297 protein-coding genes and 6 pseudogenes are annotated in these 327745 nt (G+C 62.0%); 152 read left to right on the top strand and 151 right to left on the bottom strand.

Annotated elements, in window-relative coordinates; all coding sequences use genetic code 11:
* Positions 1-269: 269 nt before the first annotated feature.
* The 4 genes from FJW08_RS01810 to FJW08_RS01795 all read right to left on the bottom strand — a co-directional run bounded on the left by FJW08_RS01810 (position 270) and on the right by FJW08_RS01795 (position 4315).
* Positions 270-1292 (bottom strand): DUF937 domain-containing protein, encoded by a 1023-nt coding sequence (locus FJW08_RS01810; protein WP_140756636.1) that lies wholly within the window; start codon positions 1290-1292, stop codon positions 270-272.
* Between the two features lie 90 nt (positions 1293-1382).
* Complete coding sequence (locus tag FJW08_RS01805; protein WP_140808368.1) at positions 1383-2756, bottom strand: glutamate--cysteine ligase; 1374 nt, start codon at positions 2754-2756, stop codon at positions 1383-1385.
* A gap of 145 nt (positions 2757-2901) precedes the next feature.
* Positions 2902-3636 (bottom strand): 16S rRNA (uracil(1498)-N(3))-methyltransferase, encoded by a 735-nt coding sequence (locus FJW08_RS01800; protein WP_140808418.1) that lies wholly within the window; start codon positions 3634-3636, stop codon positions 2902-2904.
* A gap of 31 nt (positions 3637-3667) precedes the next feature.
* On the bottom strand, positions 3668-4315 hold the full coding sequence (locus FJW08_RS01795; protein WP_140808366.1) for a hypothetical protein: 648 nt from the start codon (positions 4313-4315) through the stop codon (positions 3668-3670).
* Between the two features lie 87 nt (positions 4316-4402).
* Here FJW08_RS01795 and FJW08_RS01790 point away from each other — a divergent pair, with 87 nt between their 5' ends.
* Positions 4403-5101 (top strand): type 1 glutamine amidotransferase, encoded by a 699-nt coding sequence (locus tag FJW08_RS01790; RefSeq protein WP_140808364.1) that lies wholly within the window; start codon positions 4403-4405, stop codon positions 5099-5101.
* 276 nt (positions 5102-5377) lie between these two features.
* On the top strand, positions 5378-5518 hold the full coding sequence (locus FJW08_RS01785; protein ID WP_181182814.1) for a hypothetical protein: 141 nt from the start codon (positions 5378-5380) through the stop codon (positions 5516-5518).
* 36 nt (positions 5519-5554) lie between these two features.
* Here FJW08_RS01785 and FJW08_RS01780 read toward each other — a convergent pair whose 3' ends face one another.
* From FJW08_RS01780 to FJW08_RS01770, 3 genes are read right to left on the bottom strand one after another with little or no spacing between them, the layout of a single operon-like run.
* Entirely contained in the window at positions 5555-6328 is a 774-nt protein-coding gene (locus FJW08_RS01780; RefSeq protein WP_140756644.1) for a metallophosphoesterase, read from the bottom strand.
* A 34-nt stretch (positions 6329-6362) separates the two neighbouring features.
* Positions 6363-7499, bottom strand: coding sequence for an alpha-hydroxy acid oxidase (locus FJW08_RS01775; protein WP_140756646.1), 1137 nt, complete (start codon positions 7497-7499; stop codon positions 6363-6365).
* Positions 7500-7524: 25 nt separating this feature from the next.
* Positions 7525-8328 (bottom strand): FCD domain-containing protein, encoded by an 804-nt coding sequence (locus FJW08_RS01770; RefSeq protein ID WP_140808362.1) that lies wholly within the window; start codon positions 8326-8328, stop codon positions 7525-7527.
* A 207-nt stretch (positions 8329-8535) separates the two neighbouring features.
* On the opposite strand from FJW08_RS01770, the gene FJW08_RS01765 reads away from it, so the two are divergent.
* From FJW08_RS01765 to glcF, 4 genes are all read left to right on the top strand, one after another.
* A complete protein-coding gene (locus FJW08_RS01765; protein WP_140808360.1) occupies positions 8536-9858 on the top strand; it encodes a DUF3422 family protein in 1323 nt (440 codons plus the stop codon).
* Between the two features lie 156 nt (positions 9859-10014).
* Positions 10015-11511, top strand: a complete 1497-nt coding sequence (locus FJW08_RS01760) for an FAD-linked oxidase C-terminal domain-containing protein (RefSeq protein ID WP_140808359.1) — start codon at positions 10015-10017, stop codon at positions 11509-11511.
* A gap of 239 nt (positions 11512-11750) precedes the next feature.
* On the top strand, positions 11751-12956 hold the full coding sequence (locus FJW08_RS01750; RefSeq protein ID WP_140808357.1) for an FAD-binding protein: 1206 nt from the start codon (positions 11751-11753) through the stop codon (positions 12954-12956).
* A gap of 10 nt (positions 12957-12966) precedes the next feature.
* Positions 12967-14292, top strand: coding sequence for a glycolate oxidase subunit GlcF (glcF, locus tag FJW08_RS01745; RefSeq protein WP_140808354.1), 1326 nt, complete (start codon positions 12967-12969; stop codon positions 14290-14292).
* A gap of 15 nt (positions 14293-14307) precedes the next feature.
* Here glcF and FJW08_RS01740 read toward each other — a convergent pair whose 3' ends face one another.
* On the bottom strand, positions 14308-15228 hold the full coding sequence (locus FJW08_RS01740; protein ID WP_140808352.1) for a bifunctional 5,10-methylenetetrahydrofolate dehydrogenase/5,10-methenyltetrahydrofolate cyclohydrolase: 921 nt from the start codon (positions 15226-15228) through the stop codon (positions 14308-14310).
* A gap of 289 nt (positions 15229-15517) precedes the next feature.
* Positions 15518-16249, bottom strand: coding sequence for a L,D-transpeptidase (locus FJW08_RS01735; protein ID WP_140756662.1), 732 nt, complete (start codon positions 16247-16249; stop codon positions 15518-15520).
* A gap of 213 nt (positions 16250-16462) precedes the next feature.
* Between FJW08_RS01735 and FJW08_RS01730 the strand changes: the two genes are divergently transcribed.
* Complete coding sequence (locus FJW08_RS01730) at positions 16463-17101, top strand: DNA-3-methyladenine glycosylase I (RefSeq protein ID WP_140808350.1); 639 nt, start codon at positions 16463-16465, stop codon at positions 17099-17101.
* A 34-nt stretch (positions 17102-17135) separates the two neighbouring features.
* Here the strand turns inward: FJW08_RS01730 and FJW08_RS01725 are convergent, their stop codons facing one another.
* Positions 17136-17381, bottom strand: coding sequence for a hypothetical protein (locus FJW08_RS01725; RefSeq protein WP_140808348.1), 246 nt, complete (start codon positions 17379-17381; stop codon positions 17136-17138).
* Positions 17382-17618: 237 nt separating this feature from the next.
* Between FJW08_RS01725 and hisS the strand changes: the two genes are divergently transcribed.
* From hisS to FJW08_RS01700, 4 genes are all read left to right on the top strand, one after another.
* Complete coding sequence (hisS, locus tag FJW08_RS01720) at positions 17619-19124, top strand: histidine--tRNA ligase (protein WP_140808346.1); 1506 nt, start codon at positions 17619-17621, stop codon at positions 19122-19124.
* Between the two features lie 178 nt (positions 19125-19302).
* Complete coding sequence (locus FJW08_RS01710) at positions 19303-20424, top strand: ATP phosphoribosyltransferase regulatory subunit (protein WP_140808345.1); 1122 nt, start codon at positions 19303-19305, stop codon at positions 20422-20424.
* Positions 20421-21119: an ATP phosphoribosyltransferase gene (hisG, locus tag FJW08_RS01705; protein WP_140808344.1), complete on the top strand. Its 699-nt coding sequence runs from the start codon at positions 20421-20423 to the stop codon at positions 21117-21119. The genes FJW08_RS01710 and hisG overlap by 4 nt, the downstream gene beginning before the upstream one ends.
* A 92-nt stretch (positions 21120-21211) precedes the next feature.
* Positions 21212-22984, top strand: coding sequence for an AMP-binding protein (locus FJW08_RS01700; protein WP_140808342.1), 1773 nt, complete (start codon positions 21212-21214; stop codon positions 22982-22984).
* Between the two features lie 7 nt (positions 22985-22991).
* Here the strand turns inward: FJW08_RS01700 and FJW08_RS01695 are convergent.
* Positions 22992-23461 (bottom strand): annotated as a pseudogene (locus FJW08_RS01695) (SARP family transcriptional regulator); the annotation flags it as partial.
* A gap of 76 nt (positions 23462-23537) precedes the next feature.
* A complete protein-coding gene (locus tag FJW08_RS01690; RefSeq protein ID WP_140756681.1) occupies positions 23538-24446 on the bottom strand; it encodes a hydrogen peroxide-inducible genes activator in 909 nt (302 codons plus the stop codon).
* 179 nt (positions 24447-24625) lie between these two features.
* Between FJW08_RS01690 and katG the strand changes: the two genes are divergently transcribed.
* Positions 24626-26824 (top strand): catalase/peroxidase HPI, encoded by a 2199-nt coding sequence (katG, locus tag FJW08_RS01685; RefSeq protein ID WP_140808341.1) that lies wholly within the window; start codon positions 24626-24628, stop codon positions 26822-26824.
* A 215-nt stretch (positions 26825-27039) separates the two neighbouring features.
* On the top strand, positions 27040-27729 hold the full coding sequence (locus FJW08_RS32825) for a hypothetical protein (RefSeq protein WP_246682148.1): 690 nt from the start codon (positions 27040-27042) through the stop codon (positions 27727-27729).
* A gap of 44 nt (positions 27730-27773) precedes the next feature.
* Here the strand turns inward: FJW08_RS32825 and FJW08_RS01675 are convergent, their stop codons facing one another.
* The gene (locus FJW08_RS01675; protein WP_140808339.1) at positions 27774-28112 is read right to left on the bottom strand and encodes a hypothetical protein; all 339 of its coding nucleotides are present in this window, start codon (positions 28110-28112) and stop codon (positions 27774-27776) included.
* A 388-nt stretch (positions 28113-28500) separates the two neighbouring features.
* Entirely contained in the window at positions 28501-29178 is a 678-nt protein-coding gene (locus tag FJW08_RS01670; RefSeq protein ID WP_140808338.1) for an MIP family channel protein, read from the bottom strand.
* A 317-nt stretch (positions 29179-29495) separates the two neighbouring features.
* On the opposite strand from FJW08_RS01670, the gene FJW08_RS01665 reads away from it, so the two are divergent.
* From FJW08_RS01665 to FJW08_RS32820, 5 genes are all read left to right on the top strand, one after another.
* Positions 29496-30785, top strand: coding sequence for an RsmB/NOP family class I SAM-dependent RNA methyltransferase (locus FJW08_RS01665; RefSeq protein ID WP_140808337.1), 1290 nt, complete (start codon positions 29496-29498; stop codon positions 30783-30785).
* 139 nt (positions 30786-30924) lie between these two features.
* On the top strand, positions 30925-31383 hold the full coding sequence (locus FJW08_RS01660) for a PaaI family thioesterase (protein WP_023686843.1): 459 nt from the start codon (positions 30925-30927) through the stop codon (positions 31381-31383).
* 4 nt (positions 31384-31387) lie between these two features.
* Positions 31388-32053 (top strand): 5'-methylthioadenosine/S-adenosylhomocysteine nucleosidase, encoded by a 666-nt coding sequence (locus FJW08_RS01655; RefSeq protein ID WP_140808335.1) that lies wholly within the window; start codon positions 31388-31390, stop codon positions 32051-32053.
* Positions 32054-32108: 55 nt separating this feature from the next.
* Positions 32109-33671 (top strand): glutamine-hydrolyzing GMP synthase, encoded by a 1563-nt coding sequence (gene guaA / locus FJW08_RS01650; RefSeq protein WP_140808334.1) that lies wholly within the window; start codon positions 32109-32111, stop codon positions 33669-33671.
* 389 nt (positions 33672-34060) lie between these two features.
* Positions 34061-34264 carry a DsbA family protein gene (locus tag FJW08_RS32820; RefSeq protein WP_246682146.1) on the top strand — a complete coding sequence of 68 codons (204 nt, stop codon included), beginning with the start codon at positions 34061-34063 and terminating at the stop codon, positions 34262-34264.
* 542 nt (positions 34265-34806) lie between these two features.
* Here the strand turns inward: FJW08_RS32820 and FJW08_RS32815 are convergent.
* The gene (locus FJW08_RS32815) at positions 34807-35178 is read right to left on the bottom strand and encodes a P-loop NTPase fold protein (RefSeq protein WP_140808332.1); all 372 of its coding nucleotides are present in this window, start codon (positions 35176-35178) and stop codon (positions 34807-34809) included.
* Positions 35179-35262: 84 nt separating this feature from the next.
* Here FJW08_RS32815 and FJW08_RS01635 point away from each other — a divergent pair, with 84 nt between their 5' ends.
* A complete protein-coding gene (locus FJW08_RS01635) occupies positions 35263-35784 on the top strand; it encodes a hypothetical protein (protein WP_246682144.1) in 522 nt (173 codons plus the stop codon).
* Between the two features lie 102 nt (positions 35785-35886).
* On the opposite strand, the gene FJW08_RS01630 is transcribed toward FJW08_RS01635, so the two are convergent.
* Positions 35887-36981 (bottom strand): RelA/SpoT domain-containing protein, encoded by a 1095-nt coding sequence (locus FJW08_RS01630; protein WP_181182808.1) that lies wholly within the window; start codon positions 36979-36981, stop codon positions 35887-35889.
* Between the two features lie 342 nt (positions 36982-37323).
* Between FJW08_RS01630 and FJW08_RS01625 the strand changes: the two genes are divergently transcribed.
* The 3 genes from FJW08_RS01625 to FJW08_RS01620 all read left to right on the top strand — a co-directional run bounded on the left by FJW08_RS01625 (position 37324) and on the right by FJW08_RS01620 (position 40108).
* Entirely contained in the window at positions 37324-38391 is a 1068-nt protein-coding gene (locus tag FJW08_RS01625) for a cyclic nucleotide-gated potassium channel (RefSeq protein ID WP_140808417.1), read from the top strand.
* Between the two features lie 50 nt (positions 38392-38441).
* Entirely contained in the window at positions 38442-38606 is a 165-nt protein-coding gene (locus FJW08_RS32280) for a hypothetical protein (RefSeq protein ID WP_181182807.1), read from the top strand.
* 320 nt (positions 38607-38926) lie between these two features.
* Positions 38927-40108, top strand: coding sequence for a porin (locus FJW08_RS01620; protein WP_140808329.1), 1182 nt, complete (start codon positions 38927-38929; stop codon positions 40106-40108).
* A 384-nt stretch (positions 40109-40492) separates the two neighbouring features.
* On the opposite strand, the gene FJW08_RS01615 is transcribed toward FJW08_RS01620, so the two are convergent.
* From FJW08_RS01615 to FJW08_RS01600, 4 genes are all read right to left on the bottom strand, one after another.
* On the bottom strand, positions 40493-42175 hold the full coding sequence (locus tag FJW08_RS01615) for a tetratricopeptide repeat-containing sulfotransferase family protein (protein WP_140808328.1): 1683 nt from the start codon (positions 42173-42175) through the stop codon (positions 40493-40495).
* 309 nt (positions 42176-42484) lie between these two features.
* Positions 42485-44830 (bottom strand): mechanosensitive ion channel family protein, encoded by a 2346-nt coding sequence (locus FJW08_RS01610; RefSeq protein ID WP_246682142.1) that lies wholly within the window; start codon positions 44828-44830, stop codon positions 42485-42487.
* Positions 44831-45156: 326 nt separating this feature from the next.
* Positions 45157-46566: an adenylate/guanylate cyclase domain-containing protein gene (locus FJW08_RS01605; RefSeq protein WP_140808413.1), complete on the bottom strand. Its 1410-nt coding sequence runs from the start codon at positions 46564-46566 to the stop codon at positions 45157-45159.
* Between the two features lie 270 nt (positions 46567-46836).
* Complete coding sequence (locus FJW08_RS01600) at positions 46837-49734, bottom strand: trifunctional glycosyltransferase/class I SAM-dependent methyltransferase/polysaccharide deacetylase (protein WP_246682140.1); 2898 nt, start codon at positions 49732-49734, stop codon at positions 46837-46839.
* Positions 49735-50380: 646 nt separating this feature from the next.
* Here FJW08_RS01600 and FJW08_RS01590 point away from each other — a divergent pair.
* From FJW08_RS01590 to FJW08_RS01575, 4 genes are read left to right on the top strand one after another with little or no spacing between them, the layout of a single operon-like run.
* Positions 50381-51046, top strand: a complete 666-nt coding sequence (locus FJW08_RS01590) for a hypothetical protein (protein ID WP_140808326.1) — start codon at positions 50381-50383, stop codon at positions 51044-51046.
* 7 nt (positions 51047-51053) lie between these two features.
* Positions 51054-54113, top strand: a complete 3060-nt coding sequence (locus FJW08_RS01585) for an OmpA family protein (RefSeq protein ID WP_140808325.1) — start codon at positions 51054-51056, stop codon at positions 54111-54113.
* Between the two features lie 11 nt (positions 54114-54124).
* A complete protein-coding gene (locus tag FJW08_RS01580) occupies positions 54125-54619 on the top strand; it encodes a Rab family GTPase (protein WP_140808324.1) in 495 nt (164 codons plus the stop codon).
* A gap of 3 nt (positions 54620-54622) precedes the next feature.
* Positions 54623-55693: an adenylate/guanylate cyclase domain-containing protein gene (locus tag FJW08_RS01575; RefSeq protein WP_140808323.1), complete on the top strand. Its 1071-nt coding sequence runs from the start codon at positions 54623-54625 to the stop codon at positions 55691-55693.
* Positions 55694-55822: 129 nt separating this feature from the next.
* Here FJW08_RS01575 and FJW08_RS01570 read toward each other — a convergent pair whose 3' ends face one another.
* The gene (locus FJW08_RS01570; RefSeq protein WP_140756757.1) at positions 55823-56503 is read right to left on the bottom strand and encodes a redoxin domain-containing protein; all 681 of its coding nucleotides are present in this window, start codon (positions 56501-56503) and stop codon (positions 55823-55825) included.
* Positions 56504-56522: 19 nt separating this feature from the next.
* Positions 56523-59822, bottom strand: coding sequence for an adenylate/guanylate cyclase domain-containing protein (locus FJW08_RS01565; RefSeq protein WP_140808321.1), 3300 nt, complete (start codon positions 59820-59822; stop codon positions 56523-56525).
* Between the two features lie 240 nt (positions 59823-60062).
* Between FJW08_RS01565 and FJW08_RS01560 the strand changes: the two genes are divergently transcribed.
* A complete protein-coding gene (locus FJW08_RS01560) occupies positions 60063-61835 on the top strand; it encodes an adenylate/guanylate cyclase domain-containing protein (protein WP_140808320.1) in 1773 nt (590 codons plus the stop codon).
* Between the two features lie 22 nt (positions 61836-61857).
* On the opposite strand, the gene FJW08_RS01555 is transcribed toward FJW08_RS01560, so the two are convergent.
* The 3 genes from FJW08_RS01555 to FJW08_RS01545 form a co-directional block, all read right to left on the bottom strand.
* Positions 61858-63231, bottom strand: coding sequence for a hypothetical protein (locus tag FJW08_RS01555; protein ID WP_140808319.1), 1374 nt, complete (start codon positions 63229-63231; stop codon positions 61858-61860).
* Complete coding sequence (locus FJW08_RS01550) at positions 63231-63752, bottom strand: GNAT family N-acetyltransferase (protein ID WP_140808318.1); 522 nt, start codon at positions 63750-63752, stop codon at positions 63231-63233. The genes FJW08_RS01555 and FJW08_RS01550 overlap by 1 nt, the downstream gene beginning before the upstream one ends.
* 74 nt (positions 63753-63826) lie before the next feature.
* The gene (locus FJW08_RS01545) at positions 63827-64681 is read right to left on the bottom strand and encodes a hypothetical protein (protein WP_246682138.1); all 855 of its coding nucleotides are present in this window, start codon (positions 64679-64681) and stop codon (positions 63827-63829) included.
* 176 nt (positions 64682-64857) lie between these two features.
* On the opposite strand from FJW08_RS01545, the gene FJW08_RS01540 reads away from it, so the two are divergent.
* The gene (locus tag FJW08_RS01540; protein ID WP_140756767.1) at positions 64858-66273 is read left to right on the top strand and encodes an adenylate/guanylate cyclase domain-containing protein; all 1416 of its coding nucleotides are present in this window, start codon (positions 64858-64860) and stop codon (positions 66271-66273) included.
* Positions 66274-66405: 132 nt separating this feature from the next.
* Here the strand turns inward: FJW08_RS01540 and FJW08_RS01535 are convergent, their stop codons facing one another.
* From FJW08_RS01535 to FJW08_RS01500, 8 genes are all read right to left on the bottom strand, one after another.
* A complete protein-coding gene (locus FJW08_RS01535) occupies positions 66406-66885 on the bottom strand; it encodes a class I SAM-dependent methyltransferase (protein ID WP_140756769.1) in 480 nt (159 codons plus the stop codon).
* Between the two features lie 206 nt (positions 66886-67091).
* Positions 67092-68273 carry an ABC transporter permease gene (locus FJW08_RS01530; RefSeq protein WP_140808317.1) on the bottom strand — a complete coding sequence of 394 codons (1182 nt, stop codon included), beginning with the start codon at positions 68271-68273 and terminating at the stop codon, positions 67092-67094.
* Positions 68270-69268: an ABC transporter permease gene (locus FJW08_RS01525; protein WP_140808316.1), complete on the bottom strand. Its 999-nt coding sequence runs from the start codon at positions 69266-69268 to the stop codon at positions 68270-68272. The genes FJW08_RS01530 and FJW08_RS01525 overlap by 4 nt, the downstream gene beginning before the upstream one ends.
* A gap of 2 nt (positions 69269-69270) precedes the next feature.
* A complete protein-coding gene (locus tag FJW08_RS01520) occupies positions 69271-71169 on the bottom strand; it encodes an ABC transporter substrate-binding protein (RefSeq protein WP_140808315.1) in 1899 nt (632 codons plus the stop codon).
* The gene (locus FJW08_RS01515; protein ID WP_140757049.1) at positions 71166-73061 is read right to left on the bottom strand and encodes an ABC transporter ATP-binding protein; all 1896 of its coding nucleotides are present in this window, start codon (positions 73059-73061) and stop codon (positions 71166-71168) included. The genes FJW08_RS01520 and FJW08_RS01515 overlap by 4 nt, the downstream gene beginning before the upstream one ends.
* Positions 73062-73209: 148 nt before the next feature.
* Positions 73210-74550, bottom strand: coding sequence for an adenylate/guanylate cyclase domain-containing protein (locus FJW08_RS01510; RefSeq protein ID WP_140808409.1), 1341 nt, complete (start codon positions 74548-74550; stop codon positions 73210-73212).
* Between the two features lie 261 nt (positions 74551-74811).
* The gene (locus FJW08_RS01505; RefSeq protein ID WP_140808313.1) at positions 74812-76155 is read right to left on the bottom strand and encodes a nucleotide sugar dehydrogenase; all 1344 of its coding nucleotides are present in this window, start codon (positions 76153-76155) and stop codon (positions 74812-74814) included.
* 114 nt (positions 76156-76269) lie between these two features.
* Positions 76270-77430 carry a DUF3095 domain-containing protein gene (locus FJW08_RS01500; protein WP_140757053.1) on the bottom strand — a complete coding sequence of 387 codons (1161 nt, stop codon included), beginning with the start codon at positions 77428-77430 and terminating at the stop codon, positions 76270-76272.
* A gap of 92 nt (positions 77431-77522) precedes the next feature.
* Here FJW08_RS01500 and FJW08_RS01495 point away from each other — a divergent pair, with 92 nt between their 5' ends.
* A complete protein-coding gene (locus FJW08_RS01495) occupies positions 77523-78611 on the top strand; it encodes a glycosyltransferase family 4 protein (protein WP_140808312.1) in 1089 nt (362 codons plus the stop codon).
* Positions 78608-79372: a polysaccharide deacetylase family protein gene (locus FJW08_RS01490; RefSeq protein ID WP_140808311.1), complete on the top strand. Its 765-nt coding sequence runs from the start codon at positions 78608-78610 to the stop codon at positions 79370-79372. The genes FJW08_RS01495 and FJW08_RS01490 overlap by 4 nt, the downstream gene beginning before the upstream one ends.
* A 1-nt stretch (position 79373) precedes the next feature.
* Here FJW08_RS01490 and FJW08_RS01485 read toward each other — a convergent pair whose 3' ends face one another.
* From FJW08_RS01485 to FJW08_RS01475, 3 genes are read right to left on the bottom strand one after another with little or no spacing between them, the layout of a single operon-like run.
* Complete coding sequence (locus FJW08_RS01485; protein WP_140808309.1) at positions 79374-80228, bottom strand: MBL fold metallo-hydrolase; 855 nt, start codon at positions 80226-80228, stop codon at positions 79374-79376.
* 23 nt (positions 80229-80251) lie between these two features.
* The gene (locus FJW08_RS01480) at positions 80252-80698 is read right to left on the bottom strand and encodes a cyclic nucleotide-binding domain-containing protein (RefSeq protein WP_140756786.1); all 447 of its coding nucleotides are present in this window, start codon (positions 80696-80698) and stop codon (positions 80252-80254) included.
* A 34-nt stretch (positions 80699-80732) separates the two neighbouring features.
* Positions 80733-83447: an ABC transporter ATP-binding protein gene (locus FJW08_RS01475; RefSeq protein ID WP_140808307.1), complete on the bottom strand. Its 2715-nt coding sequence runs from the start codon at positions 83445-83447 to the stop codon at positions 80733-80735.
* Between the two features lie 176 nt (positions 83448-83623).
* Between FJW08_RS01475 and FJW08_RS01470 the strand changes: the two genes are divergently transcribed.
* Entirely contained in the window at positions 83624-84295 is a 672-nt protein-coding gene (locus FJW08_RS01470; RefSeq protein ID WP_140808305.1) for a class I SAM-dependent methyltransferase, read from the top strand.
* A 119-nt stretch (positions 84296-84414) separates the two neighbouring features.
* Here the strand turns inward: FJW08_RS01470 and FJW08_RS01465 are convergent, their stop codons facing one another.
* The 5 genes and pseudogenes from FJW08_RS01465 to FJW08_RS01440 all read right to left on the bottom strand — a co-directional run bounded on the left by FJW08_RS01465 (position 84415) and on the right by FJW08_RS01440 (position 91672).
* Positions 84415-85611, bottom strand: a complete 1197-nt coding sequence (locus FJW08_RS01465) for a glycosyltransferase family protein (protein WP_140756792.1) — start codon at positions 85609-85611, stop codon at positions 84415-84417.
* Entirely contained in the window at positions 85608-86852 is a 1245-nt protein-coding gene (locus tag FJW08_RS01460; RefSeq protein WP_140808304.1) for a glycosyltransferase, read from the bottom strand. The genes FJW08_RS01465 and FJW08_RS01460 overlap by 4 nt, the downstream gene beginning before the upstream one ends.
* 1 nt (position 86853) lies before the next feature.
* Positions 86854-88068, bottom strand: a complete 1215-nt coding sequence (locus tag FJW08_RS01455; protein ID WP_140808302.1) for a glycosyltransferase family protein — start codon at positions 88066-88068, stop codon at positions 86854-86856.
* 1979 nt (positions 88069-90047) lie between these two features.
* Positions 90048-90376 (bottom strand): annotated as a pseudogene (locus FJW08_RS01450) (proline racemase family protein); the annotation flags it as partial.
* Positions 90377-90757: 381 nt separating this feature from the next.
* Positions 90758-91672 (bottom strand): LysR substrate-binding domain-containing protein, encoded by a 915-nt coding sequence (locus FJW08_RS01440; RefSeq protein ID WP_140808301.1) that lies wholly within the window; start codon positions 91670-91672, stop codon positions 90758-90760.
* A gap of 341 nt (positions 91673-92013) precedes the next feature.
* Between FJW08_RS01440 and FJW08_RS01435 the strand changes: the two genes are divergently transcribed.
* The 7 genes from FJW08_RS01435 to FJW08_RS01405 all read left to right on the top strand — a co-directional run bounded on the left by FJW08_RS01435 (position 92014) and on the right by FJW08_RS01405 (position 100301).
* Complete coding sequence (locus FJW08_RS01435) at positions 92014-92967, top strand: ABC transporter substrate-binding protein (protein ID WP_140808407.1); 954 nt, start codon at positions 92014-92016, stop codon at positions 92965-92967.
* Positions 92968-93040: 73 nt separating this feature from the next.
* Positions 93041-93928, top strand: a complete 888-nt coding sequence (locus FJW08_RS01430; RefSeq protein ID WP_140808299.1) for a proline/glycine betaine ABC transporter permease — start codon at positions 93041-93043, stop codon at positions 93926-93928.
* Positions 93921-94967 carry a glycine betaine/L-proline ABC transporter ATP-binding protein gene (locus tag FJW08_RS01425; RefSeq protein ID WP_140808297.1) on the top strand — a complete coding sequence of 349 codons (1047 nt, stop codon included), beginning with the start codon at positions 93921-93923 and terminating at the stop codon, positions 94965-94967. The genes FJW08_RS01430 and FJW08_RS01425 overlap by 8 nt, the downstream gene beginning before the upstream one ends.
* 120 nt (positions 94968-95087) lie before the next feature.
* Positions 95088-96191 carry a glycine cleavage T C-terminal barrel domain-containing protein gene (locus FJW08_RS01420; protein WP_140808296.1) on the top strand — a complete coding sequence of 368 codons (1104 nt, stop codon included), beginning with the start codon at positions 95088-95090 and terminating at the stop codon, positions 96189-96191.
* Entirely contained in the window at positions 96188-97804 is a 1617-nt protein-coding gene (locus FJW08_RS01415) for an AMP-binding protein (RefSeq protein ID WP_140808405.1), read from the top strand. Before FJW08_RS01420 ends, FJW08_RS01415 begins: the two co-directional genes overlap by 4 nt.
* The gene (locus FJW08_RS01410; RefSeq protein WP_140756812.1) at positions 97801-98589 is read left to right on the top strand and encodes a crotonase/enoyl-CoA hydratase family protein; all 789 of its coding nucleotides are present in this window, start codon (positions 97801-97803) and stop codon (positions 98587-98589) included. Before FJW08_RS01415 ends, FJW08_RS01410 begins: the two co-directional genes overlap by 4 nt.
* 8 nt (positions 98590-98597) lie before the next feature.
* Positions 98598-100301 carry an acyl-CoA dehydrogenase family protein gene (locus FJW08_RS01405; protein WP_140808294.1) on the top strand — a complete coding sequence of 568 codons (1704 nt, stop codon included), beginning with the start codon at positions 98598-98600 and terminating at the stop codon, positions 100299-100301.
* Between the two features lie 34 nt (positions 100302-100335).
* On the opposite strand, the gene FJW08_RS01400 is transcribed toward FJW08_RS01405, so the two are convergent.
* Genes FJW08_RS01400 through FJW08_RS01390 form a run of 3 tightly spaced genes read right to left on the bottom strand, consistent with a single transcriptional unit; the run spans position 100336 to position 103470 of the window.
* The gene (locus FJW08_RS01400; protein ID WP_140808293.1) at positions 100336-101421 is read right to left on the bottom strand and encodes an ABC transporter substrate-binding protein; all 1086 of its coding nucleotides are present in this window, start codon (positions 101419-101421) and stop codon (positions 100336-100338) included.
* Positions 101418-102809 carry a sensor histidine kinase gene (locus tag FJW08_RS01395; protein WP_140808292.1) on the bottom strand — a complete coding sequence of 464 codons (1392 nt, stop codon included), beginning with the start codon at positions 102807-102809 and terminating at the stop codon, positions 101418-101420. Before FJW08_RS01395 ends, FJW08_RS01400 begins: the two co-directional genes overlap by 4 nt.
* Positions 102796-103470 (bottom strand): response regulator transcription factor, encoded by a 675-nt coding sequence (locus FJW08_RS01390; protein WP_140808290.1) that lies wholly within the window; start codon positions 103468-103470, stop codon positions 102796-102798. Before FJW08_RS01390 ends, FJW08_RS01395 begins: the two co-directional genes overlap by 14 nt.
* 276 nt (positions 103471-103746) lie before the next feature.
* On the opposite strand from FJW08_RS01390, the gene FJW08_RS01385 reads away from it, so the two are divergent.
* The 4 genes from FJW08_RS01385 to FJW08_RS01370 all read left to right on the top strand — a co-directional run bounded on the left by FJW08_RS01385 (position 103747) and on the right by FJW08_RS01370 (position 107159).
* Positions 103747-104721, top strand: coding sequence for a tripartite tricarboxylate transporter substrate-binding protein (locus tag FJW08_RS01385; RefSeq protein WP_140756822.1), 975 nt, complete (start codon positions 103747-103749; stop codon positions 104719-104721).
* A gap of 93 nt (positions 104722-104814) precedes the next feature.
* A complete protein-coding gene (locus FJW08_RS01380) occupies positions 104815-105273 on the top strand; it encodes a tripartite tricarboxylate transporter TctB family protein (protein WP_140808288.1) in 459 nt (152 codons plus the stop codon).
* A 38-nt stretch (positions 105274-105311) separates the two neighbouring features.
* Positions 105312-106853: a tripartite tricarboxylate transporter permease gene (locus FJW08_RS01375; protein ID WP_140808286.1), complete on the top strand. Its 1542-nt coding sequence runs from the start codon at positions 105312-105314 to the stop codon at positions 106851-106853.
* Between the two features lie 39 nt (positions 106854-106892).
* Positions 106893-107159, top strand: a complete 267-nt coding sequence (locus FJW08_RS01370) for a hypothetical protein (RefSeq protein ID WP_210241171.1) — start codon at positions 106893-106895, stop codon at positions 107157-107159.
* A gap of 35 nt (positions 107160-107194) precedes the next feature.
* Here the strand turns inward: FJW08_RS01370 and dgoD are convergent, their stop codons facing one another.
* Both dgoD and FJW08_RS01360 read right to left on the bottom strand, forming a co-directional pair.
* Positions 107195-108343 (bottom strand): galactonate dehydratase, encoded by a 1149-nt coding sequence (gene dgoD / locus FJW08_RS01365; RefSeq protein ID WP_140808284.1) that lies wholly within the window; start codon positions 108341-108343, stop codon positions 107195-107197.
* Positions 108344-108359: 16 nt separating this feature from the next.
* Positions 108360-109049: a FadR/GntR family transcriptional regulator gene (locus FJW08_RS01360; protein WP_140808403.1), complete on the bottom strand. Its 690-nt coding sequence runs from the start codon at positions 109047-109049 to the stop codon at positions 108360-108362.
* Between the two features lie 257 nt (positions 109050-109306).
* Here FJW08_RS01360 and FJW08_RS01355 point away from each other — a divergent pair, with 257 nt between their 5' ends.
* The 5 genes from FJW08_RS01355 (at position 109307) to FJW08_RS01335 (ending at position 114508) form a co-directional block, all read left to right on the top strand.
* Positions 109307-110296 (top strand): arabinose ABC transporter substrate-binding protein, encoded by a 990-nt coding sequence (locus FJW08_RS01355; RefSeq protein ID WP_140808282.1) that lies wholly within the window; start codon positions 109307-109309, stop codon positions 110294-110296.
* Between the two features lie 70 nt (positions 110297-110366).
* Positions 110367-111878 carry an L-arabinose ABC transporter ATP-binding protein AraG gene (gene araG / locus FJW08_RS01350; protein ID WP_140808280.1) on the top strand — a complete coding sequence of 504 codons (1512 nt, stop codon included), beginning with the start codon at positions 110367-110369 and terminating at the stop codon, positions 111876-111878.
* A gap of 10 nt (positions 111879-111888) precedes the next feature.
* A complete protein-coding gene (gene araH / locus FJW08_RS01345) occupies positions 111889-112839 on the top strand; it encodes an L-arabinose ABC transporter permease AraH (RefSeq protein WP_140756835.1) in 951 nt (316 codons plus the stop codon).
* 6 nt (positions 112840-112845) lie between these two features.
* Complete coding sequence (locus FJW08_RS01340; RefSeq protein ID WP_140808278.1) at positions 112846-113736, top strand: aldose 1-epimerase; 891 nt, start codon at positions 112846-112848, stop codon at positions 113734-113736.
* Positions 113729-114508 carry an SDR family oxidoreductase gene (locus FJW08_RS01335; RefSeq protein ID WP_140756839.1) on the top strand — a complete coding sequence of 260 codons (780 nt, stop codon included), beginning with the start codon at positions 113729-113731 and terminating at the stop codon, positions 114506-114508. The genes FJW08_RS01340 and FJW08_RS01335 overlap by 8 nt, the downstream gene beginning before the upstream one ends.
* A 203-nt stretch (positions 114509-114711) precedes the next feature.
* On the opposite strand, the gene FJW08_RS32275 is transcribed toward FJW08_RS01335, so the two are convergent.
* The 4 genes from FJW08_RS32275 to FJW08_RS01320 are packed head-to-tail and all read right to left on the bottom strand — an operon-like array spanning position 114712 to position 116863.
* Complete coding sequence (locus FJW08_RS32275) at positions 114712-114885, bottom strand: hypothetical protein (RefSeq protein WP_181182804.1); 174 nt, start codon at positions 114883-114885, stop codon at positions 114712-114714.
* A 31-nt stretch (positions 114886-114916) separates the two neighbouring features.
* Positions 114917-116044, bottom strand: a complete 1128-nt coding sequence (locus FJW08_RS01330) for a WD40 repeat domain-containing protein (RefSeq protein WP_140808276.1) — start codon at positions 116042-116044, stop codon at positions 114917-114919.
* A gap of 13 nt (positions 116045-116057) precedes the next feature.
* Positions 116058-116390, bottom strand: coding sequence for a hypothetical protein (locus FJW08_RS01325; protein WP_140756843.1), 333 nt, complete (start codon positions 116388-116390; stop codon positions 116058-116060).
* On the bottom strand, positions 116387-116863 hold the full coding sequence (locus tag FJW08_RS01320) for a hypothetical protein (protein WP_140808274.1): 477 nt from the start codon (positions 116861-116863) through the stop codon (positions 116387-116389). The genes FJW08_RS01325 and FJW08_RS01320 overlap by 4 nt, the downstream gene beginning before the upstream one ends.
* A 570-nt stretch (positions 116864-117433) precedes the next feature.
* Between FJW08_RS01320 and FJW08_RS01315 the strand changes: the two genes are divergently transcribed.
* From FJW08_RS01315 to FJW08_RS01270, 10 genes are all read left to right on the top strand, one after another.
* The gene (locus FJW08_RS01315; protein ID WP_140756847.1) at positions 117434-119101 is read left to right on the top strand and encodes an aromatic/alkene/methane monooxygenase hydroxylase/oxygenase subunit alpha; all 1668 of its coding nucleotides are present in this window, start codon (positions 117434-117436) and stop codon (positions 119099-119101) included.
* Between the two features lie 58 nt (positions 119102-119159).
* Positions 119160-120221 (top strand): 2Fe-2S iron-sulfur cluster binding domain-containing protein, encoded by a 1062-nt coding sequence (locus FJW08_RS01310; RefSeq protein ID WP_140808272.1) that lies wholly within the window; start codon positions 119160-119162, stop codon positions 120219-120221.
* Between the two features lie 49 nt (positions 120222-120270).
* Entirely contained in the window at positions 120271-121329 is a 1059-nt protein-coding gene (locus FJW08_RS01305) for an aromatic/alkene monooxygenase hydroxylase subunit beta (RefSeq protein ID WP_140808270.1), read from the top strand.
* 17 nt (positions 121330-121346) lie between these two features.
* Entirely contained in the window at positions 121347-121718 is a 372-nt protein-coding gene (locus FJW08_RS01300; RefSeq protein ID WP_140808268.1) for an MmoB/DmpM family protein, read from the top strand.
* Positions 121719-121789: 71 nt separating this feature from the next.
* Positions 121790-122812, top strand: a complete 1023-nt coding sequence (locus FJW08_RS01295; RefSeq protein WP_140808266.1) for an amidohydrolase family protein — start codon at positions 121790-121792, stop codon at positions 122810-122812.
* Between the two features lie 4 nt (positions 122813-122816).
* On the top strand, positions 122817-123614 hold the full coding sequence (locus FJW08_RS01290) for an iron-sulfur cluster assembly protein (protein ID WP_140808264.1): 798 nt from the start codon (positions 122817-122819) through the stop codon (positions 123612-123614).
* Positions 123615-123689: 75 nt separating this feature from the next.
* Positions 123690-125321 (top strand): molecular chaperone GroEL, encoded by a 1632-nt coding sequence (locus tag FJW08_RS01285; protein WP_140808262.1) that lies wholly within the window; start codon positions 123690-123692, stop codon positions 125319-125321.
* Between the two features lie 37 nt (positions 125322-125358).
* Positions 125359-126402 carry an NAD(P)-dependent alcohol dehydrogenase gene (locus tag FJW08_RS01280; RefSeq protein ID WP_140808260.1) on the top strand — a complete coding sequence of 348 codons (1044 nt, stop codon included), beginning with the start codon at positions 125359-125361 and terminating at the stop codon, positions 126400-126402.
* 72 nt (positions 126403-126474) lie between these two features.
* Positions 126475-127164 (top strand): aquaporin, encoded by a 690-nt coding sequence (locus FJW08_RS01275; RefSeq protein ID WP_140808258.1) that lies wholly within the window; start codon positions 126475-126477, stop codon positions 127162-127164.
* A 139-nt stretch (positions 127165-127303) separates the two neighbouring features.
* Complete coding sequence (locus FJW08_RS01270; protein ID WP_181178378.1) at positions 127304-127801, top strand: DUF1097 domain-containing protein; 498 nt, start codon at positions 127304-127306, stop codon at positions 127799-127801.
* A 101-nt stretch (positions 127802-127902) separates the two neighbouring features.
* Here the strand turns inward: FJW08_RS01270 and FJW08_RS01265 are convergent, their stop codons facing one another.
* The 3 genes and pseudogenes from FJW08_RS01265 to FJW08_RS32810 all read right to left on the bottom strand — a co-directional run.
* The gene (locus FJW08_RS01265; protein WP_140808256.1) at positions 127903-129987 is read right to left on the bottom strand and encodes a sigma-54-dependent Fis family transcriptional regulator; all 2085 of its coding nucleotides are present in this window, start codon (positions 129985-129987) and stop codon (positions 127903-127905) included.
* A gap of 105 nt (positions 129988-130092) precedes the next feature.
* Positions 130093-130566, bottom strand: a complete 474-nt coding sequence (locus FJW08_RS01260; RefSeq protein ID WP_140808254.1) for a hypothetical protein — start codon at positions 130564-130566, stop codon at positions 130093-130095.
* Positions 130567-130787: 221 nt separating this feature from the next.
* Positions 130788-130988, bottom strand: a pseudogene (locus tag FJW08_RS32810) (hypothetical protein); the annotation flags it as partial.
* A 28-nt stretch (positions 130989-131016) separates the two neighbouring features.
* On the opposite strand from FJW08_RS32810, the gene FJW08_RS01250 reads away from it, so the two are divergent.
* The 3 genes from FJW08_RS01250 (at position 131017) to FJW08_RS01240 (ending at position 132732) form a co-directional block, all read left to right on the top strand.
* Positions 131017-131391 (top strand): Fur family transcriptional regulator, encoded by a 375-nt coding sequence (locus tag FJW08_RS01250; protein ID WP_246682137.1) that lies wholly within the window; start codon positions 131017-131019, stop codon positions 131389-131391.
* A 55-nt stretch (positions 131392-131446) separates the two neighbouring features.
* Positions 131447-132418, top strand: coding sequence for a GTP-binding protein (locus FJW08_RS01245; RefSeq protein ID WP_140757059.1), 972 nt, complete (start codon positions 131447-131449; stop codon positions 132416-132418).
* A 71-nt stretch (positions 132419-132489) separates the two neighbouring features.
* Positions 132490-132732, top strand: a complete 243-nt coding sequence (locus tag FJW08_RS01240; protein ID WP_140756873.1) for a hypothetical protein — start codon at positions 132490-132492, stop codon at positions 132730-132732.
* A 101-nt stretch (positions 132733-132833) separates the two neighbouring features.
* Here FJW08_RS01240 and FJW08_RS01235 read toward each other — a convergent pair whose 3' ends face one another.
* The 3 genes from FJW08_RS01235 to FJW08_RS01225 form a co-directional block, all read right to left on the bottom strand.
* A complete protein-coding gene (locus FJW08_RS01235; protein ID WP_140808250.1) occupies positions 132834-133619 on the bottom strand; it encodes a hypothetical protein in 786 nt (261 codons plus the stop codon).
* Complete coding sequence (locus tag FJW08_RS01230; protein WP_140757061.1) at positions 133609-134145, bottom strand: HupE/UreJ family protein; 537 nt, start codon at positions 134143-134145, stop codon at positions 133609-133611. The genes FJW08_RS01235 and FJW08_RS01230 overlap by 11 nt, the downstream gene beginning before the upstream one ends.
* Before the next feature lie 746 nt (positions 134146-134891).
* On the bottom strand, positions 134892-135800 hold the full coding sequence (locus tag FJW08_RS01225) for a LysR family transcriptional regulator (RefSeq protein ID WP_140756877.1): 909 nt from the start codon (positions 135798-135800) through the stop codon (positions 134892-134894).
* 789 nt (positions 135801-136589) lie between these two features.
* Here FJW08_RS01225 and FJW08_RS01215 point away from each other — a divergent pair.
* The 5 genes and pseudogenes from FJW08_RS01215 to FJW08_RS01195 all read left to right on the top strand — a co-directional run.
* The gene (locus FJW08_RS01215) at positions 136590-137165 is read left to right on the top strand and encodes a carboxymuconolactone decarboxylase family protein (RefSeq protein ID WP_210241169.1); all 576 of its coding nucleotides are present in this window, start codon (positions 136590-136592) and stop codon (positions 137163-137165) included.
* Positions 137129-137959, top strand: coding sequence for an SDR family oxidoreductase (locus FJW08_RS01210; protein WP_210241168.1), 831 nt, complete (start codon positions 137129-137131; stop codon positions 137957-137959). The genes FJW08_RS01215 and FJW08_RS01210 overlap by 37 nt, the downstream gene beginning before the upstream one ends.
* Positions 137960-138029: 70 nt before the next feature.
* Positions 138030-138413, top strand: coding sequence for a DoxX family protein (locus FJW08_RS01205; RefSeq protein ID WP_140756883.1), 384 nt, complete (start codon positions 138030-138032; stop codon positions 138411-138413).
* A 42-nt stretch (positions 138414-138455) separates the two neighbouring features.
* The gene (locus FJW08_RS01200; protein WP_140756885.1) at positions 138456-139328 is read left to right on the top strand and encodes an NmrA family NAD(P)-binding protein; all 873 of its coding nucleotides are present in this window, start codon (positions 138456-138458) and stop codon (positions 139326-139328) included.
* A 494-nt stretch (positions 139329-139822) separates the two neighbouring features.
* Positions 139823-140074: pseudogene (locus tag FJW08_RS01195) on the top strand (Arm DNA-binding domain-containing protein); the annotation flags it as partial.
* A gap of 102 nt (positions 140075-140176) precedes the next feature.
* Here the strand turns inward: FJW08_RS01195 and FJW08_RS01190 are convergent.
* The 7 genes from FJW08_RS01190 to araD form a co-directional block, all read right to left on the bottom strand.
* Positions 140177-141073 carry a carbohydrate ABC transporter permease gene (locus tag FJW08_RS01190; RefSeq protein ID WP_140808246.1) on the bottom strand — a complete coding sequence of 299 codons (897 nt, stop codon included), beginning with the start codon at positions 141071-141073 and terminating at the stop codon, positions 140177-140179.
* Position 141074: 1 nt separating this feature from the next.
* The gene (locus tag FJW08_RS01185) at positions 141075-142013 is read right to left on the bottom strand and encodes a sugar ABC transporter permease (RefSeq protein ID WP_140808244.1); all 939 of its coding nucleotides are present in this window, start codon (positions 142011-142013) and stop codon (positions 141075-141077) included.
* 203 nt (positions 142014-142216) lie between these two features.
* The gene (locus FJW08_RS01180; RefSeq protein ID WP_140808242.1) at positions 142217-143545 is read right to left on the bottom strand and encodes an ABC transporter substrate-binding protein; all 1329 of its coding nucleotides are present in this window, start codon (positions 143543-143545) and stop codon (positions 142217-142219) included.
* Positions 143546-143587: 42 nt separating this feature from the next.
* Positions 143588-144643 (bottom strand): sn-glycerol-3-phosphate ABC transporter ATP-binding protein UgpC, encoded by a 1056-nt coding sequence (gene ugpC, locus FJW08_RS01175; protein WP_140808240.1) that lies wholly within the window; start codon positions 144641-144643, stop codon positions 143588-143590.
* A 386-nt stretch (positions 144644-145029) separates the two neighbouring features.
* Positions 145030-145740 (bottom strand): ribonuclease activity regulator RraA, encoded by a 711-nt coding sequence (locus tag FJW08_RS01170; RefSeq protein ID WP_140808238.1) that lies wholly within the window; start codon positions 145738-145740, stop codon positions 145030-145032.
* 24 nt (positions 145741-145764) lie between these two features.
* A complete protein-coding gene (locus FJW08_RS01165; protein WP_140808236.1) occupies positions 145765-146664 on the bottom strand; it encodes a dihydrodipicolinate synthase family protein in 900 nt (299 codons plus the stop codon).
* A gap of 17 nt (positions 146665-146681) precedes the next feature.
* Positions 146682-148421 (bottom strand): L-arabinonate dehydratase, encoded by a 1740-nt coding sequence (gene araD / locus FJW08_RS01160; protein ID WP_140756897.1) that lies wholly within the window; start codon positions 148419-148421, stop codon positions 146682-146684.
* A gap of 211 nt (positions 148422-148632) precedes the next feature.
* On the opposite strand from araD, the gene FJW08_RS01155 reads away from it, so the two are divergent.
* From FJW08_RS01155 to uxuA, 10 genes are all read left to right on the top strand, one after another.
* Complete coding sequence (locus tag FJW08_RS01155) at positions 148633-149676, top strand: ABC transporter substrate-binding protein (RefSeq protein ID WP_140808234.1); 1044 nt, start codon at positions 148633-148635, stop codon at positions 149674-149676.
* Between the two features lie 50 nt (positions 149677-149726).
* Positions 149727-150146, top strand: coding sequence for a tripartite tricarboxylate transporter TctB family protein (locus tag FJW08_RS01150; protein WP_140808232.1), 420 nt, complete (start codon positions 149727-149729; stop codon positions 150144-150146).
* A gap of 26 nt (positions 150147-150172) precedes the next feature.
* Positions 150173-151690: a tripartite tricarboxylate transporter permease gene (locus FJW08_RS01145; RefSeq protein ID WP_140808230.1), complete on the top strand. Its 1518-nt coding sequence runs from the start codon at positions 150173-150175 to the stop codon at positions 151688-151690.
* Between the two features lie 23 nt (positions 151691-151713).
* On the top strand, positions 151714-152778 hold the full coding sequence (locus FJW08_RS01140) for a LacI family DNA-binding transcriptional regulator (protein WP_224589930.1): 1065 nt from the start codon (positions 151714-151716) through the stop codon (positions 152776-152778).
* A gap of 254 nt (positions 152779-153032) precedes the next feature.
* Positions 153033-154049, top strand: coding sequence for a Zn-dependent oxidoreductase (locus FJW08_RS01130; protein ID WP_140808228.1), 1017 nt, complete (start codon positions 153033-153035; stop codon positions 154047-154049).
* 28 nt (positions 154050-154077) lie between these two features.
* Positions 154078-155067: a TRAP transporter substrate-binding protein gene (locus FJW08_RS01125; RefSeq protein WP_246682135.1), complete on the top strand. Its 990-nt coding sequence runs from the start codon at positions 154078-154080 to the stop codon at positions 155065-155067.
* A 108-nt stretch (positions 155068-155175) separates the two neighbouring features.
* A complete protein-coding gene (locus tag FJW08_RS01120; protein WP_140756907.1) occupies positions 155176-155670 on the top strand; it encodes a TRAP transporter small permease subunit in 495 nt (164 codons plus the stop codon).
* A complete protein-coding gene (locus FJW08_RS01115; protein ID WP_140808226.1) occupies positions 155670-156947 on the top strand; it encodes a TRAP transporter large permease in 1278 nt (425 codons plus the stop codon). The genes FJW08_RS01120 and FJW08_RS01115 overlap by 1 nt, the downstream gene beginning before the upstream one ends.
* A 10-nt stretch (positions 156948-156957) precedes the next feature.
* Entirely contained in the window at positions 156958-157671 is a 714-nt protein-coding gene (locus FJW08_RS01110) for a GntR family transcriptional regulator (RefSeq protein ID WP_224589927.1), read from the top strand.
* A gap of 54 nt (positions 157672-157725) precedes the next feature.
* Positions 157726-158919: a mannonate dehydratase gene (uxuA, locus tag FJW08_RS01105; RefSeq protein ID WP_140808224.1), complete on the top strand. Its 1194-nt coding sequence runs from the start codon at positions 157726-157728 to the stop codon at positions 158917-158919.
* A 121-nt stretch (positions 158920-159040) separates the two neighbouring features.
* On the opposite strand, the gene FJW08_RS01100 is transcribed toward uxuA, so the two are convergent.
* Positions 159041-160159: an FAD-binding oxidoreductase gene (locus FJW08_RS01100; RefSeq protein ID WP_140808222.1), complete on the bottom strand. Its 1119-nt coding sequence runs from the start codon at positions 160157-160159 to the stop codon at positions 159041-159043.
* A 102-nt stretch (positions 160160-160261) separates the two neighbouring features.
* Between FJW08_RS01100 and FJW08_RS01095 the strand changes: the two genes are divergently transcribed.
* From FJW08_RS01095 to FJW08_RS01075, 5 genes are all read left to right on the top strand, one after another.
* Positions 160262-161167, top strand: coding sequence for a LysR family transcriptional regulator (locus tag FJW08_RS01095; RefSeq protein WP_140808220.1), 906 nt, complete (start codon positions 160262-160264; stop codon positions 161165-161167).
* An 89-nt stretch (positions 161168-161256) separates the two neighbouring features.
* Complete coding sequence (locus tag FJW08_RS01090; protein ID WP_140808218.1) at positions 161257-163335, top strand: hydantoinase/oxoprolinase family protein; 2079 nt, start codon at positions 161257-161259, stop codon at positions 163333-163335.
* Between the two features lie 5 nt (positions 163336-163340).
* Entirely contained in the window at positions 163341-165326 is a 1986-nt protein-coding gene (locus FJW08_RS01085) for a hydantoinase B/oxoprolinase family protein (RefSeq protein ID WP_140808216.1), read from the top strand.
* A complete protein-coding gene (locus FJW08_RS01080) occupies positions 165323-165625 on the top strand; it encodes a (2Fe-2S)-binding protein (RefSeq protein WP_140808214.1) in 303 nt (100 codons plus the stop codon). The genes FJW08_RS01085 and FJW08_RS01080 overlap by 4 nt, the downstream gene beginning before the upstream one ends.
* Positions 165622-166989, top strand: coding sequence for an FAD/NAD(P)-binding oxidoreductase (locus FJW08_RS01075; protein ID WP_140808212.1), 1368 nt, complete (start codon positions 165622-165624; stop codon positions 166987-166989). Before FJW08_RS01080 ends, FJW08_RS01075 begins: the two co-directional genes overlap by 4 nt.
* Before the next feature lie 16 nt (positions 166990-167005).
* On the opposite strand, the gene FJW08_RS01070 is transcribed toward FJW08_RS01075, so the two are convergent.
* Positions 167006-168331 carry an FAD-binding oxidoreductase gene (locus FJW08_RS01070; protein WP_140808210.1) on the bottom strand — a complete coding sequence of 442 codons (1326 nt, stop codon included), beginning with the start codon at positions 168329-168331 and terminating at the stop codon, positions 167006-167008.
* Positions 168332-168554: 223 nt separating this feature from the next.
* On the opposite strand from FJW08_RS01070, the gene FJW08_RS01065 reads away from it, so the two are divergent.
* Entirely contained in the window at positions 168555-169031 is a 477-nt protein-coding gene (locus tag FJW08_RS01065) for an Lrp/AsnC family transcriptional regulator (RefSeq protein ID WP_140756925.1), read from the top strand.
* A 46-nt stretch (positions 169032-169077) separates the two neighbouring features.
* Here FJW08_RS01065 and FJW08_RS01060 read toward each other — a convergent pair whose 3' ends face one another.
* The gene (locus FJW08_RS01060) at positions 169078-170019 is read right to left on the bottom strand and encodes a LysR substrate-binding domain-containing protein (RefSeq protein ID WP_140808208.1); all 942 of its coding nucleotides are present in this window, start codon (positions 170017-170019) and stop codon (positions 169078-169080) included.
* A 93-nt stretch (positions 170020-170112) separates the two neighbouring features.
* Here FJW08_RS01060 and FJW08_RS01055 point away from each other — a divergent pair, with 93 nt between their 5' ends.
* Together FJW08_RS01055 and FJW08_RS01050 are read left to right on the top strand one after the other, a co-directional pair.
* Positions 170113-172161, top strand: a complete 2049-nt coding sequence (locus tag FJW08_RS01055; RefSeq protein WP_140808206.1) for an NADH:flavin oxidoreductase — start codon at positions 170113-170115, stop codon at positions 172159-172161.
* Between the two features lie 187 nt (positions 172162-172348).
* Positions 172349-172825, top strand: a complete 477-nt coding sequence (locus FJW08_RS01050; protein WP_140808204.1) for an Lrp/AsnC family transcriptional regulator — start codon at positions 172349-172351, stop codon at positions 172823-172825.
* Here FJW08_RS01050 and FJW08_RS01045 read toward each other — a convergent pair whose 3' ends face one another.
* The 8 genes from FJW08_RS01045 to FJW08_RS32270 all read right to left on the bottom strand — a co-directional run bounded on the left by FJW08_RS01045 (position 172826) and on the right by FJW08_RS32270 (position 181658).
* Positions 172826-174481, bottom strand: a complete 1656-nt coding sequence (locus tag FJW08_RS01045; protein WP_140808202.1) for an ABC transporter ATP-binding protein — start codon at positions 174479-174481, stop codon at positions 172826-172828.
* A complete protein-coding gene (locus FJW08_RS01040; protein ID WP_140808200.1) occupies positions 174478-175329 on the bottom strand; it encodes an ABC transporter permease in 852 nt (283 codons plus the stop codon). The genes FJW08_RS01045 and FJW08_RS01040 overlap by 4 nt, the downstream gene beginning before the upstream one ends.
* Positions 175326-176276 carry an ABC transporter permease gene (locus FJW08_RS01035; protein ID WP_140756935.1) on the bottom strand — a complete coding sequence of 317 codons (951 nt, stop codon included), beginning with the start codon at positions 176274-176276 and terminating at the stop codon, positions 175326-175328. Before FJW08_RS01035 ends, FJW08_RS01040 begins: the two co-directional genes overlap by 4 nt.
* 86 nt (positions 176277-176362) lie before the next feature.
* Complete coding sequence (locus tag FJW08_RS01030) at positions 176363-177973, bottom strand: ABC transporter substrate-binding protein (RefSeq protein WP_140756937.1); 1611 nt, start codon at positions 177971-177973, stop codon at positions 176363-176365.
* A 66-nt stretch (positions 177974-178039) separates the two neighbouring features.
* Positions 178040-178762: an HAD-IA family hydrolase gene (locus FJW08_RS01025; protein ID WP_140808198.1), complete on the bottom strand. Its 723-nt coding sequence runs from the start codon at positions 178760-178762 to the stop codon at positions 178040-178042.
* A 236-nt stretch (positions 178763-178998) separates the two neighbouring features.
* Positions 178999-180372, bottom strand: coding sequence for an aspartate aminotransferase family protein (locus tag FJW08_RS01020; RefSeq protein ID WP_140808196.1), 1374 nt, complete (start codon positions 180370-180372; stop codon positions 178999-179001).
* A gap of 126 nt (positions 180373-180498) precedes the next feature.
* Entirely contained in the window at positions 180499-181338 is an 840-nt protein-coding gene (locus tag FJW08_RS01015) for a GNAT family N-acetyltransferase (protein ID WP_140808194.1), read from the bottom strand.
* A gap of 179 nt (positions 181339-181517) precedes the next feature.
* A complete protein-coding gene (locus FJW08_RS32270; RefSeq protein WP_181178383.1) occupies positions 181518-181658 on the bottom strand; it encodes a hypothetical protein in 141 nt (46 codons plus the stop codon).
* Here FJW08_RS32270 and FJW08_RS01010 point away from each other — a divergent pair.
* Both FJW08_RS01010 and FJW08_RS01005 read left to right on the top strand, forming a co-directional pair.
* Complete coding sequence (locus FJW08_RS01010) at positions 181657-182325, top strand: haloacid dehalogenase type II (RefSeq protein WP_140808192.1); 669 nt, start codon at positions 181657-181659, stop codon at positions 182323-182325. The two genes, FJW08_RS32270 and FJW08_RS01010, sit on opposite strands and share 2 nt — an antisense overlap.
* 16 nt (positions 182326-182341) lie before the next feature.
* Positions 182342-183616 (top strand): FAD-binding oxidoreductase, encoded by a 1275-nt coding sequence (locus tag FJW08_RS01005; protein WP_140808190.1) that lies wholly within the window; start codon positions 182342-182344, stop codon positions 183614-183616.
* A gap of 39 nt (positions 183617-183655) precedes the next feature.
* Here the strand turns inward: FJW08_RS01005 and FJW08_RS01000 are convergent, their stop codons facing one another.
* From FJW08_RS01000 to argE, 6 genes are all read right to left on the bottom strand, one after another.
* Positions 183656-185113 (bottom strand): NAD-dependent succinate-semialdehyde dehydrogenase, encoded by a 1458-nt coding sequence (locus FJW08_RS01000; RefSeq protein ID WP_140808188.1) that lies wholly within the window; start codon positions 185111-185113, stop codon positions 183656-183658.
* A gap of 17 nt (positions 185114-185130) precedes the next feature.
* Positions 185131-186174: a tartrate dehydrogenase gene (locus FJW08_RS00995; protein ID WP_140808186.1), complete on the bottom strand. Its 1044-nt coding sequence runs from the start codon at positions 186172-186174 to the stop codon at positions 185131-185133.
* 10 nt (positions 186175-186184) lie between these two features.
* Positions 186185-187648 (bottom strand): aldehyde dehydrogenase, encoded by a 1464-nt coding sequence (locus FJW08_RS00990; RefSeq protein ID WP_140808184.1) that lies wholly within the window; start codon positions 187646-187648, stop codon positions 186185-186187.
* Between the two features lie 143 nt (positions 187649-187791).
* Entirely contained in the window at positions 187792-188145 is a 354-nt protein-coding gene (locus tag FJW08_RS00985; protein ID WP_140808182.1) for a cupin domain-containing protein, read from the bottom strand.
* 23 nt (positions 188146-188168) lie between these two features.
* Entirely contained in the window at positions 188169-189092 is a 924-nt protein-coding gene (locus FJW08_RS00980) for a glyoxylate/hydroxypyruvate reductase A (protein ID WP_140808180.1), read from the bottom strand.
* A gap of 13 nt (positions 189093-189105) precedes the next feature.
* On the bottom strand, positions 189106-190230 hold the full coding sequence (argE, locus tag FJW08_RS00975; protein WP_140808178.1) for an acetylornithine deacetylase: 1125 nt from the start codon (positions 190228-190230) through the stop codon (positions 189106-189108).
* A gap of 230 nt (positions 190231-190460) precedes the next feature.
* Here argE and FJW08_RS00970 point away from each other — a divergent pair, with 230 nt between their 5' ends.
* Entirely contained in the window at positions 190461-191363 is a 903-nt protein-coding gene (locus FJW08_RS00970) for a GNAT family N-acetyltransferase (protein ID WP_140808396.1), read from the top strand.
* 289 nt (positions 191364-191652) lie between these two features.
* Here FJW08_RS00970 and FJW08_RS00965 read toward each other — a convergent pair whose 3' ends face one another.
* Positions 191653-192180, bottom strand: coding sequence for a hypothetical protein (locus tag FJW08_RS00965; RefSeq protein WP_224615221.1), 528 nt, complete (start codon positions 192178-192180; stop codon positions 191653-191655).
* Between the two features lie 133 nt (positions 192181-192313).
* On the opposite strand from FJW08_RS00965, the gene FJW08_RS00960 reads away from it, so the two are divergent.
* Together FJW08_RS00960 and FJW08_RS00955 are read left to right on the top strand one after the other, a co-directional pair.
* A complete protein-coding gene (locus FJW08_RS00960; RefSeq protein ID WP_140756963.1) occupies positions 192314-192757 on the top strand; it encodes a helix-turn-helix domain-containing protein in 444 nt (147 codons plus the stop codon).
* Entirely contained in the window at positions 192754-192900 is a 147-nt protein-coding gene (locus FJW08_RS00955) for a hypothetical protein (protein ID WP_181182802.1), read from the top strand. The genes FJW08_RS00960 and FJW08_RS00955 overlap by 4 nt, the downstream gene beginning before the upstream one ends.
* A 39-nt stretch (positions 192901-192939) precedes the next feature.
* On the opposite strand, the gene FJW08_RS00950 is transcribed toward FJW08_RS00955, so the two are convergent.
* The 5 genes from FJW08_RS00950 to FJW08_RS00935 form a co-directional block, all read right to left on the bottom strand.
* Complete coding sequence (locus FJW08_RS00950) at positions 192940-193752, bottom strand: SDR family oxidoreductase (protein WP_140808176.1); 813 nt, start codon at positions 193750-193752, stop codon at positions 192940-192942.
* 122 nt (positions 193753-193874) lie between these two features.
* Complete coding sequence (locus FJW08_RS32805) at positions 193875-194021, bottom strand: hypothetical protein (protein WP_224589905.1); 147 nt, start codon at positions 194019-194021, stop codon at positions 193875-193877.
* A gap of 102 nt (positions 194022-194123) precedes the next feature.
* Positions 194124-194378: an SRPBCC family protein gene (locus FJW08_RS32800; RefSeq protein ID WP_224589904.1), complete on the bottom strand. Its 255-nt coding sequence runs from the start codon at positions 194376-194378 to the stop codon at positions 194124-194126.
* Positions 194379-194381: 3 nt separating this feature from the next.
* Complete coding sequence (locus FJW08_RS00940) at positions 194382-194981, bottom strand: NAD(P)-binding domain-containing protein (protein WP_140808175.1); 600 nt, start codon at positions 194979-194981, stop codon at positions 194382-194384.
* A gap of 100 nt (positions 194982-195081) precedes the next feature.
* On the bottom strand, positions 195082-195816 hold the full coding sequence (locus FJW08_RS00935; RefSeq protein WP_140808392.1) for an SDR family oxidoreductase: 735 nt from the start codon (positions 195814-195816) through the stop codon (positions 195082-195084).
* 266 nt (positions 195817-196082) lie between these two features.
* On the opposite strand from FJW08_RS00935, the gene FJW08_RS00930 reads away from it, so the two are divergent.
* Positions 196083-196979: a LysR family transcriptional regulator gene (locus tag FJW08_RS00930; RefSeq protein WP_140808173.1), complete on the top strand. Its 897-nt coding sequence runs from the start codon at positions 196083-196085 to the stop codon at positions 196977-196979.
* Here the strand turns inward: FJW08_RS00930 and FJW08_RS00925 are convergent.
* From FJW08_RS00925 to FJW08_RS00915, 3 genes are read right to left on the bottom strand one after another with little or no spacing between them, the layout of a single operon-like run.
* A complete protein-coding gene (locus tag FJW08_RS00925; RefSeq protein ID WP_140808171.1) occupies positions 196976-197884 on the bottom strand; it encodes an MBL fold metallo-hydrolase in 909 nt (302 codons plus the stop codon). The genes FJW08_RS00930 and FJW08_RS00925 overlap by 4 nt on opposite strands.
* A gap of 31 nt (positions 197885-197915) precedes the next feature.
* Positions 197916-198215 carry a hypothetical protein gene (locus FJW08_RS00920; RefSeq protein WP_140808170.1) on the bottom strand — a complete coding sequence of 100 codons (300 nt, stop codon included), beginning with the start codon at positions 198213-198215 and terminating at the stop codon, positions 197916-197918.
* On the bottom strand, positions 198212-199237 hold the full coding sequence (locus FJW08_RS00915; protein ID WP_140756975.1) for a LacI family DNA-binding transcriptional regulator: 1026 nt from the start codon (positions 199235-199237) through the stop codon (positions 198212-198214). The genes FJW08_RS00920 and FJW08_RS00915 overlap by 4 nt, the downstream gene beginning before the upstream one ends.
* A gap of 195 nt (positions 199238-199432) precedes the next feature.
* Here FJW08_RS00915 and FJW08_RS00910 point away from each other — a divergent pair, with 195 nt between their 5' ends.
* From FJW08_RS00910 to FJW08_RS00890, 5 genes are all read left to right on the top strand, one after another.
* Entirely contained in the window at positions 199433-200464 is a 1032-nt protein-coding gene (locus FJW08_RS00910) for a Gfo/Idh/MocA family oxidoreductase (protein ID WP_140756977.1), read from the top strand.
* Positions 200464-201369 (top strand): sugar phosphate isomerase/epimerase, encoded by a 906-nt coding sequence (locus FJW08_RS00905; RefSeq protein ID WP_181178381.1) that lies wholly within the window; start codon positions 200464-200466, stop codon positions 201367-201369. The genes FJW08_RS00910 and FJW08_RS00905 overlap by 1 nt, the downstream gene beginning before the upstream one ends.
* Before the next feature lie 98 nt (positions 201370-201467).
* Positions 201468-202481, top strand: a complete 1014-nt coding sequence (locus FJW08_RS00900) for a substrate-binding domain-containing protein (RefSeq protein WP_140756981.1) — start codon at positions 201468-201470, stop codon at positions 202479-202481.
* A 74-nt stretch (positions 202482-202555) separates the two neighbouring features.
* Entirely contained in the window at positions 202556-203353 is a 798-nt protein-coding gene (locus FJW08_RS00895; RefSeq protein WP_140808168.1) for an ATP-binding cassette domain-containing protein, read from the top strand.
* The gene (locus FJW08_RS00890; protein WP_140808167.1) at positions 203350-204402 is read left to right on the top strand and encodes an ABC transporter permease; all 1053 of its coding nucleotides are present in this window, start codon (positions 203350-203352) and stop codon (positions 204400-204402) included. Before FJW08_RS00895 ends, FJW08_RS00890 begins: the two co-directional genes overlap by 4 nt.
* Positions 204403-204642: 240 nt before the next feature.
* Here the strand turns inward: FJW08_RS00890 and FJW08_RS00885 are convergent, their stop codons facing one another.
* The 6 genes from FJW08_RS00885 to FJW08_RS00860 form a co-directional block, all read right to left on the bottom strand.
* Positions 204643-205386 carry a ribonuclease activity regulator RraA gene (locus FJW08_RS00885; protein ID WP_140808165.1) on the bottom strand — a complete coding sequence of 248 codons (744 nt, stop codon included), beginning with the start codon at positions 205384-205386 and terminating at the stop codon, positions 204643-204645.
* A gap of 23 nt (positions 205387-205409) precedes the next feature.
* Positions 205410-206573, bottom strand: coding sequence for a mandelate racemase/muconate lactonizing enzyme family protein (locus FJW08_RS00880; RefSeq protein WP_140808164.1), 1164 nt, complete (start codon positions 206571-206573; stop codon positions 205410-205412).
* 28 nt (positions 206574-206601) lie between these two features.
* The gene (locus FJW08_RS00875) at positions 206602-207699 is read right to left on the bottom strand and encodes an ABC transporter ATP-binding protein (RefSeq protein WP_140808162.1); all 1098 of its coding nucleotides are present in this window, start codon (positions 207697-207699) and stop codon (positions 206602-206604) included.
* Between the two features lie 10 nt (positions 207700-207709).
* The gene (locus FJW08_RS00870; RefSeq protein WP_140808160.1) at positions 207710-208600 is read right to left on the bottom strand and encodes a carbohydrate ABC transporter permease; all 891 of its coding nucleotides are present in this window, start codon (positions 208598-208600) and stop codon (positions 207710-207712) included.
* Positions 208597-209556 carry a sugar ABC transporter permease gene (locus FJW08_RS00865; protein WP_140808158.1) on the bottom strand — a complete coding sequence of 320 codons (960 nt, stop codon included), beginning with the start codon at positions 209554-209556 and terminating at the stop codon, positions 208597-208599. Before FJW08_RS00865 ends, FJW08_RS00870 begins: the two co-directional genes overlap by 4 nt.
* 77 nt (positions 209557-209633) lie before the next feature.
* A complete protein-coding gene (locus tag FJW08_RS00860) occupies positions 209634-211112 on the bottom strand; it encodes a sugar ABC transporter substrate-binding protein (protein ID WP_140808156.1) in 1479 nt (492 codons plus the stop codon).
* A gap of 183 nt (positions 211113-211295) precedes the next feature.
* On the opposite strand from FJW08_RS00860, the gene FJW08_RS00855 reads away from it, so the two are divergent.
* The 5 genes from FJW08_RS00855 to FJW08_RS00835 all read left to right on the top strand — a co-directional run bounded on the left by FJW08_RS00855 (position 211296) and on the right by FJW08_RS00835 (position 216266).
* Positions 211296-212006, top strand: a complete 711-nt coding sequence (locus FJW08_RS00855; protein ID WP_140808154.1) for a GntR family transcriptional regulator — start codon at positions 211296-211298, stop codon at positions 212004-212006.
* Positions 212007-212048: 42 nt separating this feature from the next.
* Entirely contained in the window at positions 212049-213215 is a 1167-nt protein-coding gene (locus FJW08_RS00850) for a mandelate racemase/muconate lactonizing enzyme family protein (RefSeq protein ID WP_140808152.1), read from the top strand.
* 54 nt (positions 213216-213269) lie between these two features.
* A complete protein-coding gene (locus FJW08_RS00845; protein ID WP_140808150.1) occupies positions 213270-214628 on the top strand; it encodes a mandelate racemase/muconate lactonizing enzyme family protein in 1359 nt (452 codons plus the stop codon).
* 102 nt (positions 214629-214730) lie between these two features.
* Complete coding sequence (locus tag FJW08_RS00840) at positions 214731-215057, top strand: NIPSNAP family protein (RefSeq protein WP_140808148.1); 327 nt, start codon at positions 214731-214733, stop codon at positions 215055-215057.
* A 9-nt stretch (positions 215058-215066) separates the two neighbouring features.
* Complete coding sequence (locus tag FJW08_RS00835; RefSeq protein WP_140808146.1) at positions 215067-216266, top strand: mandelate racemase/muconate lactonizing enzyme family protein; 1200 nt, start codon at positions 215067-215069, stop codon at positions 216264-216266.
* Positions 216267-216339: 73 nt separating this feature from the next.
* On the opposite strand, the gene FJW08_RS00830 is transcribed toward FJW08_RS00835, so the two are convergent.
* Positions 216340-217248 carry a GntR family transcriptional regulator gene (locus FJW08_RS00830; protein WP_140808144.1) on the bottom strand — a complete coding sequence of 303 codons (909 nt, stop codon included), beginning with the start codon at positions 217246-217248 and terminating at the stop codon, positions 216340-216342.
* A 258-nt stretch (positions 217249-217506) separates the two neighbouring features.
* Here FJW08_RS00830 and FJW08_RS00825 point away from each other — a divergent pair, with 258 nt between their 5' ends.
* From FJW08_RS00825 to FJW08_RS00810, 4 genes are all read left to right on the top strand, one after another.
* Positions 217507-218463: an ABC transporter permease gene (locus tag FJW08_RS00825; protein WP_140808390.1), complete on the top strand. Its 957-nt coding sequence runs from the start codon at positions 217507-217509 to the stop codon at positions 218461-218463.
* Complete coding sequence (locus FJW08_RS00820; RefSeq protein ID WP_140808141.1) at positions 218460-219245, top strand: ATP-binding cassette domain-containing protein; 786 nt, start codon at positions 218460-218462, stop codon at positions 219243-219245. Before FJW08_RS00825 ends, FJW08_RS00820 begins: the two co-directional genes overlap by 4 nt.
* A 93-nt stretch (positions 219246-219338) precedes the next feature.
* A complete protein-coding gene (locus FJW08_RS00815) occupies positions 219339-220256 on the top strand; it encodes a sugar ABC transporter substrate-binding protein (protein WP_140808388.1) in 918 nt (305 codons plus the stop codon).
* Positions 220257-220324: 68 nt separating this feature from the next.
* Positions 220325-221341 carry a zinc-binding alcohol dehydrogenase family protein gene (locus tag FJW08_RS00810; RefSeq protein WP_140808139.1) on the top strand — a complete coding sequence of 339 codons (1017 nt, stop codon included), beginning with the start codon at positions 220325-220327 and terminating at the stop codon, positions 221339-221341.
* 222 nt (positions 221342-221563) lie between these two features.
* Here FJW08_RS00810 and FJW08_RS00805 read toward each other — a convergent pair whose 3' ends face one another.
* Positions 221564-222157, bottom strand: coding sequence for a DJ-1/PfpI family protein (locus tag FJW08_RS00805; protein ID WP_140808137.1), 594 nt, complete (start codon positions 222155-222157; stop codon positions 221564-221566).
* Positions 222158-222303: 146 nt separating this feature from the next.
* Positions 222304-223005 (bottom strand): GntR family transcriptional regulator, encoded by a 702-nt coding sequence (locus FJW08_RS00800; protein ID WP_140808135.1) that lies wholly within the window; start codon positions 223003-223005, stop codon positions 222304-222306.
* Positions 223006-223162: 157 nt separating this feature from the next.
* Between FJW08_RS00800 and FJW08_RS00795 the strand changes: the two genes are divergently transcribed.
* The 4 genes from FJW08_RS00795 to FJW08_RS33220 all read left to right on the top strand — a co-directional run bounded on the left by FJW08_RS00795 (position 223163) and on the right by FJW08_RS33220 (position 226950).
* Positions 223163-224389, top strand: coding sequence for an iron-containing alcohol dehydrogenase (locus FJW08_RS00795; protein WP_140808133.1), 1227 nt, complete (start codon positions 223163-223165; stop codon positions 224387-224389).
* A gap of 17 nt (positions 224390-224406) precedes the next feature.
* A complete protein-coding gene (locus FJW08_RS00790) occupies positions 224407-225894 on the top strand; it encodes an NAD-dependent succinate-semialdehyde dehydrogenase (RefSeq protein WP_140808131.1) in 1488 nt (495 codons plus the stop codon).
* Between the two features lie 63 nt (positions 225895-225957).
* The gene (locus FJW08_RS00785) at positions 225958-226719 is read left to right on the top strand and encodes an alpha/beta hydrolase (protein ID WP_348642640.1); all 762 of its coding nucleotides are present in this window, start codon (positions 225958-225960) and stop codon (positions 226717-226719) included.
* Between the two features lie 96 nt (positions 226720-226815).
* Complete coding sequence (locus FJW08_RS33220) at positions 226816-226950, top strand: hypothetical protein (RefSeq protein WP_281408422.1); 135 nt, start codon at positions 226816-226818, stop codon at positions 226948-226950.
* Here FJW08_RS33220 and FJW08_RS00780 read toward each other — a convergent pair.
* Genes FJW08_RS00780 through FJW08_RS00755 form a run of 6 tightly spaced genes read right to left on the bottom strand, consistent with a single transcriptional unit; the run spans position 226947 to position 234306 of the window.
* Positions 226947-227456: a sarcosine oxidase subunit gamma family protein gene (locus FJW08_RS00780; RefSeq protein ID WP_181182801.1), complete on the bottom strand. Its 510-nt coding sequence runs from the start codon at positions 227454-227456 to the stop codon at positions 226947-226949. The genes FJW08_RS33220 and FJW08_RS00780 overlap by 4 nt on opposite strands.
* A complete protein-coding gene (locus tag FJW08_RS00775) occupies positions 227449-230397 on the bottom strand; it encodes a sarcosine oxidase subunit alpha family protein (RefSeq protein ID WP_140808127.1) in 2949 nt (982 codons plus the stop codon). Before FJW08_RS00775 ends, FJW08_RS00780 begins: the two co-directional genes overlap by 8 nt.
* Positions 230394-230660, bottom strand: a complete 267-nt coding sequence (locus tag FJW08_RS00770; RefSeq protein ID WP_140765173.1) for a sarcosine oxidase subunit delta — start codon at positions 230658-230660, stop codon at positions 230394-230396. The genes FJW08_RS00775 and FJW08_RS00770 overlap by 4 nt, the downstream gene beginning before the upstream one ends.
* A 14-nt stretch (positions 230661-230674) precedes the next feature.
* Entirely contained in the window at positions 230675-231931 is a 1257-nt protein-coding gene (locus FJW08_RS00765) for a sarcosine oxidase subunit beta family protein (protein WP_140808125.1), read from the bottom strand.
* Positions 231932-231940: 9 nt separating this feature from the next.
* Entirely contained in the window at positions 231941-233089 is a 1149-nt protein-coding gene (locus FJW08_RS00760; RefSeq protein ID WP_140808123.1) for a Xaa-Pro peptidase family protein, read from the bottom strand.
* 35 nt (positions 233090-233124) lie between these two features.
* Entirely contained in the window at positions 233125-234306 is a 1182-nt protein-coding gene (locus FJW08_RS00755) for a M24 family metallopeptidase (protein ID WP_140808121.1), read from the bottom strand.
* A 227-nt stretch (positions 234307-234533) separates the two neighbouring features.
* On the opposite strand from FJW08_RS00755, the gene ehuB (FJW08_RS00750) reads away from it, so the two are divergent.
* Genes ehuB (FJW08_RS00750) through FJW08_RS00730 form a run of 5 tightly spaced genes read left to right on the top strand, consistent with a single transcriptional unit; the run spans position 234534 to position 238323 of the window.
* Positions 234534-235397: an ectoine/hydroxyectoine ABC transporter substrate-binding protein EhuB gene (gene ehuB, locus FJW08_RS00750; protein WP_246682134.1), complete on the top strand. Its 864-nt coding sequence runs from the start codon at positions 234534-234536 to the stop codon at positions 235395-235397.
* Between the two features lie 58 nt (positions 235398-235455).
* Positions 235456-236184, top strand: coding sequence for an ectoine/hydroxyectoine ABC transporter permease subunit EhuC (gene ehuC, locus FJW08_RS00745; RefSeq protein WP_140808117.1), 729 nt, complete (start codon positions 235456-235458; stop codon positions 236182-236184).
* On the top strand, positions 236181-236840 hold the full coding sequence (ehuD, locus tag FJW08_RS00740) for an ectoine/hydroxyectoine ABC transporter permease subunit EhuD (protein WP_140808114.1): 660 nt from the start codon (positions 236181-236183) through the stop codon (positions 236838-236840). The genes ehuC (FJW08_RS00745) and ehuD (FJW08_RS00740) overlap by 4 nt, the downstream gene beginning before the upstream one ends.
* Positions 236837-237616: an ectoine/hydroxyectoine ABC transporter ATP-binding protein EhuA gene (gene ehuA / locus FJW08_RS00735; protein ID WP_140808112.1), complete on the top strand. Its 780-nt coding sequence runs from the start codon at positions 236837-236839 to the stop codon at positions 237614-237616. The genes ehuD (FJW08_RS00740) and ehuA (FJW08_RS00735) overlap by 4 nt, the downstream gene beginning before the upstream one ends.
* Positions 237613-238323 (top strand): GntR family transcriptional regulator, encoded by a 711-nt coding sequence (locus tag FJW08_RS00730; protein WP_140808110.1) that lies wholly within the window; start codon positions 237613-237615, stop codon positions 238321-238323. Before ehuA (FJW08_RS00735) ends, FJW08_RS00730 begins: the two co-directional genes overlap by 4 nt.
* A gap of 45 nt (positions 238324-238368) precedes the next feature.
* On the opposite strand, the gene FJW08_RS00725 is transcribed toward FJW08_RS00730, so the two are convergent.
* The 4 genes from FJW08_RS00725 to FJW08_RS00710 all read right to left on the bottom strand — a co-directional run bounded on the left by FJW08_RS00725 (position 238369) and on the right by FJW08_RS00710 (position 244165).
* Positions 238369-239688 (bottom strand): O-antigen ligase, encoded by a 1320-nt coding sequence (locus FJW08_RS00725; RefSeq protein ID WP_140808108.1) that lies wholly within the window; start codon positions 239686-239688, stop codon positions 238369-238371.
* A 180-nt stretch (positions 239689-239868) separates the two neighbouring features.
* Complete coding sequence (gene asnB, locus FJW08_RS00720) at positions 239869-241839, bottom strand: asparagine synthase (glutamine-hydrolyzing) (protein WP_140808106.1); 1971 nt, start codon at positions 241837-241839, stop codon at positions 239869-239871.
* A gap of 73 nt (positions 241840-241912) precedes the next feature.
* On the bottom strand, positions 241913-242707 hold the full coding sequence (locus FJW08_RS00715; RefSeq protein WP_140808104.1) for a class I SAM-dependent methyltransferase: 795 nt from the start codon (positions 242705-242707) through the stop codon (positions 241913-241915).
* Between the two features lie 177 nt (positions 242708-242884).
* Positions 242885-244165 (bottom strand): nucleotide sugar dehydrogenase, encoded by a 1281-nt coding sequence (locus tag FJW08_RS00710; RefSeq protein ID WP_140808102.1) that lies wholly within the window; start codon positions 244163-244165, stop codon positions 242885-242887.
* A 128-nt stretch (positions 244166-244293) separates the two neighbouring features.
* Here FJW08_RS00710 and FJW08_RS00705 point away from each other — a divergent pair, with 128 nt between their 5' ends.
* Complete coding sequence (locus FJW08_RS00705) at positions 244294-245424, top strand: glycosyltransferase family 4 protein (protein ID WP_140808100.1); 1131 nt, start codon at positions 244294-244296, stop codon at positions 245422-245424.
* A complete protein-coding gene (locus tag FJW08_RS00700) occupies positions 245421-246272 on the top strand; it encodes a class I SAM-dependent methyltransferase (RefSeq protein WP_140808098.1) in 852 nt (283 codons plus the stop codon). Before FJW08_RS00705 ends, FJW08_RS00700 begins: the two co-directional genes overlap by 4 nt.
* A 194-nt stretch (positions 246273-246466) precedes the next feature.
* Here the strand turns inward: FJW08_RS00700 and FJW08_RS00695 are convergent, their stop codons facing one another.
* A complete protein-coding gene (locus tag FJW08_RS00695; protein ID WP_246682133.1) occupies positions 246467-248275 on the bottom strand; it encodes an ABC transporter ATP-binding protein in 1809 nt (602 codons plus the stop codon).
* A 139-nt stretch (positions 248276-248414) separates the two neighbouring features.
* Here FJW08_RS00695 and FJW08_RS00690 point away from each other — a divergent pair, with 139 nt between their 5' ends.
* From FJW08_RS00690 to FJW08_RS00680, 3 genes are all read left to right on the top strand, one after another.
* Positions 248415-249323 (top strand): hypothetical protein, encoded by a 909-nt coding sequence (locus FJW08_RS00690; protein ID WP_140808096.1) that lies wholly within the window; start codon positions 248415-248417, stop codon positions 249321-249323.
* Between the two features lie 127 nt (positions 249324-249450).
* Positions 249451-250713 (top strand): glycosyltransferase, encoded by a 1263-nt coding sequence (locus FJW08_RS00685; RefSeq protein WP_181182800.1) that lies wholly within the window; start codon positions 249451-249453, stop codon positions 250711-250713.
* Positions 250714-252687, top strand: a complete 1974-nt coding sequence (locus FJW08_RS00680) for a hypothetical protein (protein ID WP_140808092.1) — start codon at positions 250714-250716, stop codon at positions 252685-252687.
* A gap of 80 nt (positions 252688-252767) precedes the next feature.
* Here the strand turns inward: FJW08_RS00680 and FJW08_RS00675 are convergent, their stop codons facing one another.
* On the bottom strand, positions 252768-254780 hold the full coding sequence (locus tag FJW08_RS00675) for an acyltransferase family protein (protein ID WP_181182799.1): 2013 nt from the start codon (positions 254778-254780) through the stop codon (positions 252768-252770).
* Positions 254781-255162: 382 nt separating this feature from the next.
* Between FJW08_RS00675 and FJW08_RS00670 the strand changes: the two genes are divergently transcribed.
* From FJW08_RS00670 to FJW08_RS00660, 3 genes are all read left to right on the top strand, one after another.
* The gene (locus FJW08_RS00670) at positions 255163-256176 is read left to right on the top strand and encodes an NAD-dependent epimerase/dehydratase family protein (RefSeq protein WP_140808088.1); all 1014 of its coding nucleotides are present in this window, start codon (positions 255163-255165) and stop codon (positions 256174-256176) included.
* A gap of 158 nt (positions 256177-256334) precedes the next feature.
* A complete protein-coding gene (locus FJW08_RS00665) occupies positions 256335-256961 on the top strand; it encodes an MraY family glycosyltransferase (RefSeq protein WP_246682131.1) in 627 nt (208 codons plus the stop codon).
* 160 nt (positions 256962-257121) lie between these two features.
* Positions 257122-257589 carry a hypothetical protein gene (locus tag FJW08_RS00660; protein ID WP_246682129.1) on the top strand — a complete coding sequence of 156 codons (468 nt, stop codon included), beginning with the start codon at positions 257122-257124 and terminating at the stop codon, positions 257587-257589.
* 32 nt (positions 257590-257621) lie between these two features.
* On the opposite strand, the gene FJW08_RS00655 is transcribed toward FJW08_RS00660, so the two are convergent.
* From FJW08_RS00655 to FJW08_RS00605, 11 genes are all read right to left on the bottom strand, one after another.
* A complete protein-coding gene (locus FJW08_RS00655) occupies positions 257622-258185 on the bottom strand; it encodes a hypothetical protein (RefSeq protein WP_140808082.1) in 564 nt (187 codons plus the stop codon).
* Positions 258182-258754, bottom strand: a complete 573-nt coding sequence (locus FJW08_RS00650; protein ID WP_140808080.1) for a L,D-transpeptidase — start codon at positions 258752-258754, stop codon at positions 258182-258184. The genes FJW08_RS00655 and FJW08_RS00650 overlap by 4 nt, the downstream gene beginning before the upstream one ends.
* Positions 258741-259904, bottom strand: a complete 1164-nt coding sequence (locus FJW08_RS00645; RefSeq protein ID WP_140765883.1) for an AAA family ATPase — start codon at positions 259902-259904, stop codon at positions 258741-258743. Before FJW08_RS00645 ends, FJW08_RS00650 begins: the two co-directional genes overlap by 14 nt.
* Positions 259901-260536 carry a TadE/TadG family type IV pilus assembly protein gene (locus FJW08_RS00640; protein ID WP_140808078.1) on the bottom strand — a complete coding sequence of 212 codons (636 nt, stop codon included), beginning with the start codon at positions 260534-260536 and terminating at the stop codon, positions 259901-259903. The genes FJW08_RS00645 and FJW08_RS00640 overlap by 4 nt, the downstream gene beginning before the upstream one ends.
* On the bottom strand, positions 260530-261024 hold the full coding sequence (locus FJW08_RS00635) for a TadE/TadG family type IV pilus assembly protein (RefSeq protein WP_140808076.1): 495 nt from the start codon (positions 261022-261024) through the stop codon (positions 260530-260532). The genes FJW08_RS00640 and FJW08_RS00635 overlap by 7 nt, the downstream gene beginning before the upstream one ends.
* An 8-nt stretch (positions 261025-261032) precedes the next feature.
* Positions 261033-262484, bottom strand: a complete 1452-nt coding sequence (locus FJW08_RS00630) for a pilus assembly protein TadG-related protein (RefSeq protein ID WP_140808074.1) — start codon at positions 262482-262484, stop codon at positions 261033-261035.
* Positions 262485-262555: 71 nt separating this feature from the next.
* Positions 262556-262831, bottom strand: a complete 276-nt coding sequence (locus FJW08_RS00625) for a hypothetical protein (protein ID WP_246682128.1) — start codon at positions 262829-262831, stop codon at positions 262556-262558.
* A 4-nt stretch (positions 262832-262835) separates the two neighbouring features.
* A complete protein-coding gene (locus FJW08_RS00620) occupies positions 262836-264272 on the bottom strand; it encodes a type II and III secretion system protein family protein (protein WP_140808070.1) in 1437 nt (478 codons plus the stop codon).
* 53 nt (positions 264273-264325) lie between these two features.
* Complete coding sequence (gene cpaB / locus FJW08_RS00615) at positions 264326-265366, bottom strand: Flp pilus assembly protein CpaB (RefSeq protein ID WP_140808068.1); 1041 nt, start codon at positions 265364-265366, stop codon at positions 264326-264328.
* 95 nt (positions 265367-265461) lie between these two features.
* Positions 265462-265680, bottom strand: a complete 219-nt coding sequence (locus tag FJW08_RS00610; RefSeq protein WP_140808066.1) for a Flp family type IVb pilin — start codon at positions 265678-265680, stop codon at positions 265462-265464.
* 14 nt (positions 265681-265694) lie between these two features.
* Complete coding sequence (locus tag FJW08_RS00605; protein WP_140808065.1) at positions 265695-265913, bottom strand: Flp family type IVb pilin; 219 nt, start codon at positions 265911-265913, stop codon at positions 265695-265697.
* Positions 265914-266454: 541 nt separating this feature from the next.
* Here FJW08_RS00605 and FJW08_RS00600 point away from each other — a divergent pair.
* The 7 genes and pseudogenes from FJW08_RS00600 to FJW08_RS00570 all read left to right on the top strand — a co-directional run bounded on the left by FJW08_RS00600 (position 266455) and on the right by FJW08_RS00570 (position 271585).
* Positions 266455-267811 (top strand): annotated as a pseudogene (locus FJW08_RS00600) (CpaF family protein).
* Positions 267811-268782, top strand: a complete 972-nt coding sequence (locus FJW08_RS33340; protein WP_140808063.1) for a type II secretion system F family protein — start codon at positions 267811-267813, stop codon at positions 268780-268782. Before FJW08_RS00600 ends, FJW08_RS33340 begins: the two are co-directional and overlap by 1 nt.
* Before the next feature lie 69 nt (positions 268783-268851).
* Entirely contained in the window at positions 268852-269754 is a 903-nt protein-coding gene (locus FJW08_RS00590) for a type II secretion system F family protein (protein ID WP_246682127.1), read from the top strand.
* A gap of 52 nt (positions 269755-269806) precedes the next feature.
* On the top strand, positions 269807-270355 hold the full coding sequence (locus FJW08_RS00585) for a tetratricopeptide repeat protein (RefSeq protein WP_140808059.1): 549 nt from the start codon (positions 269807-269809) through the stop codon (positions 270353-270355).
* 1 nt (position 270356) lies between these two features.
* The gene (locus FJW08_RS00580) at positions 270357-270896 is read left to right on the top strand and encodes a prepilin peptidase (RefSeq protein WP_140808057.1); all 540 of its coding nucleotides are present in this window, start codon (positions 270357-270359) and stop codon (positions 270894-270896) included.
* Between the two features lie 207 nt (positions 270897-271103).
* Positions 271104-271298 (top strand): hypothetical protein, encoded by a 195-nt coding sequence (locus FJW08_RS00575; RefSeq protein ID WP_140808055.1) that lies wholly within the window; start codon positions 271104-271106, stop codon positions 271296-271298.
* Positions 271299-271420: 122 nt separating this feature from the next.
* Positions 271421-271585 (top strand): hypothetical protein, encoded by a 165-nt coding sequence (locus tag FJW08_RS00570; protein WP_140808053.1) that lies wholly within the window; start codon positions 271421-271423, stop codon positions 271583-271585.
* Between the two features lie 16 nt (positions 271586-271601).
* On the opposite strand, the gene FJW08_RS00565 is transcribed toward FJW08_RS00570, so the two are convergent.
* The 7 genes from FJW08_RS00565 to FJW08_RS00535 all read right to left on the bottom strand — a co-directional run bounded on the left by FJW08_RS00565 (position 271602) and on the right by FJW08_RS00535 (position 277230).
* Positions 271602-271877, bottom strand: coding sequence for a hypothetical protein (locus tag FJW08_RS00565; RefSeq protein WP_140808051.1), 276 nt, complete (start codon positions 271875-271877; stop codon positions 271602-271604).
* Between the two features lie 129 nt (positions 271878-272006).
* Complete coding sequence (locus FJW08_RS00560) at positions 272007-272525, bottom strand: ferritin-like domain-containing protein (RefSeq protein WP_140808049.1); 519 nt, start codon at positions 272523-272525, stop codon at positions 272007-272009.
* Positions 272526-272638: 113 nt separating this feature from the next.
* The gene (locus FJW08_RS00555) at positions 272639-273640 is read right to left on the bottom strand and encodes an ATP-dependent DNA ligase (protein WP_140808047.1); all 1002 of its coding nucleotides are present in this window, start codon (positions 273638-273640) and stop codon (positions 272639-272641) included.
* Positions 273641-273671: 31 nt separating this feature from the next.
* The gene (locus tag FJW08_RS00550; protein WP_140808045.1) at positions 273672-274115 is read right to left on the bottom strand and encodes a PPC domain-containing DNA-binding protein; all 444 of its coding nucleotides are present in this window, start codon (positions 274113-274115) and stop codon (positions 273672-273674) included.
* A gap of 26 nt (positions 274116-274141) precedes the next feature.
* Entirely contained in the window at positions 274142-274459 is a 318-nt protein-coding gene (locus FJW08_RS00545) for a hypothetical protein (protein ID WP_027042484.1), read from the bottom strand.
* A gap of 76 nt (positions 274460-274535) precedes the next feature.
* Positions 274536-276248: an HAD-IIB family hydrolase gene (locus FJW08_RS00540; protein WP_140808043.1), complete on the bottom strand. Its 1713-nt coding sequence runs from the start codon at positions 276246-276248 to the stop codon at positions 274536-274538.
* A 10-nt stretch (positions 276249-276258) separates the two neighbouring features.
* Positions 276259-277230 carry an SDR family oxidoreductase gene (locus FJW08_RS00535; protein WP_140808041.1) on the bottom strand — a complete coding sequence of 324 codons (972 nt, stop codon included), beginning with the start codon at positions 277228-277230 and terminating at the stop codon, positions 276259-276261.
* A gap of 625 nt (positions 277231-277855) precedes the next feature.
* On the opposite strand from FJW08_RS00535, the gene fghA reads away from it, so the two are divergent.
* A complete protein-coding gene (gene fghA / locus FJW08_RS00525) occupies positions 277856-278719 on the top strand; it encodes an S-formylglutathione hydrolase (protein ID WP_181182797.1) in 864 nt (287 codons plus the stop codon).
* Positions 278720-278939: 220 nt separating this feature from the next.
* Here fghA and FJW08_RS32790 read toward each other — a convergent pair whose 3' ends face one another.
* Positions 278940-279233, bottom strand: coding sequence for an FAD-binding oxidoreductase (locus FJW08_RS32790; RefSeq protein WP_321575705.1), 294 nt, complete (start codon positions 279231-279233; stop codon positions 278940-278942).
* Between the two features lie 362 nt (positions 279234-279595).
* Here FJW08_RS32790 and FJW08_RS00515 point away from each other — a divergent pair, with 362 nt between their 5' ends.
* The 7 genes from FJW08_RS00515 (at position 279596) to FJW08_RS00485 (ending at position 286670) form a co-directional block, all read left to right on the top strand.
* A complete protein-coding gene (locus tag FJW08_RS00515) occupies positions 279596-280369 on the top strand; it encodes a glucose 1-dehydrogenase (RefSeq protein ID WP_140757800.1) in 774 nt (257 codons plus the stop codon).
* 80 nt (positions 280370-280449) lie between these two features.
* Positions 280450-281772 carry a histidinol dehydrogenase gene (gene hisD, locus FJW08_RS00510; RefSeq protein ID WP_140808039.1) on the top strand — a complete coding sequence of 441 codons (1323 nt, stop codon included), beginning with the start codon at positions 280450-280452 and terminating at the stop codon, positions 281770-281772.
* A gap of 15 nt (positions 281773-281787) precedes the next feature.
* On the top strand, positions 281788-282816 hold the full coding sequence (locus FJW08_RS00505; protein WP_140808037.1) for a zinc-binding dehydrogenase: 1029 nt from the start codon (positions 281788-281790) through the stop codon (positions 282814-282816).
* Between the two features lies 1 nt (position 282817).
* Positions 282818-283549, top strand: coding sequence for a histidine utilization repressor (gene hutC, locus FJW08_RS00500; RefSeq protein ID WP_140808035.1), 732 nt, complete (start codon positions 282818-282820; stop codon positions 283547-283549).
* Positions 283550-283974: 425 nt separating this feature from the next.
* Positions 283975-284985 carry an ABC transporter substrate-binding protein gene (locus tag FJW08_RS00495; protein WP_140808033.1) on the top strand — a complete coding sequence of 337 codons (1011 nt, stop codon included), beginning with the start codon at positions 283975-283977 and terminating at the stop codon, positions 284983-284985.
* Positions 284986-285109: 124 nt separating this feature from the next.
* Positions 285110-285877: an ABC transporter permease gene (locus tag FJW08_RS00490; protein WP_181182796.1), complete on the top strand. Its 768-nt coding sequence runs from the start codon at positions 285110-285112 to the stop codon at positions 285875-285877.
* 10 nt (positions 285878-285887) lie between these two features.
* A complete protein-coding gene (locus tag FJW08_RS00485) occupies positions 285888-286670 on the top strand; it encodes an ABC transporter ATP-binding protein (RefSeq protein WP_140808029.1) in 783 nt (260 codons plus the stop codon).
* A 35-nt stretch (positions 286671-286705) separates the two neighbouring features.
* On the opposite strand, the gene FJW08_RS00480 is transcribed toward FJW08_RS00485, so the two are convergent.
* On the bottom strand, positions 286706-287035 hold the full coding sequence (locus FJW08_RS00480) for a hypothetical protein (RefSeq protein ID WP_140808027.1): 330 nt from the start codon (positions 287033-287035) through the stop codon (positions 286706-286708).
* A 306-nt stretch (positions 287036-287341) separates the two neighbouring features.
* On the opposite strand from FJW08_RS00480, the gene FJW08_RS00475 reads away from it, so the two are divergent.
* Positions 287342-288766, top strand: coding sequence for a DHA2 family efflux MFS transporter permease subunit (locus FJW08_RS00475; RefSeq protein ID WP_224614695.1), 1425 nt, complete (start codon positions 287342-287344; stop codon positions 288764-288766).
* Between the two features lie 53 nt (positions 288767-288819).
* On the opposite strand, the gene FJW08_RS00470 is transcribed toward FJW08_RS00475, so the two are convergent.
* Together FJW08_RS00470 and FJW08_RS00465 are read right to left on the bottom strand one after the other, a co-directional pair.
* Positions 288820-290712, bottom strand: coding sequence for an ABC transporter ATP-binding protein (locus tag FJW08_RS00470; RefSeq protein WP_140808023.1), 1893 nt, complete (start codon positions 290710-290712; stop codon positions 288820-288822).
* Positions 290712-292565, bottom strand: a complete 1854-nt coding sequence (locus FJW08_RS00465; protein WP_140757790.1) for an ABC transporter ATP-binding protein — start codon at positions 292563-292565, stop codon at positions 290712-290714. Before FJW08_RS00465 ends, FJW08_RS00470 begins: the two co-directional genes overlap by 1 nt.
* Positions 292566-292883: 318 nt before the next feature.
* On the opposite strand from FJW08_RS00465, the gene FJW08_RS00460 reads away from it, so the two are divergent.
* A complete protein-coding gene (locus FJW08_RS00460; RefSeq protein ID WP_140808021.1) occupies positions 292884-294326 on the top strand; it encodes an NAD(P)-dependent oxidoreductase in 1443 nt (480 codons plus the stop codon).
* Positions 294327-294336: 10 nt separating this feature from the next.
* Here FJW08_RS00460 and FJW08_RS33215 read toward each other — a convergent pair whose 3' ends face one another.
* From FJW08_RS33215 to FJW08_RS00440, 5 genes are all read right to left on the bottom strand, one after another.
* Entirely contained in the window at positions 294337-294462 is a 126-nt protein-coding gene (locus FJW08_RS33215; RefSeq protein WP_263488784.1) for a hypothetical protein, read from the bottom strand.
* A gap of 21 nt (positions 294463-294483) precedes the next feature.
* Positions 294484-295587 (bottom strand): alcohol dehydrogenase family protein, encoded by a 1104-nt coding sequence (locus FJW08_RS00455; RefSeq protein WP_140808019.1) that lies wholly within the window; start codon positions 295585-295587, stop codon positions 294484-294486.
* A 9-nt stretch (positions 295588-295596) separates the two neighbouring features.
* The gene (locus FJW08_RS00450) at positions 295597-296976 is read right to left on the bottom strand and encodes an aspartate aminotransferase family protein (protein WP_140808017.1); all 1380 of its coding nucleotides are present in this window, start codon (positions 296974-296976) and stop codon (positions 295597-295599) included.
* A 31-nt stretch (positions 296977-297007) separates the two neighbouring features.
* Complete coding sequence (locus FJW08_RS00445; RefSeq protein ID WP_140808015.1) at positions 297008-298501, bottom strand: NAD-dependent succinate-semialdehyde dehydrogenase; 1494 nt, start codon at positions 298499-298501, stop codon at positions 297008-297010.
* 130 nt (positions 298502-298631) lie between these two features.
* Positions 298632-299123 (bottom strand): Lrp/AsnC family transcriptional regulator, encoded by a 492-nt coding sequence (locus FJW08_RS00440; RefSeq protein ID WP_140757785.1) that lies wholly within the window; start codon positions 299121-299123, stop codon positions 298632-298634.
* An 83-nt stretch (positions 299124-299206) separates the two neighbouring features.
* On the opposite strand from FJW08_RS00440, the gene FJW08_RS00435 reads away from it, so the two are divergent.
* The 11 genes from FJW08_RS00435 (at position 299207) to FJW08_RS00385 (ending at position 309941) form a co-directional block, all read left to right on the top strand.
* The gene (locus FJW08_RS00435; protein WP_140808013.1) at positions 299207-300592 is read left to right on the top strand and encodes a PLP-dependent aminotransferase family protein; all 1386 of its coding nucleotides are present in this window, start codon (positions 299207-299209) and stop codon (positions 300590-300592) included.
* A 181-nt stretch (positions 300593-300773) separates the two neighbouring features.
* On the top strand, positions 300774-301565 hold the full coding sequence (gene ehuA, locus FJW08_RS00430) for an ectoine/hydroxyectoine ABC transporter ATP-binding protein EhuA (protein ID WP_027145205.1): 792 nt from the start codon (positions 300774-300776) through the stop codon (positions 301563-301565).
* Between the two features lie 69 nt (positions 301566-301634).
* Positions 301635-302486, top strand: a complete 852-nt coding sequence (gene ehuB, locus FJW08_RS00425; protein WP_140757783.1) for an ectoine/hydroxyectoine ABC transporter substrate-binding protein EhuB — start codon at positions 301635-301637, stop codon at positions 302484-302486.
* Positions 302487-302652: 166 nt separating this feature from the next.
* Positions 302653-303312, top strand: coding sequence for an ectoine/hydroxyectoine ABC transporter permease subunit EhuC (gene ehuC / locus FJW08_RS00420; protein WP_140757782.1), 660 nt, complete (start codon positions 302653-302655; stop codon positions 303310-303312).
* Between the two features lie 34 nt (positions 303313-303346).
* Positions 303347-304006 carry an ectoine/hydroxyectoine ABC transporter permease subunit EhuD gene (gene ehuD / locus FJW08_RS00415; RefSeq protein ID WP_140808011.1) on the top strand — a complete coding sequence of 220 codons (660 nt, stop codon included), beginning with the start codon at positions 303347-303349 and terminating at the stop codon, positions 304004-304006.
* A gap of 3 nt (positions 304007-304009) precedes the next feature.
* On the top strand, positions 304010-304789 hold the full coding sequence (eutA, locus tag FJW08_RS00410; protein WP_140808009.1) for an ectoine utilization protein EutA: 780 nt from the start codon (positions 304010-304012) through the stop codon (positions 304787-304789).
* A 5-nt stretch (positions 304790-304794) separates the two neighbouring features.
* A complete protein-coding gene (eutB, locus tag FJW08_RS00405) occupies positions 304795-305787 on the top strand; it encodes a hydroxyectoine utilization dehydratase EutB (RefSeq protein ID WP_140808007.1) in 993 nt (330 codons plus the stop codon).
* Positions 305784-306776, top strand: coding sequence for an ectoine utilization protein EutC (gene eutC, locus FJW08_RS00400; RefSeq protein ID WP_140808005.1), 993 nt, complete (start codon positions 305784-305786; stop codon positions 306774-306776). The genes eutB and eutC overlap by 4 nt, the downstream gene beginning before the upstream one ends.
* Before the next feature lie 137 nt (positions 306777-306913).
* Positions 306914-308092 (top strand): ectoine hydrolase DoeA, encoded by a 1179-nt coding sequence (gene doeA / locus FJW08_RS00395; protein ID WP_140808003.1) that lies wholly within the window; start codon positions 306914-306916, stop codon positions 308090-308092.
* Positions 308093-308097: 5 nt separating this feature from the next.
* Positions 308098-309099, top strand: a complete 1002-nt coding sequence (gene doeB / locus FJW08_RS00390; protein WP_140808001.1) for a N(2)-acetyl-L-2,4-diaminobutanoate deacetylase DoeB — start codon at positions 308098-308100, stop codon at positions 309097-309099.
* A gap of 161 nt (positions 309100-309260) precedes the next feature.
* Positions 309261-309941, top strand: coding sequence for a GntR family transcriptional regulator (locus tag FJW08_RS00385; RefSeq protein ID WP_246682125.1), 681 nt, complete (start codon positions 309261-309263; stop codon positions 309939-309941).
* A 119-nt stretch (positions 309942-310060) separates the two neighbouring features.
* Here the strand turns inward: FJW08_RS00385 and FJW08_RS00380 are convergent, their stop codons facing one another.
* The 8 genes from FJW08_RS00380 to FJW08_RS00345 all read right to left on the bottom strand — a co-directional run bounded on the left by FJW08_RS00380 (position 310061) and on the right by FJW08_RS00345 (position 317346).
* Positions 310061-310516 carry a MaoC/PaaZ C-terminal domain-containing protein gene (locus FJW08_RS00380; RefSeq protein WP_181182809.1) on the bottom strand — a complete coding sequence of 152 codons (456 nt, stop codon included), beginning with the start codon at positions 310514-310516 and terminating at the stop codon, positions 310061-310063.
* Complete coding sequence (locus tag FJW08_RS00375; protein WP_140807997.1) at positions 310513-311586, bottom strand: Gfo/Idh/MocA family oxidoreductase; 1074 nt, start codon at positions 311584-311586, stop codon at positions 310513-310515. Before FJW08_RS00375 ends, FJW08_RS00380 begins: the two co-directional genes overlap by 4 nt.
* The gene (locus FJW08_RS00370; RefSeq protein ID WP_140757815.1) at positions 311579-311908 is read right to left on the bottom strand and encodes an L-rhamnose mutarotase; all 330 of its coding nucleotides are present in this window, start codon (positions 311906-311908) and stop codon (positions 311579-311581) included. Before FJW08_RS00370 ends, FJW08_RS00375 begins: the two co-directional genes overlap by 8 nt.
* 10 nt (positions 311909-311918) lie before the next feature.
* The gene (locus FJW08_RS00365) at positions 311919-313031 is read right to left on the bottom strand and encodes a mandelate racemase/muconate lactonizing enzyme family protein (protein ID WP_140807995.1); all 1113 of its coding nucleotides are present in this window, start codon (positions 313029-313031) and stop codon (positions 311919-311921) included.
* A gap of 5 nt (positions 313032-313036) precedes the next feature.
* Positions 313037-314134 (bottom strand): sn-glycerol-3-phosphate ABC transporter ATP-binding protein UgpC, encoded by a 1098-nt coding sequence (gene ugpC, locus FJW08_RS00360; RefSeq protein ID WP_140807993.1) that lies wholly within the window; start codon positions 314132-314134, stop codon positions 313037-313039.
* A 4-nt stretch (positions 314135-314138) separates the two neighbouring features.
* On the bottom strand, positions 314139-315005 hold the full coding sequence (locus FJW08_RS00355) for a carbohydrate ABC transporter permease (protein ID WP_140807991.1): 867 nt from the start codon (positions 315003-315005) through the stop codon (positions 314139-314141).
* 2 nt (positions 315006-315007) lie between these two features.
* On the bottom strand, positions 315008-315904 hold the full coding sequence (locus FJW08_RS00350; RefSeq protein ID WP_140807989.1) for a sugar ABC transporter permease: 897 nt from the start codon (positions 315902-315904) through the stop codon (positions 315008-315010).
* Positions 315905-316026: 122 nt separating this feature from the next.
* Positions 316027-317346, bottom strand: coding sequence for a sugar ABC transporter substrate-binding protein (locus tag FJW08_RS00345; RefSeq protein ID WP_140807987.1), 1320 nt, complete (start codon positions 317344-317346; stop codon positions 316027-316029).
* A 168-nt stretch (positions 317347-317514) separates the two neighbouring features.
* On the opposite strand from FJW08_RS00345, the gene FJW08_RS00340 reads away from it, so the two are divergent.
* Positions 317515-318300, top strand: a complete 786-nt coding sequence (locus FJW08_RS00340) for an IclR family transcriptional regulator (RefSeq protein ID WP_140807985.1) — start codon at positions 317515-317517, stop codon at positions 318298-318300.
* A gap of 65 nt (positions 318301-318365) precedes the next feature.
* Positions 318366-319205 (top strand): amidohydrolase, encoded by an 840-nt coding sequence (locus FJW08_RS00335; RefSeq protein ID WP_140807983.1) that lies wholly within the window; start codon positions 318366-318368, stop codon positions 319203-319205.
* A 17-nt stretch (positions 319206-319222) separates the two neighbouring features.
* Here the strand turns inward: FJW08_RS00335 and FJW08_RS00330 are convergent, their stop codons facing one another.
* The 6 genes and pseudogenes from FJW08_RS00330 to FJW08_RS00300 form a co-directional block, all read right to left on the bottom strand.
* Positions 319223-320350 (bottom strand): extracellular solute-binding protein, encoded by a 1128-nt coding sequence (locus FJW08_RS00330; protein WP_140808378.1) that lies wholly within the window; start codon positions 320348-320350, stop codon positions 319223-319225.
* Between the two features lie 32 nt (positions 320351-320382).
* Positions 320383-321543, bottom strand: a complete 1161-nt coding sequence (locus tag FJW08_RS00325; protein ID WP_140807981.1) for a CaiB/BaiF CoA-transferase family protein — start codon at positions 321541-321543, stop codon at positions 320383-320385.
* A 2-nt stretch (positions 321544-321545) separates the two neighbouring features.
* Positions 321546-322097, bottom strand: coding sequence for a MaoC family dehydratase (locus FJW08_RS00320; RefSeq protein WP_140807979.1), 552 nt, complete (start codon positions 322095-322097; stop codon positions 321546-321548).
* A 360-nt stretch (positions 322098-322457) separates the two neighbouring features.
* Positions 322458-323450 carry a Tim44 domain-containing protein gene (locus FJW08_RS00310; protein WP_140807975.1) on the bottom strand — a complete coding sequence of 331 codons (993 nt, stop codon included), beginning with the start codon at positions 323448-323450 and terminating at the stop codon, positions 322458-322460.
* Between the two features lie 72 nt (positions 323451-323522).
* Positions 323523-323819, bottom strand: coding sequence for a zf-TFIIB domain-containing protein (locus FJW08_RS00305; RefSeq protein WP_140807973.1), 297 nt, complete (start codon positions 323817-323819; stop codon positions 323523-323525).
* A gap of 185 nt (positions 323820-324004) precedes the next feature.
* Positions 324005-324977, bottom strand: a pseudogene (locus FJW08_RS00300) (zinc-dependent alcohol dehydrogenase family protein).
* A gap of 101 nt (positions 324978-325078) precedes the next feature.
* Between FJW08_RS00300 and FJW08_RS00295 the strand changes: the two are divergent.
* Positions 325079-325981: a LysR family transcriptional regulator gene (locus FJW08_RS00295; RefSeq protein WP_140807971.1), complete on the top strand. Its 903-nt coding sequence runs from the start codon at positions 325079-325081 to the stop codon at positions 325979-325981.
* Between the two features lie 94 nt (positions 325982-326075).
* Positions 326076-327722 (top strand): acetolactate synthase large subunit, encoded by a 1647-nt coding sequence (locus tag FJW08_RS00290; protein WP_140807969.1) that lies wholly within the window; start codon positions 326076-326078, stop codon positions 327720-327722.
* The last annotated feature ends 23 nt before the right edge of the window (positions 327723-327745 follow it).

Here is a 327745-nt window from a genome sequence, read left to right as displayed (position 1 = left end):
GGCACATCCTACGACCCCAACAAACACCCCGCCGCTAGCTTCTTGCTCACAACAGGTTGACACAGGAAGTCTCATGCAACTAGGAAGATCTGGTACAAGGGCTGAAAACCCACCTCCGTCCTCGATCGCAAGCGGCGCGATGATGACCGGATATTCGAGTCTGTCAGTCATGTCTCTTTGCCTCGTCGATGAATGTTACGGGTTTCCGGATATTGCGGCGCATCTGCTCCAGCCGTTTGCTCATGGATTTGTCTCGGACGTTTGAACTGCTACCGCCGGTCCATGTCCCGCTTGAACTGGTCGAAGATCGTTTCCACGCCCTTCTGGTATTCGTCGCGCTGCTGGGCGCCGGTCTCGAACATCTTGCCGAAAATGTCGTCGAACGGGTTCCTTGGCCGGCCGCTTGGATTGGCTTGCGGCTGTGGTGGCTGGCGCTGCTGCGGCTGCGGCGCTTGAGGCTGTTGCGGGGTGGGCTGCCCGCCCGGCATGCCACCGAAGCCTCCGCCTTGCCGCAGCATCTCCTCGAAGATTTTCCCCAGCGGGTTGTCGCCGTAGGGACTCTGTGTCTGCTGTGGCTGGGGTTGGCTTTGTGGTTGCTGCGGCGCGCCGCCGCCGAACATGTCCTGCAGCACCTTGCCGAGCGGGTTGTCACCGTAGGGATTTGGTGCCGGCTGCGGCTGGCTTTGCGGTTGCGCCGAGCCGCCGCCGAACATGTCCTGCAAGACTTTGCCGAGCGGGTTGTCCATCTGCGGCGGCGGCGACTGGCGCTGTTGTGGCGCCGGCGCCTGCATGCCGCCTTGCCGCATCATCTGCTCGATGATCTCGCCCAGCGGATTGCCGCCACCCCCAAGACCAGCCGCGGCCTGCATCTGATTTGTCGTCTGCTTGAATAGTCCGCCCATCACCATCGAAGCGATCGCGGGCAGCATCTGCTGCAGGATCTGCTGGCTGACGCCGCTCGCCTGCGCCGCCTGGCTGGCCACCGCGCGCGACAGCTCCTTGGAGCCGAACAAATGTCCCAGGATGCCGTTGCCTTCATCGACGCCTTGGGGCGAGAAGGCGCGGGTCGCGTCCTCGAAATACTTGGCGTGCTGGCCGCTTGCCATCGCCGTCATGAAGGCGCCGAGCCCGTAGGGATCGGCGGTATTGCGTTGCAACCCTTGTGAAAAGGCCGGCAGCAGTGCTGCGACCGCCGCCTGTGTCTGCTGCAGCGAAAGCCCGTATTGTTGCGCAAGCGCCTGCATGCCGTTGCCGTTCTGGGCCTGCGTCAGCATGTCGAACAAGGTAGGCATCGGCTTCTCCTCCGGGAAATCCTCAGGTGAGAGCCTAATTCGTTTCAATGCCCGATTGAAGCAGCTTTTGCCGCTCGCTAGCGCGCGGGGTTAATAGGCATATTCCATGAATACCGGCTCGATCGAGCCGCCCCAGCGCGTGTGATAGGCCGACAGCATCTCCTCGGCGCTGGTCGTGCCGCGCGCCACGACCTCGTCGAGCGTGTTGAGGAACGAGGTTTCGTCGTAGCCGTCGCGGTTCCTCTTGCCGCGGTTCTTCAATCCGGTGCGCGAAATGGCCATGACGTCGCGGGCGACTTCGCGCAGCGTGGTGTTGCGGAAAGGCGCGGAAATACCGAGTTCCGGCACCGCATTGCGCATGGCCAGCACTTCCTTGTAGGTCCAGCTCGACGTCAACGCCTCGGCCGCGTCAAGCGCCGCCTCGTCGTAGAGCAGCCCGACCCAGAATGCCGGCAGCGCGCAGATGCGCCGCCAGGGACCTCCATCGGCGCCGCGCATTTCCAGGAAACGCTTCAGCCGCACGTCGGGGAACAGCGTCGACAGGTGGTTCGCCCAGTCGCCCATGGTCGGCAGCCCGTCAGGCACTTCATTGCGCGCGGCCCCGGCCATGAACTGGCGGAAAGAGATATGCGTCATGTCGTGATAGCGGCCGTCGCGAATGACGAAATACATCGGCACGTCGAGCGCCCATTCGACATAATCGGCGAAACCGAAATCCGGTGAGAAGCAGAATTCGAGCAGGCCGGAGCGTTGGTTGTCGGTGTCGCGCCAGATGTCGCCACGCCAGCTCTGCAGCCCGTTCGGCCGGCTGTCGGTGAAGGGCGAGTTGGCGAACAGCGCCGTCGACAGCGGCTGCAGTTTCAGCGACACCTGCATCTTGCGGCGCATGTCGGTCTCGCTCTCGAAGTCGAGGTTCACCTGGATCGTGCAGGTGCGGTACATCATGTCGAGGCCCTTGGTGCCGACCTTGGGCATGTAGCGCGTCATGATCTCATAGCGCGACTTCGGCATTTTCGGTGTTTCGGCCAGCGACCATTTCGGGCTGCCGCCGAGGCCGAGGAAGCGGATGCCCATCGGCTCGGCGATCTCGCGCACCTGCGCCAGGTGGGCATTGCCCTCGCGGCAGGTCTGGTGGATCGTTTCCAGCGGCGCGCCGGAGAGTTCGAACTGGCCGCCGGGCTCGAGCGAGATCGCGCCTTGGCCTGTCGGCTCGACCAGGCCGATGATGCGGCCGTCGTCCACGATCGGATCCCAGCCCAGCTTGTTCTGCATGCCTTCAAGGATGGCGCGGATGCCGCGCGCGCCGCCGTAAGGCACCGGCGCGTTGCCATCGACATAGAACGGGAATTTCTCGTGCTCGGTGCCGATGCGCCATTTTTCGCGCGGCTTGTTGCCTTCGGCCAGGTGCTCGACAAGCTCGTCAATGCCTTCGATGGGCCGGAAATCGGTTGTGTCGCGCGCCATTGTCAAGCCCTCAAAGGCGGTTGGACCCACCGCCGGCGCTAAATGGACGAAATGTCAGTAGCCGATCAAGCGAAAAATCCTGAGCCACAGGTCAAGAGGAATTGAAGACCACGGCCGGCAAACCCCTCTTGCAAGAGACAACGTCCTACCAGTCGCCAATTGTTGCCTGCATCACCGCAAGCGCCGCCACCGCCGCCGTGTCGGCGCGCAGGATATGCGGCCCGAGCGGAATGGCGGTCACGAAGGGGAGCGCCCGCAGCATCTTGCGCTCCTCGTCGGAAAAGCCGCCCTCGGGCCCGACCAGCAGGGCGAGCTTCTTTTCCTTTACCGCCTGCAAGGCAGGCAGCGGGTTGTTGGTCGAGGCGTCCTCGTCGCAGAAGATCAGTCGCCTTTCCTTGTCCCAACCGGTCAGCAGGCGCTCGAATTTTTCCGCCTCGCGAACCTCCGGCACCGCCAGGATGCCGCATTGTTCGGCTGCCTCGACGACATTGGCGCGCAGGCGATCGATGGACGGCTTTGCCACCTGGGTGTGCTGGGTGATGACCGGCTGCAGGACGCCGGCGCCCATCTCGACTGCCTTCTGCGCGAGATAATCGAGCCGGCCCTGCTTCAGCGGTGCGAAGCAGTAGATGAGATCGGGCAGGGGCGGCTGCGTCCGTTGCGGCGCCAGTACCTTCAGCCGCACCGATCGCTTTGATTTCGCTGATATCGCTGCCGACCACTCGCCGTCGCGGCCATTGAAGACAAGGATCTGCGCGCCTTCGGAGAGCCGCAGCACATGCACGAGATAATGGCTCTGCTGCTGGCTGGGCTCGAACTCGATGTCTGGCCCGAGGTCATAGGGCACGAACAGACGTTGCATCTTGTAGTTGGCGCGCATGGCCGAGGAATGGGCGAGGCGGCCGCCGGCGTCAAGCCTTGGCGGAAGGATGCCACACGGGTTGAAAGCCATGACGCAGGACGGCAAGCGTCGTCTGCGGGGTCAGCAGCACAAGCGTCTCATCCTCGAACCGATCAAGGCTGGTTGGCGGGCCGTATCCGGAAAAGGCCCATGGCAATGCCTCGCCTTTGCGCAAGGCATAGGCGTTGCCGCCGGCTGCGATCATCGCGCCGTCGGGCAGGCGGGCAAGCGCATCCATCGCGACAGCCGGCCGCTTGCCGCCCGACGACAGCCGCTCCTTGTGCAATCGCTTGTCGACCTGCGGGGCGCGCGGCTCGGCAATACCGAAGGCTTGGCCGAAGCGGGCGACAAAATCCCTGGCCCGTTCGCGCTGGCAAAAGAAACAGGGGCGATGTCCGGCCGCGAGCGCCGTCACCTCGTCGAGAAAGAACAACTCGGTCCAGCCGGCCTTGCCACCGGCCCGGTTGCGGCCCATCGGCTCGCGCCGCACATTGCGGAATTGACACACGCAGATGACCCAGGCCTGAAGCGCCCAGCGCTTTTTCAGGAGAGTCCTTGTCGCGGGGTCGTGGATGATGCCGCGATTGCCGGTGAACAGGCCACGCTCCGGCACGGCGTGGATGGCGCCGAACGGATCGACCCGGTTCTGCAGTGGCATAGTCTTCTCCGCGTGCTCGCATCTTGGCTGAAATGCCGGCGCCATGATATCGCTCGTGGCACCTTTTTCATGTCAGCAGGGTTTTCGATGCGTGTGCTGGTTGTCCAGAACTACGACAACACCGGCCTCGGCCAGGTCGGTGCGGCACTGGCGGAAGCGGGTGCCGATCTCGATGTGCGCCTTCCCTACATGGGCGATCCGCTGCCTGAGGACGCAACCGGCCATGATGCCATGGTGGTGCTCGGCGGCGGCCAGAATGCGCTGGCCGACGAAGAATATCCCTATTTCCCGGCGCTGCTCGAACTGACCCGCGATTTCGCCGGCAAGGACCGCGCCGTGCTCGGCATCTGCCTCGGCGGCCAACTTGTCGCCCGCGCCTTTGGCGGCGAAAACCGCATCGGCGGCGCCAACGAATTCGGCTGGCGCGGCGTGTCGCTGACGCCGGATGCCAAGGCCGATCCGGTGCTGGCTGAGCTGCCGGAAAAGTTCCCGACCTTCCAGTGGCACGACGACACGTTCGTGTTGCCCGAAAACGCCGTGCGGCTCGCCGGCAACGATGTCGCCGAAAACCAAGCGTTTCGCGTCGGCCGCGCCGTCTATGGCTTCCAGTTCCATTTCGAGGCCGACCGGCCGATGGTGAAGGATTGGAGCTCCTCCTTCGCCCCGACCATTGCTGCGCGCCATCCCGACTGGGCCGGCAAGCTCGATGGTGAAATGGCCCGCAACGGTCCCGACGCCGATGCGGCTGGTCTCGCCATCGCCCGTGCTTGGGTGGCGACCATCTAACGTCCGCTCACGGTTCGCGTGACATAATTGGCACGCGGCCATGAATCCGTCTGGGGAAAACCTTTTCATCCTTGGCTTGTGTCCGGCCGCCATCCTAGAAGGCGCGCGCCCTACGCTGGCTGTGCAACCGGGATGAACCTTTTGTGTGACCCGTGCGACACACCATCGATACAGAACACGCCTAGAAGCGCGAAATCGTCGAAACTTTGAAGCGATTTTTCCATTTCAACGCATTGGTAACCGCCTCGTGCACAGATGCAGGAAGCTCAACAAGAGATGACCTCCGTGAAAGCAGCGCTTCTGTCCTTTGTCATGCTGTCCGCCATTGTGCTTTGCGGTCTTGGTATTTACGCCGCCGATGCGGCCAACAACCACAACGCCGTCGACGGCTACGGCGTCACCGCTTCCCTGCGCTAGGCCAAGGCATCCGTCGCGCCCTCGGGCGCCGGGTCCTCAAGGCTCCTTTATCGACATTTCCAGGATGCGTTTGTCTGCGCCGTCCACGACGAGCGCGGTCAACATGCCTGACTGCCAGGCAAGCGTGTCGACATTGACGCGGTTGGCCATCACTTCCGCCTCGGGGACGGGCGTGTGGCCGTGCACCACGATCTTGGCGAAGAGGCCGGTGTGGTCGTGAAAGACGTCACGGATCCAGATCAGGTCCTGCGGGTTCTGATTGTCCAAGGGAATGCCTGGCCTGATGCCGGCATGGCAGAAGAAGAAGTCGCCCGATGTCATCGAGAACGGCAGCGATCGCAGGAAGTCGACATGACTTTGCGGCACGGCGTCGAGCAGGGCTTGATGGCCCCTGCGCACGGCTGATTCCGCCTTGCCGAACCAAACGCCGGTGCCGTTGTTGATCGTCACCCCGTAGGATTGCGCGGTCTGGATGCCGCCGAAACGGATGAACAGCCCTTCGGGGTCGGGCGTCTTGAGAAAATCGAGAAAGCCGATGTCGTGATTGCCGGCCAGCATCATGTTTCGCGGATCACGTTCGCGCGCCTCGATCAGAAAGTCGATGACGCCCTTGGAGTCCGGTCCGCGATCGACATAGTCGCCAAGATGGATGATGCGCCAGTCCGCGACCAGGTCCCTCGCGATCTCGGCCTTGATCTGTCCGTGCATGGCGGCCAGCAGGTCGAGCCGGCCATGCACGTCGCCGATCGCGTAAAGACGCACGCCGTCCGGCCCATGTGCGTCGAGGAAATGGATGCCAGGTTCCGCCAAGGTCTGGATATCTCCGTGGTCAGATGTCACGGACTTAGCGTCGGAGCTGCTCCTTGCCCATGTCGGTGACCAGACGCTTTCCGCACAGCGCCAGCGTGATGTCCATCTCCTTGCGGATGATTTCCAACGCTTTGGTAACCCCTTCCTTGCCCAGCGCGCCAAGGCCGTAAAGAAATGGCCGGCCGATATAGGTGCCCTTGGCGCCTAGGCACAGCGCTTTCAAAACGTCCTGGCCGGAGCGGATGCCGCCGTCCATATGGACTTCGATTTGGTCGCCAACCGCATCGGCGATTTCCTCCAGCACCATGATCGACGATGACGCGCCATCGAGCTGCCGCCCGCCATGGTTGGAAACGATGATCGCGTCGGCGCCGGTCTTGGCCGCCATCAGCGCGTCTTCCTTGTCGAGGATGCCCTTGAGGATCAGCTTGCCGCCCCAGCGTTCCTTGATCCAGGCGACGTCCTTCCACGACAGTTGCGGATCGAACTGCTCCGTCGTCCATGACGACAGCGAAGCCACATCGCCGACGCCCTTGGCATGTCCGACGATGTTGCGGAAGGTACGGCGCTTCGTGCCAGCCATGCCCATCCACCAGCCAGGCCGCACCGCGATGTTGGCTATGTTGGCCAACGTCATCTTGGGCGGCGCCGAAAGCCCGTTGCGGACGTCCTTGTGACGCTGGCCGAGGACCTGGAGGTCGAGTGTCAGCACCAGCGCCGAGCATTTCGCCGCCTTCGCCCGGTCGATCAAACTAAGCACGAAGTCCTTGTCGCGCAGCACATAGAGCTGGAACCAGAACGGTTTCTTCGTCACCGAGGCGACATCCTCGATCGAGCAGATGCTCATCGTCGAGAGCGTGAACGGCACGCCGAATTCCTCTGCCGCCTGCGCTGCCAGCATCTCACCGTCGGCATGCTGCATGCCGGTCAGGCCGGTCGGCGCCAGCGCCACTGGCATCGACACTTTCTGGCCGACCATGGTCGATTCCAGCGAGCGGTTGCTCATGTCGACCAGCACGCGCTGGCGGAACTTGATCTTCTGGAAGTCTTCCTCGTTCGCCCGATAAGTGCTCTCGGTCCAGGCGCCCGAGTCGGCATAGTCGAAGAACATCTTGGGCACGCGCCGGCGCGCGAGATCCTTGAGGTCTGCGATGGTGAGAATGTCGCTCATGATGGTTCCCGCTTGATCGAATTGATTAGGAGCGTCTGCGCGCCGGTTCGTTGTCGCCGGCTTCCGAACGCTGCCGCAGCCTCAGCCGCGACACGCGTTGCCAGTCGCCGCTGCGTTCGGCTTCCGCCATCGAACGCTCGACATAGGTCATGTGGTCCATCGCCGCCTGGCGGGCGCCGGCTGGATCGCCGGCCTTGACCGCGGTGTGGATCGCCCGGTGCTGCGTCAGCAGCGCCTCGCGTGCGCCAGGCACGGTGAACACCAGCAGCCGGTTCTGGAACACGCCTTCCGACAAGAGCCGGTAGCAGGAGCGCAGCGTGTGCAAGAGCAGGATGTTGTGCGCGCATTCGCAGATCGCATGATGGAACTCGACGTCGATCTCGGCCTCGTCGTCGAAATCGCCGGTGCGATGCGCCTCGTCCATGCGCGCCATGATGCGGTCGAGCAGGGCAAGGTCCTCGGGTGTGGCGCGCCGCGCCGCGTATTCGGCGGCTATGCCTTCGATCTCACGGCGGTATTCCAGATAGTCGGCCACCGCCTTGCGATGCGTCGAGATCAGGTCCGCCACCGGCTTGGTGAACAGCTGGCCGATAATGTCGGCGACGTGCGTGCCGCCGCCCGGGCGGGTCGACAGCAGGCCGCGCCCTTCGAGCGCCTTCAGCGCATCGCGCAGGATGGGCCGCGACACATCGAACTGACGTGCCAGCTCGCGCTCGCCGGGCAGCCGGTCGCCGGTGCGCAGCACGCCTTCGAGAATGAGGCTTTCGATCTGCTGTACCACCTCGTCGGCGGTGCGCGAATGCTCGATCCTGGAGAAAATGTCGCTCAAAGGAAGCGCCTGGAGAACGGAATGATGTCGCGCAGATTAAGGCCACTGTCGCCAACTGGTCAAATTATTTATCCAATTCGTCTCGTTCGGTCGATTCTTGCGCCGCGCCGGCATATCGCCTCGGGCTAAACTTTGCTGTTTACGTCCCTTGCCGATTGCAGCAAGACGACGCCATTGCACGAAGGGTCGAAACCAGGGGGACCAGACGTGTCGGACGAGACGTCCAATCTTGAATTCCAGCCGCGCAGCCAAGGCAGCGTCATGGGCTTTCCGGCGCATGAAGGCCGGCCCGGCGCGCTCGGCGAGGTTCATGCCCGTCCGCATCCGTTGGTCGAGAAGCCGCGCGTGCTCGTCCAACTCTCCTTCATGACCGAAGGCGGCTCCGCGGTCGACCATGCCGTGCTTTCCGAACTGTCGCGCCGCCTCGGCATCGCCGCCCCCGAGCGTCATGCCCGCCACCACGCCATGAAATGGGGCAAGGGCACGCTGCGCTGGGAGCGGCACACGGAATTCTCGACCTATCTCTGGGAGGGGCCGCTGGCCGAGAATGGCCGGGGACAAGAGGATTCGCCCTTTGGCAACGGCTTTTCTCCGCCGGGAACCGTCATCTCGGGCATCCGGCTCGAGATCCGCAAATGGACGCAGGCGAACGAGAGGCTGATCGCCGGCTTCGACCCGACCAGCCTCTGTCATTCGCTGGTCGAGCGTGGCAGCGCGGCCATCGTCACCGACTTCCGTCAGGACGGCGACGGCATGACCCGCATGCTGGTGCTCGACCGAGGTCTCACTCCGGCCAGCACCGGCGCGCTGTCGCAGCGGCTGATCGACATCGAGACCTACCGCACGCTTGCCATGCTCGGTCTGCCGCTGGCGCTCACCTTGTCCGGCCGCGCTCGCCGCATCGAGGACCGCTTGGCGCAGACGACGCTGGAAATGAAGGCCGCCGAGACGCGCGACAACCAGACGCTGCTCGCCGACCTGACGGAGCTTGCGGCCGAACTGGAGGCCGATGCCGCTTCCAGCCTCTACCGCTTCGGCGCCAGCCGCGCCTATGACGGCATCGTCACGGAAAGACTCGAGGCGTTGGATGAGGAGCCTGTGCAGGGCTACGACACCTGGGCGGGCTTTCTGCTGCGGCGCATGGCGCCAGCCATGCGCACCTGCCGCTCGGTCGAGGAGCGCCAGGCCAATCTGTCACGCAAGCTGACGCGCGCCACCACGCTGCTGCGCACTTGGGTCGATGTCGAGGTCGAGAAGCAGAACCGCGACCTTCTCGCCTCGATGAACAACCGCGCCCGACTGCAACTGCGCCTGCAGCAGACCGTCGAGGGTCTCTCGGTCGCCGCCGTCTCCTATTACGTTGTCGGTCTCATCGGCTATGTCGCCAAAGGCGCGTCGGTATTTGGCCACGCGTTCGCGCCGGAGGTCGTCACCGCCGCCTCGGTGCCGTTCGCCATGCTGCTGGTCTGGTGGGGCGTGCGCAGGGTGCGACGGATGCATTCCGAGCCCGCGAAACATCCGGGCGAATAGTCCGCACTATGCTTCGCACGCAATAGATGTGCAGCGGCAGATTGCCGCTGCGGAAGCCTTGCATGCGTCCGTCGCCCCGACGCCATCAAAGCAAGGTTTGCAACAAATGCCTCTAGCTGGTAAATCATTTTTACCAGTCGAGTGGAGGAAGTGCCGATGTCCGGCCTTGCCATGCCCAAGCCAGACGCCGGGACGCTGCGCCGGCGCAACGAAATCGTCGGCGACATGCGCATCATCGTGCCGGGCGAGGGCGTGGTCGACGCCGCCAACGAAATGCGCGCCTTCGAAAGCGATGGCCTGACCGCCTACCGGCAGGTGCCGCTGGTCGTGGTGCTGCCGGAGACGGTGGCGCAGGTCTCGCGCGTGCTGAAATACTGCAACGACCGCAACATTCGCGTCGTGCCGCGCGGATCCGGCACCTCGCTTTCGGGCGGTGCGCTGCCGCTGGAGGACGCGGTGCTGCTGGTGATGAGCCGGTTCAACCGCATCCTCGAGATCGATTTTCCCAACCGCATCGTCGTCGCCCAGCCCGGCGTCACCAATCTCGGCATCACGACCGCCGTCGAGCAGGAGGGCTTTTACTATGCCCCCGATCCATCCTCCCAGATCGCCTGCTCGATCGGCGGCAATGTCGCGGAGAACTCCGGCGGCGTGCACTGCCTGAAATACGGCCTCACCGCCAACAATGTGCTCGGCATCGAGATGGTGCTGATGAATGGCGAGGTGGTGCGGCTCGGCGGCGGCCACCTCGACGCCGAAGGCTATGACCTGCTCGGCGTCATGACCGGTTCGGAAGGTCTGCTCGGCGTCGTCACCGAAGTCACCGTGCGCATCCTGAAGAAGCCGGAGACGGCGCGCGCCCTGCTGATCGGCTTTCCGACCAGCGAGCAGGGCGGCCAGTGCGTCGCCGACATCATCGGCGCCGGCATCATTCCAGGCGGCATGGAAATGATGGACCGGCCGGCGATCCATGCCGCCGAGGATTTCGTCCATGCTGGTTATCCGCTGGATGTCGAGGCGCTGCTGATCGTCGAACTCGACGGGCCGAGCGTCGAGGTCGACCATCTCATCACCGCGGTCGAGGCGATCGCCATCCGCAACGGCTCGACCACGTGCCGCATCTCGCAGTCCGAGCAAGAGCGGCTGAGTTTTTGGGCCGGTCGCAAGGCGGCCTTCCCCGCCGTCGGCCGCATCTCGCCCGATTATTACTGCATGGACGGCACCATTCCGCGCAAGGAGCTGCCGCGCGTGCTGGCCGGCATGCGCGAACTGTCGGAGAAATACGGTCTCAGCGTCGCCAATGTCTTCCACGCCGGCGACGGCAATCTGCATCCGCTGATCCTTTACGATGCCAACGTGCCGGGCGAACTGGACAAGGCCGAAAGCTTCGGCGCCGACATTCTGAGGCTCTGCGTCAAGGTCGGTGGCGTGCTCACCGGCGAGCATGGCGTCGGGGTCGAGAAGCGCGACCTGATGCCGGAAATGTTCAACCAAATAGACCTCGATCAGCAGATGCGCGTCAAATGCGCCTTCGATCCCAACCATCTGCTCAATCCCGGAAAGGTGTTCCCGCAACTGCGCCGCTGCGCCGAGCTCGGCCGCATGCACGTGCACCGCGGCCAGGTGGCATTTCCCGACATTCCGAGGTTTTGAGCTGATATGTGGGCGCGTGAACACCCCCCTCTGTCCTGCCGGACATCTCCCCCTCAAGGGGGGAGATTGGCAGTTCGTGCGCTTCGCCTTTTCTTCAACGCAGAAGATTGGAGAAACCCTGCGCGACATCTGATCTCCCCCCTTGAGGGGGAGATGTCCGGCAGGACAGAGGGGGGCGCGACAGAACTCGGCCTATCCTGTTTCCCCCGCTTTGCGGGGGCGAGGAATCAGGTGCGAATATGACCATCTTCAGCCCCCTGACCCCAGATGAAGTCCTCTCCACCATTGCCTGGGCGGCGGCAGAGGAAACATCGTTTGAAATCCTCGGCCATGGCTCCAAGCGCGGCATTGGTCGTCCGTTGCAGACCGAGCATACGCTCGACCTGTCGAAACTCTCGGGCGTGACCCTCTATGAACCCGCCGAACTGGTGCTGTCGGCCAAATCAGGGACGCCGCTGGCCGAGATCGAAAAGCTGCTGGCTGAAAACGGCCAGCAGCTGGCCTTCGAGCCGATGGATTACGGCCCGCTGCTCGGCGGCGAGCCGGGCAAAGGCACCATCGGCGGCGTGCTCGGCGCCAACCTGTCCGGTCCGCGCCGGCTGAAGGCGGGCGCCGCGCGCGACCACATCCTGGGCATCAATGTCGTCTCCGGCCGTGGCGAGGCCTTCAAGTCCGGCGGCCGCGTGGTCAAGAACGTCACCGGCTATGATCTGTCGAAGCTGATGGCCAACAGTTGGGGTACATTGGCCGTCTTCACCGACGTGACCTTCAAGGTGCTGCCGGCGGCCGAGACCGAAATCACGCTCGCAGTTCGTGGCCTGCTCGATGATGCCGCCTGCGCCGCCATGGCCCTGGCGCTGGGCTCCAGTGCCGAAGTGTCGTGCGCCGCCCACCTGCCGGAGCGCATCGCCGCGCGCGTTGCCGGCGGTGCGCTCGGCACCGAAGCCGCCACGCTGCTGCGCGTCGAAGGCTTTGGTCCGTCCGTTGACTATCGCGTTGCAGCGCTGAAAACACTGCTCGGCAAGGCCGGCCCGCTGGAGGAGATTGCCAGTGAGACCGCCAAGGCAATCTGGTGCGATATCAGGGATTGCAGCCCCTTCATCGATGGCAGCGAAAAACCGGTCTGGCGGGTCTCGATGACCCCCGCCCGGGGCCACCAGATGATCCTGACGCTACGCATGCAGGCAGCCGTCAGCGCCTTCTACGACTGGCAGGGTGGGCTGGTGTGGTTGCGCATGGAGGAGGGCGACCCGGAAGCCGCGCTGCTGCGTGGGCTCTTGAGAAAACATGGCGGCGGCCATGCGACGCTGGTGCGCGCTACCCCTTCCCATCGGGCGGCCCTGCCGGTGTTCGAGCCGCAGGCGCCGGCATTGGCGGCGCTCAGCCAGCGGCTGAAACAGGAATTCGACCCGAAGAACATCCTCAATCCCGGCCGCATGGCCTAGGACATCAGAGATGCAGACCAATTTTTCGCCCGCACAGCTTGCCGATCCGCATGTCGCCGAGTCGGAAAAGATCCTGCGCAAATGCGTGCATTGCGGCTTCTGCACCGCCACTTGCCCGACCTATGTAACGCTCGGCAACGAACTCGATTCGCCGCGTGGGCGCATCTACCTGATCAAGGACATGCTGGAGAACGGCCGTCCCGCCGACAAGGAGATCGTCACCCATATCGATCGCTGCCTGTCCTGCCTCGCCTGCATGACCACCTGCCCGTCGGGCGTCAACTACATGCATCTGGTCGACCATGCCCGCGCCCATATCGAGGAGACTTACAAGCGGCCGCTGCTCGATCGCCTGACCCGCGCCATGCTGGCCTTCGTGCTGCCCTATCCCCAGCGCTTCCGCGCCGCGCTCAAACTGGCAAAACTCGGCAAGCCTTTCATCGGCCTGTTCGAAAAAATCCCGGCACTGAAGCCTCTCGGCGCGATGCTCAAGCTCGCGCCGGCATCGATCCCGGCAGCCTCGCCAATGGCCTTGCCGGGCGTCCATGCCGGGCAGGGGGCGAAAAAGGGCCGCGTCGCCATCCTGACCGGCTGCGCGCAATCGGTGCTCGATCCCGCCATCAACGATACGACCATCTCGCTGCTGACACGGCTCGGCGTCGAGGTCGTGGTACCGCCGGGCGAGGGCTGCTGCGGCGCACTGGTTCATCACATGGGGCGGGAAAAAGCCGCCCTTGCCTCGGCCAGGCAGAATGTCGATGCCTGGACGCGCGCCATCGAGCAGGGCGGGCTCGACGCCATAATCATCACCGCATCGGGCTGTGGCACGACGATCAAGGATTACGGCTTCATGCTGCGCCTCGATCCGGCCTATGCCGACAAGGCCGCGCGCGTGTCGGCGCTGGCCAAGGACATCACCGAGTATCTGGCCGCCATCGACCTGCCTGAACCCGTGCGCAAGCCTGGCACGGTTGTCGCCTATCACTCGGCCTGCTCGATGCAGCACGGCCAGAAGATAACGCGCCAGCCGAAGGAGTTGCTGGCCAAGGCCGGTTTCGTCGTGCGCGAGCCGCGCGAGGGGCACCTTTGTTGCGGCTCGGCCGGCACCTACAACATCCTGCAATCCGAGATTTCGGCCAGGCTGCGCGATCGTAAGGTCAGGAATATCGAGGCGACGGGTGCCTCGATCGTCGCCACCGGCAACATCGGCTGCATCACGCAGATCGCATCCGCCGCCAGGATGCCGGTGGTGCACACGATCAAGCTGCTCGACTGGGCCTATGGCGGGCCGAAGCCGGACGGCGTTACGGAAGACAGCCTGGTCGCGGCGGAATAGGCGTTCGTTTCATTGCTACTCGGCCGCGAGCCTGTCCGACGTGCCATAGGTCGCCTCATAGAGCGCGCGCTGGCGGCTGAGCGCGACCATTGTGTTGCGCAGCAGGATCGCCACCGTGATCGGGCCGACGCCGCCCGGCACCGGCGTGATCCAGGAGGCAACCTCGCGCACGCTGTCGGTGTCGACGTCGCCGACGATGCGGCTCGTGCCATCAGGCCCAGTTTCGGAATTGATGCCGATGTCGATGACGGCCGCACCCGGCTTTACCATGTCGGCCTTGATCAGGCGCGGCCTGCCGACGGCGACGAACAGCGCGTCGGCGCGGCGCGCATGGGCGGCGACCGATCGTGTCATATGATGGCAGACGGTGACGGTTGCGCCCTCGCTCATCAGCAGGAAAGCGATCGGCTTTCCGACGATTTCGGAATGGCCGACGATCACGACTTCGAGCCCCTTGAGGTCGAGCCCGGTTTCCTTGAGCAACTCGACCGAGGCCGCCGCCGTGCAGGGCGCGAGGTCGAGCTGGTTGTAGACGATATTGCCGATCGAGGCCGGGTGCATGCCCTCGACGTCCTTGAGCGGGTGGACGGCCGCCTGCAGAGTCTTGATCGGGATATGCGCGGGAACCGGCCGCTGGATGATGATGCCGGTGACGCGCGGATCGGCGTTCAGCCCGTGGATGGCTGCTTCGAGTTCACCCGAGGTGATGGTGGCGGGAAAGCGCCGCTCCTCGAAATCGATGCCGGCGAGCTCAGCCTTGGCGCGCTGGTTGCGCACATAGACATCGACCGCGTCGGTATCACCGACGGTGATCGAGATCAGCTTGGGCGGAAAGCCCTCGGCCTTGGCTATGGCCGCGTCCTCGCGCACGGCGGCGATGATGCGCTGGGCAACCGGGCCGCCCTTGAGATAGCGGCTGTCGTCGGACAGGGACATAGTTCGAACCTTTGGTGGGGAGATTGTGCACTGCAATAGCAGAGCATGGCCAGGAAATCAGCCCTGAAAACGAAACACCGTGCCTCCGGGGCGACCTGTCGCACCGTGAAACGAAAAGGGCAGCCCGGTTACCCGTGCTGCCCTCTCGTGACTGGCCGTATCCCCACACGGCCCGTCCCCCGTTAACTCGCTGCCAGTCTAAGCACGTCTTCCAAAGATGCGCTATGGCTTGAGGGCAACAGTGCGCCAAAATCTACTCAGCACTGCTTAACCGGTTGATTCGCTATCACTATATCACTTCGACCGTCGTTCCGACATTGACCCGTTCATAGAGGTCGACGACATCCTCGTTGCGCATGCGGATGCAGCCCGACGATACCGCGCCGCCGATTGTCCAGGGCTGGTTGGTGCCATGGATGCGGTACTCGGTCGTGCCGATATAGAGTGCGCGCGCGCCGAGCGGGTTCTCCATGCCGCCGGCCAGATAGGTCGGCAGGTAGCGACCCTTGGCCGCCTCGCGCTTGATCATCTCGGCCGGCGGACGCCAGTCCGGCCAGACGCGCTTGTTTGTGATCTTGTGCGTGCCCGACCATTCGAAGCCGGGTTTGCCGGTGCCGACGCCGTAGCGCCGCGCCTTGCCGTTCTTCTCGACCAGATAAAGGAAATTCTGCGTGGTATCGATGACGATCGTGCCCGGCTTCTGCGCGCCGTCATAGGCGACTTCCTGCGGCAGGTAGACCGGGTTGATCTGCGGGCGCATGACCATGCGTTTGCCCGGCGCCTGCACGGCGGCCGTCTGCACGCGGTCGGGCTGCGCGGTGCGCTGGCGCGGCTGCGCGGCCTGCCGGTTCTGCCGCACGATGCCCGGCGCATGGCCGAGCTGCAGCACCCAGGGGGCGGAAAGGTCGGGGCTCACCATCACCGGCGGCCTGTCGGCATAGCGGTCGCCGGCGGTTGAGGGTGTGACGCCGGCGGCAAACACAGCCACTGCGCCGAGCAAGGGAAACAGAACTCTTTTCATCGGGAACGCACCTTGATCGTCTAAATACACCGGGCGAGAACGCTCCCGGCTTGCGCGATCATTGGCGGCGAGCAGCAACCGAAACATGAATCGGAATGCGTAAAATGCCGTTCTGTCAGTAAACCCTTTGGTGTGGTTACCGCCGGGTTCAGGAATCTGGTAAAGCCACGGTAAAGACAGCGCGGAAGCGCGTTAACGGATGGATTTTTCAGGATGAGCAATGAAAATACCGGCCTGCTTGCCGGTCCTGACGGTGTCGCGCGCTGCTTCTGGCATGGCAATCTGCCCGACTATCTGCATTACCACGACCACGAATGGGGCCGGCCGATGGCCGACGACCACAGGCTGTTCGAGAAGATCTGCCTAGAAGGCTTCCAGTCGGGCCTGTCGTGGCTGACCATTTTGCGCAAGCGGGAGAATTTTCGCGAGGCTTTTGCCGGCTTCGATTTCGACAAGGTCGCGGCCTTCACCGAACGGGACGTCGAGCGCCTGCTCGACAATGCCGGCATCATCCGCCATCGCGGCAAGATCGTCTCGACCATCAACAATGCCAAACGCGCCCGCGAGATGGTCGACGAGTTCGGCTCGCTGGCCGCCTGGTTCTGGAAGTTCGAACCCGGCAAGGAAGAGCGCCCCAAGATCGTCGACCTCGCCCATTTGCGCGCCAATCCGACCACCGCGGTCTCCGTGCGGATTTCGAAGGACCTGAAGAAGCGCGGCTGGACCTTCGTCGGCCCGACCACGGTCTACGCCTTCATGCAGGCCATGGGCCTGGTCAACGACCATCTCGAGGGGTGTGTGTGCCGCAAGGAGGTCGAGAAGGAGCGGAAGGCTTTCAAGCGGCCGAAATAGCGGCGACGCTCAAGTCCCGAGAGCAGGCCGGCTATCAGGTGCCGGCTCTGGATAGGTAAAGCCCGGCGAGAATGGCGGCCACGATGGCGAGGGCCGGATAAATCACCAGCAGTCCGGTCACCAGCGCATCGCGCATAGTGGGGCTGGCGCCTTCGCCAGGCTCGAAGGGACCGGCTGCCTGGCTTGTTATCTTGTGAGTGTGGGTGTTGGCCGGGCGCAGCTGCGCGTGCAGATCGCTGGCGCCGCCATAGCCGATGTCGAATTTCCGCGCCACCGCCATGGCCCGATCCCCTTGTTCCGGCCCGCTTTGTCGCCTGCGATTGTGTCGGCGGAATGCCGCGCTTATGGCGGAATTGGTTCATTTCTGCAGTGGTTTGTTGCAGCGAAGCGAGGCTTCGTGCGGCCTTGCCGCACCAAGCGTCATCGTTTAGGACACGCGCGATGTGAAAATCGCATCATATTGCGAAAATCGCACCACTACCGACCTGCCATCGCCACAAACACCGAGCAAGAACCCATGGCCGACAAATCGGAAAAGACGAAAGCGCGGCTGCCGCGCGGTTTTGCCGACCGCAGCGCCGAGGACATCCGCGCCGTCGAGAAGATGATGGCGACGATCCGCTCGGTCTATGAGCTCTATGGCTTCGAGCCGGGCGACCAGCCGCTGATCGAATATACCGATGCGCTGGGCAAATTCCTGCCCGACCAGGACCGGCCGAACGAAGGCGTGTTCTCTTTTCAGGACGATGACGACCAGTGGCTGTCGCTGCGCTACGATCTGACGGCGCCCACGGCGCGCTTCGTCGCCGAGAATTTCGAACGCTTGCCAAAACCTTATCGCAGCTACCGCTCAGGCTGGGTGTTCCGCAACGAAAAGCCCGGCCCCGGCCGCTTCCGCCAGTTCATGCAGTTCGACGCCGACACGATCGGCACGCCGGGCGTGGCGGCGGATGCCGAGATGGCGATGATGATGGCCGACGTCATGGAAGCGCTCGGCATCAAGCGCGGCGACTACGTCATTCGCGTCAACAACCGCAAGGTGCTGGACGGCGTGCTGGAGGCGATCGGACTTGGCGGTGACGAGAATGGCGGGCGCAGGCTGACGGTGCTGCGTGCGATAGACAAGCTAGACAAGCTCGGTCCGGACGGTGTGCGGCTGCTGCTTGGCCCGGGGCGTTGGGACCGCGGCAAGGAAGGCGAGGGCGACTTCGCCAAAGGCGCCGGGCTGAATCACACGCAAGCCGAGGCCGTTCTTCTGGCGACCGCGCGCAATGCGCAGGCTGGCCAGGATGCCAGCGTCAGCGGAAACGCGGTCTACCAGGAGGGCGTAGGCGAACTCGCGACGATCGAAGCCCTGGTCAGGGCCGCCGGATATGCCGAGGACCGCATTGCCATGGATCGTTCCGTCGTGCGTGGCCTGGAATACTATACCGGCCCGGTCTTCGAGGCCGAGCTTCTGGCCGAAATCCCCAATGAGGACGGCCAGATCGTGCGCTTCGGCTCGGTCGGCGGTGGTGGGCGCTACGATGGCTTGGTTTCCCGCTTCCGTGGCGAACCGGTTCCGGCGACCGGCTTTTCCATCGGCGTTAGCAGGCTGATGACGGCGCTGAAGAACCTCGGCAAGCTCGACAGCGCCGACGTCATCGCGCCGGTTGTCGTGCTGGTCATGGACAGGGACACGGAAAGCCTCGGCCGCTACCAGAAGATGGTCTCGCAATTGCGCGCCGCCGGCATCCGCTCCGAAATGTATCTCGGCGGCGCCGGCATGAAGGCGCAGCTCAAATATGCCGACCGGCGCGGCTGTCCCGTCGCCATCATCCAGGGCGGCGACGAACGTGCCAAGGGTGAGCTGCAGATCAAGGACCTGATCGAAGGCGCGCGCATGTCGGCGGAGATCACGGACAACGCCGAATGGCGCGCCGCGCGGCCGGCGCAGGTGACGGTGGCGGAAAACGAACTGGTCGCCGAGGTGAAGACGATTTTGGCGGCGCAGGCTGCCGATCGCGGGAAGGGTGGCGCTTGAACACCCCCCTCTGTCCTGCCGGACATCTCCCCCGCAAGGGGGGAGATTGGCAGCTTCAAATGCGGAGCCCTTTCTGCAACGCCGACGGTTGGCGAAGGCATGCGCGACATCCGATCTCCCCCCTTGAGGGGGAGATGTCCGGCAGGACAGAGGGGGGCGCCTCGCGCCCATCCTGTCCATGACCTCCCGCTACCCCGCAATATCAACCGACATCACCACCCTCTTCGCCACGCGCAACACGCATGCGGTGGAAGTAGCGGTGCTTCAACCGGCCGATCCGTTCCTCGACATGGCCGGCGAGGATCTGCGCCGCCGCATTTTCCTCACCGAGAGCGAGACCGGGCAGACGCTCTGCCTGCGGCCGGAATTCACCATCCCCGTCTGCCTCGACCATATAGCCAGCCAGGCAGGCACGCCGCGCCGCTACTCCTATCTGGGCGAAGTGTTTCGCCAGCGCCGCGAGGGCGGCAATGAGTTCTTCCAGGCCGGTATCGAGGATCTCGGCGACCGCGACACGGCTGAAGCCGATGCCCGCTCGGTGGCCGACGCGCACGCGCTGCTGTCGCTGGTGCTGCCCGACCAGTCGCTGGCGGTCACGCTTGGCGACCAGGGCATCTTCGAGGCGGTGTTGGCGGCACTCGGCCTGCCGCGCGGCTGGCGCATGCGGCTGGCCCGCGCCTTCGGCTCGGCGCCGATGCTGGAGGCGGCACTCGCCGATCTCGCCAACCCGCCGCGCAACGGCCAGCTCTCCGGTCCCGTCGCGGCGCTTGTCCTCGACGGCGATCTGGACGGTCTTTCCCAGCACATTGCCAGCGGCATGGAGAAGGCCGGCCTGTCGGCATCCGCCGGGCGCGCGCCATCGGATATCGCGCGGCGGCTGATCGAGAAAGCCGAGTTGCGTAGCGTGCGGCTGTCGAACGAGGCCTTCGCGGCGCTGAAGAACTTCCTGGCGATCGATGTGCCGCTCGATGGCGCGGACAAGGCGCTGGAGACCTTCGCCACTGGTGCCGGACTTTCGCTGGGCGCCGCGCTGGAAAAATTCGCGGCCCGCGCCAAGGCAATCGAGGCGCATGGCTTGCCCTCCGAAAAAATCCGCTACGACGCCGCCTTCGGCCGTCCGCTCGATTATTACACCGGTGTGGTCTTCGAAATCGCGGCCGCCAATGGCGAGCGTCCCCTGGCCGGTGGCGGGCGCTATGACAGGTTGCTGACGCTACTCGGCGCCAAGACCGCGATCCCTGGTGTCGGCTTCTCGGTTTGGCTCGACCGCATCGAGGCGTTGCGAGGGGCGGCATCATGATCACGCTGGCGATCCCGTCGAAGGGCAGGCTCAAGGAGCAGGCGCTGGAGGTGCTCGCCAAGGCTGGCCTCACCGTCAACCTGCCCGGCGACGAGCGCAAATATCACGCCCGCGTCGAGGGCATGGACAATGTAGAAGTGGTCTTCCTGTCGGCCTCCGAAATATCGGGCGAAATAGGCCAGGGCGCGGTCGATCTCGGCATCACCGGCGAGGATCTGGTGCGGGAAAATCTCGCCGACTGGGAAGCGCGGGCCGAGATCGTCGCCCGTCTTGGCTTCGGCCATGCCGATGTCGTGGTCGCGGTGCCCGAGATCTGGCTCGATGTCGATACCATGGCCGATCTCGACGACGTTGCAGCCGATTTTCGCCAGCGCCATGGCCGGCGGCTCAGGATCGCCACCAAATACTGGCGACTGACGCAGCAGTTCTTTTCGCTCAAGCACGGCATCCAGGTCTATCGCATCGTCGAGAGCCTCGGCGCCACCGAGGGCGCGCCGGCAGCCGGCCTCGCCGACGTCATCGTCGACATCACGTCCTCAGGCTCGACGCTGCGCGCCAACCATCTCAAGGTGCTGGGGGATGGCATCGTGCTGGAGTCGCAGGCCTGCCTGGTGGCCTCGAGGAAGACGCGTCCAGCGGCGGACGAAGCCGTCTTGCGCGACATCATCGCGAGAATGGCGGCCGCGGCCGTATAGCGATCCTTCAGGGAAGAGGCTCCAGTACCATCGACGGGATTTCCAGCATCCCGGCAGGCTGATAGGTTCAGCCAGTCTTGGAGGAGACAGCGATGCCGGTCAATCTGGACGAGTTGAAGAACGCCACCAATCTGCGCGGACGCGGCGCGCGCGCCGACGGCGTCTTTATCGCGCCCGTGGACGGCAGGGCACATGTCTCGGGCGATCGCGGCGTGCCGCTGCTCGACAAAACGATCCCTGAGCTTTTCTCCGACACCGTCAGCAAATACGGCACGCTCGATGCCGCCGTCTTCGTCGGCCAGGACAAGCGCTTCACCTGGGGCGAACTGTCGGACACGGTGGATGCGCTGGCCGCCGGCTTTCTGGCGCTCGGCCTCCACAAGGGCGACCGCGTCGGCATCTGGTCGCCCAACCGCTGGGAATGGCTGGTGACGCAGTTCGCCACCGCCCGCATCGGCCTGATCCTGGTCAACATCAATCCGGCCTATCGGCTGACCGAACTGGAATATGCCCTGAACAAGGTCGGCTGCAAGGCGCTGGTGACGGCGGCCAGCTTCAAGTCCTCGGACTATCTCGGCATGATCGAGACGCTGGCGCCGGAGATCGCCACGGCGATCCCGGGCAAGCTGAAAGCCAGGAAGCTGCCTACGCTCAGGATCGTCATCCGCATGGGCGAGGAGAACTCGGCGGGCATGTTCAATTTCGGCGATGTGTTGGCAATGGCCGGCCGCGACGAGCATGACAGCCTCGATCGCATTTCCGAGCGATTGAAGCCGGGCGATGCGATCAACATCCAGTTCACGTCAGGCACGACGGGCGCTCCCAAGGGCGCGACGCTCACCCATCTGAACATCGTCAACAACGGCAATTTCGTCACCTCGGCCATCAAGCTCACCGTCGACGACCGCCTCTGCATCCCTGTGCCGCTCTATCATTGCTTCGGCATGTCGATGGGTACGATGGGTTGCGTGTCGAAGGGCGCGACCATGGTTTTTCCGTGCGAAGGCTTCGATCCCGGCCTGACGCTGAAAGCCGTGGCGCAGGAGCGCTGCACCGGCCTCTACGGCGTGCCGACCATGTTCGTCGGCATGCTCGATCATCCGGACTTTTCGTCCTTCGATCTCTCCAGCCTGCGTACCGGCATCATGGCCGGTTCGCCGTGCCCGATCGAGGTGATGAAGAAGGTGGTGTCGCTGATGCATATGGCGCAAGTGACCATCGCTTACGGCATGACCGAGACCAGTCCGGTCTCGTTCCAGAGCAGCGTTGACGATCCGTTGGAAAAGCGCGTCTCGACGGTCGGGCGCATCCATCCGCATGTCGAGGTCAAGGCGATCGACGCCGATGGTGCCACCGTTGCGGTCGGCGCGCCGGGCGAGCTTTGCACGCGCGGTTATTCGGTGATGAAGGGCTACTGGGACGACGACGAAAAGACCCGCGAGGCGATCGACAGCGACGGCTGGATGCACACCGGCGACCTCGCCACCATCGACGCCGAGGGCTATTGCAACATTGTCGGCCGCGTCAAGGACATGGTCATCCGCGGCGGCGAGAACGTCTATCCGCGCGAGGTCGAGGAATTCCTCTACCGTCATCCCAAAGTGCGGGAAGTGCAGGTCTTCGGCATCCCGGACGCCAAATATGGCGAGGAGCTGTGCGCCTGGATCGTGCTCAAGCCCGACCAGGTGGCCACCGAACAGGAGATCAAGGCCTTCTGCGCCGGCCAGATCGCCCACTACAAGGTGCCGCGCCACATCCGCTTCCGCACCGAATTGCCGATGACGGTGACCGGCAAGCCGCAGAAATTCCTGATGCGTCAGGCGATGGTCGAGGAACTCGGGCTGGTGACGCAAAAGACGGCGTAAGACCGGATCAGCCGCGTCGCACCAGCGCGCTGATGCTGTCGAGCAGCGACCGCTGGTCGCCGACCCAGAACCAGTGATCGTCGCCATCGACCTCCATGAACCGCGCGCCGGGAATCCTGGACGCGAGAAACCGCCCGGCCTCGATGCGCACGGCGCGGTCGCCGGAACGGTGGAGGACCATCGTAGGGGCGGAGACTTTTGCCAGGAGGCGACGGACATCGGCATCGCGTAGTGCCTCGAGCAGGCCCGCGACCGCACCCGGGCTGGAGGCCGCCCTGAGCAATCCGGCCCACCAGGTTCTCGCCTGACGGTCGCCAGTGAGGCTTGGGGCGAAGGTTTCGATTTCCGCCGGGCCACCCCGCCCGCGAGCAGGCGTTGCTTCCACAGATCATACTGCGCGACGGTCAATGCGTAGGGATAGTCGGGTGCGCGGCTACCTTTCGCGAGTGAGCCCCACAGGACAAGGCCCGTCAACCGCGCGAGATGATCGCCAATCCGACTTCGCCGCGGACCCGCGAGTTCCTGTCGCGGGTGCTGTAGCGGCTGTCGGCTTTCAAGCGGCCAGCATCACCGCACCCAAACCCCGGATAATCTTCGCCAGTTCGACGCATTCGCCGTGCCGCGCATTGTTGCGCCGCCAGGCAAGGCAGATCATGCGCTGCGGCATCGGCTCCTGGAACGGCACGATCTTGAGGTCGGGAATGGTGCCGGCCGGCCCCGCCGCCATTTCGGGGATGAGTGTGACGCCGAGCCCGTGCGCCACCATCTGCAAGAGCGTGGTCAGGCTGGTGGCGCCATAGCTTGCCATCGCCACCGGCCGTACATTGCCGCAGACGGCGAGCGCCTGTTCGCGCAGGCAATGGCCTTCTTCCAGCAGCATTAGTCTTTCCAGCGCCGGGCTCTCGGGTGGAACCGGCGGCGAGGCAAAGGCCGGATCGCCTGATGGCACGGCCAGGAAGAACCGGTCGGGAAACAGCGCTTCGGTGATCAGTCCGGGATGGTCGAGCGGAAGCGCGGCGATGAAGGCGTCGAGTTTTCGCGATGCGGTGTCCTCGACCAGGGAGGTGGTGACCGCCTCGCGCAGTTCGAGCAGCAGGGCCGGGAAATGCTTCTTCAGTTCGGGCAGGGCGCGCGGCAGAAGATAGGGCGCGACGGTCGGGATGATGCCCAGCCGGAAGCGTCCCTCCATGGCCGTGCGACCACGCCGGGCCGTCGTTTCCACGTCACGTATGTCAGCCAGGATGCGCTCGATACGCGGCAACAGAGCGATCGCGTCGTCCGTCATGCGCACCGACTTGCCACCGCGTTCGAACAGCCGGCAGTTCAGCCGTTGCTCCATTTCGGCGATCTGGGAGGACAGCGCCGGCTGGCTGACACCCGCAAGTTTCGCCGCGCGCCCGAAATGCAGCGTCTGCGCCAGCGCGTCGAAATAATGCATCTGGCGAACTGTCAATCCGATCATGCAGTCAAGCCTATCATAAGAAAATCCTATCGAAATGAACAGGAAAGGCAATTTGTTTTTATCGTCAGTGTGGCCTAGTCTGGAACGGTTCCAGATTGGCGCGGGCCGCTGGCCGCCCCCAAAATCTTGGCAAAAATCAACCTCGGCAAAATCAAACCTCGGCAAAATTGGAGTGAGAGATGGACGCGAAAACCGACGACAACAGCGCGGGCAAATGCCCTGTGGCGCACGGATCCACCGGCCGGACCAACCGTGACTGGTGGCCGAACCAGCTTGACCTCGGCGTTCTCCACCAGCAGTCGAACCTGTCGGACCCGATGGGCGAGGACTTCGACTATGCCAAGGAATTCGCAAGCCTCGATCTCGATGCGGTCATCAAGGACCTGCACCATGTGATGACGGACTCCCAGGACTGGTGGCCGGCTGACTTCGGCCATTACGGGCCGCTGTTCATCCGCATGGCCTGGCACAGCGCCGGCACCTACCGCATCGGCGACGGCCGCGGCGGCGCCGGAGCGGGCCAGCAGCGTTTCGCGCCGCTGAACAGCTGGCCTGATAACGCCAACCTGGACAAGGCGCGCCGCCTGCTTTGGCCGGTCAAGCAGAAATATGGCCGCAAGATTTCCTGGGCCGACCTGTTGATCCTGACCGGCAACGTCGCGCTGGAATCGATGGGCTTCAAGACCTTCGGCTTCGCCGGCGGCCGCGCCGACGTGTGGGAGCCGGAGCAGGACGTCGACTGGGGCTCCGAGACCAAGTGGCTCGGCGACGAGCGCTATTCGGGCGATCGCGAGCTGCATGGCCATCTCGGGGCAGTGCAGATGGGCCTGATCTACGTCAACCCGGAAGGCCCGAACGGCAAGCCAGACCCGATCGCCGCCGCGCGCGACATCCGCGAAACCTTCGCTCGCATGGCGATGAACGACGAGGAAACCGTCGCGCTGATCGCCGGCGGTCACACCTTTGGCAAGACCCATGGCGCCGGTGACGCCTCTCTGGTAGGCGCCGAGCCGGAAGGCGCCGGCATAGAGGCGCAGGGCCTCGGCTGGTCGAGCAAGTATGCGTCGGGCATTGCCGGCGACGCCATCACTTCGGGCCTCGAAGTCACCTGGACCACGACGCCGACCATGTGGAGCAACAACTTCTTCGACAACCTGTTCAACTATGAATGGGAACTGACGAAGAGTCCCGCAGGCGCCCATCAGTGGACGCCGAAGGGTGGCGCCGGCGCCGGCACGGTGCCGGATGCACACAACCCCTCGAAGCGTCGCGCGCCGTCCATGCTCACCACCGACCTCGCGTTGCGTTTCGACCCCGCTTACGAGAAGATCTCGCGGCGTTTCCACCAGCATCCGGACCAGTTCGCCGATGCCTTCGCCCGCGCCTGGTTCAAGCTGACCCACCGCGACATGGGTCCGGTCGTGCGTTATCTCGGCCCGTTGGTGCCGAAGGAACAGCTGATCTGGCAGGACCCGATCCCCGCGATCGATCATGAACTGGTCAGCGATCAGGACATCGCATCGCTGAAGGCCAAGATTCTGGGCTCCGGCCTGTCGGTTTCCGAACTGGTCTCGACTGCCTGGGCCTCGGCTTCGACCTTCCGCAATTCCGACAAGCGCGGCGGCGCCAACGGCGCCCGCATCCGGCTGGCACCGCAGAATGACTGGGACGTCAATCAGCCGACCGAACTGGCGAAGGTGCTTGCCAAGCTCGAAGGCATCCAGACGGAGTTCAACGCTGGCGGCAAGAAGGTCTCGCTGGCCGACCTGATCGTGCTCGGTGGTGTCGCCGCTGTCGAGAAGGCTGCGAAGGATGCAGGCAACGACGTGAAGGTGCCGTTCACGCCGGGCCGCATGGACGCCTCGCAGGAGCAGACGGATGTTGCTTCCTTTGCCGCGCTCGAGCCGAAAGTCGACGGCTTCCGCAACTATGTCAGGGGCAAGCAGCCCATGTCGGTCGAAGCCATGCTGGTCGACCGGGCGCAGTTGCTGGGTCTGACGGCGCCGGAGCTGACCGTGCTTGTCGGCGGTCTGCGCGTGCTCGGCGCCAACACCGGCAAGTCCAGGCACGGCGTGCTTACCGACAGGCCCGGCACGCTGACCAACGACTTCTTCGTCAACCTGCTCAGCATGAGCACGGTCTGGGATCCGGCTGCCGGCTCCGAGCCGGGCTCGGAAGAGGTCTACGAGGCGCGCGACCGCAAGACCAAGGCAGTCAGGTGGACCGGCACCCGCGCCGATTTGATCTTCGGCTCGCATGCGCAATTGCGGGCGCTGGCCGAAGTCTATGGATCCGGGGATGCCGGGCAGAAATTCGCCCGGGATTTCGTTGCGGCATGGACCAAGGTGATGAACGCCGATCGCTTTGATATCGCCTGATCGGTTTGCATGTCGCCCCAGAGTGCCTGGCGTTTTGGGCAACGACGTACACAAAGCGAACCTTAAGCGCGTCGCATGATCCGCTCAGACATGACGCGCACTATGACTGTGTGCGCCTCTCGGGCTTGCACGGTCGCTGTAACGCTTTGATTTTGCGCATGATCCCGAAAATCGGTTCCTTTCGTGGGTCATGCGCTAGAGTTTAGGCTCTACTCTTGGATGAGCCGGCCGATCTTACGATACAAGCCGGAGGCGCGCTCAGTCGCATCTACAGCATGATGCAAGGCTCGATGGCAGTTCGGGCAGACTGCGACCGCATTTTGCACTCTGTCGCTGCCGCCAGCAGCGAGCGGTTTCACATGGTGGACTTCGAGATAATCAAAGCCCAGCAGGCTTTTGAAAGGCGCTCGCGTGCCGCAGGCTTCACATCTACCGTGAGCTTGCTGGAGCACGTATGCTTTCACTCTCGGGTCGCGCAAGAACTTCGTCCCGGCAATGACGGTGGTCTGGGCCGTCTTCGATCCTTTTGGAACGGGGAGGCGTTCGCGCTGCAACAATCGCGCAACCCTTTGATCCAGTATCTCGGTGTCCGCCGTGGGAGCAAATTCGGCCTCTTCGGCTCCCAGTCGCTGGCGCGCAAGCTCAACAAGATCTGCCTGAAAACGATCTGGAAACTGAAGAACTATGGCCTCATAGCTGTGTTCCGCGGGCCCTTGATCGAAACCGCTGGAAAAATTTCGGACCCTGCGCTCGATTACCTCGATTGCTCCGAACTTTCTTATGTCCCTCGGTTCATATCCAATACTGCGATTCATGCCCCGAGAGGCTCGAACGCCCTGATAGATTCTCAGAACACGTGCAAGCTCGCGCTCCAGCGGATCGTCGCTACCAGCGAGTGCTTCTAGGACTTCGGACATTTGCTCTCACTAGGGTGACCTGGCTCCGGTGACTATCTCGCCAAGCCGAACCGCTGCGCGATATCTAGAAGCTCCTCACACTCGGTCTGGGTAGGGCCACCGCGCACCCCCATGTTAAATACGCGCATTCCCTCGCGCAGACTTTCGTCGAAGAGGCGCTTGTTATTCTGCATGTAGCTGACCGACTTGGCCTCGGCGCGCTCGACATTAAAGAGATCGATATTGCAGGTCGGGATGCCAGCCCGGTAGCTTTGCTGAATCTGATAGACTAAACCTACTGCGCGAGCCTCAGCCAACTCGGCTTCTGAGGCTGCCATGGCCCATGAGCCACCAATCGCAACCGCGACAACTGTTGCCCCAATCCTCTTCATCTCTCTCCCCCATCTTCGCGAGTATTAGCAGCCTCGGCCACCGAGCAAAAGTGCCTGTCTAACTCGTCTTCGCGCAGGCCGGGGAGGTCCGAAGGCAAGCATCTAGTCCGCTCTGCCTGCATGGGCGCTGACAAGCTAGGCAGCCTCAAGGCTGCGCCGCCGACGCAAAGGCTATGATTCCTGAACAAATACTCTCCGACCCCAGTCCGATCGATCAGGCTTTACCAAGATCAAGCACTCGATGGCTGGTTCGGACACCAACGCCGACGAAACCTGACGCGACCAATGTGTAAATTACTGCAGAAGCGCCTTCGTCAAAAGCTGAAACGCGCTAGGCAAAAAGGGCGCGGGATCATCCCCCGCGCCCTTTCTTGAAGTTCGCCGAACTTTAGTCTTTTTCGAAGACGCGCGCCTTGGCGACGACGCCGGCAATGGCGCCACCGATCAGCGGCGCGACGATGAACAGCCAGAGCTGGCTGAATGCGGCACCGCCGGTAAACAGCGCCGGGCCGATCGAACGCGCCGGATTGACCGAGGTGCCGGTGACCGGGATCATGGCGAAGTGAATGCCCGCCAGCGTCAGGCCGATGACCAGACCGGCAAAAGCCGTCGAGTGCTTTTCAGCGGTAACGCCAAGGATCACCGTGACGAAGGTGAACGTGCCGATCAGCTCCCACAGGAACGCCGAGCTCATGCCCCACTTCGTCTCGTCCCAGCCATTGGCGCCGAAGCCGCCGGTGTGGCCGCCCGTCTGGCCGGAAACGATGATCCACAGCGCCAGCGAGGCGATGATGGCGCCGATGATCTGCGCGATCCAGTAAGGGATGACGTCCTTGGCTGGCAGCCGGCCGGCAAGGAACACGCCGAGCGTCACCGCCGGGTTGAGATGCGCGCCCGAAATCGGGCCGATCGCATAGGCCGCCGCGATGAGGCCAATGCCGAATGCCAGACCGATGCCCTCCTGGCCAAGCGGCAGCGCGCCGCCGAAGCCGCCCGTCACCACCGACGCCGTACCGATGAACACCAACAGAAATGTGCCTAGAACTTCCGCCAGATAAGTCTTCATTGCCCTCTCCTCGTGACGATCCGCCGGTCCACGTTTTCCGCGCCGCGAATCATGGCGGCAAGAGTATTCCCAACCGAAAAACTTGGAAAGCAGAGCTGTAGCGCCACGCACCAACCTTGCGGACGCCAATTATGAACATTAGAAGTCTTGCATATACTGGTCTGCCTGCCGCCAGCCGCCGCGAAGATTTACTGATCGGACAGGTTTGCCGACCATGGCCAGCTTGCGCTCGCGGCGAGACCGGGCGGGGTTCAATCCGGACGTGAAAGGCTCTAAGAGCAGACCGAGATAATGTGCTCGATTTGATGGAATGAAGAATGCGACTGGGCGGACGGCTGGCTGCGGCCATCGAAGTGCTGGAGGACATTGGCCGGCGTCACCGGCCGGTGGCCGACGCGCTGAAGGACTGGGGCCTGTCACATCGCTTCGCCGGCGGCGGTGATCGCGCCGCGATCGGCAACATCGTCTACGACGCGCTGCGCCACAAGCGCTCCGCCGGCTGGTTGCTGGGCGAAGACACGCCGCGTGCCATCGGTTTCGGGGCGCTGCTGCTCGAATGGAGCCAGACGGGGCAGTCGCTCAACGCCACGCTCGAAGGCGACAAGTTCGCGCCGCCGCTGCTCAGCGCCACGGAACTCCAGGCGATCGCGGAACGCCGGCTTGCCGACGCGCCGCCCGCGGTTCGCGCCGACATACCCGATTGGTGCGAACCGCTTTTCGAGCGGGCCTTTGGCGAGGCATGGGTCGAGGAGGGCGCCGCCCTCGCCACACGCCCGCCGCTCGACATCCGGGTCAACACGCTTCAGGCTGATCGCGCCAAGGTCTTGGCCGAACTGGAGCAGACCGGTGCCAGCGCCGCAAGGATCGCACCCCACGGTATCCGCATTCCCCCGATCGACGGTGACGGCCGACACCCGAACGTGCAGGCCGAGCCGGCCTTCCAGAAGGGCTGGTTCGAGGTCCAGGACGAGGGGTCGCAAATTGCGGCGGCGCTTGCCGGCGCGACGGCTGGCATGCAGGTGCTCGATTTCTGCGCCGGCGCCGGCGGCAAGACGTTGGCGCTCTCGGCTGCGATGGACAATCACGGTCAGATCTTTGCCCATGATGCCGAAAAGGCGCGGCTGGCGCCAATCTTCGACCGCATCCGCCGCTCGGAAAACCGCAATGTACAGGTCGCCACCAAGCCGGCCGAGCTTGCCCCGCTGGTCGGTCACATGGACATCGTGCTGGTCGACGCGCCCTGCACCGGCAGCGGCACCTGGCGGCGTCGTCCCGATGCCAAATGGCGGCTGACGCAGAGACAGCTCGACGCCCGCAAGAGCGAGCAGGCGAAGATCCTCGATGCCGCCAAGGTGTATGTCAAACCCGGCGGCCTGCTGGTCTATGTCACCTGTTCGGTGTTCGACGAGGAGAATGGCCAACAGGTCGCCGCGTTTCGTGAGCGCAGCAGCGGCTTTGCTCCGGTCGATCACCGCGCCCTCTGGGACGGCCGTTTTCCGGGCCACCAAGCAGCGGCGCGGATCGGCGCTGGCGGAGATATTTCCCTGTCGCCAGCGCTGAGCGGCACTGATGGGTTCTATTTCTGCGCGCTGCGCCGGACCATCTAAGCTCGCCGGATTCCCCGCCAGGTCGCAGCCACTCGGACGGCGACGGCCTACGAGACCGATTGTTGCAGTGCAGCAATTGAGATTGCCTGCCACCGATCCCTCTGCAATAAGCTTTGCCAGACAAACGAAGGCAACGGCGATGGCAGCAAAGATCGTACCGGCTCCGGACTATGAGGATCGCGTCAGGGCATCCTTCGCACGTCAGCAGGCGATGGCGACGATCGGCGCGGAACTGACGTTGGTGACGCCCGGCATCATCGAGATCGAGATGCCCTATTCCGCGGCGCTGACCCAGCAGCATGGCTTCCTGCATGCAGGCGTCATTTCGACCGCGCTGGACTCGGCTTGCGGCTATGCGGCGTTCTCGCTCATGCCGGAGAATTCCGGCGTGCTGACCATCGAGTTCAAGGTCAACCTTTTGGCGCCGGGCCGCGGCGAGCGCTTTCTGTTCCGCGGTTCGGTGACCAAACCCGGCCGTACCATTATCGTTGCCGACGGCCAGGCCTATGCCTTCGCCGCCGACGGCGAGGCCAAGCTGATCGCCACCATGACCGGGACGATGATGACGGTGGTTGGTCGCGACGGCATAGCAGGATGATCCGATGAGCAACATCGTGCGCATTGGCGGCAAGGATGTCCTCTTCGTCATGGCGGCGCAGGCCGAATATGGCCCGCATCTGCAGCGGCTGTTCACCCCGCTGATGACGGGCGTCGGCCCGGTCGAAGCCGGCGTACGGCTGGGCGCCGAGCTCTCCTGGTTGAAATCCGAGAAGGCATTGCCGGACCTCGTCGTATCGCTCGGCTCGGCCGGCAGCCGGACCCTCGAGCAGGCAGAAATCTACCAGGCCATCTCGGTGAGTTATCGTGACATCGATGCATCGCCGCTGGGCTTCGAAAAAGGCGCGACGCCGTTTCTCGACCTGCCGGTGACTGTGCCGCTGCCGTTGCGCATTTCCGAAATCAAGGAGGCGACGCTGTCGACCGGCGGCGCCATCATCACCGGCGCGGCCTACGACACGATTGAGGCCGACATGGTCGACATGGAGACCTTCGCCTGCTTGCGCGCCTGTCAGCTTTTCGACATTCCGATCATCGGGCTGCGCGGCATCTCCGACGGCGCGGCCGATCTCAGGCACGTCGGCGACTGGACCGAGTATCTGCACGTCATCGACGAAAAGCTGGCCGACGCCGTCATGCGCCTCGAACGGGCGATCGGTTCGGGCTTGCTCCGGCCGGAATCACCCCGTGACGAGGCGAGACCTCTCTGAAAGTCAGGCGACGCAACCCATTGCGCCGACTCGTTTCTTTCTCTAAAGGCTCGCCATGACGACAGCCAATCACACCGACACCGTCCTGATTGTCGATTTCGGCAGCCAGTTTACCCAGCTCATCGCCCGCCGCATCCGCGAGGCCGGCGTGTTTTCCGAGATCGTGCCGTTCCAGTCGGCCGAGGCGGCGTTCAAGCGCATCAATCCGAAAGCGGTGATCCTGTCCGGCGGCCCCGCCTCGACATCGGACATCGGCAGCCCGCGCGCGCCACAGATCGTCTTCGACGCCGGTGTGCCGGTGCTGGGCATCTGCTACGGCCAGATGGCCATGTGCGTTCAGATGGGCGGCGTCGCCGAAAGCTCCAACCATCGCGAATTCGGCCGCGCCTTCGTCGAGATCGAAAAGGACAGCCCGCTGTTCGAGGGCCTGTGGGCCACTGGCCAGCGCCATCAGGTGTGGATGAGCCATGGCGATCGCGTCATCGCCCTGCCGCCCGGCTTCGAGGTGTTCGGCAAATCGGAAAGCTCGCCCTTCGCCATCTTCGGCAATGTCGAGCGCAGGATGTACGGCATCATGTTCCACCCGGAGGTGGTGCACACGCCCGACGGCGCCCGGCTGCTCCGGAATTTCGTTCACAACATCGCCGGCATCGAAGGCGACTGGACGATGCGCGCCTACCGCGAACACGCGGTCGAGGCGATCCGCAAGCAGGTCGGCAAGGGCAAGGTCATCTGCGCGCTGTCGGGCGGCGTGGATTCCTCGGTCGCCGCCCTTCTGATCCATGAGGCGATCGGCGACCAACTCACCTGCATCCTCGTCGACCATGGCCTGATGCGCAAGGACGAGGCCGCCGGTGTGGTGGCGATGTTCCGCCAGCACTACAATCTGCCGCTGATCCTTGTCGATGCGTCGGAAAAATTCATCTCGGCACTCGAGGGCGAGTCGGATCCGGAAAAGAAGCGCAAGACCATCGGCCGGTTGTTCATCGAAGTGTTCGAGGACGAGGCGAAGAAGCTCGGCGGCGCCGATTTCCTGGCACAAGGCACGCTCTATCCCGACGTCATCGAGAGCGTCTCCTTCACCGGCGGCCCGTCGGTGACGATCAAGTCGCACCACAATGTCGGCGGTCTGCCCGAGCGCATGAACATGCAACTGGTCGAGCCGCTGCGCGAACTGTTCAAGGACGAGGTGAGGGCGCTGGGCAAGGAGCTCGGCCTGCCCGAAAGCTTCATCGGACGCCATCCCTTCCCAGGTCCTGGCCTCGCCATCCGCTGTCCTGGCGGCATAACGCGCGAAAAGCTGGAGATCCTGCGCGAGGCCGACGCCATCTATCTCGACGAGATCCGCAAGGCCGGCCTCTATGACGCGATCTGGCAGGCCTTTGCCGTGCTGTTGCCGGTGCAGACCGTCGGCGTCATGGGCGACGGCCGCACCTACGAATTCGTTTGTGCGCTGCGCGCCGTCACTTCGGTCGACGGCATGACGGCTGATTTCTACCACTACGACATGGCCTTCCTGAGTGCCGCCGCCACGCGCATCATCAACGAAGTGCGCGGCATCAACCGCGTGGTTTATGATGTCACCTCGAAGCCACCTGGGACGATCGAGTGGGAGTAGGGGAAACGCGGCAATAGCAGAGGTTCAGCTGCCCTCTCGACCCTCCATTTTTCATTCGCGCCAGATGTCTTCGATAGCTTTCTGCGTTCCTTCCGGACCGTTGGTTGTCTGACACGTCGTTGCTTCGGAAGTAAATCCCGTTCAGGCCGACAGAGGGTTTTGGCGTACAACGGCGTGCAAATAGGCTTGTCGAACGGACCCGAACCAAGGGCTGCCGACCGATCCGGACCTTCTGGCCAACCGGGTCGCCATGGTGGCGGCCGAAGAGGGCTGGTGCGAGGCCTACACCGTCGCAAGCTTCAGGACGTGGTACCTGGAAGACATGGAACTGGGCAGCCGCGCCCATCTGGGCCATATGCTGGCTCCCCTCGGCCGAGGACGTCGATGATGTGATTGCCAAGGCTGACGGCGCCCGCGCCCATGAGCGTCTCAAGGCGGAGACGGACGCGGCTTGCAGCTATGACATTTTTGGCTCCCCGGCCTTCGTCATCGATGGCGAAACATTCTGGGGGGACGATCGGCTGGAAGAGGGGCTTGCCTGGGCCGCTGGGCGATACGAACTGCAAACGTTGAATCATGACGAAAAGGACTAACTACACCACGCATTCGGTGGAAGCCATGCGCTGATCGCCGGTCGGGATTCTGTATTAGTGATTACTAATTTGCATCAATTTCTTGGTAACATTGCCAAATAGACCGTCGCTGAGCTATGCAACTCGACAAACGCGAGGCGCGCAGCGAGCTCGACCTCGCAGAGTCCATACAGGCTGTTCTCCGATCGACGATGTGGAAAGGATGATATGGCCGGCACGCGGACGGTCAGCTGCTGAATGTCTGGTATGCACCCAATGTCGGCCCTTCAGGGTGCCTCGGCGACGCCCCTAAAGCGGACCTTCGTTGGCGGCCGAGCGCGGCCCACCGAGAGTCGGCGGCGGGCTTACACAACACAGGGACAGAGCACTTCAGCAGAAACAACGTATATTTAATAGTATGTAATTTAGATATACATTTCATGTTTACTGCTGTTTCAAAATATTTCTCTGACACCTGCTTGCGCACCATGAGAAAGCGTCGCATGGATAGGTAAGCACTATTTCGCTGCCTTGCCGGGGGGGGTGAGTGGATTCCATTGCGCCTATAATGGTCGCGCTGGACAGAGGTGTTGTTTGCTTGACGCTGCTGACCCAGTTTTTGCGCCAGCCTGCTGATCCGCCACGACCTTGGTCCGGGCGAGCGGCTTGCCGATCGTGTCGATATTGTCCGGGCGGCGAAGCGGTTGAAGCTCAAAGCGCGCATCGTGCAGCCATCGGCGAAGCGGCTCGATCGGCTGCCGCTGCCGGTGATTGTCGAGAAGGAAGACGGCGGCTTTGCCATCCTGGCTGCCGGGCGCAGCCTTTTCGAGCGCCCCAGAGATCACGCTCATCAGCGCGGCGCGCGCGTCGTCAAAGTCCTGATACATCCAAGCATCGAACTTGATGACGAGATAGCGATCCGGAGCCTTGTCCAATTCGCGCTCGACAAGGCGAAGTGTAGTTGACTTTCCGATTCCCCAGGGTCAGGCAATCGCGATTGCGCCCAGTGGCGTAGAAAAATGGAGCGAGTGAAAGCGCAACGTCACATTGCAATTCGACCGATGCAGCATTCGCGGCGGCAAGACGTGCAGCCCATCGGACGGGAAGAGGCGATCAGCGTCGTCAAGGGGCGATTCCAACGGTTCCGCCTCGCAACCATCGTCGGATCAGGCGGGATAGGAAAGACCACCGTGGGGCTTAGCGTGGCAGAACGCTTGTCGTCGTCGTACGAGCACGGCTTATGTTTTCTGGACCTGGCACCGATTTCGAACCCTCAAGCGCTGCCCTCGATGCTGGCTTCGCAGCTCCGTCTAAATGACACATCCGGTGATCCCACCATGCATCTGGGCGCGCATCTCCGTCAAAAGCGTATGCTGCTGGTGTTAGACAGCTGCGAACTGGTTCTCGACGCCGCGGCTCGGCTTGCGGAGACCTTGCTCCGCGAAGCGCCGGAGATCGGTATCCTTGCTACAAGCCGTGAGGCGTTGCTCGTCGAGGGGGAGAGCGTCTACAGGCTTCCGTCAGCCTCAACGTCAACGTAGCTGAACAGTTCGCCAGTTCGATCGTCGCCCCCGCGCACTCGTCACCTCCGAATCCCTTCCGAACCAGTGAGTCACCGCTGCGGTCCGGTGGCGAGTGCCTTTTCAACAGTCTGCTAGACTGTATTCGATATCCGCCTTTCCCGTGCAGATGGATTTCAGATTACGGACAAACAAGGAAACGTTCCCGAAATAATTCTGGTACATTTCAACAAGTTTTTCAACTTTATCTACTTCCACCAAGGCAGCCGTTACATCAATACCCCTTAGCTCGATTTTTTTCTCTATCTCCTCCAACGTCAGTGCGCCCAACATAATAGTTCTGAATGGTTCTATGGTCACGTTATGATCTTTGCCATATTGCAGCAAATAGTATCGACATTTTTGCGTCGGCTGTACGAAGTTATCTGAGTAGAGGGTAAGATTCTTGATGTCTTCTAGAATGCTTGTCGCACCTATACGCGTGTTGATATCCCGCAATTCCCGCACTCGGTCATCGTGATCCGGAACACCGATAGGAACGGGACACTGCTCAACGTACGCGAATTCCGCCGACATAAGCTGGAAAAGGCGTAGCCAATCCTGCTCGCCCTTTCCGTGCTTCAAGTCCTGGCGCCGGAATAGCCCGACGGCCTCAACTGCAGTTGCCCATGAGTGCTGAAGTGTGGTCCGAACTTGCAATTCGATGCGTCGTCCCTCGAAAGCCTCAGTGTCGGCAGCTCTGGGTCGGTACTGGAAAACAATATGGTGACTTCGATAGCCGTCCGGCTTCGGCTCATCGATATAGTCAAATTCCCGAGAGTGTATCTCGTGGGGGAACCTGTCTCGCATCGATGCGAGAAGCATGCGAACACTTTTGATGTCGGGCATGATCGCTCGGCAGCCGCCGATATCGTTCATGGTGTCCAAATTGGTGGTGGACTCTCGAAGCTTCCGACGAATGGATGCCATGCGCTTCGGACGCGATGCCATGTCGCCCTTCAATCGCAGGGCTCGCATGTGGTGACCGACAGAGAACCGAACGCTCCGCATCGGCAGAAAGTGCGAGTCGCGCCAGCTATTGGCGATTGAGAAGATTTCGAGTGCGTCAACATACTGGCCGGCAGTGATGTCTCGTCCGAACTGCATAGGTTTTGCCAGTCGGTCGCCTGCCTTGCGAACGGCTTTCATGCTGTATTCAAGGCGCGGGTACTTAGTCATTGGACCCATATCGTCAAGGTAGGCCGCCTCATTCTGGACTGGCGGGACTACCGCAAGGGAATCGGATCTCATGGATCGTATCCCTTTGTGTACGCGAAGTCCGCTCAGAGCGGCTGGGATCGAAGCCGGAAGCCCTCGACAGTGCCTCCTCGAGTTGCGCCGGCGCTGACCTCACCGGCTCCTGCAGCTCGAGCGCATGCGACGTCGGACCATGCGTCTGTTCACTTTCCCGGACATCTGAGTTTCACCGTTGTGATGAACATCGCAGCGAAAGTAAGCACCTTTGCGCTTGCCTTGAAGGCATCCTATTCTGGAGGAATAGCATCCGCTCGTGGGCACAGAATGTCGGTACTGCCTTTCCTGAGAATTTACGCGCCGCTCAACGCGGTGCTGGCTGCGCCTGGGCTGCTGGCGGTGGCTGCGCTCACGATGCCGGACATGTCCGGACGAAGCAGGCTGGCTCTGACTGCCGTGCTCGCGGTCATTTGGGGCGCCTATCTTCTGCAGATGGCCGAGACGTTGTTCAAGCGCTGGGCGGGAGACCTTCGGGACAGGACGCCGGCAATCGCCGTTGATATGCTCGCGGTTTTGGTTCCACTCGCCGCATTTCTGCTCGTCGGCACGCCCGACCGGAGCCTCTACTGTGCTGTCTGGCTGCTGAAACCGCTGCGCGACTCGACTTTCTTCCCGGTACTGGGCAGGGTGCTGGCCAACGAAGCGCGCAACCTGATCGGCGTCACCACGCTCTTCGGCGTCGTTCTGTTCGGTGTCGCGCTCGCGGCCTATGTCATCGAGCGCGACATCCAACCGGAAAAGTTCGGCAGCATCCCCCAGGCAATGTGGTGGGCGGTGGTCACGCTGTCCACCACCGGTTACGGCGACGCCATTCCGCAAAGTTTCGCCGGCCGCCTCCTTGCCGGGGCGGTCATGATGTGTGGCATCGGCGTCTTCGCGCTCTGGGCCGGTATTCTTGCCTCCGGCTTCTATCAAGAAATCCGCCGCGAGGATTTCGTCCGCAATTGGCAATTGGTCGCCGCCGTGCCGTTGTTTCAGAAGCTCGGCCCGGCCACGCTGGTCGAGATCGTGCGCGCGTTGAGACCTCGTAATTTGCCGCCGGGCGCCGTGATCTGCCGCAGGGGCGAGACTGGGGATCGGATGTTCTTCGTTGTGGAGGGCCGTGTCAGCGTCGCGACGCCACACCCGGTGGAGCTTGGCCCTGGCGCCTTCTTCGGCGAGATGGCGCTGATCAGCGGCGAACCGCGCTCGGCGACCGTCAGCGCCGCAACGGCGGTCTCCCTCCTGTCGCTGCACGCGGCGGATTTCCAGATGCTGTGCAGCAGCAGCCCGGAAATCGCGGAAATCATCCGCAAGACCGCGCGCGAGCGGCACGGCGCGGCACCGACGGCTTGACCGTACCAGGTGTTCGCCAGGAGGAGGACGCGGATCCGGAAACTGACGCGATGTTCCTTGATGTCATTCCAGGTCAAACCGGGCGCTTCGCCGAGACGGCAGCCGAGCGCCGGCACAATCAACAAGGCCGCGTCTTCATGTGGAAAAGTGTGAGCGCGCCGAACATCGGCTTTTTCTCGGATGCGGCGGATCCGCGGCAATTCCCTGGCAGATGATTCCAGGCCTCGCCATGATTCCGTCGGCCGATCGCCGGATTCGGCGGGAAACATGCGGTTGCGGCAGTCCCGATGGTTAACGAGAGCTTTCTGAGTGAGGCCAAATCGTGTCATTTGTGCAACAACGCTGGGGGATAGCAGCCGAACAGTCCATTCGCCGGTACGATCGTTGTTGAACGCCGCCGGCTCATGGGTAATGTCGGTTTCGAGGAAGCGGCGCGGTGCGCATCTTTTTCGGTAGTGGGGATGGGGCAGGGAACGCTGTCCTTCAGCAAAGAATACCCAGACCCGTTTTTTAACTTTTGACTGGAGGTCAGAAAATGAACATCAAGAGCCTTCTTCTCGGCTCCGCTGCGGCCCTGATCGCAGTTTCCGGTGCGCGCGCCGCCGACGCCGTCGTCGTTGCCGAGCCGGAACCCGCTGAATACGTCAAGATCTGCGACGTCTACGGCGCTGGCTACTTCTACATCCCCGGCACCGAAACCTGCCTGCGCATTGGCGGCTACATCCGTTACGACATCGGCGTCGGTGACATCGGGTCATTCGATGGTGCTCGCAGCCACGACGTCGTCGACGGCAAGGACCAGGGTACTTTTCAAAAGCATGCTCGCTTCTCGATGAAGACCTGGACCGGCCAGGAGACCGAGCTCGGCACCTTGAAGACCTACACCGAGACCCGCATCAACTTCCAAAACCACAATGCCGATCTGGATCCGAACGCCGCTGAGAACACTGGGATCTCGCTGAACTTCGCCTGGATCCAGCTCGGTGGTCTCCGCGTTGGTAAGGACGAATCGGCCTTCGACACGTTCATCGGCTATGCCGGCAACGTCATCCAGGACACGCTCGTCCCCTACGGCGGCTTCGACACCAACGTCGTGCAGTACACCTTCGATGCCGGCAACGGTTTCTCGGCAATCGTCTCGCTTGAAGAAGGCTCGGGCGGCGGCAATCAGAGCTACGGGCACTACTATGGCGTCGGCACGATCGACAGCTATGTTCCGCATGTCGTCGGCGGTGTGAAGTGGACGCAGGGCTGGGGTGCGATCACGGGCGTCGCCGCTTACGACAGCAACTATGAATCGGTGTCCGGCAAGGTCCGCTTGGATGTGAACGTTTCCAGTGCACTGTCGCTGTTCATCATGGGCGGCTACGGCAGCCACGGGAAGCTCGATGATAACACCATTCATGATCCGGCTGGCGATCGCGGCTTCTATAAGCCGTGGGGCGGCAACTGGGCGGTGTGGGGCGGCGGCACCTACAAGTTCAACGAGAAGACCTCGTTCAATCTGCAAGCCTCGTACGACCAATGGAAGGACCTCGGCATTGCGGCGAATGTCGCTTATGACGTCGTTCCGGGCCTCACGGTCACAGCCGAAGTCGACTACATGCATGCAGGCAAGTTTGACACTTTTGACTTGACCGGAAACAACTACAACTGGACCGGTGGTACCAAGAAGAACAGCGTCGGCGGCGTGCTTCGCTTCCAGCGCTCCTTCTAACAGGCTTGGGCTTACAAAGATTGAAACCCGGCGGGCAACCGCCGGGTTTTTCATTTTGTACGCGCAATCTTGCGCGAGCTTGCCGCCGCGCCTTTGCGACTTATCGCCTTTCCGCAACGGCTTGGCGATCCTATCTGATTGTCTTGAAGCAGTTCTGGCCGGAGCCGTCGGGAATCGCGGAGTTACCGCACAGCACCGCGCACATGCGGACGCAAGCCAGTGCGGCGTTCGGCTGGAGCGCGATCTTTTTTTGGAACCGGTTTAGGTCAGGCGCGGCTGATAGCTGTTCGCCGAAACCGGCTTCATACGACGGCGGCATTCAATCCGGTTCAACGCGTTGCCTCCCGGGCGCTGCCAATGCCCTTACAGCGGCCTTGCCGAAGATCAGCTATCGGCAAGGTCCCCCAGGGCTTCGATCAAGGGAGCGATCTCGCCTTCGAAATTCTTCCAGCGCTTCACGGAAGATTTGTAGATCGGCTGACGGACCTGCCATCGGCTAGGCGTGGTGACCGCCCCTTCCCTATCGAAAAAGCGAAGGCATGCGTCATCCCAAGGCAGCCCTAGATAGTCAATGAGCCGGCGTGACTGTGCCTCCTGGTCGTCCACAAGCATCTCGTAGCGATTTTCGAAGATTCGATCGGGGAAAACCTCATCCCAGTGACGCATCAGGCGGTCGTATTCCCGGTAGTAGAGCCCGAGTGCGCGCAAGTTTGTATTGTAGCTGTGTGCCGAACTGAAGGGCAGGACAAAGCATGACACGCAGTTGTCGATGGCATCGCGACGGCAATGAATGATGCGCGCATTAGGAAAGAGCAGGCTAAGAAGGCCGATCAACTCGAAATTGTGCGGCATTTTGTCAACGATACGCTGTGCAACTGGAGCGCGCTCCCGCAGATAGGAAAGATGCTCTTCCGCCAACGTCTTGGACAAGCCTTCGGTGATCGTCATGACTGGTTTGTTGAAATCTCGGGCGGAGGGTTGGAGACCAATTGCGTTTGCCACCCGCCTCAGCTTGCTCAGTTCTCCCGCGCCATGAACTTCGGGATGACTGGCGCATATCTGTTCGGTAAGCGTTGTCCCCGAGCGCGGCATTCCGACCACAAACACAGGCACTTCGGAAGGATTGCCATAGTTAGACCTCATGGCAAACAGGTCCGGCGTGAAGGTTTCAATCGTTAGATCTATGAAGCGACGATACTGATCGATGTCGAACTTGTAGCCTTCAGCCTGCTTCGCTTTGTTGAAATGGTCGAATGCTTCCGCGTAGCGCTTGAGGTCATTCAGCACTTTACCGGCTGCATAGTGAAAACTCTGCACGGCCTCCGATTTGAGCCCTGGGCTGCCAAGTTCGCGAAGGATCGACTGGAGTTCCAGAGGCTCTTCCGTGAACTTTCGGCTCTGTACGAGCTCGTAGTAAGCCGCCGCTACGTCGACGCGTCGTTCGATCGTCTCTTTGAGATAGACACCAGCCTCGTCCATGCGCCCAAGGCCGGTAAGCGCCGCCGCCATACCGAGCCGCGCCTTGGGGTGATCGCGGTTGACCTTCAGCGCTTTTTCATAAAGCGGCAAAGCCAGATCGGGTTTGTCGAACTGGGTATAAACGCGCCCCAAGGCACAAAGGGCCTCCACAAGATCGGGCTGCACTTCCAAGGCATATTGAATGTGTTTGATCGCAGCAGCGAATTCACTCAGCTTACCATAGGCCTCACCGAGGCTAAGATGGTAGTAGGGATTTGTTGGCTCCTCAGCGATCGCACGTCCGAAATAGCGCAAAGCCGCTTCGTCGTCGTAGCCAAGATAAACGGTGCCCATGATGTAGAGAGCCAGCGGATGATTCGGCGTGCGCGACAGCACCTCAAGGCATATGTCCTGAGCTTCGGCCAGCCGGTTGGCCTGTTGATGTTCATACGCCTGCATCAGCAATTGGTCATCAGCCTGCGCGCGCACGTCATTGGCGGCGCGCACGAGTGGTTTTGCCAGTGTCGGATTTGCTTGAGGCAAGCGCGGCTTCGGCGCGGGACCAGACTTGAGGTGCTTTGCCCAGGCGGGTGGCAGACGGTTGTTCATTGAATCTTGCTAGCAAAAAGCCACGAAGGAATCCAGCCTTCTGCACACCGCCGCCAACCCAGCCCATGCCGGCAAGAAGCTCTTTTCGATGGGAGCCTATGCTATGCGCCAGCGCGGCAACGCATGGCTACAAGGTGTCGATGGCTGCCCTTCGAATAACAATATGGTGCATTGATTTTTTCTCGATCGGTGAATAGCCAGCGCAGCTGGGTGTGGTCGACAGATTGTCCAACACCACCCGGATGCTCTCGGCCTCGGAATATTGGATATCGCCGATCCCCGACGTCGGTCCGGTGACGGCGCTCTTTCCTATTCCGTTGCGCCAGCTTTTTTTCTGCGACGAATGGTGTGCGATTGCGCGACGGCCATTTTCAGCTCGGGTGTAATGTCCAACGGCGCATTCTCTGCCTCATGTGGGGTCTGTAGCCCCTGGACCTGGACGGTCGGGAATGGGAGTTCGATGCCCTGCTCCTTGAAGACCTGGCGCAGGCGTACATAGAATTTGCGTTTCATAGCGAAGGCGCCTCCCGGTCTGGTCGTGGCCTTGACCCTCAACACGATGCCGTACTCGCCGAACTCCTGTACGCCCTGCATCTTGATCGGGTCGAGCACCCAGTGTTTGAACTCGGGATCTTCCGCCAATTCGAGGCCGATCCGCTTGATCAGCTTGCGAGCGAATTCGATATCGGTGTTATAGCCGACGGTGATGTTGAATTTGTCGATAACCCAGTCACGGCTTTGGTTCTGGACGGCCCCGAGTTCACCGAAAGGTATCGTGAACAGCGGACCTCGATGGTGGCGCAGCTTCACTGAGCGCAGCGAAAAGCTTTCCACCGTACCCTTGTAATTGCCCGAGGAAATATATTCGCCGACACGAAACGCATCGTCGAGCAGAAAAAACACGCCCGAAATGATGTCCTTGACGATGGTTTGTGCCCCAAAGCCCACCGCCACGCCGACGACGCCAGCGCCAGCGATCAGCGGGCCGATCTCGATACCCATTGAGGCGAGCATCATCAGCACCGCCATCACGATGATCGATGCGAGCAGAATGTTCTGGAGGATCGGCAAGAGCGTGTGCAGCCGCGCCTGCTGCGGATCGAGGATCGGGACCTCTTCGTCGCTGATCACAGGGTGCGGTGTATCGATGCCCAGCTTTCGTTCGATCAAGGCTTTGATGATCGACCAGCCGAAATCGGCTGCGAGGGCAATGACCACGACATTGATCAAGCCGCGCAATATGAAGGTCGTCGTCGTATCGCTGTCCCGCATGGATTGCATGTTCAGACCCCAGACACGCGCGAGAAGGTAAGCCGCCGCCAGGATGAAAATCATTCGGATTCCGCGATCGATGACAGCGATCGTCACCGCCGGGATCGTCGGCCGGCCGAGATCTTCTGAACCTGGCCGCAGGACGAAATTAACCCCGCGTTGCGTCGTCACGATTGCCAACGGCAGGAAGAATGCGGCGAAGGTAAGCCAGAAGTATCCATAAAGGCCGGCGATGCGCTGCAGGAACAGGACGACGAAATAAGCCGTCAGTAGCCATGTCGCTTCCGTGTGAACGCTGTGGCGCGCACCGACTCGCTGTGTTCTTGGCCGACGCCAAATGGCCAGCAGCAAGAGCAGCAGCAGCACGAAATCGGCGCCCAGCGACAGGACCATCATTCCGTCCTGATCGATGCCGAGACCTGGCAAGAGGATGAACGCGGCGCCGAAGAAGGCGAAGACGCCAACGATCCGGGGTAGCCAATAGGACCAATGGTCAGCCGCTTCGTTGGTGATTGGCGAGGCACGAACCTCGACGGCGTTCTCGACGTTCATGAAGGAAGGGACGAGCATGGCCATGACGTACATGCGCACACCCCATGTAACGACCGCCGCCATCAGAAATGTCAGTACTATCTCGCGGATAAGCATTGGCCAGTCGAACAGCATGAACGCGCCGGCGCTGCCCAGTGCGAACGAGACGATCAGCGTGCTGGAATAAAGCATGCGACCACCAATCTTCTTGACTCGCCCAATGGGCGTATCCTTCGGTTGCGCGATAATCCAAAGGCGAAATGGACGGGTCAACTTATACGTTGCCCAAGTGAGCGCCAGGCCGGCTGCGATGAACACCGCGATCAGCATGATTATTCCGGCCGATCCCTTGCTGGACATATCCTCCATGGTCTTTGCGCGAACGTGCGCGAACTGACCGGGCAGCAAGGGCAAAGTTTGTATGATTCTTTCGATATGATGCTTGATCCGATCGAGCGTCGAGGATGCCATCGTATTCATCTGGCCTGGTGCGGCCACGGCGTCGGACGATGCGTCGGCCGGAGAAGCTCCTGCCTTGGCAGGCGCTCCCGTTGACCCGGCGTCCTGATTTCGCTGTTCGGCCACCCAGGCCTTCACTGATGGATCGTCGAGAAGCTCGAATAGCTGTTTGACCTTTTCAGGCGGGACGGTCGCCGGCGCCTGCGCCTGTGCCGGACCCGCCAACAAGAGGGCCATCCCAACAATCAGCGCCCTGGCAACCAGGACGAACGTCCCGCCAAGGTATCGGAGACGTTGTGCCGGGCGCGCCAGGTTCCTGGTTCCCAACCGTCGAATCATGAGTGGCATCGTGCTGTTAACCTTCCGGTCAAAATCGGCAAACAACGACATCATCTATGCCGCCAGTGCTTCTACGTTGAAGAAGCCGATGTTGTGGTACAAGAGTCCATCGTTCAAGCTAGACCATTGCGTAGGGTCTGGTCGCGCAAATCCGTCATGGGATCCGCAATTCAAAGACGCTGGGCGTCACGGGGCTTCTGGTAGAGCAGAACGCATATCCCGTTGGGGCATCACCGTCCGAGGCTATGTGATGGAAACTGGGTGCATGACCATGCAGGGCCGGCCAAGGAACGGATTGCAGACGAGCGCATAGGCGCTGCCTATCTGGGCTCTGACACAGCTGTACCCATGAAGGCAGCCGTAGGCATCACCGTGTGCGTCTATCCCCGCATAATGCGATAGACAGTCGCATCGCCCTCCACACCTCGAAGAGGCGCATCAAACGCGACGATGCCTAGGCCGGCAAGCAGGTCGCTCACGCCTGGCGCGGAATAGAGCGCTTCGGAGATGCAAATCTGCCCGGCTTCCGCCAGTGACTGCACGCGTGCGGCGACATTAACGGTCTGGCCGAAGTAGTCGAGGTTCTCGTTGAGCGTGACGGCGATCGATGGACCGCAGTGGGCACCCATCTTCAGGATAATACCCGGCCTGACATTGTCGCCATTGAAGCGATCGATTTCTTCAAAGATGTGAAGAGCGGCCGAAATCGCATCCGGTGGCCGCGAGAATACTGCCATCACCGCATCTCCGATCGTCTTTACAACGGCGCCGGAATGCTGGTGGACCGCAGCATTGAGAAGCGCGAAATGCTCGCGGACGAGGGCATAGGCGTTGAGATCGCCCAGGCGCTCATACATGGCGGTGGAACCCTTGAGGTCCGTAAACAGGAAGGTGATCTGCCGGATGCCGAGCCCCTCCTTCTCGTCGACACGCTCGGAACGGAAGAGCTGGCGGAAGGTTTGCCGCGCAAGCAGAGCCCCGCCGGAAACATATGGATCGAAATCGAGCGCCGGTTTGGTCTTCAACGCGACAAGCTCGGGCGGCCAGTTGATGAGAAGCAACGCGCCACGACCGGGCCCGGTATTCGCAACCTCAATGACAACCGGACCGGGCGGCACGACCGGCAACGCCGGCAAGAAACGCTTGCCGTCATAGTTGATCTTAAGAAGTGTCGGTGCCGACACCGGATCCCCTGATATAGGTACAGCGAACGCAGCCTGTGTCTGCACGTTGACGCCCGACAGGGATCCGGCATGGAGGTCGGCGCGCAGCATTGTTGTGGTGCCCGGAGGCAGGAACGTCATGCCCCGCACTAAGCCTCGCAAAAGGTCCAGAAAGCGTACGTCCTGCCCGGGCAGCCGTCCGTCATTGCCAAAGCGTAGCTTCCAATGAAAATCCTCGACAGAGAGCGTCTCGGGCTCGTGGAACGGAAGCCGCCGCAAATGGGGCGATACAGAGAAGGAGACCTCGATGAAGTCGTCGAGGTCGGTATCGCCCGATACGTCGCACAGGCCGCAGACGTAATGGGTCTGCAGCGTGCGCAGGGCGCCGAAACTGTCGAGCACCATCCCGGACTGGGGACAGAGCACGTCCCAGCTCATATCGAACAGGCCGCAGCGAGCCGCGTGAAGGAAGAGGTCGATTGCTTCAGGCTCGGCGATTGCGCGGTCGCGGGCGAAGGCCAGCGGATTGACCCGATACAGCGCAAGGTCGTCGCCGCTCCTGATAAGCGTTTCGAATTTTGAGATGACGCGCGGGCTCCATGCTCGCGCTTGCTCGATCTCGGTCATCTTGCGTTCGAGAAGACGATCGTTGACCACCGGAACAACAGCTCCACCCGTTTGCCCTGCGGCAGCTTACCAAAATTCGGCCCCGATGCGAATGGATGGAAATCCTTCGTCTGTCTCGAGCCTTAGGGCGGCACGTGCCACGCTGGTGCAGGTGCTCTGAACGTCGGCATAGGGTCGTCACGAGCGTAGGACCGCAAGGTCACGCTGCGAAGTGTCTCGTCGATCTTGCGCATTCTGAGCGCAAACAATGACACTGACAAAGTTTACCGTTCAACCGAGCACGGCCTCGACGGTGGCAACAAAGTCATCGAGCGAGCGATCCCCACGAATCTCGATGCGCGGAAGGTCGATGGGATCGCTATTAAGGTCCGCCGGCCCGTGTCTTCCGCCGAAGCCGATCCGATAGCCGGACTCCTTGGCTAGCCTGCCGAGCCGTCGGTCGGTGACGGAGAAGGGTGCCGCGAACGCCGAGGTTGGCCGGCCGGTCCACCGTTCGATGAACATCCGAGAGCGCAGGAGCTCGGCCGCCAATTCAGAGCTCGAAAGACCATCGATGGCGCGATGCGTCGCCAGATGGCTTCCGAAGAACGCACCTTCGGCGGCGAGACGTCGCACCGTTCCGCCGTCCATGAGCGGCGTTGGCGGACCGCTGACGGCGTCCCACTTTGCACTTTCACCCACCAGGTCCGTCACCAGGAACACTTCCGCGGTCAGGTCGTGCGCACGCAAGATCGGCCAGGCATGGTCGGCAAAGTTCTGGAAGCCGTCATCGAAGGTGATGAGCACCGGGCGGCCAGCGAAAGGCTGACGGTTGGCGACGGACCATTCCAGCTGCTCGGACATGATCGCGTGAAAGCCATTTGCCCGCAGCCATGCCATCTGGCTCGCGAATGCGGCGGGCGTGAGCCGGAAACGGGCGAGCGCGGCCGGACCTTCATCGGCGACGCTGTGATACATGAGGACAGGGATGCGTTGCCGCCGCTCGCTGCGCGCGACGTCGCGGCGCAAGACCCGCGCCCCGCCCCAGACGATATTTCGCGCGACCCCGATTCCGAGGGGTGCGCGGACCGGCACATGATCGATCACCGGCTCCGTCGCCATGTGGTCCGGTGACAGGCGGCGGAAGCGATCTATGCGATAGAGTTCGGTCTGGATCGATTGCGCAAGAACGAGTCCTTCGGTCTCTGCCAGGGTTTGCGAGATCGTTTGTGCACCGAATGTGTTCCAGTCGAAGCCCGTCCTTTCAACATTGTCGCGTAGCACGAATGCGTGTGCGTTGATGAAACTGCCGCCAGGCGCCAATGCCTCAACGAATTTCTTGGCGATGCGACGCAACCCGGCGAGATCATCCAGGTAGTAGAGCACTTCCGAACAGACGATCAGATCCATCTCACCGGGCAGCGTGTCCGCAAAAAAATCCAGGACGCCGAACTCGACATTCGGCTGGTCCGAGCAGCGCGCGCGCGCCCGTTCGATGGCTACGGCGGAAATGTCGGTTGCGGTCAAATGGCCCACCAGCGGCGCCAGTTGTCGCGTGAAATGGCCCTCCGCGCAGGCCAGCTCAAGCGCTCGTCCGATGGGACCGGCCGGCAGAATCTCGAGCTGGCGCTCATATTTTTCCTGCTCGTAGGGCGAGCTGTAATTCCAGGGATCCTCTATCGCGAAATAGCGATTCCAGAACAAAGTACGATCCTTGTCGTGGCCATCCGAGGCCGGTGCACGGCGCGGCGCCGGAATAGGCTGCGTAGCTTCGGCGCTCGACCGAACCAGTTCCCGCGCTTCCGAGTCCAATTGCGCGAGTCTGCCGAAGTGGCTGTCCGGATCAGGCCGGCGTTCCGCTGTGGTCGACAGTGCCTCGGTTGCAAGCGTGGTTGACCTGTCGGCACCGTCGTCCTTTTGCGGTGCGAAATTCAGGATCAGTTCAATCCAATGACGCCTTGTCACTTTCCCGAGCACGCCGAACTGCACGACAGCTTCGATCTGGCCATCCATCATCAGGTAGGCATAGATTTGATCGATTCCTTCCGGAAGCTCGGTCGAGGTTGGATTTCGAGCGTCGACACGAATTCCGAGTGTCCGCGCCAGCCTGCGAGGTGCGGCAAGATCATCGGCATCGAGAAGCATTTGCTCGAGATGATACTGGACGCGACGACCCGCGACCGGATCGCCCCAGACCTTGCCGAGTTCGATGATCAAGTCGGTGAGGGCGCCGCCAAACCTGTTCCATCGGGCAGCCAAATGCGCTGGCACCGATAGGCTTCCTACCATAAGGCCATCGAAGGCCACCTTGGCGATCTCACGCGCCCATTTGCGTCCTGCCGGGAGCGCGCGCACGGATTTCGGGTCGATCGAGCCACCGCCGCGGCCGCAATCAGATGCCGCGATCCACAGCGCGAACCATGCCAGTGCTTCGGAAGCGGTGCGGCCGTCCGCCGAGATCGCCCCATTGGCATGCGCCGGCGCTGGGCGTTTGACCCTGGGATCAGGAGAAAAGCCGCGGGCGATCACGATTTCCGCGTCTGCCAGCATCTGCGTCGAATTGCGGGTGAGCGCGTTGGGGCTGGTTCGATAAAAGGCGAGCGGCTCGTCGACCATCACCCAATTTTTGCCGAGACGTGCGACGCGCTGCCACAGATCCCAGTCCTCGCAGGTGCGCAGCGACACATCGAAACCGCCCAACTCGACAACTGTCGCGCGATCGACCAGCAACGCGGGAGTGGCGATGGCACACCGGCGAGCGAATGTTTCGAAGGGCTGGATCGCGACCTCGGGGGCGATGCTCGACGGGGTCAGTGCGCCATCGGGCATCACGCGCCGAGAACCACAATAGCAAGCCACGGCATCCGGCGCGGCCGCCAGTGCGGCCAGCATTGTCGCAAGGAAGCTGGCATCCACCCAATCGTCGGCGTCCAGGAACATCAGCCAGCGGCCACGCGCCATCGAAACCCCTATATTGCGCGCCCCCGCGGGGCTATTCGCGCAAGAACTCAACGTCCGAAATCGGGCATCTTGTTCCACATAAGCGGCGATGAGCGCGGGGGTGCGGTCCGTGGAGGCGTCGTCGACGATGATCGCCTCCCAGTCCGCGATTTCCTGATCGAGAAGGCAATCGAGTGCGCGCGTCAGCGTTACCTCCGCGTTGTGCGCAGGAACTACGATTGAAACCAATGGATTATGCGCCACGTTGTCTTACCCGCGCCTGGTTCGTAAGAGGTAGTACAAGTTGCGTCGATCTTTGTCGGCGCAGGCCGTCACGATCGACGCCGATCCATTCGACCCATCGTCCACCACGACTATATCCACTATCTGGTAGGTCTGCCGGCGGCTGCCGGCATGCATTGCGCCGATGCTTTGCTCGACATTGAACATCGGTACCACACCGCCTTGCGGTAGCATTCTGGATCATCGAGCTTTCGTTTTCTTCGGCAAGAGTCGGCGAATGTCAAAACCGCATAACGGCATCGGATGGCAGCACTGCCCTGTCAAGATCGGGGCGAATTAGGGGCAAGAAAAAAGACTTGAAGACAGGCTTGAATGGCAAGCGCTCATGCCCGACGCCTTAGAGTTGCGACCTTCGGCAAAAAAGATAATCGCGGCGAAGACGCGAGCGCAAGCTGATCCGGATCGACCACTCGGAACCGCGGCCGAACTGCGAGCGCTGCAGTTGCTTGATGATGGATCCAAGGCGCTCGAAATTTACGCGCGAACCGGCTTAAGCCGAAAAGATTCCGGCTTGCGAGCCCGGTATTTTGCTGACATCTTTATAAGTTGCTAAATTAGTACGGTGGCTGCTGTTTAAATGAAGGGTATAGGGATGGCGAAGGAATCTTCGAGTACCGCTTCTCCGGCAAATAAAGCGGACGCAAATCTGACAAGTAATGCAGACGCAAACGGGCTGGCCTTCATGGCGGGCCAGGCTCGCGAGAGCGGGACCCCCGGCGACGCTGTAGGTGTCGACAAGATACGTGATCTGCTGTTCGGCAACCAGATGCAGGACTATGACCGCCGCTTTTCCAAGCTTGAAGAACGGGTCTTGCAGCGCTTCAAGGATGTCGAATCCGAGGCCAAGCGCAATCTTGAAATGTACGAGTCAAATGCGAAAAAGCAGGTCGACTCGCTTGCGGCGCAATTGCGGAACGAAAAAGACGCGCGAGCCGACGCCGACAAGGAGATTGACCGGAATCTTCGCGAGCAAAATCAAGCGCTTGAAAAGCAGGTGCGCGCGTTGTCGGATCAATTGAACGAGCTTGAGCGCGAAATTGCGGACCGGATAAATCGAAACGATCATTTGCTGCGTGAGGAAATCAAGCAAAAGAATGAAGGCATTCAGATGCTGATGGAGAAAATGTTTTCCGATCTCGGCAACGTCAAGACCGACCGAAATCTTTTGGCTGGCCTGTTTGTCGAGGTTGCAAAATGTCTGAATCAGGATCCCGTCGGCAGCAAGACCAACTCGGAGCGTAGCTGGAAAGTGAGTTGATCGGAACTTGACGTCGACCGTCGACCCAATCAGCCTTCCAAAAAAAACAGCCTCGAACGATACAGAGATTGATCGCGAGGCTCTGGCCCGTCTTTTGATCGAAATTGCCCGGAACGTTGATCCGGACTACCGTGCGCGTCTCGGCGGAGTTCCAACCGCCGATCCTCGCATGGAAACGCTGCGCCAGTTGCTGGTCAGCCGCGAAATTTCGGAGCTTTCACGAGTTACGCATCTGCTCGACGAACCGGAGCAGCTTGCGGCAGCAGTGGGCGACGTGCTTCCCAGTGCGGCCGCACGAGCGCCTCATGCGCAACTCGGCGAGGCCCTTGCGCCAGCTGTCGAAAGGGCTGTGCAACGGTCGATCCAGAAGAGCCCGCGTACGCTGACGGATATATTATACCCGGTGTTTCTGCCAGCAATTCGCAAGTCGATCGGGGAAAAGATCGACCAGACCTTTCAGTCGCTGAATGAAACTTTAAGACATATATTTACCTGGCATGGGCTCAAGTGGAGACTCGAATCCTGGAGGACTGGTGCTAGCTTCTCTGAAGTTGTACTGAAGCATTCTCTTATCTATCGTGTCGAGCACGTCTTTCTCATTAATCGCAACTCGGGTCTTTTGATAGCGCATGTAACTGCGGACAATGCGACGAGCGAAGATCCTCAACTCATTTCTTCGATGCTTAGTGCAATTCAAGATTTTGTGAAAGATTCATTTAACGAGAAAGAGCAGAGCGGCCTGGACACAATTCGTTTTGGCGACCTTCGTCTCTGGTCGGAAGTTGGACCGTTTGCGACCCTGGTTTCGGTGATCCGAGGAAATCCGCCAGAAGAACTGCATGAAATAGTTCGCGATGTATTGCTTCGTATCCATGAGGAATGCTCGCAGGCTTTAGTGGAGTTTGACGGTGACAGTTCGCAGTTGGCCGGCATAGAGGCGCAGTTGCGGACCTGCGTCGAGCTGAAGCAGGAGGAGTCAAACGAGGGTTTTCCGTGGCTGGTGGTGGCTCTGGCTCTGCTGCTTTTGAGTCTGGCAGGCGGTTGGTTCTTTCTTTCCTGGCAATCCGGGCAGCGATGGCAGGCCTACGTATCGCGACTGGAGACCCAGCCGGGCATCATCGTTGCCGAACAAGAGATACGCGGCGGCCAATTTTATGTTGCCGGCCTCAGAGACCCGCTTGCCGCCGACCCGCAGTCGCTGTTGTCTGGAACGCAGGTCGATCCCGCCCGGGTTCATTCGCAGTGGCAATCCTATCAGAGCCTTGAGCCCGAGTTCGTGTTGAAGCGGCTGACGGCGTCGCTGGCTCCGCCGGATTCAGTACGACTTTCGATCATCGGGGATCGCATCGTTGCCGAGGGTGAGGCTCCCGACACCTGGATAGATCGGGCGCGCGCAGCGGCCCGACAGCTTTCGGCAGGCGGACCGGAATTCGACATCTCCAAGGTTCGTGATGTGAGCCCCCAAGCACGCGCGGCAGAGCACTGGCAGGCCTATGTGTCGCGACTGGGGACCCAGCCAGGCATCATCGTCGCCCAACAAACGGTGAGGGGCGGCCAATTCTACATTTCCGGCCTGAGAGACCCGCTTGCCGCCGACCCGCAAGCTCTGCTGTCCGGGACACAGGTCGATCCCGGCAGGGTCCATTCGCAGTGGCAATCCTTTCAGAGCCTTGAACCGGAGTTCGTGTTGAAGCGACTGACGGCGTCGCTGGCTCCGCCGAATTCGGTGCGGCTTTCAATCGTCAATGATCACATCGTTGCCGAAGGTGAGGCTGCTGCCACGTGGATCGACCGGGCGCAGGCCGCCGCCCGGCAGCTTTCAGCAGGCGGGCCGGTATTCGATATTTCCAGGGTCCGTGACCCCGAAGAACGCGAGGCGGAGCGCTGGCAGGCCTATGTGTCGCAACTGAAGACCCAGCCGGGCATCATCGTTGCCGAACAAAAGATACGCGACGGCCAATTCTACATTTCCGGCATGAGGGACCCGATTGGCGCCGACCCGCAGTCGCTGTTGTCTGGAACGCAGGTCGATCCCGCCCGGGTTCATTCGCAGTGGCAATTCTATCAGAGCCTTGAGCCCGAGTTCGTGTTGAAGCGGCTGACGGCGTTGCTGTATCCGCTGAAATCGGTTCGGCTTTCGATCGTCGAGGGTCGCATCGTTGCCCAGGGCGAGGCTCCCGACACCTGGATAGATCGGGCGCGTGTAGCGGCCCGACAGCTTTCGGCAGGCGGACCGGAATTCGACATCTCCAAGGTTCGTGATGTGAGCCCCGAAGCACGCGAGGCGGAGCACTGGCAGTATTATGTGTCGCGACTTGAGGCCCAATCGGGAATCATCGTCGCCCAACAACGGACGAGCGGCGGACAATTCTACATTTCCGGCCTGAGAGACCCGCTTGCCGCCGACCCGCAAGCTCTGCTGTCCGGAACGCAGGTTGATCCTGCCCGCGTTCATTCGCAGTGGCAATTCTATCAGAGCCTTGATCCGAAGTTCGTGGTGAAGCGGCTGACGGCGTCGCTGTCCCCGCCGAAATCGGTTCAGCTTTCGATCGTCCAGGGTCGCATCCTTGTCGTGGGTGAGGCTTCTGCCGGCTGGATCAACCGGGCGCAGGCCGCCGCCGAACAACTTTCGGCGGACGGAGTGGTTCTGGATGTCTCGCAGCTGCGTGAGCTGAACCTTGCAGACCTTAATTATTTGAGAGAAGCCATCCAGGCGACCGATATTTTCTTCTCTTCCGGCAAAGTTGTGCCGGGACCGGAGCAGTTGCCGGTTCTCGACAGGTTGGCGGATCAAATAAAGGAATTCGCCCAAGATGCCCGCAAGTCAGGCGTAACAGCACGGTTCATGTTGACCGGGCATTCGGACACCACGGGACGTGAGACGGCCAACGCGTCGATCAGTGCAGCCCGCGCCGAGACAGTTCGCGCGCTTCTCAACAAGCGCGGAGTCGCTCCGGAACTGCTGCTGGTTCGGGGCGCGGGCACTTTTGAACCGCTGGTGCCAGAAAATAGTCAAACCGGGAGCTCCACCAATCGCCGGGTCTCGATTTCGGTAAACCTGGACTAGCGGGGCCCAAGATGTTGCAAAAAAAAATCTGCATGCTGGGCGGGTTCTCTGTCGGGAAGACGAGTCTGGTGCGCAGGTATGTGCAGAGCATCTTTTCAGAAACCTACTTGACCACGGTGGGAGTGAAAATCGACAAGAAGAGTGTCGCGCTCCCGGACAAAACCGTGGATCTGATTTTGTGGGATTTAGCCGGTGAAGACGATATCGGCTCATTCCGCGTCAGCTATGTGCGAGGTGCAACCGGGCTTGTGCTTGTCGTCGATGGAACCCGCGCCGCCACTCTTGCCGTGGCGCTCACGCTACGCGAACGGGTCGAAGCCGAATTCGGCGCCATGCCGTTTGTATTGCTGTTCAACAAATCCGATCTGGACGATCGGTGGACAATATCGGATAGTGAGATTGACGAACTGAGGCAGCGTGGATGGCAAATCTATCTAACGAGTGCGCTCTCGGGTGAGAATGTTGATGATGCGTTTCGTCAACTTGCTTTGATGGTAACCAAATAAACCATGCATGGATTGCCAAGAGAAGTCAGAAGTTGGATTTTTAATTTCTTCTACAATGGCAACTCTGTCGCATATCTGAAAATCGACGCCCGGCTTTGCATAGCTGCTAAGGGCGGTAATGTTGAGCACTACGGGCTCTCGTCGCTTCGCATTGGCGAGCCTGTTGCCGAGCAGCTTGAATTCATGGAAGGTTTGCTGCCTTGCCCGGAGCTTCCGTTTCACATTGCCATGGTCGAGCTGCCCGGCGGGCGTGTCGCGGACCTTCATTTTTTTGCTGACAATGCCTGCGTGTGGCTGCTCTTTCTTGACGCCACTGCCGAACGCGACAATAGGCAGCGGCTTCAACAAAAGGCTTATGAAATGACACTCCTGCAAGAGAGGGAGCGTCAACTCAACGAGAAATTACAATCGACGAACGAGGCGTTGAGGAAGAGCCAGGAGGGATTGGCGCGTGAATACCAGCGCGCCGAAACCCTGCTCCTCAACATTCTTCCGGCGTCGATCGCGGAGCGGTTAAAAGCGCACAAGAAAATTGCTGACAACCACGCAGAAGTGAGTGTGCTTTTTGCCGACATAGTCGGTTTTACGGAACGAGCGCGGAGCGTCGGAGCCGTGACGACGCTCGCTATTTTAAATTACTTCTTCAAGGCGGCGGATCGGCTCTCGGAACGATACGGCTGCGAAAAGATCAAGACAATCGGCGATTGTGTGATGGTGGTCGCTGGCCTGCCCACCGCGCGATCCGATCATGCAAAGGCCCTCGCGCGCTATGCACTTGAGCTGCGCAAAGCGGTTAAGCGCGAACGCTTCGCAGGAGAACCGCTGACACTCAGAATTGGAATTCACTCAGGCCCAATCGTCGCGGGCGTCATAGGCAAGAGGCGGTTCGCCTATGACCTGTGGGGCGACACCGTTAATCTCGCCTCCCGTATTCAAACGTCCGCGGAGCCCGATGAAATCCGTATTTCGGATGCAACTCGCCAAATGCTTGGGCCAAATTTTGCTTGCGACCCACTCGAGGAAACGGAATTGCGTGGTACAGGTCGTGTGCGAATGTGGCGGCTCCCGGCCTGATTTGCCGCGCGAAAGTGCCGACCCTGGGGCCCACGCACCTCAAGCCCTAAGCTGTAACGCGAAGTTTTGACCCGATGATGACCTTCATTGTCCGCATTGCAAATGGCAGCAATGCAGTCTTCCGACGGTCTATTGGGCGACTTGGGACACGGCTGACATCAGCTCCTGCGGGCTCGCCGCCCCAAACATATATCGTCCACCTTCTGGAACCTCCGTGAAGCTCCAGCGAACGATCCCCTGCCGGTCCAATAGGAACTGACCGATCAGTTGTCCGTGTCCCGTCGCCATCATCTGCGCGTCGGCTTCGGTCACTTCGTAATTGTCCTTCTTGTCGAGGAATTCGCTGGCCGCAAAAGGATCCATTGGACCGGGCAACTCGCCTGGTATGTCGACCCGCATATCCTTTGCCGCTGCCATCGAGACCTTGTACGGCCAGTTCGTCTCGTCTTGGGTGAATTCGAGATTGGGCAGTCCAAAAGCACGATGTGAAGCGCGTTCAGGGTCGGAGGCCGCAAGCAGATTCGGCATCGGGTGGTAGCGGAAATAGAGACGCGCCCGTTCGATCGGCGTGTTGACCACCGTCAGGCTCTGCACGCCCTTTTCACGCAGCTCCGGATCGAGCCGCGCCTGGGCGGCGATATGGCGCCGGCAAAACGCACAATGCAGACCTCGAAACAGGCCAACCAACACCGGCTTTTGTCCGCGAAAGTCATCAAGCGCGATCTTGCCTTCCTGGGTAATGGCGTCGAGTACCAAGTTCGGCGCACGGTCGCCCGGTTGAAGCGGTACTAAGTCAATACGCGCGGACATTTCGGACCTCCAACCCCGGCTAATCGAGAAAGGGCAGCACCACAAGCGCTTCCGGGTCGAGCCCGTGCTGGGCGCATATACCCTGCGCCAGGGAAAAGTACCGTTCGGCCTCAGCCAGATTGTCGAGGTCGAGATTAAGCGTTGCGAGACCATCATAGCACGGAAACAGCAGTTGGGGTTCGCCCGTTTCGCGGGCTACGTCCAGTGCTTCGTGGAACAAGCCAACGGCCAGTTCCGGACGGCCGTTGCACTGGTGGATCTGCCCAAGCACGATCAATGGTACCGGCAGGTGCTCGCGCTGGTCGAGCGCCCGGTCGATCTCGATGGCCTTCTCGGCAGCAGGCACGCCCTCCGTTGGGCAGCGATCCGTGAAAGTACAACAAGCGACCGCCAGATTGGCGAGAAGGCGCGCCTGGAAGCCCAAATCACCAATATGGCGCGCGACTTCAAGACCGCGCCGGCAGACCTCCATCGCCTTTGCCGGATCGATGGTCGTGTAAAGCACGCCGAGATTGGTGTAGCCACGGCAGGCCGCGCCCAGCAGACCGGCGGCTTCGGCCAATTCAATGCTGTGCTCGACCTGACCCACGGCTTCACGGTTTCGCCCAAGGCGAGCCAGCGCGACAGCCTTGGTATTGAGTGCCTCGGCGGTCACAAGAGTGGCATCACGCCCTACCTCGGAGACATGCTCCGTTGTCAGAGTGCGTACGCAATCCAACGCCGCGTCCGCCCATTGTGCCGCGAGAGCGTGATCTCCGCTACGGAACGCCTGTCGGCCACGTTCTTCCCAGAGATGCGCCTGCTCGATCGGAGCATCCGCTCCATCGAGGAGCGCTGCCGCTTCAGCGTAGCGGGATTCCGCGTTGTCCCGCTTGCCGACGTCCCAGAGCAGCCGACCGATCTTACGCAAAACTCGCGCCGACGCTACGCGATCGGCCGACTCGCGGTATGCCTGCAACGCCGCCTCGTAGTGGTGGTGCGCGATCTCGCGGCGGCCCGCCGGGCCGCTCAAATCGGCAATGCGCTCGGCAATTGTCAGTTTGAGCGGTGTTTGCCCGGTCGTCTCCAACGCAGCCAGTGCTCGCTCGTAGAAACGAAGGGCGTCGTCGTTGGCGTATATCATGCGAGCGCGATCGCCGGCCGCCTGCAGGTAATGCGCGCCCTTCTCCCGCTCGGCGCTCTGGGCGAACTGATGACCGAGCACGGTCAAATCCTCGAGCCGTTCCGGATTATCGCCGCACAGTTGCTCCAAGGCAGCACCTATCCGCCCGTGGATTTCGGTCCGGCGTTGCAGGAGCAGATTCTGGTAGATCACGTCCTGCAGCAAGGTTTGCGTAAAGCGGTAGCTTTGCGACGAGACAGAGCCTGATCCGGCAACTTCCTCGATGATTTCCGCATCGCAAAGCAGTTCGCAGCCGGCTTCTAGCCGGGCGGGGTCGGCTGTCACGGTCTTCAGGAGTGTGGCATCGAAGCGCGGGCCGATTACCGCGGCTTCCTGGGCCAACCGGCGCACCTCTTGTGGCAGCCGGTCGACGCGAGCAAGCAACATTGCCTGGATAGTGGCGGGAATGTCGGTTGCGACTTCGCCTGCCACAGTCCGCCATCGCTGGCCCTCGCGCATCAGTACACCGCGATCGATAAGGCCGCGAACGATCTCCTCTACAAAAAGAGGGTTGCCGCCCGCCCGCTCGAGGATCTGATCGACGAGCCCTCCCGCGGAGCTTACCCAGCTCTCGCCGAAAAGCGCCGCCAGCAGGCTGCGTCCTTCATCGCTGTTGAGCGGCGAAAGCCTGAGTGCCGTGTGACTGACCCGACTTGAGTCGAGCTGGCCGCTGTCCGGCGCCGAGCGATGCGTGACCAGCACCATCAACCGCGTGCGTTCCAACCTGTCCATCACGAAACGCAGTGCCTCGAGCGAAACGGCGTCGGCCCAGTGCAGGTCTTCGACGACAATCAACAGCGGCGACAACGCAAGCCGCCGTTCGATGATGGTACGGACCGCGTAGAGAATTTGCCGCCGTAGCTGCTCGGGTTCGACATGCTGCAAGGTGGCATCGGGGTCGCCAAGGCCAAGCACATGGTAGAGCAAAGGCATCAGCTGGTTCGCCTCCTCGCCCCGCAGGCCGAGATCGGCAAGCAAGCCTGCGAGCTTCCCGCGCATTTCGTCCCCATTGTCGTTTTGCATTATCCCGGCAGCACTGCGCACCACTGCACCCAAAGCGCCAAATGATTGTTCGCCCAGCGGTGAGCACGTGGCCTGTCGCACGGCGACGTTGCGGAAACGATCCTCGTCGCCGACACGGGCGACGAACTCCTTCACCAGCCGCGATTTCCCGATGCCGGCTTCTCCGACGAGGCGGACAAGTTGGGCCGAGCCGCCGCACGCCTGATCCAGGCTCGCCAGCATTCTATTGAGCTCCGCAGCACGACCTATCATCGGCGCGCTGAGGCCGAGCGCCTCGAGCCCACGCGCTGCACGCGGCGCCGCAAGCGGTGCATCCAGTCGATGGACGAGCACACTGCCAGCCTTGCCGCGAAGCACGACATCACCCATCGACTCGTAAGAGAAGGCATGCCGGGTCAGTCTGTGAGTGAGTTCGCCTACCAGCACTTCACCCGGTGCGGCCAGCGATTGCAGGCGTTGCGCTGTATTTACCGTGTCGCCGGTCACCGAATAGGATTTGGCGGTGCCGATGCCTAATCGTCCAGTAACGACCGGACCAGTGTTTATGCCGATGTGGAGTAATAGAGGCGAGCCGGTGTGGGGGGTGCTTTTGCCGAGCCGCGCCGTCCGGGCGATCATGTCGAGAGCGGCGCGAAGCGCACGTTCCGGATCGTCCTCATGCGCGACCGGCGCACCGAACAAAGCGAGCAGTGCATCGCCGATGAATTTGTCGACGAAACCACCAAAGTTTCGCACGGCCGCCGTCAATTCCTTGAACAGTTCGTTCTGCAGCGTTTGCATGACCTCGGGGTCGAGCTGCTCGCTGAGTGTCGTGAAGCCGCAAAGGTCGGCAAAGAGGACGGTTACCGTCCGGCGATCGGCGTCAGAGATGGGATGCAGCCCTTCGTCGCTATCGGTGTTCGCAAGCAGCGACGGAGTTCGAGAAGGCGGCACAATGGTTCGGCTTGGTGTCGGAGCAGGCCGTTCGACGGCTTTTGCAGGCGCACCGACGCTTGCCCCACATTTCGGACAGAACTCGAAATCAGGTGCGCAGGGATAACCGCAACTGGCGCATGGCACGGGCTGGCGCTTGCCACACCTCGGACAGAAAGCGTAACCGCCCTCAATCTTGAAACCGCAGCCTGAGCAGTCCATCGAGCCAGACCTCGCTTGGGGCCGTGACGGCGTGATCTCCCTACGCACTTCACGGCCAGGGTATTCACAAGCATGAACCGATAGCCGTCGACCGGCAAGCGGCAGCGCAAATGGGCATCGGGCGATCGGGTGGGGCCTGTGGCAGCGCGCAGCCAATTCGGGTTTCTGTGTGGCGGTCGGTTCCGAAAGTTCCCTCTTGGTTCGGTCTTCCTGCTATCATGGAGATGAGGAGACGGACCCTTGAGCGAGAATCGTAAGCTGGCCGCAATTCTAGCTGCGGATGTGGTCGGATATAGCCGGCTCGCGAGCGCGGACGAAGATCGTACTTTGGCGAGGTTGCGGGCACTGCGCAGCGACCTGATCGATCCGATCATCGCAGTGCACCACGGCCAGGTGATCAAGCGCACCGGCGATGGGGCGCTGGTTGAGTTCCGGAGTGTGGTGGATGCCGTGCGCTGCGCCATAGAGGTTCAGAATGGTATGGTTGAGCGCAATGCCGGCGTGCCGCAGGACCGACGTATCGAGTTCAGGATCGGCATCCATCTGGGAGATGTGGTCGAAGAAAGCGACGGCGACCTGATGGGCGACGGCGTCAACATCGCCTCGCCTCTGGAGGGGCTCGCGGCACCCGGCGCCATCTGCCTGTCCGAGGATGCTTATCGCCAGGTCAAGGCGAGGCTCGACCTCTCGGTCAGCGATCTCGGCAGCACACAGCTCAAGAACATCGCCGAGCCGATCAGGGTCTATTCGCTGCTAGTCGGCAGCGCCGGGACCAAGGCGGCCGCGACCTCGGAAACCGCGACGAGCCGGCCGGCGACGGCAGCGCCGCCGAAGCTGTCGATCGCCGTGCTGCCGTTCGCTAACATGAGCGGTGACGCCGAACAGGACTACTTCGCCGACGGCATCTCCGAAGACATCATCACGGCGCTGTCGAAACTGTCGCAACTCTTCGTCATCGCACGCAATTCGTCGTTCACGTTCAAGGGCCAGAACGTCCATGTGCAGGAGGTGGGCACGAAACTCGGCGTGCGGCATGTCCTTGAGGGCAGCGTACGCAAGTCGGGGAACCGGGTGCGCATCACCGCGCAGCTCATCGATGCAATTTCGGGCGGCCATCTTTGGGCGGAGCGGTTCGATCGCGACCTGACCGACATATTCGCCGTGCAGGACGACGTGACGCAGCAGATCGTCGGCGCGCTGGCCCTCAATCTGACTGAGGGTGATCGGCAGCGGCTGGCGCCCGAGGACCCGCGCAACACGGAGGCGTATGACTATTTCCTGCGGGGCAGGGAGCTGTGGCACCGGCTGACGAGGGAAACGAACGTCGCGGCCCGCGACCTCTTGCAACGTGCCATCGAACTGGACCCGAAGTTTGCCTCTGCCCACGCATTCCTGGCCCTCACGCACGGACTCGATTACCTGAACCGGTGGAGTGCGTCGCCGCCGGAATCGATGGCGCAAGCGGAAGAGGCCGCAACGCGAGCGGTAACGCTGGATGGCAGCGATCCCTGGGCGCACTGGGCGCTTGCTATTGCCAAGCTGTACACACGACGACACGATGGGGCCATCGACGAGGCCGAGCGCGCGCTAGTCCTCAATCCGAACTTCGCCGAAGCGCACGTCGTTCTCGGCGAGGCGCTGTACTATTCGGGCAGATCCGAGGACGCCCTCGAGAGTTTTGCCCGGGGGAAGGTCTTGAATCCCTATTTCCCGGATGTGCTTCTGCACTTCCAGGCTTTGGCCTTGTTTCAACTGGGAAGGTACGAAGAGGCCGTTGACCTCTTGATGCAACGGCTGGCTCGCAACGCTGTCACCGACGTCTCGCGGGCGCTTCTGGCCGCCAGCTACGGCCATCTGGGCCGTTTCGCCGAGGCCCGGGCAGCATGGCAGGAGGTGCTTCGCGTCAATCCCGACTATTCGCTGGAATACCGTCGCAAAGTCCTGCCCTACAAGAACCCTGCCGATTTCGAACTCGTGGTGGAGGGGCTCCGCAAGGCCGGTATAGTGCAATGACAGGTGAGGCCATGCGGCCGGATCAGACGCCGTAGGCTTGGCCGATCTTGCGCCATCGCGCGTTTTCGCGAACCAGTTTCAGGTTGTCGGTGGTTTCGGCAAATGTCCGCGAACGGTATTGCCGGAGCAGGTCCGCGAAGAGCTCCCCGTCCGGGAGGCCGGCAAGCTGCTCGCGGACCGAGATCTTTTCATCGATGACCCGGGTGCCCCAGGCATTTTCCCTTACGTGCAGCTCCGCAGCCAGATCACGCTCTTCCGGCGCGGTTTCGTCCAACGCAGCCAGGAGGATCGAGTGGAAAAGCGCTACATAGCCAATCTGTCTCAGGCCGCCGACAACCCGCACCCGCGGCAATATGGCAAGAACGAGGAACGTCAGGAACAAGTTCGGCAGCAGCATGCCGTCCAGAAGCGCCTGCTTGAGATGTGGCCGCTCAAACGGGATGGAAAGACCATGCGGCTTGTCAGGCTCGATCAGGTGCCCGTTCTCAAGAACGAGCTTGCGCACGCGCTCCTCGCGGATGCCCCAGAAATAGTCCGTGGCATTGGGCAGGAATCTGCCGAATGGGCCCGATGCGGCCTCTTGCAATTCATGTTCGAGACGCTGGCGTCTTGCGGGTTCGATGAGCAGCCTGGAAAGAAGACTGCCGTCATATTGTAGATGCCGCGCCATGACAGCCGCGGCGAGCCGATCATCGATGAAAACCGGCAGGGCCATGCCGGAACGATCCCAATTGGCGACCAGATCCTCGTTGAGGGCTGTCATGGCATCGGCGGCGGTTCCGAAGACCTTATCCTTACTGGCAAGCAATGTACCTAGCCAGCGGCTGGCATCCGTTTCATCACCCGCCGTTTCGAGCGCGCGCTTGTTGAGGGAGACGGGACCGGCCGCGCAGGCGCTTTTGCTGCACAGCTTGTGGCGCCCCATGCCAAACAGGTTGACCTTGTCGTCTCCGAGATCGAGCCATCCGGGCCCCTCCCGGCCAGTTGTCTCCATGGTCATCGTCGTTCCCATGAAGCCGACGAAGGCTGACAGCTCGTTTTCGACCGCGCCGAGCCAGGCAAGCAGGAGGGCATCGAAGGTGATCCGGTCCATCAGAAGCAGGCAGTGCAGACCGGACTGAATCACCGGTCTGTGCTCGAACTCGTCGAGGGCCTTGCCGATTTCCTCAGGCTGCATGATCACGCCGAGGCGTTGGTGCAGGACCTCGCGCAGGATCGAGCGGGCAGCGATCGCCGGGCCGGATGCAGGCCTTGCCACCGGCCGCCACAGATGGCGGGCGTAGTCGGAAACTGGAGCATTCCAGTTCTGCTCGATGTCACGCGCGACTTCCGGGCAGAGCAGCGACAGCACAGCCAGAATTTCCACGGGGGGGACTGGGGCGAAGACGGCGGTCATCAGAACCGCAACCGGGCCATGCTCAGGAGGTCGTGATACTGCCCGTTGGTAAGACCGGCCTTCACATGCCGGCCTTCAACCTCGAAGCCGTGGCTGGTGTAGAGACGGATGGCCGGCTCGTTGTCGGCATAGACGGTCAATTCGACCCGCTTCAGGGCGCGCCAGTTGTCGGCCACGTCAAGCAGAGCGCCAAGGATGGCAGAGCCGATACCTTTGCCGACAAAGCCATCATCTAGGCCGATATTGATCTCGCCGATATGCGAACGGCGTGGCGAGCTTTGCACGACCAGGCTGCCATGGCCGACGACCTTGCCGTCCAATTCGGCGACGATCCAGGTGGTTTCCTGGCCGGACTTGGCGATGCGCCGCTCCACCTGATCCACCGTCTCGAAGGGCATCCTGAGCGTCCCCCAGCGGAAGCCCGGCATGTTGAAGATAGCGCAAAGCGCCTCCGCATCGCTTGCCCGGACGGCCCGGAGCTGCGGCTGGATTTTCTCGGATGGCGAGGTCGTGCTGGTCATGACTTTCCCGGCGAAGGCAATCGGCCCGGCACGATGCACCGGACGTCACCTGAAAATCCAGCCGTCTCTGCAGCCTATGCTGCCGATTGCGAACCAAAATACCGGGAGGCCGTGTAGAGTTTGAAGGCGCCGCTGATGCCGATCCAGCCGAAAAGGGCCAGCCAGCCCAATGTAGCGGCCGCCGTCCAGTCGATCCGGTGCACCGCGGCGTTGGTGATAACGAGGCCAAGAATGGAAAGCAGGCCGACCAGAAATTGCGCCAGGCCTAGCACCAGCAATTCTTCGCGCGGCGCGCTTTTCCAGACGAGATAGGTGCCGCCAGCGCCGGCAAAGAAAATGGCGCTGTAGACCTGGGCGTGGAAGGGATCGACCGGCCATGGCCAGGTGCTGCTGACCATCAGGGGAAACAGCAACATGCCGAAGCCATAGACCCCAAGGATCGCCGTTTCCGCCAACATGTAGCTGAGCCATGCGGGGCTTAGGGTCACGCCATTTGCTGACGGACGGCCCCTTGCCCGCCACAGGAACAACCCGGATACCGCGACCGAACCAAGATAGACCAGAAACCAGAGCCAGGTCGCTTTGCGCCCAAAGTTGAAATAGCCGAGATTGATCAACGAAACCGCCGACACGATTACGGTGAAGATGAGAGCCATGACCAGCACGAGCCTGCCCGGCGACCAGCGATTCCAGAACAAGAGCGCCGCCATCACTGCCATTTCGGCGGTGTAGAAGCCGCCGAGAAAGCGGGCACTGAATGGCGTGACGGGCCAGGGCCAGCGCGGCTTGACCAACGCAGGCGCGAAAAACAGGCCGGCGCCGACGATCAAGACGATAATGACCCCTGCCGAGAAAAGCCGCAATGCCGCGGGAAATGGCGGGTTGTCGGATGTCGGCACGGGAGAAAGCCCCAAAGATGAATGCGCCATGTACCCATCATAGTGCCGCTTGCGGCCGGTGAAAATCCGCCGAATTCAAATTGAGCTGTCACCAGATCTATCCATTCGAATGGCCGTTTGATCCCTTTCGACGTAAGATGGTGTGCGCGGACCGAAGACCGGTCCGGCGAACACGCCTGGGAGGCGCATTTTCCGGAGCCTGCACGATGACCGAAGCTCAGGATCTGTTCTCGCTTCTGCGGCAATCGACCGATGTCGATCCGCAGGCAATCGACGCGATCCGGCGAACCATCGCCGAGGGCAAGGACCACGAACTTTGCCGCATCAATGCGCTGGCCTTCGCCAGCAAGAATGGCCTCGACGAGGAACGCACCATCAGCGCCTTTCTCCATGCGGCGCGGGTGGGCATCTTCGACATCTCCTGGAATGTTCTGTGCCCCGGCTGCGGCGGCGTGCTCGACACCAACGCCACGCTGAAAACAATGCAGAAGGACGAATATACCTGCGCGCTGTGCTCCCAGGGCTATTCGCCGACCCTCGACGAGATGGTCGAGGTGACATTCACCGTCAGTCCCCGCATACGCAGGATTGCCGCCCACAATCCGCACGAACTGCCGTTGATAGAATACTTCCGCCAGATCTACTGGGCGTCCGGCGCCGATCTGCCGGAAGAGGATTTCGCGGAGAAGATTGAAGCGTTCTCGCTGGAGGATATCGAGCTTGCGCCCGGTGAAAAGGCGGTTCTGCCCATACAGCTTCCATCTGAATTCGTCATCGTCTTCGAGCCGGTCACGCATTCAGCGCAGTTCATCGACGCTAAGGGCGAACCAACAAAGGAGCGCCGAAGCCTCTCATTGGTTTTCGACCGCGACCATGTCCAGAACCAGACGTTGGAGATGCAACCAGGCCCTTTGCGCATTTCGCTGGAAAACAGGACCGACACCCGCGTGCTGCCGACGGTCTTCATCGCCGGCCACGCATTGCATGATTTCCTGGGCAAGCGCCGGCCCTTCCTGACCGCCAAGCGCCTGCTAACCAACCAGACGTTCCGCGATCTCTATCGCACAGACACGCTCGACATCAACCAGCGGCTGAAGATCACCAGCCTGACCTTCCTGTTCACCGACCTGCGCGGATCGACCGAGCTTTACGAGCGGGTGGGCGATCTTTCAGCCTTCGATCTCGTGCGCGAGCATTTCCAGGTGCTGCACGAGATTGTCGCGGCGGAGGCGGGCGCGGTGGTGAAGACGATCGGTGATGCGGTGATGGCGACCTTCGCGACGCCTGATCGTGCGATTGCCGCGGCCCTCAGGATGCGCGAGGCCATGCGTGCGCTCAATGAAAAAAGCGGGCGCGAGGATCTGCTGCTCAAGATCGGAGTCCATGCCGGCCCTTGCATCGCAGTGTCCATGAACGAGCGGCAGGACTATTTTGGCCAGACGGTCAACATTGCATCACGGGTCCAGAACCTGGCCAACCCACAGGCAATCTTCGCCACCCGTGCGGTGGTCGACGACAATCTCACCGCCGATCTGTTGCGCAGGAACGCGCTGACGCCCGTGCCTCACGAGGTCTCGCTGCGCGGCATTGAGCGGGAGATCGCGGTGTATACAATCACCTGAGGAATTCCAGAGCAATTCCAGGAAAAGCCTGAAACGGCTTTCCCGGGAAAGCGCGTAACGCTTTCTCTTGGGAATTGAATTGCGTTAAAACAAAGAGCTGGAGCAGCGTTTCCGTGAAGCGCTCTCGGCCGCTCACACGCGCTTGCAGAGGAAATAACGATCGGCGGGCTCGGACGTCGGCGCCGGGAGGCGTTGCAGCAGCGGGTGATTGAGCGGCGTGCCACTGACCGCGAAGCCGCCGACGCGAAGCAGGCTCGCAATCAGATCGGGAAGCCAGGTAGCGGTCACTGCATCGCGATCATCATAGCCGGTGCCGATGTCGGCATGAACAAGGGCGGCTTCGATGCCAATGAACTTGCGGGCCGTCTCGCGTATTTCGCCGAGCACGAGGTTTTCAGCTTCGGGAATTGAACTGGTGTGTGCGCCGACTTCGCGGTCGAACACCACGATCCGACGCCCGGGCAGGCGCTCGCGCAGATGGTGGAACGTCCGGCCATTGCCGAGTCCGAGCTCGAGCACAAGCCCCTCCATCTTCGCCACTTCGGGGCAGACGTGATCGAGAATGTCACGCTGTGCGGTCATCCTGCTGATGAAATTCTCGAGACGACTCATATGCTTTTGTGTGTCCTGAACCAGATCAAGAGATCGGCAATGCCCGCGAAGAATTGTTCACGAGTGCATCCCGAAGGCGAGGCGCTAATCTCGATTGCGTGTCGGCACATATACGGGCGGACGATGAACACTGCAATAACCGTACGGGCGGCCGGCAGGGACCATACCGGGTGGAGCCGGCGGCCCGGCGCGACGGAATAGCGATCTCACTTGTAGGGGTCTGCGGCGTCCCGCAAGCCGTCGCCGAGGAAGTTGAACGCCAAGATGACGAGAACGACGGGGAGCATCGGCAAAAGCAGCCATGGATAGAACGCGATCACGCTGACGCTGCGCGCCTCGGTTAGCAGGATGCCCCAGCTGGTTGTCGGTGGCCTCAGGCCCAGCCCAAGGAAGCTCAGCGCCGTCTCGCCCAGGATCATGCCGGGTATGGAGATCGTCGCCGTCGCGATCAGATGCGACATGAAACCGGGAATGAGGTGCCGCCGGATAATGCGGCTGCTGCTGGCGCCCATCAATTGCGCGGCCAGAACGTAATCCTCCTCGCGCAAGGCCAGAAGCTTTGAACGCACGGCCCGCGCCAGTCCGGTCCAGTGGAGCAGCCCGAGGATAACGGTGATGCCGAAATAGATCAGGATTGGACTCCAGGTTATCGGCATGATCGCCGCCAGAGCCAGCCATAGCGGAATGCTGGGGATCGATTGCAGAACTTCGATTATCCGTTGAACGATCAGGTCGAAGATACCGCCGTGATAGCCAGCCAGTCCGCCTATGACAATGCCGAGCAGGAAGCTGAAACTGATGCCGACAAGGCCGATTGTCAGTGAAATGCGTGCGCCATAGATGATACGCGAGAGCACATCGCGCCCCAGCCTGTCGGTGCCGGCCAGAAAGAGCTGGCCGTTTTCGGCAGGACAGACAAAATGCCAGTCACCTTCGACCAGGCCCCAGAACCGGTAACTGTCGCCCTTGCAGAAGAAACGAATCCGCTGAACATCATCCTGGTTGTCGATGTAGTTCCGCTTGAGTGTGTCCATATCCAGCGTCATCTGGCGACCATAGACGAAGGGCCCGACAAGCTGGCCGTTATGGAACAGGTGCACCCGCTGCGGCGGCGAATAGATGGAGTCCATGTTGCGCGTGTGCAGATTGTAGGGCGCCAGGAACTCGCAGATCAGTATCCCGAAATAGAGCGCTGCCAGAAATATGCCGGACACAAGGGCAAGCCGGTGCCGTCGGAATTTCCACCACATCAGCCGCAACTGCGACGCCTGAAAGATCTTCGACTGCTCCGCCGTCATCGCCTCGACGGATTGCAGGTCAAAAGGCGCGATGGAAACGTAGTGTTGCAGCGGGGCACCCGGAGCGGGCAGGGGCGATTGCGTGTTCATTTGGTGCTGCCGCCCTGCAAACGAATTCGTGGATCAAGCAGCGCCAGCGCCAGGTCGGAAATCAGGACACCGATCACCGTCAGGAAGGCGAGGAACATCAGGAAAGACCCTGCCAGATACATGTCCTGGCTTTGCAGCGCTCTGATCAGCATCGGCCCCGTCGTTTCCAAAGACAGCACTATCGCGGTGATTTCGGCACCGGATATGATGGCCGGCAGGATGGAGCCGATGTCGGAAATGAAGAAATTGAGCGCCATGCGCAGCGGATATTTGACGAGCGCCTTGAAGGGATGAAGGCCTTTGGCGCGCGCGGTCACGACATATTGCTTGTGAAGCTCATCGAGCAGATTGGCGCGCAGCCGCCGGATCATGCTTGCCGTGCCCCCGGTGCCGATGATCAAGACCGGGATCCAGAGATGGGCGAGGATCGACTTCGCCTTGGCCCAGCTCATCGGCTCACTGAGATATTGCGGGTCCATGAGATGGCCGATGGAGGTGCCGAACCAGATATTGGCGAAATACATCAGGATCAGCGCCAGCATGAAATTCGGAATGGCAAGGCCGAGAAGGCCGAAGAGAGTAAGGCCGTAGTCGCCCCAACTGTATTGATGCGTGGCTGAGTACATGCCGATGGGAAAGGCGATGAGCCAGGTGAAGATGATCGTGACGAAGGAAACCAGCACGGTCAGCCACATTCGGTCCCCCACGACGTCGCGAACCGGCAGCTCATACTCGAAGGAATAGCCGAAATCGCCGTGCAGCATCCCGCCGACCCAGTAGAAGTAGCGAATGACGGGCGGCTGGTCGAAACCATATTCCTTCCGCATCATTTTGATGCGATCGGAATCTACCGCTTCGCCCTGGGCCCGAAGCTCGGCGACATAGCTGTCGAAATAGTCACCCGGTGGAAGTTCGATGATGGTGAACACCAGCGCCGATATGACCAGCAGCGTTGGAACCATCACAGCGATGCGCCAGACAATATATCGAAGCACGCTCAGGAGCCTCCAAGCCAGAATGTATCCGGCATGTAGACACCGAAATAGGCGGTCGGGTCATAGCCGAAGAGTGCCTTGTCAGGCAGATTGCGCAGCCGCGAGGACACCAGAATGGGCTGAAGTGTTTCGTTCACCGTACCGATCGAGAACACCTGATCAGTGTAGATCGACAGCATTGAATTCCAGATTTCGGCGCGCTCCGTGGCTTCGGTCGATGCGTTCCAGCGCTTGAGCAAAGCCATCAACTCGACCACTTCAGGAAGATCGGGCGCCTCACCCATCTTGCCATGGGACAGATAGTAAGCGCCCCAGAGCGGCCATTGCAGTTGGTCGTCGATGGTGGGGGCCAGCTGGTATGGGTTCATGTCTGCGGTCGGCACGCCATTGTCGATGCCCGACGACATCGACATCATGATCTCGCCGCCAAGCGCGCGGCTGCGGAAGATGTCGCGCTGCGAAGTCCGGATGAACAGGGCGATGCCGATCTTGCGCCAGTGATCGGTGACGAGTTCGAGCGCGTCGGTTTCCAGCGTGCTTTCGCCGGCAGTTTCCACGATGATCTGCGCCGGGCGCCCATCGGGAAGTAGCCGCAGGCCGTCATCGTCACGTGTCTGAAGCCCGACCTGGTCTAGCAGGGCATTGGCCTGGTCGGGATCATGGGCAACCCAGGCCGTCGCGAATTCCGGCCGGTAGAGCGGGCTCTCCGGCAGGACCGTATCGGCGCTTTCCTGCGCCAATCCGTAGAACACGGCCATATTGATCTCGCGCCGGTCCACGGCGAGCGAAAGTGCGCGGCGCACGCGCACGTCACGCAAAAGGCCACGCCACACCGGGTCGGCACAATTCAGATTGGGCAGCAGCGCCAGCCGCGAACCCTGTGTGCGTTTCCAGAGATGCATCTTCACGGGGTAACGCTTCTCCGCATCCTTCAGGAAGGAGTAATCGCTGAAGTCAATTCCCATGCATTGCAGGTCGCTCTCGCCCGCACCGGTCTTGGCGGAAATGATCGCCGACGAGCTGACATTCATGACAATCCGGTCGACATAGGGCAGTTGCCGGCCATTCTCGTCTATTCGATGAAAGAACGGGTTGCGCTCGAAGATGAACTGCTCAGCCGGCGGCTTGGTCCGGTTCTGCCAGGGATCGAGCGTGGGCAGCTCCGGATTCTCCGGGCGATACTGCCGCGACATGCGGATATGCAGGAGCGTCCATTTCGCGACCCGGTTCTCCTTCATCAGGCCGGCGAGCCGGAATGGATCCTGGTATTTCTTGTGGAACTGCTTGAGATAGGCGGCCGGCAAAACAAGCGGTGTCGGCGAGGCAGCGGCAAGCTTGGGCAGGAAGTCGGGATTTGGCGCATCCCAACTGTAGCGGACAGTCAACGGATCGACGATCTCGAAACGTGGCGGCTTGCCGTCCGCCAGCAGGGCAGGGGCGAGCCCGCCTTCCGAAAGCTCATCGTTCAGCCAGACATCTTCCCAGCAATAGCGAAAATCCTCCGGCGTCAGCAGGCTGCCGTCGGACCATTTATGCCCTTCCCGAATCTTGAACGTGAAGACGCGATCATCCGCTACGTCGAAGCTTTCGAGAATGTCGGCTTGCAAGTTGAGCTTTTCGTCATAGCCGACCAGGCGGGCATATCCGTAGATCGTCATCATCCGGATATCTTTCTGGCTGCCGATGATCGTGCGCAGCGTGCCGCCATACTGGCCGGGTTGCCGGCCCATCGCAGCGAGGTTCAATACGCGCGGGCTCTTGGGCAGGCGCTCTGCGAGTGCCGGCAGAGCCCTGGCCTTCAGCTCCGGCTGAAGAAAATCCGGCTCCAAATCGCCAGCGCGCGACGTGCCCGGCAGAAGTGCCGAAGCCATGAGTCCAAGGAGGGCGCGCCGGCTGATCAATGGCGCAACTCACTGACATCGGCCAAACGTCGGGCCAGCACGAGGTGGCCGCCGCCAAGATCGATCGGCGACAGCGTATCCTCTTCGCCCTCGTCGTGGAATTGCGGTCCCCATGCGCTGGCGTCGGAAGCGCCGCCGAGCTTCAGCGTCTTGAAATCCATCGGCCGGTCGAGATCGGGGAAAGGGACTGCGGCGACCAGTGAGCGCGTGTAGGGGTGGACCGGTTTCCTGAGCAGAATTTCGCGCGGCGCAAGCTCGACGATACGCCCGCCGCACATCACCGCGATGCGGTCCGCCATGTAGTCCACCACCGCCAGATTGTGGGATATGAACAGGTAGGTCAGGCCCAGTTCCTTCTGTAGGTCCTTCAGGAGGTTTAGGATCTGCGCCTGGACAGAGACATCGAGCGCCGAAACCGGCTCGTCGCAGATCAGGAGTTCTGGCCCCAGGGCTAACGCGCGCGCAATGCCGATACGCTGACGCTGCCCGCCGGAGAAACTGTGGGGATAACGCTTGATGAAGCGCGGATCGAGCCCGATTGCCTGCATCAGGCTTTTGACGGTGGCTAGTCGGGACGCGGCATTGCCACGTTGATGGATTTCCAGCGGCTCGCTCAAGATATTTTCCACCGTCATGCGAGGTGAAAGCGACGAAACCGGATCCTGAAAGACCATCTGGATTTTTGCGCGCAGCAGGCGCAGGGCGTCTCTGTCGCCTCCCAATACGTCGATCGGTCCATCGCGGCCATTGAAGATCACAGAGCCGCCGCTAGGCGTGACAGCCCGCATGAGCATCTTGCTGACGGTGGTTTTGCCGCAACCACTTTCGCCGACCAGGCCCAGGCACTCGCCCCGCCTGATATCGAAGCTCACGCCGTCCACGGCGCGAACAGAGGTTTGACGATCCCCGCCGAACCATCCGGACTTGCGGATGGTAAAAACCTTTGTCAGATCCCTGACCGACAACAGGATGTCGTCCGGCCCTTTCGATGCCGGCGCCGTCTGCTTGCCCAGCAGGGTGCCGACGTTCACCGGCACCTCGCGGAGCGCCTTTAGCCTCTCGCCCGGCTTCAGGTCGAAATGCGGAACGGCCGCCATCAGGCCCTTTAGGTAAGGGTGACCTGGCCGGCGGAATATCGCCTCGACAGGTCCCGCTTCCATGATCTCGCCATGGTACATGACCACCACCTCGTCGGCGACATTGGCGACAACGCCGAGGTCGTGCGTGATCAGCAGCATCGCCATATTCAGCTTGCTCTGAAGCCCGCGCAGCAATTGCAGGATCTGCGCCTGGATGGTGACATCCAACGCCGTCGTCGGCTCGTCGGCAATCAACAGGGCGGGCCGGCAGATAAGCGCCATGGCGATCATGGCGCGCTGACGCAATCCCCCCGAAAGTTCAAACGGATACATGTCATAGGCGCGCTTGGGATTGGGAAAGCCGACAAGGCTGAGCATTTCCTCGGTCCGCGCCTTGCGCTCCGCCCGAGCCATGGGCGTATGAATCTGCAGGGATTCGCTGACCTGGTTGCCGATCGTGTGCAGCGGCGAAAGCGATATCATCGGCTCCTGAAAGATCTTGCCGATGCGGCTGCCTCTCAACGCCCGGATTTCGGGTCCATCACGTGGCATCTGCAGGATATCCTGTGTCGTGCCGGGCTTTTCAGGATCGGAAAACAGGATACGGCCACGAACATGGGCGGTGTTCGGCAAAATGCCCATCACTGCCTGGCTAAGAACCGATTTTCCGGAACCGGACTCGCCCACAAGCGCGGTGACCTTGCCGGGAAGGACGCGAAGATTTGCACGCCTGACGGCGTGCAACGGTCCCCCGATAATGGCAAAAGAGATGCCAAGATCTTCGACCCGTAGTAGATCAACGCCCGAATTCATTCTCACACCAGCCCCACTCTGGCAACGTGCAGAAAGCGAGAGACTAGCGCATTGCCAGTCTAGAGCAACTTGGATTCGACACGGTCGCCAGCGGCGGGACCGGCGACCGGACTGCTTACCAAAGGCGTTCGGATCAGATTGGGGCGGGCTACTGGAGCTTCCTCGGGTCGCCCGCCGACTGCCGTGCGGCATCGCGATGAAGCAGCATGACCTGCTCGGCCTCCGATCTCCGGTCGTAAATCGGCTCCAGCGCACCGTCTTCATCGAGTGCGAGAGCGCCCGACAGATCGGGTGAAAGCACCGTCAGCTTCTGCTTGATCCCCGCCAGTTCCTCGCTGCCGAGCGTCAGCCAGCTGCTGGCGCCGCAATAGCTGGCGAAGTCTTTGGTGGCGAGAACGCGGTGCGGATATTTCTTGGTCAGGGTCTGGAGGCGCTGGACCTCGTTTACAGCCGAGCCGAAGACAGAGAATGTGAGCCGGTCGGTAAGCCCGACATTGCCGAACATCACGTTGCCGACATGCAGGCCGATGCCAAATTTTATGTCGGACAACCCCTTTTCCTTCCTTCGCAGATTGAGATCCACCATGCGCGCAGTGGCCTTGTGCGCTGCCGCCAGAGCAGACTGGCAGGCGGTCTCGGAATGCGAGCGATGTCTTTCGCAAGGGTAGACGGCAATGAAGCCATCACCTATGAAACTCATGATCTGCCCGCCTTTGCGATTGAAAGGTGTAGCAATGGCATCGAAAAACTGGTTCAGCGTATCGATGTAGATTTCGCGGCCGGAAGTTTCGGCAAGCCTTGTTGACCCGCGCATATCGGCCATGACCAGTGCGGCCCGGATTGTGTCGCCCTCGCCGCGCTTGATCTGGCCGTCCAGCACGCGTCTGCCGGCGTCGCCGCCGAGATAAGTGGTCATCATGTTGTCGGCCAACTTGGTGAGCACCGCCATTTTGGTTGCGATGGCGAGATGGTTTTGGATACGCAGCAGCGCCGAAATCATGCTCTCGCTGAAACCTGAAGCACTGTCGGTGGACCAGGACCCGATCATGCCCTGACTGGTATTGCCGTTGAAGGGATGGACGAAAGCCATGTAATCGGTCACGCCCATAAGCCTGAGTTCATCGAAAACAGGAAATTCCGTCGGGACCGACGGGTCGAGCCGGCGCCGCAGATGGTCGAGCTTGTTGCTGAGCAGATAGTAGTATGGGCTGGTCAGGAACCTGTCAGAATGAACGCCGTCCTTTTTGCGGAAGCCTTCCACTTCCATGCCTTGGCCGCGAATCCAGGTGAAACCAAGCGCGTCATAAAGCGGATGAAGCATCGAAAAGCTCAAATGCACCCGCTTCAGCGGCAGGCCGGCAGCAGCCAGCCGTTCGCAAAACCCCTTTACCAGTGTTTCCAGCTCATTGCCCGCCAGCGCCGACTGAGTCAGCCAGTCGGCAACCTTATCCATGAGAATTGTGGAAATTTCTGCTTGCGCCGTGCTCATACCACCTCGAAACCCGTCGAAGACGGAGCCATTATCCGTCGATCCGCCATAATACAGTCCGCCGGCGACCCAAAGATACCCCAAAGTCAACGACGTCGGCTTCGACGGCAGAACGGCGAAGGAATTTCCCGAATGACTGTCCTTGCAACCAAGGGACAGGCTTAACTGCATTCATGTCTTGTGGCGTTATGTGGCGAAGCCGCGGCCGGAGTGCAATCACGATCCTGGCATCGGGCAAAAAATTTGCCGGCTGGGACGCCGTCAGGCCTTCACCACCGTCTCTCGGAGCAGCCCGAGACGGCCAAAAACATTGCGTGTGTCGACGATCAGAAGGGCGTGATCAGCGATTGTCTGATAGTCGATCGCGTCATGGTCGGTTGCAACGACGACGGCATCGAAATCCTTCAAGGCCGCCTCGGTCAATTCGACCGAGCGGCGCCCCTTGATCGCCATATGCTCTCTTGTGGTCGGGATCTCGGGAACATGCGGATCGTGGAATTCCGCCTTGCCGCCCCATTCCTCGATGAGTTCAATGAGCCGCAATGAGGGGCTTTCGCGGATGTCGGGCACATTCTTCTTGTAGGCGAGCCCGATGATGAGAATGCGCGAGCGGCTGAGCGCCTTGCCGCAGCGCCGGTCCAGCGCTTTCGCCAGTTCATCGACCACATGACGCGGCATAGCAGTGTTGATCTCTGCCGCCAGCTCGATGAAGCGGGTCGGCAGTTCGTATTCGCGCGCCTTCCACGTCAGGTAGAAGGGATCGATCGGAACGCAGTGCCCGCCCAATCCGGGGCCAGGATAGAAAGGCATGTAGCCGAAGGGCTTGCTCTTGGCCGCCTCGATCACCTCCCAGATGTCGATGCCCATCGCCCCGAGCACGACCTTCAATTCGTTGACGAGGGCTATGTTGACCGAACGGAAGATGTTTTCCGTCAGCTTGACTGCCTCGGCGGTCGCCGTGCTGGAAACCGGAACGACGGTTTTGACCACGCCTTGGTAGAAAGCCTGCACGAGCGTCGCAGCTTCGATGCCGTCACCTGCCACGACCTTGGGGATCGTCGCGACTTCAAAGTTGCGGTTGCCGGGATCCTCGCGTTCGGGCGAGAAGCCGAGGAAGAAGTCTATCTTCGACTGCAAACCGGTTTCTTCCAGTATGGGCTTGATCACGTCGTCGGTGGTGCCGGGATAGGTGGTAGATTCCAGCACGATGAGGTGGCCGAGACGTAGATGCTTTGCGATGACGCCAGTCGTGTTCCTGACAAAGGAGAGGTCCGGCTCACGGTTTTTCGTCAGCGGCGTCGGAACGCAGATGATGATGATATCGCAGACGGACAGTTCGGCAAAATCCGCCGTGGCGCGGAACCGTCCACTCGCCACGTGGCCGGCAAGGGCTGTCGACGTCACCGCCTCAACGTAGGATTGGCCGTTGTTCAGGCTCTCGACCTTCTGGGCTTCGATATCGAAGCCGAAAACCGGGAAGCCGGCGCGTGCGACCGTGATTGCCAGCGGCAACCCGACATAGCCCAATCCGATCACGCCGACTCGCGCGGCGTGCGTCGAGATACGGTTCAGCAGACGGTCATATGCCGATCGTGAAGCGTCCAAAAAACTGCTTTCCCGTCAATTCGGATAGGCTGGCCGCTACCAGGCGCGGCTTACCATGGTCCCAGGAGCCATGGCCGAGGCATATTGCGGAAAATGGATTCTCGCAAGCCGTCGTCAGACCGGCAACTTTGCCTTCAAACTTGCGGCAGCCATCGCATAGCCGCCGGCGGCACCATCTATGAAATGAACGTGATCGCGCTGCAGCGGCGAGGCGACCAGGCATGTCATCAAGGCCGATTTCTGGCGGTGCAGGCCATAGTTGCAGATGCCCGCCTCTTCCGCCTGTTTCAGCCGGTTCTCGATCCGTTGCAACACATCAGCGTCAACGTCGATGGTCATCTTCAAGCCGTCGTCGAATTTCCGGAAATCCGAATTGCTGGCCACGTCGCGTTTGTAGATCTTCGGATCGAAACTGCCGATCGTCCAGCCATATCTGTCGGTGACGGCCGTAAGCGTCATCAGGAACACTATCCACAGCTTCGACAGCCACCGCCGTCCTGCCGGCGCCGTGGCCCGCGCCTCAATATCGAGGCCGGCGGGCAGCAAGCTGTAATCCGGCCCGTTCACCGGCACAGGGTGGCCATCGCGTTCCTGCCTGCCGGCAAGGGCGATGATGTCGGATGCCAGAAACTGAAAACCGCGCAGGTCGCGCGACGCCCCCGGTATGGCTATGATCGAGACGATTTCGCCATGCCGGGTTTCGATCGGGTTCCAGCGGCAGGAGAGGCCGGTCAGATCCGGCCGTGCGCCGGCCGGCGCAGGATCGACGCGGTAGCGCCCCGCTTTCATCTCGGCTTCCGCCCAACTGCCGCCACCGCCGGCGAACATGGCATAGAAGACCGCATCGGATGCTTGGAACCTTGCCACGCGAACGTCGAGGCCTTGCGCTCGAATATCCTTTATCGGCACGATTGCGGCACGCAGGGTTAGGTCCAGTTCGTCCGCCACCCATCTCTGGACAGCCGCCAGCGCGTTGCGGGTGGTCTCCACCGCCGAGCCGGGAAATGCGACGAGCGCCCCGTCGCCGCCGAAGACAAAGGGAAGATCTTGCCGACCCAGCGCATTGAGCAGGGCCGAAATGACACTGGCGCCAGCCATATTGACTGTTTTATAGCGTCCAGTCTCGATCGCCTTTGTCGAGCCGACAATGTCGGCGGTGGCCAGCGCCCAGCCATCGGGGAGAGGCCGATAGTTGTCGATATCGGCAACGCTTTCGAACTTTGCGAAGACCGGCAGAGAAGCGACAAACGGGTCCGACGCGGCAGCTGTTTCCATGAGCATCAGATAGCACATTCCACTGCTTGAAGGTGAAGTCGATGATGGTTCGAAATTGACTTGCGCATGCTTTCCGATGATAGGGTCGCGAAATGCGAATTGCCTTCTACGCACCGCTGAAGTCACCCAATCATTCCGTTGCCTCCGGCGACCGCCAGATGGCACGCACGCTGGTCAAGGCGCTGGAACATGGAGGACACAGCGTCGAACTGGCATCCGAATTGCGCTTCCATCTACGCGAACCGGAGCCGAAAAGTTTCGATGCGCTCAAGATAGAGGCCCGAGAGGAAGCCGCGCGACTGACCAGACTTTGGGATCGTGACGGCAAGCCCGATCTATGGTTCTGCTATCATCCCTATTACAAAGCGCCCGACCTGATCGGGCCCGAGCTGGCGTCGACCTTTGCTGTCCCATATGTGACGGCGGAAGCCTCCTATTCGAGGCGGCGCAATGCCGGTTTGTGGGCCGATACGCAAGCGTTGGTGGTGCGCGCCGTCGAACAGGCGGCACTGAACATCTGCTTCACGCAAAGGGATCGTCGGGGACTGGCAGATGCGATACCCGGGGTCGCTGTTGATATGCTGTCGCCCTTTATCGACACATCGGTATTCCAGGAGATGCCGGCACGAGGGTGTCCAACGCGCCTCGTTGCCGTTGCCATGATGCGCCCGGGCGACAAAGTCGAAAGCTATCGCATGCTGGCACAAGCGCTCGGTCTGATCGGCCACCTGCCCTGGACCATGTCGGTCGTCGGCGACGGGCCTGCCCGTGACGAGGTCAAGGCGCAATTCGCCGGCTTTGCCGCCGACCGTATCGAATGGCTTGGCGCGATTGAGCCAGCCGCCGTGCCGGATATCCTTTATGGCGGAGGAATTTACGTCTGGCCGGGTTACGGCGAGGCCTATGGCGTTGCCTATCTTGAAGCACAGGCCGCCGGCCTTCCGGTGGTGGCTCAGCACATCGCCGGCGTGCCGGAAGTCGTGCGAGATGGCCAGACCGGGTTTCTCACCCCGCCGCGCGATGTGGCGGCGTTCGCTTCTGCCATTGAAAGGCTTCTGGCCCGTAACGATGAAAGAACCACCATGGCTGCAGAAGCCAGACGTTTCATCCTTGAAGAACGTTCCCTCGGCGTTGCAGCGGCGCATCTGGCCGACCTTCTTCCGAAGGTCCCGGTTTCATGACATCGTCCGATCGGATCTGGCAGCCCTTGGTGGAAGAACTGGCGGGCCGGCAACGGGCGGGTCGTAAGGCAGAGTTCTGGCTGCGCGACGATGATGCCGTGGATCCGACGCCTGCGCTTGATCGGCTGCTCGACCTCACCGGTGAATTCGCGGTTCCGGTCACTCTGGCCGTCATTCCGGCCCTCACTGATGAGAAGCTGGTCGCCCGGCTTGACGAGGCGCCGCATGCCACGGTCGCCATCCATGGATGGGTGCATCGAAATCATGCGCCCGAGGGTCAGAAAAAGCAGGAACTCGGCGCCCATCGGCCACGCGAGGCGGTGCTCGATGAACTGGCTGGCGGGCTGTCGCACGTAACCGGCCTGCACGGCGCGCGCACCGTTCCGATGCTGGTGCCCCCCTGGAACAGGATCGACGCCGGCCTGGTACCCGACCTTGGATCGATAGGATTTGCGGCATTGTCGGTCTATGGGCCGCCGAAGCAGGCTTCGCTGGCGGTCATCAACAGCAATGTCGACATCATGGATTGGCCTGGCACGCGCGGCTGCCGCGATCACGGCCTATTGGTCCAGTCAATCATCGCGCACTTGCAGCATGCATTCGACGACGAACCGGTCGGCCTGCTCACTCACCATCTCGTACATGATGAATCGGCATGGCTTTTCCTCGAACGGCTGTTCGCGGTCACCGCACGGACTGAAGCCTGCGCATGGCTTCCGATCAGGACATTGATCGCGCGCAGCGCCGGTAGAAGAAAATAGCTCAGCGCTTTTTATGCGATGAGACTTGAAATTTGAGTGTCTGGCCATCCCGCGCGGCAAACGCGCCGGCAAACCTGTCCTTGGCCAGTTTCTCCATCTCGTCCAGTTGCTCGTCGGTGCGTGCTGGATCGTGGTGAAACAGCGCGAGCCCCCGCGCACCGGCCGCCTCACAGAGCTTGACGCCCTGTTGCCATGTCGAGTGGCCGTTACCGCGGCGGCGTTCCATTTCCTTCTCGGTATAGGTGCAATCGTAAACGACGAGGTCGGCATCGTCGATCAGGCCGAGCACCGACTGATCGAGCTTGCCCGTCTCGTGCTCGGTGTCTGTGATCACCGCCACGACGCGGCCGCCCCATTCGACTCGGTAGCCTATGCAGCCGCCCGGATGGGTAAGGCTGTCGGTCCGAACCACCACCCCTTCGCGCGGCCGAAGCACGTCTCCGGACACGAAATCGCGGCAGTCGAGCTTTGCCTTGCAGACGTCCATTTTCACCGGAAACCACGGCGGCCGTATGAACTCATCGATCATCTGCCGGGTCGTCATGCGTCCTGCAAGATGCCCGGACCAAACGGTAAGCTTGACACTCGGGTCAAAGATCGGCGCAAAAGCCGGCAGCCCGATGATGTGATCGTAATGGCAATGGGTGAAAAGCAGGTCGAAATCGGTCACGTCCGCCGCCTGAAACGACCTGCCGGCAGGCCGCAGGCCAGACCCCGCGTCGAACAGAAGCGTATGCTTGCCGCATCGCATCTCAATGCAGCTTGTGTTGCCGCCATAGCGAGCGAATTCTGGCCCGGATACCGCCATGCTGCCGCGCACGCCCCAGAATCTGACCAGGAAAAAATCGTCGTCCATACTATTTTTCGCCCATCGTGGCTCTAGGCGGTTCGTGCGTCGATCAGATCCGCGGTCGTATGGCTCAGCCGATCGGCAAGAACCCGCAATATCTCGATCGTCATTTCCGGGAACTCCTTCATAAGCCTCAGGAAATGATCCTTGCGGATTCTCAAAGCCTCCAGATCACTTGCCGCTCTGACGGTGGCAGTGCGGGAGCTGTTGCACAATATGGCGATCTCGCCGACGATCGAATTTGGCAGCAGTTCGGCAACTTTTATCGGCCCGCTGTCGGAATCGACCAGAATATCCGCCCTGCCTGAAAGGATGACATAGGCGGCGTCTGCCTCGTCGCCCTGCCGGAAAAGAATCTGGCCGGCGCCGTAGTTCACGCGATCGGATGTGAACGCGAGCAGCTTGAGCTTTGCCGGCTCAATGCCAGAGAACAAGGGAACGCGTTGCAGCATTCCAACTTCATCCTTGAGCAGCATTGTCGCAAACCTTCCTAAATTCGCGTCTGCCAGACTATGACAGAAGTTCCTTGAAAATACCGTTCCCTGCCAAAAGTGTCTCGTGTGTACCGTCTTCCACCAATTGACCCGAGTCAAAGACGATAACGCGATCGAACCCTATCGCCATTGCCGGACTCGTCACGACCCACACAATTGCCGGCGAATGGCCGTCGCGTCTGGCCTCCTCGAGCACGTTTCGCAGCACCTTGTCCTGAATGCGCTGATCGAGCGCCGACAGCGGCCGGTTGAGAATGAGAAAATCGGGACGTTTGAGCAGGGCCCGGGCAACATCGAGCTTCTGTCGCTGTCCAGCGGTCAGCCGCCTGCCGCCGGCGCCGACGTTGAAATCCAGGCCGACATCCAGAAGCTCGGCATAAAGCCCCAGCTCGTCAAGAATTTCATAGACGATGGAGCGTATGCGGTCCGGCGCGTCGGGATGGTTGTTACCTACACGCCCGAACAGGACATTGTCCATGACGGTGGCCGCGGCAATGTATTTGGCAGGATCATACCGTTCGATCGCGTTTTGCAGCTCGGACGGCAGGTTTTCATAGAACTGGTTGCGTGCGGCGACGATCTTGCTCATCAGCTCGCCGGTCAGCAGGCCGAAGCGGTGCCGGGGCTCGATATAGGCAAAGCTCAAGGTGATAATCATGGCGCGGTCGGCCTCCGAAACCGCCTCGTAGGGACGGTTCTTGAGCCGCTGCAGCAAGGTCTCGTAGGTGGGGATCTCTTCGGCGCTCATGAAGGCGAGCTGCTGAAGGAATTGGTGATCGGGCGGCAGGTCGGCAAACAGCTCGATCGCCTGTTCGGCGATCTCCATGCCCATTTCGTAGAGCGTGCGGTCGAGGCCGGCTTGCTTCAGCACGGAAGCAAAATAGGGATTGGCCGCCAGAGCCTTGTCGGCCAGTTCGGGGCCGGCGGCCGCGCCGAAAAGCAGGTTCTGGCCGGTCGTCGCTTCCGTGTTGTAAGCGCCCGGCTCGAAAGGAACCACCAGTTCGCGCAGCCCTTCCTGTTCCAGCCGGGTTCGCAGCGCTGCACGCAGTTCGACGATCCGCCCGGCAAGCTTCGTGTGACGCGTGAGGTCGGCCGAAGAGCGCAAGCCAAGATCCAGAATGTCGCGCGACAGAAGAACCGCGTCGAGCACCCGGCGCACGGCTTCAAAGAGGTCGTGCGGTCCGGTAGCCCCGGCGGAAGCATAGTTGATCCAGTCGCTGTGGATGTCGAGATCCGGATTGCCCGACCGACGCGCCTCGTCAATGTTCCAGCGGTGCTGGTCTGCCGCGGCACCGTCATAAGTCACCTGTGTCAGCGGCGCATGTTTCAACCCGTAGAGCAGGTTATCGCGGAGGCTTGCCTGGAACAGGAAAACATCCGACGAGGCATAGGACATGCGCCGGCCGGTCACTGCTTCCGGGAGTTCAAGCAGGTCGTCGGTGCCCGAAGTGACCCTTCCACTGTCCGGCCAGTTCAGCCGCGCGAAGGCTTCTGCTAGCGCCTCCGCTCCACCTGTTGGGGTGCTTACCAGCGCCACCGTCTCAGCCGGCTTGACCTGCATGGAGATACGGTTGAGGAGCATTGAACCGCCATCGTCTGCCATGGACAGACCGACCGCCGACAGCGGGTTTGTCATCGGACCGGGATCGTCGATCGTCAGTGCTCCGATTCCCGGCGCAATGATGTCATCGACGGTAAACTGTTCAACGACCTGTTGATATTTGACCTGGACATCCTGCCGATCCTGATCCCAGTCGATCAGTTCCTTCATCGGTCCGGGCAAGTCCTTGTAGGCGCCGATCACGGCCACGAGTTGGCCGACGTCCAGCCGGCCCCCGATGACCAGATACCCGCCGATCATGTAGAACAGAAAGGGCGTGAGCTGCGCGAGAAAATTGTTGAGGAACTTTACCATGAATTTCCATTGGTAAAGATCGAAGCGGATCTTGAAGATGAGCCCGAGCCGGGCAGCTATGTCGGCGCGCTCGTAGTTTGACGTATCGTGGACGTGAACCGCGCCGATGCCGTCGACGATTTCGCCAACCCGGCCCGAAAGCGCGCGCGCCGTCAATTGTCGTTGGCGCCCGAGCACGAGTAGCCGCCGCCGCATTCGCGGGATGAGCACGATCTGGATCACCACGATCACGACCGCTATCATTCCGAGCCAGACGTTCTGGACCATGATGAACAGCATGGCCGTCAGCGCCTGGCCGCCGAGCAGCACCGGCTGCAGGAAGGCATCGCCGATGAAGCCGCCCAAGGGCTCCACCTCGTCCTTCACCATGGTCGCCACCTCGGCGGATTTCACCCGCTTGAAGTAAATCGGCGGAAACCGCAGCACACGATCGACCAGATCGAAGCGGATACGCCGCAGCATGCGTTCGCCGAGACGGCCCTTGTAGGTGTTGATGTAGAGTTTGAACAGGCCGTTGATGACGACCAGCAAGAGGAACACGATGCTCAGGGCAAGCAGCGTCGCCTTGCGGCCGAGCTGAAAACCGGAGAAGAACAGGACCTCGCCAATAAACGGCAGGTTATAGTGCAACCTCATGAAAGGCAGGGTCGCGCCGGGTTGCTCGAAGCCGCGGCCTTGGATCGGGCCGTTGACGATCAGCTTCGGCAAGTTGAAGGACATGAAATACGGGATCATCGAGAGCACGACGATCAGCAATATCCAGACCTGCTGCTTCTTGGTGTGCGTCCAGATATAGCGGGCTAGGCTGGGTTCCATATGCGACTGTGGACCTCAGTTGGAAGGATGGATGCAAAAGCACCTGCTGGCGAATGGCGTATCGGCAATTTCTTCGTCGCCAATGACAAGCTCGAAGCTGCAGTGCACGGAAGTAGTGCTGCGCTCAGCAAGATTGCGTTGTGTCGCCCGAAATCCCAACATACAAGGCGAATATGATGGATGTCACGCAACCGCGCAATGCCGGCATGGACGGGCACGAGCAAGCCTTGGACCTCACCCGAGGAATTGCGGCCTATGTCAAAAACCCTCTCGTGGCAGGGCTGGCGCGCGTCATCGCCAAGCACCCGAACGCCGATATCGCCAACGCCTTCAATCACAAACAGGTCGCCTGCAAGATGTGGGCGCTCGATAGGCTGTTCGAAAGCTGCGGCGGCCGGTTCGGGCGCATATGGGTTCTGGGTGGTTGGTATGGCGTGTTGCCGGCAATGCTTTTCAACGATGCCCGCTTCGACATCGCGGCGGTCGATAGCATCGACATCGATCCCGAAGTCGCGCCCGTCGCCCGGACCCTCAATCGGGAAGCCGGCGACCGGTTCCGGGCGCTGACGGCAGATATGTATGCACTCGACTATGCGGCCGAGCGGCCCGACCTGACGGTCAATACGAGCTGCGAACATATAGCCGATCTGCGCGCCTGGCTTGCTCTGCTTCCGCTGGGAACGAATGTTCTGCTGCAATCGAACGATTATTTCAGCGAGCCGACGCACGTCAACTGCGTGGCTTCGCTGGCAGCCTTCGAAGCAATGGCGGCGCTACGGGAGGTGCGGTTCTCCGGCGAACTGCCGACAAAAAATTATACGCGCTTCATGCTGATCGGAACTGTCTAATGCATTTCGCCCAAAAATTGCGTAGCGGTTTTGGGACTACGACATACATAAAAACAACGGCTTGAACCGCGTCGCACGAGATAGAGCGGTTCTGCGTTTCCGTGAAACGATAAACCGTTCTAGGATGCATCGTCCGTTTGATCATGTACTTTTCCGAAATCCGGTCCCCTTTTTACGGGCCATGTTCGATACCGCTCGCGCAGGATTTGCGCCGAGTGGCGGGCGCCTTCCAGATCGAGACGATGCGCGGATGGTCTCGGTGCCACAAGCGCCTCTTTGATCGCTTGCGCCAAGCCTTCAGGCGTTAGGTCCCTTTCCATCACAACCGTCGCAAGACCGAGTTCTTCTAGCCTCAGGGCGCGAACCGTTTGTTCTGTTTCCCCGCCGGTTGCAAATGGGACGAGCAGGGAGCGACAACCCGCGCGCAGGACATCGCAGACCGTGTTGTAACCAGCCTGCGAGACTGACAGGCGGGCGCCGGTCAGCAGGCTGGCGAAATCTTCGCGGAACCGGAAGATAGACAGGCCCGGCGTGACATCGCGTGCGATCGCGTCAAACTCGTCTTTCGGCAGGTTTGGGCCGGTGATCAAACACCATTTCCAACCGTTGTTGGCACTCCGCGCCGCTGCGATGGTGGAGCTGACAAGGCTCTTTCCGGCAGCTCCGCCGCCAACTGACACCAGAACGTCGAAGCGCTCGGAGGCCGCGGGCGACGACGGCGCGGCAACGAGCCCCGTGTAGGTGACCTCGGCCTTGATCGCCCCGGCCAGGGGAAATGTCTTGTCGATGGTTGCGAAAGCCGGGTCGCCGTGGACCATAACCAGATCGAAATGCCTATTGACAAGATCAACCGTTTCCTCATTTCGGCCCGGCTTGACGCGCTCCTGAAGGATATCACGGACGGACGTCGCCAGCAGCGGTCTGGGCGACATTGCGTCGATGGCCTCGATCAGCGGCAAGAGTTCGAAACGCATCTGCCGACGTCCAAATGGAAACGCCTCGACAATGACGATATCAGGCCCGCAATCCCGGAATGCCTGCAGCAGCATCTCCGAACGCCGTTTCTTGAAATCATCGTCGATGGGTTTGCCCTGCAGGTCGACAAGTCCGGAAAATACTTCATCGCCGGAGGTAACAGGTGGCAGGGTGACAGATTTTACTCCCAGTCCCGGAAACCCCGCGACCGGAGCTCCGCCGGTCACGACGGTTACGTCAAACCCGTCATCGACCAGAGCCGCCGCAACGCGGCTGGTGCGTGCGAGATGGCCGATACCGAGCAGGTGCTGGACATAGAGGAAGGCACGCAGCTGCTTCAATCGGCGGCCCGCCACTCGCGCTCGAACAGTTCCTTGAGCTGTCCAATGCTCGCCATATGATCGAAATTGCCGCGCACATGCCGCTCTGCGGCGTCGCCGAGGCGGGCGCGCAGCACGGGATCACGGATCAGGCGCTCCAGCGCTTGTGCCAGGGCAATTGGGCTACCGGTCGGTACCAGCAGCCCGGTTTCATCCGGCGATATAAGCTCCGGCACACCAGAAACATCGGTGGACACGCAGGCAAGCCGCTGGCTAGCTGCCTCCACAAGAACATTTGGCAGACCGTCCCGGTCGCCATTTGCCGTGATCCTGCAGGCCAGGGCGAAGATGTCGGCGCAGCGGTAGTGCTCAAGCACCTGCTCCTGCGCAAGCGCGCCTTTCCAAGAGACGCGATCATCGAGGCCGAGCTTTTGCGCCAGCGCCTTGAGCCGTTCCAGTTCCTCGCCGTCGCCGATATGCTCGAAACGCCAGGCCAAATCGCCAGGCAAGAGGGCAAGGGCCTCCAGCAAGGTATCGTAACCTTTCTTTTCGACGGCGCGCCCGACACTCAGAACGATAACCGGTTTGTCCGGCGCCGAGCCGTCATGCTGTTTTCGCACCTCGCCGAAACTGCCGAAGCGATCAAGGTCGAGCCCATGATAACTAAGATGCACACGCGCGTTGCCGTTAGCGAGTTGTTTCAGACGATCGAACCCGGTTTTCGTGCAAGTGACCGTCCAGCGCGCCGAGGAAAGCTTGCCAGCCAGATCCCAGTCTGCCGAAGTCCAGATGTCCTTGGCATGGGCCGAGCAGCTCCAGGGCAGGCCACGAAGCTGGCTGGCATAGCGCGTCACCGATGCCGGCGTGTGCGCGAAATGTGCATGCAACCACCCCGCGTCTTCCGGCCATTCGGCCGCCAGCACGAGCGCTTGCCCGAAGCGGCGGACGCGACTGCGCGTAAAGTCGCGGGGGATATCGGCAGCTAGCGATCCGAGCGCGCGCCAGAAGCCCGGCCGCAGCAGATAAGCAAACAGCGAGCGGACCACGCGCAGCGGCTCTTGATGCAGATATTCCGGCAGATAATGGACGGGCGCTTTGATCTCGTCATGCACGGGGTGGCGTCTTGCGTCGGTCGGCCGCCTGAGCGCGACAAGTATCAGGTCGAACCCCGAACGCTCTAGACCGAGCAGTTCCTGCGCGATGAAGGTTTCCGACAGCCGCGGATAGCCCTTCAGAACCACGACGATCTTGCGATGTTGCAACTCAGCTCATGCCTTCAATGACCGAAAGGTGATGGCCGGCCCGCCGGTCGAGCAGTTCCGCGACGATTTCGGAAATATGAGGCAGCCCTTCCAGCGTCAGATGCGGATTGCTCTGCGATGGGCGGGGCCGGTTTGGCAGCACTTCCAGTGCATTGGCAAACCGCCGAGAATCCTCTGCTTCTTCCGGCAAAAGCATCTCGATGAGGCCGAGTTGGGCGGCGCGCCGTGCACGAATCAGTTGTTCCTCGCGGGGCTTAATGCGCGGCACGATCAGCGCCGGCTTGTCGAAAGACAGTATCTCGCAATAGGTGTTGTAACCGCCCATCGCCACCACCGCCTTGGCGCCGGCAATCAGCTCTTCCATGCGGTTGTCGAACTCGATGATCTTGATATACGGGATCTTGGACCCCTTCTTGAGCAGCTTGTTGCGCTTGCGGGCCGGCATGTAAGGCCCAAGCACGATCAGCGCCCTATGCTGCAATTGCGGATCCTGCTGATAGGCATCGATGACGTCGTGAATCAACTCACCGCCGTCACCGCCGCCACCGGTCGTAACGAGGATATAGTCGCCCTCGGGCCGGTGGCCCGGCAACTCGTTCTTCTGCAGGCTCCGTTGCAGGAAACCCACGAACTTCATCTTTGCTCTGACAGCCGGCGGCACATCCAGGCCGGTCAATGGATCATAGAAATCCGGCGGCCCGTAGACCCAGACCTTGTCGTAGAACAGGCCGATCTTGCGCATCACATCCCTGCGTGCCCACTCTGCTTCGAGCAGATGCGGCGCGTCCATCACCTCGCGCAGGCCCAGCACGAGCGTGGTGCCCCGTGTCTTGAGGTAGGACAGCGTATCCTCAATCTCACCACGCAGGCCGAGCGGTTCCTTGTCGACGATGAGGATATCCGGCCGGAAGGTCTCGGCTGTGTGGCGGATGATTGACTGGCGCATCCTTAGCGTCTCATGCAGATCGATATCCTTTTCCAGCGAGGTGTATTCGCCGTTGCGCAGCTTGATGACGCTGGGGATCTTCACGAAGTCGACACGGGCGCGGTAGTCGAAGGCGCCAGCGATAGGCGCACCCGAAATGATAAGCACCTGAAGTCCGCGAAAATCCTCGACCAGCGAATGCGCGATCGTCCGGCAGCGCTGCAAGTGACCGAGCCCGAACGTGTCGTGGCTGTACATAAGAATTCGAGCATTTTCTGCGTGCTGGGTCATTGTTGAACGTCTCTTAGAATTCTCGCCTTGAGGACCGTGAGCGACGCGCCGGCTTCGAAACCATCGTGGTTTTGAAAAATGAGCCGCCATTTTTAATACGTATTACTTCTGTGGAATGCCTTTCAGACAGGCTTTCCGATTGTCTTAGTCCGAAACTTGTTGGATTGGCGAATATCGCCTCGGCGGGAGCGGGCCGAGACACCTTGTTGTCGTTTTGGGAAGGATCGAAGGGGCATATGGTATCCAAAAGATCGGCAGAAATCATCCCTCTTGATTCCAAAAAGTTCCGGTGTCTCCGAACTCCATTGGTTCGGAGCGGTGAAGGCGAAATCCGCTATCCTGCCCATATAGCCAATTGATCGGTCGCCCGGCGGCGCACGGCCCATATTGTTGTGGAACTCATTTCGCGCGCCATTGCTCTCGGTCTTGGGGGACCAAAGGTGCTGCCCATCAATGTCTTGACGGGCGGTCTGATTGTGATTCACCGACCAGAACTGAGCCATCTGTCGCCCAAGCTAGCCGGAATTTCAGCAAGAATCGAGTGGATGCCAGCGCTGACAACGCACCGCCCGCAGGTGGGCGTGTGCAAGACCAGTTGCTTGTCGATCGCTGTGGCCTTCTAGTTGGGCCGGCAGATCGACCATGGTGCCGAAAGCAGTCCTCGGCGCCGCCGACGAAGAAGTGGATGGGGACATCCTTGCACCACGCCGAGCGCCTGCCGGCAGTGTCGAGATGGGCGCCGTGGTGGCCGCCAACCAGCAGCTGTTATCAACGCGGTCACAACCATCAGCGCGCGCATCATGGCCTAAGCTCTCGCCCGTGCCGTGCCCGCGGCTGGGCGGCGGCGTATCGCTGACTATTTGAAGTGTCCGGAAATGCGAAGTTTCGCTAGCAGGATTGCGGGGCCGCGGTACGCGGCGCGCTACGACTTCTCGGATCCTTACGTCGCGCCAGCCCTGCTTGCCGCACGAAGGCCTATCCGCGCCATGTCGAACAAAGCGGCATGGACCGGCCTGCTCGAGCAGGATGGCCGTTGAGGTGATGGGGGATAAGACAGACAACCTCCTAATCTGGATAAGCACCGACCTCTCCACCATAAAGCGCAATCTTAAGCAGCCGATGGGCGACTTAGGCCAGACCACTTCAGGCACCTAGAAGAAGCAGTTCGACAGGCTCGGCAAAGGCATCGACCCGTCGTCCACTCCGATGCAAAAGCGCATCAACGAAATAGTTGGTCTGCCATTTGCTCCAAAGTAGAAAGGATGGCGTGGAGCGCTTGCCGATGCCGGGACTAAACAGCTCCTTCCGAGCGAGGGCCTCAACGGTATTCAACGTACGGTTTGATCCAAACGGGAGCGAAAACAGCCATGCCTCGGAGCCACTTTAGCGCAAGCTGATTAAATCGTGGTTGGTAGCAATCGCGGGCGCGAGTGTCGCAGTATGGAGTTGAGACTATCTCTGGCGGATCGGTTTGTCTTCCAGCATGGTCATGGCCCAGGTGCCATTCAAAGCGGCACGCCAGCTTGTCACATTGCGGCACCATTTTGGAACCGTCTTGGGACTGATGGGCGGCTTCGCTATGGCTGCTGTGGTATGCGGGAAGCCCGCAACCCTGCTGCTCATTGAAAACCATCTGTACAATCTGCTGGCGGTAGTGGAACGGAACCGCGCACCAAAGGAAATTTAGGGTTGCTAGCTGGGTTTTCTATCTGAATGCAAACGGCGGTGATTTTCCCGAATCACCGCCGTTGATGCAACCAAGCCACAGGGAAGGACGGCTAGGCACATGAGAACGATCACCAAATTAAACCTACCGGTGAGTCCGTCAAGTCGTCCCGTGGCCACATGTCGTAAGCACATGAGTTGTCCGGATTAGGTAGCACATGAGTTGTCCGGTTTTATCGCCAGCCAAAGGAGGCTGGGGATGAGACCGACAGCATGGCTACAGGGCCGGGGAATGCAGAAGTTTCGGGACGTTTTTCCTGGCGGAAGGTGTCGCCGACCTTCAGCCGGCCTTTCCCATGAAGTTGCGCCATGCGAGCCGAAGTGCCGGTGCCGCCTGACGAACGGTCGATCGCCTTGTCGCCGTAAGATACCGCGCCGCGGCCGTCGGCCTTGCTACTCGAGGGCCTGTCGCACCAGATGGCGTGGTGCACGCCGCGTATCCTCTCGTCTTCAGGATGAACTGGATTGCAGACGGTTCGAGCGCGTCGCGGAGACTGCGACTGAACTCCACGATGTCCCTGGCCGACATCCCATCCAAGCCCTGCCACGAGGCCTGCGGCTCGACTACAGCGTGGTAATCACCCCGCTCTAACGGGGCCCTCCTCCCTACGCTTGTTAATGCATGTCGCCCGGAAGTGTCCTCGGTTCCGGGATAACGACATGCATAAAGTCAGAAGCTTACAGCAGGTCGGGCGAATCCTATTCGCCGCGACATGCTGTAGGCGTCGCGGAGCTCTCCGACTGACGGGATATCTTCAAGGGGTCGCAATCTGAAAATAGGGCGCGATCTCGCGCGCGCTCAAGCAATCCGTCTTCCAATAGCTCAATATTGCGGATCGCTATGCCCGTGAATGAACGCCGCACTCGGATGGTTTGATCGGCGAAGGTCATCGAACAGGCGGCTCGATACCATTACGCCGCCAAGTGAAAAGCGGCGATGGCAGCTTACAAACAGACACGAACTTCACAATGAGTTGCCCTGCGATGTCGTCTTCTTATTATCGACCAAGGACTGGATCACAAGCCTTCCGATCTTGCTATCCAGAAAATCCTGCCGTGCGACCAAGAAATACCCTCGTTCGGATGAGATCGGTTCTGGATCCATTGCAATCAGAAGCCCATTCGCGATCATCTCGTCGATCACGCCGCTCCAGCCCAGCCCAATTCCGTACCCCATCAAAGTCTGATGAATGGCAATGCCATGGTTGGTCACTGTGATGCCGGCATTGATACTCTGACTGTCCGGCGACCTTAGGTCCCGCCAGTCCGACCAAGTGAACCAGCGCTGTTCTCGATCCTCAAGGTGGATCAAAGGCCCCTGAGCGAGCATTTCGGCGCGAGAAACGCCGGCAAGGCGCGAAGCGAGAGCGGGCGCTGCCACCGGAACCACAATTTCCTGCATCAGCAAGCGGCTTTCGTACCCTGACCAATCGCCGCTGCCAAAAAGAATAGCGCAGTCTACCTCCTCCAACGGAATGTCTTGATCGCGTTCCGCCGTCGTTACCCTGACAGCCAGATCGGGATAGAGGCGCCTGACTCTCTCCAGACGCGCCATAAGCCAGAACATGGCAATGCCCGGATAGGTCGCGAGCGTCAGGGCATCCTGTCGATTATTTCTTCGGAGCTTGGCGCTCGCCCTGGCCATATCCGAGAGGCCGTTCGCTATCGTCTGGTAGTACGACAGCGCCTCGGCAGTTGGCACCGTGAGCGAGCCCTTCCTTTCGAACAGCTGGACGTTGAGGTCTCTTTCCAGAGCATGAATCTGGTGACTGATGGCGGGTTGGCCGACATTCAGTTCTCTTGCCGCCCGGGTAAAGTTCCCGAGCCGGATACAGGCCTCGAAAACACGCAACGATTTCAAAGGAGGTAAATCATGCATTCTGGAGCAGCCATTTTGCCTGTCGATGCCGAACGGCAATGTGAAGATTAGCAGCCATCATCAAAAAAAGTAATGCACCGATGAATCTTATCTGCCTGTCCATGCCTCAAGCCGGGTGAGAAAAACAGTCTGGGAGAACGGGAATGGGAGTTGGCCCGGCCTCGGCCATCGCCGGCTTGGAGGAAGGCTTTCATAGACGAAAGCTGGCGCTGTTCTCGATAGCTGTTTGAGGAGGCGGTGGTCGTCAAATAGCGAAGTCTGCATCAACCGCTTGGGAGGAAGAAATGAAATACAGACACATTGTTGCATGCCTCGCCGGAACAACCCTCGGCCTTCTGTCGATGGCATCGGCATCGCTTGCGGCCGGATGCGGCGAAGTGACAATCGCCACGATGAACTGGCAATCCGCTGACGTGGCGGCCAGTCTCGACAAATTCATCTTGGAGAAGGGCTACGGCTGTTCCGCTGAAATCGTTTCCGGCGACACCGTGCCAACCCTGACCTCGCTCGCCGGCAAGGGGCAACCGGATATCGTTCCCGAGGCCTGGGTCAGCCTGCAGCCGGAACTGGTCAAAAGCGCTCTGGACGGAGGCAAGGCGATAGCTGCATCGAAAATCCTTTCCGACGGGGCGATCCAAGGTTGGTGGATTCCGCAATACGTCGCCGAGGCACATCCTGACATCAAGACGATCCCGGACCTTTTCAAGCATCCCGAACTCTTTCCCGCTCCGGAGGACAAGAGCAAGGGTGCCGTCTACAATGGTCCGCAAGGCTGGGGCGGTACGGTCGTAACCACGCAGCTCTTCAAGGCGTTCGGTGGAGAGAAAGCCGGTTTCACGCTGATCGACACCGGATCCGCGGCCGGGCTCGATGGCTCGATCGCGAAAGCCTACGAGGCCAAGCAGCCCTGGGTCGGCTACTATTGGGCTCCGACCTCGCTCCTCGGCAAGTACCCGATGGTCAAGCTCGGGTATGGGGTCGACTATAATGCAGCTGAATGGAAGCGCTGCACATCGATCGGCGACTGCCCCGACCCAAAGCCGAATGCATGGCCCGCAGACGACGTGCAGACGCTTGTCAGCAAGACTTTCGCCGATCGCGCCGGTCCGGCAATCATGGACTATTTGAACAAGCGCGCTTGGTCGAACGATACCGTCAACAAGCTGATCGCCTGGATGACGGACAATCAGGCGACCGGCGAGGACGGCGCCAAGCATTTCCTCAAAAACGATGAGGACATCTGGAAAGCCTGGGTTTCTCCCGAGGTGGCCGAAAAGATCAAGGCCTCCCTCTAACTGCCCGCGCAAGCGGTCGAGGGCGGCATCGCTGAGCTGGCGCCGCCCCGCCTTTTCCACGGGGAAACTGGGAATGGATTCGTTCTGGAAATTTCCGACCATGGACGCAGATACGCTGCGTCTCTTGAAGAAGAATATCGATGAAGGCTTCCGTGCATTCACACGCGCCTACGGCGACAGCATAGAGAGCCTTTTCAACCCGCTTCAGAGCTTCCTCATTTGGGCTGAACGCCTGCTCCTCGCAACCCCATGGCCGGTCGTGATTGCGGCGGTCGCGGTCATTGCCTGGATCGCAAGTCGCAGCATGAAGATTGTCGCAGGCTGTGTCGTGACGCTTCTGGTCATCGGCTGGTTCGATATGTGGGACGACACGATGAAAACGGTGTCGATGATCTTCGTCTGCACCGTGCTTGCAATCGTGATCGGAATACCGATCGGGATCGGAATGGCCCGTTCGAACCGGTTGCAGCGCTTCGTCAATCCGGTACTCGACGTCATGCAGACAATGCCCAGCTTCGTTTATCTGATCCCAGTCGTCATGTTGCTGGGGATCGGCCGCGTGCCCGGCGTCATTGCGGTCGTTATCTACGCTGTTCCGCCGATGATACGTCTCACCAATCTCGGAATCCGTATGGTCGACAAGGATGTGCTGGAGGCGGCGGATGCCTTCGGCTCGTCGAGCTGGCAGAAGCTGCGCAATGTCCAGCTTCCGCTTGCGCTGCCCACGCTCATGGCAGGCGTCAACCAAACGATCATGATGGCGCTTTCCATGGTGGTGATTGCTTCGATGATCGGCGTGCAGGGGCTAGGCCAACCGGTGCTCAAGGCAATCGCCAACCAATATTTCACTCTGGGCGTCTTCAACGGCCTCGCCATTGTCGGTATCGCCATCATCTTCGACCGCATCAGCCAGGCATACGGCAGCCGCCTGCAAAAGCACCGAGAGATCGTCCATGGCTGAAGCGAACCAGCCCGGGATCGACATCAGGAACCTCTGGAAGGTTTTCGGACCGAATGCCAAAGCCATGGTCCCCTTGCTGGAGCAGGGGACTTCCAAAGCCGAACTGAACGGGCGCCACGGCCACGTCCTCGGTCTCAGGAACGTCAACATCACCATGCCGGCCGGAGCGATACAGGTCATCATGGGCCTTTCCGGCTCCGGCAAATCGACGTTGATCCGCCACATCAACAGACTGGTCGACCCGACCGCGGGCGAGATCCTGGTTGGCGACGAAGACGTCGTGAAAATGGGGGCTCATGAACTGCGCGAGTTCAGGCGGCATAAGACGGCGATGGTGTTTCAGAAGTTTGCGCTGCTACCGCACCGCAACGTGCTGGAAAACGTTGTCTACGGCCTGGAGATACAAGGCGTGCCGCGACGCCGGCAAGTCGAGGCGGCCACCCGCTGGGTCGACCGTGTGGGTCTTGCCGGTTTCGAAAAGCACTATCCCAACCAATTGTCCGGGGGCATGCAGCAGCGTGTTGGGCTTGCTCGGGCGCTCGCAAATGATGCTCCGATCCTGCTGATGGACGAGGCGTTTTCGGCGCTCGATCCTCTCATTCGCACGGACATGCAGACGGTGCTGCTCGATATCCAGAAGGAAATCAGGAAAACCATCGTCTTCATCACCCACGATCTCGACGAGGCCCTTCGGCTAGGCGACCGAATCGCCATTCTGCGCGACGGGGAAGTGGTGCAACAGGGCACCAGCCAAGACATCGTCCTGCGACCCGCAGACGACTACGTCAAGGCGTTCGTCAAGGAGGTCAGCCGGGGCCGCGTCGTCTATGTCGAGGCAGCCATGGCGCCGTTCAATCCGGAGGATCGGTCATTGGCTACCGTGCCAAGGCAAACGACGCTTGAAGCCGCCGCGAATGTGCTGATGCAGCATTGCTGTGAGCATCTCACCGTGATGGACGAAGCCGGAACGCCGGTCGGCCAGATCAGCCTGCGACAGCTTTTGCGCGCGATCGTGACTCCGGCTGATGACATAGGTTGAACTGACGGCCGTTCTCTGGGCGGCACATTTCTGTCAAGATATCGCGGCCGCGAGGGCAGCGTAACCGCAAGAACCTGCAATCGGAATCCCGTGCCCGTCGGGACGCAACAGGAGACCTCGATGTTTTCATTTTCACCGACGGCACGTGTTCGACCGTCCCCCTTTTTCGAGGCCGCGGTGGCGGAGGGCATGGTGGCCGCGAACGTCTACAACCGAATGATCATGCCGACGTCCTACGGCGATCCCGAGGGCGAATACTGGCGCCTCATCAACGGGGTTTCACAATGGGATGTGGGCGTGGAACGCCAAGTGCAGCTCAAGGGACAGGACGCCGGCCGGCTTGCGCAGATCCTGTCGCCGCGCGATCTCTCCACTTGCAAGGTCGGCCAGGGCAAATATGTGCCGCTTTGTAATCATCGCGGCACGATCATCAATGACCCTATCCTGTTAAAGCACGCCGACGATCTCTTCTGGTTTTCAATCGCGGACTGCGACATGTGGCTGTGGGCAAGCGCCGTCGCGGCGGAGCGTGGTCTAAAGGTCGATATCAGCGAACCCGACGTCTCTCCAATGGCTCTTCAGGGACCCAAGGCCGAAGACGTGGTGGCCCACGTCGTCGGCGATTGGGTACGCACGCTCAAGTACTTCTGGTTCAAGGAAACCGAGATTGAAGGCATTCCAGTCGCCGTGCAGCGGTCGGGGTGGTCCAAGCAGGGCGGGTTTGAGATCTACCTGAAGGATGGCACGAAGGGCACGAAGCTCTGGAACATCTTCAAGGAGGCAGGCAAACCCTGGGGGATCGGACCGGGGGCGCCGGCGACGGCCGAGCGCACGGAGAGCGGGCTGGTTTCCGTCGGCGGTGACACCGACGAGGACACCAATCCCTTCGAAGTTCGGCTGGGCAAATATGTGGACCTCGATGTTCCGGACGATGTCGTCGGCATTGAGGCGCTACGCAGGATCAAGGCCGAGGGGCCGAAGCGGCACCAACTGGGTCTCGTGCTCGACGGTGCAACGGCGGCACCGCTCGGCACGAAACGCGAGGACATCACGCGCGACGGCTCCATGGTCGGTGTGATGACCAATTGCACATGGTCGCCTCGCATGAAGGCGAACATCGGATACGCCCTTATCTCCGCGGACATGAAGGCAGGCGAGACTGTCATCGTTCACCGCCCCGGCGGTCCGACCGCTGCGCGGCTTGTGGAGCTCCCATTCCTATGAGCGCCGAAGCACCCTATCTCCGACCAAGGCCCGCCAATTATGTCCCGCTGACGCCCCTTTCATTTCTGGGGCGAACGGCCGAACTCTATCCAGACCGATTGGCGCTTATCGATGAGGATCGACGCTTCACCTGGCAGGAGGTGCGCCAACGCTGCGAAGCTCTGGCCGCCGCCCTCATGGATATCGGTGTCAAGCAGGGTGACGTGGTTTCCGTGCTTGCTCCGAATACGGCGGAGATGTTCGAGGCGCAGTTTGCTGTCGCAATGGCCGGCGCCGTTCTTAACACCATTAACATCCGCCTTGATGCCGACACGGTGGCCTATATCCTGGACCATGCGGAAACCCGGGTCCTGATGCTGGACAGGCAGTTCGCATCGATGGCTGAGGAGGCGTTGCAGCGCACCAAGTGCGGCCGACCCGTCATCATCGATCTCGGCGGGCCGGGGGATGCCCTGCCAGGCAGCCAGCGCCATTCGGATCTGGTTCGATCAGCGCCCGCCGAGTTCCCCCCGGTGTTCCCGACCGACGAGTGGCAGACGCTGTGCCTCAACTATACGTCCGGTACCAGTGGCAGGCCGAAGGGGGTGCTCTACCATCACCGTGGCGCCTACCTGATGGCGCTCGGTACCATCGCCGGCTGGGGCCTATCGGGTCATCCGACCTATCTCTACACAGTGCCCATGTTCCACTGCAATGGCTGGGGCCATGCGTGGACCATGACCGCGCTCGCTGCGACAATCGTCTGCTGCCGGCAGATATCGGCCAAGGCCGTTTACGATGCCATCGGCTCATTCGGCGTCACGCATTTCGGCGGTGCGCCGATCGTGCTGGGCATGCTGGTCGAGGCCGCGGAAGCAGAACGGCCGGTGCTTCCTCACAAGGTGCGCGTGATGACGGCGGGGGCGCCTCCGCCAGCGGCGATCCTCGAGAAAGTCGAGGCATTGGGCTTCGATGTCATGCAGGTCTACGGCCTCACGGAAACCTACGGCCACGTCGTTCAGTCCATTTGGGAGGAAGAGTGGAACGAAATGGACGTCGCGCGGCGCGCGACGATCAAGGCACGCCAGGGCGTGCGTTTCCCGATGATGGAGACTGCCGAGATCCGGGATGTCGCATCGGGAAAACGCCTGCCGAAGGACGGGACCGCGATGGGTGAGATCGTGTTGCGCGGCAACACGATCATGAAAGGCTATCACAAGGATGAAGCGGCTACGGAAGCCGCCTTTGCCGGCGACGAGTTTCATAGCGGCGACGTCGCCGTGCAACATCCAGACGGCTTCCTCGAAATACGCGATCGCTACAAGGACATCATTATCTCCGGCGGGGAGAACATTTCCTCGATCGAAGTGGAATCCGCCTTGTATCGCCACCCCGCCGTCAGTGCCGCCGCTGTCGTGGCCAAGCCGGATGCCAAGTGGGGCGAAACGCCCTGTGCCTTCGTGGAATTGAAGCCGGGGGAGAGCGTCACTGCTGACGAGTTGAACCAATTTTGCCGCCAGCATCTTTCCGGCTTCAAGGTTCCCAAGAGCTACGTCTTCGGGAGCTTGCCCAAGACCTCAACGGGAAAGATCGAAAAATACAAACTGCCTGAAAAAGTGAAGACAACACCATGACGAAACCGAACTACATCACCATCGAGACGGACGGCCCGGTAACGATTGTAACGCTGGTGCGCGAGGACCGGCGCAACGCGATCAGCGAAGATATGCTGCTGGAAATCGAAAACGTGTTTCGCGCGCCGCCGGAGGGCACGCGATCCTTCGTGCTTGCGGCCAAGGGCGACCACTTCTGCGCTGGGCTGGATCTTCGCGAGCACTATGACAAGGACCGGTCTCCGATCGAGTTCATGACCATGTGCCAGAAATGGCACCGTGCTTTCGATATCATTCAGTTCAGCGGAATCCCGGTGATTGCCGCCCTGAAGGGAGCCGTCGTCGGCGGAGGGCTTGAGCTGGCCGCGGCGGCCCATGTACGCATCGCCGAAGAAGGAACCTTCTTTGCCCTCCCGGAAGGACAGCGCGGCATTTTCACGGGCGGCGGGGCGACCGTGCGCGTGGCCCGGATCGTTACCCCGGCGCGCATGGTCGATATGATGCTGTCGGCCCGCACCTACGATGCGCGGCGTGGCCTGGACCTTGGCCTGTGCCATGAAGTGGTGGAGGCAGGGCAAGCATTGTCACGTGCCAGAGAATTGGCCGCACAGGTCGCACGTAATCCGCCGACCACCAATTTCGCCATCGTCACCGGCATATCCCGCATCAACGACATGTCCACCACGGACGGCCTGTTTGCGGAGGGCCTGCTCGCAATGGCGGTTCAGACCAATCCGGAGATCCGGGATCGGCTGGAGGCGTTCTTTTCCAAAAAGACCAAGCGCCTCGAACCCGGCACGAGTTGACGTTCGCGATGACCTACAATCCGCCCATCCCCGAAATCCTTCTGGCGATGCAGACTGCCGATCGGTTTGCCGCGACGCAGAGCGGAGACCTTTCCCCCGAAGACGTCCAGGCCATCCTCTCCGAAGCAGGGCGTTTTGCGAGCGAGCGCATCGCGCCCTTGAATCCGGTTGGCGACCGAACCCCCTCGACCCTTGACGAAAGCGGAAAGGTGACCACGCCGCCGGGCTGGCGCGAAACCTACCAGGCCTGGTGCGAGGCGGGCTGGAACAGCCTTACAGGACCAACCGAATATGGCGGCCAGGGGCTTCCGACCTCGCTGGCCGTGGCCTGCACCGAGTTCTGGAATTCGTCCTGCATGGCTTTCGCCCTCTGCCCGCTTTTGACGGCTGGCGCCATCGAAGCCATCTCCGAACACGCCTCTCAGGAGCTCAAGGACCGCTACCTGCCCAAGCTTGTGTCCGGTGGATGGACCGGGACCATGAACCTGACGGAGCCACAGGCCGGTTCCGATCTTTCAAATCTTCGTTGCAAAGCCAAACGGACGTGCGACGGCAGCTACCGCATTACCGGCAACAAGATCTTCATCACCTATGGCGAGCATGATTGCTCGCCGAATATCGTACATCTGGTTCTTGCGCGGTTGGAGGATGCGCCCGCGGGCACGCGCGGCATTTCCCTGTTCCTGGTTCCGAAGATCCTTCCTGACGGCTCACACAACGATCTGCGGTGTCTTTCGCTTGAGCACAAACTCGGCATTCACGGCTCGCCCACCTGCGCCATGGCTTATGGCGACAACGGAGGCGCAAGGGGCTGGCTCATCGGCGAGGAGAATCGCGGTCTCAATTGCATGTTCACGATGATGAACAATGCGCGGCTCCTGGTCGGGACCCAGGGTGTCGCGCTCGCGGAGCGGGCGACGCAGGCGGCCTTCGCCTATGCAAGGGAACGTCTCCAGGGCAGCGCCCCGGGTAGAGATGGAACTACAAGCCCCATCATCCGCCATCCCGATGTTAGGCGAATGCTGCTCGAGATGCGAACCCGGACGGCCGCGGCGCGCATGCTGTGCATGGCGACGGCTTCCGCGCTCGATTCAAGCGTGAACGCGCCGACAGAAAACGAAAGGCACCGCGCCTATGCGCGAGCTTCGTTGCTGACGCCTTTGGCCAAGGCGTACTCGACGGATATCGCGGTGGACGTGACCTCGACCGCAATCCAGGTTCACGGCGGCATGGGCTACGTCGAGGAGACCGGTGTGGCGCAATACTACCGCGATGCGCGCATTCTTCCGATCTACGAAGGCACGAATGGCATCCAGGCTATCGACCTCGTCACGCGCAAACTGCTCCTTGGGGGCGGTGAGACGCTGTCTCAGATTTTGGAATCTTGTCGCAGGACATTGTCCGCCTTCGAAAGCTGTTTGCCGGCCATGGAGGCTGTAGCTGACACGGTGGATTTGGCGAAAATGCTCTGCGATGCGCCCGGTAGTTCATTGTCACTCGCGGTTGCCGTGCCATTCCAGCGTGCCTTGGCCAACGTTGTCGCCGGTGCTCATCTGGCTGAAGCCGCAGCGCTTGCACGAGGCGGCGCGCTTGAGACAGAAGCTGCAATCAACGCAAGGTTTTTCATCGCCGTTGAATTGGTATCGGCAGTTGCTGCGGCGAAGGCGTCATTATCCGGCGCCGATGCGACAGGTTCGGATGACCTTGAATAGTCGGTGCACCTGAGCCGCGCGACTGGCATAGAAGTCAGCGCGAAGGCTTGGCGACCAGGCTCGCCCAGTCGGCGATGAAGCGCTCGCGCAGGATCTTGTCTTGGGCGGCAAGCAGGGCGGGACCGATGCGAATGGGCCGTCCTATGCCCGATTCCATCAGTGCCGCCGGCCCGTCGACACCGTCGGGCAAGGGCGATTTCTCCGAGAAGAAAAACGCCTGCTCGCGGGCGACGCGCTGGCCGCGCTCGGACAGCAGATAGTCGAGAAACCGCGCCGCGAGATCGCGGTTGCCGGTGGTCGTTGGGATCATCACGCCCCTGGACAGGATCAGCGCGTAGTCGCGCGGCACGACGATCTTCAGGTTGGGGTTCTTGCGGTAGGCGGCATAGGCGTAGGACCCCAGAATGTTGTAGGCGATACGAATGTTGCCGCTGGCGACTTCGCCGAGAACCTCGGCGTTGCAGCAACGTTTGACCGCTTCCGCCCGGCTGAAGCTTTCCAGCAGCCGCCCGTAGATCGTCGGCGCCTGGCGCGCGTCGTTGAAGGCCAGCAGATAGCCGATGCCGGAGGCGGCGATATCGTAGGTGCCGATGCGGCCGCGGTAGACCTCGGGCTCGCGGCGCAGTAGATCGGCCAGTTCGTCATGCGTATGCGGGACGTCCCCGGGCGGCACTTTCGTGGAATCGTAGACGATGACGGCCGGCTCGAAGGTGAAGCCGTATACCTCCTCGCGCCAGTCGGCCCAGGCCGGCGCCGATCGCGCTTCGGGCGAGACATGCTGCAGGGCGCAGCCGTCATTAGCCAGTTTCACCAGTTGATCCACCGACGACGACAAAAGGATGTCGCCCGGCCCGCTGCCCTGGCGGCACGCCTGCTCCGCCTCGCGGAACAGGTCGTTGGTGACGTAGTCGGAGAACTCCACCGACACGCCGGGCGCGATTTGCTGGAAGTCGAGGACGAGCGGCCGCATCGCGTCGAGATCGGTCGCTGCATGGATAGTCAGCACGGCCGACTGCGCCTGTTTCGACTTGAAGAACACCCGGTCACCTTCGACGGCGCTGGCGACGCCGGCAAACAGCAGCAGGGCCAGGGCGCACAGCGTGGCCAGGGTCGCTCTCATGACCTCTCCTGCGCGTGAAGCGGCAATTCCAGCACCACGGTGAAACCGTGTGCACCGTTCTTCTCGCGAAAGCGAAGCGCGCCGCCGAGAGCGGCCGCGACCTCGGAAGCGATGGCGAAACCAAGCCCCGCGCTGCCCTCGCCGCTTTTTGTGGAGGTGAACCGCCTGGTCAGATGGTCGAAGTCCGCCGCCGACAGACCTGGCCCGTCATCCTCAACGGCGACCATCGCCAGCCCATTGCCGGTGGCGACGCGCACTTCGAGCCGGGAGATGGTCCCATGGCGCAAGGCATTGTCGATGACGTTGACGATCGCCTCGCGCAGGCTGAGCGCATCGCCGAGAACGGTCACCTCCTCGTCCGGGGCCTCGAAGGAAACGACGATGTCCGGATCTATGGTGATCGGAACGGCGGCACGAAAGGCCTTGCGCGCCGCTTCGGTCAGATCGACCGGCGCCAGTTGCGCCGAATCGAACCGGTGTATGACCATCGCGTGGCTGAGCAGCTGATTGGTGAAGCGCGACAGCTCCGCCGTGCGGTCGCGCACCCTTGTCAGATGGCGGCGGTCGCCTTCGGACAGGCGTTCGTCATTGATCAGGCTCACCTGTGCCGACAGCGCGGTAAGCGGTGTGCGGAGCTGATGGGCACTGTCGGCGACGAAGCGCTGCAGCAGCTTCATCCGGTCGTCGAGCCGGTTCATGAAATGGTTGATTGAAGCGACGAAGGGCGATAGCTCGCGCGGCACCGCCACGGCAAGCGGCGTCAGGTCTTGCGGATCGCGCGAGCGCAGCGCCTCGCCAAGATCGGCCACCGGACGCAGCGAATAGCGCACCGCCAAGGCCGAGCCGGCCAGTGCCAGAACGCTCATGACGGCGACCAAGACGCTGGCCCGCAGCGTCAGCTGCGACGCCAGCTCCGCCCGCGCTTCGGTGGTCTGGGCGATGATGATGTGAGCCCATCCGGACACCGCCGGATCGGACAGTGCGCGACCGGTGACCGCCACCCGAACCGGCACGCCGCGATAGACGGCCGAATGGAACACCGGGCTTGACCGTACCTTGCCAAGGTCGATCCCGGGCGGAAGATCGTCATAGCCGGTCAGCGTCCGGCCCGACGGCGCCATCACCCGATAGAAGATGCGGTCCCGCCCGGCCAGGCCGAGCAGTTCGAATGCGGACGGCGGCAGATCGAAGGTAAGCGTTCCCTCCTCGACCGTCAGGCTCTCGGTCATCTGGAACGCCGCGCCTTGCAGCAGGCGATCATAGGCATCGTCGGCGGCGGCACGCGCATAGTACCAGGCGGCGCTGACCAGAATGGCCGCGCCCAGCGCCAGCACCAGCGCGACGCGCAGCACCAGCCGCGAGAAGAGGGAGCGTTCATTGCCCTGCATCGGAGACGAGCTTATAGCCGATGTGCCGCACGGTGACGATGTGCGCCCTGGCGCCTTCCAGTTTCTTGCGCAGGCGACCGATATAAAGCTCGATCGCGTTGGCGCCGGCGGCCTCGTCGAATCCGAACAATTGGTCCAGCAATTCGTCCTTGCCGAAAACCCGGCCGGGTTTGGCCGCCAGGATTTCGAGAAGGCTGATTTCGCGCCGCTTCAACTGCACCTCGCGCTTGCCGACACGCACGCTGCGGTTGGCCCGGTCGAGCACGATATCGCCGCAGACGATCATGTTCGTCGCCTCGCCGCTACGCCGGCGCATCAGCACCCTTGCGCGCGCCTCGAGTTCGCGAAAATCGAACGGCTTGACCAGATAGTCGTCGGCGCCGAGATCCAGCGCGCTGACGCGGTCGTCGACTTCCGAGCGCGCGGTCAGCATCAGCACCGGTACGGCATTGCTGCCTTGCCTGAGCCGTCGCAGGATCTCGAAGCCGTCGAGACCCGGCAGCATGACGTCGAGAATGACCAGGTCGAATTCAGTGAAGTCGAGAATCTCCGACGCTGCATCGCCGTGTGTTTCCCAATCGACGGTGTGTCCGACCGCTTCGAAGCGACGGACGATGGCCTCGCCGACATCGTGGGTGTCTTCGACCAGCAGAATACGCATCAGCAACGTCTTGCACTGAACCCGGCGACGTTCAAGCGCCAAAGCCGCTACCGGCGGGCATGACAGCATGGTGACAGTTTTGAGGTGTATCAGACCTGCGTCTGTCCGCGGCACGAGGAGTGTGCGGACATGCGCGGGGGAGGAGAGCCCCGAAAACAGACGAGACGTTTGATCGAACGCGGCCGGTGCCGCGGCGACCAGAGGCTTCGTGCACTCGCCCGCCGCTGGCGGGACGGTTTTCCGGTCCCGGTATTCCAGGTCCATGAGGAGAAAACGATGATCCGATTTCTGACTAAAATGGTGGCCGGTGCCGCCCTTGTGGCGGTGGCCGCGGGCGGCATGGCCCTGGCCCAACCGGCAAAGCCGGAATGCCTCGCCGGCGCCAAACCCGGCGGCGGCTTCGATCTCACCTGCCGGCTCGCCGCCAACGCGTTACTCACCACCAAGCAGATTTCACAGCCGATGGCCGTGACCTACATGGAAGGCGGGGTAGGCGCGGTTGCCTACAACCATGTCATTGCCAAGCGCGCCAAGGACGGCAATCTCATCACCGCCGCTTCGTCGGGCTCGGCGCTGCTGATCGCCCAGGGCAAATTCGGCCAGTATGACGAGAACGCCGTACGGTGGCTCGGCGCGCTTGGCGCGGATTACGGGGTTCTCGTCGTGAATGCCGACTCGCCCTACAAGACGCTCAAGGATCTCGTCGACGCCTACAAGGCCGATCCGTCTTCCTTTGCCATCGCCGGCGGTGGCGCCGTCGGTTCGCAGGACTGGATGAAGGCCTCGCTTCTCGCCAAGGCCGCGGGCCAGGAGCCCAAGCAGATGCACTACGCGGCCCTCGAAGGCGGTGGCGCCGTGCTGACTGCGCTCGAAGGCGGGCACGTCCAGGTTGGATCGGGCGACGCCGCCGAAATGGTCAAGCATCATGTCGCCGGCAAGATCCGCATCCTTGCCGTCATGGCACCGCAGCGGCTGACGGGCGCATTGGCCGACGTTCCAACCGCGCATGAACAGGGCTTTGACATCGATTGGCCGATCTGGCGCGGTTACTACGTCGGCAAGGATGTCTCCGACGCCGATTTCGACTGGTGGGTGAAAGCCTTCGAGGCTGCCAGCAAGACCCCTGAATTCGCCAAGGAGCGTGAGGAGCGCGGCCTGTTCGAATTCACCATGGTAGGCAAGCCGTTCGAGGAGCGCGTCAAGGCCGACGTCGTGCGCTTCAAGCAACTCGCCAAGGAAGCTGGGATGTAATTCCCTCAAAAGGCAGCGGACCCTCCCCGGATTGGAAGGTCCGCTGCCGACTTCTGGACGAATGAGTTTCAAACGGACTGACGGAGGCCCGCAATGTCCGACAATGCCAGAACTGCTCTTGTGATCGGCCGAATTTCGGCATTGTGTCTGTTCGGCCTGGCCGTTGCCTATGGCGTCGGCGGCGCCAGCATCGAATACGCCTTCTCGTCCGACCCGCTCGGGCCTCGCGTGGTGCCGGTGGCCCTGGCCCTCATTCTCGGACTGCTGTGCGTGTTCTATGTGCGCTCGCCCGGCACCGCCGAGGCGTTTCCATCCGGACGGCTTTTGTGGCGGGTGCTCGCCATCCCTCTGGTGCTGGTCTTCTGCGTCGCGGTCTTCGAGACGGCGGGTTTCGCGATCTCCATCTTCCTGCTGACCCTCGGCACGGGCCTGATCTTCGGCGCGCCGCTCGGTTACGCGGCGGCCGGCGCGGCCGGCCATGCGGCGCTGTGGTGGTTCATCTTCTCCTACCTGCTGCAAGTCTATCTGCCCACGGGCACACTGTTCGGCTGATCGCGGATCGGCCGCTCCTTGCGGGAAAGGCAAACATCATGAATCTCGATTATCTCTGGCATGGGTTTACCGTCGCCCTGACCGGTCAGAACCTTCTCGTCGGCCTGATCGGCTGTTTCATCGGCACACTTGTCGGTGCGCTTCCCGCCATCGGCCCTATCAACGGCATCGCCCTGTTGCTGCCGATCGCCTACACGATGGGCCTTCCCGCTGAAAGCACGATGATCCTTTTGTCGGCCATCTATTGCGGCGCCGAATATGGCGGTCGCATTTCGTCGATCCTGCTCAATGTGCCGGGCGATGCCGGCGCCGTGATGACGGCGCTCGACGGCTATCCGATGGCGCGGCAGGGACGGGCCGGCGAGGCTTTGACGCTGTCCGGCATCTCGTCCTTCGTCGGCGGCATTTTCGGCTCCATCGGCCTTGCGCTGTTCGCGCCGGTTCTCGCCCGCCTGGCGATCGGCTTCGGCCCGGCCGAATATTTCGTGCTGATGGTCTTTGCTTTTGCCACCCTCGGCTCGATGGTCGGCAGCCAGCCGGTCAAGACGCTGATCGGCTGCACGCTCGGCCTGATGCTCGCCACCGTCGGCCTCGACGCCACGTCGGGCGCCTACCGCTTCACTTTCAATCAACCCGAACTCGGCGACGGCATCGAATTCGTGGTGCTGGTGATCGGCCTGTTTTCGATCTCGGAAGCGCTGGTCATCCTCGAGCACCAGGGCCGCGGCTTCACCGTGATCCGCGAACTCGGACGCATGACGGTGCGCGCTGCCGATGTCGCGAGATGCACGGGCACCATGCTGCGCAGCTCGGTCATCGGCTTCGTCGTCGGCGTGCTGCCCGGCACCGGTGCTTCCGTTTCCAGCGCCATCGCCTACACCACCGAGAAGCGCCTGTCGGACACCGAGGACACCTTCGGCAAGGGTGACGTGCGTGGGTTGGCGGCGCCGGAAGCGGCCAACAACGCCACCGCCTGCGGCGCCTTCGTGCCGATGCTGACCCTCGGGATTCCAGGCTCCGGCACCACTGCCGTCATGCTTGGCGCCTTGATGCTCTACAACATCCAGCCGGGGCCGATGCTCCTTACAGAGCGGCCGGAGATCGTCGGTGGCCTGGTCGCTTCGCTGTTCATAGGCAACTTTCTGCTGCTGCTGCTCAATCTTCCGCTGGTCAATATCTTCGCCCGCGTGCTGACCGTTCCGAACTGGCTTCTGGTTCCCGGCATTCTGGTCCTGTCGATCGTCGGCGTCTATTCGACCCACGCCTCCGTCTTCGCGATCTTCCTGATGCTCGGCATCGGCATGGTCGGCTGGCTGCTGCGTAAGGCGGGCTTCGACATGGCACCGATCATCCTCGGCTTCGTGCTCGGCCATGTCATGGAAATCAATCTGCGCAACGCGCTTGCGATCAGCGGCGGCGAGCTGTCGATCCTCTTCTCCAGCACCATCTGCATCGTATTGTGGGTCATGGCGGCGGCGGTGGCGGTCCTGCCGACGATGCTGTCCTGGCGTTCGCGGCGATTGAAGATGGCCCGCGCCACTCGGATGCCGGCAATCGACGGCGCCCCCCGACTCGATTGAGCCGATCCACCGCCGGCGCACCTTGCGCCGCCACACTGGATGGAACAGAGCGGGATCGATTTCGGTGTCTTTACCTGTGATCCGCCGCTCGCCGGTTTTTACGCCCGGGCGGGCGCATGGCTGATCATGCCGGATGCAGTTCTGATCGGCAGCCGGGCAAGGGATGCCTTGCGCAGCGACACGCTGGGGAGAGTCGTGTTGACGCGTCTTTTTTCGTCGAAGGCCATTACGGCCGAGTTGGAGATCACCCACTCGACGGTCGAACTTGACCTCCCGGTCGGGCAGTTTTGGCAAGCTCGTATTTGAAGGAGGAATTCTGTGAAGGCTGCCGCTCAGCCAAGTCACCACTCGGCGAAGGAGCCGTCCCTGTGGCGCCAGATCGGGTTACGCCAGCGATGTCCTTCCTTGCCGCGCTCCTTGACGTAGTCCTCGTCGATCTCGACACCGAGGCCCGGGCCATCGGGAATGGCGACATAGCCATCCTCGTAGCGGAAGACATCCTTGTTGGCGGCGTAGTCGAGCAGGTCATTGGCGGCGTTGTAGTGGATACCGAGGCTTTGCTCCTGGATGAAGCAGTTGTAGCTGACCGCATCAAGTTGCAGGCATGCGGCCAGCGCGATCGGACCGAGCGGGCAGTGCGGTGCCACCGCCACGTCATAGGCCTCCGCCATGGCCGCGATCTTGCGGCATTCGGTGATGCCGCCGGCATGCGACAAGTCGGGCTGGATGATGTCGACTATGGCTTCCTCGAACACGGACTTGAAGTCCCAGCGGCTGTAGAGGCGCTCGCCGAGCGCGATCGGCGTCGAGCCAAGGGCGGCGATCTCCTTCAGCGCCTCGCGGCTTTCGCTGAGCACCGGCTCCTCGATGAACATCAGCCTGTAGGGCTCAAGCTCCTTGACCAGGATGCGCGCCATCGGCCGATGCACGCGGCCGTGGAAATCGACGGCAATGCCAATGCCGGATCCGACGGCTTCACGAACCATGGCGACGCGCTCCACTGCCGCGTCGATCTTGTCGTGGCTGTCGACGATCTGCAGTTCCTCGGTGCCGTTCATTTTGAGTGCCAGGAAGCCGCGCGCCACCATTTCCCTGGCGCCGGCGGCAACCTCGGCCGGCCGGTCGCCGCCGATCCAGGAATAAACCTTGATGGTGTCACGCAACTTGCCGCCGAGCAGTTCATGCACGGGCACGCCGAGCGCCTTGCCCTTGATGTCCCACAGCGCCTGGTCGATGCCGGCAATGGCGCTCATCAGGATCGGCCCGCCGCGGTAGAAGCCGCCGCGATGCATCACCGTCCAGTGATCCTCGATCAGGCGCGGGTCTTTGCCGATGAGATAATCACCAAGCTCCTTGACCGCCGCCTCGACGGTCAGCGCCCTGCCTTCGACCACCGGCTCTCCCCAGCCGGTAACGCCTGCATCGGTCTCGATCTTCAGAAACAGCCAGCGTGGCGGAACGATGTAGGTGGTGAGCGAGGTGATCTTCATGCGGGCGGGACTTGTCTCAGTTGCTCTTGAGTTTCTTGGCGCTGGCGAGATCGCGCGCCGCAAGGTCGAGGATCCGGTTGGCTGCATCCCGCGCCGCCTTGGCGTCGCGCATGCGCAGCGCTTCTACCACCTCTTGATGCGCCGACACCGCTTCGGTGCGCCGCTCGAGCGAAATCGTCGCCGTTGCCTCCAGTGAGAATTTCAGCCCTGTGTCGATCAGATTGCCAATCTGGCGAAAGATCGGGTTGTGGCTGGCGGCATAGACGATCTGATGGAAGACAATATCGGAGCGCGAGAACGCTGCGAGATCCTCGCCTGCGCTTGCCATACCTTGCCACGCCGCCTCGAGATCGGCGATCTCCTGCAATGTCGCGCGCGTCGCGGCCAGCTCGGCGACCAGAGGTTCGATGGCCCTGCGCGTCTCCAGGATGGCGTCGAAGAGCTTGTCGTCCAGCGCATGCGGCGCATGCCAGGCCAGCACCTGCGGATCGATGATGTTCCAGTCGTCCTCGTCGCAGACGACGGTGCCGACGCGCGGCCGTGACAGCACCAGCCCCTTGGCGGCAAGCACCTTCAGGGCCTCGCGGATGACAGTGCGGCTGACGCCATATTCGACGCCAAGTTCGTTTTCGGTCGGCAATGAGGATCCGGCCGGATAGCGTCCGGAAAAGATGTCCGAGGCGATCGCCTTCGTCACATCCGGCATGACGCGCGGGCGGCGAGCGGTGGCGTTCCCCGGGGCCTTGTTTGAAATCTCGGTCACCTCAGCCCTCCTCCAAGGCGGCGAACCTGCCATGTTCGCACAACCGGCCGGCATTAGCGGATGCAAACGACTTGCGCCAGCGATCGTTGATCATAGCATGTATATTAATTGTCATACCAGATCAATTGACGAGTATGATAAAAGCGACTAGAGAATCCGATATCCGGGCTGAGCGCCCGGCCTATCGCTGGGAGGTAATCATGCGACTTTTGAAGACCGCGCTCGTCGCGGGCGCGCTTGCCATGCTGTCCGTCACGACCATCGCTGCATATGCTCAGGACACCAAGATCGGTTTCATCGTCAAACAGCCCGAGGAGCCATGGTTCCAGGACGAATGGAAGTTCGCCGACCAGGCCGCCAAGGAAAAGGGGTTCACCCTTGTCAAAATCGGCGCCGAGGACGGTGAGAAGCTGATGTCGGCGATCGACAATCTCGGCGCTCAGGGCGCCCAGGGCTTCATTGTCTGCACGCCGGACGTGAAGCTCGGGCCTGGCATCGTCGCCAAGGCCATCGCCAACAATCTCAAGCTGATGACCGTCGACGACCGTCTGGTTGGTGCCGACGGCAAGGCGCTGGAAGACGTGCCGCATATGGGCATCTCGGCAACCAAGATCGGCGAGGCCGTCGGCAAGGCCATCGTCGACGAGATGAAGGCACGCGGCTGGAAGGCCGACGAGGTCGGCGCCATTCGCGTCTCCTATGACCAGCTGCCCACGGCCGTCGACCGTGTCGAAGGCGCCATCTCGGTGCTGAAGGCGAATGGCTTCAAGACCGAGAACATCTTCGACGCGCCGCAGGCCAAGACCGACACGGAAGCCGCACTCAATGCCGCGACAGTCGTGCTCAACGCCCATGCTGACATCAAGAAATGGGTTTCCTTCGGCCTCAATGACGAAGCCGTACTGGGTGCGGTGCGTGCCGCCGAAAGCGTCGGCATTCCGGCGGACGGCATGATCGGCGTCGGCATTGGCGGCGCGGATTCGGCGATCAACGAGTTCAAGAAGCCGGCTGCCACCGGCTTTGTCGGCACCGTGATCATCTCGCCGAAGCGCCATGGCTACGAGACGGCGCTCAACATGTATGACTGGGTTGCCAACAACAAGGAACCGGAGAAGCTGATCCTGACCTCCGGTGCGCTGGCCAAGCGTGACGACTATCAGAAGGTCCGCCAGGGCCTCGGCATCGAATAGTCCTCCCTGTACAAACAGGCGGCGGCTCATCCCGCCGCCTGTTTCTCAATGGCAAGAAGGATCGCTGTCCGTGTCCTTTCTCGATTTCTCGCACATCACCAAGACCTATCCGGGCGTCAAGGCGTTGTCGGACGTCTCGTTCAGCGTTGACAAGGGCGCCGTGCACGGCCTGATGGGCGAGAACGGCGCCGGCAAATCCACCCTGATCAAGATCCTTTCCGGTGACCAGCATGCCGACGCGGGCGAAATCCGCATCGACGGCAAGGTACAGGCCTATGCCTCGACCCGGGATGCCTTCGACAATGGCGTCATCGTCATTCACCAGGAATTGCAGCTCGTTCCCGAGCTCACTGTTGCCGAAAATCTCAGCCTCGGCCGCTTTCCCGCCAGCGCCGGCATCATCGCGCGCACCAAGATGTTGGAAGACGTCGGCGCCAAGCTGAAATCGGCCGGCATCGACATCGACATGCGCCGCAAGGTCAAGACGCTGTCCATCGGCGAGCGCCAGATGGTCGAGATCGCCAAGGCGATCATGCTCAATGCGCGCGTCATCGCGCTGGACGAGCCGACCTCTTCCTTGTCGTCACGCGAGAGCGAAATCCTGTTTGCCCTGATCGATCGCCTGCGCGGCGAGGGCAAGGTCATCATCTATGTGTCGCATAGGCTCGACGAGGTGTTCCGGCTCTGCGACAGCCTGACCGTGCTGCGCGACGGCAAGCTCGCGGCGCACCATGCTTCGGTCAAGGACGTCACCCGCGACCAAGTCGTCGCCGAAATGGTCGGCCGTGAAATCTCTGACATCTGGGGTTTTCGTCCGCGCAAGGCCGGCGATATCAGGCTGAAAGTCGACGCTCTGTCCGGGGCAAAGCTCAGGACGCCGGCCAGTTTCGAGGCCCGCGCCGGCGAGATCGTCGGCTTCTTCGGCCTGATCGGTGCCGGCCGCTCGGAACTGATGCGGCTGGTCTTCGGCGCCGATCCGCGCTCGGGCGGCGCCATCACCGTCGACGGCAAGGCGGTCCACGCCGCCGACCCGCATGGCGCGATCCGCGCCGGCATCGTGCTGTGTTCGGAAGACCGCAAGCATGACGGCATCATCCAGGGCCGCTCGATCGAGGAGAACATCAACATCTCGTCACGGCGCCATCACACGCACTTCGGCATCTTGAACCGCGCCAGCGAAATCGCGACCGCCGAAACCTTCATCAAGAAGCTCAAGGTGCGCACGCCCTCGCGCAGGCAGGACATTATCAACCTCTCCGGCGGCAACCAGCAGAAGGTCATCCTTGGCCGCTGGCTGTCGGAGCAGGGCGTACGGGTTCTCATCGTCGACGAGCCGACGCGCGGCGTCGATGTCGGCGCGAAATCGGAAATCTACGAACTGCTCTACCAGCTTGCCGAGGACGGCATGGCGATCGTCGTCGTCTCGTCCGAACTGCCGGAGGTGATGGGCATCTGCGACCGCGTCCTGGTGATGTGCGGCGGGCGTATCAGTGCCGAACTCACCCGCGACCAGTTCGCCGAAAGGGCGATCCTGGCCGCCGCTCTTCCCGACAAGAAAACTCCCGACGCGATCGCATCCTGAGGACTCTGGCATGACCCAACCCTTGAAGAAGATCCTGCTCGGCGAACAGGGGCTCGTCGTCATCTTCGTCGTTGCCTTCGCGCTGGTGTCGGCTCTGGTGCCCAACTTCCTCACCGATCGCAACATGCTCGGCCTGCTGCAGTCGGTGGTCACTGTCGGCATCGTCGCCTGCACCATGATGTTCTGCCTCGCGGCGCGCGACTTTGACCTGTCGGTCGGTTCGATCGTCGCCTTTGCCGGCATGGTCGCGGTGATGGCGTCGAACGCGTCAGGTTCGATCCTGCTCGGCCTTCTGGCGGCAATTGCCTGCGGCGCCTTCGTCGGTTTCGTCAACGGCGTCGTCATCGCCAAATTTCGCATCAACGCGCTGATCACGACGTTGGCGACCATGCAGATCGTGCGCGGCCTTGCGCTGATCGCGTCCGATGGCCGCGCTGTCGGCATCAACAGCCCGGATTTCTACCAGCTCTCGCTGTCTAAATTTTTGGGCATTCCGACGCCGATCTGGGTATTGGCCGTCCTCTTCGGCATATTCGGCTTCGTGCTGAACCGCACGGTCTTCGGCAAGAACACGCTCGCCATCGGCGGCAACCCCGAGGCGTCACGTCTGGCCGGCGTCAATGTCGACAGGACACGCATCTGGATCTTCGCGCTGCAAGGTGTCGTCTGCGGCGTCGCCGGCATCCTGCTCGCATCGCGCATCACCTCGGGTCAGCCCAACGCGGCGGTCGGGCTCGAGCTTTCGGTCATCTCGGCCTGCGTGCTCGGCGGCGTCTCGCTTGCCGGCGGACGCGCCACCATGTCGGGCGTCATCGTCGGCGTGCTGATCATGGGCATCGCGGAAAACGCCATGAACCTGCTCAACATTCCGGCCTTCTACCAATACATCGTGCGTGGCGTGATCCTGCTGCTGGCCGTGCTGCTCGACAATCTGCGTTCGTCGGCACTGGGGCGGCGCTGAGCGGGCGTGTCGTCCCGGATTCTCATAGAGAGCGATCGGCTGAACGTCTGGATCAGCCCACTTGGGGGTGCGATCGTTGAGGGTCGTACGGTAGAAGGCATGCCGTTCCTTCGCCCCTACAAGGGCAACGCCAAGTTCGATGTGGCCGATGGCGCGTGCTTTCCGCTGGTGCCGCTCGGCAATCGCGTCGAGAACAATGCGTTCTCCTTCGGCGGTCGAACGGTTGCGTTCGCGCGCAATGCCGATGATCCGCTGTATATTCATGGCGATGGCTGGCTTGGCGCCTGGGCAGTGGAGGAATGCCGGGCCGATCACGTTGAACTGGCCTTCGACAAACAGCAGAGCGCGGTCTCGCCGTATGCCTATCATGTGCGACAGTCGTTCAGGCTCTTGGGTGCCCGACTGGAGTTACTGATGTCCGTCACGAACACTGGCGGCGTCACCCTGCCGTTCGGCCTCGGCTTTCATCCCTTCTTTCCGCGCACGCCTTTGACGACCCTGCTTGCCCAGGCCCAGGCGTGGTGGACGGAGGGCGATGGGCATCTTCCGGCCTCCAGGGGCGCCATTGCTGAAGATGTCGACTTCTCCACGGCGCGCCCATTGCCAGACAGCTGGCTGAACAATTGCTGCGAAAGCTGGAATGGCGTCGCGCGCATCGTCTGGCCGGAGCGGCGGCTCGGGGTGCACATCAAGGCGGACAGTGCGCTCGACCGCTACATGCTCTACGCGCCAGACCAGGACAAGAGCTACTTCTGTTTCGAGCCGATGAGCCACACGCCGAATGCACTGAGGCATGTCGATGCTGACACGATGGGGCTCAAGTTGCTGGCGCCCGGCGAAACGCTGAGCGCCGGATTCACAATGACCGTCTTCGATTGGAGTGACGACAATGGCTGAACGCCTTTCCGGCAAACGCATCTTCCTCACAGGCGCCGCCCAAGGCATCGGGCTGGCTATTGCCGAGGCCTGCCTTGCCGAAGGGGCAAAGCTGTTCCTCGTCGACCAGGACGGTGCGTTGCTGGACGAGACTGTCGCCGGCCTGGCCGGACCGCAAGGGCGTGTCGGGCATATCGCAGCCGATATCAGCGATGGGGCGGCGATTGCGGCTGCCGTTCGCCATGCAGCCGTTGAGATCGGCCCAATCAACGCTCTGATCAACAATGCGGGGATGAACGTGTTCTCGACACCGCTCGATGCGACTGAGGCCGAGTGGAACCGCAATTTCGACGTCAACGTGAAGGGCGCATGGAACTGCGGCAAGGCTGTCTTGCCGGGCATGATAGCAAGTGGCGGCGGGGCTATCCTCAACATAGCCTCGACGCATAGCTTCACCATCATCCCGCACACCTTCCCCTATCCAGTCGCCAAGCACGCACTGCTCGGCCTGACCAAGGCCTTGGCGCTCGAATACGCAGGCCAGGGCGTGCGGGTTAACGCGCTTGCGCCCGGCTATGTCGAGACGCAGAAGGTCGTCGATTACTGGAACTCGTTCCCCGACCCCGTTGCCGCCCGCGCCAAGACGATGGCGTTGCATCCGAGTGGCCGCATCGCCTCGCCGCGCGAGATCGCTCTTGCCGCGATCTTCATGATTTCCGACGAATGCCCGTTCATGAATGCAGCTTGCCTCGTCGTCGATGGCGGTCTCAGTCAGCTCCAGCACCCCGCCTGAACAATCCCGAAGAATGCATTAGACATCAAAAAAGCGCGAAGCGGGATTGCGCGTTAAATGAAGCAACCTTGGGAGCGCAGGCCGCGCGCCCACCAAACGGCGGACCAGCTGGCAACGGCGGTCGCGCTCGACATGACGGCACAGACTGGACACCGACCGTGCGCACCTACCTCGCCACCGAGGAACGGAACAGTCTCGTCGATCTAGTTCGTCTTCAGTTGACCAATCCGGTTTTCGGCGATCCAGCGCGCGGCGAGCACCAGCGCGCCCATGCTGAAATCCTTGCCGTGCTTGGCGACCATCTCTTCCGACAATTTGGCGAGCTGTTCGAAGAAGGCGTCCTTGCTCTCTTCCTCTGTGGTGATTTCAATCTGCATTTTATCCTCCTGTTTCGCGCGGACTGCCCCGCTATTTGAACATCTGCGCCGGAAAGGTGATGATCGCCGCAGTGCCGTCGACCATGCCCGCAGCCAGATGCCGTCCGTCGCCGGACCAGGCAAGCGCGGTTACCCCACTGCCCAAGGGCCGGACGAGAAGCTCGTCGCGTCCGCCGATCTGGGCGACGGTGATCCGGCCGTTGGCGTAGCCCGCCGCGACGAGTTTGTTCTCTGGATGCGCCGCCAACGTTTCGACCAGAACGAGACCGGCGCGACCGGTCTCCAGTGCTCCGGCGCTTTCGCCGTCAAGCGGCGGCGCGGTCATCGACCAACCGGCGATCCGGAACGCACCCGAGGCAAGCAGCGCGTTCGCCGGCTGGCTCCAGCACACGGTGCGGACCGGCGAGGGGAATCCCGCGATGACGCCGCTAAGACCATCGGCGATGTTGATCAGGGCAAAGCCGCCGGTTTCGAGCCCACTGGCCAACCATGTGCCATCGCCGCTCCAAAGGATCGATGTCGGGCGCGCCGGAAAGGCAAAGTCTCGTATCAGGCTGGCAGGCCCTTCGACTGCCCAGATCGACAGCCCATTGCCCAAGCCACAGGCGAGGCGGCGTCCGCCGGGGGAGAAGGCCAGTGCGTCCGTCGACGATGTCGCACCGCTTTCCAGCTTCGTCACATCGCCGAGGTTGCTGGAGAGGAAGACATCGCGCCCGTCGCTGACCGCCGTCATCGCTGTCGGGGCACTATGGTCGATCGCGACTATCGGCCCTTCGATCTTGATCTGTGTCTCCGCAACTTCGCCGTCAGCCGTCAGATGCACTGCCTTGCCGGTCGCCGTTCCGACGAGAAAGCTGGAATCCAGATAGGCGGCGAGGGGGGCATTGCCATCGCCAAACCCCGCCGAGGCGATCAACGGCACCGGCGGCTTCTCGCGCGGGCGGATCGTCGTCTGGCCGAGATCGCCGCTTACCCTGATGCGCGACTCCGGCGGTTCCTGGTCGGCGATCGCGGCCAGGGCGAGCGTTCCGTCCACGGATGTGAAAGCAACGGTCGAACCATCGGCGCTGAAGCACAGATCGGCGATCGCCGACGGGCGCCGCCAACTGCGTGCCAGCAGGTCGAACAAGGTCAGGTTTTGCATCGTCTGCTGGTTCACTGTGTCTCTCCTGTCAGTCCTCGTTCACTATCGCCGCGAGCTCGCGATCGACATCCGCGACCTCGCTTTCAGCAGCGGCGATGCGGTCTTCGCATGCCGAGCGCGCGTTCATGATCGCCTCGGCGCTCTCTTCCGCCTCATGCAAATCCTGCACCAGTTGCGCGCTGGCGCCGCTCCTGCCGATCTCCAGTTCCACGCGCAGCACATCCATCTCGAGACCCGCTAGTTTCTGATTGAGCCGCAATGTCTCGGCGGTGAGCGCCGAGACGTTGCCAACAAGAGCCATCCGGCGCTCAAGCAGCCCCTTGCGCGCGGCGGCTTGCCTCTTCACTGAACCCGTCGTCATTTCTCCTCTCCGGCTGCCGGCCCGGCCGGACTTTCGAAAGCCGAAAGCAGCTTAGGCAGAGTGTCAGCCTGCGATTGGAACTGCTTCTCGGCCGTTTCGATGTGGCTCTTGAGCTGATCCCAGATATCGACGCGGATCATCGATGTGGTGTCGCCGGTGAGGCGCTCGATCTCGTCGACGCGGAACTGGCGCGTCAGCGAAACACCGGAAAACACGAAGTCGCGCAGCAGGATCGCATGGCTCTCGATGAACAGATGGATCATCGGATGGGTTTCAGTGGTGACGCCGCCGGCAGCAAGCTCGGCCCGGATGAAGTCCTGGAAATGGCTTTGCAGCCGGTACTGGCTTTCTCCCATGAAACGCATGACGAAAACCAGGTCGCGCGGCATCAGCCTGACCAGATCGCCGGTCACCCCGTCGGCCTGGTTGGACATTGGCGGGGCTGGGCCCCGGTTGTCTTTGTCGTCCGGCATGATCCTTCTCTGACACTGCGCTCGTCCAAATGCCTGCTCAAGATAGTAGAGCAAGATCATAAAATAAATAGATCTCGAAAGAATTTGATTATATTGCGGAAGCTAACCGAATATATTGCAGTGCAAACATTAATAAATGTTACGGTCGTAATATACATGTGTAAAATATCGTTACAGTTGCCTATGCATTTATGAGCGGAATAGGCTGATATTTCGCTCGGCGCGTGGCTCACGGCCCCAGTTTTCGAACTGGCACGGCGATTGCTTTACCTGTTTGCATAAGAAGCCCATCGCGCTTGACGCGGTGCCAAAAGAACGAAGGACCGGAGGAAGCAGGGACAGGGTACATCCGCTTCGGCACGCCCTCGCAAAATGCGGTTGGCGTCTCGCGGCTCCCTGCCAGACACCTCGAAAACCTTTGCCGCGATCCACTTGAATGGCCGGACCATGAGTCGCGCCTGAATGCGCAACCCTTTGTCGTGCCGTTCGCACTCTCACTGGCGGTGCCGAGCGCCGCTTCATGCCGGGGTCAAGGGACCCGCGGCTCAAACCTGGTGGAGGCTTATGACGATGACGTCTCTGACGCTCAACAAGATCACCTCGCAACGCGGCATCTCCGTGGGCGAAGCAACCAAGAAGATCGCCGACCTCGGCTGGAATCCTTCCTACGTCCAGGAAGCGATGACGTTTCCGACCGACTACAAGATCAACAAGACGCCGCGCGACCCGATGAAGCAGGTCCTGCGGTCCTATTTCCCAATGCAGGAAGAGAAGGACAACCGCGTCTATGGCGCGCTGGACGCGGCGCTACGCGGCGACATGTTCCGCAATGTGGAACCGCGCTGGGTCGAATGGATGAAACTCTTCCTGGCCATCATTCCCTTCCCGGAAATCTCCGCCGCGCGCTCGATGGCGATGGTCGCCCGCATCGCGCCCGGCGAGGAGCTCAGAACCGGCTTCACGATGCAGATGATCGACGAGTTCCGTCACTCGACGATCCAGATGAACCTGAAGAAATGGTACATGGAGAACTACATCGATCCGGCCGGCTTCGACATCACCGAGGAAGCCTTCGGGAAATGCTACGCCACCACCATCGGTCGCCAGTTCGCCGAAGGCTTTATCACCGGCGATACCATGACCGCCGCCTGCATGTATCTGACCGTGGTGGCCGAAACCGCCTTCACCAACACGCTGTTCGTCGCCATGCCTTCGGAAGCCGCCCGCAATGGCGACTACGCACTGCCGACGGTTTTCCTGTCGGTGCAGTCGGATGAGAGCCGGCATATCGGCAATGGCCACTCGCTGCTGATGGCGGCGCTCAAGGAGCCGGAAAACCACCTGCTGCTCGAGCGCGACCTGCGCTACGCCTTCTGGCAGAACCACGCAATCGTCGATGCCGCCATCGGCACGTTCATCGAATACGGCACCACCAACCGCGACAAGAACAAGGAGTCTTACGCGGAAATGTGGCACCGCTGGATCTATGAGGACTACTACCGCACCTACATGCTGCCGCTCGAGAAATACGGCATCAAGGTCCATCACGACGACGTCCAGGCGGCCTGGGAACGCATCACCAAGAAGAACTACGTCCACAAGGTCGGGCAGTTCTTCGCGGTCGGCTGGCCGGTCAACTTCTGGCGCATCGAAGCCCAGACCGACAAGGACTTCGAGTGGTTCGAGCACAAGTATCCGGGCTGGTACGCCGAGTTCGGCGATTTCTGGAAGTGGTACGCCAAGCTCAGCCACAAGGGCGAGAAGGTGCTGCTGTTCAACAGCGACGTCGGCTACGTCTATCCGCACCGCTGCTGGTCCTGCCTCGTTCCCTGCCTGATCCGCGAGGACATGGTGGTCGGCGAGATCGACGGCCAGTTGCACACTTTCGCTCACGAACTCGACAAGTGGACCGCAACGGTGGCCTTCGCCGACGAGTATCAGGGCCGTCCGACACCTGCCATGGGCCGCTTCAGCGGCAAGCGCGAGTGGGAGACGCTCTATGACGGCTGGGACCTGGCCGATGCGATCAAGGACCTGAACTTCGTCCGTTCGGACGGCAAGACGCTGGTTCCGCAGCCGCATATGCGCTTCGACGACAAGGAAATGTGGACCCTCGACGACGTGCGCGGCAACAAGCTCGGATCGCCGCTGAACGCGCTGCGTGGCATGTCGCCAGCGGACCGCGAGAAGCACCTGGCGGAATACCGGGCCGGCTTCACCATCAATCCTTGCAACTGATCAGGCCAAAGGGGGGCGGGTTCGTCCCGCCCCCGGCTCATCCCAACTGGAGGCCCGCATGTCGGAAACCCACACGGTCAGGCTCAGCCCGGTCGGCGTCGATTTCGAGGTCGAGCATGGCGAGACGGTGCTCAACGCCGCGTTCCGCCAGGGCATCGCCCTGCCGCACGGTTGCAAGGAAGGGCAATGCTCGGCCTGCAAAAGCGTGTTGCTTGATGGCGAAGCCGACATGCTGAAATACTCGACCTTCGCACTGAACGACATGGAGAAGGAGAGCGGCCACGTCCTTTTGTGCCGCTGCATCGCCTACTCCGATCTGGAAGTCGAGCTTCTCAACTACGACGAGGAGATTCTGGCGAAAGCCATCGCCGTAAAGACGTTCAAGGGCCGGATTGCTCTGATCGAGCATCTGACCCACGACATTCGCGGCATCGAGATCGAACTCGGCTCGCCGATAAAGTTCTGGGCGGGGCAATATGTCGACATCACGGTTACCACGCAAAAAGGGGAGACGATTACGCGCTCGTTCTCCATGGCAAATACGCCGGACCAAACCGAAAAACTCTCCTTCATCATCAAAAAATACCCTGAGGGAAAGTTCTCCGGAGAACTCGATTCCGGAGGCATCAAGGCCGGAGCCGAGGTCACCGTCGTCGGACCCTACGGAACCTGTTTCCGCCGGGACGAACGGCAGGGACCCCTAATCCTCGTTGGGGCCGGATCGGGCATGTCACCGATCTGGTCGATCCTCAACGACCACCTGAAGAGCGGCGAGAAACGTCCGGTCTATTTCTTCTACGGCGCCCGCACCCGCAACGATCTGTTTTACCTCGACAGGATCGCCGAGCTGGTCGGCCGGCATTCGGAGGTCACCTTCATTCCGGTGCTGTCGCACGCGAACGATGACGCCGAGTGGCAAGGCGAACGCGGCTTCGTGCACCTGAGTGTCGACGCCAAACTCAAGCAACTGGCGGTCGACGGGCAGGGCGATGTCCATGCTTGCGGCCCGCCGCCGATGATCGATGCGCTGCAGCCGGTCCTGTTCATGAACGGGTTCGAGACGGAGCGGATCTTCTTCGACAAGTTCACCACATCGGCAGGTGCAACGCCGGCCCATTGAGGGGCGGCTACGCAAAGCCAACCACAACTGCAACAAGGGAGAGAGAACTATGCCTGCAACCTCGAGTTCAGTCGGATCCGGAGCCGCCGGCGCGGCGATCTTTGCCGACTCCGACAGCCGGAAGTACCGGTATTTCGACCCGAAGGGCCAGCGTGCCACTCACTATGAGGACATGACGGTCGACGTGCAGCCAGATCCCGAGCGTTACCTGATCCAGGACTGGATCATTTCCTTCGCCGACGGCAAGGGCGCCTACGTCAAGCAGAACACCGCCGCGCAGAGCTCCAACTGGCATGCCTTCCGCGCCCCCGATCAGGAATGGGAGCGCACGCACTACCAGCGCCAGTCGAAGATCGAGACGATGGTGCAGAGCGTCATCAACAATGCGCGCAAGTCGGGCGCGCCAAAAACCTTCGACAAGGCCTGGGTCAAGATCCTTCAGGCCCAGCTCGGCGCCTGGAAGCATGCCGAATTCGGACTTGGCACCTCACTCATGCAGGCGCAGCGTTACGGCTACACCCAGATGATCAACAACGCGACGCTGACCAACTCGTCCTACAAGCTCAGGCTTGCACAGGACATCACGCTCTACCTTGCCGAGATCGGCATGGACCTTCCCGGCTGGGACGACGAACTCGGCAAGAAGACATGGCTCGAGGACAAGAACTGGCAAGGCACGCGCGAAGCGGTCGAAACCATCATGGGCACGACAGACTATCTCGAACAGTATTTCGCCATCAACATCATCTTCGAACCGTTGGTCGGCGAAGTATTCCGCTCTGGCTTCCTGATGCAGATCGCCGCCGCCAACCACGACTTCATCACACCGGCGGTGATATCGGCAGCCGAAGCCGACTATGAGCGCAACCTCGCCAACACGATCGACCTCATGCACTTGCTCGCCAACGACGAGAAACACGGCGCGGCAAACAAGAAGCTCTTCCAGGGCTGGGTCAAGAAGCACGGCGCGCTCGCCGACAAGGCAGCCATCGGCCTGCAGCCGATCTGGTCTATGCCGCATTCCAAGCCGGTCGCGTTCGCGGACGTTCGCGCCAAATCCGACGAACGGATTGGCCAGATCCTTGGCGAACTCGGCCTCAAGCGCTGAAAAAAGGGGAAATTGTCATGTCACTATCAGCACGCGATGCCACGCACTCCAACATCTTCAAGGAGATGAAGGACATCACCTTCGAACAGACGATTTCGCACCAGTGCGGCGTCACCATGAACGACTCCGTCGAAGCCAGGGCCATCGCCGAATTCATGGGCCAGAAGCCGGGGGTGACGATCACCTACCAGCCGGCGCTGATCCGCATCGACGGTGACGGCAAGCTGATCTTCAAGATGGACGCCATCGGTGAATACCTCGGCCGCGAAATTTCAGCCGAGACCTTCGAGGTCAACACGTCCACCCACTACGGCCGCATGGTCCGTGTCGACGACAACACCGTGATCCTGTTCGGCAACATGGATGAGATGTTCGAATACATCGAATAGCCGCCAAAAAACGGGCGCGTCGCCGACGTGCGGCGCGCCGAACCGATCAACGCCATCTTGCGGAGGAACGAATGTTTAGAACACCGGAAGGCAAGGATATTTTCGTGGTCGACGGCCACACCCATTTCTGGGACGGCAGCCCCGAGAACCAGAAGAACATCCACGGCAAGCAGTTCATCGAGTGCTTCTATGCCTATCACACCGGCCTGAGCCCCAAGGACCAGTTGTGGGAGAAGTCGAAGTTCGAGAAATACAGTGCCGACGACCTCTATCGCGACCTGTTCATCGACGGTCCCGATGATGTGGCGATCGTCCAGTCGACCTATCTCAAGGACTTCTACAAGAACGGCTTCAACACGATCGAGCGCAACGCCGAGGTGGCTAAGCGCTATCCGGAGCGTTTCATCGTCAATGGCGCCTTCGATCCGCGCGACGGTGAGAAGGCGCTCGAGTACATCCACTTCCTCAAGGAGACCTACGACGTCAAGGGCGTGAAAATGTACACGGCCGAATGGAACGGCGCCTCCAAAGGCTGGAAGCTCACCGATCCCGATGCCTACAAATGCTTCGAACTCTGCGACAAGCTCGGCATCAGGAACATCCACGTCCACAAGGGTCCGACCATCATCCCGCTCAGCAAGGACGCCTTCGACGTCCATGACGTTGACTATGCGGCGACGGATTTCCAGGGTCTCAACTGGATCATCGAGCATTGCGGCCTGCCGCGCCTCGACGATTTCTGCTGGATCGCAACGCAGGAAACCAACGTCTATGGCGGACTGGCGGTGGCGCTGCCCTTCATCCATTCCCGCCCGCGCTATTTCGGCGAGGTGATTGCCGAACTGCTGTTCTGGATTGGGCCGGAGAAAATCCTGTTCGGTTCCGACTACGCGATTTGGACGCCGCGTTGGCTTGTCGAGAAATTCTGGGCCTATCAAATCCCTGAGGACATCGCCGCGGAACGTGGTGTGCAGCTGACCGACGAGATCAAGGAGAAGATCCTCGGCCTCAACGCAGCGCGCCTCTACAACATCGACGTCGAAGCCAAGAAGAAGGCGCTAGCCGGCTCGCCCTTCAGCATCGCGGCGGAGTAGGGCCATGGCAACCGCCAGCGTTTCCGGCAGCCGAGAGAACGAACTCTGGCGGTGCCTTGGTGAGGTCAACGACCCCGAGCTCGACGAACCGATTACCGAGATGGGCTTCGTCGAGCGGGCTGCGATGGCGAGCGATGGCAGCGTGGAGATAGACTTCCGCCTGCCGACCTACTGGTGCTCGCCCAACTTCGCGTTCCTTATGCTGGACGGCGTCCGCAAGGCGCTCGACCAGCTCTCCTGGTCGCCGGCCTATCGCGTCAAGCTGCACGACCACATGTTCGCGGAAGAGGTCAATCGCGGCATGGAAGCCGGCAAGACATTCAGCGTCATTTTTGCTGATCTTGCCGGGGATCAGGATCTCGACGCTTTGCGCGAAACCTTCAGGATGAAGGCATTCAAGCGGCGCCAGGAGGCAGTCCTGCGCGGCCTCAAGGCGCACGGCCTGACGGATCGGGAAATTGTCGGCATGGAACTGCCGGCATACGACGTCGCGCGGTTCGAACCGGGCGAAGCAACCAAACAGAAGCCGAGATACAGGGCGGCTCTGCTTGAGCGCTTTCCTGACCGCCGGGCGGATGATCCCGTCTTCGTGACATGGGAAGGGCAACACATACCGCCTGGCGCGCTCGGTGCGCATCTCGCCGAACTGCGCGGTGTACGCGTCAATATGGAGTTCAATGGCGCGCTATGCCGTGGCCTCAAGCAGACCAGATACAAGGAACTGGATGTGGTCGACGGCGAACCGACGCTTGTCGATTTCATCATGGATCGCGTGCCGGCACGAGCCGCGCCGACCGCCTGATGCAGACCTGACACAACGGCCTCCCTGCACGAGGCCCCTAACCAACAACCCGCCCGTAAGGCGGAAGGAGGAATCATGCCCAAAATTATGCTTCACAATTCCGACGCGCGTCGTGCACTTGCCCGCGGCGTCTTCCGGTTGGCCGCAGCCGTCGAGCCGACGCTCGGCCCCAAAGGCATGAACGCCATGATCGACCGGCCGATCGGCACACCGATGGTGACCCGCGACGGCGTCAGCATTGCCTCCGAGATCGAGTTGCACGACCGTTTCGAAAATATGGGTGCGCAGGTCGTCCGCGAAGTGTCGATGCAGACCAACGAGGTCGCCGGCGACGGCACCACGACCGCCATCGTGCTCGCCAACGCGCTCATCCAGGGCGGCATCGAGGCGAACGAGCGCGGCGCCAAATCCGTCGATCTGTGCAAGGGCATTGATCTTGCCGTGGCAGCCGTGGTGGCCGCCCTCAAGGCTTCGGCGAAGCCCGCCAAAGGCAACGGCATCCTGGCTTCGGTCGCCAATATTGCTGCGACCGACACGAAGCTTGGCGCCCTGGTGGCGGAAGCCCATCAGCGCGTAGGAGCCGACGGTGTCATCACCACCGACTTCAGCGTCACCACCGAGACCACACTCGATGTGGTCGAGGGCATGTCCTTCGACCGCGGCTATCTCTCGCACCACATGGTGACCGACCAGGAGAAGATGGAGGCGGTTCTCGAACGACCCTACATCCTGATGACCGATCTGAAAATCAAGGAACCCGAAGCGCTGGATGCGGTTCGCCGTATTGCCGACGAGGATGGTCGACCGCTGCTGATCGTGTCCGAGGAAATGTCGCCGGAAGTTGTGGTGACGCTGCTCGGCAAGCAGGGGCCTGGAAAATACCTCGTCGTCCATCCGCCGGAATACGGCCATTGGCGCAAGGCGATGATGGAGGATCTGGCGATCATCACCGGCGGCAAGGTGATCGCGCGCGATCTCGGTGGCCGGCTGGAGGATGTCACTGCCGAGGATCTCGGAACGGCCGACCGGGTGAAAACCAGTTCGTCCTACACCTCGATCATTCGCGGCGGCGGCGACCATGCCGCAATCGCGTCGCGTCGCGCCCAGGTGCAGAGACAGTATGAAGCCTCGCCGCCGAACATCGACCAGGACAAGCTGCGCGAACGCCTTGCCAAGCTCTCCGGCGGCACCGCGATCCTTTATGCTGGCGGTGTCACGCCGGTTGAGCAGAAGCGAACCATCCAGCTTATCGAGGACTCGCTGAATGCGGTGCGCGCCGCATCCGAAGAGGGCGTGGTCGCCGGCGGTGGCTCCGCGCTTGCCCAGATCGCGCCGCTGCTCGACAAGGTGGCGGCCGATGTCAGCGGCGATGTCGCCGAAGGCGTGCGCCTGGTTCGTTCGGTGCTGTCGCGGCCGCTCTGGCGCATCGCCGCCAATGCCGGCGCCGATCCCGAAGTGGTCGTAGCGGAAGTCACGCGCATCAATGGCGGTTACGGCTACAACGCGTCTGCCGGCAGCTACCAGAACATGTTCGAGGCAGGGATCATCGATCCGGTCCGCGTCACCTATACCGCACTCGCCAACGCAGCTTCGGTGGCGACGCTGATCCTGACCACCGAAACGCTGATTGGCCATCTCGCCGAGGACGAGGATCCCACGGCCGGACCGGCTCGCGGCGGCGGCTCCGAAAAGCTCGGCCGCGCCTGAAGCAATCGAACAATCTCGACGTTGAAAGGATACGACGATGAAAGCTGCCAGACTTTACGAATACGACCCGAAGATGAACGTCCAGCTCAAGATCGAGGAGGTCGCCGCGCCGACGATCACTTCCCCCGACGAGGTCATCGTGCGGGTCGGCGCCGCCGGCCTCTGCCGCACCGACCTTCACATCATCGAGGGCGTGTGGAAGCCGACCATGGACCCCGAAGGCACGTTGTTGCCCTACATCATGGGTCACGAGAATGCCGGCTGGGTCGAGGAGGTCGGCAGCGGCGTCCGGTCGGTCAAGCGCGGCGACGCGGTGATCTGCCATCCCTTCCGCTCATGCGGCATCTGCCTCAACTGCCGCCATGGCGAGGACATGTATTGCGACAACGGCCAATTCCCCGGCCTTGGCATGAATGGTGGCTTCGCCGAATATTTCATCACCAGCGAGCGCTCGCTGATCAAGCTCAATGCCAACATAACTCCGATCGAAGTGGCGCCGCTGGCCGACGCCGGCATCACCGCCTACCGCGCCGCCAAGCGGGCGGCGAAGCTGTTGCGGCCAGGCAGCTACTGCGTCCTGCTCGGCATTGGCGGGCTTGGCCATATCGCGTTGCAGTCGCTGCACGCGATCTCGGGCTGCCGCATCATCGCTGTCGACCGCGAGCCTGCGGCGCGTGTGCTGGCCAAGGATCTTGGCGCCGACTTCGTGCTCGATGGCGGCCCTAAGGTCGTCGAGGAAATCGCCCAGATCACCGGCGGCGGCGCCCATGTGGTGATCGACTTCGTTGGCGAACTCGGTGTCGAGAACATCTGCTGGAAGATGGTGCGCAAGGGCGGACAACTGTTCGTCGTCGGTTATGGCGGCAACATCAACGTGCCGACCGCGCACCTCGTCATCGAGGAGATCAACATCGGCGGCAGCCTGGTCGGCAACTTCACCGAACTTGTCGAACTGATGGAGTTGAACGCCGACGGCAAGGTGAAGATGCACTACACCGAATACAACCTCGCCAGCATCAACACCGCGCTCGACGACTTCAAGAACCGGCGGTTCACCGGCCGTGGCGTCATCGTGCCTTGAAGCATTGAACCGGACTTCGCGCGAGCACGTGCGGTGTCCGGTTCACGCCATCATCCAGGGGGAGAGAAACATATGAACAAATATGTCTGTGAATTCATCGGAACCTTCGCGCTGGTCTTCTTCGGCTGTGCGACGGTTCTGTTCATGCGCTCCGAGGTCGGTTTGCTGGGCGTGGCCATGGCATTCGGCCTTTCGGTGGTGGCGATGGCCTATTCGATTGGACCCATTTCCGGCGCCCATCTCAATCCGGCGGTAAGCCTTGGTTTCTTCGTCGCCGGCCGACTGAAATCCAATGATCTCATCGGCTATGTGGTCGCGCAATGCGCGGGGGCGATCGTTGCATCGGCGGTGCTCTACGTGATCGTGCAAGGCAAGGGCGGCGGCTACGACGTGGCGGCAAATGGCTTTGCCCAGAACGGCTGGTCGGCCTATTCCGCAACTTCCGCCTTCCTGTTCGAGGCGATCGCCACGTTCCTGTTTCTGCTGGTGATCCTGCGCGCCACCGCTGAAGGCGGCGCCGGTCCTCTGGCTGGTCTGGCGATCGGCCTGACACTGGTCATGATCCATCTAGCCGGCATTGCAGTGTCCGGATCATCGGTCAATCCGGCCCGCTCGCTCGGTCCGGCTCTGTTTGTCGGCGGAGCGGCGGTGTCGCAGCTCTGGCTTTATATCCTGGCACCGTGCCTTGGCGCCACAGCCGCGGGGCTCGCGTTGCGTGCTGGTGTGATCGGTGCTGGCGAAACGGCCGCGCAGCCGGCCTGATCCCTTGCCGGACCCGGCCAGCTCTTCTTCTTGGACCCCGTGGCGGCTGCCATGGCGTTTTGCGTGTCGGGGACGTCAGCGAAGCGCGATCCTGAAACGAATGTCTTTGCTTCGAGGTTTGAAAAAACGGGAGGACAACATGGATCTTATTACAGGACTGGCCGTGGTCATCGGCATTATGGGTGGCATTGCAACATGGGCGGCGATCACGATCGGCAGTCCCTATCTGCTGATCTGGGCGGTATTTGTCGGCTGGGGCAGCTTTTATCACTGTAGCGGCAAGGAAGCCGGGTTCCGGAATTCGGCGGTTGCAAACCTCTGGGGGGCGATCTGCGCGGCCGCCGCATTGGTAGCCCTGACGTCCATCGGGGTTACGGCGATCATGGCCGGTATTTGCGTCGGTATTTCCATCGTGGTGCTGATTCTCGCCGCCAAGCTGCCGCTACTCAGCGCCATTCCATCAGCGGTCTATGGTTACGCAACGACCGCCGCGCTTTTTCTGCTCGGTGCCGCCGCCTATGGTGATGGTGCCAGCGGCATAATCAAGGTCGCAACCGCCGTGGTGATCTCGCTGATCATCGGCAATGTTCTCGGCTATGTGTCAGAGAAAGTGACTGGGGCTGTCGTAAAGACCTGATCATGCCTGGCGACCGCTGCTTCCAGGGCAACCAGTCGCCGAACATTCCCCATCCCGCGGCGCGAATGCCGCGGGATTTTTTGCCGGTGGCAGGCCTGACCCTAGAGGAAGCCGCGCCGAATGCCGTATTGGCCGAGCTTGCGATAAAGCGTCGGCCGCGAGATACCGAGCCTGACGGCGACCTTGCTGAGATTGCCGCTCTCTGCCGCCAGCGCGTTCTTGATCGCCTGGCGTTCGGCATCCTCGAATGTGCATACCGGTGCCTCGAGCATGGCTGCGGGATGGTCGCTGTGGATGGCCGCGTTGTTGCAGGCCGCATTGATTTCACCGGGAAGATCCTGGAGCTCGATCGTGCTGCCGCGCGCCAGTATGTGCAGGCGCTCCACCAGGTTCTTCAGTTCGCGCACATTGCCCGGCCAGCGATAGGCGAGCAGCGCGTCGAATGCGTCGTTTGAAAACTCCAACGGCTCATTGCCGGCCAGCGCCGCGATTCGGCGGTTGAAATGCTCGATCAGCAAAAGTATGTCGTCGCCGCGCTCGCGCAAGGCCGGGACTTGAATCGAGACGGCGCCGATCCGGTAGTAGAGGTCACTGCGGAAGCGCCCGGCCGCCACTTCCTGCTTGAGGTCGCGGTTGGTCGAGGCAACCAGTCGCACGTCCACCGGCCGGCCCCTTGAGTCGCCGATGCGGTGGACCACACGCTCTTCCAGGACGCGCAACAGGAATGGCTGAATCTCCAGCGGCAACTCGCCGATTTCGTCAAGACTCAGCACGCCGCCATTGGCCATTTCGAAGATGCCCGGCTTGCCCTCACGCGAGGCTCCGGTGAAGGCCCCGGCCACATGGCCGAACAATTCGCTGCCGAACAATTCCTTGGTTATCGCCCCACAATTCATGGCGATGAACGGATCGTTTTCGGTGCGCCGGCTGCCGGCATGGACAAGCCGCGCGAACAGCTCTTTTCCAACCCCGGTTTCACCCTCTATGAGCAGTGACGTGACGCCGTTCGACCGCGCCACGCGGGAGGCGACATCGACGGCGGCGAGCAGCTTCTCGCTTTCGCCGACGATCATCTCCGCGGCTGTCTGCAGGTGCTTGTTAACCTCCCGGCTTACTGTCATCGCGCTGGAGACGGCCGGCATGGAGGGGAACACCAGAGCTGCGCCGCGAAGGTCGCCGTCGAGCTTCAGCGGCGTAACGTGGCAGGATCGCAGATGCGCCGGCAACGCCTTGGCAAGATCGGCGTCGGAGCCGGACGCCGGCAGGTTCATAAGCCAACGACCGCGGCCCGGCTCCATCGGGCCGTCCATCATATCCGTCGTATCGCCGTTGGGCACATTGTTGCAGAAGATCGCCCGGCCACGGTGGTCGACGATCACCAACCCGTCCTTTCGGCGGTAGCTAGGGGCCGAGGAAATGAAGGCTTCGAGCAGGCGCGTGCGCTGCTCCTGCTGCTGTTCGGCGAGCGCTTTTTCGATCTGCCGGGCGGTGGCGGCGACGAGCGCGGTGTTGTGCGGCCGGAAGATCGGCGAATAGCCTGACAGGTCGACGACCCCGATAATCTTGCCGTCGAGCGGGTCGCGGATCGGCGCGCCGGCGCAGGTCCAGGATTTGATGCCCGCGCAGAAATGCTCTGCCGCATGAACGAAAGTCGGCTCACCGGTCCACAGCGCCGTGCCGATGCCGTTGGTGCCGACGGCGTCCTCGTTCCATTTGCCGCCGATCCCCAGATGGATATCCATGCCGTCGTGCAGGGTCTTCTTGTCGCCGATCGCGTCGATCAGCACGCCGTCACTGTCGGCAAGCACAAGCATCGCGCCTGTCCCTTGCAACAACTGGCCAAGGGAGTCGAACGACCGCCGCGCCGCCGCAAGCAGTTCTGCATTGGACCGGGTCAGATATTCGATCTCGTCGCGATCACTGCTCAGCGGCGCTTCAATCCCCTGGGCGTTGATGCCGCCGGTGACGCTGCGATACCAGGAATCGTGGATGAGGGAGCGGACGTGGCTTGGTTGGACTGCGTCGCGGGCGCATTTGGGCGCGTCGGCCAGAAAATCTTCCCAGGCGCGCATGGTGGCCCGCTCGTCATAGTCGATGTTGCCCAGAACCATTTGCCCGGCGGCCATTGACGCACGCGCCGGAAGAGCATCGATCTTCATCTGATTGGGGCCTATCTCGCGTTTCATTCAGCCATCACAGAACCTATTGGGGTATGCTATTTCTGTATGCTGTCGCGTTTCGCAAGCTGACGCGGATTGGACGTGCACAAGCACGCCCGGGCGTCTGCCTCATCAGTCGATGCCGAGTTTCGCGCCGATATCGGCGGCAAGCTGTTCTTCGGTATAGGTGGGCGCAAGGCGGGATCCGTCCAACTCGGCAAGTGCTTCGGCGACGGTTTCGTCCACCGGCGAGAAAAAGCCATTCTGTTTCGTCGCCAGCACGAAGATCTGGTCCCCGCTCCGGTTGCGGATATCGCCGATGTGATGAAGTTGGCGGCCGGTGTTCTGATCCTTCGAGATCACGCGGCCGTTGATGGTGACCTGGATTGACGGTTTGGCTTCAGCCACAGGCGCAGCACTGCCGCCAACATGGATGATCAAACCTTCCGCCTTCGGTTGCTGGCGCGGCTTCCTGGATGCCGAATAGCCGCCGCCGCTGATCTGGTCGGCAAGGCGAACGATGGTCGAGCGGTTTTGCTCGATCAGTCTCTTGACTTGCACGTCCTCGCGCCGCGGTCCATCCCGCTTGGAGATGATCTCAACCATGAATCCTCCCAGATTCGCTTGGGCGTCGCCGTTAGCACGGCTTACTCCTCTTTTGAGCTGAACTCTACACCGCCTCGGTGAAGTTCGCCATTTCTAATCCCATAGCGCCAAAATTCGGGTCGCCGGTAGCAGGCGGCTGCTACACGGGATTTTGAGTAACACCCGCCTAAGGTTGCCTTGTTCGCCAATTCCGCGGGTTCGCTGTCAAGTGATTGCCTGTTGCGCAGGTAGAGTGCGCACGTGGTGCGCAGCATGGAGGCAAAGTTCGGGATATGGCCGTTGCATTCCGGAACGTTGTGGTTGACGGGTGGATAGGTTATGTTATTACGTTCGCTAACAAAGAATCGTAATGTTATCTTATAACGAGTGTGACCCGCTATGCTTCGTCGATCATATGGGCAAACTGCGACGGTGGGGCAGATACCCGAGCTAACGAGGAACCAAAAGCTGGTGTTGGAGGTCATCTCCCATGCCCGCAAGCCGGTCAGCGCGTATGACATCCTCGATGAAATCAGGCCGCAAGGCATCCGATCGCCAGTGCAGGTCTATCGGGCGGTCAAGAAACTCATCCAGGATGGTACCGTCCACAAAATCGAGAGCCTGAATGCATTCGTGTTGTGCGCCGGCCCGCATGCCCATGGTCAGGGGGCAGCAATTCTGGCGATTTGCGAACGATGCGGCCGGGTCGCCGAGTTCTGCGACGACATCATCGATCGCCGGCTTGCCGAAGGGGCGGGACGCCAGAGTTTTAAGATCGAGGCCGTGAGCCTCGAACTTGGCGGGCTATGCGCTGACTGCCTTGTCGAAGCGAACGCAACCCTTTGAACGGCAGATACCTAATTCTCTGAGAATCCAGATCATCATTTGGAAGGAAACATTGATGCCAATGCCTGTCGAGCGCACCCCGGTAACCGTGCTTACCGGTTATCTTGGATCCGGGAAAACCACGTTGCTCAACCGCATCCTGACCGAGAAGCATGGCAAGAAATACGCCGTCATCGTCAATGAATTCGGCGAAGTCGGCATAGACAACGATCTGATCGTCGATGCTGATGAGGAGGTCTTTGAGATGAACAACGGATGTATCTGCTGCACGGTTCGTGGCGATCTGATCCGCATCATCGAAGGTCTGATGCGCAGACGCGACCGGTTCGACGCGATCCTCGTGGAAACCACCGGCCTGGCCGATCCCGCGCCAGTCGCGCAGACGTTTTTCGTCGATGAGGATGTGCGCACAAAGACCAAGCTGGACGCCATCATCACCGTTGTCGATGCCAAGCACCTTCTAGGCGAGCTAGGCAAAGCGCATGAGGCGCAGGAACAACTCGCCTTCGCCGATATCGTTCTCCTTAACAAGACCGATCTCGTTTCAGCCGAAGAGCAGAAACAGGTGGAGGAGCGCATCCGCCGCATCAACCCCACCGCAGCGATCCATGGGACGGAGCGCTGCAGTGTCGGTCTCGAAAAGATTCTAGATCGGAACGCCTTTGACCTCGATCGGATTCTCGAGGTCGAGCCGGACTTTCTCGACGCGTTTCACGAGCACGAACACGACGAACACGTGACGAGTTTTTCGCTGGTGACGAAGGAACCGCTCGACCCTCAAAGGTTCATGCCATGGATCGGGATGATCACGCAGCACTTCGGAATGGACATTCTGCGCATGAAGGGCATCCTTGCATTCAAGGGAGACAATGATCGCTTCGTCGTGCAAGCTGTCCATATGCTGCTGGAGGGCGATCATCAGCGGCCTTGGAAGGACGACGAGGAGCGCGTCAGCCGTCTGGTGTTCATTGGCCGTAACCTGCGCAAGGACATCATCAATGACGGCTTTCTGGCATGCCGTGCATGATACCCTTCTTCAATCCGCTGGCACCTCGCAGCAGAACGGTCCCTCCCTCTTCGTCGAGAATCAAGGATTGGGTGAGAGCCCATATCGGTTGGTCCGAAGATGTGACCATTTCGGTCAATGAAATCATTTGCCGCGATCAGGGATGCCCGGATGTCGAGACGGTCATCGGCATCATGGTGGCAAACATGCCGACCAGGTCCATTCGCATTTTGAGGCCCATCGAGAATGTGCGCGAGACGGATGTGGCTCATGCACTGGAAATGCCGGGCCATTATCGGCCCGTTGATGAAAAGCGAACGGATAGGAGAGGGTGAGATATTCGGGCTCATCCCGCCAAACCGTTGGCGGCGGAGCCTCAGAAGTACCCTGCAAAGACGGTCGGACCGAAATTCCCCGGCAACCTCACAGCGCTTGTTCACGGAAGGGATGGCCTTGCAGCGTTCCGTGAACGGTCGCCTTGCCGATTGATGCCCGGAAACGGTGTTTCAAAGCGGTTTGCTCCACCTTCGGTCAACGATGCCGGCGGAGGCGGTGGCGCAAGCACCGGAGGCTTGGAGGCAATTGCCGCGCCTCCAAGAAGAAGGCCGATCGCAATCAGCCAGCTGCCAAGGATGCGCGCGGCAATCGGAAACCAGCCGTGCCAGAAGGCGTGCCCGCTGAGACCAATGGCAGCCAAGATCCACAAGCCGATGAGAGTGGCGATCATCGAAATTGCGGGATCATGCAAGGTGGGGTCGGTCAGCGTTGTGGCGACACCGAGCATCGCGCCGATCAACATGGCGCCAACGGGAAGAATCCATCGTCTGACGCGGGCAGGCAGGATCAACAGCAGGCCGGCCGTAAGCGCCGAAACTGGCCCGGTCAGGAAAAGGTGCGTCGTCACCCCGGGGACGTCCGCCATGATCGCGAGATACCGATCACGAAAGGCAATTCCGAGCACGACGCCCAGGAGGAATGTTGCCAGTGCGACAGCCACGTGGCGTCCGCGCGCTAGTGCGATCGCCACACCCAATCCGGCAAGCGGCATGACCCGTTCTGCGGAAAGGCCACTGTTGAGAATCCACCATGTCGTCACTGTCCGTTCGGATCGCGTCTCCAATATGAGAGCGCAGATCGAGGCAATCCCGAAGAATGCCAGCAGGGGGCCGGACCAGCGCAGAGCCCCGGGCGCTGTTCGCTCAGTATCGTTCTCAAGTGACAAGGAAATAGACGCCTCCAACCGCGATCAGCCCGCCCAGCACTTGCGATAGCCGCCCGCCGAACGGCTTGCCTAGAACAAGCCCGACCCCAATGCCAAGAAGATGGATCAAGCCGGTGGCGATGACAAACCCGATTGCGTAGTCGGCTGGATCGGCCGCGTTCGGAAGCTCCGCACCGTGAGCATATCCATGACAGATCGCAAACACTGCGATCAACAGCAAGGCCATCCATTCCGCCGGCCGCCAGGCGCATGCAATGGCCAGTCCTAGCGCGATGATCGAAAGCGCGATTCCGATCTCCACGCCGGGTAGAGGGATCCCCGCAATGCCGGCGATGCCGCCGAGAACCATGATCAGCGGGAAGGCAACCGGCAGCGTCCATATTGATCGTCCGCCGATCTGAGCACCCCACAGGCCGACGGCGAACATCGCCAGAAAATGATCGGGGCCGGTCAGCGGATGTTCGAATCCGCTGCCGAACCCCCCGGATCCAGACTGAATTATGTGAGCTTGGACCGCCGTTGGCATGGATATCAGTACACAACTGACGACCAAGCGAGAGACGAAGACACGCCCTGGCCGAAAGGCATCGGTTTGCCTAAAGTTCGGTTGAGGCGACGCGAGGGTCTGCTGACTACGCACTAATCACGCCACCCATGATCAATCGTTCCGGACAGAACTCTTTGGATGGTTCTAGCGATAGAGTGTGCGAGACGCATTGGCAATTTCAACAGTTGGCATCGTGATGCGGGTCGTGCCCGCCGGTCTATCGCGAAGCGCTGATTCTGGAACAAAAAATGCGCTACTTGGGTGGGCGGTGACGGTACTTTTCAAGACCATGGGGCACGCTATCGAACGCAGCAAAATGTGAGAAATCTTCCGATTGGTCCCGATAGTCGGTGAAACCTCAAATATTTTTTGCAACGATTTTCCCTCCAAAATCAAAAGTGTGATTTTTTGACGGCCGATGGGTCGGCGTTGTGCGCCACAAATAGGAAATAAACCAGCTAGCGCCGAGCCTCCGAGCTGCCCGCTGGCGCCACTTGGCCGCGGTTTGATTGAAGGGACATTGAGACCCTCTGTCCTCGACCTCGAAGGCTGACTCCACTGCGCCACACCCTGCGTGAAGCGTGTCTTCAAGCGCATGGCGTTCGGTGTGTTCCAGTCCTTTCGTCCATTCCAGATCAACGGCGTAGCCGCGGCTTGGTGATATTGTGCATTCCAATCAGGAATACTCCGAGGCCGCTTAACCCGGTGCATGGCTATCGTTGAAGCTATGCAGCGCTCCCCGAGCTCGCTGGCTGTCGCATCACCTCCTCGACGAAGGCGATAAACGTGCGCGCCTTGGTCGTCGCCGCCCGCCCCGTGGGATAGACGGCCCACAGATCCATTGATGGCAAGTCCCAGTCCTGGAGCACCGCCTTGACCGTCCCAGCCGTCAGTTCGGGCGCGAACATCCAATCCGAGGCGATGGCGATGCTGGCGTCCGCCAGCACGGCTGCGCGCACCCCCTCGGCGGCCGTAACGTGCAGCCGGCCTTTGACCGTGACCGCCACTTCTGCCCCGTCGCGATGAAAGGTCCAGACCGTGCCGCCGCCACGCTGGCTGTAGATCACCGCCTCATGCGCAATCAGTTCGCCGGGTGACCGAGGCTCGCCGGCCCGCGCGAAATACGCGGCGGTGCCGATCACGGCATGTCGAGTTGTGGCAATGCGGCGGGCGGTCAGCGCCGTGTCGGCGAGCCGCCCCATGCGTAAAGCCACGTCGATTCCCTCTTGCACGAGGTCGATATTCCGGTCGTCCAGCACAACCTCCATCTCAAGATCTGGATGGCGTGCCAAGAATTCCGGTAAACGCGGAATCAGATGGATGCGCGCGAAAGTGACCGCGGCGCAGATTCTGAGCTTGCCGGTGAGGCCGCGCCCGGCGCCGCGCGCCGCCAGCTCTGCCTCCTCTGCCTCCTCGATCGAGCGCCGTGCCCGTTCATAGAAATTGAGCCCGGCCTCGGTCGGCGCCAGACCGCGCGGCGAGCGAAGAAGCAACTTGACGCCGAGCCGGTCCTCCAGCTGCGCGACCGATTTCGAGACCGCCGGTTGTCCAACATTGAGACGGCGCGCCGCGGCCGAGAAGGAGCCGGAATCGATCACCAGCACGAATGCTTCCATCGCCGACAGCCGGTCCATGCGCATGCCTCATTGGAATAGATCATATAGCCATGGGGCTTTCTGCCACACATATCCTGGAATGGCTATTTTCTCTTCCGGCAGAGCCGGAGTGGCTATGGATACGCGGAGACAAAAAAGATCAGCGGCGCGCCGTGCGTGCGCGCTGGCGATCGCGCGCCAGATTTCACGCTCACCACCCATGGCGGACAGCCCGTTTCTCTGACGGCTGAGCTTCAGAAGGAGCCGGTCATGCTTCTCCTTCTTGGCCTGTATGCAACTACGCGATGTCGACATTCAGCTCGCGGCCCTGTCAAACTGCGCGGGCAGATTGGAACGGAGGGCGGGGTACTTCTGGCGATCTCGTCTGCCGTCATGCCGAGGAGCGGCTCGGCCAGGACCTTCCCGTGCTGTACGACGCCTGCGTTGTCGCGGGGCGTTATGGAATTTCGGCGCCCGCTACCTTTGTCATCGGCGATCGTGCTGTCACTGATCGACGTTGCCCCTGGCAACCGCCTCACCGGCGCGCTCTGGGCACTGCGCTGCATCGGAGTGCGCCGGTCATGATCACGGTCTTGTCCGCTGTCCTGCGTGTTCGTGCTGATCCTGGCGAACCTGCCATCAAAGAATTCCTCGTCTTAAGCATTAAATCCTTGGCCGTACTACTGACAATGTCTCGGCACCGGGAGTCGCGTCACTGCCCATATTCCAATTCAGAATAGAAAGTATTTCTCCATGCTATCTGCTCACCGATTGCGGAATGAGCAATACTTCTCCTTAGAACGCAGCTTTAGAACAAGGAGAGAGATCATGATTAACGGTTTCAAGCTTCACGAGACGGCGACCGCTCCTGAAGCCTCGGCGGAGATCCTGAACTGCGTCCAGAAGGCCTGGGGCTTCGTACCCAATCTGCACCGCGTCCTGGCCGAGAGCCCGGCCGCGCTTGAGGCCTACAACACCCTTTGGGGCATCGCCGAAAAGACCAGCTTCACCGCGCAGGAACGCCACATCGCCTATCTCGCCATCATCTACGAGAACGAGTGCACCTACTGCATGGCGGGCCACACCAACCTGTCGCGGATGGCGAAGGTAGCTCCCGAGGCGATCGCGGCGGTCCGCGAGAGCCGGCCGATTGCCGATGCCAAGCTCGAGGCGCTGCGCCAATTCGCCGCCAAGGTCACGCGCCAGCGCGGCGCGGTCAGCGAGGCCGACGTCGAAGCCCTGAAGGCTGGGGGCTATGACAACCGCGCCGTGCTCGATGTTCTCGTGCTCGCAGCGACCAAGCTCATCTCAAACTACACGAACCATCTCGCGCAGACGCCCAATGACAGCTTCATGAAGGGCGCAGAATGGACGGTACCCGGCAAGCTCAAGCCGGCCGTCTGACCCACCCGCACCGCCGTTATTCCCGCGATCGAAATGGTGACCGCGCTCGCTTCAAAGGAGTGAACTGTGCCATGCCACTTTTACTTGAGGGTAAAAAGGTCGTCGTAATTGGCGGCAGCTCCGGTATCGGTTTGGCGATTGCCCGCCAAGCTCAGGCGCAAGGAGCTTCGCTGGTCATCATCGGCCGGGATCCGATGAAGCTCTCGAATGCGGCGTCAAAACTCGGCGGCGACGTTCAGACCATCGGGGGTGATGCCCATGATCACGCTGCCCTTGAGAGCTTCATCGCGGCCCTGCCAGAATTCGATCATCTTGTCTCGATGATCGGCGACACCATGGCGGGCGGTTTCCTGCAGACACCGCTCGACTCGATGCGGCATGTGCTGCATTCGAAGTTCTGGACCAATCTGCTGATCGCCCGTTTTGCCGCACCTCTCGTCCGCGAGAGCGGCAGCATGACGTTCACCTCGGGGAGCGGTGTTAGGGCGCAGGAGGCGGCGGCGAGCTACGTGGCGAACGAGGCGCTCGCCGCCATGGCGCAAGGATTGGGTTCTGAACTCGGCCCGCGCGTGCGTGTGAACGTCATCGCCCCGGCGTTCATGGACACGGCCTTGTGGCGCGCAAAGCCACGTGAGGACATAGATGCCAGGATACGCTCCTATTCTCAGATCAATCCACTGGGGCGTCTCGGGACGCCAGAAGAAGTGGCATCGGCCTATATCTTCCTAATGGTCAATACGTACACAACGGGACAGGTCTTGCAGATCGACGGCGGCATGATGCTGCGGAAATAGCTCCGGTGGCGTGACCCATCGGAGAACGACGATGTCCCAAACTATGAACCTGCGTTAGGTGCCCGAAACCATGACCTTGCAAAGCGCCCTGTGGGCCGGCCGGATAATGAGCGCGTTTGTCGTGATCGCTCTGGTGGCAGACGGCACTATTCAGCTTTTCGCGCCAGCACAGATCGCGAGCATGTTGCAGGAAACCGGCTTCGCGATGGACCTGACCCGTGTCGTGGGTCCGATCATACTCGCCTGCGCCATCCTTTACGCCATCCCGGCCACGGCAGTCCTCGGCGCGATCCTAGTGACGGGCTTTCTGGGCGGCGCCATCTGCGCACATGTCCGCATTGGTGAGTTGGGGTCGCCGCCGGAAATTATTTCCCTGCTTCTGGGTGCGATGACATGGGGCGGCCTTTACCTGCGCGCGCCCCGCATCCGGTCCCTTCTGCCGCTCGTCCGTTGAACCAACTGGGCGGCTCCGTCCCTCAAGATCAGGAGAAAACACATGTTTTTAGTCATGGGAATCACAGGAAAGGTGGGCGGCGCAACGGCAGAACATCTGTTGGCGCATGGCAAGAAAGTACGCGCACTGGTCCGCAATCGCGAGAAGGCGTCAAGCTGGGCGAACCAGGGCGTGGAGCTGGTTGATGGCGACTGGACTGATTCGGCAGCCATCGAGCAAGCGCTCAAAGGCGTCGAAGGCGCGTTCGTCATGTTGCCGGCCGTCTGGGCTCCCTCGCCCGATTACCAAGAGGCAAAGGGCGTGATTGCAAACTATGTCGAGGCGCTCACCAAGGCAGCGCCGCCGCGAGTGGTTGCGCTTTCATCGATGGGTGCTAACAGAATCAACGGGCTCGGGATGATCACGGCCTTGTCACTTCTGGAGCAAGGCTTTCGAAACCTAAAATCCCCGGTCGCCTTTGTGCGCGCAGGCGGATTTTTCGAAAACTTCCTCTACGGTTTGCAGGTTGCCCAGGGCGGAACGCTACCGGTCTACTACAATCCGACAAACCGGAAATCGACCATGGTCGCGACGAACGACATCGGCGCGGAGGTCGCAACCCTTTTGACCGAGCCAGCTTGGTCAGGGCAGCGCGTCGTCGAGCTTGGTTCGATGGTCAGCGCGGATGAGGTCGCCGAGCAATTGGGTGAAGTCCTGAATCTCGACGTGAAAGCCTTTGCAGTCCCGCGTGCAGGGTGGGCGGAAGCGTTCGAGCAATTCGGCATCCCGAAGGGCCGCACCGGGCCTGCCGAAGAAATGTTTGAAGCCGTGAATGCGGGATGGATGGACCTCGGAGTCGAGGGTACGGAGCACGTAGCGGGTACGACGTCTGCTCGCGACGTCTTCGCGGCGGCTCAGAACGGCGCCAAGGCGTAAGTCCGAGACGGATCAGGCATGCGACGGAGACTGCCCCCTTCTGTGTATCGTTGAGGCTCTTGCTAGCCGTGACGGCCTCTTTGCCGACGGGGCTAATCGTGAAGGCACAGCTAAAGAACGTCGAAAATCGACCAATCGATGCCGATAGTCGCTGGAACCGAGGGGATTTTGGATCGCCGAAATTTCCCTTTGAAATCAAGAGCGAAAATTTCTGACGGATCGGTGAGACGGATCTTCGTCGTGCGCAGAATTGTTAGATCAATGTGTTACCGTGGCCTAGAACAATCGAGTGGGAGTGATTCAGGCCTACACAAACGCCGCCGAGTCTATGCCGTAATACGACGCAAGCCGTTGAAAACAAAAATGAACCCGTTCGCCGACACTCGGTGACTATCGGTACGCAGAGCTTGGCTTTGGCGGCCTGCCTGACGGGCCTTCGGCATATTGCTCACACGAATTTTCAAAAGTACCGTCGCGGCCAATCAGGCTCATGACGGTACTACAAAGTTGCAGACCACGACGGGATGTATGTCCGCGTTATGCCAAGTGGGGCGATCTCCTTTCGCCTGGATTACAGGCTCAACGGCCGCCGGGAGACCATCTGTCTGAGAGGGTACGGACGCGACGGGATTCCACTCGCCCGGGCTCGGGAGAAGTGCATCGACGCGAGGCGCGCCATCGGCGAAGGACGAGCACCAGCGATCGAGAAGCGTCGCCTGAAGGAAGCCAAGAGTTTTGGCGAATTCGTCTGCTAACGCCGTGTTCGGCCACCGGGTATCGTGTGGACTCAGCTGCGATGGCGGAACGCCGGAAATTGCCGTTGCTGTCAGTTGCCCTATTGCGCTGGGCTACTCTTTGACCGCCCCGGTCATTGACGAAACATAGTGCTCGACGAAGAAGGAATAAAGGATCACCACCGGCAGCGACCCGATCAGGGCGCCGGCCATTAGCGAACCCCATTCGTAGACGTCGGAGCGGACGAGCTCGGTCAGCACGCCCACCGGCACGGTCTTGTTTTCGGACGACTGAATGAAGGTCAGAGCGTAGATGAACTCGTTCCACGACAGCGTGAAGGCGAAGATACCGGCGGAGATCAGCCCCGGCACCGACAGCGGCAGCACGATCTTGGTCAGCACCTGCCAGCGGCTGGCGCCATCGATGAGCGCGCACTCTTCCAGTTCGAAGGGAATGGAACGAAAATAGCCCATCAGCAACCAGGTGCAGAAAGGCACCAGGAAAGTCGGATAAGTCAAAATCAGGGCAAAGGGCGTGTCATAGAGCCCGAGATTGAAGACCATGACCGACAGCGGAATGAACAGGATGGACGGCGGCACTAGGTAGGCGAGAAAGACGGCGAGCCCGACCTGGCGCGACCCGGAAAAGCGCAGCCGCTCGATCGCATAGGCAGCCAACACCGCGGCGATGAGCGAAAGCACGGTAGCGGCGACCGAGATGATCGTCGTGTTGAGCAGCCAGCCCGGATAGGAGGTCTCGAACAGCAGGTAACGGATGTTCTGCAACGTCGGGTGGACCACCCAGAACGGGCTCGATGTATCGTAGCTTGTCATCTCCGCGTTGGGTTTGATGGCGGTGATCGTCATCCAGTAGAAGGGAAAGAGCAGCACGATGACGAAAATCGCCAACGGAAGGTAGACCGTCACCACGCGGCGCGGCATGCTTTGCAAATAGGTCATGCCACCGTCGTCGCCGGCGGCGGGGTTCGGTTTAGCGTTGATTAGAGCCATCTCAATCTCCGCCGCCTTGCTGCCATCTGCGCCGCTGCAGGCCGAAATAGCTGAACAGGATCGCGCCTAGCAGGAAGGGGATCATCGCTACCGCGATCGCTGCGCCTTCACCGAGTTGCCCGCCCGAAATGCCGCGTTGGAAAGAAAGCGTCGCCATGAGATGTGTGGCGTTCACCGGGCCGCCGCGCGTCAGCACATAGATGAGCTGGAAATCGGTAAAGGTGAACAGAACCGAAAAGGTCATGGTGATGGCGATGATCGGCGTCAGCAGCGGCAGGGTGACATAGCGAAACAGCTGCCAGCGACCGGCGCCGTCCAGCGTGGCGGCTTCGTAAAGCGATTGCGGGATCGTCTGCAGGCCGGCGAGCAGGGTTATGGCGACGAAGGGAATACCGCGCCAGACATTGGCGGCGATCACCGAAGCGCGGGCGTTCTGCGGATCGCCAAGGAAATTGATGTTGTGATCGATGAGGCCCGTCTGCTTGAGAGCCCAGGAGATGATCGAGAACTGCGAATCGTAGATCCACCAGAAAGCGATCGCCGACAACACCGTCGGCACCACCCAGGGAAGAAGCACCACCGCGCGGAAAAAGGATTTGAACGGCAGGTTCTCGTTGAGCAGCAACGCCAGCCATAGCCCGAGGGCGAACTTCAGGATCGACGCGCTCACCGTGTAGAGAAGCGTGTTGAACACGGACAGCCAGAACACGCTGTCGTCCCAGAGATATTCGTAATTTTCCAGGCCGATGAATACGCCTGGCCTGCCGATGCGGGCGTCGGTGAAGCCGAGCCAGACGCCGAGCCCCAGCGGATAGGTCAGGAAGACCAGCAGCAGCACCACTGTCGGCAGCATAAAGCCAAAGCTAAGCAGCCCGCGGCTTTCCGCAATGCGCGACAAGAAGGAGGGGCGGGGCGGGGCAGCGGCGGTTGTCACGGCCATGAAAAAGCTCCTCTGGTGGGTATCGAGTGGCCGGAGCCAGCAGTCTTTCCGCCTTCGTGGGGAAGACTGCTGGCGCGCACGGATCTCACGGCCCCGCGCTCTCCTCATAGGGCGCCTGCATTTCGGCGGCACGTCTCGACCCACGCTGCGGCCGACCCGAAAATACAAGCGTCTTCTTCCGTGAACGGAAGAAGACGTGCGGACTACACCCGGTAATACCGGTTGGCGCGCTTCTCGGCCTCTTCCATTGCCTCCTGTGGCGTCGCCCGACCGGTCACCGCCTTGGCGAACATGTCGACCAGCACATAGTCGGCCATGGTGGCGGCCGAAGCGTAGCCGAGCGGCCCGGCGTAGCCGTTGTTGCGCAGCGTTGCGGACGCTTTGGCATAGGGCGCATAGTTCGGATCGGCCTTCCAGATCGGATTGTCGTCGTAGGCCTTCAAGGTTTGGCAGCAATAGCCGGAAGAGCCCTTGATCCATTCCGACATCTGCGGTTCCTCGAACATGAACTGCAGATAGGCCTTGGCCGCGTTCGGATAGGGCGTGTAGTTGAAGATCACCGCCGAGGTGACCTGGTAAAGCTCCACCGCCTTGCCGATCGGACCGATCGGCAAGCTAGCGGTGCGGATGTCCTTGGCCATTTCAGTCAACTTAGGATCCTTGTCCTTGTTGATCCTGGCGGTTTCATAGGCCGAGATACCGTTGGCGATGACGGACAACTCTCCGGCCAGGAAGGCGCGGTTGTTGTTCACGTCGAGCCAGCTTTCCGTGCCGGGGATGAAGGTCTTGTAGAGCGCCTGAGCATATTCGATCGCCTTCATCGTCTCGGGACTGTTGATCACCACCTTGCTGTTCTCGTCGACCATCTTGCCACCATGGCTCCACAACAGCCAATGAGCGTAGTTGTTGCCGTCACCGACGCCATGCCCATGGGTGAAGCCGGCCGGATGGCCTTTAGCCTGCACGGCCTTGCACAATTCGAGGAAGCTGTCGGTGTCTTTCGGGAACTCGGAGAAACCGGCCTCCTTGACCCAGCTCTCGCGGTAGACGATGGCGTTGCCTATGGTGGCCAGCGGCAAGCCGATGAACTTGCCGTCCTTGGTGGCGTAGCTCTTCGGGCCCTCGTGCCAGCCGCCATACTTCTTGCCCAGATAATCTCCGAGATCGGTTACATCGAGGAGCTTGTCGGGATATTGGAAGGGATCGTCGAACCAGACGAACATCAGGTCGGGGCCCGAGCCGACATTGGCCGCGACCGCCGCCTTGGGACGAATGTCCTCCCAGCTCTCCTTGTCGACGCGCACCTCGACACCGGTGGCATCAGTGAATTTCTTCGTCAGCGCCAGCCAGGCGGTCTCATCGCCCTGGACAAACGGCGACCAGCGAAGGAGCCTGAGCTTGGCGCCTTTTTCGGGCGTGTATTTCGGCGCATCCTGGGCAAAGGCTGGCGCGCCAAGCAGGCGGTTGCCGATTGCTCCGGCAGCCGCCGCACCGGCGCTGGTTCGGATCACGTCGCGTCTGGTAAATCTCATTGCCATTTCCTCCTGTTTTGATTGGCTGAGACCTAGGCATGTTCAAAGCCGGCGGCCCGTATCTGCGTCAAAGAGATGGATCAGGCTCGGCTCGGCGGCAAGCTTGACGGTTTCGCCGGGCTGGAACGGGTGGCGTTCACGGAAATTCGCGACGATCTCTTCACCGCCAGGCGCGCGGCCGATGATCTGCAACTCCGACCCGGTCGGTTCGACGACCGAAATGGTGATGGGGAAGCCGTGGTCGGAAAGGCGCAGATGCTCGGGCCGTATGCCAAGCACCACCGGACCGTTATTCAGGTTTTGCGGCGTCCGCGGCAAATCTATGGCGACGCCGCCGTTGCCTTTGAAGCCGCCGGCGCCAACGCGGCCTGTCAGCATGTTCATTGCTGGGGAGCCGATGAACATCGCCACGAAAAGATTGTCCGGCCGGTCATAAAGATCGAGCGGTCGCCCGATCTGCTCCACATTGCCGTCATGCATGACGACGATCTTGTCGGCCATCGTCATCGCCTCGATCTGATCGTGAGTGACATAGATGGTCGTGGTCTTCAGGCGCTGGTGCAGTTCCTTGATCTCCGCGCGCATCTGCACGCGCAGTTTGGCATCGAGATTGGAGAGCGGCTCGTCAAACAAAAAGACCTGCGGGTCGCGCACGATCGCCCGGCCCATGGCCACGCGCTGCCGCTGCCCGCCCGAAAGCTGTCGGGGATAGCGCGACAGCAGCGGCGTGAGGTTGAGAATTTCCGCGGCACGCTCGACCTTGCCATCGCTCTCCTGCTTCGAGACACGCTTCAACATCAGGGAGAACGCCATGTTCTCGCGCACCGTCATATGTGGGTAAAGCGCGTAATTCTGGAACACCATGGCAATGTCGCGCTCCTTGGGGGCGACCGTGTTGACAATGCGCCCGCCAATGGCGATCTCGCCGCGCGTGATGCCTTCGAGGCCCGCGATCATGCGCAACAGTGTCGACTTCCCACAGCCCGACGGGCCGACCAGCGTCACGAACTCGCCGTCTTCTATATCGATCCCGACGCCATGGAGAATTTCGGCGGCGCCGAAGGATTTGTAGACATCGCGGATCGCAACGGATGCCATCGATTCCCTCCCGAGCGATGCGACGCCTGCGAGGGAGACGTCCACTCCATACATACGCAGCTTGCAGTCTTGCCGCGTCCTCCATCTGAATTGGTAGCGCTACCAGTAGCGCATGTAAAGCACGGCCGGAAGGCTGGCGGATTTCCGAATGGCACGCCTTGCCATCCCTTTCTGCGACCAATCGATTTCATGGCTTCTCTCATCTCTCGCACGAGCACATCTTGCGAAACGTGCCTGCCGCGACCGGAGTGATCGCGTTGGATCCTGCGGTGCTTGCATTTGCGTCCCTCCTCCTTCTGACACATGTGTTCTCAAATCCGGGTCGCCTTCCATTAAACGGACAGGTTCATGCCACGGCTTTCCTGCTCCTCCGGTAGCGCAACGGTCTATCGGCCGTTACTCTTTCGCCACTCGGCGAAAGCGGCCTGGTGTTCCTCCTTCGTGCAAGGGTAGAGACCGATGATGGTCTGGCCATTCTTCACCTGCTCGACCACAAAATCCTCGTAAGCCGACATTTCCACCGCTTCGTCGGCCACCTCCTCGGCCAGATGGGCGGGAATGACGATCACGCAGTCTTCGTCGCCGACGACGATGTCGTCGGGAAAGACCGGCGCATCGCCGCAACCGATCGGCCCATTGATCTCGATCGCTTCATGCAGCGTCAGGTTCGTCGGGCTTGAGGGGCGGGCGTGATAGGCCGGAATGTCGAGCGCGCCGATCGTTGCGGCGTCGCGGAAGCCGCCGTCGGTCACGATGCCGGCGCCACCGCGCATCATGAGCCGGGTGATCAGAATGTCGCCCGCGCTTGCCGCCCGGGCATCCTTGCGGCTGTCGATCACCATGACATGGCCTTCGGGACAGGTCTCGATCGCGACGCGCTGGGGATGCTTCGGATTGCGGAACTCGCTGAGCTGGTTGCGGTCCTCCCGGGCAGGCATGTAGCGCAGCGTGAAGGCAGGGCCGACCATATTGCGGCCCTTGGAGGCCACCGGATGGACGCCCTGGATCACCTGGTTGCGCAGGCCGCGCTTAAAGAGGGCAGTCGCCAGCGTCGCGACGGACACGCCCATGAGTTTGGATCTGGTTTCAGATTTCATGACGGGGCTTTCCTCTGGGTGGGTTCAGACGAGTCCTGAGGATCTCAGGAAAGCGAGCATCTTTTCCTGCTGGCCGGCGGTCAGAGGCCAGGCGGACGGCGGCCGCGTCGGGCCGCAATCCTTGCCGACCGCCTGGAGAGCGGCCTTGACGCCGGTGACATTGGTTCCGTTCAGCTCTTCGGCGCGCACTTCCTCGAAGGCGCGCATGCCGGCGATCAGTTCGCGGGCGGTGGCATAGTCGCCGGCCTCGAGCGCCGAATGGATCGCGATCGAACGTTCCGGCCAGAGATTGATCAGACCGGAGGTGAAGCCCCGCGCGCCGACCGCGTAGAAGGTGGGGGCCCAGACTTCCGCGAGGCCGCCGACCCAGACGATCGACGGATCGCAGGCCGCTATCGCCTCGGCAAGCTTCATCGGGTTCGGCGTCGCCCACTTCACGCCCCTCACACCCGGAAGGGCGCAAAGGTCGGCAATCGCCTTGGTCCCGATCGCATCGTTGCGCAGATAGAGCATGACCGGAAGGCCGCCGGAAGCCTCGCTGACCGCCTTGACGTATTCGACCGTTCCGCGCGGAGAAACGAAGGGATCCGGCGGCTGGTGGATCATCAGCGCGGCGGCGCCCGCATTGGCGGAAGCCGTGGCGAGGCGGCAGGCGTCGCGGATCGACCGGCCGATGCCGGCCAGCACCGGTGCGCGACCGGCAACCATCGCCGTCACCTCACGCACCATGGTGCAGGCTTCGTCTGTCGTCAGGGCGTAAAACTCGCCCGTGTTGCCGTTGACGACGGGGATGTGGACACCGGCCTGCAACGCGTGGTCGATGATCGGCTGAAGGCGTTTGGGTGCGACATTCCCGTCCGTGTCGTAGGGCGTGACGAGAATGCCGGAAATACCGGTCAAGGCCTTGTCGAGGTCGTGGGACATGGCTTTTCCTCGTCGGTTCAGAAAATGTCAGGCTCGCCGGCCGGCTGGCCGAAATCGCGGGTCAGGAAGTCGAAATCGCAGCCCTCGTTCGCCTGGGCGACATGGCGCTGGAACATGTAGCCCCAACCGCGCTCGAAACGCGGTTCCGGCGGTATCCAGGCAGCCCTGCGGGCGGCAAGCTCCTCTTCACCGACAAGCATGTCCAGACGGCGGTTCGGCAGGTCCAGCCGGACGATATCGCCGCTCTTCAGGAGCGCCAGCGGTCCGCCAATGAAGGATTCCGGGGCGACATGCAGGATGCAGGCGCCGTAGGACGTGCCGGACATACGGGCATCCGAAATGCGCAGCATGTCGCGGTGGCCCTTCTTGACCAGCGCCTTGGGGATCGGCAGCATGCCCCACTCGGGAAAGCCGGGGCCCCCCTGTGGGCCTGCATTGCGCAGCACCAGCACATGGTCCGGCGTTACGTCGAGATCTTCGTCGTCGATGGCCGCCTTCATTTCCGGGTAGCTGTCGAAAACGAGCGCCGGGCCTTCATGCACATGAAAACGCGGATCGCAGGCAGCCGGCTTCATCACGGCGCCGTCGGGACAGAGGTTGCCCCTGAGCACGGCTAACGAACCTTCGTAATAAACCGGATTGGAAAGCGGGCGGATGACGTCATCGTTGTAGACCTCCGCGCCTGCCAGCGTTTCGCCGAGCGGTCGTCCGGTGCAGGTGATGCTGCTTCTGTCCAGCCGGTCTCCGAGCTCATTCATCAGCGCCCTCAAGCCGCCGGCGAAATAGAAATCCTCCATCAGGTAGTCCTTGCCCGAAGGCCGGATGTTGGCGATCAGCGGCGTTATCCGTCCGAGAGCGTCGAGGTCGTCGAGGCTCAGCTTCACGCCGGCCCGCCGCGCCATCGCCAAAAGGTGCACGACCGCATTGGTGGAGCAGCCCGTTGCCATGGCGACGATGGCAGCGTTGCGGACGGCGGCTTCGGTCACGATTTTGTCCGGGGTCAAGTCTTCCCAGACCATGTCGACGATCCGGCGCCCGCAGGCCGCACTCATGCGCTTGTGGTTGGCATCGGGGGCGGGAATGGAAGATGCACCAGGCAGGCAGAGGCCCATGGCCTCCGCAATCGCGGTCATGGTCGAGGCTGTTCCCATGGTCATGCAGTGACCATAGGAGCGGGCGATGCCGCCTTCCACACCCAACCATTCGTCGTCGGAAATATTGCCCGCCCGCCGCTCGTCCCAGTACTTCCAGGCGTCCGAACCGGAGCCCAGCGCCCTGCCGGCATAGTTGCCCCGCAGCATCGGACCCGCGGGGAGATAAATGAAGGGGATGCCGGCGGTGATCGCGCCCATGGTCAGACCCGGGGTCGACTTGTCGCAACCGCCCATCAGCACCACGCCATCGAGCGGATGGGACCGGATCGTCTCTTCCGTCTCCATGGCAATCATGTTGCGGTAGAGCATGGATGTCGGCTTGGTGAAGCTCTCGTCGATCGAAATCGTCGGAATTTCGACACCGAGACCGCCTGCCTGCGCGATGCCTTTTTTCACGTCCTCGGCCCTGTCACGGAAATGCAGGTGACAGGGGTTCATCTCGGACCATGTGTTCAGGATGCCGATGATCGGTTTGCCCGCCCAGTCCTCCGGCGCGAGCCCCATCTGCATCATACGGGACCGATGTCCGAAACTGCGCAGGTCATCCGGTGCGAACCAGCGTGCGCTGCGAAGCGTTTCCGGGCTCTTTTTTCCTGGGACCATCGACTATTCCTTGAAACAGCAATTATGTATGCGCTTTCATCATTTCGTGTCAACCGCAGCCGGCCCATCCAGATTTGGTTATCCGCAACGAAGACTATGAGAGTTGACAGGCGCAAATGAACCGAACAAGATAATGTATGCGCATTCACTGCGGGCTTGTGCATGCCATGAAATGAGGAACCCCGCCAGTGGGCCGGGTATGGGAGGAAAGATGAAAATTACCCGTAGAATGATTGTGGTCGTCGGCGCGGCAATGTTTCTCACGCAGCCGTTGGCTGCGGCCGCTCGGGATTTGCCGCACAATATCCGGATGGTGATCGGCTCGTCATCGACCGGTGGCGACACCTACCAGAACTCCGCCATCGTCGCCGACGCGCTGTCCCAAAAGCTTGGCGTGAACATGAAGGTGGATGCAGTCGGCGCCAATGAGGCGTTCAAGGCGCTGGAACGCGACGGGCGCGGGACGACGATCATGATCTTCCACGATTCTGCCTATCTCTCACACCTCTACGGCGTGCACGGCTTCGACGACATCTTCACGAAGTACAAGATCGGCCCGACGGTCGCGATCAATCCGGGCAATGCCTATCTGGTGGCCAAGGATTCGCCCTACAAATCGATGGACGACATCTTCAAGGCCGCCGCCGCTGGCACCAAGATCCGCGTGGCGATCGAGCCCGGCGGGGTTTCCGAAATCGGCTTTTCCGCGATGAAGAATGCCGCAAGCATCCTGTCGCCCGGTTCGGAGGCCAACATCGTCTCGGTGAAGACGGGCAGCCAGTCCGACAAGAACCAGGCGATGTTCGACGATCTTGCCGACGTCATCAACGGCTCGATCCAGGCCAACGAGCAGTTCACGCAATTGCCGGAATCGGACCAGAAGGCGATGCGCTTTGTCTGGATCACGGCGCGGCCGGAAACGATCGAGCAAGCCCCGGAAACGGGCATGGGCAAGACGACTCGAGACGATATGTTGAAATACACCAGCCCGAAGACGAGCGTGACTGAAGACGGCAAGAAGGACTTCACCTTCGACAAGGAATTCTTCTTCCTCTACAACAAGGACATGGATCAGGGCATGGTCGATGCGATCGACGCGGCGCTCAAGGATGTCTTCGCCGAAGGCAAGATCCAGGAACGCCAGAAGCAGGCCTTCTTCATTCCGAATTTCAAGCCCTCGAAGGAAGCGGCCGCGCATCTCGAAGAGAAGAACGCAGCCTACAACGGGATCATTGCGAAGATTTCCGGCAAGTGACGGCGGGGCCGGGTGAAACCGGCCCTTTTCCTTCTTGCACAGGAGACGGCATGAGCAGCCTTACCCACGTCACCATCAACTTCGAAACGTCGCACCTCGTCTTCCCGGGAGTGATCGGCGCGATCCTTGCGATCCTCGGCCTTGCGATCGTCGTCACCCGGCGCCGTTCCATTGCCGGATCGGGCGCCTATTGGCGCAGCATCGTCTCACAGATGGACAAGATGCGGTTCTTCGGCGCGATCGGGCTGTGCTTCATCTATTTCGCGCTCCTCGAACCCGTCGGCGAACTGATGCCGAACACCGGCTTCGGGTTCCTGGCTTGCTCCATTCCCTTCGTTTTGTTGACGTCGCTGCTCTTCATGCACCAGCGCAACCTCAGAACGGTCTTGCCGGTTGTCATCATGGCCGCCATTGCGCCCGTGCTGACGTGGTGGCTGTTCAACGACGTCTTCTTCCTGTCGCTTCCCTGATCAATCCGTCCGCGGGCCTGAACTCCATGGAACTTTTCGATTTCGTCACCCCGCTTTTCCTGTCGCTCATCGTTGGCGGAACCTTCGTGGGCATCGTCTTCGGGGCCATTCCGGGGCTGACAGCAACGATGGCGGTCGCGGTCTGCCTCCCGCTCACTTATTCTCTGGGACTCACGAACGGCCTCGCCCTGCTGCTCGGTCTCTATGTCGGCGGCATATCTGGCGGGCTGGTGCCGGCCATCCTGATCGGCATACCGGGTACTCCCTCCTCGATCACCACGACGCTCGACGGCTATCCGATGGCGCGGAAAGGAGAGGGGGAGAAAGCATTGCGCATCGGCATCATTTCCTCCCTTTTCGGCGGCCTCTTCAGCCTGCTCATCCTCTATCTGTTCGCTCCGGCGCTCGCCGACTTCGCGATCCGCTTCTCCTATGTCGAGAAGTTCCTGATCATTCTTTTCGCGCTCACCGTGATGGGCGCGCTCAGCAGCGACATGCTGATGGGTGTTTTTTCCGGCTTTCTCGGCATCTTCATCAGCCTCATCGGCACCTACGCCACATCGAACGGCGGCAATGGCGAAATCCGGTTGGTGCCGCCGGGTCTCGAATACTGGCTGGACAACGGCTTTTCCCTGCTGCCCGTCCTGATCGGCCTGTTCGGTATCGCGGCCGTCCTTGAAGAAGCACAACAAGGCGTTCCCGAAGGACAGGACATCGGCGACCTCAAGCTCGGCAAGCATTCGACTTTTTCGTTTTCGCTGTTCCGAGGTCAGATATGGAACCTGATTCGCTCCTCGGGCATCGGCACCTTTGTTGGCATCCTGCCCGGCGTCGGCGGATCGGCGGCCTCGATCCTCGCCTATTCGAACGCCAAGACTTTCTCGCGAAATCCCGAACGCTTCGGCAAGGGAGAGCCCGCAGGCGTCATCGCCTCCGAATCCGGCAACAACGGGCTGACCGGCGGCGCTCTGATCCCGCTGCTCTCGCTCGGCATTCCCGGCGACTCGACGACGGCGCTACTCATCGGCGCCTTCACTCTTCAAGGTGTGCAGGTGGGGCCGCTTTTCATCGGCAACAATTCCGGATCCTGGGACGCGATAATCGTGGCGATGCTGATCGCCAATCTCGCGATGTTCGCCATGATGTATCTCGCCATTCGCTATCTGGCGCTGATCGTCACCGTGCCGAAGCACATTCTCTTTCCACTCATCGTGATGATGTGCATGGTCGGCGCCTACACCACCAATTACGGCGTGATGTTCGATGTGTGGACGCTTCTGATCTTCGGTGTCTTCGGTTGGTTCGCGCTGAAGATTGGCATCGAGATCGCCCCTTTCATCATCGGCTTCATCCTCGGGCCTTCAGCCGAGATCTATTTCGTGAAGAGCCTCGAATCGTTCGGCGACCTGACGATCTTTTTCACCAAGAGCTGGATTACCGTTCTGATGTGGTTCTTGATCGCCGGGTCCATTTGGGTATCAATCATTCTTGCAAGGCGCAGCAAACAGCACAAGACAAGTGAAGCTGTTCTTGAGCAAGCTTGATCGCGGCGGGAAACGGAAATGGCATGAGCAAGACCGGGTCGGGCCGGCGAGACAGGTACGACGGCGGAAACGTCGAGCGGGCGAAAGAAGGCTCCAGCCGTCCCGTTACCATGGCAACGGTCGGCCGCCTGGCCGGTGTTTCTCAGGTCACCGTTTCGCGGGCGCTGAGCGACCCGTCGAAGGTCTCTCCGGCAACGTTCGAGAAGATCCGCAACGCCATCGAAATGACCGGGTTCGTACCGAATGCGATAGCCGGCGCGCTAGCCTCTCGCCGTAGCCGCCTCATTGGGGCGCTGGTGCCTTCCATCACGAATATCGTCTATTCCTCAATGATCCAGGCCTTCAGTGAGGGCATCGCCGGGCACGGCTACCAGATCCTTCTGTCCGAAACGGGCTTCGACCCGAAGGAAGAGGAAAGAGCGATCGTGACGCTTCTTTCCCGCCGGCCAGACGCGATGCTCCTGACCGGCATCCACCATATGCTGGAGGCGCGCCGCATGCTGATGGCGGCCGGAATTCCGGTAGTGGAATTGTGGGACATGACCGAGACACCGATCGATCTCTGCGTCGGCTTTTCGCATGTCGAGACGGGCCGCGCAGTGGCGGAATTCGTATTGGAGGCCGGCTACAAGAACGCTGCGACGGTTTCCGCTGGCGACGAACGCGCGCTCAGGCGCAAGGACGCTTTCGTAAAGGAGATCGGCCGCCGCGCGGGCATCGACGTTACGCAGATTAATTTCGTGGGAGGCGCTAGCCTTGCACGCGGTCGCGAGGCTCTCCGAATTCTCGTAGACGAGCAGAATTTCAAGGGTGGAGCCATTTTTTGCAGCTCCGATCTGCTCGCTCACGGGGTTCTTATCGAGGCCAACGTCCGCGGCCTGCGGGTGCCCGACGAGATCGCCGTCATCGGCTTCGGGGATCAGGATTTCGCGGCCCATGTCGTGCCGCCGCTTACCACCGTCCGGGTCGACCGAACGGAGCTCGGGCTCACTGCCGCAAAGGCGATCCTGGCGCGCTTTGACGGCGAACCGCCTGCTGGACGGGTCAAGGACATTGGCTTCCAAATTATCGCCCGGCAATCCGCTTGAACAAAGGAATACCGGTCTCCTTTCACCTGAAGGTCTCGGTGCCGATATCGGAAGGGCCGGATGAGCTGTGACATGTGCCCGTGTCAATCAGCCAATTGCTTCGCAAGCTGACGCGGCGCGGCCTCAGGAGCGTGAAGCTCGTCGTCTCCGATGCGAATGAAGACCTGAAGGCGTTGGTGTCCGATGCATTAATTGACAGACCGAAGAAACTTCCATACTAGTGATGCACACTAGTATGGAAGTTGGGAGGAAGCATGGTTGCCGTCGCCGTCGAAAGGCCGGGCACCCTGGTCCTGATGGAGAACGAGCCGCGCGCGCTGGGAGCGGACGACGTGATGGTGCGCGTGCAGCGCGCAGGTATCTGCGGCTCAGATATCCACATTCTCCACGGCACCAATCCCTTTGCAAAATATCCGCGCATCATCGGCCATGAATTTGCAGGTGTCGTCGAGGTTGTCGGGCCGCAGGCGACGGGATTGGCGCCGGGCGATCGCGTCGTCGTCGATCCAGTAGTTTCCTGCGGCCATTGCTATGCCTGTCGCGTCGGCCGGTCCAATGTCTGCGCCAATCTGGAGGTGCTGGGCGTTCATCGGGACGGCGGCTTCCGCGATCGGGTTGTCGTGCCCGCTGCTAATGCGGTGAAACTGCCACCCACACTGCCGGTCGAGGTAGCCGCGCTCGCCGAGCCGTTTTCGATCGCGGCGAACGTCCTTTCGCGAACTGGCTGCTCGGCAGACGATGTGGTGCTCGTCTACGGTGCTGGCACCGTGGGCCTCACGGTCCTTCAGGTGGCGAAGCTCCATGGCGCACGGGTGATTGTGGCTGATCTCGACGCCAATCGCCTGCGGCGCGCAGAAGCCTTCGGTGCCGACCGCGTCATCCATTCCACCAGAGAGTCTGTGCCACTCGCCGTCGCTGACGAGAACGAAGGCCTCGGGCCGTCAGTGGTCATCGACGGTGCAGGCGTACCGGCGCTCCTGGCCGAGGCCTGCGGGCTGGCAAGTCCCGCCGGCCGTATCGGCCTGCTCGGCTTTTCACCCGCGCCGTGCAACGTCAGTCAGCAGGAGATCGTCAGGAAGGAGCTGTCGCTGCACGGGTCACGGCTCAGCCGTAGACTCTTGCCGCAAGTCATCAGGTGGCTGGAGCAAGGGAGGTTGCGTCCGGCCGCCATGATTACCCACACCTTTGCCGCCGCCGAGGCGAAGGCTGCGTTTTCGCTGATCGAGAGCGAACCGGGACAGGTCGTCAAGGTTCATCTCGCCTTTGACTGATGCATAACAACTGAAGGAGGAAGAAACTGTGTTCGATACCAAGATTTCACGTCGCGGCGTGCTGGCCACCGCTCTCGGTGCTGGCGCCAGCATCACCATCGTTGGTCGCGCCCGAGCCAAGACCGTATTGAAGCTTGGCCACCTCGCGAATGAACAGAACAGCTGGCACAAGGCCTCCCTGAAGTTCGCCGAGGAGGTCGCCAATCGCACCAATGGCGAGATCGAGATCAAGGTCTTTCCGAACGAGCAGCTAGGCAAGGAAACCGACCTCATCAAAGGCATCCAACTCGGCACCGTCGATTTCACGATCACCGGCGAGTCACTGCAGAACTGGGCACCGCTCGCAGCCTTGCTCGCCGTGCCTTACGCCATCCGCGATCTCGACCACATGAAGGCCGTGATCGGGGGCTCCGTCGGCCAGAAGATCGCCGCCGAGATCGAGGACAAGACCAAGCTCGTTCCGCTGGCCTGGTTTGCGCGCGGTCCGCGCGAACTGACCGCCAACAAGGCGATCCGCACGCCCGATGAACTCGCCGGCCTCAAACTGCGCGTGCCGAATGTGCCGTTGTTCGTCTCGTTCTGGCAGGCGCTCGGCGCCAAACCGACGCCGATGGCCTTCTCCGAGGTCTTCACCTCGCTGCAGAGCCATGTCGTCGACGCGCAGGAGAACCCGCTCGCCCTGATCCAGTCGGCGAGTTTCTTCGAGGTGCAGAAATATCTGAACAAGACCGACCACGTGCTGAGCTGGATCTACCTCGTCGGCGGCAGCCGGAAACTCGGCAAGCTGCCAGATGAGCAGCAGAAAGCCATCCGGGAAGCGGCCGCCGTGGCGCAGGAATTCGAGCGCAAGCTGTTCCTGGCCGACGAGGCTCGCATCGCCGACGAACTGAAGGCCAAAGGCATGGAGTTCATCGATGTGGACAAGCAGGCGTTCGCCACCAGGGGCAAGGATGCGGTCACCGCCTCGCTCGGCGCCGACCTGAAGCCGCTTTACGAGGACATTCTCGCCACGAAATAGGCGAGTCGGGAAACCGCCCGTTGGGCGGCTTCTCCACTTTTGTCGACCCCACAAGGACCATGAACGCCGGACCGCGATAACGACCCGGCGCTCGTCTGGGAGGAGCCCATGAAACGAACCGTCGGTATGCTGCTGGCTGGCCTGAAGGCGATCTGCAAAGCCGGAACCATCATTGCTTTCGCCGTTCTCATCGCCGTCGTGACCATACAGGTGCTCGGCCGTCTGCCGGGCTTCCCGTCACCGGCCTGGACCGAGGAGGTGGCGCGTTTCGCGTTGCTGCACATGGTCGCCTTTTCGTGCGGCCTCGCCGTCCTGCGTGGCGACCTGGTCAATGTCGACCTCTTCACGGCATCCCTGCCAGCCCGCGCCCGGCGCCAGGTCGAGCGGGTGGCAGATGTCATCACGATGCTGTTCAGCCTCGCCGTCATTCCCGGTGCCTACGCCTATGTCTCGGGAAGCATCGGCGAGCGCGCACGATCCCTCGACGCGCCGATGCTCATCGTTTACGTCACCGTGCTGATAATTCCGGTTGCGCTTGCCATCTTCTCCCTGGCCCGGCTGTTCGGCTTCGGACAGCCAATGCGTCACGAGGAGCTGATCTGATGCTGGTCGCGGCCCTTTTCGGCAGCTTCGCCATCTGCCTCATCCTCGGTGTGCCGGTTGCGATCGCGCTTGGTGTTGCGTCGGCCATTTATCTCTACCTTGCCGACATCGACCTGACGGTCGTGGCACAGTTCATGTATTCAGGCATGGACAGCTTCGTGCTGTTGTGCATCCCCGGCTTCGTGCTGGCCGGCAACCTGATGAACGGCGGCGGTATCACCGACCAGATCGTGCGTTTCGGCAATGCGCTTGTCGGCCACATCCGCGGAGGCCTCGGCCTGGCCAACGTCACCGGTTCGATGATCTTCGCCGGGATATCCGGCACGGCTGTCGCGGAGACCGCCTCGATCGGCGCCGTCATGATCCCGGCGATGAAGAAGGCCGGATATGACGCCCCCTTTGCTTCGGCTCTTACCGCCGCTGCTTCCACAGTCGGTCCGATCATTCCGCCAAGCGTTCCGATGATCATCGCCGGAACGCTCACCGGCCTGTCGGTAGGCAAGATGTTCGTGGCCGGCGCGATCCCCGGCTTGCTGCTCGGCCTCGGCATGCTGATCACTGTCTATATCCTGTCGCGCCAGCGCGGCTACCCCAAGGGCGAATGGGTCGGCTTCCGTGTGTTGCTGCGTTCCAGCCGTGCAGCGATCTGGGCGATCCTTATGACGCTCATCATCCTCGTCGGCATCGTGGGCGGCGTGTTCACGCCCACCGAGGCGTCGATCGTCGCCTCGCTGTACGCCTTCGCTATAGGCCTCTTCGTCTATAAGGGGTTCCGCCTGAAAGACCTGCCGGGCATCCTCCTGGAAAGCGCCATCGGCTCGGGCGCGCTTATCCTGCTGGTCGGGCTTGCCAACGTCTTCGGCTGGATCATGACCAGCGAGCAGATTCCGCAGGCGATCGCGGCAGCGATGCTGGCGGTGACGACGAACAAGTATCTCATCATCCTGTTCATCAACATCCTGCTGCTGATCGTCGGCACCTTCATGGAAACGATAGCCGCTCTCATCATCCTGTTTCCGCCGCTTCTGGCGGTCGCCACGCAGGTAGGCATCGATCCGATCCATTTCGCGATCTTCTGCATCCTGAATTTGATGATCGGCCTGACCACGCCGCCGGTCGGCGTATGCCTGTTCGTTGCCGCCAACATCGGCAAGGTTTCGCTTGCCCAGGTCAGCAAGGCCATCGTGCCCTTCCTGATCTGCAATATTATCGTTCTGATGCTGGTATCCTACATACCGGCCATATCGCTCTGGCTGCCGAGCTTGTTTTTTGAATAGGAGAATGGACGTGACCAAGGGCCTACCGGCGATCCGACCGACCAGCCCGTCGGGTTTTCGCACCATGCCGGCTTCGGTGCGCGAGATCCATGCCGCGCTGCGACGAGACATCGTCTCGCTGCGCCTGACCCCAGGCGAGCGGCTGTCGGAGAACGAACTGGCCATGCGCTTCGGCACCAGCCGCACGCCGGTGCGCGAGGCGCTGATCCGCCTGGTCGAGGAAGAGATGATCGAGGTGCTGCCGCAACGCGGCAGCTTCGTGCGCCGCATCTCGCTCAAGGCCGTGGAGCGTGCCCGCTTCGTGCGTGAGGCGCTGGAGGTCGCCGTGGCGCGGAGTGCCGCTGCCAGCGGCATCAGCGAGGAAACCGCGCGGAATCTGCGTGCCGCGCTTGCCCGCCAGCGCGACGCCGGCGGTGACGCGGCACGCTTCACCGAAGCCGACGACGACTTTCACGCTGCTCTGGCCGACGGCATCGGCCAGAGCAGCGTCTGGGGAGTCATCGAGCGGGAAAAGGCGCAGTTCGACCGTCTGCGCTTCCTCAGCCTGCCGGCGATCACGCCGGTCGACACACTGATCGCCCAGCACGAGGCGATCTTCAAGGCCGTGCTCGATGGCGATATCGCGGCGGCGGAGGCCCGCATGCGTGAGCATCTGTCGGAGGTGCTGAAGATCACGCACGGCCTGGCGGCCAGCCGGCCCGATCTGATCCAGGCCGACGACTGACCGCTGCGGGCCGCAACTTCCCTCCCATTGAAAATACGCAAGGATCGCAAGGCGATGGAACAGACCTTCCGCTGGTTCGGCCCGGACGACGCCGTCCGGCTCTCCCATATCAGGCAAGCCGGAGCGACAGGCATCGTCACGGCGCTGCACCACATCCCCTATGGTGTGGCGTGGAGCGTTGATGAGATCGAAAAGCGCAAGCGCCTGATTGCCGATACGGAGCTCGGGCTGGAGTGGCGCGTCGTGGAGAGCCTTCCGGTTCACGAGACCATCAAATCCGGAGATGGCGATCTGGAGCCGCTCTTCGCCAACTATCGGCAATCGCTCAGAAACCTGGCCCGTTGCGGCATCACCACCGTTTGCTACAATTTCATGCCGGTGCTCGACTGGACCCGCACCGAGTTGGCCGCGCCGCTGCCGGGAGGCGGTACGGCGCTGCGTTTCAACGCGCACGAATATGCTGCCTTCGACTGCTTCATTCTCGAACGTCGCGGTGCCGAAGAGGAGCACACGCCCGAAATCATGGCTCGGGCCAGAGCATGGTTCGGCGCCTCTTCGGAAGGCGACCGCGCGCGCCTGCTGGCCAACATCATGGCCGGCCTGCCGGGCGCCTACGAGCGCTATGACGTGCCGGGGCTGAAGGCCGTGCTCGCTCGCTACCACGGCATGGCAAAGGCGGAACTGCAGCAGAACTTCGTGCGCTTTCTTGCCGCCGTCATCCCCACCGCCGAGGAGCTCGGCATCAATATGTGCGTACACCCCGATGATCCGCCGCGTCCGTTGTTCGGCCTGCCGCGCATCGTGTCCAACGCCGAGGACATCGCCTTCACGCTTGATGCGGTGCCGTCGCGCTCGAATGGTCTCACGCTATGCTCCGGTTCGCTGGGGGCGGGACCGGACAACGACGTGCCCGCGATCGCGGCGCGCTTTGCCGAACGCATCCATTTTGCCCATTTGCGCAATGTCGCCAACGAACCGGACGGCTCCTTCATGGAGGCCGAGCATTTGGGAGGCGACACCGACATGGTGGCCCTGATTACGATATTGCTGCGCGAGCAAAAGCGGCGGCTCGAAGAAGGGCGGCGCGACTGGCGCATCCCGATGCGACCCGATCACGGTCACGAGCTGCTCGACGATGTCGGCAAGCCGACCCATCCCGGCTATCCGATGATCGGCCGCCTCAAGGGTCTTGCCGAGCTGCGAGGGGTCATGACTGCGGTAGCAGCGCTGGAGCGCTTGCCGCTTTAGAATCCTTGGTCCGCGTGGACTGCCATTGCGGCCTCGTGGTCGAACATCTTCTTCTTCAGATGCTTGCTCATGAGCACTTGTACGGAGGGCCGCCGTTGCGCGGATGTCGACAGTTGCTCTTTCAGACGGCGCGGCCGAAGCGATCGACCCTGAAATCATCGAGCGGCGTTTCGCATCGGTCGGTCATGATGAGTTCGGCCATGGCGTCTCCCACGCCCGGGCCGAGCTGGAAGCCATGACCGCTGAAGCCGAAGGCATGGAACAGGCCCGGCGTCGTCGCCGAGCATCCCATGACCGGCAGCATGTCCCTGACATAGCCCTCGCAGCCTGACCAGGTGCGGATGACGGTGGCCTGCGCGATTGCAGGCAGCAGCCGCACGACGGCACGCAATTGCATGGGCAGGCGCATGGGGTCGGCGGCCGCATGGCCTGGGTCGATATCCACCGACACTCTTTCGGCGGCGCCGCCGAAGACTATGTTGCCTCGCTCGACCTGACGCAGATAGGCGCCATGGTTCTTGTCACGCGTCCAGATTCCGACCACCGGCAGGATCCGGTGCGGCAGTGGTTCGGTCACGCCCATTTGTGGGCCACGCGCGTCGAGCGGAACCTGTTCGCCGAACTGTGCGGCGATGCGTGCACCCCAAGCTCCGGCAGTGTTGAGCAAACACTCGGCGGCGAATTTTCCCTTTGAACTGACAACGAGAAACCCGGAAGCCGTGTGCTTGATCGTCTCGACCTCCGCTTCTTCGACAAGTTGGGCGCCCAACTGGTGCGCGGCCTCGGCAAAGGCGGGTGCAATCAGCCGCGGATTGCCGCTGCCATCACGCGGCGAGAACGACGCCGCGATCGCATCGGGACCGAGGCCGGGAAAGCGTGTGTGAATCTCGCGCGGGCTGAGTTCTTCCAGCTCAAGTCCCCAGGGCCGCGCCGTCTGGGCGTAGGTTCGCATGTCGGCGAGACCATCTTCATCGAAGATCAGCCGGGTGTGGCCGGTGGCGCGGAATTCGACGTCGCGGCCAAGCATTTTCTCGGCCTCGCCCCAAAGCCTGAGCGAGCGATGGGCCAATGGAAGCTGGGACAGATGACGCCCTGTGCGCCGGATGTTGCCGAAGGAGGCGACCGTTGCCCCGGTTCCGATCCGGCTCCGCTCGATCAGCGTCACGCGTGCGCCGCGCCGGGCGAGGAAATAGGCCGAAGCCGTCCCCATCAGTCCGCCGCCCAGCACGACTACATCCATAGCGCCCTCTAGCAATCAATCCCAGCCGATCTTGTCCGCGCCGCGCTATTGCGTCAAAGATGGGTTTGGACAGAAGCCATAAGTTTTACCTATGGAGTAGCCATGCGGGCCCGGCAGCTCGAAGTGTTCACCGCCGTGATGCGCGCGGGTACCGTGACGGCCGCGGCGCGGATGCTGAACATCTCCCAGCCTGCGCTCAGCCAGATCCTGCTCCACGCCGAGGACGAACTCGGTTTCACCCTGTTCGAGCGGGTCAAGGGCCGGCTGCGACCAACCCCGGAGGCGTTAGAGATCTTCCCCGATGCCGAGAGGTTATCGGCGGGGCTTGAGGGCTTGCGCCGCAAGACAACCGACCTGCGCCTGGGTCGGGCAGGGCTGGTGCGCGTCGCGGCGTCGCCGCCGCCGGCAATGGCGATATTGCCGCGTGCGTTCACCAAATTCCGGACGCAGCATCCCAACATAATGCTGCGTGCCCATAGCGCGCCCATCTCGGCAATCGTCGACATGCTGCGTGCGGGCGATGCCAGCCTCGGCGTGGCGATGGACGACCGGCTGCCTCCGGATATCGAGGCGGAGGTGGTCGGCAGACTCGGCTTCGTATGCCTGCTGCCCGCCAGGCACGCGCTGCAAACGAAAACCGAGCTGACGCTCGCCGACCTCGTCGGGGAAGAGTTGATATCCTATCGCGGCAACACCCGCCCTGCCGATGAACTGGCCCACGCGGCCCAGGCGCAAGGCGTGGCGCTTTCGCCGTCGCTCGAGATCGACGCATCCATCTCCGCGGTCGGCTTCGTCCAGGCCGGTCTGGGCATCGCCTTGGTCGATGCACTGCTGCCGTGGCATCAGTTTGCCGGGCTTGCGGTCAGGCCGCTCGCGGCCGGGCCGGAATTCCCGATCGCGCTTCTCACCTCACGCGCCCGAGCCCTTTCTCGGGCCGATGAGATGATGCGCGACGAAATTCGCGCGGCCTGTTCCGCCGTCCTCGGCGAGCATCGAGCCAAAGCATAAGCACGACTTATATCCTTGCTCCTCATCCATCTTGGACCGGCACCATCCGGTCGTGCCAGCTTTGGTCGTCAGACAGGAAGGAACGCATCATGGATGGCGCCATCACGGCGAACGGGGCAGGGAACGAGGCCGACTGGAAGGTCGGCGTCGACATCGGCGGGACCTTTATCGATTTCTGCGCGCTTGAAGTAAACTCCGGACGCGTCGCCTCGCTGAAGGTGCTGACGACGCCGGAGGATCCGGGCGCCGAGCTGATGACCGGTCTTGGCCTTCTGGCCGAGCGCGAGGGCTTTGATCCCACCCATATGACGCGCTTCGTGCACGGCACCACGGTCGGCATCAACACGATCATCCAACGCAAGGGCGCGCCGCTCGCGCTGTTCACCAATGCCGGCTTCGAGGACGTGATCGAGCTCGCACGGCTTCGAATGCCGGACATGTATTCGCTGTTCTGCTCTCGGCCGGACCCGCTGATCCCTCGCGACATGGTCTTCGGCATTCCGGCCCGCATGCGCGCCGATGGCAGCGAGACCAAGGCACCTGATGTGGCAGCCGTTGAAAGAGCGGTGGTGGCGGCGAAGGCGAACGGGGCGCAAGGTATCATCGTGGCCTTCCTTCATTCCTGGCGCAACGCCGCGCAGGAGGCCTCGGTTAAGTCTGCTATTGCGCGCCTCGCACCCGACCTCTTCGTCTTCACCTCGGCCGAGGTCTGGCCGGTCATTCGCGAATACGAGCGCAGCTCCACCGCCATCCTCAACGGCTATGTCCATCCGCGTGTTTCGGGCTACCTGACGGCGCTGGAAGAGCGGTTGAAGAGCCGCGGCGTGCCGGCCCGTCCCATGCTGACGAAGTCGAACGGTGGGCTGATGAACGCTGCCGAAGGCAAGCAGGCCTGCGTCAACATGCTGCTTTCGGGTACGGCTTCAGGGGTCATCGGCGCTGCGTGGCTGGCGCGTCAGGCCGGCGAGGACAGGATACTTACCCTCGACATCGGCGGAACCTCGGCCGACTTCGCGCTCATCATCGACGGTGAGCCGCAGTTCGGCACCGGAGAGTTGATCGGCGAATTTCCGCTCCATATCCCTTCCGTGTCGGTGAGTTCGATCGGCGTCGGCGGCGGCTCGATCGCCAGTGTCGACGCACAGGGTGTGCTTCGCGTCGGGCCGGAGTCGGCCGGCTCGACGCCGGGACCGGCATGCTACGGCCGCGGCGGCGAGCGGGCGACCGTGACGGATGCCATGGTGGTGTGCGGATGGCTCGGCCACAGCGAGATGGCCTATGGACAACTCAGCATCGATTCTGGGCTGGCGCATCGCGCGGTCGGCGAGCTTGCGAGGCGACTCGGCCGCCCGGTCGAGCAGACCGCGCAGGCGATCCTCGACATCGCGGTGTCGGAGATGTTCGTCGAGGTCGAGAAACTCGCATCGCGCGCCGGCGTCGACTTGCGCGATTTCACGCTGATGCCCTTTGGCGGCGGCGGCCCCATGCTCGGCGCTTTCCTTGCCCGCGAACTCGGCATGAAGCGCGTCATGGCGCCACGACGCCCCGGCGTGGTGTCGGCACTGGGCGGACTGGTGGCGGATCTGCGCGGAGATTTCATTCGCACCATTTTCTCGCCGCTGTCGGCCGCGTCGCTCCCAATTATCCGCGCGGCTTTCGAGGCGCTCGCAAGCGAGGGCCGCGACTGGCTCGCGGCGCAGGGGCATGACGCGGCCGCTGAGCTCAATTTCTCCTGCGATATGCGCTATCTCGGTCAGAGCTATGAGATCGAGGTCGTCCTTTCGCCGGAATGGCTCGAGGAGAGTGACGCAGAGGCCATCGAGCAGGCCTTTCACCGCACCCATGAGCGGCTCTACGATTTCCACGACCCGGATGGCGAGATCGAGCTTGTGAATATCAGGCTGTCCGCCGTCGGCGCGGGTCCGGCGCTCTCCTTTCCAGAGATCGACGAGATCGACGTCTCCGCCGGTCCGGCGCGCCGGCTTCCGGTCTATACAGGCCTGGGCGTCGAGACCGTAGACCTCCACGACCGGCAGACTCTTGTGCCTGGCAGTAGCTTCCAAGGGCCTGCCGTGGTCGTTCAGGAAGACACCACCCTTGCCATTCCCGCCGGAGTGCAGGCGCGGGTCGATCGCCACCTCAATCTTCTTCTGACTTTCGCGGAGTGACGCCTTTGTTTGACCGGACAAACCTTCAGGTTCTGGCGAACCATGCCCGCGCCGCGGCCGAGAACATGGCCCACACGCTACACCGCACCGCGCATTCCGCCTTCGTCAAGGAAACGCAGGACTTCACGGTGATGCTGATGGACCGCTCGGGGGCAACCTTCGCCGTCCCCATGGAACTCGGCGCCACTTGGTATCCCGGGCTTTCGTATCGCCGTGCGATCGCAATGGTCGATGACTACCGGCCTGGCGACGTTGCCTTCACCAACGATCCTTATTCAGGCCATGTCGCCACCCACGCACCCGACACGCATCTGTGGAAGCCGGTCTTTGTCGATGGCGAGATCGTCGCGTGGACCGGAGGCCACATCCACAACACCGACATGGGTGGGGCGGTGCCGGCTTCGCTCAGCCGTGCGCTGACCGAAATCCATCAGGAAGGCATCCGCTTTCCACCGATGAAGCTCGTGAATGAGGGCGTCTTCGACGAGATGATCCTGCGCATCATGAGCACCAATGTGCGCAAGCCGGATCTCAACATCGGCGACATCAAGGCACTCGTCGGCGCGCTCAACACCGGCGAGCGCAAGATCCACGCAATGGTGCGGAAGTTCGGCAAGACAGGCTTCATCGAAGGCGTTGCCGCTCTTCTTGATCATGCGGAGGCGCAGGCGCGCGACGTGCTGCGCTCCATGCCTGACGGCACATGGGAATTCGCGGATTATGCCGACGAGGATTCGGTCGAGGCTAATCCCTGCCGGCTAAAGCTGAGGCTGACGATCAAAGGCGGGGAGGCGGTGCTCGACTTCACCGGCTCCGATCCGCAACTCGGCTCCTCGCTCAATGTGCCCTCGGGCGGCGACCCGCGCCACACCATGCTGCTGGTGGGTGTCTATTACGTTCTCTATACGCTCAACCCGAAGATCCTGCTCAACACCGGCCTCACCAGGCCTTTCACCTGCATCACCCCTGAAGGTTCGGTGCTGAACCCGGTCCACCCCGCCGCCGTCGGCATGCGCTCGCTCACCTGCGCCCGGCTGCGCTCGGTCATCTTCGGTGCCTTTTCGCAGGCAGTGCCGGAGCGCCTGCCTGCGGCTCCTGCCGGCAATAATTGCATCATCAACGTCATGACGACGGATGAGCGTACCAGCCGGAGCGTCATCGCGGCGGTGAACCCCGTGGTGGGCGGCGGCGGCGCGATGCCGCACCGCGACGGCACCAACGGATCGGGCGCCGATGCCGCCTATCTCAAAAACACGCCGATCGAGATCACCGAGACCGAAACTCCGGTCGAGTTCGTGAAATACGGACTCGCCAGGGATAGCGGCGGTGCGGGCCGCTGGCGCGGCGGGCTGGCGACCGAGATGGCCTTCCGTGTCTTCGCCCCCGATTCCAGGATCACGGCGCGCAACCGCGACCGCAGTTTCTTCCGCCCCTGGGGCGTACTCGGCGGCAAGGCGGCCGGCCTGTCCGACATGGTCGTCAATCCGGGGGGCGAGCACGAGCGGCGGCTGGGCAATATCGACACGGCGGTCCTGCAGCCCGGCGACAAGCTCGAGATCCGTTCCGCCGGCGGCGGCGGACGCGGTGATCCGTTTCAGCGCGAGCTCTGGCGGGTCGCGCAGGACGTGCGGCGCGGCTATGTCTCGCCGACAGCCGCCGAGCGTGACTATGGCGTTGTCATCCGTAGCGGCAAGATCGATGAACACGCGACCAAGCTGCTGCGCTCACGCAAGGAACCATCAGTCGGTCATTTCCATTTCGGTCCGGAGCGCGATGGTTACGAAGCGCAGTGGACGCCGGCGGCCTATGACCAGCTTCATGTGTTTCTGGATGCCTTGCCGATCCATTGGCGCTTCTTCGCCAAGACGGAGATATTCCGCCGCATGAAAGGGCGCTCCGGGCCGGAGGGCGTCCGGGCGGCCTTCGATGCGGTCTGCGAACGCTTCCCCGAATTGCCGCGTCCTCGTCCGCAGCAAGAGGCAGCGGAATGAGCACGGCCGGCCGTATCGTCCGGCTGGCCGAACGTGATCGGGTACAGGTGCACTTCTTTCTCGACGGTGAGATGCGTCACGCGCTGGCCGGCGACACCGTGTTGACCGCCGTGCTGGCTTCTGAACACGCCTTGCGAAAATCCGAGTTCGGGCCCGAACCGCGCGCAGGGTTCTGCCTGATGGGCGCCTGTCAGGATTGCTGGACATGGCAGGAGGAGGGACCGCGTCTGCGCGCGTGCACAACCCTCATCGCCGAGGGTCTGCGGCTACGCACGACGCCACCGGAGAGCTGGCCGTGAACGAGGCCTCATCGCCACGGATCGTGATCGTGGGTGCGGGTCCCGCCGGCATCAGGGCTGCCGCCACGCTGGTCGAGGCCGGGCTCCATCCGACAGTGATTGACGAAGGCTATCGCGCGGGCGGGCAGATCTATCGCCGTCCGCCTGCCGGGTTCGTCCGCACGCCAAAGCAGCTCTACGGGTCGGAAGCGGCGAAGGCGCGCGCACTGCACGCGCTCTTCGACCGGCTGGCCAAGGATGGGCAACTCACCCATTGCGCGGGCAGTTCTGTCATTGCCGCGCATGGCGGCCAGTTGCATGTGCTGGGGGAGGGCGGCGTGCAGGTGGTCGGCTATGAGCGTCTGATCCTTGCCACCGGCGCGTCCGATCGCGTCGCTCCGATCCCCGGTTGGCAGAATGCCGGCGTCTACAGTCTTGGCGCGGCGCAAATCGCGCTCAAGGCGCAAGGTGTGGCACTTGGGCGGCGGATCGTCCTGGCGGGATCGGGGCCTTTGCTGACGCTGGTCGGCGCCCAGCTCGTCGAGGCTGGAGCGGACGTGGCGGCGGTGCTTGATACGTCTCCCTGGCGCCAGCAGGTGCGGGGATGCTCAGGCCTTGCCGCCCGGCCGGTCGTTGCGTTGCGCGGCCTGGCCCTGCGCGCGCGGCTCGGCCGCCGCTATCATGCGGGTGTGACACTGGAGCGGATCGAGGCCGACCAGCAGGGCGTCGCAGCCTTGCACTGGCGCGATGCCGGCGGACGGCAGCAGCTCACTTCCTGCGACATGATAGGCATGGGCTGGCACTTGCGGGCCGAAACCCATCTGGCCGATCTGGCGGGGTGCGCCTTCACCTATGACGAGCAGTGGCGGCAGTGGCTGCCAAAGACCGACGAGATGGGTCGGGCCGGCGACGGCGTCTACCTTGCGGGCGATGGGGTTCGCCTGCTCGGTGCCGATGGCGCCGAGATTACGGGGCGCCTTGCAGCGGCGGCGTGCCTTGCCGACTTCGGATATCAGGCGCCCTCGGTCAGTGCCGATCTGCGCAAGCTCGTGCGGCTCGAGCGCTTTGCCCGCGGTCTGGCTCGCGCCTTTCCCTGGCCGGCGGCCATGGTGCGGGCGCTGCCCGATGAGGCGATCGTCTGCCGCTGCGAGAACGTCACTGCCGCAGCCGTGCGCGAGGGGACGGATTTCGGCGGCGGCGAGGCCAACAGGGTGAAGTCACTTTCACGCGCCGGCATGGGGCGCTGCCAGGGGCGCTATTGCCAGTTGGCTGCCGTCGAACTGGTCGCCGCGCAAACCGGCTGTATGCCCGAAGCCGTCGGTAGGTTTCGCGCGCAAGCCCCTGTCCGGCCAGCACCCATCGGCGCCTTCCTCCGGGAAGACTAATACGGTTTAGTCGGCCCTAGAAGTCGGCGACCTTGCCCCATACCGAAGCGTCGAAGCGGCGCGGGTCATAGGATGCCGGATCGACGATCGGTTCTGTTCCGGTCACCAGATCGGCAACGAGGTGCCCGGCGCCTGGTCCGATGCCGAAGCCGTGCCCCGAGAACCCGGCGGCGAGGAAGAAACCCGGAACGCTATGGATCTCGCCGATGGCGGGCACGCCGTCCGGCGTGCTGTCGATGTAGCCGGCCCAGGCCGCGCTGATCCTGGTCTGGCGAAGTGCAGGCAGCAGCTCGAGCGCCCGGGCGTGGGTCAGCCGGATGGTGCCCTGATCCGGAACCGGGTCGAGGATGCGCATCCGCTCCATCGGCGTCGGCCGGTCGAGCCGCCAGCGTTGCAGCGTTTCGTGGCCCGAACGCATGCCTTGCAGCCCACCAGGCCCGAGGCTGCGCCAGCGCTTCAGGAACATGGGAAGGAACTGCGACGAGAAACGCAGCTGCTGCGCGGTCACGTCCACGCGTCCGCGTCCGCTTATGGCGAGCGTATAGCCGCCGTCGCCGCGGCGCGTAGCCGAAATCTTCGCGGTGTGCAGCGCATCCGGCAGGTCCTTCGCGCCGGGCGAGACGGACAGGATGGACGAGCGTACCGACGCCTGCGGGAAGCGGAAACCGAACTGGTGGCAAAATGAGGAGGCCCAGGCGCCACCGGCCATGACCGCGGCGCTGGTCCGGATCGTTCCACTTTCCGTGACCACGCCGCTCAGTCGCCCGGCCTCGGTCTCGATACCGCGCGCCGCGCAATTCTGGTGAACGGTGCTGCCAAGCTTGAGGATGGCGCGGGCGACCGCGGGCGCCGCCCGCGACGGATCGGCTGTGCCGTCGGTCGGCGAGAAGACGCCGCCCCTCCAGCTCCGGCCGGTGGCACGGCCCCGCTCGGTGGCCGCGGCACTGTCGAGCATGTACGTTGTAACGCCGGCGGTTCTGGCGAAGTCACGCCAACGCGCCCAGCCGGCAAGTTCCGCCTCGTCATTGCTGAGATAAAGCAGCCCGCAACGGCGGAAGCCGGTGTTTTCGCCGGTTTCCGCCGCAAAGCTGTCCCATAGGTCGAGGCTTCGGGTTGCCATCGGCAGCTCGCGGGCGTCGCGGTTCTGCTGGCGGCACCATCCCCAGTTTCTGCTGGACTGCTCGGCGCCGATGCGTCCCTTTTCGACAAGCGCGACCTTCAGGCCGCGCCTGGCCAGATAGTAGGCCGCGAAGACACCTACGATGCCTGCGCCGATCACCACCACATCAGCGGATTGCGGCAGTTGCCCAGACGTTTCGATTTGCTGCAGCGGCGCGCGCATGGTTCCCTCTGCCTTGAAACGCCAATCTAGCGTGTCGTGCAGGCAGCCGCTGCTGCAGTTGTGACCTGAGCAGAATTTTATTCCGGCAGTCGTGTTGAAATCGAAAGTCCGTGCGTTTCAAGCGGCATCCGCTCGGATGGACAGCCCAGCGGGCTGTGGTAGTCTCGATGGTCACCAGCAAGGCAGCATTTTGTGCTGCAGCCCTCTTCCTCGGAGACAATCCGTGAAACTCGATCGGATCGATATCAAGATTCTTCACGAACTGCAGAAGAACGGCCGCATCACCAATGTGGAATTGGCCGAACTGGTGCATTTGTCGCCGAGCCCATGCCTGATGCGGGTCAAGAGGCTGCAATCGGAGGGGTATATCGAAGGCTATTCCGCGCAAATCAATATTGCCAAGCTCGGCCAGACATTGACTGTCTTCACCGAGATCACCTTGAAGAACCACCGCCAGGTAGACTTCGCCCGTTTTCTCGCCGTCGTGGACAAGATCGAGCAGGTCATCGAATGTCACCTTGTGTCGGGTGGCTACGACTATCTGATGAAATTCGTGACCTCCGGCATCGGCGAGTATCAGTCGATCATGGAGCGGCTCACCGACATGGATATCGGCATCGACAAGTATTTCAGCTTCGTCGTGCTGAAGTCTCCCATCGTCAAGGCGCACATGCCGCTGCCCAGTCTGTTTCCAAGATAGCCAGGGGCGGCCGCGCCGCACGCTACGGCTGTCGCCCCGCAGCCCGCTACAAAATGTCCAGCCGCAGTATCGCGTGCAATGCTTTCAATTCGGCTTGCAACTCGGCGATCATCCAGGCGCTGATGTCAAAGACGACAGGCCGTACCGGCCTTGAGCGCGGTGCAATCAGCTGATGAATCCGGCCCGTCTTGATCTGCCTGTCCGAGGCCGGAACAAGCGTTCCCTGAAGCAGCGCCCTTGAAACATTGCTGAGCCAGCCGAGCGCCACGCCTTCCCCGTTCATCGCTGCCTGAAGGACGACCGCGTAGTCCGAGAACTCAAGCCACTTCGCCTTGCTGGTCCTGCGGTCCGCTATAGGCCCCCAGGCGTCCAGCCACTGCTCCTTGGCGTCGGTCAGATGAAGCAGGACGTGACCGTCCCCGGTTCCGGCATGTATCAACCGACCGTGGGCCGACAGATAGGATGGACTGCATACGGGAACGATGATTTCCGGCGAGAACGCCCAGCGGTGATACTGCGTATCGTCGTCGGTCAGGATTCTCGTGGCAAGGTCTACATTCTCGGCAGGCCCTCGTAGAACGCCGGCGATCAATTCGAACCTCAGGTCCACATCAGGAAATCTGTTGTTGAACGCCCCCAATCTGGGAACAAACCAGTGTGTTGCCAGAGAACTCGAAAGGGAAAGGGTAACCAGCGGCTTTGCAGCGCTGTTCTGCCTGATCTCCCGGATCACCTGCGCGATGCCTTCAAATCCCTCTCGTACAGCCGAATAAAGGGCGCGCCCTTCCGGGGTCGCGGCCAATCCCGTTGGCTCCCGGGTGAACAGAGCGGCGCCAAAATCGGCTTCGAGCTGGGCGATGCTACGGCTGACGGATGGTTGAGTGACGTTGAACTCCCGCGCGGCGGCCGTGAAGCTGCCCAACCGGACAGCAGCCTCGAAAACGAGAAGTCCGCGCGCGGAAGGAACGAGTTTTGCAAAACCAGCCATACGTCCAGCGTATAGCCACCCCAACAATTTTCAAGCTTTCTGAAGTCCCGTAAAGGGCAGACTATAACTCTCAGGAATGGCACGGAGCAGGACGTGAACGTGGCGGCATCTCAAGCAGACAGCACATCCGGCGATCCTCTGCTTCAGCCGTTCCGGCTCAAGGGTCTGACGCTGCGCAACCGCGTCGTCAGCACCAGCCATGCCTCGATGCTGGACGAAGGCGGCCTGCCGCTCGAGCGCTACCAGCTCTACCACGAGGAGAAAGCGCGCGGCGGCCTGGCGATGACCATGGCAGGCGGCTCGGCGATGACCTCGCCCGACTCGAGCTGGGGCGGTGGTCAGCTAGACCTTTCGAGCGATCGCATCGTCCCCCATCTTCAGTCTCTGTCGCAGCGAATCCATCGCCATGGCGCGGCTGTCATGTGCCAGGTCTCGCATCTTGGCAGGCGCGCCACCGCCTATGCCGGGAACTGGCTCCCGCCGGTTGCGCCGTCACGCGTTCGCGAGACGCGAAACCGGAATTTCCCGAAGGAGATGGACGCCGCCGACATCGACAGGATCGTCAAGGATTACGCAAGCGCCGCCAAGCGCTGCCGCGACGGTGGGCTGGACGGCATCGAGACTGTCACCGGCGGCCATCTGATCGGCCAATTCCTGTCGCGCAGAACCAACAGACGCATGGACGGCTTTGGCGGCTCGCTCGAAAATCGCGCGCGCTTCGGCCTGATGGTTCATGAGGCGATTCGCCAGGCGGTTGGCGACGATTTCGCGGTCGGCATTCGGCTCGTCATCGACGAAGCGGCCGACGACGGATCGGACTTCGAGGAATGCCTGGCTTTCGCCCGGTTGTTCGAGCGGGAAGGCGATATCGATTTCTTCAATTGCATCTTTGGCCGCATGGACACTGACCTGTCCCTGGCCGAGCAGAACATGCCCGGCATGTTCACCCGGAGCGCGCCGTTTCTGCCGCTGGTTGGGCAGTTCAAGCGAGAGACCCGACTGCCTGTCATCCACGCCGCAGCCATCAGGGATGTAGCCACGGCCAGGCATGCCATCCGCGAGAACCTTGTCGACCTGGTTGGCATGACGCGGGCGCATATTGCCGACCCGCATATCGTCAACAAGCTGATGCGGGGAGAAGAAGACCGCATTCGCCCGTGCGTTGGCGCTTCCTACTGCCTGTATAAGAAGGTGCAGTGCGTTCACAATCCGGCCAGCGGCCATGAAACGATCATCAGCCATACCATCGCCGGGGCCGAAACGCCGAAACGTGTGGTCGTGGTCGGCGGGGGGCCGGGTGGAATGGAAGCGGCAAGGGTCGCCGCCGAACGTGGGCACAAAGTCTGCCTGCTTGAAGCCGGAGCGCGGCTCGGTGGGCAGGTACTCGTTGCGGCTTCCGCCGTCGACCGCAAGAATCTCATCGGCATAGTCGACTGGCGCGTCGATGAACTCGCCCGCCTCGGTGTGGACGTCCGTCTCAACACCTATGCGGACGCAGAGATCGTCCTGGCCGAGAAGCCGGACGCGGTCATCGTGGCCACCGGCGGCGTTCCGGACATGGAATGGCTGGAGGGTGCCGAACATTGCGACAGCGTCTGGGACGTCTTGACCGGCGTCGTGCCGACGAAGGACGATGTGCTCATCTACGACGAGACCGGACGCCAGGCCGCCATTTCCTGCGCCCTGCATCTTGCCCGCCTGGGACGCGTGGTCAGCCTGGCCATAGCGGACGATACCTTGGCGATCGAGACACCCTATCCGGACAGGGTGAGTTTCCGCAAACTTGCCTCGGAACTCGGCGTCCGGGTCGTCGGCGACGTGCGCCTTGTCAAGGCGGTAGGCCACGGCAACGGGATCGCCGCCAGGTTCCGACATGAGCTCACCGGCGCGGAAACGGAAATGACGGCAGGCCAACTCGTTGTCGAGCGCGGCACGGCGCCCATGGAAGATACCTACCAGGAATTGCGCGCGCGCTCCGCCAACAACGGCGTCACCGACATCGCACTCATGACGGGAACGAAGACAAAGGGTGGTCTCCACGCTGCTGGATCGTTCGTCTTGCACCGCATTGGAGACGCAGTTGCCAGCCGGGATATCTACTCGTCGATCTATGAAGCCTACCGGCTTTGCTCGCAATTGTAGAGCGGGTGAAAGCCGGCAGGCTGGCTTGCCTCGACAGGAAGGGCATCGCCTCGTCCACAGCCATCGGTTCAAGAAGATCCAGGTCAGACCGGAGACATATGCCTTACAAGGCTCGCCTCTTTCGACAATTCGCCGGTAACGGCAACACAGCCTCGGGAAACCATCGCAGTGCTGTCCTGGGCAGCCTATGAAACTCGATCGGATTGACGTCAGGATCCTTTACGAGCTGCAGAAGAACGGCCGCATCACCAATGTGGAACTGGCAGAGCTGGTCAACCTCTCCCCCAGCCCATGCCTGATGCGGGTAAAGAAGCTGCAGGCCGAAGGTTACATCGTGCGCTATTCGGCGCAGATCGATATCGCGAAGCTGGGCCGGACCATCACCGTTTTCACTGAAATTACGCTCAGGAACCATCGCCAGATCGACTTCGCGCGGTTCCTTGCCGCCATCGATAAGGTTGATGCGGCCGTCGAATGCCACCGCATTTCCGCCCGCTACGACTATCTCCTGAAATTCGTTACCTCCGGCATCGCTGAATACCAGACGATCATGGAGCGGCTCACCGACATGGATATCGGCATCGACAAGTATTTCAGCTTCGTCGTGCTGAAGTCTCCCATCGTCAAGGCTCACATGCCGCTGCCCAGCCTGTTTCCGATGTAGTCAGCGGTGGCCGTATTGGCTGACGAGGTCGGGATCGCGGACAAGCCCGTCGAGCCAGGTGGGATCGAGTTTCGGCACCGAGGAGAACAGAAGCTTGGAATAGGGGTGGGTAGCTGCCTTGACCTTGTCGGGCGTGATCTGTTCCACGCGCTGCCCATTATACATGACCATGATCTCGTCGCAGATGGCCTCGACGACGGAGAGGTCATGGCTGATGAAGATATAGGAGAGCCCCAGCTCCCGTTGCAACTCCTTGAGCAGCTCGATCACCGCGGACGCCACCACCGTGTCGAGTGCCGAGGTGATTTCGTCGCAGATGATCAGCTTGGGGTCGGCTGCCAGAGCGCGCGCGAAGTTCACGCGCTGCTTCTGGCCGCCCGATAGCTCCGATGGATGGCGGTAGCGCAACGCCTTGGGCAGGCGCACCATGTCGAGCAGTTGGTCGACGCGCTTCGACCGCGTCTGCCTGTCGAGCCCGTGATAGAAGGCCAGCGGACGGGCGATGATGTCTTCCACCGGCTTGGCCGGATTGAGCGCGGTATCAGCATACTGAAACACGATCTGCATCTCGCGCAGCTGGTCCTGGCTGCGCTTCCCCGCCGCGCGCTGCAGTTCCTTGCCGTCGAAGACGATCTCTCCGGCGGCCGCCGGATGGATGCCGGCGATCACCCGCGCCAGCGTCGATTTCCCGCAGCCGGATTCGCCGATGATACCGAGATTGCGCCCCTTCTCCACGACCAGGCTGACGGAGTTGACGGCGCGGATGAGGGGCAGTCCGTCATCCCGAACCGCGCCGTAGCCGGCCGTCAAATCGTCGATGCGCAGCAACTGCCTGGTAGCCGCATTCGCATCCGCATGCGCTTGCCGCCGCTTCGGTTCGAACGCGGCCAACAGTTCGCGCGTATAGGGGTGCTGGGCAGCCGAAAGAATTTGAGCCGTGGTGCCGGTCTCCTGCACTTCGCCACCCTTCAACACAACGATATGGTCGGCGATCTGGGCGACGACCGCGAGGTCGTGGGAAACGTAGACGCCCGCTATGCCGCCCGCCCGCATCACCGACTTGAACGCCTTCAGCACGTCGATCTGCGTCGTTACGTCGAGGGCTGTCGTCGGCTCGTCGAATATGACTAGCTTGGGGTCGCCGATGAGCGCCATGGCCGCCGACAGCCGCTGCAATTGCCCGCCCGAAACCTGGTGCGGATAACGGGCGCCGATCCCATCGGGATCCGGCAGCGACAAGGCTTTGAACAACTCGACCGCGCGCTTTCGAGCCTGTTCGGGAGGCATCAGTCTGTGGATCCGCGTCACCTCGATCACCTGCTCCATGATCGTGGACGCGGGATTGAAGGACGCGGCGGCACTTTGCGGAACATAGGCGATGTCGGTGCCGCGTAATTTGGCGCGCTCCCTTTCGGAAAGTGCTGCCATGTTCTTGCCGTTGACGTTGATCTCGCCGCCGGTGATCCGGCAGCCTGGCCGGGCGTGTCCCATCAGCGAGAGCGCCACCGTCGTCTTGCCGGAGCCGCTCTCGCCGATGAGTGCGACGATCTCGCCGTCGGCGATATCGAGGCTGACGCCTTTGATGATTTCGACAATCCGCCCGGCATCGGTCGTTGCCTCGATCTTCAGGTTCCTGACCTCGACGAGATTGGTCATGCGTCCCTGTCCCTGATCTTCTTCGGCAAATTGTCGATCAGCAGGTTGACGCTGATGGTGAGGCTGGCGATCGCCAGCGAGGGCACGATGACGGCGGGCGCCGCGAAAGGCAGGCCGCCGATATTCTCCCGCACCAGCGCGCCCCAGTCGGCAAGCGGCGGCTGCAGCCCAAGCCCGAGGAAGGACAGGCCGGAGAGCAACAGCACGATGAAGACGAAGCGCAGGCCGAAATCGGCCAGCACCGGGCGGATGATGTTGGGCAGGATTTCGGACCCAATGAGATAGATGGTGCTTTCGCCACGGACACGGGCGACGGTCATGAAGTCCATGGTGTTGATGTTGACGGCGAGCGCCCGTGCGAACCGGTAGGCGCCCGGGGTATAGATGACGGCGAGCGTCAGGATCAACACTGGGATCGATGAGCCGACTGCCGCAACGACAACAAGGCCGAACAGCTTGCTGGGAATGGAGTTCATGGCGTCGAGGAAGCGGCTGAGGCAGGTGTCGAGCCAGCCGCCGGTGACGGCCGCGATCATGCCGAGCACGACACCGGAAAAGCAGGCGATGACGACGGCGGCAAGCGATATGCCGACGGTATAGCGCGCGCCCATCAGCACCCGCGAGAGCATGTCGCGCCCCAGATAGTCCGAGCCGAGCCACAGCCCCTGGCGCATCGGGCCGAAATAATCGTCGTCGACGATGTCGCCGATCGAATGGGGAATGATGTAGGGCGCGAAGATGGCAATCAGCGTCCATGCCAGGATGACCAGCGCGGCGATCACGCCCACGAGATTGTAGCTGTGGCCCAGGAAGGACCGTCGGGAGGCTGCGACGCGTGCCACCATCATCTGAGCCTCGGGTTGGACATGATGGCGACGATGTCGGCGGCAGTGATGAGCAGGAGATAGCCGAGGCAGAAGATCATTGCGCAGCTCTGGATCAGCGGCAGGTCGCGGGTCGCCACCGCATCCACCATCAGCTTGGCGATGCCGGGATAGTTGAAGATCGTCTCCACGATGATGACGCCGCCGACCAGGTAGGACAGCGACAGCGCGACCGCGTTGACGATCGGCCCGAGCGCATTGGGAAGCGCGTGCTTCAGCACCATGCGGCTGCGCGAAGCACCCTTGAGAAGCGCCATCTCGACATAAGGCGTGGAGAGCGTTTCGATCACCGCGGCGCGGGTCATGCGGATCATCTGGGCGGAGATGACGAAGGTAAGCGTGATCACAGGCATCGCATAGATCCGCAAGAGGTCGGTCAGCGAATGAGCCTCGTTGACCGAGGACAACGCAGGTAGCCATCTGAGATAGACGGCGAACAGCAGCACCGCGAGAGTCGCGACCATGAATTCCGGTACGGAGATGATGCCGATCGAAAGGATGGTGACGGTGCGGTCGTAGACGGAACCCCGCAGCATCGCGGCGGTGATGCCGAGCATCAGCGCCAGCGGCACCGAGAGCAGCGTGGTGATGCCTGCGAGCTCCATTGTGTTGAGCAGGCGTCCGCCAATCAGTGCCGCGACGGGCATATTGTTGGCGTAGGACGTGCCGAGGTCGCCGTGCAGCAGGCCCACGAGCCAGAGCAGGAAGCGCAGGATCGCTGGATCGTTGAGATGCATGGCCTCGCGCAGACCGGCGACCGCTTCGGGGGTCGCCGCCTGGCCGAGCAGGATCGACGCGGTGTCGCCAGGCAGCATGCTGGTGGCGAAGAAAACCGCGAACAGGACGATCAGAAGGGTGACGACCGCGATCGCCAGCCGCTTCAACACGAGGTTTAGAACCCCAGACGTCATGGAAGCGCTCCTGCGGTTGCGTTCGGCCAAGCCAAGTTGCGCAATAGGTGCCGGGGACCGGCTGTCCGGTCCCCGGCAGGACCCTCTCAGGCTTCGAGCCAGAGGTGTTCGGCCATTGCGTAGCCCATCATGCCACCAAGCGGGTTCGCCTCCAAACCCTTCACCTTGCTGGATAGGGCATCGACGTTGGAAATGTAGGCCGGGATGATGGTGCCCGCCTCCTCGGAGACCATGGCCTGCATCTGGTTGTAGATTTCCTTGCGCTTGGCCTGGTCGAGCGAGCCGCGCGCCTCGATCAGCAGCTTGTCGAACTTCGGGGACTTGTACTGGCTCTCGTTCCAGGGCGCGTTGGAGGCATAAAGGAGCGAGAACAGGATGTCCGGTGTCGGGCGCGGATTGATATTGCCGAAATGGACCGGCGCTTTGAGCCAGTAATTGTCCCAGTAGCCGTCTGCCGGGACGCGCTGCACGTCGAGCTTCATGCCGATGTCGGCGCCGGCGGCCTGGATGATGACAGCCATGTCGATCGACGAGGTCGCGGCGTCGGACGCGACCACCGGGATTGACTGGCCGAGCAGGCCCGCCTTCTGGAAGTGGAACTTCGCCTTGTCGGGGTCGAAAGCCTTCGGCTTAAGGTCGGCATTGTGGAAGATGTTCGCCGGCGAGACAGGCTGGTCGTTGCCGATTTCACCGAGGCCGCGCAGTGCCGATTTGACGATCTGCTCGCGGTTGACGAGATACTTCATGCCGGCCACGAAGTCGGCCTTGTTGCCCGGGTCCATGTCGAGCCGGATGTTGAGATCCGTATAGTTGCCCGAAGTCGTCTTCGAGAGTTCAAAGCCCGGCTGGCCCCCGATGAGCTTCATGGCGCGCGGATTGATCGAGGCCGCGAAATTGATGTCACCGGAAAGCAGGGCGTTGACGCGGGCACTGTCGTCGCTGATGGCGATGAACTCGAAGGAGTCCAGATAGGGCTTGCCCGACTTCCAGTAGTTCTTGTTCTTGGTGACGACGGACCGCACGCCCGGTTCGAACGTCTGCAGCACGAAGGCGCCGGTGCCGTTGCCCTTGGAGAAGTCGGTGGTGCCGTCGGCGACGATCATGAAGTGATGCAGCGAAAGGATGGTCGGAAGGTCGGCGTTCGGGTCGGCGAGCGTGATCTCGACGGTCGATTTGTCGACCGCCTTGAAGCCGGTCATCTGCGCGGCGATCTTGGCGACCTTGGAGCCGACCGCTTTGTCGAGATGGCGCTTCAGCGAGAAGACGACGTCGTCGGCGGTGAGGTCCTTGCCGTCGTGAAAGGTAACGCCCTTGCGTAGCTTCACGGTCCAGGTCTTGGCGTCCTTGCTGTCGAAACTCTCGGCCAGTTCCATCTGCGTGACGCCGTCCTTGTCGAGGAAGGTGAGGCGGTTGTAGAGCGAGCAGCAGCGGACATAGTCGGTGGAGAGCGACGCCTTTGCCGGGTCGAGCGTATCGGCGGTCGAGGACGACCAGCCGGCCGCCTTCAAATTTCCGCCGGAAACAGGCGTGGCGGCGACGGCTTGGGTCGCTCGTCCGAGCACCAAGCTGCCCGCGGCAACCGCGGCGCCGCCGGCCAGCAGCATCTTGAGGAGTTCGCGGCGGCTCGCGCCCCGCCGAATGGCGCTTTCGACCATGGCATCGTCTGCGCTGGTCCAGTTGGTGATCTTGTCGGTCATGTCATTCCCCTTTCTGTTGATTTCTCGGTCCGGATGCCCGTCTTGCCGCGCGCTTTCCGGCCTGGCTTAGGTTCGTTCCTTCAGGCTTTCCCGCACGGCCGCCGCCAGGGCTGCCATCGAGGTGAAGTGGTGGTCCGGCACGGTGAAGCGCTCAGGCTCGATCGTGCCGCCATAGCCCTTCTGCGCATGCCGGCGCTCGATCCAGCAATTGGTCATGCCAAGCGCCCGGGATATGCCGATGTCGTGGTGCTGGCTTTGCGCGACGTGCAGGATCTCGTCCTTGCTGTCGCCATGGGCCGCCACGAAGTCGAAGACCTTCTGGAAAAAGGCCGGGTCCGGTTTCTCGGTGCCTGTATCGTCTGCCGTGAAGGTGGCGAAAAAGGGCAGGCCCAGCTGCTTTTCGAAATGGTCGAGCGCCCAGCGCCGTGCATTGGTCATGGCAATCAGTCTGTGCGACTTCGCAAGGTCGGCCATTGCCGCCGCGCTGTCGGGGAAGCCTTTCCAGAGCTTGGCAGAATCCCGCAGCCGGATGCCGTATTTCTCCTCGGCCGGCAGGCCGAGCTGCGGCGCGATGACCCCGTAGACACGAACGAGATCTTCGGGAAACAGGCCTGCATCGGGCATGTAGCGGGCCTGCCGGTAAAGGGCCAGCGCCTCTTCGCCGTCGATCGAGACGCCGGCCTCGGCGGCAATGCCAGCCAGGCAGGTCGTAATGCCGCCTTCAAAGTCGATCAGCGTGCCGACCACATCGAAGGTCATGTATTTGAATTTGCTAAAGCCCCTGGCCAAGACTGGCTCTCCTCTGCGCTGCCGAAATGCATGTGCTGAACAGAACAAAATTCCGTGCTGCCCGGGGCGTCGGCCGTTTCCGAAGGCCCGGGAAATCGGGCTTTCTGGCCTTGTCTTAGCTGCAGTCTGGCACTTCCCTCGCGCTGGATTTGCCGAAAAGGCGCAAGTGCGCGGCACAAAATTGCGAAATCGTCTGCCCCGGCGATATTTCGAAACCCGACATATTTCGCTGCCCCTCATGCCAGAGCTTGGCGGACATCGGGATCGTCCAGCGTCTGGTCCAGCGTTCGGCGCGTGCGGTCGATGATCGCATCGATATCGCTGTCGGTACAGCACAGCGGCGGCGCGTAGCCGAGGACTCCATGCGCGAAGGCGCGGATGATCAGGCCATTGTCCCACGCCCTGTCGAAGACCCGCCGCGCCGGCATGGCCGAGGCCGGAAGCGGCGTCTTCTTCTGCTTGTCGGTCACCAACTCTACCGCGGCAAGCATGCCGCGACCGCGCACCTCGCCGACGAGCGGATGATCGCTCAGGCCGGCCAATCCCGCCATCAGGCGTGCGCCGGCCTTGATGCCGTTCTCCAAAAGTCCATTCTCATAGAGCTTCAACACTTCGAGCGCGACGGCGGCGCTGACGGGATGGGCGGAGTAGGTGTAGCCGTGACCGACCGCCGAAGCGCCCGCGCCATCGGCGATCACGTCGTAGACATGGTCGGCCATGAACACCGCGCCCATCGGAACGTAGCCCGAGGTCAGGCCCTTGGCCGTCGTCATGAGATCGGGAATGATGTCCTCTTCCGTGCAGGCGAACAGTGGTCCCGTGCGGCCGAACCCGGTGATCACCTCGTCGGCGATGAACAGGATGCCGTACGCCCGGCAAAGTTCGCGGATCGCCTTGATCCAGCCTTTCGGGGGGACGATGACACCGCCCGAGCCCTGGATCGGCTCGGCATAGAAGGCGGCGACCCGCTCCAGCCCAATCTCCTCGATCTTGGCCTTCAACGCGGCGAGCGAAGCTGCGATGATCGCGTTCCCGTCTTCGCCGGCCGGGTTTCGATAGGGATAGGGGGACGGAATCTTGTGCTGCCATTCAAAAGGGATGCCGAAGCCGGCGTGAAAAGCGGGCAGCGCGGTCAGGCCGGCACCGACCACCGACGATCCGTGATAGCCCTGCTCGATCGAAATGAACTGGTCGCGCTGCGGCTCGCCCTTGGCGTTCCAGTAGTAGCGGACGAAACGGATCGTGCTGTCGACCGCGTCCGATCCGCCGAGCGTGAAATAGACGTGATTGAGATCTCCAGGCGCACGCTCGGCCAGCTCTGAGGCGAGGCGGATGGCCGGTTCCGAGCCGAGATCGAAATAGGCGGTAGCGTAGGGAAGCTCGCGCATCTGCCGTGCCGCCGCCTCGACGATGCTGTCATGACCGTAGCCTGCGTTGACGCACCACAATCCTGCGAAACCGTCGACGAGCTGCTTGCCGGACGCATCGGTCACGGTCGCACCCTTTGCCGACTTCAGCACACGCACGCCAAGCGCCTCGTGGCCGCGGTATGACGAAACCGGATGAATGAGATGGGCGCGGTCGAGTTCGATCAGGGAATTGGCGAGCATTGATACCTCCAGCTAGAGCATGATGCCGAAAAGTGTGAAGCGGTTTTCGGACGACATCATGCCCTATCCCTTTGATTTAGAGCCGGATTCAGACTTCGGATCGACTCGATCCGAAATCATCCGGCTCTAGCCGAGCGCCTGGTTGGCGAGTGCGTAAACTTTTGGCCGCGCCTGTGCCGCGTCCGGCCTGGACGGACGGTCCATGGTCACGCCGCCGCCGACATGTGCGAGGCCGATTTCCGTGAGCCAATCGGCGATGCCGCTCCTGCTGTCGGTATCCACGCGCAGGAAGGCACCGGGGCGCGACGCGGCGAAAAAGCTGATCAGGCCCTTGGCGTCCTCGACACTTCCGGCGATCACGGGGCCGATCACCTCGCCGCGTCCAAATGGGCGGATCGCCGCATAGGCCTCGATGGCGCCATTGCGGCGGACGACGGCGAATTCCCCGCGCTCGGCAAGCGCATCGATCAGAGCTTTGCGGTCCGCGCCATAGGCGTCGCGGTCCATCGCCTTGATTTCCGCCAGGTCGACAGTGGCCGCGGCCTCCACCCCGGCAGGCGCATCGAGTTCCGCGACATGGCCCTGATGCTGCACGACCGTGCCGGAGGGCACAAAGCCCAGTCTCTCGTAGAGAGGCATGCCATCCCGCGTCGCGACAAGTCGCAGCGGACGATCTTCGGCAAGGGCGAAGGCCTGTTCCATCAGCCGGCGACCGAGCCCTTTGCCTCGCACATTCCTGTCGACAATCACCATGTTGATCATCGCGCATTCATCGCCATAGGGTGTGACCAGGATGGTCCCGGTGACCTGGCCGTGGTCGCCGAGCGCGACCGCGCCGCTGGAGAGTTGCAACGCCATCTGCCAGTCCTGCGGACGATGCGGCCAGTTCTCCTGACGCGAAAGCGCCACCGCGCCCTCGATATGGTCCGGCCCGAACGCTCGGAGTTCGATCTCTTCCTGCGGCATGAGGCATCCTTCCGTCTGCCGTAAGTCTCGACCATCGGCGCGCCGCAGATCGTCTGAAGGCGCTGGCTTCGGCGACATCTTTCGCCGTAGCGTAAGCGGTGCGCCGCATCTTGTGCTGGCGCCGCCCGTGGCGGATGCGTTTCAGGTCGAGGAAGGCAGGCCCATTGACCGTCGGGATGCTACAGCGTGCCAAACCAGCAGGCGGATACGAAACTTTCTGCTTTCGGGAAGGCTATTTCGGTCAGGTGGCTCGCCGCCTGCCAGCCTATGATGAAATACGTCCCAACGCGGAAGTGCTTCCACCGGAGATCGACGGACATGGCTTCTTTCAGGCCCAAATATATCACCTTCGACTGCTATGGCACGTTGACCTTCTTCCAGATGGCGGAAGCGGCGCGCGATCTCTATGGCAGCCGGCTCGACGAGCCGCGCATGCAGGAGTTCATCAAGAACTTCGCGGCGTACCGGCTCGACGAGATCCTGGGCGACTGGAAGCCCTATGCCGACGTCGTCCACAACGCGCTCGAGCGCACCTGCAAGCGCAATGGCGTTGCCTTCAGCCCCGATGACGCCAGGCTGGTCTATGAGCGTGTGCCGACCTGGGGGCCTCACGCGGATGTCCCGGCCGGCTTGGCAAAGGTCGCAAAGGAAATTCCGCTGGTCATCCTGTCCAACGCCATGAATGCGCAGATCATGTCCAACGTCGAGAAGCTCGGCGCGCCCTTCCATGCCGTCTATACGGCCGAGCAGGCGCAGGCCTACAAGCCCCGCTTCAAGGCCTTCGAATACATGTTCGATAGGCTGGGCTGCGGCCCGGAGGACATTCTTCACTGCTCGTCCTCGTTCCGCTACGACCTGATGTCGGCGCACGATCTCGGCATCAAGAACAAGGTCTGGGTCAATCGCGGTCACGAACCGGCCAACCCCTATTACGGCTATGTCGAGATATCGGACATTTCGGGCCTTCCAGGCGTGGTCGGTCTCTAAAACAGGCGGATTGCCGATGAAGCTGGTCTCCTACTGGCACGACACAGCCCCCGTATTTTCCGGCGCGACGCAAGGCCCGGTCGAGGGGCACTACGATGCCGCCATCATCGGCGGCGGCTTCACCGGTCTCGCCGCCGGGCTCCAATTGGCGAAGGCCGGCGCCAAGGTGGCGGTGCTGGAAGCGGAGCGCGTGGGCTGGGGGGCATCCGGGCGCAATGGCGGGCATCTGAACAACGGGCTTGCCCATAGCTACCTCTCGGCCAAGGCGGAGCTCGGCAAGGACCGCGCCATCGCGCTCTACCGGGCGCTGGACGACTCCGTCGATACCATCGAGGCGCTGATCGCCGAGGAGGGCATCGATTGCAATTTCCGCCGCGCCGGCAAGCTCAAGCTCGCCTCCAAGCCGCAGCATTTTGCATCGATCGCCCGTAACTTCGAAGCCCTCCATGCCGAGGTGGATCCGGACACGGCGCTGCTGTCGGTAGACGATCTGAAATCCGAAATCGGTTCGCCTTTCCATGGCGCGATGCTGTCGAAGAAGAGCGCCATGATGCATATGGGCCGCTATGTGGCCGGGCTGGCCACGACGGCTGCCCGTCACGGCGCAATTATCCATGAGAACGCGGCGGTGACGGATCGCAAGCAGGTGGGAAAAAGGCATGAGTTGACCACGTCGCGCGGCCGCATCAGCGCCGACAATGTGCTGGTGGCGACCGGCGCCTATACCACGCCTGACTTCGGCTATTTCCGCCGCAGGATCATCTCCGTCGGCAGCTTCATCATCGCCACGCGGCCGTTGAGCGACACGGAGATCGCCGCGATCATGCCGGGCAACCGCACTTGCGTGACCTCGATGAACATCGGCAACTACTTCCGGCTTTCGCCCGACAATCGCCTGATCTTCGGCGGCCGCGCACGCTTCTCGGCGACATCGGACCAGCGCTCCGACGCCAGGAGCGGCCAGATATTGCAGGCAAGCCTGGCCACGATCTTCCCGCAACTCGCCAGGGTCGAGATCGACTATTGCTGGGGCGGGCTGGTCGACATGACCAAGGACCGCTTTCCGCGGGCCGGCTACCATGACGGGGTGTGGTACGCGATGGGCTATTCCGGCCACGGCGCGCAGCTTTCCACCCATCTCGGCATGGTCATGGCCGATGCCATGCTTGGCCGCGACGACCGCAATCCGCTGAAAGGACTCGAGTGGCCGGCCATCCCGGGCTATTCGGGCAAGCCTTGGTTCCTGCCGATGGTCGGCCTCTACTACAAGGCGCTCGACCGGATTCAATGATCTCCTGTCCGGGCGGGGCCGGGCTTTAGCCAAATTGCCTCAGCTGAGCCCGCCCATGTGGAAGCTTTTCATCTCGAGATATTCCTCGATGCCCGCCTGCGCGCCTTCGCGCCCGAGGCCGGACTGCTTGACGCCGCCGAAGGGCGCCACCTCCATCGAGACCGAGCCGGTGTTCAAGCCCACCATGCCGAACTCCAGCGCTTCGCCGACGCGCCAGGCGCGTTTCAAATTTTCGGTGTAGAAGTAAGAGGCAAGCCCGTAGGGCGTGCCGTTGGCCAGCGCGATCGCTTCCTCTTCCGTCTCGAAGCGGAAAAGCGGTGCGACCGGGCCGAAGGTCTCCTCGTCGGCAAGCTGCATCTCGTTCGTGGCGCCGGTCAGCACCAGCGGCGCGACATATTGCAGGCCCTCCGGCAAAGCCGGCTTCTGCGTGATGATCTCGGCACCCTTGGCGAGCGCGTCCTCGACGTGGCGGTTGATCTTCTCGACCGCCGCCATGTTGATCATCGGCCCGATCGCGATGCCGGGCTGCGTACCGGGCCCCACCGTCATGGCGTTGACACGGGCGGTGAGCTTCGCGGCGAAGGTTTCATAGACGCCGGCCTGGACAAGGATGCGGTTGGCGCAGACGCAGGTCTGGCCGCCATTGCGGAATTTCGAGACGAGTGCGCCCTCGACGGCGAGATCGAGATCGGCGTCGTCGAAAACGATGAAGGGTGCGTTGCCGCCGAGTTCTAGACTCAAGCGCTTCACGCTGTCGGCCGCGCCGCGCATGAGCAGCGAACCGACCCGCGTCGAGCCGGTGAAGGAGATCTTGCGAACCGTCTCGTTCGCCATGATCTCGTTGCCGATCTCGGCCGGCATGCCGGTGACGATGTTGATGACGCCGGCGGGTATGCCGGCCCGTTCGGCGAGCACGCCGAGCGCCAGCGCCGAATAGGGCGTGAACTCGGACGGCTTGATCACCACCGTGCAGCCGGCGGCCAGCGCCGGCGCGACCTTGCGGGTGATCATCGCGTTGGGAAAGTTCCACGGCGTGATGATGCCGCAAACGCCGACCGGCTCCTTCAGCACGATGATGCGGCGGTCTGATGTGGGCGAGGGGATGGTGTAGCCGTTGATGCGGCGCGCTTCCTCGGCAAACCATTTGACGAAGGATGCGCCGTAGCGGATCTCGCCCTTGGCCTCGTCCAGGGGCTTGCCTTGTTCCGTCGTGAGGATCAGCGCCAGATCGTCAAGATGCGCCAGCATCAGGCCATGCCATGCTTCCAGGAGCGTCGCGCGTTCGGCGTTGGTCTTCTTCCTCCAGTCCCGATAGGCGGAAGCCGCGGCCTCTATCGCCGCACGGGTCTCCGCACCGGCCATGTCGGGCACCGTGCCGATCGCCGACTGGGTCGCCGGGTCGAGCACATCGACCGTTTTGCCGGAGCCGGCAGCGACCCACTTACCGTCGATCAGGCCGGCTTCGCGGAAGAGACTTTTGTCTTTCAGGCTTTTCATCGAAAACGACCTTGCAATCAGGAGAGTGCTGTCACGACGGCGGCCGCGATGGTCTCCGTTCTGTCTTTGCCAGTAGTGGTGCCAATGCCGCGCGCGGTTGTCGCTTCGATGGCTTTCATGATGCGGCCAGCGGCGGCTGTTTCGCCGAGATGTTCCAGCATCATCGCGCCGGACCATATGGTGGCGATCGGGTTGGCGATGCCCAGATGCGCGATGTCGGGCGCGGAGCCGTGCACCGGCTCGAACATGGACGGCGCCGAGCGGTCGGGGTTGATGTTGGCGGAGGCGGCGTAGCCGAGCCCGCCCTGGATCGCCGCGCCGATGTCGGTGAGGATATCGCCGAACAGGTTGGATGCGACGACCACGTCGAGGCTCTCCGGCGCCATGATCATGCGCGCGGCCAGCGCGTCGACATGATAGCTGGTCACAACGACGTCAGAGTACTCCGCAGCCAGCTTTCGCGTGATCTCGTCCCAGAACACCATCGAGTATTTCTGGGCGTTGGACTTGGTGACGGAGGCCAGCTTGCCGCGCCGTGTCCGCGCCTGCTCGAAACCGAAGCGCAGGATGCGCTCGACGCCGGCGCGGGTGAAGATCGAGGTCTCCACGGCGACCTCGTCCAGAGTGCCTTGATGCACACGCCCGCCGGCGCCCGAATACTCGCCTTCCGTGTTCTCACGAATGCACAAAATGTCGAAGCTCTCGGCCCGCAGCGGCCCCGTCACACCCGGCAGCAGGCGGTGCGGCCGGATGTTGGCATATTGCACGAATGCCTTGCGGATCGGCAGCAGCAGGCCGTGAAGCGAGACGGAATCTGGCACCTCCATCGGCCAGCCGACCGCGCCGAGCAAGATGGCGTCAAAGCCGCGCAAGGTTTCGATGCCGTCCTCCGGCATCATACGGCCAGTGTCTTTGTAGAACTTGCAGGACCAGGGGAAATCGGTCCCGGCCAGGGCAAAGCCTGCGTGCCTGGCCGCCGTATCCAGCACAGACCAGGCGGCGCCGGTCACATCGCGGCCGATGCCGTCACCGGGGATCAGGGCGATCGAATAGGACTTCATCGGCATCTCTCTAGAGGCTGATCAGGACGCTCTTGGTCCTGCGATTGGCGAGATAGGCCTCGCGGCCGAGGTCCTTGCCGATGCCGGAGCGCTTGTAGCCGCCGGTCGGCAGGATATGGTCGCGCGAGCGGCTGTAACGGTTGACCCAGACGGTGCCCGCCTCGAGCTTGCGCGCGAAGCGGATGGTGCGGGACAGGTCGGAGGTGAACAGGCCGGAAGCCAGCCCGTAGGTCGGATGGCTGGACAGCGCCAGCGCCTCTTCCTCGCTCTCGAAGGTCTGGACGGTCAGGACTGGGCCGAAGATTTCCTCGACGATGGCAGGATTGGTCTGGTCGACACCTCCAATCAGCGTCGGCTCGTAGAAATAGCCGGCGTGGTCCATGGCATTGCCGCCGGTCAGGCATTCGCCGCCTGCCTCGACCGCTGCCCGCACGATGCCGTCGATACGCGCCCGCTGTCGTTCGGAGATGATGGGGGAGTACTGCGTCGTCGCATCCCAGGTCGGGCCGGGCCGCACCGCCTTCATCTTTCCCAGGATAGCGGCCGTCAGCCTTTCGGCGACGCTTTTCTCGACGATAAGGCGCGTGCCGGCCACGCAGGCCTGGCCGGCGTTGAACGTGACGCTGCCGGCAATTGCGATGGCCGCCTTGTCGAGATCGGCATCGGCAAAGACGAGCTGCGGGCTCTTGCCACCGAGTTCCAGCGTCAACGGCTTGACGCCGGTGCGGGCGACATTCTCCATGATGGCCGATCCGGCGCGGGTCGAGCCGGTGAAGGAGACCTTGGCGATGTCGGGATGACCGGTCAGCGCCGTGCCGGTCGTCGGACCATCGCCCAGGACCACGTTGACGAGCCCAGCCGGCAGGCCAGCCCTGACAGCGAGCTGCGCGATGTAGACGGTCGAGAACGGCGTCATCTCGGAGGGCTTCAGCACAACCGCGTTGCCCGCCGCCAATGCCGGACCGAGCTTCCACCCGGCCATCGACAGGGGAAAATTCCAGGGCGTGATCGCGCCGACCACGCCATAGGACTCGCTCATGATCATGCCGAGACTGCCGTCGTCGGTCGGCGCCAAGTCGCCGCCTTCCTTGTCGGCGAATTCGGCAAAGAAACGGATCTGCTCGGCGGTAATGGCGATGTCGCCGGCGACAAGCTGGCCGACGGGTCGGGTCGAGCACAGCGCCTCGATCCTGGCCAGCGTTGCCGCTTCCGCTTCGATCAGATCGGCCCAGGCCTGGAGTGCCTTGGTGCGCTCACGCGGCCGGACGCCGCCCCAGTTGCTGGCCTTCAGTGCCGCCTTGGCGCTCTCCACCGCACGGTCGACCATGTCTATGCCGGCCACGGGACAGGCAACATAGGATTTGCCGTCCGACGGGCGGCGCATCTCGATCCCGCCCCCAGCCGAGATCAACTCCCCGCCGATGAAATGGCCGACGGGAAGGGGGATCGTATCGGGATCGAAGCTCAGGCTCATCGACAACCACTCTGCGGCATCGGCAGGAGCCTAGCGCGTGCCGGCACGCAGCATGCGCTGTTCGGCGTTCCGCCACCGACGAATGTTGTGTGCTGGGTCCGGGGGACGGCAAAATCTTCCGCGCGGGCCTCGCTCGGATCCTGTCATCCCACGGTCACGTAGATCTTGCGCACCGTTTCGATCGTTTTCCAAATACCGGTGAAGCCAGGCTTCATCACGAAGCTGTCGCCGGCGCGGTAGGTCATCGTCGCGCCGGCATCGGGCGTGATTTCGATTACGCCGGAGAGGATGTGGCAGAACTCGAATGTCTCCCCCTTGATCGAGCGCGTTTCGCCTGGGGTCGCTTCCCAGACGCCTGTATGGACGAGGTCGTTCTTGGCGACGTCCTGCGCCCAGGTCTTGAAGGCAGGGTCGCCGGCAATCAGCCGCTCAGGCAGCGCCTTGGATTCACGTGGCGAAAAGCTTGGGTTGGTATCGACGGTTTTGAGCAGCGACATGAGGATGGCCTTCTAGTTGGACTTCAATAACCGCGCGACCGGTCGACGAGCCCGATCGGCTCGACACCGGCGCGGTGGCGCCTGATGTTGTCGATGACGGCGCGTGCGGCGGTCACGGGCTGGGTGACGCTGGCGACATGCGGGGTGAGGATGATCTTTGGATGCGACCAGAACGGATGGTCCGCAGGCAGGGGTTCAGGATCGGTCACGTCGATCATCGCCGCTGAAAGGCGGTCGCGGTCGAGTGCGGTGACAAGCGCGGCGTGGTCGAGCTGCGGCCCCCGACCTGTGTGAATGAGCGCCGCGCCTTCGGGCAGTTTCGCGAACAGGTCGGCATCGAGGAAGCTGCGGGTGTCCTCGGTCAGCGGCAGCAGGCAGATCAATATGTCGCTGGCCATGAGCATCCTCTCCAGCCCGATCTCGCCGTGATGGCAGGTCACGCCTTCGATCTGCCGCGGCGAGCGGCTCCAGCCGGCGAGGGGAAACCCGAAGGGCTTCAGCCGGTCAAGGACGGCCTGGCCGAGCTGCCCAAGGCCGAGCACGCCGATCCGGCGCGATCCGGCCTGGAGTTGCAGGACGTCACGCCATTCGCCGGCGCGCTGCTGCGCCAGATAGGCCGGCAGGTTGCGGTGCAGGGCAAGTACGGCCAGCGTTACATACTCCTGCATCATGCGCACGATGCCCTCCTCGACCATGCGCACGATCTTCACCTTCCCAGGCACCGCCTCGAGGCGAAACTGGTCGACACCAGCGCCGATTGAAAACAGGACTTCCAGGTTCCTGTAGCGGGCGAGGTTCTCCGGCACCGTCCAGGTGATCAGGTAACGCACGGTGTCGGGATCGACTGTCCCAGCATCAATCGCGAAGGGGATGTCCGGCAATTCTTTGGCGAAAGCGTCGGCGAAGACCGCGCCGCGCCGCGCATCGGAATTGAACAGGAATGTCATTTCCGGTTCCCCTTCAGGCCGTGCAACGGACACCCAGCGCTTCGATCATCCGCTGGCAGGCGGCGAGTTCACCGGCGAGAATGAATTCGTCCGGCTTGTGGGCGCGGGCAATGTCGCCCGGGCCGCAGATGATCGCGTCGAAGCCGGCAGCCTGGTAGAGCCCGGCCTCCGTGCCGTAGCTGACGGCGGCAAGCGGCGCTTCGCCGGTCAACTCGCCCAGCAGTGCCGCCAGGCTCGCGTCTTGCGGCAGCGATAGCGCCGGATAGGCGCTCATTGGCGCCCACTCTATCCGAAAGCCTCCGGCCGCGAGTGCTTCGGCCCGCGCCTTGACCGGCGCGAGCAGGCTGGCAGGGTCGACACCGGGTATGGCACGCGCCTCGAGGTCCAGCGTGCAGCTGTCGGAGATGATGTTGACAGACCGTCCGCCCGCGATCACGCCGGCCTGCAGCGAAGAATAGGCTGGCTCGAAGACAGGGTTGAAAGGACCATGCGTCAGCTGCTCGGCTTCACTCACGGCAGCGGCGAGCACTTCGGACATCGCATGGATGGCGTTGAGCCCGAGATCGGGCCGGGAGGAATGGCCCGAGCGCCCCTTGATAATCACGCGGGCGGCCGCCTTGCCCTTGTGGCCACGCACGGCGCGCATGCCGCTCGGCTCGCCGACGATCACGCCGAGCGGCTTTGCGCAAAGGTCGGGAAGCCGGGCGATGAGATGCGGCACACCGCGGCACCCAATCTCCTCGTCGTAGGAGAAGGCGAGGTGGATCGGCCTGGCAAGGCGCAGGCCCGCCATATGAGATACAGCCGCGAGCGCCGCGGCAAGAAACCCCTTCATGTCCGTGGTGCCGCGTCCGTAAAGGCGTTCGCCGTCCGGGCGCAGCGTGAAAGGAGCAGAGGTCCATTGCGGCTCGCCAGCGGGAACGACGTCCATGTGGCCGGACAAGATGTAGCCCGGGACGTCGATGGGGCCGATCGTTGCGAAAAGATTGGAGCGGTCGCCTTCCGGTCCTGGGAGCAGGGTTACCTTCGCTCCTTTTTCCGCGAGATAGGCCTCGATCCAGCCAACGATGTCATCGTTTGGCTTGCCGGCGACCGATGGAAAGGCGACGAGGCGGTCGAGGATATCGAAGACGTCCATTCCTGCCCTCAAACATTTGGGTGCGCCGATTGGTGCCGTCGACCATAAGCTGCAACAATTCGAAAGAGGATGTGCGGCTTCTTTCGCGATTGCGTGCCGAAAGCGGAAGTGTTTCAGTTGAATCTTGCGTTGATGTGCGGCTTTCTAGCAAATCGTATCGATGGTTTGTTTTAGCGTTGGCAGGAGCATGGGTGGCCTGTGTGTCACTCGTTACGCGGTCTTTCAGAGGCATGGAATTGAAGCCGTCCGGAAGCTTGAAAATCGATGCCTTCTCGATGCGGATCGGCGATATCGAAGGCGTCGAACTCGACCGGTTGCACGCGCACTCTCTATCCGTGGGATGGCCGCATCGCGCCGAGGACTGGCAATTCCTGCGCGAATCGGGACGGGGGTTCGTTGCGCTCGACGAGATCGGCCGGGTGCTCGGCTCGGCCATGTGGTTCCCGCATGGCGACGATTTCGCGACCGTTGGGATGGTCATCACCTCGCCGCGGCTGCAGACGCTGGGAGCCGGCCAGTGGCTGATGAAGCGAGTCTTCGACAACGTGGTCGGGCGCAACTTGCGCCTCAATGCGACCCGGGCGGCAAAGCGGCTCTATCTTTCGCTCGACTTCAAGCCGGAGAAGACCGTCTATCACTGCCATGGGATTGCCCGCGCCGCCACGGCGGCTGGAATAGACAGGGAGTGTGGCGAGGTGCGTCGGCTGGTGGCCGAGCACTTGCCGGCGATCATCGCGCTCGATGCGGTCGGTTTCGGGGTGCATAGAGCGGCACTTGTCGAAAAGCTGTTCGAACAATCTGTTGGCTACGGGCTCTTCGACGAGGGGGCGCTCAAGGCCTTCGCTCTCTGCCGGCCCTTCGGCCGCGGCCATGTCATCGGTCCGGTCCTAGCGGAGCGAGATACCGATGCCATCGCCGTGGTCCGGCCGCACATCGCCGATCATTCGGGCAGTTTCCTCCGGGTGGACACGCATATGGGAAGCGGCGAATTCGCCGCCTTTCTGGCGCACAGCGGAATGCCGGTCTTCGACACCGTACTGACCATGTCGATGGGCAAACGCCTCGTCGATTTTGCGGTCGACGGTGCGGCTACACCGGTAACTTATGCTCTGGCCAGTCAAACTCTCGGATAGGTCAGCCGAGGATGCGGGCCGTCGCGGCTGCCTAAGCTGACGGTATTTTTGCAGGCGGCGTCGGGGCGCAGCCAAACGTTCCGAGGTCTGGAAATCAACCGACCGTCTCCGATAGTTGGTGAAACCCCTAAATTTTTTGCGACGATTTTCTCTTTAAAATCAGAAGCGTAACTTTTTGACGGTCTTCATGTCGGCATTCGCTCGGCGTTGTAGCGGGCTCCAGGAAAGTGCTGCTCAGCGATAGACATCGATAGTCGTCGAACGACGCATTTGCTGAAACAACCGCAGTTCAACTGGAATGCGAAGTGCGCAAGGCTTTGTGTGGCAGATATTTGTCCAGTCCCCAGAGCAATAGTCCGAACACCAAGTGCGGCACGAACGACGCCGGAATAAGTTTCGGACCGACATTGAATCCTGCAAGCCCCCACCCTACGAACGGGAAGAAGACCACAAGGATCACCAGCCAAAGTGCTCCGGCGAGCGCCAATGCCGTCGTGAGATCGCGCCGCGAAAAATAGCGTACGAAGATCACCGCCCAGAATGTCACGTAGGCGGCGTGGAACAGCAAGCCTACCGGCAACGGCAGCGACCGGCCCAACAAGGTCTCCGCGAAAGCCAGCGAAGGTGGTTTTGGAAAAGGCGATGCGCCGGCAGCTGTCAGTGCAAGCATCACGATGGCTGTAATCACCGCAATGACCACGCCGATGCCGATGGCTCTCCGCCATGAGCGGCCATTGGCGTTAGTGTTTGTCATCGACTTCCTCCTTCGAGTGTCAAATATCGCTCGGCGGCTATCGCGCGATAAGCGCAGCGACAACGATCGGCTCGATGGCCGGCCAGGGCTTCGTGCGGTTTCATTCTCGTTCCCTCTCCTGGCGATCGGTTCTAGCCAGAACATAAGGCCTCAAGTAGCTTGAGGTTCAAGTCCTTTCGAACAAGGAGCCGACGTCATGAAAATAGGCGAACTCGCGCAGCGAACCCGCACGAACGCGCCCACTATCCGCTACTATGAGGAGATCGGGCTGCTACCTGTTCCGGCACGGCGTGCCGGCGGCCAACGGACCTACGACGAGCCCGACCGCAGACGGCTGGCTTTCGTCCGGCAATGTCGCGAGTTCGGATTTCCAATCGAACAGGTCCGCTCGCTGGTCAAGCTGACGGAGGATAGTGACCGGTCGTGCATGGAGGCGCGCTCCATCGCGCAGGTTCATCTCGGCGCGGTACGCGAGAAGGTCGTGGAATTGAAAGGACTGGAACGCACCTTGGCCGATTTCATCGAACGCTGCGATGCAATCTGCTGCGGAGGCCCAGGACCGGACTGCGTGATCCTCAAGGACATGGCGGAGCCGGTGTCCGGCGACGCGCCCCTTACAGGTCGAAGGAAGCGCCGGTGATCAAAACCGCGATTGTCTATCTCGCCGCCGCGTTCTTCGAGATCGCCGGCTGTTTCAGCTTCTGGACGTGGGTTCGCGAAGGGAGGGCGGGTGGTGGCTCGCGCCTGGTGTTACGTCGCTGGCACTGTTTGCATGGCTGTTGACACAGACCGACACCGCCGCTGCCGGGCGAGGCTAGACGCTTAGGCGACGAAGCGGATCACGCCGCCATCCACGCGCAGAGCCGCGCCAGTGGTTGCGGAGGCCTGCTCCGAGCACACATAGACGATCATGTTGGCGACCTCGTCGGTGGTCGCGAAACGCTGGATGAGGGTGGTCGGACGCATAGTCCTCAAGAAGCCTTGTTCGGCTTCCTCTTGCATGGTTCCGTTTGCCTCAGCCTGCTTCGCCATAAAGTCACCCAGGATCTCAGACCGGGTAGGTCCCGGCAGGACGGCGTTGACGGTGACACCCGTGCCCGCGACCGCCTCGGCAAGACCGCGCGAGATCGCGAGTTGCGCGGTCTTGGTCATGCCGTAGTCGAGCATCTCCTTGGGAATGTTGACCGCGGACTCGCTGCTCACGAACACGACGCGGCCCCAGCCCTTCGCCACCATGCGCGGCACGTAGTGACGCGTCATGCGCACGCCGCTCATCACGTTCAGCTGGAACAGGCCAAGCCAGTCCTCGTCGGGGATCTTCGCGATGTCCTCGACGCCGTTGTAGTCCCGGATGTGAGCCGTACCCACATTGTTCACGAGGATATCGGCGTCGGGCGCCTGCGCGAAGAATGTGTCGGCGCCCTCCGCGGTCGACAGATCGGCGGCGACGCCGGAGATCTCGCTGTCCGGGAAAGACTGGCGCATCTGCCGCACCGCCTCGTCGACCCGGGCATTCCCACGGCCATTAATGACGACCGACGCCCCGGCGCGAGCTAAACCCTCCGCGGTGGCGCGGCCGATGCCTGCCGTCGACCCGGTGACGATCGCCGTCCGGCCCTTGAGTTTGATATTCATGTCATTCATCTCCTGTTGTTGTTGTGAGCGGCTAAGGCGATCGATGCGCTGAAGCGCATCGTTCCCCTCGACCGAGAGCCTTGAAACCTGGCCCGTGCGGCCCAGGCTTCAGGACAAATGCACTAACCTGCCTTTTTCGCGACATCCGCCTCCGCCGCGCGGGCGAGGCTTTCGACCCATTTCTGGTGATAGCGGTAGAGCGCACCGGGATGCTTGCGTCCGAGTTCCTCGAGGAACCGGGGGCCTTGCTGTGTCTCCTCGGTCAGCACATGACAACCATCGCTCGTGGGAGTGATGACCCAGCCGTGGTACGCGCTCGAGCCGGTCTCGTCGCCATCGACGGTCGTCGCCCATGCAAGCCTGCGGAAGGGCTAGCATTCCGTCACGACCAGACTCATCGGGAATCCGACCGTCACCCGGCTGTATTTGGCTCCGAGCGCAAGTTCCGGCTCACCGGTCAGGATCTTGACCTGATCCTCGGCAGGAAAGTAGCTCGACCAGTTCTCGGCGTGGGCCAGCAGCCTCCATACCACTTGAGGGGGCGCCTTCGCGTCGATGTCATTGAGCGCATAGATGGCCGGCGTTTTGGGATCGTACTTCTCGGGCCAAATCACACGGTCGTACATCGATTACTGCTCCTTCTTGAACAAATCCTGGAAGATGAGCTGGCCCCAAACGCGGCCGCGTGCGTGCACCAGCGCGCCACCCTCGTTGAGCTTTCCCAGCTTGACGGGTGCGAACCCGAGTTGTTTGGCCAAGGCCGCCACGGGAACGATCGCGTCCTCGTCGTCGCTCGACAGAAAGACGACCCGGTGCCCGCCTTCGACGATCGGATCGGCAGCCAAAGTGGCCGCAATCAGGTGATTGAAGCCTTTCACGAACTTGGCGCCGGTGAACGCCTTCGCGACGAAGGCGGAGGACGGGAGACCGTCCAACTCCTCAGGGGGGACTAACGCGTTCATCGCGTCGATGACCGTCTTGCCTTTCCAACTCGGCAGGGCCTTCGCAACCTCGCGATGCTCGCCGAACGGGACCGCCAAGATGATCGTGTCGGCCTCGAGCGCGTCCCGCAGCGACTTGGCGACGACCGTGGGTCCAATCGCCCCAGCCTGCGGCGCCAACGCCTCGGGCGGCCGGCGGCTCGCGACGGCCACCTCGATGTTTTTACGGGCGAAGGCGTGGGCGAGGGCCTGGCCAATCTTACCGAATCCTACAATCGCATAGCTCATGATACTTCTCCGATCCATGTTGATATTGGTTCCCCGGCTCTCAACGGCACCGGGTTGTCTGTTCCCGCCGATCAGCCGCTTCCCGCGATCCGGCGCGATTTCAGATCGCCGAGAATCCTCCGTCGACAGACAACTCCAGCCCATTCACGAAGCTCGAATCGTCTGAAGCCAAAAACAGCGCGGCCGCCGCAATTTCCTCGGGACGCCCCATCCTTCCCCGCGGGATCAGGGATTCGAACATCCGCTTCGCCTCCTCGGTGAGAACTTGGTCCTGCATCGGTGTGGCGATCGGCCCCGGGTGCAGCACGTTCACCCGGATATTTCTGCTCTTCAGTTCGTTGAGCCACCCGCGTGCGAATGCGTGCAACGCCGCCTTGCTCGCCGCATACACGCTGTAACCAGGAAAACCTTTCAGCGAAGCCACTGATCCGGTCATGAAGATCGATCCGCCATCGTTGAACAGCGGCAACGCCTTCTGAACCGTGAACAGCGTGCCGCGCGTATTCAGGCCGAAGGTCGCATCGAAATGCTGCTCGGTAATCTCGCCCAGTGGGACGGCTTCGCCCGTGCCGGCGCTCGCATACAGGACGTCGATCTTGCCTTTTTCCCGCTTGACCGTGTCGAACAGGCGGTCGAGGTCGTCGAGATTGGCGGCATCGCCGCGCACGCCGGTCACGTTCCGGCCAATCAGCCTGATGGCCTCGTCCAGCGCCTCCTGCCTCCGGCCCGTGATGAAAACGTAGGCGCCTTCTTCGACGAACCGCTTGGCGCTCGCCAGCGCCATGCCGCTCGATCCGCCCGTGACGACTGCAACTTTACCGTCTAGCTTTCCCATGACTTCCCCTTTTGTGATGTCGGACAGCATCTGCCTCCGAGAACCTCGAAATGGGTCCGCCGGCGTCAGTTGTTGAGTGCGGAAGCGCGCACATCGGTGGTGCAAAATCGATCCGGCTGGGCGACTGACGCCGGCCGCGACGATCGGTATCAGTCGTTCGGAATTGGGTCGCGCTCGTCGATCTAAGCTATGATGGCGGCCGTACTGCTGTACGATGCGTTCGATACGGACTTTGGAAAGCGCACCACGCGGTGCGGGATTGCACCATGATCGACTGGGATGACATTCGCCACTTTCTTGCCGTCTCGCGTGGAGGCTCGGTGCGGGCCGCCGCCGAGCGCCTCGGTGTGAACCACTCGACCGTGCTGCGACGCGTCGCCCAACTTGAGGAACGCCTCGGGGCGCAGATGTTCGAAAAGCTGCCTTCGGGCTACCGCCTGACGGCTGCGGGCGAGGAGGTCCTCGAGTTCGCGGACCAAATGGAAGCGTCGTCGCACTTGCTGGAGACGCGCGTCTTCGGGCGCGACGAGAGCGTGCGCGGGCTTCTGCGGGTGACGCTGGCACCGCCCCTCGCGACACACCTGCTGATGCCGGATTTCGCCGATTTCGCGCGTCTGCATCCGGACATCGAGATGGAAATCCTGTCGGCCGGCGAACTGGCAAATCTGACCAATCGAGAGGCCGACGTGGCGATCCGCGTCGTCTACGACCGCAAAACCCTGCCGCTCAATCTTCACGGCCTGAAAGGACCGGAGCTGCTCGGCGGCGTCTACATGTCCCGCGATCTACTGGCTGCGTGGCGAGCGGGGGCGCGGGACCCCATCCGGTGGATCGTCATAAGCATTCATGGAATTCCGGATTGGGCCCGCGAGGGTGAGGTTCGCACCACGGGGGTTCCGTTCAGGACCACGGACAGCGCGGCGCAGATCGTTGCGGTACGGCAAGGGCTCGGGATCACGACGCTGCCGTGCTTCGTCGGAGATGCCGACCCCCTGCTGGCGAGGGTGCCGGGCACCGACCTGCATATGTATGGAACGCTCTGGCTTCTCACGCAGGGGGAGACACGCAAGACAAAGCGCGTGCGGCTCCTCACGGAGTTCGTATCCCGCAGGCTCGCCGCATACGCTCCACTTCTCGCGGGGCTGTCCATAGCGCGGGACTAGACGGTGAGGGTCATGAAATCCGTCGCGACAAGGCTGTTCGCAAATGTCCGGACGGCTTCCGCGAGAATTTCTTCGTCGCGATAGCGGCCGGAGATGTGGGTAAGAACGAGCTGCTTTACATCGCTGGTCGCTGCGAGCGAAGCTGCCTCCGCAGCTGTCAGATGTCCGTAGTCGCGCGCCATCGTTGCATCTCGTTCCAGGAATGTGGCTTCGATGACCAGCAGGTCGGCGCCGCTCACCTGGTCGGCCAATCCATCGATGGTTTCGACGTCGCCTACAATGATCAGTTTCTTGCCAGCTTCGGGTGGTCCGAGGACGGCTTCGGGTGCAATCATTCTGCCGTCGGGGAGAGAAATCGAGCGGCCTTCGGCCAGGTCCTTCCGGATCGGACCGGCTGGCACGCCCAGAGCCACCAAGCGGTCCGGGCGGAGGTGACGACGCGCCGGCGTCTCGAAGATGAAGCCGTAGCTGTCGGTGTCGCGATGGCGAACTTGAAAGCAGTCGACCGTGAACTCATCCACCTCGAACACGCGTCCGGGAACAAGCGGCACGAGTTGCAGCGGGATCGGCGCGCGTCCCTCACCCCAAAGGCCAGCGAGCATGCGGGCGACGACGTCGAGAGTGTCGGCGCTGCCATGAATGGTCACAAGGTCCTCGCTCTGCCGGAGCCGAAGCGTCGAGAACAAGCCTGGAATCCCGAGCACATGGTCGAAATGCGCGTGCGTGAGGAGCATGCGATCAAGTCGCCTGAATCCGGCGCCGCTGCTCAGAAGCTGACGCTGGGTGCCTTCCCCGCAATCGACCAGCACCCGTTGACTGCCGGCTTCAATGAGCAGCGCCGGGTGGTTGCGCTCGGCCGAGGGCACGCTGGCCGAGGTGCCAAGGAAGACAAGCCTGAAGGTCATGCGAGCAGTCTACCTCACGGGCAACGAGACCTCAAAGCGGGCGAAAGAGCGGTCCTGGATAGATTTCGCGAACCGGCTTGGCGCAACGGTTGTCGGCGAACTTGCTGGCCGAGATCGCCGGTGGGAAGGACGTCGCCTTACTTGCTACCATGCCTCGCTGGCTGCCTCGTTCCAAAGAATGAGCGTGAGTGAATTCGGCACCGAGGGTCGCATATCGCGCCGGACCATAGGCAGTGAGATCCGAGCCGCCCGCTCCTTCATGATCAAAGGTGATGACGTGAAGCCGGTCATCGCCCGCGGCCTCGATCTGCACCGGGATCAGTATGATCAATCGCTATCGCGCGCAATTAGCTCCAGCGGCCAGACCTCGCGCATGATGCGCGGGCCCTCCGCGCCGGCGAAGGCAGGAAGCGACGCCAGCAGCATTTCGGCGAGCCGCCGTCCCATCGGCTGCAGCGCCGGGCGGAAAGCAGTCAGCGCCGGCGAGAAATAGCGGCAGAGCGGCGTGTCGACGATGACGGTCACCGCCATGTCGTGACCCGGCTTGATGCCCATCTCGGCCAGCGCCTTGCAGCCGCCAAGCGCCATGGCGTCATTGTTGAAGATGATGGCGGTCGGCGGGTCCTTGCAGCGCATCACCCGCGGTGTCACTTCGTAGCCCCCGGCCTCGTTGATGAAGCCGTCGGCGATCAGACCGGGATCGACGGCGATGCCATGCCTGCGCAAGGCCTTGCGATAGCCGTCGACGAACAGATAGCCGAAATTGAGATCGAGCGATGGGCGGATGGCGGCGATGCGGCGATGGCCGCGCGCCACCAGCCGGTCGACCGCGTCGGCGCCTGCTTTTTCGAAATCGAGATCGAGCGAGGGATAGGTCTTGTCGCCGGAACGGCTGCGACCGAGCGTGGCGAAGGGGAAGCCGGCCTGGGTGAGATAGTCGATGCGTTCGTCCTCGCGCCGCGTCCAGGCCAGCACCACCGCGTCGGCACGACGCGTCTCGACGACACGCCGCAGGCGCTCCTGCTGATAGTCGCCCGGCGCGCCCATCACCACGATCAGGTCAAGCCCGCTTTCGGCGAGCCGGCCTTGCAACCCAGTCAGGAACGGAATGAAGAACGGCTCGCCATATTCCTGGTCGCCCGGATGCGGCTGCAGCATGAAGGCGATCGAACGAGTGGCGCCTTGCCTGAGACTGCGGCCGGACTGGTTCGGCGAATAGTTGAGAGCCCTGGCCGCCTCGAGCACGCGCTGGCGCGTGTCGGCATTGACGTCGGCGCGACCGTTCAGCGCCCGCGATACCGTGCCGATCGAAATGTTCAGGTGACGGGCAAGGTCGTGAATGCTGGACGCCAAGTGACTGTTTCTCCCCATGCTTGGCTAGCACCGGTGGCCGCCCGGGCCAAGGCGCAACGACGATTTTCGTGGGCTGCCGATTGACATTCTACGCCTTCGGGTGTGTTCTCGTAAACGTTTACGGAAAAACGTTTACGGTAATGCCGTGAACGCCGGGACGATCGGCCTGGAGGGGCCGAGAGGGAGGAGTGCTGGATGATCGACGCCGTCCTGGTCGGCTGCGGAGCGATGAGCAAGGCCTGGCTCGATGCCGCGCGGCGGATCGATGGGCTTGCCATTGTCGGCCTTGTCGACCTCGATGCCGACAGGGCGAAGGCGAGGGCGCGAGAATACGACCTCGGTGGTGCCGTCATCGGCACCAGCCTCGACGCCGTGCTCGACCAGACCCGACCGCAAGCGGTGTTCGATGTAGTGGTTCCCGCCGCCCGGCGCGACGTTGCGTTTTCCGCCTTTGCCCATCATTGCCATCTGCTGACGGAAAAGCCGCTCGCCGATAGCCCGGAAAATGCCCGCGCCATCGTCGAGGCCGCCCGCCAGGCCGGGCGCATCCATGCCGTCGTCCAAAACCGCCGCTACGTCGCCAATGTCAGACGCATCCGGAGGTTTCTGGACTCCGGCGCCATCGGCAAGCCGACCAGCATCCACGCCGACTTTTTCGTTGCGCCGCATTTCGGCGGTTTTCGCGAGGAGATGGCGCATGTGCTGCTGCTCGACATGGCGATCCACACATTCGACGCCGCCCGCTACATGGTCGATGGCGAGCCGGCCGGCGTCCATTGCCAGGAATGGGAACCGGCCAATTCCTGGTACCGACAGGGCTCGTCGGCCAGCGCGGTCTTCGATCTCGGTGGCGGCAAGGTCTTCACTTATGCGGGCAGCTGGTGCGCGGCCGGCTTCCGCACCAGTTGGGAGGGCAGCTGGCGCATCGTCGCCGAGCGCGGCAGCCTGATCTGGGACGGCCATGACGGGTTGAAGGCGGAAGTGGTGGTGCCGGGCCGCGACGGCATGTTCGACAAAATCCAGCCAATCGAGGTGCCGGCGCTCGATCCCGCCGACCGCGTCGAGGGCCATCTCGGCATCATCAGGGATTTCATGCATGCCATCGAGACCGGCACCGAGCCGGAAACGCGCGGCGCCGACAACATCAAGAGCCTGGCCATGGTCTTTGGCGCCATCGAGAGCGCCGAAACCGGACGCCGCGTGATGATCGCAAAGGAAGCACATTGATGCCAAACCCGCTTCTCGACATCAGGATCGGCACCATGGTGCGGGCCAACCTCGACGACCCGGCCGCCTACATCAAGGCAATCCTGCCGCTCGGCTTCGAGAGCATTCAGCCCTTCTTCTGGCAGACGCTGGGTGGCAAGGACCTGCCCCGGCTGGCCGGCCAGATCCACGAGGCGATCGGCGACGCCGATGTCACGGTGTCCTCGCTCGGCGTGTTCGGCAATCCGCTGGAGGGCGGCGATATCGACCGTGGCGTGCTCCAGGCTTGGGAGACGGTCATCGACAATGCGCATTTGTTCGGCGCCTCGATGGTCTGCGGCTTTACCGGCCGGCTCCGCGGCAAGCCGCTGACAGACAGCCTGCCGCGCTTTCGGGAGGTGTGGGGGCCGCTGGCCAGGCGCGCCGCCGACAAGGGCGTTCGCATCGCCTTCGAGAACTGTGCGATGGACGGCAACTGGGCTGCCGGAGACTGGAACATCGCCCACAATCCGGATGCCTGGGAGCTGATGTTCAACGAGTTGCCTGACGACAATCTCGGCCTCGAATGGGAGCCCTGCCACCAGCTCGTGTATCTGATCGATCCGATGCCGCAGATCCGCAAATGGGCACCGCGCATCTTCCACGTCCACGGCAAGGACGCGACGGTGCGCTGGGACGTCATTCGCGAGCACGGGGTGTTCGGCCGGCTGCCGTTCGTGCAGATGCGCACGCCGGGCTTCGGCGACAGCGACTGGACGCGGGTGATCAGCGAATTGCGGCTGGCCGGGTACAAGGGCGCCATCGACATCGAAGGCTGGCACGATCCGGTCTATCGCGGTGACCTCGAGATCACGGGGCAGGCGCGGGCGCTGGAGTATCTCAAGCTATGCCGGGGAGGTGCGAGCTACCTGCCAAATCCGGCGTGAGGATCGGTCGGCGGGAGGAGCCGGCCGCAAGTGGTACTGCCAAAGCAATCGTTCAAAGGCCCCCTCGGCTGACGAGGGAAACAATGGGAGGAACGTGCATGAGCATCGCGATCAGAACGACACTTCTGCGCACGACCGTCGTGGCGGCGGCCACGGCGCTTACCGCCGCAATCTCCACCTTGCCGGCGCAGGCGCTCGACGCCCAATGGTGCAAGGACGTTCACATCCGCTTCTTCGTCGGCGGTGCCGAGGGCGACGCCTTCGGCACCATCGTCTACAATGGCGCCAAGCAGGCCGCGGCCGATCTCGGGCCCAAGGTCGACTACATCTTCTCCCAATGGGACGCGGAGAAGATGGTGCAACAATTGCGCGAAGCGGTCGCGGTCAAGCCTCAGGGCATCGCCATGATGGGCCATCCGGGCGACGCCGCGATCATGCCGCTCGCCGAAGAGGCGCATAAGGACGGCATCAAGATGATGTACCAGAACGTCCCGGTGCCGAAGGTGACGGCCGCGTTCGGTGGCGGCTATGTCGGCGCGCAGCAGGAACAGCAGGGCCGCGCGCTCGGCGCCGAAGCGTTCAAGCTCGGCAAGCTCAAGGCCGGCGACAAGGCAATCATGATCGGCCCGTTCGAGAACGAGAACCGGGGCGCGCGCGAGCGCGGCACGGTGGCGGCGCTGAAGGAAGCGGGGGTCGAGGTCATCCAGCTGTCCTCGCCGCCGAGCGGCGAATGGGCTTCCGACCCCAACCTCGCCATTCCGGTGATCACGGCGGCGCTCCTCAATCACCCGGACATCAAGGCGGTCGGCTATCCCGGCGGCCAGATGCTCGGCAATGTCGCAACCTACATGCAGGCGGCGGGGCGCAAGCCCGGCGATATTTTCAACTTCGGTTTCGACACCAGCCCGCAGATCGTCGAAGGCTTCAAGGGCGGCTGGGTGCAGCTGACGGCCGACCAGCAGCCGTTCCTGCAGGGCTATCTGCCGATCCTCAGCCTTTGCCAGCAAGTGGTGCTGGGTCTGGCGCCGATGAATGTCGACACCGGCGCCGGCTTCGTCACGCCGGAGAATTACGAGATCGTCGCGGAACTCGCCAAGCAGGCGCTGCGCTGAGCTCCCAAGCCGTCGGCCGGGATCAGGCCCCGGCCGGCGGGACCGCTGGTGCGTAACAATCAAGCGAGGATCCAATGGCCGAACGTCTCATAGAACTGCGCGATATCGCCAAGTCCTACGGCCACGTCTACGCACTTGGCGGGGTCAATCTCAGCGTCGACCGCGGCGAGGTGGTCGGCCTCATCGGCGACAACGGCGCCGGCAAGTCGACGCTGATCAAGATCCTGTCGGGCGTGGTCAAGCCGACCAGCGGCGAGATCCTCATCCGCGGTGAGCCGGTGACCGGATGGAATGCGGCACGTTCGCGCGAGGCCGGCATCGAAACGGTGTTCCAGGACCGGGCGCTGGCCGTGCAGCAGACGATCGTGCGCAATATCTTCATGGGCCGCGAACTCACCGGCTTTCTCGGCTGGCTGAAGGTCGGCAAGGAAATCGAGGAGGCGAGTCGGCTGATGCGCGAGATAGGCTTCACCTCGAAAGTATTCACGCCGCACTCGATCGTCGGCCAGTTGTCGGGCGGCGAACGTCAGGGCGTGGCGATCGCGCGCGCCATCTACAAGCAGGCGGAACTGATCGTCCTCGACGAGCCGACGACGGCGCTGTCTCTGACCGAGACCGCCAAGGTCTTCCATTTCGTGCGCCAGGTGCGGGCGAGCGGCCGCTCGATCCTGTTCATCGGCCACAACATCCATCATGTCTTCGACATCGCCGATCGCTTCGTGGTGCTGGATCGCGGCAAGGTCGCGCTCACAGCCGACCGGAGCGAGGTCAAGTCGGCCGAAGATCTCATCAATTTCATGGAAGACGTCGCACATCCGGGTGGGTTGGCCGGGTTGCACGACACCGGCGACGCGGAGCAGAGAGCACGATGAGCAAGACCATGGAGCCCAATCTGCACGAGCCGGCGGCCGGCACTTCCCGCCAAGGCAGTTCCCAGAACGAGTGGAAGCACCCGTCCGATCACTGGATGCGCGGCTTCATCCTTGACAACCGCGCGTCGCTTGGCACGCTCGGCGTGTTCATCGTCATGATGGCGGTGTTCATGATCGCCAACCCGACGGTCTTCACAACCTGGTATCTCTACAGCGCCGTGCTCACCACGCTTCCCGTGGCGCTGTTCGTGGTCGTGCCGCTGGTCTTCGTCGTCACCTGCGGCGAGATCGACCTGTCGTTTCCCGCGACGATGGGTTTTGCCTCCTGGGTCTTCGCGCTGGTGGTGCAGGCCGGCTACGATCCGTTCCTCGGCATTGCGGCAGCGCTGGTCACCGGCACGCTGCTCGGTTTCCTCGTCGGGTCGCTGGTGGTCTATGGCGGGCTGTCGTCGCTGATCGCCACGCTTGGCATGAATTTCCTGCTGCGTGGACTGATCCAGATCATCAATGAGGGCAGATCGACGTCGCTGACCAGCCTTGCCGACAGCTGGGCCTACAGGATCTTTTCCAGCCAGATCCTGGGCGTCCCAGTGCAGATATTCTGGGCCATCGCCTTCGTCGTCCTTTCGGCGCTGCTCTACAACCGCCACCGCTTCGGTGCGCAGGTCAAGGTGGTCGGCGACAATCCCGACAGTGCCCAGCAGATGGGCATCGACGTCAAGCGCGTGCGGGTGAAAGTATTCGTCTTCGTCGGCATCGGGGCCGCGATCGCCGGCACCTTCTCGGTGATGATCAACTTCACCTGGTGGCCGACGGCAGGCGACGGCTATCTCTTGCCGGTGCTGGCCTCGGTGTTCGTCGGCGGCACGCCGACCTGGGGCGGTATCGGCACAGTGGCCGGCGGCGCGATCGGCGCGGTCACGGTGTCGTTCATCCAGACCGGCGTTGTGGCGGCTGGCCTGAGCGGCTTCTACGTCCAGTTCTTCAACGGGCTGATCATCATCCTTTCGCTGCTTGGCCATAAATGGAACCAGGCAAGGTATCGGTGACACGATCAGCTTGGTGCGAGAATTTGTTGGCCGACGGCGCCGGCATTGATGGAGCTGTCTGCCAACCCACGCAACTTGATATGGGTTAGCTTTTTCCTCCTCGAGTTTCACCGAGAAGATCGGCACGATGGCTGAGCTCACGCGCCAAAGCTATCGGCGACCGCAGGGTTCTTGCGTCGAAAGAATCCGTGCCTGACAAGGCAATGGACAATTCGAGAAACATTCCATGCTCTCGTCCGTCTATTGAAATTTGGGGTTGGCCTTTCGCCAAGCCTCATACTCTTCGTTGGCACTTGGGTGCAGCGGATAATAGCGTTGCAACGACCCGCCCTCCATGAGCTTCATGCGCGAAAATTCCTCCCAGTCGTGATGCTTCTGTGATTCATCGATCACCTTTGCGGCCATTGCGACGGGCAGCACGACCACCCCGTCGTCGTCGGCGACGATGATGTCGCCGGGGATCACCGTGACACCGCCGCAGGCAATCGGAACGTTGACGGCATTGGGATAGATGCTGGTTTGCACATGGTAGTTGGGCGTCCAGCCGCGCAGCCATAGCGCCAGATCGAGCTTTTCGACATTGGGCCGGTCGCGCATGCACCCGTCGATGACGATACCCGCGCCGCCTCTGCCCTTGAAATACGTCGACATCATATCGCCGAAGACGCCCGAGCTCATGTCGCCGCGCGCGTCGACCACGACCACGTCGCCTTCCTGCGCGTGGTAGAGCACATGCCGGTGCAATTGCGTCTCCGGGTCGGCATATTCGCCCTCGGTGAAGAGGTCCGGCCGCTGCGGCATGAACTGCAGCGTCAGCGCCGGCCCGACGATCGACTTGCCGTGGTTCTGCGCCACCGGACCGACCATGTGCGGATTGCGGAAGCCCATATGGCCAAGCGTGCCGGCGACCGTCGCGGCGCCGATCTCCCTTAGCGCGTCGATCAGATCCTTGGGCGGCCGCGTGATGTCGGAAGTATGCGTCATTGTGGACTCCGATTGAAAGGGAACTACCAGTTCGTGACAGAACCATCGCGGCGCTTGAGGTGGGGCGCTTCCCAGAAACGGAAGCTCTGCGCGCGGACCGCCTCTTCGTTGACCTCGACGCCGAGCCCCGGCAGATCGGTGACGAGATAATCGGGGCCGTCGAGCCGTGGTTGCACCGGGAAGAATTCGGAATTGTCGAAGCCAAGCTTTGCTTCGGGCGCCCTTGTCTCCAGCCACGAAAAATTGGGTACCGCGGCGGCCAGATGCACGGTCGCGGCCGTGCATACTGGACCAAGCGGATTGTGTGGCATCAGGTCCACATAGTGCGCCTCGCTCCAGCCGGCGACTTTCATCGCTTCGGTGAACCCGCCGACATTGCAGATATCGAGCCGGTTGAACTGGTGGATGCCGCGCTCGATATAAGGCAGGAACTGCCACTTGCTTGCAAATTCCTCGCCGATGGCAAAGGGGATGTCGGTCATGGTGCGCAGGGACTCGTAGGCCTCCGGCGTCTCGTCGCGTATCGGCTCCTCGAGGAAATCGAGCACGCCGCGGTCGAGCTTGTTGCAGAAGCTCGCCGCCTCCGCCACCGACAGCCGATGATGATAGTCGATGCCGAGGACGACATCGTCGCCCAGCGCCCCGCGCGCCTTGTTCAGCATAGTCGCTGTAGCGCCGATCGACTCGCGGGGCTCGAAGATGTCCCTGCTGTTTTGCCCGACGGGGAAAAAGCGGATTGCCTGCCAGCCCTGGGCGCGCAGTTCGCGGGCCCGCTCGATGGCAACATCGCCCTCGGCCTCGTCTCCGGTCGAGGCGAAGGTGGGGATCCGGTCCCGTTGCTTGCCGCCCAGCAGCTCGTAGACCGGCACCCCCAGCGCCTTGCCCTTGATGTCGTGAAGGGCGATGTCGATGGCGGATATCGCCGCCTGCAGAACGCGCCCGCCTTCGAAATACTGGCTGCGGTAAACCTCCTGCCAGATCCGCCCGATCTGCATGGGGTCGCGGCCGACCAGAAACTCGCTATAGTGCTCGACCGCGCCGGCCACGGCCTTCTCGCGTCCGCTCAGGCCGCTCTCGCCCCAGCCGAAGATGCCGTGGTCGGTCTCGACCTTGACCAGCATCTGGTTGCGCGTTCCCACCCACACCGGATAGGACTTGATCGCGGTGATCTTAAGCTTCGCAGTCATCCACGTCCCACAAGCATTCCGCCCTGTCTCAGCCGGCCTCGAGGGCCATTTCGGTTTCGCCGTCGAACAGATGCATCCGCTCCTGGTCGAACTCGAGCCAGATCCGCTCGTCGGGCGCGACGGCAATGTTCGGCGGCACGCTGACGTTGACTATGGCGCCGGACAGGATCGCCTGCACGAAGGTGACGTCTCCGGTTGGCTCCACCGTGTAGACCTTGGCCGGGATGCTGCCCGGCACCGCACTCTTGTGCAGTTTGATCGTCGAGTGACGTGCGCCGAGTACGACTTTCTTGGTCGTTGCCTTCGTGACCTTCTGGACGTTGCGCGGCGAGAGCCCGAGGCTCCAACCCTCCGCGCTGGTCAACACGGTTCCGCCGTTCGCGGAGGACGCCTCCAGCGGAATGAGGCTCATCGCCGGGCTGCCGATGAAGCTGGCGACGAACATGTTCACCGGATGGGCAAAGACCTGCGCCGGTGAATCGTATTGCTGCAGGAAGCCACCGTTCATCACCGCCATCTTGTCGGCCATCGTCACGGCTTCGAGCTGGTCGTGCGTCACATAGATGATCGTCGCCTTCAGATCCTGGTGGAAGCGCTTGATCTCCGACCGCATCTGCACGCGCAGTTTGGCGTCGAGGTTGGAGAGCGGCTCGTCCATGAGGAACACCGCTGGGTCGCGCACGAGCGCGCGGCCCAGGGCGACGCGCTGCTGCTGGCCGCCCGAAAGTTCACGCGGCTTGCGCTCGAGCAGGTGCGTCATGTCCAGCACGCGCGCCGCTTCCTTGACCTTCTTGTCGATCTCGTCCCTGGGCAGTCTGCGCATCTGCAGCGGGAAAGCGAGATTCATATAGACCGACTTTTGCGGATAGAGCGCGTAGTTCTGGAACACCATTGCGATGTCCCTGTCCTTGGGGTCGAGATCGTTGACCACCCGGTCCCCGATGACGATGTCGCCCGAGGTGACCGGGGTCAGCCCCGCGACGAGATTGAGCGTGGTTGTCTTGCCGCAGCCTGAAGGGCCGACGAGCGCAACGAACTCGCCGTCGCTGACCGTCAGCGAAACGTCGTTGACGGCTTTGAAGTTACCGTAGGTCTTGACGAGATCTTTGAGGACCACGTGGGCCATCGGCAACTCCCTAATGCTTGACCGCGCCTTCTGTCAGGGCGCGTACGAAGTATCGTTGCAGGACGAGGAACAGCACCACGACGGGCACGCTCATCATGAAGCTCGCCGCCATCAGGCCCGGAAAGTCCGTCGTATTTTCCGAGAAGAAGCGCTGGATGCCGACCGGCAGCGTCAACTGGTCGTTCTTGGAGAGGAAGGTGTAGGCGTAGATGTATTCGTTCCATGCGCCGATGAAGGAATAGATCGCAGTGGCGATGATCCCCGGCGTCGAGAGCGGCATCACGATCATGATGAAGGCCTGAAACCGCGTTGCCCCGTCGATGCGCGCCGCCTGCTCGAGCTGCACCGGGATATTGTCGTAGAAGCCCTTGAGCAGCCAGATCGCCAGGGGCAGGCCGAAGGTGAGGTAGGTCAGGATCAGCGAGCCATGCGTGTTCACCAGCCCGATCGCGCGCATCAGGATGAAGAGCGGCACGAGAAAGATCACCGCCGGGAACATGTTGCGCAGCAGCACGGCGAAGAACAGGAAGTTCCGGCCCGGGAAAGTGAAGCGCGAAAACGCATAGGCCGCGGGGACGGCCACGATCACCGAAAGGATTGTCGTGGCGGTCGACACGAACAGGCTGTTCCAGAAGAAGCGCAGGAAGTCCTGGCCGACACTGTTCTGCGGATCGAGCAGCTTCTGGTAGCTGGCAAGCGTAGGCTCGTCCGGCCACCATTGTGGCGGGAATTGCGTCGCCGCGAAGCCGGACTTGATGGAGGTGATCAGCATCCAGATCATCGGAACCGCGGTGTAGAGCAGCATGAACAACAGGAAGATGCGCCCGGCCCACCGCCATCCGTCGACGCGCATGCGGCGACGGGTCCGGCCTCGAGAGGCTGTCTCGGCGATCGTGCTCATGCGCTCCCCTCTTTCCGCTCATTGCCGTTCAGCGCACGGACGTAGAAATAGCCCAGCGCCATCAGGATGAGGAATAGGAGCACCGAATAGGCGGATGCCACGCCCCAGCGCTGGCGGCCGAAGGCGAGCTCGTAAATGTGGGTTATCCAGATATGCGATGCGTTTGACGGCCCGCCTCCGGTCATGATCCAGGGGATGATGAAGGAATTGAAGTTGGCTACCGCCAGCAGCAGGATCGTCACCACCGAGACGTTGCGCAAGTGCGGGAAGGTGACGTGCCAGAAGCGTTGCCATGCGTTGGCCCCGTCGACTTTGGCGGCGCGCAACAACTGGTCTGGGACAGTCTGCAGGCCGGCCATCATCATGATCATGGCAAACGGGAACTCGCGCCAGATATTGACGACGATCAGGGAGGGCAGCACAGTGCTGACGTTGTCGATGAAATTGGGCGGCCGGTCGGTCAGTCCGAGGCCCACCAGCACCGCGCCGATGATGCCGAAATCCGAATGGTAGATCCACTTCCAGATATAGGAGGCGGCGACGGCGCTGATCACCCAGGGAATGATCAGGATAGCGCGCAGGACACCGCGGCCGACAAAGTCGCGGTGCAGCGCCAGCGCCGTGGCAAACCCCAGGACAAAAGAGATGAAGGTGGACCCGAATGTCCAGATCAGGGTGTTCCAGGTTACCTTCCAGAACACCTCACTGGTGAGGATGGTGGTGTAGTTTTCGAAGCCGATGAATGTCTTGTCGCGGAGCTGCAGACCAGGCGGCGTCTTATAGAACGACAACTCGATCGTGTAGTAGATCGGATAGGCGATGACGATGAGCATCACGGCGATTGCCGGGAGCACGTACGCATAGTCGGCGCGATGCTCCCAGACGTTCCGCAACGCGCCGGACCTGCCGCGTTGCAATTTTCGGCGACCCTCGGCCTTGCCGGTCACGATCGTCACTGTGGCGTGCCCTTGTTCTTCGGAACGAACCGGCTGCACTCTCGGCGCAGCCGGCCAGATCGGAGGTCAGGTCCGGACTAGAGTCCGCCCATCAGGTCTTTCACCTTCTTGGCCGCGTCGTCCGCTGCCTGATCGACGGTCATCGCTCCGGTCAGGGCATTCTGCAGCATGTCCGGGACGATGATGTTCATGATCTCCGGGGACTCTGGCAGCGCCGGGAACGGGATGCCATACGGCAGCATCGAGGTCGTGACATCGAGGAACTTGATGTTGTTCAGACGTTCCTTCATCCACTTGGTCTTGAAGCCGTTGAGGTTGCCCGGGTTCGAGCCGGCATAGGCCATCTTCAGCGACCATTCAGGGCTCGTCCACATGCAGATGATCGCCTTCGCCGCCGGCTCGTCCACCTTGCCGCCCTCTACGTATTCGGGCTTCAGGATGTGAATGTTCGAGCCGCCGAACACGACGGCGCGCTTGCCGTCGGGGCCGGTCGGGATCAGGCCGTAGCGCATGTTGTCGATAACGGTCTGCGCCTTGTCCTTGTCGGTTCCGGTCGCCTTGGCCTGGAGGTCGAGCATGACGTTGTAGTCGGACGGGTGCGAGATCATCATGCCCAACTGGCCGGCGACGAACAGAGGCTGGTTGTCGGCCTGCTGGTTGGTAAGTGCCGAAACCGGAACAGACTTGTCGCGAACATACATGTCGTATGAGGCTTGCAGCGCCGCCTTGCTCTGCGGGCTGTCGAGCTCCACTTCCTTGTAAGTCGGATTCGCGGTGGCTTCGTCGAAGACGCCGCCGCCATAGGCCCACAACTGCGGCATGAAGCGATAGGGCGTATTGCCGGCATTCTTGCGAGCCACGAGGCCGTAACCGGCAATGCCGAGCTTGTCGTGGATCTGCTTGGAGTATTTGACGACGTCGTCCCAGGTTGCCGGAGCCTTGTCCGGATCGAGGCCCGCACGCTTGAAGATGTCGGCATTCCAGATGAACGCCATCGTCTCGTTGTTCGTCGGTATGCCGTAGGTCACCCCATCCCAGGTCACGGCCTTCATGGCGCCGGGCCAGAAATCCTCGGTCGAATAGCCGACATCCTCGGGTTTGAGCGGCTGCAGGTAGCCCTTCGAGGCGAATTCGGTACCGCCCAGGATTTGCAGGCGCACCGCCATCGGCGCGGCATTGCCCAGGAGTGCCGTGCGGAATTTGTCGAGAAGGTCGTTATAGGTGAGTGCCTGTTCCTCGAGCTGGATGTTCGGATAGGTCTTGCGGAAAGTCTCGAAGAAATCCTTGTAGTACTGGCGCAGGAGGTCGGGGTCGCCCTCGAACACGCCCTGATACCAGAAAGTCAGTCGCCCCTTGTAATCGAGCGGGGTGATCTTGGCGCAATCGCCGGCCGTGTCGAAATCCTGTGTTCCGGCGATGGAGCGCACATATTCGGGCGACCATTTGCTCAGGTCGACCGGCGGCGCACCCAGCGCCGACGTGGACATAAGCGATGCCGCCAAAACTCCGACGACAGTGCCGCGCAGGACCGCACTGCCGAGCATGATCCTCGTCATAGGTATCCTCCCTGGTTCTCCGCCCTGCGATCGCGAGGATGGTTCTTTCGGTATAATGTACCCCCTCGATCGGTTAGTACGTTTTCAGATCATGAATTGCCTGTCAACGCGCCAGATCGTACATTGTTTGTGGGAACCGTGCGTGATATCGGACAGACTGTGTATTAATTTGGGGAGCCGGCCTTGGCCGAAACAAGCGATTTCAAAGCAAAGCCACCTGCGGGGATCGACGCCATCGGAGCCTCCAGCGAGGGCGCCTCGCTTTACGAACTGATAAGGGAAGACATCATCGAGGGACGGCTCGCCGCCAACGAACGGCTTGTTGTCACCGATCTCGCCCGCCGCCACGGCACGTCGACCAATCCCGTGCGCGAGGCCCTGCAACTGTTGCGCGGCGAGGGGTTCGTCATCTTCTCGCCCAATCGCGGGGCGCGTGTAAGGCCCATCGATCAGGATTTTGTCCGCGACATCTACGAAATCGGTGTTCTGATCGAACCAGCCTTGACGCGATGGTTCGTGGGTATGGCTACCGGCGAGGACATCGCCGAACTGGAACGCATCCAAGGCCTGATCGAAGAGAACAACTTCGCCGACACGTTCAGGCACAGCGAACTGGATACAGCCTTCCACACCGTGATGTACCAGCGGCACTATAACCGCCATGCAGCCGAGCTCTGGTGGAAGCATCGCGAAGTGCTGCGAGCGGTGAGCCGACGCTTCAATTTTACGCTCGCGCGGCGTGCCGCGATCATTCGCGAGCACCGCGAACTCATTGCGCTCATCAAGGCGGGAGAGGCAGACAAGGCAGCCGAACTCATTTCCCGCCATGTCGAGGGTTCCGGCCGGCATGTTCTCGAACAGATGCGTGCGCGCAACGCCGCTCGGGCCGGATAGGACGAGGGATCAAGTCTAGGATTACGGACAAAGGTAGTTGAAATGAAAATCACGAGCGTTCGGCCGTGGCTGATCAAGTCCGATGCTTCCTATTGGGGAGAATTCCTGTTCGTCGAGGTGACGACAGACGAGGGGGTGAGCGGCTGGGGAGAGATCACCACCACCACCGAGCTCGCCAACCGTGCCCTCTGCACGATCCTTCGACAGATCGGAGCCGCGGTGACGGGCGAGGATCCGGCGCGTATCGAGCATCTCTGGCACAAGATCTTCCGCAGCTTCACCTATATGGGCAGCCGCGGCGCCGCGGTCGAATGCGTGAGCGCGATCGACATAGCCCTCTGGGATCTCAGGGGCAAAGCTCTCGGCAAGCCGGTCTACGAGCTCTTGGGCGGGCCAGTCCGGGATGAAATCGCGCTCTACACCCATCCCAACCAGGCTAAATTCACCAGCAAGGATGCTGTGGCCCGCGAAATCCTGGACATCGTCGAATCCGGACACACTGCTCTCAAGTTCGATCCTTTCCCTCACCAGGGTCGCGGTGCCGGCGGCGTGTCGCGCGAACAGCGTGACGGCTACCTCGATGGCAGCATGACCCGCAAGGACGAGCGCGAGGCTGCCGAACTCACGGCTCTGATCCGCGAAACGGCGGGACCAGATGTCGACATTCTCATCGATGCGCATGGCCGCTTCGACGTTCCGACCGCCATTCGCCTCTGTCGCAGCCTCGAGGAAGCCGGCCAGATCGACTGGTTCGAGGAGCCTTGTCCGCCCGAGAGCCTTAACGCCCTTAAGCAGGTGCGCGAGAAGGTCAGTGCCGCCATTTCGTGGGGCGAGCGCGGCCACACGAAGTGGGATTTCGTGCCGGTGCTCGAGAACAACCTCGCCGACTACATCATGCCCGACGTCACCTGGACCGGCGGCATTACCGAACTCAAGAAGATTTCCGCCCTGTGCGAAGCCTACTACATCCCGGTCTCGCCCCATGATGCCGCGGGGCCGATCAACGTGGTTGCGGGAGCGCAGGTGATGATGACCGTTCCGAACTTCTACAAGCTCGAAACGTCGGAGTGGAATTTGGGTAAGTACAATCATCTCATCGACAAGCCGCTCGACGTTTCGAACGGCAGCCTCAAGCTTTCGTCGAGGCCGGGTCTCGGCATCGAGATGAACCGCGATTATTTGCAAGCCCATGAGATCGAACTGGGCTAGCGCCATCGGCAGCATGCGGGGCGACAGGCCCGCCGACCAGAACGAGGATAAGTTATGCCAAGGACGGATGGAGCCGACGAGGCCCTCAACCGGGTCAACACCAATTCGAAGCCGTCCGAGCTTCGCATCACCGACATGCGGGTGGCCGAGATCGTCGGTGCGCCGTTCACCTCGGCGCTGCTCAAGATCTATACCAACCAGGGCATCGTCGGGCTTGGCGAGGTGCGCGACGGCGCCAGCGCCACCTACGCGCTGATGTTGAAGAGCCGGCTGCTTGGCGAGAACCCCTGCGACATCGACCGCCTGTTTCGCCGGATTAAGCAGTTCGGCGGGCACGGCCGGCAGGGCGGCGGCGTCTCGGCGGTCGAAATCGCGCTGTGGGACATCGCCGGCAAGGCCTATGGCGTGCCGATCTACCAGATGCTGGGCGGACGGTTCCGCGACAAGGTGCGCGTCTATTGCGATACCGACGCCGAGAAACCCAGCGGCACCGAAACCGGCAAGCGCCTCAAGGAACGCATGGGCCGCGGGTTCACCTTCTTGAAGATGGATCTGGGCTTGATGCAGATCGCCCATGTCCCGGGCGCCGTGGTCGCACCCGCCGGCGCCTTCGAAGGGTTTAACGGCAACCCGCGCGGCTGCGGTGGCTCGTTCGAGGAGCGCAAGGCCCGCAATCTCGCTTATGACGCGCAGAACGTGCAGCACCCGTTCACAGGCCTGCATTTCACCGAAAAGGGGATAGACCTGCTCGAGCAGTATATCCACGAGGTTCGCGAGGTCATCGGATACGAGATCCCGCTTGCCATCGACCATGTCGGCCACATCTCGCTGCAGGATGGCATACGCCTGTCGCGCCGTATCGAGAAATACGTTCCGGCCTGGCTGGAGGACGTGATCCCCTGGCAATACACCGAGCAGTACCGGCAATTGCAGCGGGCTACCACGGTGCCGATCTGCACCGGCGAGGACATCTACCTCAAGGAAGGCTTCGAGCCGCTGCTCAAGAGCGGCGGCCTCTCGGTCATCCACCCGGACCTGCTCACCAGTGGGGGCATTCTCGAGACCAAGAAGATCGGCGATATGGCGCAGGATCACGGTGTCGCCATGGCGATCCATATGGCCGAAAGTCCGATCGCCGCGATGGCCGCCGCGCATGTCGCCACCGCGACCGAGAACTTCATGGCGCTCGAGTTTCACAGCGTCGAAGTGGACTGGTGGGACGATATCGTCACGGGTCTGCCCAAGCCGCTTGTGAAGGACGGCTTCATCACCGTGCCCGACAAGCCGGGGCTGGGCATAGACGATGTGGTCGACGAGGTGATCAGCCAGCATCTGCAGCCCGGTGTCACGGGGATATGGCAATCCACCGAGCATTGGGACAATGAATATAGCTGGGACCGGACCTGGAGTTAGCCCAGACCCCTTGCCCTCATTCCCCCAGGCTCACAGGGCCAACGACGACCATTCGTGTCGACCTCTCCCAAGGGAGAGGCGAAGAAAGAAACGGACGAAACCATGATCTACGAACTGCGTATCTATGACTGCCTGCCGGGCAGGCTGCCGACTTTGCTCAAGCGCTTTTCCGACCAAACGCTGGCCATCTGGGAGAGGCATGGCATCCGCCAAGCCGGGTTTTTCACCACGGCGATCGGCGAAAACAGCAATCGCCTCACCTATTTCCTCGCCTGGGAATCGCTGGCCGAGCGTGAGGCGAAATGGGCGGCTTTCGTCACCGATCCGGCATGGCACAAGGCCCGGGACGAGTCTGAGCGCGACGGGCAGATCATTGCCAATATCAGCAGCCAGCTGCTCACGCCGACAGCTTTCTCGTCTGTGAAATAGGACTGCGCCATGAAGATCACCGACCTGCGGTGCGCCGTTATCGGCAAACATCCCATCGTCCGTATCGTCACTGACGAAGGTCTCTACGGCCTTGGCGAGGTCGAGTTCACCAAGACCTACCTCAAGCCATGGGTGCTGCATTTCCGCGAGGCGCTGATCGGCGAGGATCCGACCGACGTCGAGCGGGTCATGTTGAAGATCCGCCAACGCGGCTCTTTCAAGCCCTATGGCGCGGCGGTCAGCGCCATCGAACATGCGCTGTGGGACATTGCCGGCAAGGCGGCGGGCGTGCCGGCATATAAGCTGCTCGGCGGCAAGGTGCGCGACAAGGTGCGCGTCTACAACGGCTCGATCCGCCAGAAGCGCACGGGCGACCGGCCGGAGGATTACGCCGCCGATGTCAAATGGATGATGGAGCAGCCGCAGAATTTCTTCATGGTCAAGCAAGGAATCTCGTTCCATTCCAACATGAAGGACACGGTCGATGCTTTCCACTATGGCGTAACGCAGAAGAAGGCCGGCTATCACGGTGCCATGGATCAGGGCGTGATCAGCGAACGCGGTTTCAACCACATGCTCGAGTGCGTGATCGCGATGAAGGAAGTGTTGGGCGACAAGGTCAGCCTGGCGCTCGACTGCGGCCCGGGCTGGATGCTGCCCGATGCGATCAAGTTCGCTCGCGCGGTCGAGAAGTACAATTTGATGTGGCTCGAGGATATGCTGACCGGCGACTACGTGCCGTGGGTCAACCCGCAAGCCTACCGGGAGCTGACCACCTCTACTTCGACGCCGATCCATACCGGCGAGCAGATTTACCTCAGGCACAATTTCAAGGAGCTGATCGAGACGCAGGCGGTGCGCGTCATCGGCCCCGATCCTGCCGACATTGGCGGCATTGCCGAGCTCAAATGGGTCGCCGAGCACGCCTATATGCACTCGATCCTGATGGCGCCGCACGGCACCGCGAACGGCCTGCTGGGCCTCGGCGCGCTGATCAATGTCTGCGCCACCTTGCCCGCCAACTACGTGGCGTTCGAATACCCGAGTGCCTCCGATCCCTGGTGGAACGACATCGTCATCGGCCTGCCCAAGCAGATCGTGAAGGACAGCATGGTGGATCTGCTCGAAGCACCGGGGCTGGGCCTCGACATCGACGCCGAAGCAGCCAGGAAGTATCTCAGGGAAGAGGATACAGGTTTCTTCGACTGAACCATCTTCTTTGCGCACGGACGCCATCTCCCCTTAGCTTCCGGGCAGTAATGCGCCGCCATATGTCGGGTAATTATCCTGTCGGAATCTCATCAAATACCAGCAGCGAACGCGTCAGCGTTTCCCTTGCCGAGTCGAGGTGCGCGCGACAGGCGATCTCGATCCGCGCTGCATTGCGGCTTTCCAGCGCATCGATAAAAACGATGTGTTCGACGATGGCTGCCTGATTGCGCTGCTTTTCGTCCTGCTTGTTCCACTGATAGTGATAGTGAAAAATGAACGTGATGATGTCGTAGAAGTCATCGATGAACCGGTTCGGCGATGCCTCGTTGATGAGCCGGTGAAAACGATTGTCCAGCCTGGAGAAGTCGTGAAAGCGGCTTTCCATGTGCTCGAGCAGTTCAATGTGCGATAACTTGAGCGCGGCGAGTTTCGCCCACAGCGGAGAACTGTCGGGCTGCTGTGAAAACAGGCGCGCCGACCGCACCTCGAACATCACTCTGATTTCAAACAGCTCGAGTGCGAAGTCTTCCGTGAAACCTTTGAAAAGCCACCCGGAATTCGGCCGCTTCTCGATCAGGCCGAAGCGGCTGAAACGGATCAGGAATTCCCTGATGCCGTTGGTTGCGACGCCAAATTGCCGGGCGAGGTCAAGCTCGTTGATGCTGGTCCCGGGCCTGGTGTCGCCACGCAGCATCCACTCCATGAATTGCTGTTCGACATGCGTCGCGCGGGGCGTGGTTTCCGCGTCCGGGTAGCAGTCATCATCGTTGGCCGGTCGCCCAACTGCCCGAATGCCGTTCTCTTCGCTGACCATGGCTCGGTGGACAAGTTCTTCCAGCACCTTGCGTATCGTCGTGCGGCTGACGCCTACCCGCCGCCGCAGCTCGTTCTCGGATGGAAGCTGACCGGCCAACTGCCCGTCGCGCATCATGTGGGCCACGCGATTGAACGCCTTCTTGTAAACGGTGTCGGTTTTCATCGGGGCCTCCAGAGAAAGTCTTGTCCTTTCTAGCATGACCTTTATCCATAAAAAACAACTTGACCCGATACTCCAAGATGTTTTTTATCGATAACAAGAAGATCGAAATTGACACGACTTGGTGGCGCGCGGCTCGCAAGAGTTCGCGCGGGGAGGAAAGTTTTGCCTGAGGTGGGAAACAGCAGCGCCACTGCTGACGAAGGCACGGCTCAAGCGTCGAGGAAAGCGGAGGCGGCGCCGGGTCTGGCGCTTGGCTTGATGTTGCTCAGCGCCGGCCCGGCTGTGATCCTGCTGCTGCTGATTGTCATCCTCGGCTTCCTGTCGCCCTATTTTCTGACCGGCCGCAACCTCAGCAATATCCTTGCCCAGACCGCTGTCATTTCGGTCGTCGCGATGGGCCAGCATCTGGTCATCCTGACGCGTGGCATCGACCTCTCGGTTGGATCGAACCTTGCGCTGGCCTCCGTTCTTGGAGCGTTGAGTTTTCATGCCGGTGCTACCGCGGTCGTCGTGATCGCGGTAATGGTTGGAAGCGGCGCGGCGGTGGGCGCGATAAATGGACTGGTCTACGTCTTCGGCCGGCTGCCACACCCCTTCATCATCACGCTTGCAACGCTGAGCATCGCCAAGGGCCTGGCCCTCGAACTGGCCGACGGGCGTGCGATCCCTGGAATGCCGGATGCGATCGACATGCTCGGCCGCGAGGCGATCTGGGGCTTGCCGGGTTCGGTCTTCGTCGTGGTCGGTGTCGCCGCGGTCTTGTTTGTCATGGCCAAGACGATGGTGTGGGGGCGCTGGATCTATGCCGTCGGCGGCAGACCGGATGCCGCGTTGCGCATGGGCATTCCGGTGTCTTGGGTTCTGGTCTCGGCCTATGTGATTTCGGGTCTCTGCGCCGGTATCGGCGCTGTCATCCTTGCCGGCCGCACCGACGCCGGTTCGCCGCTGTTCGGCAATTTGCTCGAGCTTGACACGATCGCCGCGGTGATCATCGGCGGCGCCAGTTTTCTCGGCGGTCGCGGCCACCTTGGCCATGCCCTGATCGGTGCCATCATGATCGGCGTCATCCGCAACGCGCTCAACCTGCTCAACGTCAATATCTTCTTCCAGCTCATCGTCATAGGCGTGGTCATCGTCATCGCGGTCGAGGCCGATGTGCTGCGCAACTACCTGGAAGGGCGCGTGCGTGTCATGCAGGCCGGGAGGCAGCCATGACCGCGCCCGCGGCCGAAGCCCGCAGTCCCGGCACTTCAGACCATCCTGTGCTCGCCGTAAGCGGTGCAACCAAGCGCTTCGGCTCTGTCATGGCGCTCGACGATGTCAGCATCGAGGTGCGGCGAGGCGAAATTCTGGGGCTACTCGGTGACAATGGCGCCGGGAAATCGACGCTGACCAAATGCATCAGTGGCGTCCATCAGCTCGACGCCGGCGCGATCGTGCTGGACGGGTTGCCCGCGCAGATACGCTCGCCGGCCGACGCGCGCTTTGCCGGCATCGAGACCGTCTATCAGGACCTGGCGCTGTTCGACAATCTGACGCCGGGGCAGAACTTCTTCGCAGGCCGCGAACTCGCCGTTCCGCAATGGCTGCCGCGCGGCCTGCGTTTCCTGCAGCAGCGCAGGATGGACGCCGAAACCCGGATCCTGCTGGAAAGGCTGAAGGTCACGCTGCCCCGGTTGGACGCGGTCGTCGCCATGATGTCGGGTGGACAAAGACAGGCCATCGCCGTGGCGAGGTCCACGGTCTTCGCCCGCAAGGTCGTCATCCTCGACGAGCCGACGGCAGCCCTTGGACTGCGTGAATCGCGTCAGGTTCTCAATCTGGTGGCGACGCTTCGCGACCAGGGCAACGCCGTCATTCTGATCACCCACAATATGGAGCACGTCATCGAGCTCGCCGACCGTGCGGTGGTCCTGCGCCAGGGCCGCAAGGTCGGCGAACTGGTGCCAACCAAGGACAACAAGCAGGAGTTGGTTTCCATGATCGTGGGGGCCTGAACGCATTCGAGATTTTGCGGACCGCCTCGGTCCGCAAATGCCTGAAGCGTCTTCCGCCGGAAGGCGTCTCAATTCCAAGGGAGGAACGGAATGCTGATGCACAGAAGACTATTGGGAGGACTTGCGATCGCCATCGCATTCGCAATGCCTGCTTCGGCCGCCGACAAGATCAAGGTCGGCCTGATCACGAAATTCCCGGTGCCATTCTATTCGACGATGGAGGATGCGGCCAAAAAATACGCCGCCGCCCATCCTGAAATCGAGCTGGTCACCGGCCAGGGCCAGGCGGCCACGGACATCGAGGGCCAGATCGCGCTGATCGAGTCCATGATCACGCAAGGCGTCAAGGGCTTGGCAATCACGCCGGTCGATCCAACAGTTGCCCCGGCGCTCGACAAGGCCGTCGCCGCCGGCATCAAGGTGGTGCTCGTGGATAACAGCATTCCGAACTGGAAAGGCCAGACGGCGCTGGTTTCGACGAACAATCTCAATGGTGGCAAGATCGCCGGAGAATATCTGAAAACCGTTCTCAAGAGCGGCGACAAGATCGGTATCCTGCAAGGCGTACCGGGCGTTCCGGCGCTGGATGATCGCGTCACCGGCATGATGGAAGGGCTCGGCGACGTCAAGGTCGACGTGGTCGGCAAGGGCGCCACCAACTGCACGCTTGAACTCGGCACCTCGGTTGCGGAAGACATCCTGACAGCCAATCCCGATCTCAAGGCGATCTATTCTGCCTGCGGTCCGCCCATCCCCGGTGCCGTCAAGTCGATCAGCAATGCCGGCATCGCCAAACACAAGCTCATCCTGGTTGGCTTCGATGCCTGCTGCGGTGAAATCGAAGCGATAAAGTCTGGCGCGGAAGACGCCAGCGTTGCGCAATTCCCGGCAAAGATGGGTGAACTTGGCATCGACACCGTCGTCAAGGCCATTCGCGGTGAAGCCGTCGAAGCCAATGTCGATACCGGCGCCGGGCTCGTCACTCTGCAGAACGTCAAGGACTTCGAATAGCTCCCAGACCCTGGCCCGGCGGTGGCTACCCGCCGTCGGGTCCTCTTTTCTCAGAACATGGATGTCGAATGAAAGCGGTGGTGTGCCGTAGACCGGGTGAACTGGTCCTCGAAAGCCGTCCTGACCCGGGCATGCCCTCCGCCGGCTGGGTGCTGGTGGGCATAAGCCATATCGGCATATGCGGCACCGACTACCACATCTTCGAGGGCAAGCATCCCTACCTCGCATACCCCCGGATCATGGGCCACGAACTCTCGGGGACGGTATTGATGGTCGGTGAGGGAGCCAATATCGAGCTTGGCGAGAAGGTCGTCATCAATCCATATCTGCACTGCGGCAAATGTATAGCCTGCCGGCAGGGCAAGCAGAATTGCTGCGTCTCAATAGAGGTGCTGGGCGTGCATCGCGATGGCGGCATGTGCGATCAACTGCTGGTGCCGGCGGCGAACCTCTATCCGGTAGTCGGCCTTTCGCTTGCCGATGCGGCGGCTGTCGAATTCCTCGCCATCGGCGCGCATGCGGTAAGACGGTCGATGCTTTCGGTCGGAACGCGCACGCTGGTCATAGGCGCTGGCCCCATTGGCCTCGGCACAGCCTTGTTTGCACGGCTTGCCGGACAGACGGTCACGATCATGGACACGAGCCGCGAGCGGCTGGACTTTGCGGAGGATCAATTGGGTTTCCCCGTCATCGACGGTGCTGCGGCGTCGCCCGGCGATCTGGTGAGGGGCCGCACGGACGGCGATTGCTTCGACCTGGTCTTTGATGCAACCGGCAGCAAGGTTTCCATTGAGGCCGCGTTCACCTACGTGGCGCATGGCGGCACCATGGTAATGGTAAGCGTCATCAAGGATGACATTACCTTTTCCGACCCGGAATTCCACAAACGCGAAATGACACTGATCGGCAGCCGCAACGCCCTGACCACGGATTTCGACCGCGTCATGGCGGCGATCCGCATCGGTGCTATTCCGCTGGCCAAGCTGGTGACGCATCGCACGACGCTGGAGGACAGCCCCCGCTACATCGCCCAATGGGCAAATGAGAAATCGGGGCTTATAAAAGCTGTCATCGCAAACCAGTAGACTCGGCGGTCTGCGGCTGCCGCAGCGCGTTTTTGCCCTGGCATCGAGACGGCAGTAGATTTGATCACCTCAGGGTGAAAGCGGACCGGCGCATCTCGCAATAGGCCGGTCGCTAATGCACGTCGCCCGGAAGTGTCCTCGGTTCCGGGATAACGACATGCATAAAATCAGAAGCTTACAGCAGGTCGGGCGAATCCTGTTCGCCACGACATGCTGTAGCTATCAGCTATGCCGGATTTCAGTCCCGAGCACCTTGAGGCATTCGCGAATGAAGGCGGCTAGAGCGGTCCAGCCCTTTGCGGAAACCATGGTGCCATCGACATAGGCCTCCGTCGGCGAGAGGTCGACATAGGTTCCGCCTGCCAACGTCACTTCCGGTTCGCAAGCGGCGAGCGCGCCTACCTTCTTGCCGCGCACGACGCCGTCCACGGCAATCAGAATCTGGACCCCATGGCAGATGGTGAAAATCGGCTTCCGGGTGTCGTGGAAGTGGCGCACCATGGCTTGCACCCGTTTGTCGGTGCGGATGTATTCCGGGCCGCGGCCGCCAGCGCAGTATACGGCGTGGTATTGATCGAGCTGCTTTTCCGCCTCGGCAAACGTCTTGTTGATCACCTGAAAATGGCCGAGCTTTTCGGTGTATGTCTGGTCGCCCTCGAAGTCGTGCAGGGAGGTCTTGATGAGGTCTCCGGCCTTCTTGTCCGGGCATACTACATGGACGGTGTGACCGACGGCTTCCATCGCCTGCTGGTAGACGAAGATCTCGTATTCCTCGGTGAACTCGCCGGTGAGCATCAATATTTTTTTGCCTGACATAGTCGGTTCCTCTGTCGTGTGAAAGGGGCGGGGCGAGTCATGCTGCGCCCCGCATTGGCTTTGTCGGTCCTCAGGATGGAGAGTCGGGGAAGTAGTGTTCCTCGGCGTTGTCGTTGGTGTTCAGCGGCGCGGACATCGGTTTCGCCTCAATCGAAGGCCGGCAGCAGGCGATCGCGCGAGTGCTCGATGTGGGCGCGCATTGCTTTGGCGGCGGCATCGGGATCGGCCGCGCCGAACGCGGCCAGGATCGCCTCATGTTCGTCCAGCGCCTCCTCGGTCACGCGGGAGTGGTACATCAGGCGGAATATGTGGAAGTGGGTGTGTTGATAACCCAGCGTCTCGCGAATGAGCTCGTTTTCGGCATATTCCATGATCTTGTCGTGGAAGATCGCGTCCTGCCTGGCGAAATTTGAATAGCGCAGGCGCTCGTCCTTGCCCTCGCGGCGCGACATCACGCCTGCTGCCTCCAGCAGTGTGCCGAGCTTGGCCTCGTCCATCGCGGCAGCGGCCTTCGCCGCGCCGTGCGGTTCGAGCAGGAGACGCATCTCGTACAATTCGTCGAAACGGCGCCGGGTGATCTGCGGTGCGGCGCGGTATCCGATCAGATGCGTCTTCAGAACCAGGCCTTCGCCTTCGAGACGCCCGAGCGCCTCGCGGATCGGCGTATGGGAAACGTCGAACTCCTTGACCAGATTGTCGACGGTGATGCGTGAACCGGGTGCGATCTTCAGCGACATCAACTGCGCGAAGATGGCTTCGTAGACGTCCTCGGCCAGGCTGCTCGCGCGCTGGATGCGACCCGCTCCCGTGGGTGCTTCACCATTATTGCTCAAAATGACGGGTTGCATTCTTTCGCCTCTCGACAGGGGGAGACTGCTAACACGAGGGTTTGACCGATGCAATACGATATCCTATACGATTTTATCGGCACCCCTCAGTTCAGGATCTTCGGTGCGGATTTTGCAATGTGAGTTTCTCCGACACCCCTCGAGGATGCAGCCTGTCATGAGCCTTCTCACAGCCCTCCGGCTCCCGCGCGAAATTCTGTTCGGAAAGGGCCAACGCCAGGCACTGCCGGTCGTGGCCGGTCGCTACGGCCGACGCGCCCTGGTCTGCACCGACGAGCGTTTCGCCGGCACGGCCGTGTTCGCCGAAGTCATGGCATCCTTGCAGGCAGCGTCGATCGAAGTGCTGGTTCACGACGGTGTCCTCCCGGACGTGCCGCGCGACTCCGTGGCGGTCTGCGTCGAGGAAGCGCGGGGCTTTGGGCCCGATATGGTGATCGGGATCGGCGGCGGCAGCTGTCTCGATTTCGCCAAATGCGCCGCCTTGCTGATCAGCCATGGCGGCGAGCTCCAGGACTACTACGGCGAGTTCAAGGTTCCGGGGCCGATGCTGCCGCTCATCGCCGTGCCGACCACTGCGGGCACAGGATCCGAGGTGACACCCGTCGCGGTGATATCGGATCCGGATCGGACGCTCAAAGTCGGGATATCGAGCCCTCATCTCATTGCCGCCGTTGCCATATGCGACCCCGAACTGACAATGACCTGTCCGCCGGGCCTGACCGCGATCGCTGGCGCCGACGCGCTCACGCATGCGATCGAGGCCTTCACGGCCATGTGCCGGGACGGGGACTTCAGCCTGCCGCAGCGCCACGTCTTCATCGGCAAGACGCCGCTGACCGACCATTTCGCGCTGCTGGCCGTCAAACTGCTCGGCCGCAGCCTGGAGAAGGCGTGCACTGACGGCGGCGACGCAGAGGCGCGCGCCGACGTGATGATGGGAGCGCTGGCGGCGGGTTGCGCCTTCGGCACCGCCGGCACGGCGGCGGCGCACGCGGTGCAATACCCGGCCGGCGCGCTCACACATACGCCGCATGGGCTGGGGGTGGCGACAATGATGCCTTATGTCATGAGCTACAACAGCCGTGTGGCCGCGGCGGAGATCGCCGAGATAGGGATTGCTCTTGGCCTTGAGCCGCACGGTCGAAGCGCGGACGAACTGGCGGGCGCGACCATCGAGGAGATCAGGCGTTTGTTTGCGGCGATCGGTATCACTCCGACGCTGGCCGGTCTGGGGCTTCCGCCCGACAAGCTCGACTGGACCGCCGAGCAGGCGCTCGGCATCGATCGCCTGATCAAGAACAACCCGCGCCCATTCGACCTCGCCGCCATGCGCCGCCTTGTCCAGGCGGCCTATGACGGCGATCTCAACGCCTGCGCCATGTGAACGTCAGGAACAAGACGATGAACCTTCCCTACAATGCCTCCCAACTCGATCAGGATCTCTACGAGGTGCGGGGCTTTCCGCACCGGCTCTACATTGGCGGACAATGGCTGCCGTCTTCCGACGGCGGGCTCGTCAAGGTCACCGATCCATCCTCCGGCGCGGTGATCGCGGCAGTTCCCGATGCGACCCTGGAGGACGCCGCCGCCGCTGTCGAGGCAGCGGCCAAGGCCGCCAAGGGGTGGCGCGAGACCGCTCCACGCAAGCGCTCGGAGATTCTGAGGCGCTGTTTCGAGCTGATGGTCGAGCGGTCGGAGACGCTTGCCATGCTGATCTCGCTGGAGAACGGCAAGGCCCTGCGCGACGCGCGCGGCGAGATAGCTTACGCAGCCGAATTCTTCCGCTGGAACGCCGAGGAAGCTGTTCGCATCACCGGCGAGTTCGGCACCGCTCCGTCCGGAACCAACCGGATCGTGGTCGACTATCAGCCGATCGGCATCTGCGTCCTCATCACGCCGTGGAATTTCCCTGCCGCGATGGCGACACGCAAGATCGCACCGGCCCTCGCGGCAGGCTGCACGGTCATTCTGAAACCGGCCAGCGAGACGCCGCTGACCGCCTATGCACTCGCCGCGCTCTATAGCGAAGCCGGCGTACCGGACGGCGTCGTGAACGTGCTGACGACGTCGACACCCGGCCCTCTGACGTCGGCCATGCTGGCCGATCCCCGCGTCAGGAAGCTCTCCTTCACCGGCTCGACCGGGGTCGGCCGGGCCTTGCTCGCCGAGGCCGCCAAACATGTGATTTCCTGTTCCATGGAGCTTGGCGGCAACGCGCCCTTCATCGTTTTCGACGATGCCGATCTCGATGCGGCCCTCGACGGCGCCATGATCGCCAAAATGCGCAATGCCGGCGAAGCCTGTACTGCTGCCAACCGCATCTACGTCCAGTCCGGCATCCACGATGCGTTCGCCGACGGCCTTGCGCGGCGCATGGCTGCGCTCAAGATCGGCGCGGGGACCAAGGCAGAAACGGAATGTGGACCCATGATCACCAAAAAGGCGGTCGACAAGATCGACCGGCTGGTCAAGGACGCGGTCAGCCGCGGTGCCAAGGTGCTGTGCGGCGGCTCGGCGCTCGAAGGAGATGGCTTTTTCTATCCTCCGACGGTCCTGTCCGAAGTCTCGCCGGAGGCCGATATGGCACATGAGGAGATTTTTGGCCCGGTGGCGCCCATCACCCGCTTCGAGAGCGAGGCGCAAGCCATCCTCCACGCCAACGACACTGAATACGGCCTCGCCGCCTATCTCTACACCCGCGACGTGGCGCGCGGCATGCGGGTGGCCTCGGAAATCGAGGCCGGCATGATCGGCCTCAACCGCGGCCTGATGTCGGATCCCGCCGCGCCTTTCGGCGGAGTCAAGCAGAGTGGCCTCGGGCGGGAAGGGGGTCAGCATCACGGCATCGCCGAGTTCATGGAGGCCAAATACATCGCTGTAACTTTCTGAGCGGACATCATGTCGAAGGATCCTTTTCGCACGCGCGACCACGTTGCCGATTTCGATGACATCGTGGCCGATATCGTCGCCCGCAGCGCCGCAACGCGGGCAGCGCTGCCCATGCTGGCGGACATCGCCTATGGTCCGGACGGGGCCGAACGCCTCGACCTGTTCTTTCCGGAGGGGCCGCGTAAGGGCCTCCCGGTGCACATCTTCATCCATGGCGGCTACTGGCGCATGTTCACCAGAAGCGATTATTCCTACATTGCCGAAACGGTGACGAGTGCAGGAGCAATCGCGGTCGTGATCGACTATGCGCTGATGCCTGCCGTCAGGATGGCGACAATCGTCGACCAGGTCCGGCGCGCGAGGCAGTGGGTGCTGGATAATATCGCCAAACATGGCGGCGATGCCGGTCGGCTAAGCGTCAGTGGCCATTCCGCCGGGGCGCACCTGGCGACCTTCTTGTTCAACGGGGGTTCGGCACATCCCCCGTCGACGGCACTCCTGCTCGGCGGGCTCTACGATTTGCAGCCCCTTCAGCATTCTTTCCTGGAGCCTTTGATAGGCCTGACCGACACGGAAGTTGAGGCATTTTCGCCGATGAGCAAATCCCATTCGTCCCGGACAAAAGTCACGGTGTTGGTCGGCGAGCGGGAGACGGACCCTTTTCACCAGCAGGCCAGGCTGTTTGCCGACCGCCTGACGGGGCAGGGCCTAAGTGTGTCGAAAGGCGTGCTCCAGGCGCGCAACCACATGGACAGCGTACGTGATTTGGGGCTGCGCGGGACAGCCGCGGGCGACTGGCTTCGCCACGTCATCGTGGCCGGATAAATTCGACCCGCGTCGGGTCACGCTGCCGCTGCCCGCCTGAAAGTTCACGCGGTTTGCGCTTGAACAGGTGGGTTATGTCGGGCACTCGCGCCCCTTGTGGCACGTTTTGTGCCCGAAGAGATGCTGCCCGGCACGCAATATGACAGCGACGAAGACCTTACCCGCAAGGCCGGCAATATCGATACGGCGATCTTCCATCCCGTCGAGCAGACCATAGGTCAGGACAGCTAACCGGCGTTGTCCACTATCCAGTCGGCAAGGCTCCGCGCAAAGCTTCGCGGCACAATCATGTCGCAGCCGGTCTCGGTGGTGCGCAATACCAGCACCGGCACGTGATGAAAGGCCGTTTGGAACGCGCGGCCTGACGCTGAGGCTGGCGAGCGCCAGTCGACGGCTATGCATTTGGAGAGAGCTTCCAGGACGCGCGCCCCGCTCAACCTGAAGCGTACGCGTCCCTCGTCGAGAGCAACCGAACAGCCCAATCCGGGATCGACTGTCAGGGGGGATGGTTTTGCACCTGCCTCTTTCAGCAGCCAGAGACGGCGGGGAGAGATCCGGACGGTGAGGGTGTCGGCATTGCGGGCCGTTTCGCCGACCGAGATGGGTAGGGCGGTACCCAGCATCTGTGAAACGGTCATTTCGAACCGGGTCAGCATCTCGTCCCAACTCTCGATCTGAACGATCGGGCAATCAGCCATCGACAGGTTGAAATCTTTCAATGCCAAAACCTCAACCATGCAGCCGTTCCCCCTTCGGATCGAGAAAGACGGGCGAGACGATGCGCGCGCGAACGGTTTCGGCCTTCATCGGATAGGCGGCGAGGACTTCGCGTCCCTCTACCGCTGCGTCGCCCGCAAGCAGCGCCAGGCCGACATAGCGGCCAAGTTCCGGACTGAAGGTCACCGAAGTTATCCGGCCGCGCCCATGCCCCGCAATGGTGTCGTCGGGCATGAACAATATCGCGCCGCCGCGCAGGCGCTTGCCGTCCTCGATGCATTCCAGCCCGACAAGGCGCTGGCGGTCAGGCGCCCCAAACGCCGTGCGGCGACGCAGGACGTCGCCGACGAATCCCGCACGTTTGCCGACCATACGGCCGAGGCCGAGGTCGTCGAGCGTGGTGCGGCCATCGATCTCTGGACCGGCGACGTGGCCCTTCTCAACGCGCAGCGCGCCAAGCGCCTCGACCCCATAGGGTTTGAGGCCGAACGGCGCGCCGGCTTCCAGCAGGCGGCTCCAGATCTGTTCGCCGTTGCTGGCGCCGACATAGATTTCGTAGGCGCGTTCGCCGGAATAGCTGAGGCGGATGATGCGCAACGCCGGTCCCTCGAACTCCGCTTCGATGAAACACATATGTGGCAGCGCGTCGTTCGAAATGTCGAGCTTCGGAAAGGCAGCGGCGAGGATATCGTGGCTCCTCGGTCCGGCGACCGACATCGCCGCCCATTCATCGCTGACGGAGGTGACTGCGACCCGCAGGTCCGGCCAGGCGGTATCGAGCAGGAATTCCAGCCGCGACAGGACATCGGCCGCCTTGGCGGTCGAGGTGGTCATGAAGAAGCGATTTTCTTCCAACCGCGTAGTCGTGCCGTCATCGAAGACGATGCCGTCGTCGCGCAGCATGACCCCGTAGCGGGCGCGGCCGACCGGCAGCTTGGCGAAGCCGTTGGCGTAGACCCGGTCGAGGAAAATGGCCGCGTCCGGCCCTTGCACGTCGATCTTGCCGAGGGTGGAGATGTCCATCAGCCCTGCGGCTTCGCGCACGATGCGCATCTCGGCGACATAGGCTTCGTTCACGTCGCGACCGGCGCTGCGGTAGAAATACGGACGCATCCACAGCCCGACTTCGAGCATCTCGGCATCGTTGGCTAGGTGCCAGTCATGCATCGGCGTACGGCGAAACGGCTTGAAATGGTGGCCGACGGCGCGACCGGCGAGAGCGCCGATAGCAACAGGCGCATAGGGCGGACGGAAGGTCGTGGTCCCGGTTTGCGGGATGGTCGCCTGGCGCAACACCGCCATGGCCGAAAGCGCGGCAAAATTGCTGGTCTTGCCCTGGTCTGTGCCCATGCCGAGCGTGGTGTAGCGCTTCAGGTGCTCGACCGATTCATAGCCCTCGCGATACGCCAGTTCGATGTCCTTGGCGGTCACATCCATCTGGAAATCGACGAAGGCCTTTCCACGTCCCGAAAAGGGGATCGCGCGGAACGCGTTGGCAACGGTTTCCCTGAGATCGAGCCTCACCGGGGCCGCTGGCGCCGCCGATTTTCCGCAGAAGGCTGCCGCTTCGATGCCGGCGCGGTGGCCGCCATCGATGGCATCGAAGGTCGAGAAGCGGCCCATTATCGAGCCGGCGCCAAAATGCCCTGCCGGAAAGCTGCCGGGGATGAAGCAGTCCATGTCGTCGCGATAAGCGGGTTTGACGCCGAGATGCGCGGTGAGGTGCACAGTCGGAGACCAGCCGCCTGACACGCAGACGATGTCGCAGGCTACTTCCGAATTGCCGCCTGGCCCGGCGAGCTTTGCTGCCTTCACTGCATGGCCGCCACGCAGATCGACGATTGGTGTTCCGGATCGGATCGCTATGTTCAAACGCTTGGCTTCAGCGGCCAGAGCAGCGGGCGGGTCGCCGCGCTGGTCCGCGACCGTCACGTCCGCACCGGCGGCGGCAAGATCGAAGGCGGCGCGATAGGCGCCGTCATTGGTGGTAGCGACCAGGATCCGTCTCCCCGGCAGAACGGCGAAGCGGTTGAGGTAGGTCCGGGCGGCCGATGCCAGCATGACACCGGGCCGGTCATTGTTGGCGAACACCAGCGGGCGCTCGATGGCACCGGCCGCAAAGACGATGGAGCGCGCGCGAAGCATGGTGAACACCTGCCGCGCAGCGCCTTCCGCGACCGGATCATCGTTTCGTTCGATCAACCCCAGGGTGTTGCCGTCATAGGTGCCGAACGCCATCGTCTTGCGCAGCACGGTGACGTTGGGCAGTCCTGCCAGTTCGGTCTCGATCGCCTTCAGCCAGGCTGCCGCCTCGTCTTCGGAACGCTCCGACAGAAGCTGACCGCCGAGCAAGAAGTCCTGCTCGACCAACGCAATGTTTGCGCCGGCCATTGCCGCGGCGCGCGCCGCCGAGAGGCCGGCAGGGCCGCCGCCGACGATCGCCACATCGGCAAATAGGTGACGCACCTCGTAACGGTCCGGGTCCGGCTCGATGCCGGCTCGGCCCAGTCCTGCCGCCCGGCGGATGAAATGCTCATAGAACATCCAGGCGCGCCGCGTCGGCCCCATGAAGGTCTTGTAATAGAAGCCGGCGGAGAGGAACGGCGCGAACAGCCCGTTGATGCTCTGCAGGTCGAAGCCGAGCGAGGGCCAGCGGTTCTGGCTTTCAGCAGCCATGCCTTCCGCCAGTTTGAGCGTGGTGGCCGGCAGGTTCGGTTCGCGTCGTCCACCAGCACCCAGCGTGACCAGCGCATTCGGTTCTTCGGGTCCGGCCGAGAAGATACCGCGCGGCCGGTGATATTTGAAACTGCGTCCTGTGAGTGTGACGCCGTTGGCCAGCAGCGCCGATGCCAATGTGTCGCCTCGGTAGCCGTTCAGCGTGCGGCCGTCGAAGCTGAAGTCGATCGGCTGCGTGCGATCGATGCGCCCGCCGGCCGGCAAACGTTTCCGGTTCTCGTTCATGCGGGCATTTTCCTGGCGAAGCCGACCGATGCGATGGCGTGATTTCTGGTGTCGCGCTCGACGACCAGCCATTGTCGGCAGCCGGTGACGTGCTGCCAGAATTCGCGATGCAGCCCCGCCGGGTTCTTCCGTACATAGACATGGCGATACCAGGCTTCCGGATCGGGATCGTCATGGGCCGGACGCGCCGCGGAAGCGTCGCCGCCATAGCGGAACTCGTCATGGTCACGCGGGCCACAGCACGGACATTCGATGCGAAGCATTGTTTCGCCCCCCTCTATTGCAGCCAGGCCGAGGGACCGGCGCCGGCCTCGTCGAGCGTGCGGCCGGTGCGAAAACGATCGAGCCCATAGGCGGCGATCAGTGGATGCGGTTTGCCGGTCGCCAGCATGTGCGCAAAGCACCAGCCGGAGGCCGGCGTCGCCTTGAAGCCGCCATAACACCAGCCACCATTGAGATAGAGTCCGTCGATCGGCGTCGGGCAGATGATCGGGCTGGCGTCGGGCGTCATGTCCATGACGCCGCCCCAATGGCGCAGCAGCCGGACGCGCGAGATGCAGGGCATCAGCGCGATCGCGGCCTCGGCCACTTCGCGCACGACGCCGAGATTGCCGCGCTGGGCGTAGGAATTGTAACCGTCGAGATTGCCGCCGAAGACAAGCCCACCCTTGTCGGACTGACTGACATAGAAATGATCGGCGCCATAGGCGACGACATGGTCGACCAGCGGCTTCAGGGGCTCGGTGACGAATGCTTGCAGCACGTGGCTTTCGATCGGCAGTTCCAGGCCTGCCTTCTGTCCGAGCACGGAGGTATGGCCGGCCACGGCGAGGCCGATTTTGCCGGCGCCGATCCGGCCCTTGCTCGTTTCGACGCCGACGATCCTTTCGCCGTCACGGACGAAACCGGTCACCTCGCAGTTCTGGATGATGTCGACGCCATGGCCGTCGGCGGCACGCGCATAGCCCCAGGCAACGGCATCGTGGCGGGCGGTGCCGGCACGGCCCTGCAGGATCGCGCCATATATCGGAAATCGCGCCGTTTCGGAGAAATCCAGATAGGGAACCAGCCGTCGCACCGCGTCGCGGTCGAGTATGTCGGCATCGATGCCGTTCAGCCGCATGACGTTGGCACGATGGCTGAAAGCGTCGAGTTGATCCGCCGAATGGGCGGTGACGATCTGGCCGCGTTGCGAAAACATGACGTTGAAATTCAGCGCCTGCGACAAGCCTTCCCACAGCTTGACCGAGAATTCGTAGAACTGGGTGTTGCCGTCGAGCAGATAATTGGAGCGGATCACCGTGGTGTTGCGGCCGACATTCCCGCCGCCGACATGGCCCTTCTCCAGCACGGCGACATTGCGGATGCCGTGGTTCTCGGCGAGATAGAAAGCCGTGGCCAGCCCATGTCCGCCACCGCCGACAATGATCACGTCATAAGCCGGCTTCGGCTCTGCAGCGCGCCACGCGCGCTGCCAGTTCTTGTGGCCGGACAGGCCGTTGCGAAAAATCGAGAGCGCCGAATAGCGTGCCATGCTGATGGTCTAGCGAACGATTGAGCCAGCCGGGGTGCGCGTCAGCACTTCGGCGCCCGCATCGGCCAGCAGCACGGTATTTGAGATGAAATGGTCGCCGCGGCCGGTGCCCATCAACCAGGACAGGATATGGAAACTCATTCCCGTTTCGATCTCGAGATCGGAATCGTGCCTCAGCCCGGTCACGGAATTGCCGCCGGTCCAGGATGGTGGCTGGCCGATGCCGACCAGATAACCGCAATGATGGCGGCGATAGTGCGAAAGACCGGCCTCATCGGCGACGCCCTGCCAGGCAGCATAGACGTCGCGCGCCCTCACACCGGGCTCGAGCGCCTTGACGACGGCGTCGAATGCCTTGGCTGTGACCTCGGCCATCGCCGCGTCTTCGTCCTTGATGCTGCCGATACGGACCAGCCGGCCGAGTGGCGCGTGATAGCGCGAGATGCAGCCGGAGAGTTCGACGAATACGGGCTCGCCGGCGCGATAGAGTCCGTCGCCCCAGGTCGTATGCTCTTCGCCAAGCCTGGCGGCGGGACGGATGAACGGGCCGAAGCCGGGCACATGGCCGCCGGCGCGGATCATCGCCGCCACACATTGGGCGGCGACCTCCTGCTCGGCGGCACCGTCGGAAATCGCCGCGATCGCGGCACCTGCCGCGGCGTCCGTGACCTTGGCGGCGCGACGCATCAGCACCTGTTCCTCGGCACTCTTCACAAGCCGCATCCTGTCGACTAGCCCGGAAACGTCGCTCCAGTTGGCATTGGCCTGCGCCTCGAGTTTCAAGGCGAGGCCATGGCTCAGCCCCGAGGTCCAATGTTCGAGGCCGATCCGCTTGCCGGTCAGGCCAAGCTCGGAAATTACTCGCGCGGCGAGATCGGCCGCCGTCTCGCTGTCGGAATGGCCGCGGAATTCCGCCGCCTTCACCTGGTTTTCGATCGTCACTTTTTCCATCGACCGGGTGACCAGAACCGGCTGATGGTCGAGTGGGACGATCAGGAGGTGCGGCGCGAAATACCCCCAATGGTCGAGCCCGGTGAGATAGAAGACATTTTCCGGCGAGGCAAAGACGGCGGCGTCGAGCCCGCGCCCGGCCAGCGCCGTGCGAACTTTCGACAGGCGGCCGGCGATTTCTGCTTCGGAAAAAGGATTTCGGTCCATTTTGTATCCTTGGATTGCCGGCTTTGGTGTCGGGTTCAGTCGATGGTGATGAGGTCGCGGGTCACGTCGCAAAGTCGCTCGCCGCCGCCTTCGGCAACGACGAAAGATTCGGAGATGGCGACGCCGAAATCTTCGAGCCAGACGCCGGCCATGAAGTGGAAGCACATGCCGGGCCGCAACTCGGTCCTGTCGCCGGGCCTCAGGCTCGCAGTGCGTTCGCCCCAATCCGGCGGATAGGCGAGGCCGACGGGATAACCGACTCGACTTTCCTTCTTCAGCCCATTTCTGCGCAGCACCGCCTGCCAGGCGGCTTCGACCTGTTCGGCGGTGTTGCCGGGCCGTGCCAGTTCGAGGCCGGCATCGACGCCTTCGACGATCACCTTGGCCATATCGGAGAGGGCGGTCGGCGGCTTGCCGAAATGGACCGTCCGGGTCAGTGCCGCATGGTAGCGCCGTCGCACGCCGGCGATTTCGATGATCGCCAACCCAGTGTCGGGAAGTGGCGCGTCCGACCAGGTCAGGTGTGGTGTGCTGGTGCCTTCGCCCACCGGCATCAGCGGGCAGATTGCGGCGTAGTCGCCGCCGGCGTCCGGCACGCCCATGATCTGGGCATGATAGATCTCGGCAATCACGTGGTTCTGCGGCACGCCCGGCCGCATCTTTTCGACAGCGCGGTTCATGGCATTGCTGCAGATCGCGCCGGCTTCGCGGATCAGCGCCAGCTCGGCATCTGATTTCACCAGCCGGGCCCAGTTGACGAGGTCGTGGTTGTTGCTGAAACGCGCCGCTGGCAGGCCGGCTACGAGATGGGCATGGCAGCGCGCCGTGTAGTAGTGCGCGTCCATCTCGACGCCGATGCGCGCCCGTTCCCAACCGCGTGCCCGGATCAGACCGGCGAGCTCGTCATAGGGATGCTCGACGGGCTGCTGTACCAGCCGCTCCGAGAACGGGACGATGTTTTGTTCGGGCAAGCCGGTGGTCATGCGGGCGCTTCTGGCGTCCTGCGCCCGGCCGAACCAGATCGGCTTGTCCTCTTCCAGATGGACGAGCACGCATTGCGGCACGTAGAAGGACCAACCGTCATAGCCTGTCAGCCAGCACATGTTCGCCGGATCCTGGCAGACGATGAGATCGAAGCCGGCCTTCTCCATGCGCTGCTTCACGCCGGTCAGGCGCTGCGCATACTCCGTCTTCGTAAAGCTGCCTGAGCCGCTCAAACTCGTTCCCCTGACCGCCACGTCAACCCGACAAGCATGGGTAATTGTGCACAACTATCAGCCCATCTCGGCTGAACGTGCGATCATAATCATCTATTTCCAGGATTCGTACAGCGCGTCTTGCGATATGTCCAGATGAGTTGTATACGTCTTGCATACTCGCTGCGACGGAGGAGAAACGTCGTCCGGGCAAGACAATCGTCAAAAAGAAAAGGGGATGCATGCTCATGTCACAGATATCTCGTCGAACGGCCATGAAGGCGGCTGCTTGCCTTGCACTTGTCGCGACCGCGTTCACGGCGCTGCCGGCCCAGGCCGAAACGACCCTCGAACGCGCCAAGAAGGACGGTTATATCCGTGTCGGCTTCGCCAACGAGGCGCCGTTCGGTTTTGCGACGCCTGACGGCAAGCTGACCGGCGAAGCGCCAGAAGTCGCCAAAGCGGTGCTTGCCAAGATGGGCATCCCGCAGGTCGACGGCGTGCTGACCGAATTCGGCTCGCTCATCCCCGGTCTCAAAGCCGGACGCTTCGACATCATCGCGGCCGGCATGTTCATCAATCCGAAGCGCTGCGCCGAGATCAATTTCTCCGAACCATCTTATGGCATTGGCCAGGCCATGCTGGTGGCGAAGGGCAATCCAAAAGGCATAAAGGATTATTCGAGCATCAAGGACAATCCAGACCTCAAGCTCGCTGTGATGGCGGGTGCCGTCGAGGGCGGCTACGCCAAGGATGCCGGTGTCGCCGCGGGGCAAATCGTCGCCTTGCCAGATCAATCCAGTCTCGTCGCCGCCGTCCAGGCCGGTCGCGCCGATGCGGCCGCGCTTACCGCGCTGTCCATCGCCGACATGGCCAAGAAGGCCGATGGCGTCGAATCGACAAAGCCCTTCGGCGAAGTCGCCGGCAAGTCGGTGAAAGGCCATGGCGGCTTCGGCTTCCGCAAGGAAGACACCGATCTGCAGAAAGCGTTCAACGCCGAACTGAAGAAATTCCTCGGGTCACCCGAGCACATCGCCCTGGTCGAGCCGCTCGGCTTCGGCAAGGACTATCTGCCGAACAAGACGACTGCACAGCTCTGCAAGGGCGAATAAAGTTCCCAACTGCTGGGCGGCGTGAACGCGCCGCCCTCTTTTTTCTTCGGAGAAGCAGATGGGAATCCGCACACTTGTTGCCATGCTCGTCGTCTCGCTCGCCGTCATCGGCGTGCTGGCGACACAGGCAACATACAGCCTGTTCCTGCCGGGACTGCTGCAGGGCGCTGTCCTGACAATCGAGATCGCCGTTCTTGGCAGCCTGCTGGCGGTTGTCATGGGCGTGCTCGCCGCGTTGGCGCGCATGTACGGCCCCGCGCCGCTTAGATGGCTGGCGACGGCCTATGTCGAGATCTTTCGCGGAACCTCGGCGCTGGTGCAGCTGTTCTGGCTGTTTTTCGTGCTGCCGCAATTCGGGGTCACGCTCGACGCGTTTCTCGTTGCCGTGCTGGCGCTCGGCCTGAATGTCGGGGCTTACGGATCCGAATGCGTGCGCGGCGCCATCCAGTCGGTCGCGCGCGGTCAGTGGGAAGCGGGAACGGCGCTCAACATGAGCCGTGGGCAGATGCTGCGCCGGATCATCCTGCCGCAGGCCTTCATCGCCATGATCCCACCCTGGGGCAATTTGTTCATCGAACTGCTGAAGTCGACCGCGCTGGTGTCGCTGATCACCCTGTCGGACCTCGCCTTCAAGGCGCAGCAGATGAACCAGAATACATTCAAGACCATTCCGATCTTCACACTGGTGCTGCTGATGTATCTCGCCATGTCGCTCACCGTCTCCATCGGCATGCGGCTTCTCGAAAAGCGGGCCTCGATCGGCCTCGCCAGGGGGAAGGCGACATGATCTGGGATTGGGGTTTTACACTCGAGATCCTACCGGTGCTGGCGCACGCCGCCGTCATCTCCATCGAGGCGACACTGCTCGGTTCCGCCATCGCCGCTTCGCTCGGTCTGGTCTTGGCGGTCGTCCGCATCGCCGTGCCACGGACGGGCTGGACGATTTCGGTGCTGGTCGAACTGATCCGCTCGACGCCGCTGCTCATCCAGATATTCTTTCTCTATTTCGTCTTTCCGAAATTCGGCATCGTGCTCGACGCCTTCACCGCTGGCGTTCTCGCCATAGGCATCCACTACGCCGCCTACTGCTCCGAGGTCTATCGCGCCGGCTTCGACAACATCCATCGCGGCCAATGGGAAGCCTCGATCGCTCTCAATCTCTCGTCTTGGACGACCTTTCGCGACATCATCATCCCGCAGGCCATTCCGCCGATCGTGCCGGCGCTCGGCAACTATCTCGTCGCGCTGTTCAAGGAGACGCCGCTGCTTTCGGCTATCGCCGTGCTGGAACTCATGCAGACGGCCAAGATCATCGGCTCCGAGACATTTCGTTACACCGAACCGATCACGCTGGTCGGCTTGTTCTTCCTCGCGATGAGCCTGGTTTCGGCCGCGCTGATTCGTGCCCTTGAACGCCTGCTCAACCGGAGGAACGCGCGATGACGGAACAACCGATGGTCCGCTTCGACAATGTTTCCAAACGCTACGGCGCGTTGACCGTCCTCGACGGCCTGAACCTCGAAATCGCGCGCGGCGAGAAGGTCTCCGTCATCGGTCCGTCCGGTTCCGGCAAGACCACCGTGCTGCGCATGCTGATGACGCTGGAGACGATCAATGACGGCGTCATTTGGGTCGAAGGCGAGCCGCTGACGCATATGAAGAAAAACGGCGCGCTGGTTCCCGCCGACCTTGCCCACATTCGCCGCATCAGGGCGAAGATCGGCATGGTGTTCCAGTCCTTCAATCTGTTCCCGCACATGACCGCGATGGCCAATTGCATCGAGGCGCCGATAACCGTCCTTGGCATGAAAAGGGCGGATGCCGAGGCGCGGGCGGCCGAGCTTCTCGACATGGTCGGGTTGTCTCAGAAAAAGGATCACTATCCTTCCCAGCTTTCCGGTGGCCAGCAACAGCGCGTCGCCATCGCCAGGGCGTTGGCGATGCGGCCCAAGATAATGCTGTTCGACGAGGTGACCTCCGCGCTCGACCCGGAACTTGTCGGCGAAGTGCTGCAGGTGATAAGGCAGATCGGCCGCGAGCATGATTTGACGATGCTCATGGTCACCCACCAGATGGGCTTCGCCAAGGAATTTTCCGATCGCGTCTGCTTCTTCTACCAGGGCAAGATATGCGAGCAGGGACCGCCAGGCGAACTGTTCGGTGCCCCTAAGAACGAGCGGACGCGGCAGTTCCTGCACGCTGTCCTGGAGGCTGGATGACGCTGGAGACGGATGCCTCGGCCACCACGGCGATCGCAGAGGCGCCACGACCGCTTTCGGCGCGGGAACGGTTCGAGCGCATCTACCGGATCCTGCGTGACCGCATCTGCCTGCTCGACTACCCGCCGGGAAGCCGCCTCTCCGAGGAAGAACTCGCCCAGGAATTCGAGATCAGCCGCACGCCGGTCCGCCGCGTGCTGGCGCGCCTTGAATCCGAAGGTCTGGTTCAATCCGTCCACGGCGTCGGCACCATAGTCACCGATGTCGATATCGAGGAACTGCAGCAGGTCTATCACCTGCGCCTGGAATTGGCGCTTCTGGTCGGCAAGCTTTCGCCGATCCCCCCAACAGCGGCCGACCTCGATCGGATCCGGGCGCTCATTGCGCGCTGTGATTCCGATATGCTCAATCCAGATCAGCGCGCTTTCCTGCAGCTGAACATGGACTTCTTCTCGGAACTGACCGCCATGACCGGGAACCAGCCGCTGCGCGAGATCAGTGAGAGATTATATTTCCAGGTGGCGCGTGTCGTCCTGAAGATGATGCCGCAACTGGGTTTGGTGGAGGAGTTCACGGCCTTCCGGCGTGAAATGGAGGAAGTTCTGGCTGCGGCGGAGATCGGCGACTGGGAGTCGATCGGGCATATAAGGCGCGCCCATATCTCGATGAGCTTTCGACGCATGATCCGGCATGCTGGCCGAAGTTGAGACAGCGCCCACTCTTGCTGGAATGTGCCAGCCGTCACGAACGTTTCACGCGGAACCGGCTCCCCGAATATCCGAGACGGTACTGCCGATCGAGGTTATGTCGGCCGACTCTCCTTTGATCGGCGAAACTGTTCGTCCGCAAGCCAGGTATGTTCCTGAAACCAGGAAGATCATCAGCGTCGAATCTAGAATATCGTGGCCGACAAGGATGCCTGTCAGCCCACCAACAAGGTATACTATGACGGCGACCACTATCATGGTCGCCCCGAACCGCTCTAACGGATCGGCACTGAAGCGAAGGACCTTCGTCGCGTTCCAGATCGCGACGATGAAGATCGCCGCCAATGATAACGCGCCCACAAGTCCAGCCTGAACCAAGGCTGTCAGAAAGCCGTTGTGAAAATGGTTGAAACCCTGACTCACCCCAAATTGCTTTTTGAAACCCTGCTGTGAAATCGCCCGGCTGGCGGACATGCCGTGGCCGAAAAATGGTGCTTCGCGAAATGCATCGATCCCAATGTCCCAGAGCCCAACCCTTAGTCCGAGCGGAGTGGAATGGTCACCTTTGGTGGCGAGAGCTTTCCAGTCATCGAACAGGAAATGAGTGCGATCCACGATGATTGGAGACGTGATTGCCGCGGTGAGCAGGCAGCAAGCGCTCGCAATCACCAGCACCCGTCGCATATTCGATCGCGTGAGTCTCTGGCGATTGATCACGAGGATGGCGGCAATGGCGATCAGCAAGGCCACCCAGATCATGCGGGAGCCAGAATAGACGGTCGCCACGGCGCCGGCGAGTATGGCGACGGTGAGTGTCTTCCAGGCTTTCTCTATTCCCGACACGGCGCCCGCGAGGCACATCATCACGGCGAGGCAGGTGACCGTCGCGAACACGATCGGATTTCCAGCCCCTCCTTCGGCTCTCAGCATCCCGATCCAATAATATTGGACAATGGTTAGCGCCAGCGCTCCGACACACGCTGCCGCGCTGGCCAGCACAGCAATGTGTACAAGCGTCGCCTTGTCGGTGATGCTCCAGGTCGAATAAGAGATCGGGAACACCAGCAAGGTGATCAGCGGCAGGAAGTGCGTGACATCGGCCCGCAGGGTGCCGTTGACGATCGACGCCAGGACCATCGCCGCGCAATAGGCATAAAGCGCAAGGGTCATGGCAAACATCGGCCGGTCGATGTTCAAGTGGCGTCGCTTGGCGACCAGCAACACCACCGACCAGAGCGCTCCACCATGAAATACGAAGCTCACCACCGACCCGAGCACTGGTGGCGAAAAGAAGCAGATGATCGAAAACCAACGGTTGACCTGTTCTGCCGTCAGGTGGCGCCGCAGCGATGTAAACGCGTTCAATGCCCTTGCTTCGCAATCTTCCGGATCGCGTGCGAATCGTTCGAACGATCCTTGCTCACCGTGCTTCGCCCCGTGCTCGAATCCGTATAGCTGCTTGCTTCTGTATCTGATAGTGCGGAACCGTCTCGCTCGCCATCCGGCTGCATGAGTGGACAGGCAAAAACCTGGCTTGATGCCTGTTCAGGCCGCGACCGCCGATGAAGCTCCCTGGGTTGCTTCCCGCCAGGATTGGAACATCAAGACGTCCCAAAGCAGATACTGGTTGTTACGGTGTCCGGAGAGGTGTTCCGACCACGCGCGCCGGATGGCCTCGGGCCGAAAGAAACCGTCTTCCCGCAATCGACGTTCGTCGAGCAGCGCCTCCGCCCATTCGCGAAGCGCGCCGCGCAACCAGGCGTCGATGGGCACGCCGAAGCCCATTTTCGGACGGTCGACAAGCGCCTTCGGAACATGTCGGTAAAGCAGTTGCCTGAGCGGCCACTTTGTCTGGCTGCCGGCTCGCAGGATGGAAAGCGGTAGCGAAAGTGCAAAGCTTGTCAGGCGGTGGTCAAGCAGCGGCACGCGGGTCTCGAGGCTGACTGCCATTGCCGCGCGATCAACCTTTACCAGGATGTCGTCCGGCAAATAGCTCATCAAATCGATGTACATCATCCGCTCGACGTTGCCCGGCAACGCTGGAAGCGCCTCCAATCCCGTCAGCATGGTAGGCGGCTCGGCTGCGTCCGGGATGATCTCGGTCGCTTCCCAGTGCGAGCAGAGGCGACGGTAGACATCGTCCATGGTTCGCAGCGAAAGAACCGACGCCGCCTTGTGGATCTTGTCGCCGACGCGCTCGCGGCGCAGGCGCTGCGGCAGAAGCGGCATGATCCCGCCCGCGACATTGTTGTAGAGATCGGGCGAGGCCAGTGTCGCCAAGCTGGCCGACGCGCGGCGCAGCCCCGTCGGGATGCGGGAAAGCTTGTTCCATAACGCATCGGCGAGTGCGTAGCGCGTGTAGCCGGAGAACAGCTCGTCGCCGCCATCGCCCGACAAAGCCACGGTAACGCTGCCACGCGCCAGTTTGGAGACGAGGAATGTCGGGATTTGCGAGGAGTCGGAGAAAGGCTCGCAATAAATGCCGGGCAGTTGGGGCACAACCTCTCGCGCGTCCCGCTCGCTGAGATAAAGTTCCGTATGGTCGGTGCCGAGGTGGCGCGCTACTTGCTGGGCATGGCCGGCCTCGTTGTAGCCCGCTTCGTCAAATCCGATCGTGAAGGTCCGCACCGGTCGCGAACTGATCGACTGCATGACCGCTACGATGGCGGAAGAATCGATGCCGCCCGAGAGGAAGGCGCCGAGCGGAACGTCCGCGATCATCTGCCCTTCGAGCGCGCGGCGAAGATGACGCTCGACCTCGTCGACCGCCTCTTCGGGGCTCCCTTGAAAAGGATCGCGCTGGCCTTGTTCAGCGACTTCCCTGGCGCTCCAATAGCTCTCGACGTGTGGCTCACGCATCGGGTCGGAAAGGACGAGGAGGTGGCCGGGTCTCAATTTCCGAATGCCTTGGTAAATGCAGTAAGGGGCGGGGATGTAGTTGTGGCGCATCAGCAAAGCCAGCGCATTCCGGTCGATGTCCGGGCGCCAATCCGGCAGCGGTCGAAAGGCCTTGAGTTCCGAAGCAAACGCGAAGGCCTTGCCGATCCGGCCATAATATAAAGGCTTTTCCCCTAGGCGATCGCGTCCGAGAATGAGCGTTCTCTCCCGCCGGTCCCACAACCCAAAAGCAAACATGCCGACGGCCAATTCGAGAGCCCTTTTTATTCCAAGCTCTTCGATCGCGGCCAGAAAGGTCTCGGTGTCGGAATGGCCGCGCCAGGCATGAGCGCCGAATTCCCGATCGAGATGCGTCCGCATCTCGCCGTGATTGTAGATTTCCCCATTGAAGACGATGACATGGCGACCGCTATGCGAAAGCATCGGCTGCGCGCCGGCCGACGACAGGTCGATGATCGACAGTCGGCGTTGACTGAGCGCAACGCCGGCCTCGGCGTCAGTCCAGACGCCGTCGCCGTCCGGTCCGCGATGCCGGATCATGTCCGCCATACAGCGCACGCTGAACGGGCCGCTGCTGGTCGCGGCTGCTCCACCCACAATGCCGACGATACCGCACATCCCGCGTTTCTGCTCCACAATGACCTGGCTCGGATCTTCTCTCTACCGCGAAATCAGAGGAGGAAACGGGCCGCTATGAATTCATTCGCTCGAAACACCATTCACCACAGCCGGTGCCGAAGAGGCCAACTCCAGGCGCCACATTGAAGCGCTGCCTCGTGCGAAACCCAAGTTTTTCGACGGACGTCTCCAACTCTTCGGCTGTGGTGGATTGATAGGGATAGCCGCCTAGCCAGTCGTCGACATCCGCCAGGAACTCCATGCCTCGGCGCGCGCGATAGCTCTTGACAAATGAGATCGTGTCCCGATGGCGCAGCGTCCTTGCCAACATGTAGGCCGAGACAAATAGCGCTTTGACCGGGGGCCGTAGCCACCGATGGGACGAGTAGAGCCTTTTTTCGACTGTCCACAGTCCGCAAAGGGGTGTCTTCAGGTAGATCGCAATGCCAAACCTTCCGCCGTGACCAACGAGGCCGGCTGCGTTGCTGATGGCCGCCCACATGTCTCCCGTGTGATGCAGGACGCCCCACGAATAGACGACGTCGAATGTTCCGGTTGGAAGCGACGCCCTGTCGAGGATATCGGCTCGCTTCACACTCCATTCGGCTTCCGGCGCGAAGCGAGAAAGCACGGCCTTGGTCGTTTCGACACAGCCCGCGTCATAGTCAACGGCGTGAACCTTCGCTGCCCCCAGCCGAAGAGCGGCCGCTGAGTGCAGGCCCGATCCGCAGCCCATGTCCAGAAATGTCTTCCCCTCCAGATCTCCCACCAGGCGGCGAAGATCCTCGCAAGCCCGATCCAGATGCTCGTCCTCGAAGCGCGCGGCAAGCTCGGACCAGTTGCGGCCGAAATCATAACGCGCGTTCATAAGCTTCCCACCATGCCCTTTTCGAAAGACCGAAGCCTTGGCCGATGCCCGATAGAAGTCCCGAAACCAATGCGTTCCGCCGGTCGAGCCGCGCCTGACTCTTGCAGGCTGCGTCGGCGATCGGAATCGACCTGCTTAATGTCACGGTATATCCCAGTATTAAATTCAGGCCGAGTCTTACAGACTCCAATACTTTAGATTGTCAGAAATTTCATGCGGTTTGATAGCAGACTTGATGTCGAACAGCGTTCCTCCTGGCCTGATCATTTGAAAAAGACGCGCTCTCTCGCTTGTGAGATAAACCTTGTGAGGTACCGCCAAAACAAGCGCCTGCAAATCGCTTATCTCATCGAGCGGCAGGATCGTTTCGCCATGGTCGCGTCGAGCAGATTCGGCATCAGCAAGGGGATCGTGGACTTTAGGGACAATTCCGAACTGCCTCAGTTCCTTGACCATGCCGAAAACGCGGCTGTTGCGCAAATCCGGCACGTCCTCCTTGAAGGTCAGTCCGAGAATGCCGACTGAAGCCCCTTTGACAGGTATGTCCGAGCGGATCAGCTGTTTGACGACCTGTTGGGCAACGAAGGCTCCCATGCCGTCATTGATGCGGCGGCCGGCGAGGATAATCTGCGGGTGATAGCCTTCGGCCTCCGCTTTGGCAGTCAGGTAATACGGATCGACGCTGATGCAGTGGCCGCCGACGAAGCCCGGCTTGAAAGGAAGGAAGTTCCATTTTGTCGATGCGGCATCAAGGACATCCTGCGTCCGGATATCAAGCCGCTCGAAGATCATGGCCAGTTCATTCATCAGCGCGATGTTGAGGTCGCGCTGCGTGTTCTCGATAACCTTCGCCGCTTCGGCCACCTTTATCGACGGTGCGCGGTATATGCCGGCATCGATGATGCTGCCATAGACGCCGGCCACGCGCTCCAGCGTCTCGGCGTTCTCACCGGAGACGACTTTGATGATCCGTCGCAGCGAATGTTCCCGATCGCCTGGGTTTGCCCTTTCAGGCGAATAGCCGAGCGCGAAATCATGAGGGTGCCGCAGGCCGGACGTATGCTCGATGATCGGCCCGCAAAAATCCTCGGTCACGCCTGGATAGACCGTCGATTCGAAAACGACGACCGCGCCTTTGCTCACCACTTCGCCGACAAGCTCAGATGCCAGTTTCAAAGGCGCAAGATCGGGAGCACGGTTGATGTCGATAGGTGTTGGCACGGCAACGATGAAGAAAGTCGCGCCTTTCAACATCTCCCGGTCGGTCGTAAGCGCGATCGAGGAGACCTTGAGCGCCGCCGTGTCGACCTCTCCCGTGCGATCGACGCCGCGACGCAGTTCCTCGATCCGGGTTTCGCTGATATCGAAAGCAATCGTGCCCGGGAAAACCTTCCCAAACGCGACGGCTAGCGGCAGGCCGACATATCCCAGGCCGATAACGGCGATGCGTTCGGACATCCGCGGATTTCCTAAGGTCGCTTATGAGTGAGCTTGTATGGCAGGCCGCACGCAAATTCAACGATGTGTAGTTGCGTAGCGGGAAGTCTCCACTCAAAATAGTGCTTGATCAACGCACGTATCGCCATATGGATCGTATCGTTGTTGTCGTGAGCGAACCAAAATCCCTTGCAACCACGCGGGGACATCTTCTGCTCGCGCTGCGCACAGCCGGATACGAAGTACATGCCCTGGCGCCAGTCGATGCCATGACCGTTGGTTGGCTGACCGAGAACGGCATCCGTTTTCATCCATTGCCCATGGAGCGTGCCGCTATTGCGCCATTCAGCGATACGCTGTTGGCTTTTCGTCTTCACAGGAAGCTACGAGAGCTCAAACCCCGGGCCGTACTGACCTGTGCGATCAAGCCGATCGTCTATGGCATACCCGCGGCGCTGATTGCGGGGGTACCGCGCCGGCACGCGCTTGTCACGGGCCTCGGCTATGCGTTCACGGACCATCACAAATCTCTACGGTGGAGGATGGTCAATGCGGTGGCCCGGCTTCTTTATGCCGCGAGCCTGCGTGTTGCCACTACGGCCACCTTCCAGAACGACGATGACCGAGATGACTTCCGTCGTCTGGGACTGCTCGGACGCACACCAGCCAATGTCGCCAACGGTTCAGGGGTAGACCTCGATCGATTCAAAGTTGCGCCATTACCGGAGAAGCCGCGATTTCTTATGATCGCACGCCTGCTTCGCGACAAAGGCCTCGGCGAATATCTAGGTGCGGCGAGGCTGGTTAAGGCAATTCGACCTGAAGCTCGTTTCGACCTGGTCGGCGATACGGATCCAAATCCCGCGGGATTTCCAGTATCGGAAGTTGAGGCAGCCGTCGCGGACGGAACCATCCACTATCACGGGGCTGTCGAAGACGTCCGTCGAGTGATCGCCGATTCGCGCATCTTCGTGCTTCCGTCCTATCGCGAGGGTACGTCGCGATCTGTCCTGGAGGCTATGGCAATGGGGCGCCCGGTGATCACGACAGATGCGCCAGGTTGTCGCGCGCCGATCGTCCCCGGCGTGAACGGCCTGCTGGTGCCGGTCGGTGTCACGGCCCCATTGGCGGAGGCTATGATCCGCCTGATCGACAACCCGAATGAAGCCGAATGCATGGCCAGGAACAGTCGATCGATTGCCGAACAGCGCTATGATATTCAGAAAGTCACCGCTCATATGATGGAAATCATCGAAGCCGGGCACCGAGCCGCAGAATGACGTTTGCAGGAAATCCATCGTCGAACCGATACGAGTTCGGAGCCAATTGGGCGTCGTTCATCGACAAGCACTACTCGGATGAACGCCGTCGGATGGCGGCGGAGCAGCTCTTGTCCTTCCTCGGCAAACAGAGCCTCGAAGGGTTCGACTTTCTCGATATCGGCAGCGGCAGCGGACTGCACTCGCTTGCCGCCTTGGACGCAAAAGCGGATAGGATACATTCCTTCGATTTTGACCCGCTTTCGGTAAGCACAACCGGCAAGCTGCGCCAATTGGCCGGTGACCCGTCGAACTGGACCGTCGAACGCGGCGACGTGCTCGACGCCGCCTATCTGGAGAAGCTAGGCACCTGGAACCTCGTCTATTCCTGGGGCGTACTCCACCACACAGGTGCCATGTGGCAAGCTATCGAAAATGCGGTGCGCACGGTTGCGCCCGGCGGTCTCTTCTTCATTGCTCTCTATTCGTCGAATGTGGTGAAACCTTCGGCGGAATTCTGGCTCGACGTGAAACGGCGATACAACCGCGCCAACCCTCGCCAAAGGCGGTGGATGGAATATTGGTACATCTGGCGCTTCGGGCTCGGTCGCAATCCACTTCAACTGCCCTCGCTTGTGAAGCAGATCTACCAAAAGAAAAAAGGTCGCGGCATGAGCTACATGACCGATATCCGTGACTGGCTGGGCGGCTGGCCTATGGAGTTTGCCGAAGACCAGGCCGTGATCGATTGCCTGAAGAAGCGGTTCGATTTCGAGCTCGTCAGGATATCTGCCGGTGAGGCATGCACGGAATTTCTCTTCCAGAACCCGATCAGGTCGCCATCCAAAACCGAACCAGAGCAATTCTGATGCATGTCGCCCGGAAGTGTCCTCGGTTCCGGGACAACGACATGCATAAAATCAGAAGCTTACAGCAGGTCGGGCGAATCCTATTCGCCGCGACATGCTGTAACGTATGCCCCAAAGTGCGTGGCGGTTTTTGGGAGAACCACATGCGACAGAGACGTCAAGCGCATCGCCAATCCATTTCGATGCGACTCGTTTCAAGCGGCCGGCCCGCCGGTTCTCGTCCAGATACGCGGTCTGCCGTCTTCGAGGGTGACGATCTCGTCGCAATTTTCGACAGTCGTGAGGCGGTGGGCGATGATCAGCACCGTCAGGTCGGCCGGCAATTCCCGCATCGCCTCCATGACCGCGGCCTCGGTCTCCATGTCGAGCGCGCTCGTGGCTTCGTCGAAGACGAGCAAGGAGGCCTGTTTGTACAACGCCCGGGCGATGCCGATGCGCTGGCGCTGGCCGCCTGACAGGCGGACACCGCGCTCGCCGACCCGCGCCTCATACCCCTGGGGCAAACCTTCGATGAATTCAGCCAAAGCGGCCTGCTGCGCGGCACTGCGGACGCGATCATGGTCGATTCCGCTGGGGTCGATACCGAAAGCGATGTTCTCGGCGATCGAGGCGTCGGCCAGGAAGATGCTTTGCGGCACATGGGCGATCTGTCTTTGCCAGGCGCGCCGTGTAGCGCCATCCAGCCTTTGCCCGTCGATCTCGATCGCGCCGCTGGTCGGCTCGAGCAGGCCCATAATCAGATCGACTGTCGTGCTCTTGCCGCTGCCTGTCTTGCCGACGAACCCGACTTTGGTCCCTTTCGAGATTGTGAGATTGAACCGCTCGAGTATCGGCGGTTGGTCAGAAGCGTAACGGAACGACACATCCTTGAGCATGATCGCCCGATCGAATGGGAGGCGCTTGGCCGGAGGCTGTTTCCACTCTGGGCCAAGTGGTGCCTCGAGCGCCTGGAGCACGACTTCAGCGCCGGCAAGATTGCCCAGTATCAGCGCCCAATTGCCGTATACAAGCTGCATGGATGGGAGCAGACGCTGCGCTCCAAGAACAAATGTTCCAAGTATCGGCAGAACTTGGCCGGCATCGTTCGAGCGGGTGATGAGGAAATAAGCAAGCGCCGCGATGATCACCATACCCGCAGCTTCGATCGCGAAGCGCGGAGCGCCCGCCGCAAGCGCGTTCGTTGCATTCGCGCGCTGCAGGCGTAAGTCGAGTTGGCTGTATCGCGAGAGAAAATACGGCTGGGTGTCGTTGATGATGACATCACGAATGCCACCCAGTCCCTCTTGGACAGATCGGATGCCTTCGGCCTGCGCGCTGGCGATAATTTGCGCATTCCTCCTGAGGTGCTTGCGGATGACGAGCGACATGGCGAGGTAGACCGCCCCAAAGCCCGCGAAGATAACGAAGGTGATGAAAGAACTTAGGGCAAAAAGGGCAGCGATGATGAAGACACCGATGATTATGCCGCTGATCGATTGCAACAGGGGCAGCATCACACCCGCGGTGATGGTCTGAACCTGACGAAGCGCGGCCAACACCGAACTGGAATTGCGTGAAACGTGGTAGCTGTAGGGCTGGCGGAGTACTTGGTCATAGACCTTCACGCCCACCTCATGTCCCAGCGAGAAGACATAAGAATTCGTAGCCCAGGCAAGGAATATGCGCACGGCGCCGGCTATGATCGCCACCACCGAAAACAGAATCGTCAGACCGAAAAGGCTGTCTGACGGGCCGGTCAGCCGGAAGCCGGCAAACTGGCGCGCGAGGAAGGACTGGCCGCCAACCGCCTCGGGATTGGCGATGCGCGCAAGAAACGGCAGCAAAGCACCAAGCGTAGCGGCTTCCGCAAGTGCACCGAACATCATCAAGACAAGGAGGCCGAAAAACTGCCTCTGTCTAGGCTTCGATACCTGCCGCCACAAGCGCCGCAGTGTGTCGAGAGTGCTGCCTGAGTTTCGGTTTCCGCTCAATGCCAAATCGATGTCCGCATTCAGAGCGCTCAATGCACACGTTCGGCGCTCCACGACAAGTCACAACCGATGCCCATTGACAAATTTATCACAGAAGTCCGAAGGTGATCTGTCCACAACTCTGCGTAATGGGCGAGAGACCGTGATTGCGGTGAAGTGATATGCTTCAACCATGAGTGACGCTATAAAGATTCGGGATCGAAGGCAGTGGCTGAGCTTAATTGCGGCATTGCTTCGTATACTCGGCGTGTTCTCGGCCGGGGTAGGGACGGCGTTTCTGTTCTTTGTCTCGGCATATCCGCTCGGATTGGTCAGCGCCTACCCGGCTCCGCCAGCTTCAGCAATAGAAGGACCGCTGGGGTTTGCGCAGAAAGTGGGGTCGGTCGAGGACCTCTACCGTCGCCAGAGTGAGCCAATGCAGGCGTATCTCGAGCGTCTGACTACGGCCGTCGCGGGTGGAATGGTGCACTATTGGACGGAAGGTGATCGCTGGGCAGCGGCCGATGTGCCCTACACGCGGATCGGTGCTTTCGACAACTACCTCCTTTGGATGCTCAGCTTTCGCCCAGAATACCGGGAAAACCTGCAGAACTATGAATTTGTGACTCCCCGAAAGGCACTTGATCGGGGCTATGGGTTCTGTTCCCAGGTTTCGAAGATCGTCTACTCTGTCCTTGCCGATCAGGGCATCGAAGCGACGATCTACAGTGCGCCCGAGCACACTGTGGTTGAGTCGAATGGCAACATTCTCGATTCCGACTATGGTGTCTTCGTTCCTCACTCGCTTGAGGATGTACAACAGGACCCGTCGATCATCGACACCTACTACGCGCAATTCGGGCCGATGCTGCCTCTGCTAAGAAGAGCGTATGGTCAGGCCTGGCAACCGCTTGGGACCGCCGAAGACTTCAACGACGTGCGTGCGTACGAGGCAAAGTTCGAATGCCTGAAATGGGTTCCGCCGCTGGCGCTTCTGGCAATCGGTGTCTTGCTCGCGGCTATTGGCATGGTGCTCCGGCATCGTGAAAGGCTTGCCCGGCTTATGCCGTTGTGGGTTCGCAGAACTGCTCGGTCGATTTGATTTTGCCTACTCGTGACCATTTGCAGAACCCATAATCCGGCAGAGACTGCCGCTTGCGGACCGCCAGCACCTTATGGCAAGCCCAACAAGTCAGGCGGGGCGGATGACGCTGCGAGAAGAACTTCCGATGACGGATACTGAACGCCGACAATGCGCTGCCGTGCCTTCGACCGCACTCGCGAGAGGGCCTCGTCGCAAGGTGCTCTTTGTTATTGGGACGCTTGATCTCGGAGGCACGGAGAGCCAACTCGTGCTGCTTGCCACGGAGTTGAAGAAGCGAGGCTGGAACGTCGAGGTTTTTGCGCTTTCGCAGGGCGGCGTTCTGGCGGAAACACTGCATCGTGCAGGAGTCCGGGTATCGTACGGGTTTCATCGGCCGAATCCGTCACCTGAATCGCCGACAACGGCCAAGACGGCGACCAAATCGAGCGTGGCCGCGAAGACGCGCCCGAGCATGAAGGCGATGCTGGTTCTCGGCGCCGCGGTCACTTCGCTGGTCGTTCGCACTGCTTTGACGCGGCCGCGCGTTGTCCACGCCTTCCTGCCTTTGACAAACTTCCTGGGCGCTCTGGCGGGACGGTTTGCGTTGGCACCACTCGTCATCACTTCGAGACGCGGTCTTGGCTATCACCAGGAGCGCTGGCCACGGCTGAAGCGTATGGATCGCATCGCCAATCGGCTATCACATGTGGTGGTCGCGAACTCGCATGCGGTCGCGTCCGATATGGCGGCTCGCGATGGCTACGATATCGGCCGCGTCCGCGTGATTGCGAATGGTCTCGATCTGAGCCGCTTCGACCATGTGGGCCATCGACGAGGCGACACGCGGCGCCACCTCGGTCTCGATGCCGACGACGTCGGCATCGTCATAGTCGCCAATCTCATTCCGTATAAAGGGCATGGCGATCTCATCGAGGCGTTCGCTCTCGCCAGCAAAAGTCGACCGAAGCTAAGGTTGTTCGTGGCAGGACAGGATCGGGGCATCGGGCCGGTTCTGAGCGAGCAAGCCGAGCGCCTCGGGATTGGATCGAAAGTGCGGTTGTTGGGAACGCAGAATGATGTTCCGGGCCTGCTCGCCGGCATGGATATCGGTGTGATCGCCTCCCACGAAGAAGGTTTTTGCAACGCCTTGATGGAAAAGCTCGCGGCAGGTCTTCCGGTCGTCGCTACCAATGTCGGAGGAAATCCCGAGGCTGTCTCGGGTATGCCGGGTTGTGTACTGGTGGCGTCTCGTGACCCTGCCGATCTCGCTCGCGGGCTCCTCGCCGTTATCGACCGGTTGCCGGAGCCGGCAACTGACCGCGAGTTTCGGCAACGGACCATGAGAGAGCGCTACTCGGTCGGATCCATGGTCGACGCTTATGAACGCCTCTATCTCGAGGACAAATGAATGAGCGGGATCGCTCACTCTGAACGATCTTCGGCGCGTCCACTGGCGGGGATTCTCGCTTGTATCGCCGCCGGTCTGTGCGCATTTACCATAGTCATTTATCAGTCCTGGTTCATGCCATACTTTCTGCCGTTCTTTACGGGACGGGACGAGTTCGCGAGGCTGGTTTTCCATGCGCTCTATGGCGGCGTGCTGATTGTTTCGATCGCGGTTCTTGCAACGCGTCGAGAGGTGCGTAGCGCGATCCTCCTGCTTGCGATCGCCGCCGCCATGGCAGTCGTCCCGGTTGCGCTTCATCCGGTCGGGATCGTCGCCAAGTGTTACCTCATCACCCTTTTCCTCGGCGGCGCGGCGATTGTCCTCATGCTTGCATCCGCTCCGGTAATCGTGTTGCGCCTCTCGGCGTCAGTCACAGCGCTCAATGCGGTGGTTTGCTTCCTCGATCTCCTCTTTGCCAACGGCTTCACCAACACTCCTGGCCGGGCCGCCGGTTTGGCGATCAATCCCAATGTCGCGGCGGCCGGACTTCTGCTTGGGGCTGCGGCGAGCTATCGCGCCGTCGCACAAAAATGGCGTGCAAGCTTTCTTGTTCTCGTAGCCATAACGCTTCTTGCGACGCTTTCTCGCTCGACCCTTCTCGCCGCCTTTGCAACGGTGGCGGTTCCGAGTGTCGTTCGCGTTTGGCAACAATTTCGCAGCGGCCGTCGTTTTCAGATCGATCTCGGGGGTTGGGGCCGTGCGGTCGCCGTCGCGTTTGGACTGCTGGGAGCGATCGGCATCGCGCTGACCACAAATGCTTCCTTCCGCATCGCCATGGGCGAATCCTTTGCCGGCATTTTGTCTGTAAGCACCGCGCTCGACGAGGCATCAAAGGCTGTCGATCGACCTCCGCCTGCCGTTACAGTGCCAATTGCGGCGTCGCCTGAAGGGGCTTCGGCAAATCAACCGGCTTCGCCAGGGACAAGTTCTGCCGGCACTGCCACGCCCCCCGGTGCATCTGCGGACGCCGTAACGTCGTCTCCTCTGCCATCCGGCACCTGGTCCGCAGCCAGTCAATCCACGAACGTCGCCAAGATGCAGGCGCTCGGCGAACGGCTGACGGATGAAGGCAAGAGGAACTCGATTTCGGCAAGGGCTCTCTTTCTCGAGCGCGGACTGCTCGCCTATCGGGAGGGTGGCTTTTTCGGTCGCGGACTTGAAGAGGCGCAAGCCCTTGCGCCGCACAACACCTTCGTCCTGTTTGCGATCGCTTTCGGCCACCTCGGCTGGCTCATTCCGATCGCCATCGTCAGCTTCGCCTTCTGCTTTGCTCGAAACGCCGATGATCTTGCCCTTGGTGTCGCGGTTGTAGGGGTAATGCTGACCTCGCATGACCTCTTGCTGACACCAAGTCTCTTTCTTCCGATCGCGCTTGGGATTGGCGGCATGCTCGCCGCGCGGAAAGTGGCTGTCGAAATGCCATCGCCGACAGAGCCTTGGAGCTTTGCTTGCGGAACAGTGGCAGGCGTCGCGGCCTTTGGCGCCGGCTGCATCGCGATATTGCTCGTCACACCACCGCTTTCTACCGGACGGCTGCAGAACGAGACCATGTTTACTGTCCGAGGCGGATACGAGACGCTACTTCCGCGGTCACAATTTCCCGGTCTCTTCCAGTTTGACGACTTGTCCGACATTCCGCCTTCGCAAGTATCCTATCTGCACGAGAACGGGACATCGCTCCACCGCGTCGACTGGTCTTCGCATGCATGGCCCGCCGTCAGGCAAGGCGAGTATACTTTCCGCCGGCGGGCTGCTGTGCTGTTCGCGCCGACGGATTCGAGCGACCCTCGCAGCAATGAGCGAACCTACGAGGTCGCCGTTCCGGTTTCGGTGAGTGCACTCTGTTTCATTCTTCTAGGCACAATCATCGCGTGGTCGGTCGCGACGGTGGTTGCCGTGACGCCACTAACAAGTCGGTCTCGAGCCTCTGGATAATTTTCGGAACAAAAAGCCTCGCGCCGAAGATCGATAGGTGTTGATCGTCGACATGGAGACTGTGTCCGGCGGCATCGCGCTCAATTGCTCTTGCTGGCTGTGTGGGGCTGCGCGGCCGCAGCCGATACCTGGTTTTGCTCTTCGCCAGTGTCGAAAGCGAAGTAGAGACCTATCATCCGCGCAATCGCATCATCGGTCTCCGGTCTCAAGTTTCGGCGCAGGTGAGCTTTGTCGCGGTAAATGAACTCGCCATTGATGTAGGTGGCGCAATGCCTGTCCGGACACATACCTTTGAGTGGATCGACGAAGAACACCCCATTTTCATCCGCAAGCGACTCTAACGCGGTCACCACCGGCGACCAACGCCGTAGGATTTGCTCGCTATCCATGTCTGTCGAACAACGTCTCAGCATCCCGCTTTCGCGCATTGCCGCGCAGGACGTCAGATCCACGCCTGGCACCGGCACCTGTCCAATGATTCCGATGCGTCGTTGCCGAGCGGTGATTTCTTTGACGAGGCTGATCAGGCCATCGCGCAACAGCAGGACCCTGTCGGCCGGCCGGCCGTCATCGGCGACGACATTGGTGTCAGCAAGGTTTGTCCAGGCGGAAGACAGGACCACGAGGTCGATATCTTTTCGCTGTCTCAGCATGTGGACGACCGCCTTTCGGGAAGTCGCGCAGCTTTCCTGGTAGTCGGGATGTTCTGGAAAATCGCGATGGACACCTTCTCCGAAGGCGGCCGGGCAGCCACGATAAAGAAAGAAGGCCGTATTCTCCCTTTGGCCCACCGCATCCAACAGGGGGGCGAGATGCTCCGCATGGCTATCGCCCCACAGCACGGCGTGATGTCTCGCTTTGTTCCAGGGCGCCCCAAACGCGCAAAAGGTGCTGCCGAGTTCAGGGATGCCGACCGTCTGTGGACACGGCCAATCCCACATCACATCGAGGCTGCTTATTGCCTCGGCTTCTTTCGGAATCCTGCTGGTGAAACCGCCGGCTTCGAAGATCGCATTGCCGCTTAGGCAAACTATCACCGCGGCGGCAAGACCGGCGGCAAATGCCCTGGATGGAGGCGCCCGCAGACGGCGAAGGGGTTCTTCGACGAACCGCCAAGATAAATACGCCGCCAGCCAGGCCACCGCGACAAGGACCGACGCCTCGGCCGCCGTCGGCATTGCGGTGCCTGCGTAGTGACGGAAGAAGACCAGGATCGGCCAGTGCCAGAGATAAAGGCTATAAGAAATCTTGCCCGTCGATCGCAAAGGCGCGCTCGCAAGCAGCGCCGAGATCATTGACTGCGAACGCGGCCAGATGAGCAGGACAGCGCCGATCACTGGGAATAAAGCGCTCAGGCCTGGAAACGGTTGACCCGGCGACAGCCAGATGGTGCTGGCGGCGACCAGGCAAAGGCCGACCAGTCCGCAAACTTCGGAAGTGCCTCGGCGGCGAATGGGCGCCGCAAAGACCAGCAGGCCGCCGAGAGCCAGTTCCCAGGCTCGGCTGAAGGGAACATAGAACGCCTGTTTTGGATCGATCGCCACCAGATGGAGGGCAATCGAGAAGCTGATCAGTGCGACGATAGAAATCAGCGCGACGATCGGCAGACGGCGGCCCCGTGCCAACCGGTTCGCGACCAGAAGCAAAACCGGCCACACTAGGTAGAACTGCTCTTCGACGCCGAGCGACCAGAGATGGAGCAGGGGCAGAAGCGTCGACTCGCGGTCGAAATAGCCCGTGTTCCAGAGAAAGTAGTAGTTCGCCAACCCGACGGTGGAATATGCCGCACTGTGTCCTAAGCCGGCATAGTCCCCGGGGAGCAACAGAAACCACCCAGCAATGAGCGAGAAGCAGATCGTTACCAGCATCGCCGGCAGAATTCGGCGTATGCGTCTGGCGTAGAACTCGATCAGGGACAGTTTAGCGCCTTCACCCGCCAAAAGGCGCGTGATCAAGTAGCCGGAAATGACAAAGAAGATATCGACGCCGACGAAGCCACCCGGGAAACCGGGTACGTCAAAATGGAAAAGTATGACGGCGGCCACCGCGATTGCACGCAATCCGTCGACATCTGGCCGATAGTCGAACGTCAAAGCTCCTCCGGGGTCGTCTGCCGGCCTCATAGCCCAATTGCGCAACATGAGTCGATGACCTGATGTATACAGTGGCGGCACTCGCGGTTAGACTTACAAGTCGCATTTTGAGAAACGTGGGGATACCCTGACAATTTGTTTCGCGCTAGAACGACGAAAACCTAAACATTGGTACGCATATGTCAGAATCAGTCCTGCCGGTCCTGGACCTGGGCGTCGGACTAATGGCAGCATTTCGGAGGGGTACTTATTCGTTAATGATATAGGGGGCGATGAAAACTCGCTCGCTTGATAGAAAAACGGGTTGTTCGTCCCGTCCTTGACTGTATAGAAGATTGTCCCGTGCGTTGCGAGGCCACGGGTCGTTCTGGAGGCGTCAACGTTGGACAACCATAGCGCGGACATGGTTGAATTCGGCCAGCACGCACATGTGTTGGTTACTGGGGGCGCAGGCTTCGTAGGGTCGGCACTGGTCGATATGTTGCTTGCGCGCAATTGCACCGTGACCGTTGTCGATGATCTTTCGAACGGCTTGCTTCGCAATCTGCCGACTGGTGACCCCCGCTTGACGATCCGTACCTTCAGGGTCGGCGATCCTGCATACAATGCGGCGGTCCAGGATGAGGTTGGCCTGGCCGATGTCGTATTCCATCTGGCGAGTCCGATTGGCGTCGAGCGTGCTCACAAGGAACGCTTCGCCGTCACCAGCGGCATTCTCGAGTCGGGTTGTTCAATCGTCGAAGCATGCCGGCTGCACAGGCGCCCGCTTCTCTATACGTCGAGTTCAGAAGTCTACGGCTCCGGTCGGGACCGGCCAATCACGGAGTCCGATCCAGTCATGACGGATCTGCGACCGCGATGGGGTTATGCCGCTGCCAAGGCAGCGGTTGAGCATCTGGTTGCTGGACTGTTTTTTGATTTGGGCATCCCTACTTGGATCGTTCGACCATTTAACATGGCCGGACCGCGCCAGCGCTCGGCGACCGGCCTCGTATTGCCAGTGTTTGTCGACGCGGCGTTGCGGGGCGAACCGCTCGTGGTTCACGACGATGGCGAGCAGAGGCGCGCTTTTCTCCACGTAGCCGATGCCGCCGAGGGCTTGCTTCAGGTGATGCAGTGCCGGTCGTTGCGAGGCCGGCCAGTCAACCTGGGCGGCAGCGAGGCGGTTCAGATTGGAAATCTTGCAAAGATGGTGGTTGATGCCACCCAGACGAGTGCGACCATCGTCATGAAATCTTCCAGTGCGGTCTTTGGTGAGCGGTTCGCCGTAACGCACGATCGCGTGCCTGACACAAGTCTATTGACCTCCATGACCGGATGGCGGCCACTGCGAAGCACCAAACAGACAGTGCTCGACTGCATCGAGCACATGCGTTCCGAACGAGCAATGGCTTGATACCTGGTCCATTGGTCCCGTTCATCGGGGCCTTGCTCATATCGGCCGTTTGTGTCTGGCTGTTTGCGCGTCTGGCGATACGCATCGGAGCGGTCTCAAAGGTCAAGAGCGACCGATGGCACACATCGGGTGAGGTACCCCGGCTGGCAGGGCCGGCCATGCTGATCGCGATGGCTCCGTGGCTTCCGGTTGAGCATATTCTTCTGCTGGCTGTTTTCTGCCTGATCGGGGCGCTGGATGACGTCCGGTCCCTTTCCGCCGGTGCCAAGGCAGCGGCATTGGCCGCTGCCGCGATCTTGGCTGGAATCATCACAGGTCTGTGGTGGGTCCCGATCGTCATTTGGATAGCTTGCAACGCGGTCAACATGCTCGACCATGCCGATGGCCTTGCCGCGAGTGCAATCACGGCCGCCTTCCTGGGGCTGGGCGGCGATATCGGGATGGCCGGCGCGGGCGCATGCGTCGGGTTCCTTTGCTTCAACTATCCGCCCGCCCGCGTTTTCATGGGCGATAGCGGCAGCCTTCTGCTCGGGGCGGCAATCGTTCTTCTTGCTTCGAAAAAAGGTTTTGACGCCTCGTTGGCGTGGATTGCCGTCCCGCTGATTGATGCAATATTCGTAACCACTCGCCGCTTGCTACAGGGGCGGAGGCCTTGGATGGGCGGCACGGATCACCTTGGTCATGCCTTGCTTCGGATTGGTGTGAACCGTCGGCTTTTGCCGGCTATTTACGCAGTGGCGGCACTGGCGATAGGGCTGATATTTTCTGCTTTGGCCAGTCCATAGGCCACTCTTCGCGATACCGATCTGCAAAAACGCCACGTTAAGCCTCGCGCAATATATGCGGCATAATCTGCCCGCCAGATTGCGAGGCACCATGAAACGCAAACCACACTTGCTTTTCGCCTTCCCGGCCTTTGTCCTGCTGATCCTGGCGGCGGAGCGAATGGCCACGATCCTGCTCGGAACCTACCCCGCGAGCCCCGATATGTGGAAGCTCTGGCTCACCTTGCACTCGTCTTCCGGTATGGTCTGGCAGCAGGTCGATGTCTATCTGGGAGGGTCGATGGTCCTGGATTTCGCCTTGCTGGGCGCGGCGCTGGGGATCTGCTGGATGGCATCCCGGGCCAGAAGGTCGGCCGCTTTCTTTCTTGCCAACCATGGCACCTTGATCCTCGCCGCATCGATGATTTTCATCGGCGGCCGCTCGCAGACCGCCAGCACCATTGCCGCGTTCACGGCGCCGAGCGGCTTTCAGTTCTCACTGATGATGGACTTCACCTGGCTGAACTGCCTGCTGGCGGTCATCGGGCTGACGGCGTGCACCTATTGCCATTTTGCCTATGTCCGTGAACTCGGCATGCGCGTTGAATCGCGGCGCGTCCGGATCATGGCGCTGCAGAGGGATTTCTAGCGCGGCGCTACCTGCGGCGGCCGAGGCCAGAGCTAGTTTATCTTGTGATAGGTGACCTTGCCTTCCGGGGATACGATCCGCTGGTAGTTGGAGCTTGGCGCGGGGGGCGCCGCCGGAGCCTGCCTCCTTCGCGTCGCGCGCGGCATATCCTCCATGGCGGGCTCCGCCTCGGCGGCGCTGGCAACCGCCGCCGTATCCTCGGCGGGCGCGGGGACCTCCACGACGCGCGGCTCGTCACCGACGTGGTTTCCCGACATTTCCGGTGCCTGCCGCGCGATGTTGGCGTTGACCTCGCCGAAGCTCGCCCGCAGCCGATCGTCCAGCGCCTCGAACCGGCTTTGAAATCCGTTGTTGACGGTGTCCAGCCGCGCGCTCATCCGCTGCTCGAACTGGCCGAGGTCTTCCAGCCGCGCCTCGATCGCGCGCAGGTCGTTGATGCCACGGTAGAGATAGACGGCCGCGGTGGCGTTCAGAAGGGCAAACAGCGCCAGGCCGACGCCGACGGCAACGGCTAGTCTGAACCGGCTCTTCTCCTTGTCGAGCAATGGCGGTTCGACCGCCGCCACCAGGTCGTCGGGATCGCTGATCGTCGTCATTGGACCACCACCTTGGTGCCGACAGGCACGCGCCTGAAAAGATCGATGACATCGGTATTGGTCAGGCGGAAACAGCCTGACGTGCCGTCGAAACCCACGCCCGAGGGGTCGTTGGTGCCATGGATGCGATAGAGCGTGTCGCGACCATCGCGAAGCAGATAGAGCGCCCTGGCGCCGAGCGGGTTGTACGGCCCCGAGGGCACCATCTCCGGCAACTCCGGCTGGCGGGCGCGCATTTCCCGGGGCGGACGCCACGCCGGCCACTCGGTCTTCGCCCCCACCTGCACCGTACCCGTCCAGCCAAATCCATCGCGGCCGACGCTGATCCGGTAGCGCAGGGCCTCGCCCTTGCCGGTCACCAGATAGAGCGCTTTTTCCTGCTTGCGGATGATTATGGTTCCAGTCTTCTCGGCAGTGGAAAACGCCACCGTCTTGCGCAGGCTGGGTCCCATGGCCGGCAGAGGCGGGCGGCTGTCTGCCCACGCGATCTGTCCGGCCGGAAACGCCAGCACCAGGCCGAGGAGGCCGGCGGCCGTCAGTCGAACGCGATGGCCGCTAGCGGGCCGCATCGTCGAGCCGCTCGCGGAACATCTTCTTCAGGTCCTTGCTGAAGCGCGCCCGCCCATCCACTTCGGACGGCAGCATCGCGCGGTTCAGGGCGTCGGCCAGCAGGGCGTTGTCGAGGCCGACCGATTTGATGTGCGGCGCCTTGAAGATCTTCTCCAGCTCGCTGCGCGAGAAGTGGTTGCCGAACCATTTGCGCTTGTGCTTGTTGGCCACCAGCGTGATCGAGACGGCATTGCCGCGCAGTTCACGGATCTTCTTGTAGAGCCGTTTGCCTTGCCGCAGCGAGGCGACGTTGAGCTCGAAGACGATGAAGATCTCGTCGCTCGTCGAAAGCACGGAATTGTGCCAGGGCGTTTCGATGTTCGGCAGGTCGATGACGATGTCGTCGAAACGGTAGGCGACGAGGTCGAGCAGCCGGAACACGAAATCGGCGCCCTGCGGCTCGAACGGCAGTTGCGGCCGCTCGAAGGCGTACAGCGTCAGGCCGGACGGCCGCGACAGCTTGATGACATCCATCAGCTCGACATCGAGCCGTTCCGGCTGGCCGATGATGCCGGCAAGGTCGAACTGGTTGAACAGGTTGAGATAGGCGCCGCAATTGGCGCTCTGGAAGTCGAGGTCGACCAGGCAGGTCGAGGCCGCGCGCTCGGTCGATTTCGAGGCCAGGAATTCAGCCGCCGATAGAGCCAGCGTCGTGGCGCCGGCACCGCCGCTGGCGCTGATGAAGGTGATGATGCGGCTCTTGGCGCCCTGGTTGCCGCTGTCGTGGAAGGTCACCGCGTTGAGCAGTTCCTTGCCGTCGAGCGGCTTGTGCAGCCAGTCCGAGGCATTCATGCGCACCAGGACGCGCGTCTGCTCCGAGGTCAGCTCGTCGGAAACCGCGATCAGCGGCACGGTCGCCCACAGCGCGCGCGCCTCGACGATGCCTGGCTTGCCAAGCAATTCGCCATTGCCGAGATCGAGGATGACGATGCCCGGGCGCGTGTCGGCCGGCGGCCCCTTGAGAAAATCGCCCGTCTCGGCAACCCGCACATCATAGATCGCCAGCGCATCGAGCCGTGTCGCCACCTCGCGCTTGAAATTCGGATCGGAGGAAAACAGCGCGACCTGCTTTCGCTTGGTGGGCAGGACCTTGGTGTTGATGGCGTTCATGGGTACGTGCTCTTCATGTCTTCGCCCGTGACCGTGCTCAGCATGGAGGGCATGGTGATGTTGCCGAACCCGAGCAATCCGCCCAGAAAGAAGAACTGGAAGGGATGATTGACAATGCTGACGGTGATGGTAGGCACCGGCCCGCTGGGCCGCGTCCAGTAGCCGAGGCCGGAGGCGGCATACTCGATCCGGACCTCGGATTTCTGCAGGGTCGGCAGGAATGTGACCATGCCCGCCCTACCGCCGCCGCCACTGAAAACAAAATCAAATGAGGCCTGGCTCGATGTGAGAGCCTGGCATGTGGTGCCTGTGCCGCAGATGCACGAAACAGTGCCGGCCGTATTGGCGGTGCAGATGTAGTCGTACGTCCCTGCCGGAACGGCGGTTCCCACAAGCAACGTGTCGGACGGCGTCTTGGCCTCCAGGGCGAGCCCGCTTGCAACCGGCGTCGAAATCTGCGCGAGTCTGGCTCCAGTCTGCACTGCCTTGTTGCCGGCGTTCCACTGGTAGAAGAGGAAGCCGAAATCGACAAAGCCGAGCAGAAGGGTCAGTAGCAACGGCATGGCTACAGCCATTTCGACCATGGTGGCGCCGGACTGGTCCGCGCTGAATTTTCTCCTCGCCGTCACCATCCGAAGACTCGCTCCTGATGCGACACGGTTATCGTAAGGGCCCCGAAGCCCAGATAGCTCCAAAGCCCGAGATCGCTATACGGGAATGAAGTGCTGACCTCAACGACGGCCACTTTGGGGGTGCTGCTGAGATAGAGCTCAGTGCCTGTGGTGGCATCGACCGCGTCGGTGAGGCTTGGGGTGACCGTGATCTGGGAGGTTTTCCAGCCCGTCACCCTAGCGGTGCCGTTGGTCACGGCGCCGTTCACGGCCAGGTTGGTTCCGAGGGTAACGCAAGTATTCCAGTTGCTGTCGTTGCAGCGGGCCATGTAACGCGCGCCGTCCTCAACGCCGGCCTCGAGCAGCAAGCGCGTGTTCAAGATGTTGGACAATTCGAACACACCCGCCGACAACAAGAGCATGAAGGGTACGACGAGCGCCACCTCGACCAGAGCAGCACCGTTCTCCTCTCCTCTGAAACGCTGGATGATTTCGCTGAACCTGATCATCGCTGCTTCTACCGGTAGAGCTGGGCTTCATTGCGCTGAAGCTTCTTCAGCGTGTTCTGACCGACGACCGTGCTGATGTCCTCCATCTCGCCGTAGATGTCGGCATTCGGTGGCCCGCCCGCCGGTTCCGTCACGAACACGCTGGCAAAGGCCTGCACCGGCAAGGTTTGCCCGCCACCTTTGACGGAGTTGGCGTTGCAATCAATGATCGCGACATAGAGCAGCCGCCTGTCTGCGCCTTGCGTCGTCGTGTTGCATTGCGGCGCCGTCGCTTCCTGGCCACTCTTCAAGCCGGGATTGTCAATCTCATACTTGTAGACGCAATATCGGCTAGGGCTGGCACCGCAGGACGTCGTCACTCCCGTAGTGCTGGCATTTCCGTGGTTCACGGACCAGTAGCCTGCAAAATCCCAGGAGCCATCGCCGAGCACGCCCGCCTGTGTGCAGCCGCCCGAGTAAAAGCAATTATCCCTGGGCAGCGCCTTGTAGTTGTTCGCCTGCCCGCTGTTGGGCACATCATATGTGCAGCTTGGCTTGCCGGCATTCTTCACAACCATGCCCTTGCGGACATTCGGCGCTGGCGGATTGATAGATGGATCGGTTTTGTAAGGGCCGCCATTCGAGAAAATGTCGAAGCGGGTGTTGATGCCATCATTTACGGGAGGGATGTTGCCCGGGCGGGTTGTTACCCCGTTCTGACTGTAGCAGGCGGGCGGACTGGTGACCGCGAACATCTCAGTCAGCGCCCCCGTCGATTTGTCTCCCTCAGGAGATGACAGAAAACCATAATTGCCAGGACCATATTGAGCGCTGGCGCCGCCTTGCTGCTCCTTCAGCCAGATCATCGGCTTCGTGGTTCCCGACAAGGCGGTCTGGAGAGCGCCGATGGATGCATAGGGGTTGCAGATGAACATCGGTGTGAATTGACAAAGCGCGTTGTTGAAGCCCGCTACCGACTGCGTCTGCAGGTTCATGGTGTCGTTGCTTCCGACAAAACTCGCCGGGAAGATTGTTGCAAACGCTGTGGAGTTGACCGTTACTTCAGCGAATTTCGCCACTTTCGGATCGGTGGTGCTCCAGTTCACGGCATTCTCGTCGACCCCGGCGGCGCTCAGCCCGATGCTATCGTTGGCGGGAATGCCGGACAGATAGGTGACGGTCAGGTCGGCCGCGACAAGCGTGTGATAGCCCGAGGTTGAAAATTTCGTGGCGTTGGTCGTCAGAAGATACCCAATCGCCCTGTTGGCCCTGCTGATCGCGTCCGTGTTGCCGTCCAACTCGGCCGCTGCCGCCAGCGCAAAGGCATCGGCACCCTTCTGCATATCATTGTGGAGGCCATTAGCCCGGCTCATATCGATAGCCAGAAGCGACAAGCCGACGAGAACCGGCACCAAGATTGCGGCGAACAGCATCGCCACGCCGCGTTGATCGTTCCAGAAGGCACGCATGGTCCTCAACATGACCTTACTCTCTGCTTTCCTGCGCAAGGGCCCCTCGCACGCCCGGCGCCCTCCGCATCCTTCCGTTCAGTTCACGGCGTCGTCACACCCGACCCGCCGACATTGACCGTGATGGCCGGCGGCGGCGGCGGTGGCGGCGGAAATTTGTAGCTGTGCGCGACAGCGGCGGCGCGCGTGCCGTCGCCTTCGATATGCGTGTTCCTGGAAGCCGGATTGAGCGGGTCGACCGTTTGCAGCATCGAGTTGAACTTCTGCGTGTCGCCGGCGGCCAGGGTCACCGTGTCGTAGTGGTTCAGATAGTCCGCGGCGCAGCCTGAAAGCAGACCGGCACACAGAATGAGGATCAAGGTGCTATTTCTTGACATAGAGCATCTTGTCCTTCGATTTGAAGTCCAGCATGTGGCCATAGGGGCCGGTGACGCCGTCGCCTGTTTCGTACTTGCGGATCATGTCCTTGTTCACCTCGAGCTGCCCGAGCAGGAAGAACTCCGGGTCGTTCGCCGGCCGTGTCTTGTCGAAAGGCGTCGCCAGCTGCTCGCCAGGCTTCACCGGACGCACGATATGCGGCGTGACGACGACGACGAGTTCGGTCTCTTCCTTCTGGCTGCTCGAATTGCGAAACAGCGTGCCGATGACAGGCACCTGGCCGAGCCATGGCACCTGGTTCTGCAGCTTGGTCGTCTTGCTGGACAGGAGCCCGCCGACCGCGAAGCTCTGGCCGTCGCGCAGTTCGACAACGGTCGACAATTTGCGGTTGGTGAAGATCGGGTCGCCGGCTGTCGTGAAGCCGGTCAGGTCGCTGACCTCCGGCGCCAGCTGGATGTGGATCTTGTCGTCGGCGAGCACGATCGGCGTGAACAACAGATTGACGCCGAATTGCTTGTACTCGATCTGGACCTCGCCGTTCTTGTCGACGCTCCGGATCGGAACCTGGCCGCCGGCGTTGAAACTGGCGGGTTCGCCGGAAAGCGTGGTGAGGTTTGGCTCGGCAAGCGTGCGCACCACGCCCTTGGCCTCAAGTGCTTCAATGATCAGGTCGACCTTGATATTGGCGTCGATTATCTGGGTAATCAACGACGCGAAGGGATTACTGTTCGACAGCAGGCCGGTCACGAGAGTCCCTGGGTCTGCTCCGGGTGGAGTGGTGGCAGCGATGCCTGTTCCAAAATGAGTTGCATTGCTGTCCCTGCTTCTGAACGACACGCCGAGATCGCGGCCGGCGTTGCGCTTGGCCTCCAGCACGCGCACTTCGAGATTGACCTGCTGGCTGTCGTCGACGGTGACGGCATTGATGATGGCATCGGGCCCGTATTGCTGGGCGACTTCCATGATGGCCGCCAGCGTCGCGCCGTCCTTGACGTGGCCGCCAAGCCGCACCCTGCCGTTGACCGAGCCGATTTCTATGCGCGACCTTGGCGAAACCTGGCGGATCGCCGCCGCCATGTCGCTGACGTCGACGCCGACCTCGATCTGGATGACGCCGAGCGATCGCTTGTCGGGCGAGAACAAATTGACCGTGGTGGTGCCGGCGCCCTTGCCGATGACGTAGAGCGTGCGGTCGGTCATTGGCTGCGCGTCGGCGATCTTCTCGTCGCCAACGACGATATCGCCGAGATTGGCGTTCACCTGGATTGTCACCGATTGCGACATAGGCAGGAAAACACGATGGACGCTGGGATTCGACACGTCGATGAAGCGGTCGGCTGCTTCAGCCGCCAGGCTCGACAGCAACAGCGCCGCCAGACACGACAACGCGGCCGCCGCCATCCTCACCCAAACCCCCTGCATCCCCGTCTCCCCAATCGCTGCTGTGGCAGCCCATTTTCATTAGCCGCAGCTTATCACGGTTGTCGCGGCACGTCATATGTCTCGAGCTTCACGCCCCGAAATACGCCCACGGTCACGTTCTTCGGCGGTTCCGGCTGCACATATTTGACCACTTCCTTGACGACCTCGCGCACTTCCGGCGCAGATGCCACGGCCGGAGCGGGTTTGACCTTGCCCAACTCGTCAAGGCGGCTTCCCACCTTCTCCACGGCCTGGGCTAACCCGGCAATCTTGTCGTCGGCACGCTTGCGCTCAGCTTCCGCCAATGCGTCCGCTGCCGCTTTCCTGTCGAGTTCAGCCTGTCGCTTGGCGACGTCTTCGGGCGTTTCGCCGGTCAGGTCCGACAGCGTCACGCGTTCGGTCGTCTCGCCCTTGCTGGCCGCGGCCTGACGCAGCGCCAGCGAGAGCTGGCCGGCGCCGGCGGCGAGTGTGAGCTTCTGGGCATCCTTGGTGCTGGCCTCGAGCGTTACTGCTTTGACGACCGTCGGGCTGTCCTTGCTTTCGTCGGCAACCTGGTCGACTGCGAGCACCTTCATGCTCTGCAGCAGAACGTCGACGAAACTCTTGTCCGTGCCATCGCTATCACGAACCGTGCGGGTCAAAAGGATGTCAACGCGATCGCCTGGAAAAACAAACCCCGCAACGCCGAGCACATCATTAACTCGTATGGAAACGGCTTTCATCCCTTCGCCCAGCACAGCCGAAAGCGTGGCGCGCTGGCCGGGGCCAGTGATCTTAGTGGCGAGAACGGGCTCATTGGTGCCAATCGTCTGCAGCGCCTGCTTTGCGCCTTCGCCGGCCAGTGCGTCCTTGGTTGTCTTGAAGGCGCCAGCTGGAACCGCGCCCGCCGGCCAGGCGATTTCACGGAGCTTATCGGCACTCAGAGTGTCGCCGAACTTCAATGGCATTGCGGCCACCACGACCGTATCGCGCTGGACGCCGTTTGCTTCGGCCATGGCGCTACGCTGGTTTGCCAGCCAGATGTTGACAAGCACCACCGCGAGCACGCCGAACACGCCGGCTAGCACGATCATGATAAACGTATTGGCGCGCATTGGACCCAAGCCCCTAGGCCATACAGCGGGAACTCGCCCGCCGCGATTCAGGATCAGGCCCGGATTTTACGAATCCGGGCCTGATTTCTTGTCGATCAGTTGCCCGTCCCACCGGCAGCATCGCAGGAGCCGATACCGCTTCCCTGCATCTTGCCGCATAGACCGACAAACCGGCCGCTGACCCAGCCGCCGATCGCCAGAATGGCGAGGATGGCTGCACCGGCGATTATACCAACCAAGATCGAATACTCGACCATGGCAGCACCGCTCTCATCGTCGCGGAACTGCCGCGTGATTGCCGTGAGTTTTTCCATGTCAGTGTGCCCGATCAGGTGCCGACGCCTGTACCCTTGACGCAGGTGCCGCCAGCCTTGCCATTCAGGGTGTCGCAGAGACCGCTGAAACGACCGCTAACCCAGCCGCCGATCGCCAAAATGGCGAGGATGGCTGCACCAGCGATGATGCCGACCAGGATAGAATATTCGACCATGGCAGCGCCGTTTTCGTCGTCGCGGAACTGCCGGGTCATCGTCATGAGCTTCTTCATGTCAATTTCTCCCCTTGGAGGTTTGAACCCGACGAGACAGAGCCAAGGATGAACTCCATACCCAAGCATCCCCCGTCATCTCGATCCTAGGTCCCGAGAAATTGCGGAGTCAAACGGGATTAACGGTTCCTTAACTTCCCAATACATGAACTTCCGAGTTGAGCGCAGCCTCAAATTTGAGCAAGAGCTTGATTCGTCTGATTTTTCAAGCGCCCTTAACCATTCGTTCACAATTATGCATCTGACCTAATAAAGCCGTAACTACTTTAGTGGTAAGGCATACGCCTTTATATCTTAGGGGTTATAGCCAGATATGGAGTGGATGCCGATGTCGGAGCGCCCGAGGGGTGCGGATGCGCCAAAGCTTAGTGTGCCAATCATGTTGGTGGCTTGGGCGGCCGGAAATAAAAACGATATTTTTTGGCGGCGCTCCTTAACTATGTTGAAAGTATTGACCAGGCGCTAGGCGCCACGGCGCTTGTGCCCTGATTGGTTAACGTTTAGTTTCCGCTAATGCAGGGTTAGGGGAGCATAGGCGATTATGCTAGGGCGTTTCATCAAGGGGCCGGGGGCGCAGCCTGTCGCGACAAACGAGGAGCCGCTGACGATGCTGCCTGCTGCCCCGGCCCTTTCTCCGGCGGCTGATATCGAATCCCATGGCGACGCATTCCTGACGCTCAAGGTCGAGCTGCATCGTCATTTGATCGACCGTTTCAATCTGACCGCCCTCGAAAACGCGTCCAAGGACGAAATCCTGAATGAGATTCGTCCGATCGTTCGCGAGTTCGTTCGAAATCGAAGCGTACCGCTGAACGCCCGAGAGCTCGATCAACTGACCAGTGACACGGCTGACGAGATGCTCGGACTGGGACCGATCGAACCGCTGCTCAAGGATGACTCCATTACCGACATCCTTATAAACACGCACAACCGCGTCTTCATCGAGCGGCGTGGCTTGGTTGAAGAGACGGCAATCCGGTTTCGAGACGAGGCGCATTTGCTGCGTATCATCAACAAGATCGTTTCCGCCATTGGCCGGCGCGTCGATGAATCCGCGCCGATGGTGGATGCACGGCTGGAAGATGGCTCGCGTGTTAATATCGCCGTGCGGCCGATCTCGGTCGACGGCCCGTTGGTGTCGATCCGGAAGTTCTCCAAGAATCCCTATTCGCTCGAACGGCTGATGGCGCTCAATTCGATCCGCCAGCCGATGGTCGATCTGCTGCGGATCGCCGTGCAGTCGCGCAAATCGATCCTGGTTTCTGGCGGCACCGGCAGCGGCAAGACGACCTTGCTCAACGCGCTGTCGAGCTACATTCCGTCGAGGGAGCGCCTGATCACAATCGAGGACGCGGCGGAGTTGCAATTGCAACAGCCCCATGTCGGACGGCTCGAGACACGCCCGCCCAATGTCGAAGGAAAGGGCGAGGTTCGTCAGCGCGAACTGGTCAAGAACGCGCTGCGCATGCGCCCGGACCGTATCATCGTCGGCGAGGTGCGCGGCGAGGAGGCCTTCGACATGCTGCAGGCCATGAACACCGGCCATGAAGGCTCGATGACCACCATCCACGCCAACACGCCGCGCGATGCCATCTCGCGCCTCGAGCAGATGGTCGGTATGGGCGCAAATTGCCTCGGCCATCGACATCATTGTGCAGACCCAGCGTCTTTCCGATGGGGGCAGGCGGGTCATTTCGATATCGGAACTGACGGGCATGGAGGGCAACGTGGTGCAGCTTCAGGAAATCTATCATTTTGTCCGACGCGACGTCACTGCGGAAGGCGCGATCATCGGCGAATTTCGAGCAACTGGTGTCCGTCCTCGTTTCTCATCCGAGGCGGCGACGCTCGGACACCATTTTGGCAAGGACGCCTTCAATCCGCAGGTTCCGCTCTGATGCTGTCCGGCCAGTCCCTGCTTTATTTCATCTATACGGTAGCGGCAGCGTCGGTCATTCTTGCCGCCGAGGCCCTGTATCTCTCTTATGCCGGTCGCCGCTCGCGCGCCGGAGTGGTCAATCGCCGGTTGAAGCGCCTTGCTGATGAAGCTCCGGCCGAGCAGACCTTACAACGACTGCTGCGCGAGCGCGGGCTGACAAACTCCGGTGACTTCCTTTTTGGTCTCGTGGGCCTGAATAGACTCTACACGCAATCCGGCATTACGGGGAATCCGCTGACGTTCGCTGCGACATTTCTTGTCATTGGGCTTGTCCTGGCAATGGTTCTCTCATTCTTCATGGGTGTCTCGACCCTGGGGTCGCTCATCATTTTCATTGTAACTGGGCTTGTGCTGCCACTCCTCGTTCTACGACGCGCCCGCAGCAGGCGAATCCGGAAGTTCGCCAAGCAACTCCCCGATGCGCTGGACATGATCGTCCGCTCGCTGCGGGCCGGACATCCCTCCACGGTGGCAGTTGGTCTCGTGGCTCGGGAGATGCCCGATCCTCTAGGCACCGAGTTTGGCATCGTGTCCGACGAAATCACATTTGGCCTCAGCATGGAGCAAGCCGTGCGAAAACTATCACAACGAGTAGGTTTCGACGGCCTCAACCTGTTGTCGGTGTCGCTGTCGATCCAAGCCAAGACAGGCGGAAATCTGACCGGCATCTTGCACAATCTTTCCTCGGTACTGCGGGAAAGACATAAGCTGGGGATGAAGATAAGAGCGCTCTCAGCGGAAGGTAGAGTATCAGCGTGGATCATATCGCTATTCCCGATAGTGATGTTCTTGATTCTTCTGGTTCTTGCGCCGTCTTACTATGGCGCTGTTTGGGGAAATCCGATCATAACGCCGGTGTTTGTGATCTTTGGGACTTGGGCGCTTCTGGGTGATTTTATCATGTATAAAATGGTTAATTTCGACTTCTGAGGGGAGGACATAATAAACATACTCTTAAATATACAGGATTTAGGCCTTCTTGTTTCCGTCGCGGTCTTTATGGCGGCGGTGGCGATTTTCCTTTTTGGCGCGCTTGTTTTCTTGCCTGCGTTGCAGACCCGAAAACTGGTCGCGCAAAACCTGATAGCCGAAGGGATCGCCGATCCCCGGTCAATGCTCGGCCTTGAGCAACAGGCTAAAGTTTTGGCCCAGCGGCCGATCGAGGCGTATTTCCGGTCCGTCGAGAAAGAGCGGGACGAGCCCAATGCTCTTGAGGCGAAACTTTTTCGCGCCGGCTTTTATCAAGCAAGCGCTCCCTTGATATATACGTTGTCACGATTTGGAGCGGTTTGTGCCGGCTTCTCGTTGATGTTCGCGCTTCTGTCTCAAGTGCTGCCACCAAACTTGCCCGCGTTCATGACCCTCGCCGGATCCGCCCTGTTTGGGCTCGCTTGCATCGTCATTCCCAGCATCATGCTCGATCGCTTCGAAAATTCACAGAAGCGAATCTATCGTCGCGGCTTCCCCGATTTCATGGACATGATGATCACCTGTGCCGATGCCGGCATGAGCTTGGAAGCCGCCGTCGAACGGGTGAGCCAGGAACTGGTCGCGACCCACAAGTGGCTGGGGATACAGCTTTCGATCATGACTCTGCAGCTGCGCGCCGGTAAGCCGTTGCGGGAGGCCTTGCGTGAGCTAGCGGACCGTATCGGCCTGGACGAGGCACGGGCGTTAGCCGTGTTGTTTCGTCAATCGGAAGAACTCGGCACCAGCCTGACGGATGCGCTACGCGTATACAGCGACGAAATGCGGTCCCAGAGAATTCTCCAAGCGGAAGAGCGTGCGAACGCGCTGCCGGTCAAGATGATGATCCCCCTGGGTATTTGTATTTTCCCAGTGGTGCTAATGATCGTCCTTTTACCGGTTGTCATTCGGATGCAGGCCATTTTCAACCATTAAGCAATATGCTTTGGTCCTAATGAAACGAGTCGATGGAACCGTGGGGAACGAAATGACGGAGCCAGTACGTCTCACCGCTGCAGCCAGCGTGCTGCTTTTCGTGCTTGCCGGTTGCCAGTCGACCGATAGCAGCATGGGTGTCGTCCGTACCAACGAACCGTCGAAAGGTGATGTGACGTCCTTTGGCGATGCGTTCGACGGACTGAAGACGGTCAGCAACGTCGAATACTACGCCTCGGACCAGGCCGTGGCCGAAGCCAAGAACCAGTTCCGCGCGGAAAATTATGGCAATGCCGGCGCGCTGTTCTTCAAGGCGACACAACTGGCGCCCAATGACGGCGGCGCCTGGATGGGTTTGGCCGCTTCGTGCGACCGCATCCACCGCTTCGACCTTGCCGACCGCGCCTATGGCCGCGCGTTCAAGCTGATGGGGCCGTCGCCGGAGTACTACAACAATGTCGGCTATTCCGATCTGCTGCGCGGCAAGTTGCAGAACGCGCGCACGAACTTTCTCAAGGCTTATGAACTGGCACCAAACGATCCGACCGTAGCCAACAATCTGAAGCTGCTGTCGTCGAGCGTGCAGAACATCGAGCGCTAGCATGCTGCTTGTCGAAGCGCTGCTGTTGAAGGCCCTGGCGATCCCTCTGCTCGCGTGGATTGCGTGGTTCGACTTCACCACCCAGAAGATAACCAATCGCGACGTGTTATTGTTGCTCTGCATGGGCGCGGGGTCGCTGCTGCTGCTCTCGCTGCAGTCTGGATCGTGGTGGGACACGGGTTTCAGCGCGATTGGCGGTCTAGTGCTGTTCCTCGCGCTCTTTCCCTTCTGGGTCCTGCGCAAAATCGGCGCCGGGGACGTAAAGCTGATGGCTGTCATGCCGTTGCTGATCGGAGGAAACAGTCTCGTCGTCTTTACCGTGTTGCTCCTATTTTTCGCCGTCGCTACCGCAGTGCTTGTGAAAAACCCGTTCATGCTGCCGGCGGGAGCGTTTCGCCTCTATGTGGAGCACATGGACCGAAAAGGCGTCGTGCCATTCGGCGTGCCGATAGCGGCATCAGCGATCTGCGGAATAGTATATCTGATCTATGAAAGCCTAGTGTTGGCCAACAGCTCTGGAATCCTGGGCCAGCTCAACTAGCACCTCGTCGCTGTGTAGGTACTGTTCAGCGCGGCGGACGCGGGTCGGAAGTGAAGTGCGCCTCTTGGCGGCCCTCCCAGGCGCCGCGAGCGGGGCCGGCCCCAGCGGCACAATTCACGAAATATTACGTGAGGGAACATCCGGGCCGCCAGTTTCTTTTGACCCCCGAGGCGGCCGTTCGCCTCGATAACTCAAAGGAGAAGAAGAATGCCCAATCAAGGTGGTAGCCATGAGCAACACGTGAAAGCGGGCCAGCAAAGCCACAAGAACATGGACGACAAGAACCGTCAGCAGCAGGCGGGCGGTGGCAACCAGCGCCAGCAAGGCGACAGCTCCGGCATGCGCGGCGGAACCCATGAACAGCATGTGAAAGCCGGCGAGCAAAGCCACAAGAATCGCTAGCCAACCCGCGTGGCACAGAGCCTATCCCGAGCGCTCGGGATGGGCTTTGCATGCGTGCCGCGGGCCAAAGCCAAGCCGCCCGGTCCGGCGAAAGAGAGTCCGCCCAAAGAGAGACAGATTTGATGCCCGATCCGAGAGAACCCGACCCCAACCGCGACGTGCCCATGCCCGCTCCCAACTGGAAGCCCAGGCCGATCGGCGAACCGGAGCCGGACGGATTGCCCGGTGAGGCGCCGTTGCCCAATCCCGATGAGAATGAAGAGCCCCCCATGCATGCGGCCGGCTGACCGGATTGCGCTCGGGTCAATCCTCGTCGAAGCGGCCGCCTTCCCTTGACGGATCGCGTGAAATAGCCGCCTCCTCGATATCGTCGGGCAATGCCTCGTCGCTTTCCTGGTAGGCGTTGTCGTCGTCTTCCTCGGGCAAGTCGCCCTCAGCCTCGTCCTCCACCTCGACGTCGTCGGGAAGGATTTTCGCGCCTGCGAGCGCGTTCCAGTCCTGCTGCTCGATCGCGGGACCTTCAGTTTCCGCCGGGTCTTCCGTCTGCGCTGCGGGTTGCCTTGTCTTGCGGGGGTTCATCGTCGTTCTCCGAAATCCGGGGAGTTGCCCCGGATCGCCTGGCGCCCGGGGCAACAGCTCGCCTGCTAAAGCAATTCCAGGAAAAGTGCGTAGCGGTTTTCCGTTCGGAATTGCGCGAAAACAAAGAGTCTAGGCGGCCTGTTGCAGGGCACGTTCGTTGACACCGCCCTCGCCAAGGCTGGAAAGTGCCTTGTCGGTCGCCATCTCTTCTTCGAGAGTCTGGTTGAGGAGTTTGACCACGTCGCTCTTGCCGAGCTGTTCGGCCCAGGCGATCAGCGTGCCGTAGCGCGCGATCTCGTAGTGTTCGACGGCCTGCGCCGCCCCGACCAGCCCGGCGTCCAGCGCGGGGTCGCCCTTATAGTCCTGGAGGACTTCCGAACCCTCCTCGATGATGCCGTCGATGGCCGGACAGGTCTTGCCTCGGGCCGGCTTGTCGAGAAGCTCGAAGACCTGTTCGAGGCGGTCAACCTGGCCCTCGGTCTCCTGCAGATGTTTCTCGAACGCCGCCGAAACATCTTCGGATTCGGCGCCCTTCGCCATTTTCGGCAGCGCCTTCAGGATTTTCTTCTCGGCATAATAGATGTCCTTCAGCCCGTCGAGGAACAGGGCTTCAAGGCCCTTCGTTGCCGCTTTCTTCGCAGTCGCCATGATTGTCATCTCCGATTGTGTGAAGCCCACCTGCGGTGTAGCTGGGGCACAACTTGCTATCAGGGCGGTTGTTCCAGCGACTTCGCAAAGGGACGCCTCCGGCGCGAACTCCGTCACTCGATCTGCCGCATGGTGCACTGGCGCGGCGCCTTGTCCGGCCGCCAGCGCAACAGTTTCGTGCCATGCCGGAACCTGTCGCCGGTGACATGATCGAAGCGGACCTCGACCACCAGTTCCGGCCGCAGTGGCTCCCATTCGCCGCTGCGCTGCGTGCTCCAGCGGCTCGGCCCGCCTGGCGCTTTGCCGGTGAAGCCCGGGCCACCACGCAGCTTTTCCAGCTTGCGGGTGACACGGGCCCGGTCATCCCTGCCGATGGTCGAGGTAAAGCCGACATGGTCGAGTTTGCCGCTCTCGTCGTAGAGGCCGAGCAGGAGTGAGCCGACCTCCTTGCTGCCGCTCAGATAGCGAAATCCGCCAACCACGCAGTCGGCCGTACGCAACCGTTTGACCTTGACCATCGCGCGTTCCCCCGGCCGGTAGGGGTCGGCCAGCAATTTGGCGACCACCCCGTCGGTGGGGCCATGGCCGGCCCCTTCAAGCCAGCGCCTGGTGGCCGCCGGATCGGTCGCGCTGGGCGAGAGCCGCAAGCCGGGTTCGGCGCAATCGCGAACAAAGCCCTCGACCGCCCGGCGGCGTCGCGACAACGGCTCGCCAAGCAGGATCGTCCCGCCAGGCGCGGCCAACATGTCGAACAGGATCAGCCGGGCAGGCGTTTGCGCGCTCAGCTTGCGAATGCGACTTTCGGCCGGGTGAAGCCGCATCTGCAGCGCGTCGAAGGAAAGCTTGCCTTCGAGCTCGATGACGATCTCGCCATCGACGACGAATTCTCGGGCCTCGACCTGCCGCAGCATGGCGACAAGTTCCGGGAAGTAGCGGCCGAGAGGTTTGCCGGACTTGGCCCGCAAGTCGACATCCGTCTCGCCCTTGAAGGCGAGGCAGCGAAACCCGTCCCATTTGGGCTCGTATTGCCAAAGGCCTTCCCCTTCCGGCAGGGCATCGGCGGCCTTGGCCTCCATGGGCGGTGTGTCCAGGGGTAGGGCAAACCTGTCCGTCATTGGCTTTACCATCGCTCCCGCGGCGGCAGGTTCAGGCGCCGAGATCGATCAAAGCCACACCGAATTCGGCACGCTTGCGGCGGCGCAGGTGACCCGGCGCTTCCACCACGATGACTTCCAATGTCGGCCGAACGGTGCCTTCGAGCAGATGGCCGCCCCTGGTCGTGCCGTCCCTCAAGCCAAGCACCGCGTGGACATGAAGACTTGGCTTGCCATCATCGCCGGTCGCGACATCACCGATCGCGCTCAGAACCTCGCATTGTTCGTCGACCGGGATCTTTCGATAGCTCTTCGCCTCCAGGTCGAACCAGCCGACAGTGGCCCGTTGGAACGCGCCGATCGCGGTCAGCGACGCGCTGCCGATCTTCTGCTCGACCGCGAAGCTGGTCAGCGCCGAAAATGCTTCCTCGCCAGGGTCGAGCACCACGACAAATGTCCGCTGGCCATTGGCCTCGTTGACGAGTCGCGATTTCATGCCGGTGTTCCGATCCTCGAGGCCGTTCAGTGGGCGTGGTGTTCCGCGTTCCTCTTGCGCGTCGCCGCCGCCTTCTTTGCCGATTCGGACCGGCTCGCGGCCGATCGGGAAGCGGACGCCTTTCCGCCGCTCTTGCCGCCCTTGTGCGCTGCTGGATTACCGGTGTGCTTACCGCGCCCGGAGCCGCCTTCCTTCTTGCCGCCGCCATCGTCCTTGTTGACCGTCGCCCATGCGCGTCGCTCGGCTTCCTTGTCGGACACGCCACGCTTCTCATAGCCTTCGGCAATATGGTCGGCCTTGCGTTCCTGCTTGTCGGTGTATTTGGATTTCTCGCCTCGTGGCATGATCGTTTCTCCTTCTCGATGGAGGTTGAACGTCAAGTCGGCGCCCGGGTTCCAATGGCGGTCGGCGAACCGGCTGCTATTCCTCAGGCGCCGTCGCGGGTGCGGTGTAGCGCCGCCGAACGGCGTCGAGCACCCGTTTGCGGCTCGCTTCCGCCGAAAGCTTCCTGTCCTTTTCCGCCTCGGCGGTTTCGCGGGCGAGGTCCCTGTCCCTGATCTGCTGGCGGAACCATTTCGAATAGTCGCCCGCGCGCAGATGGAACTCCCAGGTCTTGTCGTCTATGCCTTCGGCCATCTGGGCAAAGATCATCAGATTATGGGCCCTGAGGTTCATCGCATCGTCGGGACCGCGGAAATAGAAGCTGCCGGTCTCATCGAGCTGGCCCTCGGCATATTTGCGGCTGTGGCGCTTGAGAGACTGACGAGGTTCGATCACCTTGACCGTCATGAGTTTCTTGCGCAGCTGCGGCCGCCAGAACAGAACCCGGTCGCCCTTGGGTGTGGGAATGTTCTTCGGCGGCTCGATGCCGGTCTCATGGCAGAAGGTCTTCACCACGTCCTTCGCCTTCGGGCCAAGGGCGATGACGGCCGTAACCAGGCGCAGGGCGTCGGTCGAAATCGCCTCGGGATGGACGGTGATCAGGATCGTGCCCGGCAGTTCCAGGGAGAGCACGGAGCGCGTGTCGTCGCGCCGCTTCGGAAGAAGATGGTGCGCTTCGTCGATGACCAGCCAATGCGGTCTTGCGGTGCGGCGGCGGAAGCTGCCAAGGCCAGGCAGCAGATCGGCAAAGAAGTCAGGCCGTTCATCGACACGCAGCGCCAGCCCGTTGACGACGACATTGCTGTCGGCCTTGGCGATCAAATCCAGCACTTGCGCCTTTGTCGGCGCGCTCGACCCGTCCCCCAGCCGAACCGCATCCTCGAGGCCATCATAGTCGCCCTCGGGGTCGAAGACGCAAAACTGAAATCGGCTCTCGACAAAGCGTTCCGTCAGCGCGGTGGCCAGGGTGGATTTGCCGATGCCCGAACTGCCGGCGATGAGCACGCTTTCGATCGGCGACAGATAGATGTCGTCGCCACCGGCCGATCCGAGAACAATGCCGTCATGACGCTTTGCCACTATCCCATGGTCACGCTCGATCAGCTTGGCGATCAATTCCTCGACGCCTTTGCCGCGTGCGCCGCGCGTGACCAGGTTTGCAGTGCCTTTGACTGCGGGAATGGCATTGTCGACCGCAACGCTGCAGCCGCAGGCCTGCAGAAAGGCATGATCATTCTCGGCGTCGCCGATACCCACCACATTGTGCGGCGACAGATGAAGGTCCTCGAGTGCGGCCGCCAGCCCGGTGGCTTTGTTGACGCCGCTCGGCAGGACCATCACCGCGCCCTTGTTGAAGATGATTTCGAGCTCGAGCCCCATCTTCTTGATGACTTCGAGCACGGTCGCCTGATGTGGCTCCCAGGTGGCGACGATCGATTGTCCCACCGAAAGCGGCTTCACCCCCTGTTTTTTCAGTCTGGCGACGAATTTGGGCTCCGGCGACGGCGAGATCACCCGCTCCTCCTCGCTCGCCGGGGTGTAGATCAGGGCGCCGTTCTCGGCGACGACCTTGTCGAACAGGCGGACGTCGGGAAATACGCGCTTGAGGTCGGGCAACTCGCGTCCGGTGACCAGAAGCAGTTTGCGGCCGCTTTTCTTGAACCGCTCCAGCGCGGCCAGCGTCTTCTTGGAGACAGCCCCGTCATGCGCGAGCGTCCCGTCATAGTCGGTCGCCAAGGCAATGAAATACATTGCGATGACCTCAGTAGCCGCCGACGATCGGCAGGATTTCGCCGGTGATGTAACTCGAGCAATGCGGGGAAGCGAGGAACACATAGGCCGGAGCCAGTTCCTCCGGTTGTGCCGGCCGTTTCATCGGCGTGTCCGCGCCGAATTTCGAGACGTCGCCTGCTTCCTTGTCCGATGGATTGAGCGGCGTCCACACCGGGCCAGGCGCGACCGCGTTCACCCTGATACCCTTGGCGATGAGGTTGCCCGAAAGCGCACGCGTGAAGGCGTGGATGCCGCCCTTGGTCATCGAATAGTCGACCAGTTGCTTCGAGCCGTCTATGCCGGTAACCGAACCGGTGTTGACGATCGCCGAGCCCGGCTTCATGTGCGGCACCGCTTCCTGTGCCATATGGAAATAGCCGTAGAGATTGGTCTTCAGCGTGGTGTCGAAATGGTCTTCGGTCAGGTCGCTGAAGTCGCTTGAATGGATCTGGAAGGCGGCGTTGTTGACCAGCACGTCGATGCGGCCGAAGGTTTCGACCGCGGCCGCCACGGCTTTTTGGCAATCCCGGCGTTCGCTGACGTCGGCCTTGATCAGAATGCAGCGTCGCCCTTCTTTTTCGACGGCGGATCTTGTCTCTTCGGCGTCCCTGTCCTCGGCCAGGTAGACGATCGCGATATCGGCGCCTTCGCGGGCGAACAATACCGCCACCGCGCGACCGATGCCGGAATCGCCGCCTGTGACGAGAGCCACCTTCCCTTCGAGTTTCCTTGATCCGAGATAGTAGGGTGCATCGTAGAGCGGGGCAGGTTCGACCGCCGCCTCATGCCCGGGTTTCGCCTGATGTTGCTTGGGGAAGGGCGGCTCGGGATAGACGCGCGCGCCTGCCTGCATGGCATGCTGCGCCTTGCCGTTGCTCTTCGATTTGTCCTTGGCATCGATGCCACGCTGGATATGGCGCTGCTTGGCGGCTTCACCGGCGGTCTGGGATTTCGTCTCCATGGTCGTCTCCTCGGTTGAAGAAAGTTCAACGCGCGGCAGACCAAAAGGTTTGCGCGACGCTAAAGCGCGTCAGTCTTTGACATAGGCGCCGGGCTGGCGCCCGATCTTGGGGACTTCGCGTCCTTCGAATGTTCGGAGCCCGCGCCGGATGCCTTCCCTTTTGCGGGGCCGGGCGTCGCCTGGCCAGGTGGGTTCCGTCCTTCGGACTGATGTGTTTCTCCACTTGTCTGATCCGCCGGTCGCGTGAGGCCCATTCCGCCTGCCGGCGGCTTGTTGCCGGCCGCATCGAGCGAGAAATCATCGCTCGGATCCGGGCCGGTCCTCGCGGGATATTTCCGCGCGCCGGTTTCATATTCGGTCTTGTCGCGTGCCATGGCTTCCTCCGTGCTTGCCTGAACGGAAACAGCCGCCGGGCGATCCGGTTCCGAACAAAGGGTGATGGCCATCCCTTTTCGCCAATAGTCGCATCGGCTGCCAGGATATGCGGGCTACCGATTTCGATGGCGATGGCCGACGCCGATCGAACCTGGCCCGACATCCAAAGCCCAATCCGTCGAGGTTGCCGTGGTCCCAGCCGATGCCGTAGACAAGCGGCGGTGAATCAACATTGGTGGAGAAGAAACCCATGTCGGACCGGATGAAAATCATCTCCGCAGCCAGGTCGCATGGCGGCGTGCAGGGCGTCTATTCCCACCCTTCGGATGTCTGTGCCTGCGACATGACTTTTGCCGTCTTCGTGCCGCCGCAGGCCCGCGAAAGACCTTGCCCTGTCGTATGGTATCTCTCCGGCCTTACCTGCACCCACGCCAATGTCATGGACAAGGGGGAGTACAGGCGCATGGCCGCCGAGCTCGGCCTGGTCGTCGTCTGTCCCGACACCAGCCCCCGAGGCACCGATATTCCCGACGAGAAGGACAATTGGCAGTTCGGCAGCGGCGCCGGTTTCTATGTCGACGCTACGCAGGAACCCTATGCCAGTAATTATCGCATGTATTCCTATGTCACCGAGGAATTGCCGGCGCTGATCGCGCGGGAGTTTCCGGCCGACATGACGCGTCAGGCGATCTTCGGCCACTCGATGGGTGGACATGGCGCATTGACCATCGCGCTGAAGAATCCCGAACGCTTCAAGAGCTGCTCGGCCTTCGCGCCGATCGTGCAACCCAGCACCGCCGGCTGGTCGAAGCCGGCCTTCGAAAAATATCTCGGTGCGGACGAGAAATCATGGCGAGGCTACGATGCCACCTTGCTCATCGAGGATGGTCACCGCTTCCCGGAGCTTTTCGTCGACCAAGGGACATCGGATGGATTTCTCGATGACGGGTTGAGGCCCTGGCTGCTGGAAACGGCATGCGCCAAGGCCGGCATTGCGCTGACGCTGCGCATGCAGGACGGCTACGATCACTCGTATTTCTTCATTTCGACATTCATGGACGACCATCTGAGATGGCACGCCCGAAGATTGTCTGATCCTGAAGCCGGAGCATAGCGGCGGGCTCTTCTCGTCAAAGGCCGAACCGGTCCTTCACCCGACCCGAAAGGATCGCCGCCTTGACGCCAAGCGGCCAGAAGCGATGGAACCGGATTGGCTTGAGCCCTGATATCGGCATCGGGAAGGGAGTGGTCGCATCGCCGCGAAGGCGATTTGCTAGCGCATTGCCCCATCGCCGAGGCCGTGGCGACGCCACGACCGTTGTAGCCAAGGCAGATCAGGATGCTGTCTTCCGGCTCGTGAACATGCGGGAGATGGTATTGGTGATCGCGACCCGGCCATTCCAGCCATGGCCGCCATTCGTGCCCGACGCCGCCCAGCCAGGCTGATGGGCCTCGAGCAGGCAGACGTCGTCGCCAGCTTCAGCCAGATGCAAGGCGGCGGATAGGCCCGTGAAGCCGCCGCCAACGATGGCGACCCTCGCCCGCTGCGCGCCGGCAAGGGCGGGGTAAGTGCCGGTACCGCCGGCCGTTTCGCGAAAGAGGCTCCTGGGCGGGCTGCTTTCCAGCATATGACGGGCTCTCACGATAGGGCGGCGGGCTTGACGGGCAACCGGCTTTCAATTGCCTGATATCCGGCACGCGCGGCAGACCCAGACTTTTTTGTCGGGTACGCCAGGAAATTCTGCATGGCTTTCGGAAATCACAGCTTTGGACATGTTGGTCTTCCCCATCGCCGGACGGCTATTGTCTTGGACAAACCTCGAACAATCGTCGCCCGTGGCATCTCGTACGGGAGAGCCAACTATGCGATCGCGCTTGCGACGGATAACGTCCCCCCAATCTTATTCAAGGCAAATTTGTATATGCTTGTATATGTAAGTTGATCTGATAGTCTCTATGCCACGCAACCGGAGCGGCCAAGGAGGATCATATGCGCAACGCTACTCTTTTCGACCTCTCGGGCAGGAAGGCGCTTATCACCGGCGCCAGCCGTGGCATTGGGCGCAGCATCGCCGAGGCGCTGAGCGCGGCCGGCGCCGACGTCGCGATCACGGCGCGCAGCCTGGACTCGCTTGATGAGACGGCGGCGGCCATCCGCGCGGCCGGCGGAGTCGCGCATGTCATTGCCCTTGACGTGACCGATGTCGGCCAGTGCCGCGCGGCTGCCGCCGAGGCAGTCCACCTGCTTGGTGGCCTCGACATTCTCGTCAACAACGCCGGGGTGGAAGAGGTCCGGCCCTCGCTCGATGTCGACGAGGCGCTGTGGGACCGGATTGTCGACACCAACCTCAAGGGGGCGTTCTTCTGCGCCCAGGCGGCGGCGCGGCAGATGCGGGACGCCGGCCGGCCTGGCGCCATCATCAACCTGTGCTCGTTGACTTCAGACGTCGGCATTCCAACGGCGGTGCCGTACGGCTCGTCGAAGTCTGGCCTGCTCGGCATGACTCGGGCGCTGGCAGCGGAATGGGCGGAGCTTGGCATCCGGGTCAACGCCATCGCCCCGGGCTATTTCAGGACGGCGATGACGGAGGTGTTCTACGACAACGAGGCGTGGCGGCAATCCATGCTCGCCAAGATCCCGCAGCATCGTTTCGGCGATCTGCGCGACCTGCACGGCGTCGCTGTGTTCCTCGCCTCGGATGCGGCAGCCTACATAACCGGCCAGTCCATTCCCGTGGATGGCGGTTTCCTTGCATCGATCTGAGGCGGCGGGCCCGGGTTCGAGAACAAAGTCTTCCGCAATGTGACCGGCCGGCACATTGCGTTTCAACAGAAGGGAATACCATGTCCGACATCAGCTTCCACGATCTGTCATCCCTCGATGCCACCCGGCGGGCCGGTCTGCTGAAACGCGCCGAAGGCGATTTGTCGGTCTTCGTCGAAAAAGTCCGCCCTATCATCCAGGCGGTAAAGGATGAGGGCGACGCCGCCCTGATCCGGTTCGCCAGGGACTTCGACAAGGCCAATGTGGCCGAAGGCGAATTGAAAGTGTCGGAAGCGGAGTTCGACGCGGCCTTCGACAAGGTCGAGAAGGATGTCGTCGAGAGCATCGGGTTCGGCATCGAAAACATCCGGCATTTTCATGAAGAGCAGAAGCCGGAAACCATGTGGCTCAAGGAAGTTCGGCCGGGCGCCTATGCCGGCGACCGATATACGCCGATCGCATCGGTCGCGCTCTACGTGCCGCGCGGCAAGGGCGCATTTCCGTCGGTGACCATGATGACGTCGGTTCCGGCTGTCATTGCCGGCGTGCCGCGGATTGCGATCGTGACGCCACCGACAGCGGACGGTTCCGTGGATGCGGCCACGCTTGTCGCTGCTCGTCTCGCCGGGGTGAACACCGTCTACAAATGCGGTGGCGCGCAAGCCGTTGCCGCCGTCGCCTACGGCACCGAGACGGTGAACCCGGCGCTCAAGATCGTCGGCCCCGGCAGCCCCTGGGTGGTGGCGGCCAAGAGCGTACTGTCCTCGATCATTAACACGGGCCTGCCTGCCGGGCCGTCCGAAGCCATCATCTTTGCCGACGACAGCGTCGATGGAGGCCTCGCCGCGCTCGATCTGCTGATCGAGGCCGAGCACGGGCCGGATTCCTCGGCCTATCTGGTGACGCACAGCCGCAAGGTTGCCGAGGCGGCACTTGCTGCACTTCCCGACCACTGGTCGCGGATGACCGAGCAGCGCGTGGAATTCTCGCGCGCGGTGCTGACGGGAGAGCGCGGCGGCATCGTGCTGACCGCGTCGCTGGAAGAAAGCTATCGCTTCATCAACGACTACGCGCCCGAACATCTGGAAATCCTGTCGAAGGAGCCGTTCGCGCATCTCGGGCACATCACCGAGGCGGCCGAAATCCTCATGGGTCCGCATACGCCGGTGACCCTTGCCAACTTCGTCCTCGGGCCGAATGCCGTGCTGCCGACCAGCCGCTGGGCGCGAACCTATGGGCCGCTTTCGGTGACGGATTTCGTCAAGCGCTCGTCGGTCGGCTACGTCACCTCCGCCGCCTATCCGGAGTTGGCGCTGCACGCCCGCAGGCTCGCCCGCTACGAGGGCTTCAGCTCGCACGAAAACGCGGTCTCGGAAATCCGCGACCGCTATCTAGCCGGTTGAAGAAAGTCGATCGCGATGAAGGCGGCACGACTTTATGGACCGGGCGATCTGCGCGTCGAGGACATCGCCGCGCCGGGCGTTCCGGATGCGGGCTGGGTTAAGCTCAGGGTCGATGCCGCCGGCATCTGCGGTTCGGACTTGCATAATTTCCGCACCGGCCAATGGATAAGCCAATCGCCCTCGACGGCGGGCCATGAACTGACCGGCACGGTGATCGCGCTGGGCGAAGGCGTCGATGCCGTCGCCCTCGGCGACAGGGTGGTTGCCGATTCCCGTTTCTGGTGCGGGGATTGCGCGCAATGCCGTGCAGGCAGGCGGCATCTCTGCACCTCGCTGGGCTTCATCGGCGAAATCTGCGATGGCGGCTTTGCCGAACAGGCGGTGTTGCCCGCACGTCTGCTGCATGTGATCGACGCCGGTCTTGACGAACGGGTCGCTGCCATGGCCGAGCCGCTCGCGGTCGCGCTGCACGCGGTGCGGCGTCTGCCGAAGATGGCGGGCGCGGTGCTTGTCGTCGGTTGCGGCCCGATCGGTGGTCTTGCCGCGCTGCTGCTCTCCCGAACCTTCGCCGGCACCGTGCTTGTCGCCGACCGTAACCAGGCACGTTGTGCCCGCGTGGCGCGGGTGACCGGCGCCACCATCGTCGATCTCGACCGCGATGCCATTGCAGCCGCGACCGCCAATGCCCCGCTGCTGGCGGCCGTCGAGGCGACCGGCAGCATCGCGGCATTCAACCAGTTGCTCGGCGTTCTCGATCCCGGCGGCGCGGTGGCGATGGTCGGCATCTTCCATGGCCGGCTCGACATCGACCCCAATGTTCTGGTCGAACGCGAGATCGCATTGCTGGGATGTCATGCCTTCGCCGACGAATTGCCCGAGGCCGTGCGGATGCTGGGTGAACTGAGTGAACCGCTGCTGGCCCTGGTCGACCGTGAGATCGGCCTGGCCGACATTCCAGCCGCCTATGAGCGGCTGCTGGCCGGGCAGAGCGATGGCTTGAAAACAATCATCCGCATGCGGCAACCTGCCGGAAAGGATTTTTGAAATGATCGATTTGCCCGATACGGCGAGCCCCCTTTACGAGAAGGTGAAGGACTACATCCTGACCAACATCGGGACGGGCAAATGGGGCAAGGATCGCAAGCTGCCGTCCGAGAACGAGCTGGTGGTTTCGCTGGGTGTGTCGCGGATGACGGTTCACCGGGCTCTGCGGGAACTGACCGCTGCGGGATTCCTGATCCGGCTGCAAGGTGTCGGCACGTTCATCGCGCCACCCCGGCCACAGTCGACGCTGATCGAGATCAACAACATCGCCGCCGAGATCGTCGAGCGCGGCAACAGGCATCGCTCCGAAGTCCTCGTCCTCGAAACCATCATGCCGACCAAGGAACTGGCGCTGTCGTTCGACTTTGCGAAGCGGGTTTCGATCTTTCACTCCGTCGTCGTCAATTTCGAGAACGACCTGCCGGTGCAGCTGGAGGAGCGCTTCGTCAATCCGGGCCTGATCCCCGACTATGACAAGCAGGACTTCACCAAGACGGCGACCTACGACTACCTCATGCAGAAGACCCCGGTAACCGAGGTCGAGCATATCATCTCCGCCATCCCGGCCGACAAGGAGACGGCGCAGCATCTCGGCATCGATGTCGGCAGTTGCTGCCTTCTCCTGCATCGCCGGACATGGACGGGGGCAGTCGTGGCCACGATCAGCAAGCTGACCTATGCCGGCAGCCGTTACTCGCTGGGCAGCCGCTACTCGCCTTCCAGGACAAGCTGAAGTCGACGAGCCAATGCAAGCCGAGGTTTCACGGCGACAGGAAAAGTCCTGATCGCAGCATTGCTCGCCAATCCACCGGCAGCATGCCGCGACGCTCGAGTTCCAACCGCAAGGGATGGTCGAGCCAGATGGCGAAACCGACCGGATGACCGGTTTTTCTCGATCTGATCGGATCCTGAAAGCATGAGTAGTCGGGCTGGGCACTCGCCGGATCAATGCAAAATTTGAGTCACCCCAACTTGTATATGCATGTATGTATTTCCGCCTTGACATCCGCTGCCGCTGACGCTGAAATATGTCAGCGCTTCAACCATGAAGTGGCGGGCAAGACGCCGAGGCACAGTGCCGCAAGAGCAGAACCCCGCAGTCTCACCAGACCGGATGCCTGGGTAAAAAAGCGGTCTGATCATCAAGGGGAACGAAAGATGACGCTCAATCTAGCAGGACAATTTCGTGCATTGGTGATGGCCATTGCCGTCGGGCTCACCGCCGCCCCGGCGGCCCACGCGGCCGATGCGAGCATTCCCACGACGCCCGAGGCCGGATCGTTCAAGATCGGCATCGAGCCCTGGCTTGGATATGGCCAGTGGCATGTCGCCGAGGCCAAGGGCCTGTTCAAGACGAACGGCCTGTCGGACGTCCAGATTGTCAATTTCGCCGAGGACAAGGATATCAACGCCGCGCTCGCAAGCGGCCAGCTCGACGCCGCCAACATCGCCACTCACACAGCGATGGGCATGGTTGCGGCCGGCCTGCCGGTGAAGATCGTGCTGCTGCTCGATGTCTCCATGACGGCCGACGCCATCGTCGCCGGCAAGGACGTCACCTCCATCGCCGATCTCAAGGGCAAGCAGGTCGCCTTCGAGGAAGGTACGACGAGCGACATCCTGCTCAAATACGCGCTCGCCAGGAACGGCATGTCGGTCGCCGATATCCAGCCGGTTCCGATGCCTGCCGCCGACGCCGGCAGCGCCTTGATCGCGGGCCAGGTGCCGGTCGCAGTCACCTACGAGCCGTACCTCACTGTCGCCATGGCGCAGAACAAGGACATCAAGCTGCTGTTCACCGCCGGCGAGGATCCCGGCCTGATCAGCGACGTGCTGGTGGTGCGCGACGAGGTGATCAAGTCACGGCCCGGGCAGGTGCTGGCGATGATCAAGAGCTGGGACGCCGCGCTCAAGGACTACAAAGCCGACACCTCGGGCGGTCGCGCCATCATCGCCAAGGCCGTCGGTTCCGACGTCAAGGACCTCAACACCGCCTTCGACGGCGTGCGCTACTACTCCCTGGCCGAAAACAAGACGGCGCTCACCGGCGACTTCACCACCAAGACATTCGCCGATGTCGAAGCGGCGGCCAAGAATGCCAAGCTGCTTCAGGCCGATGTGACGCCGGAGCAGATGATCGACCCGGCCTTCGTCAAGGCGGCGCAATGACGAGATCCGGATCGCGGTGGTAGCGCAGATGTCCGGGAAGCCTCCCGCGAAAACCGGTTTGGCCCGCCCGGCGCCGGCGCCCGCCGCGAAACCGGCGAGGCGTCGCCGATCCTCCGGGATCGGCGTGCCGATCGCCCGGTCGCGTTTCCTGGCGATAGCGGTGGCCGTCTTCGTCGGCCTGGGGCTCGCCTGGTGGGCGGCGACCGGGCTGGGGTGGGTGAAGCCCATCTTCCTGCCGTCGCCGGGCAGCGTCGCGACCCAGATCGCCAAGCTCGCGGCCGACGGCACCTTGTGGCTGGACCTCAGGGCCTCGATGTACCGCATTTCCATCGGCTTTCTCCTGGCCTCGGCACTGTCCATCCCGATCGGCGTGCTGATCGGCAGTTTCCGCTCCTGGGAGGCGGCCATCGAACCGCTGGTGGATTTCATCCGCTATATGCCGGTTGTCGCCTTCGTGCCGCTCTCCATCCTGTGGGCCGGTACCGGCGATACCCAGAAATTCCTGATCATCTTCATCGGCACCTTCTTCCAGCAGGTGCTGATGGTCATGGACAATGTGAAACGGGTTCCTACCGACTTTATCGGCCTGGGGCGTACGCTCGGCTTGCCGGACCGCAAGATCCTGACGCGCATCGTCGTGCCCAGCGCCTTGCCGGGCATCTGGGACACGCTGCGCATCAGCCTCGGCTGGGCATGGACCTGGCTGGTTCTGGCCGAGCTCGTCGCGGCGACATCCGGTCTGGGCTATCGCATCACCGTGTCGCAGCGCTATTTCCAGACGAACACCATCATCGGCTACATCCTGCTGCTGGGCGTACTCGGCCTCATCACCGACCAGGTCATGAAGGCATTGGAGAAGGTGCTGTTCCGGCAGGAAGGCCACCCGCAATGAGGAACCGCCGATGACTGTTCCAAAATTGCGCATCGCGGGTCTCGACAAGAGCTTCGGCACCGGCGAGCGGCGCGCACAAGTGCTGCGGGACATCAATCTCGACCTTGCCGACAACGAGTTCGTCTCCCTCGTCGGCACGTCGGGCTGCGGCAAGAGCACGCTGCTGTCGATCGTGGCGGGGCTGCAGGATTTCGACGCCGGTGATCTCAGCATCGATGGCGCGCCGATCCTGCAACCGGGTCTCGACCGTGGTGTCGTCTTCCAGTCCTATACGCTGCTTCCCTGGCTGACGGCGCGGCAGAACATCGAGTTCGCCCTCAAGGCTGCCGGCTATGATCGCGCCGCCTGCCGCGAGATCGCGCTCGAGCATCTCGACCTCGTCAAGCTGTCGCAGAGTGCCGATCGCTTCCCGTCCGAACTGTCGGGCGGCATGAAACAGCGCGTCGCCATCGCGCGCGCTCTCTCCTATCGGCCGAAGATGCTGCTGATGGATGAGCCCTTCGGCGCGCTCGATGCCTTGACCCGGCACCAGATGCAGGAGCTCCTGACCCAGATCTGGGAAGAGCATCGTCTCACCGTGCTCTTCGTCACGCATGACGTCGAGGAGGCCGTCTACCTCTCGGATCGCATCGTCGTCATGGGGATCGGCCCGGGACGCATCATGCAGACCTTCAATGTCGACATTGAGCGTCCGCGCCGGGAAGAGGTGATGGAGACCCCCGCCTTCATGGATTTGCAGCGCGGCGTGCACAAGGCGATCCGCGAGGCGTCAAGACGCCCCGAAATGGCGTAAATGCAACCTTCGTTGGCTTCACCTGCGGTCAGGAATCAGGGGCCGTGGGGACTGCATATCTCGAGCGTCCATGCGATGGTTCCGCAAAAGTCGCCGGCATACCCACGGTAACTGCCGTAGCCATTGTAGTAGCTGCCCATCCAGTCGCTGTTGTCGGTCGAATTGTCAGCGATCCAACCGCTACCGGCCCAACCGTAACGGTGTCCGCGTCCGCGGTTAGCGGCGTGCGTATGGCCATTATGGACGGTGGTGACGCGGACATAGTGGTGCCTGACAACGGCGGCATCGGCGACTGTGGCAAACGGGACAGCGCTCGTCGCCAACGTCAACACGATGGAACAGAGAAATACGCTTGGCTTTCTCATGAGCATGTCTCCTTTTCATTCGAGACATATCGAAAAGAACGCGCGCCTCGATGCACATGTTCCTTCACGAAATCGGGACGCCGTTCGCTGAAACGGGCAGTGTCTCGTCCGCGTCACCTCGGGTGCCGGTCAAGATTTGTTGACTTCCCGCGATCTGGAAAAGACTACCGCTCGTCTATTTGTCGGATCATAAGACCGCCTGCGATCAGGCCCGGCTGGCCGGTAAGGCAATCTTGCCTTTGAATCGGGATGCGCCACTTTGGCCAGAGCCTATAAGCCAGCTGTATGACGGAATTGACCAGAGCATTGGAACAGCCCCAATTTGCCACCGAGCGCGACCCGAGGCTCAGGCTGATCATCCCGATCATTGTCGCCATCGCGTTTTTGATGGAGCAGCTCGATTCCACCATCATCACCACCGCGATCCCGGCAATAGCGCAAAGCCTCGACACGACGCCGGTCCGGCTGAACCTTGCGATCACCACCTATATCCTGACGCTCGCCGTGTTCATTCCCGTCAGCGGCTGGTTTGCCGACAGGTTCGGCGCACGCAGGGTGTTCGCGCTGGCGCTTTTCACCTTCACCCTGGGCTCGGCACTGTGCGGCGTGGCCGACAGTTTCGGCATGCTGCTGGCGATGCGTGCCTTGCAGGGGCTTGGCGGCGCCATGATGACGCCGGTCGGCCGGCTGATCTTGCTGCGCAGCTTTCCGCGCAGCGGCCTGATCACCGCCATGACCTACACGACCCTGCCGGCCATCATGGGGCCGATCATCGGGCCGCTGCTGGGCGGCCTGCTCACCACCTATGCGTCGTGGCGCTGGATATTCTATGTCAACGTGCCGTTCGGCTGCCTGGGGATCCTGGCCGCGCTGCGCTTCGTCGACGACTTCCATGGCGAGGCGGTGCAACGTTTCGATGTCCCGGGATTCCTGATGGTGGGCGTCGGCGTGGCGCTCCTGCAGTTCGGGCTGGAAAACATCGGCCGGCCGATCATTCCCGGGTCTGCGACGGTGCTGGTGCTGGCCGCGGCATTCCTGCTGCTGCTTGCCTTCGGGCGCTATGCGCGCCGCGTCGTCGCGCCGGCTGTCGACTTGACGTTGTTTCGGTTCCGCTCGTTCTGGGTCGGCACGCTGGCGGGCGGCCTGTGCCGCGTCGGTCTCAACGGCGTGCCTTTCCTGGTGCCGCTGATGCTGCAGGTCGGCTTCGGCATGAGCCCGGTCACATCGGGCTCGCTGACATTCGTCGGCAGTTTCGGGGCGCTGCTCATGCGGCCGCTGCTGTCGCCGCTCCTGCGGCGCTTCGGCTTCGGTGTCGTGCTGATCGGCAGCGCGGTCGTCGGCTCAGCCACCGTGGCGGGCTTTGCCCTGATGGGGCCCGGTACGCCGCATTGGTTGATCGGTTTCTATGTCTTCCTGTTCGGCATCGTCCGCTCGGCGCAGTTCATGACCTCCAATACCTTGTCCTACGCCGATCTGCCGGCCGACAAGCTCAGCCGCGCCACCAGCCTCGGCGGTGTGCTGCAGCAACTCAGCGTATCGCTCGGCGTTTCGATCGCCGCGATGCTGCTGGGCCTGATCGCGGGCGAAAGCCACGTCCTGACGCCGGAACGCTTTCACCAGGTGTTCCTGCTGACCGCGATCATCCCGCTGCTCTCCATTCCCGGATTTCTGTACCTGCGCGCCGAAGACGGCGTGCAGGTCAGCGGCCACGTCAGGCGATCCGGCAAATAGGTCCTGTCGGAGGCAGCAGGCGATCCGTCCGTTCGCACGCTGCCGGCACCGGCTCACGTCGCTTTGCCGACCGAAGCGTCCATTCCCATCTGTTCCTCGGAAATGTCGTCGAAGGAAGCGTAGTTCATGTTGTAGAGGCGGGCGTAAAGACCTTTCCTCTTCATCAGCTGTTCATGGTTGCCGCTTTCGACGATCTCGCCATTCTGCAGCACGATGATGCGGTCGGCGCCGCGGATGGTGGCCAGGCGATGCGCGATGACCAGTCCGGTGCGGCCCTCCAGCAGCTTTATCAGCGCCTTCTGGATCAGCATCTCGGTGTAGGAATCGATGCTGGCGGTGGCTTCGTCGAGCACGAGGATCTTGGCGTCGGCCACCAGGGCCCGCGCGAAACTTATCAGCTGGCGCTGGCCGAGCGAGAGATTGCCGCCGCGTTGCTCGAGCTCGGTGTCGTAGCCGTCGGGCAGGTTCTCGATGAAGTCGTGCGCGCCGACGGCCTGTGCTGCGCGCACCACTTCTTCGCGGCTGGCGCCGGTCCTGTGATAGCGGATATTCTCAAGCACGGTGCCGGAGAACAGGAACGGCTCCTGCAGCACCATGGCCACCTGGTCGCCGAGCGAATCCTGCGTCAGGTCGCGCACATCATGGCCGCCGACCAGGACCTCGCCCGACCAGACATCGTAGAAGCGGTGCACCAGCGCCATCGAGCTCGACTTGCCCGATCCGGTGGGGCCGACAAGCGCGACCGTTTCGCCCGGATTGACGCGGAAGGAGATGTTCTTCAGCACCGGCTGGTTCGGCCGGTAGCCGAAAGTGACGTTCCTGAACTCGACCGAACCATCCATATCGCGCGACAGTGCCACCGCATTTTCCTTGTCGCTGACATCAACGGGTACGTCGAGCACTTCGGAGATGCGCTGACCCGAAGCCATGGCGCGCTGCATGACGCTGTACTGCATGGTGAGTGAGCGGATCGGGTCGAAGAAGCGCTGGATGTAGAACAGGAATGCCACCATGACGCCGATGTCGAGGCTATGCGACAGCACCATCGACCCGCCGACGACGATGACTGTCGCCATGGCGATGCCGGTCAACGTGTCGACGATCGGCACCATCACCTGCGCGTATCTCGCCGACCGCAGATGGGCGTTGAGATTGGCCAGTACCTTCTCGTCATAGAGGTCGAAATTGACGTGCTGGCGCTCCAGGCTCTGCACGGTGCGCACGCCATGGATGCCCTCGGCAAGCGCGCCGTTGGCGATGGAGTTGGTCTCATGGGCGGCCATGAAGGCGACCTTGGCGCGCGGCAGCCAGAACAGGCGCACGATGAACAGCATCGGCATTGTCGACAGCGTCAGCAGCCCGAGCCGGAAATCGAGCCACAAAAGGACTGTGACGATGCCGAACAACAGCACGATGTCGCCCACCGACATCACTGACGTTTCGAGGAATTCCTGCATCGAATTGACATCGCCCTGCAGGCGCGACATCAGCCGGCCGACCTCGGTCCTGTCCATGAAGCCTAGAGAGACCCGTTGCAAATGACTGAACATGGCGCGACGCAGGTCGGACAGCACGTTCTCGGCCACCTTGCCGACGACGCTCTCCTGGACATGGCTGGCGGCGTAGTTGATGAGGATGATCATGGCGAAAGCGACGATCGCGGAGATCATCACCGAACGGTCGAGCCTGCCTGGCGCCATGCCGTGATCGATGGCGTAGCGGATGACCAGCGGGATCGCCAGTTGCGTGAGCGTGAACACCAGCACGGCGGCGACCGAGATGAAAATCCGGCCCTGATAGGGTCTGACGAAGCTCCAGATGCGCCTAACGATGCGCGGATCGTAGGCCTTGCCGAAGACCTCTTCCTCATCGCGATGCGAGCCGACGACCGCCTTGGTCGGACGCCCGCTTTTGTCTTCCTTCTCGTCGTCGTTCTGCGTCGACATCAGGCGGCTCCCTCGAGCCGATCGTCGTCCGGCCGCAGCTGCAGGTCGTAAAGCGCGCGGTAGCGTCCGCCGAGCGCCAGCAATTCCTCATGCGTGCCGCGTTCCACGATGCGGCCGCTCTCGACGAACAGGATCTGGTCGGCATGCATCAGCGAACTCAGCCGGTGCGAGATGACGAGCGTCACGCGATCCCTGGCGAAGCGCCTCATCGCCGCCCGGATCCGCTGCTCTGTGCCGGCGTCGACGGCCGCGGTGGAATCGTCGAAGACAAGCACCGATGGCCGCAGCATCAGGCTGCGCGCGATGGTCAGGCGCTGCCGCTGGCCGCCGGAAAGCGACGCACCGCGTTCGCCCACGACCGTGGTGTAGCCGGCCGGAAGCCCGATGATGTAGTTGTGCAGCTGGGCATACTCGGCAGCTTGACCGATGCGGGTCTCGCGCGCCCAGGGATTGCCATAGGCGATGTTGTTCTCGATCGAGGTGGTGAACAGGAATGCGTCCTGCTGGACGACGCCGACTGCCTTGCGCAAAGATTGCAGCGTGACCTTGCGGATGTCCTGTCCGTCTATGGTGATCGCGCCCGAGGTCACGTCGTAGAAGCGTGGGATCAGATGCGCGATGGTCGACTTGCCGCTGCCTGGCGGACCGACGATGCCGACGGTCTCGCCAGGCCTGGCTTCGAAGGAAACGCCGGAAAGCGTTGGGCGCTCGCCCGCACCCTCGTAGCGGAAGCCGACATTGTCGAAGCGCAGCACGCCGTCGGTTATGACCAGATCTTTGGCATCGGGCGCGTCCTCGATGTCGAGCTCCGCATCGAGCAGTTCGAACAGCCGCGTGCCGCAGGTTGAGGCGCGCGCGAAGGAGTTGACCATCAGGCCGAGCTGGCGCACCGGCATCTGCAATATGGTCATGAAGGTGAGGAACTGGGCCAGCGTGCCGACGCTGATCTGGCCCGCGATCACCTTCTGGCCGCCGAACCAGAGTACCAGGCCCATGGCGGCCAGGAACGAGAAATTCATGGCGCTGGTGTTGGAGACGCGGATGTCGACGCGCTCATTGGCGAGGTCCAGCGCATCCTGTTTGGCGCGGTCGAATTTTGCCAGCTCATGCCGCTGTGCCGCGAAGGCGCGCACGACACGAATGCCGCCGAGATTCTCATCCATCACCCGGCTCAGCACCGACAGCCGCTCCTGCAGCGTCAGCCAGGTGCTGCGCAGTCGGAGCTGCGTCACCGAGGAGCGCCAGGCGACGAATGGTACGAAGCTGAGGCTCAACAACCCGAGCACAAGGTCGGTGCTGATCAACAGATAGGCGCCGACGCCGATCAGCACGCCAAGCAGCACCACGCGCAGGATGCCCGTGGAAAAGAACATGCGCACGCCGTCGAGATCGAGCAGCCCGAGCGTGATGAGATCGCCCGTATGGACCTTGTCGTGGAAGGAAAAGCTCAGTCGCTGGATCTTCTCGTAGAAGGCGAGCCGAAGCTCATAGCCGGTCTGATGGCCGACGGCCTCGCCATAGTAGTTCTGCGCCATGGTGAAGAGGCCGCGCAGGATGCTGACGAGCAGCAGCGTCAGCGCGGTATTCCATAGCGCCTGCTCGGCCGCAGTGCCGGCACCCGCCGCCATTACGCCTTGAGCCTGATCGATAGCGCGGCCCAAGAGGCGCGGAATGAAGAGCTGCAGCGTCGCGGCGACAAAGGTCGAGACGAGGGTGATGGCAACCTGCCAGGGATGGCGCAGCGTCATGCGCACGATGCGCAGCAAGGTGCTGAGGCCCTTGCCCCAGGAGGCTTCGGCCACATGGGCAAATGATTTGCCGCGCTTGGCCGCGCTGGTTGCATCCGTGTGCAAGGAAATACCCAGACCAATCCGGACATTAGCCCGAACGAATGTAGCAGACTCAATCAGATAGCGCGATTTTACGCGCGTCCGGCTGGCCCGTTCAAGGGGCCAATGGCGCCATCGCACTGTACCTGAAAGGCGGTGCCGGGTGCCATCTCGAGCATGGCCATCAAGAACTGATCGGCGGTGCGGTCACCGGCAAGAGCGTGTCGCAACTCGCCGCTGGTCTGCCGCCGGTGATCGACCCCGCGCCTCTCTGGGCGGATAGGTTCTGATTATTCAGCGCCTGCTCTACCAGTAGGCTTCCGTCCTGCATGAGGGAACGACGTGACCGCGACCACAGACACACACGCCGTTGAGTCGATCGATCCGCAACGCGCCTACGCCGTTCTGATCTGCGATCTGATCGGCTTGCGCTTCGATGCTGACGGAAAACCCGACCCTTCGGAGGTGCGTGCCCATATCGAAGCCAAGGGCGGCCGCTTTCATGCGACCGGACTTGGCGACAAGACCGCTCTCGAACGTGGGCGCGTTCATTTTTTCTACCAGCCGGATCTCAGCACCCGCGAAGAGCTGATCGAAGCCGCCGGCGACGGACGCTATGACGCCGTCATTGCCGCCGCCACCTTCCTGCCGGCCGAGACCGTCTTTCCGCTCGCCGGCGTGCGCATCGGCGCCGGCACCGGCAATATGGGCTCGCGCTCATGGGGCGGCGGCAGCGGCGAGGGCGGCACCGCCGTGCTGATGAACACGCCAGGCATCAACAGCCGCGCCACGGCGCAGATGGTGATGAAGGCGATCTTGAAAGTGCTGCCGGATCTCCCGGTCGGCATGCTTCACGACCGTGTGGCGCGGGGCGCCTTCGACACGGGCAGGGAGCTGCGCGATTTCCCCACCGAAAAGCTCGAAGGCAAGACGGTCGCGATTGTCGGCTACGGCAATATCGGCAGGGAGGTGGCCAAGCTTGCCCGCGCCTTCGGCATGCGCGTGTTGATCCATGCGCGGCCTCGGCATCAGGACTGGATAGAAGCCGAGGGATTTGCCTATGCGGCGGACCTGGCCGACGCGGCTGCGGGCGCCCATGTGCTCAGCGTTCATGTCGGCCTGGGCAAGCAGGATGCGCAGACCGGCCACTATGCCAATGCCGGGCTTATCGGCGGGGACATTTTGTCTCGCATGAAAAGCGGCGCGGTGCTGGTCAACTACGATCGCGGCGAGCTTGTCGACATCGAGGCGCTTGATGAAGCTTTGAGTACAGGCCGGCTGCGCCATGCCGCCATCGATGCCGACCTGTTCAGGGATGCCTCGACCGGCAGCTTGTCCGGTCCGATGCTGCCTTATCTCGGCCTGGTCGGGAAGCATGGCGCCAGGCTCGAGCTTCTGCCGCATGCGGCGGCCGACACGGACCATCCTTCACGCGTCGCCGGCGCCAAGCAGGCCGTCGACCAGATATTCGATGTCCTCTGCCGCAAGACGGTGGTGAACGCAAAAGGCACCGTGCCGCCAGGCTATCTTTCGTTTGGAGCGACCACGCCTCCAGGCATCGGACCGGTGACTGCGGATCATCTTTTGAAATTGACCTCCAACGACTGCGCTGAATTGGCGGATGTCTGTGATCGGCAGAGCCGGTTGTGGAGGATCTTGGCTGACACGCCGCAGTCCGAGCGCGGTAAGATTGTCGCCGAACAGGGTGAGGCGCTTGTCAGGCTGATCGACCGCTTCTGCCTTCTGGCCGAGAACCTCAATCTCAGGGGACCTTTCCAGCGATAAGCCGGAACTCTCAGTCCCGGGGACCGGCCACCATACGGGCGACCAGCGTCATGTCGGCGCTCATCTCACGATCGTCGTCGAGCGGGCTGACGAGCGCACGGACGGCGGCAAAGGTGCGCTGCGGTCCTTTGCCCATGCCGGACCAGGATTTTTGCGATTACGCTGATCGTTCCGCGACAGCGTCGGGCACCACCACCAGCTTGCCGACAAAATCCTTTGCGACGAAATCGCCTTGCGCGTGGTGGAAATCGGAGAGCTTGTAGACGCCGCCGACTAAGGGTCGGATCTTGCCCTCCTCGATGTAGCGTACGATGCGGCGGAAATCGGCGCGCGTGCCCTGGCTCGAGCCGTGCAGTTGCAGCTGCTTGAGATACATGGTCCTGAGGTCGAGCTGGACGACCGGGCCTGCAATCGCGCCGGCAGTGGTGTAGCGGCCCTCGGGCCGCAGGATGCGCAAAAGGTCGTTGAAGATCGCGCCGCCGACGAGATCGGCGACCACGTCGATCGGCTGGCCGCCGGTCGCTTCGGTCACGGCTTGCGGCAGGTCCGCGACGCCGCGGGTGATGACGGCCTCGGCGCCGATGTCGAGCACCGCCTGTTCCTTGCCCTTGCCGACGACGGCATAGGGAATGGCGCCACGCGCCCGCGCCAGCTGCACGATGCCGGAACCGACGCCGCCCGAGGCGCCGGTGACCAGCACGCGCTCGCCAGCCTTCAGGCCAGCGCGCTCCAGCATCTGTTCGCCGGTAAGGTAGGCGCAGCAGAAGGTCGCGAGTTCGATATCGCTCAAGTCGGTGTCGACGACATGCGCGTTGTCGGCCGGCACAGCCTGATACTCGGCATAACCGCCGTCGCGGCCATGGCCCATATAGTCGATGTCGGCGAGTGAATCGTCCTCACGGTTGTAGATGGAGAAATCGACCATCACCCGTTCGCCGATACGATCGGGAGAAACGCCTTCGCCGACGGCAACGATGGTGCCGACAGTGTCGGTTCCCTGGATGCGCGGGAAGGTCAGCGTATTGCCCTGCCTTCGCCAGGTCGACACCGCGCCCGCATCCTCCTCGGTGCCATAGGCGCCCTGACGCACCCAGACATCGGTGTTGTTCATCCCGCAAGCGCTGACCCTTATGAGCACTTCACCTGAAGCGGGGGCAGGCACTTTGACATCGGTTCGGTAGACGAGCTTTTCCGGTCCGCCGTGCCCGGTGAGCAGCACGGCGGCCATGGTGGCGGGGAGGGTTTGGGTGATGGCATTCATCGGTCGGTCTCAGAGATTGGCAAATACGCTGTTTACGGCATCGGCGGTCTTGACCACCACGATGTCGGCTTCCTCGCGGGTCAGGCATAGCGGCGGCGCGAAGCCGAGGATGTCGCCCTGCGGCATGGCGCGGCCGATGACGCCGCTTGCGGCAAGGGCCGTGGCAATCTGCGGCCCGATCTTGAGCGAAGCATCGAAGAAGACACGATCGTCGCGATCCCTGACGAATTCCACTGCCGCCAGCATGCCGTCGCCGCGCACCTCGCCGACATGTTTGTGACCGCCGACGGCCTTGGCCAGTTCGGCACGGAAATAAGCGCCGGTCTCGCCGGCATTCCGCACCAGGTCCATCTCATCGATCAGTTCGAGATTGGCGACGCCGGCGGCGACGCAGATCGGATGCGCCGAATAGGTCCAGCCATGGCCGAGCGAACCGAGCTTGTCGGAGCCCTGCACCAGCACCTGCCACATCTTGTCGGCGACGATGACGCCCGACAGCGGCGCGTAGGCGGAGGTCAGACCCTTGGCGATGGTGATCAGGTCGGGCTTGATGCCGTAATGGTCGGAGCCGAACATCGTGCCCAGTCGGCCGAAGCCCGTCACCACTTCGTCGGCGACCAGCAGCACATCATACTTCTTCAGCACCGCCTGGATCTTTTCCCAGTAGCCGGCGGGTGGCGGCACGATGCCGCCAGTACCGAGGATCGGCTCGCCGATGAAGGCGGCGACGGTTTCAGGCCCTTCGGCGAGGATCATCTCCTCGAGCTTGTCGGCGCAATGCTGCGAGAACTGCTCTTCGCTCATCGAGCGGTCGGCGCGGCGGAAGTAGTAGGGCGCCTCAGTGTGCAGGATCGGCGCGCGCGGCAGGTCGAAGGCGTTGTGGAACAGGTCGAGCCCGGTCAGCGAGCCCGTCATCACGCCCGAGCCGTGATAGCCGCGCCAGCGCGAGATGATCTTCTTCTTCTCCGGGCGTCCCAGCACATTATTGTAGTACCAGATCAGCTTGATGTTGGTTTCGTTGGCATCCGAACCCGAGAGGCCGAAATAGACCCTCGACATGTCCTTCGGCGCGCGGTCGATGATCATCTTGGCCAGCGTGATCGAGGCCTCGGTGCCGTGCCCGACATAGGCGTGATAGTAGGCGAGGTTTTTTGCCTGGGTCGCGATGGCATCTGATATCTTCTGGCGGCCATAGCCGACATTGACGCAATAGAGACCGGCGAAGGCGTCGATGCTCTTCCTGCCATTGTTGTCCCAGACGGTGACGCCTTCGCCACCAGCCATGATCCTTGTCGGCGATTCACCGCGCGCGTGCGTGCCCATATGGGTCGAGGGATGGAAGAAATGGTCGCGATCCCAGGCGGCGAGTTCGTTGGACTGGTCGAGCATTTTTTTTACTCCTTCAAAATTCCGGTGTGGCCTACGCTACGTCGAGGCATAGATATTTGAGATCAGTGAAGGCCTCCAGGCCATGGCGCGAGCCCTCGCGGCCGATACCGGACTGCTTGACGCCGCCGAACGGGATCGGCGCGCCGGTAATCTTCACACGGTTGATGGCGACCATGCCATAGTCGAGCGCGCGGCCCATGCGCTGCTGGCGCGCGCCGTTCTCGGTCACGACATAGGCGACCAGGCCGTATTCGGTCGCGTTGGCACGGGCGATGACTTCGCCCTCGTCGTCGAAGGGGGTGACGGCCGCGACTGGGCCAAAGGTCTCCTCGCGCATGATCAGTGCGTCGTCGGCGACATCGGCCAGCAGTGTCGGTTGGTAGAAGAGCGGCCCGGCCTGATGCCGCTTGCCGCCGGCAAGGCAGCGCGCGCCAAGGGCTACGGCGTCTGCGACCTGTTCTTCGACCTTCTTGACGGCGCGCTCATGCATCAGCGGCCCGATGTCGATATCGTCGGCGAGGCCGTTGCCGGCCCGCAACGCCTCGACGCGTCTGGCGAAAGCGGCGCAGAAGCGGTCGTAGAGCGGACGCTGGACATAGATGCGGTTGGCGGCGAGGCAATCCTGGCCCGAGGTGGCGAATTTGGCGTCGATGGCGATGGTCACCGCTTTGTCGATATCGGCATCGGCAAAGACGATCAGCGGCGCGTGGCCGCCGAGTTCCATGACCAGCCGCTTCATCGTCGGCGCGCTTTGCGCGGCGATCAGCCGGCCAATCTCGGTCGAGCCGGTGAAACTCATGGCGCGTACGCGCGGATCTTCGCACATGCGTCCGACGATCGTCGCGGCCTTGCCGGTAACGATGTTGAATACGCCGGCGGGCAGTCCGGCGCGTTCGCCAAGTTCGGCCAGCGCCAGCGCCGACAGCGGCGTCTCCGAGGAGGGATGCGCAACGATGGTACAGCCGGCGGCAAGCGCGGCGGCCGCTTTGCGCGTCAACATGGCCGATGGAAAATTCCACGGCGTGACGACACCGACAACGCCGAGCGGCTCACGCCGCACCATCATTTCCGCGTTTGGCAGGTGGCTGGTGACGCTCTCGGCGTTGAGACGCTTCGCTTCCTCCGCATACCATTCGATGAAGGAGGCGGCGTAGCCGATCTCGCCGAGCGACTCCTTCAACGGCTTGCCCTGTTCCAGCGTCATCAGCAGGGCCAGGTCGTCTTTCGCTGCTATAATCAGCTCGAACCATTTTCGCAGGATTTTCGAGCGCTCCTGCGGCAACAGCGCCCGCCACGCCGGAAAGGCGCGCGCAGCGGCGTCGATGGCTTTTATCGTCTGCCGGCTGTCGAGTGCTGCGACGAAGGCGACGGTGGTGCCGGTCGCCGGATCGGTGACCTCGAAACTCTCGGCCGCCTCGCTCGCCGTCCAATGGCCGTCGATATAGGCAAGCTCGCGCAGCAATCGGCGGTCGGCGAGCCGGTCGAGCGCTTCGTGGCGATGCGAGCGGGCAAAATGCGCGGACATGGTCGAAGCCTCCCGGTTCGGTTTGATGTGGGGAGACTATCCATCACTGGCAGACAGAGAGGCTGTTTGGATGCCTGGCCGCAGAGAGAATCTCTCTATTGCGCCGAGGGGACAGCCCATTTCTCCGGCGCTATGTCGATGCCGGCAACAGGTCGGCTATCGGCAGCGCGACATCGTCTTTAACCGTCTTGATGACGATGTAGGTGAAGTAGCGGTCGATCCCGATCTCGCGATCGAGCAAGCCGTCGACGAGCCGCTGATAGGCGTCGATGTCGCGCGCCATCACCTTCAGTACATAGTCGACGCCGCCACCCACCGACCAGCAGGCGACGATCTCGGGGATGTCGCGGATGACGCGCTCGAAGCGGTCGAAATCGGCCTGGCGGTGGCTGGCCAGCGTCACCTCCATCAGCACGGTGGCGACAGGCGCCACGACACGCATGGCGATCCGGGCGTGATAACCCGAGACGATGCCGGCTTTTTCCAGCTTGCGCAGCCGCATCCAGCACGGTGTCGGCGACAGCCCGACCTGCTCGGCCAGCGCCAGCTTGGTGATGCGTCCGTCACGCTGGATGGCGTCCAGGATTTTGAGGTCGATCGGGTCGAGTTTCGCAGCAGTCATCAGCGCTCACTTTTTCGTCGATCGTACCATGACGGCGCATTATTTCGATTGTCAATTGCACTGATTTCGATCTCTAATAAGTCATGACATTGTGGCACCCCGATCCCACGCTCATCCGGCGGCCAGCCTATCAATCGTTGGCCGATCAGTTCGCGCGCGCCATCCATGACGGGCGACTTGCGAATGGCGCGCGGCTGCCGACGCATCGCAGGCTGGCGGACGATCTGAAGCTCTCGGTGCAGACGGTCAGCCGTGCCTACGAGGAACTGATCCGGCGCGGCCTGATTTCGGGCGAGATCGGCCGTGGCAGCTTCGTCCAGACGCAGCGCCGCGAGCCGGAGCCGCCTTATCTGCCCGAGCGCCTGGGCGAAGTCATCGATCTGTCGATTCTGAAGCCGGTCTGCGAGCCGATGCACCTGGAGCGGATGAAGCAGGCACTGGGCTGGCTCGCCGAAAACCTGCCGTCGAGTTCGGCTCTGTCGTTCCGGCCAAACATGGTGTTTCCGCGCCACCGTGCCGTGGCGGTCGAGTGGCTGAAACTGTGCGGCCTCGATGCGTCCCCGCAGAACATCAGCCTGACAAATGGCGCCACCGCCGGCATGACGGTGGCGCTGATGAGCGTGGCGCCGCCGGGTTCCACCGTTGCCACCGAGGCGATCGGCCATCACACGCTGGTGCCGCTCGCCCGTTATCTCGGCTTCAACCTCGAAGGCCTGCCGATCGACGGCAACGGCCTGGTTCCGGAAGCGCTGGACGAGGCCTGCCGGCTGTCCGACATCCGTGCGGTGTTCGTCCAGCCTTCCGTCATAAACCCCACGGCAACGCTTATGGATGCGGCGCGCCGCGAGCAGATCGCGGCGGTGGCGCGCAAGCACGACATCGCCATTATCGAGAACGATGTGCTGGGACCGCTGGTCGAGCATCGACCGCCGCCGGTCGCCGCTTTCGCGCCGGAGCGGACGCTCTACGTCACCTCCTTCACCAAGATCACCGTGCCCGGCCTGCGCATCGGTTATCTCGCCGCGCCCGATCGTTACGTCGCGGCCGTTGCCAACCGGCATCTCGTCTCGAACTGGATGGCGACACCAATGGTTGCGGAGATCGCCACCAAATGGGTGGCCGACGGCACCGCGATGGAACTGGTGGGCTGGCAACGGGTGGCGCTGCGGCGGCGGCAGGACATCGCGGCAGAGGTGCTGGCCGGCGTCGACTACCGTGCCCATCGCGACGGACTGCATATCTGGCTGCCACTGCCGGCCGACCGTTCCGAGGAGAGCTTTGTCGCCCAGGCCCGGCTGCAGGGTGTGGCCATTGCGCCGGGCACCTCCTTCCGCATTTCGGATGCGCCCTGGCATCCGGCGGTGCGCATCTCGCTGGGTTCGACCACCGAGGGGGAACTGCGCGCCGGTCTCGGCGTTGTCACCAAGCTCTTGCTTGGCGATCCGGAGCATTTGCTGCTCGCAATCTGAGCATGGCGTCCAAAAGTGTCAGGTGGTTCCGGGGCGAGGGCATGCCCAAAAGGCCGGCTGTGATTGACTGGAAAATGTGCGCAATCAGAATAATTGTCATGATATTATTTTCCCAATTGACATGATTTGGCACGTTCCGCATCGTTAAGGGCACCAGGCTTCTCCAGCACGGGAAATTCATTTGTCCGCATCCGCACCCATCATCAAGGTCGACAGCATCTCGAAGAGCTTTGGCAGCTTCAAGGTTCTGGACGGCCTCTCGATGCAGGTCATGCCGCGCGAGAAGCTGGCGCTGATCGGCCCCTCCGGCTCAGGCAAGACGACGATCCTGCGCATCCTGATGACGCTGGAGCGCATCGACGGCGGTCATATCCAGATCGACGGCGAGCAGCTTTACCATATGGAGCGCAACGGTCAGCTGCTGCCGGCCGATGAGCGCCATCTGGCGCGGATGCGCCAGAAGACCGGCATGGTCTTCCAGCTGTTCAACCTGTTTCCCCACAAGAGCGTCATCGACAATGTGACGCTGGCGCCGATGCTGACCAAGGGCACGCCGCGCGCCGCTGCCGAGAAGCGGGCCATGGAACTGCTCGAGATGGTCGGCATGGCCGACAAGGCGAAGGCGATGCCGGCCCAATTGTCCGGCGGCCAGAAGCAGCGCGTGGCGATCGCCCGCGCGCTCGCCTTGCAGCCAAAGATCATGCTGTTCGACGAGGTGACGTCGGCGCTCGACCCGGAGCTGGTCGAGGAAGTGCTCAACGTCTTGTGGCGGCTCTGCGCCGAGACCGACATGACCATGCTGCTGGTCACGCACGAGATGGGTTTCGCCCACGATTTCGCCGACCGGGTGCTGTTCTTCGATCGCGGCCGAATAGTCGAGGAAGGCAAGCCCGACGAGATTTTCCGCAATCCCAAACAGGAACGCACGCAAGGGTTCCTGAAGAAGATCATCGCGGCCGGACACCGTGTCTGACCGCATGTCAAAGGCGGCTAAGCCGTCCTGAAGTCACGCAAACCAAGACAAGAACAAGGAGTTGGGAACATGAAGAAACTTGGCATTCTGGCCGGCGTCGCGGGCCTTGCAATTACGGCGGTGCTTGCGACGTCGAGCATCGGCTCGGCCGCGGACAAGAAGCTCGAACAACTCAAGGCGCAAGGGTTCGCACGCGTCGCCATCGCCAACGAGCCGCCCTATACGGCGGTCGCCGCCGACGGCAAGGTGTCTGGTGCCGCGCCTGACGTGGCGCGCGAAATCTTCAAGCGACTCGGAGTGGCCGATATCGTCGCCTCGATCTCTGAGTATGGCGCGATGATCCCCGGCCTGCAGGCTGGCCGCTTCGACGTCGTCACCGCCGGCCTGTTCATGAAGCCGGAGCGCTGCGCGGCGGTCGCCTATTCGGAACCGGTGCTGTGCGACGCCGAGGCGATGCTGGTAAAGAAAGGCAATCCGAAGGGCTTCAAGAGCTACGAGGATGTCGCCAAGGACACGTCCGCCACCATCGGCGCGCCGGGCGGCGGCACCGAGGAGAAGCTGGCGCTCAACGCCGGCGTGCCGCGTGAGCGCGTCATCGTCGTGCCGGACGGCCAGAGCGGCCTGAAGATGGTGCAGGACGGCCGCATCGATGCCTATTCGCTGCCCGTGCTGTCGATCAATGATTTGATGAAGAAGGCCGCCGATCCGAACCTCGAAGTCATCGCCCCGGTGCAGGGCGCGCCGGTCTATTGCGACGGCGCTGCCTTCAAGAAAGGCGACGAGGCTCTGCGTGATGCCTATGATGTCGAACTGGCCAAGATGAAGAAGTCGGGTGAGTTCGCCAAGATCATCGAGCCCTATGGCTTCTCGGCGGCGGCGGCGATGTCCACCACGCGCGAAAAACTCTGCGCGGCGAAGTAGCCGTTCTTTTTGCCTTCTCCCCGTTCACGGGGAGAAGGTGGCCCGAAGGGCCGGATGAGGGGCGGCGCCCGGTTTGCCGGGCTAGCGCTGCCCCTCTTCTGCCTGCCGGCATCTTTTCCCCGTAAATGGGGAGAAGGACCCCAGTACTACAAACGTTGGAAACTCAATGACCCAGTGGTCCGGCTATTTCGGCCTGATATTGCAGGGAGCGCTTGTCACCATCGAGCTGACGCTGATGGGGTCCGTGCTGGCCCTGATCATGGCCTTTCTCGCCGGCTTGGGGCGCCTGTCGCGCTTCTTCGCGCTGCGGGCCTTGGCGACGGCCTATATCGAATTCTTCCGCGGCACATCGATCTTCGTGCAGCTGTTCTTCGCTTATTTCGTGTTGCCCCTGCTGGGTCTCGAACTGACTCCGCTGCAGGCCGGCGTATTGGCGCTGGGCTTGAATGTCGGAGCCTATGCCGCCGAGGTGGTGCGCGGCGCCGTGCAATCGATCGGCCGCGAACAGCATGAGGCCTGCATCGCGCTCAATCTGGGCCGCTGGCAAGGGATGCGCCACGTCATCCTGCCACAGGCGTTTCTGGTGATGCTGCCGACCTTCGGCAACAATGCCATCGAGCTGCTCAAGGCGACATCGGTCGTCTCGCTGATCTCGCTCGCCGACCTCACTTTCCAGGCACAGGTGGTGCGCTCCCAGACCGGCAACACCATGGTGCCGTTCACCACCATCCTCGTCATCTATTTCATCCTGGCGCTGCTCATCTCGTGGGGTGTGCGCTCGCTGGAACGCCGCATGGCGCGCGGCCTCGACGGAGTACGCGTCTGATGGCCGGGGCATTCCTGATGAATTGGGCCCGCTGATGGATTGGGATTGGGATTTTGTCCGGCAGATCCTGCCGACGCTGATCCAGGGGGTAAAGATCACCATCCTGGCGACGCTGCTCGGCTCGGTGCTGGCGGCGATCGTCGGGTTGGGGATCGCGCTGGCGCGCCGCTCGCCCAACAAGGCGGTGTCGCGCACCGTCGGCTGGGTGGCCGAATTCATCCGCGGCACACCGCTCCTGGTGCAGCTCTATTTCATCTTCTATGTGCTCCCCGACATCGGCATCCTGCTGCCGCCGCTGGTCGCCGGCGTCATCGGGCTCGGCCTGCATTACGGCACCTATACGGCGGAAGTTTACCGTGCCGGCATCGACAATGTACCGCGTGGCCAATGGGAAGCCGCCAAGGCCTGCAATCTCAGCGCCCGGCAGACCTGGACGCACATCATCATCCCGCAGGCCATTCCGCCGATGATCCCGGCATTGGCCAACTACTTCATCGCCATGTTCAAGGAGACGCCGCTGCTCTCGGCGATCACGGTGCTTGAATTGATGAACCAGGCAAAAAGCGTCGCCAACACTTATTATCGCTACCTCGAGCCGATCACGCTGGTCGGTGCCTTCTTCCTCGCCATCAGCCTGATTTCGGTCGTACTGTTGCGCTGGCTGGAACGCCGCTACGGCAGGATCGAGAGGTAACGCATGAAGCCCTTGCCCGAGATCAAAGTGGCATCCAACCGTCCAGCGCTCGATGACCGCCCGCTGAGGCGGCGTGTCGGCCTGATCATCCTGGCCACCGACCATACGACCGAGCCGGATTTTCGCCGCATGGTGGCGAGCGAACGGATCGGCGTCTACGTCGCGCGCATTCCCTATGCCAATCCGACGACGCCTGAGAATCTGCGCAAGATGCAGCCGGCGCTGACGGCGGGCGCGGCCTTGATCCTGCCCGATGAGCCGCTCGACGCCATCTGCTATTCCTGCACGTCGGCCTCGGTGGTGATTGGCGATGGAGAGGTCGAGGCTGCGATCCAGGCCGCCAAGCCAGGCGTGCCCGTCGTCACGCCAACAATGGCCGGCGTGCGCGGGCTGAACGCGTTTGGCGTGCGCAGGATCAGCATCCTCACGCCCTATACGGCCGAAACCTCCAGGCCGATGGCGACCTATTTCGCCGAACGCGGCTTCGAAATCCTAAGCTTCACTTGTCTCGGCTTCGAGGACGACCGTGAGATGGCGCGCATCGCCCCGGCGACGCTTGTCGATCTCGCGCGCGAGGCAATGCATCCTGAGGCCGATGCGCTGTTCGTGTCGTGCACGGCACTGCGCGGCGCGCTTGCGGTCTCCGGCATGGAGCAGGCGATAGGCCGCCCAGTGGTGACCAGCAACCAGGCGACGGCCTGGAATTGTCTGCGCCTTTGCAGTGATGAGACAGCTTATCCCGAATTCGGCCGTCTGATGACGCTGCCCTTGCCGCGCGACTGACGATCATGGCGACAGTAACCCTTGGCGATATCCGTGCCGCCCGCGAGCGAATTGCCGGCAAGATCGAGCGCACATCGATCGTGCTTTCGGCGAATCTCTCCGAACGGCTGGGCGTCCCGGTTCATCTCAAGCTTGAGCACCGCCAGACCACCGGCAGCTTCAAGCTGCGCGGCGCTTCGAATGCCGTCGCTTCGCTTGATGCCGAGGAGAAGGCGCGCGGCGTCGTTGCGGCATCGACCGGCAATCATGGCCGTGCGCTCGCCCACGCGGCGAAGCTGGAGGGCATGCGTGCAGTGATCTGCATGTCTCGACTGGTGCCCAAGAATAAGCTGGACGAAATCCGCCGCCTAGGCGCGGAAATCCGTATTGTCGGCAACAGCCAGGACGATGCCCAGCAGGAGGTCGAGCGGCTGGTGGCGGAGGAGGGGCTTGTCATGCTGCCGCCCTTCGACCATCCGGCCATCATTGCCGGCCAGGGCACGCTCGGACTGGAGGTGATGGAGCAGGTCCCGGATGCCGCTCTCGTCCTGGTGCAGCTCTCCGGTGGCGGACTGGCCTCCGGTGTTGCTGCCGCAATCAAAGGCATTAACTCCGGCACAAAAATAATCGGCGTGTCGATGGCACGTGGCGCCGCGATGAAGGCCAGCCTCGATGCGGGCCGCCCTGTCTTGGCCGAGGAACTGCCGACGCTGGCGGATTCGCTCGGCGGCGGCATCGGCCTCGACAACCGGCTGACCTTCGCCATGTGCCGCGACCTGCTCGACGATGTCATCCTGCTCAGTGAGGACGAAATCGCCGCCGGCATTCGCCATGCCTATGAACAGGAACGCGAGATCGTCGAAGGAGCAGGTGCGGTAGGCATCGCGGCGCTGCTCGCCGGCAAGGTCAAGGTGCAGGGGCCGGTGGTGGTTCTGCTTTCCGGCCGCAACATCGACATGGAACTGCACAGGAAGGTCGTCTGCGGGGAGATACCATCGATTTCGGAGCGCGCCGCATGAGCAGAATGACCATCCTCACCGAAGCTGAACTGCGCACAATCGTGACGCTCGATCTCGATGCCGTCGCCTGTGTCGAAAATGCCTTCCGCGCGCTTGCCACGCTGCCGGTGGCGATGCCGCCGATCCTGCGGCTCGATATTCCGCAGCATCGCGGCGAGGTTGATGTGAAGACCGCCTATGTGCCTGGTATCGATGGCTTCGCCATCAAGATCAGTCCCGGCTTCTTCGACAATCCCAAGCTCGGCCTGCCCAGCGTGAACGGCATGATGGTGCTTTTGTCGTCGAAGACAGGGTTGGTCGAGGCCTTGCTGCTCGACAACGGTTATCTGACCGACGTTCGCACTGCCGCGGCCGGCGCCGTCGCGGCCAAACACTTGTCGCGACCGGACTCATCCGTCGCCGCGATCTTCGGTGCCGGCGTCCAGGCAGGGCTGCAGCTGGAAGCCCTGATGCTGGTGCGGCCGATCACGCAGGCGCGCATCTGGGCGCGCGATGCCGCCAAGGCGGAGACTGCCGCGGCCGCCTTGCGCGAAAAGCTCGGCATCGACGTGCGCGCCGAACCCGAAGCGGCCAACGCTGTTGCCGGCGCCGACATCATCGTCACCACCACGCCGTCGACCGAACCACTGATCAAGGCAGGGTTTGTCTCGGCCGGCCAGCACATCACCGCCATGGGGTCCGACGCCGAGCACAAGAACGAGATCGCGCCGGCGATCCTGCGCATGGCCGATCTTTATGTCGCCGACAGCGCGAAGCAGACGCGGCGCCTGGGCGAACTGCACCATGCCATTGCGGCGGGCGTGATGCCGGCCGAGACGGATGTGACCGAGCTCGGCCAGATCATCGCCGGCGCGAAGCACGGCCGGCGCTCGACCAGCGACATCACCATCGCCGACCTTACCGGCACCGGCGTGCAGGATACGGCGATCGCCACGCTCGCCCGCGACCGCGCGCTGGCCGCGAAAGCCGGAACGATTTTTGAAAGCTGATGCCGGCCGCAGGAGCATGATCCGGAACAATGGCAACCGGTTTTCCCGGCAGATCATGCTGCGACAAAAAGAACTAGCTGGAGCCCGATTCAACGGAGTTGAAACAGCTCCAGCCCTAACAAACGAGGACCAACAAAATGCAGCCGAACTTGAGATTCTCGCGGAGCGAATATGGGGAACGCCTCGCCAAGACGCGGAAAGCCATGGAGGCGAAGGGCGTCGATCTCCTTGTTATCAGCGATCCCTCCAACATGGCCTGGCTGACCGGCTATGATGGTTGGTCGTTTTACGTCCATCAGGCGGTCATCGTGCCGCCGTCGGGCGAGCCGGTCTGGTACGGCCGTGGCCAGGACGCCAACGGCGCCAAGCGCACCGCCTATCTCGCTCACGACAACATCGTCGGCTACGCCGACCATTATGTGCAATCGACCGAGCGCCATCCGATGGATTTCCTGTCCAGCGTGCTGACCGATCGCGGCTGGGGCAAGCTCACCATCGGCGTCGAGATGGACAATTACTGGTTCTCCGCCGCCGCCTTCGCCTCTTTGCAGAAGCATCTGCCCAACGCTCGCTTCGTCGATGCCACCGCGCTGGTCAACTGGCAGCGCGCGGTGAAGAGCCCGACCGAGATCGACTATATGCGCAAGGCCGCCCGCATCGTCGAGGCGATGCACCAGCGCATCTTCGACAAGATCGAAGTCGGCATGCGCAAATGCGATCTGGTCGCTGAGATCTATGATGCCGGCACGCGCGGCGTCGACGGCATCGGCGGCGATTATCCCGCGATCGTTCCGCTGCTGCCGTCAGGCGCGGACGCCTCGGCACCACATCTGACCTGGGACGACAAGCCGATGAAGCGGGGCGAGGGCACGTTCTTCGAGATCGCCGGCTGCTACAACAGGTACCATTGCCCGCTGTCGCGCACCGTCTTCCTCGGCAAGCCGACGCAGGAATTCCTCGATGCCGAGAAAGCGACACTGGAAGGCATGGAAGCAGGCCTTGCCGCCGCAAAGCCGGGTAATGCCTGCGAGGACATCGCCAATGCCTTTTTCGCCGTGCTGAAGAAATACGGTATCGTCAAGGACAACCGCACCGGCTATTCGATCGGTATTTCCTATCCGCCGGACTGGGGCGAACGCACGATGAGCCTGCGCCCCGGCGATCGCACCGAGCTCAAGCCCGGCATGACTTTCCATTTCATGACCGGTTTGTGGCTGGAGACGATGGGGCTGGAGATTACCGAGTCCATCCTGATCACCGAAACCGGTGTGGAGTGCCTGGCCAATGTGCCGCGCAAGCTGGTGGTGAAGGATTGAGCCCGATGTCCAGTCTTCGCCCGTCGCCGATCGCACCGACCGTCGATTTCGATCGCGACGGCGTCCAGCATGGTTTCCTGCGCCTCCCCTATAGCCGCGACGACTCGGCCTGGGGCTCGGTGATGATCCCGATCTGCGTCATCCGCAACGGCAAGGGGCCGGCGGCGCTGCTGACCGGCGGCAATCATGGCGACGAGTATGAAGGGCCGCTGGCGCTCTACGAACTCGCCCGCACGCTCGATCCCAGCCAGGTCGGCGGCACGGTGATTATCGTGCCGGCGATGAACTATCCGGCTTTTCGGGCCGGCACGCGCACCTCGCCGATCGACAAGGGCAACATGAACCGCAGCTTTCCCGGCCGGCCCGACGGCACGGTGACGCAGAAGATCGCCGATTATTTCCAGCGCGAGTTGCTGCCCCGCGCCGACATCGTCTTCGACTTTCATTCTGGCGGCAAAACGTTGGATTTCGTGCCGTTCTGCGCCGCCCATACTTTGCCCGACAAGGCGCTGGAGAAGAAAGCCTTTGCCGCGGTGGCGGCATTCTCGGCGCCGTTCTCGATGCGCATGACCGAGATCGATGCGATCGGCATGTATGACACGGCGGCCGAAGTGATGGGCAAGGTCTTCGTCACCACCGAGCTCGGCGGCGGCGGCACATCGCGAGCCGAGACGGTGCGGATCGCCGGGCGCGGCATCCTCAACGTGCTGCGTCATGCCGGCATCGTCGCCGGGGCGGTCGAGACGGGCAAAACCCAGTGGCTGGACATGCCGTCGGGAGATTGCTTCTGCTTCGCCGAGGACGACGGCATGATCGAAACCATGGTCGATCTTGGCGAGCCCGTCGAAGAAGGCGCGGTGCTCGCCCGCATTCATTCTACCGGCCGCACCGGCGTTGCGCCGCAGGAAATCCGGGCGAAAATGTCGGGCATGCTGACAGCGCGGCATTTCCCTGGCCTGGTCAAGGCCGGCGACTGCGCCGCGGTGGTCGCCGTGCAGGTCGATTGACCGACGTGATTTCTCCGCCCGGACCATGCCGGGCGGACCCAGCCATCCATAGCCCCGGTGTCACTCCTCCGCTGGAAACCAAACCGCTCTCGTACACGGGGATACTTATATCCCCGCAGGTTTTCCACTAGGCTGGCCATCGCGTGGCACGGGAGCATCGATTGCGCGGATTTATGGAAGGCCTGATCGAGAGGCCGCAGACGGTGGCCGAACAGGTCGCCAACGTTTTGCGCGAGGCCATAGCCAGCGGATCGTTGAAGGCCGGCGCCACGCTGCGTCAGGATGAACTGGCCGAGCAGTTCGGCTTCAGCCGCATGCCCATCCGGGACGCGCTTCGCCAATTGGAGGCAGAAGGCATTGTTTCCATTCATCCCACGAAGGGGGCGCATGTCGCGGGGATGGACGGCGCCGAGATCACCGAAATCTACGCGGTCCGCGAATTGCTGGAATGCGAGGCGCTCCGGCTGTCCGTTCCGGTCCTGCCCGGAGCCAAGCTTGAAGAAGCCGAGCAGGTGCTCGATCAGATCGACGCGGGGCGCAATGTCGGCCGCTGGGGCGCCCTGAACAGGGTCTTTCATCTCTCGCTCTACAATGCCTGCGGCAACCGTCGTTTGCTTGACCTGATCGACGCGCATCACAACGCGGCCGACCGCTATGTCCGTATCCTGCTGTCGAACCTCGACTATCGCACCCACTCGCAGACGGAGCATCGCGATCTGCTGGCCGCTTGCCGTCAGCGCGACGGCAAGAAGGCCGTGAGCGTTCTGAGACAGCATATGCGTGAAGGCAGCGAGACGCTCGTCAATGCGATAGACGGCGGCGGGCTATCGCGAAAATCCTAGACCGAGGGCAGAGCCGTCCGCGATCAATGTCGTAGCGGTTGCCTGCGGACCGGTTCGCTGCTGTTCGGACTGGAGTGCATCACCGCGCGCGCCACCGGTGCGTAGGATTACGCCGAGTTTCAGCCCTGCGCCGGCTTGCGCTCGACGATGTAGATATGGTCGGCCGCCAGCACCACTTCATCGCGCTGGTTGATCACCTCGCAGCGTTCGATCACCCGTCCTGAAGCCGGTCGCTTGGGGTCGTCCTCCTTGGCCGCGATGGTGGTGCGCGTGCGGATCGTGTCGCCGATGAACACCGGCTTGATGAAGCGCAGCCGGTCGTAGCCATAGGAAAAGGCGACAGGGTTGATCACGTTCGCCGTCAGCCCGATCCCGACCGAGAACACCAGCGTGCCATGCGCGATGCGCTGGCCGAACGGCGTCGTCTTCATGAACTCGGCGTCCATGTGGTGCGGGAAGAAATCGCCGGTGTGGCCGGCATGGACGATGAAGTCGGTCTCGGTGATCGTGCGGCCGCTGGTCAGCCGCATCGAGCCGATCTCGTAGTCCTCGAAATACTGGATCTGTTCCATCAGGGTCTTTCCGCGATCGGCGTCGCTGGCGCCGCACTCGAACGATAGGCGGCTTCCACCAGAGCCATGGTGTTCCAGGCGTCCTCGACCGGGCTGATCAGCTCATCGTCTTCGCCTGCGGCAAAGCGCTGGACATTGGCCATGCGCCCGACGAAGGCATCGGGAAACCATTCGCCGGCCAAAGGCACGGCAATCCAATCGGCCCCGCCTTTCGGATAGATCTCCAGAATGTCCGGTTCGCCTCTGGGATAGTCGAGATTGAGACCGAGCTTGAGGTAGGCGGCACCCTCGGTGCCGCAGATGCGGAACTCGCAGGCCTGATGCCGGCGCCCGAACTTGTGGTCGTGGTTGATCGACAGCGCGCAGCGCACCGTGTCGCCATAGTCGAGGATGGCGCTGGTGCGCGTCTGCGCCACCTTGTGGTTGGGATGGCCAAGCGTCTTGGCGTGCACCCCCTTGGGATCGCCGAGCAGTTGCCGGATCAGGTCGAGATAGTGGATCGAATGCATGGCGATCTCGACGCGCGGCGCCTTGAGCAGGAATTCCCACAACTGCCACGGCGTCGCCAGCGCCAGCCAGGCGTCGAAATCGACGACCTCGCCGAGCCAGCCCTTGGCGATGGCGTCCTTCAGCGCCAGCATCATCGGCGCGAAGCGCAACTGGAAATTCACGGCCGCCTTGAGGCTCTTGGCGCGGCAAATCTCGAGGATTTCGGTTGCCTCGCCGAGATAGTTGCCCATCGGCTTCTGGATCAGTGCGACCGCTCCGTCGGGCAGAGCCTTCAGGATCTCGGCATGCCGCCCCGGTGGCGTTGCCAGATCGAAGATCGCATCCTTGACCCCAGCGGCTTCTTCCGCCGAGCGGAACGCCGTCACGCCCCATTTGTCGGCCAGGGCCTGCGCCTTGGCCTGATCCGGATCATAGAGACCCGCGATCGAAAATCCCGCCTTCCGGTAGGCCGGAAAATGCGCGTCGTCGACGATCGAGCCGGCGCCGAAGGTGATGATCGGCCGGGTTTTCGAGGGTTTTGGCCAGGACTGGACGAGCGCGGCAGGGTCGAAACCCCTAGTCATGATGGAAGACCTCGTCCATCGAAGCCCACCACTCGCCATCCTTGCGGGTCGGCAAGGGCTCCTGACAGGGTATGCAGACAGCCCACCATTCCTGCGTCTTCGGGTCGGCCGCCATCTTGGCCATGTCGGCCGCGTAGTCGGTGCCGTGATATTCGAAATACGAAAACAGCAGATTCTCCGGCCGCTTCAGGTAGATCGAATAGTTCTTGATGTTGCAGGCCGAGATCATGGTCAGCACGTCGGGCCAGACGGCGGCGTGAAGGCGGACATACTCCTCGACCTTCTCCGGCTTCAGCCCCAGAACCATTCCCATCCGCTGCATGTTCATTCCCCTATTTCGTGATCGCCGTGGTGAATTCGGCGATGCTCATGGCCTTGATCGCGTCCCAGTCCCAATCGATGCCGATACCGGGCTCGTCGGGCGCCAGCGCCTGCCCATCCTCGATGCGCATATGCCTGCCGGTCAACTGGTCGAGTTGCGGAATGTACTCGACATACCTGCCGTTCTGAACAGCGCAGGTCAGGCTGACATGCAATTCCATCAGGAAATGCGGGCAGACCGGAATGTCGAAGGCCTCGGCCGCATGGGCGATCTTGAGCCAGGGTGTGATGCCGCCGATGCGGCCGACATCAACCTGCACGATCGAGCAAGCGCCTTTCTGCATATATTCGCGGAAGTGGCGCATGGAATAGAGCGACTCGCCGATGGCAATCGGCGTCGGCGTCGAGTTCGACAACCTGATATGCCCGTCTATGTCGTCGGCCGGCAGCGGCTCCTCGATCCAGGCGAGATCGAGTTCGCGCAACCTCGCCGCGCGCCGGATCGCCTCGTCGACCGAGAAACCCTGGTTGGCGTCGGTCATGATCTCGTAACCATCGCCGACCGCCTTGCGCACCGCCGACAGGCGCTCAAGATCCTCGGACCCATGCGGCCTGCCGATCTTCACCTTCGAGCCGCGAAATCCCTTCGCCTTGGCGGCCAGCGCATCATCGACCAGCGCTTGGGTCTCGATGTGCAGCCAGCCGCCTTCGGTGGTGTAGAGCGGGCAGCGGTCCTTGGCGCCGCCGGCGAGCTTCCATAGCGGCAGGTTCTGTTTCTTCGCCCTGAGGTCCCAGAGCGCTGTGTCTATTGCCGCGATCGCGATGGCCGTGATGGCGCCGATCGTGGTCGCATGGGTGGCGAATTCGAGATCGTGCCAGATCGCCTCGATCATTTCGGGGTCGCGGCCGATCAGGCGCGGCACCAGGTGATCGGCCAACAGCCGCATCACCGACGAACCGCCGGTGCCGATCGTGTAGCTGTAACCGGTGCCGACCGCGCCGTCGGAATCGGTGATGGTCACAATTGGCGTTTCCTGGCTGACGAAACTCTGGATCGCGTCGGTGCGCTTGACCTTGGGCACAAGGTCGACCATCCGCAGTTCGATCTTTTCGATTCTTGCCATGTAGGTCAGCTCCGCAATGTCTTTCCGGTCTCGGTGGCAAACAGATGCGCCTGTGACAGGTCGAGGCTCATGGCGACGCGTTCGCCAGACCGCAACGGTCTCGGGTTCAGCATGCGCGAGACCCAGTCGCTGCCGTTGAACTCGACGAACACCAGTGTCTCGTTGCCGAGCGGCTCGGTCACCGTGATCGGCAGTTCGATCTGATGCACGTCGGCGGCCGCGCCGGAACTGATGCCGTGGCCGGTCGGATAGATATCGTCGGGCCGCAGCCCGAACACGACCTTGTCGCCGGCGGCGACATTGGCCTTGAACTGGCCGGGCAGGGGCAGCTTGGCACCACTGGCGAAAACCAGCTGGCCGTCGTCAATCGTCGCCTCGTTCAGATTCATCGGCGGCGAACCGATGAAGCCGGCGACGAAGCGTGTCGCCGGTCGGCGGAACACCTCGTCGGGCGTGCCGACCTGCTCGATATAGCCATCGCGCATGATGACGATGCGGTCGGCAAGCGTCATCGCCTCGACCTGGTCGTGGGTGACGTAGATCACCGTCGACTGCACCTTGGCGTGCAGCTTCTTGATCTCGGTGCGCATCTGCGTACGAAGCTTGGCGTCGAGATTGGAAAGCGGCTCGTCGAACAGGAAGACATCGGGGTCACGCACGATGGCACGGCCCATGGCGACACGCTGGCGCTGGCCACCGGAGAGTTGCGACGGGCGGCGGTCGAGCAGCGCATCGAGCCCGAGGATGGCTGAAGCTTCGGCGACGCGACGGTCCATATCGTCCTTGGCGGCACCCGCGATCTTGAGGGAGAAGCCGAGATTCTCGCGCACCGTCATGTGCGGATAAAGCGCGTAGGACTGGAACACCATGGAGATGTTGCGCGAGCGCGGCGGCAGGTCGTTGACGACGCGCCCGCCGATCTCGATCGAACCGGCGCTGATCTCTTCCAGCCCGGCGATCATGCGCAAAGTCGTCGATTTGCCGCAGCCTGACGGGCCGACCAGCGCGATGAATTCGCGGTCGGTGATATCGAGATCGATGCCGCGCACGATCTGGATATTGCCGTAGCGCTTGGTCAGCTTTTTGAGGGAAACCGTTGCCATGAGATCAGCCTTTCACCGCGCCGGAGGTCAGGCCGCCGACGAGGTGTTTCTGGACGATGTAGGTGAGGGTGAGCGCCGGGATGATCATCACCACGGCCAGCGCGCACATGCCGCGCCAGTCGATGGTGAACTCGGCCGTGTAGTCGAGCAGGCCGACCGGCAGCGTCTTGGCGCTGACAGAGCGGGTCAGTTGCGAGGCCAGCGCGAACTCGTTCCAGCAGGTCAGGAAGGCGAAGATCGCCGCCGACGCGATGCCAGGCCCGGCGAGCGGGAACTCGACCTGCCAGAAGGCCTGCCAGCGCGTGCAGCCGTCGATCTGTGCTGCCTCCGCGAGGTCCTTCGGCACCTGGCGGAAGAAGCCGTCGATAAGCCAGATGGTGAACGGCACATTCAGCGCGACATAGGCAAGGATCAGCCCGAAATGCGTGTCGATGATGCCGAGCCGCACATAGAGGAAGAACAGCGGCAGCGACAGCGCGATGCCTGGCACCGTGCGCGTCAGCATCAGGCCGAGGAAAACGCTGGACTTGCCGCGGAAGCGGTAACGCGCGAAGGCATAGCCGCCGGCCATGCCGATGGCGACCGCTATCACCGTCGAGGTCACCGAGATGATCAGCGAGTTGCGGAAATATTCGATGACGGGAATGCCGCCCTTGCCGATGCCTGAGAACATCGCGACATATGCGTCGAACGAAATATCCTGCGGAATCCACACCGGCGGCTTGGCCATGATCTCGACCGTCGGCCGCAGCGACGACAGCACGATCCACAGGCCGGGCAGGCAGATCGTCAGCATCGCCAGGAACAGGGCGATGCGATAGACGATACCGAGCAGCCGGCGCTTGAGGCGGGCGGAAGAATTCTCGTCCATTCTCACCACTCGGCACCGATCTGCGTGCGCGCCGCGGCGAGCTTGTTGAAGAAATAGACGGTGAAGGCGATCGACAGCAGGATCGAGAAATAGGCCATGGCGTTGGCCATACCCATGCGCCCGTCGCTATAGGCGGTGCGCGCCACCAGCGTCCACAACAGCTCGGTGCGGCCGGCCGGTCCGCCATCGGTCATGATCTTGACGATGTCATAGGCGCGCGCCACGTCGAGCGAGCGGATGGTCATGGCGATGTAGGCGAAGGGCATGACGAAGGGCCATGTGACATAGCGGAATGTCTGCCACGGCGTGCAGCCATCGACACGCGCCGCCTCGATCGGCTCCTTGGGCATGGCGAGCAGCCCTGCGAGGATCAGGATGGCGAAGATCGCCGTCGAAGACCAGATCTCGGCAATCGAGATGGCGATGAAGGCGAGGTGGCCCTCGATCAGCCAGGGTATGGCGTCGCTGGTGATGCCGAGCGACTGCAGCGCATTGTTCACCAGGCCGATATTGTCGTTGAACATGAACTTGAACTGGAAGCCGACGAGGATCGGCGAGAACATCATCGGAAACATCATCAGCGTACGCAGGATGCGCTGGCCGCGTGTCGCCTTCTCGACCAGCATGGCAAGCCCGAGGCCAAGCAGCAATTCGAGATTGAGCGCGATCGTCAGCAAAAGAACGGTGCGCCCGAACGCCCACCAGAAATCGGTGTTGGCTAGGATCGAAAGATAATTCCGCAAGCCGATGAAGACGAAGAATGTCTCGGGCTTGGTCAGCCGGAAAGGCGTGAAGCTGGAATAGAGCGACAGAAGCAACGGCACCACGACGACCGCCGCCAGCACGATGATGGCCGGAAGCAGCAGCAGGAATGGTGCGGATGGCTTGAAGCCCTTCATCGGGGTCCTTTGGTATGTGGCATGCAATTTTGGGCCGAGCCCGACCGGCTGAATGGACAGCACAGGAAAGACGCGATCGCCTCCCCCATTCACAATGGGGGAGGCGGTCTTGGGAACAACGCCTAGAGCTTGCCGGCGTCCTGCAGGATCTGCGTCGCCTTGGCGACGGCTTCATCCAGTGCCTGCTTGGAGGTCTTGTCGCCGAGGATGGCGGCCTGCAGCTCGGGATAGACGGCGTTCGAGATCTCGATCCACTCAGGCGTCTGCGGCACGGCTAAGGCGTGCTTGGCTTCTTCCTGGAAAGCGGAAAGAACCTCTTTCTTGTAAGGATCGTTCGCGGCCTGCTGCAGGTCCCAGTCCCAGACCGCGGTGCGGGTTGGCAGCGGGCCGGCGGCGGCCTCGAGCTTCTGGCTGTCCTCGTTGGTCAGCCACCAGACGAGCGATGCGGCTGCCTCTTTGTTCGGGCAGTTCTCGGTCACCGAGAAGCCATGGAAACCCGACCAGCCGGTGCGTACTCCAGCGGAGCCTTTCGGCGCGACCTTGACGCCGACATTGCCCGCCACCTTCGACGACTTCGGATCGTTGAAGAAGCCGGCCCAGCCCGGCCAGTCCAAATTGATGGCGATGGTGCCCGAGGCAAAGCCTTGGCCGAGATCGTCCCAGAGGTAGTTGGTGGTTCCGGCCGGTACGGCCTTGGCCTTGTAGAGGTTGACGAACCAGTCGAGCGCCCGGATGCCGGCCTCGGAATTGAAGACCGGCCTGCCGTCCTTGTCGAGATATTCGCCGCCCTCGGCGACGACCATTTCATAGAAGCGGCCGTTGATCGCCTCTTCCTTGCCGGCGAATTGCGTGCCGTAGAAATTCGGCGGGTTGGCGAAGAACTCGGCCTGGTCGGTGACTTCCTTCCAAGTGTCCGGCGGCACCAGATCGTAGCCGTATTTGGCCTTGAACTTGGTCTTGTTGTCGGCGTTCTCGTACAGGCTCTTCTGGTAGTAGAGCGCCGAAACGTCGAACTGCGCGCGCGGCAGCATCTCCAGCTTGCCGTCGATGGTTGCAGCCTTGATCGTCGACGGCACGAAGGCGTCGATCTCCGACTTCGGCAATAACTTGCTGAGATCGGTGTAGAGGCCGGTGTACTGCGGCGCGAACGACGAATGGTTCCAGCCGACGCACCAGTTGGTGCTGCCCGAGGCGATGTCGGACTTGAGTTCCTTGTCGATGTCGAAGCCGTTCTTCTTGGTCAGGATGTTGACCTTGGCGCCGGTCGCCTTCTCCCATTCCGGGATGCGCTCGTAGAGCTTTTCATATTGCTGGCCGCCGATCAATTTAACGTCGACGGTCACGCCTTCGAACTTGCCGGGCAGGTCGTCGGCAAGGGCAGCACCCGCACCAAATGCGAGCGCCAATGCACCGGCGGACACGCCGGAAAGCAGTCTGTTCATTGATATCCTCCCTGGGTGCGCCTCAGCGGCGACCGCAACTCGTCTGATGACAAGAAGTGCTACATTCATATACAAACAAAACATTCATAGACACGTCAAGGCGAAATTTGTTTCCGTCGGTCGCGTTCCTGCGTATATGAAGAGCTGAATTCACTGGAGGGATGCCCCATGGACGACAGCGAAGACGAGCGCTATCGCGCGCCGGCGCTCGACAAGGGGCTCGACATCCTCGAATTGCTGGCCGGCGTCGACGGCGGCCTGACCCAGGCGGAAATCGCCAAGAAACTCGACCGCAGCCCTAACGAATTCTACCGCATGCTCGACCGGCTGGTGCGGCGCGGCTATGTCACGCGGCTGGATGGCGACCGTTATTCGCTGACGCTCAAGCTGTTCGGCCTGGCGCAATTGCACGCGCCGGTGCGCAGGTTGGTTTCCTATGCCACGCCGCTGATGCGCGAGCTGGCCGAGACTTCGCAGCAGGCCAATCAACTCGTTGTTTTTGATCGCGGTTCTGCTGTCGTGATCGGCCAGCAGGAGGCGCCGAACTATTGGGGGATTTCGATCCGGGTCGGTTCGCATATCAGCCTGTTCGACACCGGTTCAGGCCATGTCCTGCTCGCTTTCCGCTCACCGGAAGAGCGGCAGATGATGATTTCGGAGCACGTCCGCAGCACCGACAAGACTGCGCAGCCGGCCGAGTTCTTCGCCCGTCTCGACCAGATCCGCGACCGCGGCTACGAGATGATGGCTTCCATGCAGACCGCGGGCGTCTTCAACCTTTCCGCCCCGGTGCGTGGTTCCGACGGCAAGGCCATCGCGGCGCTGTCGATCCCCTACATCACCGTGGTCAACGCGCCGTCCGCGCCCGATGTCACCCGAACCATCGAGTTGCTGTTGGCCACCTGTGAAAAGCTTTCGCACCTGGCCGGGTCGGCTGTCGGTTCATCAGCGTGAATTCTTATTTGAATGAAGAATTCCCCCGTGAGATGATCTAGTAAAGCTACCGGAGGAGCCTCGCCATGATCATCGACACCCATTTGCATCTCATCGATCGCTCGGCGCTGCGCTATCCCTGGCTTGCGGGAGTGCCGGCGCTGAACCGCGATTTCTCCTACGAGGAATATGCGGTGGAGGCCCAGCGTGTCGGCGTCGGACGTGTGCTGCATATGGAGGTCGATGTCGACCCGGCCGACATCGAGGCGGAGACCGCACGTGTGGAGGGCCTGTCGCGGCAAGCGGGCAGCATGCTCACCGGGACGATTGCATCTTGCCGTCCCGAAGAGGCGGATTTCCAAGCCTATCTTGAACGCCAGCGGGCAAATCCCTTCGTCAAGGGCTTTCGCCGTGTCCTCCACGTCGTGCCGGACGATCTTTCGGAAGGCGCATTGTTCCGTGACAACATCAAACGGCTTGGCGGCACCGGCCTGACCTTCGATCTCGTCGTGCTGCCGCACCAGATCCCGAGGGCGATTGCGCTCGCCGATCTGGCGCCCGATGTCCAGTTCGTGCTTGACCATTGCGGTGTCCCCGATATCAAGGGCAACGCAGAGCATCCCTGGCGCGAACATATGAGCGAGATCGCGCGGCGTCCGAACGTGATGGCCAAGATTTCCGGCGTGGTCGCCTATGCAGACCCCGGCAGTTGGACCGTCGAGACGCTGCGGCCTTACGTCGAACACACCATCAATTCATTCGGCTGGGACCGTGTCGTCTGGGGCAGCGATTGGCCGGTCTGCACGCTTGGTGGCGGCCTCTCGACCTGGGTGGCGGCGACACATGCGCTGCTTTCGGGCTGCAGCATTTCAGAGCGCGACAGCCTGCTGTCGGGCAATGCCCGCAAGCTATGGCGGCTGAAATAAGACCCAGGCCAGGTCCCTCAGGTGATGTTGGTTGCCTGGGTACTGGCCCGGAACAGGCTGATGAGATCGGCGACGACCTGGCCGGCCGGGCGGCCGGAGGCCAGGCCGGAATTGATGCGGTCGGACGCCGCCTGCTGGAATGCCATGTAGCCGTCATGGCGCGGCCGCACCCAAGCCCCCTCAAGCGTCGCGCGCGTGTCCCGATAGAAGTCACCGGTCGCTTCATTGACCGTCTGGTCTTCCCAGGCAGCCGCATGGCCCGGCTGGCCGCCGGCGCCGGCGTAGATGCCGCGCTGGACGTCGCCGCTGGCGACCCAGTAGGCGAAATCGATCGCGGCGTCTTTCGCCTTGGAAAAGGCCGAGACCGCAATGCCCGTTCCACCGAGCGCCGAGCCGATCGGGCCATCGGAACCAATGACCGGAATGTCGGCAAAGGCCAGCCTGTTCGCGCGAAAACCCGACGCCGCATAGGAGACATAGCCATAGATCAGCGGCGCGCAGACAATGCGGGAACCGGCCTCGGCCATGCGCTCCGAAACGGCGATCGGGTCCATGTCGAAGCAGGTGGGGCCGACCAGCGTCGCGATCTCACGCATCGTCTCGAAGACTTCGCAGCCCATATCGACATCGATGAGATCGCCCGACGGATCGGTCTCGCAGGGATGCCCGAGATTGCCGGCCAGCGTATAGAAGGTCATCAGCGAGTGGGGTGGCCGCAGCGGCAGCAGCACGCGGCCCTGCCGGGCGAGATCGAGCACCTCGCCCCACGTCGCCGCCGGCGCATCGAGCGCGTCCGGCCGCCAGGCCTGCACTTGGGCCGCCGCGTCTATCGGAAACGCCCATTGCCGGCCCTGCCAGGCGTAACTCGGATAGGACTGGCCGACGCTGCCCGAGGCAAGCGCGGCGCGCTCCGCCTCGCGGCCGGCGACGTCGAGAGGCTCGAGACAGCGCTCCGCCGTGACCTGGCCGACATGCGGATGATCGATGACGATAAGGTCATAGGCCCGCGCCAACTCCTCGACCGGGAAGGATTCGAAATCCTGCAGCGAACGCTTGTCCCATTCGACGACAACGCCGGTTTTCTGCTGCCACAGAGATGAACACGCGACCATCGGATCGTAGCCGCGCGGGTGGCTCCAGGTCATGCCCCTGAGTGTGGGCTTAAGGAAGCGCGTGGTCACAAGCCGAACTCCGCGCGGATTTTCGCACTGTGCTCGCCGATGCGCGGCGCCGCGCGGTCGACCTTGGCTCTGATCCCATCGACCCGGAGCGGCGAACTGGTGGTGAGGATCGAGACATCGTCCTCACGCGTCACCGTCTGCAGCATGTCGAGCGACTGAAAACCTTCGCTTGCCAGCATCTCGGGCCAGTTCAACACCTTCGCGCACCAGATGTCAGCGGGCTCGAGAATGGCAAGCCATTCGTCGATGGTTTTCGTTGCAATCCTCTGGGCGATGATCGCCTTGATATCGTCGCGAGCGGTGAACCACGATGACGGCTTGTCGCAGTAGGGCGCCAGCTCATCGAGCGACAACAGGTCGGCGAGCTTTGGGATCGGCGTCATGGCGATGGCGAGATATCCGTCCTTGGCCGGATAGACGCCGTAAGGCGCCGAGAGATAGGCATGCGCGCTGCGGAAACTCGAGCGTCGCGGCAGGCGGCGGCCGTCATTGAGATGCGTGGTCAGCACCTCGAACTGGAAGTCGACCAGCGCTTCCAGAAGGCTGGTCTCGATATGGCTTCCCTGACCGGTGATGCCGCGCCGCACCAGTGCCGCCAGGATGCCTTGCGCGCAGGCCGCACCCGCCAGCATGTCGCCGATGGCGAGCCCGAACGGCACCGGCCCCTGGTCTTCGTCGCCGTTCAGCCACATCACGCCGGAGCGCGACTGCGCCAGCAGGTCCTGGCCGGGACGCTTGACCCACGGGCCTTCCTCGCCATAGCCGCTGATCGAGGCATAGACCAGGCGCGGATTGATCTGGCGGACGGCTTCGTAGTCGAGGCCAAGCCGCTCGATGACACCCGGCCGGAAATTCTGGATCAGCACATCGGCCTTGACCAGAAGGCCGCGCAATGCCTTGAGGTCCGCCTCGTTCTTCAAATCGATGGCAAGGCTTTCCTTGGCCCGATTGATGGCATGGAAGATGGTGGAATCGCCGCCGATCTCGGTGTCGCTGAGATAGAGCTGGCGCGACAGGTCGCCTCCATCCGGACGCTCGATCTTGATGACGCGTGCGCCGAGATCGAGCAATCTCAGCGAACAATAGGGCCCGGACAGGAACTGGCTCATGTCGACGACGACGAGGCCGGCAAGCGGCAATTCGGCTGCTGCCGGCATTTCTATTTCTCCGTCTTGCCGATGAAATCGGCAGGGTTGCGGTACTTCACCGTTTGCAGGTGTTCGCAATAGAGCACCAACTCGCCTTCGCCCTTGAACACCTCGTAGCTGGCGCGGATCAGTCCCATCTCCTTGTAGCGAGGCTTTTTGTCGAGGTTGGAACGGATCGAATAGATCGTGTCGCCAATGAAGACAGGCTTAATAAAGCGCAGCTTGTCATAACCGTAGGAGAAGGCGTTGATGCAGTTGGTGGCGACCAGTCCCAGCCCAGCCGAAAAAACGAACGCGCCGGCGATCAGCCTCTTGCCGAAAATGCCTTCGCTCTCGGCAAACATCTGGTCCTGCACGTAAGGATGGATATCGAGCACCAGCGTGTTGAAGAGGTGGCTGTCGCCTTCCGCCATGGTGCGTCGCAAGGAGCGGATCTTGTGGCCGATCGGCCAATCCTCGTAGAACCAGTTCTCGGCGTTCCACACCGGCAGGGCGGCATGATCCGCAGGCATATTCCTCGGATGCGTCGAAGCAATGCCGACGGTCGGTGCGAAATCGTTCATGGCTCAATCCACCGGTCTCGCGAGAGCGCCCTGGCAATCCTTCGAGCACACTTCGAAGCGCTTGATTGCACGATGTCTCCTCCCGCCAATCTTCTTTTGTAAATACTATTTTCACATATGGGATTGCGTTGCAAGCAAGGACGGGCGAAATTTTGACCGGTTTTTGCGCGCGGAAGCGCGCGCAGGGCAGGAGGAAATCATGCGCGGTGTCGGGAATGCGTGTCTCGTGTTTGTCGGCAGCCTGAACCGGGAGGCGCCTTATTTTCAGGACGCCCGCGGTGTCGGTCTCCGCCATCGGGATCGGCACGCCGATGTGCGTCCAGATCGTGAGTTGGCCGTCAGCAGGTAAACTCGCGACGCTCAAGCCTCTTGTATCGCCGAGAGCTTCCAGTTCGAGCCGTTCTGACGCGTGAATGTCCACAACTCGATCGTCTCGGTGGGATGGTCTTGGTCGCCCTCGACGACCTTGCCGCTCGCCCGTTCGCGCATCACGTCGCGAGACTCGTAGCGCAACGCGGCCGTCGCGTAGTCGCGGTCATCCTCGCGCCAGCTTTCCGCGATGTCGGCCTGCAGCAGGGTGACATCGGACACTTCGTTCCTGAGACCTTTCTGGGCATTGTCGGCCAGTTCTTCCGACAGATAGGACACCATCTCGGGCGTCACCGACCGGCGCAGGGCGGCATGGTCCTCGCGGCCGAATGCTTCCTGGACCTCGGTCAACAGCTGTTGGAAGGCGTCGAGGTCGGCCTGGGCCAGCGTTATCTCTTCGGAGCGGGTGGCCTCATGGCCTCCGCCCGAACCGCCGCCAAAACCGGGAATTGTGAAGGAGCCCGCGGTTCCTGTCTCCTGCTTTGCCGTTGCGCGGTTCTCGAACCGTGAAGCCTGGGCATTGCCCACGCCGGCGAGCGCGGGCGCGGGACCTCGCGCGGATTGCGACCGGAAGAACCTGATGGCCAGCATGATCGCGCCACCGATGAGCAGCGCCTGCAGCAGGAAGCCGAACATGCCCGCGAGGCCGCCGAAACCATGGCCCACGAGCAGGCCGATCAGGCCGCCGAGCAGCAGGCCGCGCATCATCGTTCCGCCGAAGCCGCTCATGAAGCCGGGCCTCTGCAGGCCGGCCTGCGGCTGCCGGGCCGCATTGTTCACGCCGGTGTTCGGTGTCATCGAACGCTCGACCGGCGCGGTCGGCGCCGGCGCGGTCCTGGTCGGCGGTGCCGACTGGAAGGTGCGGGTACCACGACTGCCGAAACTGCCGCCGCGCCGCGCCTCGGCATGATCGATCGCGACCATGGAGAATGCGAGGAACAGTCCGGCGAGGAGGGCGGCAATTCGGCTTGTGCGGGAAGTCATCGGGGTGACCTTTATCGATGTGGTTTCGGAAATTTCAGCAAAAACGTTGGCCGGGTGGCGGGCCTCATGCGGTCAATCGAACAGCTCTTCGAAGAATGATTTCTTCCGCTTCGGATAGCGTTGGCCATGCGAGCGGGAATAGTTGTCATCGCGGTCCCGGCCATCGCGCGGCTGCGAGAACGCTGCCGGCTGCGCTTGTGGCGCGGGCGACGCATCCCTGCTGGAACGCTCGATGATCTTGTCGAGTTCGCCTCGATCGAGCCAGACACCACGGCACTGCGGACAGTAGTCGATCTCGATCCCCTGGCGTTCGCTCATCACGAGCGCGACGCGGCAGGAGGGGCAAACCATACCAAGGAGAGATGTCATCAGGGGCTCCTAACCAGAAAGGAAATGAGCCCGCTTGACCGAAAGGATGGAAACGGGCCCGTTGAAGCGGTCCGACATCACGGTCGCCAAAAGCGACAGTCAGAGGGGCCCGGCCCGCACACGGGAGTTAGGCATGCGGCACGGCGCCTTCAAGGGGCAATATTGCCCGTGAGAATGATTGCTGCTCAAACCGTCACGACGATCTTGCCGAACTGCTCGTTCGATTCGAGATAGCGATGCGCCTCGACGATCTGGTCGAATGGAAACGTCCTGTCGACGATCGGCGTGAGAGTGTCGTCCTCGAGGCCTTCGAGGATGAACGCCTTGGCAGCCTCCAACTTCTCCGGATTGCCGGTGATCTCGTGGACGAGATAACCGCGCAACGTCAGTGTCTTGCCCAACACGGCAGCCAACGGAAACGGCGTCGGGTCGCTGCTGAGGCCGCCATATTCGATGAGAATGCCGCCTTTCGACATGGCCGCCGTCAACGGCTCGAAGATCGGCCCGCCGATCGGATCGAACACGACGCGTACGCCTTGCGGCCCGGCAATCTGGCTCAGTCTTCTCACAAGATACTCTTCCTCGAGGACCACCACATGCGTTGCACCGGCGTCGAGCAGTGCTTGCCTCTTCGCCGACGCCCGCGTCACCGCGATCGTTGTCGCGCCAACCCTGTTGGCGATCTGGATCGCCGCAAGGCCGACGCTGCTGGAGGCGGCGGTGATGACGATGCTTGGCGATCTCGACCAACGCACCATAGGCGGTGAGGTACGGCATCCAGATCGCCGCCGCAGTTTGCCAGTCGAGGGACGCCGGGTGTTTGACGATAAGCCTGGCGGGAAAGGCGACAAGCTCGCCGTAAGCCGGCCAGCGAACCATCGATTGCGGCGGGATGACACTGACGGCGTCGCCGGGGGTCAGCCCGGTCACGCCTTCGCCGATTGTCTCGATGACGCCTGCCGCTTCCAGCCCGAGCCCGGAGGGCAGGGTGGGTGTCTCGATATAGTTGCCCGCGCGCAGCAGCGCCTCGGCGCGGTTAAGGCCGAATGCCTTGACGCGGATTTGAACCTCACCATGGCCCGGCGGAGGAAGATCGACCTCCTCGATGCGCAGGACCTCGGGACCACCATGCTGGTGGAAGCGGACGATACGGGTCATTTTGCTCACTCCAAATTATCTGAACCGAATGGCTATGAGGCGAAGCCTTTTGGCGATAAATGGCTGTTTAGATTGTGCAGTAGAAACCAAGAGTTTCGAAAATGGATAGGCTTGAAAGCATGGCCGTGTTCGTCAGGGCCGTTGATCTCGGCTCGTTCGCGGCGGCGGCCACCGTGCTCGATCTATCCGGACCGATGGTCGGCAAGCATGTCCGGTTTCTCGAGGACAGGCTTGGCGTGCGTCTCATCAACCGGACCACGCGCCGCCAGAGCCTGACCGATTTCGGACGCGCCTATTATGAGCGGTGTCGGCTGGTGCTGGCCGAGGCCGAGGCCGCCGATGCGCTCGCCGCCGACCAGCTCTCGGAACCGCGAGGAAAACTGCGCGTCACCATGCCGGCGCATTTCGGCCGCCACTGCGTGACCCCCGTGTTGCTGCAACTGGCGCGGCGGTATCCGACGCTGGAGCTCGACCTGTCGCTGAGCGACCGCTTCGCCGATCTTGCCGAGGACGGCTACGATCTCGCCATCCGGACCGGTGATCTGGACGACAAGGCCGGCGTGATCGCGCGCCGCGTTGCACGCCAGCACATGGTCGTCTGTGCCGCGCCTTCCTATCTGGAAATTCATGGCGAACCACGGCGGATCGAAGACCTCGCCGATCATCAGGCGATTGTCTACCGCCGGCTCGGCATGATCGTTCAGCCCTGGCTGTTCCCGCGCGAGGAACAAGCTGCGGCCGAGTTCGTCCCAACCGGCCGGCTTCGGCTCGACGATCTCGATGCCATCGCCGATGCCGCCGCCGGCGGCATGGGCCTCGCGTGGCTGCCTCATTGGCTGGTTCGCGAACGAATCCAGGCCGGCGCGCTGGTCGAGCTGTTGCCGGACCGGCCGCGCTATCCCTACGACTGTCATGCACTATGGCTGCGGACGCCGCATCTGCCGCTCAAGGTCCGGCTGGCCGTCGACGCATTGGCGGCCGCCTTGCCGAAAATGATGGCGTGATCGCTGGCAGGCGACTTGCGCTCTTTGAGGTGTCGCATTCCGGTGCCATATGAAGGTGGCTGACGGAATGCGCGCATTGCAGGAGAGACGGTTCATGATCAAAGGTTCGGATCTGTTCGTGGCGGCCCTCGAGAACGAAGGAGTCGATCGGATTTTCGGTATTCCGGGCGAGGAAAATCTCGACATTGTCGAATCCATCCGCCGCTCGTCGATCCAGCTGATCCTGACCCGCCACGAGCAGGCGGCCGCCTTCATGGCCGCCACCTATGGCAGGCTTACCGGCAAGCCGGGTGTGTGCATCACCACGCTCGGCCCCGGCGCGCTCAATCTGACGACCGGCTCGGCCTATGCGCTGCTCGGCGCGATGCCGATGATCATGATCACCGGACAGAAGGGCATCCTGTCGTCCAGGCAGGCTCGCTTCCAGATCGTCGATATCGTCGCGGCGATGAAGCCGCTGACCAAGCTGTCGCGCCAGATCGTCTCGCCGAAGATGATTCCGTCCTTGGTGCGAGAAGCCTTCCGCGTCGCACAGGAAGAACGCCCCGGCCCTGTGCATCTGGAACTGCCGGAAGATATCGCGGCGGCGGAGTGCGAACCGATTGCCTTGGTGCCGACGCATCCGGTCGAACTGCCCCTAGCCAGCGCTGGCGCGCTCGATCGCGCCGCCCGCATGATCATCGAGGCCAAGCGTCCGCTGCTGATGTTCGGCGCGGCGGCGTCGCGGCCGCGCGTGACCCCCGACGTCGCCCAGTTCGTCCTGCGCACGCAGATACCCTATTTCACCACGCAGATGGGCAAGGGCACGGTGCCCGGCGGCACCGAACTCTACATGGGAACGGCGGCCCTTTCGGAGCGCGACTATGTCCACGAGGCCATCGAGCAGGCCGATCTGATCATCACCATCGGCCACGATACGGTCGAGAAACCCCCCTTCATCATGGGCGCGAAGGGGCCGAAGGTCATCCATGTCGGCTACCAGACGGCCGATGTCGAGCAGGTCTATTTCCCGCAAGCGGAAATCGTCGGCGACCTCGGTCCGTCGCTGGCGCTGCTGGCCGATCGCGTCGAAGGCAAGATCCCCAACGCGCAGGCCCTGCTGCCGCTGCGCGAAGGCATTTTGAGCCGCATCGCCGCGCGCGCCACCGAAGACCGCTTCACGCCGCAGCGCATCGTGCACGACGTGCGCGCCGTGATGCCGGCCGACGGCATCCTCGCGCTGGACAACGGCATGTACAAGATCTGGTTCGCCCGCAACTACCGCACGCGCATGGCAAACACGCTGCTGCTCGACAATGCGCTGGCCACCATGGGCGCCGGGCTGCCGTCGGCGATGATGGCGGCTTTGCTCTATCCCCAGCGCCGTGTCATGGCCATTTGCGGCGATGGCGGCTTCATGATGAACAGCCAGGAACTGGAGACGGCTGTCAGGCTTGAGCTCAACCTCGTCGTCCTGCTGCTGGAAGACCATGCCTATGGCATGATCCGCTGGAAGCAGGCGGTCGACGAATTCCCGGATTTCGGCATGACCTTCGGCAATCCCGACTTCGTCAAATACGCCGAAGCCTATGGCGCCCGGGGGACCAGGGTCGGCGCGATCGCCGAATTGCGGCCGGCGCTGGAACAGGCCTTCACCGGCGGCGGCGTGCATCTCGTCGTCGTGCCGATCGACTATTCCGAGAACACCAGGGTGCTTGTCGACGAACTGCGCGAACGGCTGCCGGCGCCGCAGGCGAGCTGACGGTTGCCGATATGACGGCTGCG

Origin of the sequence: Mesorhizobium sp. B3-2-1 (assembly GCF_006439515.1) — a bacterium.
GTDB lineage: Bacteria > Pseudomonadota > Alphaproteobacteria > Rhizobiales > Rhizobiaceae > Mesorhizobium.
Note: the sequence above shows the minus strand (reverse complement) of the source record. Positions and strands in the feature narration are given on the sequence as shown.

What these genes read in the sequence shown, in the direction of transcription:
- FJW08_RS01300 (WP_140808268.1), top strand. Translation starts at nt 121,347, where the DNA reads ATGTCACTATCAGCACGCGATGCCACGCACTCCAACATCTTCAAGGAG.
- FJW08_RS00610 (WP_140808066.1), bottom strand. Translation starts at nt 265,680, where the DNA reads ATGGAAAAACTCACGGCAATCACGCGGCAGTTCCGCGACGATGAGAGC.
- FJW08_RS00770 (WP_140765173.1), bottom strand. Translation starts at nt 230,660, where the DNA reads ATGCTTCGCATCGAATGTCCGTGCTGTGGCCCGCGTGACCATGACGAG.
- FJW08_RS00440 (WP_140757785.1), bottom strand. Translation starts at nt 299,123, where the DNA reads ATGACTGCTGCGAAACTCGACCCGATCGACCTCAAAATCCTGGACGCC.
- ehuD (WP_140808011.1), top strand. Translation starts at nt 303,347, where the DNA reads ATGGATTGGGATTGGGATTTTGTCCGGCAGATCCTGCCGACGCTGATC.
- uxuA (WP_140808224.1), top strand. Translation starts at nt 157,726, where the DNA reads ATGGAACAGACCTTCCGCTGGTTCGGCCCGGACGACGCCGTCCGGCTC.
- FJW08_RS01405 (WP_140808294.1), top strand. Translation starts at nt 98,598, where the DNA reads ATGACCTACAATCCGCCCATCCCCGAAATCCTTCTGGCGATGCAGACT.
- FJW08_RS01045 (WP_140808202.1), bottom strand. Translation starts at nt 174,481, where the DNA reads ATGACCAATCTCGTCGAGGTCAGGAACCTGAAGATCGAGGCAACGACC.
- FJW08_RS01420 (WP_140808296.1), top strand. Translation starts at nt 95,088, where the DNA reads ATGTTTTCATTTTCACCGACGGCACGTGTTCGACCGTCCCCCTTTTTC.
- FJW08_RS00455 (WP_140808019.1), bottom strand. Translation starts at nt 295,587, where the DNA reads ATGAATGCCATCACCCAAACCCTCCCCGCCACCATGGCCGCCGTGCTG.
- FJW08_RS00985 (WP_140808182.1), bottom strand. Translation starts at nt 188,145, where the DNA reads ATGTCGCTGCTCAAAACCGTCGATACCAACCCAAGCTTTTCGCCACGT.
- FJW08_RS00655 (WP_140808082.1), bottom strand. Translation starts at nt 258,185, where the DNA reads ATGACGACGATCAGCGATCCCGACGACCTGGTGGCGGCGGTCGAACCG.
- FJW08_RS00330 (WP_140808378.1), bottom strand. Translation starts at nt 320,350, where the DNA reads ATGACCTGGAGCCACCCGCGCGGCTACGATCCGATGGTCGCGTGTTCA.
- FJW08_RS00910 (WP_140756977.1), top strand. Translation starts at nt 199,433, where the DNA reads ATGATCGACGCCGTCCTGGTCGGCTGCGGAGCGATGAGCAAGGCCTGG.
- FJW08_RS00995 (WP_140808186.1), bottom strand. Translation starts at nt 186,174, where the DNA reads ATGAAGTCCTATTCGATCGCCCTGATCCCCGGTGACGGCATCGGCCGC.
- FJW08_RS00550 (WP_140808045.1), bottom strand. Translation starts at nt 274,115, where the DNA reads ATGAAATCGCGACTCGTCAACGAGGCCAATGGCCAGCGGACATTTGTC.
- FJW08_RS32790 (WP_321575705.1), bottom strand. Translation starts at nt 279,233, where the DNA reads ATGCTGGAAAGCAGCCCGCCCAGGAGCCTCTTTCGCGAAACGGCCGGC.
- FJW08_RS00970 (WP_140808396.1), top strand. Translation starts at nt 190,461, where the DNA reads ATGGAATTGAAGCCGTCCGGAAGCTTGAAAATCGATGCCTTCTCGATG.
- FJW08_RS00375 (WP_140807997.1), bottom strand. Translation starts at nt 311,586, where the DNA reads ATGACTAGGGGTTTCGACCCTGCCGCGCTCGTCCAGTCCTGGCCAAAA.
- FJW08_RS00710 (WP_140808102.1), bottom strand. Translation starts at nt 244,165, where the DNA reads ATGTCCGAACGCATCGCCGTTATCGGCCTGGGATATGTCGGCCTGCCG.
- FJW08_RS01735 (WP_140756662.1), bottom strand. Translation starts at nt 16,249, where the DNA reads ATGAAAAGAGTTCTGTTTCCCTTGCTCGGCGCAGTGGCTGTGTTTGCC.
- FJW08_RS00685 (WP_181182800.1), top strand. Translation starts at nt 249,451, where the DNA reads ATGACGGATACTGAACGCCGACAATGCGCTGCCGTGCCTTCGACCGCA.
- FJW08_RS01425 (WP_140808297.1), top strand. Translation starts at nt 93,921, where the DNA reads ATGGCTGAAGCGAACCAGCCCGGGATCGACATCAGGAACCTCTGGAAG.
- FJW08_RS01150 (WP_140808232.1), top strand. Translation starts at nt 149,727, where the DNA reads ATGAGCAGCCTTACCCACGTCACCATCAACTTCGAAACGTCGCACCTC.
- FJW08_RS00795 (WP_140808133.1), top strand. Translation starts at nt 223,163, where the DNA reads ATGAGCCTTCTCACAGCCCTCCGGCTCCCGCGCGAAATTCTGTTCGGA.
- FJW08_RS01565 (WP_140808321.1), bottom strand. Translation starts at nt 59,822, where the DNA reads ATGGACTGCTCAGGCTGCGGTTTCAAGATTGAGGGCGGTTACGCTTTC.
- FJW08_RS00350 (WP_140807989.1), bottom strand. Translation starts at nt 315,904, where the DNA reads ATGAAGGGCTTCAAGCCATCCGCACCATTCCTGCTGCTGCTTCCGGCC.
- FJW08_RS00790 (WP_140808131.1), top strand. Translation starts at nt 224,407, where the DNA reads ATGAACCTTCCCTACAATGCCTCCCAACTCGATCAGGATCTCTACGAG.
- FJW08_RS00960 (WP_140756963.1), top strand. Translation starts at nt 192,314, where the DNA reads ATGAAAATAGGCGAACTCGCGCAGCGAACCCGCACGAACGCGCCCACT.
- FJW08_RS01130 (WP_140808228.1), top strand. Translation starts at nt 153,033, where the DNA reads ATGGTTGCCGTCGCCGTCGAAAGGCCGGGCACCCTGGTCCTGATGGAG.
- FJW08_RS00305 (WP_140807973.1), bottom strand. Translation starts at nt 323,819, where the DNA reads ATGACATCTCTCCTTGGTATGGTTTGCCCCTCCTGCCGCGTCGCGCTC.
- FJW08_RS00480 (WP_140808027.1), bottom strand. Translation starts at nt 287,035, where the DNA reads ATGAGAAAGCCAAGCGTATTTCTCTGTTCCATCGTGTTGACGTTGGCG.
- FJW08_RS00435 (WP_140808013.1), top strand. Translation starts at nt 299,207, where the DNA reads ATGACATTGTGGCACCCCGATCCCACGCTCATCCGGCGGCCAGCCTAT.
- FJW08_RS01355 (WP_140808282.1), top strand. Translation starts at nt 109,307, where the DNA reads ATGCGACTTTTGAAGACCGCGCTCGTCGCGGGCGCGCTTGCCATGCTG.
- FJW08_RS01805 (WP_140808368.1), bottom strand. Translation starts at nt 2,756, where the DNA reads ATGGCGCGCGACACAACCGATTTCCGGCCCATCGAAGGCATTGACGAG.
- FJW08_RS01035 (WP_140756935.1), bottom strand. Translation starts at nt 176,276, where the DNA reads ATGACGTCTGGGGTTCTAAACCTCGTGTTGAAGCGGCTGGCGATCGCG.
- FJW08_RS01370 (WP_210241171.1), top strand. Translation starts at nt 106,893, where the DNA reads ATGGAACAGAGCGGGATCGATTTCGGTGTCTTTACCTGTGATCCGCCG.
- FJW08_RS00930 (WP_140808173.1), top strand. Translation starts at nt 196,083, where the DNA reads ATGATCGACTGGGATGACATTCGCCACTTTCTTGCCGTCTCGCGTGGA.
- FJW08_RS00585 (WP_140808059.1), top strand. Translation starts at nt 269,807, where the DNA reads ATGACGGAGCCAGTACGTCTCACCGCTGCAGCCAGCGTGCTGCTTTTC.
- FJW08_RS01375 (WP_140808286.1), top strand. Translation starts at nt 105,312, where the DNA reads ATGAATCTCGATTATCTCTGGCATGGGTTTACCGTCGCCCTGACCGGT.
- FJW08_RS00630 (WP_140808074.1), bottom strand. Translation starts at nt 262,484, where the DNA reads ATGTTGAGGACCATGCGTGCCTTCTGGAACGATCAACGCGGCGTGGCG.
- FJW08_RS00335 (WP_140807983.1), top strand. Translation starts at nt 318,366, where the DNA reads ATGATCATCGACACCCATTTGCATCTCATCGATCGCTCGGCGCTGCGC.
- FJW08_RS00940 (WP_140808175.1), bottom strand. Translation starts at nt 194,981, where the DNA reads ATGAGCTATGCGATTGTAGGATTCGGTAAGATTGGCCAGGCCCTCGCC.
- FJW08_RS01140 (WP_224589930.1), top strand. Translation starts at nt 151,714, where the DNA reads ATGAGCAAGACCGGGTCGGGCCGGCGAGACAGGTACGACGGCGGAAAC.
- FJW08_RS00340 (WP_140807985.1), top strand. Translation starts at nt 317,515, where the DNA reads ATGGACGACAGCGAAGACGAGCGCTATCGCGCGCCGGCGCTCGACAAG.
- FJW08_RS32270 (WP_181178383.1), bottom strand. Translation starts at nt 181,658, where the DNA reads ATGTCCGTCGATCTCCGGTGGAAGCACTTCCGCGTTGGGACGTATTTC.
- FJW08_RS01540 (WP_140756767.1), top strand. Translation starts at nt 64,858, where the DNA reads ATGACCGAAGCTCAGGATCTGTTCTCGCTTCTGCGGCAATCGACCGAT.
- FJW08_RS01155 (WP_140808234.1), top strand. Translation starts at nt 148,633, where the DNA reads ATGAAAATTACCCGTAGAATGATTGTGGTCGTCGGCGCGGCAATGTTT.
- hisD (WP_140808039.1), top strand. Translation starts at nt 280,450, where the DNA reads ATGTCCGACATCAGCTTCCACGATCTGTCATCCCTCGATGCCACCCGG.
- FJW08_RS00950 (WP_140808176.1), bottom strand. Translation starts at nt 193,752, where the DNA reads ATGAATATCAAACTCAAGGGCCGGACGGCGATCGTCACCGGGTCGACG.
- FJW08_RS01170 (WP_140808238.1), bottom strand. Translation starts at nt 145,740, where the DNA reads ATGAAATCTGAAACCAGATCCAAACTCATGGGCGTGTCCGTCGCGACG.
- FJW08_RS00575 (WP_140808055.1), top strand. Translation starts at nt 271,104, where the DNA reads ATGCCCAATCAAGGTGGTAGCCATGAGCAACACGTGAAAGCGGGCCAG.
- FJW08_RS00665 (WP_246682131.1), top strand. Translation starts at nt 256,335, where the DNA reads ATGCTGATCGCGATGGCTCCGTGGCTTCCGGTTGAGCATATTCTTCTG.
- FJW08_RS00620 (WP_140808070.1), bottom strand. Translation starts at nt 264,272, where the DNA reads ATGCAGGGGGTTTGGGTGAGGATGGCGGCGGCCGCGTTGTCGTGTCTG.
- FJW08_RS01265 (WP_140808256.1), bottom strand. Translation starts at nt 129,987, where the DNA reads ATGAAACGCGAGATAGGCCCCAATCAGATGAAGATCGATGCTCTTCCG.
- FJW08_RS01665 (WP_140808337.1), top strand. Translation starts at nt 29,496, where the DNA reads ATGCGACTGGGCGGACGGCTGGCTGCGGCCATCGAAGTGCTGGAGGAC.
- FJW08_RS01070 (WP_140808210.1), bottom strand. Translation starts at nt 168,331, where the DNA reads ATGCGCGCGCCGCTGCAGCAAATCGAAACGTCTGGGCAACTGCCGCAA.
- ugpC (WP_140807993.1), bottom strand. Translation starts at nt 314,134, where the DNA reads ATGGCAACGGTTTCCCTCAAAAAGCTGACCAAGCGCTACGGCAATATC.
- FJW08_RS00640 (WP_140808078.1), bottom strand. Translation starts at nt 260,536, where the DNA reads ATGGTGACGGCGAGGAGAAAATTCAGCGCGGACCAGTCCGGCGCCACC.
- FJW08_RS00825 (WP_140808390.1), top strand. Translation starts at nt 217,507, where the DNA reads ATGTTGCTCAGCGCCGGCCCGGCTGTGATCCTGCTGCTGCTGATTGTC.
- FJW08_RS01790 (WP_140808364.1), top strand. Translation starts at nt 4,403, where the DNA reads ATGCGTGTGCTGGTTGTCCAGAACTACGACAACACCGGCCTCGGCCAG.
- FJW08_RS00290 (WP_140807969.1), top strand. Translation starts at nt 326,076, where the DNA reads ATGATCAAAGGTTCGGATCTGTTCGTGGCGGCCCTCGAGAACGAAGGA.
- FJW08_RS01185 (WP_140808244.1), bottom strand. Translation starts at nt 142,013, where the DNA reads ATGGCCGTGACAACCGCCGCTGCCCCGCCCCGCCCCTCCTTCTTGTCG.
- FJW08_RS01810 (WP_140756636.1), bottom strand. Translation starts at nt 1,292, where the DNA reads ATGCCTACCTTGTTCGACATGCTGACGCAGGCCCAGAACGGCAACGGC.
- FJW08_RS00845 (WP_140808150.1), top strand. Translation starts at nt 213,270, where the DNA reads ATGCCAAGGACGGATGGAGCCGACGAGGCCCTCAACCGGGTCAACACC.
- FJW08_RS01230 (WP_140757061.1), bottom strand. Translation starts at nt 134,145, where the DNA reads ATGCCAACGGCGGTCCAAGCTCACATAATTCAGTCTGGATCCGGGGGG.
- FJW08_RS01310 (WP_140808272.1), top strand. Translation starts at nt 119,160, where the DNA reads ATGTCGGAAACCCACACGGTCAGGCTCAGCCCGGTCGGCGTCGATTTC.
- FJW08_RS01545 (WP_246682138.1), bottom strand. Translation starts at nt 64,681, where the DNA reads ATGGCGCATTCATCTTTGGGGCTTTCTCCCGTGCCGACATCCGACAAC.
- FJW08_RS00805 (WP_140808137.1), bottom strand. Translation starts at nt 222,157, where the DNA reads ATGTCAGGCAAAAAAATATTGATGCTCACCGGCGAGTTCACCGAGGAA.
- ehuB (WP_246682134.1), top strand. Translation starts at nt 234,534, where the DNA reads ATGTCACAGATATCTCGTCGAACGGCCATGAAGGCGGCTGCTTGCCTT.
- FJW08_RS01475 (WP_140808307.1), bottom strand. Translation starts at nt 83,447, where the DNA reads ATGGAACCCAGCCTAGCCCGCTATATCTGGACGCACACCAAGAAGCAG.
- FJW08_RS01090 (WP_140808218.1), top strand. Translation starts at nt 161,257, where the DNA reads ATGGATGGCGCCATCACGGCGAACGGGGCAGGGAACGAGGCCGACTGG.
- FJW08_RS00690 (WP_140808096.1), top strand. Translation starts at nt 248,415, where the DNA reads ATGAGTGACGCTATAAAGATTCGGGATCGAAGGCAGTGGCTGAGCTTA.
- FJW08_RS01215 (WP_210241169.1), top strand. Translation starts at nt 136,590, where the DNA reads ATGATTAACGGTTTCAAGCTTCACGAGACGGCGACCGCTCCTGAAGCC.
- FJW08_RS01415 (WP_140808405.1), top strand. Translation starts at nt 96,188, where the DNA reads ATGAGCGCCGAAGCACCCTATCTCCGACCAAGGCCCGCCAATTATGTC.
- FJW08_RS01530 (WP_140808317.1), bottom strand. Translation starts at nt 68,273, where the DNA reads ATGAACACGCAATCGCCCCTGCCCGCTCCGGGTGCCCCGCTGCAACAC.
- FJW08_RS00345 (WP_140807987.1), bottom strand. Translation starts at nt 317,346, where the DNA reads ATGAACAGACTGCTTTCCGGCGTGTCCGCCGGTGCATTGGCGCTCGCA.
- FJW08_RS00310 (WP_140807975.1), bottom strand. Translation starts at nt 323,450, where the DNA reads ATGACTTCCCGCACAAGCCGAATTGCCGCCCTCCTCGCCGGACTGTTC.
- FJW08_RS01080 (WP_140808214.1), top strand. Translation starts at nt 165,323, where the DNA reads ATGAGCACGGCCGGCCGTATCGTCCGGCTGGCCGAACGTGATCGGGTA.
- FJW08_RS01690 (WP_140756681.1), bottom strand. Translation starts at nt 24,446, where the DNA reads ATGATCGGATTGACAGTTCGCCAGATGCATTATTTCGACGCGCTGGCG.
- FJW08_RS00875 (WP_140808162.1), bottom strand. Translation starts at nt 207,699, where the DNA reads ATGGCCCACGTGGTCCTCAAAGATCTCGTCAAGACCTACGGTAACTTC.
- FJW08_RS01380 (WP_140808288.1), top strand. Translation starts at nt 104,815, where the DNA reads ATGTCCGACAATGCCAGAACTGCTCTTGTGATCGGCCGAATTTCGGCA.
- araD (WP_140756897.1), bottom strand. Translation starts at nt 148,421, where the DNA reads ATGGTCCCAGGAAAAAAGAGCCCGGAAACGCTTCGCAGCGCACGCTGG.
- FJW08_RS00765 (WP_140808125.1), bottom strand. Translation starts at nt 231,931, where the DNA reads ATGGCACGCTATTCGGCGCTCTCGATTTTTCGCAACGGCCTGTCCGGC.
- FJW08_RS00680 (WP_140808092.1), top strand. Translation starts at nt 250,714, where the DNA reads ATGAGCGGGATCGCTCACTCTGAACGATCTTCGGCGCGTCCACTGGCG.
- glcF (WP_140808354.1), top strand. Translation starts at nt 12,967, where the DNA reads ATGCAGACCAATTTTTCGCCCGCACAGCTTGCCGATCCGCATGTCGCC.
- FJW08_RS00760 (WP_140808123.1), bottom strand. Translation starts at nt 233,089, where the DNA reads ATGGACCGAAATCCTTTTTCCGAAGCAGAAATCGCCGGCCGCCTGTCG.
- FJW08_RS32275 (WP_181182804.1), bottom strand. Translation starts at nt 114,885, where the DNA reads ATGCAGATTGAAATCACCACAGAGGAAGAGAGCAAGGACGCCTTCTTC.
- FJW08_RS01730 (WP_140808350.1), top strand. Translation starts at nt 16,463, where the DNA reads ATGAGCAATGAAAATACCGGCCTGCTTGCCGGTCCTGACGGTGTCGCG.
- FJW08_RS01315 (WP_140756847.1), top strand. Translation starts at nt 117,434, where the DNA reads ATGACGTCTCTGACGCTCAACAAGATCACCTCGCAACGCGGCATCTCC.
- FJW08_RS00715 (WP_140808104.1), bottom strand. Translation starts at nt 242,707, where the DNA reads ATGAACGCGCGTTATGATTTCGGCCGCAACTGGTCCGAGCTTGCCGCG.
- FJW08_RS01210 (WP_210241168.1), top strand. Translation starts at nt 137,129, where the DNA reads ATGGACGGTACCCGGCAAGCTCAAGCCGGCCGTCTGACCCACCCGCAC.
- FJW08_RS01260 (WP_140808254.1), bottom strand. Translation starts at nt 130,566, where the DNA reads ATGGTTGAGATCATCTCCAAGCGGGATGGACCGCGGCGCGAGGACGTG.
- eutB (WP_140808007.1), top strand. Translation starts at nt 304,795, where the DNA reads ATGGCGACAGTAACCCTTGGCGATATCCGTGCCGCCCGCGAGCGAATT.
- FJW08_RS00580 (WP_140808057.1), top strand. Translation starts at nt 270,357, where the DNA reads ATGCTGCTTGTCGAAGCGCTGCTGTTGAAGGCCCTGGCGATCCCTCTG.
- FJW08_RS00570 (WP_140808053.1), top strand. Translation starts at nt 271,421, where the DNA reads ATGCCCGATCCGAGAGAACCCGACCCCAACCGCGACGTGCCCATGCCC.
- FJW08_RS01675 (WP_140808339.1), bottom strand. Translation starts at nt 28,112, where the DNA reads ATGAAGAGGATTGGGGCAACAGTTGTCGCGGTTGCGATTGGTGGCTCA.
- FJW08_RS00635 (WP_140808076.1), bottom strand. Translation starts at nt 261,024, where the DNA reads ATGATCAGGTTCAGCGAAATCATCCAGCGTTTCAGAGGAGAGGAGAAC.
- FJW08_RS01050 (WP_140808204.1), top strand. Translation starts at nt 172,349, where the DNA reads ATGAAACTCGATCGGATTGACGTCAGGATCCTTTACGAGCTGCAGAAG.
- fghA (WP_181182797.1), top strand. Translation starts at nt 277,856, where the DNA reads ATGTCGGACCGGATGAAAATCATCTCCGCAGCCAGGTCGCATGGCGGC.
- FJW08_RS01305 (WP_140808270.1), top strand. Translation starts at nt 120,271, where the DNA reads ATGCCTGCAACCTCGAGTTCAGTCGGATCCGGAGCCGCCGGCGCGGCG.
- FJW08_RS01015 (WP_140808194.1), bottom strand. Translation starts at nt 181,338, where the DNA reads ATGCCGCAGGAAGAGATCGAACTCCGAGCGTTCGGGCCGGACCATATC.
- FJW08_RS01360 (WP_140808403.1), bottom strand. Translation starts at nt 109,049, where the DNA reads ATGCCGGATGTGACGAAGGCGATCGCCTCGGACATCTTTTCCGGACGC.
- FJW08_RS00895 (WP_140808168.1), top strand. Translation starts at nt 202,556, where the DNA reads ATGGCCGAACGTCTCATAGAACTGCGCGATATCGCCAAGTCCTACGGC.
- FJW08_RS01760 (WP_140808359.1), top strand. Translation starts at nt 10,015, where the DNA reads ATGTCCGGCCTTGCCATGCCCAAGCCAGACGCCGGGACGCTGCGCCGG.
- FJW08_RS32800 (WP_224589904.1), bottom strand. Translation starts at nt 194,378, where the DNA reads ATGTACGACCGTGTGATTTGGCCCGAGAAGTACGATCCCAAAACGCCG.
- FJW08_RS01620 (WP_140808329.1), top strand. Translation starts at nt 38,927, where the DNA reads ATGAACATCAAGAGCCTTCTTCTCGGCTCCGCTGCGGCCCTGATCGCA.
- FJW08_RS00775 (WP_140808127.1), bottom strand. Translation starts at nt 230,397, where the DNA reads ATGAACGAGAACCGGAAACGTTTGCCGGCCGGCGGGCGCATCGATCGC.
- FJW08_RS00485 (WP_140808029.1), top strand. Translation starts at nt 285,888, where the DNA reads ATGACTGTTCCAAAATTGCGCATCGCGGGTCTCGACAAGAGCTTCGGC.
- FJW08_RS00355 (WP_140807991.1), bottom strand. Translation starts at nt 315,005, where the DNA reads ATGGACGAGAATTCTTCCGCCCGCCTCAAGCGCCGGCTGCTCGGTATC.
- FJW08_RS00470 (WP_140808023.1), bottom strand. Translation starts at nt 290,712, where the DNA reads ATGTCGACGCAGAACGACGACGAGAAGGAAGACAAAAGCGGGCGTCCG.
- FJW08_RS01290 (WP_140808264.1), top strand. Translation starts at nt 122,817, where the DNA reads ATGGCAACCGCCAGCGTTTCCGGCAGCCGAGAGAACGAACTCTGGCGG.
- FJW08_RS01610 (WP_246682142.1), bottom strand. Translation starts at nt 44,830, where the DNA reads ATGATGTCGTTGTTTGCCGATTTTGACCGGAAGGTTAACAGCACGATG.
- FJW08_RS01010 (WP_140808192.1), top strand. Translation starts at nt 181,657, where the DNA reads ATGGCTTCTTTCAGGCCCAAATATATCACCTTCGACTGCTATGGCACG.
- FJW08_RS01385 (WP_140756822.1), top strand. Translation starts at nt 103,747, where the DNA reads ATGATCCGATTTCTGACTAAAATGGTGGCCGGTGCCGCCCTTGTGGCG.
- FJW08_RS01190 (WP_140808246.1), bottom strand. Translation starts at nt 141,073, where the DNA reads ATGGCTCTAATCAACGCTAAACCGAACCCCGCCGCCGGCGACGACGGT.
- FJW08_RS00925 (WP_140808171.1), bottom strand. Translation starts at nt 197,884, where the DNA reads ATGACCTTCAGGCTTGTCTTCCTTGGCACCTCGGCCAGCGTGCCCTCG.
- FJW08_RS00850 (WP_140808152.1), top strand. Translation starts at nt 212,049, where the DNA reads ATGAAAATCACGAGCGTTCGGCCGTGGCTGATCAAGTCCGATGCTTCC.
- FJW08_RS01480 (WP_140756786.1), bottom strand. Translation starts at nt 80,698, where the DNA reads ATGCTGCTCAAGGATGAAGTTGGAATGCTGCAACGCGTTCCCTTGTTC.
- ugpC (WP_140808240.1), bottom strand. Translation starts at nt 144,643, where the DNA reads ATGGCATCCGTTGCGATCCGCGATGTCTACAAATCCTTCGGCGCCGCC.
- doeA (WP_140808003.1), top strand. Translation starts at nt 306,914, where the DNA reads ATGCAGCCGAACTTGAGATTCTCGCGGAGCGAATATGGGGAACGCCTC.
- ehuA (WP_140808112.1), top strand. Translation starts at nt 236,837, where the DNA reads ATGACGGAACAACCGATGGTCCGCTTCGACAATGTTTCCAAACGCTAC.
- FJW08_RS01100 (WP_140808222.1), bottom strand. Translation starts at nt 160,159, where the DNA reads ATGGATGTAGTCGTGCTGGGCGGCGGACTGATGGGGACGGCTTCGGCC.
- FJW08_RS00515 (WP_140757800.1), top strand. Translation starts at nt 279,596, where the DNA reads ATGCGCAACGCTACTCTTTTCGACCTCTCGGGCAGGAAGGCGCTTATC.
- FJW08_RS00320 (WP_140807979.1), bottom strand. Translation starts at nt 322,097, where the DNA reads ATGAACGATTTCGCACCGACCGTCGGCATTGCTTCGACGCATCCGAGG.
- FJW08_RS01580 (WP_140808324.1), top strand. Translation starts at nt 54,125, where the DNA reads ATGTTGCAAAAAAAAATCTGCATGCTGGGCGGGTTCTCTGTCGGGAAG.
- FJW08_RS01020 (WP_140808196.1), bottom strand. Translation starts at nt 180,372, where the DNA reads ATGCTCGCCAATTCCCTGATCGAACTCGACCGCGCCCATCTCATTCAT.
- FJW08_RS01430 (WP_140808299.1), top strand. Translation starts at nt 93,041, where the DNA reads ATGGATTCGTTCTGGAAATTTCCGACCATGGACGCAGATACGCTGCGT.
- FJW08_RS01005 (WP_140808190.1), top strand. Translation starts at nt 182,342, where the DNA reads ATGAAGCTGGTCTCCTACTGGCACGACACAGCCCCCGTATTTTCCGGC.
- FJW08_RS00545 (WP_027042484.1), bottom strand. Translation starts at nt 274,459, where the DNA reads ATGCCACGAGGCGAGAAATCCAAATACACCGACAAGCAGGAACGCAAG.
- guaA (WP_140808334.1), top strand. Translation starts at nt 32,109, where the DNA reads ATGACGACAGCCAATCACACCGACACCGTCCTGATTGTCGATTTCGGC.
- FJW08_RS01390 (WP_140808290.1), bottom strand. Translation starts at nt 103,470, where the DNA reads ATGCGTATTCTGCTGGTCGAAGACACCCACGATGTCGGCGAGGCCATC.
- araH (WP_140756835.1), top strand. Translation starts at nt 111,889, where the DNA reads ATGACCCAACCCTTGAAGAAGATCCTGCTCGGCGAACAGGGGCTCGTC.
- FJW08_RS00830 (WP_140808144.1), bottom strand. Translation starts at nt 217,248, where the DNA reads ATGAAAACCGACACCGTTTACAAGAAGGCGTTCAATCGCGTGGCCCAC.
- FJW08_RS01040 (WP_140808200.1), bottom strand. Translation starts at nt 175,329, where the DNA reads ATGATGGTGGCACGCGTCGCAGCCTCCCGACGGTCCTTCCTGGGCCAC.
- FJW08_RS01775 (WP_140756646.1), bottom strand. Translation starts at nt 7,499, where the DNA reads ATGAGCGACATTCTCACCATCGCAGACCTCAAGGATCTCGCGCGCCGG.
- FJW08_RS01725 (WP_140808348.1), bottom strand. Translation starts at nt 17,381, where the DNA reads ATGGCGGTGGCGCGGAAATTCGACATCGGCTATGGCGGCGCCAGCGAT.
- FJW08_RS01270 (WP_181178378.1), top strand. Translation starts at nt 127,304, where the DNA reads ATGGATCTTATTACAGGACTGGCCGTGGTCATCGGCATTATGGGTGGC.
- FJW08_RS01535 (WP_140756769.1), bottom strand. Translation starts at nt 66,885, where the DNA reads ATGAGTCGTCTCGAGAATTTCATCAGCAGGATGACCGCACAGCGTGAC.
- ehuC (WP_140808117.1), top strand. Translation starts at nt 235,456, where the DNA reads ATGGGAATCCGCACACTTGTTGCCATGCTCGTCGTCTCGCTCGCCGTC.
- FJW08_RS00650 (WP_140808080.1), bottom strand. Translation starts at nt 258,754, where the DNA reads ATGCGGCCCGCTAGCGGCCATCGCGTTCGACTGACGGCCGCCGGCCTC.
- FJW08_RS00590 (WP_246682127.1), top strand. Translation starts at nt 268,852, where the DNA reads ATGGCGGCGGTGGCGATTTTCCTTTTTGGCGCGCTTGTTTTCTTGCCT.
- eutA (WP_140808009.1), top strand. Translation starts at nt 304,010, where the DNA reads ATGAAGCCCTTGCCCGAGATCAAAGTGGCATCCAACCGTCCAGCGCTC.
- FJW08_RS00560 (WP_140808049.1), bottom strand. Translation starts at nt 272,525, where the DNA reads ATGGCGACTGCGAAGAAAGCGGCAACGAAGGGCCTTGAAGCCCTGTTC.
- FJW08_RS01245 (WP_140757059.1), top strand. Translation starts at nt 131,447, where the DNA reads ATGCCAATGCCTGTCGAGCGCACCCCGGTAACCGTGCTTACCGGTTAT.
- FJW08_RS00890 (WP_140808167.1), top strand. Translation starts at nt 203,350, where the DNA reads ATGAGCAAGACCATGGAGCCCAATCTGCACGAGCCGGCGGCCGGCACT.
- ehuB (WP_140757783.1), top strand. Translation starts at nt 301,635, where the DNA reads ATGAAGAAACTTGGCATTCTGGCCGGCGTCGCGGGCCTTGCAATTACG.
- FJW08_RS01395 (WP_140808292.1), bottom strand. Translation starts at nt 102,809, where the DNA reads ATGCAGGGCAATGAACGCTCCCTCTTCTCGCGGCTGGTGCTGCGCGTC.
- FJW08_RS00505 (WP_140808037.1), top strand. Translation starts at nt 281,788, where the DNA reads ATGAAGGCGGCACGACTTTATGGACCGGGCGATCTGCGCGTCGAGGAC.
- FJW08_RS01200 (WP_140756885.1), top strand. Translation starts at nt 138,456, where the DNA reads ATGTTTTTAGTCATGGGAATCACAGGAAAGGTGGGCGGCGCAACGGCA.
- FJW08_RS01495 (WP_140808312.1), top strand. Translation starts at nt 77,523, where the DNA reads ATGCGAATTGCCTTCTACGCACCGCTGAAGTCACCCAATCATTCCGTT.
- FJW08_RS01320 (WP_140808274.1), bottom strand. Translation starts at nt 116,863, where the DNA reads ATGCCGGACGACAAAGACAACCGGGGCCCAGCCCCGCCAATGTCCAAC.
- FJW08_RS00700 (WP_140808098.1), top strand. Translation starts at nt 245,421, where the DNA reads ATGACGTTTGCAGGAAATCCATCGTCGAACCGATACGAGTTCGGAGCC.
- FJW08_RS01280 (WP_140808260.1), top strand. Translation starts at nt 125,359, where the DNA reads ATGAAAGCTGCCAGACTTTACGAATACGACCCGAAGATGAACGTCCAG.
- FJW08_RS01490 (WP_140808311.1), top strand. Translation starts at nt 78,608, where the DNA reads ATGACATCGTCCGATCGGATCTGGCAGCCCTTGGTGGAAGAACTGGCG.
- FJW08_RS00660 (WP_246682129.1), top strand. Translation starts at nt 257,122, where the DNA reads ATGGCCACGATCCTGCTCGGAACCTACCCCGCGAGCCCCGATATGTGG.
- FJW08_RS00495 (WP_140808033.1), top strand. Translation starts at nt 283,975, where the DNA reads ATGACGCTCAATCTAGCAGGACAATTTCGTGCATTGGTGATGGCCATT.
- FJW08_RS01635 (WP_246682144.1), top strand. Translation starts at nt 35,263, where the DNA reads ATGGAGCGAGTGAAAGCGCAACGTCACATTGCAATTCGACCGATGCAG.
- FJW08_RS01165 (WP_140808236.1), bottom strand. Translation starts at nt 146,664, where the DNA reads ATGTCCCACGACCTCGACAAGGCCTTGACCGGTATTTCCGGCATTCTC.
- ehuD (WP_140808114.1), top strand. Translation starts at nt 236,181, where the DNA reads ATGATCTGGGATTGGGGTTTTACACTCGAGATCCTACCGGTGCTGGCG.
- FJW08_RS01800 (WP_140808418.1), bottom strand. Translation starts at nt 3,636, where the DNA reads ATGCGCGCCAACTACAAGATGCAACGTCTGTTCGTGCCCTATGACCTC.
- FJW08_RS00835 (WP_140808146.1), top strand. Translation starts at nt 215,067, where the DNA reads ATGAAGATCACCGACCTGCGGTGCGCCGTTATCGGCAAACATCCCATC.
- FJW08_RS01095 (WP_140808220.1), top strand. Translation starts at nt 160,262, where the DNA reads ATGCGGGCCCGGCAGCTCGAAGTGTTCACCGCCGTGATGCGCGCGGGT.
- FJW08_RS01440 (WP_140808301.1), bottom strand. Translation starts at nt 91,672, where the DNA reads ATGCATGATTTACCTCCTTTGAAATCGTTGCGTGTTTTCGAGGCCTGT.
- FJW08_RS01225 (WP_140756877.1), bottom strand. Translation starts at nt 135,800, where the DNA reads ATGGACCGGCTGTCGGCGATGGAAGCATTCGTGCTGGTGATCGATTCC.
- hisG (WP_140808344.1), top strand. Translation starts at nt 20,421, where the DNA reads ATGATCACGCTGGCGATCCCGTCGAAGGGCAGGCTCAAGGAGCAGGCG.
- FJW08_RS00905 (WP_181178381.1), top strand. Translation starts at nt 200,464, where the DNA reads ATGCCAAACCCGCTTCTCGACATCAGGATCGGCACCATGGTGCGGGCC.
- FJW08_RS01145 (WP_140808230.1), top strand. Translation starts at nt 150,173, where the DNA reads ATGGAACTTTTCGATTTCGTCACCCCGCTTTTCCTGTCGCTCATCGTT.
- FJW08_RS01555 (WP_140808319.1), bottom strand. Translation starts at nt 63,231, where the DNA reads ATGACCGCCGTCTTCGCCCCAGTCCCCCCCGTGGAAATTCTGGCTGTG.
- FJW08_RS01710 (WP_140808345.1), top strand. Translation starts at nt 19,303, where the DNA reads ATGACCTCCCGCTACCCCGCAATATCAACCGACATCACCACCCTCTTC.
- FJW08_RS00800 (WP_140808135.1), bottom strand. Translation starts at nt 223,005, where the DNA reads ATGCAACCCGTCATTTTGAGCAATAATGGTGAAGCACCCACGGGAGCG.
- FJW08_RS00730 (WP_140808110.1), top strand. Translation starts at nt 237,613, where the DNA reads ATGACGCTGGAGACGGATGCCTCGGCCACCACGGCGATCGCAGAGGCG.
- FJW08_RS01205 (WP_140756883.1), top strand. Translation starts at nt 138,030, where the DNA reads ATGACCTTGCAAAGCGCCCTGTGGGCCGGCCGGATAATGAGCGCGTTT.
- katG (WP_140808341.1), top strand. Translation starts at nt 24,626, where the DNA reads ATGGACGCGAAAACCGACGACAACAGCGCGGGCAAATGCCCTGTGGCG.
- FJW08_RS00990 (WP_140808184.1), bottom strand. Translation starts at nt 187,648, where the DNA reads ATGAGCCTGAGCTTCGATCCCGATACGATCCCCCTTCCCGTCGGCCAT.
- FJW08_RS01750 (WP_140808357.1), top strand. Translation starts at nt 11,751, where the DNA reads ATGACCATCTTCAGCCCCCTGACCCCAGATGAAGTCCTCTCCACCATT.
- argE (WP_140808178.1), bottom strand. Translation starts at nt 190,230, where the DNA reads ATGGACGTCTTCGATATCCTCGACCGCCTCGTCGCCTTTCCATCGGTC.
- FJW08_RS00445 (WP_140808015.1), bottom strand. Translation starts at nt 298,501, where the DNA reads ATGTCCGCGCATTTTGCCCGCTCGCATCGCCACGAAGCGCTCGACCGG.
- FJW08_RS01550 (WP_140808318.1), bottom strand. Translation starts at nt 63,752, where the DNA reads ATGACCAGCACGACCTCGCCATCCGAGAAAATCCAGCCGCAGCTCCGG.
- FJW08_RS01335 (WP_140756839.1), top strand. Translation starts at nt 113,729, where the DNA reads ATGGCTGAACGCCTTTCCGGCAAACGCATCTTCCTCACAGGCGCCGCC.
- FJW08_RS00370 (WP_140757815.1), bottom strand. Translation starts at nt 311,908, where the DNA reads ATGCAGCGGATGGGAATGGTTCTGGGGCTGAAGCCGGAGAAGGTCGAG.
- FJW08_RS01625 (WP_140808417.1), top strand. Translation starts at nt 37,324, where the DNA reads ATGTCGGTACTGCCTTTCCTGAGAATTTACGCGCCGCTCAACGCGGTG.
- FJW08_RS00295 (WP_140807971.1), top strand. Translation starts at nt 325,079, where the DNA reads ATGGATAGGCTTGAAAGCATGGCCGTGTTCGTCAGGGCCGTTGATCTC.
- FJW08_RS00450 (WP_140808017.1), bottom strand. Translation starts at nt 296,976, where the DNA reads ATGCTCGACCAGTCCAACGAACTCGCCGCCTGGGATCGCGACCATTTC.
- FJW08_RS01570 (WP_140756757.1), bottom strand. Translation starts at nt 56,503, where the DNA reads ATGTCCGCGCGTATTGACTTAGTACCGCTTCAACCGGGCGACCGTGCG.
- FJW08_RS01510 (WP_140808409.1), bottom strand. Translation starts at nt 74,550, where the DNA reads ATGAGCACGGCGCAAGCAGAAATTTCCACAATTCTCATGGATAAGGTT.
- FJW08_RS01795 (WP_140808366.1), bottom strand. Translation starts at nt 4,315, where the DNA reads ATGCCACTGCAGAACCGGGTCGATCCGTTCGGCGCCATCCACGCCGTG.
- FJW08_RS01115 (WP_140808226.1), top strand. Translation starts at nt 155,670, where the DNA reads ATGCTGGTCGCGGCCCTTTTCGGCAGCTTCGCCATCTGCCTCATCCTC.
- FJW08_RS00540 (WP_140808043.1), bottom strand. Translation starts at nt 276,248, where the DNA reads ATGTATTTCATTGCCTTGGCGACCGACTATGACGGGACGCTCGCGCAT.
- ehuC (WP_140757782.1), top strand. Translation starts at nt 302,653, where the DNA reads ATGACCCAGTGGTCCGGCTATTTCGGCCTGATATTGCAGGGAGCGCTT.
- FJW08_RS01400 (WP_140808293.1), bottom strand. Translation starts at nt 101,421, where the DNA reads ATGAGAGCGACCCTGGCCACGCTGTGCGCCCTGGCCCTGCTGCTGTTT.
- FJW08_RS01180 (WP_140808242.1), bottom strand. Translation starts at nt 143,545, where the DNA reads ATGAGATTTACCAGACGCGACGTGATCCGAACCAGCGCCGGTGCGGCG.
- FJW08_RS01700 (WP_140808342.1), top strand. Translation starts at nt 21,212, where the DNA reads ATGCCGGTCAATCTGGACGAGTTGAAGAACGCCACCAATCTGCGCGGA.
- FJW08_RS00365 (WP_140807995.1), bottom strand. Translation starts at nt 313,031, where the DNA reads ATGGCAAGAATCGAAAAGATCGAACTGCGGATGGTCGACCTTGTGCCC.
- FJW08_RS01655 (WP_140808335.1), top strand. Translation starts at nt 31,388, where the DNA reads ATGAGCAACATCGTGCGCATTGGCGGCAAGGATGTCCTCTTCGTCATG.
- FJW08_RS01575 (WP_140808323.1), top strand. Translation starts at nt 54,623, where the DNA reads ATGCATGGATTGCCAAGAGAAGTCAGAAGTTGGATTTTTAATTTCTTC.
- FJW08_RS01590 (WP_140808326.1), top strand. Translation starts at nt 50,381, where the DNA reads ATGGCGAAGGAATCTTCGAGTACCGCTTCTCCGGCAAATAAAGCGGAC.
- FJW08_RS00880 (WP_140808164.1), bottom strand. Translation starts at nt 206,573, where the DNA reads ATGACTGCGAAGCTTAAGATCACCGCGATCAAGTCCTATCCGGTGTGG.
- FJW08_RS00565 (WP_140808051.1), bottom strand. Translation starts at nt 271,877, where the DNA reads ATGAACCCCCGCAAGACAAGGCAACCCGCAGCGCAGACGGAAGACCCG.
- FJW08_RS01455 (WP_140808302.1), bottom strand. Translation starts at nt 88,068, where the DNA reads ATGACCCAGCACGCAGAAAATGCTCGAATTCTTATGTACAGCCACGAC.
- doeB (WP_140808001.1), top strand. Translation starts at nt 308,098, where the DNA reads ATGTCCAGTCTTCGCCCGTCGCCGATCGCACCGACCGTCGATTTCGAT.
- FJW08_RS33340 (WP_140808063.1), top strand. Translation starts at nt 267,811, where the DNA reads ATGCTGTCCGGCCAGTCCCTGCTTTATTTCATCTATACGGTAGCGGCA.
- cpaB (WP_140808068.1), bottom strand. Translation starts at nt 265,366, where the DNA reads ATGCGCGCCAATACGTTTATCATGATCGTGCTAGCCGGCGTGTTCGGC.
- FJW08_RS33215 (WP_263488784.1), bottom strand. Translation starts at nt 294,462, where the DNA reads ATGGGCAAAGGACCGCAGCGCACCTTTGCCGCCGTCCGTGCGCTCGTC.
- FJW08_RS01295 (WP_140808266.1), top strand. Translation starts at nt 121,790, where the DNA reads ATGTTTAGAACACCGGAAGGCAAGGATATTTTCGTGGTCGACGGCCAC.
- FJW08_RS01435 (WP_140808407.1), top strand. Translation starts at nt 92,014, where the DNA reads ATGGCATCGGCATCGCTTGCGGCCGGATGCGGCGAAGTGACAATCGCC.
- dgoD (WP_140808284.1), bottom strand. Translation starts at nt 108,343, where the DNA reads ATGAAGATCACCTCGCTCACCACCTACATCGTTCCGCCACGCTGGCTG.
- FJW08_RS01740 (WP_140808352.1), bottom strand. Translation starts at nt 15,228, where the DNA reads ATGTCCCTGTCCGACGACAGCCGCTATCTCAAGGGCGGCCCGGTTGCC.
- FJW08_RS01470 (WP_140808305.1), top strand. Translation starts at nt 83,624, where the DNA reads ATGGATGTCACGCAACCGCGCAATGCCGGCATGGACGGGCACGAGCAA.
- eutC (WP_140808005.1), top strand. Translation starts at nt 305,784, where the DNA reads ATGAGCAGAATGACCATCCTCACCGAAGCTGAACTGCGCACAATCGTG.
- FJW08_RS01615 (WP_140808328.1), bottom strand. Translation starts at nt 42,175, where the DNA reads ATGAACAACCGTCTGCCACCCGCCTGGGCAAAGCACCTCAAGTCTGGT.
- FJW08_RS00780 (WP_181182801.1), bottom strand. Translation starts at nt 227,456, where the DNA reads ATGGTTGAGGTTTTGGCATTGAAAGATTTCAACCTGTCGATGGCTGAT.
- FJW08_RS00810 (WP_140808139.1), top strand. Translation starts at nt 220,325, where the DNA reads ATGAAAGCGGTGGTGTGCCGTAGACCGGGTGAACTGGTCCTCGAAAGC.
- FJW08_RS00535 (WP_140808041.1), bottom strand. Translation starts at nt 277,230, where the DNA reads ATGGAGACGAAATCCCAGACCGCCGGTGAAGCCGCCAAGCAGCGCCAT.
- FJW08_RS01785 (WP_181182814.1), top strand. Translation starts at nt 5,378, where the DNA reads ATGACCTCCGTGAAAGCAGCGCTTCTGTCCTTTGTCATGCTGTCCGCC.
- FJW08_RS32280 (WP_181182807.1), top strand. Translation starts at nt 38,442, where the DNA reads ATGTTCCTTGATGTCATTCCAGGTCAAACCGGGCGCTTCGCCGAGACG.
- FJW08_RS00860 (WP_140808156.1), bottom strand. Translation starts at nt 211,112, where the DNA reads ATGACGAGGATCATGCTCGGCAGTGCGGTCCTGCGCGGCACTGTCGTC.
- FJW08_RS01410 (WP_140756812.1), top strand. Translation starts at nt 97,801, where the DNA reads ATGACGAAACCGAACTACATCACCATCGAGACGGACGGCCCGGTAACG.
- FJW08_RS00645 (WP_140765883.1), bottom strand. Translation starts at nt 259,904, where the DNA reads ATGAACGCCATCAACACCAAGGTCCTGCCCACCAAGCGAAAGCAGGTC.
- hisS (WP_140808346.1), top strand. Translation starts at nt 17,619, where the DNA reads ATGGCCGACAAATCGGAAAAGACGAAAGCGCGGCTGCCGCGCGGTTTT.
- FJW08_RS01605 (WP_140808413.1), bottom strand. Translation starts at nt 46,566, where the DNA reads ATGACCGAGATCGAGCAAGCGCGAGCATGGAGCCCGCGCGTCATCTCA.
- asnB (WP_140808106.1), bottom strand. Translation starts at nt 241,839, where the DNA reads ATGTGCGGTATCGTCGGCATTGTGGGTGGAGCAGCCGCGACCAGCAGC.
- FJW08_RS01670 (WP_140808338.1), bottom strand. Translation starts at nt 29,178, where the DNA reads ATGAAGACTTATCTGGCGGAAGTTCTAGGCACATTTCTGTTGGTGTTC.
- FJW08_RS00555 (WP_140808047.1), bottom strand. Translation starts at nt 273,640, where the DNA reads ATGACGGACAGGTTTGCCCTACCCCTGGACACACCGCCCATGGAGGCC.
- FJW08_RS01000 (WP_140808188.1), bottom strand. Translation starts at nt 185,113, where the DNA reads ATGAAAAGCCTGAAAGACAAAAGTCTCTTCCGCGAAGCCGGCCTGATC.
- FJW08_RS01325 (WP_140756843.1), bottom strand. Translation starts at nt 116,390, where the DNA reads ATGACGACGGGTTCAGTGAAGAGGCAAGCCGCCGCGCGCAAGGGGCTG.
- FJW08_RS00885 (WP_140808165.1), bottom strand. Translation starts at nt 205,386, where the DNA reads ATGACGCATACTTCCGACATCACGCGGCCGCCCAAGGATCTGATCGAC.
- FJW08_RS01515 (WP_140757049.1), bottom strand. Translation starts at nt 73,061, where the DNA reads ATGAATTCGGGCGTTGATCTACTACGGGTCGAAGATCTTGGCATCTCT.
- FJW08_RS00325 (WP_140807981.1), bottom strand. Translation starts at nt 321,543, where the DNA reads ATGCCGGCAGCAGCCGAATTGCCGCTTGCCGGCCTCGTCGTCGTCGAC.
- FJW08_RS01630 (WP_181182808.1), bottom strand. Translation starts at nt 36,981, where the DNA reads ATGACTAAGTACCCGCGCCTTGAATACAGCATGAAAGCCGTTCGCAAG.
- FJW08_RS01060 (WP_140808208.1), bottom strand. Translation starts at nt 170,019, where the DNA reads ATGGCTGGTTTTGCAAAACTCGTTCCTTCCGCGCGCGGACTTCTCGTT.
- FJW08_RS01485 (WP_140808309.1), bottom strand. Translation starts at nt 80,228, where the DNA reads ATGGACGACGATTTTTTCCTGGTCAGATTCTGGGGCGTGCGCGGCAGC.
- FJW08_RS00705 (WP_140808100.1), top strand. Translation starts at nt 244,294, where the DNA reads ATGGATCGTATCGTTGTTGTCGTGAGCGAACCAAAATCCCTTGCAACC.
- FJW08_RS01500 (WP_140757053.1), bottom strand. Translation starts at nt 77,430, where the DNA reads ATGGAAACAGCTGCCGCGTCGGACCCGTTTGTCGCTTCTCTGCCGGTC.
- hutC (WP_140808035.1), top strand. Translation starts at nt 282,818, where the DNA reads ATGATCGATTTGCCCGATACGGCGAGCCCCCTTTACGAGAAGGTGAAG.
- FJW08_RS00605 (WP_140808065.1), bottom strand. Translation starts at nt 265,913, where the DNA reads ATGAAGAAGCTCATGACGATGACCCGGCAGTTCCGCGACGACGAAAAC.
- FJW08_RS00980 (WP_140808180.1), bottom strand. Translation starts at nt 189,092, where the DNA reads ATGACATTCCTGTTCAATTCCGATGCGCGGCGCGGCGCGGTCTTCGCC.
- FJW08_RS00840 (WP_140808148.1), top strand. Translation starts at nt 214,731, where the DNA reads ATGATCTACGAACTGCGTATCTATGACTGCCTGCCGGGCAGGCTGCCG.
- FJW08_RS01120 (WP_140756907.1), top strand. Translation starts at nt 155,176, where the DNA reads ATGAAACGAACCGTCGGTATGCTGCTGGCTGGCCTGAAGGCGATCTGC.
- FJW08_RS00870 (WP_140808160.1), bottom strand. Translation starts at nt 208,600, where the DNA reads ATGAGCACGATCGCCGAGACAGCCTCTCGAGGCCGGACCCGTCGCCGC.
- FJW08_RS01030 (WP_140756937.1), bottom strand. Translation starts at nt 177,973, where the DNA reads ATGACCGACAAGATCACCAACTGGACCAGCGCAGACGATGCCATGGTC.
- FJW08_RS00935 (WP_140808392.1), bottom strand. Translation starts at nt 195,816, where the DNA reads ATGGGAAAGCTAGACGGTAAAGTTGCAGTCGTCACGGGCGGATCGAGC.
- FJW08_RS01275 (WP_140808258.1), top strand. Translation starts at nt 126,475, where the DNA reads ATGAACAAATATGTCTGTGAATTCATCGGAACCTTCGCGCTGGTCTTC.
- FJW08_RS00820 (WP_140808141.1), top strand. Translation starts at nt 218,460, where the DNA reads ATGACCGCGCCCGCGGCCGAAGCCCGCAGTCCCGGCACTTCAGACCAT.
- FJW08_RS00900 (WP_140756981.1), top strand. Translation starts at nt 201,468, where the DNA reads ATGAGCATCGCGATCAGAACGACACTTCTGCGCACGACCGTCGTGGCG.
- FJW08_RS01285 (WP_140808262.1), top strand. Translation starts at nt 123,690, where the DNA reads ATGCCCAAAATTATGCTTCACAATTCCGACGCGCGTCGTGCACTTGCC.
- FJW08_RS01660 (WP_023686843.1), top strand. Translation starts at nt 30,925, where the DNA reads ATGGCAGCAAAGATCGTACCGGCTCCGGACTATGAGGATCGCGTCAGG.